The sequence below is a fragment of the Bacillus sp. SORGH_AS_0510 genome (assembly GCF_030818775.1).
In the GTDB taxonomy this organism is placed as follows: Bacteria; Bacillota; Bacilli; order Bacillales; family Cytobacillaceae; genus Neobacillus.
Genome location: NZ_JAUTAU010000001.1, coordinates 1464817 through 1926189, shown reverse-complemented (window position 1 = coordinate 1926189; position 461373 = coordinate 1464817). Strand labels below are relative to the sequence as shown.

At 39.0% G+C, this 461373-nt stretch carries 441 protein-coding genes, 23 tRNA genes, 3 rRNA genes, 2 other RNA genes, 12 pseudogenes, 3 riboswitches and 9 other annotated features (2 of these 493 cut by a window edge); of the genes and pseudogenes, 92 read left to right on the top strand and 389 right to left on the bottom strand.

Translation table 11 applies throughout. The annotated features are described in order from the left end of the window. Positions 1 to 642 carry the 5' portion of an aminomethyl-transferring glycine dehydrogenase subunit GcvPA gene (gene gcvPA, locus QE429_RS09770; RefSeq protein WP_307286818.1) on the bottom strand. The gene continues 705 nt to the left of window position 1, outside the view, so only the first 642 of its 1347 coding nucleotides appear in the window; its start codon is at positions 640 to 642; its stop codon lies off the left edge, out of view. A gap of 18 nt (positions 643 to 660) precedes the next feature. Beyond that, positions 661 to 1764, bottom strand: coding sequence for a glycine cleavage system aminomethyltransferase GcvT (gene gcvT, locus QE429_RS09765; RefSeq protein ID WP_307286817.1), 1104 nt, complete (start codon positions 1762 to 1764; stop codon positions 661 to 663). 152 nt (positions 1765 to 1916) lie between these two features. Next, a riboswitch (glycine riboswitch) is annotated at positions 1917 to 2006 on the bottom strand. A 156-nt stretch (positions 2007 to 2162) separates the two neighbouring features. On the opposite strand from gcvT, the gene QE429_RS09760 reads away from it, so the two are divergent. Next, on the top strand, positions 2163 to 3851 hold the full coding sequence (locus tag QE429_RS09760; RefSeq protein ID WP_307286816.1) for a DEAD/DEAH box helicase: 1689 nt from the start codon (positions 2163 to 2165) through the stop codon (positions 3849 to 3851). Then, the gene (locus QE429_RS09755) at positions 3829 to 4620 is read left to right on the top strand and encodes a YqhG family protein (protein WP_307286815.1); all 792 of its coding nucleotides are present in this window, start codon (positions 3829 to 3831) and stop codon (positions 4618 to 4620) included. Before QE429_RS09760 ends, QE429_RS09755 begins: the two co-directional genes overlap by 23 nt. A gap of 31 nt (positions 4621 to 4651) precedes the next feature. On the opposite strand, the gene QE429_RS09750 is transcribed toward QE429_RS09755, so the two are convergent. From QE429_RS09750 to comGA, 8 genes are all read right to left on the bottom strand, one after another. Further along, positions 4652 to 4840, bottom strand: coding sequence for a YqzE family protein (locus QE429_RS09750; RefSeq protein ID WP_307286814.1), 189 nt, complete (start codon positions 4838 to 4840; stop codon positions 4652 to 4654). Between the two features lie 81 nt (positions 4841 to 4921). After that, the gene (gene comGG / locus QE429_RS09745) at positions 4922 to 5305 is read right to left on the bottom strand and encodes a competence type IV pilus minor pilin ComGG (protein WP_307286813.1); all 384 of its coding nucleotides are present in this window, start codon (positions 5303 to 5305) and stop codon (positions 4922 to 4924) included. Further along, the gene (gene comGF, locus QE429_RS09740; protein ID WP_307286812.1) at positions 5302 to 5778 is read right to left on the bottom strand and encodes a competence type IV pilus minor pilin ComGF; all 477 of its coding nucleotides are present in this window, start codon (positions 5776 to 5778) and stop codon (positions 5302 to 5304) included. Before comGF ends, comGG begins: the two co-directional genes overlap by 4 nt. After that, positions 5726 to 6064 carry a hypothetical protein gene (locus tag QE429_RS09735; RefSeq protein WP_307286811.1) on the bottom strand — a complete coding sequence of 113 codons (339 nt, stop codon included), beginning with the start codon at positions 6062 to 6064 and terminating at the stop codon, positions 5726 to 5728. Before QE429_RS09735 ends, comGF begins: the two co-directional genes overlap by 53 nt. Beyond that, the gene (gene comGD, locus QE429_RS09730) at positions 6048 to 6488 is read right to left on the bottom strand and encodes a competence type IV pilus minor pilin ComGD (protein ID WP_307286810.1); all 441 of its coding nucleotides are present in this window, start codon (positions 6486 to 6488) and stop codon (positions 6048 to 6050) included. The genes QE429_RS09735 and comGD overlap by 17 nt, the downstream gene beginning before the upstream one ends. Further along, positions 6488 to 6799, bottom strand: coding sequence for a competence type IV pilus major pilin ComGC (gene comGC / locus QE429_RS09725; protein ID WP_307286809.1), 312 nt, complete (start codon positions 6797 to 6799; stop codon positions 6488 to 6490). Before comGC ends, comGD begins: the two co-directional genes overlap by 1 nt. 18 nt (positions 6800 to 6817) lie before the next feature. Beyond that, the gene (comGB, locus tag QE429_RS09720) at positions 6818 to 7849 is read right to left on the bottom strand and encodes a competence type IV pilus assembly protein ComGB (protein WP_307286808.1); all 1032 of its coding nucleotides are present in this window, start codon (positions 7847 to 7849) and stop codon (positions 6818 to 6820) included. After that, the gene (comGA, locus tag QE429_RS09715; protein WP_307286807.1) at positions 7836 to 8921 is read right to left on the bottom strand and encodes a competence type IV pilus ATPase ComGA; all 1086 of its coding nucleotides are present in this window, start codon (positions 8919 to 8921) and stop codon (positions 7836 to 7838) included. The genes comGB and comGA overlap by 14 nt, the downstream gene beginning before the upstream one ends. Before the next feature lie 214 nt (positions 8922 to 9135). Here comGA and QE429_RS09710 point away from each other — a divergent pair, with 214 nt between their 5' ends. Both QE429_RS09710 and QE429_RS09705 read left to right on the top strand, forming a co-directional pair. After that, positions 9136 to 9834 carry a helix-turn-helix transcriptional regulator gene (locus tag QE429_RS09710; RefSeq protein ID WP_307286806.1) on the top strand — a complete coding sequence of 233 codons (699 nt, stop codon included), beginning with the start codon at positions 9136 to 9138 and terminating at the stop codon, positions 9832 to 9834. A gap of 83 nt (positions 9835 to 9917) precedes the next feature. Then, positions 9918 to 10160, top strand: coding sequence for a DUF2626 domain-containing protein (locus QE429_RS09705; protein WP_307286805.1), 243 nt, complete (start codon positions 9918 to 9920; stop codon positions 10158 to 10160). Positions 10161 to 10193: 33 nt separating this feature from the next. Here QE429_RS09705 and QE429_RS09700 read toward each other — a convergent pair whose 3' ends face one another. Next, the gene (locus QE429_RS09700) at positions 10194 to 11282 is read right to left on the bottom strand and encodes a class I SAM-dependent methyltransferase (RefSeq protein WP_307286804.1); all 1089 of its coding nucleotides are present in this window, start codon (positions 11280 to 11282) and stop codon (positions 10194 to 10196) included. A gap of 159 nt (positions 11283 to 11441) precedes the next feature. Beyond that, on the bottom strand, positions 11442 to 12077 hold the full coding sequence (locus QE429_RS09695; protein ID WP_307286803.1) for an MBL fold metallo-hydrolase: 636 nt from the start codon (positions 12075 to 12077) through the stop codon (positions 11442 to 11444). A gap of 209 nt (positions 12078 to 12286) precedes the next feature. Here QE429_RS09695 and QE429_RS09690 point away from each other — a divergent pair, with 209 nt between their 5' ends. Then, positions 12287 to 12463, top strand: a complete 177-nt coding sequence (locus tag QE429_RS09690; protein WP_307286802.1) for a DUF2759 domain-containing protein — start codon at positions 12287 to 12289, stop codon at positions 12461 to 12463. A 46-nt stretch (positions 12464 to 12509) separates the two neighbouring features. Here the strand turns inward: QE429_RS09690 and QE429_RS09685 are convergent, their stop codons facing one another. The 6 genes from QE429_RS09685 to QE429_RS09660 all read right to left on the bottom strand — a co-directional run bounded on the left by QE429_RS09685 (position 12510) and on the right by QE429_RS09660 (position 16679). Beyond that, positions 12510 to 12827 carry an MTH1187 family thiamine-binding protein gene (locus QE429_RS09685; protein ID WP_307286801.1) on the bottom strand — a complete coding sequence of 106 codons (318 nt, stop codon included), beginning with the start codon at positions 12825 to 12827 and terminating at the stop codon, positions 12510 to 12512. A gap of 84 nt (positions 12828 to 12911) precedes the next feature. After that, entirely contained in the window at positions 12912 to 13232 is a 321-nt protein-coding gene (locus tag QE429_RS09680) for a YqgU-like beta propeller domain-containing protein (protein ID WP_307286800.1), read from the bottom strand. A gap of 37 nt (positions 13233 to 13269) precedes the next feature. Then, positions 13270 to 14046, bottom strand: coding sequence for a YqgU-like beta propeller domain-containing protein (locus QE429_RS09675; RefSeq protein WP_307286799.1), 777 nt, complete (start codon positions 14044 to 14046; stop codon positions 13270 to 13272). Positions 14047 to 14181: 135 nt separating this feature from the next. Further along, on the bottom strand, positions 14182 to 15369 hold the full coding sequence (locus QE429_RS09670; protein ID WP_307286798.1) for a M14 family metallopeptidase: 1188 nt from the start codon (positions 15367 to 15369) through the stop codon (positions 14182 to 14184). A 115-nt stretch (positions 15370 to 15484) separates the two neighbouring features. Then, the gene (locus tag QE429_RS09665) at positions 15485 to 16459 is read right to left on the bottom strand and encodes an ROK family glucokinase (RefSeq protein ID WP_307286797.1); all 975 of its coding nucleotides are present in this window, start codon (positions 16457 to 16459) and stop codon (positions 15485 to 15487) included. 16 nt (positions 16460 to 16475) lie between these two features. Beyond that, the gene (locus QE429_RS09660) at positions 16476 to 16679 is read right to left on the bottom strand and encodes a YqgQ family protein (RefSeq protein ID WP_307286796.1); all 204 of its coding nucleotides are present in this window, start codon (positions 16677 to 16679) and stop codon (positions 16476 to 16478) included. Positions 16680 to 16900: 221 nt separating this feature from the next. On the opposite strand from QE429_RS09660, the gene QE429_RS09655 reads away from it, so the two are divergent. Further along, on the top strand, positions 16901 to 17755 hold the full coding sequence (locus QE429_RS09655) for a hypothetical protein (RefSeq protein WP_307286795.1): 855 nt from the start codon (positions 16901 to 16903) through the stop codon (positions 17753 to 17755). On the opposite strand, the gene QE429_RS09650 is transcribed toward QE429_RS09655, so the two are convergent. The 21 genes from QE429_RS09650 to QE429_RS09550 form a co-directional block, all read right to left on the bottom strand. Continuing rightward, a complete protein-coding gene (locus QE429_RS09650; protein ID WP_307286794.1) occupies positions 17727 to 19277 on the bottom strand; it encodes a rhomboid family protein in 1551 nt (516 codons plus the stop codon). The two genes, QE429_RS09655 and QE429_RS09650, sit on opposite strands and share 29 nt — an antisense overlap. A 376-nt stretch (positions 19278 to 19653) precedes the next feature. Next, positions 19654 to 19848 (bottom strand): hypothetical protein, encoded by a 195-nt coding sequence (locus tag QE429_RS09645; RefSeq protein ID WP_307286793.1) that lies wholly within the window; start codon positions 19846 to 19848, stop codon positions 19654 to 19656. Between the two features lie 102 nt (positions 19849 to 19950). Then, complete coding sequence (locus QE429_RS09640) at positions 19951 to 20904, bottom strand: L-lactate dehydrogenase (RefSeq protein ID WP_307286792.1); 954 nt, start codon at positions 20902 to 20904, stop codon at positions 19951 to 19953. Positions 20905 to 21071: 167 nt separating this feature from the next. Next, a complete protein-coding gene (locus QE429_RS09635) occupies positions 21072 to 21860 on the bottom strand; it encodes a DUF92 domain-containing protein (RefSeq protein ID WP_307286791.1) in 789 nt (262 codons plus the stop codon). Then, entirely contained in the window at positions 21857 to 22423 is a 567-nt protein-coding gene (locus QE429_RS09630) for a 5-formyltetrahydrofolate cyclo-ligase (protein WP_307286790.1), read from the bottom strand. The genes QE429_RS09635 and QE429_RS09630 overlap by 4 nt, the downstream gene beginning before the upstream one ends. Before the next feature lie 138 nt (positions 22424 to 22561). Beyond that, positions 22562 to 22711, bottom strand: coding sequence for a 50S ribosomal protein L33 (gene rpmG / locus QE429_RS09625; protein ID WP_015594975.1), 150 nt, complete (start codon positions 22709 to 22711; stop codon positions 22562 to 22564). A 104-nt stretch (positions 22712 to 22815) separates the two neighbouring features. Further along, a complete protein-coding gene (locus QE429_RS09620) occupies positions 22816 to 23433 on the bottom strand; it encodes a hypothetical protein (protein ID WP_307286789.1) in 618 nt (205 codons plus the stop codon). A gap of 9 nt (positions 23434 to 23442) precedes the next feature. Then, a complete protein-coding gene (locus QE429_RS09615) occupies positions 23443 to 24705 on the bottom strand; it encodes a glycosyltransferase family 4 protein (RefSeq protein WP_307286788.1) in 1263 nt (420 codons plus the stop codon). Continuing rightward, positions 24698 to 25378 (bottom strand): DUF4912 domain-containing protein, encoded by a 681-nt coding sequence (locus QE429_RS09610; protein ID WP_307286787.1) that lies wholly within the window; start codon positions 25376 to 25378, stop codon positions 24698 to 24700. Before QE429_RS09610 ends, QE429_RS09615 begins: the two co-directional genes overlap by 8 nt. Positions 25379 to 25744: 366 nt before the next feature. Next, positions 25745 to 26062, bottom strand: coding sequence for a hypothetical protein (locus QE429_RS09605; protein ID WP_307286786.1), 318 nt, complete (start codon positions 26060 to 26062; stop codon positions 25745 to 25747). 155 nt (positions 26063 to 26217) lie between these two features. Next, on the bottom strand, positions 26218 to 28155 hold the full coding sequence (locus tag QE429_RS09600) for an insertion element protein (protein ID WP_307286785.1): 1938 nt from the start codon (positions 28153 to 28155) through the stop codon (positions 26218 to 26220). Next, entirely contained in the window at positions 28148 to 28375 is a 228-nt protein-coding gene (locus QE429_RS09595) for a hypothetical protein (protein ID WP_307286784.1), read from the bottom strand. The genes QE429_RS09600 and QE429_RS09595 overlap by 8 nt, the downstream gene beginning before the upstream one ends. A 282-nt stretch (positions 28376 to 28657) precedes the next feature. Beyond that, the gene (phoU, locus tag QE429_RS09590; RefSeq protein WP_307286783.1) at positions 28658 to 29317 is read right to left on the bottom strand and encodes a phosphate signaling complex protein PhoU; all 660 of its coding nucleotides are present in this window, start codon (positions 29315 to 29317) and stop codon (positions 28658 to 28660) included. A 13-nt stretch (positions 29318 to 29330) separates the two neighbouring features. Continuing rightward, entirely contained in the window at positions 29331 to 30110 is a 780-nt protein-coding gene (pstB, locus tag QE429_RS09585; RefSeq protein WP_373463242.1) for a phosphate ABC transporter ATP-binding protein PstB, read from the bottom strand. 6 nt (positions 30111 to 30116) lie between these two features. Beyond that, a complete protein-coding gene (gene pstB, locus QE429_RS09580; protein WP_307290756.1) occupies positions 30117 to 30923 on the bottom strand; it encodes a phosphate ABC transporter ATP-binding protein PstB in 807 nt (268 codons plus the stop codon). Positions 30924 to 30954: 31 nt separating this feature from the next. Then, positions 30955 to 31842 (bottom strand): phosphate ABC transporter permease PstA, encoded by an 888-nt coding sequence (pstA, locus tag QE429_RS09575; protein WP_307286781.1) that lies wholly within the window; start codon positions 31840 to 31842, stop codon positions 30955 to 30957. Next, positions 31842 to 32762, bottom strand: coding sequence for a phosphate ABC transporter permease subunit PstC (pstC, locus tag QE429_RS09570; RefSeq protein WP_307286780.1), 921 nt, complete (start codon positions 32760 to 32762; stop codon positions 31842 to 31844). The genes pstA and pstC overlap by 1 nt, the downstream gene beginning before the upstream one ends. A gap of 82 nt (positions 32763 to 32844) precedes the next feature. Next, entirely contained in the window at positions 32845 to 33753 is a 909-nt protein-coding gene (locus tag QE429_RS09565) for a phosphate ABC transporter substrate-binding protein (RefSeq protein ID WP_307286777.1), read from the bottom strand. Between the two features lie 246 nt (positions 33754 to 33999). After that, a complete protein-coding gene (locus QE429_RS09560; protein WP_373463241.1) occupies positions 34000 to 36108 on the bottom strand; it encodes a peptidoglycan D,D-transpeptidase FtsI family protein in 2109 nt (702 codons plus the stop codon). Positions 36109 to 36311: 203 nt separating this feature from the next. Further along, positions 36312 to 37529 (bottom strand): MFS transporter, encoded by a 1218-nt coding sequence (locus QE429_RS09555; protein ID WP_307286775.1) that lies wholly within the window; start codon positions 37527 to 37529, stop codon positions 36312 to 36314. A 128-nt stretch (positions 37530 to 37657) separates the two neighbouring features. After that, positions 37658 to 38266, bottom strand: a complete 609-nt coding sequence (locus tag QE429_RS09550; RefSeq protein ID WP_307286773.1) for a superoxide dismutase — start codon at positions 38264 to 38266, stop codon at positions 37658 to 37660. Between the two features lie 258 nt (positions 38267 to 38524). On the opposite strand from QE429_RS09550, the gene QE429_RS09545 reads away from it, so the two are divergent. Beyond that, positions 38525 to 39220, top strand: coding sequence for a Crp/Fnr family transcriptional regulator (locus QE429_RS09545; protein ID WP_307286771.1), 696 nt, complete (start codon positions 38525 to 38527; stop codon positions 39218 to 39220). Positions 39221 to 39249: 29 nt separating this feature from the next. Here the strand turns inward: QE429_RS09545 and QE429_RS09540 are convergent, their stop codons facing one another. Then, the gene (locus tag QE429_RS09540) at positions 39250 to 39735 is read right to left on the bottom strand and encodes a DUF456 domain-containing protein (RefSeq protein ID WP_307286769.1); all 486 of its coding nucleotides are present in this window, start codon (positions 39733 to 39735) and stop codon (positions 39250 to 39252) included. Positions 39736 to 39863: 128 nt separating this feature from the next. On the opposite strand from QE429_RS09540, the gene QE429_RS09535 reads away from it, so the two are divergent. From QE429_RS09535 to ispG, 3 genes are all read left to right on the top strand, one after another. Continuing rightward, a complete protein-coding gene (locus QE429_RS09535) occupies positions 39864 to 40646 on the top strand; it encodes a DUF1189 domain-containing protein (RefSeq protein ID WP_307286768.1) in 783 nt (260 codons plus the stop codon). 84 nt (positions 40647 to 40730) lie between these two features. Next, on the top strand, positions 40731 to 41078 hold the full coding sequence (locus QE429_RS09530) for a LysM peptidoglycan-binding domain-containing protein (RefSeq protein ID WP_307286765.1): 348 nt from the start codon (positions 40731 to 40733) through the stop codon (positions 41076 to 41078). A gap of 113 nt (positions 41079 to 41191) precedes the next feature. After that, positions 41192 to 42292 (top strand): flavodoxin-dependent (E)-4-hydroxy-3-methylbut-2-enyl-diphosphate synthase, encoded by a 1101-nt coding sequence (gene ispG, locus QE429_RS09525; RefSeq protein ID WP_307290755.1) that lies wholly within the window; start codon positions 41192 to 41194, stop codon positions 42290 to 42292. Between the two features lie 66 nt (positions 42293 to 42358). Here ispG and QE429_RS09520 read toward each other — a convergent pair whose 3' ends face one another. Further along, the gene (locus QE429_RS09520) at positions 42359 to 42703 is read right to left on the bottom strand and encodes a hypothetical protein (RefSeq protein WP_373463240.1); all 345 of its coding nucleotides are present in this window, start codon (positions 42701 to 42703) and stop codon (positions 42359 to 42361) included. A 331-nt stretch (positions 42704 to 43034) separates the two neighbouring features. On the opposite strand from QE429_RS09520, the gene QE429_RS09515 reads away from it, so the two are divergent. Beyond that, positions 43035 to 43640 (top strand): 5' nucleotidase, NT5C type, encoded by a 606-nt coding sequence (locus tag QE429_RS09515; RefSeq protein ID WP_307286762.1) that lies wholly within the window; start codon positions 43035 to 43037, stop codon positions 43638 to 43640. A 22-nt stretch (positions 43641 to 43662) separates the two neighbouring features. On the opposite strand, the gene zur is transcribed toward QE429_RS09515, so the two are convergent. From zur to QE429_RS09500, 3 genes are read right to left on the bottom strand one after another with little or no spacing between them, the layout of a single operon-like run. Then, the gene (zur, locus tag QE429_RS09510; RefSeq protein WP_307286760.1) at positions 43663 to 44076 is read right to left on the bottom strand and encodes a zinc uptake transcriptional repressor Zur; all 414 of its coding nucleotides are present in this window, start codon (positions 44074 to 44076) and stop codon (positions 43663 to 43665) included. Continuing rightward, the gene (locus tag QE429_RS09505) at positions 44073 to 44924 is read right to left on the bottom strand and encodes a metal ABC transporter permease (protein WP_307286758.1); all 852 of its coding nucleotides are present in this window, start codon (positions 44922 to 44924) and stop codon (positions 44073 to 44075) included. Before QE429_RS09505 ends, zur begins: the two co-directional genes overlap by 4 nt. Then, the gene (locus tag QE429_RS09500) at positions 44921 to 45694 is read right to left on the bottom strand and encodes a metal ABC transporter ATP-binding protein (protein ID WP_307286756.1); all 774 of its coding nucleotides are present in this window, start codon (positions 45692 to 45694) and stop codon (positions 44921 to 44923) included. Before QE429_RS09500 ends, QE429_RS09505 begins: the two co-directional genes overlap by 4 nt. 166 nt (positions 45695 to 45860) lie before the next feature. Between QE429_RS09500 and QE429_RS09495 the strand changes: the two genes are divergently transcribed. Beyond that, on the top strand, positions 45861 to 46118 hold the full coding sequence (locus QE429_RS09495; RefSeq protein ID WP_307286754.1) for a DUF2624 domain-containing protein: 258 nt from the start codon (positions 45861 to 45863) through the stop codon (positions 46116 to 46118). Between the two features lie 42 nt (positions 46119 to 46160). Here the strand turns inward: QE429_RS09495 and QE429_RS09490 are convergent, their stop codons facing one another. Both QE429_RS09490 and QE429_RS09485 read right to left on the bottom strand, forming a co-directional pair. Continuing rightward, entirely contained in the window at positions 46161 to 47054 is an 894-nt protein-coding gene (locus tag QE429_RS09490; protein WP_307286752.1) for a deoxyribonuclease IV, read from the bottom strand. Between the two features lie 21 nt (positions 47055 to 47075). Continuing rightward, positions 47076 to 48392, bottom strand: coding sequence for a DEAD/DEAH box helicase (locus QE429_RS09485; RefSeq protein ID WP_307286750.1), 1317 nt, complete (start codon positions 48390 to 48392; stop codon positions 47076 to 47078). A 260-nt stretch (positions 48393 to 48652) separates the two neighbouring features. Here QE429_RS09485 and vrrA point away from each other — a divergent pair, with 260 nt between their 5' ends. Together vrrA and QE429_RS09475 are read left to right on the top strand one after the other, a co-directional pair. After that, the gene (gene vrrA / locus QE429_RS09480) at positions 48653 to 49345 is read left to right on the top strand and encodes a VrrA/YqfQ family protein (RefSeq protein WP_307286748.1); all 693 of its coding nucleotides are present in this window, start codon (positions 48653 to 48655) and stop codon (positions 49343 to 49345) included. A 138-nt stretch (positions 49346 to 49483) separates the two neighbouring features. Next, a complete protein-coding gene (locus tag QE429_RS09475) occupies positions 49484 to 50434 on the top strand; it encodes a 4-hydroxy-3-methylbut-2-enyl diphosphate reductase (RefSeq protein WP_307286746.1) in 951 nt (316 codons plus the stop codon). 237 nt (positions 50435 to 50671) lie between these two features. On the opposite strand, the gene QE429_RS09470 is transcribed toward QE429_RS09475, so the two are convergent. The 24 genes and pseudogenes from QE429_RS09470 to rpsU form a co-directional block, all read right to left on the bottom strand. After that, positions 50672 to 51787 carry a Nif3-like dinuclear metal center hexameric protein gene (locus QE429_RS09470; protein WP_307286744.1) on the bottom strand — a complete coding sequence of 372 codons (1116 nt, stop codon included), beginning with the start codon at positions 51785 to 51787 and terminating at the stop codon, positions 50672 to 50674. Further along, positions 51774 to 52493: a tRNA (adenine(22)-N(1))-methyltransferase gene (locus QE429_RS09465; protein ID WP_307286742.1), complete on the bottom strand. Its 720-nt coding sequence runs from the start codon at positions 52491 to 52493 to the stop codon at positions 51774 to 51776. The genes QE429_RS09470 and QE429_RS09465 overlap by 14 nt, the downstream gene beginning before the upstream one ends. Before the next feature lie 100 nt (positions 52494 to 52593). Further along, positions 52594 to 52962: a cytochrome c550 gene (gene cccA / locus QE429_RS09460; RefSeq protein WP_307286740.1), complete on the bottom strand. Its 369-nt coding sequence runs from the start codon at positions 52960 to 52962 to the stop codon at positions 52594 to 52596. 442 nt (positions 52963 to 53404) lie between these two features. After that, positions 53405 to 54544, bottom strand: coding sequence for an acyl-CoA dehydrogenase family protein (locus QE429_RS09455; protein ID WP_307286738.1), 1140 nt, complete (start codon positions 54542 to 54544; stop codon positions 53405 to 53407). A gap of 377 nt (positions 54545 to 54921) precedes the next feature. Next, positions 54922 to 56049 carry an RNA polymerase sigma factor RpoD gene (rpoD, locus tag QE429_RS09450; protein ID WP_307286736.1) on the bottom strand — a complete coding sequence of 376 codons (1128 nt, stop codon included), beginning with the start codon at positions 56047 to 56049 and terminating at the stop codon, positions 54922 to 54924. A gap of 41 nt (positions 56050 to 56090) precedes the next feature. Continuing rightward, positions 56091 to 57905, bottom strand: a complete 1815-nt coding sequence (dnaG, locus tag QE429_RS09445) for a DNA primase (protein WP_307286734.1) — start codon at positions 57903 to 57905, stop codon at positions 56091 to 56093. A 588-nt stretch (positions 57906 to 58493) separates the two neighbouring features. After that, positions 58494 to 59303 (bottom strand): pyruvate, water dikinase regulatory protein, encoded by an 810-nt coding sequence (locus QE429_RS09435; protein WP_307286732.1) that lies wholly within the window; start codon positions 59301 to 59303, stop codon positions 58494 to 58496. Between the two features lie 34 nt (positions 59304 to 59337). Then, a pseudogene (ccpN, locus tag QE429_RS09430) lies at positions 59338 to 59968 on the bottom strand (transcriptional regulator CcpN). 147 nt (positions 59969 to 60115) lie between these two features. Then, positions 60116 to 61498 (bottom strand): glycine--tRNA ligase, encoded by a 1383-nt coding sequence (locus QE429_RS09425; protein ID WP_307286730.1) that lies wholly within the window; start codon positions 61496 to 61498, stop codon positions 60116 to 60118. A 99-nt stretch (positions 61499 to 61597) separates the two neighbouring features. Then, positions 61598 to 61784 (bottom strand) — a binding site (T-box leader). 49 nt (positions 61785 to 61833) lie between these two features. Continuing rightward, positions 61834 to 62586, bottom strand: coding sequence for a DNA repair protein RecO (gene recO / locus QE429_RS09420; RefSeq protein WP_307286728.1), 753 nt, complete (start codon positions 62584 to 62586; stop codon positions 61834 to 61836). A 34-nt stretch (positions 62587 to 62620) separates the two neighbouring features. After that, the gene (locus tag QE429_RS09415) at positions 62621 to 62764 is read right to left on the bottom strand and encodes a YqzL family protein (protein WP_024030127.1); all 144 of its coding nucleotides are present in this window, start codon (positions 62762 to 62764) and stop codon (positions 62621 to 62623) included. A 160-nt stretch (positions 62765 to 62924) separates the two neighbouring features. Further along, positions 62925 to 63845 carry a GTPase Era gene (era, locus tag QE429_RS09410; RefSeq protein WP_307286724.1) on the bottom strand — a complete coding sequence of 307 codons (921 nt, stop codon included), beginning with the start codon at positions 63843 to 63845 and terminating at the stop codon, positions 62925 to 62927. Next, a complete protein-coding gene (locus QE429_RS09405) occupies positions 63835 to 64236 on the bottom strand; it encodes a cytidine deaminase (protein WP_307286722.1) in 402 nt (133 codons plus the stop codon). The genes era and QE429_RS09405 overlap by 11 nt, the downstream gene beginning before the upstream one ends. Positions 64237 to 64421: 185 nt before the next feature. Next, a complete protein-coding gene (locus QE429_RS09400) occupies positions 64422 to 64826 on the bottom strand; it encodes a diacylglycerol kinase family protein (protein ID WP_307286720.1) in 405 nt (134 codons plus the stop codon). Further along, a complete protein-coding gene (ybeY, locus tag QE429_RS09395) occupies positions 64810 to 65280 on the bottom strand; it encodes an rRNA maturation RNase YbeY (protein ID WP_307286718.1) in 471 nt (156 codons plus the stop codon). Before ybeY ends, QE429_RS09400 begins: the two co-directional genes overlap by 17 nt. Continuing rightward, positions 65277 to 67451, bottom strand: a complete 2175-nt coding sequence (locus tag QE429_RS09390; RefSeq protein ID WP_307286717.1) for an HD family phosphohydrolase — start codon at positions 67449 to 67451, stop codon at positions 65277 to 65279. The genes ybeY and QE429_RS09390 overlap by 4 nt, the downstream gene beginning before the upstream one ends. A 317-nt stretch (positions 67452 to 67768) precedes the next feature. Continuing rightward, entirely contained in the window at positions 67769 to 68737 is a 969-nt protein-coding gene (locus QE429_RS09385) for a PhoH family protein (RefSeq protein WP_307286715.1), read from the bottom strand. Beyond that, positions 68734 to 69927, bottom strand: a complete 1194-nt coding sequence (yqfD, locus tag QE429_RS09380; RefSeq protein ID WP_307286713.1) for a sporulation protein YqfD — start codon at positions 69925 to 69927, stop codon at positions 68734 to 68736. Before yqfD ends, QE429_RS09385 begins: the two co-directional genes overlap by 4 nt. Then, positions 69924 to 70226, bottom strand: a complete 303-nt coding sequence (yqfC, locus tag QE429_RS09375) for a sporulation protein YqfC (RefSeq protein WP_307286711.1) — start codon at positions 70224 to 70226, stop codon at positions 69924 to 69926. Before yqfC ends, yqfD begins: the two co-directional genes overlap by 4 nt. A gap of 98 nt (positions 70227 to 70324) precedes the next feature. Continuing rightward, the gene (locus tag QE429_RS09370) at positions 70325 to 70780 is read right to left on the bottom strand and encodes a hypothetical protein (protein ID WP_307286709.1); all 456 of its coding nucleotides are present in this window, start codon (positions 70778 to 70780) and stop codon (positions 70325 to 70327) included. A gap of 29 nt (positions 70781 to 70809) precedes the next feature. Further along, a complete protein-coding gene (gene floA / locus QE429_RS09365; RefSeq protein ID WP_307286707.1) occupies positions 70810 to 71799 on the bottom strand; it encodes a flotillin-like protein FloA in 990 nt (329 codons plus the stop codon). Between the two features lie 17 nt (positions 71800 to 71816). Next, positions 71817 to 72452 carry an NfeD family protein gene (locus tag QE429_RS09360; RefSeq protein ID WP_307286705.1) on the bottom strand — a complete coding sequence of 212 codons (636 nt, stop codon included), beginning with the start codon at positions 72450 to 72452 and terminating at the stop codon, positions 71817 to 71819. A 173-nt stretch (positions 72453 to 72625) separates the two neighbouring features. Then, positions 72626 to 73069, bottom strand: coding sequence for a GatB/YqeY domain-containing protein (locus tag QE429_RS09355; RefSeq protein WP_307286703.1), 444 nt, complete (start codon positions 73067 to 73069; stop codon positions 72626 to 72628). A 15-nt stretch (positions 73070 to 73084) separates the two neighbouring features. Then, positions 73085 to 73258, bottom strand: coding sequence for a 30S ribosomal protein S21 (rpsU, locus tag QE429_RS09350; RefSeq protein ID WP_007087607.1), 174 nt, complete (start codon positions 73256 to 73258; stop codon positions 73085 to 73087). A gap of 219 nt (positions 73259 to 73477) precedes the next feature. Here rpsU and QE429_RS09345 point away from each other — a divergent pair, with 219 nt between their 5' ends. Further along, the gene (locus QE429_RS09345) at positions 73478 to 74410 is read left to right on the top strand and encodes a Na/Pi symporter (protein ID WP_307286693.1); all 933 of its coding nucleotides are present in this window, start codon (positions 73478 to 73480) and stop codon (positions 74408 to 74410) included. 33 nt (positions 74411 to 74443) lie between these two features. Here the strand turns inward: QE429_RS09345 and deoC are convergent, their stop codons facing one another. From deoC to gpr, 13 genes and pseudogenes are all read right to left on the bottom strand, one after another. Beyond that, on the bottom strand, positions 74444 to 75118 hold the full coding sequence (gene deoC / locus QE429_RS09340; protein ID WP_307286691.1) for a deoxyribose-phosphate aldolase: 675 nt from the start codon (positions 75116 to 75118) through the stop codon (positions 74444 to 74446). A 120-nt stretch (positions 75119 to 75238) separates the two neighbouring features. Then, positions 75239 to 76612, bottom strand: a complete 1374-nt coding sequence (gene mtaB, locus QE429_RS09335) for a tRNA (N(6)-L-threonylcarbamoyladenosine(37)-C(2))-methylthiotransferase MtaB (RefSeq protein WP_307286689.1) — start codon at positions 76610 to 76612, stop codon at positions 75239 to 75241. Positions 76613 to 76619: 7 nt separating this feature from the next. Then, positions 76620 to 77369 (bottom strand): 16S rRNA (uracil(1498)-N(3))-methyltransferase, encoded by a 750-nt coding sequence (locus QE429_RS09330; protein WP_307286687.1) that lies wholly within the window; start codon positions 77367 to 77369, stop codon positions 76620 to 76622. A gap of 106 nt (positions 77370 to 77475) precedes the next feature. Beyond that, positions 77476 to 78418 (bottom strand): annotated as a pseudogene (prmA, locus tag QE429_RS09325) (50S ribosomal protein L11 methyltransferase). A gap of 18 nt (positions 78419 to 78436) precedes the next feature. After that, complete coding sequence (gene dnaJ / locus QE429_RS09320) at positions 78437 to 79564, bottom strand: molecular chaperone DnaJ (protein WP_307286685.1); 1128 nt, start codon at positions 79562 to 79564, stop codon at positions 78437 to 78439. 328 nt (positions 79565 to 79892) lie between these two features. Further along, on the bottom strand, positions 79893 to 81719 hold the full coding sequence (gene dnaK, locus QE429_RS09315; RefSeq protein ID WP_307286683.1) for a molecular chaperone DnaK: 1827 nt from the start codon (positions 81717 to 81719) through the stop codon (positions 79893 to 79895). Positions 81720 to 81750: 31 nt separating this feature from the next. Further along, the gene (gene grpE, locus QE429_RS09310; protein WP_307286681.1) at positions 81751 to 82350 is read right to left on the bottom strand and encodes a nucleotide exchange factor GrpE; all 600 of its coding nucleotides are present in this window, start codon (positions 82348 to 82350) and stop codon (positions 81751 to 81753) included. 104 nt (positions 82351 to 82454) lie between these two features. Continuing rightward, positions 82455 to 83486 carry a heat-inducible transcriptional repressor HrcA gene (gene hrcA, locus QE429_RS09305; RefSeq protein WP_307290754.1) on the bottom strand — a complete coding sequence of 344 codons (1032 nt, stop codon included), beginning with the start codon at positions 83484 to 83486 and terminating at the stop codon, positions 82455 to 82457. A 114-nt stretch (positions 83487 to 83600) separates the two neighbouring features. Further along, a complete protein-coding gene (gene hemW, locus QE429_RS09300; RefSeq protein ID WP_307286679.1) occupies positions 83601 to 84740 on the bottom strand; it encodes a radical SAM family heme chaperone HemW in 1140 nt (379 codons plus the stop codon). A gap of 78 nt (positions 84741 to 84818) precedes the next feature. Beyond that, positions 84819 to 86654, bottom strand: coding sequence for a translation elongation factor 4 (gene lepA, locus QE429_RS09295; RefSeq protein WP_307286677.1), 1836 nt, complete (start codon positions 86652 to 86654; stop codon positions 84819 to 84821). A 293-nt stretch (positions 86655 to 86947) separates the two neighbouring features. Then, complete coding sequence (locus QE429_RS09290) at positions 86948 to 87274, bottom strand: YqxA family protein (RefSeq protein ID WP_307286675.1); 327 nt, start codon at positions 87272 to 87274, stop codon at positions 86948 to 86950. Between the two features lie 20 nt (positions 87275 to 87294). Further along, positions 87295 to 88500 (bottom strand): stage II sporulation protein P, encoded by a 1206-nt coding sequence (gene spoIIP / locus QE429_RS09285; RefSeq protein WP_307286673.1) that lies wholly within the window; start codon positions 88498 to 88500, stop codon positions 87295 to 87297. 127 nt (positions 88501 to 88627) lie between these two features. Then, a complete protein-coding gene (gene gpr, locus QE429_RS09280; protein ID WP_307286672.1) occupies positions 88628 to 89752 on the bottom strand; it encodes a GPR endopeptidase in 1125 nt (374 codons plus the stop codon). Between the two features lie 215 nt (positions 89753 to 89967). Here gpr and rpsT point away from each other — a divergent pair, with 215 nt between their 5' ends. Further along, entirely contained in the window at positions 89968 to 90228 is a 261-nt protein-coding gene (rpsT, locus tag QE429_RS09275) for a 30S ribosomal protein S20 (RefSeq protein ID WP_307286670.1), read from the top strand. A gap of 53 nt (positions 90229 to 90281) precedes the next feature. Here rpsT and holA read toward each other — a convergent pair whose 3' ends face one another. Continuing rightward, positions 90282 to 91298, bottom strand: coding sequence for a DNA polymerase III subunit delta (holA, locus tag QE429_RS09270; RefSeq protein WP_307286668.1), 1017 nt, complete (start codon positions 91296 to 91298; stop codon positions 90282 to 90284). A 303-nt stretch (positions 91299 to 91601) separates the two neighbouring features. Here holA and QE429_RS09265 point away from each other — a divergent pair, with 303 nt between their 5' ends. Further along, on the top strand, positions 91602 to 91736 hold the full coding sequence (locus QE429_RS09265; protein ID WP_307286666.1) for a YqzM family protein: 135 nt from the start codon (positions 91602 to 91604) through the stop codon (positions 91734 to 91736). A 231-nt stretch (positions 91737 to 91967) separates the two neighbouring features. Here the strand turns inward: QE429_RS09265 and QE429_RS09260 are convergent, their stop codons facing one another. The 3 genes and pseudogenes from QE429_RS09260 to QE429_RS09250 form a co-directional block, all read right to left on the bottom strand. Beyond that, positions 91968 to 94298, bottom strand: a complete 2331-nt coding sequence (locus tag QE429_RS09260) for a DNA internalization-related competence protein ComEC/Rec2 (RefSeq protein ID WP_307286664.1) — start codon at positions 94296 to 94298, stop codon at positions 91968 to 91970. A 60-nt stretch (positions 94299 to 94358) separates the two neighbouring features. Continuing rightward, positions 94359 to 94820: pseudogene (locus QE429_RS09255) on the bottom strand (ComE operon protein 2); the annotation flags it as partial. A gap of 71 nt (positions 94821 to 94891) precedes the next feature. Further along, positions 94892 to 95533, bottom strand: a complete 642-nt coding sequence (locus tag QE429_RS09250) for a helix-hairpin-helix domain-containing protein (RefSeq protein WP_307286662.1) — start codon at positions 95531 to 95533, stop codon at positions 94892 to 94894. An 86-nt stretch (positions 95534 to 95619) separates the two neighbouring features. Here QE429_RS09250 and comER point away from each other — a divergent pair. Then, a pseudogene (comER, locus tag QE429_RS09245) lies at positions 95620 to 96442 on the top strand (late competence protein ComER). Between the two features lie 265 nt (positions 96443 to 96707). On the opposite strand, the gene QE429_RS09240 reads toward comER, so the two are convergent. Genes QE429_RS09240 through QE429_RS09205 form a run of 8 tightly spaced genes read right to left on the bottom strand, consistent with a single transcriptional unit; the run spans position 96708 to position 101752 of the window. Then, positions 96708 to 97454, bottom strand: a complete 747-nt coding sequence (locus tag QE429_RS09240) for a class I SAM-dependent DNA methyltransferase (protein ID WP_307286660.1) — start codon at positions 97452 to 97454, stop codon at positions 96708 to 96710. Next, positions 97451 to 97807: a ribosome silencing factor gene (gene rsfS, locus QE429_RS09235; RefSeq protein ID WP_307286658.1), complete on the bottom strand. Its 357-nt coding sequence runs from the start codon at positions 97805 to 97807 to the stop codon at positions 97451 to 97453. Before rsfS ends, QE429_RS09240 begins: the two co-directional genes overlap by 4 nt. 3 nt (positions 97808 to 97810) lie before the next feature. Next, positions 97811 to 98377, bottom strand: coding sequence for a bis(5'-nucleosyl)-tetraphosphatase (symmetrical) YqeK (gene yqeK, locus QE429_RS09230; RefSeq protein ID WP_307286656.1), 567 nt, complete (start codon positions 98375 to 98377; stop codon positions 97811 to 97813). After that, on the bottom strand, positions 98367 to 98936 hold the full coding sequence (locus QE429_RS09225) for a nicotinate-nucleotide adenylyltransferase (RefSeq protein ID WP_307286654.1): 570 nt from the start codon (positions 98934 to 98936) through the stop codon (positions 98367 to 98369). Before QE429_RS09225 ends, yqeK begins: the two co-directional genes overlap by 11 nt. Positions 98937 to 98962: 26 nt before the next feature. Further along, on the bottom strand, positions 98963 to 99253 hold the full coding sequence (gene yhbY, locus QE429_RS09220; RefSeq protein ID WP_307286652.1) for a ribosome assembly RNA-binding protein YhbY: 291 nt from the start codon (positions 99251 to 99253) through the stop codon (positions 98963 to 98965). Continuing rightward, positions 99247 to 100086: a shikimate dehydrogenase gene (gene aroE / locus QE429_RS09215; RefSeq protein ID WP_307286650.1), complete on the bottom strand. Its 840-nt coding sequence runs from the start codon at positions 100084 to 100086 to the stop codon at positions 99247 to 99249. Before aroE ends, yhbY begins: the two co-directional genes overlap by 7 nt. 44 nt (positions 100087 to 100130) lie before the next feature. Further along, entirely contained in the window at positions 100131 to 101234 is a 1104-nt protein-coding gene (gene yqeH, locus QE429_RS09210; protein ID WP_307286647.1) for a ribosome biogenesis GTPase YqeH, read from the bottom strand. After that, positions 101231 to 101752: a YqeG family HAD IIIA-type phosphatase gene (locus QE429_RS09205; RefSeq protein ID WP_307286645.1), complete on the bottom strand. Its 522-nt coding sequence runs from the start codon at positions 101750 to 101752 to the stop codon at positions 101231 to 101233. Before QE429_RS09205 ends, yqeH begins: the two co-directional genes overlap by 4 nt. A gap of 459 nt (positions 101753 to 102211) precedes the next feature. On the opposite strand from QE429_RS09205, the gene sda reads away from it, so the two are divergent. Continuing rightward, positions 102212 to 102352: a sporulation histidine kinase inhibitor Sda gene (gene sda / locus QE429_RS09200; RefSeq protein WP_307286644.1), complete on the top strand. Its 141-nt coding sequence runs from the start codon at positions 102212 to 102214 to the stop codon at positions 102350 to 102352. A gap of 60 nt (positions 102353 to 102412) precedes the next feature. On the opposite strand, the gene QE429_RS09195 is transcribed toward sda, so the two are convergent. Then, complete coding sequence (locus QE429_RS09195) at positions 102413 to 103210, bottom strand: phosphatidylserine decarboxylase (protein WP_307286640.1); 798 nt, start codon at positions 103208 to 103210, stop codon at positions 102413 to 102415. Between the two features lie 125 nt (positions 103211 to 103335). Between QE429_RS09195 and pssA the strand changes: the two genes are divergently transcribed. Beyond that, positions 103336 to 103875: a CDP-diacylglycerol--serine O-phosphatidyltransferase gene (gene pssA / locus QE429_RS09190; RefSeq protein ID WP_307286638.1), complete on the top strand. Its 540-nt coding sequence runs from the start codon at positions 103336 to 103338 to the stop codon at positions 103873 to 103875. Positions 103876 to 104215: 340 nt separating this feature from the next. Then, the gene (gene sigK / locus QE429_RS09185; protein ID WP_307286635.1) at positions 104216 to 104932 is read left to right on the top strand and encodes an RNA polymerase sporulation sigma factor SigK; all 717 of its coding nucleotides are present in this window, start codon (positions 104216 to 104218) and stop codon (positions 104930 to 104932) included. Positions 104933 to 104964: 32 nt separating this feature from the next. On the opposite strand, the gene QE429_RS09180 is transcribed toward sigK, so the two are convergent. Then, positions 104965 to 105939 (bottom strand): F510_1955 family glycosylhydrolase, encoded by a 975-nt coding sequence (locus tag QE429_RS09180; protein WP_307286633.1) that lies wholly within the window; start codon positions 105937 to 105939, stop codon positions 104965 to 104967. A gap of 43 nt (positions 105940 to 105982) precedes the next feature. Beyond that, complete coding sequence (locus tag QE429_RS09175; RefSeq protein ID WP_307286630.1) at positions 105983 to 106663, bottom strand: response regulator transcription factor; 681 nt, start codon at positions 106661 to 106663, stop codon at positions 105983 to 105985. A 159-nt stretch (positions 106664 to 106822) separates the two neighbouring features. On the opposite strand from QE429_RS09175, the gene QE429_RS09170 reads away from it, so the two are divergent. Both QE429_RS09170 and QE429_RS09165 read left to right on the top strand, forming a co-directional pair. Then, positions 106823 to 106996: a hypothetical protein gene (locus QE429_RS09170; RefSeq protein WP_307286627.1), complete on the top strand. Its 174-nt coding sequence runs from the start codon at positions 106823 to 106825 to the stop codon at positions 106994 to 106996. 138 nt (positions 106997 to 107134) lie between these two features. After that, positions 107135 to 108928, top strand: a complete 1794-nt coding sequence (locus QE429_RS09165) for a M3 family oligoendopeptidase (protein WP_307286624.1) — start codon at positions 107135 to 107137, stop codon at positions 108926 to 108928. Between the two features lie 584 nt (positions 108929 to 109512). On the opposite strand, the gene QE429_RS09160 is transcribed toward QE429_RS09165, so the two are convergent. The 7 genes from QE429_RS09160 to QE429_RS09130 form a co-directional block, all read right to left on the bottom strand. Then, positions 109513 to 109653: a YrzI family small protein gene (locus QE429_RS09160; RefSeq protein ID WP_307286621.1), complete on the bottom strand. Its 141-nt coding sequence runs from the start codon at positions 109651 to 109653 to the stop codon at positions 109513 to 109515. Between the two features lie 35 nt (positions 109654 to 109688). Beyond that, complete coding sequence (locus tag QE429_RS09155; RefSeq protein WP_307286619.1) at positions 109689 to 109829, bottom strand: YrzI family small protein; 141 nt, start codon at positions 109827 to 109829, stop codon at positions 109689 to 109691. 429 nt (positions 109830 to 110258) lie between these two features. Next, positions 110259 to 110519 (bottom strand): YrhC family protein, encoded by a 261-nt coding sequence (locus QE429_RS09150; RefSeq protein ID WP_307286616.1) that lies wholly within the window; start codon positions 110517 to 110519, stop codon positions 110259 to 110261. 132 nt (positions 110520 to 110651) lie between these two features. Then, complete coding sequence (locus QE429_RS09145; protein ID WP_307286614.1) at positions 110652 to 111785, bottom strand: bifunctional cystathionine gamma-lyase/homocysteine desulfhydrase; 1134 nt, start codon at positions 111783 to 111785, stop codon at positions 110652 to 110654. Position 111786: 1 nt separating this feature from the next. After that, complete coding sequence (locus QE429_RS09140; RefSeq protein ID WP_307286611.1) at positions 111787 to 112710, bottom strand: PLP-dependent cysteine synthase family protein; 924 nt, start codon at positions 112708 to 112710, stop codon at positions 111787 to 111789. A 17-nt stretch (positions 112711 to 112727) separates the two neighbouring features. Continuing rightward, on the bottom strand, positions 112728 to 113423 hold the full coding sequence (gene mtnN / locus QE429_RS09135) for a 5'-methylthioadenosine/S-adenosylhomocysteine nucleosidase (RefSeq protein WP_307286609.1): 696 nt from the start codon (positions 113421 to 113423) through the stop codon (positions 112728 to 112730). A 15-nt stretch (positions 113424 to 113438) separates the two neighbouring features. Beyond that, entirely contained in the window at positions 113439 to 114077 is a 639-nt protein-coding gene (locus QE429_RS09130) for a class I SAM-dependent methyltransferase (RefSeq protein ID WP_307286606.1), read from the bottom strand. Positions 114078 to 114222: 145 nt separating this feature from the next. On the opposite strand from QE429_RS09130, the gene QE429_RS09125 reads away from it, so the two are divergent. Beyond that, positions 114223 to 114426: a DUF2536 family protein gene (locus QE429_RS09125; protein ID WP_307286603.1), complete on the top strand. Its 204-nt coding sequence runs from the start codon at positions 114223 to 114225 to the stop codon at positions 114424 to 114426. A 38-nt stretch (positions 114427 to 114464) separates the two neighbouring features. Here the strand turns inward: QE429_RS09125 and QE429_RS09120 are convergent, their stop codons facing one another. The 22 genes from QE429_RS09120 to QE429_RS09015 form a co-directional block, all read right to left on the bottom strand. After that, the gene (locus QE429_RS09120) at positions 114465 to 115133 is read right to left on the bottom strand and encodes a YrrS family protein (protein WP_307286601.1); all 669 of its coding nucleotides are present in this window, start codon (positions 115131 to 115133) and stop codon (positions 114465 to 114467) included. Between the two features lie 77 nt (positions 115134 to 115210). Next, positions 115211 to 116971 (bottom strand): peptidoglycan D,D-transpeptidase FtsI family protein, encoded by a 1761-nt coding sequence (locus QE429_RS09115; RefSeq protein ID WP_307286599.1) that lies wholly within the window; start codon positions 116969 to 116971, stop codon positions 115211 to 115213. 48 nt (positions 116972 to 117019) lie between these two features. Next, positions 117020 to 117496 carry a transcription elongation factor GreA gene (gene greA / locus QE429_RS09110; protein WP_307286595.1) on the bottom strand — a complete coding sequence of 159 codons (477 nt, stop codon included), beginning with the start codon at positions 117494 to 117496 and terminating at the stop codon, positions 117020 to 117022. A 167-nt stretch (positions 117497 to 117663) separates the two neighbouring features. Further along, positions 117664 to 118299, bottom strand: a complete 636-nt coding sequence (gene udk / locus QE429_RS09105; protein WP_307286593.1) for a uridine kinase — start codon at positions 118297 to 118299, stop codon at positions 117664 to 117666. A 1-nt stretch (position 118300) separates the two neighbouring features. Continuing rightward, positions 118301 to 119572, bottom strand: a complete 1272-nt coding sequence (locus QE429_RS09100; protein WP_307286590.1) for a peptidase U32 family protein — start codon at positions 119570 to 119572, stop codon at positions 118301 to 118303. 15 nt (positions 119573 to 119587) lie between these two features. Next, positions 119588 to 120517: a peptidase U32 family protein gene (locus QE429_RS09095; protein WP_307286588.1), complete on the bottom strand. Its 930-nt coding sequence runs from the start codon at positions 120515 to 120517 to the stop codon at positions 119588 to 119590. Further along, positions 120514 to 121164, bottom strand: coding sequence for an O-methyltransferase (locus tag QE429_RS09090; protein WP_307286586.1), 651 nt, complete (start codon positions 121162 to 121164; stop codon positions 120514 to 120516). Before QE429_RS09090 ends, QE429_RS09095 begins: the two co-directional genes overlap by 4 nt. Before the next feature lie 256 nt (positions 121165 to 121420). Continuing rightward, positions 121421 to 122557, bottom strand: a complete 1137-nt coding sequence (mltG, locus tag QE429_RS09085; RefSeq protein WP_307286583.1) for an endolytic transglycosylase MltG — start codon at positions 122555 to 122557, stop codon at positions 121421 to 121423. Between the two features lie 135 nt (positions 122558 to 122692). After that, positions 122693 to 122992: a DUF1292 domain-containing protein gene (locus tag QE429_RS09080; protein ID WP_307286581.1), complete on the bottom strand. Its 300-nt coding sequence runs from the start codon at positions 122990 to 122992 to the stop codon at positions 122693 to 122695. A 13-nt stretch (positions 122993 to 123005) separates the two neighbouring features. Further along, the gene (gene ruvX / locus QE429_RS09075) at positions 123006 to 123422 is read right to left on the bottom strand and encodes a Holliday junction resolvase RuvX (protein WP_307286578.1); all 417 of its coding nucleotides are present in this window, start codon (positions 123420 to 123422) and stop codon (positions 123006 to 123008) included. After that, positions 123422 to 123691 carry an IreB family regulatory phosphoprotein gene (locus tag QE429_RS09070; protein ID WP_307286577.1) on the bottom strand — a complete coding sequence of 90 codons (270 nt, stop codon included), beginning with the start codon at positions 123689 to 123691 and terminating at the stop codon, positions 123422 to 123424. The genes ruvX and QE429_RS09070 overlap by 1 nt, the downstream gene beginning before the upstream one ends. A 72-nt stretch (positions 123692 to 123763) precedes the next feature. After that, the gene (gene alaS / locus QE429_RS09065) at positions 123764 to 126400 is read right to left on the bottom strand and encodes an alanine--tRNA ligase (protein WP_307286574.1); all 2637 of its coding nucleotides are present in this window, start codon (positions 126398 to 126400) and stop codon (positions 123764 to 123766) included. A 385-nt stretch (positions 126401 to 126785) separates the two neighbouring features. Beyond that, positions 126786 to 127862 (bottom strand): AI-2E family transporter, encoded by a 1077-nt coding sequence (locus QE429_RS09060; RefSeq protein WP_307286572.1) that lies wholly within the window; start codon positions 127860 to 127862, stop codon positions 126786 to 126788. A 97-nt stretch (positions 127863 to 127959) separates the two neighbouring features. Next, positions 127960 to 128094: a YrzQ family protein gene (locus QE429_RS09055; RefSeq protein ID WP_307286570.1), complete on the bottom strand. Its 135-nt coding sequence runs from the start codon at positions 128092 to 128094 to the stop codon at positions 127960 to 127962. A 22-nt stretch (positions 128095 to 128116) separates the two neighbouring features. After that, positions 128117 to 128308, bottom strand: coding sequence for a hypothetical protein (locus QE429_RS09050; RefSeq protein ID WP_307286567.1), 192 nt, complete (start codon positions 128306 to 128308; stop codon positions 128117 to 128119). Between the two features lie 11 nt (positions 128309 to 128319). Then, complete coding sequence (locus QE429_RS09045) at positions 128320 to 128796, bottom strand: PRC-barrel domain-containing protein (RefSeq protein WP_307286564.1); 477 nt, start codon at positions 128794 to 128796, stop codon at positions 128320 to 128322. 33 nt (positions 128797 to 128829) lie between these two features. Then, positions 128830 to 131241 (bottom strand): SF1B family DNA helicase RecD2, encoded by a 2412-nt coding sequence (gene recD2 / locus QE429_RS09040; protein WP_307286560.1) that lies wholly within the window; start codon positions 131239 to 131241, stop codon positions 128830 to 128832. Positions 131242 to 131277: 36 nt separating this feature from the next. Next, positions 131278 to 131931 (bottom strand): tetratricopeptide repeat protein, encoded by a 654-nt coding sequence (locus tag QE429_RS09035; RefSeq protein WP_307286558.1) that lies wholly within the window; start codon positions 131929 to 131931, stop codon positions 131278 to 131280. Between the two features lie 90 nt (positions 131932 to 132021). Further along, a complete protein-coding gene (gene mnmA / locus QE429_RS09030; protein WP_307286556.1) occupies positions 132022 to 133140 on the bottom strand; it encodes a tRNA 2-thiouridine(34) synthase MnmA in 1119 nt (372 codons plus the stop codon). 42 nt (positions 133141 to 133182) lie between these two features. Next, on the bottom strand, positions 133183 to 134325 hold the full coding sequence (locus QE429_RS09025) for a cysteine desulfurase family protein (protein WP_307286553.1): 1143 nt from the start codon (positions 134323 to 134325) through the stop codon (positions 133183 to 133185). 44 nt (positions 134326 to 134369) lie between these two features. Further along, positions 134370 to 134789, bottom strand: coding sequence for a cysteine metabolism transcriptional regulator CymR (cymR, locus tag QE429_RS09020; RefSeq protein ID WP_307286550.1), 420 nt, complete (start codon positions 134787 to 134789; stop codon positions 134370 to 134372). 31 nt (positions 134790 to 134820) lie between these two features. Then, positions 134821 to 134967 carry a hypothetical protein gene (locus QE429_RS09015; protein ID WP_307286548.1) on the bottom strand — a complete coding sequence of 49 codons (147 nt, stop codon included), beginning with the start codon at positions 134965 to 134967 and terminating at the stop codon, positions 134821 to 134823. Positions 134968 to 135115: 148 nt separating this feature from the next. On the opposite strand from QE429_RS09015, the gene QE429_RS09010 reads away from it, so the two are divergent. Further along, entirely contained in the window at positions 135116 to 136384 is a 1269-nt protein-coding gene (locus QE429_RS09010; RefSeq protein ID WP_307286546.1) for a replication-associated recombination protein A, read from the top strand. Positions 136385 to 136590: 206 nt separating this feature from the next. Here QE429_RS09010 and QE429_RS09005 read toward each other — a convergent pair whose 3' ends face one another. Both QE429_RS09005 and QE429_RS09000 read right to left on the bottom strand, forming a co-directional pair. Next, the gene (locus QE429_RS09005; protein ID WP_307286543.1) at positions 136591 to 137541 is read right to left on the bottom strand and encodes an ABC transporter permease; all 951 of its coding nucleotides are present in this window, start codon (positions 137539 to 137541) and stop codon (positions 136591 to 136593) included. After that, positions 137534 to 138460, bottom strand: coding sequence for an ABC transporter ATP-binding protein (locus QE429_RS09000; protein ID WP_307286542.1), 927 nt, complete (start codon positions 138458 to 138460; stop codon positions 137534 to 137536). Before QE429_RS09000 ends, QE429_RS09005 begins: the two co-directional genes overlap by 8 nt. A gap of 234 nt (positions 138461 to 138694) precedes the next feature. Here QE429_RS09000 and QE429_RS08995 point away from each other — a divergent pair, with 234 nt between their 5' ends. Next, positions 138695 to 138910 (top strand): nuclease-related domain-containing protein, encoded by a 216-nt coding sequence (locus QE429_RS08995; protein WP_307286540.1) that lies wholly within the window; start codon positions 138695 to 138697, stop codon positions 138908 to 138910. A gap of 773 nt (positions 138911 to 139683) precedes the next feature. Here the strand turns inward: QE429_RS08995 and QE429_RS08990 are convergent. The 5 genes from QE429_RS08990 to QE429_RS08970 all read right to left on the bottom strand — a co-directional run bounded on the left by QE429_RS08990 (position 139684) and on the right by QE429_RS08970 (position 144696). Further along, the gene (locus QE429_RS08990) at positions 139684 to 140451 is read right to left on the bottom strand and encodes a tRNA threonylcarbamoyladenosine dehydratase (protein WP_307286538.1); all 768 of its coding nucleotides are present in this window, start codon (positions 140449 to 140451) and stop codon (positions 139684 to 139686) included. 358 nt (positions 140452 to 140809) lie between these two features. Beyond that, positions 140810 to 141007: non-coding RNA, 6S RNA (ssrS, locus tag QE429_RS08985), on the bottom strand. A gap of 66 nt (positions 141008 to 141073) precedes the next feature. Continuing rightward, a complete protein-coding gene (aspS, locus tag QE429_RS08980) occupies positions 141074 to 142843 on the bottom strand; it encodes an aspartate--tRNA ligase (RefSeq protein WP_307286535.1) in 1770 nt (589 codons plus the stop codon). A 15-nt stretch (positions 142844 to 142858) separates the two neighbouring features. Then, positions 142859 to 144130, bottom strand: a complete 1272-nt coding sequence (gene hisS, locus QE429_RS08975) for a histidine--tRNA ligase (protein WP_307286533.1) — start codon at positions 144128 to 144130, stop codon at positions 142859 to 142861. Positions 144131 to 144214: 84 nt separating this feature from the next. Next, positions 144215 to 144459, bottom strand: a binding site (T-box leader). A gap of 60 nt (positions 144460 to 144519) precedes the next feature. After that, positions 144520 to 144696: a hypothetical protein gene (locus QE429_RS08970; protein ID WP_307286531.1), complete on the bottom strand. Its 177-nt coding sequence runs from the start codon at positions 144694 to 144696 to the stop codon at positions 144520 to 144522. A gap of 172 nt (positions 144697 to 144868) precedes the next feature. Here QE429_RS08970 and QE429_RS08965 point away from each other — a divergent pair, with 172 nt between their 5' ends. Further along, positions 144869 to 146632, top strand: coding sequence for an N-acetylmuramoyl-L-alanine amidase family protein (locus tag QE429_RS08965; RefSeq protein ID WP_307286528.1), 1764 nt, complete (start codon positions 144869 to 144871; stop codon positions 146630 to 146632). Positions 146633 to 146666: 34 nt separating this feature from the next. Here QE429_RS08965 and dtd read toward each other — a convergent pair whose 3' ends face one another. The 7 genes and pseudogenes from dtd to QE429_RS24525 all read right to left on the bottom strand — a co-directional run. Beyond that, on the bottom strand, positions 146667 to 147110 hold the full coding sequence (gene dtd, locus QE429_RS08960) for a D-aminoacyl-tRNA deacylase (protein ID WP_307286526.1): 444 nt from the start codon (positions 147108 to 147110) through the stop codon (positions 146667 to 146669). Between the two features lie 10 nt (positions 147111 to 147120). Continuing rightward, positions 147121 to 149316 carry a RelA/SpoT family protein gene (locus tag QE429_RS08955; protein WP_307286525.1) on the bottom strand — a complete coding sequence of 732 codons (2196 nt, stop codon included), beginning with the start codon at positions 149314 to 149316 and terminating at the stop codon, positions 147121 to 147123. 426 nt (positions 149317 to 149742) lie between these two features. Continuing rightward, entirely contained in the window at positions 149743 to 150255 is a 513-nt protein-coding gene (locus QE429_RS08950) for an adenine phosphoribosyltransferase (RefSeq protein WP_307286521.1), read from the bottom strand. Beyond that, positions 150246 to 152609, bottom strand: a complete 2364-nt coding sequence (gene recJ / locus QE429_RS08945; protein WP_307286518.1) for a single-stranded-DNA-specific exonuclease RecJ — start codon at positions 152607 to 152609, stop codon at positions 150246 to 150248. The genes QE429_RS08950 and recJ overlap by 10 nt, the downstream gene beginning before the upstream one ends. Before the next feature lie 99 nt (positions 152610 to 152708). Further along, the gene (gene secDF / locus QE429_RS08940; RefSeq protein ID WP_307286515.1) at positions 152709 to 154973 is read right to left on the bottom strand and encodes a protein translocase subunit SecDF; all 2265 of its coding nucleotides are present in this window, start codon (positions 154971 to 154973) and stop codon (positions 152709 to 152711) included. A gap of 139 nt (positions 154974 to 155112) precedes the next feature. After that, the gene (locus QE429_RS24530; protein WP_483862226.1) at positions 155113 to 155244 is read right to left on the bottom strand and encodes a post-transcriptional regulator; all 132 of its coding nucleotides are present in this window, start codon (positions 155242 to 155244) and stop codon (positions 155113 to 155115) included. Positions 155245 to 155332: 88 nt separating this feature from the next. After that, positions 155333 to 155410: pseudogene (locus QE429_RS24525) on the bottom strand (post-transcriptional regulator); the annotation flags it as partial. Between the two features lie 139 nt (positions 155411 to 155549). On the opposite strand from QE429_RS24525, the gene spoVB reads away from it, so the two are divergent. After that, the gene (gene spoVB / locus QE429_RS08930) at positions 155550 to 157100 is read left to right on the top strand and encodes a stage V sporulation protein B (RefSeq protein WP_307286512.1); all 1551 of its coding nucleotides are present in this window, start codon (positions 155550 to 155552) and stop codon (positions 157098 to 157100) included. A 198-nt stretch (positions 157101 to 157298) separates the two neighbouring features. Here the strand turns inward: spoVB and QE429_RS08925 are convergent, their stop codons facing one another. Next, entirely contained in the window at positions 157299 to 157961 is a 663-nt protein-coding gene (locus tag QE429_RS08925) for a DUF421 domain-containing protein (RefSeq protein WP_307286510.1), read from the bottom strand. A gap of 254 nt (positions 157962 to 158215) precedes the next feature. Here QE429_RS08925 and QE429_RS08920 point away from each other — a divergent pair, with 254 nt between their 5' ends. Beyond that, the gene (locus QE429_RS08920; RefSeq protein WP_307286508.1) at positions 158216 to 158575 is read left to right on the top strand and encodes a TIGR04086 family membrane protein; all 360 of its coding nucleotides are present in this window, start codon (positions 158216 to 158218) and stop codon (positions 158573 to 158575) included. Between the two features lie 50 nt (positions 158576 to 158625). Here QE429_RS08920 and yajC read toward each other — a convergent pair whose 3' ends face one another. From yajC to nadB, 12 genes are all read right to left on the bottom strand, one after another. Then, entirely contained in the window at positions 158626 to 158910 is a 285-nt protein-coding gene (yajC, locus tag QE429_RS08915; RefSeq protein ID WP_307286506.1) for a preprotein translocase subunit YajC, read from the bottom strand. 29 nt (positions 158911 to 158939) lie between these two features. Beyond that, positions 158940 to 160103: a tRNA guanosine(34) transglycosylase Tgt gene (tgt, locus tag QE429_RS08910; RefSeq protein ID WP_307290753.1), complete on the bottom strand. Its 1164-nt coding sequence runs from the start codon at positions 160101 to 160103 to the stop codon at positions 158940 to 158942. 4 nt (positions 160104 to 160107) lie between these two features. Continuing rightward, entirely contained in the window at positions 160108 to 161136 is a 1029-nt protein-coding gene (gene queA / locus QE429_RS08905; protein WP_307286503.1) for a tRNA preQ1(34) S-adenosylmethionine ribosyltransferase-isomerase QueA, read from the bottom strand. A gap of 36 nt (positions 161137 to 161172) precedes the next feature. Then, positions 161173 to 162177, bottom strand: a complete 1005-nt coding sequence (gene ruvB, locus QE429_RS08900; RefSeq protein WP_307286501.1) for a Holliday junction branch migration DNA helicase RuvB — start codon at positions 162175 to 162177, stop codon at positions 161173 to 161175. A 13-nt stretch (positions 162178 to 162190) separates the two neighbouring features. Beyond that, positions 162191 to 162802, bottom strand: a complete 612-nt coding sequence (gene ruvA, locus QE429_RS08895) for a Holliday junction branch migration protein RuvA (RefSeq protein WP_307286498.1) — start codon at positions 162800 to 162802, stop codon at positions 162191 to 162193. Between the two features lie 143 nt (positions 162803 to 162945). Further along, positions 162946 to 163491 carry an intercompartmental signaling factor BofC gene (locus tag QE429_RS08890; protein WP_307286497.1) on the bottom strand — a complete coding sequence of 182 codons (546 nt, stop codon included), beginning with the start codon at positions 163489 to 163491 and terminating at the stop codon, positions 162946 to 162948. A 380-nt stretch (positions 163492 to 163871) separates the two neighbouring features. Beyond that, the gene (locus tag QE429_RS08885) at positions 163872 to 164561 is read right to left on the bottom strand and encodes a YhcN/YlaJ family sporulation lipoprotein (RefSeq protein ID WP_307286494.1); all 690 of its coding nucleotides are present in this window, start codon (positions 164559 to 164561) and stop codon (positions 163872 to 163874) included. A gap of 96 nt (positions 164562 to 164657) precedes the next feature. Then, a complete protein-coding gene (locus tag QE429_RS08880; RefSeq protein WP_307286491.1) occupies positions 164658 to 165647 on the bottom strand; it encodes a phosphotransferase in 990 nt (329 codons plus the stop codon). Further along, positions 165634 to 167352: a SafA/ExsA family spore coat assembly protein gene (gene safA / locus QE429_RS08875; protein WP_307286489.1), complete on the bottom strand. Its 1719-nt coding sequence runs from the start codon at positions 167350 to 167352 to the stop codon at positions 165634 to 165636. Before safA ends, QE429_RS08880 begins: the two co-directional genes overlap by 14 nt. Positions 167353 to 167728: 376 nt before the next feature. Beyond that, a complete protein-coding gene (gene nadA, locus QE429_RS08870) occupies positions 167729 to 168835 on the bottom strand; it encodes a quinolinate synthase NadA (protein ID WP_373463185.1) in 1107 nt (368 codons plus the stop codon). Then, positions 168828 to 169676, bottom strand: a complete 849-nt coding sequence (gene nadC, locus QE429_RS08865; protein WP_307286483.1) for a carboxylating nicotinate-nucleotide diphosphorylase — start codon at positions 169674 to 169676, stop codon at positions 168828 to 168830. Before nadC ends, nadA begins: the two co-directional genes overlap by 8 nt. Then, positions 169645 to 171222: an L-aspartate oxidase gene (gene nadB / locus QE429_RS08860; RefSeq protein ID WP_307286480.1), complete on the bottom strand. Its 1578-nt coding sequence runs from the start codon at positions 171220 to 171222 to the stop codon at positions 169645 to 169647. Before nadB ends, nadC begins: the two co-directional genes overlap by 32 nt. 161 nt (positions 171223 to 171383) lie before the next feature. Between nadB and QE429_RS08855 the strand changes: the two genes are divergently transcribed. Together QE429_RS08855 and QE429_RS08850 are read left to right on the top strand one after the other, a co-directional pair. Next, positions 171384 to 172535, top strand: a complete 1152-nt coding sequence (locus QE429_RS08855) for an IscS subfamily cysteine desulfurase (protein WP_307286477.1) — start codon at positions 171384 to 171386, stop codon at positions 172533 to 172535. Between the two features lie 50 nt (positions 172536 to 172585). Next, on the top strand, positions 172586 to 173125 hold the full coding sequence (locus tag QE429_RS08850) for a transcription repressor NadR (RefSeq protein ID WP_307286474.1): 540 nt from the start codon (positions 172586 to 172588) through the stop codon (positions 173123 to 173125). 36 nt (positions 173126 to 173161) lie between these two features. Here QE429_RS08850 and pheA read toward each other — a convergent pair whose 3' ends face one another. From pheA to QE429_RS08710, 28 genes are all read right to left on the bottom strand, one after another. Next, the gene (gene pheA, locus QE429_RS08845; protein WP_307286471.1) at positions 173162 to 174019 is read right to left on the bottom strand and encodes a prephenate dehydratase; all 858 of its coding nucleotides are present in this window, start codon (positions 174017 to 174019) and stop codon (positions 173162 to 173164) included. A 66-nt stretch (positions 174020 to 174085) separates the two neighbouring features. Beyond that, positions 174086 to 174541: an ACT domain-containing protein gene (locus tag QE429_RS08840; RefSeq protein ID WP_307286468.1), complete on the bottom strand. Its 456-nt coding sequence runs from the start codon at positions 174539 to 174541 to the stop codon at positions 174086 to 174088. Between the two features lie 27 nt (positions 174542 to 174568). Further along, positions 174569 to 175858, bottom strand: coding sequence for a GTPase ObgE (gene obgE / locus QE429_RS08835; RefSeq protein ID WP_307286466.1), 1290 nt, complete (start codon positions 175856 to 175858; stop codon positions 174569 to 174571). A gap of 64 nt (positions 175859 to 175922) precedes the next feature. Beyond that, positions 175923 to 176459 carry a Spo0B C-terminal domain-containing protein gene (locus QE429_RS08830; RefSeq protein ID WP_307286463.1) on the bottom strand — a complete coding sequence of 179 codons (537 nt, stop codon included), beginning with the start codon at positions 176457 to 176459 and terminating at the stop codon, positions 175923 to 175925. A gap of 212 nt (positions 176460 to 176671) precedes the next feature. Further along, positions 176672 to 176965 (bottom strand): 50S ribosomal protein L27, encoded by a 294-nt coding sequence (gene rpmA / locus QE429_RS08825; protein WP_066385918.1) that lies wholly within the window; start codon positions 176963 to 176965, stop codon positions 176672 to 176674. Continuing rightward, positions 176966 to 177310 carry a ribosomal-processing cysteine protease Prp gene (locus tag QE429_RS08820; protein WP_307286457.1) on the bottom strand — a complete coding sequence of 115 codons (345 nt, stop codon included), beginning with the start codon at positions 177308 to 177310 and terminating at the stop codon, positions 176966 to 176968. A gap of 14 nt (positions 177311 to 177324) precedes the next feature. Beyond that, a complete protein-coding gene (gene rplU, locus QE429_RS08815) occupies positions 177325 to 177633 on the bottom strand; it encodes a 50S ribosomal protein L21 (protein ID WP_283919673.1) in 309 nt (102 codons plus the stop codon). A gap of 13 nt (positions 177634 to 177646) precedes the next feature. After that, positions 177647 to 177729 (bottom strand) — a sequence feature (ribosomal protein L21 leader region). 60 nt (positions 177730 to 177789) lie between these two features. Next, on the bottom strand, positions 177790 to 179262 hold the full coding sequence (locus QE429_RS08810) for an Rne/Rng family ribonuclease (protein ID WP_307286454.1): 1473 nt from the start codon (positions 179260 to 179262) through the stop codon (positions 177790 to 177792). 46 nt (positions 179263 to 179308) lie between these two features. Next, positions 179309 to 180175, bottom strand: coding sequence for a M50 family metallopeptidase (locus QE429_RS08805; protein WP_307286453.1), 867 nt, complete (start codon positions 180173 to 180175; stop codon positions 179309 to 179311). Continuing rightward, on the bottom strand, positions 180168 to 180965 hold the full coding sequence (locus QE429_RS08800) for a M23 family metallopeptidase (protein WP_307286450.1): 798 nt from the start codon (positions 180963 to 180965) through the stop codon (positions 180168 to 180170). Before QE429_RS08800 ends, QE429_RS08805 begins: the two co-directional genes overlap by 8 nt. Before the next feature lie 118 nt (positions 180966 to 181083). After that, entirely contained in the window at positions 181084 to 181887 is an 804-nt protein-coding gene (gene minD / locus QE429_RS08795; RefSeq protein WP_307286448.1) for a septum site-determining protein MinD, read from the bottom strand. A gap of 1 nt (position 181888) precedes the next feature. Further along, positions 181889 to 182569: a septum site-determining protein MinC gene (gene minC / locus QE429_RS08790; RefSeq protein ID WP_307286445.1), complete on the bottom strand. Its 681-nt coding sequence runs from the start codon at positions 182567 to 182569 to the stop codon at positions 181889 to 181891. 205 nt (positions 182570 to 182774) lie between these two features. Then, positions 182775 to 183293 (bottom strand): rod shape-determining protein MreD, encoded by a 519-nt coding sequence (gene mreD / locus QE429_RS08785; protein WP_307286443.1) that lies wholly within the window; start codon positions 183291 to 183293, stop codon positions 182775 to 182777. Next, a complete protein-coding gene (gene mreC / locus QE429_RS08780) occupies positions 183290 to 184171 on the bottom strand; it encodes a rod shape-determining protein MreC (protein ID WP_307286442.1) in 882 nt (293 codons plus the stop codon). Before mreC ends, mreD begins: the two co-directional genes overlap by 4 nt. Before the next feature lie 42 nt (positions 184172 to 184213). Further along, positions 184214 to 185236 (bottom strand): rod shape-determining protein, encoded by a 1023-nt coding sequence (locus QE429_RS08775; RefSeq protein ID WP_307286441.1) that lies wholly within the window; start codon positions 185234 to 185236, stop codon positions 184214 to 184216. A 164-nt stretch (positions 185237 to 185400) separates the two neighbouring features. Beyond that, on the bottom strand, positions 185401 to 186090 hold the full coding sequence (gene radC, locus QE429_RS08770; RefSeq protein ID WP_307286438.1) for a RadC family protein: 690 nt from the start codon (positions 186088 to 186090) through the stop codon (positions 185401 to 185403). Positions 186091 to 186129: 39 nt separating this feature from the next. Continuing rightward, a complete protein-coding gene (locus QE429_RS08765) occupies positions 186130 to 186702 on the bottom strand; it encodes a Maf family protein (RefSeq protein WP_307286436.1) in 573 nt (190 codons plus the stop codon). Between the two features lie 209 nt (positions 186703 to 186911). Continuing rightward, positions 186912 to 187985: a hypothetical protein gene (locus tag QE429_RS08760; protein ID WP_307286434.1), complete on the bottom strand. Its 1074-nt coding sequence runs from the start codon at positions 187983 to 187985 to the stop codon at positions 186912 to 186914. A gap of 132 nt (positions 187986 to 188117) precedes the next feature. Beyond that, on the bottom strand, positions 188118 to 188903 hold the full coding sequence (locus QE429_RS08755; protein WP_307286431.1) for a pilus assembly protein PilO: 786 nt from the start codon (positions 188901 to 188903) through the stop codon (positions 188118 to 188120). Continuing rightward, entirely contained in the window at positions 188900 to 189721 is an 822-nt protein-coding gene (locus QE429_RS08750) for a PilN domain-containing protein (protein ID WP_307286429.1), read from the bottom strand. The genes QE429_RS08755 and QE429_RS08750 overlap by 4 nt, the downstream gene beginning before the upstream one ends. Then, the gene (gene pilM, locus QE429_RS08745) at positions 189721 to 190707 is read right to left on the bottom strand and encodes a type IV pilus biogenesis protein PilM (RefSeq protein WP_307286426.1); all 987 of its coding nucleotides are present in this window, start codon (positions 190705 to 190707) and stop codon (positions 189721 to 189723) included. The genes QE429_RS08750 and pilM overlap by 1 nt, the downstream gene beginning before the upstream one ends. Before the next feature lie 16 nt (positions 190708 to 190723). Next, a complete protein-coding gene (locus QE429_RS08740; protein WP_307286423.1) occupies positions 190724 to 191485 on the bottom strand; it encodes a prepilin peptidase in 762 nt (253 codons plus the stop codon). Positions 191486 to 191491: 6 nt separating this feature from the next. Continuing rightward, on the bottom strand, positions 191492 to 192016 hold the full coding sequence (locus tag QE429_RS08735) for a prepilin-type N-terminal cleavage/methylation domain-containing protein (protein ID WP_307286419.1): 525 nt from the start codon (positions 192014 to 192016) through the stop codon (positions 191492 to 191494). A gap of 133 nt (positions 192017 to 192149) precedes the next feature. Then, positions 192150 to 193367: a type II secretion system F family protein gene (locus tag QE429_RS08730; protein ID WP_307286418.1), complete on the bottom strand. Its 1218-nt coding sequence runs from the start codon at positions 193365 to 193367 to the stop codon at positions 192150 to 192152. Further along, a complete protein-coding gene (locus QE429_RS08725) occupies positions 193360 to 194409 on the bottom strand; it encodes a type IV pilus twitching motility protein PilT (protein WP_307286415.1) in 1050 nt (349 codons plus the stop codon). Before QE429_RS08725 ends, QE429_RS08730 begins: the two co-directional genes overlap by 8 nt. An 11-nt stretch (positions 194410 to 194420) precedes the next feature. After that, positions 194421 to 196082: a GspE/PulE family protein gene (locus tag QE429_RS08720; protein WP_307286413.1), complete on the bottom strand. Its 1662-nt coding sequence runs from the start codon at positions 196080 to 196082 to the stop codon at positions 194421 to 194423. A 15-nt stretch (positions 196083 to 196097) separates the two neighbouring features. Continuing rightward, positions 196098 to 197423 carry a G5 domain-containing protein gene (locus tag QE429_RS08715; RefSeq protein WP_307286411.1) on the bottom strand — a complete coding sequence of 442 codons (1326 nt, stop codon included), beginning with the start codon at positions 197421 to 197423 and terminating at the stop codon, positions 196098 to 196100. Positions 197424 to 197444: 21 nt separating this feature from the next. After that, a complete protein-coding gene (locus QE429_RS08710) occupies positions 197445 to 198146 on the bottom strand; it encodes a hypothetical protein (protein WP_307286408.1) in 702 nt (233 codons plus the stop codon). 244 nt (positions 198147 to 198390) lie between these two features. On the opposite strand from QE429_RS08710, the gene QE429_RS08705 reads away from it, so the two are divergent. The 3 genes from QE429_RS08705 to QE429_RS08695 are packed head-to-tail and all read left to right on the top strand — an operon-like array spanning position 198391 to position 200463. Beyond that, positions 198391 to 198825, top strand: a complete 435-nt coding sequence (locus QE429_RS08705; protein ID WP_307286405.1) for a type IV pilus modification PilV family protein — start codon at positions 198391 to 198393, stop codon at positions 198823 to 198825. Between the two features lie 13 nt (positions 198826 to 198838). Next, positions 198839 to 199309, top strand: coding sequence for a type II secretion system protein (locus QE429_RS08700; protein ID WP_307286402.1), 471 nt, complete (start codon positions 198839 to 198841; stop codon positions 199307 to 199309). Beyond that, positions 199309 to 200463: a hypothetical protein gene (locus tag QE429_RS08695; RefSeq protein ID WP_307286400.1), complete on the top strand. Its 1155-nt coding sequence runs from the start codon at positions 199309 to 199311 to the stop codon at positions 200461 to 200463. Before QE429_RS08700 ends, QE429_RS08695 begins: the two co-directional genes overlap by 1 nt. Positions 200464 to 200506: 43 nt before the next feature. Here the strand turns inward: QE429_RS08695 and QE429_RS08690 are convergent, their stop codons facing one another. From QE429_RS08690 to QE429_RS08680, 3 genes are all read right to left on the bottom strand, one after another. Continuing rightward, the gene (locus QE429_RS08690) at positions 200507 to 202225 is read right to left on the bottom strand and encodes a sensor domain-containing diguanylate cyclase (protein WP_307286397.1); all 1719 of its coding nucleotides are present in this window, start codon (positions 202223 to 202225) and stop codon (positions 200507 to 200509) included. 68 nt (positions 202226 to 202293) lie between these two features. Then, complete coding sequence (locus QE429_RS08685) at positions 202294 to 203616, bottom strand: bifunctional folylpolyglutamate synthase/dihydrofolate synthase (protein WP_307286394.1); 1323 nt, start codon at positions 203614 to 203616, stop codon at positions 202294 to 202296. A 75-nt stretch (positions 203617 to 203691) separates the two neighbouring features. Continuing rightward, positions 203692 to 206334, bottom strand: a complete 2643-nt coding sequence (locus tag QE429_RS08680) for a valine--tRNA ligase (protein WP_307286392.1) — start codon at positions 206332 to 206334, stop codon at positions 203692 to 203694. A gap of 57 nt (positions 206335 to 206391) precedes the next feature. Then, positions 206392 to 206630: a binding site (T-box leader), on the bottom strand. Between the two features lie 159 nt (positions 206631 to 206789). Between QE429_RS08680 and QE429_RS08675 the strand changes: the two genes are divergently transcribed. Next, entirely contained in the window at positions 206790 to 206981 is a 192-nt protein-coding gene (locus tag QE429_RS08675; RefSeq protein ID WP_307286389.1) for a hypothetical protein, read from the top strand. An 18-nt stretch (positions 206982 to 206999) separates the two neighbouring features. Here the strand turns inward: QE429_RS08675 and ysxE are convergent, their stop codons facing one another. The 9 genes from ysxE to hemA all read right to left on the bottom strand — a co-directional run bounded on the left by ysxE (position 207000) and on the right by hemA (position 215967). Continuing rightward, positions 207000 to 208037 carry a spore coat protein YsxE gene (gene ysxE / locus QE429_RS08670; RefSeq protein WP_307286386.1) on the bottom strand — a complete coding sequence of 346 codons (1038 nt, stop codon included), beginning with the start codon at positions 208035 to 208037 and terminating at the stop codon, positions 207000 to 207002. A 92-nt stretch (positions 208038 to 208129) separates the two neighbouring features. Beyond that, positions 208130 to 209236 (bottom strand): stage VI sporulation protein D, encoded by a 1107-nt coding sequence (gene spoVID, locus QE429_RS08665; protein ID WP_307286384.1) that lies wholly within the window; start codon positions 209234 to 209236, stop codon positions 208130 to 208132. 318 nt (positions 209237 to 209554) lie between these two features. Continuing rightward, on the bottom strand, positions 209555 to 209683 hold the full coding sequence (locus QE429_RS08660) for a hypothetical protein (RefSeq protein WP_307286382.1): 129 nt from the start codon (positions 209681 to 209683) through the stop codon (positions 209555 to 209557). 69 nt (positions 209684 to 209752) lie between these two features. Then, a complete protein-coding gene (gene hemL, locus QE429_RS08655; RefSeq protein WP_307286380.1) occupies positions 209753 to 211039 on the bottom strand; it encodes a glutamate-1-semialdehyde 2,1-aminomutase in 1287 nt (428 codons plus the stop codon). Between the two features lie 24 nt (positions 211040 to 211063). Beyond that, complete coding sequence (hemB, locus tag QE429_RS08650; protein ID WP_307286377.1) at positions 211064 to 212044, bottom strand: porphobilinogen synthase; 981 nt, start codon at positions 212042 to 212044, stop codon at positions 211064 to 211066. Beyond that, positions 212045 to 212830 (bottom strand): uroporphyrinogen-III synthase, encoded by a 786-nt coding sequence (locus QE429_RS08645; protein ID WP_307286374.1) that lies wholly within the window; start codon positions 212828 to 212830, stop codon positions 212045 to 212047. It abuts the gene before it with no gap. Continuing rightward, on the bottom strand, positions 212827 to 213762 hold the full coding sequence (hemC, locus tag QE429_RS08640) for a hydroxymethylbilane synthase (RefSeq protein ID WP_307286372.1): 936 nt from the start codon (positions 213760 to 213762) through the stop codon (positions 212827 to 212829). The genes QE429_RS08645 and hemC overlap by 4 nt, the downstream gene beginning before the upstream one ends. Before the next feature lie 15 nt (positions 213763 to 213777). Beyond that, complete coding sequence (locus QE429_RS08635) at positions 213778 to 214611, bottom strand: cytochrome C assembly family protein (protein ID WP_307286369.1); 834 nt, start codon at positions 214609 to 214611, stop codon at positions 213778 to 213780. A 12-nt stretch (positions 214612 to 214623) separates the two neighbouring features. Continuing rightward, positions 214624 to 215967, bottom strand: a complete 1344-nt coding sequence (hemA, locus tag QE429_RS08630) for a glutamyl-tRNA reductase (protein ID WP_307286367.1) — start codon at positions 215965 to 215967, stop codon at positions 214624 to 214626. Between the two features lie 215 nt (positions 215968 to 216182). On the opposite strand from hemA, the gene QE429_RS08625 reads away from it, so the two are divergent. After that, positions 216183 to 216671: a LiaF transmembrane domain-containing protein gene (locus QE429_RS08625; RefSeq protein ID WP_307286365.1), complete on the top strand. Its 489-nt coding sequence runs from the start codon at positions 216183 to 216185 to the stop codon at positions 216669 to 216671. A gap of 282 nt (positions 216672 to 216953) precedes the next feature. On the opposite strand, the gene yihA is transcribed toward QE429_RS08625, so the two are convergent. From yihA to QE429_RS08530, 19 genes are all read right to left on the bottom strand, one after another. Next, the gene (yihA, locus tag QE429_RS08620; protein ID WP_307286362.1) at positions 216954 to 217535 is read right to left on the bottom strand and encodes a ribosome biogenesis GTP-binding protein YihA/YsxC; all 582 of its coding nucleotides are present in this window, start codon (positions 217533 to 217535) and stop codon (positions 216954 to 216956) included. Continuing rightward, a complete protein-coding gene (gene lon / locus QE429_RS08615) occupies positions 217532 to 219859 on the bottom strand; it encodes an endopeptidase La (RefSeq protein WP_307286360.1) in 2328 nt (775 codons plus the stop codon). The genes yihA and lon overlap by 4 nt, the downstream gene beginning before the upstream one ends. Positions 219860 to 220276: 417 nt before the next feature. After that, on the bottom strand, positions 220277 to 221944 hold the full coding sequence (lonB, locus tag QE429_RS08610; protein WP_307286357.1) for an ATP-dependent protease LonB: 1668 nt from the start codon (positions 221942 to 221944) through the stop codon (positions 220277 to 220279). 119 nt (positions 221945 to 222063) lie between these two features. Further along, complete coding sequence (clpX, locus tag QE429_RS08605) at positions 222064 to 223323, bottom strand: ATP-dependent protease ATP-binding subunit ClpX (protein ID WP_307286354.1); 1260 nt, start codon at positions 223321 to 223323, stop codon at positions 222064 to 222066. A 617-nt stretch (positions 223324 to 223940) separates the two neighbouring features. Then, on the bottom strand, positions 223941 to 225218 hold the full coding sequence (gene tig / locus QE429_RS08600) for a trigger factor (RefSeq protein WP_307286352.1): 1278 nt from the start codon (positions 225216 to 225218) through the stop codon (positions 223941 to 223943). 168 nt (positions 225219 to 225386) lie between these two features. Further along, positions 225387 to 226412: a tetratricopeptide repeat protein gene (locus QE429_RS08595; protein ID WP_307286349.1), complete on the bottom strand. Its 1026-nt coding sequence runs from the start codon at positions 226410 to 226412 to the stop codon at positions 225387 to 225389. Between the two features lie 122 nt (positions 226413 to 226534). Then, positions 226535 to 226611: transfer RNA gene (locus tag QE429_RS08590), tRNA-Arg, on the bottom strand. A 197-nt stretch (positions 226612 to 226808) separates the two neighbouring features. After that, a complete protein-coding gene (locus tag QE429_RS08585) occupies positions 226809 to 227327 on the bottom strand; it encodes a metallophosphoesterase (protein WP_307286346.1) in 519 nt (172 codons plus the stop codon). Continuing rightward, complete coding sequence (locus QE429_RS08580) at positions 227324 to 227935, bottom strand: XTP/dITP diphosphatase (RefSeq protein WP_307290752.1); 612 nt, start codon at positions 227933 to 227935, stop codon at positions 227324 to 227326. The genes QE429_RS08585 and QE429_RS08580 overlap by 4 nt, the downstream gene beginning before the upstream one ends. A gap of 13 nt (positions 227936 to 227948) precedes the next feature. After that, positions 227949 to 228704: a ribonuclease PH gene (rph, locus tag QE429_RS08575; RefSeq protein ID WP_307290751.1), complete on the bottom strand. Its 756-nt coding sequence runs from the start codon at positions 228702 to 228704 to the stop codon at positions 227949 to 227951. Positions 228705 to 228824: 120 nt separating this feature from the next. Continuing rightward, positions 228825 to 229871: a GerMN domain-containing protein gene (locus QE429_RS08570; protein WP_307290750.1), complete on the bottom strand. Its 1047-nt coding sequence runs from the start codon at positions 229869 to 229871 to the stop codon at positions 228825 to 228827. Positions 229872 to 230208: 337 nt separating this feature from the next. Beyond that, positions 230209 to 231003 carry a glutamate racemase gene (gene racE / locus QE429_RS08565; RefSeq protein ID WP_307286344.1) on the bottom strand — a complete coding sequence of 265 codons (795 nt, stop codon included), beginning with the start codon at positions 231001 to 231003 and terminating at the stop codon, positions 230209 to 230211. Positions 231004 to 231019: 16 nt separating this feature from the next. Then, positions 231020 to 231469 (bottom strand): MarR family winged helix-turn-helix transcriptional regulator, encoded by a 450-nt coding sequence (locus QE429_RS08560; protein ID WP_307286342.1) that lies wholly within the window; start codon positions 231467 to 231469, stop codon positions 231020 to 231022. A 157-nt stretch (positions 231470 to 231626) separates the two neighbouring features. After that, complete coding sequence (locus QE429_RS08555) at positions 231627 to 233468, bottom strand: PAS domain-containing sensor histidine kinase (protein ID WP_307286339.1); 1842 nt, start codon at positions 233466 to 233468, stop codon at positions 231627 to 231629. Between the two features lie 408 nt (positions 233469 to 233876). Then, positions 233877 to 234101, bottom strand: coding sequence for a spore germination transcription factor GerE (gene gerE / locus QE429_RS08550; protein ID WP_007087335.1), 225 nt, complete (start codon positions 234099 to 234101; stop codon positions 233877 to 233879). A 133-nt stretch (positions 234102 to 234234) separates the two neighbouring features. Beyond that, the gene (locus QE429_RS08545; RefSeq protein ID WP_307286326.1) at positions 234235 to 234816 is read right to left on the bottom strand and encodes a class D sortase; all 582 of its coding nucleotides are present in this window, start codon (positions 234814 to 234816) and stop codon (positions 234235 to 234237) included. Positions 234817 to 234934: 118 nt separating this feature from the next. Beyond that, on the bottom strand, positions 234935 to 235696 hold the full coding sequence (sdhB, locus tag QE429_RS08540) for a succinate dehydrogenase iron-sulfur subunit (protein WP_307286323.1): 762 nt from the start codon (positions 235694 to 235696) through the stop codon (positions 234935 to 234937). A gap of 21 nt (positions 235697 to 235717) precedes the next feature. Next, positions 235718 to 237469 carry a succinate dehydrogenase flavoprotein subunit gene (sdhA, locus tag QE429_RS08535; RefSeq protein ID WP_307286321.1) on the bottom strand — a complete coding sequence of 584 codons (1752 nt, stop codon included), beginning with the start codon at positions 237467 to 237469 and terminating at the stop codon, positions 235718 to 235720. Between the two features lie 55 nt (positions 237470 to 237524). Next, complete coding sequence (locus tag QE429_RS08530) at positions 237525 to 238136, bottom strand: succinate dehydrogenase cytochrome b558 subunit (RefSeq protein ID WP_307286317.1); 612 nt, start codon at positions 238134 to 238136, stop codon at positions 237525 to 237527. A 446-nt stretch (positions 238137 to 238582) separates the two neighbouring features. On the opposite strand from QE429_RS08530, the gene QE429_RS08525 reads away from it, so the two are divergent. Then, positions 238583 to 239044, top strand: a complete 462-nt coding sequence (locus tag QE429_RS08525; RefSeq protein WP_307286314.1) for a YslB family protein — start codon at positions 238583 to 238585, stop codon at positions 239042 to 239044. Between the two features lie 44 nt (positions 239045 to 239088). On the opposite strand, the gene QE429_RS08520 is transcribed toward QE429_RS08525, so the two are convergent. From QE429_RS08520 to zapA, 13 genes are all read right to left on the bottom strand, one after another. Further along, on the bottom strand, positions 239089 to 240306 hold the full coding sequence (locus QE429_RS08520; protein ID WP_307286312.1) for an aspartate kinase: 1218 nt from the start codon (positions 240304 to 240306) through the stop codon (positions 239089 to 239091). Between the two features lie 114 nt (positions 240307 to 240420). Next, positions 240421 to 240597, bottom strand: a riboswitch (Lysine riboswitch). Between the two features lie 70 nt (positions 240598 to 240667). Further along, a complete protein-coding gene (uvrC, locus tag QE429_RS08515) occupies positions 240668 to 242440 on the bottom strand; it encodes an excinuclease ABC subunit UvrC (RefSeq protein WP_307286309.1) in 1773 nt (590 codons plus the stop codon). 229 nt (positions 242441 to 242669) lie between these two features. Beyond that, positions 242670 to 242984, bottom strand: a complete 315-nt coding sequence (gene trxA, locus QE429_RS08510; protein WP_307286306.1) for a thioredoxin — start codon at positions 242982 to 242984, stop codon at positions 242670 to 242672. Between the two features lie 406 nt (positions 242985 to 243390). Next, a complete protein-coding gene (locus tag QE429_RS08505; protein WP_307286304.1) occupies positions 243391 to 244368 on the bottom strand; it encodes an electron transfer flavoprotein subunit alpha/FixB family protein in 978 nt (325 codons plus the stop codon). A gap of 38 nt (positions 244369 to 244406) precedes the next feature. After that, positions 244407 to 245180 (bottom strand): electron transfer flavoprotein subunit beta/FixA family protein, encoded by a 774-nt coding sequence (locus tag QE429_RS08500; RefSeq protein ID WP_307286302.1) that lies wholly within the window; start codon positions 245178 to 245180, stop codon positions 244407 to 244409. A gap of 111 nt (positions 245181 to 245291) precedes the next feature. Then, positions 245292 to 246065, bottom strand: coding sequence for an enoyl-CoA hydratase (locus QE429_RS08495; protein ID WP_307286299.1), 774 nt, complete (start codon positions 246063 to 246065; stop codon positions 245292 to 245294). Between the two features lie 24 nt (positions 246066 to 246089). Continuing rightward, positions 246090 to 246677: a fatty acid metabolism transcriptional regulator FadR gene (locus tag QE429_RS08490; RefSeq protein ID WP_307286295.1), complete on the bottom strand. Its 588-nt coding sequence runs from the start codon at positions 246675 to 246677 to the stop codon at positions 246090 to 246092. Between the two features lie 414 nt (positions 246678 to 247091). Then, complete coding sequence (locus tag QE429_RS08485) at positions 247092 to 248795, bottom strand: AMP-binding protein (RefSeq protein WP_307286293.1); 1704 nt, start codon at positions 248793 to 248795, stop codon at positions 247092 to 247094. A gap of 239 nt (positions 248796 to 249034) precedes the next feature. After that, entirely contained in the window at positions 249035 to 249439 is a 405-nt protein-coding gene (locus tag QE429_RS08480) for a DUF350 domain-containing protein (RefSeq protein WP_307286291.1), read from the bottom strand. Positions 249440 to 249458: 19 nt separating this feature from the next. Beyond that, a complete protein-coding gene (locus QE429_RS08475) occupies positions 249459 to 251816 on the bottom strand; it encodes an endonuclease MutS2 (protein ID WP_307286287.1) in 2358 nt (785 codons plus the stop codon). Positions 251817 to 251830: 14 nt separating this feature from the next. Then, positions 251831 to 253549 carry a DNA polymerase/3'-5' exonuclease PolX gene (polX, locus tag QE429_RS08470; protein ID WP_307286285.1) on the bottom strand — a complete coding sequence of 573 codons (1719 nt, stop codon included), beginning with the start codon at positions 253547 to 253549 and terminating at the stop codon, positions 251831 to 251833. An 84-nt stretch (positions 253550 to 253633) separates the two neighbouring features. Further along, positions 253634 to 254176, bottom strand: coding sequence for a CvpA family protein (locus QE429_RS08465; RefSeq protein ID WP_307286282.1), 543 nt, complete (start codon positions 254174 to 254176; stop codon positions 253634 to 253636). A 6-nt stretch (positions 254177 to 254182) separates the two neighbouring features. Next, the gene (gene zapA, locus QE429_RS08460; protein WP_307286280.1) at positions 254183 to 254443 is read right to left on the bottom strand and encodes a cell division protein ZapA; all 261 of its coding nucleotides are present in this window, start codon (positions 254441 to 254443) and stop codon (positions 254183 to 254185) included. Between the two features lie 139 nt (positions 254444 to 254582). Between zapA and rnhC the strand changes: the two genes are divergently transcribed. Then, positions 254583 to 255527 carry a ribonuclease HIII gene (gene rnhC, locus QE429_RS08455; protein WP_307286277.1) on the top strand — a complete coding sequence of 315 codons (945 nt, stop codon included), beginning with the start codon at positions 254583 to 254585 and terminating at the stop codon, positions 255525 to 255527. Between the two features lie 43 nt (positions 255528 to 255570). After that, on the top strand, positions 255571 to 255864 hold the full coding sequence (locus QE429_RS08450) for a 4a-hydroxytetrahydrobiopterin dehydratase (protein WP_307286274.1): 294 nt from the start codon (positions 255571 to 255573) through the stop codon (positions 255862 to 255864). 204 nt (positions 255865 to 256068) lie between these two features. Here QE429_RS08450 and QE429_RS08445 read toward each other — a convergent pair whose 3' ends face one another. The 4 genes from QE429_RS08445 to QE429_RS08430 form a co-directional block, all read right to left on the bottom strand. Next, the gene (locus tag QE429_RS08445; protein ID WP_307286271.1) at positions 256069 to 257043 is read right to left on the bottom strand and encodes a nuclease-related domain-containing protein; all 975 of its coding nucleotides are present in this window, start codon (positions 257041 to 257043) and stop codon (positions 256069 to 256071) included. 273 nt (positions 257044 to 257316) lie between these two features. Then, positions 257317 to 259731, bottom strand: coding sequence for a phenylalanine--tRNA ligase subunit beta (pheT, locus tag QE429_RS08440; RefSeq protein ID WP_307286269.1), 2415 nt, complete (start codon positions 259729 to 259731; stop codon positions 257317 to 257319). 11 nt (positions 259732 to 259742) lie between these two features. Beyond that, on the bottom strand, positions 259743 to 260780 hold the full coding sequence (gene pheS / locus QE429_RS08435) for a phenylalanine--tRNA ligase subunit alpha (RefSeq protein WP_307286266.1): 1038 nt from the start codon (positions 260778 to 260780) through the stop codon (positions 259743 to 259745). Between the two features lie 70 nt (positions 260781 to 260850). Continuing rightward, positions 260851 to 261103, bottom strand: a binding site (T-box leader). A gap of 58 nt (positions 261104 to 261161) precedes the next feature. Further along, positions 261162 to 261923, bottom strand: coding sequence for a TrmH family RNA methyltransferase (locus QE429_RS08430; protein WP_307286265.1), 762 nt, complete (start codon positions 261921 to 261923; stop codon positions 261162 to 261164). 123 nt (positions 261924 to 262046) lie between these two features. Between QE429_RS08430 and sspI the strand changes: the two genes are divergently transcribed. Then, complete coding sequence (sspI, locus tag QE429_RS08425) at positions 262047 to 262253, top strand: small acid-soluble spore protein SspI (RefSeq protein WP_307286262.1); 207 nt, start codon at positions 262047 to 262049, stop codon at positions 262251 to 262253. Between the two features lie 169 nt (positions 262254 to 262422). Here the strand turns inward: sspI and QE429_RS08420 are convergent, their stop codons facing one another. From QE429_RS08420 to QE429_RS08300, 25 genes are all read right to left on the bottom strand, one after another. Then, positions 262423 to 263508 (bottom strand): M42 family metallopeptidase, encoded by a 1086-nt coding sequence (locus tag QE429_RS08420; protein ID WP_307286260.1) that lies wholly within the window; start codon positions 263506 to 263508, stop codon positions 262423 to 262425. 75 nt (positions 263509 to 263583) lie between these two features. Then, complete coding sequence (locus QE429_RS08415; protein ID WP_307286257.1) at positions 263584 to 264075, bottom strand: dUTP diphosphatase; 492 nt, start codon at positions 264073 to 264075, stop codon at positions 263584 to 263586. 5 nt (positions 264076 to 264080) lie between these two features. Beyond that, a complete protein-coding gene (locus QE429_RS08410) occupies positions 264081 to 264350 on the bottom strand; it encodes a DUF1294 domain-containing protein (RefSeq protein WP_307286256.1) in 270 nt (89 codons plus the stop codon). A 59-nt stretch (positions 264351 to 264409) separates the two neighbouring features. Continuing rightward, positions 264410 to 264766, bottom strand: coding sequence for a 50S ribosomal protein L20 (gene rplT / locus QE429_RS08405; RefSeq protein WP_307286254.1), 357 nt, complete (start codon positions 264764 to 264766; stop codon positions 264410 to 264412). A 37-nt stretch (positions 264767 to 264803) separates the two neighbouring features. Continuing rightward, on the bottom strand, positions 264804 to 265004 hold the full coding sequence (rpmI, locus tag QE429_RS08400; RefSeq protein ID WP_101649425.1) for a 50S ribosomal protein L35: 201 nt from the start codon (positions 265002 to 265004) through the stop codon (positions 264804 to 264806). A 16-nt stretch (positions 265005 to 265020) separates the two neighbouring features. After that, a complete protein-coding gene (infC, locus tag QE429_RS08395) occupies positions 265021 to 265539 on the bottom strand; it encodes a translation initiation factor IF-3 (RefSeq protein ID WP_307290749.1) in 519 nt (172 codons plus the stop codon). A 124-nt stretch (positions 265540 to 265663) separates the two neighbouring features. Further along, positions 265664 to 265796 (bottom strand) — a sequence feature (ribosomal protein L20 leader region). A gap of 172 nt (positions 265797 to 265968) precedes the next feature. Further along, complete coding sequence (gene thrS, locus QE429_RS08390) at positions 265969 to 267903, bottom strand: threonine--tRNA ligase (protein WP_307286248.1); 1935 nt, start codon at positions 267901 to 267903, stop codon at positions 265969 to 265971. A 270-nt stretch (positions 267904 to 268173) separates the two neighbouring features. Next, positions 268174 to 268423 (bottom strand) — a binding site (T-box leader). 88 nt (positions 268424 to 268511) lie between these two features. Continuing rightward, positions 268512 to 269393 (bottom strand): putative sporulation protein YtxC, encoded by an 882-nt coding sequence (gene ytxC / locus QE429_RS08385; RefSeq protein WP_307286247.1) that lies wholly within the window; start codon positions 269391 to 269393, stop codon positions 268512 to 268514. A 294-nt stretch (positions 269394 to 269687) separates the two neighbouring features. Beyond that, on the bottom strand, positions 269688 to 270611 hold the full coding sequence (gene dnaI / locus QE429_RS08380; protein ID WP_307286245.1) for a primosomal protein DnaI: 924 nt from the start codon (positions 270609 to 270611) through the stop codon (positions 269688 to 269690). A gap of 12 nt (positions 270612 to 270623) precedes the next feature. Then, positions 270624 to 272021, bottom strand: coding sequence for a replication initiation and membrane attachment family protein (locus tag QE429_RS08375; protein ID WP_307286242.1), 1398 nt, complete (start codon positions 272019 to 272021; stop codon positions 270624 to 270626). Between the two features lie 60 nt (positions 272022 to 272081). Further along, entirely contained in the window at positions 272082 to 272543 is a 462-nt protein-coding gene (gene nrdR, locus QE429_RS08370; protein ID WP_026563356.1) for a transcriptional regulator NrdR, read from the bottom strand. Between the two features lie 86 nt (positions 272544 to 272629). After that, a complete protein-coding gene (locus QE429_RS08365; RefSeq protein ID WP_307286235.1) occupies positions 272630 to 273016 on the bottom strand; it encodes a hypothetical protein in 387 nt (128 codons plus the stop codon). A gap of 117 nt (positions 273017 to 273133) precedes the next feature. Beyond that, positions 273134 to 273508, bottom strand: coding sequence for an adenosylmethionine decarboxylase (gene speD, locus QE429_RS08360; protein WP_307290748.1), 375 nt, complete (start codon positions 273506 to 273508; stop codon positions 273134 to 273136). Between the two features lie 383 nt (positions 273509 to 273891). Further along, the gene (locus QE429_RS08355; protein WP_307286233.1) at positions 273892 to 274923 is read right to left on the bottom strand and encodes a glyceraldehyde-3-phosphate dehydrogenase; all 1032 of its coding nucleotides are present in this window, start codon (positions 274921 to 274923) and stop codon (positions 273892 to 273894) included. 368 nt (positions 274924 to 275291) lie between these two features. Beyond that, a complete protein-coding gene (coaE, locus tag QE429_RS08350; RefSeq protein WP_307286230.1) occupies positions 275292 to 275900 on the bottom strand; it encodes a dephospho-CoA kinase in 609 nt (202 codons plus the stop codon). Positions 275901 to 275919: 19 nt separating this feature from the next. Beyond that, the gene (gene ytaF, locus QE429_RS08345; RefSeq protein WP_307286226.1) at positions 275920 to 276561 is read right to left on the bottom strand and encodes a sporulation membrane protein YtaF; all 642 of its coding nucleotides are present in this window, start codon (positions 276559 to 276561) and stop codon (positions 275920 to 275922) included. Between the two features lie 98 nt (positions 276562 to 276659). Beyond that, positions 276660 to 277487 (bottom strand): DNA-formamidopyrimidine glycosylase, encoded by an 828-nt coding sequence (gene mutM, locus QE429_RS08340; RefSeq protein ID WP_307286224.1) that lies wholly within the window; start codon positions 277485 to 277487, stop codon positions 276660 to 276662. Positions 277488 to 277501: 14 nt separating this feature from the next. Continuing rightward, complete coding sequence (gene polA, locus QE429_RS08335; RefSeq protein ID WP_307286221.1) at positions 277502 to 280138, bottom strand: DNA polymerase I; 2637 nt, start codon at positions 280136 to 280138, stop codon at positions 277502 to 277504. Between the two features lie 18 nt (positions 280139 to 280156). Further along, on the bottom strand, positions 280157 to 281572 hold the full coding sequence (gene pnpS / locus QE429_RS08330; protein WP_307286218.1) for a two-component system histidine kinase PnpS: 1416 nt from the start codon (positions 281570 to 281572) through the stop codon (positions 280157 to 280159). Then, positions 281569 to 282288 carry a response regulator transcription factor gene (locus QE429_RS08325; protein WP_307286216.1) on the bottom strand — a complete coding sequence of 240 codons (720 nt, stop codon included), beginning with the start codon at positions 282286 to 282288 and terminating at the stop codon, positions 281569 to 281571. The genes pnpS and QE429_RS08325 overlap by 4 nt, the downstream gene beginning before the upstream one ends. Before the next feature lie 397 nt (positions 282289 to 282685). Next, on the bottom strand, positions 282686 to 283162 hold the full coding sequence (locus QE429_RS08320; RefSeq protein WP_307286213.1) for a MaoC/PaaZ C-terminal domain-containing protein: 477 nt from the start codon (positions 283160 to 283162) through the stop codon (positions 282686 to 282688). A 240-nt stretch (positions 283163 to 283402) separates the two neighbouring features. Next, the gene (gene mdh / locus QE429_RS08315) at positions 283403 to 284341 is read right to left on the bottom strand and encodes a malate dehydrogenase (RefSeq protein ID WP_307286212.1); all 939 of its coding nucleotides are present in this window, start codon (positions 284339 to 284341) and stop codon (positions 283403 to 283405) included. A 108-nt stretch (positions 284342 to 284449) separates the two neighbouring features. Continuing rightward, on the bottom strand, positions 284450 to 285718 hold the full coding sequence (icd, locus tag QE429_RS08310; RefSeq protein WP_307286210.1) for an NADP-dependent isocitrate dehydrogenase: 1269 nt from the start codon (positions 285716 to 285718) through the stop codon (positions 284450 to 284452). 143 nt (positions 285719 to 285861) lie between these two features. After that, positions 285862 to 286980 carry a citrate synthase gene (citZ, locus tag QE429_RS08305; RefSeq protein ID WP_307286207.1) on the bottom strand — a complete coding sequence of 373 codons (1119 nt, stop codon included), beginning with the start codon at positions 286978 to 286980 and terminating at the stop codon, positions 285862 to 285864. A gap of 508 nt (positions 286981 to 287488) precedes the next feature. Further along, positions 287489 to 287950, bottom strand: a complete 462-nt coding sequence (locus QE429_RS08300) for a DUF441 domain-containing protein (RefSeq protein ID WP_307286204.1) — start codon at positions 287948 to 287950, stop codon at positions 287489 to 287491. 206 nt (positions 287951 to 288156) lie between these two features. Between QE429_RS08300 and ytvI the strand changes: the two genes are divergently transcribed. Then, positions 288157 to 289266, top strand: coding sequence for a sporulation integral membrane protein YtvI (gene ytvI, locus QE429_RS08295; RefSeq protein WP_307286200.1), 1110 nt, complete (start codon positions 288157 to 288159; stop codon positions 289264 to 289266). A gap of 236 nt (positions 289267 to 289502) precedes the next feature. Here the strand turns inward: ytvI and QE429_RS08290 are convergent, their stop codons facing one another. From QE429_RS08290 to dnaE, 8 genes and pseudogenes are all read right to left on the bottom strand, one after another. Next, on the bottom strand, positions 289503 to 289889 hold the full coding sequence (locus QE429_RS08290) for an FxsA family protein (protein WP_307286197.1): 387 nt from the start codon (positions 289887 to 289889) through the stop codon (positions 289503 to 289505). Positions 289890 to 289990: 101 nt separating this feature from the next. Next, positions 289991 to 291754, bottom strand: coding sequence for a pyruvate kinase (gene pyk / locus QE429_RS08285; RefSeq protein ID WP_307286194.1), 1764 nt, complete (start codon positions 291752 to 291754; stop codon positions 289991 to 289993). A gap of 41 nt (positions 291755 to 291795) precedes the next feature. After that, the gene (gene pfkA / locus QE429_RS08280) at positions 291796 to 292755 is read right to left on the bottom strand and encodes a 6-phosphofructokinase (protein ID WP_307286191.1); all 960 of its coding nucleotides are present in this window, start codon (positions 292753 to 292755) and stop codon (positions 291796 to 291798) included. 304 nt (positions 292756 to 293059) lie between these two features. Then, positions 293060 to 294037 carry an acetyl-CoA carboxylase carboxyl transferase subunit alpha gene (accA, locus tag QE429_RS08275; RefSeq protein ID WP_307286188.1) on the bottom strand — a complete coding sequence of 326 codons (978 nt, stop codon included), beginning with the start codon at positions 294035 to 294037 and terminating at the stop codon, positions 293060 to 293062. Continuing rightward, entirely contained in the window at positions 294031 to 294909 is an 879-nt protein-coding gene (gene accD, locus QE429_RS08270) for an acetyl-CoA carboxylase, carboxyltransferase subunit beta (protein WP_307286185.1), read from the bottom strand. Before accD ends, accA begins: the two co-directional genes overlap by 7 nt. Positions 294910 to 295102: 193 nt before the next feature. After that, the gene (locus QE429_RS08265; protein WP_373463239.1) at positions 295103 to 295681 is read right to left on the bottom strand and encodes a FadR/GntR family transcriptional regulator; all 579 of its coding nucleotides are present in this window, start codon (positions 295679 to 295681) and stop codon (positions 295103 to 295105) included. Between the two features lie 56 nt (positions 295682 to 295737). Continuing rightward, positions 295738 to 296977: pseudogene (ystJ, locus tag QE429_RS08260) on the bottom strand (NADP-dependent malic enzyme). Between the two features lie 123 nt (positions 296978 to 297100). Next, positions 297101 to 300464, bottom strand: a pseudogene (gene dnaE, locus QE429_RS08255) (DNA polymerase III subunit alpha). Between the two features lie 509 nt (positions 300465 to 300973). Between dnaE and ytrH the strand changes: the two are divergent. Both ytrH and ytrI read left to right on the top strand, forming a co-directional pair. Then, the gene (ytrH, locus tag QE429_RS08250) at positions 300974 to 301312 is read left to right on the top strand and encodes a sporulation membrane protein YtrH (protein ID WP_307286179.1); all 339 of its coding nucleotides are present in this window, start codon (positions 300974 to 300976) and stop codon (positions 301310 to 301312) included. Continuing rightward, positions 301309 to 301809: a sporulation membrane protein YtrI gene (gene ytrI, locus QE429_RS08245; RefSeq protein WP_307286176.1), complete on the top strand. Its 501-nt coding sequence runs from the start codon at positions 301309 to 301311 to the stop codon at positions 301807 to 301809. Before ytrH ends, ytrI begins: the two co-directional genes overlap by 4 nt. Positions 301810 to 301843: 34 nt before the next feature. Here ytrI and QE429_RS08240 read toward each other — a convergent pair whose 3' ends face one another. After that, positions 301844 to 302788 carry a DHH family phosphoesterase gene (locus QE429_RS08240; protein ID WP_307286173.1) on the bottom strand — a complete coding sequence of 315 codons (945 nt, stop codon included), beginning with the start codon at positions 302786 to 302788 and terminating at the stop codon, positions 301844 to 301846. Between the two features lie 87 nt (positions 302789 to 302875). Between QE429_RS08240 and QE429_RS08235 the strand changes: the two genes are divergently transcribed. After that, entirely contained in the window at positions 302876 to 303187 is a 312-nt protein-coding gene (locus QE429_RS08235) for a YtpI family protein (protein ID WP_307286170.1), read from the top strand. 38 nt (positions 303188 to 303225) lie between these two features. On the opposite strand, the gene QE429_RS08230 is transcribed toward QE429_RS08235, so the two are convergent. The 3 genes from QE429_RS08230 to QE429_RS08220 form a co-directional block, all read right to left on the bottom strand. Next, positions 303226 to 304545, bottom strand: coding sequence for a CBS domain-containing protein (locus tag QE429_RS08230; RefSeq protein ID WP_307286167.1), 1320 nt, complete (start codon positions 304543 to 304545; stop codon positions 303226 to 303228). 124 nt (positions 304546 to 304669) lie between these two features. Beyond that, on the bottom strand, positions 304670 to 304906 hold the full coding sequence (locus tag QE429_RS08225; protein WP_307286165.1) for a hypothetical protein: 237 nt from the start codon (positions 304904 to 304906) through the stop codon (positions 304670 to 304672). A gap of 85 nt (positions 304907 to 304991) precedes the next feature. Then, positions 304992 to 305675 carry a metal-dependent hydrolase gene (locus QE429_RS08220; protein ID WP_307286161.1) on the bottom strand — a complete coding sequence of 228 codons (684 nt, stop codon included), beginning with the start codon at positions 305673 to 305675 and terminating at the stop codon, positions 304992 to 304994. Positions 305676 to 305846: 171 nt separating this feature from the next. On the opposite strand from QE429_RS08220, the gene QE429_RS08215 reads away from it, so the two are divergent. Both QE429_RS08215 and ssrS (QE429_RS08210) read left to right on the top strand, forming a co-directional pair. After that, complete coding sequence (locus QE429_RS08215) at positions 305847 to 306944, top strand: M24 family metallopeptidase (RefSeq protein ID WP_307286159.1); 1098 nt, start codon at positions 305847 to 305849, stop codon at positions 306942 to 306944. A gap of 56 nt (positions 306945 to 307000) precedes the next feature. Further along, a non-coding RNA gene (gene ssrS / locus QE429_RS08210) (6S RNA) lies at positions 307001 to 307196 on the top strand. Between the two features lie 268 nt (positions 307197 to 307464). Here the strand turns inward: ssrS (QE429_RS08210) and ald are convergent. From ald to QE429_RS08195, 3 genes are all read right to left on the bottom strand, one after another. After that, complete coding sequence (gene ald / locus QE429_RS08205; RefSeq protein WP_307286157.1) at positions 307465 to 308586, bottom strand: alanine dehydrogenase; 1122 nt, start codon at positions 308584 to 308586, stop codon at positions 307465 to 307467. A gap of 183 nt (positions 308587 to 308769) precedes the next feature. Next, complete coding sequence (locus QE429_RS08200; protein ID WP_373463238.1) at positions 308770 to 309093, bottom strand: hypothetical protein; 324 nt, start codon at positions 309091 to 309093, stop codon at positions 308770 to 308772. A gap of 233 nt (positions 309094 to 309326) precedes the next feature. Beyond that, on the bottom strand, positions 309327 to 309530 hold the full coding sequence (locus tag QE429_RS08195; RefSeq protein WP_307286152.1) for a hypothetical protein: 204 nt from the start codon (positions 309528 to 309530) through the stop codon (positions 309327 to 309329). Positions 309531 to 309615: 85 nt separating this feature from the next. On the opposite strand from QE429_RS08195, the gene QE429_RS08190 reads away from it, so the two are divergent. Both QE429_RS08190 and QE429_RS08185 read left to right on the top strand, forming a co-directional pair. Beyond that, positions 309616 to 310062, top strand: coding sequence for a universal stress protein (locus QE429_RS08190; protein WP_307286149.1), 447 nt, complete (start codon positions 309616 to 309618; stop codon positions 310060 to 310062). A 130-nt stretch (positions 310063 to 310192) separates the two neighbouring features. Further along, positions 310193 to 310507 (top strand): ABC transporter C-terminal domain-containing protein, encoded by a 315-nt coding sequence (locus tag QE429_RS08185; RefSeq protein ID WP_307286146.1) that lies wholly within the window; start codon positions 310193 to 310195, stop codon positions 310505 to 310507. Positions 310508 to 310640: 133 nt separating this feature from the next. On the opposite strand, the gene QE429_RS08180 is transcribed toward QE429_RS08185, so the two are convergent. The 9 genes from QE429_RS08180 to sppA all read right to left on the bottom strand — a co-directional run bounded on the left by QE429_RS08180 (position 310641) and on the right by sppA (position 318060). Beyond that, on the bottom strand, positions 310641 to 311153 hold the full coding sequence (locus QE429_RS08180; RefSeq protein ID WP_307286144.1) for a MogA/MoaB family molybdenum cofactor biosynthesis protein: 513 nt from the start codon (positions 311151 to 311153) through the stop codon (positions 310641 to 310643). Further along, entirely contained in the window at positions 311150 to 311992 is an 843-nt protein-coding gene (locus tag QE429_RS08175) for an EcsC family protein (RefSeq protein WP_307286141.1), read from the bottom strand. The genes QE429_RS08180 and QE429_RS08175 overlap by 4 nt, the downstream gene beginning before the upstream one ends. A 123-nt stretch (positions 311993 to 312115) precedes the next feature. After that, complete coding sequence (locus tag QE429_RS08170) at positions 312116 to 313303, bottom strand: acetate kinase (protein ID WP_307286139.1); 1188 nt, start codon at positions 313301 to 313303, stop codon at positions 312116 to 312118. Positions 313304 to 313544: 241 nt separating this feature from the next. Beyond that, positions 313545 to 314528 carry a class I SAM-dependent methyltransferase gene (locus QE429_RS08165; protein WP_307286137.1) on the bottom strand — a complete coding sequence of 328 codons (984 nt, stop codon included), beginning with the start codon at positions 314526 to 314528 and terminating at the stop codon, positions 313545 to 313547. A gap of 105 nt (positions 314529 to 314633) precedes the next feature. After that, complete coding sequence (gene tpx / locus QE429_RS08160; RefSeq protein WP_307286135.1) at positions 314634 to 315134, bottom strand: thiol peroxidase; 501 nt, start codon at positions 315132 to 315134, stop codon at positions 314634 to 314636. A 157-nt stretch (positions 315135 to 315291) separates the two neighbouring features. Then, positions 315292 to 315777, bottom strand: coding sequence for a GerW family sporulation protein (gene ytfJ / locus QE429_RS08155; protein WP_307286132.1), 486 nt, complete (start codon positions 315775 to 315777; stop codon positions 315292 to 315294). Between the two features lie 17 nt (positions 315778 to 315794). Continuing rightward, positions 315795 to 316484, bottom strand: a complete 690-nt coding sequence (locus tag QE429_RS08150) for a DUF2953 domain-containing protein (protein ID WP_307286129.1) — start codon at positions 316482 to 316484, stop codon at positions 315795 to 315797. Between the two features lie 87 nt (positions 316485 to 316571). Next, positions 316572 to 317003: an RDD family protein gene (locus QE429_RS08145; RefSeq protein ID WP_307290747.1), complete on the bottom strand. Its 432-nt coding sequence runs from the start codon at positions 317001 to 317003 to the stop codon at positions 316572 to 316574. 46 nt (positions 317004 to 317049) lie between these two features. Further along, positions 317050 to 318060 (bottom strand): signal peptide peptidase SppA, encoded by a 1011-nt coding sequence (gene sppA, locus QE429_RS08140; protein WP_307286124.1) that lies wholly within the window; start codon positions 318058 to 318060, stop codon positions 317050 to 317052. A gap of 154 nt (positions 318061 to 318214) precedes the next feature. Here sppA and QE429_RS08135 point away from each other — a divergent pair, with 154 nt between their 5' ends. Next, entirely contained in the window at positions 318215 to 319018 is an 804-nt protein-coding gene (locus QE429_RS08135; RefSeq protein WP_307286122.1) for an NAD kinase, read from the top strand. Positions 319019 to 319287: 269 nt separating this feature from the next. Here the strand turns inward: QE429_RS08135 and rarD are convergent, their stop codons facing one another. The 7 genes and pseudogenes from rarD to refZ all read right to left on the bottom strand — a co-directional run bounded on the left by rarD (position 319288) and on the right by refZ (position 327372). Continuing rightward, positions 319288 to 320217 (bottom strand): EamA family transporter RarD, encoded by a 930-nt coding sequence (rarD, locus tag QE429_RS08130; RefSeq protein ID WP_307286119.1) that lies wholly within the window; start codon positions 320215 to 320217, stop codon positions 319288 to 319290. 146 nt (positions 320218 to 320363) lie between these two features. Continuing rightward, positions 320364 to 321950, bottom strand: a complete 1587-nt coding sequence (gene mbcS, locus QE429_RS08125) for an acyl-CoA synthetase MbcS (RefSeq protein ID WP_307286117.1) — start codon at positions 321948 to 321950, stop codon at positions 320364 to 320366. 150 nt (positions 321951 to 322100) lie between these two features. Further along, positions 322101 to 322307 carry an alpha/beta-type small acid-soluble spore protein gene (locus QE429_RS08120; RefSeq protein WP_307286114.1) on the bottom strand — a complete coding sequence of 69 codons (207 nt, stop codon included), beginning with the start codon at positions 322305 to 322307 and terminating at the stop codon, positions 322101 to 322103. Positions 322308 to 322408: 101 nt separating this feature from the next. Continuing rightward, a pseudogene (gene thiI / locus QE429_RS08115) lies at positions 322409 to 323621 on the bottom strand (tRNA uracil 4-sulfurtransferase ThiI). Beyond that, positions 323622 to 324764, bottom strand: a complete 1143-nt coding sequence (locus QE429_RS08110) for a cysteine desulfurase family protein (protein WP_307286111.1) — start codon at positions 324762 to 324764, stop codon at positions 323622 to 323624. It lies immediately after the preceding pseudogene. Between the two features lie 117 nt (positions 324765 to 324881). After that, positions 324882 to 326570 carry a septation ring formation regulator EzrA gene (ezrA, locus tag QE429_RS08105; RefSeq protein WP_307286108.1) on the bottom strand — a complete coding sequence of 563 codons (1689 nt, stop codon included), beginning with the start codon at positions 326568 to 326570 and terminating at the stop codon, positions 324882 to 324884. 169 nt (positions 326571 to 326739) lie between these two features. Further along, positions 326740 to 327372: a forespore capture DNA-binding protein RefZ gene (refZ, locus tag QE429_RS08100; protein WP_307286104.1), complete on the bottom strand. Its 633-nt coding sequence runs from the start codon at positions 327370 to 327372 to the stop codon at positions 326740 to 326742. Between the two features lie 157 nt (positions 327373 to 327529). On the opposite strand from refZ, the gene QE429_RS08095 reads away from it, so the two are divergent. Then, the gene (locus tag QE429_RS08095; RefSeq protein ID WP_307286102.1) at positions 327530 to 328012 is read left to right on the top strand and encodes a GAF domain-containing protein; all 483 of its coding nucleotides are present in this window, start codon (positions 327530 to 327532) and stop codon (positions 328010 to 328012) included. Between the two features lie 35 nt (positions 328013 to 328047). Here the strand turns inward: QE429_RS08095 and megL are convergent, their stop codons facing one another. Together megL and QE429_RS08085 are read right to left on the bottom strand one after the other, a co-directional pair. Beyond that, positions 328048 to 329232 (bottom strand): methionine gamma-lyase, encoded by a 1185-nt coding sequence (gene megL / locus QE429_RS08090; protein ID WP_307286100.1) that lies wholly within the window; start codon positions 329230 to 329232, stop codon positions 328048 to 328050. A gap of 96 nt (positions 329233 to 329328) precedes the next feature. Beyond that, positions 329329 to 330729, bottom strand: a complete 1401-nt coding sequence (locus QE429_RS08085) for a sensor domain-containing diguanylate cyclase (RefSeq protein WP_307290746.1) — start codon at positions 330727 to 330729, stop codon at positions 329329 to 329331. Between the two features lie 426 nt (positions 330730 to 331155). On the opposite strand from QE429_RS08085, the gene rpsD reads away from it, so the two are divergent. Continuing rightward, the gene (gene rpsD / locus QE429_RS08080) at positions 331156 to 331758 is read left to right on the top strand and encodes a 30S ribosomal protein S4 (RefSeq protein WP_307286098.1); all 603 of its coding nucleotides are present in this window, start codon (positions 331156 to 331158) and stop codon (positions 331756 to 331758) included. An 82-nt stretch (positions 331759 to 331840) separates the two neighbouring features. Here rpsD and QE429_RS08075 read toward each other — a convergent pair whose 3' ends face one another. The 6 genes and pseudogenes from QE429_RS08075 to tyrS form a co-directional block, all read right to left on the bottom strand. After that, on the bottom strand, positions 331841 to 333427 hold the full coding sequence (locus tag QE429_RS08075; RefSeq protein WP_307286095.1) for a SagB family peptide dehydrogenase: 1587 nt from the start codon (positions 333425 to 333427) through the stop codon (positions 331841 to 331843). A gap of 22 nt (positions 333428 to 333449) precedes the next feature. Continuing rightward, positions 333450 to 335390, bottom strand: coding sequence for a TOMM precursor leader peptide-binding protein (locus QE429_RS08070; RefSeq protein ID WP_307286092.1), 1941 nt, complete (start codon positions 335388 to 335390; stop codon positions 333450 to 333452). Then, positions 335387 to 337352, bottom strand: a pseudogene (locus QE429_RS08065) (putative thiazole-containing bacteriocin maturation protein). The gene QE429_RS08070 and the pseudogene QE429_RS08065 overlap by 4 nt, the downstream one beginning before the upstream one ends. Positions 337353 to 337363: 11 nt before the next feature. Further along, entirely contained in the window at positions 337364 to 337633 is a 270-nt protein-coding gene (locus QE429_RS08060; protein WP_307290959.1) for a hypothetical protein, read from the bottom strand. Continuing rightward, positions 337524 to 337754 carry a hypothetical protein gene (locus tag QE429_RS08055; protein ID WP_307290745.1) on the bottom strand — a complete coding sequence of 77 codons (231 nt, stop codon included), beginning with the start codon at positions 337752 to 337754 and terminating at the stop codon, positions 337524 to 337526. The genes QE429_RS08060 and QE429_RS08055 overlap by 110 nt, the downstream gene beginning before the upstream one ends. A gap of 261 nt (positions 337755 to 338015) precedes the next feature. After that, positions 338016 to 339272 (bottom strand): tyrosine--tRNA ligase, encoded by a 1257-nt coding sequence (gene tyrS, locus QE429_RS08050; RefSeq protein ID WP_307286090.1) that lies wholly within the window; start codon positions 339270 to 339272, stop codon positions 338016 to 338018. A 42-nt stretch (positions 339273 to 339314) separates the two neighbouring features. Continuing rightward, positions 339315 to 339538, bottom strand: a binding site (T-box leader). A 146-nt stretch (positions 339539 to 339684) separates the two neighbouring features. Between tyrS and QE429_RS08045 the strand changes: the two genes are divergently transcribed. Beyond that, positions 339685 to 342462, top strand: a complete 2778-nt coding sequence (locus QE429_RS08045; protein WP_307286088.1) for a transglycosylase domain-containing protein — start codon at positions 339685 to 339687, stop codon at positions 342460 to 342462. Positions 342463 to 342535: 73 nt separating this feature from the next. Then, positions 342536 to 343893 (top strand): IS3 family transposase gene (locus QE429_RS08040; RefSeq protein ID WP_307283228.1). Its coding sequence is split into 2 segments (ribosomal slippage): positions 342536 to 342989 and positions 342989 to 343893, totalling 1359 coding nucleotides; the frame shifts between segments, so codons are not numbered across the junction. Between the two features lie 56 nt (positions 343894 to 343949). Here QE429_RS08040 and acsA read toward each other — a convergent pair. Then, the gene (acsA, locus tag QE429_RS08035) at positions 343950 to 345668 is read right to left on the bottom strand and encodes an acetate--CoA ligase (protein ID WP_307286086.1); all 1719 of its coding nucleotides are present in this window, start codon (positions 345666 to 345668) and stop codon (positions 343950 to 343952) included. Between the two features lie 166 nt (positions 345669 to 345834). On the opposite strand from acsA, the gene QE429_RS08030 reads away from it, so the two are divergent. Genes QE429_RS08030 through QE429_RS08020 form a run of 3 tightly spaced genes read left to right on the top strand, consistent with a single transcriptional unit; the run spans position 345835 to position 348327 of the window. Continuing rightward, positions 345835 to 346467: a GNAT family N-acetyltransferase gene (locus QE429_RS08030; RefSeq protein ID WP_307286084.1), complete on the top strand. Its 633-nt coding sequence runs from the start codon at positions 345835 to 345837 to the stop codon at positions 346465 to 346467. Between the two features lie 34 nt (positions 346468 to 346501). After that, a complete protein-coding gene (locus tag QE429_RS08025) occupies positions 346502 to 347149 on the top strand; it encodes an acetoin utilization AcuB family protein (RefSeq protein WP_307286082.1) in 648 nt (215 codons plus the stop codon). Continuing rightward, a complete protein-coding gene (locus QE429_RS08020) occupies positions 347146 to 348327 on the top strand; it encodes an acetoin utilization protein AcuC (RefSeq protein ID WP_307286080.1) in 1182 nt (393 codons plus the stop codon). Before QE429_RS08025 ends, QE429_RS08020 begins: the two co-directional genes overlap by 4 nt. Positions 348328 to 348501: 174 nt before the next feature. Here the strand turns inward: QE429_RS08020 and ccpA are convergent, their stop codons facing one another. From ccpA to QE429_RS07995, 5 genes are all read right to left on the bottom strand, one after another. Continuing rightward, positions 348502 to 349500 carry a catabolite control protein A gene (gene ccpA / locus QE429_RS08015; RefSeq protein WP_307286077.1) on the bottom strand — a complete coding sequence of 333 codons (999 nt, stop codon included), beginning with the start codon at positions 349498 to 349500 and terminating at the stop codon, positions 348502 to 348504. A gap of 473 nt (positions 349501 to 349973) precedes the next feature. Beyond that, complete coding sequence (locus QE429_RS08010; RefSeq protein WP_307286075.1) at positions 349974 to 351053, bottom strand: bifunctional 3-deoxy-7-phosphoheptulonate synthase/chorismate mutase; 1080 nt, start codon at positions 351051 to 351053, stop codon at positions 349974 to 349976. A gap of 278 nt (positions 351054 to 351331) precedes the next feature. Next, the gene (gene ytxJ / locus QE429_RS08005; protein ID WP_307286073.1) at positions 351332 to 351664 is read right to left on the bottom strand and encodes a bacillithiol system redox-active protein YtxJ; all 333 of its coding nucleotides are present in this window, start codon (positions 351662 to 351664) and stop codon (positions 351332 to 351334) included. Positions 351665 to 351765: 101 nt separating this feature from the next. Continuing rightward, complete coding sequence (locus QE429_RS08000) at positions 351766 to 352248, bottom strand: YtxH domain-containing protein (protein WP_307286071.1); 483 nt, start codon at positions 352246 to 352248, stop codon at positions 351766 to 351768. Positions 352249 to 352268: 20 nt separating this feature from the next. Next, the gene (locus QE429_RS07995; protein WP_307286068.1) at positions 352269 to 352733 is read right to left on the bottom strand and encodes a DUF948 domain-containing protein; all 465 of its coding nucleotides are present in this window, start codon (positions 352731 to 352733) and stop codon (positions 352269 to 352271) included. 223 nt (positions 352734 to 352956) lie between these two features. Here QE429_RS07995 and QE429_RS07990 point away from each other — a divergent pair, with 223 nt between their 5' ends. Continuing rightward, positions 352957 to 354072, top strand: coding sequence for an aminopeptidase (locus QE429_RS07990; RefSeq protein ID WP_307286065.1), 1116 nt, complete (start codon positions 352957 to 352959; stop codon positions 354070 to 354072). A gap of 42 nt (positions 354073 to 354114) precedes the next feature. On the opposite strand, the gene murC is transcribed toward QE429_RS07990, so the two are convergent. The 6 genes and pseudogenes from murC to QE429_RS07960 all read right to left on the bottom strand — a co-directional run bounded on the left by murC (position 354115) and on the right by QE429_RS07960 (position 361371). After that, positions 354115 to 355416 carry a UDP-N-acetylmuramate--L-alanine ligase gene (gene murC / locus QE429_RS07985; RefSeq protein WP_307286062.1) on the bottom strand — a complete coding sequence of 434 codons (1302 nt, stop codon included), beginning with the start codon at positions 355414 to 355416 and terminating at the stop codon, positions 354115 to 354117. A gap of 234 nt (positions 355417 to 355650) precedes the next feature. Beyond that, positions 355651 to 357306: pseudogene (locus QE429_RS07980) on the bottom strand (DNA translocase FtsK); the annotation flags it as partial. Between the two features lie 872 nt (positions 357307 to 358178). After that, positions 358179 to 358973 carry a DUF1444 domain-containing protein gene (locus QE429_RS07975; RefSeq protein ID WP_373463184.1) on the bottom strand — a complete coding sequence of 265 codons (795 nt, stop codon included), beginning with the start codon at positions 358971 to 358973 and terminating at the stop codon, positions 358179 to 358181. Positions 358974 to 359061: 88 nt separating this feature from the next. Beyond that, a complete protein-coding gene (locus tag QE429_RS07970; RefSeq protein WP_307286056.1) occupies positions 359062 to 359376 on the bottom strand; it encodes a thioredoxin family protein in 315 nt (104 codons plus the stop codon). Positions 359377 to 359475: 99 nt separating this feature from the next. Beyond that, positions 359476 to 359991: a DUF84 family protein gene (locus tag QE429_RS07965; protein ID WP_307286053.1), complete on the bottom strand. Its 516-nt coding sequence runs from the start codon at positions 359989 to 359991 to the stop codon at positions 359476 to 359478. A gap of 306 nt (positions 359992 to 360297) precedes the next feature. Continuing rightward, the gene (locus QE429_RS07960) at positions 360298 to 361371 is read right to left on the bottom strand and encodes a M42 family metallopeptidase (RefSeq protein ID WP_307286052.1); all 1074 of its coding nucleotides are present in this window, start codon (positions 361369 to 361371) and stop codon (positions 360298 to 360300) included. A gap of 185 nt (positions 361372 to 361556) precedes the next feature. Between QE429_RS07960 and QE429_RS07955 the strand changes: the two genes are divergently transcribed. Beyond that, positions 361557 to 361886: a PepSY domain-containing protein gene (locus QE429_RS07955; protein ID WP_307286049.1), complete on the top strand. Its 330-nt coding sequence runs from the start codon at positions 361557 to 361559 to the stop codon at positions 361884 to 361886. A gap of 35 nt (positions 361887 to 361921) precedes the next feature. Here the strand turns inward: QE429_RS07955 and QE429_RS07950 are convergent, their stop codons facing one another. Both QE429_RS07950 and trmB read right to left on the bottom strand, forming a co-directional pair. Continuing rightward, positions 361922 to 362761, bottom strand: coding sequence for a YtnP family quorum-quenching lactonase (locus QE429_RS07950; protein WP_307286047.1), 840 nt, complete (start codon positions 362759 to 362761; stop codon positions 361922 to 361924). Between the two features lie 99 nt (positions 362762 to 362860). Then, complete coding sequence (trmB, locus tag QE429_RS07945; protein ID WP_307286045.1) at positions 362861 to 363508, bottom strand: tRNA (guanosine(46)-N7)-methyltransferase TrmB; 648 nt, start codon at positions 363506 to 363508, stop codon at positions 362861 to 362863. Between the two features lie 165 nt (positions 363509 to 363673). Here trmB and QE429_RS07940 point away from each other — a divergent pair, with 165 nt between their 5' ends. Then, positions 363674 to 363952 (top strand): YtzH-like family protein, encoded by a 279-nt coding sequence (locus QE429_RS07940; RefSeq protein ID WP_307286042.1) that lies wholly within the window; start codon positions 363674 to 363676, stop codon positions 363950 to 363952. Here the strand turns inward: QE429_RS07940 and QE429_RS07935 are convergent, their stop codons facing one another. The 4 genes from QE429_RS07935 to thpR form a co-directional block, all read right to left on the bottom strand. Further along, entirely contained in the window at positions 363953 to 364726 is a 774-nt protein-coding gene (locus QE429_RS07935; RefSeq protein WP_307286038.1) for a phosphotransferase family protein, read from the bottom strand. A gap of 219 nt (positions 364727 to 364945) precedes the next feature. After that, on the bottom strand, positions 364946 to 367081 hold the full coding sequence (gene pulA, locus QE429_RS07930) for a type I pullulanase (protein ID WP_307286036.1): 2136 nt from the start codon (positions 367079 to 367081) through the stop codon (positions 364946 to 364948). Continuing rightward, positions 367068 to 368048, bottom strand: a complete 981-nt coding sequence (locus QE429_RS07925) for a diacylglycerol/lipid kinase family protein (RefSeq protein ID WP_307286034.1) — start codon at positions 368046 to 368048, stop codon at positions 367068 to 367070. Before QE429_RS07925 ends, pulA begins: the two co-directional genes overlap by 14 nt. A gap of 210 nt (positions 368049 to 368258) precedes the next feature. Further along, positions 368259 to 368825 carry an RNA 2',3'-cyclic phosphodiesterase gene (thpR, locus tag QE429_RS07920; RefSeq protein ID WP_307286031.1) on the bottom strand — a complete coding sequence of 189 codons (567 nt, stop codon included), beginning with the start codon at positions 368823 to 368825 and terminating at the stop codon, positions 368259 to 368261. Positions 368826 to 368996: 171 nt separating this feature from the next. Between thpR and cysK the strand changes: the two genes are divergently transcribed. After that, on the top strand, positions 368997 to 369926 hold the full coding sequence (gene cysK, locus QE429_RS07915) for a cysteine synthase A (protein ID WP_307286028.1): 930 nt from the start codon (positions 368997 to 368999) through the stop codon (positions 369924 to 369926). A 269-nt stretch (positions 369927 to 370195) separates the two neighbouring features. Here the strand turns inward: cysK and dat are convergent, their stop codons facing one another. Continuing rightward, a complete protein-coding gene (gene dat / locus QE429_RS07910) occupies positions 370196 to 371068 on the bottom strand; it encodes a D-amino-acid transaminase (protein ID WP_307286025.1) in 873 nt (290 codons plus the stop codon). 23 nt (positions 371069 to 371091) lie between these two features. Further along, a complete protein-coding gene (gene pepV, locus QE429_RS07905) occupies positions 371092 to 372513 on the bottom strand; it encodes a dipeptidase PepV (RefSeq protein WP_307286022.1) in 1422 nt (473 codons plus the stop codon). A 432-nt stretch (positions 372514 to 372945) separates the two neighbouring features. On the opposite strand from pepV, the gene QE429_RS07900 reads away from it, so the two are divergent. Both QE429_RS07900 and QE429_RS07895 read left to right on the top strand, forming a co-directional pair. After that, the gene (locus tag QE429_RS07900) at positions 372946 to 373167 is read left to right on the top strand and encodes a DeoR family transcriptional regulator (RefSeq protein ID WP_307286019.1); all 222 of its coding nucleotides are present in this window, start codon (positions 372946 to 372948) and stop codon (positions 373165 to 373167) included. A 371-nt stretch (positions 373168 to 373538) separates the two neighbouring features. Beyond that, positions 373539 to 374894, top strand: a complete 1356-nt coding sequence (locus QE429_RS07895) for an amino acid permease (RefSeq protein ID WP_307286017.1) — start codon at positions 373539 to 373541, stop codon at positions 374892 to 374894. Positions 374895 to 374932: 38 nt separating this feature from the next. Here the strand turns inward: QE429_RS07895 and QE429_RS07890 are convergent, their stop codons facing one another. The 3 genes from QE429_RS07890 to QE429_RS07880 all read right to left on the bottom strand — a co-directional run bounded on the left by QE429_RS07890 (position 374933) and on the right by QE429_RS07880 (position 376288). Beyond that, entirely contained in the window at positions 374933 to 375262 is a 330-nt protein-coding gene (locus tag QE429_RS07890; RefSeq protein ID WP_307286014.1) for an ArsR/SmtB family transcription factor, read from the bottom strand. Continuing rightward, the gene (locus tag QE429_RS07885) at positions 375263 to 375688 is read right to left on the bottom strand and encodes an SRPBCC family protein (RefSeq protein WP_307286012.1); all 426 of its coding nucleotides are present in this window, start codon (positions 375686 to 375688) and stop codon (positions 375263 to 375265) included. 174 nt (positions 375689 to 375862) lie between these two features. Beyond that, entirely contained in the window at positions 375863 to 376288 is a 426-nt protein-coding gene (locus QE429_RS07880; RefSeq protein ID WP_307286009.1) for a DUF2935 domain-containing protein, read from the bottom strand. 132 nt (positions 376289 to 376420) lie between these two features. On the opposite strand from QE429_RS07880, the gene QE429_RS07875 reads away from it, so the two are divergent. Then, positions 376421 to 377167 carry an AAA family ATPase gene (locus QE429_RS07875; RefSeq protein ID WP_307286006.1) on the top strand — a complete coding sequence of 249 codons (747 nt, stop codon included), beginning with the start codon at positions 376421 to 376423 and terminating at the stop codon, positions 377165 to 377167. A 40-nt stretch (positions 377168 to 377207) separates the two neighbouring features. Here the strand turns inward: QE429_RS07875 and speD (QE429_RS07870) are convergent, their stop codons facing one another. Then, positions 377208 to 378014, bottom strand: a complete 807-nt coding sequence (gene speD / locus QE429_RS07870; protein WP_307286003.1) for an adenosylmethionine decarboxylase — start codon at positions 378012 to 378014, stop codon at positions 377208 to 377210. Positions 378015 to 378168: 154 nt separating this feature from the next. Here speD (QE429_RS07870) and QE429_RS07865 point away from each other — a divergent pair, with 154 nt between their 5' ends. From QE429_RS07865 to QE429_RS07855, 3 genes are all read left to right on the top strand, one after another. Then, positions 378169 to 379428 carry a TolB family protein gene (locus tag QE429_RS07865; RefSeq protein ID WP_307286001.1) on the top strand — a complete coding sequence of 420 codons (1260 nt, stop codon included), beginning with the start codon at positions 378169 to 378171 and terminating at the stop codon, positions 379426 to 379428. 281 nt (positions 379429 to 379709) lie between these two features. After that, positions 379710 to 380741, top strand: coding sequence for a P-loop NTPase family protein (locus QE429_RS07860; RefSeq protein ID WP_307285999.1), 1032 nt, complete (start codon positions 379710 to 379712; stop codon positions 380739 to 380741). Positions 380742 to 380753: 12 nt separating this feature from the next. Beyond that, the gene (locus QE429_RS07855) at positions 380754 to 381590 is read left to right on the top strand and encodes an alpha/beta fold hydrolase (protein ID WP_307285996.1); all 837 of its coding nucleotides are present in this window, start codon (positions 380754 to 380756) and stop codon (positions 381588 to 381590) included. An 18-nt stretch (positions 381591 to 381608) separates the two neighbouring features. On the opposite strand, the gene QE429_RS07850 is transcribed toward QE429_RS07855, so the two are convergent. Continuing rightward, on the bottom strand, positions 381609 to 382328 hold the full coding sequence (locus tag QE429_RS07850; protein WP_307285993.1) for a pseudouridine synthase: 720 nt from the start codon (positions 382326 to 382328) through the stop codon (positions 381609 to 381611). Further along, entirely contained in the window at positions 382318 to 383952 is a 1635-nt protein-coding gene (locus QE429_RS07845; protein ID WP_307285990.1) for a putative polysaccharide biosynthesis protein, read from the bottom strand. Before QE429_RS07845 ends, QE429_RS07850 begins: the two co-directional genes overlap by 11 nt. A 216-nt stretch (positions 383953 to 384168) precedes the next feature. Between QE429_RS07845 and QE429_RS07840 the strand changes: the two genes are divergently transcribed. After that, the gene (locus tag QE429_RS07840; RefSeq protein WP_307285988.1) at positions 384169 to 385452 is read left to right on the top strand and encodes a BaiN/RdsA family NAD(P)/FAD-dependent oxidoreductase; all 1284 of its coding nucleotides are present in this window, start codon (positions 384169 to 384171) and stop codon (positions 385450 to 385452) included. A 284-nt stretch (positions 385453 to 385736) separates the two neighbouring features. Here the strand turns inward: QE429_RS07840 and QE429_RS07835 are convergent, their stop codons facing one another. Then, complete coding sequence (locus tag QE429_RS07835; protein WP_307285986.1) at positions 385737 to 385922, bottom strand: sporulation protein Cse60; 186 nt, start codon at positions 385920 to 385922, stop codon at positions 385737 to 385739. A 149-nt stretch (positions 385923 to 386071) separates the two neighbouring features. Here QE429_RS07835 and QE429_RS07830 point away from each other — a divergent pair, with 149 nt between their 5' ends. The 3 genes from QE429_RS07830 to QE429_RS07820 are packed head-to-tail and all read left to right on the top strand — an operon-like array spanning position 386072 to position 387883. Beyond that, complete coding sequence (locus QE429_RS07830) at positions 386072 to 386476, top strand: hypothetical protein (protein ID WP_307285984.1); 405 nt, start codon at positions 386072 to 386074, stop codon at positions 386474 to 386476. After that, the gene (locus QE429_RS07825; protein ID WP_307285981.1) at positions 386476 to 387369 is read left to right on the top strand and encodes an FAD:protein FMN transferase; all 894 of its coding nucleotides are present in this window, start codon (positions 386476 to 386478) and stop codon (positions 387367 to 387369) included. The genes QE429_RS07830 and QE429_RS07825 overlap by 1 nt, the downstream gene beginning before the upstream one ends. Further along, complete coding sequence (locus QE429_RS07820; RefSeq protein ID WP_307285979.1) at positions 387356 to 387883, top strand: ferric reductase-like transmembrane domain-containing protein; 528 nt, start codon at positions 387356 to 387358, stop codon at positions 387881 to 387883. Before QE429_RS07825 ends, QE429_RS07820 begins: the two co-directional genes overlap by 14 nt. 41 nt (positions 387884 to 387924) lie before the next feature. Here the strand turns inward: QE429_RS07820 and QE429_RS07815 are convergent, their stop codons facing one another. The 7 genes from QE429_RS07815 to QE429_RS07785 form a co-directional block, all read right to left on the bottom strand. After that, complete coding sequence (locus QE429_RS07815; protein WP_307285976.1) at positions 387925 to 388233, bottom strand: rhodanese-like domain-containing protein; 309 nt, start codon at positions 388231 to 388233, stop codon at positions 387925 to 387927. Positions 388234 to 388302: 69 nt separating this feature from the next. Continuing rightward, complete coding sequence (leuS, locus tag QE429_RS07810; protein WP_307285974.1) at positions 388303 to 390720, bottom strand: leucine--tRNA ligase; 2418 nt, start codon at positions 390718 to 390720, stop codon at positions 388303 to 388305. Between the two features lie 128 nt (positions 390721 to 390848). Continuing rightward, positions 390849 to 391069 (bottom strand) — a binding site (T-box leader). A 156-nt stretch (positions 391070 to 391225) separates the two neighbouring features. Further along, entirely contained in the window at positions 391226 to 392416 is a 1191-nt protein-coding gene (locus QE429_RS07805) for an MDR family MFS transporter (protein WP_307285972.1), read from the bottom strand. 423 nt (positions 392417 to 392839) lie between these two features. Next, positions 392840 to 394288, bottom strand: a complete 1449-nt coding sequence (locus QE429_RS07800) for an ammonia-forming cytochrome c nitrite reductase subunit c552 (RefSeq protein WP_307285969.1) — start codon at positions 394286 to 394288, stop codon at positions 392840 to 392842. A 2-nt stretch (positions 394289 to 394290) separates the two neighbouring features. After that, positions 394291 to 394803, bottom strand: coding sequence for a NapC/NirT family cytochrome c (locus QE429_RS07795; RefSeq protein ID WP_307285965.1), 513 nt, complete (start codon positions 394801 to 394803; stop codon positions 394291 to 394293). Positions 394804 to 395072: 269 nt separating this feature from the next. After that, a complete protein-coding gene (locus tag QE429_RS07790) occupies positions 395073 to 395252 on the bottom strand; it encodes a glycogen biosynthesis protein GlgD (protein WP_307285963.1) in 180 nt (59 codons plus the stop codon). A gap of 15 nt (positions 395253 to 395267) precedes the next feature. Further along, the gene (locus QE429_RS07785) at positions 395268 to 395531 is read right to left on the bottom strand and encodes a YtzC family protein (protein WP_307285960.1); all 264 of its coding nucleotides are present in this window, start codon (positions 395529 to 395531) and stop codon (positions 395268 to 395270) included. A gap of 212 nt (positions 395532 to 395743) precedes the next feature. Between QE429_RS07785 and mnmL the strand changes: the two genes are divergently transcribed. Both mnmL and mnmM read left to right on the top strand, forming a co-directional pair. Continuing rightward, a complete protein-coding gene (gene mnmL, locus QE429_RS07780) occupies positions 395744 to 396706 on the top strand; it encodes a tRNA modification radical SAM protein MnmL/YtqA (protein WP_307285957.1) in 963 nt (320 codons plus the stop codon). Next, entirely contained in the window at positions 396707 to 397279 is a 573-nt protein-coding gene (gene mnmM, locus QE429_RS07775) for a tRNA 5-(aminomethyl)-2-thiouridylate-methyltransferase MnmM (RefSeq protein ID WP_307285955.1), read from the top strand. It abuts the gene before it with no gap. A gap of 26 nt (positions 397280 to 397305) precedes the next feature. On the opposite strand, the gene QE429_RS07770 is transcribed toward mnmM, so the two are convergent. Beyond that, positions 397306 to 398397 carry a tetraprenyl-beta-curcumene synthase family protein gene (locus tag QE429_RS07770; RefSeq protein ID WP_307285952.1) on the bottom strand — a complete coding sequence of 364 codons (1092 nt, stop codon included), beginning with the start codon at positions 398395 to 398397 and terminating at the stop codon, positions 397306 to 397308. 8 nt (positions 398398 to 398405) lie between these two features. After that, complete coding sequence (locus tag QE429_RS07765; protein ID WP_307285949.1) at positions 398406 to 399209, bottom strand: alpha/beta hydrolase; 804 nt, start codon at positions 399207 to 399209, stop codon at positions 398406 to 398408. A gap of 127 nt (positions 399210 to 399336) precedes the next feature. Between QE429_RS07765 and QE429_RS07760 the strand changes: the two genes are divergently transcribed. Further along, positions 399337 to 399849 carry a gamma carbonic anhydrase gene (locus tag QE429_RS07760; protein WP_307285946.1) on the top strand — a complete coding sequence of 171 codons (513 nt, stop codon included), beginning with the start codon at positions 399337 to 399339 and terminating at the stop codon, positions 399847 to 399849. A 552-nt stretch (positions 399850 to 400401) separates the two neighbouring features. On the opposite strand, the gene asnB is transcribed toward QE429_RS07760, so the two are convergent. Both asnB and metK read right to left on the bottom strand, forming a co-directional pair. Continuing rightward, the gene (asnB, locus tag QE429_RS07755; protein ID WP_307285943.1) at positions 400402 to 402306 is read right to left on the bottom strand and encodes an asparagine synthase (glutamine-hydrolyzing); all 1905 of its coding nucleotides are present in this window, start codon (positions 402304 to 402306) and stop codon (positions 400402 to 400404) included. 260 nt (positions 402307 to 402566) lie between these two features. Then, complete coding sequence (gene metK, locus QE429_RS07750; RefSeq protein ID WP_307285941.1) at positions 402567 to 403769, bottom strand: methionine adenosyltransferase; 1203 nt, start codon at positions 403767 to 403769, stop codon at positions 402567 to 402569. A gap of 276 nt (positions 403770 to 404045) precedes the next feature. Beyond that, positions 404046 to 404191, bottom strand: a riboswitch (SAM riboswitch). A gap of 185 nt (positions 404192 to 404376) precedes the next feature. On the opposite strand from metK, the gene pckA reads away from it, so the two are divergent. Beyond that, positions 404377 to 405963 carry a phosphoenolpyruvate carboxykinase (ATP) gene (pckA, locus tag QE429_RS07745; protein WP_307285938.1) on the top strand — a complete coding sequence of 529 codons (1587 nt, stop codon included), beginning with the start codon at positions 404377 to 404379 and terminating at the stop codon, positions 405961 to 405963. Between the two features lie 15 nt (positions 405964 to 405978). Here pckA and QE429_RS07740 read toward each other — a convergent pair whose 3' ends face one another. From QE429_RS07740 to QE429_RS07725, 4 genes are all read right to left on the bottom strand, one after another. Further along, positions 405979 to 406941 (bottom strand): hypothetical protein, encoded by a 963-nt coding sequence (locus tag QE429_RS07740; RefSeq protein WP_307285936.1) that lies wholly within the window; start codon positions 406939 to 406941, stop codon positions 405979 to 405981. Further along, entirely contained in the window at positions 406922 to 407446 is a 525-nt protein-coding gene (locus tag QE429_RS07735) for an RNA polymerase sigma factor (protein ID WP_307285934.1), read from the bottom strand. Before QE429_RS07735 ends, QE429_RS07740 begins: the two co-directional genes overlap by 20 nt. A 111-nt stretch (positions 407447 to 407557) precedes the next feature. Beyond that, positions 407558 to 407800, bottom strand: a complete 243-nt coding sequence (locus QE429_RS07730) for a DUF2584 domain-containing protein (RefSeq protein ID WP_307285932.1) — start codon at positions 407798 to 407800, stop codon at positions 407558 to 407560. Between the two features lie 40 nt (positions 407801 to 407840). Next, a complete protein-coding gene (locus QE429_RS07725; protein ID WP_307285929.1) occupies positions 407841 to 408629 on the bottom strand; it encodes an alpha/beta hydrolase family protein in 789 nt (262 codons plus the stop codon). Positions 408630 to 408753: 124 nt separating this feature from the next. Here QE429_RS07725 and QE429_RS07720 point away from each other — a divergent pair, with 124 nt between their 5' ends. Genes QE429_RS07720 through QE429_RS07710 form a run of 3 tightly spaced genes read left to right on the top strand, consistent with a single transcriptional unit; the run spans position 408754 to position 411356 of the window. Beyond that, positions 408754 to 409770 carry an ABC transporter substrate-binding protein gene (locus QE429_RS07720; RefSeq protein WP_307285927.1) on the top strand — a complete coding sequence of 339 codons (1017 nt, stop codon included), beginning with the start codon at positions 408754 to 408756 and terminating at the stop codon, positions 409768 to 409770. A 22-nt stretch (positions 409771 to 409792) separates the two neighbouring features. Then, positions 409793 to 410569 (top strand): ABC transporter ATP-binding protein, encoded by a 777-nt coding sequence (locus QE429_RS07715; RefSeq protein ID WP_307285925.1) that lies wholly within the window; start codon positions 409793 to 409795, stop codon positions 410567 to 410569. Next, positions 410550 to 411356, top strand: coding sequence for an ABC transporter permease (locus QE429_RS07710; protein ID WP_307285922.1), 807 nt, complete (start codon positions 410550 to 410552; stop codon positions 411354 to 411356). Before QE429_RS07715 ends, QE429_RS07710 begins: the two co-directional genes overlap by 20 nt. A 22-nt stretch (positions 411357 to 411378) precedes the next feature. On the opposite strand, the gene ytkD is transcribed toward QE429_RS07710, so the two are convergent. Together ytkD and QE429_RS07700 are read right to left on the bottom strand one after the other, a co-directional pair. Then, positions 411379 to 411849, bottom strand: coding sequence for an RNA deprotection pyrophosphohydrolase (gene ytkD, locus QE429_RS07705; protein ID WP_307285917.1), 471 nt, complete (start codon positions 411847 to 411849; stop codon positions 411379 to 411381). 89 nt (positions 411850 to 411938) lie between these two features. Next, complete coding sequence (locus QE429_RS07700; RefSeq protein WP_307285915.1) at positions 411939 to 412262, bottom strand: hydrolase; 324 nt, start codon at positions 412260 to 412262, stop codon at positions 411939 to 411941. Between the two features lie 212 nt (positions 412263 to 412474). Here QE429_RS07700 and QE429_RS07695 point away from each other — a divergent pair, with 212 nt between their 5' ends. Continuing rightward, positions 412475 to 412732 (top strand): DUF6154 family protein, encoded by a 258-nt coding sequence (locus QE429_RS07695; RefSeq protein ID WP_307285913.1) that lies wholly within the window; start codon positions 412475 to 412477, stop codon positions 412730 to 412732. A 127-nt stretch (positions 412733 to 412859) separates the two neighbouring features. Next, positions 412860 to 413036: a YtzI protein gene (gene ytzI / locus QE429_RS07690; RefSeq protein WP_307285912.1), complete on the top strand. Its 177-nt coding sequence runs from the start codon at positions 412860 to 412862 to the stop codon at positions 413034 to 413036. A 30-nt stretch (positions 413037 to 413066) separates the two neighbouring features. On the opposite strand, the gene QE429_RS07685 is transcribed toward ytzI, so the two are convergent. Then, positions 413067 to 413540, bottom strand: a complete 474-nt coding sequence (locus tag QE429_RS07685; protein ID WP_307285910.1) for an S-ribosylhomocysteine lyase — start codon at positions 413538 to 413540, stop codon at positions 413067 to 413069. Positions 413541 to 413681: 141 nt separating this feature from the next. Between QE429_RS07685 and yidD the strand changes: the two genes are divergently transcribed. Continuing rightward, entirely contained in the window at positions 413682 to 413906 is a 225-nt protein-coding gene (gene yidD, locus QE429_RS07680) for a membrane protein insertion efficiency factor YidD (RefSeq protein ID WP_373463236.1), read from the top strand. Here the strand turns inward: yidD and QE429_RS07675 are convergent. After that, positions 413903 to 414475, bottom strand: coding sequence for a beta-class carbonic anhydrase (locus tag QE429_RS07675; protein WP_307285904.1), 573 nt, complete (start codon positions 414473 to 414475; stop codon positions 413903 to 413905). The genes yidD and QE429_RS07675 overlap by 4 nt on opposite strands. A gap of 210 nt (positions 414476 to 414685) precedes the next feature. Between QE429_RS07675 and QE429_RS07670 the strand changes: the two genes are divergently transcribed. From QE429_RS07670 to QE429_RS07655, 4 genes are all read left to right on the top strand, one after another. Continuing rightward, the gene (locus QE429_RS07670) at positions 414686 to 415624 is read left to right on the top strand and encodes a metal ABC transporter solute-binding protein, Zn/Mn family (protein ID WP_307285901.1); all 939 of its coding nucleotides are present in this window, start codon (positions 414686 to 414688) and stop codon (positions 415622 to 415624) included. A 117-nt stretch (positions 415625 to 415741) separates the two neighbouring features. Beyond that, the gene (locus QE429_RS07665) at positions 415742 to 417103 is read left to right on the top strand and encodes a cytochrome ubiquinol oxidase subunit I (protein WP_307285898.1); all 1362 of its coding nucleotides are present in this window, start codon (positions 415742 to 415744) and stop codon (positions 417101 to 417103) included. A 15-nt stretch (positions 417104 to 417118) separates the two neighbouring features. Next, positions 417119 to 418168, top strand: coding sequence for a cytochrome d ubiquinol oxidase subunit II (locus QE429_RS07660; protein WP_307285896.1), 1050 nt, complete (start codon positions 417119 to 417121; stop codon positions 418166 to 418168). 84 nt (positions 418169 to 418252) lie between these two features. Then, the gene (locus QE429_RS07655; RefSeq protein WP_307285894.1) at positions 418253 to 418414 is read left to right on the top strand and encodes a DUF1540 domain-containing protein; all 162 of its coding nucleotides are present in this window, start codon (positions 418253 to 418255) and stop codon (positions 418412 to 418414) included. A gap of 297 nt (positions 418415 to 418711) precedes the next feature. Here QE429_RS07655 and menC read toward each other — a convergent pair whose 3' ends face one another. From menC to QE429_RS07625, 6 genes are all read right to left on the bottom strand, one after another. Further along, positions 418712 to 419818, bottom strand: coding sequence for an o-succinylbenzoate synthase (menC, locus tag QE429_RS07650; RefSeq protein ID WP_307290743.1), 1107 nt, complete (start codon positions 419816 to 419818; stop codon positions 418712 to 418714). Positions 419819 to 419826: 8 nt separating this feature from the next. Further along, entirely contained in the window at positions 419827 to 421314 is a 1488-nt protein-coding gene (locus QE429_RS07645) for an o-succinylbenzoate--CoA ligase (protein ID WP_307285891.1), read from the bottom strand. Positions 421315 to 421404: 90 nt separating this feature from the next. Further along, positions 421405 to 422223, bottom strand: a complete 819-nt coding sequence (menB, locus tag QE429_RS07640; protein ID WP_307285888.1) for a 1,4-dihydroxy-2-naphthoyl-CoA synthase — start codon at positions 422221 to 422223, stop codon at positions 421405 to 421407. A 17-nt stretch (positions 422224 to 422240) separates the two neighbouring features. Beyond that, positions 422241 to 423047 carry a 2-succinyl-6-hydroxy-2,4-cyclohexadiene-1-carboxylate synthase gene (menH, locus tag QE429_RS07635; protein ID WP_307285883.1) on the bottom strand — a complete coding sequence of 269 codons (807 nt, stop codon included), beginning with the start codon at positions 423045 to 423047 and terminating at the stop codon, positions 422241 to 422243. Then, positions 423047 to 424795, bottom strand: coding sequence for a 2-succinyl-5-enolpyruvyl-6-hydroxy-3-cyclohexene-1-carboxylic-acid synthase (gene menD / locus QE429_RS07630; RefSeq protein WP_307285881.1), 1749 nt, complete (start codon positions 424793 to 424795; stop codon positions 423047 to 423049). Before menD ends, menH begins: the two co-directional genes overlap by 1 nt. A 1-nt stretch (position 424796) precedes the next feature. Continuing rightward, positions 424797 to 426197: an isochorismate synthase gene (locus QE429_RS07625; protein WP_307285878.1), complete on the bottom strand. Its 1401-nt coding sequence runs from the start codon at positions 426195 to 426197 to the stop codon at positions 424797 to 424799. 354 nt (positions 426198 to 426551) lie between these two features. Between QE429_RS07625 and QE429_RS07620 the strand changes: the two genes are divergently transcribed. Then, positions 426552 to 427490 carry a 1,4-dihydroxy-2-naphthoate polyprenyltransferase gene (locus QE429_RS07620; RefSeq protein WP_307285876.1) on the top strand — a complete coding sequence of 313 codons (939 nt, stop codon included), beginning with the start codon at positions 426552 to 426554 and terminating at the stop codon, positions 427488 to 427490. Positions 427491 to 427529: 39 nt separating this feature from the next. On the opposite strand, the gene QE429_RS07615 is transcribed toward QE429_RS07620, so the two are convergent. The 29 genes from QE429_RS07615 to QE429_RS07475 all read right to left on the bottom strand — a co-directional run bounded on the left by QE429_RS07615 (position 427530) and on the right by QE429_RS07475 (position 443563). Continuing rightward, positions 427530 to 429923, bottom strand: coding sequence for a glycogen/starch/alpha-glucan phosphorylase (locus QE429_RS07615; RefSeq protein WP_307285874.1), 2394 nt, complete (start codon positions 429921 to 429923; stop codon positions 427530 to 427532). Continuing rightward, positions 429913 to 431364, bottom strand: coding sequence for a glycogen synthase GlgA (gene glgA, locus QE429_RS07610; protein ID WP_307285872.1), 1452 nt, complete (start codon positions 431362 to 431364; stop codon positions 429913 to 429915). Before glgA ends, QE429_RS07615 begins: the two co-directional genes overlap by 11 nt. Then, a complete protein-coding gene (locus tag QE429_RS07605; RefSeq protein ID WP_307285870.1) occupies positions 431361 to 432392 on the bottom strand; it encodes a GlgC family sugar phosphate nucleotidyltransferase in 1032 nt (343 codons plus the stop codon). Before QE429_RS07605 ends, glgA begins: the two co-directional genes overlap by 4 nt. 69 nt (positions 432393 to 432461) lie before the next feature. Beyond that, the gene (locus tag QE429_RS07600) at positions 432462 to 433607 is read right to left on the bottom strand and encodes a glucose-1-phosphate adenylyltransferase (RefSeq protein ID WP_307285868.1); all 1146 of its coding nucleotides are present in this window, start codon (positions 433605 to 433607) and stop codon (positions 432462 to 432464) included. Beyond that, entirely contained in the window at positions 433555 to 435498 is a 1944-nt protein-coding gene (gene glgB, locus QE429_RS07595; protein ID WP_307285866.1) for a 1,4-alpha-glucan branching protein GlgB, read from the bottom strand. The genes QE429_RS07600 and glgB overlap by 53 nt, the downstream gene beginning before the upstream one ends. Positions 435499 to 436351: 853 nt before the next feature. Beyond that, positions 436352 to 436423, bottom strand: a tRNA-Glu gene (locus QE429_RS07590). An 8-nt stretch (positions 436424 to 436431) separates the two neighbouring features. Continuing rightward, a tRNA-Ser gene (locus QE429_RS07585) sits at positions 436432 to 436522 on the bottom strand. Positions 436523 to 436526: 4 nt separating this feature from the next. Continuing rightward, positions 436527 to 436601 (bottom strand) — tRNA-Asn (locus QE429_RS07580). 8 nt (positions 436602 to 436609) lie between these two features. After that, positions 436610 to 436686: transfer RNA gene (locus QE429_RS07575), tRNA-Ile, on the bottom strand. Positions 436687 to 436692: 6 nt separating this feature from the next. Then, a tRNA-Gly gene (locus tag QE429_RS07570) sits at positions 436693 to 436766 on the bottom strand. An 8-nt stretch (positions 436767 to 436774) separates the two neighbouring features. Next, positions 436775 to 436850 (bottom strand) — tRNA-His (locus QE429_RS07565). Positions 436851 to 436877: 27 nt separating this feature from the next. Continuing rightward, positions 436878 to 436953: transfer RNA gene (locus tag QE429_RS07560), tRNA-Phe, on the bottom strand. Positions 436954 to 436959: 6 nt separating this feature from the next. Next, a tRNA-Asp gene (locus QE429_RS07555) sits at positions 436960 to 437036 on the bottom strand. A 3-nt stretch (positions 437037 to 437039) separates the two neighbouring features. Further along, positions 437040 to 437113, bottom strand: a tRNA-Met gene (locus QE429_RS07550). A gap of 31 nt (positions 437114 to 437144) precedes the next feature. Continuing rightward, positions 437145 to 437237 (bottom strand) — tRNA-Ser (locus QE429_RS07545). 18 nt (positions 437238 to 437255) lie between these two features. Beyond that, a tRNA-Ile gene (locus QE429_RS07540) sits at positions 437256 to 437332 on the bottom strand. Between the two features lie 157 nt (positions 437333 to 437489). Continuing rightward, positions 437490 to 437566: transfer RNA gene (locus QE429_RS07535), tRNA-Met, on the bottom strand. A gap of 18 nt (positions 437567 to 437584) precedes the next feature. Continuing rightward, positions 437585 to 437660 (bottom strand) — tRNA-Ala (locus tag QE429_RS07530). A gap of 15 nt (positions 437661 to 437675) precedes the next feature. Then, positions 437676 to 437752, bottom strand: a tRNA-Pro gene (locus QE429_RS07525). A 6-nt stretch (positions 437753 to 437758) separates the two neighbouring features. Next, positions 437759 to 437835, bottom strand: a tRNA-Arg gene (locus QE429_RS07520). 13 nt (positions 437836 to 437848) lie between these two features. After that, a tRNA-Leu gene (locus tag QE429_RS07515) sits at positions 437849 to 437937 on the bottom strand. Positions 437938 to 437946: 9 nt separating this feature from the next. Beyond that, positions 437947 to 438018, bottom strand: a tRNA-Gly gene (locus QE429_RS07510). Between the two features lie 14 nt (positions 438019 to 438032). Continuing rightward, positions 438033 to 438117 (bottom strand) — tRNA-Leu (locus QE429_RS07505). Between the two features lie 14 nt (positions 438118 to 438131). Continuing rightward, positions 438132 to 438207, bottom strand: a tRNA-Lys gene (locus QE429_RS07500). 102 nt (positions 438208 to 438309) lie between these two features. Beyond that, a tRNA-Thr gene (locus QE429_RS07495) sits at positions 438310 to 438385 on the bottom strand. 22 nt (positions 438386 to 438407) lie between these two features. Continuing rightward, positions 438408 to 438483, bottom strand: a tRNA-Val gene (locus QE429_RS07490). An 8-nt stretch (positions 438484 to 438491) separates the two neighbouring features. Beyond that, positions 438492 to 438608 (bottom strand): 5S ribosomal RNA (rrf, locus tag QE429_RS07485). Between the two features lie 131 nt (positions 438609 to 438739). Beyond that, positions 438740 to 441675 (bottom strand): 23S ribosomal RNA (locus tag QE429_RS07480). A 350-nt stretch (positions 441676 to 442025) separates the two neighbouring features. Further along, positions 442026 to 443563: ribosomal RNA gene (locus QE429_RS07475) — 16S ribosomal RNA — on the bottom strand. Together the 16S, 23S and 5S rRNA genes with 21 tRNA genes alongside form the textbook arrangement of a ribosomal RNA operon. A gap of 502 nt (positions 443564 to 444065) precedes the next feature. On the opposite strand from QE429_RS07475, the gene QE429_RS07470 reads away from it, so the two are divergent. The 4 genes from QE429_RS07470 (at position 444066) to QE429_RS07455 (ending at position 447108) form a co-directional block, all read left to right on the top strand. Then, complete coding sequence (locus QE429_RS07470) at positions 444066 to 444761, top strand: MgtC/SapB family protein (protein WP_307285864.1); 696 nt, start codon at positions 444066 to 444068, stop codon at positions 444759 to 444761. An 89-nt stretch (positions 444762 to 444850) separates the two neighbouring features. Further along, positions 444851 to 444923, top strand: a tRNA-Ala gene (locus tag QE429_RS07465). 320 nt (positions 444924 to 445243) lie between these two features. After that, positions 445244 to 445570 carry a DUF485 domain-containing protein gene (locus tag QE429_RS07460; RefSeq protein WP_307285861.1) on the top strand — a complete coding sequence of 109 codons (327 nt, stop codon included), beginning with the start codon at positions 445244 to 445246 and terminating at the stop codon, positions 445568 to 445570. Continuing rightward, positions 445570 to 447108, top strand: coding sequence for a solute symporter family protein (locus tag QE429_RS07455; RefSeq protein ID WP_307285858.1), 1539 nt, complete (start codon positions 445570 to 445572; stop codon positions 447106 to 447108). The genes QE429_RS07460 and QE429_RS07455 overlap by 1 nt, the downstream gene beginning before the upstream one ends. Positions 447109 to 447128: 20 nt before the next feature. Here the strand turns inward: QE429_RS07455 and QE429_RS07450 are convergent, their stop codons facing one another. Beyond that, a complete protein-coding gene (locus tag QE429_RS07450; RefSeq protein ID WP_307285856.1) occupies positions 447129 to 448493 on the bottom strand; it encodes a DEAD/DEAH box helicase in 1365 nt (454 codons plus the stop codon). A gap of 195 nt (positions 448494 to 448688) precedes the next feature. Here QE429_RS07450 and QE429_RS07445 point away from each other — a divergent pair, with 195 nt between their 5' ends. Next, on the top strand, positions 448689 to 449264 hold the full coding sequence (locus tag QE429_RS07445; protein ID WP_307285855.1) for an RBBP9/YdeN family alpha/beta hydrolase: 576 nt from the start codon (positions 448689 to 448691) through the stop codon (positions 449262 to 449264). A 37-nt stretch (positions 449265 to 449301) separates the two neighbouring features. Here the strand turns inward: QE429_RS07445 and QE429_RS07440 are convergent, their stop codons facing one another. Then, entirely contained in the window at positions 449302 to 449667 is a 366-nt protein-coding gene (locus tag QE429_RS07440) for an SCP2 sterol-binding domain-containing protein (protein WP_307285853.1), read from the bottom strand. A 178-nt stretch (positions 449668 to 449845) separates the two neighbouring features. On the opposite strand from QE429_RS07440, the gene QE429_RS07435 reads away from it, so the two are divergent. After that, entirely contained in the window at positions 449846 to 450733 is an 888-nt protein-coding gene (locus tag QE429_RS07435; RefSeq protein ID WP_307285851.1) for a selenium metabolism-associated LysR family transcriptional regulator, read from the top strand. A gap of 41 nt (positions 450734 to 450774) precedes the next feature. Here QE429_RS07435 and QE429_RS07430 read toward each other — a convergent pair. Then, a pseudogene (locus QE429_RS07430) lies at positions 450775 to 451140 on the bottom strand (glutathione-dependent formaldehyde dehydrogenase); the annotation flags it as partial. Between the two features lie 38 nt (positions 451141 to 451178). Between QE429_RS07430 and QE429_RS07425 the strand changes: the two are divergent. Beyond that, on the top strand, positions 451179 to 451487 hold the full coding sequence (locus QE429_RS07425; RefSeq protein WP_307285849.1) for a spore coat protein: 309 nt from the start codon (positions 451179 to 451181) through the stop codon (positions 451485 to 451487). A 186-nt stretch (positions 451488 to 451673) separates the two neighbouring features. On the opposite strand, the gene QE429_RS07420 is transcribed toward QE429_RS07425, so the two are convergent. The 11 genes and pseudogenes from QE429_RS07420 to QE429_RS07370 form a co-directional block, all read right to left on the bottom strand. Next, a complete protein-coding gene (locus QE429_RS07420) occupies positions 451674 to 453173 on the bottom strand; it encodes an acyl-CoA synthetase (RefSeq protein WP_307285846.1) in 1500 nt (499 codons plus the stop codon). Positions 453174 to 453619: 446 nt separating this feature from the next. After that, the gene (gene fabG / locus QE429_RS07415; RefSeq protein WP_307285845.1) at positions 453620 to 454360 is read right to left on the bottom strand and encodes a 3-oxoacyl-ACP reductase FabG; all 741 of its coding nucleotides are present in this window, start codon (positions 454358 to 454360) and stop codon (positions 453620 to 453622) included. After that, entirely contained in the window at positions 454357 to 455259 is a 903-nt protein-coding gene (gene phaZ / locus QE429_RS07410) for an intracellular short-chain-length polyhydroxyalkanoate depolymerase (RefSeq protein ID WP_307285843.1), read from the bottom strand. The genes fabG and phaZ overlap by 4 nt, the downstream gene beginning before the upstream one ends. 1 nt (position 455260) lies before the next feature. After that, positions 455261 to 456274 (bottom strand): 3-oxoacyl-ACP synthase, encoded by a 1014-nt coding sequence (locus tag QE429_RS07405; protein WP_307285841.1) that lies wholly within the window; start codon positions 456272 to 456274, stop codon positions 455261 to 455263. A 17-nt stretch (positions 456275 to 456291) separates the two neighbouring features. After that, a complete protein-coding gene (locus tag QE429_RS07400; protein ID WP_307285839.1) occupies positions 456292 to 456471 on the bottom strand; it encodes a hypothetical protein in 180 nt (59 codons plus the stop codon). Positions 456472 to 456484: 13 nt separating this feature from the next. Further along, positions 456485 to 457474 carry a branched-chain amino acid ABC transporter permease gene (locus tag QE429_RS07395; protein WP_307290742.1) on the bottom strand — a complete coding sequence of 330 codons (990 nt, stop codon included), beginning with the start codon at positions 457472 to 457474 and terminating at the stop codon, positions 456485 to 456487. Positions 457475 to 457488: 14 nt separating this feature from the next. Then, complete coding sequence (locus QE429_RS07390; RefSeq protein WP_307285835.1) at positions 457489 to 458349, bottom strand: branched-chain amino acid ABC transporter permease; 861 nt, start codon at positions 458347 to 458349, stop codon at positions 457489 to 457491. Between the two features lie 17 nt (positions 458350 to 458366). After that, positions 458367 to 459074 (bottom strand): ABC transporter ATP-binding protein, encoded by a 708-nt coding sequence (locus QE429_RS07385; protein ID WP_307285832.1) that lies wholly within the window; start codon positions 459072 to 459074, stop codon positions 458367 to 458369. Continuing rightward, the gene (locus QE429_RS07380; protein WP_307285830.1) at positions 459052 to 459825 is read right to left on the bottom strand and encodes an ABC transporter ATP-binding protein; all 774 of its coding nucleotides are present in this window, start codon (positions 459823 to 459825) and stop codon (positions 459052 to 459054) included. The genes QE429_RS07385 and QE429_RS07380 overlap by 23 nt, the downstream gene beginning before the upstream one ends. Positions 459826 to 459943: 118 nt before the next feature. Then, positions 459944 to 461135: pseudogene (locus tag QE429_RS07375) on the bottom strand (substrate-binding domain-containing protein). A gap of 153 nt (positions 461136 to 461288) precedes the next feature. Continuing rightward, a protein-coding gene (locus tag QE429_RS07370) for a winged helix-turn-helix domain-containing protein (RefSeq protein WP_307285827.1) crosses the window boundary here: on the bottom strand, positions 461289 to 461373 show its 3' portion. It continues 3164 nt past the right edge of the window; the window shows 85 of its 3249 coding nt (coding positions 3165-3249); its start codon lies beyond the right edge, outside the window — the gene reads right to left on this strand; the stop codon is at positions 461289 to 461291.

Here is a 461373-nt window from a genome sequence, read left to right as displayed (position 1 = left end):
TGGATACTGAACAATCACAGCTGCAACATCAGAATTCACAAGCCCTTTTAAAGCTTCCACATCTGTTACACCATTAGTTACAGGCACTTCAACCACATCAAGATATTGACCCTTAGCATACGTTTTAAGAACTTCACGAGACTCTGGGTGAACGGCACTAGACACTAAGATTGTCTTTCTCTTAGTATGACCCGCACTAAGCATAGCAGCTTCAGCAAGTGCTGTACCGCCGTCATACATGGAAGAGTTTGCAACATCCATCCCTGTTAATTCACAAATCATCGTTTGAAATTCAAAAATCGCTTGCAGTTCTCCTTGAGAGATTTCCGGCTGATATGGTGTATAGGCTGTATAAAATTCAGAACGAGAAATAACATGATCAACAATGACAGGCATGTAATGATCATAAACACCTGCACCTAGAAAAGAGACATTCCTTTTTAAGTCTGCATTACGGCTCGCCATTTGAAATAGCTCTTTCATTAAAGCTGTTTCAGACTTTGCCTGTTTAATGTTGTATTCACCCTTGAATTTCACTTTCTCAGGGATATCGCTAAATAATTCATCAATTGAAGAAACACCAATGGTTTCAAGCATAGCCTTCTTATCTTGTTCAGTCATAGGTAAATAGCGATGTTTCATAAACCTAGCTCCCTTCTGTTATTTCTTTTCTCTTTTATAAAAAGGTGTTGGAACAACTGTAGCTTTTAAGCGTTTACCTCGAATCTCTACTTCTACTTCAGTATCTAATCCAGTAAATTCAGACGAAATAAGGGCAAGACCGATATTTCTTTTCAATGTAGGTGATTGTGTACCCGTTGTTACTTCTCCAATAAGCACATCCCCTTTATAAACAGGATAGCCATGACGCGGGATCCCACGATCAATCATTTCAATCCCCACAATTTTTCTAGAGAGCCCTGCCTCTTTTTGTTGTATTAAAGCTTCTCTCCCAATAAAATCTGCTTCTTTGTTAAGTTTAACAGCAAAGCCAATTCCAGCTTCAAGTGGAGAGATTTCAGGTGAAAGTTCCTGTCCATATAGAGCTAAAACAGACTCAAAACGAAGTGTATCACGCGCTCCTAAACCACAAGGAAGAACTCCTTCTTCTTTTCCTGCCTCTAATATGGCTTTCCAAATTTGTTCGGCATCAGCAGAATTACAGTACACTTCGAAACCGTCTTCACCTGTATATCCAGTTCTTGATACAAGAGCTTTTTTACCGTCTATGCTAACTTCTTGCTGGAATTTAAAAAAGCCAATTTCACGTAAATCTGTTTCCGTAAGCTTTTGCAGCACTTGTTCACCAAGAGGACCCTGAAGTGCAAGTTGAGCTGTTGTTTCAGACAGATTTTCAATGCTTACATCACCTGATAAATGGTCTTCAAGCCAGTTGAAGTCCTTCTCAATATTAGAAGCATTAACAACAAGAAGATAGTGATTGTCCTCTATTTTATAGACAAGCAAATCATCGACAGTCCCGCCATTTTCGTAGCACATGGCTGTATACTGTGCACCACCGTTTTTAATTTTTGAGATATCATTTGTCATCATTTTTTGTAAGTAGCCTAGACTATCAGAGCCTTTTACTTCGATTTCACCCATGTGAGAAACATCAAACAACCCAGCACGACTGCGGACTGCTTCATGTTCTTCCTTAATGCTTGAGAATTGAACAGGCAGCTCCCATCCACCAAAATCGATGGTTTTCCCTCCGAATTCTTTATATACATTAAAAAGCGGAGTACGTTTTAATTCTGTCATCCTTAATCCCCCCTTCAATTTGAAAAACATAAAAAAGGACAGAAACCTCCCTTTAACATAAGAAGGTCTCTGTCCTTGCACCTGAAAGTTTACCGAATAAATGGCTTTCCCCTTTGGTGGCTACAGCATTAGCGCAGCACTCTCCAGAGTTGCGTCAAACAAGAGTTCTTTTGCCTGAGAGATTCACAGATTTCCGCTTGCTCCTTCGGCGCTACAAAGGTAGTCTCTCCCCTTGTTATCATTCGCAATTATAATATTTTCCTATTTGGTCATACTAATTATACTACTAAAGTAAATTACCTTATTAAAATATTTAAAACATTCAAAGCTATTTTCATCCTACCATTAAAACATTACATTGGGCAATAGTCTTTTTTATAAGAAAAGGAGCTGAAAAGATGTCTGTCAAAATTGAATTTGATTCCTCTTGGCAGGATGATTTCTTGCATAGAATTGAAAATGATGGACCCTGGGGTAATTGGGAACTATTTAAACTTGCGATAGGAGTTGAAAAGCATCTCGTCATTCCTGAATTTGAAGGCTTGCAGGCTCCGAAGCATTTGCCTAACTTAACACCGCTTCCTCACCAGCTTGAAACAGCCAAGCAAGTAATTGAGAACATGAATGGAAAAGCAATCCTTGCAGATGAAGTTGGTCTTGGAAAGACCATTGAGGCAGGTTTGATTTTAAAAGAATACATGATTCGTGGACTGGTGAAAAAAGTACTTATTCTTGTCCCAGCTTCATTAGTTACGCAATGGGCCATGGAATTAAACAGCAAGTTCTTCATCCCCGCAGTTGCACAGAGGAAAAGCTATGTATGGGAACAATGTGATGTAGTGGTCTCATCCATTGATACAGCAAAACGAAATCCTCATCGAGATATTATTGCAAAGCTGGATTATGACTTAATTATTATTGACGAAGCACACAAACTTAAAAATAATAAAACAAAAAACTACGAGTTTGTTCAAAATCTAAAAAAGAAATTTTGTTTATTGTTAACTGCAACCCCTATTCAAAATAGGATTGAGGAGATTTTTAACCTTGTTTCGCTTCTTAAGCCAGGACATTTAGGAAGTGAAACAGCTTTTTACGAAAAATACAAACGAGATGCACGTTCATTAAATGATGATGAGCACTTAAAGGAATTAGTCAATAAGGTAATGATCCGGAACCGCCGGGCAGATACTGGTATTGAATGGACAAAGAGACATGTAGAAACAATTCCAATTCAATTTTCCTCTCAGGAAAAAGATTTATATGAATCGATTACGAATCTAAAAAGTGAGGGGGATTGGCTGCAGACAAGTGCCTTCTCTGTTATGACACTGCAGCGCGAGGCATGCAGCAGCCGAGAAGCTGTTTTCTACACATTAAAAAACATGCTGCAAAAAAAGGAGGATAGAGGGCCTGCCTTTGAGGAACAAATTCACTACTTAATTAGTAAAGTGGAAGCTGTTCAGAAAAATTCCAAGGCCGAAAAAGCATTGGAATTAATACAGAAGGTAAATGATAAGGTCATTATCTTTACGGAATATCGTGCGACTCAAATGTATCTGCAGTGGTATTTAAAGCAACATGGCATTTCTTCCGTTCCATTTCGTGGAGGATTTAAACGTGGGAAAAAGGACTGGATGCGTGAGCTGTTCCAAAAACATGCACAAGTACTTATTGCTACAGAAGCTGGCGGTGAAGGGATAAACCTGCAATTTTGTAATCATATTATTAACTTTGATTTGCCATGGAACCCTATGAGGCTTGAACAGCGGATCGGACGGATTCATCGTTTAGGCCAAGAAAAGGACGTTATGATTTATAACTTTGCAATCAAAAATACAGTCGAGGAGCATATTTTAAAACTCCTTTATGAAAAAATAAACTTGTTCGAAAAGGTTATCGGAGAACTTGATGATATATTAACAAAATTAGAATTTGGCAATATCGAAGATCATCTTATCGATATATTTGGACAATCCGTTTCAGAGGGTGAAATGAGAATAAAAATGGAGAACTTATCATCCATGATTGAATTTGCACAAACCTTAAAGGAAGGGGATTCGCATGCAGCAGCAGGAAATTCATAATTTTCTTATCAGTTATTTTCAAGCCAATGACTGCCCCATCATAGAAAATCAAAAGGGCTATCTAACCGTTCAATTAACCATTGAGCTTGATAAAGAATTGATGAACCGCCCATTTTACTGGCATTACCTTGAAAAAACTGGCGGAATCCCTAACCCTATGCAGCTTACCTTTATCACCAATAAAGAATTAGCACCAGACCATATTAAGGGTGAGATTATTCATTTTGGTTCACCAAGGCTTCATCAAATTTTTCAGTCCACCAAAAATCTGGCTAGCTATATCCGGCTTTACGAAAATCATAACCATCATAATCACCAAACACCCTTATTACCATGGCTGTGTATGAATGTTAAGATATCCTATCAATGTGACCGTAAGCGAGATGTTTTTAAATCCATTGGTTTACAGCTTATTAATGGACAAATGATTGAAGATTTCCATGATCATTTACAGCAAATCCCGTTAACACCTAAAATACCAGATTACTCTTTTACATTATCACCGTTAGTAAAACCTAAAAGTGGATTTTTACGTATCGAGAATTATCTAAAATCATTGGTTGCTGAAGACGATCATTTATGGGCGGAGGAAGCGAGAAAGCGATGGGACCAAGATTTACGACTCCTCGAGCATTTTTATGAAGAAATAGAGGAAGAAAATGAAAACTATGAGACAGAAAAAAAAGCATTGCAGGAGCAATATGAGCCTAAAATAAATATTTCATTTATCAACGGTGGTCTATTTTACCTGACCGACAAGGCTATTTAAACAAAAAAAGAGGCTGACTATTGTAATAAAATCAGCCTCTCTTTCGTTTCTTAATCATTTGAAAATATAGGATGTACGGTAAAATTCCAAACCATCGATACCAAAAAGATGCTCGTCCTTCTTTTCTTTCTGAACGCAGTCTTTTCCTTTCATCTCTTGGTTGGTCCGCATATTTCACAATAGTTTGAGTCATGTATTTAACATAATCATTGGTCTTCATGGACAACCCTGCCTTTCTGCAGAAGGATACATCCCTTCTTCTCAGTAACAAGTATGTCCAGGAACACTTTTTTCAAACTACTTATTTTACTTCCATCCATTTTGTCAGTTTTTTCGTTACAAGATCAAAACTTCCACTTCCACTGACGGCTATACCTGAATTTAACACTAAATTAAAGGTCACTTTTTGGGTGTTACCTATAGGAAGCTCTGCTTGGTACACCATGGATCCATTACAATACATCCACGACCCTTTCAGTGGAAGTGCTACTCCGCTTTGATAAAGTGCCTCCACTTTTTTTACAGAGGAGAGAAAATAATATTCTTCCTGCTGAATAGAACTAGTTTCATGTGCAATTTTTCTTTCCATCAACAATTGGTCTACATGCATGGAAAAGAATAATAAAAAAACAATAAGTAAACATAGTGTCAGAGGATAAGTAAATCCTTTCTCGCTATTTTTCATGGACTGGTGTTCCAATCTACCAATGAATAAACGGTTACTGTGTACACTTTACCTAAAAGATCAACAACAGTAATTTTAACCGCATTGTTTTTTACTGTTAAAGTAAACTGTGAAACGTCCTGCAGTATAATTTCATTTCCAGTTGAATTTACACGCCTGCGTAAGTTGGTGCCGTATTTTTCAATTTGTACTATTTCATTTTCCTTTGTTAGGACGAGACGTCCAGAAAGGACCTGTGCACGTGTGGAAAAACGAACTTCTTTCTTTATTTGACTGCTAAAAACTTCCCATTCCATCGATTTTAATTTCTCTGAAATATCCTTTTGGTTTAAGGTAATTTGAAAAATCGGGATCATAAAGAAAATAATGATACTAAAAATTGAAAAAGCAAGTAACACTTCAATAAGCGTAAATGCTTTGTCATTCGAAAATCCCGCATTTTTCAATTTCATGAACGAAGGAATTTCTTTCAACTTTCACACACACCACCTTTCTGCCTGCCTCATAAGTGTCATGCCAAACAATTTGGTATATAACCCCATCTTGGCTAACCGAATAATTTTTAAAACTTTGCTGATCCATCAATCGTGCCTGTAATTCTTCGAACATATACTGCCGCGCATGATTTTCTATTTTTAATTGCTGTGACTGATCTCGAATCTGCACTAGCAGCGGCACTAGAAAAGTAAATAACATTAATAAAGCAGAAAGTGAAAGGAGTAGTTCTAGTAAGAAATATCCTTTACTGGTCTGTAACATAAAACCGTCCCTTTCCAATTAAAAAGGTGATGCGATAGGTTTTATTCCGATAATACACAATCAAACTTCCAAACTTATTAATATTTCCATCGGGAAGAAATTTAAACAAAATTGGCATTGTTCCTTCGGTAATCATAATATTATGCGTATAATTTCTTTCAATAATTGGAGTTTCACCAATACGGTATAAAACATAATATTTGTATTCTTTAGGTACAAATTGAACTAATACTTCATGCTGATGTGATAAGGCATACTGCTGCGCATAATAAAGGTCTCCTTTTAGTTGGGCGAAAAAACTATCTTTCTCTATAAAAGAGTGCTGCGGTTTTAGGGTGAATACTGTAATTGAGGAAATAATTATGAAAATGGATAGGACTAGCAGTGATTCGATCAACGTGAATCCCTTTTGATTCCCGTCCATCACTGTGAATCTACTGCGGTAACATCCCCACTCGAATCAATAGTTACCGTTTTTCCGTTTGGACAGCCTTTTGTATCTTTCTTTATATAATCTTCATCTATAAGATCTTGGAGTGATGGCACCTTGTTATGCTCCATTTCATAGGCTTGAACTTGGGCTTGTACCATTTTTATATATGCCTGACAGCCCTTGTTATTAATATTAGAATTATGTTTTGCCACGTTTGGAATTGTAATAATTAACAGGATAGAAATTACTAGCATAACAATCATCATTTCAATAAGTGTAAAACCTTTTTCATTTTTCAACATAAAAATAAACCTCCATTATTAAATGCCATCTAACAGATGGAACATGGGTAATAGGATTGCTAAATACATTGAAACAACTAGAAAGCCAATAAATAAATATAATATGGGCTGAATCGTCTTTAAGCTTTTTTCAATAATTTCTTCCATATTAGTAAGACAGTGTTTACTAAAGAAGAGTAACTCTTGTTCTAACTTCCCGTTTTCCTGTCCATGCTTGACTATCATAGAAAATTCCGTTTCAAAAAATAAAAAGGACGATAAAATGGTCTCCAATTTCTCTCCTGTTACGAGCTTCTCCTTAATCGTTTCAGCCAATTGACTATAAAAAGGCTGTCTTAGGTTCCTCTCAAATAAAAGCAATGCTTCCGACACAGATAATCCACCCGATAATAGAAAACTTAATTGAATGGAAAAGTAATGGGTGTACAGTAGTTTGAGGAGCTTCCCAACGATGGGAATGCTAATAAGCATCGACCTTTGCTTTAAAATGGAGTATTGGCGGAAAATGAGAAAATAATAAACACATCCTAGGAGCAATGCAAAAAGGAGACTACCGATAAAGATGGGGAAATAATAATCAAACACGTAAATCACTTTTGTAAAAAAATTCTCTTCAAGACCAAGTGAAGTGAAGAGTGTGGTAAATCTGGGGAGTAACGTGTTTTCTACAAAGATAAATAGAAATCCAGTAATGAAAATTAGTAACAATGGATACTGAAGCAATTTCAATAATTTGTGTAAATCCTTTTCCTTCATTAATGCAAGATTACTTCCTTCTAAGAGCGCATCAGCAAAGCTGCCATGCTGCTCAGCATAATAAACATAACCAATCAAATCCTTGTGAAAACCAAGATTGTCTAATGATTCATGAAATGGTAACCCTTTTTTTAATGCTACTAAACAATCATATAATTCCTCCTTTCGCTTTGTAGGTAATTGTAACCCTATAGATTCAATTGCTTCCGCAATTGGGTATCCCCTTGCTAACAATTCACCTGTTCTTCTTAAAAAGCTTGCTTGTTCATTGACTGACCATTTACGTGCTTTCATGTTCATACACCAATCGTTCGTATTCGGATTCTTGAATATACCCTAATGCAATTCCTTTGTTAATGACATCCCTAATAGTTCGGTATCTAGGATGCATCTCTTCACCCCTAGCAGCTTTCATAACGGAATGTAAATTCCTTCCTGACAAGAGTTCAAACACACTAGCCCTTTTCCACCTTCCATAGGAATAACAATTCGGAGAACATTCCCCTTCGCAAAATGGACAGGTAAGTTCCACAAGCCTTTGTGCAGTAACTGCAATCAGTGTTTGTTCAACCTCTAGCCAGTTCACACCAAATTCCCGAAGACGGTATACAGCACCTTTGGCATCTCTTGTGTGCATAGTCGACAGCACTAAGTGTCCTGTTAATGCAGCGCGTACAGCAATTTTTGCTGTTTCTGCATCCCGAATTTCCCCCACCATAATAATATCTGGATCGTGTCTTAAAATTGCTTTTAATCCAGCAGCATATGTTACTCCTGCTTTTTCATTGACTTGAACCTGCAGAACAGAGTCATAGTTTTTTTCAATGGGGTCTTCAAGTGTAATAACATTTCGGTGGAATAAATGGGCTGTTTCGTTTAATAAAGAATAGAGGGTCGTCGTTTTGCCTGATCCGGTTGGACCAGTAAAAATAATTAATCCATGTGCATGTTTAAGAAGGGCTAATAACTTTCTTGTCATAGAAGGGAATAAAGAGAGTTGATGGAAGGGAATCTGTTCTTGCTGTGGTAAAAGCCTAATTACAAGACTCTCTCTGTTATTAGAAGGGAGTGTGGAAAGCCTAAGGCCCATCAATTGTCCGTCTACCTCACAAAAGATAGCTCCGCTTTGGGGTCGTCTTCTTTCACCGATATCCATATTGGCTGTAAATTTAAAATGGGAGATTAATCTGTCACATTCTTCTTTTGGAAGGGATAATCGAGGAATGAGTTTGTTAGTCAAACGGATTTGAACGAGTGTGTCTTTTTTTCGCGGAATAATGTGAATATCAGTTGCCTGATTTCTAGCAGCATCTGTAATGATCCGATTAGCTAATAATTCAATGGAACTTACAATGAGAAACACCACCTTTTTAATTTCTTACTTCAAAACATTCGACAATGTTCTATCCTTTCCTTCTTTTATTTTAAACTTTTTTCAAAAAAAGTCTTCAATATACTAATATTGTTACAATATAAAGTCGGTAATTGTGAACATTTTCTAAACATATAGTGTTAACCATGTTAACCTCTGGCGGCTGTATTATAATGGAATAAATTATGGGGGTCCGAGGTGAACAGAGATGGAACAAACATTAAAGATTACAAACGTTTTGTCAGATCCAACACGATATTACATTTATCAATTCATTAATAAACGCCATCAAGAAGTAACTGTCCAGGAAGTAGCGGAACATTTTAATATCCATCCAAATGTAGCAAGACTGCACTTATCCAAGCTAGAAGATGTAAACATGTTAGTATCCGAAACAAAGAAAACTGGTAAAGGTGGCCGACCTAGCCGATTATATCGTCTTTCCGACGATGTCATCCAACTCCATTTCCCTTATCGCGATTACATGCTTTTATCCAAAGTGGCAATTCAAACGATGATTTCCTTAGGTGAAGCTGGTAAACAAGCCCTCTTTTTAACAGGAAAACGGTTCGGTACAGAAATTATTGAACAGGAATTAGCAAAAAGAGCCGTTGGCGAGGAATTAGAATTTGATCAAAAGCTAAACATATTAAAAAGTGCTGCTACATTGGCTGGATTCTATCCTGAATTCGAAGCAAATGGAGAAAAGACAAAAATTTATTTTCAAATTTTCAACTGCCCTTTCAAGGAAATAGCAGAAGAACATACTGAAACAGTATGCAGCATGCACCATGAATTTCTAAAAGGGATGTTCGGAGCATTGTTCAATTCTGTTGAATTAGTTGAAAAGGAAAATATGATTTCCGGTTGTGAAACTTGTTCATATCAGGCACTAGTTACAAACTAATTCGAAACCATTATTTACATTACACTGCCTTTTACTTTATAATATTGTAATGATGGTATCGTAGGGTAAAAGGAGGGATACATATGGATCGCATGTTCAGAGTTTGTGGTTTCTGGACCGGTATTTTTACCGTAATGTTTTATCTAGGTGATTTAGATAAAACTGCAATGCTATTTTTAGCTCAAACAGGATTCTTCATCCTGCTTAGCTATCTAAAACTTTCCGAGCGTATGTATATGTATGTGTTCGGAGCATATTTGACAATTTTCTTCGTCGGCTTTACATATTGGACAACGTTCATGATGCCGCTAGGCGGAGGACATTAAGAAGAGAAACGCCGGAATCCCCGGCGTTTTTTCTTACTCAAATAAATCATTTTCACTTAATTGTAGGGATTTTTGCTGAACAACAATGTGAAAATACGCACTCATCCCAGAAGGCATAATTAAACTTCGAATCGCACGATTGCGCTTGCTCACCTCTGAAAACGGATTAGGATCATAATGGTTTTCTAAGTCCTTAAGAATTCCTGCTTTTAATAAAAATTCATCCTGTCTTAACTTTGCTAAGAAATTCAGATCCTCTTGTTCTCCTTTTTGAATAAGGGAATCAAAATGAATGTGAGTAGTAATATCCATTTCCCCCGGATGCAATAACACATCATCTAGTAATTGATGTTTATAATATCCACGTAGACTCCCTTTGGCTCTTTGCGGCTCCTGCCATTCTTCCTTCGAATAACCATAATCAGCCGTCACAACTAGTCCCTTTGTTATGGTCATTGAGATTTTCTTTAACATCTCCGCCATTAACAAAGGAATTTCTATCCGTTGGTTTTCATTTAAGTGCAAATCGTTTTCTTCTATAAAATTTTGAATAGCATCATTGGTTAACGGGATTCTTTCTTCATATAACTTTTCATTTTGACAACCAATCATCACTTCATATAACTCTCCATTACTCTCTTCAATTACATGGACTGGAAATGCATCAAAAAGCTCATTCGAAAAGATCATCCCTTCAAAGGCTCTTAGTTCATCCAAACTTTCAACTTGAGTAATGGAAAAGTCTGATCCAAGCAGTTCTCTTTGTAATTTGCGATGGTAGGGACTGCTTTCCACGATGATATATTCAATGGATTTTTGAATCGACTCGCTCCATTCCTGTAAAAAAGCCTTGGCAAAACGACCATTACCAGCTCCGATTTCACAGAATATCGGTTCTAACTGATGCTGATCACAAATTTTAGAAAACCATTTAGCAATTAATCTGCCATAAATATCAGAAATATTACTTGTCGTAATGAAGTCTCCATTTTTCCCGATCTTTTGTTTTTCCCTCATATAGTATCCAAATTCAGGATGGTAGAGGACTTTTGAAATATAATCTGCATAGGTAATTAAATTCATGGGTGCAGTTGATATTAATTGTTGTAGATAACTATTCATAAGAACTCCTTTAGGTTAACACTATTGACATAGTGTTAAGTTTATTATATTGTTAGATTAGTAGCTTAACAATATCCCCTCCCGTAATATGAAAAGAACATCCCCCAGAAAAACCCTTCTCTAGAGAAGGGTTTTTCTTTATGTTCAACCGTCCCTTTTTTAGAAACCATTTAAGAAAGGATTGCTATCCATTTCTTCCATAATCGTTGTCACAGGACCGTGTCCAGATAATACATACGTATCCTCGGGTAGAGCGAGCAACTTGTTGTGTATACTACTTAAAAGCTGTGCTTGATTTCCACCTGGAAGGTCGGTTCTACCGATACTTCCTTGAAATAAGGCATCCCCCGATATGACGAACCCATCCTTTTCAAAAAAATAAGAAACACTTCCAGGTGAATGTCCAGGTGTGTGGAAAACAGCAAATTCAAACGCTCCTAATTTCATTTTTCCCTCGACTTTAATAATGTGGTCAGCAGGAGCTGCTTTAACTGGGGTAACTTGGATAAAAAACTGGGAACCATTTAATGAAGGATCGTCAAGCCATTGCTCCTCCTGTTTGTGTAAATAAACTGGAATATTATAAGCTTGTCTTACTTCATCTACTGCCCCTATATGGTCAAAATGTGCATGTGTTAGAAGAATCGCAATTGGTTTCAATTTTCTTTGGTTCAGCAAATGTATTAGTTTCTTTCCTTCCCCGCCTGGATCAAAGATTAAACATGATTTATCAGTGTTTTCAACAATATAACAGTTTGTTTGTAGATTCCCTAAAGGAAGCTGTTGCCATTTCATTTCCATTTCCTCCTATGCATTGCGATATCATTATTTTACACTATTTTGTAAGTAGAGAGAAAGCGTACGAAACATTGCTGTTTTAGCTCTCGACAAATGAAAGAAAAAAATATAAAATAGGAAACGAATGTATATAATATTGTTACATAATTTTTTTAAAAATGTGTTTGACACATTTCCTCATTATACCAAAAAGGGGGGGACTTTTCATGGGTCTAGTTATTATTTTTTCTATCGTAACCCTGCTTGCTGCTTATGGTGGATATAGCGCACTAAAGAATAAAAATTTCTTAGGTGCATTTTGGGGTATTGCATCTTTTCTAGTTTTTGGTTGGTTTGTTGTTATGACAGTTTTAGAACACGGTTACCCAACAGGAACTCACTAAAAACCATAAAAAAAGACTGTCCACTAGACAGTCTTTTTTTATGGTTTTATTCTTCATTTAAAAGGCTTGAAACCCGATCTACTTTATATTCCATAGTTCGCTTCACATCTCTGCGATCATCAATTCGAATCGTTGTAGCAACCCTCTGTATACCTTCAGAGAATGGAACCTCATGCATCGCTTGAATGACCTCAAAAAGAACGGCAAGCTCTCCTTCAATTATGGTATTCATGGGCGTCAGTTGGAATCGTATTTTCCCTTCCCCCTCATATTTCTTTAACACCTTTTGTACACTTGCTACATATTTACTGACACTTGGAGTCTCCGTACCTAATGGAATAACAGTCACATCTACTATGGCCATTTACAAGCACCTACCTTACTTTTTTTCATAACAACGTGATTTTACCATAATGGTCAATAAAACAAAAAGAATGACCACTACAAGTCATTCCTTTATCAACTCATACATTTTTTTAGTTTGTAAATCAATAAGTTTCTCATAAAGGTTGCCGTAAAGCAGGGCGTTGCCTGAAGGAGAAAAATTAATTGGCTCATTTTCCATATGGTCCATAAGCACGTTGCTTTTTTCCTTTTTAACATCATAAGAAACCAGATCAAATCCCCCTGTATAAGAGTCTACTTCACCTGAACCCACCGGTTGCAGCGTCATAAATTGTCCCTTTTTCTCAGCGTAATCATGAAATGGGACTAGCCAATCTGAAAACTTGGTTAGCTGTGGAATGGAAAAGGTATAAAGCTTTTTCATATCTTTATCAAAAAAAGAATAGTCAGCCTTAGATGAATCATCTTTTATGAACAGAAACTGTTACTAGCAAGTTACGAAAGGCAGCAAATTGAATGACTTCAGATAATACGATTTCTTCCTGCCCGGATTCTACATTTCTTATTTCAAGTGGTGCAAATAATGAAGGATTATTTTCATCCCAGTTTAAATAGGCAATTCTTTTTTCATCTACCCATTTATTAAAAGGCTGTGGTAAAGGGAGTTCGGCTGTTTTTTGGCTATTCGCATCAATTAACGAAAGCTGAAAGCCCCAATCCTCATCAAATTTTGTTACAAGAACCTGTGATTCATTATAAGGGTTCCATTCAAAGGCTAATTCATAAGAAGCAAATGATTGTTTCACTTGTTCAGACCCTTTTTGATCAATAATAGTTACAAGGCCTTCATAGGAAGAAGGGGAAGAATGGATTAAGATATATTTCTTAGACGGACTTATTTTCACCGTAACAATAGGAAATTCACTTTTATATATCAATTTACTTTTCCCTGTTAAAAGATTATAACTGTAAACGCTAGAGGTTTGCTCAAGATTGGTTATATAAAGAACCTCAGTATCAGAAAGCCAGCCACCAGTCATATAAAACTCACCTGTTGTAATTGGAATAGGTAGTTTCCATGCGACTCCCTTATGAGGATTTGTTTCTTTTGCTGTCTCATTTTTTTCATTTATTTTTTGCTTGGGCTGCTTATTATTCGCACAAGCAGCTAAAAGAAGGGTTAAGATTACTAATAGTAATTTGTAAAAAAAAATTTTCTTTTTATTCGGTTGATCCAATTTACCACATTACCCCCTCCCTTGTACTTCACATATGTTAGTACGTTTATTTTACAGAAATGTTTCAAGTTTTCCCAGTAATAAGACAAAATAGGAAAAAAGCCGTATAAACGGCTTTTAACTGAAAATGAAAAACTAAAAGGATAATGCGGCAAAAAATATCTCCTCGGCTGGCTTTAGGATTTTTTGAAATTGTGATAGTGGAAGGGGGTTAATTCCCTTTCCAAGTTCGATAGTAAAACCAGGTCGTTTAAACTCCTGAATAAACCAATCCTTGTAACCCGCGTGACTATTGACATAACGGATCGCTTGATAACCACTAACTCTTTCAAATTCAATTGCGATTTCTTCTGAAATAGGAGGTTCAAGTCCCTCGTATCCCCAATAAAACTCTTCTCCCTGTGTATGAAAAGCGATAACAAGGTCAAATGAATTGTTTTTTGCCAAATCAGCCATTGCAATGGCCTCAGGTTCTGTTAATGGGGAATCGCCGGGAAAATCCCTAGAAGCGGGTGATTTGGGTTCCTTATTTCGTTTACAAATGTCCCAATTAGCAGGGAACTGATTGTTTAAATCAATTCCTTTGATATTGGCTTTCCAATGGACAAACTCTTCGCTTCCTTCATTTATTGTTACTACTTCCTCCTTTACCTTTAAGGGAGGACCATTTAGTACAAGATCAACCCCATCTGGATTGACCATTGGGACGATAGACAACTCTATTTCTTCGTAAAATCGGCTTGCCTTCTCCCCTCTTATTAATTCTTCATTTGTTAATGAGTGAAGATATTTATTCACCAAGCTCATTAATACCATTGTGGTGATCCATTCATTGGCATGAAATGAGGCATTCATATGAACCTTTTTTTTACCTCTCCCGATTCTAATTTCATGAATGGAATTTCCCAAAATACTTTTACCAATTGTATTGACCGTAATAAATGGGTAAAGCTTTTTTAATGACTGAATGGTTTTTACAAGGCTTTTATAATGACAAGGTGTTTTCACCGAAGTATGGGCAGTGCCAATCCTCTCAGGTATATATATCAATTCATCCTTTTTCAAAAGCTGTGATTCTAAGGTGGGATTTAAAATTAGTATGGCATCCACATGCAGCCCCTTTGCTGAAGCTAGATCCCATAAACTATCCCCATCTTCTATGACATATGGTACTGAGATATATCCAGGTATTCTAACTTTACCTCGCACCTTCATATTAGTTGGACTTATATTAGGGTTGGAATCTTCCATGAGGTTGAGCGGCACTTTAAATAAATGACTGTAATAGGATAATGTATCCTCAGCCCGTATAGTTATTTCCATCCTTACCCCTCCTTCCATCATAAATAATTATGTTTGACTTCAGGAAGTAATGAATGAAAGAAATTAGCCAAAAGAAAAAACCTGCAAATTAGCAGGCTTCATATCATATCTTTCCTTATTTATTTATTTTATTCTTTATTAGCCAAGCTGCCCCAAGGACCCCAGCATCGTTTCCAAGCGTAGCTAAGGACAGGACTGTAGAATCTCTTACCGCTGAAAAAGCATACTTAGCAAAGTATTCTTTTACCTTGTCTAACAAGATACTTCCTGCTTTAGACACACCACCGCCAAGGACGATCATATTAGGATTCAGTGTGTTAGCAATATTTGCTGCAGCAAAACCTAAATGGAAGCAGACCACATCTAAAACTTGAAGAGCTAATGTATCGCCATTTTTAGCCGTATCGAATACGTCTTTAGCCGTAATCTTCCCATTGCTTCTAAGAATTTTATTCAGTTCACCAGTTGATTGGCCTTTAGTTAACTCTTCCATCGCTATTCGAACGATTCCTGTTGCTGATGCCACTGTTTCCAGACACCCAGTCTTACCGCAATTACATGGTGCGCCATCGTATGGAACAGCTGTTATATGGCCAATTTCTCCTGCTGCGCCGTTAACCCCCTGAACGATATTCCCATTTGCTATCACACCACCGCCAACGCCTGTCCCTAGCGTGATGCAAACAAGGTCCTTCGCTCCATTTCCTGCCCCTTTCCACATTTCACCCAAAGCCGCACAATTGGCATCATTCTCAATTGCTGCTGGCAGCATGGTTGACGATTCTAGACTTTCTTTTAAAGGATAGTTATCCTTCCAGCCTAAGTTCACCACATTCAATACAATTCCGTCTTCGTAGTCTACAGGGCCTGGTGCACCCATTCCTACTCCTATTAACTGCTCTTTTTTCTGCCCAAGTTCAGATAATTTCTCATTGATTGCTTTTGCTATATTAGAAGTAATATTTTGTCCTTCATTTGAATTATCAGTTGGTACTTCCCATTTTTCAACAATTTCACCATCCATCGTAATAAATGCGATTTTAGTGGTGGTTCCTCCTAAATCAACGCCTACAAACCATTTTTCTGACAATTTATATTCACCTGTCTTATTTAGATTTTTCTTTTTGTAATTGAATTTCGTGTCTTAAAATTAACAATGCTGTTTGATAGTCTCTTGGTTCAATGAACTGTGCTTGATAGAGTTCCTTCAATTCCGACTCCATAAGTTCAAGATCAGCTACTCTATCCCCAACATAAATAAATGTACCGAATTGTTTTAAGAATTGCTGAATTTCATAAATATTCTTCATCTTGATCCCCTTAAATTTATTATGGAGAGAACAATTAGTTTCACAACAAAAAGTATAACCCAAGGAAAATATCTCCTCAAGGCAATAATACACATATTATTTAAAATTCCTTCCCTATTGAAAACAAGTCCATATTAATTGGCATTTCTACCAGAAGATAGCCATATAACAGTAACAGGACAAACATAGTGCAATTATAATGATGGAAGGAAGAAAACAAGGTGAAAAAATTTTATTTCATGGTTGGACTTTTGATTTTAGGGATCACATTTATTATTTACTTCCAAATAAAGGAACCAAAAGCACAAGAAAGCATTACCTTTTTCCCTATTGCTCCAAATGTGACTTTTAAATCTGACGATACTTCACTTACTCCCGTCGACCCGAGAACTTTATTATGGAAGATTGATTCCACCCTTGACCGAAAAGCCTATTTACGACAGGATGCAGGCTTATTATTTTCAAATGGGAGGCTTATTGGAGAGCTCGGTGATTGGAAACAAAATACAGCAAGACTCTTACAGGAGAAACGCATACCATTAAAAGAGCCCTCATTTCTGCAAGCTGTTACCTTTCATCAAGGCGAGATCCACGAGAATGGAAATAAAATTACAAGTGCTCAAGCATTATCTAATGATTATCTATACTCCATAACCAGAGGGAATAACACCATGATCACATTCCGAAGCCTCCGGACAAAAGAACAGACTCAATGGAAACAAAAGCTAGATGAACAAACTGAACGCATGCTGCAGTATAGTTGGAATAAAGGAATTCGGCGCTACTCTATTCATTTAAATGATTATCAATCATTCCCTTTAACTCTCTTTAGTGAAAGGGCTAAGACCGGTATTCCTGGATTCTCAAAAAGAGATTCAGATCAAATAGTTGGTCAATTATGGGAAGGTCTATATAAAAATTACTTTCTAGGCATTAAAAAAACAGATGGTTCCACTGTAAACCCAATTGGAAGTACCCTTCCGCTGATATTATTAGCGAAAAATAAGTCTCATTTATTGGTTTTGACTGAAACCATAAATGGCGAGCCTATTCTCCTACGTCAGATGATTGAATAAGACGATTGATCTCTTGAACTAAGTCTGTATATTCTTTTTTATCCGGACTTAGTTCTGCTGCTATTTCTGCATATTTCTTTCCTTGGTTTAAATCATTTTCCTCTAAATATATGAGTGCAAGGTTATAATTCGCCTCAGGAAGGTCAGGTTCTAGTTGAAGAACCTTAATCAAATGATTTTTAGCCTCCGGTAACATGTTTTGCTTAATTTCCGTAAAAGATAACAAGAAGTAGATTTGAGGGGAAGGATTCTCTATACCCTTGAGAAGTTCATATGCCTTCTTGTAATTCTCCTGCTTAACATATTCTTGAGCTAATATAATATTGGAATGCTCATCTTTTGCTATTTTCGAGTCTTTAAACCCATAGAATAAAGAAAACAGGATGACCACAACGGTAATAAGTAAGAAAAAGCCTTGAAACAATGGAATTTTTTTCTTAGGAAAATGGACTATTCCAGCTGCCAGGAATCCCCCTATTAGCCCACCTATGTGTCCCGCGTTATCAATGCCACTTTTTGAAAAACCAAACAAAATGTTTACTGCAAAGATAGCAATAATAAAAGGCCCAAGAGTTCTTGCAAATAACTTTGGATAAATGATTCCAAAATAAAGTAAGGCGCCAAAGCACCCCGCTATAGCTCCACTTGCTCCTACTGAAACGTTATCTATAAATAAATAGCTAGCTATAAAACCCGTTATTCCCGAAAACAAATAAAGAAATAAAAAACGGGTGTTTCCATACATTCTTTCAACTGCAGTACCTAAAAAATATAATGATAGTGTGTTCATTGCTAAATGGGTAAATCCACTATGAAGAAAAATTGGAGTTAAGAAACGCCACCATTCACCATCGTAGATGTATGGATTAAATTTTGCCCCATACTTAATAAGCGTGGTCAAATTTGTGCTTCCACCATGTGTCTCTAGCCATAAAAAAACAGCAAGCTGAATTACCATAAATACATAGGTGAAAAATGGTTTACCACTTGTAAAAATAGCTCTCTCGGATTTTGCCTGTTTTATTGCAAACTCGAGTGCCGTTTTCTTTAAAATAGATGCATCCTCTTCAGAATATTGATCATCGATAGGAAAGGAAACGTCCTTGCTCACCCAATCAGAAAGAAGCAAAAAGCCTTCCTTATATTGATCGCTTGTTAACAATAGTGAAGTTACTTTAGTTTTCTTTCCATCTGGATATAAAAAGGGCTTTGCCAAGCGGTATTCGAATTCATCTACAGGCGGGAATTGACTTACATAAATGTTCAACAAATCAAGGTCTCCACGCCGCACCTGCCTACGTACTCTCTCGCCATTAGCTGCACAAAACTCAATGTCTTTTTGGATGGAGTTACTCCAATCAAAATCTTGGCGTAGTAATCGAATAATAGGCGCCTTCTTATTTTCTAATTTTTCTAACCAAATCTCTTTCTGATTATCAAATAATTGGACAATTCTATAGCCTTGTTCCGAAATAAAATAGAAAGCCAACCTCCAAAATACATAATCCTCTCTATAATTCAACTTCTCCCCTACTTTCTATATAGAATAAGCAACTGTTATTTTATTTTTATTCATATATCCTCATTTCATTATAAACGAAAGGTTTTAGCCGGCCTAACCAAACAAATGTACAAATATTTACAAAGAAAAGCGGAAGCGCCTTGGTCAGCCCCGGCAGGCAAATGTTCTTCGGCAAGAAAAGTCGCTCTTTGACTTTACTTGCCGAAGGTTATTTGACCCGAGCTATAACAATCATCGCTTTATCAAGCCATGATTGTTACACGTTACTCAAGGAAGAATAATCAGGATGAAAACTGGCTAGGCGCTGGAGCTGGACAATTCTCAAATTCGAATTTAATACATTCTTATCATCAAAAAAAAAGACCATCTGTGGCTTTCACCGTTCAGATGGTCCTCCAAATACCGACTGCATCATTTTATTTTTTACACCTGGAAAGCTCATAATGGAACCAACCGCTAATCGGCGGAGCCAACTAGAACCAAGCAAAACATTGACTAATCGATATCTGTAGCGGTAGGCAAAGTAGCCTATAGAGCCAATCATCAATATGGATGTTAACATACGAGACATTTTCATCCCTCCTAATGATATTTTGTGATGAATAAATGGTTCTTATCCAAGAAACCAATAAAAAAAGAGGCTCAACTCTTAGAGCAGCCTCTCATTTGTTTCTTATAGATTTTTTAAGACCGGTTCCATTGTTGACTTTAGGACGTTAATAGAGTGAGTGAACTTTTCTTTTTCATCACTATTTAGGTCTAGCTCGACGATTTCTCTAATACCATTTCGATTTACAACAGCAGGGACTCCGATATATATATCGTTTTGTCCATACTCCCCATCTAGATATGCAGATACCGTTAGAACAGAGTTCTCGTTTCGCAGAATAGCCTTTGTTAACCGCACTAAGCCCATAGCAATTCCATAGTAAGTTGCACCTTTTCGTTCAATAATATGGTAAGCAGCGTCACGAACATTTAAAAAGATTTGATTCAAATCATTCTGATTATACCCATCTTTGTTTTTTGTCCATTCAGAAATAGATGTTCCAGCAATATCAGCATGACTCCAAACAGGAAGCTCAGTATCGCCATGTTCACCAATTATATAAGCATGAACATTTCGGGTATCGACATCAAAATATTCACCAAGTAAGAATCGGAACCTAGCTGTATCGAGAATTGTACCAGAACCAATAACACGTTCTTTAGGAAGACCAGAGAATTTCCAAACAGCATAGGTTAAAATATCAACTGGATTGGTAGCTACTACAAAAATCCCGTCAAATCCGCTTGCCATAATCTGTTCAACAATACCTTTAAAGATTCTTGTATTCTTTTCAACTAGGTCAAGTCGTGTTTCACCAGGCTTTTGATTGGCACCTGCTGTAATAACAACAAGATCTGCCTGACCACAATCCTTGTAATCACCATACCAAATTTTTGTCCGAGAAGGTGCGAATGGAAGTCCATGATTTAAGTCCATTGCATCTCCTTCGGCTTTTTCTTTATTTAAGTCAATTAGTACAAGCTCTTCAGTGATTCCTTGATTTAATAAGGCAAATGCATAGCTAGAGCCTACAAATCCTGTACCGATTAAGGCTACTCTATTCACGCGATTTAACATGATCATTCCTCCAAATAGTAGTTTTAGGGTGCGTTTCATCATGTTCCAATTTAAATAATCTAACCACACTTTGATTGTACAACATTTCACAAACTTTCATTACAATAATTTTTTAATGTAACCGTTATCTATGTATCAATATTGTGTACGTACATTGCGTTAATAATTTACCTTGTTAATTGAACGACAACCATTGCTATAACGGCTGCTACGACTCCTGAAAGGAAATTCACCATATCATTATCTACTATTGTAGAACCCTTTATTCTAATTGTTTGTTTGTTGCAATGTTCTTTTTTCTCGGTTTCTAATCCACATTCTATGCATTTATTTACCTGCTGATAAAAAGCTCCTACTAGGGTATCAATGACATTCCCTAAATAGCCACATAAAAAAATAAGAAGAACTAAAACGAAACTCAATTGAAATAACCAATAACTAAAGATTGCTATGAGAAGCGAGCCAGCAAGTGCCGCTGTGCTTCCCAACAGGCTAACTGCACCTGAAGTGCCCTTTTCGATTCGCTTAAAAGTTCGTATGTAAATGGGCTGCTTACGACTTAGGCTGCCAATTTCGGATGCCCATGTGTCTGAATTTGCGCTGGCCAAACAAACAACAAACCCGATTAAATAGATAATATCTTCATGGAAATAATATATAACACTAAAAAATGCTGCAGCCCCTCCATTGGCAAATACTTGCCGCCAATCCCTTGTCGCACCTTTGGCTAACTTCTCTTCAATTACTCTTTTAGCAGCACTTTTGTATTTGGACCATAGACTTGAAGATGTAAAAAAGACACCCAGAAGGATTAGTCCTCTTATTCCAAATCCAAGATAAACTGTTAACCCAGTAATAATCGCTGCAATCGCGCCTGTCACAGTCAAGGATTTAAAAATATACCCCGCTAACCCTGTTATTAAAACACCTATAAAAACAACGAACCCTTCGTTCATATGATATGTATAACCTCATGATTTGTAATAATTTTAGAAACGGGTAGATCGTGCCTTTCCATATCAAATTGTTCAACGATTTGATTATTAAAGGCAAGTGATAGCGTCTTCCCATAATAGTTGGTCAAAAACCGATCGTAATATCCCCCGCCAAAGCCCACACGGTATCCTTCTCTTGTATAGGCAAGCCCCGGTACAATTAATAAGTCAATCTCATTTGCTTCAACCTTATCTGTTCGTTCTTCTATTGGTTCAAGTAGACCATAAAACACAGACTCCAGCTGAGAGAATTCCTTCAATGTTCTGAACACAAGCTTTTTTTCTTCGGGGTAACACTTAGGTACAACCACTTGTTTTCCTAGTTCCCAGGCCTTACGGATAATCTGATATGTATCTACTTCAGGCCGCTTCGAGATCGTAATGCCAATGATCTTTGCAACCTTCCAATCATCGTCTTCAAACAACTGGTTGGCAATCTTATAGGAATAGTCTTCATAAAGGGGGATTGTTAGTTCGGAGAGAGAAACTTTAATTCTTTTTCGTAATGATTGTTTATCATGCATCTCTTTGAACCTCCTTACATTATTTCTGGCTTTCTTAAAATTGCCTGTTGCTTTCCTCTCCAGGCTGTATAATTCAACACTGTTCTTTAACATAACCTAATTTTATGCAACAAAAAAAGCAGCAGGAAGCCCTACTGCTTATTTTGTTTCACGGTGTGCTGTTGTACGCTTTTCTCTTGGGCAATATTTCTTAAGCTCAAGACGGTCTGGGTTGTTACGTTTATTTTTTGTTGAAATATAGTTACGGTCTCCACACTCAGTGCAAGCTAACGTAATATTTACACGCATGTTTATTTCCCTCCAAACGATTAAGCTAGTTCGTTCATACGACTTTTCTATAATATCATTTTTCAAAAGGAAATGCTAGTCTGTTTTTTAAAAGAAAAACAACATTAGATGTTACCTATTTTTTTAATAAGAACTTCTTCCATTCCAATTAACTCATTTTTACTGGAACCTGTTATTGTCCAGGTATGCATTCTTGCTGTTTCATGGGGTTGTAGAAGCATTTTCATGGTAAAAATACTTGCAGCAGGACCTTTCGCCATAGGCTGGTACTTTAACGTTCCTTTGAGAAGTGAACTCCAAATTTGATCCGTATACGTATTCCAAAGAGGCATAGCTGTATATTCTTTCAATTCCAGGCCTTTAAAATGGCCATTTACCAGATATACATGTTTATTGGCATGATGAAAGATTCGATTATCCATCGGTGAAACAAATGTTAAATAATCCTTCCCTACATTCGAGAAATGGTGCATAGCCAGCACTTTTACTTCTTTCACATTATTGCTGTGATTACTAACAAAAATATGAGTTACACGAATTTTTGAATGCACTTGAATGTGTTTAACTTTGATAGTGAGTTCTTCATCATAAATGACCTTTTCTGTACAATTTTGCAGCCAATGGTACTTCCCATTAACCCAAAGCCCTGGAATAAATAGAAGTGTCTCAAAGGATTGGGTGCCGCTAGAAGTCTTATTTTGGTCTTCAATTAAATTCATCATTTTTACACCTTATTTACGAATTATTTTCTGTTCTTCCTTCTCATTCTTCCCCACACGAACATTCAACAACAAATCTTCCATTACTCTGTTTGTTTCTGATGCAATTCGTTTCCAACTGTATAAACTCAATACAATTTGTCTTCCCTTTTCACCTATTTCTTGTGCCTTCTTAGGATTCTTTATTAGAAAATCAATTTGTTCTAAAAGACGCCGGGCATCTCCTGGGGCTGTTAGTATACCTGTTTGGAGATGTTTTACTATCCCTTTCATACCCCCAGTATTTGAAACGATCGTTGGTTTCCCGAATCCCATTGTTTCCAAGGCAACAATACCAAAAGGCTCGTACAGGCTTGGAATAACGGCCAAGACACTTTCTTGTATTAAAGAATTCCTTTGCTCATCAGAAATGTAGCCAATAAATTTAATATGTGACTCTAGTTTCTTAGCAGATATTTGCTGGCGATAGGTTTCTAACATAGGTCCTTTTCCGGCAACAACAAACAAATAGTCCAGTCCATCCACTTTACTAATCTCTGCTGCTTTTATAAGGGTTTCAAAACCCTTTTCTTTTACAATTCTTCCTAGAGAAAATATATATTTTTTATTGTGAAATTCAGGAAATGTCACCCTAGCGGGGGGTGCTGGTCTAACAGGTTCTACCCCATTTGGAATAACTGAAATCTGAGCTTCATTTGCTTTAAAAATAGACAGTAAATCATCTTTCATATAGTCACTACAAACAATAATATGATTTGATTTTGCAATTAATTGCTGCTCCTTCTCATGAACAAACTGTTGCATTTGATTATGTATGCCATTATTCCTTCCATGTTCTGTAGCATGAATGGTAGTTACTAATGGTATACTTAATGTTTCATTTAAAGTAATGGCAGCTGCCCCTACGAGCCAATCATGCGCATGAATGAAATCAAAAGGAATTTCTTCTGCCAATCTCTCAGCCTTAAAGGCCATGGCTAGATTTAAACCGGCAATCCAATTAAAAAATTGCTCGTCCCGGTTATTAATGGGCTGCACACGATGGACATGTACTCCGTTCATGTTTTCATATGCTGAGAGTTTATCCATACCCGCGGTTAATACATGAACTTCATGGCCTAACATTGCTAACTCCATAGATAAACCGGCCACATGTCGTGAGAGCCCCCCCACAATATTAGGTGGATACTCCCAGCAAAGCATTAGTATTTTTAAATTCCACCGTTCCACTGGATTACAATTAATGCCACCTTGTTGAGAAAATGTCTTATTCATTTTCTTCCTCCAAGTTAATAGGATTTTCCATATAATAACTATAGGTACTTACATGTTCTGTCCATTTTGGCGGCATCTCTTCATATTCTTGGACTTTCAAGATTGCTTCTGAATTCCCCTCAAAACCATTGGTTACTTGTAAGGTAGGGGTTTGAACACAATTGGACCGAAGTAGAGGGAAAAATTCAGTCTCTGAAAAGTAAATTCCTAACTCCGCCAAATAACTTCGATTAGGTATTAATCCTTTTATCACCCAATGTCCACTTTGATAGGATGCAGGTATTTCATAAAAATGATGTGCATTTTTACCGTTAAAAATAACATTTGTCACGTCAAATATCCTGATAACCGCTGCATAATCCTTAAGATTCTTATTGAAATAATGCCCAATAATTTTGTTTGGTAATTCGGAAACTTCCCAGAAAAGAATAATTTTTCGAGGAGAAACGAGATTTGCCTTTAACTCACCCTTATGAGGAATTTGCTCGGGAGTTGTTTGGCTATTCGGGGAAGATTTTCCCGTGGTCGCTGGATCTATAGCTTTTGATTCATTTAAGTCGTCCATCCATTTATTCCATCTATATTGAACCTTTCCAACAGTGGTATTTAGTTCAGCAGCAATTTTTCGAAACGATAGCCCGTCCCCTCGTAATTTAATAATTTGTTCGATCATTTTTTTCCTCCATTTCTGCAAACAATCATTATATGCACGTAAGTTCAAATTATTCATAATAATAACGATAATTTAATGGTAACATCAGTTTGTAAGGCACACAATGAACGCAATTTGTCGTATCTTGTTTCCTTTTCGACAAACTTTATTCAAATACAAAAAAGATGAAGCTCTCAGCTTAACGGGTTCCGTTTCCTATCGCAAAATTTGAAAATGCAACCGAAAATGTTACCGATTTTGTCTACTGTTTTGTATCTGTTTTTGTAATAAAAAGACGGCTCAGTCACTATACTGAGCCGTTTCTTATGTTCATTTTCAATATCTACTTCAACTAACGCACCGTTTGTTATTGAATAAGACTTTTTGTTATTCTGTATCTTGAAGTTCTCCAAACTCAATAAAATTCGGGAAATCCTTATTATTGTCTTGATTAGGTATATATGAGATTGTTAAATTAAAACCTTTTTGAATCTCCGGAGGTAAAATACAAATCATTTTTATATCATCAATGTGAATAACAAAATCTTCAAGGGTGGAGCCGTTTTCATTATTTTCAAAGACCTTTACTTTGTAGTGTTTTTGTTTTTCGAATTCCTCGCCAATCACTTTAACAATTAAAACTTCACCAGTAATAGTTTTAAATACAGCAATTTGACCAATTAATTCCCTTAAATAATTGCTCATATGTCCTCCTTATAATAAACCCAGCCCTGAATATATTGAAAAATATTCCTTGAGACAACAATTCTACAATTAATATCAGTTATCCTTCTATCCTACACGTTACTTCAATGTACCTTTGTTTTTGAAGAATCGGTTTAGTATGATAAGCAAGCTTCCTACCGTTTGTAAATAATATCTCTCCAACTATAGACCCGATTTGCGATGCCGATTCTTTGTGCAGGTGTCAGTTCATCCCCGTAGGCTTTAAAAGGCTGACAAAAGTTGTAGTAAGTTCTTAGTATCGTGATTGCCATTTGAGCATATTTAGGATTGAAATTGCTGTAGATATATGATTTGCCATCTCCCCTCGAAGTCACCAAAGGACGTTCCAGAATTGATAAGCTGCGTCTGATTTCTTGCAAGAAGGCATTTACCGCATTGTCATTGGCTCTTACAATAAGTCTTGCTAAATGCTCATTTGATAGCTTTGAGGTATCGGTAAGAACATCAATGTAACGACTCCCACGGTCCGCCATCGCAATAGGGTGTTCAATCTTATTCGATTTATGGACAGAATAATTAGTTCCGTCAGGTGCAGTTTTTGTTTCATAAAACTTGTGAACAGCTAGTCTTCTTTTCAAATATTCTACGGCTACCTCATAGTCGGATTGTTCCGATAAGAAATTGTCCTCCGCCCAATTTCTTAGATACTTATTTGAATCGATATATTCCTGGAACGCAGCTTCCCTTGAAAGTGTTTTATCGAAGGTATTTACAAAATGATGCAATTTGCCTTGTTGAATCTCAACCGAGAAAGCCTTTTTTACTGCCGATTTCAAAACCATATCGTCGTCGCTGACCACACGCCACTTTCCCGTTTTTACCATATCTTTAATAAGGAACATTTGAGCTATCGCAGTATAGGTGTGATTGATGTGTAATCCATCTACATATTTACTTCTTAGTTGTAGTTCTTTCATCTCAAGGTAGTATTCGGTTTGGCTTTGGGTATCATTTGGAGTTGGCTCTATTGGGTAATAGGAATACTTTGTGTATTTAGCATTCTTTCTTAGCTCAACAGGTAAATGGTCATCTTTATAGTTTTCCGTATCCTGCTCCAATTGTTTGAAATCAATTTCCCAATCATAAGCTACGTCGGCTCGGAACACATAACGAGATTGTGAATCAGTAGATACCACAATTTGTGTTGGCAGTTGTTTTTCCGAGACGGTGCCTTTTGTCCTTGGTTGTCCCTTTTTCCGCACATTATTAAGGTGATACATCATCATATCTGTGTTTAACCAGATACGAGGGAATGTCATCTTGGTAAATTGTTTTGATTCGTGTGTTTCTAGAAATTCTAAACAACAACGATAGAGCCACTCCAATTTACTGTAATATGTACTTCTTCCAATCCCTAAGATTTTACAGGTGCTTGAAACAGGAACCCGATTTATCAAATGTTCGGCAAAAGTAGGCAAAATATCATTTCGCTTCTGCATATAGGTAGTTGATTGTGATTTGTTTGGTAAAAGATTTGTGTGTTTTCCACACGATTTGCATTGGATAATTTGAGCATTGGAACTGGCTTTCCCTCGCTTGTAAAAAGCCTTTGGGTTATCAAAATAGGTATCGTTGATTAAACAGTCATCTTTATGGAACTCGTAATTAGGTTCAAGAGGGACAATTGAGTTAATCCGAATCAAACGTTCAATCTCAGTTGCCAAAGACCAATTAGAAAAGGTCTTCGTGTAACACCCCAAAGTTGGAACACCGCTTATATCTGTTGCGTCAGGAACGCAATTGATTGTTCGGTCTTCTTCTTTTCCGGTCATTTTATATCTTTTGATTTTTCCAACATTGTAGCTTATCTGTGGCTGATTAAAATTTTTGCAAAATGGGTTGGAACAATAATTCAGTTGAATTTCATACGTTTTATTTTTCCAATGGAAGCGAACAGGGCGAAAGGCGAAATTAATGTAGGTTGTCTTCATTTTCTTGTCGGAAAGAGTGTCATAGTCTGCTGCCCGCTGTTTCATTTCTGTAGGTGGGATGTTTGGGTCAATGAGGCATATATGGTCGTTTGTGGTCGCTAGACGTTTTATTTTAGTCATCATTTATCCCCAATTCACGTTTCAATCTTTTATTACTCCGTTTCCCTTCTACATATTTAATAAAATCATCATCTTTTAGTAAATCCGGCAACATTTCTTCAATTATTTGAGCAGGAGTTAAGCCTGTATAGTCCGAGTAATGTTCTAAAATTTTTCTTGACTGAAACGATAACCTTAGTGTTACTTCCTCGGCATTAGGGTATTTTGGCTTAATTTTCACATTATACATCTCCTACAATTTGGTGAATTTCTGTATGCTAATTTGTATGCAAAAATGTAGTGCAATTTGTAGGGGTACACTGGCTATTGTACCCCTACATTTTCATATACAAATTCTACTACAAATTCACTAATAATTATAGCCAAAATCCCATTATATCAAACAAAAACGACCTACAAATTGGCATACAATTAGTAGGTCGTTTTATACTACATTTTCAATGTTTGCGATAGGCAACGGAACCCGTTACTCTCAGCTTCACCTTTTTTCTTCACAGATAGTTTAGGCATTTAGATCGATTCGTTTTCCGGTTACTAGATAGATTACATTTTCTGCAATATTTGTTGAGTGGTCAGCAATTCTTTCGATAAATCTACATACAAATGCTAATTGAATAATTTGGTTGGTTGAGTTGGGATTCTTAGGAATATAACTTAAAAGTTCTTGGATTAAGCTACCAAAGAGTTGATCCACCTGGTCGTCTCTTTCAGCGCAACTCATCGCAAGGGTAACATCCTCAGAGTAAAAGGCTTTTAAAGAATCGGCTACCATGTCTAGAGACATTTCCATCATCCTTGGAATATCAACAATCTCTTTAATATGCTTTTCATTTCCAATATGAAGGGCAGATTTAGCAATATTCACAGCCATATCAGCCATCCGTTCTACCTCAGAAGATACTTTTAGGGCCACATTAATTTGCCTTAAATCTGTTGCTACAGGCGATTCTCTGGCAATTAGCAATAATGCTTTATCATTGATTTCATGTTCTAAGTCGTCAATTTCATTATCCCCATCAATAACAAGCTTAGCCTTTTCTAAGTCTTGGTTAATTAGGGCAATCATCGCTTCCTTTATGGCAAACTCCGCTTTATCCGCCATTTGTAAAAGCATTTCTTTTAGTTGCTTTAAATTATTATCAAAATTCGACCTTGTACTCATCTAAGTCACCTCATCATCCGAATCTTCCTGTAATATAGCCTTCTGTACGTGAATCCTTTGGATTTGAAAAAATAGAAGATGTTGAATCTAATTCAATTAATTCTCCCATTAGGAAGAAGGCCGTTTTATCTGAAACCCTTGCTGCTTGCTGCATGTTATGGGTTACAATTACAATTGTATATTTTTCTTTCAATTCTAGAATTAATTCCTCTATTTTTAAGGTAGAAATGGGATCAAGTGCAGAAGTTGGTTCATCCATTAACAACACTTCTGGCTTAGTCGCAAGTGCTCTTGCTATACAAAGTCTCTGCTGTTGTCCACCTGAAAGTCCTAAAGCAGGTGCATGTAAACGATCCTTTACTTCATCCCATAATGCTACGTCCATTAATGATTTTGTGACAATCTCGTCTAAATGAACCTTCTTTTTCATGCCATGAATTCTAGGACCATAGGCAATATTATCATAAATGGATTGTGGAAATGGATTTCCTTTCTGAAAGACCATACCCACATGTTTACGCAATTCAACTAGGTCCATCTTTTCATCTAAAATATTTTGTCCGTCATAATTAATTTCACCTGTCATTTTTACATTAGGGATCATATTAATCATCAAATTCAGGGTTTTAATAAACGTTGATTTTCCACAACCGGATGGACCGATAATAGCTGTCACTTCTTTTTTCTTTATAGGAAAGTTAATATTCTTTAACGCATGGTGTTCTCCATACCATAGGTTAAGATCCTTCACATCAAAAACTTCTCTAGTCAATGTTGGAATTGCCACACCGATTCCTCCCTATCCAAACCTTCCAGAAATATATTCTTCGGTCTTTTTAACAGATGGATTTGTAAAGATTGTTTCCGTATTATCATACTCGACCAAATCTCCATTTAAAAAGAAGGCCGTTTTATCAGATATACGAGATGCTTGTTGCATATTGTGAGTGACAATAATAATTGAATAATCCTTCTTTAAATCAACAATTAAATCCTCAACCTTAGCATTAGAAATCGGATCTAATGCTGAGGAAGGTTCATCTAAAAGCATAACAGTCGGTTTCATTGCGATTGTCCTTGCGATACACAGACGTTGCTGCTGACCTCCAGATAGAGAGAATGCTGATTTATGAAGTCGATCTTTTACTTCATCCCATAGTGCTGCTTTTTGCAAACTCTCCTCGACAATTTTATCAAGCTCTTTTTTCTTTGTTATCCCTGCAAATTTAAGGGCATGCGTAATATTTTCGTATATCGACTTAGGAAATGGGTTCGGCTTCTGGAAAACCATTCCTATTTCTTTCCGTAGGGCTACTACATTTACGTTATCAGACAATATATTAATATCTTCATAAAGGATCTCACCTTGTGCCCTAGCGCCAGGGATTAGGTCATTCATCCGATTTATACTTCTCAGAAAGGTTGATTTCCCACAGCCGGATGGACCAATAAGTGCAGTTACCCCATTCTTTTCTATGTTCATTGATATTCCATTTACGGCACGCTTTTCTCCGTAAAATATCTCTAGATTTTTAACCTTCAAAATATTTTCTTTTGGTATTTGACTATTCGACTGAATAGCTTGTTCAGTTGGTTTATTTTCCATGTTAGCAGTAACCATCCTATTTCCCCTGCCTTTATTTAGTGGCTGTGATTTTCTTATGAATCAAACTACCAATCCACCGGGCTAATAAATTAAATATTAGTACAGAAATAACTAAAACTGCAGCCGATCCATTAGAAACTTCTTCAACGTCTGGAATTAACCCTTGAGTGTTTACTGACCAAATGTGAACAGCCAATGTTTCCGCAGGACGGAAAATATTTAATGGTGATTGGTCGGAAAATGGATTCCAATTTGCATAATCTAACCTCGGTGTAGAAAGTCCTGCCGTAAATAACAATGCAGCTGCTTCACCAAATACACGTCCTGATGCAAGAATTGCACCTGTTAAGATGGACGGGAATGCACTTGGCAACAATACAGTCTTAATCGTATGCCAATGAGTAATCCCAAGAGCAAGACTCGCCTCTTTCAGGTCACGAGGTACCGAGCGAATGGCATCCTCACTTACCCTTACAATGACTGGTAAATTAAATACCGTCAGTGCCAAGGCACCACCTAGAATGGTATAGCCCCAACCAGTGACATTGACGAACATTAATAAACCAAACATCCCGATGACGATCGATGGAAGGGATGCTAAAACCTCAATACAAGAACGAATAATATCTGTAACTTTCCCTGGCTTCGCATATTCAGCCATATATATTCCACCGCCCACACCAAGAGGAACGGCAATTAGCATTGTAATAAACAAGATATAGAAAGAATTAAAAAGTTGATCTCGAATCCCACCGCCTGCTCGTACATTGCTAGATGGTGTAGTTAAGAAATCTAAAGAAATATGTTTAAGGCCATTAACTAAAATATAATAAAAGAGTCCAACTAATATAGAAACAATAATAATAGCAATCGCAATAAAGACCCCTGTTGCAATACGATCCGCAGTTTTGCTGTTCATTACATTTTCCTCCTAGAAGAGAGATAGCGAATAAGGAGAATAAACGCAAACGACATTATTAATAAAATTAAGCCCATTGACCAAAGGGTATTATTCTCTACACTTCCATAGGTTGTATGTCCCATGTTCAGAGTAATAATTGTCGTTAAAGTGGCTGATGCGTCTAATAAGCTTGTTGGCAGATCTCTTACGTTACCAATCACCATTTGCACGGCAAGTGCTTCACCAAAAGCTCTAGCCATACCTAACACGATTGCCGTCAGAAGTGTAGGTAACGCTGCTGGTATTAATACCTTACGGATTGTCTGCCAACGAGTGGCACCTAACGCATAGGAACCTTCACGAAGATTTTTTGGTATAGAACTCATTGCATCTGTAGCAATGGTAGTTACTGTGGGCAAAATCATGATAGAAAGTACAATAGTTCCGGAAAGTAAGCTGAAACCTAGTCCCCCTACATTCTCCCTAATAAAAGGAACTAGTACTGTTAGTCCGATGAACCCATAGACTACAGAAGGAATACCGACTAATAGTTCTATGACGGGCTGAAGAATTTTTCTCCCCCACGATGGTGCAATTTCAGTCATAAATATAGCTCCACCAATACCTAAAGGAGCAGCAACCAGTGCAGACAAGAAAGTAACTGCAAAGGAGCCAAAAATAAATGGTAAGGCGCCATATTCAGGATTTGCTTTATTTGTTGGATTCCAGTGTGAACTAGTTATAAACTCAATCGCACTGACACCATTTTTAATAAAGGATTGTAATCCTTTTGTACCTAAGAAAACTGTAATAGCAATAGTAGCTGAAATCATAATAACAGCACATAGAAGAACTATAACCTTACCCCTTAGTTCCCCATTCATTAAACTCTTTTTTGATTTTAATAATCTCTCACTTGCAGGAATTGTTTTTCCCATATAACTCCAAACACCCCTATGAATACGTCATAAGAGGGTAAACGCGTCCTGCATTTACCCTTTCCATTATAGATTTTTCAACTTATAAGTTCTTCTGGTTTCCTTTTGCATCACGTTCAACCTTCATCTTAGTAACAGGAAGGTATCCTTGTTCTTTTAATAAATTATTTTGAATATCATCTGACATTAAATAGTCAAGGAACGCTTTTGCAAGGCCATCAGGCTCACCATTTGTATATGAATGCTCATATGCCCAAATTGGGAATTTACCTGATTGAACGTTCTCATCAGTGGGTTTTACTCCGTCGATTGAAAGTGGTGTAACAGTATCATCAGTGAAGTAAGAGAAAGCAAGATATCCAACTGCGCCATCTGTTTCATTGATAATTTTCTTAACTGTATTTGAAGAATCTTCTGTAATTCCTTCTGCAGGTGTTGCACCATCTAAACCAAATTTATTAAAAACTGCACGAGTACCAGATGAATCAGGACGGTTTACTAATACGATTTTTTGATCTTTACCGCCAACTTCTTTCCAGTTTGTTACTTTTCCAGTAAACACTTTAATTAAATCTTCTTTTGAAATATCTTTAATACCTACTTTAGGGTTAACCGCTGCAGTGATTCCAACAACAGCTACTTTATGATCAACAAGCTTGTCAGCAGGAATTCCTTCTTTTTCTTCCGCAAAAACGTCAGAGTTACCAATTTGTACAGAGCCTTCTGCTACCTGAGATAATCCAGTACCAGATCCACCAGCATTTACTTGAATATCTACTTTTGGATTGTCTGCCATAAACTCTTCAGCTGCAGCTGCAACTAATGGCTGCATCGCAGATGAACCAGAAATGACTAGTGAGCCAGAAAGGTCTTTATTTCCACCAGCTGTTTCATCTTTTTTATTTGTATCAGCTCCGCCTCCACAAGCAGCCATCATAATCATTACTGCTGCTAGGATCGAAAATAAACTTAATTTTTTCAGGCTTTTCATTTCTTTATTCCCCCTAAGAATTATCATTGTCATTAATAGTTGTCTTGCTTACATGATTAAGAATAACTGTTCACTGTAAACTGCGTTTTAATTGAATGTAAAGGTTTTGTAAATCAATATTGAAGTTTTGTAAATTCTCTCCTTCTTTATTAACCAAGATAATTTAAAATTGTCTTGCTCAACTTTCTATAAGTTATAAAAAAAACTGCCTCCTAAATCCGGAGACAGTTTTCATTTCGTTCTCGATTATTGACCAGATGTCTGGTTAGATTGATTTGGGTTTGTAGTATTTCCTGTTTGCTGTTGTTCGTTAGTTGCTTGGGCACCCGCGCTACTTCGGGTCTTTTTTAAATCAAAATAAGCATCTAATACCTTTCGACCAATTAAGTTATTAATACTTGGACCACTATTTCCTTGATAGGCCCAAGGTACCATTACGGCCAGAGCAACCTCAGGATCGTTAGATGGTGCAAAGCTGACTAAGCTTAAGTTCATAACTGGTGTTCCGTATTTAGATTTATCCGACCCATAATAGAAGGCCTGTGCAGTTCCAGTTTTTCCTGCTGGATGGTATGGAGCACTCTTAAAATAGCTGACTGCTGTACCGTCACCTACTTGCATAACCATACGCATTCCTTCTTGAACTCGCTTAACCCACTGTTCTTTCATATCCACACGATTGAGCACCTTAGGCTGAATCTCTTCAATAATTGGCCCTAACTCATTATTCTCCATGATTGGCTCACGAATTTCTTTAACAATATGAGGCTGAACACGGTAACCACCATTTGCAATTGTTGATATATATTGTGCCAATTGGATGGGTGTGTACGTATCATACTGACCAATGGCAAGGTCAAGCAGCAAACCCGGCTTATTCTCAGAGCCTGGGAAACCGCTCATCTCATTTGGAAGATCGATCCCTGTACGAGTACCAAGTCCAAATTGGCTAAAAGATTGTCTCATAGTATTAAACGTTTTTTCGGTATCTAAAATTAATGGACCGTTAGGCACATAACGACCATGTGCCATCTCAATCACCGTTTTCCACATATAAACGTTGGAGGAGACTTGAAGTGCACGTAAGTCATTAATCCTTCCGAAAGTTTTCCAAGATTTCTTCACTTGTGTCCCTTTAATAACTAACGGTTCGTCCAGTAGAGTAGTTCCAGGACTGATTGCTCCTGTTTTATAACCTGTTAAGACTGTTGCGCCTTTTACAGCAGAACCGACGTTATAGGATGAAGTTATGTTACCTCCTGCAAAGTCACTCATAACAGTTTTACCTTTCTCGTCTTTACCCAGTTGTCTTCCAGCCAGGGATAGAATTTCACCTGTTTTAGGATTCATGACAACTACAAATGCTCGATCTAATAAAGCTGTATTCGGCTTTTTCTTTGCATCCCACATCTCATCTTCAATAATTTTTTCTACCTGCTTCTGTAAATCCATATCAATGGTTAAAACAAGGTCTTTTCCTCTTTGTCCTTCTGAAACTACTTCAGTGGAAAGAATTTTCCCTGCCTTATCTGTCACATTTTTCACTTTCGCTTTTTGTCCATGAAGAACATCTTCATACTTCAATTCGAGATAACTTTGTCCGACCCTGTCATTTCTGCTATAGTCCCGTGCAAGATATTTTTTTAAATCTTCTTTAGGAATCCCCGCTTCAGAGGAAGAAACTTTCCCTAAAATAGACTTTAAGGCTTCTCCATAAGGATATGCTCGATCCCAGTCAGTTGTAGTATTAACTCCTGGGAGATTTTCTAAATTTTCACTAACGATTGCAAACTCTTTAGGTGTTACATCTTTATTTTTTACAATTTGCGGTGTAAGTGCATATCCGCTATTGAATTTCCGATAAATCGCAATCGTTTCCATGGTTTCTTTATCTTCTGCTTGTTTCTTAAGATCATCTTTACTGACTCTGTCAACCTGCATTTGATAAATTTGTTTGTCATCGAATTTCTTTTGCTTATATTCTGCCCATTCCTTTTTCGTGATCTTTGCTTTCGCCTCTTCAGGATGCTTCATAATCCAAAAATCTTTTTGCTCTCTGATTGGAATTTTCTTGATATCCATATCAATTAATTTCGCGAGCTTTTCTGCTGTTTTCAGCATTTCTTCTTGAGACGTATTTTGACTTTTGGTATAAGTAATGGCATTCAACGGCGTATTATCCACAATGACCTTCCCATAACGGTCATACATTTTTCCTCTAGGTACAGGGTTATTTACGGTAATATCTTCTGTCCGTTCGATCTCCCGTTTAAAATCATCACCAAAAACAATTTGTAACTCACCTAAACGGAGAATTAAGATTGAAAATAATAAAAACACCACAAAGAACAACATATTAAAACGAAACGGTACATGTGTTTTCTTTTTCTTTTTATTCAAGTTCCTACACACTTCCTTTTTTTCAAGGCTTAACACAACATCCTTTATTTTATAAGAAAATATGCTTTTTTTCTATGAATAACCCTTACCAATTTTGCATTTTCGACAAATTTCTTCGGGCATTTAAAGAAAAAAGCGATGAGGAATAACTCATCGCTTCATGCTACAGGTAACCGCACCCTTTTTATAAAAAAGTAAATGAAAGAATGACCTGCCCCTAAAATCAATAATAGTATTGGAATACTTTTTTCCTCATTGAATAATGTGACTGCGGCAATAAAGGATAAAATAGACACAATTCTTCCCAAGTTTAAAAAGATTTCTCTTACAACAATATACTCAATTCTCATTTCCGCAGCCTTCCACCCGTTTCCAATTACATCATATGTAGTCGACATATATGGAACAAGTAGCAGTGGATAGGCTAAGGCGATCATGCCTGCATATATTAACAATTTGATAAAATTTGTATCCCATACAATAATTAACACTGCTGCATAAAGAATTAGACCACCAATAAGAATTGCTTTTTTACGATTGTTCTTTTTAATCAGCCGTGAAGCAAGGTAATAGGCAACAAAGGAAATACCAGAGTTGATCAGTCCAAAGGTCCCTAAAGCCATTTCACTTCCAGTTGAAATATAGACAAATACGGAAATAACAAACAAAAACGTCCCTTCTCTAAGTCCCTGAAAAAAATGGGCATTTGTTACGAGACGCCAATTTTCATTAAGCTTTCTTTCCTCTAAGATTCGCCTAAAACAATACCTGCCAGCTGCAGGTCTTGGTTTTAAAGAAAAACTAATAAACACTGCGAGTGCAAATAGAGCTAAAGACAGGCCGAAAACAAAAGTATATCCAGTGAATTTCTCAAATCTAGTGATAATGAATCCAGCCGCTAACGGACCAACCATTCCTCCTGCCGAGCTTAGAATCCCCAAAAATCCGTTAAAAAAATCTCTCGTTTCAGGTTCGGTAATTTCGAATGTCAAAACATTATAGGCTAACCAATAAAAACCATACCCAATTCCTAGAAGGCTACCTAACAGCAATAAAAAGGTGGATGCATTAGTCCCCGTTAGTAATACCGTTAAATAAAAAACTGCAAGGAAAATAACACCTATTCTAAGTACAATAACTCTGTCAATTTTTTTTGCCCACCTGCCTGCTAAAATAAACGTTAGCAGTTGTAATACGACAATCGCCAGATTATAAAGAGCAATATCCGAATACTTTCCTGTTTGTTTCCATAGGTAGATATTTACAAACGTGTTAGATAGGGCAACACTTAATGAATAAAGCCCCCCGATTACCAACAAAAGTGTGAGGTCTTTTGTTAACTCTACATCACCTAAAATGTTAAATTTTTTCACCATAAAAACTCCCCTTTATCTTAAGGGTAGTCTTTAACAACCGACTTGTTATTATTCAATGTTCGTAAAACGAAATATAAAAAGACAGCTGTTTTGGATAACAGCTGTCTCTTTATTTTACCTAGAATGAATTACTTTGCTTCGTTGTAACGCTTAGAAACTTCATCCCAGTTTACAACGTTCCAGAATGCAGCAATGTAATCTGGGCGTTTGTTTTGATAGTTTAAGTAGTAAGCATGCTCCCAAACATCAAGGCCAAGAATAGGAGTTTTACCTTCCATTAATGGAGAGTCTTGATTTGGAGTGCTTGATAATTCTAATTCACCGTTTGCAACAGACAGCCAAGCCCAACCAGAACCGAAACGAGTAGTTGCAGCTTTTGCAAATTCTTCTTTAAAGCTTTCGAAACTTCCAAACTTACTGTTAATAGCATCTGCTAATTCACCAGTTGGTGCACCGCCGCCATTTGGAGAAAGGATTTGCCAGAATAAGGAGTGGTTTGCATGGCCACCACCATTGTTACGTACAGCTGTGCGAACTGCTTCTGGAACTGCATCTAGGTTTGAAATTACTTCTTCAACAGACTTAGAAAGTAATTCTTCGTTACCTTGTAGAGCAGCGTTAAGGTTTGTTACATATGTGTTGTGGTGTCTTGTGTGGTGAATATTCATAGTTTCCTTATCAATATGTGGTTCAAGTGCATCTTCTGCATAAGGTAATTGTGGTAATTCAAAAGCCATGAAAAATTCCTCCTATGTATTCATATTATTTTTTGGGCTAAAGTCAATCAAAAAATCCAAGGATTTTTCGAATTTTCTTAAGCTTTGTAGATTTAGATTACCAAAGATAGTCAAGCGATTCAAATAAAATGCTTACGCTAACATAAATACAATCCCCATTTTAAAATTTTTTATTCATTATTTACTCATCTTTCAAAAAAGTGTCATGATTCTCCATCCCATATTCTGTTAAGCTTTAAGGTAAAGGGAGTGATAGGAATGGAAAACAGTATGGTTTCTATATATAGTTTAATGGTCCAATTTTTCCAACGAAATGAACCCATTCAAAAGATTAAATCTGATACTGTCCTTTTTCAAGAAAAAGATCCTGTCGACTATGTATATATATTAGTAAAAGGAAGCATTGCCCTTGGCAGAGTTCATTTGAAGGGTAAAGAATTTATTCTAAAAGTACTAAATGACCAGGAATTAATTGTTGAGTATCAGTTATTTAAAACAAATCCCCATTATCAATTTTATGCTAAGACGTTAACTGATTGCGAAATACTAATCGTTAAAAGGGAGCAATTCGAAGGTTTCATTCTTACAGATCCTGAGGCAATGTATGGCCTTATATCCTGGTTAAGTACCGGTTATATAAAGGCACAAATGAAATGCCAAGACTTGATTATGAATGGAAAAAAGGGTGGTCTATATTCTATTTTAATCCGCCTCTGTAATTCATATGGCGTTCAAACTGATAAAGGTATTCTCATCGATCTTCCTTTAACACACCAGGAACTAGCGAACTTAACCTTTGGCACAAGAGAGGTAATTCAACGAGCTCTAATGGAGCTCCGACAGAATGGGATCATCTCATATGATAATCAAAAAATTACTGTCAAAAAGCTAAGCTGTTTAAAACAGGAAGTGGACTGCCAAAATTGTTCATATGAAATTTGCGGAATAAACTAGAAAAGCCACTGAGGTGGCTTTTTCCGTGATTACTTTAATACAACAAGCAAAAAATATCCAATCATGATTAATTGGATGATAGTCTTAGTTACAACGCTGCTTATAAAACCGATGACAGAACCAAACCCTATTTTTACACTATCTAAAAATTCCCTTTTATTAAAGATAAGCTCGGCAGCAATAGCACCAATAAAGGGTCCAATTATAATACCTAGTACTGGAATAACAAACGGCCCCAATATTAGTCCAATGGTACTCCCCCAGACACCTGCTTTGGAACCTCCATATTTTTTTATTCCAATCATGTTTGCTATATAATCAGCTACAAATAATAAAGCAATAAACAAACCTTGAATTACCCAGAACAACCAATGAAACGGCTCAAAGCTAAAAAATACCCCATACAATAAGAACCCAGCTAACAAGAAGATTACGCTTGGAATAATGGGGTAAACCAAGCCAACAAAAGCAACAATAAATAAAACTGTAATAATAATCCAATAAAGTATTTCCATCTTTTCATTCCTTTTATTTTTATTAGATATAAATACGAACGAGATTTGAAATGGTTTCATTAGTCATTTCTTGTATATAACGTCTACACAAGATACAATAGAATGGAATCTGTATAAAGGTGGTCTTTATGAATATTTTCAAACAATTTTTTAAAAGTATTTACTCTCCAAAAGATATTGCTTTATTTCGTTTCCAAGGAATCGGTAAAACAATATTATATGTTTTCTTTTTGACATTCATATCCGTTTTACCAGTTGTTATTTATTTTAGCACGGCATTAACTACTGGAATAAACACTGCAAAAACTATTCTAACTAACGAATCACCTGACTTTTCTATAAAGAATGGTCATCTCTCGGCTGATACTGATGTTCCTGTTACTATTAATCGTGAAGATTTTTCCATTATCATAGATCCAACTGGTGCTATGTCTGAAGCAGATGTAGAGAGTGAAGGAAATGCTTTCGCCATGTTAAAGGATGAATTCGTTCTAACTGCTGCGGGAAGAACAGATACATATCCATATTCCATGTTGGAAGGTCTAAATATCTCAAAGAAAGATACACTTGATTTTATCGACATGTTGGCTGGGGTAAAAGGTATTATTATCCCGGTGGTTTCGTTATTTATTTACCTATTTTCAAGTGCTGCCAGCTTTATTGAAGTTTCTGTTGTCGCCTTAATCGGTCTCGCAATAAAAAATATGTTAGGAAGGAAATTACAATATCGTCAATTATGGAGAATGGCAGCATATAGCGAAACTTTGCCTACTGTCTTCTTTACCATTATGGCAGCGATAAAAACTACTGTACCTAACAGTGCCCTAATCAATTGGTTTGTTGTCATCATTGTATTATATTTAGCTATTAAAGAAATTCCAAAACCAAAAACGATTAAGAAAGATGCATAATTGGTGCATCTTTTTCTTTTAAGTTCTATATTTAATTGGACAAGCATAGGTATGTACAAACATTCCTGCCTGGAGGCTTGTCCAATGAAAAAACTTTTCGGTTTGTTATTATCTGTTTTAATAATATATGTGATTTACTTTGATTTAACAGTTGGCACCCTGCCATCTTCAACCCCTCAGCATGTTGACGCAAAGGGTGAGAACAGTACACAACAGGACATCGCTAAACCAAAGACAAATATTCCTGCATTTGAAGCAAAAGTAAAGCCTGGCGATACAGTGATATCAATAGTGGAGAATCAGTTGGATCAATCAATTCCCGTATCTATCTCAGAGCTTATTGAAGATTTTAAGAAACTCAATCCTGGAAAAGCTCCTGAGAAAATTCAGATTGGCTCCACATACATTTTTCCTGACTACTCAAAAAAATGAGGATAATCGCTTCTTCTTGTCAAAAATAGTAGTAGACTGATAAAATAAAGTCGGATTGATTTTAGAACCTTATTCGAATTCCAATTTAAAGGAGCGAATTCCACGTGAGTGAAATTATACATCGCACAAAAACCCGGCCTGTTAAAGTTGGTAACTTAACAATTGGCGGGAATAATGAATTAATTATCCAAAGTATGACCACAACTAAGACTCATGATGTTGAAGCTACAGTAGCTGAGATTAAACGTCTTGAGGAAGCGGGATGTCAAATTGTTCGGGTAGCCTGCCCGGACGAACGAGCAGCAAATGCTATATCAGAAATCAAAAAACGAATTAATATTCCACTTGTCGTTGATATTCATTTTGATTATAAATTAGCTCTAAAAGCTATCGAAGGCGGAGCAGATAAAATCAGAATTAATCCTGGTAACATCGGGAAGCGTGAAAAAGTAGAAGCTGTTGTAAAAGCAGCAAAAGAACGTGGTATTCCTATTCGCATTGGGGTAAACGCAGGTTCTCTTGAGAAGAAGATCCTTGAAAAATACGGATACCCTACTGCAGATGGAATGGTCGAGAGTGCTCTTCACCATATCAAAATTCTCGAAGATTTAGATTTCCATGACATTATTGTTTCAATGAAAGCATCTGATGTTAATCTTGCAATTGAGGCATATGAAAAAGCTGCACGTGCTTTTGATTACCCATTACATTTAGGAATTACGGAATCCGGAACACTCTTTTCGGGAACTGTAAAAAGTGCTGCAGGATTAGGTGCTATTATTAGTAAAGGGATTGGAAATACCCTTCGTATTTCATTAAGTGCAGACCCGGTTGAAGAAGTAAAAGTAGCAAGAGAACTTTTGAAAGTTTTCGGACTTTCATCGAATGCTGCAACATTAATTTCATGCCCTACATGTGGTCGAATTGAAATTGACCTAATCAGTATTGCGAATGAAGTAGAAGAATATATACAAAACATCAAAGCACCAATTAAGGTTTCCGTTTTAGGCTGTGCAGTAAATGGGCCTGGGGAAGCTCGTGAAGCTGACATTGGAATCGCTGGCGCACGTGGAGAAGGTTTACTTTTTAGAAAGGGCGAAATCGTCCGTAAAGTTCCAGAGGCTGAAATGGTAGAAGAATTGAAAAAAGAAATCGACCAAATTGCGGAAGAATATTTCCGTAAAAAAGCTGAGGAAGAAAAAGTAAATCAATAAAATTACACAGTATGAAACCCGGTAGGCACTTCTACCGGGTTTCTTTTTGCTCCTAGGCTGTTCATGTTAAAAGAACGGAAGAATAAACATACCAAGAATGATGGAGATGGCGCCAATACCTATTGCCCAGGCACCAAGCCCCTCAGCGCCTCTTCTTCTAGCAACAAACCCTAACACAATGCCGGCAGCCCCAAAAAGAATGGGCATTACGAACAGGGACAATATAGAAAGGGCAATGGCAAGGGTACCCATTCCGGTACCTCCCTCTGCTCTCTCTCTATCACCTGTACGCACATCTCTTCGAACTACTGGCACTGGGGCTGCTATTTCGGCAGCTGTTTCTTCCTTATATCCTGTAGAATGAATAGGAACTGATGCCCCAATTTCAGGAACAGGATCGTCTTTTTTCAAGGAATAGCGAGTCTTTATAGGCTCAGCAACTTCTGAGGCTACTTCTTCTCTAAATTCAGAAGGAGAATTGGGAATCTCTTCGCCTATAATCGAACTTCGAAGGGCTTCCTGTACTCTCGTGTCTCTTTCATCTGCCATCCTAATCCCTCACTTTCAGTTATAGGAGCATTTATTATTGTTAGCTTTCGTGCAAATTTTAATATGTTAAAGTTTGACTGCATTAGTTTTTTATTTCATGTACCGAAAAAATTTACTTATAAATAAATACTTTATTGTTAAGCTGTCTTTGGTAAAATAAAGATAGTCTATTGCAATTTGAAGGTGAACCTATATGAGAAAAAGATTTGGAATTGACATCGACGGAACCGTTACATGCCCTAAATCAATCCTGCCTTTTATTAACAAAGCATTCGGAATGAAAATTATGTATGAAGACGTTGATCAATATGATTTAACACCATTTGTTAATGTATCTGAAGAAGAATTTGCCCAATGGTTTACAAAGAATGAACCAATCATTTATAAAGAATCTCCTCTTGCAAAAGGAGCAAAGCAAGTTCTAAGAAAGTGGCAAAATATACATGAACTATTCTTTATTAGTGCAAGGGGCTCCCATCTACTTGAAGTGACTGAAAATTGGTTTTTTGACAAGGGTTTAACTTTTGACCATATTGAATTGATTGGTTCCCATGATAAAGTGGAAACAGTTAAAAAACATAAGGTAGAGCTTTTTTTCGAGGATAAACATGATAATGCTATAATGATTCATGAGGAGTGTCGGATCCCTGTCATATTATTCGATACACCCTATAACCAAGATCCAATTCCTAAAGGAGTTATTCGGGTAAACAACTGGATGGAGGCAAATAGCTGGGTTGAAAATTGGCTATGGCAAGAAGAGGAAAAACATCGACTGGCTGGCACGCGAAGAGGCTGACTCATTTGAGTCAGCCTCTTCTTTAATTCAAACAATCCGGACAGCGTCCATATATTTCAAATTTATGACCAGAAACATCGTAGCCTTTTAAGTTTTCGCTTAAGTCATTCATAGGGCAGGTTTCAATTTTTTTCGTTTTCCCACAGTCTAAACAGATAAAATGGTGATGGTGGTGGCTGCTTGAACAAGTAAAACGAAAATGTTTCTCACCAGACAACTCAGTCATTTCTAATATCCCCATATTAACAAATAAGGATAAATTTCGATATATTGTATCAAAACTTAGACCTGGATAATCATCCTTTAACTGATCAAGCACATCCTTGGCCGTTAAATATTTATCGCTATCGGCAAACAATTGAAGCATATCTTCTCTTTTTCCTGTTTGCTTAAAACCATTTTCTTTTAAATATTGGATCGCTTCGTTAACGTTCACTTTGCTCCACCCCCAACTGCACTAGACATTTTTTTATAAAAGATAGAACAAATTAAAATAAGGACTGCAAGCATTACTATTGTTCCACCTGGAGCCAAATCCACATAATAGGCGATGAAAAGTCCACCTAATACAGAAATCTCGCCAAAAAGAACGGATAAGAAAATCGTTTGCTTAAAACCTTTAGCAATTCGAATACTAGCAGCGACAGGCAACGTCATTAAAGAGGAAACCAATAAAATTCCAACGATTCTCATTGATGCAGCAATAACAAGCGCAACCATAACAATAAAGATGAAATGGATGCTTTTTGCGGCAATTCCAGAAGCCTTCGCATGCTCTTCATCAAAAGAGAGTAAAAACAACTCTTTATACAATAGAATAATGACTAAAATAACAAGAACACTGATGAATAGAATGACCCAGAGGTCTGTTCTGCTTACAGCAGACACACTACCAAATAAATAGCTGAACAAATCAGTATTAAATCCATTGGCAAGAGAAATAAAAATAACCCCTAGCCCAATTCCACTAGATAATATGATGGGAATTGCAAGTTCCTGATAGTGTTTATAAACCCCTCTTAGCTTTTCAATAAATAAAGAACCACCTACTGAAAAAACCATTCCTAAATAAAGCGGATTTAAGCCGGCCAATACGGGAAAACTTTTTTCAATTAACAGACTGGCAGCAATACCCGCTAATGTTACATGACTCAGGGCATCAGCGATTAAAGATAATCTTCGAACTACGATAAAAACCCCTAATAACGGGGCAAGAATCCCGATTAATATTCCGGTTAAGAAGGCATTTTGTAAAAATTCATAATGAAATATTCCTTGGATCATTTTTGGGCGCCTCCGTGTTCATGGTGATGTGAGAGTAAATGAACATCATGACCATAAAATTCAGACATTCCTTCCCCTTTTAATTGTTCAAATTCCTTTGTTTCACCATGAAAATGCAGATGTTTATTTAAACAGGCAACATGGGTAACTTTATCAGAAATAGTCCCAATATCATGGGTAACCAATAACAATGTAATAGCACGGCTTTTATTCAAATCCCCAAGCATTTGATAAAAGGAATTAACGTTTTCAGCATCTACTCCAACTGTCGGTTCGTCAAGAATAAGCAACTTTGGTTCACTTACTAATGCTCTAGCGATAAAAACTCTTTGCTGTTGCCCTCCAGAAAGTTCTCCAATATTTCGATTACTGAACTCTCTCATGCCAACTGACTCTAATGCCTCATATACTTTTTTCGAATGTTCCTTCTTAAAAAAAGAAAACAAGCCAAGTTTTTTTGTCAGTCCACTAGCTACTACTTCAAATACGGTAGCCGGAAAGCCTGTATTAAAAGAATTCGCCTTTTGCGACACATAACCGACCTGCTGCCACTCTTTAAATTTATTTATTTCCTGACCGAATAGAGTAATCTCACCTTTTTGCGGTTTTAATAACCCTAAAATTAATTTTAAAAGGGTGGATTTCCCGGATCCATTAGGCCCAACAATTGCTAAAAATGACCCATCAGGGACGGACATATTAATATTCTCTAGGACTGTGTCTTTTTCATAACGATAAAATAAATGTTTTATATTAATTACTGATTGCATGATTTGCACTCTCACTTCAATTATAAGAATCATTCCGATTTAACTTAGAGTAGTATACAATACGAGATTCTGATTGTAAAGCAAACAACATGCATATTTCCCTTGCATAATTCCATTGTCACACTCCCGTTAGATTTTCATACATTAGCATGGAGGAGTGATGAAGGTGAAAATATTTGAAAACATCATCAATCATAAGATCAATACGATAACTGCTGAAGAGTTAGTTAAATATGCCAATCAATTTAATATTAATGTCAATCAACAGCAGGCTAGTAAAATTGCTGAATACTTACGCGGGAAAAACATTAACATTTTTGACCATACCCAACGTAGTAAGTTAGTAAAGGAAATTGCTAAAGCAGCAGGACCCGAAACCGCACGTGAAGTGAATAAATTATTAATGCAGTTTACAAAGCAATAAGAAGGTCAATTGAAAAAGCTGTGCAGAATGCACAGCTTTTCCTTATGATTGCATGATAGTATCTAAAAGGTTTTCATTAAACTCCTGCTTACGAAGCATCTCAATTTCATATTTGTAAGGAGCTTTTTTATTGTTTTTATCTTCACCAACAAAAGGTGTCTCAAGAATCTTAGGGATATCCATCAATTGTGGATGATGCACAATATAATTTAATGCCTTAAAACCAATATGACCAAACCCGATATTTTCGTGGCGGTCCTTTTTCATTCCTGCGGCATTTTTACTGTCATTGATGTGAAGTACTTTTAACTTATCCAAACCAACTATTTTATCAAATTCATTTAACACGCCATCAAAGTCATTCACAATATCATAGCCCGCATCATGTGTATGGCATGTATCGAAACAAACGGATAATTTATCACTATAATGAACTCCATCCATAATCATGGCGATTTCTTCAAAGGACTTACCACATTCAGATCCTTTTCCAGCCATCGTTTCTAAAGCAATTTGGAGCTGTTCTTTTCCTGTAAGAACTTCATTAAGACCTTCAATGATTTTCTTTATTCCCGCTTCTGTACCAGCACTCACATGTGCACCTGGATGAAGGACAATTTGCTTAGCACCAATGGCTTCCGTTCTATCAATTTCACTGCGGAGAAACCTTACACCCAATTCAAAGGTATCTGGATTTGTGGTATTCCCTATATTGATGATATACGGAGCATGGACAATGATTTCTGAGATACCCTGCTCCTCCATATGTTTTCTCCCTGCTTCAATGTTTAGGTCTTCAATTTTTTTTCTTCTTGTATTTTGTGGTGCACCGGTATAAATCATAAACGTATTCGCACCATAAGAAACTGCTTCTTTACTCGCTGCAAGTAGCATCTCTTTTCCGCTCATGGACACGTGTGAACCAATCTTCAACATTTTTCCCTCTCCATTCTAGCCTTATTTCTTTTTCTGGTTTAACTTACGCTGACGCTTCTTAATTTTATCCATTTCCCACTGCATTTTCTTTTTATAGCCTGGTTTTACCTTTTGCGGCTTCTTTACTAGTGATTTAGCTGTTTTAGCTGCTTCATCTTCTTTTCTAACTCGTGTCTTTCTTCTATTCCGTTCATCTATTTCCTCAAATCCATCTTTTTTAAGATCGACATTTTCAAACTGAATACCCATTTTTTCCAACTTATTTAAGGCATCTTCATCAGAATTTTCATAGATGGTAAGCGCAATTCCTGTATTACCTGCTCTTGCTGTTCTCCCTACCCTATGGATATAAAAATCTAAATCAGATGGCAATTCATAGTTTATTACGTGACTTACCCCTTCGATATCTATTCCCCTTGATGCAAGGTCTGTAGCCACAATGTACTGGAACTCCAAATCCTGTATTTGCTTCATCATTTTTTTACGTTCACGAGGATTTAAGTCTCCATGAACACGGCCAACCTTTAATCCCTTTTCATTTAAAAAGTACGCTACTTCCTCTGCCATTTTCTTCGTATTCGTAAAAACAATCGCTAAATAAGGATTGTAGGCAAGTAATGCATCATGCACAAGCTGCTTCTTACTACGATGTCTAGATGGCAATAGATAATGCGCTAAATTTTCTGCAGCCTTATTTTTCGCATCCACATGAATCGTTTTTGGGTTTTCCATATATTTCTTTAAGAAAGGCTTTAGCTTTTCAGGAATAGTCGCTGAAAAAACAAGCATTTGCAAATTCTCAGGCATTTTGGCAGCCACCTGATCTACATCCTCAATAAACCCCATATCAAGCATCATATCTGCTTCATCTACCACTAGGATTTCTGATGTATGAGTGAAAAGGGCTTGTTCAACCATCAAATCTTTAATACGGCCAGGAGTACCGACAACGATTTGCGGCTGAACTTTTAATTTCTCGATCGTACGTTGCTTGTCCGTACCACCAATATAACATCTTGTCATGATCTGACGATCAGGACTGCATTGTTCAGTTACTTTTAAGATTTGATGATAAATTTGTGAGGCTAACTCTCTTGTTGGAGCAGTAATTACTGCTTGTACCTCTTGACGATCCGGGTCAATTTTTTCAAGGATGGGAAGTACATAGGCAAATGTTTTCCCTGTTCCTGTTTGAGATTGCCCGATGGCACTTTCTCCTTTTAGTACTAACGGAATCATCCGTTCCTGAATTTCAGTTGGATTATAAAAACCAAATTTATTCAGTGATTCTATGATAAATGGCTGCAACTTAAAACGCTCAAATTTATTAACTTTCATATAAAGGCTCCTTATTCTAAAAAATATCCATAAATGATAACGTAGTTTTCTCCACTAATATATAACCACACTTTTCATTCCATCATGTTATTATATTAAAGTTTCACTTAAATCACCAGCTAACTATCTATATATTTCTCATCTTTTACATTTTATCCGGTTTTTAAAATGAAATTTCGTCGTTACTTGTGTAGAATACCTAAACCATTTTAGGTGAAATGCATATTTTAAATCATGAGGGAACGAAAGGAGGTCGTGGTATGCAACCAAGACCAAGAATACCAATGCAAGGCGGAATGGGCCCAGGAATGTATGGAGGAAGAAATCCGATGATGGGGGCAGGAAACAATCCTTTTGGCGGGATGATGGGACCAGGTGGTAATCCCTTTGGTGGGGGAGGACCCATGATGAGACCTTCTGCAAACCCATTGGGAAGAAATCCAATGATGGGAGCAATGGGTAGGCAAGCGAACGGTGGTGGCGGACTGCTCTCAAGGATTCTCGGAAGAGGAAATCCAGCTGGCGGGGGTGCCGGAGGACTTATGGGCGCCGGGGGAGCTGGCAGAGCCGCTTCAGGCGGAGCTGGCGGTTTACTTCAGTCCTTAAGTAATCCTGGGGGTATAACCAATATGCTTAATAATACCCAACAGGTTTTAAGAACCGCCCAATCAATAGGTCCGATGATTCAACAATACGGACCGATGGTTAAGAATCTTCCAGCAATGTGGAGGCTTTACAAAGGCTTTAAGAATGCTTCGAAGAGCACTGATGAATCCACCAGTGAACAGAACAATCAATCCATATCTGTTACAGAGGAAGAGTCTTCGACAAAGGAACTCACAGGAAATCGTCGAACAGGAAAAACATCCACACAGAAAGAACAGCAAAAACCCGTCAATACTGGCAACAGCCAAAAACCAAGAGGGACATCTACCCCAAAAATGTACATCTAACCTATGAATGCTGGGAACAGCATTCTTTTTATTTTATCAAGAATGAAAAGGAAAAATGTATCTTTGTATTATATCTATTAGTTTTATATAATAATTACATAGTCTATTAAACAATGTCTTTTAGGGGGACTTTCTTATATGCAAATCATTAAAATATCTCCACGCGGATACTGCTATGGTGTGGTCGACGCAATGGTCATTGCCAGAAATGCGGCATTAGATAAATCACTACCTCGCCCTATCTACATTTTAGGGATGATTGTTCATAATAAACATGTGACCGATGCCTTTGAGGAAGAAGGAATCATCACATTAGATGGTAAAAACAGAATAGATATACTTGATAAAGTCGAATCTGGGACGGTAATCTTTACAGCCCATGGGATTTCACCAGAAGTTCGTGAGATGGCTAAAAAGAAAGGTCTAGTCACTATTGATGCAACATGTCCAGACGTTACCAGAACCCATGAACTAATTGAAGAAAAGACGAAACAAGGTTACCAGGTTATTTACATTGGGAAAAAAGGACATCCTGAACCTGAAGGAGCGATTGGTGTTGCCCCTGACATGGTTCATCTTGTCGAGACTCCAGCTGATGTGGAAGCATTAAACATTGATTGCGAAAAATTACTTGTAACCAATCAAACAACTATGAGCCAATGGGATGTCGCTGACACCATGGATAGAGTCCAAAAAAAATATCCTCATGTTGAGGTTCATAATGAAATCTGTCATGCAACCCAAATTCGCCAAGAGGCTGTTGCCAACCAAGCCATAGAAGCAGATGTTACTATTGTAGTAGGTGATCCAAAAAGCAATAACTCGAATCGTCTTGCACAGGTTTCTGAAGAAATTGCCGGAACAACCGCTTACCGAATTGCTGATATCACAGAATTAGAAATTGATTGGATTAAGGATGCTAAAACGGTTGCTGTCACATCCGGCGCCTCCACCCCTACTCCTATTACAAAGGAAGTCATTACCTTTCTTGAACAATTTGATCCAAACAATGAGGCAACATGGGAACGTAGAAAGAAAGTCCAGTTAAACAGAATATTACCCAAGGTTAAAAAGACTGAGGGAGAGTGAAAAAAAGAACCGCGTCTATGAACATTAGACCGGTTCTTTTTTTCTTTTGGTTCTGTTAAAATTGTCTGTTGATTTCCGCTCCAGGCGCTTCGCTTTCCGTGGGTGTTTCGGCGAGCCTCCTCGGCGCTTGCGCCTGCGGGGTCTCTCCTGAACCATACTCCCACAGGAGTCTTCGCGCCTTCCGCTCCAATCAACAGAGTGTATAGATTAACACGGTTCTTTAACACAGCCTATCTTTTATACAAATCGAAAAGGATCTGTGTTGATTTCAGATGGGAATATTTCAACTTCATATCCAGAGTCTTTACACATTTGCTGTAAAATGACTGTGAGCCCTTTTTTCATTATCTTTTCTACGTTATGACCAGGATCAATCATATTAAGCCCTTGCATCATCGCGTCGTGTGCAGTGTGATAATAAATGTCACCTGTCACATAAACATCTGCCCCTTTAAACTTAGCATTCATGAAATACTTATTTCCATCGCCACCTAAAACAGCCACTTTTTTAATTCTAGTATCAAGGTCACCTACCACCCGGACTGTCTTAACATCAAGGGCAGTCTTTACTTTTTCTGCAAATTCTCCAAGAGTCATTTCACTAACTTTTCCAATCCTGCCTAGACCTAGCACTTCACCAATATTTTCTGTAGGATACACATCATATGCGACTTCTTCGTACGGATGCGCTTTAATCATCGCAGTTACCGCTTTTTTTAGAAGCGGCTCTGGAATAATCGTCTCAATTCGTACTTCCTCTACTTCTTCTATTAGACCTACTTGACCAATAAATGGGTTCGTGTCTTCACCAGGTATAAATCTTCCAGTACCATTAGCAGAGAAAGAGCAGTGACTATAATTCCCAATAAAACCGGCTCCTGCACTACCAAGTACTTTTCTAATCTCTTCCGCATGGCTTGCTGGTACAAAAACGACTAATTTTTTCAACTTCGTATCATAGGTCGGTACAAGGACTTCTGAATCCTGTAATTCTAATGCAGCTGCTAGAAGATCGTTTACTCCTCCCTTTGCCACATCCAAATTGGTATGCGCAGCGTATACTGCGATATCGTGCTTCAATAATTTTTCAACGATTCTTCCTTGAGGAGTATCTGTCAGGACATTTTTAAGCGGTCGATAAATGATCGGATGGTGGGCAATAATGAGTTGTACATTTTTTTCTATTGCTTCATCGATCACATTTTCCAGCACATCTAATGCGATCATAATACGCTCAATTTTCTTGTTCAACCGTCCAATTTGCAAGCCGATTTTATCACCTTCCATCGCAAAAGATTTCGGTGAAAACTGTTCAAAAAGCTGAATAATCTCATGCCCGTTAGGATTCTTCATATTTCAGTACCTCCTCAACTAACTTAATCTTGTTCAATAGCTCTTGCTTTTTCTCTAATGTCTCAGCTGTTTCTCCCGCACTCTCTAACTGCTCCACTATTCGTTTCCAGTTTCTAATTTCCATGGTCCATTTCTTTTGAAAGGCTGACTCTTGTTTTTGACATAAAAACGGCCCTAATAAAAGACCGCTTTCTAACTGATCCTGATAGGGTTTAGAAGGATCCCCTTTTTCACCAACAAGAACCTCGTAAATTTTCCCGTCTTCTTCCATAATTTCTTCCGCAATAAGTTCCCAGTTGTTCTCCATAAACCATTTTCTTATAGAAACGGCACTTATATTTGGCTGCAAAATTAACCGCTTAACCGACCCAAGCTTTTCTTTTCCATTTTCTAAAATACTTGTGATTAAGGAGCCACCCATTCCTGCTATAGTAATATAATCCACCTCTCCAGGCTGAATGACTTCTAGACCATTACCCATTCGCACAGAAATAATAGAAGATAAACCTTCTGATTGAACATTTCTTTCAGCTGAATGATATGGACCTGCTGCAACTTCTCCTGCTACTGCAAAAGAGATTCCTGTATTTTTGGCTAAAAAGCAAGGTAAATACGCATGATCGGATCCAATATCAGCAATCCTTGCCCCAGCAGGGACATATTTAGCAACTGTTTCTAGACGCATTGACAATTTATCTGTATTCAAAATACCACCACTTTACAAATTATAATAACTTTTAAATCGCTTTTCCCATTATAAAAAAAAGTCCTTCACTTATGCAAAGGACTTCTGTAAAAATGTTAAATTATTTGATTGTTTTTAACCAATCTGCCATTGCTCCAGCTTTATCTGGTGAAACTAGACCAGCTGGCATGTTACCTCTACCTTTTGTTACGATCTCTTCTAATTGTTCCTTAGAATACTTGCTTCCAACACCTTTTAGCGTAGGACCAACTACTCCTTGGTACTGATCGCCGTGACAAGCAACACATGTTTGCTTATAAATGTCTTCTGGTTTAGATGCAGCTACTTCTGTCTTCTCGCTGCCTTTTCCTTCACCCTTCTCACTAGCGACTTCTTTCATATCTCCAAGGCCTTTGAAAGACATGACAAATACAAGTACGATTCCAAAAACCATGATAAGAATAAAAGGAATTACTGGATTACGGTTCATGATATTTACCTCCCTTATGTACGAACATCTGTTAATAAATAAATAGTCTACAAACAATTACTATTTTACTTGAAAATGAACAGAAGGAAAAGCCCTAAACTTATTTTATCACTATAATCTTTATAAAAAAGAAGGCTCTGATAAACTCGCCAGTTGATTTCCGCTCCAGGCACGAACGGTTCTTGGGTGTTTCGGCGAGCCTCCTCGGAGACAGGCGCCTGCGGGGTCTCCCCTGAACCATACTCTCACAGGACATTGAATGGCATCTTGAATCCGCCCACGCACGAAGGAAATGCGATAGCATTTTCGAGGAGTCTTCGTGCCTTCCTTTCCAATCAACAGGGTGTAAAATCAACACTGTTCTTTTACACAGCCAAAAGAAAAAAGAGGTAAATTAACAATATTTATTAATTTACCTCCATTATCATTCCCATATTTACTTTTAACAACCAATTAATCGTGAAATAACCATTCTTTGTACTTCAGATGTTCCTTCCCCAATTTCAAGCAATTTTGCATCTCGCATCATTCTTTCCACTTGATACTCTTTCATATATCCATATCCACCGTGAATTTGAACGGCCTGACTGGTCACTTCCATACATATTTCCGATGCATATAGTTTACACATAGCTGCTTCCTTAGAAAATGCCCTGCCTTGATCTTTTAACCATGCAGCTTTATAAACCATATTACGTGCTAACTCAATTTTCATAGCCATATCAGCTAATTTAAATTGAATGGCTTGGAAGGAAGAGATAGATTTCCCGAATTGATTTCGTTCCTTTGCATAAGCAAGTGCTTTCTCATAGGCCCCCTGAGCAATCCCTACCGCCATAGCGCCAATTCCAATACGTCCGCCATCCAGTGTGATTAAAAACTGTCTAAACCCCTCTCCACGCTTTCCTAAAAGATTCTCAGAAGGAACTCTGACGTCTTCTAACACAAGTTCTGTTGTATTCGAGGCATTCAACCCCATCTTTTCATAGTTATCAATGATCGTAAAGCCTTCAGAGTTAGTAGGGACAATAATGGCACTAATTTCTTTCTTCCCATTCTGTTCTCCTGTTACCGCGGTTAAAGCTAAATGCTTAGCGAAGCTTGCATTTGTTATGAAACACTTATTTCCATTAATTAAGAACTCACCACCTTCTTCAACGGCAGATGTCCTTGTCCCCCCTGCATCTGAACCTGCATTAGGCTCTGTTAAGCCAAATGCACCTAAGGATTCCCCTGTACAAATGGGAGTTAAATATTTTTGCTTTTGCTCCTCGGTTCCAAATAAATATAGTGGCGCCCCACCTAAAGAAATATGGGCAGAATAGGTTATCCCTGTGGATGCACATGCTCTGCTTAGTTCTTCTGTTACGATGGCGAAACTGACGGTATCTGCTCCTGCACCACCATATTCTTCTGGGAATGGAAGCCCCATAATCCCCATATCTGCCAGCTGCTTAAAAACTTCTACTGGAAATTTTTTAGTCTTATCCCGTTCAATAGCACCGGGCGCTACTTCTTCATCAGCAAATTGTCTAATGGTCCTTTTAATCATATCTTGTTCAGCAGTTAAGTCAAAATTCATTTTAATCCCCCTTGAAACAACTTTGTATGCGCTTTCTTTACTATTATAAGAGAAATGAATAAAATTTCTCAACATTTAAAAATTTTATAAAATAATTTATTATTTGAAAATAATAAAAAAAACATCATTAAAAAGCATTAAACAATATTTAACACTCTCTTCAAGAGAAGATACGATAAAATGCAAAATTCAACTCTTTTTTAATAAAATAAAAACACTAAAAATATCTGAATAATTATTTGGGCCTATTTGCAAAATGAGAGACAATTCAGTAAAATAAATTCACAGAGTAAGTGCTTTCAATGTAAATATTTGAAAAAAGAGCAAAAAAAAAAATAGTTTACTCCATTTAAAGAGTAAACCATTTATTAAAAAATTTATTCTAAGAAATCTTTCAACCGTTTGCTTCGGCTTGGGTGACGTAATTTCCGCAATGCTTTCGCTTCAATTTGACGAATTCGTTCGCGGGTTACACCAAAGACTTTTCCAACTTCTTCAAGTGTACGAGTCCTGCCATCATCCAATCCAAAACGTAGGCGAAGGACATTTTCTTCCCTGTCTGTCAAAGTATCGAGAACATCTTCTAACTGCTCTTTTAATAATTCATATGCAGCATGTTCAGAAGGTGATGTTGCATCTTGGTCCTCAATAAAATCACCAAGATGTGAATCATCCTCTTCACCGATAGGAGTTTCAAGAGAGACTGGTTCTTGAGCAATTTTTAAAATTTCCCTTACTTTATCAGGAGTTAAATCCATATCTTCACCAATTTCTTCCGGCGTTGGTTCACGACCAAGGTCCTGAAGTAATTGACGCTGTACACGAATTAACTTATTAATGGTTTCAACCATATGAACCGGGATACGAATCGTTCTTGCTTGGTCTGCAATAGCCCTTGTTATCGCTTGACGAATCCACCATGTTGCATAGGTACTAAATTTAAATCCTTTACGGTAGTCAAACTTTTCAACTGCTTTAATTAGGCCCATATTTCCTTCTTGAATCAGGTCTAGAAATAGCATTCCGCGACCTACATAGCGCTTTGCTATACTTACGACAAGACGTAGGTTTGCTTCCGCCAAACGGCGCTTCGCTTCCTCGTCACCTTCTTCAATACGGTTGGCGAGTTTAATCTCTTCTTCACCAGAAAGTAAGTCAACGCGTCCAATCTCTTTTAAGTACATACGAACTGGGTCATTAATCTTAACACCTGGAGGAACGCTAAGATCATTTAAATCAAATTCTTCGTCGTCCCCTTTTGATAATTGTTTACTGTTTGGAGCTTCCTCACTATCTCCGACTAATTCGATACCTTGATCTCCTAAGAATTCATAAAATTCGTCCATTTGATCAGATTCTAAATCAAAATTGGCCATCTTTTCAGCAATATCGTCGTAGGCAAGGACACCAACTTTTTTTCCTAGTTCAGTTAACTGATCTTTTACTTGTTCAAAGGTCAATTCGTTCTCGGCCTCTTTTGAACGGGCTGATTTTTCAGCAGCCATATGTCCCCCTCCTTCCAGAATCAAAGACACTAAAATGGAATCTATAACGATTTACGCAATTGAATAATTTCAATACCAATTGCAGCAGCTCTAGCAAATTCGCCTTGTCGCTCTGCTTCTTTTTGTTCCACTTCTTTTTCTTTTATCTTTAGCAATTTTTGATAATTCAACACCTGTTTGATATAATCAGTTAATTCTTGGTCTGTTACTTCATCATTAATAGACATCATTTCAATATTTGCAACCATTCTTCTAAGATTATCATCTTGGATATAGGTTAAAAACGCACTGGAATCAGGTTCCAAATGATCTTCGTAAAATCCCAACAGATATGTTATTATTGCCTGATGTTCATCAATATTAAACGTATTTTGTTGTAATAAATCCTGAACCTTATAAGCAACGTCACGATTTTTTAACATATGAGCGATTAAACGCCTTTCAGCTGTAAAATGCGCGGGCTTTAACTCGTTCACCTGTTTCACTATTTTCAGTGATGGTTTATTATCTGATTCGGTAGTTTTGTTATTGAATTTTCTTTTTTCTTCAAAAAATATCTGTTTTTGTTGTTGCTTTAAAGCATCTAATGAAAGCGAAAATTCTGCTGCCAGTTGTCGTAAGTAATGATCTCTTTCAACTGCTTTAGTTAACTGGCTGATTTCTTTAATTATTTGTTCGATATATGCAAGCCGATCTCCTTCAATTTGAAGATTTTTTCCTCTTCTATAGTAGAGAAATTTAAATCCCATCCAGGTGGAACTTGCACCAATCACTTCATTGCGGAATTTTTCAGAGCCATTTTTTTTAATATATTCATCCGGATCCATCCCATCCGGCATCATAGCGACTTTGATTTGGAACCCCGCATTATGCAAGTGACTCCCTGCCCGAAAGGCAGCCTCAATTCCCGGCTTATCAGAATCATAGCAAATAGTTATGGATTGAACGCTTTGGCGTAAAAGAGCTATATGTTCATCTGTCAAAGATGTTCCCATTGTAGCAATACCATTTTCTACACCTGATCGATCTGCTGCAATACAATCGGCAAACCCCTCAAACAAAACAGCATGTTGCAATTTTTTTATACTCGGTTTGGCTAAATGATAATTATAAAGTATTTTACTTTTATTAAAGATTGCTGTTTCGGGACTATTTAAATATTTGGGCTCATCAGCCCCTAACGACCTCCCTGAAAATGCAATCGTATTACCTTGTCGGTCAAAAATAGGAAACATGATTCGATCCCTAAATCGATCGAAATATGTCCCATCCCTTTCACGCTGGATAATAAGTCCGGCTTTTTCCATCCATTCAGGAGAAAAATCTCTTTTTGAAAGGAACTTATAAACAAAATCCCATGAATTTAATGAATACCCAATTTGAAACTTATCAATCGATTCTCTTGTAAATCCCCTACCTAATAAATATTCCAGGGCATGTTGACCCTCTTTTGTATTTACTAGCAAATGATGGTAAAATTTCCTTAACAACTCATGGGCATCAAGCATGGCTTGAAATTCTTTGGAAACTTTCCTCTCGCCAGTCGCTGATGATAAATTAATATCAAGGTCAATATTAACTTTTCCAGCTAATCTGATGGCTGCTTCCTGGAATGATAGACCTTCAAGTTCCATTAGGAAAGAATAAACATTTCCACCTGCCCCGCAGCCAAAGCAATGAAAGATTTGTTTGTCTGACGAAACTGAAAATGAAGGGGTGCTTTCACCATGGAAAGGACATAATCCGAAGTAATTTCGCCCCTGTTTTTTCAGTTGAACATAATCGCTGATTACTTCGACAATATCAACTGCTTGACGAATCTGGTCAATCTTTTCTTCGGCTATACGATCTGCCATGTGAACAACTCCATTTGTACTAACAGGTATTCGGCAGGCATTCTTTAAACTCCTGCAAAATTCGACAAAATTTTTATTAATTCTGCCGTAAATCTTATAAGGTCCTCATTTTGAAATGGATTTGGACCTTTCCATAAACGCATCTCTTCCTAGCCTTTGCTTGTAAAAACTGTTCAAGTTTGCATATGTAGGATGATTCACATGATGGTCGTAGGAAGCTACAAATAAAACTTTGACGGAAAAATCGGAAGCAATTTCGACAATTTCCTCTTTAACCGGGCATGAATCAGCATCCACATAAATGGTTAGGATGCTTTTTGCATAAGTATTAATTCTACATCACTCCACATATTCCTTCTAAAAGAGCTAACTTTTCTAAAAAGGATTTATGTCGAATTTTTTTTAGGAGGTTGCCTTGACATCTAACAATAAATAGTTTATTCGTTCACATGCAACTCTAAACCTAAAAAGATATATTTTTATCACAATTTTTTATTATAGTACAATCATTATCATTTTACCATAACTATTTTATATTATTTTTTATGTTTTTATCAAAAGAAAAGCACATAATCGATTGATTATGCACTAAGGTCTCCCTTTTTGGATATAATTTAAAATAATATTGGCTGTTTCTTCAACTGCCTTATTCGTTACATCGACTACAGGACAATTAATTTTAGATACCAACTGTTCAAAGAAAGTTAATTCCTCTTTAATCCGTTCAATATTTGCATAACTAGCTTGATCATTTAATCCTAAGGAACGAAGTCTTTCACGTCTAATATTATTTAACTTTTCAGGACTGATTTTTAATCCAAAGCATTTTTCAATGGGAACCTTGAAAAGTTCTTCTGGCGGATCTACCTCAGGTACAAGCGGTACATTAGCTACTTTTAATCGTTTATGTGCCAAATATTGTGATAATGGTGTTTTTGAAGTTCTAGAAACACCAATTAAGACAATATCCGCTTTTAAGATTCCTCTAGGGTCACGACCATCATCATATTTAACAGCGAATTCAATCGCCTCAATTTTCTTAAAATAATCCTCATCGAGCTTCCTGACTAGTCCAGGTTCACATAAAGGAGCTTTCCCACTAAATACTTCAATTTGATCCATAATAGGCCCAATTAAATCGACAGCAATGATTCCTTCTTTTTCAGCACGGTCCTTCATATATGTACGCATGTCTGGTTTTACTAGGGTGAAGGCAATCATTCCCTTATCTAACAAAACAAGTGAGATGACTTCATCAATATGTTCCTTGTCTTCAACATATGGAAACCTTTTTAACATCATGCCAGAACCATTAAATTGGGTTATTGCCGCTTTTGTCACTAATTCCGCTGTTTCACCAACCGAATCAGAAACTACATAAATAACTGGTAAACTCATTCTCCCCCAACAGCTCCTCTTTTAAGTTATCTTCTTACTCATCACCTAAAGCAACAAAAGCTTTTGTTATGTTTGTTTTTGTGATTCTGCCAATTACTTCAAACCCTTTGTCTGATTTCTTCACAACCGGGAGAGAGTCGATTTGTTTTTCAATCAATTTCTTTGCGATATCAATTAATAAGTCTTCCCGCTCACACATTGTAATATTAGGCATTCTTGTCATAATAATATTAACAGGAATACTGGTAAGTTCCTGTTTCCCAATACTTGCTCTCAGCAAATCTTTTCTAGAAAGAACTCCAACTAAAAGCGATTTTTGATCCACTACAAATAATGTTCCCACATCCTCAAGAAACATTGTACATATGGCGTCATAGACAGAAACATTTTCATTTACAACCACAGGAATGGACTGATAATCCTTCACATAGATTTTTTGAAGATTTTCAGTTAATAATTGAGCCCCGGATTGTTCCAGTATAAAAATAGCCTACACGTGGTCTAGCATCCAGAAAACCCGCCATTGTTAGAATGGCAAGATCAGGTCTTAATGTTGCTCTCGTTAGACTTAACTGATCGGCAATTTGCTCCCCTGTAATTGGTCCACTTTCTTTTACTATTTGCAAAATATGCTCCTGGCGCTTTGTCAGTTCTATTGTACTCACCACCCTTAGTATAGTATTAAATTACCCCTATACCTATTATAACGTTATACTTTAATAGAAATATTATATACTAATTATTTAAAAGGCGGAAGCGTCGGATTCATGACAAAAGAAAAGGTGTGGGTATCCACACCTTTTTTGTCTTCTTTAAAAAACCATTTTTTCTTGAAGGAAACTTACTAGGTCTGCAATTGGGAGTCTAGTTTGTTCCATTGTATCCCTGTCTCTTACTGTGACCATCTGATCTTCTTTGGAGTCGAAATCATACGTAATACAGAATGGTGTTCCAATTTCATCATGACGGCGGTAACGTTTACCAATTGAACCTGCCTCATCATAATCAACAGTAAAGTACTTAGAAAGGGTTGCAAACACTTCTTTTGCCTCATCAGATAACTTTTTAGATAGCGGAAGAATCGCTGCTTTAAAAGGAGCTAATGCAGGATGGAAGTGCATAACCGTTCTAGAAGTACCATCTTCAAGCTGTTCCTCGTCATATGCATCAATTAAAAATGCTAGTGTTACCCGGTCAGCACCAAGTGATGGTTCAATACAATACGGAATATACTTTTCATTTGTTTCAGGATCAAGGTAAGAGAAATCTTCACCTGAAAATTCCATATGCTGTTTTAAATCATAATCTGTTCTTGATGCCACACCCCAAAGTTCTCCCCAACCAAATGGAAACTTAAATTCAAAATCTGTAGTCGCATTACTGTAATGAGAAAGCTCATCTTCTGAATGGTCACGCAGTCTTAAATTTTCTTTTGTAAGACCTAAAGAAACTAGCCATTCTTCAGCAAAGTTCTTCCAATAATCAAACCAAGTTAACTCGTCACCAGGCTTACAGAAAAACTCAAGCTCCATTTGTTCAAACTCTCTTGTACGGAAAGTAAAGTTACCTGGTGTAATTTCATTTCGGAAACTTTTACCGATTTGAGCAATACCAAATGGCAGTTTCTTTCTCATAGTACGTTGTACATTCTTAAAGTTGACAAAGATACCTTGAGCTGTTTCCGGACGAAGGAAGATTTCATTTGTACTTGACTCAGTTACTCCTTGGAATGTTTTAAACATCAAGTTAAACTGACGAATGCCTGTGAAATCATGGCTGCCACAATCTGGGCAAGCAATATTATGTTCCTTTACAAGCTCTTCCATCTTTTCAAATGGTAAACCATCAACAATCATTTCAATGCCTTTTTCATCTAAAGCATTTTCAATTAATTTATCAGCTCGGTGACGCGCCTTACAATTTTTACAATCAATCATTGGATCATTAAAGTTCCCAATGTGTCCAGATGCTTCCCATGTACGAGGATTCATTAAGATACTAGCATCTAGTCCCACATTGTACGGAGACTCTTGAACAAACTTCTTCCACCAAGCCTGTTTAATATTGTTTTTGAACTCAACACCTAATGGACCATAATCCCAAGTGTTTGCAAGTCCTCCATAAATTTCTGATCCTGGAAAAATAAATCCTCTGTGTTTAGCATGCGCAACAATTTGCTCCATCGTTACCTTCATTTTTAATGCTCCTTTTCTAAAAATGTTTGGCCTTCGCGTCTTTTGAACAAACCATGACTGTTCGAACAAATAAAAAACTCCCGCCTCTATGCTAATTAGCATAGGGACGAGAGTTACCCGCGGTTCCACCCTATTTGCTGCAATGATGCAGCCTCTTTAAATGTGCTTTTCAACACTTAGTTTGCTCAGGAACGCCTTCATTAGTCCTCTATACCCTAGCTCACACCCTCCTAGGTTCGCTTTTATAGAGAAAAAACTAATTACTCTTTTCCGTCAATGCAAATATTTTATTAACCAAAATATTAACTAAAACTTCATGCGTTGTCAATATGACATCATAATAGATTACGAAAATGGTCCATGGATTGAAGGAATTTCTTGGTTTTTAAATGAAGTCCTGAATACTCATCATAATAAGTATTAATCACACTTTTTAGCTCTGCCTTTGTTTCTGGTTTAACGGAAATATTTCCAAGCCTCGAAAGATCAAAATAATAAAATAGCCTTAATAACTTAACGGCAGCAGGTGATAACTTCATATGATATGGATCTTTTTCTACACATCGGTGGCAGATAAATCCACCTTCACGAATAGAAAAAGAAAAATGTCCGTCTGTGCTTCCGCAAACGGAACATTGATTCAAGACCGGATATAATCCCATTACATTCAACATTTTCATTTCATAGATATGCATAAGAATATCAGGATCATATCCTTCATTCATATAGTTTAATGTTTGTAAGAGCAATTCAAAATGAAAAGGGTTTGGTTTTTTCTCTTCGGTACATTTATCCGTTAACTCAACAATATAACTCGCATATGCCGTTAAAAAAATATCTTCACCTATTGTTCGTAATGAAGTTGCAATCTCACCTTGTTGCAGACTGCCTAATCCTGTGCCTCTTTGTACTAAGAAATAGCCATGTGTAAATAGCTGGGTAATGGAAGAAAGACGGCTATTGGGCTTTTTAGCGCCTCTAGCCATAACACCAATCTTCCCCCATTCCCTCGTAAATAAAGTTACAATTTTATTGGTTTCACCATAATCTGTCGTTCTAATGACGATGCCTTCACACTTTTGAAGCATAAATGTCACCTTCTAAAGTAGTACGAAGACAAACTTATGAAACGGGAAAATCGATTTGTGCTAGCTCTTCATTCAGATTTCCGGGTATTTCTTGGTTTTCCTTCTCTAGTTCTTTAAAGAGAAGATATGTGTCAATATTGCCTGTTTGGAGGAATACTTTCCACGTAAAATCCATCATCGAAAACCCCACCTTTCAAATTTTAGACTAGCTTTAATTAATCCCAAACCTTACATTTATCATAGCCTGCCTGCGCAAAAATCATAAGACGAAATAATTGTTAATGTTGTCCATGCATAATTTGATTGAAATCGTAATATTTTAGTTAGGGTTATCTACATTAATATTCATCTTCATTAAAGCCATAATCACGAAGCTGAGACATTCTGTTGCGCCAATCTTTTTGAACCTTTACCCAAAGTTCAAGAAAGACCTTGGAGCCCAGTAGATTTTCAATATCTACCCGTGCACGCTTCCCAATTTCTTTTAACATACTTCCTTGCTTTCCAATGATAATACCTTTTTGGGAATCTCTCTCCACAATTACTGTAGCCATAACATGAATAATGTTCTTACCCTCTTGACGCTCCATTTTGTCTAGAACAACAGCCAATGAGTGGGGAATCTCTTCTCTAGTTAAGTGCAGTGCCTTCTCCCTGATAAGCTCTGTAATAATAAACCGCTCAGGGTGATCAGTTACTTGATCAGCAGGATAGTATTGTGGACCTTCAGGCAAGAAGGATTTAATTTGGTCTAAGAGACGTTCCACGTTATTTCCTTCAAGTGCTGAAATAGGAACAATTTCTTTAAATGGATATTTTTCTTGATACGATTGTATTAGCGGCAATAAATCATCCGGATGAATTTGATCAATCTTATTAATGACTAAAAAGATAGGGGTGTTGATTGTTTGAAACTTTTCGAGAATAAACTCTTCTCCTCTGCCAAACCCTTCCTCTGCATTAACCATAAATAAAATTAAATCTACTTCTTTTAGTGTATTTTGTGCAACCTTCATCATAAAGTCGCCTAATTTATGTTTTGGTTTATGGATACCAGGTGTATCAATAAAAATCATTTGAGAGTCATTCTGAGTAAGCACACCCTGAATCTTGTTTCTAGTCGTTTGTGGCTTATCACTCATAATAGCAATTTTCTGACCGATTACCCGATTCAGAAAAGTTGATTTCCCTACATTGGGACGGCCAATAATTGAAATAAACCCTGATTTGTATCCGTTTCCATTCCCGTTATTCTGCATGTAAATCCTCCGGAGAAAAAGCACCTGGCAATAATTCTTCAACTGTAAGTTCCTGAATATCCCCTTTTAGGTTGGTTAAGACCACTTTCATGTCTCTTGGGCAAAGTTCAGAAATAACTTGTCGGCATGCCCCACAAGGAGAACATGGACGATCTGTATCAGCCACAACTGCTAGTAATTGAAATTCCCGATCACCTTCGGAATAGGCCTTAAAAAGGGCTGTTCGTTCTGCGCAGTTACACATGCTATATGCGGCATTTTCAATATTACAACCATGATATACTTTTCCGTCTGTTGTTAATAAGGCTGCCCCGACTCCAAATTTGGAATAAGGAACATAAGCTTTATCTCTTGCTTTTTTAGCTTCTTCAATTAATTGTTCGATGTTCACTAGCTCTTCTTCCCTTCCAGCATTTCTGCTGTTTCTTTATTTTACCTTAAACACGAGAGAAAATCATTACTTGTAGCGAAAAAGTAACATAAAATTTATAAAAATTAGAATTTTCTCATAACTCAACTTGTCTAATTAAGAAAGTTGGTAACTCATTTTAACCAATTCGCCGAACCATTTCAAATCTAAAGACTAAATAAATGATGGCTATTTATCATGTTTACTATGTATGGTGTAAAAATAAGAAAACCTATGATAATAGAAAGTACCGCATATACGAAAACCGCCCCTGCAGCTATATCTTTAGCTTGCTTGGCAAGTGGATGAAATTCCTCCGTAACAAGATCAACTACCCGCTCAATGGCGGTATTTACCAGTTCTAAAGCAAACATACCGCCAATAGCTAATAGGATGAAGATCCACTCTAATTTAGTTATCGAAAAGTAAAAGGATAATAGAATTACCACAATCGAACTTAATAAGTGAATCCTCATATTTCGTTCTGAACGGAGGGCTGTTACAATCCCAAACACAGCATATGAAAATGAGCCGAGCAATGGGTTTGGTTTTCTTTTATCGCGTGAGTCCATAATCGTTTAAAATTTCCTTCTGCAATGTAAACATTTCTTTTTCTTCTTCTTCAGTCATATGATCATAGCCTAAAAGATGCAAAAAACCATGCACGGCTAAAAATCCTAACTCTCGTAGAAAGGAGTGGCCATAATCTTCTGCCTGCTCCTTCGTTTTAGCAACAGAAATGATGATATCACCTAAAATCCGAGGCATGTCTACACCCTTTAATTCTATTTCGCCTTCTCCTAGTTCTTCCATTGCAAACGAAATTACATCTGTAGGAGCATCCTTTTCACGGAACTCTCGATTAATTTCATGAATTTTTTCATTGGTTACATATGTGACAGACACTTCGCTATGTTCTTCTACATTTAGTTTTTTAGCTGCAAATGCTAATAACCTTTCAACTTCCAGCATTTGTTGCTCTGTAAGTTCATTCGTCTCATCAACACAATCAATTAGTAATGTCATGCTTGTATCACCTTTTTCTTTGTCATTTCTGGATACTCAATTCTTGAGTGAAAAATCCCTTTTAGTGTTTCACATAACGTATGGGAAACAGTTTCAATTTCTTTTATCGTTAGATCACATTCATTAAGTTGCCCATCCTGAAGCCTATCCGCAATAATCTTCTTAACAAGTGATTCAATTAACTCAGGAGTGGGACTTGATAAAGAACGGACAGCTGCCTCTACACTATCAGCAATACCTACTACAGCTGATTCCTTCGTTTGTGCCTTTGGGCCAGGATAGCGAAATTCCTCTTCTTTAACATTTGCTTCATCTTGAAGAGCCTTATGATAAAAGAACTTCAATAATGTGGTTCCATGGTGTTGTTCAGCGATATCAATAATTTCTTTGGGCATATGATATTTTCTCAGAATTTGGGCCCCATCTGTTACATGTGCAATTATAATATTTGCACTTTTATCTGGCGGTAGTCGGTCGTGTGGATTTTCTAAATTCATTTGATTTTCAATAAAGAAATTCGGTCGTTTAGTCTTTCCTATATCATGATAATAGCTTCCTACTCTCGCTAAAAGACCATTCGCACCAATTGCCTCACATGCAGATTCAGATAAATTGGCCACCATTACACTATGATGATAGGTCCCTGGTGCCTCCATTAGGATTTTTCTGAGCAACGGATGATTGGGATTTGAAAGCTCAATTAATCGCATGGTAGACAGGATACCAAAACTAGCCTCGAAAAATGGCAATAATCCAATAGTTAATACAGCAGATCCTATTCCTGATACAAGTGCTGTTATGAAGTAATTCCCATATTCCACACCAGAAAACTGGCCATTCGGTAAAAACAGGATGGCTAAAATCGTCAACAAATTTACAAGAGCAACAAAGGTGCCTGCTTGTAATATTTTTGAGCGCTGATTTCTTTTACTTAAGAATAAGATTCCCCCAATGGCACTAAACAAAATATATATACCTTCAGAAAAGTTCAGTGTTCCTGCGGTTCCTTCGTTAAATAGGATACTGCCACTAACAGCCATGATAATAGACATGTAAATAGCAAGCTTTTCATCAATTAATATTTTAACTAGCATGCCTGCCATTGCAGCAGGAAATATAAAGCCAATCCCTGCAAAATTAAAAATTTGCAACATGCTAATAATCTTCATAATGAAAATGGAGAGGATGAAAATAATCCCAAATAGTAGAAGATAGGTTTGCCTTTTCTCAGGCGAAAATTTCATCTGGTAAAAATAATAGTATATGGCGGAAAGAATAATAGTTACTAACACAATTAAACCAATAAATGGTTTAAAGGATTTTTCATTGTTTAATAGGCCTGTCAACTTAAGTTGGCGATAAATATCCTGGGTAATTAATTCCCCCTCTTCAACAATAACCTGACCTTGTAAAATCTTAACAGGCTCTACACTTTCCACCGCTTGGTTACGTAGTTCTTCTGTCGCTGTCGGATCGTAAAATTCATTTTGAATAATAGCATACCTTCCAAGCTCAATGGAGGCATTTCTTAAATTTTCACTTAGTGTAGTATACTTTAATTCCTCTTCTACTCTCTTTTTAGCATTTTCTACTTCATCCGCTGAAATTCGCTTCGTCATCACATTATTAATTGCCGTAACAGTCATATCTTTCGTAATAGACAGTTCATCATTATTGGCTTGAACTAAAGCGGTTAGAACTTGAGCAGAAAGGTCCTTTGAAGCACTAGAAGTTAATTTTGCTTTCAATCTAGCTACTTGATCCTCCGTACTTGGCTCTTCTTTAACCGGAGTCTCATCTGTACCCTGTTCTGACAACTTCTTCATTTCGTCTTTTATTTCATTATTTACATCAATAGCTGATTGAAAAATGGAGGTAATTAAGTCTACACGATTCTGTGTATATTCTTTTTTTAAGGTATAGACATCCTGCACTTGGTCAAGAGCATCCTGTCGTTTATTCTCGGTACTTTTCTTGTCCTCAACGGTTCCTGGAGATCGAATCGTTTTTTCAGCAACAGAAAATAACTTCAACTCTAATTTTTCTGGTTTTACATTACTATACATTGCTGAAAAAAGAACGGATCCTAATACAAAGAAAAATAACAAGCGAAAAAAAGTAATATCAAGCAGATTCCTTATTCGTATAAAGTGCTGCTGTAGCTTGTCCAATTAACTCCCCCCAACCACGCCATAAATTCGATGATTATTCAACAAGAAAATACATATTACTACCTCATTATGTGCTTTATGTAAAATGATAACAGTTTTTCTGTCAAGTTTCACGTTTTAAATAAGAAAAGCGGAAGCGCCTTGAACAGCCCCGACAGGCAAATGTTCTTCTGCAAGAAAAGTCGTTCTTTGACTTTTATTGCAGAAGGTTATTTGACCCGAGGGGCTAGGCGCGGAAGCTGGACAATTCTCAAAGTAAATTTTGACACTTTCTAATTTTAAAAAAAAGAGGATAAACCATATTGGTTTACCCATTACTACTTTTGATTAGCTATTTTTTCATACGCTACAATAATCTTTCCGACTAATGGATGTCGCACCACATCACTTTGTTCTAGAAACACGAAAGAAATTCCATTTACATTCTGCAGAATTTCCTCCGCTACAACTAAACCTGATTTAGCACCCTTTGGAAGGTCTATTTGGGTTTGGTCACCAGTAATCACCATTTTGGAACCAAAACCAAGCCTAGTCAAGAACATCTTCATTTGCGCATGGGTTGTATTTTGAGCTTCATCTAAAATTACAAAAGCATCGTCCAGGGTACGCCCCCTCATATATGCCAACGGAGCTATTTCGATCGTTCCCCGTTCAATTAACCTTTGCGTATGTTCTACACCTAAAATATCATTAAGCGCATCATACAAAGGTCTTAAATACGGATCGACCTTCTCCTTTAAATCACCTGGCAAGAAACCAAGACTTTCACCTGCCTCAACTGCAGGCCGGGTTAGGATGATTTTGTTGACGTTTCCATTGCGAAGAGCATTAACTGCCATAACAACGGCTAAATAAGTCTTACCAGTTCCAGCTGGTCCAATTCCGAATACAAGATCATTTTTCTTGATTGCCTGTACATATTGTCTTTGACCGAGTGTTTTAATTCTTATAGATTTGCCTTTAACGTTTTTCCCAATTTCTTCTTCATACAGATTCACAAAGTAATCTAGGGTTCCCTTTTGCGCCATTTGGATGGCATATAAAACATCTCTTTGACTTATATTAATCCCCTTACGAATCACATAGATTAATCTGTCAATAATTTCACCAGCCATTGTGACTTTTTCTTCATCACCTGACATACTAACAGATTCACCTCTGGTAATAATGGATACACCAAGCTCTTGTTCGATAATTTTTAAGTTTTGATCTGAATTTCCGAGCAGCGTAATTGCCTCTGCAGGATTTTCAAGCTGGACATTAATAGTAGTTAGTTTTTCTGTCATTCAGGAGTCTCCTTGGAAATTGGTTGTCCTACTGCAATGTTTTCTATTATCTTAAAATGGATGTCTAGTATAACTTTACCATTTTCATTGTCCCTGTGTAAAATTTTTTCCTCTTTAATAATAGCATCCTCATCTAAATGGCTTTTTATTTCTTTTTTTGCCAATTCCATCGCAATATCCTCAGCCTGTTTATTCGTATAAGTTCGAGTAATCTCCTCGCGCTCTCGCATAGTTGTGTGAATATAGGAAATTGGCAATTCCCATTTTAGAAAGTGTATTTTATGGACATTCTCCTCTGTTTCGTATTTATTGAATTCCGGTTTACCAAATCCCCAAATTGGAATTTTTAAATTCCAGAACAGCAGAGAATGCTTTTGCTTTTCCTTGCCACTATATACATGAAAGTTACTGACAAGCGGGAGTTCAACATGGCTCTTATACCAAGTTTCACCCCAAACTTCCCCTTTAGCCGCTACCAATTCAGGACTATCCTCTTGTCCAAATGCACCTGAAACTAGTAGTTGTCCTGGTTCGACATGATCATTTATATCAACAACCTTTTGACCCTCTTCAATAAACATCTTAACGATTATGGCCTTCTTCTTTGCAATTAAATTTTGAGGAGATAGAACCTCGGGCTTTTTTGGCTCATTCTTTTCTACCACCTGGAGATGGTAGGTTGTCCCTTTTAGTTCCACGCCGACCCATGTTAATGCACCAATATTATTAGTTAATTTCCTTTGAATACCTTCCACATTATCTACAAAGAACTGAACCTTCCCAATCTTTACACCCATCTTGTCCAATTCTTTTCGAATCTGATACTCTGTAGCAGGTTTGGCCCCTTTAATTTCAATTCCCCATATGACGTTAGACAGGAAGAAAATAAGGAGTAAAAACGTAACGGCCCCAATCATAAATCCGCTATTCTTTAACAACCTTCTCATTAGAAATGGAGCACCATTTCTTTGTAAAAAGGAGATGGTACACTCACTTTTTCTTGCAAATTTTCTTATTCGAAGTGCATCTTGAAGTCTCATTTTAAAGGTAATCGTATCTGTCCCATGACGTTTGACATTCCATATATGTAGGCCATTTCTGGTAAGAATATTTATGAACCGCTCGAGCCCCCTTCCTGAAACTCTAACGGTAACCCTGCCATAAAAAAATTCAATCCACTGGTTCTTCATTTTGTACCTCCCGGGTTATCAGATATATAAATTACCTGATCAATTTTTCCTTGAAGTAAAATTTCCTCAGGTAAAATCGTTTTTATCACGAAAGATTTTCCTTTTATTAATAATTGCCCCTGTTTTAACATCAAACGGAGTTCTTTATCAGTAAATGCCAGTAAGCCACGATGGTTTTCAATATAAATATGAATTTGGCCGATCATTGTAATTCTCGGCAAATCCATCATGACATCTTGAGGAAGATCCATTTTATTAGCCATCCAGTTTCGAACACGTTGGCCCAATTTTTTTGCCATAAAAAAAGAACCCCCTTTCATCTCATATTTATGAAATAAAAGGGAGTTCTAGCACATATTTTTCTATTTAGATTGTTGTGGCCTTTAAATTCTTACATTTATCTTCTTTTTAGAAAATATGGCCTTTTCGCGCGTGGCTCACCTAAGATTTCTGACCATATAATCCCATTCACCAACGTGTGTGGATCTGGCTGCTCTAAACCAGGAGGTTCAAACTGATGTTCATCATCCACCTTTGTAGGTACGATTATTTTTTCAGCTTGCTGCCTGGCTGCCGCCATTCTTGTACGACTTGCTTCTGATTCGTTTCTGATTTGTTCATATTCTTTTTCAAGATTACCTAATGGCCTTTCCTTACCCTCCGAACTTGGTTTTGTTTCTACGGAAAAGGTTTCTCTTGGTTTATTTTTAGTAAACTCATCAAAAAGCGTACGTACTTCTTTCATAGGGTCCATAGAGAAAGGCCTACCTTTAGATTTTCCTTGATTGGTTTTTGATTTGCCTACGAATGTTGAAATGATCCCTACTATAATCATGAATAGTATTGTTTCCAAATCCTACCCTCCTTTACTAACAAAGTGGGTTACTGACCATCCTTTTTATCACCGGTTATTTTACCGATGGAGCCTCGCATTTCTGTATCAGCCGATATGTTCTTAATGTTCATATAATCCATGACGCCAATATTTCCAGACTTAAGCGCTTCGGCCATAGCAAGTGGAACTTCTGCTTCTGCTTCCACTACCTTTGCTCTCATTTCTTGTACTTTAGCTTTCATTTCTTGTTCTTGAGCAACCGCCATAGCCCTGCGCTCTTCTGCCTTAGCCTGGGCAATCTTCTTATCAGCTTCCGCCTGTTCAGTTTGCAGTTCAGCACCGATATTTTTACCGATATCAACGTCAGCAATATCAATCGATAGGATTTCAAATGCAGTACCCGCATCTAGTCCCTTAGAAAGAACCGTCTGTGAGATTAGATCAGGATTTTCGAGCACTTTACTGTGGCTATCTGATGAACCGATTGTTGAAACAACCCCTTCACCTACACGAGCAACGACAGTTTCTTCACCAGCCCCCCCGACTAGGCGTTCAATATTTGCGCGAACGGTAATTCGAGCCTTTGCTTTTACTTCGATCCCATTCATCGCTACACCTGCAATAAATGGTGTTTCAATGACCTTAGGGTTAACACTCATTTGCACCGCCTCAAGTACGTCTCTACCGGCAAGATCAATTGCTGCACAGCGCTCGAAAGATAACTCAATGTTGGCACGATGTGCTGCTATTAGAGCATTTACCACTCGATCGACGTTCCCTCCAGCAAGATAATGACTTTCCAGTTGATTAGTGGTCACATTGAGACCTGCTTTATGTGCTTTAATCAGTGGGTTTACGACCCTACTTGGTGTAACCCTTCTAAGCCGCATCCCAACTAATGTAAAAATACTGATTCTTACGCCGGCAGCCAGTGCTGAAATCCATAACATGACTGGCACAAAGGATAATAAAATCCCTAAAAAGATTAATGCAATGATTACTACTGCAATAATGAAAACCGTTCCACTTCCAACCATGATTTAACCTCCTCTTTTTATTTTACTTCTCTTACAACAATACGAGGACCTTCCACTTTGATGACAGTTACTCTCGCATTTCTTTCAATGAAATCGCCTTCACTAACAACATCGATTCTTTCATTATTTATGATGACTGTTCCTGCTGGTCGTAGAATGGTTAATGCTTTACCTTCCATTCCCAACAAATCAGTACGGTTCACATTTGAAACATAACCATCTTCTTTTCTTGCGGTATCAAACAACACCATTTTATTAAAAAGAATAAGCTTTTTGTCAAACACCTTTATCATTAAAAAGAAAACCACTATAGATACTACTATTGCAATAAAAATAGATACTCCTATTTGCAATGTATCTTCTCCAGCTAAGAACAAGCTTAATATTAGCGCAGCGACACCAAGTGTACCGGAAACAGCTCCAGGTAAAAAGAATTCTAAGAAAATGAGAAGAATGCCTACTACAAATAAAGTTAAAGTGCCGTATCCGGCAAGGCCTGCTTGGAAGTGCCCATAAAAGAATAGAAGTAATGCAAACACTCCAATAAAACCAGCGATACCAAATTTGTGTGAAAACAACTCTAATACAATTCCGACTCCGGCAATTGTTAAGAGAACTGTTACAACAATCGGGTCAGTAAGAAATGCAATCATATGAATCCCCCTCTCCTTTCATCCTGACTCTATGTAGTACGTTTATACGAGGAAAAAGTTTCATATATTCGAATTCGTTTCTAAATAAAAGGCTCTGTTAAACTTACCTGTTCTTTAACACAGCCAAATAAAAAGACCGATAGCAGAATGCCATCGATCTTTATGTCAGAATACTATGAAAGGTGTTGTTGTACAAGTTTATTTACAAGTGATCCATCTGCTTTACCTTTTACTTTAGGCATAATGGCAGACATCACTTTTCCCATTTCCGCTTTTGATGTTGCACCGACTTCTGAAATGGTTTCTTTCACAATTTCAGACAGCTCCTCTTCAGAAAGCTGTTTCGGTAAATACAGTTCGACAACCGCCAACTCTGTACGCAATTTTTCAACTAGATCTTCGCGACCAGCCTTATCAAATTCATGGAGGGAGTCTTTGCGTTGTTTTACTTCGCGAGAAAGGACTGTTAACTCTGCATCTTCGGAAAGCTCTGTTCCGAGCTTAATCGCTTCATTTTGCAATGAAGCTTTAACCATCCGAATAACTGAGAGTTTGTCTTTTTCCTTGTTTTTCATCGCTTGTTTCATATCATTATTTAAACGCTCGAGAAGACTCATGTACTACACCCTCTCTTAAAACTTACGTTTTCTAGCTGCTTCAGACTTTTTCTTACGTTTAACACTTGGCTTTTCATAAAATTCGCGCTTTCTTGCCTCTTGCAATGTACCAGTTTTTGATACAGTACGTTTGAAGCGACGAAGAGCATCTTCAAGCGATTCGTTTTTACGAACGACGGTTTTAGACATTCTCTTTCCCTCCCTCCGAAACACAACACACTTACATTCAATCCATGTACCTTGCAATTATAATATAACCTTGATACAAGGTCAACTGAATTTCGCACAGATAGAACATGCTTTTTTAAAATTTATTAAAGATATTTGAAGGTCCGTCCCAATTTGCAATGAAAAGTGGCATGTCCCTCTGAAAATGACCATACAATGAACTTGAGGGGGGCCTAAGACATGCTATACATATTATTATTTGTTCTTTGTATATTAATATTTATATTTGGTATGACAATTATCCGATTTGGTTTATTTAATTTATCAGCAAATAAATTGAAAACATGGTTAATCAAACTAACCAGTACACCTTTAAAAGGAATGTTGACGGGTACGTTCATAACAGCCCTTTTACAAAGCAGTTCTGCTGTTATGGTGATTACCATCGGATTAATATCTGCTAGAATTATGACCTTTCCGCAATCGATCGGCATTATTCTTGGCACCAATATCGGTACTACCTTCAAGACAGAACTTATTACGTTCAATATTGATACCGCTCTTGTACCACTAGCTGTTGGTGGAGCAATCCTAATTTTATTTAAACACAAAAAAGCCCGGAGTATTGGGATGCTATTATTCGGAATAGCCTCTGTCTTCACATCTATGAAGGGATTTGAAATACTTGCTCAACCTCTAACCTCGATGAAGTTTATTAATAATTTTATCCTGTCCATTAATGATCAAATGATCTTAAGCCTACTAACAGGAACCATAATGACGGCAATTATCCAATCTAGCACAGCAATGACAGGAATAGCCATGGGATTTTTATCAGCCGGTCTATTACAATTAGATGCTGGAATTGCAATAGTTCTAGGCGCTAATATTGGAACGTGTATTACTGCAGTAATTGCCTCCATTGGCGGAGGAAAAGAATCAAAATTAGCGGCTTTTGCCCATGTATGGTTAAATGTCTTTGGAGTTTTACTGTTTATTCCACTTATCCCGTTTCTAAACGAACATGCAAACCTGTTAGCAAATCGGATCGAGGTTCAGTTGGCACATATAAGTGTAATTTTTAATATCGCTACTTCCTTGCTCGTCCTTCCTTTTGCTGAGAGATTTGGAAGGATGATATTATATTTACATGACCGACATCCCCAAATATAGACCTAAAAAAAGACGGCATTTAAGCCGTCTTTTTTAATAACTTGAATTCACTGTGAGCCCTTTTATTATAGCTACGCTTGAACTTGCACCGATTCTTGTAGCACCGGCTTCAATCATTTTCTGCGCATCCTCTGTACTTCTTACTCCACCTGAAGCTTTAACGCCAATATCAGGTCCTACTGTCTGTCTCATGAGGGCAATGTCATCAAATGTAGCACCGCCTGTGGAGAATCCTGTAGAGGTTTTTACATAATCCGCTCCTGCTTTAACCGAGAGCTGACAGGCACGGATTTTCTCTTCCTTTGTAAGAAGGCTTGTTTCAATGATTACTTTTGTCAGCGCCTTCCCTTTTGCCGCTTCAACAACAGCTCGGATATCGCTCTCAACTAAATCATCATCTTGATCCTTTAATGCTCCGATATTAATAACCATATCCACTTCATCCGCACCATTTTCAATTGCATTTGTAGTTTCAAATGCCTTCGTTTCTGATGTAGATGCACCTAGCGGAAATCCAATAACGGTACAGACCTTTACACCACTGCCTTTTACTAATTCCTTTGAGGTAAGGACCCATTCTGGATTTACACACACGGAAAAAAATTTATTTTCAATAGCCTCTTGGCAAAGAGTTTCTATTTGTCCTTTTGTTGCTTCTGGTTTTAACAAGGTGTGGTCAATCATTGCAGCAACATTCGTCGTGGCCATATGCTCTACCCCTCCGCTTTCACTTCGAAATATAAGCAATCTAAGTGGTTCAGAAATAAACTTTTGCTGCTAAACCTAGTATGTCCATCTTGGGATAAAAAAAAGAACCCAATTGGGTCCTTATATAGCAGCTTCTTCTTTAATAAAAACTTCTTGCTTTACAGTTGCTGTGTCCTCTAACACACGAACAAATTGTCCTTCATTATACGGGTAGCCTGCTTTGGCAATTTTCACTTTGACAATTTTACCAATCATATCTTCAGTAGCTGGGAATACTACCTTCAGATAATTATCAGTGTAACCGACATACATTCCAGTAACCCCTTCTTCTTTATACTCTTCTTCTGGGATTACCTCTAATACTTCTCCTTCGAAGCGAGACGCATACTCCTTAGCAAGCTGATCAGAAAGGGTAATCAAACGGTGCACCCGTTCATTTTTTACTTCTTCGTCAACTTGGTCTTCCATTCGTGCAGCTGGTGTTCCTGTACGCTTAGAATATGGGAATACGTGTAGCTCAGAGAATTTATGGTCATTTATAAAATTATATGTTTCCATGAATTCTTCTTCTGTTTCTCCAGGAAATCCGACGATGACGTCTGAAGTAACAGCAAGTCCAGGAAGTACTTCTTTTAAGCGGTCCAGTCTTTCTCCAAAGAATTCCATTGTGTATTTACGGCGCATTCTTTTTAAGACAGAGTTAGAGCCTGACTGCAATGGAATATGCAAGTGACGTACAACAATATTGGAATGCTTAATAACTTCAATGACTTCATCAGTAATCTGACTTGCTTCAATGGATGAGATCCGAAGTCGTTCTAACCCTGTAACTTGTGCCTCTATGTCACGAAGCAACATGGCTAAATTATAATCCTTCATATCCTCTCCATATCCGCCAGTGTGAATACCTGTTAAGACAATTTCCTTATACCCAGCATCCACCAACTGCTGTGCTTGGCGAATGACTTCCTTAGGATCTCTTGATCTCATTAATCCCCTTGCCCAAGGAATGATACAGAACGTACAGAAATTGTTACAGCCTTCTTGGATCTTTAATGAAGCACGTGTTCGATCAGTAAAAGAAGGAACATCTAATTCTTCGTAGACACGATTTTTCATGATGTTGCCAACACCATTAATCGGCTGACGTTCAGTTTTATATTGCTCGATATAATCCAGCATTTTCACACGGTCTTGTGTACCTACAACAATATCAACACCTGGTATAGCCATAATTTCTGCAGGTGACGTCTGAGCATAGCAGCCTGTTACACAAATTACCGCATCCGGATTTCTTCTTACAGCACGACGAATCACTTGACGACTTTTCTTATCCCCAGTATTCGTTACTGTACAAGTATTAATGATATATACGTCGGAGATAGACTCAAAATCCACTCTTTCGTACCCTTCTTGTTTAAACAACTGCCAAATTGCTTCAGTTTCATAGTGGTTCACTTTGCATCCAAGTGTATGAAACGCGACTGTTGCCATTGGAACCTCACCTCAATAATTCATAATGATAGGAAATTGCCGCAAGTGTATAAAGCGGAGCTGTTTCCGTTCTTAAAATACGCGGGCCAAGCCCACAGAGACCAAATCCATGATCCTTTAAAAGCTGAACTTCTTCGTTAGCTAAGCCACCTTCAGGTCCGAAAACAAGAAGAAGGGACTCTCCTTTTTTCATCTGCTTTAGGGTAGAAGCAAATAGTGATGCTTCTCCTTTTCTACTTTCTTCTTCAAAGGCAGCCAATTTATATTGATAATCCTTACTTTTTTCCAATAAGGCTTTAAATGTCATCGGGCTGATAACTTCCGGCATTACAGCACGATGCGATTGTTCAGCAGCTTCTTTAGCAATTTTTTGCCATCTCTCTATTTTTTTTGCTGCCTTTTTTTCATCCCACTTCACCACTGACCGTGCAGCAGAGAATGGAAGAAACTCATGTGCACCCAATTCAGTACCCTTTTGAATAATCCATTCAAGCTTATCCCCCTTAGGCAAACCGCTAGCAATGGTAATACGAATTGGAAGTTCTGGAGACTCTTCTTTCCATTGTACAACGTCTGCAACGACTCTTTCATCGGTAATTTCTGCAAGCCTGCAAATTGCCTGTTTCCCTATTGGGTCAACACAAATGATTTGGTCGCCTATTTGCATCCGCATAACCTTTACGATATGATGACGGTCTTCCTCATCAATAAAAAAACGATCATCATTTGCTCGTTGTTTAACAAAGTAACGTTGCACACAATGCACCCTCTCTAAAACATTTTACTCTTTATTTTACTAAAGAAGGTATTAAATTAAAAGGCGGAAATAAAAAAAAGGGGAATAAACACCCCTTTTTTCATCATTATAACCTTTTTGCAATAATAGCAACCCAGTCTTCCATTAGAATGGTTTCCATTATTTCAAATCCCGAATTCACTAACGCTTCTTTCACCTGGTCTTTTTTCTGCTGAATAATACCAGAGGCAATAAATGATCCACCGGGTTTAATTACACGGGCTACATCATCAGTAAATCGTAAAATGACTTCAGCTAATATATTAGCAACAATAACATCTGCTGATTCTTCCTCAACATTATCTAGCAAATTGTTTTGAGAAATAGTCACAGACTGACTAACTTTATTCAGTTTAATATTTAACCCGCGCTTGCGTTACTGCAACTTCATCTAAATCGTACGCTCTGACATCCTCTGCGCCAAGCATGGCAGCTGCGATACTTAGTACTCCGGATCCTGTTCCTACATCGATAACACGGTCTCCGAGCTTTACTGTTCTTTCGAGGGCTTGAATACACATCACAGTTGTTGGGTGTGTACCAGTACCAAAAGCCATTCCGGGATCTAATTCAATAATGAGTTCATCACTGCTGACTGGCGTATATTCCTCCCAAGTAGGAACAATCGTAAACTTTTCGGAAATTTTTACAGGGTTATAATACTTCTTCCAAGCAGTTGCCCACTCTTCTTCATTTACTTCACTAATGGTTACTCTGTTTAAGCCAATATCAATATTAAAAATAATTAAATTATTAATGGATTCTTTAATGGCATCTACTGTTTCACCGAGGAAGCTGTTTACAGGTAAGTATGCTTTGACGATTACTCCCTCTTCAGGATAGTCATCGGGATTAAGTTGGTAGATTTCGCCGAATTGATCTTCCCTTTCTTTCGTCAACTCAAATGGATCTTCAATTACTACACCGCTTGCCCCAGCTTCATGCAAAATATGAGAAATAGGTTCAATCGCCTCATTTGTTGTGTGAATACTGATTTCAGACCATTTCACATCTACCAACTCCAATCCTTACTCGCTTTTAAATGCACGTTTTACTTTTGAGAAGAAGCTTTCTTCGTGTTCACCAATTGGCGAAGAGCCGCTTAGCTCGGCAAATTCTTTAAGAAGCTGCTTTTGTTTATCTGATAATTTCGTTGGTGTAATAATTCGTACAATAATATACTGGTCACCTACACCATACCCGCGAACATTTGGAACACCTTTACCTTTTAGACGGAATTTTTTACCTGTTTGTGTTCCTGCAGGAACTTTCAACTTCACTTTACCATGAAGGGTAGGTACTTCAATTTCATCTCCTAAAGAGGCTTGAACAAAGGTAATAGGCATTTCACAGTAAATGTCATCGCCATCTCTTTCAAAGAACTCATGCGGACGCACATGGAATACAACATAAAGGTCTCCTGCCGGTCCACCATTAATTCCTGCTTCCCCTTGGCCAGATACACGAAGCTGTTGACCATCATCTATACCAGCAGGAATTTTGACATGAATTGTCTTACGTTTCTTCACTTTACCTGCGCCGCCGCATGTTGAACACTTGTGTTTGATTTCTTTTCCTGTACCATTACAATAGTGACATGTACGACGATTCACAATTCTGCCAAATGGGGTATTTTGCTCCACATTTAATTGCCCAGACCCATGGCAGTGCTGACATGTCTCTGGATTTGTACCAGGTTTAGCACCTGATCCACTACATGTTTCACATGTTTCTTCTCGTGGTATTTCAATATCCGTTTCTTTTCCAAATGCAGCTTCTTCAAAAGAAACTGTCATTGTATACTGCAAGTCAGCACCTTGTCTTGGCGCATTCGGGTCACGTCTTCTTGAACCGCCGCCACCGAAGAAAGTATTAAAGATATCCTCAAATCCACCAAAGCCGCCGCCAAAATCAGCGCCGCCCCCGAATCCTTGGTTCGGATCCGTATGACCAAATTGATCATAATGTGCCTTTTTTTGATCATCACTTAATACTTCATATGCTTCTGCAATTTCCTTAAATTTATCTGCCGCATCTGGCTCTTTATTAATATCAGGATGATATTGTTTAGAGAGCTTACGATAGGCTTTTTTTATCTCATCCTTTGAAGCACTCTTACTGACACCAAGCACTTCATAGTAATCCCGTTTACTCATGATTACCACTCCCGAATCTTTCACATAAAGATTATTGTATCACCCATAAGATGAAGAATGCAATAAAATACTTTTCTTTAGTACAGGAATAAAAGGCGGAAGCGCCTCGTTCAGCCCCGACAGGCAAATCTTCTTCGGCGGGAAAAGTCCGCCTTTTTACTTTTACTGCCGAAGGTTATTTGACCCCGAGGGGCTAGGCGCTGGAGCTAGATTCAGATAACTAGTTCAATTATCCACACTTGTAACTTTTTATTATTTCCTATACAGAGAAAAAGCCAAAGCCCATAGACTGACTTTGACTTTTTCTCTTGTACCGCTACATGAATTATTACTTATCGTCTTTTACTTCTTCAAACTCTGCATCGACTACGTCGTCTTTGCCAGCAGCGCCACCTGCATCTTGACCTGCTTGCTGTTGAGCTTGTGCAGCTTGTTCATAGAGCTTTACTGTCAATGCTTGAACGATTTCTTGAAGCGCATCCTTTTTAGAACGGATTTCGTTTAAGTCGTTTTTCTCAATGGCTTGCTTTAATTCATCCTTCGCTGTGTTAGCTTTTGCTACCTCAGCTTCATCAACCTTACCTTCAAGGTCTTTTAATGTTTTTTCTGTTTGGAACACTAATTGATCTGCTTCATTGCGCAGTTCAACTTCTTCCTTGCGTTGCTTATCAGCTTCCGCATTCTCTTCTGCTTCTCTTACCATTTTTTGAATTTCATCATCAGAAAGTCCTGTTGATGATTTAATCGTAATTTGTTGCTCTTTATTTGTGCCTAAGTCTTTTGCACGAACATTTACGATACCATTTTTATCAATATCGAATGTAACCTCAATTTGAGGTACCCCACGTGGTGCGGGAGGAATATCAGATAATTGGAATCGACCAAGGGTTTTGTTGTTCGCCGCCATTGGACGCTCCCCTTGAAGGACATGGATATCAACAGCCGTTTGATTATCCGCAGCAGTAGAGAAAACTTGAGATTTAGATGTTGGGATTGTAGTATTTCGATCAATTAACTTTGTGAATACTCCGCCCATTGTTTCAATACCAAGTGACAGTGGAGTTACGTCTAATAACACAACGTCTTTTACGTCACCTGTAATGACTCCACCTTGAATTGCAGCACCCATTGCTACTACTTCGTCTGGATTTACGCCACGGTGTGGCTCTTGTCCTGTAGCCTTTTTAATCGCTTCTTGGACAGCAGGAATACGAGTAGATCCACCAACAAGGATTACTTTATCAATTTGAGAAGCTGTTAAGCCCGCATCGGTTAATGCTTGACGAACTGGTCCCATTGTACGCTCAACAAGGTGAGCTGATATTTCATCAAATTTAGCTCTTGACATAGATACTTCAAGGTGAAGTGGACCTGCAGCTCCAGCTGTGATGAACGGCAAGGAAATTTGTGTTGTTGTTACCCCAGAAAGATCCTTCTTCGCTTTTTCAGCAGCATCTTTTAAGCGTTGCAATGCCATTTTATCTTGTGAAAGGTCAATGCCATTTTCCTTTTTAAATTGCTCAACTAGGTAATCAATAATAACTTGGTCAAAGTCATCCCCACCAAGACGATTGTCACCTGCTGTTGATTTTACTTCGAATACTCCGTCACCAAGTTCAAGGATAGAAACGTCGAATGTACCGCCACCAAGGTCGTAAACTAAAATAGTTTGATCTTGATCGGTTTTATCTAAACCGTAAGCAAGTGCAGCAGCTGTTGGTTCATTAATAATACGTTCAACCTCAAGACCAGCAATTCTTCCTGCATCTTTAGTTGCTTGACGTTCTGCATCGTTAAAGTAAGCTGGTACTGTAATAACCGCTTTTGTAACTGTTTCGCCAAGATAATCTTCAGCATAAGATTTTAGATATTGAAGGATGATGGCTGAAAGTTCCTGTGGAGTATAGTCTTTACCTTCAATTCCAACTTTATAGTTCGTACCCATATGACGCTTAATAGACATAATTGTGTTAGGGTTAGTGATTGCTTGACGTTTTGCCACTTCCCCAACCTGGCGCTCACCATTTTTGAATGCAATTACAGATGGAGTTGTACGATTTCCTTCTGGGTTAGGAATAACCTTTGGCTCGCCGCCTTCAAGTACAGACACACAAGAGTTTGTTGTTCCAAGGTCAATACCAATAATTTTACTCATTGCCTTTTCCTCCTAAAATAATATGTAGTCTTTATTGATTCACTTTTACCATGGATGGACGGATGATACGATCCTTTAACATATAGCCTTTTTGGAATTCATCAGTCACAATGTTAGACCCAAAGTTTTCATCCTCACCTTGCATAACTGCCTGATGTTGATGTGGGTCAAACTCTTTCCCAACAGCTTCAATTGGTTCCACGCCTTCTTTCTTCAAGGCTTCAACCAATCCGCGGTACACCATATCCATCCCTTGAAGTAAAGATTTGGTTTGTTCATTGTCTGCTTCAATCTGCATGGCTCTTTCAAAATTATCTAATGCAGGCAATAAATCAGTAATAAGTTTTTGCGCTCTATATTTTTCACTCGCTTCTAGATCTAATCTAGTGCGACGGCGGAAATTATCAAAGTCGGCTTGAAGTCGTAAATAGCGATTATCTGCTTCCTCTAACTTATCCTTAAGCATTTGAATCTCTTTCACATATTCTTCAGCAGGTTCTACCACTGTTTCTTCAAGGTTTTGACCTTCCTCTAGACCTGAATCAACTGCTTGTTCTTCGGTAAGTTCAACATGGTCGGCACTCTCGATTTCTACTTCTTCATGTATTGAATTATTTTTTTCATTTGTCAACTTACTCACCTCCCTTAAAGCATTGCTACATTGTATACTAAATTAATTTTCATAGAAAAGGGGGTGAAACATAAGGAATTTCACCCTTACCAATATTACCACTGCTAGTTGGTTTGATACAGTTTTGTTAGAACAGCTGTTAAGTCCTTGCTTAACAACTGGAGTAAACTTATGACACGAGAATATTCCATGCGGGTAGGCCCTAGTATAGCTATAGTACCTAATTTTTCAACCCCTACAGAGTAGGTCGCTGTAATCAAACTGCAATTATCCATAGCACTTATATTGTTTTCTCTGCCAATTTTAATATTGATACCAGCAGGTTCTTTTCTAATCAAGTTGTAAATCCATTCTTCTTGATCAATCATCGTTAACAGACTACGGATTTTACTGATATCATGAAATTCAGGCTGGCTTAACATATTCGTTTTTCCGCCGAAGAAGAGTTTCTCAGTAACCGGCATTTTCAGCGAGTCTGCTACCGTATGAAGCATGGAATCATAGTTATGAATATGCTGTCTAAGCAACATTGCCACTTCTTTGTAAATTTTGTCGTTTAAATCCTCAAGAGGTACACCAGCGAGACGATCATTTAAGATATTTACTGTCTTCTCTAAATCACTCGGATCAATTGATCCAGGGATAGAAACCGTTCTGTTTTCTACATGTCCAGTATTTGTCACAAAAATAGCTACAGCTGTATCCTTGTTCAAGGGTATGATTTGTATTTTCTTTAACTTATTTATACTAGTCGCCGGTCCAAGAACAATAGATGTGTAGTTCGTTAATTCAGAGAGTATTTTCGCAGACCTTTGAATGATCTTTTCAAATTCATAGATTTTTTCAGCAAAAATCGATTGAATAATGGAAATATCATGTGGATTTAGCACCTGAGGTGATAATAAATGATCCACATAATAACGATATCCTTTTTCAGATGGAACGCGCCCTGAAGAAGTATGAGTTTTTTCAATATACCCCAACTCTTCCAAGTCGGCCATTTCATTGCGAATGGTAGCTGAACTAAAGGATATTTCCTCTTTTTTCGACAAGCTTCTTGAGCCGACTGGTTGAGCAGATCGAATAAAGTCATCAACAATTACCTGAAGAATCAACAATTGACGATCTGTAAGCAACATTCATCACCTCTGTTAGCACTCATCATTACCGAGTGCTAATTATATTAATAAATTATCAAAAAAGGGGGGATGGTGTCAATTAAAAAGAAACCTTATTTTTGGAACTTAAGATTAGACCACATCTAAAAAGGCTTGAAATACCTCATTGCCTAAAAAACGTCCTGTTTTAGTTAAAAATATATTATCGTTCTTTACTTCTATCCATTGTTTACCTGCTAAATCATCAATTTCCTTTTTAAAAATCTGCAGGGGATCTTGGTTATATTTTTCTATGAAATGTGAAATCGAGACACCTTTCGTTTTGCGTAATCCGAGGAACATTTCTTCCTCCATTTGTTCAGCTTTCGTTACCTTATGGTCATCTAAAATAGGTAAGTTTCCACTATTAATCTGATCCATATATTTTTTCAGTGGACCTGAATTTGATCGTCTGTGCCCGTCAACGTAGCAATGCGCCCCCGCTCCAAACCCATAATAATATTCGTTATTCCAGTAAGTCAGATTATGCTTGCTCTCGTAACCTGGCTTTGAAAAGTTGCTTATTTCATATTGGCTGTATCCGTGTTTTTCCATTTCATCCATTAGTATCTCATACATTTTTGCTTCTATATCTTCTCCAGGAGTAGGAAGCTTGCCTTTTTTTAATAGGTTGTAAAAAACTGTCTTTGGTTCAATGATTAATGAATAAGCAGAATAATGTTGAATATCTAGGGAAAATGCTTCAGTCAATGATTCTTTAAAGTCTCCAACAGTTTGTGACGGCAGGCTAAAGATAAGGTCAATGCTTATATTATTAAAACCAACCTTTTTAGCATTTTCAATGGTTTGATATACATCCTTCGCCCTATGAACACGACCGATTCTTTTCAACAGTTCTTCGTTAAAGGTTTGAACACCCAGACTAATTCTATTTACTCCTGCGTCCTTTAATATTTGTAATTTCTCAATGGATAAATCACCTGGATTGGCTTCAAAGGAAAATTCCACTGTATCACTTTTTGGAAGGTTGGTATTTATGCTTTCACAAAATGAGTAGAGCTGTTGTTCATTTAATGATGTAGGTGTACCTCCACCTACAAAAATAGTATCTAACACGTTAGTTGGATGTTTCTCCAGTGTCATCTTCATTTCTTGGTCAAGTGCTTTTAAATAGTCCTCCACTGGCTGCCCTTTTAGAAAAACTTTATTAAAATCACAATAATGACATATATGCTCACAAAAAGGGATATGAAGATAGGCAGCATTTATCATTAGTAACACGTCCTTAATCTAGTAACAAAAAGAGGCTAGAATACCTGCAACAGGCATGTCCTAACCTCCACTAAGTTATTATTTTTTTGTATTAGTATCGTCCATTTTTAGTACTGCCATAAACGCTTCCTGCGGTACCTCAACAGAACCTACTTGTTTCATCCGCTTTTTACCTTCTTTTTGCTTTTCAAGCAACTTACGTTTACGAGAGATATCTCCACCATAACATTTGGCTAACACGTTTTTACGCATTGCTTTAATTGTAGAACGAGCAACAATTTTTTGACCGATGGCAGCTTGAATTGGAACCTCAAACTGTTGTCTTGGAATTAATTCCTTCAGCTTTTCTACAATTACCTTACCACGGTCATATGCAAAGTCTTTATGAACAATAAAACTTAATGCGTCTACTTGTTCTGCATTTAATAATATATCCATTTTAACCAAACTAGAAGGCTTATAACCAATTAATTCATAGTCAAAAGAAGCATAGCCCCTTGTACTGGATTTTAACTGATCGAAGAAATCATAAACAATTTCAGCTAACGGAATTTCATAAACGATACCCACTCGGTTCTCGCCCTGATATTGCATATCAATAAAATTACCACGCTTTAACTGACAAAGTTCCATAATCGCACCAACATAATCATTCGGAGCCATCATTGTCGCTTTCACGTAAGGCTCTTCTACTCGGTCGATTTTCTGTGGTTCCGGCATGTTTGAAGGATTGTCAACATTTACTAGAGTACCATCAGTCATATAAACATGGTAGATAACACTTGGTGCAGTAGTTATTAGGTCAATTTTGAATTCACGTTCAATACGCTCTTGGATGATTTCCATATGAAGAAGTCCTAGGAATCCGCAACGGAAACCAAAGCCAAGTGCCTGTGACGTTTCTGGTTCAAATTGAAGAGCAGAATCATTCAATTGAAGCTTTTCAAGGGCTTCACGTAAATCGTTAAACTTAGCTGTATCAATTGGATACAGTCCGCAGTATACCATTGGGTTTAATTTGCGGTACCCAGGCAGCGGTTCTGTCGCTCCATTTTTCGCATTCGTAATTGTATCACCCACACGAGTATCACCGACATTTTTAATGGATGCGGTTAGGAAACCAACATCCCCAACAGTTAACTCATCAAGCAAAGTAGCTTTTGGAGTAAACACTCCCACTTCATTTACTTCAAACTCTTTTCCTGTTGCCATCATCTTGATTTTATCGCCGACTTTTACAGATCCTTCGACCACACGAATATAGGCAACAACACCACGATAAGCGTCATATAAAGAATCAAAAATCAGCGCTTTTAATGGCGCTTCCGGGTCACCTGATGGGGCCGGAACAGTTTTTACTACTTGTTCTAGTATTTCTTCGATCCCAATACCTGCTTTCGCTGAGGCTAAGACCGCTTCTGATGCATCCAAACCGATAACTTCTTCGATTTCATTACGAACTCGCTCAGGCTCTGCACTTGGCAGGTCAATTTTATTAATAACAGGCATGATTTCAAGGTCATTATCTAAGGCTAGATAAACGTTTGCTAGTGTCTGTGCTTCAATTCCTTGTGCTGCGTCAACGACTAATATAGCCCCTTCACAAGCAGCAAGACTTCTTGATACCTCATACGTAAAATCGACATGCCCTGGTGTATCAATTAAGTGGAAAATATATTCTTCTCCATCTTGTGCTCTATATTTTAACTGTACAGCATTCAACTTGATTGTAATTCCGCGCTCTCTTTCAAGATCCATGGAATCTAAAAGCTGGTCTTTCATTTCACGCGAAGATAATGCGTTTGTTTTTTCTAGAATACGATCAGCCAATGTGGATTTTCCATGATCGATATGAGCGATGATGGAAAAGTTTCTAATTTTTTCTTGTCGTTTGAGTTTTTCTTCTCTGTTCATGGTCTTTCACTCCTACTATACTCGCACATGTACACTATTTTTGATTATATCAGTAGAACAATCGAGATTCAATCAAATTTAGGCTCTATTAAAATTGTCTGTTGATTTCCGCACCAGGCGCGAGCGGTTCGTGGGTGTTTCGGCGAGCCTCCTCGGAGAAAAGCGCCTGGGGGTCTCCCCTGAACCATACTCCCACAAGAGTCTTAGTTCCTTCCGCTCCAATCAACAAGTGTAAAGAAGATCAACTCTTAGTAAATATTAATAAGCGGCACCATACTGGTACCGCTTTTCTGTTATTTCATTATTTTTCGGATGACGTTTTCCGATGCATTTGATATTCCTTCTGACATTTTCTTACCCATGGATGAAAAGAAATTATAGGCACTGATCTCCTCGAGCTTCTTTTTTTTCGCTTCAATATCATGGCTGGAAATATTATTGCCTAGTATAGAAGCATTAATATGATTATCTGTTTCCTTTAAGCTGACGGCCTGGTGGAAATTGGGATCATCATACCCTTTCATCTTATGGATTCCGTTATTTGCTAATTGCATTCCTGTCAAAACTGAGATTAGCATGAGAGCGGCGATACCAAAGCTTTTGAGCATAAAAAGTTTCATAAAAACTGCTCCCTTACCTTTTATTGTTTATCGGTCGATTGTTCAACATCCTGATTTACTTTTTCTGCCTGCCAGTAATATTCGCTAAATACATCAGCTAAGGCATCGGCTGAGCGGTTCAACTCCTCAAACGTATTATCCACCCCGCCAAATTCAATCAAGATGGCATTGGGTGATAGGTTTTGATTATAGATACTATTAGAACCTGCTGCATTTTTAACTATAACCCCTCTGCTTAACCCTTTATATTTTTTATCAAGTAGATTGTGTAATTCAGTTGCTAGCTTCGCGTTCTTCTCATAATTAGGGTTTTTCCCGCCGATGATGAAGGCAATCTTAGCATAGGATTTTCCATTAATCGCTACAGTCGTTTTGTCTTTACGCTGTGAATCTCGGTGAATATCAATAAAATAGTGTAAATCCCTATTGGAGGCCATCGCTGTTTCAACAACAGAACGTGATTCGAGATAGGACTTAGCAAAATTCCAACCCTTTTTATTGAGGCTTGCTTGTATATCTGTCTTGTCAATAAAACTCCCAATTCCTCTTTCTTTAAGGCTTGTCTTAAGCTGGTCCCCTATCTTAGTGACATTAATCTGTGAATGATAAGCCATATCCGGGTCAGTTACACCCTTTAGGTATGGTAAATAGGATTCCCGATTATGTGAGAAGTAAACATATACCACTTTTCGATCACCTGTTGTTTGACCTGGTTTCGTGGATGGATTCTCATCTGCTGGCTTGTCTAATCCTTCAAGGTTTTGCAGGGCAGCTTCACGCTCTGCCTTCATGATTTCTATTGGTGGTGCAGATTCAATTGGCATGTTCGTATAATTGGTTCCTTCTCCAGCCACCAGAATTTTTCCATCAAATTGATAGAATCCTGGGAGTTCTCTTCCTAGAAGGCTCCGCGGGTCATTCAAGTTAATATTACTAGATAATTTAAAGACTAAATTGGTAAGAGTGGGTGTGGCGGCCCAGTTATTTTCAACTTTTAGAAAATGATGATTTTCCCACCCCATCAGCTGGTACAGGAGCTCTCCATTCACATTGGTGGCTGCTTGATTGACAGAAGATGACATCAATCTGTACTGTGGCTTCAATGAAGTTAAGAGGCCGCTTATTGAAAAGATCAATATCATAAAGAGTAAAAGAGCAGCAATTATTTTAAGTAAGCTTGTCCCTTGGACAATCAAAAACGCACCTGATGTCCTAGCATTTTTCATAGTTCCACCCCGCTTTAACGATTCTAGTAAATCTTATGACATTACTAGAATTGGTAGAACTACAAATAACTGCTTAAGGCGTTCGAAAAAGGGGCTAACGGTTAGAAACCAAGCCCCTAAGAAGATATTATTTTGTATAGTATCCTGCATTTTCCTGATCAACCGCAGAATGAAGTGAAGAGTTTAGACCATTTGCTATGAGGTTAGCCATATCCTCTATAAAGACATCCACTTCCTTTGGAGTAACCATTAAATTATGGCCAATTGGTGCAAGTACCTCATAAATCAACTTTCTTTTTTCATCATCTGGCAGCGTCCCGACAATTCCAAGGAACGTTTTGCGATGCTTTTCTTCAGGTAGATCTTCTTCAGTTAACTTTCTCTTTTCACCAAAACTCATGCCAGCTGGTGCCAACGCTCTGGAAGGGCGATTCCCTTCCTTCAATTCTTTTCCAAAGTGTTTCAGGATAAAGTCAATCGTATCACTAGTAATGGAAACTGCATCCACCACTGTAGGAACACCAATTGCAATGACAGGTATCCCCAATGTCTCTTTACTGAGTTCTTTTCTTTTATTACCAACACCAGAACCAGGGTGAATACCTGTATCAGAAATTTGAATGGTAGAATTCACCCTTTCAATTGACCTTGATGCTAGAGCATCAATAGCAATAACAAAGTCTGGTTTTGATTTTTCAACGACTCCGAAAATAATATCACTTGTTTCAATCCCAGTTAGTCCCATAACACCAGGGGACAGGGCACTGACAGATCTATATCCTTCATCCACATTTTCAGGTTGAAGCTGAAATAGGTGTCTTGTAATTAGAAGGTTTTCACATACCATTGGGCCCAATGCATCTGGAGTAACATTCCAATTCCCGAGCCCCACCACAAGACAAGAGTCGGTTTTCTTAATACCGGATCCTTCTAGAAAGTGAGCAAACTCCCTTGCGAAAATGCCCTCCACCTTTTTCTGAGTCTCCGTATTTTGCTGTCTAATCCCTTGAACTTCCACAGTCAAATATCGACCTGCTTTTTTCCCTAACTGCTGCTCACCTTGTTTTGTTACTTCAACCAACGAAATTTTTATATCATCTACATCTTTTTCCTTAATTATGACTCCTTCAATTTGAGATAGATCCTCTTCTTGTTCGACACTTCCTTTTCTCCCAGCAAGTACCATCTCTCTTGCCTCAATGGCTAAGTCGGTTCGAACAGAGTATTGACTTAAGTCTATCGATTCACTCATCTATGTTTCACTCCTATTCTGATCTCCTTCAAATAGAAACTATTTCCTATTTTTGCCCGCTTAGCTGCAAATCATGCAACTTAAATATTTATCCTTTATATTTGTGTATTGCAATATAGGCGTTCGTTTGATAAAATACTTCTTGTTCTGAATTATAAATGATGAATGTAAAGTCGAGTTCATATAGTCTCGATTCTTTGTAGGAGGTGAATGTAATGCCTAACATTAAATCTGCTATTAAGCGTGTAAAAACGACTGAAGCTCGTAATGCTCAAAATACAACTGCTAAATCTGCAATGCGTACGGCTGTTAAGAAAGCAGAAGCTGCTGTTGCAACAAACGACGCTGCTACTGCTAAAGAAGCATTAGTAACTGCTGCTAGTAAATTAGACAAGGCTGCTGCAAAAGGTCTTATCCATAAAAATGCTGCTGCTCGTAAAAAATCACGTCTAATGAAAAAATCAAACGCTCTATAATATAGCGCTAAAAAAACGATTCCCACTTAGGAATCGTTTTTTTATATTTATTTTTACTTTTTTAAGCGAAACAATAACATCTCAATAAGCAACGATTTATTCATTCCACCTGTTTTCATTTGGTAATCAGCATCAGCAAGCAATTCCATTAATTGTGCTAATTCTTCATCAGTGAATTTATTTGCTTGTCCACTTGCCAATTTGACACGAAATGGATGCGTTTTTAAGTAACTAGCAATTTGTTGTTGACCGTATCCTCTCCTAGAGAGTTCTTTTACTTGGTATATTAATCGAAATTGCCCCGCAAGTAAGGCTAGAATTTTTATTGGTTCTTCATTTTGCTTTAGCAAATCATAATAAATTCTTAGGGCTTCATCAAGTCTTCGCTGAACAACCTTCTCAATTAAGGTAAAAATGTTCTGCTCCAGTGATCGGGCAACTAATTTTTCAACTAGGTCTACATCAATTCTTTTATGTTCCGCTGCATACAACGCAAGCTTATCTACTTCTGTGGTAATCATGAACATATTGGTTCCAACTAAAGCGAGCAATTGATCAATTGCAGCTGCCTCAATTTCAATCCCATTTCCCGATGCACGGTCCTTTATCCAGTTTTTTAACTCATGCTCATTTAACTTTTTTGCTTCTACTAATTCCGCGTTCCTTTTTAGTTCTTTGGTGATTTTTTTACGCTCGTCTAGTTTTTCATATGGCGCTGAAATCACCATTACCGTATATGGCGCTGGTTCTTTCAGGTAGGCTTCCAATTTTGATAAATCATGTACAACCTTTTCCCTAGTTTTTTCAGCAGTTAAAAACACAGGATTATGTAAGAAAACAACCTTTTTTTCTCCTAAAAAAGGGAAAGTTTCTGCATCTTCCAAGGCTACATCAATAGGTGTTTCCTCTAAGTCATAAGCAGAAAAATTAAAATCCTTTTCCTCTTCGTCTAAAATATGGTTAAGGAGTAGTTGTTTCGTTTCATTGATTAAAAATGCCTCTGTTCCATATAATAAATAGATAGGAGCAATTTCCCTTTTTTTGATTTTCTTCCAAATATCTAAAACCATTGTCCAGCGCTCCCCTTCATTTCCTCACATCTTATCGTAATGAAGCTTGGACGATTTGACAAGTACTAAAAGGGAATTAGCAATTAACTAGTAAGTGCCAATTCCCGATCTATAATGAACGCCTGCAATATCAGCCCTAGGATCTGCAATTGCTTGGCGGAGTTCCTTTTGTAATACTATTGTAGCCTCAAGTGAATCATAGTATTTTGACAACTCTTGTCAGTACAGGAAACCAATAAAGGGAGGCTGGATTTTTTCAGCCAAATAGCTTATACTATATTTTGAAAATAGGAGGGGTAGATTGTGAATCAATTCGAAAAAAACGTGCAAAGCAAACGTAATGACGCTATCGATTCTGGAGTAGGATTTGGGGTTTCTTTTGGATTTTTTGCTTTATTGTTCATTATCGCAACTGTTATTAAATTAATCGGTTCATAATGAAGGCTTACATATCATAAGAAAAGCGGAAGCGCCTTGGTCAGCCCCGACAGGCAAATGTTCTTCTGCAATAAAAGTCGCTCTTTGACTTTTCTTGCAGAAGGTTATTTGACCCGAGGGGCTAGGCGCTGTAACTGGACAATTCTCGAAGTCGAATTTAATACATTCCGATCATTTAATTAAGGACTGCTAATGTGCAGTCTTTTTTTATTTTCTTTTGAATGCTTTATCTTATGGTAAAAAGGTTGAAATGGTTCCATTCTGTTTTTGAAATCGATAGGTAATCGCCCCTTGTAAATCTGTGCGAAATATTTTGGTATTTGCTTCCGTCAACCGTTCTAGGACTTCTGGATGCGGATGGCCGAAACGGTTTTTTTCACCTGCCGAAATTAACGCTATCTTAGGCTTAACTTGATGTAAAAACATTTCGGAGCTGGATGTTTTACTCCCATGATGACCTACTTTGAGAGCATCCACTGTCAATCGAGGGTTTTCTTTTATGATTTGCTCCTCTCCTTCCTGATCAAGATCTCCTCCAAAAAACCAATTCAAACCGCCTAAGCGGGTTACAAATGCAATTGAACCACGATTTCTTTCACCAATAAAATTTCTTGCTTGCGGTGATAGAACAAAAAATTCATAGCCCTTTTCATTCCAATGATCCCCTGCCGCTACCCTTACAACAGGTATCCGTTTTTTTTCGGCTAATTTAATAAGCTCAAGTTCTGTGTCTGACGTTTCCGCCACCGATGGCATGAGAATTTGTTGTACATTCATTTCATTGATCACAGAATAAGCCCCGCCGATATGGTCAATATCTCCATGGGTTAATATGAGTTTATTTATTTTTGTCACCCCTTTTCCTTTCAGAAAAGGTACCACAACATCCCTTCCAACTTCAAACGGTTTCGCCTGCCGTTTCCATGGTTCTTCTTGGTATTGCATCGTTCCGCCTGTATCAATTAGGATGGCCCCTTTTTGGAAGGGCAGTTGAATAAATATGCTATCCCCTTGTCCGACATCAATCATGGTCACTTCTCCATTTGGATTCAAATGGCTGCACATATTTTGAAGAAAGAGTAAAGTGAGTCCCAAAACAATTAAATGTTGAATCCTTTTGGGATAAAACAAGCACTCCCAAAGATAAAATATCGCAAAAATTATAAGCACATCTATTAAAAGAAATATGAGATTTGGCCTGCCAGTAATAACCCTGCCAAAAGATATTTGTGCTATAAAATCGATGAATTCATTGAAAAAAGAAATTAGTTTTGTAAATATTCGTACAATCATGGAGGGAGTCTTGCTTAGTAAGAGTTGAAAGCAGAAGAGGAAGTACAGTCCTGGAAGATAAACAAAAGAAAACAAAGGGATGTATAACAGATTTACTGCTACTCCTAATAATGAAAGCTCAAAAAAATGGTAGAGTAAAAATGGAAAAGCAGCTAATTGAGAAACCAAGGAAGTGACTAACATCCTTGTTATATTGAGCCTATAATAGGACATAATTGTGCTAGCAGACAGGATAATGGCAAAGCTTACTGAAAATGAGAGCTGAAAGCCGACATCAAAAATAACCATTGGATTGCAAATTAAAAAGACAAGAAAAGATAAGCTTATGGCGTCCATTGAATGTAGCCTTAATCGCATTTTCCATTTTGTTGTTACTAATACAAGGAATATCATTATGCCAGCCCTTATGACGGAAGGAGATGCTCCTGTGAGTACCACATAGATGGGTATTGTGATTAATAAGGAATTTATCATGAACTGCCGTGTCATTCCAAGCCTTAGTCCCAAATAAAATACACCCGCAATTAGAAGGGATACATGGAGGCCTGAAATAGCCAATAAATGAACAATTCCCGTTTTTTGATAATGTTCAAGCAAATCCGGTTCAAGTAAGCTCTTGTCTCCAAAAATTAAAGCAGCTGACAACGATGAAATTTCAATAGGAAAATTTTCAGCTAGATAATGGGTACCGGAAAATCGAAGTTTTTTGATCAGAGTAAGCAACGAAGGTGAGCTTGGGGAGCATTGATGTAAAGGGCTTTCATCAATTTCTACTATCCAATATATTTTCTTTGTGGATAAATAGCTGCGATAATCAAATCCGTTGGGATTTTTCGCAATCGAGGGTTTTTTTAATGTTCCTGATACTCTACATATAGCACTAAAAAAGCTGGTATTCTGCAAAGCATTTTTTTCATTTTCAGATTTTATTTTATACCTCACCACAAGATTTTCATGATAATACGTTTCTTTGGCCTGGACCTGTAATAAATCGCAATCTATTTTAGGATTGTCTGTATACTCCAAAGCGAATGTAGCCAATGACTCGGGCATGATAGTGTGATTGTTTTTTTCAGCCCTCGTCGCAACCAAAAAAAATACTATGAAAATACAGATTACCAACGCCAAATGTTCTTTGATAAACCTTTTATATTTATAAAGTAAATAGCTATAACACAGAATTAACATAAAGAAGGGTAAAAACGAAACAAGCGCACTTAAGACGCCTAACAATGCGGAAATGGCACAATATAAATATTTTCCATGCATTTTTTATTCTCCATTTAGTTGATTGACGCCGGATCTTACCGGCGTCATGTAAGAGGTTTACTGTTCTATCTTTCTAAAGTCAATCACCTGTTCTGTTAGTTCTACTTTTTCAGTTTTTACACCCGCTTGTTCAAATAATTCAATAGCATATGGATGATTTTTATAATCCTCCGCGTAATAAACTGTTTTGATTCCAGCTTGAATAATAGCTTTACAGCATTGGAGACAAGGAAAATGGGTAACATAAATTTCCGCGTCTGCAGTAGGCACACCAAACTTAGCGCATTGCAGCAAGGCATTCATTTCAGCATGGATGGTTCTCACACAGTGATGATCAATTACATAGCAGCCTTTATCTATACAATGATCACCACCTGCTATCGATCCGTTATATCCCCCCGCTATAATACGTTTATCCCTAACAATAGTCGCACCCACTGTAAGCCTAGTGCACGTGCTTCTTAATGCAAGCAAATGGCTTTGAGCCATAAAATATTGATCCCAAGATAGGCGATGATTCACGAATCCCACTCTCCCTATAAATATTTATATTTAGTTTAAGGGCACTTGTACATTTTGGTCAAACCAGGATTTTACCGGACAACAATTAAATCCTTTAATTTTTCGAACGTCTTTTCCCCTATTCCACTAATATTTTTTAAATCTTCTACTGTTTTAAATGGGCCATTTGTATTCCTATATTCCAAAATTGCATCCGCCTTTGACGGACCTATTCCCGGTAAATTTTGCAACTCAGTGGTGTCCGCTTTATTGATATTTATTTTCCCCTGTTCCTGACTTCGACTTCCAGTTGCATTCTGGTTATCCATGTTGCCAGCTATAGCATCAGCCGCTTCTCCCTTAGCCGGAACATAAACCACCATTTCATCTGCAACATGCTCAGCAAAGTTAATTTGAGTTTGATCGGCTTGATCTGTTAAACCACCCGCCCTGCTTATGACATCAATGACCCGCTCCCCCGTATTTGCTTGATAGACTCCTGGCTGCTTGATTTGTCCTTTTACATCAACCATTATTTGTTCAGTTTTTTCCTGACTTTCCTTTTGTTTATTATTTGTCTTTTCCTCCCTCTTTTCACCAAGCTTTTTTTCAATGGAAATTGACTCAGAAGCGACGGGTACATCTTTATTGTTGTAAAGATAATAAATACTACTCAACCCGATAACAAAAGCAATAACCACATAAAACTTATGCTCTAACAGCCAGTCTTTCATTTGAAACCATCCTTTCTAAGGTATATTTCACACTCACTTCTCATATGGTTATAAAAGAATATTGCAAGTGAAGGAGGGTCGGAAAAATGAATCTAGGTATCATCGGTACCGGTAATATGGGGAGAATTTTGGTGGAAGCCTTGATTGATAGTCAGGCTGTTTCCCCTTCTTCAATGATTATTACAAATAGAACGAAATCAAAAGCCATGCTGCTTAAAGATAAATATAGAGACATAAGGGTTTGGGGCAACTCCTGAAGAGGTGGCTGCTCAATCCGATTTGTTATTTATTTGTGTAAAACCTCTAGACATTTACAAAATACTGGAGGACATCACTCCTCATTTAAACCAGGAAAAATGTCTTATTTCCATAACAAGTCCGGTGAGTACAAGCCAAATCGAAAAAAAGGTAGCATGTTCAGTGGTCAGGGTGATTCCAAGTATCACGAATCGTGCATTATCCGGCGTGTCCTTGGTTACCTATGGAGAAAATTGTAGTGATAATTGGAGAGAAAAAATTGAAACTTTAATTACGAAGATATCTGTACCAGTTTGTATCGAAGAAAAAAATACAAGAGTAGCCTCCGATATTGTGAGTTGTGGACCAGCATTCTTTAGCTATCTGCTTCAGCGTTTTATTCAAGCAGCTGTTAAAGAAACGGAAATTGACGAAGATTCTGCGACTATTTTTGCAAGTGAAATGATTGTTGGCCTAGGTGAATTGTTGAAACAAGGACATTATACATTACCATCCTTGCAAGAAAAGGTTTGTGTAAAGGGTGGCATAACGGGTGAAGGAATCAAGGTATTGGAAAGTGAACTGGGGGACGTCTTTGAACATGTGTTTCAGGCAACCCATGCAAAATTTAAAGAAGACCTTGATAAGGTAGAAATACAGTACTCTAACTAATATTCAACAAAAATAGACAAATTCCTTCTTTAAAAAATGGCAGTGTAAAATAATAGTGTTGATTTTTACACCCTGTTGATTGGAGCGGAAGGCACGAAGACTCCTGTGGGAGTATGGTTCAGGAGAGACCCCGCAGGCGCTTTTCTCCGAGGAGGCTCGCCGAAACACCCACGAACCGCTCGTGCCTGGAGCGGAAATCCACTGGAATGTTTAACAGAGCTCAAAAAATAAAATGCCATCTTTCAAAAACAAAGATGGCATTTTTTTATTTTTTTCTTGCTATAAAAAAGATCCGTTCCGATTCTGGACTTGGTAATTCAGATTCAAAATCTGCACATACTTCCAGTAATTCAAAACCAGCCTCATTTAACCAAGATGAGTATTGCTCAACAGGATAGGTTCGTTGGTAATGAAATTCATCATACCGTTCATATTTCCCCGACAATTCATCAAGAACAAAAAAACTTAAATCATGTTCGACACTATATTCATCTTCCCCAGCGAAACTATTCCAAATATATGAAAGATGCTCATCATTAAGGGCAAACGTTTGATCGATAAAACCATGAGCAACTTTATAGGTAGAATGGACATCAAAAATAAATAATCCACTATGAGCCAAATGCTGAAGAGCAGTAGTAAATGTGGCTTTAACCTCATTTTCGGTTTGCAGATAATTGAGCGAATCACAAAAAATACCGATGACATCAAATTCTCCTTGGCCATCTAAATCAATCATATTCTGCTCAAAAAACGGAATCCGAACCCCTCTATTTTCTGCCTTTGCCTGAGCAACAGCTAGCATATCTGAGGACAAGTCTACACCCGTTACTTGAAATCCTTCATCCGCAAAACGAATGGAAAGCTCCCCCGTTCCGCAGGCTAAATCAAGCAATCGCTCCCCAGTAACATCATATTGCTCAAGCTTCTCTTTTACGAACTTTACCCATTCCTCATAAGGAGCATCCTTCATTAGCTCATCATATAAATAGGCAAACTGTTCATAACTCATGAATTTAACTCACTATGGATATCTTCAAGCGGTGCATCGCCCCATAGACGTTCAAGGTTGTAGTAGCTTCTTTCCTCACGATGGAACACGTGTGCTACGACGTCACCTAAATCAATTAAGACCCATCTTGCTTCATCGAAGCCTTCCATTCTTTTAACATCATAGCCGTTTTCTTGCGCTTTTTCTTTAATCTCTCGTGCTATTGCTTGGACCTGTTTATCCGAATTACCATGACAAATAATAAAATAGTCAGCAATTAGAGAGATTCCCTTCATATTTAATGCCAATATATCTTCCGCACGTTTGTCATCGGCTGCTTTTACAGCTAATTTTAATAGGTCTTGATTACTCATCCATCAATCCTCCAGTTTATTGACAAGGTCATTGTAAGTATAAAATGTATCAGGGTACACCTTTTGATTCTTTTTTAATAAAAATAAAATTGTATTTTGCACTGATTTAACCAGTGCACGATTTAAATTTAATTTAGCCAGTTCTCTTACTTCGTCTACCCCCGGAAAGTGACGGCCTGGTTCAATATAATCTGCCAAATAGATCACTTTTTCTAATAAGGTCATTCCTACTCTTCCTGATGTATGGTAGCGGATGGCATCTAGAATTTCTTGGTCGGTAATTCCTACTTCATTCTCAACTAAATATGCACCCGCAGGCGCATGCCATAATTCCGCATTATATTCCAGTAAGTCCAGAGGGTATCCTTTTGAGGAAATGATTTCCTTCATTTCCTCTTTTGGACGAAATTTTGCATAATCATGAAAAATAGCAGCTAACTCAGCCTTTTTTTCATCAGCTCCATATTGCTTGGCTAATGTTATGGCTGTTTCCATGACTCCGATTGTATGTTGATATCGATGCTCCGTTAACTGTTCTTTCACTAGCTGTAATGCTCTTTCACGTTCCATATAAATGATTCTCCTCAATATAATCAATGACAACATCAGGCAACAAATAACGGATGGTCTTCCCATTCTTGAACCGTTCTCTAATCATACTTGAGGACACATCCATGCCTGGTACTTCTACATAAAGTACAGGATAATTTGTTTCATGGCTATATGATGGTCTATGTACACCAACAAATTGAACGAGCTTAATAAGCTCATCAATCTGTTGCCATTTCGGTAAATATTCTATCATGTCAGCCCCAATGATAAAGAAAAATTGATGATTAGGATACTTCGCATTAATCATCTTCATTGTGTCAATCGTATAAGAGGGACCTTTTCGTTCTAATTCTATGGTCTCTATTTTAAAAGCATTATTTCCTTGAGTAGCAAGCTCAAGCATCCGAAGACGGTCTTCGTTTTTGACGGTACTTGTCTTTTTCTTATGAGGCGGCTCTTGATTTGGCATGAACCAAATTTCATCAAGCTGAAGCACGGAAAGAACCTCATTAGCAATCATCAAATGACCATAGTGCGGCGGGTCAAATGTTCCACCCAATATTCCAACCTTCTTCATGCAGTCGCCATCCTTTACTCCTTGGATTATGGAAGGGTGATCGTTTTCTTTTCAACAGACTCTTTATAAAGGACAATCGTGTTACCAATGATTTGTACGATCTCAGCGCCTGTTCCTTCTGCTAGCTGTTCTGCAACTTCTGTTTTATCTTCTTCACAATTTTGCAGGACACTGATTTTAAATAGTTCTCTAGCCTCGAGTGCATCAGCTACTTGTTTTATCATATTTTCATTTACTCCGCCTTTTCCTACTTGAAAAATTGGATCTAAATGATGTGCTTTTGAACGCAAAAAACGTTTTTGTTTACCTGTTAACATGTCTTTCCTCCTAATTGTGTCAACACATTCTCTCTCATTCGTTGGGTATCCGGCAGAATGCCTGTCCACTTTTCAAACGCAAGGGCCCCTTGATAGACAAACATATCAATGCCATTTTGCGTCATTGCCCCTTTTTCTTTTGCAGCATACAAAAATTGAGTAGTAAGCGGATTGTAAATTATATCACAAACCATTGTACCTTTCCTCATGTTTGTTAAATCCAGAGGCTGCAAAGAGGTCCGCGGAGACATTCCCACCATCGTTGTTTGAATAATTAAATCATATTCTTCTAATTGTTTGCTAGCTTCAGATAGGTTACATGCGGTAGATGAAATTGCATAGGGACATGCTTCAATCAAACTTTCTGCCTTTTCTAAGGTACGATTAGTGATATCTATGCTTGAAGGCTGTTCATTCGCCAAAGTAAAGTAAATCGCCCGTGCTGCTCCGCCCGCTCCAATAATTAAGACCCTTTTATCTTTCAAGGAAGAAAGGCTTGTTTGAAGTCCCCTTAAAAATCCTGGACCATCGGTATTATAGCCAATTAATTTCCCATCCTTATTAACGACAGTATTCACAGCACCGATATTGGCTGCTAAATCATCTACCTCATCTAAGAAAGGAATAATCGTACTTTTATGAGGTACAGTAACGTTGAATCCGCCGACCCCAAGCGCCTTTAATCCCTTTACTGCTTCCCGTAATTCTTCACTCTTCACTTGAAAAGGAAGGTAATAGGCGTCGATGTTATAAAAGGAAAACAAATCATTGTGCATGACAGGCGACATCGAGTGTCCTATCGGATCTCCTAAAACTGCATACAGCTTTTTCACTTGACTTCCCCTCACCCAAGTTCTGAATTTATAATCTCTATAACTTAAATTAATGATTTACGGATCATTGTTTGGACACCTTTTGGAACATATGCAGCTACTTTTGCTCCAGGCTCATTCACTGTAATCCAACCTAGCCCTGAAAAAACAATATCTGTCTTGGCTTCCTTTATCACAAACTCTTGTCTGACTAACTCTGGAAAAGACTCCACTTGTTCTGGCTGCGGAGGTGTCAGCATTTCACCGACATGTTTATTATATAGTTCAGTGGCATTCTCTGATTTTGTACGATGAATATTTAATTCATTAGATAGGTAACACACAAATGATCTTCTGCCGCCACTAATATAATCAAATCTTGCTAAGCCACCAAAAAATAAGGTTTGACCTTCATTTAATTGAAAAACCTTTGGCTTAATCTCCTTTTTAGGAGTAATAATTTTCAAATCTTTTTTATCAACAAAATGAGCCATTTGATGGTGGTTAATAATCCCTGGTGAATCAATCAAAAATTTCCCATCATCTAGAGGAATCTTGATAATATCAAGCGTCGTCCCAGGGAAATGTGATGTAGTAATAAGGTCTTCTTCCCCAGTTACATCTTTGATAATTCTATTTATAAAAGTTGATTTTCCTACATTTGTACAACCAACTACATAGACATCTTTCCCGTTCCGCATTTCATCAATAGCTGCAGCGGTTTCTTTAATAAACAAACCCTTAGCCGCACTCACAAGAAATACTTCTTCTGCCCTTAACCCTAGCTCCTTGGCTTCATTTTTCATCCAGTTTGTTAGCTTGTTGAGTTTGACTGACTTTGGTAATAAATCGACCTTGTTACCTACAAGAAGCACTTTGTTTTTCCCGACGAATCGATGTAACCCAGGTAGCCAGCTTCCATTAAAATCAAAGATATCTACGATCATGACAATTAGGGCATCTGTTTGACCCATTTCATTTAAGATCTTTAAAAAGTCATCATCAGTAAGATTAACATCTTGAACTTCATTGTAATGCTTAAGTCTGAAACATCTTTGACAAACAATGATTTCCTTTTCTAATGCTGAAGCTGGTGCATAGCCTAGTAATTCCGGGTTTTCTGTTTGGACTTTTACACCACAGCCGATACAAATATGTTGTTCACTCACGAATGATCCTCCCATTGAAGCATGCCTTTTTTTCTAAACCAATTCAAAATTCTTCTCTCAGCAAACCGATTAAACTTTGTAAAGAAGCCGTCTGTTTGTGCAACGGGTACAACCAATATGGTATGAAAACCACTGCGGTTTCCACCCAATACATCTGTTAATAATTGGTCCCCAATGACAACCGCTTCTTCTTTTTTAATCCCCATTTGCTTTACTGCTTTATTAAATGCAGGTCCAAGTGGCTTTCGCGCTCGAAAAATAAACGGTAAGTTTAAAGGATCTGAAAAGGCCTTTACTCGTTCTTCATTATTATTAGAGACGATTGTTACAAGGATATTATGATTTCTGATTTCATCAAACCAATTTATCAATTGGGGGGTCGCATTAGGGCGGTCCCATTCAACTAAGGTATTATCTAAATCTGTAATAATCCCTTTTATCCCTTTTTCTTTCAATTCTGAAGGAGATATATCCAGAATGCTTTTTACATGCTCATCTGGTAAAAATTGTTTTAACACTAAGCTTACACCTCATTAACATTCTAAATAATAGAAGCTCATTTAAAAAACTGTACCTGTACAATCATAACCAATATTAAACGTTGTTTCAAAAGAAAAATAACCATTTAATTATTCAACAAAATTCGACCACACTTCATTTCTTCTTAAAATTAATAGTCAGTATTTTCAACGGTTGTGAATGTTTTAAATAAAAAATAAAAATATTTTTCGACAAATATCTACTTTTTCAAACTCTGTGGATAACCTTATTAACATTATACCCATTGTATCCTTTGAGTTTTCTCTGTTTATGAACAAATTAATCACAACTTATCCACCAGAAGTTGTGGATAAATAGAACGATTGTTCTATAGGGATAAATTTGGTAGATTTAGGGTACACCAATTGAACGTACTATTTTATGTTTAGTTTTCATCAAATAGAACAATTTATTAATAAACGGAGGTGGATTCTGACGTGAGGAAACTGTCAGATGAATTATTAATTGAATCATATTTTAAAGCCAAAGAATTAAACCTAAGCCCGGATTTTATTGGTCTCATTGAGTCCGAAATCTACCGTCGTTCGTTGAATAATAAAATAAAGCTTTCCTCTTAATATTTTCAATACTGCCCTATTAGGGCTTTTCTTTTTTTATAGACCTTTTCTACAGTCAAATCATTTTCCCAATTCTGTTTTAACTAACACACCTATTTTTTCACCAACCTTAATATCCTTTGGTGTTTGAATATTTGACTCTAACCGGAAGGTGTCTTTTTCAAATAAAAGAACAACAGTTGACCCAAAGCTAAAATAGGCCATCTCCCCTCCTTTTTCAAGGGTTGAGCCCTTGTGAGTCGTTTCAATTGAATTAACAAACATGGCTCCAACTTTAACAATTGCCACATGTCCATAGTTGGTTTTAACCTCTGTAATTACCCGATAATTTTTTGCAAGGGTTCGGACACCATATTTTAAGCCTAATTTATTGACTGGATACGATTTTGATCCAAGTGTCCACTGTTTTGTTACAGTACCATTTACAGGGCTATGTATCCTATGGTAATGGCTTGGACTTAAATAAAGAATCATGTATGTACCATTTAAATATTTGGTTAAGGCCGCAGGATCACCAAGCATTTCATCAATTGAATAGGTCTTTCCCTTTACAACAATTTCGCTTGTCTCTTTAATCGATCCAATATCCTCAATGACAGCATCTACTGGACTGACTACAGAGTCTTCATTTTTATCAATGACCCGTGCCCCTTGCTTTAGTGTGCGTACAAATAAATCATGAAGTGTTGGATAGTCCGACACTCTCTTTTCCATTTCTGCTTCATTCAATTGATAAATTTTAGCGAAGGACGGTACAACAAAACGGCTTGTACGTGAACTGGCAAACCTTCTTAATATGCTGGATGTCCACTTGCCATTCGTTAATTCAATCATGAGACGATATAAACCTTGTAACATCAATCTACCCCCAAATAGTGTAAAAATACTCTTTACGAACAGTCATAAAAAGCTTAGAATTAAATAATATAGAATAAACTAAAAAATTGATTTCCTTTTGCTAAGAAAAGGAGTGATGAGGAGAAATGTTTTTGCTGGACGTATTGGATCAAACTTTAAAAAAATTGAAATCTCAAACTGCAAATGTAGTCACACTAATAAATTTATCATTAGGCGGTTTTGCCATTGTATTTGGACTTCATGGTAATCTAAGACTAAGCTTACTGCTTATTTTTATTGCAGCCTTAGCAGATCGTTTTGACGGTATGATTGCACGAAAGTTTAATATTGAATCCGAGCTTGGAAAACAATTAGATTCCATGAGTGATATTATATCATTTGGAGTGGCTCCTGCACTATTACTATACCAAGGAATTTTACATGAATTCGGCGGACCAGGATCTTTTTTCACTGTTTTTTATATTGGTTGTGGTGCTTTTAGACTCGCACGTTTTAATATTACTGAAAGTAATGGATATTTTACCGGCCTGCCAATCACAGCGGCTGGTGTATTAGCAACGCTAAGCTATCTAATCATTCCATACGTTCCATCTCAAACGTTCTTATTTATAATCATCATTCTATCATTCCTAATGGTAAGTTCATTTAAACTGAAAAAAGTCTAATAATCAACAAAAAGCATTAACCTTCAAGGTTGATGCTTTTTTAATTAAAGGCTGTGTTAAAGAACAATGTTGATTATTGCACCCTGCTGATTGGAGCGGAAGACGCGAAGACTCCTGTGGGAATATGGTTCAGGGGAGACCCCGCAGGCACTTGCGCCGAGGAGGCTCGCCGAAACACCCACGAACCGCTTGCGTCTGGAGCGGAAATCAACAGGCAAGTTTAACAGAGCCTAATTAAAAAAAATATTAATTAAATTGGACAGACACAATTTCCTGATTTTTTCATAGGAATTAGTAATAGGCCATAGCCCAAAAATTAAAAGCATTGGGGTGGAAGTGGATGTCTGGAATCTTAACAGCACTAGGATATTTAATGAAGGAGTTTTTATTTCTTGTTTCTTACGTTAAGAACAACGCCTTTCCTCAGCCCCTATCTGCTGCTGAAGAAAGAAAATATTTACGGTTAATGGCAGAAGGGGATTCACATGCGCGAAATATGTTAATTGAGCACAACTTGCGTCTGGTTGCGCATATCGTTAAAAAATTTGAAAATACCGGGGAGGATTCCGAAGATTTAATCTCCATTGGAACCATAGGCTTAATTAAAGCGATTGAGAGTTATTCCGAAGGGAAAGGAACAAAGCTAGCCACTTATGCAGCCCGTTGTATTGAAAACGAAATTCTCATGCATTTACGCGCACTCAAGAAAACAAAGAAAGATGTATCTTTGCATGATCCCATTGGTCAGGATAAGGAAGGAAATGAAATCTCCCTAATAGATGTCCTAAAATCAGAATCAGAAGACGTAATTGACACCATTCAGCTGAATATGGAACTTGAGAAGATAAAAAAGTATATCGAGGTGCTCGATGATCGTGAAAAAGAAGTGATTGTCGGGCGGTTTGGCCTAGACCTCCAAAAAGAAAAAACCCAACGGGAAATTGCTAAGGAATTGGGTATCTCAAGAAGTTATGTTTCAAGAATAGAAAAGCGGGCATTAATGAAAATGTTTCATGAATTTTATAGAGCTGAAAAGGAACGAAAGAAAAAAAACTAAACACCTTCTATACTATACGAAAAAAAGAGCAGTTACTCCTGCTCTTTTTTTCCGTCTTTAAGAAGAATAGTCCATTTCTTACCACCGTCATGGGATTCATACATATCATTTTTATAGGTGGTAAAGGCCATTTGATTATGGTCCTTTTGATTTACCGCTAAATATGTAATAGGGTTATCATAATCCAAGAAAGGAATCTCTATCACACCTTGCGCATTCGTTACAGGATTGATCATTTTTAATAAGATCTTATCATTCTCCACACTGGAGTATAGAATGCTATCTCCACTAAACGTTAGGGATGTCACCATAATGGAGCCCGTAATTGGATTCATTGTATTCCCATTATCTGTTGAATAATAAATACCAGTCCTTGTTGACATCGCCATGATGTCACCATTTTTGGGGTGAACAGCAATCATTCCCAATGAATCTGCAGTAAACCCTTTAAATGCGCTTTGAGTCCAAGTGTCACCATTATTTTTAGAGTAGCTTACACCTAAATTTAAATCTTCAGAGGGTGCTTCATTAATAATATAAAGCCCTTGCCCTGAAAAACTAGAAGCTAGAAAATGAAAGTTCTTCTTACCATAGAAGGCTATTGGCTCTACAGTCTTCCCTTTATCAACACTTCTAACCACACCAAGAGGATCTTTCAATCCTGTTCCCTTCTTTGGATGCCCACTTCCTATAAACCCATCTTCTACCGCTTGAAATCCAATAAAATCATGTTGGTATGTGGTGGGTTCATACCACTTTGAATCTTTGAAAAATTTTAAACCAGCATTTGTAGCAACATAAAGCGCATTGTCATTACCTGGGTAGCCAATCCCACGAATGTTTTTAAATTTTAGTGACTCTGCTTCAACAATTTCAAATTTTGCTTTTGTTTCAACTTTCTTATCCTGCTGGGTCTTTTTTGGATTTTCACTATTATTTGTGCATCCTGTAGCAACTAGTAATATTCCTAAAGCAATAGCTAATATCACTTTCATTTGTACTTTCACCTTTTTGCCTCCTGAACATTATCTAAAACTATGAGGTTCTCGCTTATAAATCCTTATCCATCCACTTATACCCTAGTCCCCATACAGTTGTCAAATAATCGTCAACAGGAAAACCTGATTTCCGTAATTTTTCCCGTAAATTTCTTACATGCGAATCAATGGTCCGATCTTCTGTTGTTACTGCATATCCCCAAATGGATGTAAGCAAATGCTCTCGGGTAAACACTTTATTTCTATTTTTCAATAAAAGGGAAAGTAAGGAAAATTCCTTTGGTGTTACAGAAACAAAATGACCCTGGTAGGATACCTCAAAGGATTCTTCATTAAGCAAAAGCCCATAAAAAACAATTATGCTTGATGGCCCATTTTTTCTTCTTAATACTGCTTCTATTCTTGCAATCAGCTCTTCCTCATCAAACGGTTTTGAGATATAATCATCAGCACCCATATTTAACCCTTTAACAATATCTATCTTTTCACTGCGAGCGGTAAGCATAATGATTGGTATATCCCCAATTTCCCTCATTTCCTGACATGTATCCCAGCCATCCATTTCTGGCATCATGACATCTAACAAAACAAGGTCTACACTCTCTGCTCCGAGATATTGAACCGCCTTATACGCTGATGTCATTTTAATGCACTCATAGCCTCTAGGAGTTAAATAAAGGGAAAGTAGATCTAACATCAGTGTTTCATCATCAATAAGCAGAATTTTCTTCAATGGTATCCCTCTCCCGTAAATATTTCTAGGCAAAATTATACTACAAAATATTAAGAACATCTGTGAAATCTTGTTGAATTGATTGGGACATACACGTTTGCCTATACATGCTTATACAAGGGCTCATACCCTATTATAAAATGGATAAAGGGGGGAATCATGATGCCTTACGGATATCCAAGCCCTTATGGTTTTTGCGGTTATCCCGCCCCATATCCAGCTTATCCTGTTCCATATGCAGCCGGCAGTGGATTCTGGATTGCGGTTATCATAGTCTTATTTATACTATTATTACTCTTCGGGGGCTGGTGGTGGTATAACAGGGCTTGTTAAGGTTCTTACGGAGACTGACTCAACTTTTAGGTCAGTCTCCATTTTTCTGCTAATATAGAATTTTTAGAAAAAGTAACTTATAATGGAAAGCGGAAAGTCTTTTTAGATAACTGTTATATCCATTAAGGAGGGGCATAGATGACATCCACTACATATTCAGATGTTTGGAACTTAGACGTATTCTTTGAGGGCGGTAGTCATTCACCAGAATTCACTGACCATCTAAATCATACGGCAACATTAATTGAGGTCTTTCAAACTAAGGCAAGCAACTGGATTCCGCTCAATTCACCAGAGGATCGCAAATTTTTAAAAGAAATACTTGAGGATTTTGAGCAAGCGGCAAAAAAACTTCGTCAAGCAGGGGCATTTGTTAGTTGTCTGCAGGCACAAAATACGGAAGATAAACAAGCATATACACTGGACTCAAAAGTAACTAGTTTAAGTGCAGCCTTTCAATCAGCCCTTAGTACCTTTGACAGTCTATTAACCTCAATTAGCGATGACGTTTGGACACAGCTATTAGAAGATGAGCAGTTAAAGGTTCTATCCTTTGTGTTAACAGAGCGGCGTACTCGCGCTAAGGATAAACTATCGAAGGATGAAGAAGCGCTAATTAGTGCCCTAGGGGTCGATGGATATCATAGCTGGGGGCAATTATACGATTTAATCGTCGGGACAATTAAAGTTTCTTCTCGCGAAGATGGAGAGGAAAAACTGCTATCCGTCGGTCAAGCGTTCAACAAGTTCTCAAGCCCTGATAGAAGCGTAAGAGAAGCTATATTTAAAAATTGGGAGAAGGCCTGGGGAGAACAGGCAGACTTTCTTGCAAAAACTCTCAACCACCTCTCAGGCTTCCGTCTAAGTGTTTATGAGAAAAGAGGCTGGGAGGATGTATTAAAAGAACCACTTAGTATTAATCGTATGGAGAAAGAAACGTTGGAAACAATGTGGTCAGTCATTTCCGAAAATAAACAGAAGCTGGTTACCTATTTAGAGCGAAAAGCTGAACTTTTAGGCATCGATAAACTAAGCTGGTATGACCTTGATGCTCCTATTGGAAAATCAGAGTCAAAGGTCTCCTATCAAGTGGGTGCAAAATTTATTGAGCAGAATTTTGCTTTGTTCGGTGAAAAGATGGCTTCCTTTGCCCGAACAGCATTTGAAGAGCAGTGGATTGAAGGTGAGGATCGCCCTGGTAAAGCGCCAGGCGGATTCTGTACGTTCTTCCCTGAAAGCGACCAATCCCGGATCTTTATGACCTATTCCGGAACACCTTCAAACGTGTCTACTCTAGCACATGAACTAGGTCATGGATTCCATACATTCGCCATGAAGGGTGTCCATCATCTTAACCGAAATTATGCCATGAACGTGGCTGAAACCGCCTCTACTTTTGCCGAGATGATTGTTGCAGATGCCGCAGTTAAAAACGCAAAAAACGAGGAAGAAAAACTTGTTCTCCTAGATGATAAGATACAAAGGACGGTTGCTCTTTTAATGAATATTCATGCGCGCTTCCTTTTTGAAACAAGTTTTTATGAGGAGAGAAAGCAAGGGCCAGTAACTGCAGACCGACTAAATGAATTGATGCTTAACGCACAAAAAGAAGCGTATTGTGAGGCTTTACAAGAGTATCATCCTTTATTTTGGGCTTCTAAGCTTCACTTCTTTATAACAGGAGTGCCTTTCTATAACTTCCCATATACCTTTGGCTATCTATTCTCGTTAGGTATTTATGCACAGGCACTTGAAGAAGGCAAAGGATATGAAGAAAAGTATATTGCTTTGTTAAGGGATACCGCTTCTATGTCAGTAGAAGATTTAGCTCAAAAGCATTTGCAGGTAGATTTAACGAAGAAAGACTTTTGGGAAAAAGCCGTTCAAATTTGTCTTGATGACATAGATGAGTTCCTGGAGTTGAGTAACTAGCATTAAGAAAAGCGTAAGCGCCTTGGTCAGCCCCGACAGGCAAATGTTCTTCGGCAAGAAAAGTCGCTCTTTGACTTTACTCGCCCAAGGTTATTTGACCCGAGGGGCTAGGCGCTGGAGCTGGACAATTCTCGAACTCGAATTTTATACAATCTTATTATGTAAAAAAGCATCGGCCGAGTATTTGGCCGATGCTTTCTGTTGTTATCTTTCTACACTTAGTTCTGCTGAGATTACACAACCAATCGCCCCAGTAATGACGAAAGCCATCACAACCATGAACATATTCTCCACTCCTTAGGATAGAAACTGCTATTTTCTAATTTGAATTTAGCACATTTTCACAGTCACTAACTTAAGGAAAAATGAACATTCTGTTAACAAACACTTTTAGGAATCTTTTTTCTTAGGTTTAAAGAACAATGATAATAACAAAATATGAAGCGGCATTTTAGTTACCTCCTACTTTTATTCTCTCACACAGCTAGGTGGTATCTTTCATACCCCAGAAACTGTTTCCACGTCCTTGCATTAAGAAAAATAACATATTAAAACCACCTTTCTGATTTTGAGATTTTTAGAAATTACATGAAACGATGCATAGATACCTGGCGATCTCGGTTCTTCTCATATAGCTTATCTACCATTTCTTGATGTGCAGCTTCTTCAAGGCTTACTTGTCGCTTTTTAATGGTAATAGTTAAAAATAGGATATTTAGAGTCATTTTTTTTCACTTCCTTTTTGGTACATGAGGTTACATTACATAAAATGATGCATGGATATTTGACGATCTTTATTTTGATCGTATAGCTTATCAACCATCTCTTGTTGAGCAATTTTCTCTAGATCAACTTCACGCTTCTTGATTGTGATGGAGAAAAATAAAATATTTAAGGTCATATATAACACCTCCTTTAAAGTAATTTTTTAAACTTGTTCTAACAACATTTCCAATTTATGCATTACACATCCTTCTGGCGATTAAAAAGGGCACAAAAAGGCCGCAAGAAGATATCCCTTGCGGCACGATTTTTAGACACAAAAATACCGCAAGGCGTCATTCTCCCTGCGGCATGGATATGTAATGTCACTTAATAACTTAAGCAATCCATTCCAGTCTGGTCGAATGCATGATATTCAAATATGATGTTTTCGTGCAGGCTACAATTAAATTCATTTTCTTCGACCTCCTTTGGAATTTTTTACTTGCTACGGTAATTATATCCACTCACCTAGTATTTGTAAACCTTTTGGAAGTAATTTTTTTAAAATTAATTAAAAAGCCCTTTATAAAATCAAAAAAAATAAGCGTTCCTGAAGAGGAATCGCTTATTTTTTCATCAGATAATCCTGTCCTTCGTCCATTTCAGACAACTTGATTTGGCATTGTTTGGATTGTATAAAAAACAAAATAGATAATGCTAGGAATGACAAAGAAGAAAGAACCATTATATTTACATCCATCTCACTTTTAGTGTCCGACGGAATAATTAAGCCTAAATAAAAAAATACACCAACAGCCAATAAGATCGTGGCAAAACGTTTAAAATCAACCATTTTTTCATACAAACTCTTCGCTTGTTGTTTCACTACTTACCACCTGCTTTTCTTATAATCTACTAACCTACTTTAACATAAAATCTAGCATGAAAGAGGATGTAAATATTAGTAAAAGAAAAGCACAGACACCAGGCGGGTTGACCTGGTGTCTGGTTAATTTATTTATTCTAATGCTTGTGTTAAATCTTCAATTAGATCCTCTACATCTTCTAGTCCCACGGATATACGGACTAATCCATCTGTAATTCCTAATTCCGCACGACGCTCAGCCGGAATGGAAGCATGTGTCATTCGCGCAGGAACAGAAATTAAGCTTTCGACCGCACCTAGGCTTTCTGCCAATGTAAAATAATGAATCTTACTTAATAATCTATCTGCATTTTCAGCACTTCCAACATCAAAGGAGACCATCCCGCCGAAACCTCTCGCTTGCTTTTTGGCAATCTCATGATTGGGGTGCGATTCAATACCCGGATAAAAAACCTTTTTAACCTTAGGATGGGACTGTAAAAACTCTACAATTGCAGCAGTATTTTCTTCGGTTTCTTCCATACGAATACCTAGAGTCTTAATACCACGGATTAAAAGCCAAGAATCCTGCGGGCCTAATACACCGCCTGTAGAATTTTGCACGAAGTGAAGATCTTCAGCTAATTTTTCACTATTTACAACCACTAAACCAGCTACTACATCACTATGTCCACCAATGTATTTTGTTGCACTGTGTAAGACAATATCGGCTCCTAACTCAATTGGATTTTGCCAATATGGGGTTGAAAACGTATTATCTACAATAGTCAATAGCTGGTGTTCCTTGGCAAGCTTTGCCGCTGCTTCAATATCTGTCACTTTAAGTAATGGGTTGGTCGGTGTTTCTAAATAAATCGCCTTTGTATTCGGTTTGATTTCACTCTTAATATTGTCTAAATTACTAGTGTCAACAAATGTAGAATCAATTCCGAATCGGTTTAATACCTTTGTCATTACACGGAATGTTCCACCATAGACATCATCCGTAAGAATAACGTGATCTCCGCTATTAAATAGCATGATGACTGCCGTAATTGCCGCCATTCCTGAACCAAAAGCAAAGCCAGCCGTTCCACCCTCAATATCTTTAATTAATTCCTCAAGCGCGTTCCTTGTAGGGTTTCCAGTTCTTGAATACTCAAATCCCTTATGACCCCCTACTCCTTCCTGCTTGTAGGTACTCACTTGGTATATTGGAAAAGATACCGCTCCGGTTGCTGGGTCCTGGCTAATTCCCCCATGAATCAATTTTGTTTTTCTTTTCAACCTAAATACCCCCTTCAAATATCTTCTTACTTAAGTATCTTTCGCTTCCGTCTGGAAAAACAACGACAATATTGGTACCTGGCGGTGATATTTCAGCTTCTTCTAATGCCGCATGAAAGGCAGCACCAGAAGAACTGCCGACAAGAAGGCCTTCCTTCGCTGCTAATTCTTTAACAAGACTAAACGCATGTTCATCCAACACAGTATAAATAGCATCAAAGTAGTGGGTATCCATATAATCAGGCAAAAATTCCATTCCAATACCCTCTGTTTTGTGCGGCCCTGATTCCCCACCGTTTAAAATAGAACCCTCAGGTTCTACAATGACGGTTTTTACTTTAGCGCTCTGCTCTTTTAAATAACGAGCCGTACCCATGAACGTTCCACCAGTACCCGCACCCGCGACAAATACATGTAATTGTCCATCAAGCTGCTCCCAAATTTCAGGACCAAGCGTTTTATAGTATGTTTCAGGATTAGCTGGGTTTCCAAATTGCTGTGGACAGTATGCACCTGGAATTTCCTGAACCAATTCCTTAGCCTTAGCAATCGCACCTTTCATTCCCTTTTCCGTCGGAGTATGAACAATTTTGGCCCCAAGAGCCTTCATTAATTCCTGCTTTTCAATGCTGAACTTTTCAGGAACACATAGAACCACTTCAATACCTTTGTTTATAGCTGCAAGAGCTAATCCGATACCCGTATTTCCAGCCGTTGGTTCAATGACTGTTCCACCTGTGCGTAGCTTCCCACTAGAAAATGCCTCTTCAAGCAACTCCATTCCAAGTCGGTCTTTGACACTTCCTCCTGGGTTCATAAATTCTAGTTTTGCAAAGATACGAACACCTTCAGGCAACTGGAATTGTGTGATTTCTACCATTGGTGTGTGTCCAATTAGTTCATGAACATTTTTATAAACCTTCATTTCCCCACTCCTGTCAACTATTTTAATGCGGCCACCATATTCATTACTAACGTGGCAGAATTAGTTGCGGCCTTATCAATAAATTGATCGAAAGATATCTCGGATTCTTTTCCAGCAATATCAGACAGAGAGCGAATGATGACGAATGGAACTCCAAATCGATGGGCAACTTGTGCAATCGCTGCTGCCTCCATTTCCACTGCTTGTAACTCATTAAATTTCGAACGTACAAATTCCACTCTTTCAGGATCTTCCATAAAAGAATCCCCAGTTACGATCAAACCTTTAACGATTTGAAACTTATCCAGTTGCTTTGATACTGTTTCAGCAACCTCAATTAACTTTTCATCAGCTAAAAATGCAGCTGGAAGCTGTGGAACCTGACCGTATTCATATCCAAATGCTGTTACATCTACGTCATGATGACGAACTTCAGTTGAAATGACCGCATCGCCCACATTCAAAGAAGGGTTAAAACCGCCAGCAGAACCAGTGTTGATAATATAATCAGGCTTATATTTTTCAAGTAAGATAGTTGTTGACATGGCCGCGTTAACCTTGCCAATTCCTGAGCGGAGCAAGATCACATCTACACCATGCATGGTACCGAATGTAAATTCACAGCCAGCTACCGTTTCTTGTGTTTTCCCTTCAATATGATCTCTTAGTAACGTTACTTCCTCTTCCATTGCTCCGATGATTGCGATTTTCATACTTTGACCTCTTTCTTATTGTTTTACGCCTTCCATTAACCAGACAAAATCGTTGAAGCGCGTAAATGTAACGCTAAAACAGTTTTTTTCTAATATATTTTTTAAAAATGGAATCGTTGTATAATATTCGGTTTCCAAATCTTTTGCCAGGTTATGAAAGCCATCATTTTTTGCTTTAACGATTTGTTGCTTATAATCTTCCTCTGATTCAAACATCGTATCCGCAAAGACTATTCTACCACCTTTTGAAAGGAGCTTGCCATAGAAACCAATAGACTTTGCTTTTTCATCATCGGTAAGATGATGAAAAGCATAAGTACTAACCAGTGTATCAATTGCTTTTGTTTCCGGAAAATGCAGAAAATCTCCATCATGCAGTTCCACTTTTCCGTCAAGTTTATCATGCGCAATTTTCCGCATGGAAGGGGAAGGTTCAACTCCTGTTACCTTAAGACCTTTTACTATTAGTTTCTGTGTCAGATTTCCTGTACCAACGCCGAATTCAACCACATGTCCTTTGGACTTTTCGGCAACTGCCCCCAATATTTCCTCATATCTTAAAAATACTCCTTTATACTCTCGATCATATCCAAAGACTGTATCATCATAAGAATCGGCCCACTGCTCAAAGATTTCTAGAAATTCTCTTCCCATACTTCACACCTCATCTTAACTTATAATTCCTATAAGTATACTATGAATTAATAAACAACATGTTATCATATTCTCTTTATTTATTCAAACGTTATTGCTAGCTGAAAAAGAAATTACTAAAATAGGGTAAGAAAGGAATGATTCTATGAATTTTCAATTTGAATTAATCGAAGATAAAGTGGAGTTTTTTGAGGCAACAAACCTTAAAACCTTACAAAAGAAAATTGAGTCACAAATTGATGAGAACAGAGCAATTATGCTAGGAGTTCACTCCGTATCACATCAGATGCATGTAAATGACAATGGCCAAACCTATTTTACAGCAGTAGTCCATTTTAAAAAGAAATAAAGGAGTCTGACTTATAGAGTCAGACTCCTTTGATATGGTTATTTCACAATTTCAGCTAGTTCTTCGACTCTTGTTGGCATCCAACCTTCGCCGTCCACCCATTGAAGATATACATTATATTTTTGTTGCTTATCTTTTGAAGCAACAGTAGCAAACGAGCCATTTTGTGTCGATTTGTCTCTCCCTAGCCAGTACACTGTCATGTTACTGCCATCTAACCCCGTTGCATATGAGACTGCTTGAAGCATTTCCTGCCAATCGACAGAATTTGTATCATAAACAGATGTATGTTCTCCCGTTTGTGTAGTTCCTACAGGCTTCCAGCTTGGATTTTCAATTGTCTTTAACACATTAGAGGAACTTCCACCTTCAGTAACCACTGCCTGTGATTCATCTGGCTGTTCAGTAGCTGCAGCCTCCTCACTTTGTTGTTCATCCTCCTGCACGGCTTCAGAAGAACTTTCATCCTCTTTCTTATTACTCTCTTTCTTCTCAGCTTGTGTATCATCATGCTTTGTTTCTTTGTGCTCCGTTTTTGGACTTTCTTTCTTCGGAGTAGCATTGTCATTCCCTGAGGCAAAGATATTGTAAGCAACAAATATAATAAGTAAGAGTACTATGATGATTAAACTATTTAAGACAAGATTGGTTTTTTTCCTTTTCGCCCGGTTACCTGAACGCGAGTTAGAATTAAAATCATTCGTCATTATATTTCCTCCTAAAAAATAAAGGCTCTCAATATTCTAACATGATTTTAACAGAACATGAAGGGATAATAGTTAGACTACTCTTTTCTAGTATCTTTTTCATAGATCTCTTTTACCATATCTGCAAATAGTAAATTAACGCCGCCTTCTGAGTCGGTTACGTCCAAATTGACTGCTACCAACGCATATTTGGGATTTTGAAATGGGAAGTAACCAGCAAACCATTTATTATGTAATTGCTTCCCATCATTATATTTTCCCGTTTCAGCAGTACCGGATTTCCCTGCTACTTCATAAGGAAGGTCTTTAAACCATCTCCCTGTCCCATTTGGATTAATAACCACTTCACGTAGTAATTTTTGTAGTTTCATTGCTGTATAAGGGGAGATCGAGTCTTCCTTTAAGTTCTGCTCTTTGAAATCAATCATGGTTGTCCCATTTTTGTATTCTACTTTTGAGACTGCCCTTACCATTTCCTTTTTGCCGCCTCTGGCAATCGTGGCCATCATATTCGCTACAGCTAATGGAGTAGCTCGAACCTCGTGCTGTCCGATACCTGACATCGCAATATAGTTTGGGTCTTTTCTTGCTGCATCAGATACAAATACCCTTCCTTTGTCTTCATCAGGAAGCTGCTTGAAGTCACTAGTATGGTACACTTCCCCCTGCCAACCAACTAACCCAGTCAGAGACAACTTCTCAGCATAGTTCTCAAGTATATGACTATCCTTTTTTTGCAATTCCTTTGCCAGTTCCCCGAACGTGCGGTTACAACTTCTTGCAAAGCTTGTTGTGAAATTCAACATGCCATAATTATATTTTAATTCTGGTTTACCATTAATTTTTTTACTACAGTCAAACAATCGGGATGGATCATCTAAATTTTGGTCCATAGCCGCTGCTGCAACCACCGTTTTAAAAACAGACCCCATAATTTGCTGTTTAAGCATTAAGTTCGTTATTCCGGCACCATTATAAGGGTCATTTTTATTGATAGTGGGCCGTGACACCATGGCCAATATACTATTATCCTCAATATTCAAAAGGACTAGCCCACCCTTTTTTATTTGGTATCGATCAGCTAATTCCTCCGCTTTTTGTTGGATGTTTTTATCAATCGTGGTCCGAATATTAACTGGATAAAAAGGATTAGCTGGATCAACATATTTAACGTTTATTCCAAAAAGCGGGGCTCCTCCTCCATCCACATGGTAGACAAGCTTGGATTTCCCTTCAGGCAGGAGAAATTCATCAAAGCTCTCTTCAAGGCCTGATACGCCGAGCAGTGTCTTTTCCGATAGTTCCTTATCGGGATAACGTTTCTTCAATTCCCTTGCATTCTCACCAGTTAGTCCTATTAATTGCTCAGCTGGAATAGCAGAACGCTCAAACTTCTTCTCTATTGCAAAAACTCCCGGTATCTTTAACTCATTAATACTCTTCATTTGCGAGGATGTCAGTTCAATGGGATCAGGGTCTCCGTAAGCAAAGGGTTTTTTCGCACCTTCCACAGCAAACTTTAATCCATTAACAGGTATACCTGATATTTCAGCAACCTTATCTACTTGCCAATCGGTCTTTTTAAGAAATGGGAATAAAACGAGTACTGACACTTTTTTATGTGTAAGCATCGTGCCGTTTCGGTCAAGAAAATTTCCTCTGCCATTATCAATCACTAGCTCCTGCGTTCTTTGATTAACACTCTCTTCAAGCAAATTTACATTATGCTTAGAAAAGGTCTCTGTCTCAATTAATTGGATTTGCATTAAACGTACTAAAAGAAGCACAAGGCCTGTTATACAAATTATGAGCCAGCCAATTGCTCGTTTTCTCCACATAAAAAACACCTCGTCAAAAGTTTTGACGAGGTTTAGACATTTCAAACATTATTTAATTGATACAATGCGAACATTCATTTCGCCGCCAGGAGTTTGAACAGACACTTGGTCGCCAACCTTCTTACCAATCAAGCTTTTTGCAATCGGAGAATCGTTAGAAATCTTTCCTTCAAACGGGTCTGCCTCAGCGCTTCCGACGATTGTATAAGTTTCTTCTTCACCATCAGGTAGTTCGACAAAAGTAACAGAGCTTCCTAATGTCACTGAATCGCTTGCCATTTCACCTTCTGCGATAATTTTAGCGTTGCGAATCATATTTTCTAAAGTTGTAATTCTACCTTCAACAAATGCCTGCTCTTCTTTCGCAGAATCATACTCAGAGTTTTCAGATAGATCACCAAAGCTTCTTGCGATTTTAATTCTTTCTACAACTTCTTTACGTTTAACTGATTTTAAATACTCAACTTCTTGTACAAGCTTATCTTTACCTGCTTGTGTCATTGGAAATACTTTTTCTGTAGCCAAAACCCTCACTCCTTCTAGTCTTCACAATCCCCCATTAGAATTGTGTATGTAATGTATGTAGATATTATGCCACTCGCATAATACATAGTAGCGCGTCCTTATTGAAAAGGGCGCGCATTAAAGATATTTATCCAAACGGATTTTTAGATAGTTCTTTTGCTATTGTTTCATAAAATCGTCTTTTGTTCAAGAATTGTTTGAATTTTTGTTACCATTATATCGATGGCAACATAGTTTTGGCCGCCTTCTGGTATGATTACATCCGCATAACGTTTAGTTGGCTCAATAAACTGGTTATGCATAGGTCGAACCACATTTAGGTACTGATTTACAACAGAATCAAAAGTACGTCCACGCTCACTTATATCACGTGTCATACGACGGATAATCCGTAAATCAGCATCTGTGTCCACGTATAATTTAATATCCATTAAATCGCGTAGACGCTCGTCCTCAAGGACAAGGATTCCTTCGAGAATAATTACATCTTTAGGCTCAACAGGAATGACTTTCTCTGAACGGGTATGGATTGCATAATCATAAACAGGCTTTTCAATCGGTTCATATCTTAAAAGTTTTTCAATATGTTCAATGAGTAAATCATTGTCAAAAGCAAGAGGGTGATCATAATTTGTCTTTAATCGCTCTTCAAATGGCAGGTCACTCTGATCCTTATAATAATAATCCTGTTCAAGTACTAAAATGGAATGATCTTTTAAACTTTCATAAATGGCTTTTGTTACACTGGTCTTTCCGGAGCCGGAGCCGCCGGTTACACCAATAACAACTGGCTTGCGCATCATGCTAGTTCTCCTTTCGCATCATGTTGTTAGGGTATACCGGTTTGTCCAATTTAAATTGTACAATTTGAAGCGGATGTCTAGCAGCATCCAATTCATTCCCTTTTTCATCCCAAATTTTTTCAATAACATGAGTAAAATTTTGAATTTCGGGTCCGAAGAACTCTACTTCATCCCCTGGTTTAAAGTGATTTCTTTGTTGCAATGTAACGATTTGTGTATCTGCATTATAATCTAACACTAGACCCACAAAATCAAACTTTGTCTTCTTGCTATGATTACCAAACATTTGCTCTTTATACCCTGGAACACCTTCAAAAAACGCAGGTGCTGTTTCACGGTTCGCACATTTGTCCAGTTCCTCAAGCCATTCTCTCTTAATAACAAAGTTCTCAGGGTCCGCACAGTAAGCATCAATCACTTTTCGATAAACACTAACTACTGTTGCAATGTAGTGAATAGATTTCATACGGCCTTCAATTTTCAAGCTATCAATACCTAGCTCGATCATTTGTGGAATCGCTTGAATTAAGTTTAAATCCTTCGGGCTCATGGCAAATGGAGCATCGCCTTCCTCAAAAAGAGGTGCTTCCTGATTACTTCCCTCTAACTGATAAAGGTCATAATCCCAGCGACATGATTGACAGCAACCACCACGATTTGAATCTCTAGCAGTCATATGATTACTTAAGGTACAACGACCGGAATAAGCAATACACATAGCACCATGGATAAAGGTTTCAATTTCAACATCGACCTTTTCCTTCATTTCTCTAATTTCCTCAGCGCCTACCTCACGCGCTAAAACCACACGTTCTGCTCCAGCCTCTTTCCAAAACTGTGCAGCTTTCCAGTTTGAAAGTGACTGCTGTGTGCTTATATGAATCTCAATTTCAGGAGCAAGACGCTGACACGTTTCAATAATAAGCGGGTCTGCAACAATTATCCCTGCAATTCCTGTCTCTTTTAAGCTTAGAATATATTCCTCTAAACCATCAATATTTTCGTTATGTGCAAAAATGTTAGTTGTAACATAAATTTTAGCACCAAAACGCTTAGCGAACTCAACGCCTTCCTTCATTTCTTCAAAGGTAAAGTTATCAGCGTTAGAACGAAGACCATACTCTTGACCTCCGATAAATACCGCATCGGCACCATATTGTACGGCAATCTTTAATTTTTCAAGATTTCCGGCAGGAGCTAGGAGTTCTGGCTTCTTCACAATGACACGTTTTCCATCGATAATTTCAGAAATCTTATCTTTAACTGTATTCACAGCGGAACTCCTCCCTTAATAAACTGTCTCTTTAAAATAGAATCCTGTGTCCAATGGACGGTTAGCTGGTTGGATTTCTTCGATCGCAGCTAATAACTCGTCTTTTTTATCCTCATATGCATCAGCATCTTCTACGAGTAAATCAATTGCCTCACGATATGCTTTTGTAACTGCATGAATATATTCCGGGCTTTTTAAGATGCCGTCGATTTTAAAAGAATCTACACCGGCTTCAATCATCTCTTGAAGCTCATCAATGATACAAATATCATTTGGGCTCATAATATGAGTCCCATTCTCATCTTCGAAGATTGGATATTTGTTTCCACGTTCTTTATCATGCAAGAACATATTTTTTTCCATCTTGCGGTTTTCAATTTCCATGACTTTTCCTTGGTATTCATAGTAATTACCGAGAAGGGAACGCTTGGACTGGAACATACAGCTCATTCCATGAACCTGCACTTCAATTTCGACCTCTGCATTTTCTTTTGTTTCAACAATGGCATCCATGTTAATCTCACGTGCTAGGATCGCCCGTTTTGCCCCTTTTCTTCCCCAATAATTGCAGGTATACCAGTTCGTACCAGTAGTTTCCGTTCCCCAATGAAGCTTCATATCCGGAGCTACTTCTTTTACTGTCATTAAGACAGCAGGGTCACCAAAAATAATCGCATCCGCATTGGCGTCTGCAACAAATTTTATATACTCACTCAATTCATCAATTTTTTCATTGTGAAGAATCGAGTTCATGGCTACATATACTTTTTTACCTTTGCTGTGAGCAAGTTCAATTGCCTTTTTAACATCTTCCCGATTAAATTCTCCAGCAAGTCTTAATCCATATCGTTGTTCACCTACTACAAACGCATCTGCACCCGCTTCTGCTAAGGGCAATATATCGTTAACAGTCAATGGTGTTACAAGCAATTCTGGTTTTTTCATTTGCTATCACCTCTTCTTTTGCTAATGGCAACCCCGTCTCCCACAGGAAGAATAACGGAAACATAATCTGGATGGTTCATTAACCAGTTGTTAAAATCGTCAATCTTTTTCACAAGATTTCTGATCCTTTTTGACTCAATTGCTGTCTCAGCTACCAATCCCTTAAACAAGACATTATCTGTAATAATCATTCCATCAGGATTAAGATAGTTTGAATACATTTCAAAAAACCTTTTGTATTGCCCTTTTGCTGCATCGATAAAAATCGCATCAAATGAAGCATGTCCACTAATCTGTTCTTCAACCTCCAAAGCATCGCCTTTTATTAAGGTAATCCGACTTCCGAAGGATGAACGCTTTATAAATTCGACTGCTAATTGAGCTCTTTCATCATCTCGCTCAATCGTCACAATATGAGCTTCAGGAAGTGCTTCTGCCATTCTCATGGCTGAATATCCAATTGCTGTCCCTACCTCAAGAATTTTTTTTGTGCCTTGAATTCGAAGTAATTGTAGCATGGTTTCAATTCCCTCAAGCTCCATGATGGGAACATTATGTTCACGAGCAAAGGATTCCATTTCAGCTAACAACGGGTTACGCTCTGGTATAAGACCTTCAATATATGAATGCAGCTTCTCATCTAACAAGCTGCGTCACCTCTCTTAAAAAGCAGTCTGTAAAAAATACTTTTAGTTTATCTATATTTAATGCTCTTTAGACATGAAAAAATAGCGTTCACAGGACATACGTCTAAAACTGGTACATTCGACCTAGGACGTCTTTAAGGCAATGATGCCACAATTACCTTACTGTGAGTTACGCTATAGATTACGTATTAAAACACTTGAACTATTTTATCACAAATGCAGGGGGAATGCTAATGCTTCCCCCAAAAATAGTTCATTATTTTTTATTGGAAATATACTTCGCCTTTAATTGATTATGTTCTTCTAATGATTTTGAATAATATATGGTTCCATCCTCGGCAGCTAAGAAATAATAAAAGTCTGTTTTTTCCGGCTCCAGTGCCGCTTCAATGGACATTTTTCCTGCACTTGCTATCGGACCAGGCGGGAGTCCTGTATGCTTGTACGTATTATAAGGAGAATTCACCTCTAAATCCTGATAAACGACTCTCTCTTTGTGTTTCCCTTGTGCATATAAAACTGTTGGATCCGTTTGTAATTTCATACCCTTATCAATTCGGTTATAAAATACGCTAGATATTTTTTTTCTATCTGCCTTTTCAGTAGCTTCCTCTTCGATTAAAGAGGCCATGGTTAGCAGTTTGTGAACCGATAACTTCTTTTCCTCACTCTGGTCTGAATAGGAAGAGAGAATCGTTCTAGTTTTATCCAACATTGCTGTAACCATTTCTTCTACAGAAGGGTTTGGTTTATAGAAAGGATACGTAGCAGGAAATAAATATCCTTCAAGCGGATACTTTATTTTCGTATCCAGAATCTCATTTGTTAATAAATCAGGGTATTTCTCCATTAACATTTTGATAAATTCTTTATCATTTAGTTTTGTAAGAATATCGTCTTCCTTTTGATTGGTTGCCTTCGCCATAATGGCTGCAATTTCGGTTAGCTGCTTCCCTTCTGGAACAGTGATTTTAAAGCTTGCTTCAGCGAGAACCTTACCGGTCTTTAAACGGCTGACAATTTCAGCTACATCCATGGAGGGACTAAGCTGGTACTCTCCTGCCATAAAGCCGCCTTCATTTTTAAGTTTTACATAATACTTAAAAACCTTTGCATTTTTAATGATTCCTTTTGATTCTAGCTTTTCTCCAATTCCAGTGACGGACGAACCAATTGGAATTTCAACTGTCTTTTGTTTCTTACTATCTGGGTCAACGGGTTTTAATGCTGACTGTATGTATAGATATCCTCCACCGCCAATTATAACAATTAATAATAGCACTAAAATTGAAATAATCGAGACAATCTTTCTCACAACTTTGGCTTCCTGATGGTGTTCGAGCATTTTATCCCGTATTAAATTTTTCTTCGGGTCTTTTTCATCGGTTGTCATTCTTTTCCCCCTTTCGTAATAATTTCAGCATATAGTAAGAAAAATGTCAATTTATCAATAAATTTGTCAGAATTATCTGGAGAAAAATTAAAAAAAGAACCGGCCAATAATTGTTGGCTGGTTCTTTGGTCTATCTTATTCTTCTTCTTCCTCGTTGAATGTGTTAAACACTTCTTCAACCATATCCCATTCTTCTTCTGATTCGATTTCCATTAATTCTCCAAAACCGCCATCTTCAGTTGGGATATACGCATATGTTAGGATGTCGACTTCTTCTTCGTCATCCTCATTTTCTCCTACTGGATAGAAGAAAACATATGATCTTTCAAACTCATCAGAATCAAAAGTGAAAAGGATTTCGAATAATTGTTCGTCACCATTTTCATCTATTAACGTAATAAAACGATCTTCTTCGTGCTCATGATTGTGTGTCATTTCTTTCACCTCATTAGTTTTTGCTATCGAGATAACCTTGGAGAATCATCACCGCAGCCATCTTATCGATAACTTTCTTTCGTTTTTTTCGACTTACATCTGCTTCAAGCAATACACGTTCTGCCGCCATTGTTGTTAAACGCTCGTCCCATAGTACCGTTTGCACATCAAATCTGCTCTCTATTTCATTAGCAAATTGCTTACTTGCTTCACCGCGTGGTCCGATTGTCCCATTCATATTCTTGGGTAGCCCAATGACAACTGTATCAACTTGGTACTCTCTTATTAATTGACCAATTTCCTCAAAACCAAACTGTTCTCTTTCCTCATTGATTTTGAGGGTTGTTAGACCCTGTGCAGTCCACCCCAGTTCATCACTAATGGCAATACCGACTGTCTTAGAGCCCACGTCTAAACCCATTGCGCGCATTACTTAACCTCTCGTTGTTGTTTAAGATAGGATTTGACTAGTTCCTCAATTATTTCGTCACGTTCAAGCTTGCGGATAATATTACGAGCATCTCGATGTCGTGGAATATAAGCTGGATCTCCTGATAATAGGTAGCCGACTATTTGATTGATCGGATTATATCCTTTTTCCTGCAAAGCCTCATACACTTGAAAAAGAACGTCATTTACATCATGTTCGAAGGGCTCTTCAGGAAAATTAAATCTCATCGTTTTGTCAAATGAACTCATTTCACGCACCTCGCATTTCTTATAGACGAGAATTGTATTATTACCTACATTTTACACTAATTTGTCCTATTATCAAACCGATTTTACCCATTCATCTACGAATTGAAGTGCAGAATCTAGCTTTTCTGGATCTTTTCCTCCTGCTTGAGCCATATCTGGACGGCCACCGCCACCGCCACCGCAGCGTGAAGCAACTTCTTTAATCAACTTTCCAGCATGGTAGCCTTTTTCAATTAAATCCTTTGTAACTGCTGCGATTAGGTTCACTTTTCCTTCGTGTGCACTTCCTAAGACTAATACAACTGACCCAAGTTTCTGTCTTAAATCATCCGCCATATTTCTTAGGTTATTCATTTCAGCAGCCTGCACCTTCGCAACTAAAACAGTTACTCCATCAATTTCTTTTGCTAGTGAAACCAGGTTACCCGCTTCAATATTTCCAAGTTTAGCTGCAAGTGACTCATTTTCACGTTGAAGCTGTTTCATTTCGCTCATCAGACTATCGATACGTGTGACGATATCCTTCGGATTAGCTTTTAACTTTTCTGATGCTTCTTTCAATAAGCCCACTTGTTCATTCAGTGATTTATAAGCAGCTTCACCTGTTACAGCTTCAATTCTTCGTGTTCCAGCACCGATTCCGCCTTCTGAAACAATCTTGAATAATCCAATAACAGAAGTATTTGGAACGTGGCAGCCACCGCATAGTTCCAAGCTGTAATCTCCTACCTGTACAACACGAACGATCTCACCATACTTTTCACCGAAGAGTGCCATAGCACCCATTGCTTTTGCTTCGGCAATTGGTTTTAAGCTAATATTCACTTCGATGTTTCTCCAAATTTTTTCATTGACGATTTTTTCAATTTGCTCTAATTCATCAGGCTTAATTTGACCAAAGTGCGAGAAGTCAAAGCGAAGACGATCAGGTTCAACGAGAGAGCCTGCTTGGTTAACATGCTCGCCTAGTACATCTTTTAATGCTTGATGCAGCAAGTGAGTTGCTGTATGGTTTTTGATAATTTTAACCCGATTGTCTGCATCTACCTTTGCAGTCACTTGCAGATTGGTTTTGAGTGTGCCACTCTTTACCACTACTTGATGAAGGTTTTGACCATTCGGTGCCTTTTGAACATCTTTTACAAATAAGGATACCCCTTCGCCTTCCATCACACCGTGGTCAGCAATCTGTCCACCACTCTCAGCATAAAAAGGAGTTACATTAAGAATGACCTGTACTTCCTCACCAGCTGAAGCTTCTTGAATTAATTCACCATTTTTCACAATAGCAGCCACAACAGAACTTGTTTCAAGCTGATCGTAACCTACAAACTGACTTTCTACTTTCACATCTCTTAGAACTCCGCTTTGTACTTGCATGGAATCAACATCATGACGAGCTGCACGCGCACGCTCTCGCTGCTGTTCCATTTCTACTTCAAAACCTTCATGATCGACCTTCATACCTTCTTCTTCCGCATATTCCTCTGTGAGTTCAACTGGGAAACCGTACGTATCATATAGACGGAAAACATCTGCACCCGAGATAGTGTTACTACCCTTTTCTTTTTCTTTCTTGATTACGCTAGCAAGGATAGCTAAACCATCATGAAGTGTTTCGTGGAATCGTTCTTCTTCGTTCTTAATCACTTTTTGGATGAACTCAGTTTTTTCCTTGACCTCTGGATAGAAGTCATTCATGATTTCACCAACAACTGGAACAAGTTCATACATGAATGGGCGATTGATATTAATTTGCTTTGCATAGCGGACTGCACGTCGAAGGAGACGGCGAAGTACATAACCACGTCCTTCATTGGATGGCAGTGCGCCATCACCGACAGCGAAAGCAACGGTACGAATATGGTCAGCGATAACCTTGAAGGCTACATCTGTTTCTTTATTTACACCATATTTTTCACCAGAGATTTCTTCGGTTGCACGAATAATCGGGATAAAAAGATCTGTGTCAAAGTTAGTTGGAACATTTTGAACAACAGATGCCATCCGTTCTAGTCCCATCCCTGTATCAATATTTTTCTTTGGCAGTGGTGTATATGTACCATCAGGATTATGATTAAACTGTGAAAAGACTAAGTTCCAAACTTCTAGATAACGCTCGTTTTCTCCACCTGGATATAGCTCTGGATCATTCGGGTTATTTCCATACTCTGGACCACGGTCATAGAAAATCTCAGTATTCGGTCCACTAGGTCCCTCACCAATATCCCAGAAATTCCCTTCCAATCGAATGATACGTTCTTCTGGAACGCCAATTGTTTTATTCCAAATTTCATATGCTTCATTATCTTCTGGATGCACAGTAACTGATAATAGTTCAGGGTCAAATCCCATCCATTTTTTATCGGTTAAGAATTCCCATGCCCACTCAATTGCTTCCTCTTTAAAGTACTCTCCAATAGAAAAGTTACCAAGCATTTCAAAGAATGTATGGTGACGGGCTGTTTTCCCTACATTCTCAATGTCATTTGTACGGATAGACTTTTGTGCATTTGTGATTCTTGGGTTCTCAGGGACCACACGACCATCAAAATATTTTTTCAGTGTTGCTACCCCACTGTTTATCCATAATAATGATGGATCATCATGTGGAACAAGCGATGCGCTTGGCTCAACTGTGTGACCTTTTTCTTCTTTGAAAAATTGTAAAAACATTGAACGAATTTGTGCACCAGTTAAATTTTTCATCAAAATAGACCTCCTTTTTTTAAAAAAGCGTAAGCGGATTTAGGCTGATAGGGATTATTACCTTAAAAAAGCATACAAAAAAGCCCTCATCCCTAACAGGGACGAGAGCTTATATCTCGCGGTACCACCCTGATTATGAATACAAAATAGCTGTACTCATCTCTCAAAAATCCCTTAACGCAGGTATACGGCAGTGGTTAGCTGCACTCCGGATTAGCGTTCTGTTATCCTTCACCTAGAGCTTCTTTCAGCCATGAAAGCTCCTCTCTTCCGCGCACTGTGCGTTACAGATGGACTACAACATACTCGATCCTTCTACATTTTCATTATTCTATATGTCGAATTATATCCACCAAGAAAACGTTTGTCAATTGAACCATGTGATTTAGGAGGAAGATTTTGCTTTCCCCGAAATAAAGTGATTTTTTGTATGAATAATACCCACTTTCAATATCACTAGGACAGGGACTGCCAAAATTAATCCTAATATTCCTCCTATCTCTCCACCTGCTGTCAGTGCAATCATGATTAATAAGGGATGCATGTGCAAGCTCTTTCCAACTATATATGGTGATAAAATATTCCCCTCTAGAAATTGAAGACCAAAAACAATGACCACCGTAATAATGACAAGCTTAACGGAAATAGTGGCCGCAATAATAACCGCAGGAACGGCTCCAATAATTGGCCCAAAATAGGGGATGACATTGGTAGCACCACATATGAGCCCTAATAACAAAGGATATCTTAAATCAAATACCCAAAACAGGAGAGCAGATACACTTCCAATAATCACACATACGAGAAGCTGTCCTCTAATATAGCTCCCCAATGATTGGTCGACATCCCTTAAAAATAAAGTCGCTTTTCTACGCCACTTTTTTGGTGTTAAGTACCATGCTGTACGTTTCATTAAAGGAAAATCTTTTAACATGTAAAAGGCAATAAACGGAATAATCATCATTAGAAGGGCAGAATTTAAGAAGTTCATTAAAACATTCACAATGATGGTTAAGAGGGTATCCATCTTTTTTTCGAAGCTATCAATTCCATCATCTATTTTTGTTTGAAGACCATCAGGCCATGCCCTTGTATGGGATTGAAGTTGTTCAATCCAGCTTCTGTATTGCTCAGCAAAAAAAGGAGCACTCTCAGAAAGGTCTTTTAGTTGGTCAATCATCGCAGGTATACCCTTATAAAGTGCAAATCCTATTCCACCAAAAAAGATAAAATATATTAAAAAAATTGCCAAACCCCGGTGAAGTCCTTTTTCATGTAATTTTTCAACAATTGGATGTAAGAGATATGTTATAAACCCTGCAACAATAAAGGGCAGTACAATTAAGAAAGCAAGCCTTACAACAGGTAGCCAAACAAACCGAATTTTAAGAAAAACATAAAAGACAATTAATAAAAGGAGTATAAAACCCATCCGATAAAACCATTTCATCCGAATATCCACAAGCAAGCCTCCCTCACGTTAGTGTTAGAGACATGGAATAGAAATATTCATCCATTCAAAAATCCCCCATGGAATACCAAGGGGGATTTACATAGCATTAGAACATTGCTCGTTTAACTTTTTTTTGTATTTTTTTCATATTGCGGGTGGACATCATATTGTTTCGTTGTGCCATATTATATACGGCCATCCCCGCACCAAAAGCAATCATCGACGTCATCATCTTATTCATGCGTTTCACCTCTTATCACATTTTACAGGGTGTAACGACGCTCTTCTTCTTCAAACAAATCGTCCAAGGAACTAAGTGAACCATCTTCCTCCACTTGGTGGGTATTAATAAGACCTTTGTTAACGGATAGCTCAATGAAGCAATTCCAGCAATAATATTGGTTGATACCAATTTTGCCTATATCCTTACTTTGACAATTCGGACACTTAAACATGAAAAGACACCTCACGTATTATCTACATCTACGATAATGGCATCCTTTCCGATCGCTACGGGCTTCCCGGATTGAATGACTTGTTTGCCTTCCGTTATATCCGAAAAGAAGCCATCCGTGATTTCATACCCTACGATTGTGCCCATTTCTTCCTGAAAATATACATCTTTTAACAAACCAAGAGAATCTCCGCTCTTAGAAAGCATCATCATCCCATTTAGAGAATGCTGATGTGTCAGTGTATATTCAGGATTATCTTTTAACTTTTCGAGATACTCGCTATCGTCAATCATAACCCCATCCCAGCCGAAGGTAGTTACTTTTTGAATATCCAGGAAGTATGACTGTTTGAAGAAAACGCCCTTTTTAACCAATAGGCCTCTGACGATACCATTGCTTGAGATACACAGGTCACTGATTTCACCAATTTTTGTCCCACTATTGGTTTCAAAGACTGGTTGTCCTTTCAATAAAGAAAATGTCCGCAAAGAGTGTCCCACCTCCTGTGAACATTTATAGTTTCAGTCATTTATCATGAAATCATAAGGTGAAACGTTTTCCATTCCGATCATTGGATTAACTTGCATTAATTCTTCTTCATAGGATAAGTCATTCGTTACATCTTTTTCTTTACGCTCAATCGATTGAACGAAGATCGTTTCCTGGAGCTTATGACGGAGTGTAGTCTGTCTTGAAAGTTCATCCGCTCTTTCCACACCCATTCTTAATGCATCTTCTTCACCGCAAAGAATTAGCGATTGTTTACTTCTAGTAATTGCTGTATAAATTAAATTTCTCCGCAGCATCCGGTAGTAGCTTCTCGTTACCGGAAGGATGACAATCGGAAATTCACTGCCCTGGGACTTATGGACAGAACAACAATAGGCATGTGTAATCTGATTCAAATCCTGCCTTGAATATTCCACTTCATTTCCCTCAAAGGAAATATAAATCATGTCTTGTTTTTCCGTGTTTTCCTTGGCATAAATGATCGAAATGATTTCGCCGATATCGCCATTAAAAACGTTGTTTTCAGGTTGATTGACCAATTGAAGGACCTTATCCCCAATACGATACTTAACTTCCCCAAAAGTTATCTCTTTACGTTTGCCATCTGGGTTAGGATTGAAAATCTCTTGAAGGAGGACATTTAATCGGTCAATCCCAGCAGGACCTCTGTACATAGGTGCCAAGACCTGAATATCCTTAGCAGTATATCCTTTGTTTTTAGCATTTTGTGCGACCTTTTCCACGACTTGTGCCACCTGTGTAGTCGAGCATCGGATAAACGAACGGTCAGGCTGCTTCTGTGTGACATCTGGCGGAAGGTAACCTTTTTTAATATCATGTGCCAGTTCTATGATGGAAGACCCTTCTGCTTGTCGATAAATATCAGTTAAGCGAACGGTGGGAATTCTTTCAGAATCTAACAAGTCCTTTAATACCTGCCCGGGTCCAACGGACGGCAGTTGATCCTCATCTCCCACCAGAATGACTTGAATATGATCTGGCAATGCTTTAAATAATTGATTCGCAAGCCAAATATCAAGCATGGATGTTTCATCAACGATTAATATTTTCCCTTCAAGCGAATGGGTATCCTCATGGTCAATTCCTTCTAAACCATTTAGACCTAGCAACCGATGAATGGTTACAGCAGGAAGTCCGGTGGATTCAGTCATTCGTTTTGCTGCTCTACCTGTCGGTGCTGCTAGCAAAAAAGGAAAGGGTTCTCCTTTTTTATGGTAATCCTTCGGCTCTAAGGAACAGCCATGAAGTTCTGCATATAGTTCGACAATTCCTTTGATAACCGTAGTTTTCCCTGTTCCAGGTCCTCCCGTTAAAATAAGCATAGGAGACATTAATGCCGTTTGAATTGCCTCTCTTTGGGTTGGAGCATATTGAACCCCAAGACGGTCCTCTAAGCCCCCCAATGCCAGCAAAAATTCCGATTCAGGAAACTGATCCTTATATTCGGTTTGCTTTAGTATCCGGTGGATGTTAGTGACAAGACCTTTTTCAGCAAAATAAAGTGAAGGTAAATAAATGCGTTTTTCTTCACCAATTAATTTTCCCTCTTCTTCAAGCTTGATGACTTCATTGGATATTTCTATAAACTCCACTTGGTCTCGTTTATTTTCTTCTAACAAGCGTTTAACTTGTTCAAGTAACTGCTCTGCATGTATGTATACATGACCTGTCTGCATGCTTTCATTTTCAAGCGTATACAAACAAGCTGCTTTAATCCGATCGGGATGACTGCCTGTAATTCCAAGCTGATAGCCGAGTTCATCGGCACGGCCAAAACCGATCCCCTCAATATCTTCCACCAGTTGATAAGGGTTCTTTTGGATGATGCCAAGTGTCTCCTCTTTATAGGTCTGGTAGATACGCATTGCAATCTGTGGACCAAAACCATATTGGTTTAAGGCTACCATGACTTGTTCGAGTCCCTGATGCTCCATGAGTGTATCATAAAGGGTTTTTGCCTTATCAGGAGGGAGCTTTGGAATGGAATCTAATAAGGACGGTTGATTCAGGATTTTAGAAATAGCATTTTCTCCAAGGGTCTCCACAATGTTTTCAGCAGTTTTCTTTCCAATTCCTTTGAACATTTCCCCTGATAAATAGGCAATAACCCCTTGTTTTGTCTGAGGCATATCCTTCCTGAAATGCTTCGTAAGAAATTGTAAGCCAAACTTCGGATGTTCCTTAAATTCCCCGTAAAAGATATATGTCTCTTGTTCATGCACCTTTGGAAAATATCCTGTAACAACTGCTTCTTTATCATCATATGGGTGATTCGTTTCATCCACTCGAATCCGTAAAACTGTATATAAATTCTGTTCATTATGGAAAATCGTTACGATAGGTCTTCCTTTTACAAATTTTCCTTGCTCCTCAAATAAATCAAGCGCGTCTTGTTTTTCCATTCGAGTCTCCCTCCCTTCCAGATGTTAAGAACAAATTTATTGCATATTTTCGATTAATTTTTTTGCATGTCCAGCAAGCATATGGTCTGGTTGTATCTCCAATGCTGTGTTAAACATTTCAAGAGCTTTTGATGCATTATCCTTAAAGGCATAAGAAACGCCTAAATTATAATACGCATCGGAATGATTAGGATCGAGTTCAATACATTTTTCAAATTGGGCCATTGACTCGTCAATGAATTCTAATTGAGCGAGACAAAGTCCATATTGAAACCTCGCTTCTGCATCCTCTTCATTTAGTTCTACACTTCTTTGCAAATAAGGAAGGGCAAATCGGCTCTTATCTAATTGAACAAGCGTTAAGCCCAACATAAAGTAATTATCGGAAGACTCCAGCCCCTTTTTCATAGCTGTTTCAAACATGTTTTTCGCTTCTTCGAAACGATCATGTGTGAATAGAATGTTACCGATACTATAGTATGCGGCTGCCGCATTTTCATCTATTTCAAGTGCCTTTTGATAAAATTTAATTGCTTTTTCATCGTCACCAACAGCTGAAAGAACGTTGCCAAAGTTAATATACGCAACAGGGTCCGCTGGATTTTCTTCAATTGCTGCGTTGAAGGCTTTAGCTGCCTCTTCGTAATTGCCTTCCTGCATGTATTGTACACCTAGTTGGTTTTTATCCATTTTATTCAGCTCCAATCTTAGGGAAAGTATATCATATTTCGTAAAAAAAACATTAAAAAACCCTGACTCCTTTTGGAATCAGGGTTCTGATTATCCTACATATGTTAAACGTTCACCATTTTTATACACTTCGTCAATGGTACCGCCGCCCAGGCACTCGTCACCATCGTAAAAAACAGCAGCTTGTCCAGGAGTAATCGCACGAATCGGCTCCTTGAAAATAACCTCTGCGCGATCGCCGTCTAGTAAACGAACTGTTACCTTATGGTCTTCCTGACGATAGCGGAACTTAGCTGTGCACTCGAATTCAGCCGGCTTTTCATTGTTCGATACCCAGCTAACGTTCGTAGCAATAATGGAATTAGAATATAGTTTTTCATTGTGGAAGCCTTGTCCAACATATAGAACATTTCTCTTTAGGTCTTTTCCAATGGCAAACCAAGGCTCACCAGCACCGCCAATACCTAACCCATGACGTTGACCAATGGTATGGTACATAAGACCTTCATGTTTCCCTTTAACCTCACCATCAAATGTTTCCATGTTTCCCGGTTGTGCAGGCAGATATTGACCTAAGAATTCTTTAAAATTCCGTTCCCCGATAAAGCAAATCCCTGTGCTGTCCTTCTTAGTTGCTGTAGCAAGTTCTGCTTCCTTCGCAATTTCACGCACTCTAGATTTCTCCAGATTTCCAATAGGGAACATGACTTTACTTAGTTGTTCCTGTGACAATTGGTTCAAGAAATACGTTTGGTCTTTATTTTCATCAAGACCGCGAAGCATCTTATACTCTCCATCACGGAATTCTACTCTTGCATAGTGCCCAGTAGCTAAATAATCCGCACCTAATTTCATGGCATGTTCAAGGAACGCTTTGAATTTTATTTCTTTATTACACATGACATCTGGATTTGGCGTTCTACCAGCTTTATATTCTTCAAGGAAATAGGTGAATACCTTATCCCAATATTGTTTTTCAAAGTTCACAGCATAATAGGGGATGCCGATTTGATTACATACACGGATCACATCCTCGTAATCTTCCGTGGCCGTACACACACCATTTTCGTCCGTGTCATCCCAGTTTTTCATAAAAATCCCGATCACATCATAGCCTTGCTGCTTTAAGAGCAGAGCAGCTACAGAGGAGTCTACTCCACCTGACATTCCTACTACGACACGTATATCTTTAGGATCTCTTTTTTCCATTTCATATTCACCTCTCTTTAACCGTTTCTTCCTACTGTACATTTATTTTTTCAGACGTAAAACAACCCTTGCCGTTTCTTCAGCGGCTTTTATCACTTGCTCTGTTGTGATGTTCATGCCAAAGCTAAAACGGATGGAATTGATTAGACGGTCTGATTGTTTACCAAACATGGCAACCAGGACATGAGATGGTTCAATAGAACCAGCTGTACATGCAGAACCGCTCGAAACAGCAATACCTGCTAAATCGAGATTGACTAGCATCGCTTCCACACTTGTTCCCGGAAAGCTTAAGTTTAATACATGTGGCAATGAATTATCAAGCAATCCGTTCACGTGAAACTCAACATCTAGTTCACGCAATTTTCCTAACATTGCTTCCTTAAAGCCGGCATACTTTTCTATGTTTGCCGCTCTTTCATCACTAGCAATTTTCACTGCTTCATGAAAACCAACAATGGAAGCAACATTCTCTGTGCCGGCTCGTCGTTTTCTTTCTTGCTCTCCGCCAAAAGAGCGAGGAGAAAGTTTAATATCTGAGCGGGCAAAAAGAAAACCTGTTCCTTTAGGACCATTAATCTTATGAGCAGAAACGGATAGCAGATCAATATGTTTTTCATTAACGTCGATATTTTCAATCCCATAAGCTTGTACTGCATCTGTATGGAAGATTGCTTGGTGGTCCTTTACTATCTCCCCAATTTCTGAAATAGGTTGAATCGAACCTATTTCATTATTACCGTACATGATGGATACTAAAATCGTATCATCCCTCAATGCCACTCGGAATTCGTCGATTGAGATTCTACCTGTTTCATCCACAGGTAAATAGGTTACCTCATAGCCCATCTTCTCCAGCTTTTTACAAGCATGAAGAACTGCATGATGTTCCACTACTGTAGTAACTATGTGTTTCCCTTTATTCTGATAGCTTTCCGCTACTCCAAACAATGCCATGTTATCGGCTTCTGTTCCACCGCTTGTAAAAATAATTTCATTTTCCTTCGCACCAATACTGCGCGCCAGACCTGCTCTGGCAAGATCGATTTGGTGCCGTGCTTCCCTTCCAAATGAATGAATGCTGGAGGGATTGCCAAAAGTATGATTCATCACATCGACCATTTTTTCAATCACTCTTGGATGCATGGGAGTTGTTGCTGCGTGGTCGAGATAAATTCGTTCCATCCTTACACCTTCAATCAAAATAATTCTTGTATTTACTTTTCACCTTAAATATAGAACATATAACCTTCTGTTTCATTATCTTCGCTGTGATTTGCCAAATCTTCTAATGTAGTATTGTCTAGTACGCCTTTAATGGCATCTCTAATTCTAATCCATAGCTCTCGCTTTGCCGGCTCTTCATCTTCAATTCCCTCAACGGGTGTAATCGGCCCCTCAAGAACACGTATTACATCTCCCGCAGTAATTTTAGATGGAACATTTGTAAGGATATAGCCACCATATGCTCCTCTTATACTCTTAACTAAACCAGCATTACGTAACGGAGCAATCAATTGCTCCAAATAATGCTCTGATAAATCATTTGCTTGCGCTATGGCTTTTAATGACGTCGGCCCTTCACCATATTTTTTAGCAAGCTCAATCATAATTGTAAGACCATATCTTCCCTTTGTAGAAATCTTCACTACTAAGCACCTCTATTCGAAATCTATATAATTAAATCCGTAATTCCACAGTAAATTGATAGGCATTAGAAATTATAACACATTCTTCTTTAATATGCTTTTTTCCCAAGAAAGTGGTATCGTATAAGAAAAGCGGAAGCGCCTTGGTCAGCCCCGACAGGCAAATGTTCTTAGGCAAGAAAAGTCCGCCTTTTGACTTTTCTTGCCGAAGGTTATTTGACCCGAGGGGCTAGGCGTTGGAGCTGGACAGTTCTCAAAGTCGAATTTTACTGTTCTAATCCTAAATAAAAGCACGTTTAAAAAGAAACCCTTTTGGAGAGATGATTATGCAGCAAAAGCCATTGGCCTTTCGCATGAGGCCAAGAACGATAGATGAAATCGTAGGCCAGCAGCATTTGGTTGGTGACGGAAAAATCATTGCTAGAATGGTTAAAGCAAAACAGCTTACATCCATGATTCTATACGGACCACCAGGAATTGGCAAAACTTCGATAGCTAGTGCCATCGCTGGCAGTACAAAATATGCCTTTCGAACATTAAATGCAGTAACAAATAATAAAAAAGATATGGAAATAGTCGCAGCCGAGGCGAAAATGTCAGGAAAGGTAATCCTTCTTTTAGATGAAGTTCACAGGCTGGATAAAGGAAAACAAGACTTTTTACTTCCTTATTTAGAGAACGGAATGATTACACTTATTGGGGCCACTACAAGTAACCCGTACCATGCAATCAATCCCGCGATTCGCAGTCGCTGTCAAATTTTCGAGCTAAAACCTTTAACCCCTGATGAGGTAAAACAGGCCTTGCTCCGTGCAATCGAAGACGCGGATCGCGGACTGGGTAATTTAAAGGTGAGTGTTACGGACGAAGCATTAATGCACTTCGCCAATGCATCGAACGGGGATGTCAGAAGCTCTTTAAACGCACTCGAATTAGCCGTCCTGTCTTCGGATGAGGATGAAAACGGCATTATTACGGTTGATATGGAAACAGCTGAGGAATGTCTGCAAAAGAAAAGTATCGCTGCGGATAAGGATGGAGACGGGCACTATGATGTCTTGTCCGCCTTTCAAAAATCCATTCGTGGTAGTGACGCCAATGCTGCGTTGCACTATCTGGGCAGGCTAATTGAAGCAGGTGACCTGGTCAGTATCAGCCGAAGACTGATTGTCATTGCGTATGAGGACATCGGACTCGCTAATCCTCAAGCAGGACCACGGACATTAGCAGCGATTGAAACAGCAGAACGACTCGGTTTTCCCGAGGCACGCATTCCGCTTGCCAATGCCGTTATTGAACTATGCTTATCACCTAAATCCAACTCTGCTATTTTGGCCATTGATAACGCCCTTGAAGATATTCGAAAAGGGAATGTAGGTGAAATCCCTGATCATCTAAAGGATGCACACTATAAGGGAGCCAAAGAGCTTGGCAGGGGAATTGAATACTTATTTCCCCACAACTATGAAAATGGCTGGGTGCCGCAGCAATACTTACCCAACCGGATAAAAAACAAACAATACTATCAGCCAAAGAAAACCGGAAAATTTGAACAGGCCCTCGCAACGGTCTATGAAAAACTGTCACGTAAATAGTAAGAAAAGCGCAAGCGACTTGGTCAGCCCCGACTGGCAGATGTTCTTCGGCAAGAAAAGGCCGCCTTTTGACTTTTATTGCCGAAGGTTATTTGACCCGAGGGGCTAGGCACTGGAGCTGGACAATTCTCAAAGCCGAAATATAAACATTCTATAATATTAATAAAGGTGTCAGGCACCATTGATTAGGGTGCCTGACACCTTTTTTAGGCTGCAACATCTCGTTTTTTGAAGACAAAAAAGGCGAGAAATTGAAATAGAGCAAAGTAAATCAGGAGCATGAGTATAGAAAATGACATGGTCATCCCTTCTACCATCGGCGTTCCTTCTACATACTGCATGAGATCAGTATTCGCAAACAGTATGTATTTTGCCCACGTAAATTTCATGGATAACAGGACGGTAAGCTGCGCTCCTGTAAATAATAAAAATAGCGATAGCCCGATGGCCAAAGAGCTATTGCGGAAAACAGTTGAAATCATAAATGCCATAGTAACTAGCATAATCGTATCAATGGAACTTAAACCATAGTAAATTAATAAATGGACAACGATATTTTGCTCAGTAACTTGACCATTACTATAATTTAAATAAGGAACTGCTTTATCTGGCATACCGAACAAAATGCCGCCAAGTACGGTAGAAAAAACAAAGAGGATACCCAGCATAAATAGAGCATACAGTAATACGGTTAAATATTTAGATAATAAAATTTTCGTTCGGTTAATGGGCCGGATTAATAACAGCTTTATGGTTCCCCAATTAAACTCGCTGGCCACGATTCCAGCCGCTACAATAATAATGAATAACCCAGCCAGGACGATCAACTGTGAGGAATCTTTGACGAATGACCATACAGAGTATTTTTCTTTTGGTGATAGATGATGCTTGATCCGATAATCATTAATAGCTATCTCTTTTTTGAAAAATTGTTTTTCAATCTTTGACTGACTTTGTTCCATTTGTTGCTTTAAAGCATTGTTTTCTTCTTGTAATACTTGTTCCCAGTTTTTATCTTCCGTTAAATCCATTCCATTTTGTTGATACTTAGTTACCATTCCCACCACTGCTATGGAGATAACCAGGATGGCAATCATCACATACGTTCCAGGCCGTCTAAAAATTTTCATCCATTCATTCTTGATTAAATTACCCACGAGACACCGCCTCCTTTTCAGACGTTACTTCCAGGAAGCGATCTTCCAATGTTTTAGCCACTTCTTTAATGCCATAAACCTGTATGTCTTCAGCGACAAAAGCTTTGACCAGCTTTGGTATTTCTTCCTTAGAAAGTTCTACGGATATTCCATTTCTGGAGCGGGTCGCCCGGATACTTGGATAATGCTCTTGTACTATAAGCAGGGCATGATCACTCGGCACTACTTCCAACTCATAGGTGGTTTCTGTGCTCTGGACAAACTCTTGAACAAGTTGAACATCAATAAGCTGACCGTTTTGGATGATCCCAATTCGGTCACACATCATTTCCATTTCAGATAGCAAGTGGCTTGAAACAATGACTGCCATATTTTTTTCACGTGCCAACTGACGAACATAGTCCCGAATCTCTCTTATTCCTGCAGGATCTAAGCCATTCGTAGGCTCATCCAGGATTAATACCTCTGGATCATGTAAAAGACATTGAGCCAATCCTAATCTTTGTCTCATACCAAGTGAATAGGTTTTGACCTTATCATGAATGCGTTCCGATAAACCAACTAGTTCTACCGTTTCAGCAATTTTTTCCTTGGTAATCCCTTTTGCCATCCGTGCATAGTGGACAAGATTTTGATAACCAGTTAAAAATTTATACATTTCCGGATTTTCGACGATGGCACCTACATGTCCCACGGCATTTTCAAAATCAGTTTTGATGCTTGAACCGCCGATGATGATATCTCCTGAAGTGATCCCCATTAAGCCGACAATCATCCGAATAGTCGTCGTTTTCCCAGCACCATTCGGGCCAAGGAAGCCGAAAACTTCGCCTTTAATCACTTTAAAGCTGATATTATCAATAATCGTTCTTCCTTTAATTACTTTGGTTACATCTTTTAATTCAACGATTGTTTCCAATTTCCCTCTCCTCTCAAAAGCCGTCCATTATAGTGTACATTATCTTAGAAGAATTTTCCTAAACTTTTCACTCGTGGTATTAGTGAATCGTTAACAAAACCTTCACACAATTTTAGGGATTTCTAGAATTTTTTTATAAAATAAGGTTGTACGTGTAAAAAAGAAAGGAAGTGTATCATGCTCTTAAAACCGAGGTATAAGTCGAATGAACTTATCATTTTGAAGTCACTTTACATGAGAACAGCTTTGTCTCCAAAAGACCAAAAATACTATTTAAGACTTGAAAAAGGATATCAAGGAGAGTTGATGTTTGACCAACATACTAGTAAGCTACAAAATGATTTGTATTTTATAAACGATTTATGTATTGATTTTAATAATACGAATTTCCAAATTGATACGTTAACCATTTCTCAGAGTATAATTTTTCCTTTTGAAGTGAAAAATTGAGGGGAACTATTTATACGAAAATGATAGTTTTTATACTTTATCCAGGGACATAGTGCAGAATCCATTAGATCAACTAAAGCGAAGTAAAACTCTATTACAACAGTTACTTAAAAATATTGGTTTTAATATACCAATCGAAGTTAATGTTTCCTTCATTAACCCCGAGTTCACCTTATATCAGGCTCCTCTAAACAAACCAATTATTTATTTTTCTCAGCTCAATTCCTATATGAAGAAATTAAACAAGCTTCCTTCAAAGTTAACTTCTAGTCACAGGGAACTTGCAGAAACTTTAATCTCGATAAATCCCCCTATTCCCGTTTTCCACCATATCGATATGACCAAATGCAAAAAGGAATTCTTTGTCCTGAATCTAATTCTTTTTTAATTTGTAAAGATGATAAGAAACTAGTATGTATAGATTGTGGATATGAGGAAGAGGTAGTAAGTGGTGTTTTAAGGAGTTTAGAGGAGCTTAAACTTCTATTTCCTGAATTAAAGATAACAACTACTCTTATTCATGAGTGGTGTCACGTGATTCATTCTAAAAAGTTATTAAGACGTATACTAATGGAGAATTTATCAGCAACTGGATATGGACGATGGTTATTTTTTGAGTAGATTTTGTTTTACGTTACCCATCCCGCCTTTTCCTCGTGCGTTCGGGCACGTAGACCCTTTCTACGTTACCCAAAACAACTTATGAGCACGGATCGGGCACGAACATTCAACCTAAAAAGCCCTAACCAAATTAATTAGGGCCTACATTTCAATTATTTTTCATCAGATACACGTGTAATTTTGATATCTTTCAATAACTCACGTACTACATAGCTTGCCATGATGAGACCGGCTGCGGATGGGACGAAGGCATTGGAAGCAGGCGGCATTTTCGCCTTTCGAATCGGCGCATTTTCCTTACCAACCACTTTAACAACATCCTCACGAACCACAATTGGGCTTTCATCCGAAAATACCACTGGAATCCCTTTATGAATGCGTTCCTTACGAAGCTTCGTACGAATTACCTTTGCGATTGGATCCGTATGAGTTTTGGAAATATCTGCAATTTGGAATCGCGTTGGGTCCATCTTATTGGCCGCACCCATACTTGAGATGATCGGAATATTTCGTTTTAAGCATTCCTTCATTAAGTGAATTTTATACATAATCGTATCAGAAGCATCTACAACAAAATCCAAGTTGTAGCTAAAAATATCTTCATACGTTTCCTCTGTGTAGAACATTTTAAGGGCAATGACTTCACAATCGGGATTAATATCCTTAATACGCTCCTGCATGATTTCTACTTTAGGTCTGCCGACAGTTGACAGCAAAGCGATTAGCTGGCGATTAACGTTGGTAATATCCACATCATCCTTATCGATTAAAACTAAACGGCCAACGCCAGAGCGAGCAAGTGCTTCAGCAGCAAATGAACCAACACCCCCGATTCCCAAAACAGCAACCGTGCTATTTTTCATGATATCGAGGCCTTCTTTACCAATGGCAAGCTCATTACGGGAAAATTGATGCAGCATGATGTTCCTCCAAAAATAAGTTTCATTTTATATCTTTTATTATCTTTTACCCTAAAAAATATAACATACAATCTTATAAAAACAAGTATTTAGATAGGAATTATGAAGATAATGAGCAAAATAAAACCTCCATGGCAATTATGCTGGAGGTTGATGTTTAAAAACTCTTAGTAAACTTGACTGTTGATTTCCGCTCCAGTCACTTCGCTTTCCGTGGGTGTTTCGGCGAGCCTCCTCGGCGCTTGCGCCTCCGGGGTCTCTCCTGAACCATACTCCCACAGGAGTCTTCGTGACTTCCGCTCCAATCAATAGGGTATAAAAATCACATTGTTTTTTCACATATCAAGAAAATAAATAGAAGAGTCCCAATTATGCCGTCGCTTATGTCCTTCGTTTTGAAACCCGCACTCAGCAGGTGGGTGTCCTGTTTCCGGTATTGTAAGTCCTCTATCCCGTCAATGGGTGAGGCATTTACGCAATCAGAAAAACTCCGGACTCCCGAAATAAAAATGTTCGGTCAAAACTTCAGGTAACACAACGTACATTTCAGGACTCTTCTGGATTGATTTAATCATAACATATTTAGAAGTATGCTTCAAGAATTCATGAAAGCGAATTCTTGTTATTTATTAACATTTAATGACAAATTTAGTTCCTTTAATTGATCTTCTGAAACTTCACCTGGTGCATTTGTTAACAAGCAGCTTGCACTTGCTGTCTTAGGAAATGCAATCGTATCACGAAGGTTTGTGCTGCCCGCAAGTAGCATTACCAGACGGTCAAGGCCAAGGGCAATTCCACCATGTGGCGGTGTACCGTATTCAAATGCATTTAATAGGAAGCCGAATTGTTCCTTCGCTTCTTCAGGTGAGAATCCAAGAATACTGAACATCTTTTCTTGAATGTCACGTTCAAAAATCCGGAGTGATCCGCCTCCAAGCTCATAACCGTTTAAAACAAGGTCATAGGCTTGTGCACGTACTTTTCCAGGTTCTGAATCTAACAATTCAAGATCTTCCCTAAATGGCATTGTAAATGGATGGTGTGCAGCGTAATAGCGACCTTCTTCTTCATCGTACTCTAATAATGGCCAGTCAGTAACCCATAAGAAATTGAAAACACTTTGATCAATTAATTGTAAGTCTTTGCCCAGTTTTAATCGAAGAGCACCTAATGCATCTGCGACTACACTCTTTTTATCAGCAACAAATAAGAGCAAATCACCTTCAGATGCTTCAAGACTTGCAGTCAATGCTTGTGCATCTGCTTCAGAGAAGAATTTTGCGATCGGTCCTTTTAATCCTTCCGCATCTACTTTAAGCCAAGCCAGCCCTTTTGCACCATACACAGCTACAAACTCTGTTAATGCATCGATGTCTTTACGAGAATACTTGTCTGCTGCTCCTTTAACGTTAAGAGCTTTTACTTGTCCGCCATTCTCAACTGCTGCCGCAAACACTTTAAAACCAGAGTCCTTCACAATCTCAGATAGGTCAACAAGCTCTAATCCAAAGCGTGTGTCCGGCTTATCAGAACCATAACGACTCATCGCCTCATCATAAGTCATACGTGGGAATGCAGAAGGAATATCAAGCCCCTTTACTTCTTTCATAAGCTTTGACATCATTCTTTCCATCATACCCATGATATCCTCTTGGCTTAGGAAGCTTGTTTCAATATCGATTTGAGTAAATTCAGGCTGACGATCTGCACGTAAGTCTTCGTCACGGAAACAGCGTGCAATTTGATAGTACCGCTCAATTCCACCTACCATCAACAATTGTTTAAATAGTTGTGGTGATTGTGGCAGCGCATAGAATTCACCAGGATGAACACGGCTTGGTACTAAATAGTCACGTGCCCCCTCTGGAGTACTTTTCGTTAGAATTGGTGTTTCAATATCTAAGAAACCTTCCGAGTCCAAGAAATCTCTGATTTGTTTGGTCACTTGATGACGCATTTTTAAGGTTTCAAAAATTACCGGACGTCGAAAATCTAAATAACGGTACTTTAAACGAACATCCTCAGATGCATCTGTTTTATCAGAAATCATAAAAGGAGGAGTCTTCGCTTCATTAATAATTGTTACTTTTTCTGCCTGTACTTCAATTTTTCCTGTTTTCAGGTTTTCATTAATGGTTCCTGCTTCACGGCTGACAATTGTCCCCACAACATCAAGGACATATTCATTACGAATTTTCTCAGCTGTTTGGAGTGCCTCAGAAGAAGTATCCGGGTTAAACACTACCTGAACAATACCTGTGCGGTCACGAAGATCGATAAAGATTAACCCACCGAGGTCACGTCTCTTCTGAACCCACCCTTTTAATGTTACTTTTTCACCTACAGCTGTTTCTGGAACTTCACCACAAAAATACGATCTACCCTGCATTGAAATTATCCCCCTTTAAGCTTGCAATTCTTTAAATTGTGTAATGAAAGAATGTAAATCAAGTTCTACCTGTTCACCTGTAGCCATGTTTTTCACATTAATTTTATTGTTTTTTAATTCCTCATCTCCGAGAATAGCAACAAACTTTGCTTGCAAGCGATCAGCCGCTTTGAATTGAGCTTTGATCTTGCGGTTTAGATAATCTCGTTCTGCTGAAAAACCAGCCATTCGAAGCTGCTGTAAGAGTCCTACGGTATAATCCTTCGCTTCTTCTCCTAGTGCCGCTACGTAACAATCGATTCCTTGATTCACTTCAAGTTCAATGCCTTCTGCTTGTAATGCAGCTAGAAAGCGTTCAATACTTAAGGCAAAGCCAATGCCCGGCGTTTCAGGGCCACCGATTTGTTCTGCGAGTCCATTATATCGGCCGCCTCCACATAAAGTAGTGATTGCACCAAATCCTTCGGCATTGCTCATAATTTCAAATGCGGTGTGATTATAATAATCAAGACCCCTTACAAGATTGGCATCGACTTCAAAAGGAATATCCAGTTGTGTTAGATACTGTTGTAATTTTTCAAAATAAGCCTTTGAATAATCATTGAGATAATCCAGAATGGAAGGTGCCGTTTTCATCAATTCGTGATCACGGTCTTGCTTACAATCCAAGATTCTCAATGGATTTTTCTCTAAGCGGTTTTGACAGTCGTGGCAAAACTCGCCAATTCTTGGTTTAAAGTGATTTACTAACGCTTCACGATGAGCAGTGCGGCTTTCTTTATCACCAAGGCTGTTAATGATCAATTTTAGCTTTTTTAGTCCCATTTCTTTATACAAGTTCATTGCTAAAGAAATCACTTCTGCATCAATTGCAGGATCGTTGCTGCCTAACGCTTCCACTCCAAATTGGACAAACTGACGGAAACGACCAGCCTGCGGACGTTCATAGCGGAACATAGGCCCCATATAATAAAGCTTTACTGGCTGATTCGCGTAACCAAACATCTTCTTCTCAACGAAGGATCGAACCACTGCAGCTGTTCCTTCTGGTCGAAGTGTTATACTGCGTTTTCCACGATCTTCAAACGTATACATCTCTTTTTGAACAATATCAGTTGAGTCCCCTACACCTCTTGAAAAAAGATCAGTATGTTCAAAAATTGGAGTACGAATCTCTTGATATTGATATTTTTCACAAAGTTCTCTTGCCTTTGCTTCAATTAGCTGCCACTTCTCTACTTCTCCAGGTAAAATGTCCTGTGTTCCTCTAGGAATGCTTATAGACATAGTGGATAAACCTCCTTTTCACAAATCACTTAATATGTAAGTTTTTTATAACACAAAAAAACTCTCGTCCCTTGTATACGAAATACAAGGGACGAGAGTTTATATTCCCGCGGTGCCACCCTAGTTGAAGGCACTTGAATGAAATTTCAATGCTCTTCCTCTTTTACAGTTAACGCCTGCAACGTTCTCTCCTACTAGAAGGACTTTTTTCAGAGAGAAGCCTACGGAGTGTTCATTCATTAAGGCTCATGTAGAAATGCTTTCAGCCTAAGGCATTTCCTCTCTTTTCATGGGGGTACTTAACTACTATGCTCCATCATTGGTTATTTCCATGTATGTTTTATATTTATATAATAATACGGAGCATTGATAGTATTGTCAAGAGAGATTTAGTTTCTCTCTAAATGTTTCTTTAACTTTCTGACATCTCCGATTGATAGCCCAAATTCAGATGCAAGTTCGAACGATGTTGCATGCTGTTCTTTTTCAATAAAATCATGGAAATCTACGCCGAAAATCCTGCCCTCCATGGATTGGATGTTCATTCCCTTTTCACTAAACCTCATATCCATCACCTCTGCCTTTTCTTCGATATCCTTATTATCTCCATCAAAAAAGAAAAACTTGCATAGATGAATTCAATTTCCGTAATAACTGGTCAATTTTAGTAATTAAGGAATGATTTTCAGCTCTATTTACGCTAAAATTAAATTTGACACTAAAAAAAGGAGGGTGTGGATGGTTAAAAAATTTAGTTTCCTGCTATTATCTATCATTCTTATTTTGGGAGTCTTCCTGCCACAAGGAAAAAGCATTGCGGCAACTGGAACCGTTACCGTTACATCTGATACGGTGAATTTGCGAAGCGGACCTGGGCTAAGCTATCCTCTTGTAAAAGTTTCCAAGCGAGGCGAGAAATTTCCGATTGTGAAAGAAAAAGAGGATTGGATTGAAATTGAGTTACCCTTTGGTCAAACAGGCTGGGTGGTCAATTGGCTAGTCACAAAAGATAATCAACAGAAAACAACCAGTTCGAAAACTTCCACTAGCACCAAAGGAAAAGCTGCCATAGCCAATGACGATCAAATAAGAATTCGTTCAGGCCCTGGGACAAGCTTCCGGATTGTCGGTTTCTTAAATAAGGAACAAGAAGTAAACATCCTTGATCAGAACGAAAACTGGTATAAGGTTTCATCCCCTTTTGGCGAGGGATGGGTTGCTAGAGAGTTTTTAGTGGTAAAAACTGCCCAGGTAAAACAGCAAGAACCCGTTAGTAAACAATCTGGTTTTGGGATTGTGAATGCTGATACTCTTAATGTCAGGATGGAACCATCGCAGTCAGGAGCGGTCGTTGGAAAATTAACAAAAGGCACAAGCGTAAGCATTTATTCTAAGCAAAAGAATTGGGTTGAAGTTGGTTTCTCTAATATAAAGGGCTGGGTTAGTGCAGAGTTTGTAGATTCAGAGTCAAAGGCCGTAAAAGATACCACTAAGAATAAGCCAACTGGCATGAAGGGGACTGTCACTGCTAATAGCCTTAGCGTCCGTTCTGGTTCATCCTTAAATTCGGCTATTATTGGAACGGTCTCAAGCGGTCAAACCTATGCAATCCTTGAAGAGAATAACAATTGGGCTAAAATTGAATATAAGTCTGGCCAATTCGGCTGGGTTGCCGGCTGGTATCTTGATCAATCTACTGCCGCTCCTTCTCAATCTGGACAAGCTGTTAAGGATCAGACCATTACCATCCTACATAATGGAACGAATATCCGATCATCTGCTAGTGTACAAGCTAACGTGATTGAACTAGCAAATGAAGGCACTTCATACCCTGTTAAAAATGTAGTAAATGATTGGTATGAAATTAAGTTGAAGAACGGCAAAACTGGATTTGTGGCTGGTTGGATTGTTTCTAGTAACAACGGTAAAAAGCAAATAGAGAAATCTGGCGCAGAAGGTTATCTTAAGAATAAAACGATTGTATTAGATCCGGGACATGGCGGAGGAGATAACGGTACAACAGGAGCAAGCGGGACGCTTGAGAAGGAATTGACACTTCGGACAGCTCGTTTGTTATACGATAAGTTAAAGGCAGCTGGAGCAAATGTTTACTTAACAAGGACTAGCGATTCCTTTATTCCTCTTCCCTCTCGTGTAAGCACTGCACACGCCTATAATGCCGATGCTTTCATCAGCATTCATTACGATAGTAATTTAGACCGAAGCGTTCGTGGAATGACAGGTTATTATTATCATAATTATCAACAATCACTTGCTGATACTTTATACTCGTCGACAGTGGGACAAACCAAAATGCAGGGTCGGGGAGTCCGATTTGGCGATTTCCATGTCATTCGAGAAAATAACCAAAAAGCTGTTCTAATGGAACTTGGGTATTTAAGTAATCCAGAAGAAGAAATGACACTTAAATCAGGTGTATTCCAAGAAAATGCGGCGTCTGGTTTATTTAATGGACTGGCAAGATTCTTCAAAGGAAATTAAAAAAGAGGCGAACTAAAATGAGTTCGCCTCTTCTTTATGCTTTACTTTCGACGATTAATGTCACTGGACCATCATTAACTAATTCTACATCCATCATGGCACCAAAAACACCAGTCTCCACTCGAATCCCTTTTTCACGCAATAAGTCGTTAAACGCATCGTAGAGTTCAACTGCCTGCTCGGGTTTCGCGGCATCCATAAAGTTTGGTCTTCTTCCTTTTCGGCAATCACCGTATAGTGTAAATTGCGAAACCGAGAGAATCTCTCCACCTACATCCAATAGGGAATAATTCATCTTCTCATCCGCATCTTCAAAAATCCTTAGATTTGCAATTTTATCAGCTAAGTAGGCAGCATCCTCTTGCTTGTCTTCGTGCGTTACCCCTACGAGAAGAACAAGTCCTTTGGTAATTTGCCCCGTTACTTTCCCGTCCACGGTTACCTTTGCCGCTTTGCTTCGTTGGACAACTACTTTCATGATAAACTCCTTAATTCATAATTCGGCGAACCGAATAAATATCTGGAATTTGCTTGATTCGGTCAACTACCTTTTGAAGGTGGCTGACATTGTGAATCGCAATAGACATAATGATGGTAGCCATTTTATTACGGTCAGATTTCCCTGTTACTGCTGAGATATTTGTCTTTGTCTCATTAACAGCTTGAAGGACCTCATTTAACAGCCCTCTGCGATCATATCCGCTAATCTCAATGTCCACATTATATTCCTTCCGGTCATTCAGAGATGATTCCCACTCCACCGGAATTAATCTAGACTGGGCATCATTGGAATCTATATTCGTACAATCAGAGCGATGGACTGAGACACCGCGCCCTTTTGTAATAAAGCCGACAATCTCATCGCCAGGCACTGGATTACAACATCTAGATAAGCGAATTAACAGGTTATCAATTCCCTGAACGCGAACACCTGATTCGCGTTTTTTCGTCGAAGGAAATGCTTTTAAATCTGTAATCGCATTGGCAATGCTTGCTGACTGTTCCTTATCGCGCTTTTTACGCCACTTTTCCGTTAGACGGTTTGCTACCTGTAACGCCGTAACGCCGTTATAACCTACCGCTGCATACATATCCTCTTCATTAGCAAAATTAAACTTCTCTGCGACTTTTTTCAGATTATCCAGGGTTAAAATTTCCTTGATATCGAATTCCATTTGACGGATTTCTTTTTCAACTAATTCTTTCCCTTTGTCTATATTTTCATCGCGGCGCTGCTTTTTAAAGAACGCGCGAATTTTATTTTTGGCCTGAGAGGTTTGTGCCAGCTTTAACCAATCTTGACTTGGTCCGTAGGAATGTTTGGAGGTAAGAATCTCAATAATGTCCCCCGTTTTTAACTGGTAATCCAAGGTCACCATTTTACCATTAACTTTTGCCCCAATGGTTTTATTACCGATTTCAGAGTGAATCCGGTAAGCAAAATCAATCGGTACTGAACCTGAAGGCAATTCAATAACGTCACCTTTTGGTGTAAATACAAACACCATATCGGAGAACAAGTCAATCTTCAATGACTCCATAAATTCCTCAGCATTAGCCGTGTCATTCTGGAACTCAAGGATTTCCCTAAACCACGTTAATTTTTGTTCAAAGGTAGAGCTGTCACTAATGGCTTTTCCTTCTTTATATGCCCAGTGTGCCGCAACCCCGAACTCTGCAATGCGGTGCATTTCATACGTTCTGATTTGAACCTCCAGCGGATCACCCTTTGGCCCAATAACCGTTGTATGCAAGGATTGATACATATTTGGCTTTGGCATCGCAATATAGTCTTTAAAGCGTCCAGGCATTGGCTTCCAGCACGTATGAATAATCCCTAGAACAGCATAGCAATCCTTAATGCTATTGACTACGATACGTACAGCAAGTAAATCGTAAATCTCACTGAATTGTTTATTTTGCAATGCCATTTTTCGATAAATACTGTAAATGTGCTTTGGACGTCCTGACAGCTCTGCCTTAATAGAGACTTCACCCATCCGGTTCTTTACTTCATCAATCACATCAACTAAATATTGCTCCCGCTCGGCACGTTTCTTTTTCATTAAGTTAACAATCCGGTAATACTGCTGCGGATTTAAATACCTTAATGCGGTATCCTCCAACTCCCACTTAATCTTAGAAATACCAAGACGATGTGCTAAAGGTGCAAAAATTTCAAGTGTTTCATTTGAAATCCGACGCTGTTTTTCTAAAGGTAAATGTTTCAGAGTCCGCATATTATGCAAACGGTCAGCAAGTTTAATAAGGATCACACGGATGTCTTGAGCCATCGCAACAAACATTTTCCGGTGGTTTTCTGCCTGCTGTTCCTCGTGAGACTTATATTTAATTTTCCCTAATTTTGTTACACCGTCGACAAGCATCGCCACTTCACCGTTGAATGCTACTTCAATATCCTTTAAAGATACACTTGTATCTTCCACAACGTCATGAAGAAATCCCGCTGCTACCGTTGCAGGATCCATCTCAAGGTCAGCTAGAATACCTGCTACCTGTATGGGATGGATAATGTACGGCTCCCCTGATTTTCTATATTGTTCCCGGTGAGCATGTTTAGCAAATTCGTATGCCTTTTTAACTAAGGCAACATGCTCCTCGTTTAAGTAGTTTCGGGTCTTGTCGATGACTTGGTCGGCTGTTAACACTTGATCATTCGCCATGAAATCACCTTTATTTTCATCTCATTTTGTTTATTCTTATTCAATGGTTCTTCTTATAAAATTGTTACTAAATTAGAATGATTGTTTCTATTATCAGAAAAAATAACGAAGATGTAAAGAGATTATGACCTTTTTCCACAAATTTAAAGAAATATGTCGAAAAAATCCATCAGTTCATTGCCTCATTATTATATAGTCTTTGTTAAAATTACCTGTTAATTTCCGCTCCAGACACTTCGCTTTCCGTGGGTGTTTCGGCGAGCCTCCTCGGAGAAACGCGCCTCAGGGGTCTCCCCTGAACCATACTTCCACAGGAGTCTTCGCGTCTTCCGCTCCAATCAACAGGAGATAATAATCAACACTGTTCCTTAATCGTGCAATTATATAAAGAGAGCACTCGTTTTCGGAGTGCCCTCTGGCTTTTGTTTAATAGTGCATTAATGTTAAGATATCATATCCGTCAAGTTTTTTACGACCATCCAGGTAACTTAACTCAACTAAGAAAGCGATACCAGCTACAACCCCACCAAGCTGTTCCACCAATTGGATCGTTGCATCTATAGTACCACCGGTAGCTAATAGGTCATCTGTAATTAATACACGCTGACCAGGTTTAATCGCATCTTTATGAATCGTTAAAACGTCTGAACCGTATTCAAGACCGTAGTTTACTTTAATCGTTTCTCTAGGCAGTTTACCCTCTTTACGAACTGGAGCAAAACCCACTCCTAGTGAATAAGCCACAGGACAGCCGATAATGAATCCACGTGCTTCTGGTCCTACAATAATGTCGATTTGTTTTTCTTTTGCATATTCAACGATTTGGTTTGTTGCATATCTATATGCATCACCATTATTCATTAAAGGAGTGATATCCTTAAATTTAATTCCTGGTTTCGGCCAATCAGGCACAATTGTAATAAATTCTCTTAAATCCATTCTTTAATTGCCTCCTCAGTCTCAACTGACTCTTGAATCACTTGGTCGAACCAGTTTTTTAATTCCTGGAAGGATGAAAACAATAAATCCTTTTCAAGAGCATACTGCTTCTGTTTGACTTGATAAGTTCTTGAGTCAGTTAAATCACGCTTTTGCGCTTCAGTATTCAAAGTGATAAATCCATTGTTTATTGTAACAAAATCCAAGTCAGAAAACACCTTTGACATAAAGATAATTGTTTCCTCTGACCAGCCGCGGTGCTTGGCAATCACATCTCCATGACGGTTTAAATCTAATGGGCCCTTCTTTAATAAGTATCCATAAAACCATTTAAAGTGATCACGCGTCGGAACAGTGCTGAAAAAATCACTCGATTCTTTATAAAAATAGGCATAGATTCTTGCCGGCATTTTCCCTTTTACCAAATTTGATAGAATATCCTTTGATGGCGGGAAGTCTACTAGGACAATGTTTGCCTGATGGCAATCAAAGTCTTTTGCTTCTTCTATCGTTTCAATGAGGGTGATTTCCGTCAAGCTGCTACTATTTATTTTCTCTAGATGCTCCTTATTAAACACAACAAGCTTCCTGTTTTCGGCAGGCACCGTTTGGGCGATATGGTTCATCCGTTTTTGCCCGCGATAGTCAAATAACTGCCATGATTCAACTGCAAGATCATGGATAAAGATTTGTGGTCTACGTATATTGTTCCATTCATTAACAGATAATTCTCCTATTAATGAAATTTTTGAGGCAGGAGAGATTTGATCCATAAGTGCTCCTAAACCAAAGCCAATCCCATCTAAATTTGAACCATTCTCATTAACCAAAACCTTTAAATGATTTTGTTCACTGCCAATTTTTCTCATATTGGCAATATCCACATTATTTATTAGAACTTTTGGTTTAGGATTATCCATACCAAAAGGAGAAAGTAAATTCATTTCATCTAATGAAGTAAGATGAACATCCTCTAGACGAACTTCTTCGTCTAAATAGGTTACGGGAATTAAGTACTCTTCGGTTAGCTGCTCTTCTGCAAGGCTATTGAGCCTGCCTCGAAGTTGATCCACATTTTCTAGATCCAGCGTCATCCCAGCAGCCATCGGGTGTCCACCAAAGTGCGGAAGAATTTCTCTGCATGTCGATAAATTCTTAAATAAGTCAAAACCCTCAATGCTTCGGGCAGAACCCTTTGCAATACCCTTTTCCGAGTCAAAACTCAAGATAATAGTAGGACGGTAATACCTATCAACCAGCCTGGATGCGACGATTCCAACGACACCTGCATTCCAGCCTTCTTTACCGATGACTAATACTTTATTGCTATCAATAGGATACTTTGTTTCAACCTCTTCAATTGCTTCAGCAGTGATTTCATTTACAATAGACTGCCTGGTCTTATTCAAACCATCCATTTCTTCTGCAAGATGTTCTGCTTCCTCTGGGTCGTCCGTTAAAATCAGCTGAACAGCCATATCGGCATCTTCTAGTCTTCCAACTGCATTTATCCTTGGAGCTAGTGTAAAACCGATCGTCTCTTCGTTAATGGAAGAAAGGTCGACTCCGGCTAGTTTAAAGATCGCTCTTAGTCCGACATTTTGAGTCACCTTTAGCTTCTCCAAGCCTTTTTTTGCAATCAGCCGGTTTTCACCTGTTAAAGACACTAAATCGGCAATCGTCCCAATTACGGCAATTTCAAATAAATGCTCTGGAACTTCTCCGTATAGCGCATGGGCAAGCTTAAAAGCAACGCCAACACCTGCCAGTTCTCGGAACGGATAGATGCTGTCAGGAAGCTTTGGATGAATGATGGCAAGTGCTTCTGGTAACACCGGACCAGGTTCATGGTGGTCCGTAATAATAAGGTCAACACCAAGCTCTTTCGCTATAGCTGCTTCATGAACAGCTGATATTCCGGTATCTACTGTAATAATTAAGCTAATTCCAGATTCCGCAGCATGACGGAATGCTCGTTCATTAGGTCCATATCCCTCGGTAAAACGATTTGGGATGTAAAATTGTACATTAGCACCCAGGTCACGCAATGTCATCATCAACACGGAGGTACTGCTTACTCCATCCGCGTCATAATCGCCGAAAATTAGAATAGGTTCTTGGTTTTCAATTGCATCACGAATTCGGCTAACCGCAAGATCCATTCCTTTTAAGAGGAAAGGGTCATGAAATTCTTCCTTTCCAAATAAAAAATACCGTGCAGATTCTACGGTATCTAAGCCACGATTGACAAGCAGTGACGCAACTAGAGGTGTTATTTTCAGTTCATTTTCCAGTTGTTTAACTAGATGGTTTTCAGATTTTCGAACAATCCATCTTGTCTTCGACTTTAACATTCGTGTGTTCACCCCTCAGACTTTACTATTATACAGGAGTAATAAAATGGTTTCAATCAAAAGAAAAAACCGCAGATAGTCTGCGGTTTTTTTTAACAATTAAACTTGTGGTTGATCAGAGTATTTTCTCTTTTCTTTCACGGTTTTAATGACGCCTTTTTTATTCAATTCCCTTGCTTTAAACACAACCCATAGAGAGGCTGCAACAAAGATAGAGGAATAAACACCAACAATTAATCCTACAAACAGGGCAATATTGAAGTTACGGATGGACTCTCCACCAAAAATCATCATGGCCACTACTGTAATTAAAACAGTCATTACTGTGTTGACAGAGCGGGTTAACGTTTGACGGATACTTACATTGACTACGTCTGCAATATCTTCAAACGTCTTAAGACGCTTTTTCTTATGCATGTTTTCACGCATCCGGTCAAAGGTAACGATTGTATCATTGATGGAGTAACCCACAATCGTTAGAACAGCGGCGATAAACGTTAAATCCACTTCTAGTCTCGTAATACTGAAGAAGGCAACCATAAAGAACGCATCATGCAGTAACGAGGCAATCGCAGCAATCGCCATCGCCAATTCAAAACGAATACTTACATAAAGGATAATCCCTAAAGATGCAATCAGTAATGCGATAAATGCATTCTTCGCTAGTTCCTTACCTACAGTCGGAGAAACTGTACTAACATTCGGCTCAGAACCAAATTCCTTTTTAAAATCTGATTTCAGCTTTGCAATTTCGTCTTTTGATAAGACACCAATCATCCTAGCTGCACCAATTTCCTTTTTGTCGCCAGAAATGACGATATCATCAGGATTCAAATTATGCTTTTCAAAAGCACCTTGTACTTTTTCTACAGTTAACGGCTTGTCCGAAAGTACTTCTACGCGTGTTCCACTTGAAAAGTCAATGGACAGATTCAAACGGAAAGCAAATAATATAATGATACCTGCGGCAATAAGAACGCCTGATAAGATGAAAAACTTCTTACGGTTTTTAACAAAATCGATTTTATCAAATCGAGTAGGAAGGTCTAACGTATCAAAGTTTTCAGCAATGTTTTTAATATTTGATGGTTTAACACCAAACCAGCTTGGTTTCTTATTAAAAATTCCGCTGTGGACCCAAAGGCCAAGCAATAAACGTGACCCATATACTGCGGTTAAGAAACTCATTAGGATACTGACAATTAACATTGTAGCAAATCCTTTTACAGAGCTCGTACCATAAAAGAAAAGCACACCAGCAGTAAGAATCGTTGTCAAGTTGGAGTCTAGAATGGATGTAAACGCATTTTTTTCACCAGCTTGGAAAGCTGATTTAATGGATTTACCAACCTTTAGCTCTTCCTTGATCCGTTCGTAGGTAATGATGTTAGCATCGACGGCCATACCGACCCCGAGAATGATCGCGGCGATCCCTGGCAGTGTTAATACCCCATTCATCCAATCAAAGATTAATAAAACTAAATAAATATAAATCGATAATGTAACAGTTGCGATGAATCCAGGGAAACGATAGTAGAAAATCATAAATAGGTAAATGACTGCAATACCAATGATTCCTGCTAAAATTGTATCATTTAATGCCTGCTCCCCAAATTTAGCACCAACTGAAGTAGAATACACTTCTTTCAGCTTCACTGGTAATGAACCTGCATTTAATAGTGAAGCCAATGTTTTAGCTTCATCAGCTGTGAAACTTCCGACAATGGAAACTGAATCTTGGTTAAATATTTGCCTTACAGTTGGGGCTGACAAATATTTTGGATTTGGTTTTGCTACTTCTTTTTTAAAGGAATCTTTTCCTTCTTGAAAATCAAGCCAAATAACTAGGACATTATTTGGAGCCATATTCATAATTTCTTCTGATACTTTACGGAACTTATCTGCGCTCTTTAATGATAAGGAAACGCTTGGTGCTCCGTTTTCGTCAAACGTTTGTTTCGCTCCACCCTGTTTCAGGTCCGAGCCATCCATCATTAGACGGTCATTCGCATCACGGAAGGTTAAGTTCGCTTGCGTAGAAAGGATTTCACGGGCTTTGTTTTGGTCTTTAACTCCAGCTAACTGGACACGAATCCGGTCCTTTCCTTCAATTTGGATACTCGGTTCACTTACACCCAGAACATTGATCCGCTTATCCAGTGCTTCAGCTGTACTTGCTAAAACTTCCTTATCAATTTTTTGACCTTTTTTGGCTGGCTTAACTTCGTATAAAACTTCAAAGCCCCCTTGAAGGTCTAGTCCAAGCTTAATGTTGTTTAGGATGTTCTTCGCTGTTGCCCCCATTGTGCTCCCAATAATGAGGACCACAAGAAAGAAAGCAATAATTCTACTACGTTTTACCATTATGTATTGTTCCTCCTTAGTGCATGTGCGTTCGCACTGTTACATAAAACCCTTCCAAGCTCTATAGAAAAATAATAAAAAAGTCACTGCTACCATTATGGAATAAGTAAGAAAAGCTGTCAATTTGAAAAACGTGAGATTATTTTAATAACTCTTTCAATTCATCTTCATTATCAAAGGAAAACTCAGCTGTTTTATATGCCTCAATGGTTGCATAACTCATATAATCGCTTACTCTTACAGTGAAAATTTCTTGGATAACCTCGTACAACTTCATTTCTTCTTTTATTTTTTTCCACTTTGTTCTTACATAAGAATTCCCAAAGTTCGTTCTCTGAGACAGAATCGTAACCAAGCAAGTGAAATTCCGATAGTTTACTTGCTAATGCTGGCTTTACTTGGGTACGAAATTGGTTGTATACGTGGCTATTATCCATTCAAACTGCCCCCTTGGCAAAATCCCTTAATTAATTGACTTCAAACAAAAAGCTCATACAACTTGTCATGCTTTGTCCACCTCTAGGCATATAGTTAATTGTATATGAATTCTTCTTTTTTGAGAAGGTGGGAATCACGATGTCAAAGTTTTTAAAAGGGACGTTTATCCTATTAATTGCAGGATTAATTACAAGGGTACTTGGTTTTGTTTATCGAATTGTTCTAGCCCGGAGTATCGGTGAGGAAGGCGTCGGCTTATATATGATGGCATACCCCACATTTATTCTTGTGGTTACGATTACACAGCTTGGCCTTCCAGTCGCTATTTCTAAAAATATAGCAGAGGCAGAGGCTAGGAAAGATTATGGAGAAATCAAAAAGATTCTAGTAGTCTCACTGGCGATAACAATTGGATTATCCATCATTATCACCCCAGCTTTACTTTTACTTGCGCCATTACTATCAACCACACTTTTTACTGATCCAAGAACATATTATCCTTTGATGGCAATTGCTCCCGCACTACCAATTATCGCTATTTCTTCCGTGTTGAGAGGATATTTTCAAGGGCGGCAAAACATGCGTCCGTCAGCCATCTCTCAAATACTAGAACAATTTGTAAGAATTACCATTATTGCTACTGCAACAAAAACATTCATGCCCTATGGAGTCGAATATGCGGCAGCAGCAGCGATGGGAGCTTCTGTATTAGGTGAGTTACTGTCACTCCTCTACCTTTTAACCATGTTCAAATTAAAGAAACGGTTTAAGCTAAGGAAGAACTTTTTTCAATTTGTTCACAAGGGAAAAAGAACATTTAAGGAGTTAATGGAGATTGCAATTCCAACAATGGGTAGCCGTATGATTGGTTCGATTGCCTGGTTTTTTGAGCCCATCGTGGTTGCGCATAGTTTAGCTCTGGCCGGTGTCATTGCTGTGAATGCAACGAAACAATATGGAGCATTGACAGGATACGCTATGCCACTATTAATGCTGCCTTCTTTCGTTACTTTTTCCCTGGCAACATCACTCGTTCCGGCAATCAGCGAGGCTAACTCTCAAAATAACTTCAAATTAATTGAGTATCGGCTCCAACAGGCATTAAGATTTGTCTTCTTAACAGGAGGGCTTGCCGTGATTGTCCTTTATGTCCTTGCTGATCCGCTTATGCAGCTTATGTATGGTTCTACCAAGGGAGCCTATTTCATCCGACTCATGGCGCCGTTCTTCTTGTTTTTTTACTATCAAGGACCACTACAAGCTGTACTGCAAGCACTAAACCTCGCTCGGGCAGCTATGATCAACAGTCTCATTGGTGCAGTTGTTAAAACAGCAGTGATTTTTCTACTCGCCTCCCAACCTGCATTTGGAATTACTGGAGCGGCCCTAGGAATTATTGTTGGCTTCGTACTTGTTACCGGCCTTCATTTTGCAACCGTTTTAAAGCGGGTCTCCTTTTCATTTTACATCCTGGATTATGTAAAAGGCTTCTTGGCAATGGGTGCCTCTGCATGTTGTGGGTACTGGCTTTTCGAAAATCTATTTACAAATGAACATTTAGTGTTACGTGTTGGTACGTCTGCCCTATCCATGACTATAGCTTATTCTTTCCTGCTTTTAATCCTTGGCTTAATTAAAAAGGATGAGCTGAAGCGAATCCCTTGGATTGGCAAATTTATCACTGTATAAGAAAAGCGCAAGCGCCTTGGTCAGCCCCGACAGGCAAATGTTCTTCGGCAAGAAAAGTCGCTCTTTGACTTTACTTGCCGAAGGTTATTTGACCCGAGGGGCTAGGCGCTGGAGCTCGACAATTCTCAATGTAGAATTTTAGACTTTCTTATCATTAAACAAAAGAAGACACGCTCCTCTGAGCATGTCTTCTTTTGTTTACTCATCCTGCAAGTCAATATAAAATTCGCCATTCTCATAGCTGCAAAAGGAAATTTTTTTCACATCACGATATCCCTTTTTTTTCAACTCCTGGCGCAGCCAAAGATTGGTTTTGTTAATTCTTTTCAAGTTCTCCTCTTCTATCGCCCCATCTAAAATTAACGGAATGGTTATATCTCCCTGCTTTTTTTGATTTTTTTTGTTACTTTTTATTTTCTCAATTACCGATAAACTGCCCGATGATTCTAGTATGGCAAATTCTACATCTGCGATACTGCGAATGTCCTTCTCCCTTAACTGGGTCATTAAGTCGTCAAAATTGTATCTTTGCCTTCGCATGGCTTTTTCATCAATTTTTCCGCGGTTGATAATTATGCTCGGATCACCATCGACAAGATCCCGAAACTTTTTACTTTTCAGTGAGATAAAGGCAAGGGTGATTTGAATAATCATTAGTAATACCATTGGTATAATCGAATGTATCAGTGGATCCTTTGTATTCTCAATAGCGATAACGGCCATTTCACCGATCATAATAAAAACTACTAGATCCAGGATACTCAACTCACCAATCTCTCTTTTTCCCATTAATCTAAAGATAACAATAATCATTAAATACAAGAATAAGGTCCGTAAGATGATATTGAAATAAACTTCCACTTTATGTTCTCCCCTTTTTCAGTCGTATTCATTGTTTGCAGTTTTAGGAAAAAAATAAGGAGAATTATTTTCCAATACATTTAAAAATAGGAAAACAAAAAAATTTTTATTCTACTTTTCTCCGTTCCCGAATACGCTTGTACTAGGAAAAAAACTGTATCTAAGGCCTAAGACTTTCAAGAAATGAGGGTAAAGGCCTGGGTAACTGAAGGAGGAGAGCTAAAATCGAATCAAAAAGCTTTGGTACATCCATTTTGTACGGATTAATTTTTATCTTTGCCTTTGCCGTCATTTCCAGTCTAATTTTTGCCTTTATTCTAAGGTTTACATCAGCTAGGGAAGACTCACTTCAATATGTAATAACAGCCTTATCATTTATTGGGCTTTTTGGAGGAGGATTTCTTTCAGGTGGAAAGAGAAAAGAAAAGGGCTGGCTAATTGGGGGAATAACAGGTCTAATTTACTCTATTGTCGTTTTCTTATTTCAATACTTAGGTTACGATCGCCTCTTTTCTGCTGAGCAGGTAATCTATCACACTTGCTACACACTGATTGCTATGATGGGCGGTATCCTAGGAGTAAATATTTCAACAAGCAATACAAGATCGGCATAATTATAATGAAAAAGGAAGCCATTTTGAAGACGGCTTCCTTTTTTGTGCAATTATTTCGTTAAACTTACGCCTTCACCAGCTTCAGTGACTTCACGAATAGCAGAACGATCGTATGTAAGACGGCTGCCATCTCCACACTTAATGACTACCTTATTATCATCAATTGAGTCAATAAAACCGTGTAATCCACCGATTGTAACGATTTTATCCCCTTTTTTCAATTCGTTTTGCATGTTCGCAACCGCTTTTTGGCGCTTTTGCTGTGGGCGGATTAATAGGAAATAAAATAACACAAACATTAAAATTAATGGAATGATTGTACTAATTCCTTGCATTTTTGTTTCCCTCCTTTCAAAAATTTCTATTAGAAATTTTTCGCGTTTGGTTTATTAAAACCATAACGTTCAAAAAACTCTTCGCGGAAATCACCAAGCCGGTCTTCCATGATGGCTTGTCTGACCTTCTCCATTAATCTTAACAGAAAATATAGATTATGGTAAGACGTTAAACGAATTCCGAATGTTTCATCACATTTAATTAAGTGACGAATATAGGCTCTGCTATAATTTCGGCAAGTGTAGCAATCGCAATTTTCATCCAGCGGACCAAAATCTCTCGCAAATTGTGCATTTTTGACTACTAGTCTACCCGTACTTGTCATTAAAGTCCCGTTTCTAGCGATTCGGGTTGGCAATACGCAGTCAAACATATCAATTCCGCGGATCGCTCCATCAATTAATGAATCCGGTGAACCTACACCCATTAAATATCTTGGTTTATTGTTCGGTAAAAGTGGTGTTGTGAACTCGAGAACGCGATTCATCACATCTTTTGGTTCTCCAACCGATAGTCCACCAACAGCATAACCTGGGAAATCCAGAGAGACAAGGTCCTTTGCGCTTTGTTTCCGAAGTTCCTCGTATTCTCCTCCTTGAACAATCCCAAAAAGTCCTTGGTCTTGCGGACGTTGGTGAGCAGTTAAACAACGCTCAGCCCATCGTGACGTGCGTTCCACTGATTTTTTCATATACTCAAAGCTTGCAGGATATGGTGGGCATTCATCAAATGCCATCATAATATCTGAGCCTAGGGCATTTTGAATCTCCATGGCTTTTTCAGGGGAAAGGAATAACTTTTCCCCGCTCATATGGTTCCTAAAATGAACCCCTTCTTCTTCGATCTTACGGAACTCACTTAAACTGAAAACCTGAAAACCACCAGAATCGGTTAAGATGGCACGGTCCCAGTTCATAAATTTATGAAGGCCGCCAGCCTCCTTAATGATTTCGTGGCCAGGTCTTAGCCAAAGGTGATAGGTATTACTTAAAATAATACCGGCACCCATTTCCTTCAAGTCTTCAGGTGACATAGTTTTTACCGTTGCAAGTGTTCCTACCGGCATAAATGCAGGTGTGTCAAACGATCCATGCGGGGTGTGCACCCTACCAAGGCGCGCTCCCGTTTGTTTACATGTTTTAATTAATTCGTAGCGAATGGCAGTCAAATTTCTATCTCCTTCCGTGTGCATAAGCTTAGATGAGTAACATCGCATCTCCAAAACTGAAGAAACGATAACGTTCTTGAACAGCCGTCTCATAGGCATGCAAGATGTTCTCTCTTCCAGCTAATGCACTGACAAGCATAATCAAGGTTGATTTAGGCAGATGGAAATTTGTAATCATTCCATCGATTGCCTTAAAGGTATAGCCAGGGTATATAAAAATATTCGTCCAGCCGCTGCCTTCAACAAATTTTCCATCATTTGCAGATGCAATAGTCTCCAATGTCCTTGTTGAGGTCGTTCCGACCGAGACAATTCGTCCCCCGTTGTTTCTAACTTCATTTAGTAATCGGGCTGTTCCATCTGTCATCATGTAAAACTCAGAATGCATATCATGCTCCAACACATCGTCCACATTGACAGGACGGAAGGTGCCAAGACCCACATGAAGTGTGATAAACGCGATGTGAACGCCTTTTGCTTTAATTTCTTCCAATAAGCTTTCTGTGAAATGAAGACCCGCAGTTGGAGCTGCAGCCGATCCAGGCTCACGTGCAAAGACCGTTTGGTATCTTTCCCGATCATCCAACTGTTCTTTTATGTATGGCGGCAGTGGCATTTCACCTAATTGATCAAGAACCTCGTAAAAAATCCCATCATACTTGAATTCCAATACTCTTCCGCCGTGTTCAGAGGTGCCCGTACAAACTGCAGTTAAAAGACCATCGCCAAAGTCAAGGACAGTCCCTTCCTTCACTCGCTTTGCCGGTTTAATAAGTGTTTCCCACTGGTCACCTTCCAACTGTTTTAAAAGCAGGACTTCAATTTTGGCGCCAGTATCTGTTTTAACACCAAAAAGGCGTGCAGGCAATACCCTTGTGTCATTTAAGACAAGGCAATCCCCTTCACGCAAATACTCGGTAATATTTTTAAATACTTCGTGTTTAATCTCACCTGTTTGCTTATTTAAGACCATTAATCGGCTATCGGTCCGATTTTTCAGTGGAACTTGAGCGATTAATTCCTCAGGTAAGTGAAAATCAAATAAATCTACTTTCATATTATGACATCCCTAATCTGTATTAAAATGTGTTACTTATTGTTGTGCAGGCTGTTCCATCCCGAAATGCTGATAGACAGCTGCTGTTACTACCCTGCCTCTAGGTGTTCTTTGTAAAAAACCGATTTGCAGGAGATAAGGTTCATACACATCTTCAATCGTCTCTGCTTCTTCACCAATCGAAGCAGCAATTGTATCAAGACCGACTGGACCACCACGAAACCTTTCGATAATACCTTTTAATAACTTGTGATCAATATGATCTAGACCAAGACGGTCTACCTGCAGTAATTCTAACGCTTCTCTTGCAAGCAGCAGGTTTATTGTACCATTCCCCTTAACTTGTGCAAAATCCCGCACCCTTCTAAGTAGGCGGTTTGCAATTCTCGGGGTGCCCCTTGACCTTCTAGCAATTTCTGTTGCTGAAGGCCCGTCAATCTCTGTTTCAAACAACTCCGCTGTTCGTAAAACAATATCTTTTAGCTGTTCTTCTTTATAATACTCGAGCCTGCTTAAAACTCCAAATCGATCGCGTAAAGGAGCAGATAATGAACCAGCTCTCGTTGTCGCTCCCACTAAGGTAAACGGAGGAAGGTCAAGCCGAACGGAGCGCGCACTAGGACCTTTACCAATCACAATATCCAGACAGAAATCTTCCATTGCCGGATACAAAACCTCTTCAATTGTCCGAGGCAGCCTATGGATTTCATCAATAAATAATACATCGCCTGGCTCAAGCGCAGTAAGAATCGCAGCTAAGTCCCCGGGCCTCTCAATAGCTGGACCAGCAGTGGTTCGGATGTTCACACCCATTTCATTGGCAATAATGACCGCTAGGGTCGTCTTTCCTAAACCAGGAGGACCATAAAGTAGTACATGGTCTAACGTTTCATTCCGAAGCTTTGCAGCCTTTATAAAAATTTCTAAGTTTTCCTTTACTTGAGTCTGTCCGATATATTGCTTCAAAGTTTGCGGTCTCAGACTTTGTTCAAGACTTATTTCACTCTCGTTTACTTCACTCGAAATAATCCGCTCATCCATCCATCCTCACCACCTATTTTAAAAGCCGCTTAAGTGCATTTTTAATGTATTGGTCTGTTGACAGCTGTTCTTTTCTTAATTCAGGTGAAATCTTTTTGATTTCCTTTTCTGAATATCCGAGAGCCTTTAAAGCAAGAACTGCTTCTTCAAAAGCAGAATTGGTTTCTTGAGTATGTAAAGAAAGTTGATCTGCATTAAATAAGTTAGGGAAGAAATCAGGGACAATGTCTTGTAATTTTCCTTTTAAATCAAGAATCATTTGTCGAGCTGTCTTTTTCCCTACCCCTGGAAATTTAACAAGGAAACCTTCGTCTTCATTTTCAATTGCTGTAACCACCTGCTGTACTTCACCAGACGCAAGAATGGCAAGTGCTCCCTTTGGTCCAATCCCAGATACATTTAACAGCTTTGTAAACAGCCTTTTTTCTTCTCTCGATTCAAACCCGTAAAGGGCCATGATATCTTCACGCACATAATGATACGTATAGACTGTTACCATTGTTTCCATTTTACCAGAATAAATAAACGGATTCGGTGTGGATATTTGATAGCCAATTCCGTTGTTCTCAACCACAATATATTCTGGACTAACGAATTCAACGGTCCCTTTTATAAATTCAAACAATACGATTCTCTCCTCTAGTTCCTGTAGCTTCTAAATACGCACTGTCTTTCATTTTAACATAAGAATGAAAAGGAATTGAAGAAAATAGCTGTGAGAAAGAAAAAATCAGGCTGATGCAACTCAGTCTGATTGAAAGTAGATTATTATTTTTTTAGCGAATAAGGCTTAAACGTTTCTAGCACTTCGACGTAATGGTCCTTTGATTTGATTGGTATCCCTTGCAGTAATTCTTCTTGTGTTTTACTTTCTAGTTTTTTGATATCTATTTGAAAAAAAGATTGAATGATTTTGAAATGGTCTGGTCTGCCATTAAATATGGTCAGCACCCCGTCTTCCGTAATTCCAAAGAAGCCATTTGCTTTTAGCAGTGGGGAGATATCGTCTACCTGCCTTCTAAACACAAACGTGGTGTCATCCATATCCACCATCTGCCACTGGTCGTATTTTGCCCAAAAGTTCTCCATGGACCAACAAGTCTCGTGAATGACCTCCTGGCTGATTTCGCCATCTACATAGACATTTTCTAGAATGACGGTAAAGTGCAGCGGTTCTTTCTTCTGCTGTCTTTCTACTGGTTCCTGTAGTGCAGCGGAGCCTGTGATTCCTGGAGCCCAGCCACTATACATGAAGAAAGTAACAGCAAAAACGGCTATTCCGAACCGGTACATTGCTATCCAAGTGAACCTCATGCTCCTCACCTCTATTTGTTAAAAATTGAACAATATTTACATTCCTAGTTTAGCCTTAAATTGGCTTTTTATCCCTAGAGTATTTTTCGTAAGAAAAGAGCAGAGCCCTGGGCGTTCCTGATCAAGAAGACTGGTCAAATTTGCGAAGCGTAGACAGAGTTCTATTCGCACTTAAGTGTACAAAAGTCCTTAAGGGAACCTTGCCACGAGCATTAGAAACCCTCCCTATTTACCGGTCGCGCTTTCTTTCACTTTCCATGGGCATTAGGGCTTCTTTCCTTTAGATTGGAACATAAAATACTACATTATCAAGGACTTTATCTGTGACAATTTTTTAACATCAAGAAAAGAGCAAAGCCCAAAAAGCTTTGCTCCTTTCTTTATTGTCCCCATTTATGTGGTTGACTGTCATTATGCTTGTTACGGTCGCGTCCCATGGTACCTTCGTCCGTTATCACCGTAACGTCTCTTCCCTTTGTATAGGGTTGAACGGCATTCTTAATCGCTCTTTTTGTTTCAGCTTTCTTTTTGTCATTCACTAATTTGACTGAAACAATAACTGTATTCCCATAGGCAACCGAACGTACATCCTGTACATTATCGACAGATGCTACTTTCCTTCTGATTTTTGCCGTAACACTATCTTGAAAGTCCGGGTTGGTAGCTACCCCAGTGTTACCGGTGTTTTTACTTAAATGTCCGTGATAGTTCATATCACTGGTGCTAAAACGGTTATCACGTTGGAAAAAATTCCGATCCTTTTTAGCTAAAGGCTTGGTCGGATTTATTGGATTACCATTTTCATCCCGATTCTGAAGGATTTTTCTATTATGGTCTGTGGTAAGCTGGTCCTCGTTTCCGATGGTATGATCCATGATTTCTGTTACCCCACCGTCATTATCACCGAATAGATTATCTTGTGAAGGGTGATTCTCATTGGAGTAGTAGCCCATCGGCTGTGCGGAGCTATTATTCCTACTAACTCCCGCTCGATTACTATCATTAGTACATCCTGCCAGCCCAATCGACAACATGGCTGAAAGAGGAATAATCCACTGTTTCTTGTTCAAGCGAAAAACCCCCTTAAATAACATCCTGAGGAAGACTGCTAAGAGTCCTACTCTTTTATAGGTTGTTATTTTAAAGGGGTTTTCATTCTGGCAAATTCATTTTACAATTTCCTGTAACTGGTCAACAAATCTTTTTCTTGCATAAAACTGTTTGGTCGATAAATCCACTACTTGCTTGATTTTTGCAGAATCAGTGTATGATTTTTCTCTGATTAATCGATTCCATTCCCGAAAAATGTCAGCCGGATAGGCTAATGCATATAAAAATGCCTCTTCATGTAAATATTTTTTCATTTGGTTCATTTTTTCCAACTTTTCAAGAGACCAATCCATAAATGGAAGGATTCGATTGGCATATTGTAAATAGTCAAATGCTGGCGGTCCAATTGAAATTAAATCAAAATCAATTAAGTGTAGTTGTCCTTGAAAATTACGAAGAAAATTATGGTGGGCAACATCGCCATGGAGAATGACAATGGGCTCCTTATAGAATTGATGGTACCTTTGCTCCATTCCAGCTAGTGCCCATTTTGCCCATGACACCATATCCAAAAGAACCTGCTCTTTTATAAAATGCTTCATGTAAGGAAGATTAGAGGAAAATTGATTTAACCGTTCTACCCATTTTTCTAATAGATGTCCCTTTGATAATAATGTACGATAGCGCCCCTCAAACAAACGAGTGGTTAGATGAAATTGTTCAAGGAGGTCTAAGCCTTCTTGGCGATTCCTCTCCGTATGAAAAGTAAAGGCCGTTTTATGAGGTGGAATATATTGGATACACCCAAAATATGTCCCTTCAAAAAACAATTGTTCTTTTACTAGAGGAGTGAGATAGGCATAGGTTTTCGTGAATCCTTCTTTTTTCAGTGTATCAGTAAATACCTCTTGTAATCTTAGTCGGCTATTAGTCGAATAGCCCTTAATAATATAAGTATTTTCCCCCGTCTTGAGAAAAAAAACGGATTTTCGAAGGGGAACAAATTGGATGATTTTTTCGAAAAACTGTAACTGAAAATAAGAGAAGAGACGATTTAGATAATCATCGTCTCCTTTTTTGTTTGCTGACATATTAATTACTTTCATCACGGTACCCTGGCATACCGTAAGGATTACTTCCTGCAGGTCCCATTCCATATGGGTTCATATATGGAGGCTGAGCCATATTCATTGGACCTGTGTATGGTGCACTATAGATCGGTGGGGTTGGTGGAATAAAGCTTGTTGGCATAGCTGCTGGCGCTGCTTCTGCAGCTGGCATGCCACCCATATAAGGAGTTGGCTGTGGTCCTCCACAACCACAATCACCACCTGCACCTACTGGTAAACTTTGTACTGGATATGGGTTGTGCATGTATGGCATTTGAACACCAGAAGGACTATCATCCGGCGAGTCAAATTCTGTTACAAAATATGGATTCATACCGCCCATTTGCGGATATCCATATGACATTTGACCACCCATCACGTTAGGATTCACCCTGCCTGGATTGCCATATGCAGTTCCTGGCATAACTGGAGCTGCTTGTGTTTGAGTTGGCATACCCGGCTGTGCTCCCATCGGCATTTGACCCATTCCTGCCGGCATTTCTCCATATCCGGCTGGCATCTGGCCGTAACCCATTGGCGTTTGACCCATTCCTGCCGGCATTTCTCCATATCCGACTGGCATTTGGCCGTAGCCCATTGGCATTTGACCCATTCCCGCTGGCATTTCTCCATATCCGGCTGGCATTTGGCCGTAGCCCATTGGCATTTGACCCATTCCCGCTGGCATTTCTCCATATCCGGCTGGCATTTGGCCGTAGCCCATTGGCATTTGACCCATTCCCGCTGGCATTTCTCCATATCCGGCTGGCATCTGGCCGTAGCCCATTGGCATTTGACCCATTCCCGCTTGATCCATGTAAGGATTTTGCATTGGCTGCTGGAATCCAGGGTTTGGCGCCCCCATCATTCCACCTGGGTTCATTACAGGTACTTGCGGCATAAAGGAAGATGATTCATCACCATGGAAATAGTGTCCTGTCATAGGTGCAGTCGCCATCGGAGCTACTCCTGGATTGCCTGCTGGCATTGCCATCCCCTGCATTTGTGGATATGGCATTGGCATTGGCATCATCGGATAGCCACCAAATGGTGGGCAAAAGCCAGGACCTGGCATTATTGGAGTCATTGGCACACATTGTTCTTGAACCGGCATTTCAGCTACTGGAGCTTCAACTGGCGGCGGTGTTGGAACCACAGGTGTCTTTGGAACTACTGGTGTCTCTTTTACTGGAATTTCTTTTTTCGGAACTTCTTTTACCTCTGGAAGGATATTAGCTGGTTTTGGCGGCAACTGAGGCTGCTGTACCGTCATATTTTGCATGTTCATCATATAATAATTATTTATATCGATTTCTGGGACAATTTGTAGAGGCATTTTAGGAGTATAAGGTACTTTTGGTGCTTCTTTCACGATTGGTTTTTCTTTGACAATCGGCATTTCTTTTTTGGGTGCTTCTTTTACAATCGGTGCCTCAACTATTGGCTTTGGCACTGGCTTCTCTTTGGTGAACGGCATTTCTTTCTTTACACCTAAATTGATTGTTGTTTCCGGTTTTGTTCCCATTGGAGATTCTTTCTTTATACTTCCTCCTGTTGTAGGGACTTTGATTTTCATACCGGGCATAATCATATCAGGGTTGCTGAGCTGCGAATTTAATTTTTTCAGCTCTTCAAAATTCACGCCGTACTTCTTGGCGATTTTCCAAAGAGTATCCCCTTTCTGTACGATATGGATCTTCACTCTGATTTCCCTCCTATGCATAAGTCCATATAGTGTATGTGAAAATGGGCAAAGTGCTAACATTCTTCAGAAAAACTTATGCTGTTTTTCCAAAAAATATGAATAAGGCAGAAAGAAAGGACAGACACCTTGTTTTTTAGTACAAGTATAAGGCACATAAGCTGTCTGTTGATTCCGCTCCAGGCACGAGCGGTTCGTGGGTGTTTCGGCGAGCCTCCTCAGAGAAACTCGCCTGCGGGGTCTCCCCTGAACCATACTCCCACAGAGACTTCGCGCCTTCCGCTCCAATCAACAGGTGTGTTCCAATTCAAAATAAGGGCATTAACAAATGAAAAAAAAAGATGCCTATCGTTAAATGGCACCTTTTCTTCATTACTTATGAATTTTGCAGCATTCTTTCTAGTGCTAGTTTTGCGTTTTGGGCGATTTCTGGGCTTACTTTTATAACATTTTTTGTTTCTTCTAATGTGTCTAGGCTCCACACAAGATGTGGCAAGTCAATTCTGTTCATGGTTAGGCATGGACACATATGTGGATTTAACGAGATAATTTTTTTATCCGGATGATTTTTTATTAACCGATTCACTAAATTCATTTCTGTGCCTATCGCCCAAGAGGATCCAGGCGCAGCTTTTTCAATCGCATTGATAATATAGCTGGTAGACCCGGCCATATCCGCAAGCTCCACTACCTCGCGGCGGCACTCTGGATGAACAATGATCGTCATTTTTGGATATTGATAGCGGGTATCAATCACATTTTGTACCGTAAAGTTTTCGTGGACCGAGCAATGCCCTTTCCATAAAATAACCTTTATTCCTGATAGATCTCCATCGAATTCTAACTCATTGGTGATAGGGTTCCAAATGGCCATTTCATCTAATCCTATCCCCAAATCAGCTGCTGTGTTTCTGCCTAAATGCTGATCAGGTAAGAAAAGAATTCGTTCCTTTCTCTCGAATGCCCATTTCACCATCGTTTCAGCATTGGAAGAGGTAACAGTTGCCCCGCCATTCGCTCCCACAAACCCTTTAATGGCAGCCGTTGAATTCACATAGGTTAAAGGAAGGATGGTTTCTCCAAAAAGCTCTTGCAATCGCTCCCATGCTCGTTCTGTTTGCTGAATATCTGCCATATCAGCCATAGAACATCCCGCGCGCATATCGGGTAAAATGACCTTTTGCTGTTCAGTTGTTAAAATATCCGCCGTTTCTGCCATAAAATGTACACCACAGAAAACTATATATTCTGCATCAACATTTTGGGCGGATAATTGCGCAAGCTGTAAGGAATCTCCCGTCGCATCCGCAAACTGGACCACTTCATCCTTTTGATAATGATGCCCTGGGATAAATAAACGTGGCCCAAGCTGTTTTTTTACTTCCATCACTCGGTTCTCTAGCTCTTCTCGAGACATTTGCTTATACTTTTCTGGAATCATCGTATTCTTTTGTAAAACATCTAATAGGTTCACCTTACTCATCTCCCTTGTTCCAACGCACTTTAACACTAATGTCGAGTGCTTTATATGAATGAGTTAAATAGCCCAGTGAAATATAATCCACACCAGTTTGTCGGTAGTCGGCAATATTCGCTAATTGGATTCCACCAGAGGCTTCCGTGATAATGGAAGGAGGAACGAGTTTAATCAATTCCTTTATTTCTTCCGGTGTACGGTTATCAAACATAATGACATCTGCCCCGGCATTGACCGCTTCCATCACCTGATCTGCTGTTTCCACTTCTACTTCCACTTTTACCATATGACCGGCTTTTTCTCGGACTGCGTCGACTGCCTTTGTGATGGAGCCAGCAAAGGATATATGATTATCTTTAATCATTACTCCATCGTATAATCCGAAGCGGTGGTTGAAGCCGCCGCCACAACGGACTGCATATTTTTCGAACATTCGAAGCCCTGGAGTCGTTTTCCTTGTGTCACACACTTTCGTATGGCTACTATCCAGTGTATCCACCGTCTTACGTGTTAAGGTTGCAATACCGCTCATTCGTTGAACAAGGTTGAGAATGACTCGTTCTCCTTTAAGAAGGTCGCTAATCTTTCCTGATACATGGGCAAGCTCTTGTCCTATTTCGAAAGATTGACCATCTTTTACAAATACTTGAGTTTTAATCCCCGCATGTAACAGTTGAAATCCAGTTTTAATAATCTCCTCACCACAAAAAACACCAGCCTCTTTTGCAAGAAACACTATTTCTCCCTTTGTATCATTTGCAAAAATTAAATCCGTTGTAATGTCTTGTTCCCCTATGTCTTCTATAAAAAACTTCTCAAGTAGCGATCGCAGTTTTATTGTGTTCATCGTTTTTCCCCACTCCATTTGTATAATGATGAATAATCGATTTTCTTAGCCAATTCCCGTCGTCTTCCATTGGAAAATCACTTCTAAAGTGACCGCCCCGACTCTCCGTTCGCTTTAGTGCAGCTTCGGTAATCAACTTAGCATTGATCAGCATAAAAACTTGGGTTATTTCTTCAGTAGAACAGCCATCTAAATGGACTTCATCAGCATTGAATTGGTTGATCCAAGCTAATTGACTTTTAAGATTCACTTCATTTCTAACAATCCCAACCCGCTCCATCATTAAATCCTTCAGTTGTTGGACATCTGGTAATCGGACACATTCTTTTTTAGAAAAAGAAAACGTATGATTCCATTCAACATGTTGGACCTCTTCTGTGCCTTGATTTATCCATTTAGATAATTGCTCCCCTTGGAATAAACCTTCTAAGAGGGAGTTGCTTGCTAAACGATTCGCCCCGTGCAACCCCGTGCAGGATGCCTCACCAATCGCATAGAGTCCAGCAATGGATGACCGCCCAATTAAATCCGTCTTAATTCCACCCATTAAAAAATGACTTCCAGGTGCTACAGGGATTTTTCCATCGCTAATACGGATACCATTCTTCTCACAAATTGCAGTAATAGAAGGGAATCTTTTTTCAAAATCAGCTATTTGACTAATATCTAAATAAACTTGTCTCCCTTGTTTCCGAACCTCGTATATTCTTTGTGAGACTACGTGTCTTGGTCCGAGATCTCTTAGTGTATGAACTCCCTCCATAATGGGGGTTCCGTCATCTGAAATAAGGATAGCCCCTTCTCCTCTGACAGCTTCAGAAATTAAACCCTTGGTTTCATCGTTAAGGTAAAGAAGGGTTGGATGAAATTGAATAAACTCCATATCCACCATTTCCGCACCAGCCAAATAAGCCATCGCCAGACCATCACCACTTACCGTGCTGGCGTTGGATGTATAGCTGTATAATTGTCCACAACCTCCTGTAGCAATGATAATATGGCTGGCAAAATACCGCTGAATAGATCCTTCTGGGGTTTTGGCTTTCACACCTATACATTGATTCCCTTCGGCATTAAGAATTAATTCATAGGCAAAGACATTTTCTTCGATGATGACATTGTTGTTAAGCCTACTGATTAAATGCTCCATTACATTTTTTCCAGTAGCATCGCCGCCGCCATGAACAATTCTCTTTTCACTATGTGCACCTTCCATTCCAAGAAAAAGGTCGCCGCTTGAATCCTTATCAAATAGCTCGCCTTGTAGCGCCATGTTTTTTATCAGGGTTGGTGCAGCATGAATGACTTGCTGTACTGCCTCTTTATTATTGTGAAACCTTCCTGCTTCAAGTGTGTCGATCACATGCTTAGCTGGATGGTCGCCCGTACCTAATGCAGCAGCAATCCCACCTTGTGCAAGATAAGAGTTGGCAGTTCTAATCTTTTCCTTTGTGATTATCCTCACATTTAGCTCCATCTTTAATTGAGTAGCAAGCTGTAGGGCTGCCACTCCGCTACCAATGATTATTACATCATCTTTTGTCATGTTTTGACCCTCCTGACACAACAGGTGTCTTGACATATATATTTACACACAATTAAACTAAAAACAAGTACTTTAATAGAAAAATAGAATGCCAGTTAACAAGGGCTTCATTTGTTAACGGTCCGCGCTTTTATCCAAATAAATAGGACGGGAGAAAGCTCATGAAATATTTCGATTTTGCAGCTACGACACCATTAGATCCTGAAGCAGCAGAGGTGTATGTGAAAGTTGCCACAGAATTCTATGGCAATTCAAGTAGTCTTCATGACATAGGAGGTCTTTCGAAGTCATTACTTGAAAGCTGTCGGGAAGAACTAGCAAATCTGATTGGAATTGACAAAAACGGTCTTTTCTTTACGAGTGGTGGTTCGGAAGGGAATTTTTTAGCGATTGAGGCTTTATTGTCCTCTCCTAAAAAGAAAGGGAAACATATCATAGCAGGTCTAGCAGAGCATTCCTCTATCCACGGTACACTTAACCGTTTAAAGAAATCGGGATATGAAGTCACTCTTTTACCGTTTAATAAAAAGGGCTTAATTGACCTAGAGCAATTGTTACGTTCAATCCAACCAGATACCGTGTTAATGATCCTTCAGCATGTGAATTCAGAGATTGGGACAATCCAGCCAATTGAAGAAATAGCTAAGATTTGTCAGGAGAATCAGATTCATCTTCACAGCGATTTTGTACAGTCCTTTGGAAAAGTAAAGATTCAATCCGTCGTACCGTATGTTAGCAGCTTCTCTTTTTCTGGTCATAAAATCTATGGACCAAAAGGGATTGGCGCAGTATACGTCGATCCGCGGATAAAATGGGAGCCATTTTTCCCTGGAACCTCACATGAAAAGGGATTCCGCCCTGGGACGTTAAACATTCCAGCCATTGCCGCCATGACTGTTGCTGCCCAAAAGCTTTATTCACGCTTAACGGAAGAGTTAATGAACTACCAAGTATTGAGGAAAAGCTTTATTCAATCCTTAGAGCCCATAAAGGACAGCATTAAGATACACCAGGCTGACGAAGACTCACAGCTTCCGCAAATCATTGGTTTAGGAATTAGTGGAATCCAAGGTCAATGGATAATGCTTGAGTTCAATCGACTAGGGTTCGCGATTTCAACAGGGAGTGCCTGTCATAGCGGCATGCAGCAGCCCGCAAAAATAACCCAAGCACTGGGTCTTGAAATGGATGAAGCAAAGGAGTTTATCCGAATCTCTTTTGGCCAAAGTACCGGTCTTGAGGATGTTAAGCAGCTTGGGGAAGCCATGGTTCAAATTGTAAAGGCATTTAAAGGTGAACCCTTATTAAAATAAAGGAAACTATGCTAGAATAAAAAAACAGAATTAGATTTAGGAGGAATTTTATGGTAGAGCAAAAGAAAATATTGGGAGAGGAAAGGAGGTCATTCATTCTTCAACAGCTAAAGGACAGCCCTGTACCGTTAACAGGGAGCGAGCTAGCGAGTAAAACCAATGTGAGCAGACAAGTGATTGTTGGGGATATCACACTTCTTAAAGCCAAAAATGAACCAATTATCGCAACTAGTCAAGGGTATATTTATTTAAAACAAAATGCTCTTTCAAATACGTTTGAACGGACCATTGCCTGCAAACATTCACCAGAAGACACCGAAAAAGAGCTAAACTTACTTGTCGACCATGGCGTATTAGTGAAGGATGTTAAAATTGAGCATACCGTTTACGGCGATTTAACCGCATCCATTATGGTGTCTAATCGCCAAGAAGTAAAACAATTCATGCAAAACCTCCAAAATACTGGTGCTTCACTATTATCTCAGTTAACAGATGGAATCCATCTTCATACCATTTCGGCAACAAGTGTCCAACTTTTAGACCAAGCCGAAGCAGCATTGAAGGAAGAAGGATACTTAATTGAATCATAAAAAAGGACTCGCTAAAATAAGCGGGTCCTTAATTTCTTAATCTAATTTTATCATTACAGATGGGTAACTACCCAGTAGGGTAACGCCACAGCCTAATGCTTCAAGCTCCGCCATTGCTCCAGGAATCAATACTTCATCGAGCTTCATTTCAATATCAATGATGAAGAAGTAATTGCCGATCCCTGTCTTCATCGGTCTCGACTCAATTTTTGATAGATTTAATTTTCTCCATGCAAACGCAGATAACACCTGATGGAGAGCACCTGCTTGGTCATCTTCAGGTAATGTGACCATAAGTGTTGTTTTGTATCGGGTAGAACCGCTTATGGCTTCAAAATCAAGTGATTCCTGGCTTAAGACGACAAAACGAGTGTGGTTATAGTCAAAATCATGAATGTTCTTTTTTACGATGGATAACCCATATTCCTTTGCTGCAAGTTCATTGGCAATGGCAGCAGATTTTAGCTCAGGCCGCTCCATGACAAATTGAGCAGCCGCTGCTGTGGAAGAAACAGCTTCATATGGAATGCCTTTAAATTGATGATGTAAGAATTTATGGCATTGTGCAATCGCATGTGAATGGCTGTAGATTTTAGAGATCTCCATCCATTGGTCTTCATTCGTTGGATGAACCATTAAATGCTGTTTGATTGGTAAGGTGATTTCCCCTACAATCGGTACCTGTACCACATGCGTTAAATAATCAAGTGTGATATTCACAGAGCCTTCAAGTGCATTTTCAATTGGAACTACAGCCAGATTGACTTCCTTCTCCACTAATGCATCCATACTTTCAGGAATGGTTCGATACGGCATAAGTTCAAATCCAGGAAAGACCTTCTTGACTGCAAGCTCTGTAAACGTAGCCTTAGGTCCTAAAAAACCAACCTTCATTCCCCTCTACCCCCTCATAGGTAAAAAGAAGGCTGAGACCAGCCGAACCTAATGAACCATTGTTCATTAAGCACCTGTTCCCAGCACTTCTACTTTCTCGACAAATTCAAGCTTTCTTAATTCTGAAAGCACGTCATCGAATTCCATAGTCAAGTTTGATGTATTTAGCGACAACGTCACATTCGCTCTGCCTTGAAGTGGGATCGTCTGGTGTATGGTTAAGACATTACAGCCAGACGAAGCAACCACTCCTAACAGTTTCGATAATGTACCGGAGCGATCTTCCAGATGAAAAAAGAGGGTGATGAGCTTTTCCTTTGTAATTGTTGAAAAAGGAAAAACTGTATCTCTGTATTTATAATAAGCGCTTCTGCTTAAGTCCACTTTTTGAACAGCATCCGCCACTGATTCAGCCTTTCCTCTTTCAAGCATATCCTTCACGTCTATGGTTTTCTTCATAGCTTCGGGCAATACATCTTCACGGACCAGGTAATATTTTTTATCAAAATTATCCATTCTCATCTCTCTACCTCTGATCTCTTACGGAACCTAATCGACAAACTCAAATTCAAATTCCATCAGCTTAACAATATCCCCGTCTTTTGCTCCCCTTTGTCTTAACGCATCATCGACACCGAGCGTACGTAGTTGACGTGAGAAACGGCGAACAGATTCTTCTGTTTGGAAATTCGTCATTTTAAACATTTTTTCAATCTTTTCACCAGATATCACAAATGAACCATCCGGCTCTCTTGTAATATAAAATGCCTCTGGGTCTGCTTCATGCTTATAAAGAACACGATGAACTCCTGTTTCCTCTTCTTCATGGTCTAGTGGGAATTCTGGAGTTTCCTCAATCTTATCTGCGATAGAGAATAAGAGCTCACGCAGACCTTTTCTTGTAATCGCCGAGATTGGGAAAATGGGATAATCTTCTTCAAGACGTTCTTTGAATTTTTGTAAATTCTCTTCCGCTTCCGGAATGTCCATTTTATTCGCAACAATAATTTGCGGACGCTCTGTTAGGCGAAGATTATATTCTTCTAATTCTTTATTAATTGTCAGGTAATCTTCAAACGGATCTCGGCCTTCTGTTGCAGCCATATCGATGACATGAACAATTACTCTTGTCCGTTCAATATGTCGTAAAAATTGATGCCCTAATCCGACACCTTCATGTGCGCCTTCAATTAAGCCTGGAAGGTCTGCCATGACAAAGCTTCGGTTATCCTCTGTTTCAACCATGCCCAGGTTAGGAACAATCGTTGTAAAATGGTATTCCGCAATTTTTGGTCTTGCAGAAGATACCACTGATAACAAAGTTGATTTTCCTACACTTGGATAGCCTACAAGTCCAACATCAGCAAGCAACTTTAACTCCAAGATAACTTCGCGTTCCTGGCCAGGTTCACCATTTTCAGCAATCTCTGGAGCCGGATTGGAAGGTGTGGCAAAACGGGAATTTCCTCTTCCCCCACGTCCACCTTTGGCGATTACAGCACGCTGACCATGTTCAACAAGATCGGCAAGCACCTCTTTCGTATCCGCGTCAATGACAACTGTACCAGGTGGAACTTTCACGAGCATATCCTTCGCGTTTTTACCATGTTGATTTTTAGACATTCCATGCTCACCACGTGGTGCCTTAAAATGACGTTGATAACGGAAATCCATTAGTGTTCTTAGTCCTTCATTTACTTCAAAGACTACATCTGCCCCTTTACCGCCATCACCACCGGCTGGACCGCCTTTTGGTACATATTTTTCACGACGGTAAGCGACGATACCATTTCCACCGTCTCCGCCTTTTACATAAATCTTCGTTTGATCGACAAACATCTTATTCCTCCCGACTTGCACTATTAAACAAACTGATGTTCTAAACGAAAACGCCTTCACCCTATCATATAGCAGGCATAAATACTTCTATAGAAAGTTCGTTTTCAGTGAATTCCTTTACCTCTAACGTTAATGGTTCCTTATGGCTAGAAAGGAATTCTTCCATCAGTTCTCTTTGTAGTATTATCCCGCTAAAATCAAAAAAGAAACGAATTCCGTTAGATTGCGGTTCAATTGTTATTGATAAATGATTTTCTTGAAAAGCTTCAATTGACCTATTTAAACATGAAAAAAATAAGTTTGTCCAACTTGTTATCCTCACGTCATCAATTGTGGATGATTCAGAATCTTGAAAGACCTCATATTCCAGTTTAAATGAAGGGTTGATCCAATTAGATTTTAAAAGTAATGAAGCAAATAACGGCATATGTAAATTAGAAAGCTTTGTCTCATGCTGTGCCTCAATCACTATTTCATCAATCACTTCTTTTGCCCGATCAATCCGATTTAAATCCAAATTCCCTTTTATTAACTGAAGCTTGTTTAACCAATCATGTCGCGAGTGCCGCAGCACCTCAACGATATCCCATTCTCTCTCCATACGCACACTCCTACATAAATGCAGAACATTGTTTGCTGTTAGTATATCAAAAAAATTTCCAAGAGTAAGCATTTTTATCTGAATGATTGAAATTGTGGTAAAAAATGAGCTTAACGAAGTAATTTCCTTGAAGAGTTTGAATGGAAGGTGTACTTTCGCAGCAAAAAGAAAACTCTAACCAAACAGGTTAGAGTTTCCATGTGGTGTAATCCTTAAGCTTCTTGAGCTACTGGATAAACGCTCACTTTTTTGCGGTCACGACCAAAACGTTCGAATTTAACAACGCCGTCGATCTTTGCAAATAGAGTGTCGTCTCCTCCGCGGCCAACGTTCTCACCTGGGTAAATCTTTGTACCGCGTTGACGGTAAAGGATTGAACCACCAGTTACGAATTGTCCGTCTGCACGCTTAGCACCAAGGCGCTTTGCGATAGAGTCACGTCCGTTCTTTGTAGAACCTACACCCTTTTTAGATGCAAACAACTGAAGATCTAATTTTAATAACATTTATTCCACCTCCTGCTTTTTGAAGGTAATTTTTATGTGCTCTCCGTACGTTTCTTCAATCGATCGTAATGAGACAACCATTCCTTCGAGAAGAATTTGGATTTTCTCATATACGTCTTCCGGAAGTTCTTCCGGAACAACGCAGCGGAGAAACCCATCTGCCCGATGTTCAAGATCTGGAGTTACGCCAGTCAATTCGTGCACCGCATTGATAGCACCAATAGATACAGCAGATACGCCTGCACAGACGATATCTTTTCCACGATCAGCGAACAAGGCATGGCCGCTTAATTCGAATGATTGAATTGTACCGGATTCAGTACGATAAATCGTAATGCCAATCATCTTATTCCAACACCTTACGCGTTGATTTTTTCGATGATTACTTTAGTGTAAGGTTGACGATGACCTTGCTTCTTACGGTTGTTTTTCTTTGCTTTGTACTTGAAAACAATAATTTTCTTCGCACGGCCTTGTTTTTCAACTTTAGCTGTAACAGTAGCGCCTGCAACAACAGGACTTCCAACTTTTACAGTTTCACCGCCAACGAAAAGAACCTTGTCAAAAGTAACAGTCTCACCAGCTTCAACATCTAATTTTTCGATGTAGATAGCTTGGCCTTCTTCGACTTTCAATTGCTTACCGCCAGTTTCGATAATTGCGTACATGAACTGCACCTCCTTATAAACTCAGACTCGCCATATACAGGCGCTTTACGAATCTCGCAAAATCTTACTACCTGTTCTGTGCGGTTGTAGCACGGGTGCGCTACAAACATAACATTAAAATCATACATAATTTAATCGAATGTGTCAACCTATTATTTAGAATCCGTCTGAAGGCTCCATTTCTTTTGAGGCAATCTCCTGTACATCGCCGAACTGCTTCAGCAGATAATAATGCCGCTCAGAAGGCTGAATCGAGAAAAACAATTGAATGCCCAACAGCTCCTCTAAAACGGACCGCTGCTCCTCTTTTAGGCCCAATAGAGCCTCCTTCACCGCATTCGTTGTCTCAATTAGAATGGCTTCAAAATCAGCATGACGGTGCTCCAGCAATTCTCTCTCTAAACGGAACGCAATGGTTTCTGGGCTTAAGATGCGCCCTGTCCCTTCACACACTGGACATTTCACTTGCAAGGCTTCTGATAAGGTAACTTTCGTCTTTTTTCGAGTAAGCTGAAGAATGCCGAGAGGAGTGAAGCCAATTACCTTTGTTCTTTTTGCATCCCTTGCCAGTTCAGATTCAACCAAGTTAAGGATCGTTTGCTTGTCTTTTTCGCGTTTCATATCAATAAAATCAATAAGAACAATTCCACCGATATCACGGAGTCGCAGCTGTCGAACGATTTCTTTGGCAGCAAGTTGATTGGTTTGTAAGACCGTATCCTGGTAATCCGATTTTCCTGAGAATTTTCCAGTGTTAACATCAATAATGGTAAGTGCTTCTGTTTCGTCAAAAATTAAATAGGAGCCATGATCCAGCCAGACAATCCGTTTCAGTGCTTTGTCAATTTCATGCTCTACCTTGTGCTGTGAAAAAACATTCTCTCGACCATTATAAAAAGTGATCTTCACTTGAGGTTTTTTTTGTTCGAGCAGTCTTTTTACAGCCAAGTCATCTACAATAACCTCACCTGTCTTCATCGCTTCCACTTGCTCTACCACTCGATCCATAAAGGTATCTTTTTGGTCAATGAGATCAGGTTTCTTTAGGAGTGACGCTTGCCGAAGCAGCTCCTGATGGGTCTCGCGGAGTCCCATCAATTCTTCTTCAATTTCAACTTTTGTACAGTTTATACTAGACGTACGAAAGATCAGTCCCTCTGTATCTGTTTTAAGATGGCTGCCTATTTGGCGGAGGCTACTCTTCTGTTCTTCATTTGCAATTTTTTTACTAACAGCCACATAGCACCCAGATGGCATATAAATGAGATGATTTCCTTGAATCTCAAGAATGCCTGTTACCTTCGGCCCTTTTGTACCTGTTGCATCCTTTTCTACTTGAACGAGCAACTTCTCGCCTTGGTGAACGAAGGAGGTGACGTTTTGTTGTTTATCAGATGCTTGTACATAAGACGGCAATTGGTCCCGGTGCAAATAAGCATTTTTCTCCTCGCCAATATCAATGAACACTGCATTCATGCCCGGCAGGACTTTTGTAACTGTCCCAAAATAAATATTACCGACCAGCGTTCGATGTTCTGGTCGGTCAAATACGATATTTTCGACACGGTTGTTTCGGAGATACGCAAATCTTTTTTCCCGTGACGTATAGTTAATTATTAATGTTTCCAATCCAGCTTCCTCACTTTTTTCATATATGCTTTCATTATAACCATATTCAGTATAAAAAAAGAAGGTCGCTGATTTTATCTGTTAGTCGTTTTTCTGTGAAATAGGCATGTAATAGTTCGTTTTCATCTAGAGTTCCTTTTTCTTTGCCTTCTGCTTCTACGATAATCGGATGTTTGCAGCCTCGTTGGAATTTTTCGAGGACATGAATCAGTAACTCTTGTTCATCAGCCTGTATCGGCACTAATGCACTAGGATTCGATTTTTTTCCATAATACCGTTCTAATAAAAACCTCATAAAGATGAATCTTCGCTGCTTCCATTCATGGTAAAGAGAAAAAGCAAGGAAAGCAATGACCACCCAGACATTAATATGTGAGGGGGCAATCATTAATATAAGGAATGAAAAAAGACCAAGGCTAGCAACCGAAAGCAAAAGTGTCACCCGGTGCGCATGCGGAAAAGAATGTTTCAATGAGAGCAGTAAAAATACCAGCTTCCCACCATCAAGTGGCCAAACTGGAAATAGATTAAAGATGAAGATCATAACATTATAGCTGATAAATAGCTGAAACAACTCTTCAGGTATACCGCCAAAATTTTTTAAGAGGTACGCTCCCCCCACCATCCAAAGATGCTGAAGCGGCCCGGCAATCACCACAATGAATTCTTCCTTCAAAGGACGATTACCATGCTCATCCATCTCAGCCACTCCTCCAAAAGGCAGAAGCGAGATTTTTTTAATTCTCCAAGAAAAAAAAGAAGCCGCCGCTGCATGCCCCATTTCATGTATAAAGATTATGCCTAGCAGCAAGCAAACTTCTAAAAAATGCGCTGTCATGATGGACAAAGCAATGATGATCCACAGCAACGGGTGGATGTGAACATGTCTGAGTAACTGTATCGCTCTATTCAAAACGAATCACCTGGATTGGATCGACAAATTCATCGCCCTTTTTAATAGCGAAATAGTATTTGCCTTTTGAATCATCCCCTGCGGAAGCAGAGACTGTCCCTACCACAGTTCGTTTATCGACGTATTCGTACAAATTCACTTTAATATCCTCTAAGTTTCCATACCAGGTTTCTGACTCATCCGAATGCTGGATGATGACGGTCTTTCCAATCCCTTCTTTCACTCCTGCAAAAGTAACTACGCCACCATTAATTGATTGAACGGGAGCACCTTTCCCTGTTTCAATCATGATGCCCTGTCCATTTTTTTCAAAGTTTTCAAGGATTTTTCCCATGGCCGGGACGGAAAACTCCGACTGGACTACTTCTTTTTTGTCTGTTTTATTATCCTCAGAGAATGGTAAAAGTGCTAACGGCTTGCCAAATTTATCCTCGTACCATTGCGAAACGACAGCAAATTTAAAGTCTTGATCCATTGTACTAGTAATAAAACTCCTGACCGGATCAAACGTTGCGGTTTGGTTGCGGAACAGGATGGCAACCACTAAAAACAGGAGAACGGATGCCAAAATCTTAAAAAAGAAAACCTCCTTTTTAAATAACGGATGCCCGTCATCCCCTCCACTGTTTTTAGAACTGTCCATATAGTTAAAGCTAAATTTGTCCTCATCATCGTTACCTGGCCAGGTGATCTGGCGTTCTGGACCTTTTACCGTAGTTGTCGTTGAGCCCATTTCTTTTTTTCTTTTAGCGATTCGTCTCCGTATTTCCTCCGGTGTAGACCGCGCCATTCCCATCAACCCTTTTCCCACTTTTTTGTACAAGTCTATGTGAAAAGATTTAGGAGTATGACTGAATTTCAATATATTAAAAAGCCTGTTCACTTCGATTCGTGAACAGGCTCTCATTTTATCTTACGCCGAAAAATTTTTTAAGTTTTGTAAAGACGCCTTTGTTTGCTTCTTCTAATGGCTGCAATGGAATCGATTCGCCCAGGATTCTTCTTGCGATATTTCGATAGGCAATCGAAGCCTTGCTGTTCGGATTCAGCGCGATTGGTTCGCCGTGGTTAGAGGCTTTAATCACTTCTTCATCATCCGCTACAATACCAATGAGCTCGATGGATAAATGCTGAGTAATTTCATCAATCTCAAGCATATCACCGCTCTTCATCATATGATTTCGAATACGGTTCACCACTAATTTTGGAGCTTCCATGTTTTTTTGTTTTTCCAAGAGACCGATGATACGGTCTGCGTCACGAACAGCAGATACTTCTGGAGTCGTCACAACAATTGCTTTGTCTGCTCCTGCCACTGCATTTTGGAAGCCTTGTTCGATTCCAGCAGGGCAATCAATAATAATATAATCATAGTCTTGCTTTAATTCGCTAATCAGCTCTTTCATTTGCTCTGGTGTAACCGCTGACTTATCGACGGTTTGTGCAGCCGGAAGCAGATATAATAATCCGTCAAATCGTTTGTCTTTCACTAACGCTTGATGAATTTTACATCTTTTTTCTACTACATCGACTAGATCATAAATGATTCTGTTTTCAAGCCCCATAACGACATCTAAGTTTCGAAGACCGATGTCCGTATCCACTAAGCATACTTTTTTTCCTTGAAGGGCCAATGACGTCCCAATATTTGCGGATGTCGTTGTTTTACCAACGCCGCCCTTGCCAGAAGTAATTACTATTGCTTCTCCCACTTTAATGTCCCCCTTCTAATCTAGTTAAATCTGGCCTTAAATGAATTAAAGCTTGTAATCTATCAACGATAATTTGTCGATTATCATCTATGTATGCACATTCCATTTCACGGTTTTCGCTCATTTTAGCGGAGTCTGGTGAACGATTAATGCAATCACTTATTCTAAGCTGTGATGGCTTCATGCTTGAAGCCGCAATGACGGCTTGCTCATTTCCAAAGCATCCAGCATGGGCAACACCCTTAAGAGTTCCCATGATGAAGATGTTTCCGCCTGCTATGACGGCCCCACCAGGATTTACGTCTCCGATTAGCAGTAGATCTCCAGAAGTTTCTAGAACTTGTCCAGAACGAATGATTCTTGATACAGTCATAATCCCTGTCTCAGCCTTTAATCGTTCTGCTTCCGCTTTTGTGATAACATTGGAGACAATGTCATCCACAACTAGATTCTTTTTTTGTCGGATAAGTTGTTTTAGTTCTTCGCGTTGTTCTTCAGTTAAATAACGATTGCCAATTTCCACTTTAACAGAAATTAAGTGACGATCGTCCTGGGTACTTAAATTCGCAGAAAGCTTCTGATCCAGTTCTCTTTTAAGCTCCTCATACGAACACTTATCATCAAGTTGAAGAACGAGACCTTCCTTCGTTCCCTTTATTGTAACATTTTGACGTTTTTTCATGGAGAATTTTCACCTCATAATTAAGAAAGCCATCTAGAAACGTGCAAAACCTCTTAAAAATAAGGGGATTGGCACGTTTCTATGCTATTTCTGATCGAAAGTACAGACTATCTGATAATAATTCGACATGATGCGTCCATTCTCCTCTTTTTTCAAATGAAAACTTGTCCTTTGCTGAACCTCTAAAGCAGGAGTCAGAAGGTCATTATTCATCTCGTAATGACGCTATATGCTTTTCAAATAATCGCTTTAAAGGATAGCCTGCAAGGATAATAAAAGTTGCATTTAATATAAGGGTTGGATAAAAACGCAAATTCAGAAAACTCATAAAATCTATATTTGTGACATGGATTAAGACATCCATCTCGTAGACACCCACCTCTAATAATGCCACCCCTACTAGCGTAACCAGAAAGGCAATAATAAGGTTTGACTGCAAGATGTGCATAATTTTAGAAGTAAGATAGGCGATGAATGGAAAAAGAAATAAGTATATGCCGATGATTTCTACATAAACGACATCAAATAACAGCCCAAAAATAGCGGCATAAATAATACCTTTTTTTCGGCCAACAAAAATCGTTAAAAACATGAGCGCAGTAAAAAGAAAATGCGGGACTAATATTCGGTCTTTCCCCCAAATTCTGTCTGGTAAATATTGAACAAAGATACTTTCACAAATCAACAACAAAAGAAACAAAAGAGGAAGAAGGAATTTTTTCACGATCCTTCCTCCTTCCCACCGGTTACATCTTTTTGACTTGGCTCTTGCATGAGTCTCTTAGTCACCATCACAGACTTAATATCATAGAAATCCGCACCAGGTTTGACGAGTGCTGTCAGATTTAAGCCATACTGATCCGGTTTCACTTCTACGACTTTTCCGATTAATAACCCTTTAGGAAAAATCCCGCCCAAACCAGAAGTGATAACTGTCTGACCCTTTTCGATTTTCGAGCCAGATGGAATCGCCTTTACCATGAGCAGTTTCTTCTCTTTGTCAAAGCCTTCAACAAGCCCATATACATCGGTTGGCCCTTGAACAATTGCTGAGATCCGATTCTTCGGGTCCATAGCACTAAGCAGCTGTACCGTAGAGCTGAATTGAGTAACACTCTTTACTTTGCCGATCAAACCGCTCGCTGTAACAACAGCCATATTTTTCTTTACTCCGTTTAAATTACCTTTGTCGATAATAATCATTTCATGCCAACGATCAGGATTTCTACCAATAACTGTAGCTGGAAGTGGTTTCAAGTCTCTCAAGGTCTCTTTTTCACCGAGAATGTCACGCAATTCTTTGTTGTCTTTTTTCAGTTCTTGAACTTCGGCTTCAAGGCTGACAAGATTTTCAATCCGCGATTTTAATTCCTTATTCTCTTCATATGTATCGGTTAAGTCCTGGAGATTTTCAAAAAAGCCGGCAACATAGTTGGTAGGCTTTGAAACCAGGGATTGAACCCAGCCGGCAGTGTCTTTAATAAACAGCTCCGGCCAAGTTAGTTTGCTTCTCTCCCTTAAAGAAAACCCAATCAATGCCACGAGAACAATAATGCTGACAAGCAAAATAATCAGACGTTTATTCAAAAAGAACTGTGGCATGATTATACACCTCTATTTTTCTAGATATCAAGACTCTGCCGATTATCTTGAGTCTTTCGCTTTATTTTTAAATAAGTGAATGTGGTCTAACGCTTTACCTGTTCCAATTGCCACGCAATCCAGTGGATTTTCAGCAATCAGGACCGGCATTTTTGTTTCTTCACTAATCACACTGTCTAAATTACGCAGCAATGCGCCACCACCCGTTAACACAATCCCGCGGTCCATTATATCTGCCGCAAGTTCTGGCGGTGTTTTTTCTAAAGTATTTTTTACTGCTTCTACAATTGCAAAAACCGTATCGCTTAGTGCTGCAGCAATTTCTTTTGCTGTAATTTCAATTGTTTTCGGCAGACCCGTGAGTAAATCACGTCCGCGAATTTCCATGTTGTCGATTCCTTCAGGCGTACCTGCAGAACCAACCTCCATTTTAATGGACTCCGCTGTACGCTCCCCAATCATTAAGTTATACGTCTTACGGATATAGGAAATGATGGCATCATCCATTTCATCCCCAGCCACACGAATGGATTGGCTTGTTACGATTCCTCCTAATGAGATAATCGCCACTTCAGTAGTACCGCCACCAATATCTACAACCATGCTTCCTGTTGGCTCCCAAACTGGAAGGTTGGCGCCAATCGCTGCAGCAAACGGTTCTTCAATGGTGTAAGCATCCTTCGCACCAGCTTGTCTTGTAGCGTCAATTACTGCACGCTCTTCAACTGCTGTAATACCCGAAGGTACACAAACCATAACATATGGTTTGCCAGAGAAAGGATTATTTGTTTTTTGAGCTTGACGAATATGGTGTTTCATCATCGATGCTGTTGTTTCGAAGTCAGCAATGACTCCGTCCTTCATCGGTCTTAGGGCCACCACATTTCCAGGTGTCCGTCCAATCATATTCTTCGCATCATTACCAACAGCGACAATACTTTTCGTATCTGTCTGCATGGCAACGACGGATGGCTCTCTTAATACAATGCCCTTTCCTTTTACATATACGAGGGTATTGGCAGTACCCAAGTCAATTCCAAGGTCTCTTGATCTAATTCCAAACATAGTGTTGTATCTCCCTTTCTACACATACAAAATACAAAAAAGCAATAGGCAGGTAATCGCCTTACTTATCATGTCTTTTTTCTAATTATTTATTGGGCCTGTTACAGGCAGTCCTAAAAAATCATAACTAATATTATATCGTAACGTCAAATAAAACAATAGTGTTATAAATACCCTTTTTCCTTTAAACTAACAAACTTATTTTCACCAATGATTAAATGATCGAGGAGATCAATTCCAATAATCTTTCCGCACTCAACCAATCTCTTGGTCACTTCAATATCCTCGCGGCTTGGTGTAGGGTCTCCGCTAGGATGATTATGCAGGGCAATGATGCTTGCAGCCGAGCGCTTTAAAGCCTCGCGAAAAACTTCTCGCGGATGAACAATGGAGGCATTTAAGCTGCCGATGAAAACAGTTTGTTTATGAATGACTTGGTTCTTCGTATTTAAATATAAGCAAACAAAATGCTCTTGAGATAAAAAGCGCATGTCATTCATAACATACTTGGCTCCATCCTCTGGTGACCGAATCACATAGCGATCATTAAAGGATAGATTAGAAATCCTTCGGCCAATTTCTACCGCTGCAAGAATTTGAATTGCCTTTGCTGAGCCAATCCCTTTAATTTCTTTGATTTCCTCTAACGTCGCTCCTTTTAATAGCCGTAAGCCTTCAAAATGGTTGAGCAGACGATTGGATAATTGCAGGACAGATTCATCCTTGGTCCCTGTTCGAAGCAGAATCGCAATGAGCTCATGATTAGATAAGCTTTGCGGGCCATGTTGGATAAAACGCTCCCTTGGTCGTTCATCCTGTGGAAAATCACGGATCATCAATGTATCAGTAGACATTTTTTTCCTCCCTTTATTCGGGAGTTAAGGCACAAAAAGTTAATACGGTAACTGGTAGCCTGCTTTACGTAATTCCCTAACGGTTCTTGCAACCGGCAGACCGACAACCGCAAAATAATCTCCATTTATTTTTTTGACAAGCATACTTCCGAGCTGCTGAATTCCATAGGCACCTGCTTTATCGAGCGGTTCACCACTTTTCACATATGAACGGATTTCGTCCTCCGTTAACTCCCAAAACCAAACTTCTGTTTTCTCATAGAAACGGGTTTTACCTGTTGGAAACATAATTGAAACACCAGTAAACACTTCATGCTGACTACCTGATAGAGTTTTTAGCGCACGAATGGCTTCTGCTTCATCAGCTGGCTTTCCTAAAATTTGATTATTCGCAACGACAATCGTGTCCGAACCAATGACAAAGGCATCCGGATTGTCATTAAATACAACCTGTGCCTTTCGCTCAGCTAACTCCATTACTACTTCCTCTGGGGAGAGTGTGGGGTCAAAGCTTTCGTCAACTTCACTGCTAGAGACTGCGAATGTTAAGCGGAGATTTTCTAGAAGTTCTTTTCGCCGTGGAGAAGAAGAGGCTAAAATGAGGTTCTGCATTTGATCACCATACCTTTTTTTGCTTCATTAGGGAGATACAATTTAATCCTATCAGAAATTATAGAAGCAAACAATTTTTATATCATTAAATTTTGAGGAAATCTGTCAAATTATGCATTAGAAATATCGTCATGATAAAAAGCCTGTCCTATTTTCGGACAGACTTTTGTTGGCAAACTCATTTCCCGGAAAATATGCTTTTTTGTCGATTACATGGAGTAATAGATAGACAGGAAGTTTAATAAGTGCTGCTGGGCGGCACTTAAGCTTTTCTCACTCTTTGATTTTTGGAAGTCCTTCACTTTTTCATCGGCAGCAGTTAATTCCGCATAAAGCTTCTTCACGTTCTCATTCTTTAAGCCACTGACCTTTAATTGCTCTCCTAATGCAGTCAATGTCTTGGTGGATTCTTCAGGTATAGACTTCGTAACTAGTGCACTTGAAGTCACAATAGATAGTGCCTGGTACATAGTCGGTGCTGCTTCTAAAAAGGCCTTCTCCTTCTCCGAAACATCAGCCACCTTCTTTTCATCTACTAATATAGGCTTGGCAAACACCTCTTGGACCCCATTTTCTTTGTACTTGTTCCCTAATGTTTTCGCCGTAGCTATGGTATCTGCTACACCCATAAATAAATATTGCTTTCCGTCCATTTCCACTAATTGAGAGGGAATGCCCTTGGATGTGATTTGATCGGCTGTCGCCTTTGCTCCGTCCTTTGAGGAAAAGACGCCTCCTTGTATCACGTTGGTGGTTAATTGTTCGAGAACAGCGGTCGTGGTTTTCCCTGTGGATGTGCTCTTTTCAGTTCCACCGCTTACTTCTTCCGTAACAGGGGGCGCAAGTGTAACCTTCTTACTTGGTTCTGTCACCAACTTAAGCATAAAGAACCCAAAGGTTAAGCCAATGAGGATCGCAAAGGTTGTTGAAATTATGATGGAACCTAGTGGCCTGCCATTTTTCTTTAGGCTGTTAGCAGAAAAGGATGTGATTTTTATCGGATCTTTTTTCTTCGGCTTTGTGTTACTAGCAATCTTGTATTCGACAATATCATTCTCAGTGGATTCAGGAATAATCCAATCGAAGCTCTCATCGACAGGCTCTTGAGCCGCAGCCGTCTCTAAAAATCCGTCCGATTCAGATGGGGTTGGCTTTATTTTGATCACTCTTGTGGTTTCTTCTGGTTTTGCTTCCTTATCCATTTTTGGAGATTCTTCAAGGAAGTCCTTACTTTCTCCATTTAACTTGATCTTAATTGTATTGCCTTTGTTAGGCTTGTCCACTTTTCGTACTCCTCTCTTACGATAGCTAATTGGTTTCATCCTAACATATGCGCAAAAAAAAATAACAAGACTTTTGTCGTCTTGTTATCGTAGACTTTCGTCAAATTATTTGTAAATTCGCCGAGTTATTCATTAAGGTTGCGTTGTAGCGGTTGATGGAAACTGACTTAACGGGTTATCCTTACCCGCTGGGGCAGGTGCATCAATGGTAGGCTGTTCTGCCGCTAAATCAGCTAGAGTCGGCATATAGAAAGCAGAAACTGTTAGGCTGTAGCTAATCGGTGCATCTTCTTGACTCAGACTGGTAATTTCTTGCCCACCTGAGTAAGTAATCGCCTCAACTACTACTAACCGCTGTAAGGATTCCAACGTTTCGATAAACTTCTCTAAGTCCTCATATTTCGGTGATTCCACACTCAATTGGACAGTCATTTTCTTCAATCCTGTTGGAACAGGTGTTGTTGCCGGTTGCCCAGGTTGAGTTGCTGCATTTGGATCGGCCGCAGTTGTTTGTGTTGTGTTTGTTGTGGTCGTTTGGCCGGCATTGGTATTTTGCGATGCCGGGTCGGTTGTAACCGCAACATCCGCATCCTTACTAAAACCCATAGAAGTAATCTGACTATTAGAAACTGCCTCTGCTTTTTCAAGATCAAGAATAAACTGTTCTTGGAGTGGCCCCACAGGAAGTTTCTTTTGGAGCTCTTTTGTATCAACAGTTGTCGATTTAGCCGATGCCGCCTTTTTTTGACTGACAATATCCAACAACTTTTGCTCAGACTTTAATTCCTGCTGTTTTGTTCCTAAATCAGACTTCAGAGGATTTAACGAAAAGAATTGAGCATAAACAATGAGTAACACTAGCAAAAGGACTCCGACTGCTACAATCAATTTGTGTTTTTTAGAGAGATAAAGCCTCATGAGCCTTTCACTCCTTCCCCATCCTTCTTGCCCTTCTTGGTGCTTTTCTTAATCTCTTCCTTGTTAAACTTGATTTCAAACTGTCCTGTATAACGTGGAAGATAGTTGGTTGAAGATTTTGTAGTTGCAGTTGTTGTAGTTGTTACTGTTGTCTGATTGGTTGTAGTTGTTGTGTTGTTTTGAGACGTTTGGTTGGTTGTACCAACTGCTGTCGTATTGTTTGGACTATCAAGCGTTGTTGTACCTGGTGTTGTCTGGTTAGCACTCGTTGTCGTATTCGTAGATGTTGCTGTGCTATTTGAAGCTGCAGTAGTACTTGCAGCAGTAGTTTCTGATTCCGATTGTGTCGTTGATAGTGAGTTCAGGCTGGCGTCTTCAATCCATTTTGACTCATGTAAACTATCCAAAAAGTAAGCAGCCTCTCTCGCACTATCAAATTGAACGGTAAGTGTAACAGTTCCCGCTTCTGTATAAGCAAAGGATTGGATAAATCCACGTTCTGGCAGCAATGATGTTAAATGCTGCATAACTGGTACCGTTTGAAGCGGATAATCACTTGCCCACTCAATGGCACTTTTTAATTGACTAACCGAATTAGATGATGCCGCTGTTTCACTGTTTTGCTGTTCTTTTTCAGCAATCTTCTTGGTCATTGCGATTTGATTATCTAAAGAGGTCATTTCATCGTTGATAGTTTGAGACTGCCAAAAATAATATCCACCAACGAGGATGAATAATACCAGTAATCCTGCAAGCACTATGATAAAACTATATTTTTTGGGTTCCTTCTGGGGTAGCAGGTTAATTTCTACTAGCATTATTTCACCTCTTTTAATGCGAGACCTAAAGGTAGTAATAGATTAGCAGGTACGCTTCCTTTTGATTGTGGATTAAGCGTCAACCGTTCAACAGTCGTTTCAAATCTCTCTTTCAATTCATCCGTTACTGCCTGGATCATCGGATGGTCGCCAACTAATAGAAATTTAGAAATATCATGTTTCTGATTGTTTAAAGCATAGCGATAAAAATCTAACAGCTGGCTTAATTCTTTTAAAATTTCTTCAAGCTGGATTACTAGTTCATCTGCTTCCCCAGTATATTTGAGGTCCATAACTCCCATATGATCACGACGGACTTCCCAATGGTCTAGATTAAACGGTAAGGCAAATGGACGCATGACGACAGGAACAGTTCCTTCAAACACACACAAATTCACACTAGTTAAATCAAATTGAATGGTAAAAAGAATCTCATCTTCATTTCCATAGCCAAGCTGGTGGTACAAGCGATATAAAGCTAACGGAGATATATCCGCTGCGACAGGCAGTAGCTTGATACTGGAAAATAGATCTGCATATTCCATCACATATTGTTCTGGGGCAGCAAATAAAAGAAGATCTTTTGTTTTTTCATTTTGTGAAAGTGGGTAATAATCAAATATTGGTTCTTCAAATGGTAAGTGAATACTAGAACCAAGCTCTAAATATAAATACCCCTTCATTTCATCATCTTGTATCTCTGCAGGTACGGAAACCTTACGGATAATGACCAGTTGATCTGGTACAACAAAGCGGATTTGTCGCCGTTGAATTTTCCATTCATCGATACATTCATCCAAAATGTTCGCTAACGAATCGATATCAACAATTTTCCCGTCGTAAATAATTCCCGGCGGTAGGAAACGCTCGCCCCATTTTTGAGCAGATGGGGGATTCGATTGTTTTAATTCCACATAGCGAATAGAGTGATCATTTAGGACTAGATTAATTATTCGGTTTTTGGATGAAAAGAGGGAAAACGCCATGTAAAAAACCCCTTAATTAAAATCCTTGGTTAAGAAAACGTAAATAAAGTTCGATTATTTCCGATCCCCAATAATAAGCGGACAAGGTTCCCGCTGCAATAAATGGTCCAAAAGGAATCGGCTGACGCCTTTTGACAATTCTAAACAACAATGCTAATCCTCCGATAACAGCACCGTATAATGTCGAAAGAAAAAAGGACATTAAGACTAGTTTAAAGCCTAAGATAAATCCTAGTAAAGCATATAGTTTCACATCTCCAAAGCCCATGCCGCCTTTGCTGACAAGTGCGATAACGAGTAGGAGTACAAAGCCGGTCACGGCACCAATTAAACTATCCCACCACGGCGCTAACGGCCAAATAATCCGTTCAAATAAAAAAATCCCTGCAAACCAAATGAGAATTTTATCAGGGATGATCATATAGTGAATATCTGAAACTATGATAATCATAAACATAGAAATGAGAGTTAAAGCCAGGACTAATTCACTAGACCACCCAACTACTAATGGAGCAGTAGCAAACAGGATCCCTGTAAGCAGTTCCATAGTCGGATATATAGGAGAAATCCGCGACTGACAGCCGCGGCATTTCCCTTTTTGAAGCATGTAAGATAAAACAGGTATTAGTTCGTAGGGTCTTAGTTGATGGCCGCATGCTGGGCAAGCCGAACGTGGAGCTACAATTGACTTCTTTAAAGGTACTCGTAGACCTACAACATTAAAAAAGGAGCCTAAAGTAATACCAAAAATTAAGATAATGAAAAATAAATTAATCATATATTATTAATTTTTAGGTACTACACTGCTTCTATCAATATCTTTAATACTAAATGGTACCGCAGCTGTATAACCCGGTTGACCAGACGTACCACTTTCCGCAGTTCCATGTTCGTCGATCTTAATCTCATTATTTACTAGATATACCCCAGTTACTTTTCCATTAGTAATTGAAACATAAGAAAAAGTAGTTGCAGCAGCAGGGTCAAGTGTTTCCACACCTTGTAAGTAACCAGTTCCACTTGGATCATCAACTTTTTCCAAATATCCCTCTTTTACTAAGTAACCCATAGTTAAAACATGGGAACCTGTTTTTTGTAAATCACCATTTGATGCAACAGCCATTCTAGCAGAATTCACCATTTGCTTTGCAGTCGCGACATGTGCATCTTTCTTTGTATTATCAATTAGTCCCATAATTGAAGGAATAGCAATTGCAGCAATAATCCCTAAAATAACAATAACTGCAAGCAATTCAATAAGAGTAAATCCTTTTTGTTCTTTAAGCTTATTTTTTAGCTTATTAACCATACTTCCATCTCCCTTATGGTTCTATGAACCTAGTAATATTGTCTCTGTTAGTATACATTAATTTACAATCTATTGAAAAGAGAATCTTTTGGTATTTTGTCATTTTTCATCTACTATTTTCTTTTCTTGTCACTTACTGATTCATTTGTTGAAATTGGTCGAACATGCTGAACATCGGAACCATAATTGAAGTTACAATTGTACCCACCAGTCCAGCTAGGAGGACAATCATTATTGGTTCTATTAAAGATTTTAATTGATCTGTCCCTGTTTCTACTTCCTTCTCATAGAATTCAGCTATTTTAGATAACATAGCATCTAATGCACCCGTTTCTTCTCCTATTGCTATCATTTGAGTTACAAGTGGTGGAAATGCCCAGTGTTTTTGCATGGGTTCAGTCATTGAACGCCCCTTTTCGAGAGAATCTCGAGATTCTCGTATTACCTTTGAAAGCACCTCATTCTCAACGACTTTTTCTACAATAGCCATCGCTTGGAGAATTGGAACAGAGCTTGAAAACAAAGAGCTTAATGTTCTCATCATTCGTGAGAGAGCAGCTTTTTGAAGTAGTTTTCCAAAGATAGGCATTCTTAATAACATATAATCTAAATAATACTTTGTTTTCATATTGCTCTTCAAATAAGCGAATAAGACTATAAACCCCAAAATAATTACTGCCACTAACCACCAAAATGATTGCATAAAGCCACTAGCGGCAAGAACAAACTTAGTAATGCCAGGTAGCTCTCCACCCATATCATCAAACATTGAAACAAAAGTTGGTACTACAGCAATAAGAAGAAAGATAACAACAGCTATGGCGATAATCCCAACAGCAATTGGATATGATAGGGCTGACTTAATCTTTTGTATTGTATAATGCTGTTTTTCAAAATGATCAGCTAATCGATCCAAAGTTTCATCTAAGTTACCACTGATTTCCCCTGCTTTTACCATGTTAATAAACATCGGAGTAAAAATTTTCTTATGCTTAGCAACAGCATCAGAAAGTGGATTCCCTTCACGAAGTTCCTGCTCGACACTAATCAAAGCCTTTTTTAGTCCCTTACTTTCAGTCTGATAGGCTAGAATGGCAGTGGCTTCCACAACCGTTACCCCTGCTTTAATTAATGTCGAAAATTGCCTTAAATAAATGACAAAGTGCTGAAGTTTAACAGGATTACCAATAGATATGTCCCTCGTGAATAAGGTCTCAGGAACTTCGTTCATTTCTATAACTCTTATTGCTTCTTCCTTCAGCTTCATCATGGCTTCCCGCTTAGATGTAGCCGTAACAGTACCCTGGCGCTTCCCCCTTCGATCTCGACCCGAATATTTAAACCTAGCCATTCATCATCATCTTTTCTTGTAGGTATTGTGAAGCTGCTTCCTTTTGTATCACATTCCGATCAATTAGGTCTCTGATACTCATTTCAAGTGTGTGCATGCCTTGGGCACGTGAGGTTTGTATTGTACTTTGAATTTGATGGATTTTCTCATTTCTGATTAAGTTTGCAATCGCTGCGTTATTAACCAGAATTTCCGTAGCAGCTTTTCTTCCCTTTTTATCTGCAGTTGGGAATAAACGCTGAGAAATAACACCTACCAATACCGAAGCTAATTGAATACGTATTTGTGGCTGCTGAGCAGATGGAAAAACGTCAATAATCCTGTTAATTGTGGTAGGTGCACTTGAAGTATGAAGCGTACCTAGTACAAGATGGCCAGTTTCTGCAGCAGTAATCGCAATAGACATTGTCTCCAAATCACGCATCTCTCCAACAAGAATAACATCAGGATCTTGACGGAGAGCGGCTTTTAAACCACTGGCATAATTGCTTGTATCAAAACCAACTTCACGTTGGTCAATAATTGAGTTTCCATGACGATGCAAGTATTCAATCGGATCTTCAAGAGTAATAATATGCTTCCGCATGGTACGGTTCATATAATCAATCATTGAAGCAAGGGTTGTGGATTTACCACTACCAGTTGGTCCGGTAACAAGGATAAGCCCTTGAGGTTTTTCTACTAATTTAGGGATTATTTCAGGTAAATCTAATTCCTCAATTGAAGGGACTTTTGAGGCCACGACCCTTAAGGCTAATGAAACGCTTTTTCTCTGGTGATAGGCATTAACACGGAATCGTGAGCTTCCTGGAACACCATAGGAGAAATCCAGTTCACCTTTTTCCTTAAAATGATCCCAAAGGTTTTCTGGGATAATGGCTTGTGCCATTCCCTCGGTATCAACTGGAAGCAATGGTTCTGAACCGTATCTTCTTAAATCACCATTGATACGCATGACCGGCGGTACTCCTACTGTTAGATGTACATCGGAGGCCTTGTATTCGATCGCAGCTCTTAAAATTGAATCTATTTTTTCTTGCATGCCCTTATCTCCTACTCCAGAATTGCTACTTTTAATACTTCTTCTGTGGTTGTTAACCCCTGCTTTATTTTCAATAATCCATCATCAAGTAAGAAAATGGTTTTATTTTTAGTGGCAAGTTCTTTTAGCTTTTGAAATGATTCTCCGTTCATCATGGCACGACTCATCTCGTCATTAATGACTAAGACTTCATGGAGTGCTATACGTCCTTTATAACCGGTCATATTACACGAGGAACAGCCTTTTCCCTTCGTAACTTTTTCTATCTTCATTCCACGCCTAGCAAAAATTTCATGCTCTCGTTTGGAGGGTTCTAGAGTTTCCTGACAGTCACGACACACTTTACGAACAAGCCGCTGTGCTACAATTCCACTCAAGGAAGAAGCTAGTAAGAAAGGTTCTACACCCATATCAATTAACCTTGTTACTGTTCCTATTGAATCATTGGTATGAAGGGTACTTAATACTAAGTGACCTGTTAATGAGGCACGAATGGCAACCTCGGCTGTTTCCTTATCACGTATTTCCCCCACCATGATAATGTTTGGATCTTGACGTAGGATTGATCTTAATCCAGCAGCAAAAGTCATTCCTACATTCGTGTTTACTTGTATTTGATTGATTCCTTCTAATTGATATTCAACAGGATCTTCAATTGTAATGATATTGACCGTTTCCTCATTTAACTTATTTAAAGCTGCATAAAGTGTAGAGGATTTACCAGATCCAGTTGGACCTGTAATAAGGACAATCCCAGTGGGCTTTTCAATCATTTCATTAAACCTATTTAGGTTAAGTTTATTGAACCCAAGCTTACTTAAATCATTAAGTGTCGAGCCCATATCAAGGAGACGCATAACAATTTTCTCCCCATAAACTGTTGGAAGCGTAGATACTCGAAGGTCCACAGGATGGAAATCAAGATTCAACTTAATTCGACCATCCTGTGGAATCCTATGTTCAGTTATATCTAGATTGGACATTATTTTTATTCTAGCCGTTAATACCCCTTGCATATGGCGTGGCAAAGAACGTTCTACTCTTAAAACGCCATCCACACGATACCGTATGACCACCTTCGTTTCCTGAGGATCAATATGAATATCACTCGCTTTTTGAATGACAGCATTTGAAAGGATCTGGTTCACAAGACGCACAATTGGTGAATCAAGATCCGTTACATCCTCAGGACGTCCTTTTTCAGTTTGCTTTAATTCTCCCAACAGTTCATCGAAGGCATCATCTACGTTGTAATATTTATTAATGGCACGAAGAATATCATCTTTTGTGGCGATGGCTGGCTGGATTTGAAATCCGGTAGAAAGTCGTAAATCATCAATCACTATAAAATCCATTGGGTTAGCCATAGCTACATAAAGCTTATTCCCATCTCTTTTTAGTGGAATAATTAAATTTCTTCTAGCCGACTCTTTAGAAATTAGGGAAAAAAGATTTGTATCAAAAGGATAGTTAAATAAGCTAATATGCGGGATACCCAATTGAAATTCGAGTACTTCTATTAATTGTTGTTCAGTAATAAAACCTCTTTGAAGCAAGGCCTCCCCGATTTTTTGGTTTTTTGCCTTTTCCTCCAATGTAATTTGGAGTTGTTCAGGAGTAATAAGCCCTACTTCTATTAACAAATCACCTAGTCGTTTTCGAACTTGTCTCATAATTGATCCCTACTTTTATTTAGGTTCTTCATTCGGCTTTCCCCATAAATCACTATCATTTGATTCTTGTTGATTCGATTCTGTAGTTGGTTGATTTTGTGTTTGTGCCTGGGTTTTTGTCTGGTTGACTGTAGAACTATTTGGAACTGTCGTCTGAGTGCTTGTTGTCGTAGTAGGAGGTGTTGATACCTGCTCACTTCCAGCAAGACCATGAATCTCAACTTGATAAGATGGAGGATAATAATCCTCTGAGATTAACTCACTTTTAAGAAACGCTCCACCTTGGTATACGTCTCGGTACACCTTAATTACTTGACCCTCAACTCCCGATGTTTGCACCTTGGTTTTACCTGGAAGGAGTAGAGGACTATATTGGACAATGGTTTTAAATTTAAGCTTCTGTTCGTCTTTTGTGCTGATTTTATAATTATAGGCAAACTTTTGACCTGTTAGGGTAACTACTAACTTTTCCCCCTGTAATTGTAGTGCTAGTGTGTACGTTGTCTTATTGGGATTAGCTAGTATTAAATTCACATTTCTCTCAGCATTCACTTTTGCCTCAAACCCCAAGGTTGCAAACTCTGGTAGTGAACTACTGATATTTCTTTCAATGATTGAAAAGTTTGTTGGCAAGATTGCTTGATAAATACCTGTAGCTAAAACATCTACTGTATATGGATCTTGCACATTATGTGCCTTTACCCACTCTAGTAATGAAAATGAAGCATCTTGTTTCAGTTCAATTTTCGGATCTTCTTCAATCACTGTAAGCAACTCTTTAGGAATTTCATTTAAATCTAGGATGGCAGTATTTAATTTCGTACTTTGACTAGATAACAGGTAATTATCGTAAAGATTAAACGAATGCGCAACTGTTTCGAATTGTGATGCAGTTTGGTTTAAATCTTGAGTGAGTTTGTCTATATCAAGCTCATTAGTTGCTACTTGTGGAAAAAGTACGTTCACTTGTTTGATTACCTGTTGCTTTTCCGTTGCAATAATAGCTGTATTTTTCTGTCCATCTCTAATAGAGTCGATTGTTTGCTTTGCATCTAAATGGAACACAGTTAAGTCAATAGAGGCAGCCATTTCACCGTATTGTAACTCCATTGATGCTTCCTTTGTCCAATTCATATACTTTTGTTCTAGTAGATTCATAGCCTCTTCTTCTGATTTTCCTGAAACATCAAGATCCCCTATTGCTGTTCCATCAGAATATCTCCCATCGGCATTTGTCATATTTTCAAATGCTTTGGCACCATAATGGGAAAAGCTAAAAATAAATGCTGTACCAAAAAATAAAACCACAAACACCTTTAACATTTGCTTATTTGCTTTCAAATTATCTGCCACCCCCCAACATTATTTTAGTAATGAGATCTTTTTCTCTTCCTCAATATCTGCTTTTTCTGCAGCAACTTCATCAAGTGGCAAAAGATCATCCAGCTCTTCTAACCAATCTCTGTTTATCTTCTCTTCCTTTTCAACAATTTCCTCATCTATTAAACTCTCTATTTCAGATAAATAGCCAACTTCTGGCTCTTCTTCACGTAACTCAACAACTTCAGATTCGGACTCTTTCTCTAGAAAGATTGAGATGTCCTCTTCAAGTAAGTAACTCTCAATTTTCTCTACTTCCTGCTCATTATCTAGTGGTTGAATCGATAAGACTGGGGGAGTTAGGTTATCTTCAAAGGACGATTCTGATTGACTCAGATCAGTTAAGTCAAGTGAAGTGTCACCTTGCTCAAAAACAAATTTTGAATTAGAAAAAGGATTAATTATTTCTTTTGACCATTCTTTCTGGAAACTAGGAGTTTGTTTCAATAGTAAAGTTCCTAAGCGGGTTACCAAGAAATATGCTGCAAGTATGATTAATACCCCTAACATTAATACCGTTTGCCATAAAGGAAATGAGACTACTGAGGCAAGCCCTCCTAGAGCAAACAAAAAACAAACAAACGAAAGCAGAAATTTCCCTTTTATCGTCAATCCCAGCGGTAAAAAAGCAATAATGAGAAAAAACACAAACATAGAACTTAAGGCCCATATAATTGATATCATCCAATACCACCCTCTAATTAACAATCCTTTATACTATTTAACTACATTTTTTTGCAAAGTCTTATATTTTTTATCGATTTCTTCAAAAATTAGACAAAAAACGCCTACTAAATATTGTATAATACTATTAACTATTTTAAAAGGACTGGAAATTAATAATAGGTCAAAACTACTAAAATTTATGCTAAACTAAAAAAACTTTTACTTCTATATGACAAAACGCCCTGAAGGGAAAGAATTATTTATGAACGAAATCAAAAATGAAGATGGATTAACACTCATTGAGGTATTAATATCAATTACATTATTATCAATTATCTTTTTATCTTTTATGAGCTTTTTTCCTCAAATGGGATTTATGAATAATCAGAATGAAAGTAAAACCCAAGCAATTAATACCGCAAAAGAAGTACTTATTGAATGGCAAGGCATGGATGATCTGAAAGCATTTCTTGTCGATCCTACAAATGACACCTTAGATGATTTGCCTAGTAATAAAAAAACAGAAGGTGTCTATTATTATTTTTATACAACAAAAAACAACTATGATGTGACTATTAGGATAAACATTTTACCTAGTAAAGAATCCAAAGTAACTAAAGCACATCTAATCAGAGTTCAATTATTTAATAAGAAAGGTAAGCTTGTTAGTGAAACATATGGTTATGTTCTTAGATAGGAGAGGTTATTTATTGAGTCGAAATGAACGAGGCATAACACTTATCGAGGTTTTAATTGCAGTAGCAATTCTTTCAATTATTGGTGTTGTTATTTCGAATGTTTTTTTTCAGGGCTATTCTTATTCTAAAAAAGCAATATCCAGAAACTCTATGCAGCAGGAAACAAACATTCTTATTACCAACCTTAAAAAGATACATCAAACAAATATTAATTATTCAATCAAATCTTCCAATTGTGATATAACTGTTAACTATCAAAAAGACACCTCTACTGCAACTCAAACACAAGTATTTAGCCATTCACAAATTTGTTACAAGATTGATATAATAGTTGACTCTATTAATCAAGGTTCTGGACCGATTAATATTGAACCCAACAAATCTGACATCAAACTTAATATAAATACTAGTGATAAAAACAATCCAGGAAATAATCTGACTATAAGTACATTTCTTTTTCGAATGAAAGGGGTTGGTTATTAATGTTAATCACTAAGAGTGAACAAGGTTATGCACTTGTTACAGTTTTGCTAATAGTAGTAATTTTTATGGTCGTGTTTCTGTCTTTCATGGGTCAAGCCTTTTCAAGTGTGAAGCAAAACCAAGTGGTAGAAAAGAAATCACTTTCGATCGATACTGCCGAAATGGGCGTAACATATTATCAAGTAGCGGTTCAAAATCTATTTGAGTCTAAACAAAGTGTTGTAAACGATAGAGTAAAGGCAATAATGACAGCAACACCTACGGCAAATTTCAAAAAACAGACAGCAATTGTTCTTGCAGATGAAATACAAAAAAGCTTTCCCATAGGTAGTACACAAGCGGCAATTCCAATAAGTGATACTAATGCTTCATTTACGATTAGTAATTTAATAGCTACACCAGGTACTGATTTGAATGCTAGCAAAGTTTTTATTACATTTGATATTCTTGGTCAGGAAAATACAACAAGTAGCGGATCCAAACTTACGGCTAAAATGTCAATAAATTTAGATACTATTTCTAATTTGGCAAACAGTGGTACTTCTGGTACCTATTCTCTACCAAGCTATAATGAAATTCTAAAGCCTAAAGCTGGATGTACTACTCTGGATTGCACCGAAGTTTATATAATTGGAAACGGGAATTTCAATGGAAATAATCTATTTAAAAAGTCAACTCAAACTATTTATACTACAGGTTCATTTACTCAAGTTGGGACAGGTAATGAAAATAATAAAAGTAATATTTCCATTCATGCTGAGGGACCAATTTCCATCGGAAATAATATGAATAAGGCATTGAATTTTAAAGTGGAAACTAAGGATAATGCATATTTCGGTGGCCATTTAGATATTTATGGTACATCTAGAATACAGATTGGAGGAAATGCCACAGTGGCTAAATCGTTATCAATAGGATCTTCCTCTAAAATGTGTGTACGAGGCGATTTGACTGCTGGGAGCATTTCCGTTTCTACAAGTAATCCAGCAGGGAAGTTATTAGTATATGGGAAAGTAAATGGTAGTACGACGTCTCCTTATAGGGTAACCGACGCAGTCTTTAAATCAGAATGTGGAACTTACATCCCTTCAACTTTCCAAATTAACTGGGGAGATGATATAAATACAGTAATCAATAATGTTGATTATAAATAAACAAAAAGGAGTGAGACTGTTTTATAAACAGTCTCACTCCTTTTTAACATGAAGAATACTCCGCCACCCGATTGCGTCCAGCCCTCTTAGCCCCAACATAAAGAGCTCTGTCTGCATGACGTATCAATGCTAATGGATCTTCAGCATCTTCCGGCGCAGTTGCCACTCCGATAGAAGCGGTGATTTTCACCTGTTGATGCTTCTGATCTAATGACTGACTTATACAAAACGGCCAGTTTGCGATGGATTGACGGATGAGTTCAGCCATTTGATATGCTTCTTCTTTTGTTACATCTGGTAGCAGGACAACAAACTCTTCGCCACCATAACGGGCTACAGTTCCAAGTCCTCCAGCAAGATTACTTAGACGTTTTGCCAGTTCACAAAGGATTTCGTTTCCGCTTTGATGACCGTAGGTATCATTTACCTGTTTAAAGTGGTCAATATCGAGAATGATTAATGACAACACTTTACGCTCAAACCGAGTGAGTTTCTCATATTCCTCAGTTAGCATGTTCTCAAAGTAGCGGTAATTGTATAAGTTCGTTAAAGAACACCTTTCACTCTGTCTCTTTGTTAATTCATAATGACGGGCATTTTCTATTGCGATGGCAAAATGAGAACATAGAATATCAATTATCATTAGCTGAGATTTTTCATATGCACGTTTTTTTCTAGATGCTAACAATAAGACCCCAATTAACTTTTTACTTCTAATAATAGGAACACCCAGAATGCTTTCAGCATCTTTTGGAATGTAGTCATTTGAATATTGGATCCAATCCTTCTTTGCTTTAAATAAAAAAGCCTTTCGGTTAGCCCAAACCATCCCACTAATTCCTTCATGGATACTCATTGAATGTTTGACATTTGAAATCGTATTCCCAGATTCAAGGTGGCGAATCAATTTCAGTTCATCACCATTAGCCTCAAGGATATAGGCATAATCAACTGGCAGCATTTCAGTTAACTTTTGGATGAATAGGTCAACTACATCGTTTGTAAGTAGCTTTTCGGCCATCTTGTGGCCAATTTCCGCTGCTTTTTGCAGGTACTCATTGATTTTTTCACTAGAATAATACAGATTAAAAACCATAGATAGGCTTACAAACGGAACTCCAACAAATAGTAGAGAAAGTAAGCCTACCTGGTTATTATTATAGAGAATGTACAAAACAAATCCAATTGGGAAGGTAATAATTGTTGTAATTGTCTCAACAAATAATTCTTTTCCAAAAAAAGATCCCTTAATTTTATAGATGACATATACGTTAAAAGCTAGAATGATTTGATTTAAGGTGTAGCTTAAAACTGCATACAAGCCAGCAAGTAACAAAAAATTAGCATTAGTTTGTAGCCCGAGACCTGTTCGGCCTCCTACTAAATAGTAAAATGCACCACTTAAAAATGAAACAAAAAAGAACATAATCAGGTTAAGCGGCAGGCGGAAATACTCTCCTTTACGAAGTATCCTTAGCTTTAGCAATAATACAACAACCGCAATTTGTGCAAAGATAATTTCAATAAACAAGCCAAACCGCAAAAAGGTAGCTAGGGCCACCCATTGAATTAAAAAAATAAACGTTTCATTAATAACAATTGGCATGGAGGCAACCACAGAGGTTAACAGTAAAAATGCCAATAGATCTATCCAATACCCGGAAATATCAGGAGGATACGCTTGATAAGTAAACCACAGACCTGCTGGAACTATTAAGAACCATGCAAGAAATATCGCTTTTTTTGTTTGTGGTTTAACCATCTAAACCCACCTCCTCTAATTATCATTAATTCAAGATAAAAATATTTTACCACTTTTATATTGGCTTGTCACAAAGAAATCGTCATATTTTTCAAATATTTACATAAATGTGGTTTAATCTCAGAAATAAAATAGAGTGAACCAGTGATTACGAGCATACCAGTAGAATCTAGAGTCTCGATTTCCTCTAATAAATAGGTTTTCCAGTCCGAAACAGCCACTTTATTAGAGGACTGGCTGATTTTCAGTAATTCTTCTCCAGCCGCTGCTCGCGGAAAATCAAAGCTGACAAAGGAAATCTGATTAGCCACTTGGTCGAGCTTAGCAATCATTTCATCCAGCTTTTTATCCTTTAATGCTGCAAATACAATATGAATGTTTCTTTCGTGGTATCTGGTGGATAACTCATGTACTAAGGCAGTAATTCCTTCCTCATTGTGAGCCCCATCGATAATAACTAACGGTTTATCTGATAAGATTTCAAATCTTCCTGGCCAGTAGGCATTTTTTAAACCATCGCGAATGGCTTGTTCGGAAATTGCAAACGAGCCCTCTTGATTTAAGTATTCCGCAGCACAGACAGCAAGGGCTGCATTTTCAGTTTGATGCTTACCGATCATACTGATTTCAATCCCATACAAGGTTTGTGTTGGTGTCGTTAAATTGAAGATCTCGCCCTTTGCCTTTGATTCGTGTTCACTGATAAAGAATTCCTTGTTCAATCGGTAAATAGGGGCCTTCATGTTTTCAGCTTGTTTTTCAATTACCTTTAAGGCGCCTGGATGTTTAACAGCAGTAAAAATTGGAGTATGTTCCTTAATGATTCCTGCCTTTTCAAAAGCAATTTCCTCATAAGTGTTTCCAAGGATATTCGTGTGATCCAAACCGATATTGGTAATAATTGAGGTTAGTGGATGAATGATATTCGTAGAATCAAATCGTCCCCCTAACCCTACTTCGTAAACAACCACGTCCACTTTTCCCATCTCAGCAAAATAATAAAAAGACATAGCGGTGATGACTTCGAATTCAGTCGGTCCACCAAGCTCTGTTTCTTCTAATTCGTCTGCCAATGGGCGAATCACATTTGCGAGTTTGACTAATTCCTCATCTGAGATTGGTTTTCCGTTGACACTAATTCTTTCATTAAATTGCTCGATATATGGTGAGGTAAAGGTACCAACTGTATAGCCTGCTGCTTCTAAAATATTGCGGAGATAGGTGACCGTTGACCCTTTTCCGTTTGTCCCACCTACATGAATCGTTTTGATCTTGTTTTCAGGGGACCCCAGCTTGTCCATCATCCATTCCATCCGTTTTAAACCCGGCTTAATTCCAAGCCGTAATCTTGCATGGATCCAGTCAAGGGCTTCTTTATATGTTGTAAACATTCCTGACACCCCATTTAGTTTCTTTTTATAAAGGGAAGACGAATTCCAATCTGGAATTCGCCTCACCAACTGTTATTACCCTCTTAATTCTTTAATGCGTGCTTCAACAATGCCTCTCTTTTCTAGATAGTCCTGTTCTTTGGCACGCTCTTCAGCAACGACACTTTCAGGTGCTTTTTTCATGAAGCCTTCATTGCTTAATTTCTTTTGGACACGTTCTACTTCTTTATTTAACTTCTCGTATTCTTTTTCAAGACGAGCGATTTCTTCGTCGATATTAATTAAACCTTCAAGCGGAAGAATGATTTCTAAGCCTGTAATAACAGCCGTCATCGCTTTTTCAGGTGATTCCATATCGATGCCCATTTGTAATTCCTCTGGATTACAGAAGCGCTCGATATAGCTGCGATTCGTTTCAATCGCTTTTAGAACTTGTTCGTCCTTCGCTTTAACCAGCATTTTAATTTTCTTGCTCATTGGTGTGTTTACTTCCGCACGAATATTTCGTACCGCACGAATCATTTCCATGAGAAGCTTCATATCTTGTGCAGCCTGTTCATCGGAAAGCTCTGGCTTTACTTCTGGCCATGCAGCTGTCGTAATGGACTCTCCAGCATGTGGAAGGTTCTGCCAAATTTCCTCGGTAATGAATGGCATGAACGGATGTAATAGACGCATCGTCTGGTCTAATACATAAGCTAAAATGGAACGAGTGGTTTTCTTAGCCGCTTCATCTTCACCGTATAATGGAAGTTTCGCCATTTCGATGTACCAGTCACAGAAGTCATCCCAAATGAAGTTGTATAGCGCGCGGCCTACTTCACCGAATTCATAGCGGTCAGAAAGCTTTGTTACGTGGTCGATCGTTTCATTTAATCTTGTTAAAATCCACTTATCTGCTACTGATTTTTCACCACTGAAATCAATTTCTTCGTAGGTTAGGCCATCCATGTTCATTAAGGCAAAACGGGAAGCATTCCAAATTTTATTCGCAAAGTTCCAAGTTGCCTCTACCTTTTCGGTGCTGTAGCGTAAGTCCTGACCTGGTGACGATCCTGTTGATAGGAAGTATCGTAAGGAGTCTGCCCCGTATTGATCAATCACATCCATTGGATCGACACCGTTTCCAAGCGATTTACTCATTTTGCGACCTTGTTCATCCCGAACCAAACCGTGGATCAGAACATCTTTGAATGGACGCTCGCCAGTGAATTCAATACTTTGGAAAATCATTCTGGATACCCAGAAGAAAATGATATCGTAACCCGTTACAAGAACGTCTGTTGGGAAGTAGCGTTTGAAATCGGCGGCTTCCTTGTTAGGCCAACCCATGGTTGAGAACGGCCATAATGCTGAACTGAACCAAGTATCAAGTACGTCTTTATCCTGCTCCCAGTTCTCTGCGTCTGCTGGTGCTTCATGACCTACAAAAACTTCTCCTGTTTCCTTGTGGTACCAAGCTGGAATACGGTGTCCCCACCAGAGCTGACGTGAAATACACCAGTCGCGGATATTTTCCATCCAACGTAGATACGTTTTTTCAAAACGGTCAGGAACGAAGTTTACTTTATTTTCTTTCTCTTGTAGGGCTATCGCTTCATTAGCGAGCGGCTGCATTTTTACAAACCATTGTGTAGAAAGATATGGTTCAACTACTGCACCACTACGCTCAGAGTGACCAACGGAATGAAGATGCTCTTCAATTTTGAAAAGAACGCCTTGTTCTTGAAGGTCTTTCACGATTTGCTTACGGCATTCGAAGCGATCCATGCCTTTATATTTTCCTGCTTTGTCATTCATAGAACCGTCTTCGTTCATCACAAGTATACGCTCAAGATTGTGACGGTTCCCTAGTTCGAAATCGTTCGGGTCATGTGCAGGTGTAATTTTTACTGCCCCAGAACCGAAGTCCATATCTACATAATCGTCTGCAACAATTGGAATTTCACGGCCAACGATTGGCAGAATGACTGTTTTTCCAATCAAATGCTTGTAGCGATCGTCTTCCGGATGTACCGCAACCGCTGTATCACCAAGCATGGTTTCTGGACGTGTAGTTGCAACCTCGATCGAGCCAGAACCATCTGCTAATGGATATTTCATATGGTAAAAGGCACCCTGAACATCTTTGTAGATAACTTCAATGTCAGATAGGGCTGTTTTTGTTGAAGGGTCCCAGTTAATGATATATTCGCCGCGATAGATTAGGCCTTTATTATAAAGGGTAACGAATACTTCGCGAACCGCATCTGATAAGCCTTCATCTAATGTGAAACGCTCACGGCTGTAATCAAGACCTAAGCCAAGCTTTGACCATTGCTGACGGATGTGTGAAGCATATTCTTCCTTCCACTTCCATGTCTCTTCAACAAACTTTTCACGGCCTAAATCGTAACGGCTCTTGCCTTCACTGCGCAGTTTCTGTTCTACCTTTGCCTGTGTGGCAATTCCGGCATGGTCCATACCAGGAAGCCAAAGGACATCATAGCCTTGCATCCGTTTCATTCGTGTAACGATATCTTGAAGGGTTGTATCCCATGCGTGACCTAGGTGAAGCTTTCCTGTTACGTTTGGTGGTGGAATAACAACGGTATACGGTTGTTTTCCCTCATCATCTTTCGCTTCAAAATACTTTCCTTGCAGCCACCAGTCATAACGACCTTTTTCTATTGTCTGTGGATCGTACTTCGTTGGCATTGTTAATCCTTTTGTTTCCATGTTACTTCCTCCTTCTTGTAATCCTTTCCACTGAAAAACAAAAAACCCCAATCGTCATAAAAGGACGAATGGAGTTTGCTTCGCGGTACCACCTTTTTTCCAATCCATAAAAAACTGGATTGGCACTTAACGGGATAACGGATTTCATCCGTCTTCAACTAATAGGATCATTGAATCCGTTCGCTAAAGAAGCTCTAGGGCGACCTTCTGATGTTCCTCTTAGGAAATCTTTCAGCTAATGATTTCCCTCTCTAAAAGCAGGATGGCATCGTACTCTTCCCTGTCTATGCTTTGTTTTTTAAATTATATAGTTATACTACCGAAAAAAAGGGTTTGACGTCAATCATGATAACCAATTTTTTTATTTTTTATACTGTATGTATTTAATGGAGAACTTCTATGGGCATTTGGAATATATATAAATAAATGTCAAATCCCAATGGGGAGGTTCTGGGATGAAGAGGAATTTTCATAAGTACAAATACAAACCTTGGTTCATTACGTGCCGAAGGATTGCTGCCCAGTTGATTGTTCCGTTTACTATTTTTCAATTTATCCGGACATTGCTTTTACCAACTATTTTCGATGTATTGCTATTAACCTGTTTTCTTGTCATTGCTGTTTCTATCTATTTTGACATAGTTTAAGGAGCCCATCTTGCAGAGTTATGACTGCTGCTGGGCTCCTTCTTTTGCTTTCTGTGCATTTTCAATTTCCGTCATTTTCATCACAATATACTCCGAATTCTTTAAATGCCAATACTTTTGTTGTAACTGGGTCACATACTTCAATTCATTCTTGGGCTTCTGCTTGCGGTAATAGCTTTCCGCCACCTGAATGATCGGTATCGGAAGGGCTAAATAGCTGAAGAATAATAGCTTCTCATCCGGCTTGTATGGAAAATATTTTAGATAATGATACACCCAGTCAATCGCTGTATCATTCCGCTTCGGTCTCGTATTGATGGCACGAGAAAGATACGGAAGAAGATCATGGATGGGCGAACCATATCGGGCATTCTCAAAGTTAATGAAATAGCCGTACCCGCGATCATCAAATAAGAAATGCTCGGCAGCTAATTTCCCGTGCGTAATCACCATGCGAGCTTTTTCAGTATCCTTTGTGTTTTCGTACCATTCTTCAAACTTTGACTTGGAAAACCTTAGCGCCTGGCTTATTTCGTTGTAATACATGCAATACAACAGTTCAAACGGTGACATGTAGGTCTTTTTTTCACATTGATCGATAAAGCCCTCAAGGAATTCTTGATGTTTTTCCATTTGCTGAATCGTTTTTTCATAATGCTCCGTTCGTTCTTCTTTATTGACCGTTACTTCTTTTGCCGAAAGAGTATGGAGCCTTGCTAATTCGCGAAATAATTGCTGATTGGTAGTTTCACGGTTACTTGTTACATCATTAGACATCCAGGGCATCAGATAATACAATTCATTCTCGTGAAGCACGGCATACCTGCCGTCCATCGTCGGATAAATTGGCACGATTCGATTAAACCCTTTTTGATAAAGTAGATGCACATGACGAATGAAATCCGTCCCAATAGCAGGATTGATTTTCTTTAAGGCAAATGTCCCTTTATGGGAGTAAATTTTTTGAACCGTCCCATAATCCTCAACAAAATGAGGTTCAATATAATAGTTTTGTAAAATCGGTGCCAGTTGTTGTACTAGATTGGTCTCATTCATTTGAATTCGCCCTTCTTTCAATGAAAAAGCCGAATTAGCTTTTAAAAGAAGCTGAGCAGGTCAAAGAAAACCCGCTCACCTTTTGTGAATCATTATCTACTTACAAATGCACTTGGGATGTATAAGACCTGCCCCTCGTACACATCTTGATTGAGTTCTAGATTGTTAACGCGCAATAGATTTTGTACCGTTACATCATAACGATCTGCAAGGGTATTTACGGTATCGCCTTTTTGTACAATACAAACTCTTAATTTCGCTTGGTCAGAGGCTTCGTCTTTCCTTGCAAAAAATTCCGTGAGCGTCATACTCTTCTTCTTGGCTGGCTTTTTCTTTTTCGCCTTCGGTGGTTCATCAGATGAGGATGAAGAAGAGCTTTCTTCTACGTGTACGACTTCCTCTTCGAAGACTACCTCTATTTGTGGTGCTGCCTCTTCATGAACAACCACTACTTCTTCTTCAACTTCAACCGGCTGACTAGGCTCGCTTCTTGCCCAGGCAGGTTCATATTCTTCCTGTTCCTCTGCTGACGGCTGATAGTTGAAAGTTGGAAATCTCGGCACAGCTTCCACACTTTCTTCTTCCTGTTGCTTTCTTGCCTCTGCTTCGAATAAATAGTTGTTCTGGTATGTGCTTTGGACAGCCGCTTGTTCAATGGCTGCTTCTTCTTCCTCTTCTTCTTCTGTTTCGTAACGGTTAAGTATCTCATACTCTGGTTGTTCTTCTTGTTGCTGCTGCTCCGAGCCATATAACCCACTGATGGTCAGCTCAGCAGATAGCTTGAGACAACTGCGCTCTGGCGTTGAATAGTCAAAGGATTCCACGAGAACATCGATGTCATAGATGCTTTGAATCCGATTATTCGGGATGGTGATATCGACTGGGAAACGATGTGAAAACTCACAAGTACCTTCTTCCTCGCGTTCAGCCACCCTCTCGACAAACTTTTGGGACGTTACTTCGTCGTCCCCGCCCTCATTGCTAGATTCGTAACTTTTATATTCGCCGGTAAGCTCCAACGAACCACGTATGGTTACGTACTGATCGTTTTCCTGGATGGTAATATCCGGGTCTAGAGAAATCGATAGAAGTTCCTCGACTTCCTGTCCTTTTCTAAACCACAAAGATTCCTCCAAAGAAAATCGTAGGCACGATTGATTCTCTTGGGACAAAGCGACTCCTCCTTTCGTATCCTTCACGCAAAATCACTATGTCACTTTCACTCTATGAACGAAGGGATTTATTTATGATAAAAACATTATGGTGGAAGGAAAAGAATTAGGGTTATTCTGGTTTGATTCGTTCGTATTCGGTTGCAAACTTGGGTCGATTTTCAGATTCGCTGATAAAAGGTCTGAATTCGCCGATAACATGGGAAAATTCGCTGATAGAGGATTGGAATTCGCTGATAACATGGGAGAATTCGCCGATAAATCAGTTCACCGGTATGACGGAGTGTAATTTCACACCAAAATGTACGCCTTTTTACACAAATTTTGGTATTTATAAAATGAATTTTAATTGATTGGCTCAAAATTAAACGTGATTGGCTGATTTTTATTAGTGATTGGCTGATTTTCGATGGAGATTGGCTGATTTTCGATGGAGATTGGCTCATTTTTCGAGGATATTGGATATTTTTCCATATTTTACCAACCAATACACCCACCCCACAAAAAAAGCACCCACCAAAATTCAGGTGAGTGCTCCAAATTTTATTTAAGCTTCGAAAAAGCAACTTCCGCTGCTTGAATTGTCTTCTCGATATCTTCATCCGTGTGGGCAGTCGATAAGAATAATCCCTCGAATTGAGAAGGTGGTAAAAAGATACCCTGCTCCGCCATTTCACGGTAGTATTCAGCAAAGAAATCTAAATTAGATGTTTTTGCTTTTTCAAAATTAACAACCTCTTCATTGGTAAAGAAGAAACCAATCATGGAACCAGCGCGGTTGAATGTGATTGGAATATCATATTTTTCCGCAGCTGCCTTAAAGCCTTTTTCTAGAAGATCACCCTTGCGGATAAACTCTTCATAATGTTCTGGAGTTAATTGGCTCAAGGTTTCATATCCGGCTGTCATGGCAAGCGGGTTACCTGAAAGAGTTCCTGCTTGATAAATTGGCCCGCTTGGAGCGATTTGGCGCATGATTTCGGCTTTACCACCGTATGCTCCTACTGGAAGTCCGCCACCGATTACTTTTCCAAGACACGTAATATCAGGTGTTACATTAAAGAATCCTTGTGCACAGTTGTAGCCCACGCGGAAACCGGTCATAACCTCGTCAAAGATAAGCAATGCCCCGTTAGTTGAAGTAATCTCGCGCAGCCCTTCCAAGAAGCCTGGAAGTGGAGGAACAAGACCCATATTTCCAGCCACAGGTTCAACAATGATACACGCGATATCATCACCGAATTGTTCAAACGCATATCTTACGCCTTCAAGGTCGTTATAGGCCACGGTAATCGTATTTGATGCCACACCTTGTGGAACTCCAGGGCTGTCCGGAAGACCTAGCGTAGCCACACCTGAACCCGCTTTAATTAAAAGAGAATCCCCGTGACCGTGGTAACAGCCTTCAAATTTTAAAATCTTATTACGGCCTGTATAGCCTCTTGCTAAACGAAGAGCACTCATCGTTGCTTCTGTACCGGAAGATACCATGCGAACGACTTCGATCGATGGAACACGTTCAATTACAAGCTTTGCCAGCTCATTTTCCATCAAGGTAGGAGCACCATAGCTTGTGCCAAGCTCCACTACCTTTTTCATCGCTTCTACAACACGGTCATTGGTATGACCAAGAATCAGTGGTCCCCATGAAAGAACATAGTCGATGTATTCATTGCCATCGATATCATAAATCTTAGACCCTTTTCCTCTTTCCATAAAAATCGGGTCCATATTTACTGATTTAAATGCACGAACCGGGCTGTTTACGCCGCCGGGCATCAGGTTTTGGGCTTCTTTAAATGCTTCAATCGAATTAGTATACGAGCGCATCCTTTTCCCTCTTTTCAAAAATGATTATTGGTCTTCTTTTAACCAGCGAATCGCATCTTTTGCTGCATAGGTGATGATCAAGTCTGCACCCGCGCGCTTCATCCCCATCAACATTTCAAGCACTGTGTTCTTCTCGTCAATCCAGCCGTTAGCAGAAGCGGCCTTAATCATGGAGTATTCACCGCTTACGTTATAAATAACGATAGGCAGGTTAAAGGTATTTTTCATATCACGAACAATATCAAGGTATGGCATACCTGGCTTAACAATTAAGAAATCCGCACCCTCTGCCACATCTGATTCCGCTTCTCTGAATGCTTCCATGCGGTTTGCAGGATCCATTTGATAGGTTTTACGGTCACCGAATTGTGGTGCACCTTCTGCTGCTTCACGGAATGGTCCGTAGAATGCAGAAGCATATTTCACGGCATAAGACATAATTGGAATCTCTGTAAAACCAGCTTCATCAAGACCCGCACGGATCGCAGCCACAAAGCCATCCATCATGTTAGATGGCGCAATAATGTCAGCCCCTGCTTGAGCTTGTGCAATAGCTGTTTTTACAAGAAGATCTAATGACTCATCGTTTAGAATCTTCTCGCCTTCCACAACACCACAGTGTCCATGGCTTGTGTATTCGCATAAACAAGTATCTGCTACAACGATGATTTCTGGGAAATGCTCTTTAATATAACGTGTTGCTACCTGAACGATCCCGTGGTCATGGTAGGCTTGTTCACCACAAGCATCCTTAGTCGCTGGAATACCGAATAATAGAACAGACTTAATACCGTGTGCCACGATATCTTCCATTTCTGCATGAAGATGATCGATTGATACCTGGAATACACCCGGCATTGACGACACTTCGTTGCGAATGTTTTCCCCTTCATAAATAAACAGCGGATAAATAAAGTCCTCCGCCTTCAGATGATTTTCTCTAACAAGCGCGCGCATGCTGGCACTAGAACGCAGGCGGCGGTGACGTTTGAATTGAAGTTCCATTTATGTTTCCTCCCTATCTAAGTAAGCAATTGTGCTTTTTATCATGTCTTTAACGGTATATTCTTGTGGCGAAGCATGAACAGGCAGTCCGTATTCCGCCAGCTTTTTTTCTGTTACCGGTCCAATACAACCAATAACACACTTTTTCAGCTGTTGCTCGAGTCCGTACGTGTTAACTACCTCCATCAAATGGTCCACTGTAGAAGGACTAGTAAACAGCAAAATATCCAACTGTTCAACTGCTAACATTCTAGCCAATTTTTCTCGGCTTTCATCGGGCAGATATGTTTCGTAAATAACAATTTCATCCACTACAGCACCGACTTCTGTCAAAGCCTGCGAAATGTATTCCCGCGCAAGATTTCCTTTTGGTAGCAAAACCCGCATACCATGTTGGATATAGGGCTGAAACTCCTCCACAAACACCTCTGCTACATATGCAGATGGGATAAATGCAGGAGTCAATCCTTTTTCCATTAAAACCTCTGCCGTCTTTTTACCAATCACAGCGATTTTCGGAAAAGCTTCGCCTATCATTTCTTTTTTGTAAAAAGAAAAAAAGGTTTCAACCGTTACATTGCTCGTAAAAATAATCCAGTCATATGTATCAAGGGCCTTCAAGGAGTCTTGAAAGCGATCGATTTGTTCAACGGGTCGAAAGGCAATAAGAGGGATTTCAATAGGAATCCCTCCTTCTCTTTCCACAAGCTGTGAAAAGGATCTTGCATGGCTCTCCCCTCTTGGAACAAGAACCTTTTTATCAAGCAGGGGCAACGATTGGATCATCGACCTTCAAGCTCCCGTTTTACCTTTTCAATCAGGTCCTTGGCTCCTTTTTCAATTAATAAGTCAGCAGCCTGCACACCAAGCTCTTCCGGATTTTGGCCTCTTAGTTCCTCTTTGTAGATCTCTTGACCCTCTGGAGAAGCAACGAGTACATTCAACACGACTTCGTCATTTTCATCCACACGGGCAAAGCCGGCAATTGGCACCTGGCAGCCACCCTCCATTTTTTGCAGGAAGGCACGTTCTGCACGGACCGCTCTTTCTGTTTTCTTACAAGTGAATTTTTCAAATAGTTCTAGTAATTCCTTATCATCCTCACGGCATTCAATAGATAATGCTCCTTGGCCGACAGCCGGAATACAAATATCTGCATCAATAAATTCAGTTACAACGTCTGTTGCCCATCCAAGACGGGAAAGCCCAGCGGCTGCTAATATGATGGCATCATATTCTTCTTCCTTTAATTTTGCTAGTCTAGTATCGACATTTCCGCGAATCCATTTAATCTCTAAGTCAGGACGTTGAGCTAATATTTGAGCACTGCGGCGAAGGCTGCTCGTACCCACAATGGCACCCGGCTTTAAATCTTTCAATTTCACATGATCTCTCGAAATCAGAGCATCACGGTGGTCTTCACGGAAAGGAATACAGCCGATTGTAAGACCCTCAGGTAATACAGCTGGCATGTCTTTCATACTATGAACGGCCATATCAATCTCTTTATCAAGCATAGCTTGCTCTATTTCCTTAACGAATAACCCTTTGCCACCCACTTTTGAAAGTTGAACATCAAGGATTTTATCGCCTTTGGTTACGATTTCTTTTACTTCAAACTCAAAGCGGGGATCCAGCTTCTTCAGCTGTTCAATCACCCAATTGGTTTGAGTTAATGCCAATTTGCTCCGTCTAGAACCTACAATAATTTTTCTCATGACTGCCTCCTAGGATTATGAATACCATAAATGGAAAGATGATAATCGACCAAATAAGAAAAAGTTAATTAATACTATTAAAAAAGAAGCGGTATTCCAAATGGCTAATTTCCTGCCAGATAGATTTTTTCCGATCCGGAGATATAAATAAATGCTGTAAGCTGTAAGCAATAAAAACGACCCAATAATTTTCATATCATACCACGGCATTCCAGGTACCTTTAGAAAGGCCCACTGTAAGCCTAAAATTAGACTAAGGAGTAGCATCGGGACACCAATGACAGCTGTTATGTAAGATGACCTTTCGAGTTTATCTAAATCTGCCAGCCTTACTAGCCGAGTTCCCCACTTTTTTTGTTTCAATAAATCGTATTGAAGCAGGTAAAGGGCTGAAAAGACAAACGAAAGTGAAAAGGCCCCATACGAAAGAATCGCCATTGTTATATGGATTAATAGTAGTTCCGACACCAACTGTTTTGCCATGATCTGTGAATGATATTGCATCGGTGCAAAAGTATGGATGGCCATAACGGTAAAGCCAAGGATATTGGTAAAAAAGACGATAAAATCGACTCGTAGTAAGTGATTAATCACAATTGACAATGTTACTAATACCCAGGCATAAAAATAGAGTCCCTCAAAAATAGTTAATACAGGGAACCTTCCTGTTTTCGTCATATAGAAAAATAGGAAGACCGTTTGTAAAACCCATACAAATGCAAGTAACCAGAAGGCAATTCGGTTCGCCTTCCGGTTATGGTGAATGAAATCAAAGAAATATAACAACACACTGAAGGCATATAGAACAACCGTTAATTCATGAAGCCTTGTCATAAAGACGTCAAACATAGAATGTACCCCTTATGACTGAAAGGAAGCCTGCGGTCTAAGAACCGGTGATGGGGTAACTTCGGCTGCTCTCGAATGTTGTTCTTCAACAAGCTCTTCAATATTAAATATTTTCATAAACAAGTCCATTGCCTGTTCGGCATCTGGTCTTGCAGCCAATTCCTTCGCTTGTAGAATCGGATCCTTTAAAAGCTGATTGATAATGCTCTTTGTATGTTTATTAAGTACTTTAAGGTCACGATCGGATAGATTCGGCAATTTTCTTTCTAGACTTTCCATTGTCTCAGCTTGGATGGCTAACGCTTTTTCACGCAGTGCCGAGATGACAGGTACTACACCAAGCATTCCTAACCACTGTTTGAAATCCACAATTTCTTTTTCAATCATCAGTCTAATTTTTGCCGCTGCCTTTTGACGCTCCTGAAGGTTTGCCTCTACAATGCCTTCTAAATCATCGATATCATATAAAAAGACATTCTCAAGTTCTGAAATTCTTGGGTCTAAATCGCGCGGTACAGCAATATCTACCATGAACAATGGCTTGCCCTTGCGCTTTTTCTCTACCTTAGCCATCATTTCTTTCGTGATGACAAAGTCTTTTGCACCTGTTGAGCTGATTAAGATATCCGCTTCAATCAGTGCCTGCTGTAAGTCTGCTAAGGTCTTAGCTTCCCCATTAAAGCGGCTGGCAAGGGATTTCGCTTTATCGAACGTACGATTAATAACCGTTACTTTTTTAACCCCGTTCCCGTGCAGGTTCTGGGCTGCTAATTCACCCATTTTCCCTGCTCCAAAAATCAATACATGCTTGTTGGCAAGGGAACCGAAGATTTTCTTTGCCAATTCCACGGCAGCATAACTGACAGAAACGGCATTTGCACCGATATCTGTTTCTGAATGACCTCTTTTTGCCAACGTAACTGCTTGTTTGAACAAGTGATTGAATACAGAACCGGTCGTTTCCTCTTGTTGTGCCAGCATGAAGCTCGTACGAACCTGACCAAGAATTTGTGTTTCCCCTAGTACCATGGAGTTCAATCCACAAGTCACGTTAAACAAATGCTCGACGGCTCCATCGTCTTCATAAATAAATAAGAATGGAGAGAATTCTGCTTGTTCCAAGCCGAACCATTCAGACAGAAATTCTTTTATATAATAACGGCCTGTATGAAGCTGATCAACGACCGCATAAATCTCCGTACGATTACACGTTGACAAGATAATGTTTTCTAGGATGCTTTTCTTGGTGTTTAACTTTTTAATGGCATCCACAAGTTCGGTTTCATTAAATGTTAACCGCTCACGGATTTCTACAGGGGCAGTTTTATAGTTAAGGCCGATTACTAAAATATGCATTTGGTTAGTACACCCCCACTTAATAGTACATTAACAGTAATAACTAGTTTGATTATATCACGAGCAAATTCGACTTTTGCTCCGAAAATGTGAACAGAAAATGAAACTATATGTTATGATAAAAAAATAATAGGACTAATTTTTTACTTCCTTAAGTACAGTATCAAAAAAATAGAATAGATTCAAGTGAACCTTATTGGAAGTGGTGTTTTTTAATGAAAAATCAGCGTATTTTTCCTGGGATTATTCTAATTGGTTTTGGAGCTTACTTTTTATTGCAGCAAACAGGCATAACTATTTTTCAACAATTTTATACATGGCCTACCTTGCTGTTAATTGTAGGAATTGCTTTTTTAGGTCAAGGCTATTCAGCGAAGGAGTATGAATCGATTCTTCCTGGTGTGATTATGAGTGGTTTTGGGCTCCATTTTCATCTCGTCGGTCATGTGTCCTTTTGGCCAAGCCATACGATTGGTATGCTCATTCTCATAATTTCAATTGGTTTTTTCCTCCGATTTCAAAAAACAAATACAGGCTTGTTTCAAGCTTTCCTTTTTCTCATTTTAGCTGTATTGCTGCTATTTTATGATAAAATTGCCGGCTACTTTGGCTTATTACAAAATGGCATGAGCTTCATCTGGAAATTTTGGCCCGCTCTGTTAATTGTTGTTGGTATTTATTTTCTACTAAAAAAGAAAAAATAAACAAAGAAAAGCGCAAGCGCCTTAGTCAGCCCTGACAGGCAAATGTTCTTCGGCAAGAAAAGTCGCTCTTTGACTTTACTTGCCGAAGGTTATTTGACCCGAGCTGTAACAATCATCGCTTTATCAAGCCATGATTGTTACAAGATACTCAAGGTAGATTATTCAGGGTGAAAACTGGCTAGGCGCTAGAGCTGGACAATTCTCAAAGATTTCTATACTTTCTTAAAATCCATAAAAAACCGCCTGGTAATATACCTGCCAGGCGGTTTTCTTTGTTTCAATTTACATGTAGCTCTCAAGTATGGACCAAGTCTTGTCTTTTCCTTCTCCGGTTTCAGAAGAGAACACAACAAGATGATCGTTTTTATCAAGCTCTAATGTTTCGCGTGTTACTTTTAAATGTTTTTGCCATTTACCTCTTGGAATTTTATCTGCCTTCGTTGCGATGACAACACACGGGATTTCATAATGTTTTAAGAAATCATACATCATCACATCGTCCGAAGTCGGCGGATGGCGTAAGTCAACGATTAATACGACTGCCCGTAATTGCTCACGAGTGGTAAAATACGTTTCAATCATCTTCCCCCATGCAGCCCTCTCCGTCTTCGACACCTTGGCATATCCGTAACCAGGGACATCAACAAAATGGAGAATTTCATTGATTAGGAAAAAGTTTAACGTTTGTGTTTTACCCGGCTTCGACGAAATCCTCGCTAATCCTTTTCGGTTTAGCATCTTATTTATAAAAGAAGACTTTCCAACGTTTGAACGCCCAGCAAGAGCAAATTCAGGCAAATGGGTTTCTGGATACTGTTCTGGCCTTACTGCACTGATGACAATGTCTGAACTTACTACCTTCATTGTGTATCTCCTTCTAATAGGGCATGCTTTAAAACTTCATCTAGATGGGAGACAGGGACAAATTCTAATTCATTCCTTACACTTTCAGGAATATCCTCGATATCCTTTTCATTATCCTTTGGAAGAATGACTTTTGTCAGACCCGCACGATGAGCACTCAAGGATTTTTCCTTTAAGCCGCCGATTGGAAGCACTCTTCCTCTTAAGGTAATTTCACCTGTCATTCCTACCTCACGTCTAATCGGTTTGCCCGTTAATGCCGAAATAAGCGCGGTAGCCATCGTAATTCCTGCGGAAGGTCCATCCTTCGGAACTGCTCCTTCTGGTACGTGAATATGAATATCATATTTTTCATGGAAATTTTCTTCTATACCAAGTTCGGAGGCCCTCGAACGTACATAACTAAATGCAGCTTGAGCTGATTCCTTCATGACATCACCCAACTTACCTGTTAGCACTAGCTTTCCTTTTCCAGGTGATAACGAAACCTCAATTTGCAGGGTATCGCCTCCAACTGTCGTATAAGCTAAGCCAGTAGCAACTCCTACCTGGTCTTCCGATTCAGCCATTCCATAATGAAATCTTGGTTTTCCTAAAAATTCTTCAAGGTTCTTTTCCGTAACCACTACTCGCTTCTTTTCACCAGAAACAATGATTTTTGCTGTTTTTCTACAAATTGTTGCCATTTGACGTTCCAAGCTTCGAACGCCGGCTTCTCGAGTATAATAACGAACCACTTTAGTAATTGCATCATCACGGACTTGAAGAATTCCTTTTGACAGCCCATTTTCTTTAATTTGCTTTGGCAACAAATGATCTCTACAGATATGAACTTTTTCAATCTCTGTATAACCTGCAATATTAATAATTTCCATTCTGTCTAATAATGGACCTGGAATGGTGGATAAATTATTAGCCGTTGCGATAAACATAACTTTTGATAAATCATAGGTTTCTTCAATGTAATGATCGCTAAAATTATGGTTTTGTTCAGGATCTAAAACTTCAAGCATAGCGGAGGATGGATCTCCACGGAAGTCGCTAGACATTTTATCAATTTCGTCTAGTAAAAAGACAGGGTTAATCGTACCTGCTTTTTTCATCCCTTGGATGATTCGTCCTGGCATCGCACCTACATAGGTTCTTCGATGACCGCGAATTTCAGATTCATCACGCACACCGCCAAGCGATACGCGGACAAAGTTACGATTGAGTGACGTAGCGATAGAACGGGCAAGGCTTGTTTTACCTACTCCTGGAGGTCCTGCCAAACAAAGAATAGGTCCCTTCAAGGAATTAGTCAGTTTCTGCACCGCTAAATACTCCAACACACGCTCCTTGACCTTTTCCAATCCGTAATGGTCTTGATTTAATACTTTTTCTGCACGGCGGATATCAATATCATCCTCTGTCTTTTTCGACCAAGGAATCGTAATCAACCAATCGATATAATTGCGAATCACTGCACTTTCTGCGGAGCTGGATGGAACCTTTTCATAGCGATCAAGTTCCTTTAAAGCAGCCTTTTTCGCATGTTCAGGCATTTCCGCTTCTTCAATCTTTTTCGTCAGCTCGGCAATCTCGCCAGTTTTTCCTTCTTTATCGCCTAATTCTTTTTGAATGGCTTTCATTTGCTCACGCAGGTAGTACTCTTTCTGTGTACGTTCCATTGAGCGCTTGACACGCTGCCCAATCTTCTTTTCCAGATTAAGCACTTCTTTTTCATTATGAATGATATCAATGACACGGTTCACACGCTTCTTGACATCAGTGGTCTCAAGGATTTCTTGCTTTTCCTTCAACTTGATTGGTAAATGAGACGCAATGATGTCCGCCATTCTACCAGGTTCCTCAATATCAGCTACTGAGGCATATGTTTCTGCTGAGATTTTTTTAGAGAGTTTTATGTATTGCTCAAAATAATCAAGCATCGTTCTCATCAAGGCTTGATCTTCGACATCCTTCGTGTCAGGATCTTCATACGTCATCACGCTTACCGCATAATAATCATCTTCGTCATAAATAGACACAATTTCCGCACGGTTTAAGCCTTCTACTAACACTCTAATGGTTCCGTTTGGCAGCTTAAGCATTTGCTTCACTTTTGTTAACGTACCGATTTTGTATATATCCTCTTCTGATGGATCATCGATTGATACATCCTTTTGAGTGGTTAAGAAAATTAAATGGTCATCAACCATTGCTTTTTCGAGCGCCTGTACCGATTTTTCACGACCTACATCTAAATGCAGGACCATTGTCGGATAAACGAGCAATCCTCGAAGTGGCAGGAGGGGGACGATCAATTCGTTCTTTTCCGCCATATAATGCACCTCCACATGCAATCCTAGTTTTCCTACTATTGAAAGCAGATTAGTCTTTGTACAATTCTAACGTATTTATAAAATGGTGTCTATTTTAGAGATTAAGCATCTCTTTTTCGTTATAGTATTTATTTTCCCCAAACGTAAGGAAATCTTCCTAGTTTCATTGTGGATTTGTTTTTTAAAATAAGCAATAAAAAACTTCGGTTTGATTGATGAAATACAAACCGAAGTTCATTATTAAAATCTAAACTTGTCTGTTGATTTCCGCTCCAGGCACTTCGCTTTCCGTGGGTGTTTCGGTGAGCCTCCTCGGCGAAACGCGCCTGCGGGGTCTCACCTGAACCATACTCCCACAGGAGTCTTCGTGCCTTCCGCTCCAATCAACAGGATGCCATATTCACAAAAGATATTTCCTTAAATCGATTCCTTCTTCGTTAATTCGATTGCCGCCGGGATTGCTTCATGTTTGCTAAATGATTGGACGAGGGCGATTTCGAATACCTCATGTAGATGGGTCACTGGCACGATGTTGATGCCATCGATTTCGTTCAGGATAGTTTGCATATTTTCTTCTGGGATGATAACCGTTTTCGCGCCTGCCTTTTTGGCTGCCTTTACCTTTGGATACACGCCGCCAATCGGCTTTACATTCCCATGAATACTAATCTCACCCGTCATTGCTACAGTATTATCAATCGGGATTTTATAGATAGCAGAATAAATTCCGGTTGCCATAGCAATACCAGCAGATGGTCCATCAATTGGAACTCCACCAGGAAAATTAACATGAATATCGTAGTCATTTGCCGGAACTCCCATTGAGCGCAAAACTGTAATGACATTTTCAATGGAACCACGGGCCATACTCTTACGGCGAATGGATTTTCCTTGACCACCGATGCTCTCTTCTTCCACTATACCGGTTATATTAATTGATCCTTTTTCTTTTGCCGGGATGACCGTTACCTCAATTTCAAGCAAAGCACCAGAGTTAGGTCCATATACTGCTAGTCCATTCACGAGACCCACATGAGAGAAATCATTAATTTTTCTTTCCATCCTTGGTGTCATCTGGCTGGAATGAATCACCCACTCAATATCTTCATCCTTGATATAATTACGGTCCTCTGTGATGGCAAGTCCCGCGGCAATCTGAATCATATTGACCGTTTCACGGCCATTTCTTGCATATGTAGATAAGGTATTAACTCCAGTTTCACTGATTTGTAGCTTTACTTTTTCAGCTGCTTTCCTTGCCACCTCGATGATTTCCTCCTGATTTAAATCCCGGAAGAAAACCTCCATACATCGGGAACGAATCGCTGGTGGAATCTCACTCGGTGTTCTAGTGGTGGCGCCAATTAAGCGAAAATCGGCAGGAAGACCATTCTTAAAGATATCATGAATATGTGTTGGTATTTGGGTATTTTCTTCATGATAATAGGCACTTTCCAAGAAAACCTTACGATCCTCTAAAACTTTTAGAAGCTTATTCATTTGAATTGGGTGTAATTCACCGATTTCATCAATAAAGAGTACCCCGCCATGGGCATTTGTCACCGCCCCTTGTTTTGGCTGCGGAATACCTGCCTGCCCCATGGCCCCGGCCCCTTGATAAATAGGGTCATGAACAGAACCTATTAAAGGATCCGCTATTCCTCTTTCATCAAACCGTGCTGTTGTGGCGTCTAACTCTATAAACACCGAAGAAGCTTTAAATGGTGATTTCTGATTCTTTTTTGCTTCTTCTAAAACGAGACGAGCTGCAGCAGTCTTCCCCACTCCTGGAGGTCCATAAATAATAACATGCTGCGGATTCGGTCCGCAAAGAGCTGCTTTTAATGATTTAATCCCATCTTCTTGACCTACAATATCTTTAAAGCTTGTGGGACGAACTTTTTCTGCTAATGGTTCAGTCAGTGAAATGGACCGCATTTTGCGAAGCTGTTCCATTTCCTTACGAGATTCCCGATCAATAGACACTTTTTGTGTACGCTGATTCCTCAGCAAATTCCAAAAATACAGCCCAATAATAATTCCGAAAAATAGCTGTATAAATAAGGCGATCCCCGTCCAACTCATACAATTCCCTCCTACTTCCTAAATACCTACAATATATTAATAAGTATTTCCTGCTGAAGGGAGGAATAAACCAATAAATACAAAAAGACCCGGCTACTTGAGCCAGGTCTCCCAAATATTTATGCAGATTTTTCTTCTGCAACAACCGTTCCATCTTCTAATACTAATTTTGGAACACTGTTCTCTAAAACAGTTTCCTTTGTAATGATACATTTAGTGATGTCTTCGCGTGAAGGAAGGTCAAACATAACATCTAACATGATTCCTTCGATGATTGAACGAAGACCACGGGCACCGGTTTTCCGCTCAATCGCTTTCTTTGCGATTTCCACTAATGCGCCTTCTTCAAATTCTAGCTCAACATCGTCGATTTCAAGCATTTTTTGATATTGTTTAACAAGAGCATTTTTAGGCTTTGTTAAAATTTCAATTAATGCTGCTTCATCTAACTGTTCAAGACTAGCAATTACCGGAAGACGACCAATGAATTCTGGAATTAGTCCAAAACGAAGTAAGTCTTCTGGCAATACTTTTGAAAGAAGTTCCTTTTGAGCAACATCTACCTGCTTCACATCTGAACCAAATCCAATAACTTTTTGGCCTAAACGGCGTTTAATAATTGGCTCGATTCCGTCAAATGCTCCACCGCAAATAAATAGAATATTTGTTGTGTCAATTTGGATAAATTCTTGATGTGGATGCTTTCTGCCCCCCTGTGGCGGAACACTTGCAACCGTACCTTCAAGAATTTTTAATAGTGCCTGCTGAACGCCTTCGCCAGATACGTCTCTTGTGATGGAAGGGTTCTCTGACTTACGGGCAATCTTATCAATTTCATCAATATAAATGATTCCTTTTTCTGCTTTTTCAACATCATAATCAGCAGCTTGGATCAATTTTAATAAGATATTCTCTACGTCTTCCCCAACATATCCAGCTTCAGTTAAAGAAGTGGCATCCGCAATGGCAAATGGCACATTCAAGATACGCGCCAATGTTTGTGCCAATAATGTCTTACCACTACCGGTAGGTCCAATCATACAAATATTACTCTTGGAAAGCTCAACATCATCAATTTTGCTATTAGAATTGATTCGCTTATAGTGATTGTATACTGCAACGGAAAGATTCTTTTTCGCCTGGTCCTGACCGATGACATACTCATTAAGTATTTCACAGATTTCCTTTGGCTTTGGAACATCTTTAAATTCTACTTCTTCCTCCGTTCCAAGCTCTTCCTCTACGATTTCTGTGCAAAGCTCAATACATTCATCGCATATATAAACTCCCGGTCCGGCAACCAATTTACGTACTTGATCCTGTGTTTTACCACAGAAAGAACACTTTAACTGCCCTTTTTCATCATTAAATTTAAACAATTCTTTCACCCCTTAAAACGTGTTATACCCTTATTTGAAACGGTGAATTACACAAACAAAAATCTTCATTTTTCTTACTATTCAATGGTATGTATTTTGCATTGTATCACATGAAGCCAATAGACTGGAAATAAAACGCATTACGCTAATATGTTTTCTTTATGCTTTTGTTTGTGTAAATCATGAAAACTATGTACCCATTTCATCTTAACCATAATTACTAAAGTTAAGTCTTAAAACTGTTTGGAAATTAATTATTCGCCTTCGTTTGCTTTATTTCCTGCCCATGGAAAAATAAAAATATCTCCCGCTGTGAAACACAACTAGATAATAAACAGGTTTCCCTGACCTTATTATAATATGTAATGAGAAAAATGTATAAAACAAGGCACGATAAAAATCGCACCTTGTTTTTTTATGTTTTAGGGTTTGTTAAAATTGCCTGTTGATTTCCGCTCCAGGCACGAGCGGTTCGTGGGTGTTTCGGCGAGCCTCCTCGGCGCAAGCGCCTGCGGGGTCTCCCCTGAATCATACTCCCACAGGAGTCTTCGTGCCTCCCGCTCCAACCAACAGGTGAACTATGTTCTTTAACACAACCTTATGGTTAAAATTTCTTATTATTTCTTGTTTTCAACAAGAAAGTCAACTGCTTTTTTAAGTTTAAGGTCTGCTTTGATTCCTTCTGCGCCGCCAAGAGCTTGTTTGATTGAATCAACTGTCATGTTGTACATACCAGCCATTTTTTCTAGCTCAGCATTTACATCTTCGTCAGTTACTTCAAGGTTTTCAGCTTTAGCAATTGCTTCTAAAGTTAAGTTAACTTTCACGCGAGTTTGTGCTTCTTCTTTCATTTGCTCACGTAATGCATTTTCGTCTTGACCAGAGAATTGGAAGTAAAGCTCAAGGTTCATACCTTGCATTTGTAAGCGTTGTTCGAATTCTTGAAGCATACGGTTTACTTCGTTAGTAACCATAACTTCTGGAATTTCAACTTCTGCATTTGCAGCAGCTTTTTCAACTACAGTATCACGTAGGTTGTGCTCTGCTTCATGCTTTTTGCTTTCTTCTAAACGAGTTTTGATTTTTTCTTTAAGGGCATCTAATGTTTCAACTTCATCATCAACATCTTTAGCAAACTCGTCATCTAATGCAGGAAGTTCTTTACCTTTAATTTCGTGAACAGTCACTTTGAATACAGCAGGCTTACCAGCAAGCTCAGCAGCATGGTATTCTTCAGGGAATGTTACTTCAACATCTTTAGACTCACCAGCTTTTACTCCAACCAATTGCTCTTCGAAGCCAGGAATGAAAGATCCAGATCCTAATTCTAATGAGTGGTTTTCAGCTTTACCACCTTCGAAAGCTTCGCCATCAACGAATCCTTCAAAATCAAGAACAACTGTATCACCGTTTTCAGCTGTTCCTTCTTCTTTCACAACTAACTCAGCTTGACGCTCTTGAAGAGTTTTTAATTCGTTAGCAACGTCTTCGTCAGTTACGTTAGTATCTAATTCTTCAACTTCTAGGCCTTTGTAGTCGCCTAATGTTACTTCTGGCTTAACCGTTACAGTTGCCTTGAAGATAAGCTCTTTGCCTTTTTCCATTTGCTCGATGTCGATTTCAGGACGGTCAACTGGCTCGATTCCTGTTTCATCGATTGCACTTCCGTATGCTTCTGGAAGAATGAAATCTAATGCATCTTGGTATAATGATTCTACGCCAAAACGCTTCTCAAACATTCCACGAGGCATTTTACCTTTACGGAATCCTGGAACACTTACTTGTTTTACAACTTTTTGGAATGCTGCGTCTAAGCCTTTGTTTACTTCTTCAGCACTTACTTCAACAGTAAGGACGCCACGGTTTCCTTCTAACTTTTCCCATTTTACTGTCATACCTTTTTTCCCTCCAACAAATCTATTCTCATATCATTCTTAACGAATTGAGTCGGAAAATGTCTTGTCCATCAAGCCAATCTTCCATTTTTAAATGTAAAATATATTTTTTTACACAATGCAACCCCTACATTATAACACAGGATTGTTTTCTTTCAACAGCGAAGCCTATATATTAGGATAAGAAATTTTATCAATTTCTTCTATGTTTGCTCTCGCTAGTATAATTTCATCAGAGGAAACCTGATAATCATCTGCGACCTCTTCTATTTCCCCGTCCATACCAAGATAATTTTTCGCCAACAAATGGAAGGCAGCTGCCCATGCTGCAGGGCTCTTTGGTTCAAGATCAAAAGGATAGCTGATAAAAAATATTCGTTCCACCATCCCGATGGTTTGTTCAAAAAGCACAGGATTATTGCTCAATAACTGCCCCTCTAGTAGTTCCTTCACCTGATTCATTTTAGGCTGTACTCTCACCTCTGGCAGTCTGCCTGTATGAAAAGTCTCTTCCTTAGAAAATTTGTTAACGACAAATTCTTTGTCTACTTCTTGCTCTTTTAAAAGAGTTAACAGCATTGTTTTAAGAAACGGGTGCCCAGTTTCATCTTTTAGATAGTCAGCCATTTCTGTGATATACGGCCGAATGTTTTTTTCTGCTAGACTCGAAATTAGCAGCAGCTGTTCATTTAGATCCTTTATTTTTAGTAGCTGCAACTCTTTTGTATTTGTATCCTCTGTGAGGACGTCCTCTTCCGCTGACTGACGGTTTTCGGCCATCCTTCGGCTAAACTGGAGAATGGTCAAGAAGTGGTCGTGCTTTTCCGGTGGTATCTCCCTTTCTTCAAGGAGAGCTTCAACCGTTGAGACAATCTCATGGTATTCGTGTAGTTGAATCAATACCGTTAAATACAGATCCACCAGCTGAAAATAGTCACCAATCCCTTTATGAAGCATTTCTTTTGCCAAAACCTTGGCATTGTTGAAGGATCCTGCTTCAAAGTAAGCGAGAACCAGTCCAATCAATGTATTGTCGTTATTAGGATCCAGTTCACGAGCTTCTTCTAAGAGAGCAATAGCTTCCTTGAATTTCTTCTTTTCAAGGCTTTCCAACCCTTTATCCGTTAACCTTTTTTCAAGTCCGGGAAAGTAAATAACATTATCTTTTCTTTTTGCTTGTTCCCGTTTTTTCATAGTCTACCGTCCTTCAGTATGTTTGTTGGACATTAGTGTAGCATAATTAGGGCACAAAAAAAACTCACCAATGTTGGTGAGTTACATGTGTATGGTATGTAGTTACTATCTTAACAAGAAAATGGCGTCCCAGGAGAGATTCGAACTCCCGACCGTACGCTTAGAAGGCGTATGCTCTATCCGGCTGAGCTACTGGGACATTGTTTAATTTGTTTCCCTTAAGACAAGATTTATTATATTATCCTAGTATCAAAAAGTCAACCTACTTCTTTTCATTTTTTTATTTTAAAAATTGGCTCTGTTAAACTTGCCTGTTGATTCCGCTCCAATCAACAGGGTGTAAAAATCAACATTGTTCTTTAACCACAGCCTAAAAATCAGGGGGAAGAATCCCCCTTATCTTTGTAGCGTAAATTCGCAAGCTACGTCTTTCAGTTCTTTGCCATCCACGTCATACACTGACATTTTCACCAACTCATCATTCAAATCTAAAATGACATAGGTCTTCTCTAAGCGTTCACGGGGAAGGCGAATGCTCCCTGGATTTAAAAATAGTGTACCGCCGATTACTTCTGCCCCTAAGACGTGTGAGTGACCAAAGCAAACGATATTCGCACCCATTTCTTCCGCTTTATATTTTAAATTCATTAATGACGTTTTTACCGCATATCTGTGACCATGTGTAATGAAAAATTTATATCCCGAAATCTCGACCACTGTTTCTAACGGGAACCCGCCGCCAAAGTCACAATTGCCCATTACCGTTACGTAACCAGTCATTGCCCTGTCATCAGGCATTAACTGTGAATCTCCGCAATGAATCATCACATCTACGTTGTTTATATGCCTTTGTCTAATTACTTCGAGCTCTTTCGTCAACCCATGGCTATCACTAATAACTAAAACCTTACTCATGACTGCTCAGCGCTTTCCAAAATAGAATCAAGAATAGAATCTAGTTTTTTTAACGCATTCGCACGGTGGCTGATTTTATTTTTCTCATCAGAAGATAACTCCGCCATCGCTAAACCCTTATCTGGTACATAAAATATTGGATCATAACCAAATCCATTGGTTCCTCTTTGCTCTTTTAGGATCCGTCCCTCACAGGTGCCTGACACCGTACTTGTTTTGTGACCCGGCACGGCAACAGCTAAGGCACAGTAAAATCTTGCTGTTCTTTTTTCTTCTGGAACATTTTCTAGTTCTGCTAAAACTTTGTTTGTATTGTTTTGATCATTCTTCTGTTCACCAGCATACCGTGCCGAATAAATTCCTGGTCTTCCTTCCAAAGCATCGACCATTAAACCGGAATCATCCCCAATGACCATTCTATTTAATGCACTGGAGACCGCTTCGGCTTTCAAAATCGCGTTTTCTTCAAAAGTCGTTCCTGTTTCTTCTACCTCTGGAATCTCCGGAAAATCTAGTAATGTTTTGACCTCTATGCCTCTTGATGCAAAAATATGTTCAAATTCTCTTGCTTTACCAGGATTTTTAGTAGCAATAATAACTTCTTTCATCATGGCTCTCCTCTTATTTTTTTCTTCGAGATTCAATTTTCTTTGTAATGTCTTCACCCAATGCCTCTTTTTGCTGTTCAAACAGCTCCATTAGCCCTTCTTGTGCCGCTTTAAGGAGTCCTTGAAGCTGTTCATAGGAGAACGTCGATTCTTCTCCTGTCCCTTGTAATTCGACAAATTCACCATTTCCTGTCATGACCACATTCATATCTACCTCGGCTTTAGAATCCTCCGCATAGTTTAAGTCTAGTACGATTTGCTTGTTTTGCAGAATTCCAACACTTGTTGCTGCTAGATAATCAGTAATAGGAAACTTCGATAAATTCTTTTTCACTGCTAGTTTATTAAGTGCAAGCGCCATTGCAACAAATGCACCCGTGATAGAAGCTGTACGAGTACCGCCGTCCGCTTGAATAACATCACAATCAATCCATACAGTTCTTTCGCCGAGTGCGCTAAGATCCACAATGGCTCTAAGGGCACGGCCGATTAACCGCTGAATCTCCATTGTGCGGCCAGAAACCTTTCCTTTTGATGATTCCCGGATATTTCGCGTTTCTGTCGCTCTTGGCAGCATAGAGTACTCTGCTGTAATCCAGCCTTTTCCTTCTCCTCTCATAAAAGGAGGGACCCTCTCCTCAATGCTTGCTGTACAAATCACCTTTGTATTACCAACAGATATAAGGACAGAACCTTCCGGATGCATTAAATAATTCGTTTCAATATGTATTGGTCTTAGTTGTAATGGTTCTCTTCCATCCACACGCACTTGTACTTCCTCCTTCATTTGCAAACCTTTTACCCTAGTTTTTCATATCAAATAAAGAAGAGGCGGCCTTCGGAGCCAACCTCTTTCATTGTCACTATATAGTATAACAAAAATTTTTTTTTAAAAACTACCTGTGTTGACTTTTTCTGGACGAGTAACTGGTTCTGATAGTTTTTTCCCTTTATCATTTTTAAGCTCAGCTTTTCCTTTTACTTGGATAGCCACCTTCTCAATGCCTGTTTGTTCCGTTAAGGAAAGAACTAGTGAATCTAATAAATGTTGAGAGATAACTTTTTCCTCAAAGCTGCCATATACATTTTCATTGAAGTTTAAAGTTACCTTTCCGTCTTCATTTTTAGGAGCATCTAGTAGTTTTACATCAGGCATAAACTCTGAGACAAGGTTTGATTTCTCACTAGGACCTTTCACTAGCTCGTTTACAACGGCAACGATATTATCAGTTTCTTTTACACTTACCCTGCGTGTAACTGGTACATAGTAATAAGAACCTTCTTCTCCACCGATATAATAGACGGTCACAGGCTTCGTGTTCGTGATATCCACTACATCTGTTGTATCGAAGTTAATACCGGTTGCTCTAGACAGATTTTCGCTGATTGGCGTTCCATTCACAGGCATTTCCGTTAATGCGTGGCCATTCATTTTAAGCTTGACTGATTTTACATTATCAAATTGAGTAAGTGTCCATGTGACTGACTGTAGAATCTTCATCTCGTCTGCCGGCTGGTAATTCTTAAATTCCTTCGAGAAATTTACTGTTGCGACACCTTCTTTACTAATATCAACAGATAGCTCGGTATCTTCTGGGAGAACCGCTCTAAAATCATTAGGAAGCTTCTCCGTTACTGGTCCGTTTGCAACTAAATACTCTAATGCTTGTTTGGCAATTGATGCTGTTTTTGGCAAATCAAGTGTTTGTGGTACGACATACCCATTTTTATCTATTAAATATAATTCTGTTTTAACGGTATTTTCTGCTTTCTCTTTACTTGTTGCTGTTGTTTCCTTACTAGTCTTGTTTTGAACGACTGTTTTTGGCGGATCAATTTTCTTTTGTGTTTCGGTCCCGAACAAACCACAGCCAGAAAGCAGTACAGTTGAAGTAAGAACAGTCAAACCAATGATTTTTGCTTTATTATTAGACATCATTAATTCCCCCCTAAGACAGTTTGTACTAACATGTATACGAGCCTTGTAAGAATTTAGACCGCCTTATGAAAGAAAAATAGAACTTTTCTATTAAAAATTTTTTAAATGAAGGCTCTGTTAAACTTGCCTGTTGATTTCCGCTCCAGGCACGAGTGGTTAGTGGGTGTTTCGGTGAGCCTCCTCGGAGAAACGCGCCTGCGGGGTCTCACCTGAACCATACTCCCACAGGAGTCTTCGTGCCTTCCGATCCAATCAACAGGGTGTATAAATCAACACTGTTCTTTAACACAGCCAAAAAGAAAAAGAAGCTCTCCAATAGATAGAGAGCTTCTGCTTATAGTTTAATTTTATTCACCGAATTTATAGGATATCCGAGCCATTGTGAAGCAATTTTAGAAAAGATTCTTCTAGACCCTGTAGTGTAAAACTCATGTTCAGGTTCTTCCTCACAGGTCTCAAGCAAATCATTGTATTCAAGGATCGCACTGATTTCACGGGCAGTTTCATCCCCAGAACTAATCACATTCACTTCAGCACCCATTGTTTGTTTAATAAGAGATTCAAGCAATGGATAATGTGTGCAGCCTAAAATGAGCGTATCTAAATTTTGCTGGAGCATGGGCTTTAGTGACTCATTGACAATTTTTTCAGCAATCGGTCCGCCATACTCTCCACTTTCAACAAGCGGCACAAATTTAGGACATGCGTGTCCTTTTACAAAAATACGGCTATTTAGTGATTTCAATGCTTTTTCATAGGCACCGCTCTTTACTGTTACTTCTGTTCCGATCATGCCTACACGGTAGTTCTTTGTTTTTTTAATGGCAGCACGTGCACCAGGGTTAATGACACCGATAACAGGAATTGAAAGTTCCTTACGAATATCATCAAGCGCTGCAGCAGTAGCTGTATTACAGGCAATGACAAGCATCTTAATGTTTTTTTCTAATAGAAATCGTGTCATCTCCCATGTAAAACGCCTTACTTCCTTCGTTGATCTTGGCCCATAGGGACAGCGTGCAGTATCACCTAAATAGATGATTTTTTCATTGGGAAGCTGTCTCATTACCTCCTTAGCAACGGTTAATCCACCGACACCAGAATCAATCACACCTATTGGTTGTTTCAAACTTCTCGCCTCATTCTTAACGCATTTCTTGATGTAGTTTCTTTAATCCATTTTGAAGAAGAAGTATTTCTTCTGTTGTAAAATCAATTAAAATTTCCTCTAGATATACTTGACGCTTTTTGATCACTTCATCGATTATCCGCTTGCCTTCCTCTAACAAATGAATCCGGACCACGCGACGGTCACTCGGGTCTTTTACCCGTTCAACAAGCAGGTTCTTTTCCATACGGTCGACAAGGTCGGTTGTCGTACTGCATGCTAAATACATTTTATTAGAAAGCTCACCGATGGTCATGTCACCGTCTTCAAAGAGCCACTGCAATGCTACAAATTGAGGAGGAGTAATTTTATAATTTCCCAGCATTTCTCTTCCTTTTTGCTTAATGATTCCGGAAATATACCGAAGATCCTTTTCAATATTTGCAACTACATCCCCATTCACTTTTTGTGAATTTTCGAGTTTCATCTATTCATACACTCCTATTTACAGGCTTCTCCTCAAGACTTTTAGAAATTAAAGCCTTTTTGCCAGCTGACGTCTCAAGCTTGTACTTATTTTCTACTTTTTTCGAAAAAAATTCAAGACATAAGTAAGAAAAGTGTTGACTACACTTTTTGACATTCTAATTTTCCATAGGCAAAATGAGTTCAATCATTGTTCCCTTTTGGTCGCTCCAAAAATGTATATCGCCATTATGGTTCTCAATGATTTGCTTTGAAATCATGATTCCTAATCCGGTGCCGCCTTCCTTAGTTGAAAAAAACGGTTCACCGATTCTTTTTAAGACATTCTGTGGCATTCCACTTCCTGTATCTTTAAATATGAGTTTTACCTTGTCTTCACTATGCCTTTTCATCTCTATTGTAATAACCCCGCCTTTAGGCATAGCCTCTATTGAGTTCTTCATAAAATTAATAAACACTTGTTTCAACTGATTTTTATCACAGCGTATCATAAAACGCTCATGGCCATATAAAGTTTTTATTTGCACTCCGTTCATAATAGCTTGTGTATCTATTAAGGTCTTTACATTTTCCATAAGGGTAATGATATTCTCCAACTCAAACTTCATCTCTTGCGGTTTAGCCAACACCAATAATTCACTTAAAATGAGCTCGATCCGGTCTATTTCGGATTGGATAATTCCAAAATACGAATGATTCTCTATTTTATTTTCCATTAACTGGAGGAACCCTTTTATCGCGGTCAAAGGATTTCTGACCTCATGAGCAATCCCTGCGGCTAATTGCCCTGCCACACTCAGTTTTTCAGAGTTTAAGATTAATTCCTGCGTTTTTTTTCGCTCTGATATATCACGGATAATCGTATGTTGAGCCATTTGATTATGAAAAATGGTTGGAATGGATTTAATCTCTGCATGAAGGACCGTACCATCTAAGCGGTTCATTTTATATTCAATAAAGTCCGTTGTTTCTCCATCCATAATAGACCTCATTCTTTTTCTTGCCTTAGGATAATCAGTAGGATGGATGAAATCAAGAACGTGTTTGCTCGTTATCTCCTCACTAGAGGTGGCGCCTAAAAGTCGAATCCCTGTTTCATTGATAAATAAAATTTTTTCCTCATTCACGATTACCACGGCATCCGGTGAATGCTCAATTAAATCCTGGAACGCTTTTTTACGGCTCTTTAAATCTTCTTCTGCTTTCATACGTTCCGTAATATCTCTAATAACACTTACTATTTCTAATACATGTTGGGTATCTGGATCGATAATAGGTTTACAAAGGATCTCTACCCATCTAATCTCACCATTTTTTTTAGCTACTCGATAGGAGCTTCTTCCATTCACATGTTCATTCAGAACCTTTTTTCGGTCCTGAAAAGCACGTTCAAAATCGTCCGTATGTAATAGTGAAAAAAGATTTTGTCTGATTAGTTCATCAGATACATATCCAAGGATATGCTCACAGGAGGGAGAAACATACTGAATCTCTCCTGATAAACTAGTACTAATAATGATATCCAGCACATTATCAGTCAATAGGTGATGCATGATCTCCATTTTTCTTGCTTCTTCTTTTTTTCTTTTTAACTGGGAAATATCTTTTGCAACTGCGCAAACACCCACAATTTGGTCATCTACACTGATTGGCACAATGGTTACATTCAAATCGATTAGTTGACCCGATTTGCTTTGCATTATGCAATCAAAGTTTTGGAATTCTCCGAAACATGCTTTATGAAAATGATGGAATACTTTATTTATATTTTCAATGGGAAATAGAAATTGGAGTTTTAATCGCAAGGATTCTTCCTCTCCGAATTCTGTTAATCTTTTAAACGTAGGATTCACTTGAACTAGATGGCCTTCTAAGTCCATTATAAAAATACTATCTGGATTACAAGCAAACAAGGTTTCATATCTGCTTAGATTATTATGTAGAAAATGTGTCAATAACCGTTTTTTTTCACACTTAATTGCTTCAACAGAACCATTCATCTCTCTCTTTCAGTTCCTTTCCCCAGATTTAAGTCAAAATATATAAAGCCAAGATAGGGTTGATTCCCATCTTGGCTTGTATTTAGAACAATAGATATGGTCTAACTCAAGTCCACCCTTATGCTTGTGAAGCTGTTAAGAACGATCAATCTTTATTTAGTTAAAAATGCAATATGCCCCTAATTAAAATAAAAGGTTTGATTCTTTTATCCTAATTTTATTGTAAATTTAACTGATTATTTTTTCAATATATTTTGAACTATTTACCATTTACTTATATTAAAATATGGCTATATTAAATTTGCCTGTTGATTTCCGCTCCGATCAACAGGGGGATAAAAATCTACAATGGTCTTTAACACAGCCTGTAATTTATGAACCGGCCTCCAAGACGGATGCCGGTCATTGTTATAGTTCTAGCTCTCCCATTCGAAGGAGCTCTACAACTGCTTGTGAACGCCCCTTAACACCAAGCTTTTGCATGGCATTTGATATGTGATTTCGAACCGTCTTTTCGCTTATAAATAATTCACCAGCGATTTCTTTCGTTGTTTTATCTTGTACTAGTAATTCGAATACTTCTCTTTCACGTTTGGTGAGTAACGGCTTGTGATTATAATCATTCTCCTTCAAGTAATGTAACCCTCCTTGCCTTCGCCAGTTATGAACACGGGGTGGGTATATATTTAGTCACCATATCTTATGTGAACAGTACATATGTAGTGACTTATTTTCTTATTAGAAAATAAAAAAAAGGCCCTAAGATTTAGGAACCTTTAAGCTTTGCATAAATAATATATCGTTTTGGAGCATTTCCTACATATCGAAATGGATAGCACGTTGTCAAAATTAATTCCTCTTGTTGTTTTTGTAAGGTAATAATGCTTGTATCATCCGATTTTACTATTTTCGTATGGGTAATTTCATATGTAAAATTCCCAAAAGGCATTTGCATCTTTAGTGAGTCTCCGATCTTGAGCTCCCCTAATCGGCGAAATACGGTATCGCGATGCCCCGACAAAACAATTTGCCCCCGATCCCCAGGATAATAGGAACCTTTATAATGTCCGACCCCTTTCTCAAGGTCATCCGGATCTGTTCCTTCTATTATAGCCAGCTCTGCTTTAATTTTTGGAATAGCTAATAATCCGACCGTATCACCTGTTTGTGGAGGAGGACTAACGGGTTTCCTTTTTACTTGGGGATCTGCAGGCTGATGTGAAACTAATTCTTTGGCCTTCTGCAGTGATTGATTTGTTTGGAGCTTACCATCAATTAACTGCCAGATACCGATTCCTAAAACAATAACACCTATTAGAATAATGAGCAGCGGAAGCTTTGGTTTCAATATATCCCCTCCCTATTTTAAGGTAATGATAAGTATAGTATATCAAAGTATCTGTCCGCATTAGAAACGAAAAAAACCTTCTTTTCTTACTAGAAAAGAAGGTTTCAAGATTTTTTTATTAGCTATGGTCACTTCCGAAGAAGTTTCTAAACGATTGGAACGTCGTATCACGGTTCAACGCTGCAATAGAAGTAGTCAACGGGATACCTTTAGGGCAAGATTGAACACAGTTTTGCGAGTTACCACAGTTCGCTAGACCACCTTCACCCATAATTGCTTCTAAACGCTCAGCCTTGTTCATTTCCCCAGTTGGATGAGCGTTAAATAGGCGAACCTGTGAAAGCGGCTGCGGACCGATAAAGTCAGACTTACTATTAACATTTGGACACGCCTCAAGGCATACACCACATGTCATACATTTAGAAAGTTCATAGGCCCACTGACGCTTTTTCTCAGGCATACGAGGTCCTGGTCCTAAATCGTAAGTTCCATCAATAGGAATCCATGCTTTAACTTTCTTCAACGCATCAAACATTCTGCTGCGGTCAACCGCAAGGTCCCTTACTACAGGGAACGTTCTCATAGGTTCTAGACGAATCGGCTGCTCTAATTGATCAATTAGAGCCGAACAGGATTGACGAGGCTTTCCGTTAATAACCATGGAACAAGCGCCACAGACTTCTTCGAGACAGTTCATTTCCCAAGTGATTGGGGTAGAGGCTTGTCCCTTGGCGTTCACAGGATTTTTACGAATTTCCATTAAAGCGGAAATGACGTTCATATTCGGTCGATATGCAACCTCAAATTCCTCCTCGTAAGGAGCTGAATCCGGTGAATCCTGACGCATGACAATAAATTTAACCGTTTTATTTTCAGACATTATTACCCACTCCCCTTTCTATTAATGCTTTGTAGTGTAATCTCGTTTCCGTGGCTGAATTAATGAAACGTCGATGTCTTCATAATGGAAGGCTGGTGCTGATGCAGCATCAACAAACTTCGCCATTGTAGTTTTCATAAACTCTTCATCGTTTCGCTCAGGGAATTCTGGCTTATAATGGGCACCACGGCTCTCATTACGATTTAATGCTCCGATTGTAATAACACGTGCTAATTGAAGCATATTTTGTAATTGTCTTGTGAAGGCAGCCCCTTGGTTGCTCCATTTTGATGTATCGTTGATGTTGATGTTCTGGTAGCGTTCTAATAGCTCCTGAATCTTTTCATCCGTTTGTTGCAGCTTGTCGTTGTAACGAACAACTGTAACGTTATCTGTCATCCATTCACCAAGTTCTTTGTGAAGGACGTAAGCATTTTCTGTACCATCAAGAGACATAACAGAATTCCATTTTTCTTCCTGTTCCTTTACGTGACGATCAAAAACAGTAGAAGAAACAGCTTCAGAACTCTTCTCAAGTCCATTGATATATTTCACTGCATTTGGTCCTGCAACCATTCCACCGTAAACAGCTGAAAGCAATGAGTTTGCACCCAATCGGTTAGCACCGTGTTGTGAATAATCACACTCACCAGCAGCAAAAAGACCTGGGATATTTGTCATTTGGTCATAATCAACCCATAGTCCGCCCATTGAATAATGAACTGCAGGGAAGATTTTCATTGGAACTTTACGTGGGTTATCACCCATGAATTTTTCATAAATTTCAATGATTCCACCAAGTTTTACGTCCAACTCATGCGGATCCTTATGTGATAAATCCAGGAATACCATGTTTTCGCCATTAACGCCAAGCTTTTGACGAACACAGACATCAAAGATTTCACGTGTCGCGATATCACGTGGAACCAGGTTTCCGTAAGCAGGATATTTTTCCTCAAGGAAGTACCAAGGTTTTCCGTCTTTATAAGTCCAGATACGACCACCTTCACCACGAGCTGATTCACTCATTAAGCGAAGCTTATCATCGCCCGGAATAGCTGTTGGGTGAATTTGAATCATTTCACCGTTTGCATAATATGCACCTTGCTGATAAACAATAGAAGCAGCGGAGCCTGTATTGATGACAGAATTCGTTGACTTACCAAAAATAATACCAGGGCCACCAGTTGCCATAATGACTGCATCAGCGGCAAACGATCTGATTTCCATCGTTTTTAAGTCCTGAGCAACAATTCCGCGGCAGATGCCTTCATCGTCAACAACTGCACCAAGGAACTCCCAACCCTCATACTTCGTAACTAATCCGTCCACTTCATGGCGGCGAACCTGCTCATCTAACGCATATAGCAATTGCTGTCCAGTTGTTGCTCCAGCAAATGCCGTACGGTGATGTTGTGTTCCTCCGAAACGACGGAAATCTAATAAACCTTCTGGTGTACGGTTAAACATAACACCCATCCGGTCAAATAAATTGATAATACCAGGTGCTGCATCACACATCGCTTTAACCGGAGGCTGATTTGCTAAAAAGTCTCCGCCATAAATCGTATCGTCAAAGTGAATCCACGGGGAATCACCTTCACCTTTTGTGTTTACTGCTCCATTAATACCGCCTTGGGCACAAACAGAGTGAGAACGTTTAACCGGAACAAGAGAAAAAAGCTCTACCGGAGTTCCTGATTCTGCAGCCTTGATAGTAGCCATTAAGCCAGCTAATCCGCCGCCGACTACGATCACTTTACCTTTACCCATTCGTGACTCACTCCCTTAATCAAAAAAATACTATATTTTACCGACCAATCAATGGTTATTTAACAAATTCAATAAGTGTTTGAATTCCAATGAATGAAAGAACCACAAATACACCAACAGTCACGTATGTAGAAATGACTTGTGAGCGAGGTGATACTGTAATCCCCCAGCTTACTAAGAAAGACCAAAGTCCATTTGCAAAGTGGAAAATTGCTGAAAGGATTCCCACTAAGTAGAAAACAAACATAAATGGTGATGTCAAAATATTATGCATCATATCATAGGACACTTCGGCACCAAATGCCGCTGCTACACGCGTTTGCCAAACGTGCCATGTTATAAAGATAAGCGTGATTACACCTGTTACACGTTGAAGCATGAACATCCAGTTCCTAAAGAAACCAAATCTTTTAACATTACTTTTAGCGGTAAAAGCAATATAAAGACCATAGATTGCATGAAATAGCAATGGTAAATAAATAATTACAGTTTCTAAGACAATACGGAATGGTAGACTTCCCATAAAGCCAGCTGCTTTATTGAAAGATTCTGGACCTCCAGTGATAAAATGGTTGACTACAAGATGCTGTGTAAGAAACACTCCAATCGGAATGACCCCAAGCAGCGAATGTAATCTGCGATTAGCAAACTCTCGATTCCCCGCCATACATTTACCCCCCTTAATTTTTAGAAAATGATGTTAAGTTTCCTTATTTTTTTTGTTCCACTTAAAGAATCTTAACCCAATACCACTGTGACAATTATGTGACATGTCCATTTTACTCCCATCGACATAGAGCGTCAAGAAAACGTATACACAATCTTTATTAAAAAATAAAATTTTTAAAATATATTGATATTATAATAGGATAACTTCTGTTTGAATAAAGGACATATTGAAGCACTCATACTACCCATATTATTACATTTAATTACCAACATCTTACGGTTGGTATTTCTCCTCATTCGGATAAGATAATTATGATGATAAATAACATAAGATATTTCGAAATAACATATCATTCTTATAAGGATTTGTTCCTAATTCAGCAATTCAGTACTGAAAAATAAATCAAATTGTATATAATAGAATGATAGAAAGAGGGGAAGCTTGTGAAAGAAAGTACAGCCGTTGAACAACATTTGAATACTTCAGAACTCGAACCAAGAACCATTTCCATGTTTGGGTATGAAATCATTAGGGAACATCTTCTACCAGATATCTTAGGGAAGGACACACCCGAAATCTTATACTGGGCAGGAAAACGCCTTGCACGAAAGTTCCCTTTACCTGACCTAGAAAAACTGATTGAGTTTTTTACCAACGCATCATGGGGACAGCTAGTCGTTATAAAAGAAACAAAGAACGAAATGGAACTTGAACTATTTAGTCCACTGATTGTGTCCCGCGTAAAAACAAAAGCAGAGCACTTCTTTCAGCTGGAAGCAGGCTTCCTAGCCCAACAAATTGAAATGCAAAAAGAAGTAATCGCTGAAACCTTCGAACATCCCGTAAAAAAAGCAAACAAAGTCCAATTCACTGTAAAGTGGGATCGGAAAGATTCAACATTTTAGTACGGCAAAAAGGCTGACTCGCAATCGAACGAGTCAGCCTCTTTTTATTCATTTCCTAGTTCAAATGCACTGTGGAGGAGTTCGACTGCTTTCAACATATTCTTTTCTTCTAAAACAGCTGACACCTTAATTTCAGATGTGCTGACCATTTTAATCTGAATATCATTTGAAGCAAGAACTTCAAACATTTTCGCTGCCACACCTGGGTTCGATATCATACCTGAACCAACAATAGATACCTTTGCTAATTTATTTTCTGCATCCAGTTGCTCATATCCAAGTACTGCCTTATTATCTTCTAGGACTTTTAACGTCTCTAACAAATCATTTGTATGGATGGAAAAAGAAAGATTCGCTGATCCACCCTCTGTTGTACTTTGAATGATAATATCCACGTTGATTTGGTTTTGAGCTAGTGTAGTAAAAATTGTAGATAAGCTGGTTAAAGAATTAGTTAGCCCTAATACGGTAACCTTTGTAATTTCATCTTCAAATGCGACACCACGTACAACTAAATTCTGTTCCATTGTTGCTTCCCCCTCTATGACTGTTCCCTCAATTTTCTCCATACTTGACCGCACTTCAAGTCTCACCTGATAATTTTTCGCGAACTCTACCGCTCTAGGATGCAAAACACCTGCACCGAGATTGGCAAGTTCTAGCATCTCGTCATAAGAAACAGATAATAACTTGCGTGCTTCTTTGACATATCTAGGATCTGTAGTAAATACACCTGTTACATCCGTGTAAATATCACATTTGTCTGCATGTAAGGCCGCTGCTAAAGCTACCGCTGTTGTATCGGATCCACCTCGGCCAAGCGTGGTGATTTCACCATCTTCTGTAATCCCTTGGAATCCGGCAACAATCACAACTTTTCCCTCTCCAAGCTGTCTTTTTATCGTTTCTGTATTGATGTTTGAAATGCGGGCATTTCCATGAACAGGTTCTGTCACAATTCCTGCCTGCCATCCTGTAAATGAAACTGCCGGAATCCCCTGCTGATTTAAAGCCATGGATAATAAAGCAATGGTTACCTGCTCTCCTGTTGAAAGCAGCATATCCATCTCCCGCTTATTTGGTACATTGGAAATTTCCTTCGCTAGACCTACAAGCTGATCCGTAGATTTTCCCATTGCAGAAACAACGACCACTACGTTATTCTCTTGTTCAATCTCCTCTTTTACACGTGATGCAACATTTAAAATTCTCTCTACACTGCCAACGGAGGTTCCCCCGAATTTCTGAACAACTAAGCCCATGTTTTTTCCCCTACTTTCAGTTATGCTCTACCTATTTTGTACAAAAATAAAAAAAGCAATGAGAGGGCATCTCATTGCTTTTTGAACACGAAAAAATAGATTCCTGTACAAACAATGTAAGATAGCTCTCCAAGACAGGCGTCTTGACAATCCGGCATTTATTCAATACAGGACCAGCAAAGAAGAAATGAGGTCTTCTTTACTTCGGCGAACATCCCCTTTCATGATTCTTCTTCGAAGCTCATCCTCCTCAGAACCACTACTCTTGAAGCTCGCACCTCTACCTTCACTTTAGTACTATAAAGTGATAGTAATTTAAATTTTCACTAATTATAGCATGGCTAATTTATTCTGACAATAACTATTCCTGAAGTTTTTTCAGTAGTTCTTCTACTACATTTGTTGGAATGCCCAGACCAGTGAATTCCTCGAGGCTAGCTTCCTTCATTTTTTTCACAGAGCCAAACGTTTTAAGTAATAGTTTTTTGCGTTTTTCTCCAATGCCCGGGATATCGTCCAATAAGGATTGAAAGGCACTCTTCCCGCGTAGTTGGCGATGGAAGGTGATTGCAAAACGGTGGACCTCATCTTGAATTCGTTGCAGCAAATAAAACTCCTGGCTGTTCCGCCCAAGAGGAACAATCTCTAAAGGGTTCCCGTATAACAGTTGCGAAGTCCGGTGTTTCTCATCCTTCACAAGACCCGAAAGTGGAATATCTAACCCTAATTCATTTTCCAGTACATCCCTCACAGCTTCTACATGTCCTTTACCTCCATCAATAATGATCAGGTCTGGCAGCGGTAAATTTTCTTTGAGGGCTCGAGAGTATCTTCGTCTAGTTACCTCTCTCATGGATTCATAATCATCTGGTCCCTTGACCGATTTAATTTTATATTTGCGGTATTCTCGTTTATTTGCTTTTCCATCAATAAATACAACCATAGCTGATACGGGATCTGTCCCCTGAATATTGGAATTATCGAAAGACTCAATTCGATGCGGTGTATAAATCCCAAGGAGTTTCCCAAGATTCTCTATTGCCTTTATGGTTCTTTCTTCGTCTTTTTCAATTAGTGAAAATTTTTCATCCAAGGCTATTTTTGCATTTTTGATTGCAAGGTTAACAAGATCTTTTTTCTGTCCTTTTTTCGGTTGCAGCACTTTTACTTCCAGAAGTTGCCCGGCCATATTCAAATCAACTTCATCTTGAATAAGGATTTCCTTAGGCTTAAAGTGATTGGCTTTTTGGTAAAACTGCCCCAAAAACGTGAGAATCTCTTCCTCTGGTTCATTATATATAGGGAACATTGAAACATCCCGTTCGATCAACTTTCCTTGGCGGACAAAGAAGACCTGTACACACATCCAGCCTTTATCCACCGCATAGCCAAAAACATCACGGTCTGTGAAATCTGTCATGGTAATCTTTTGCTTTTCCATGATGGTTTCAATATGGACGATTTTATCGCGGAATTCTTTTGCTCTTTCAAAATCCAATTCTTCTGCCGCTGCCGTCATTTTTTCGGTTAATTCTTTCTTAATATCCTTATATCCGCCATTTAAAAAACGAGTAATTTCATCTGTCATTTGCTTGTACTGATCTTCAGACACTTCATTGACACATGGAGCGAGACATTGCCCTAAATGGTAATATAAGCAGACCCGATCAGGAAGTGTGGCACATTTTCGTAATGGATAAATTCGGTCTAATAGCTTTTTTGTTTCGTTAGCTGCCATGGCATTCGGGTAGGGTCCAAAATACTTTCCTCTATCCTTTTTCACTTTCCTCGTTATAATCAGCTTAGGGTGTCTCTCTGCTGTCAGCTTAATAAAGGGATAACTTTTATCATCCTTCAGCATAATATTGTATTTTGGATCGTATTTCTTGATGAGGTTTAATTCTAATAACAATGCTTCTATATTGGAAGAGGTAACGATATACTCGAAATCCTCTATTTCATTAACAAGTCTTAACGTCTTTCCATCATGCGACCCGGTAAAATAAGAACGCACTCGATTTTTTAATATTTTTGCCTTCCCCACATAAATAATTGTCCCCTGACGGTCTTTCATTAAGTAGCAGCCAGGCTGGTCCGGCAATAGGGTCAATTTTTGTTTGATAATCTCATTCACTCCGGCCACTCCTCCGTCTTTTATTCTATCCTTAAAATTTTAACACATCTGTCTATAAAGGAAAGTGGGAGCTTCTGTAATAATAAGAAAAGTGCAAGCGCCTTGGTCAGCCCCGAGGGGCTAGGCGCTGGAACTGGACAATTCTCGAAGTCGAATTTTATACTTTCCTATTATGTAAAAAACCTTAGCCAGACTTTTGTCCGGCTAAGGTTTTGATTTATTGATAGGCTTATACGTGCTTTTCTAAAACGCTTGCTAGAGCATCTTTTGGTTGGAAGCCGACAACTTTATCAACCACTTCGCCATTTTTGAAAACTAATAATGTTGGAATGCTCATTACGCCGAAATTAGCTGCAGTTTGTGGGTTATCATCTACATCTAATTTAGTGATTTTTACTTTATCGCCCATTTCTGCATCAAGTTCTTCAAGAACTGGAGCTATCATTTTACAAGGTCCGCACCATGGAGCCCAGAAGTCTACAAGGACAGTACCTGAATTTGTTTCTGTTGAAAAGTTTTGATCTGTTAAGTGTGAAATAGCCATTTTATATAGCCCTCCTATTGATTACTGAGATACTAGGGAAAGTATACCATCGTTTGGAAAAACACGCTAATAATATGTTTCGCCACTAATATACCCTATAAAACCATAAGTATTCTGTTGTACTAAGTCTGTTGATTTCCGCTCCAGGAGCGAGCGGTTCGTGGGTGTTTCGGCGAGCCTCCTCGACGCAAGCGCCTGCGGGGTCTCCCCTGAACCATACTCCCACAGGACATTGAATAAGCTTCATTGAATCTACACCGCACGAAGGAAATGCGATAGCATTTTCGAGGATCTTCGCTCCTTCCGCTCCAATCAACAGAGTGTAAAAATGAACAATGTTCTTTAACACAGCATAAAGGTAAAAGCGAGCGGATTTTTTTGCCGCTCGCTCTCAACGTTATTATTATTATGAGTGTACTTTTAGCTTTTTAAACTCTTCTGTTAATAATGGTACAACTTCGAAAAGGTCACCAACAATTCCGTAATCCGCTACTTTGAAGATGTTCGCTTCTGGATCTTTATTAATGGCAACAATTACTTTTGAATTGGACATACCAGCTAAGTGCTGAATGGCACCGGAAATTCCGCAGGCAATGTAAAGGTCTGGCGTTACAACCTTACCTGTTTGGCCAATTTGTAATGAGTAATCACAGTAGTCAGCATCACAAGCACCACGTGAAGCACCAACAGCCCCACCTAATACTTCAGCTAATTCTTTCAGCGGTTGGAAGCCTTCTGCACTCTTCACACCACGTCCGCCGGAAATTACTACTTTTGCCTCACTCAAGTCAACACCTTCACTTGCTTTTCTTACTACTTCTTTAATGATTGCACGAAGATCTTTAATCTCTACAGATAGAGAAGTAACTTCACCTGTTCTGCTCTCATCCTTTGCGAGAGGAGCAATATTGTTCGGACGTACTGTTGCAAAAATCATTCCGTCTGTCACAATCTTCTTCTCAAAAGCTTTACCTGAATAAATCGGTCTGGTAAATACGATGTTTCCTCCAACTGCTTCTACTGCTGTTGCATCAGAGATTAGACCGGAAGAAAGCTTACCTGCGATACGCGGGGAAAGGTCTTTCCCTAATGCGGTATGACCAAACACTAATCCTTCTGGCTTTTCTTGATCAATAACAGCTAATAAAGCTTGTGCATATCCATCTGAAGAATATTGCTTTAAGTTTTCATGTTCAACCACTACGACGCGGTCTGCACCGTACTGAACCAACTCCGCGCCTAAAGCGCTTACAGATTCGCCAACTAATACACCTACAACTTCTCCGCCTTCAGCTACCGTCTTTGCAGCTGCAACAGCTTCGAAAGATACGTTACGTAATGATCCGTCACGAGCTTCCCCTAATACTAATACTTTTCTAGTCATATCATTTACCTCCTGAAAACAATTTTATGAAGTTCCGATTAAATTACTTTTGCTTCAGTATGAAGAAGTTGAACAAGTTCTTTAACCTGATCATTTAAATCGCCAGCTAAGACCTTTCCAGCCTCTTTTTTAGGCGGCAAATAAATTTCGATTGTTTTGGTTTTTGCCTCTACATCTTCTTCTTCAAGATCAAGGTCATCTAATTCTAATTCTTCAAGCGGCTTTTTCTTCGCTTTCATGATTCCTGGTAAAGATGGGTAGCGAGGTTCGTTCAGACCTTGTTGTGCTGTAACTAATAATGGAAGGCTAGTTTCGATTACTTCTGAATCTCCCTCAACGTCACGAGTTACCGTTACCTTTGCTCCATCGATTTCAAGTTTCGTAATCGTGGTAACATACGGGATATTTAAAAGTTCTGCCACACGTGGTCCTACTTGTCCAGATCCACCGTCAATAGCCACGTTACCGCCAATGATTAAATCTGCTTCTTTATCCTTTAGATATTCAGCAAGAATTTTTGCAGTAGTAAATTGGTCGCCATTTTCTACATCATCCTCTATATTAATGAGAACTGCTTTATCAGCACCCATTGCAAGGGCAGTACGCAATTGTTTTTCTGTTTCTTCATTTCCTACAGAAATAACAGTTACTTCGCCGCCATTTGCATCTCGAACTTGAATCGCTTCTTCAACTGCATATTCATCATAAGGATTAATAATAAATTCGGCTCCATCCTCATTGATTTTACCGCCTGAAATCGTAATCTTTTCTTCCGTATCAAAGGTTCTTTTCATTAATACATAAATGTTCATGGTTTCGCCTCCTAAGAAAATTCAAACATTTTTTCAGTTCTAAAGATTGAGAAAATTTTTTAGAAAAAAATATTTTTATAAAAACTTCTTAAGCACGAGGCTTAAGAAGCTTTATTCACCTTTGAAATGCGGCTCTCTTTTTTCGAGAAAGGCTTGGATTCCTTCTTTAGCATCATTTGATACAAAGACTTCTCCAAACAACTCTGCTTCTCTTTGTGAGCCTTCAAAAAACTCTTCCGTTTTAGCATAATTTAATAATTCAATCGTTGCACTAACGGAACCAGGACTTTTTTTAGCAATCTTACCTGCTAGTATGTAAGCCTGCTCTAATACTTCACTTTCTGGGTACGCATGATTAGCTAATCCATATTGGACTGCCTCCACGCCTGTAATTGGCTCAGAAGTAAACAACATCTCTGCTGCACGTGCTACGCCTACATATTTAGGAAGACGCTGCGTCCCTGCAAATCCCGGAATGAGACCAAGTTGAAGTTCTGGCAGACCAAGTTTCGCTTTCTCACTGACAAGACGAATGTGACAGGCCATGGCCAATTCTAACCCACCACCAAGCGCTGCGCCATGAATAGCTGCAATGATTGGTTTTGGGAACTTCTCCATTCTATCAAATAAATCTTGGCCATACTTCCCTAGGTTTGCAAAGCCTTCAGAGGAAGTGACTGTCGTAAATTCTTTAATATCGGCACCTGCAGAAAAGAATCGTCCTTCACCGTGAATGACAATTACTCGAATATCACGGTTCGGTTCAATTTCATCCAGTACCGCCGACAGTTCCCTTAATAAACCTGAAGAAAGGGCGTTTGCCGGTGGACGTTGAATCGTAATTGTCGCAATACGATCTTGATTAGACCACTTTAAGTATTCCAATAGTTTCTCCTCCTATCTAATCCTTTATCGGCCACCGCCAAGGCCATTGATTAATAGTCGATGGACTGGGGTTGCCAATGCAAGTAAATCATACTTTTCTTCATTCATCACCCATGATGTCGCTGTTTCATCAATCGTTCCAAAAATCATCTGCCGGGCAAGACGAACATCAAGATCACTCGAAAATTCTCCTGATTCTTTCCCTTCAATTAGAACCTTATCAATTACCTTTAGGTACCCTTTTAGGACATTATTGATTCGCAGTCGTAATTCCTTATTGGATTGACGAAGCTCAAGTTGAGTTACAATTGCCAAGTGATGATCTTCATAAAGCATACTAAAGTGTGCTTCTATCATCATTAATAATTTCTCTGCCGCGGTTCCTTTTCCTGCAATCATGTTATCTATTTTTTCAATGAAATTTCCCATTTTTTCTTCAAAGAGAGAGATTAGGATATCTTCTTTGTTTTTAAAGTACAGATAAATGGTGCCATCTGCTACCCCAGCCTGCTTCGCAATCTTTGAAACCTGTGCCTGATGGTAGCCATTCTCCGCAATGGCAATCACCGCTGCATCAATGATTTGCATATATTTAGGCTTACTCTTTTTCATATCTATCCCCCCTTTGAAGCTATGTATTAAGTTAGAAAAGCGTAAGCGCCTTGGTCAGCCCCGACAGGCAAATGTTCTTCGGCAAAAAAAGGCGCTTTTTGACTTTACTTGCCGAAGGTTATTTGACCCGAGCTGTAACAATCATCGCTTTATCAAGCCATGATTGTTACAAGATACTCAAGGTAGATGATTCAAGATGAAAACTGGCTAGGCGCTGGAGCTGGACAATTCTCGAAGTCAAATTTTATACTTTCTAAATTTCAAAAACAAAATATGAATGAATCATCATTCATATTTTAATAATAGTAAGTATATGTAGTTCTGTCAAGAAATACTGTTGAACTACTTCATGATAATCTTAAATCTTTTGATAGACAAGCCTGTGTGTCCAAAAAAAAAGCTAGGTTATTGCTATTAAGCATGTTTAGAACTTTCTTCGTCTATTTTTCTAATTTCTTCTTCAACAAGCATTCTTCTTAATATTTTTCCAACCGCTGTTTTCGGCAATTCTTTTCTAAATTCATATAGCCTTGGGGCTTTGTAGGCAGCTAGATATTTTCTTGCAAATTGATTCATTTCTTCTTCTGTTACGGTTGATCCTTCTTTTAAGACGATGTAGGCTTTAACAGTTTCCCCGCGATAGGTATCAGGAACACCGGCTGCAACTGCTTCGAGTACATCTGGATGTTCATATAATACTTCTTCAATTTCTCTTGGATAAATATTATAACCTCCAGCTATAATCATATCTTTTTTACGATCAACAACGTAAAAATAGCCTTTTTCATCCATATAGCCAAGGTCACCCGTATACAGCCACCCATCCTTTAAGACCTCATCCGTCTCGGCAGGGCGATTCCAATAGCCTTTCATAATTTGCGGACCTTTTATTACGATTTCACCGATTTCCTTAATAGGAAGCGGCTCTCCTGTTTCAACTGAAAGGATTCTCACATCAGTATCAGGATAGGGAACACCTATACTGCCTTTTACCCGTTCGACATCCCAAAGGAAGTTGGAATGAGTAACCGGCGATGCTTCGGATAAGCCATATCCTTCTACCAGCTTACCACCTGTGACCTCTTCGAATTTTTCTTGTACCTCAAGCGGAAGGGGTGCAGAACCACTTATACACGCTTCAATCGAAGATAGGTCATACTTTTTTAAATCTGGGTGGTTTAATAAGCCAATATAAATCGTTGGTGCCCCCGGGAATAAGGTCGGACGCTGTTTATGAATGGTTTTTAATGTGGTTAACGCATCAAATTTCGGTAATAAGATCATTTTACATGCCATCTTAATCGATAAAATCATGCAAACCGTCATTCCATAGACATGGAAAAACGGAACGATTCCAAGCATAGAACCTTCACCGACTTTTGCTTTGTAAAGCCAGGCTTCACTCATGGTAGTATTAGAGATTAAATTCTTATGTGTAAGCATGACGCCTTTCGGGGAACCCGTTGTACCCCCTGTATACTGGAGTAAAGCAATATCTTCGTCAGAATTGAAGTCGTAAGCAGTAATGGTATTATGCTTCATTTTTATTATTTCAGAGAACAAATGAGTGCTTCCCTCATGCTTTACTTTAACAACAATTCCATATTGTTTTTTCTGGATGAATGGATAGGCAAGATTTTTTGGAAATGGCAGGTAATCTTTGATAGCGGTTACAATTATGTGTTGTAAATTCGTTTGCGGCATGACTTTTGATACACGGGGATAGAGGATATCTAGTGTGATAATGGCCTTCGCCTCTGAATCCTGCATTTGATACTCTAACTCACGTTCCGTATATAAGGGATTCGTTTGAACAACAATACCGCCTGCTATCAAAATACCGAAATAGCTTATAACAGCCTGAGGAGTATTTGGTAACATGATAGCAACCCGATCATCTTTGGAGATGCCTATTTCCTGTAAATACCCTGCAAAACTCAAAGCATCTTCATAAAGCTGCTTGTAAGTCAGATCCTTCCCCATAAAATGAATGGCAATCTTATCTGGAAATCTCTCAGCTGTTTTTTGTAAATAACTCTGAACAGGGTCCTCGGAGTATTCCAAAGTAGCAGGAACCTCTTTCGGGTAAATGTCCAACCACGGTTTAGACACTGACATAATAACCCTCCCTTTTTGTCTACATAATTATAAAAATTCTAACTTCAATATCTATTATAGTACAGTGATTCACAATTAACAACGAAAGCCCTAAATTATAGTACAGAAAAAGAGGCTGATTTGAATCAGCCTCTTATCTTTTATGCAAAAAATACCATATAAATTATTCCAATTAATAAAAATACGCCGCATAATCCAAGAAGGATTTTAGCTAATGTTTCCACTGTTTTCTCCCCTAACTAAATTCCTGCCCCAATGACATAGGATAATCCCACTGAAATGACCAAAGAAATGAGGCCCACTGCCCGATTGTCCTTTTGTATTTCTTCGTCAATTTTGAATTTTGGGGTTAAAAATTCAAAAATAAAGTAGCCGATTAACAAAAGGGTAAATCCATAAATTCCCCAGCCAATCATGGTAAGCAAGGAATTATGCGCCTCAATGGAATGGCGGAAAATATTAGCAACACCAAATATTTTTCCGCCTGTAGCCAACGCCACAGCTACATTCCCGTTTTTAATCTCCACCCAATTTTTATATTTTGTAACGACTTCAAATACGGCTAAAAAAACAATCATACATAAAATAACTACGCTATAATAAGCAGCTATTTGAATGTATTCATTCTCCCAAAACTGGTCCATAGATTTATCTCCCCGGTCATTATTTAAATTCTACTATGGTTACGCCAGATCCGCCTTCCCCAGCCTCTCCAAAACGAATTTTCTTAACAGAACGATGATTTCTTAAATATTCTTGAACTCCTTGCCTTAATGCCCCAGTCCCTTTCCCGTGAATGATGGACACGCGAGGATAGCTAGATAGTAGGGCATCATCAATATACTTTTCTACTCGAAGTAACGCATCTTCATATCTTTCGCCACGAAGGTCTAATTCTAGTTTAACATATGAATCCCTTCCTTTTACAATAGCAACTGGTTTCGTCTCTACTTGTTTTGGGGTACTCATATACTCCATGTCCTTTTCCTTGACCTTCATTTTCAAGATTCCGATTTGGACCTGCCATTCATTATCTGATACTCGTTCAACAAGTGTACCCATTTGGCCAAAAGTAAGAACCTTTACTTCATCTCCAGGCATAAAAGTATGCGTCTTATTTTTCTTATTGGTAAGCTTCGCTGTTTTCTTAATCTCTGGTGCCGCTTCCTGCAAGCGCCTTTTCGCATCAATTAACTCATGCTCCTTAATGTCTGCATGCTTTTCGGTTCGCATTTTACGGAGATCACGAATTACTTTTTCTGCCTCTGTCTTCGCGTCCTCTACGATCTCCTCAGCTTTTTCCGCTGCTTTTTCCAGCATCGAATCTTTCTTCTCATGGAAATCCATCATTTGCTGTTGCAGATCTTTATGAAGCTCTTCTGCCTGCTTTAAGAAATCACGCGCTTCCTCTTGCTCTTTCTCTGCTTGACGTTTGCTTTCTTCTAAGGAAGCAATCATTTTATCAATTTGATTAGTATCTTCGCTTACATGTGAGCGTGCAGCCTGAATAACTCGCTCATTTAAGCCTAACCGTTTCGAAATCTCAAACGCATTACTTCTACCCGGTACACCCAATAACAGTTTATAGGTAGGGCTTAGTGTCTCTACATCAAACTCCACACTCGCATTTAGTACACCTTCCCGGTTATAGCCATACGCCTTTAGTTCGGGATAATGAGTCGTTGCAATGACTCTCGCCCCTCTTCTATGCACCTCATCTAAAATCGAGATTGCTAGGGCTGCTCCCTCCTGCGGGTCCGTTCCTGCACCAAGCTCATCGAACAATACAAGGCTATTAAAGTCCACTTTATTTAAGATGTCGACAATATTCACCATATGGGATGAAAATGTACTTAAGCTTTGTTCAATCGACTGTTCATCGCCAATATCCGCATAAATAGCATCAAAGACAGCTAGTTCTGACCCGTCATACGCAGGCACCTGTAATCCTGCCTGTGCCATTAGGGAGCATAGCCCAAGCGTTTTTAAGGTAACCGTTTTTCCGCCTGTATTCGGACCGGTAATGACTATCGTGGTATAGTCTTTACCAAGCATAATGTCATTTGCTACCACTTCATCGATAGGAATTAACGGATGTCTTGCTTTATATAAAGCAATTCTTCCTTCATTATTCATAATCGGCATAGAGGCTTTTATTTGCTTTCCATATCTTGCTTTTGCAAAAATAAAATCTAAATTTGCTAAAACGGCAACGATCACTTGCAGCTCACTTTCATGCTCGGCTGTTTGAGAAGAAAGCTCAGAAAGAATTCGTTCAATCTCAAGCTGCTCTTTGACCCGAATATCCTGTAATTGATTATTCAACTGCACAATGACCTGCGGCTCAATAAACAAGGTTTGACCTGATGAGCTTTGGTCATGGATAATCCCGCCATAATGTCCTCGATATTCTTGTTTGACAGGAATAACGAAGCGGTCATTACGGATCGTAACAATTGCATCGGAAAGCATTTTACTCGCATTGGATGAGCGAATCATACTTTCTAATTTTTCACGAATCCGCGATTCATTCGAACGCAACTGATGCCGTAGGGTGCGTAAAAGTTCACTCGCCCCATCTAATACCTCCCCGCTTTCATCGATGGCATATTTAATCGCCTGCTCCAAGTTTGTCAGCGGGATAATTCTTGCTACTTGTTCAGATAAAATAGGGAGTTCTGTTCTCTCCTCTGCAAGTTCCTCAATAAAACGTTTCATCTGTCGGCTAGCATGAATGGTGCTGGAAATATGAACCAGCTCATGTGGGCTAAGAACCCCGCCAATAACGGAACGTTTGATGTGTGCTCGAAGATCATAGATCCCTGATAGAGGAACATTTCCTTTTATTCGTAAGACTGTAACTGCCTCATCTGTTTCCGCTTGAAGTCTAACCACCTCATCGAAATCAATGGATGGCACTAAGCTCTTTATTTTTTCCATACCAAGAGAGGAAGAAGCATGATTTAAAAGCTGTTCCTTGACCTTGGTGAATTCTAATACTTTTAATGCTCTTTCTTGCATGGAGTGAATCCTCCTTAATTTCGATTGTGCAGGAATTCAAGCAGTTCATTTTTGTCCAGTGCATTGACCACCGAAGATTTCTTGATCCAGCCCTTTTTCGCTGTAGACACACCTATTTCCATATGCTTTAATGTATCCATTTTGTGTGCATCTGTATTGATTAAAATCTTTACGCCTGTTTCCTGCGCTTTTCTTAAATATTCTGAGGCCAAATCAAGGCGATTTGGGTTCGCATTTAATTCCAATGCTGTATTCGTCTCTTTCGCTAATTCAATCAGCATATCAATATCGACGTCATACCCTTCGCGACGGCCAATTTTCCTTCCTGTCGGATGGGCAATTAAATCAACATGGTTATTCGTTAATGCCGTTTTTAGGCGTTCCATTATTTTTTCCCTTGGTTGTGAAAAGGCTGAATGAATGGATGCAATGACAAAATCCATTTCTGATAGGATGTCATCCTCATAATCCAACGTACCGTCAGGAAGGATATCCATCTCAACTCCAGAAAGGATAAGGAAATCATCATACTTCTCATTTAACTTCTTAATTTCCTCCCGTTGCTTCAACAGTCGCTCCGGTGTCAGCCCATTTGCAACCTTCAAATACTGTGAATGGTCTGTTATTGCCATATACTGATATCCTCTTGCACGGCATGCTTCTGCCATTTCCTCAATGGAATGGGCACCATCACTCCATGTGGAATGCATGTGAAGATCCCCTTTGATATCTTCAAGCTCAATTAATTCCTCTTGGGCAGTAAACGTATCTACCTCTTTGCCATCCTCCCTGATTTCAGGTGGAATAAACGGAAGATCAAAATGTTTGAAAAATTCCTCTTCAGATGTGAATGTAAGAATTTCACCTGTCTCTACATTCTCTACACCGTACTCACTGATCTTTTCACCGCGTTCCTTAGCAAGCTGTCTCATTCGGACATTGTGGTCCTTTGAGCCAGTAAAATGGTGCAGCGTAGTAATAAATTCCTCAGGCTTCACCAAGCGAAAATCGACGGACACATCATAATCCAAGGCAAAGACGATGGAAACCTTCGTATCCCCAGCACCTACCACTTCTTTAATATTCGGCCAGTCTAAAAGTGACTGACGGACACTTTCTGGTTGTGTAGTTGCTATAATGAAGTCTAAATCTTTGATCGTTTCTCTCATTCTTCTTAAGCTGCCGGCCCTTGAAAAACGATCTATTTCAGGAGTTTCAGCAAGATTTTCCTCGATCTGTTCCGCAATTGGAAGCATATAGGCAAGCGGCAGACGTTCTGGTCTTGTACCTACGTTCTCGATGGCACTTAAGATTTTTTCTTCGGTCTTTTTCCCGAATCCAGCCAGTGCCTGCACTTTACCAGTTTCACATGCTTCTTTTAGACTGGAAACATCTACGACCCCTAATTCCTTATATAACTTAGCAATTTTCTTGCCGCCAAGACCTGGGAGCTGCAATAACGGAATCAATCCGGTTGGAACCTCCGCCTTAAGCTCAGTTAGCACAGAAGAAGAGCCTTCTTTTATGTACTCCTCGATGACAGACGCAGTTCCTTTTCCAATTCCCGAAATGGCTGTAAAGTCCTCAATTTCAGTTAGGGTACGTTCATCGGTTTCAAGTGCATTAGCAGCCTTCCGGAAAGCCGATATCTTAAACGGATTCTCCCCTTTGAGTTCCATATAAATAGCAATCATTTCTAATAAACGAATTAAATCTTTTTTGTTTACTTCCATTTTCGTTCACCCGCCTCTTATTTAGCATTTTCATTTTATCCTACTTTATGGCAGAATAGAAAAACTTCTCTGCTACAGAGAAGTTCAAGCAGCTGTATATTCAATCCACAAGCTCTTTATTTGCTGTGAAAGGATAGGGGTGTGGTTCACAATTGCTTTTGCCATAAATGAGTTATCCAATGGATTTTGTAAAAATTCTATTGGAATCAACGCAGCAATATATAATAAAATAAAGATAATTAGATAGACTTCCAAGAAACCAAAGATTCCTCCTGCCCACACATTTAACTGGCGAAGAATAGGCAGATGTGCAATGAAATCTAGCATGGAACCGATAATCTGCAAAAGAATTTTTACCGCAAAAAAGATAATAACAAAGGAGATGGCACGGTAAAATGCGGTCTCCATATTGGTGCTATCTGTTAAGAGTTTTAAGGTTGTTCCCTCACCTAGATTTGGATAAGGAATCCAGAGAGTGAGCTTCGGTGCCAACTCTTCGTAGTATATTGTTGCTACGACATATGCAATAATAAAACTGGTTAAATGAACAAGCTGCAGTATGAAGCCTCTTTTAAGGCCGACAAAAAATCCAATAATTAAGAGAATAATAATGGCTAAATCCAACATATTAAATTAGTCCTTTTCCTTTAGTAGTTCTGTTTGCAACCGATCCAACTGGTCTTTAATTTTGATATAATCATTGACTGCATTTACGGCTGTTAAAACGGCAAGCTTACTAACGTCCAGAGATGGATTCTTGGAACTGATTTCCCGCATTTTATCGTCAACTAACGATGCTACTAGCCTAATATGACTTGGGCTTTCCGTACCCATAATAACGTATTGCTGACCGTAAATATCTACGGTTGTTCTGTGTTTTTGTGTGTTTGACAACGCAAAAGCCTCCATTCAAAGAATCCTACTCTATATCATAACATGAACTATTAGAACTGGAAAAGTCAAACTAATTAAAAAGTAGGCAAAGGCTCATGATTTACTAGATAATAATAAGTAGAAATGTGGTGTTTTACTATTGGGAAATGTGGTAATTAAGGTAGGAATAAATGAGATTACAGAAATGAAGAAGTATTATTCAAAGCAGCTTTTAGAAAAAAATCCACCTGGAAGCGTGTTTTCGGCCAAGACCCCTGGTTGTGTCATCACAGCTTACAATTCCGGCAAGGTGTTATTTCAGGGAAATGATAGTGAAAAGGAAGCTGGGAGATGGGGTAGTGTTGATTCATTAGGGGGTGCGCCCACTAAAAAGGTTGCTTCTTCTGCTAAGGGAGATGTACCGCCCGGCATCAGCGGCATGTCCGTTATTGGTTCGGATGAAGTGGGAACGGGTGACTTTTTTGGTCCGATCACAGTCGTTGCTGCTTATGTAAAAAAAGAACATATCCCTCTTTTAAAAGAATTAGGTGTACGAGATTCAAAGGACTTGAATGATGAGAAGATTATAGCGATTGCTAAGGTTATTAAGGATGTAGTACCGTTTAGTTTAATGACATTGAAAAACGACAAATATAATAAGCTGCAGCAGTCAGGCATGTCTCAAGGGAAGATGAAGGCACTTCTACATAATCAGGCCATTTTGAATGTATTGGAAAAGATTGCACCCGAACAACCAGAAGCGGTGCTCATTGACCAATTTGTACAGCCAAGTACTTATTTTCAACATATCAAGAGCCAAAAAGCCGTTGCGAGAGAAAATGTATATTTTAGCACGAAAGCAGAAGGGATTCACTTAGCTGTTGCAGCCGCAAGTATTCTCGCGCGTTACGCCTTCGTCCAATATATAGACAAACTGAGTGAAGCAGCAGGCTTTAAGATTCCTAAGGGGGCTGGCGCACAGGTAGATGTGGCCGCCGCCAAGTTAATTGCTAGTAAAGGGCGGGACATTCTCCCAGCCTTTGTAAAGCTGCACTTCGCTAACACGGATAAAGCCTTGGCTCTAGTAAATAAAAGGAAGAATTAATAGGGTTGGCGAATACATTTATTCAAGGAGGGGATTTCGTATCATGGCAAATCGACTTAGTTTAACAGAGATTGATCAAAAGGTTGGCGAATTATCCGGTTGGAAACTCGACGGAAAGTTCATCGTGAAAAAATATCGTTTTCAGGAATTCTTGAAAGGTGTCGCGTTCGTGAATGAAATTGCGGCGCTATCCGAAGAAGTCAACCATCACCCATTCATCGCGATCGACTATAAATTAGTCACTTTGCGGCTCACATCGTGGAATGCCGGCGGATTGACGGATCTGGATGTGGAATTGGCGGGGAAATATGATGAAATCTATGAGAAATTTAAATAATTGAGAGGATGCTCCAAGTTTTGGGGCATCCTCACTTCAATTTGGGGCTTTTTTATTTAAAATATATTAAATTTAAACAACTACGCTCTCTACACAATAGTTTATCAGCGAATTTTTGTGTGTTATCAGCGAATCTGAACCGTTTATCAGCGAATCCGGCAATTTATCAGCGGATTTGAACCGTTTATCAGCGAATTAAAAAACTCACCAAGGGATAGTCTTCGGGGAGTAGTATCGTGCCTTTTTCACACCAAAATACTTTAGATTCGCAGATTGAAGTAATCTTTTCGCGGTATCATGAGATTTAATTTGTGCAAACTCTCGGAATTGCTTGTTCGTAATCTTCGAATCGATTAATAGAAAGTAGTCCTTAAGTGCATTTATATGAGCATCTTTGAAGTATGCGTCGCAGGTATGGCAATACCATTTATGTTTTTTTCGAACAAGGGGACGATGATTACATTGTGGGCCAAAAATACCAGTTAAAATATTGTTCTTTTTGATACCGTACTTTTCCAAGATATAATTTGTTGGGATTGTATTCATTTTGATGAGAAGGCGACTTAGTTTTCGGAGTTCTTTTGTATTAAGAAGAGGTTCAGAGTATAGATTCTCAAAAAAGTGCATTTTATTATTAAAGACATCAGCCTTACATACGCGTGGTTTGACTTTATAAGCATTTTTCCCCGTGACCACATATGAAGCATTACCATTACTAATCACGACTAAATGATCAATTGGTATAGAGGGAAATTTGTGCTCAGCCATCAACTTCCTTAAATACTCTTGATGTCTTTCTGCTTGGGCAATTGGATAAATGTACCCCTTTTCCTTTTCATTATTTATTTGTGTAAACTGTTCATTGTCAGTATCAATTATTAATTTACCAGCTAGATTTTTCACTTCAATAATAAGGGCAAATTCTGAGGTTAAAAGAAGAGTATCTATTTGACAGTTGTAATCACCATCTGGAAGGTTCAGATCGTGGAGAATCCAATACTTATCATTTGGAAGCAAGCGTAAATAATAATCAAGACTTACCTCACCTCTGTAGCCGGCCTGTCTTCTTCCCAATTCCTCTAAAATTTGCTGGTACTTTGGGTAATCCAGCGGCAACCTGCGGCATAATGCCTCTAAAATAAGCATAACTAACGGAATTTTCCTTTCTTTTATAACCAAATTTATCACTCCTTTCATTTTTATTATAAATTTCTAATGGCACAGCTAAAATCCCTGCCGAAATTTATCGAAATTTGTTACAAATTTTCTAACACTTTTTTTATCAGCGATTTTCACCAGGTTATCAGCGAATATAGCAATTTATCAGCGAATTTTACGATTTATCAGCGAATATCAAAATATATCAGCGAATCGTAATTTTCCCGTAATTTTTCCCAGTAAAAAAACCAGCCCGAAGTAATTCCCTCGAGCTGGCCCCTCTTTAATGACCAATTATCCGCGTAAAACCGCGCCTGCTTTTTCTTCTAATGCTTCTAGAACGCTGCTGTGAACCTTTGTTACTTCTTCATCGGTTAAAGTACGTTCTGGATCTGCATATTTTAATGAGAACGCGATGGACTTCTTGCCTTCTTCCATTTTGTCGCCCTCGTATAAATCAAACACGTGAACCTCTTTCAACAACGGCGCACCTGCTGTTAAAATAATTTCCTTCAAGGTGCCTGACACCGTTTCACTGTTTACCACTAGGGCAATGTCTCTTGTGATAGATGGGAAGCGTGGAATGGCATCGTATTGTAATACCGGTGCTTCTGCTTCAAGGATTGCTTGTAAAGATAGCTCAAATACGTACGTATCTTTTAAGTCAAGCTCTTTTTGAACGCTTGGGTGTACTTGGCCGACGAAACCGATTTTCTCTCCATTTATGAGAACTTCTGCTGTACGTCCAGGGTGCATTCCTTCTGCCTGCGCTTGAACATATTGAACTTTTTCAGATAGACCAAGCTTCGCAAACATGCCTTCTAAAATACCTTTTACAACGAAGAAGTCTACTGCCTTCTTCTCACCCTGCCAAGAATGGCTGTGCCAAAGACCAGTTACAGCACCTGCTACATGCTCTTTCTCAGTCGGAAGCGTATCTTCGCCATTTGCTAAGAATACAGCACCCGTTTCATACACGGCTAAGCTATCGTTCTGACGAGCGCTATTGTATTTTACCACTTCTAACAACTGTGGCATGATGCTTAAACGAAGGATACTGCGTTCCTCACTCATTGGCATTGCTAAACGGATTGTATCACGCTTTTCAAGAGCAAATTGTGCAGCTTTTTCCTCACTAGTTAAGGAATAAGTTACAGCTTGATATAGTCCTGCTCCTTCAAGATATTGACGAACCACACGGCGTTTCTTTTGGTAGTCAGATAATTTTCCAGGAGTCGTAGAACCGATTGGTAATGTCTTTGGAATGTTATCATAGCCATATAGACGAGCAACTTCTTCCAATAAATCTTCTTCAATTTTGATATCACCACGGCGTGTTGGCGCCGTAACGGTAATCGTATCCTGCTCCACACTTACTGAAAACTGAAGACGGTCAAAGATATCCCTTACATCGCTCATTTGGAGTTCTGTGCCAAGGACACGATTGATTTTTTCAAGAGTAACAGATACCACTGCTGGTTCTACTGTCAGTGTATCCACCTCCGATGCTCCTTCTAACACTTCTCCGCCAGCATACTTTGCCATTAAATAAGCAGCACGTTCGCCTGCAGCGCGGACACGGTTTGGATCTACACCCTTCTCAAAGCGAGCGCTCGCTTCGCTTCGTAAGCCATGATCCTTTGATGCTTTTCTAACGGTTCCCCCGTTAAAATAAGCAGCCTCTAATAAAACTGTTGTTGTATCTGAAGTTACCTCAGAATTGGCACCACCCATGACACCGGCAAGTGCAACAGGCTCGGTACCATTCGTAATCACCAGGTGATCGGATGTTAATGTACGTTCTACATCATCAAGCGTGATAAACTTTTCGCCATCGTTTGCACGGCGAACAAGAATTTCCTTTGAACCTAACCGATCATAATCGAATGCATGTAATGGCTGACCATATTCTAATAAAATGTAGTTGGTAATATCCACAACATTGTTATGCGGACGAATTCCCGCAGACATTAAACGTGTTTGCATCCAAAGTGGGGATGGACCGATTTTCACATTTTTAATGAGTTTTGCCACATAAAGCGGGTTATCCTCTTTCGCTTCAACCACTACGTTCACATAATCCGATGCTTTTTCACTTGTTGGCTCTAAGGTTGTTTCTGGAAGCTTTACTTCTCTGCCAAGAATCGCTGCCACTTCATACGCAACCCCAAGCATGCTTAAGCAATCTGCACGGTTTGGCGTTAAGCTAAGCTCTAGTACTTCATCATCACGGTTAAGCAATTCAAGAGCATCTACGCCAACCTCTGCGTCCGCTGGAAAAACAAAGATTCCTTCAGAGTATTCTTTTGGAACAACTTTTCCTTCCATGCCAAGCTCAGTAAGAGAGCAAATCATGCCGTTTGATTCTTCGCCGCGAAGCTTCGCGCGTTTAATTTTAAAATTACCTGGTAGAACGGCTCCGACTGTTGCCACTGCTACTTTTTGTCCCTGTGCTACGTTCGGTGCACCACAGATAATTTGTACCGGTTGTTCTTGTCCCACATCAACAAGGCATTTGCTTAATTTATCGGCATTTGGATGCTGTTCACGTTCTAGAACATGACCAACCACCACTCCTTTAATGCCTTCGTTAAGAGTTTCTACTCCTTCAACTTCAATACCGCTCTTTGTAATTTTTTCAGCTAGCTCTTCTGCTGTTACACCAGTTAAATCAATATAATCCTGAAGCCATTTATATGAAACGAACATGTCGTAACCTCCTATTCATGTTTTGAAAATTGTTTTAAGAAACGTACATCATTGGTATAGAAATGTCTAATATCATCCACACCGTATTTCAGCATTGCGATTCGTTCTGGTCCCATACCGAAAGCAAATCCAGTATATTTCTTAGAATCGTAGCCAGCCATCTCAAGGACATTTGGATGAACCATTCCTGCTCCAAGAATTTCAATCCAGCCTGTTTGTTTACATACGCTACAGCCGTGGCCACCGCAAATTTTACAAGAGATGTCCATTTCAACAGACGGTTCTGTGAATGGGAAGAAGCTAGGGCGCAGACGAATTTCACGGTCTTCACCGAACATTTTCTTCGCGAATACCTCTAATGTTCCTTTAAGGTCACTCATGCGGATGTTTTCTCCGACAACAAGGCCTTCGATTTGCATGAATTGATGGGAGTGTGTCGCGTCATCATTATCGCGGCGGTATACTTTACCAGGGCAGATAATTTTAATTGGGCCTTTCCCTTGATGTTTTTCCATTGTACGGGCCTGCACTGGTGATGTATGGGTACGAAGAAGAATCTCTTCCGTGATGTAGAAGGAATCCTGCATATCACGAGCAGGGTGCCCTTTCGGTAAATTAAGTGCTTCAAAGTTATAGTAATCTTGCTCTACTTCTGGACCTTCTGCTACTTGGTAGCCCATTCCAATGAATAAATCTTCAATTTCTTCAATGATTCTTGTTAATGGATGGTGGTTTCCAACCTTTACAGGGCGGCCTGGAAGGGTAACATCAATGCTTTCAGACGCTAATTTTTCTAGAACGGCTGCCTCTTCTAGCCCCTTTTGTTTTGCTTCGATTTTTACCGCAATGGCTTCGCGTACTTCATTAGCAAGAGCCCCCATAACTGGTCGCTCTTCTGCTGAGAGTTTTCCCATTCCGCGTAGCACTTCTGTAATTGGACCTTTTTTGCCTAAATATGCAACACGAATGTCATTTAATTCTTTTAAGCTTGTGGACTGTTCCACTTTTTGAATAGCCTCTTCCTGCAATTCCTTTAAACGTTCTTGCATGTCTATTCCTCCTTAAAAATAGTTATTATGTTTGTGGTCAGCCAAAACAAACAAAAAAACCCCATCCCTGGAAAGGGACGAGGTTTGTTATTCGCGGTACCACCCTTGTAAACACGGTATGTAAAAAACACATGTGTTCGCTTCATTCGGATAACGGCTTAGGCCGGTGCATCTTTACACAAAAAACGAAAACGCTCTTTGTGGTCCCGATGCCAACTCAGGAGGTGAACTTCTCTTACCTTTTCCATAAAAGTGTTTTCAGTCACGACACTTTCTCCCTAAATGGTCCCTGATAAGGTACTTTTCTCCGTCATCGTCTTTACTATTCAATATTGCATTATTATATAATAATTTTCCGTTGAAGGTCAAACTAGATTTCGCCTATTTTTTCAAATAATAAAGAAGAACGCCTGTGGCTACGGCTACGTTTAACGATTCGCTTTTTCCGAAGATCGGGATAAAGAGATTCTTTGTTGTGGCAGATAGCAAATCTTTACCCACACCACTCCCTTCGTTACCCACGATTAGGCCGAAGGATTCTCCACCTGAAATCTCTGTGTAGACCGCTGCTCCTTCAAGAGCTGTTCCGTAAACAGGTATATTCTTTTCTTGTAGCTTATCCACCCATTCGTGGAGTTCTGCTCGTAAAATCGGAAGGTGAAAATGACTTCCCTGGGCAGCTCTTAACACCTTGGAGTTATAAATATCCACGCTACCACGTCCAACAATGACCGCGTCGATGCCTGCTGCATCGGCTGTGCGAATCATTGTGCCGAGATTACCTGGATCCTGGACTGCGTCAATCATCAAGAACGTTTGACCTTCTTCGGTCTGAGCCTCCATTCTCTTACTTGGCATCCGGCATACAGCGTAAATTCCTTGCGGTGCTTCTGTTTCTGTTAACAGATCAGAGATTTCCTCTGTTACAAGTGTGACTGGAGTAGAATTAACATCCCACCGCGGCGGTAAGCCTACTTTCTCAGAAACAATGATTTCTAATACCTGTTCTCCTTGTTTTAATGCTTCTTCTACTAAATGGAATCCTTCCACGATAAATGATTCGGTTTTATCCCGCTCTTTTTTCGTTAAAAGTTTTTTCCATTGTTTTACCTTAGGATTATTTACAGATTCAATATGTTTCAAAACGGGTTCTCCTTTTTAAAAGCTCGTATGATTTTCTCATTATATCCTAATAACCATACATAATAAAACCAAATAGTAGAAATGATATAAAAGAATGAATGTAATAAAAAGGAGTGTGTGATTATGAACTTAAATTTGCGTAATGCGATTATTCACAATGTTTCTGGTAATACGCAGGATCAATTAGAAGATACAATTGTAGATGCGATTCAAAACGGAGAGGAAAAAATGCTCCCAGGTCTTGGCGTTTTATTCGAAATCATTTGGAAGAATTCTTCTGAAGAAGAAAAGAAAGAAATGCTTACCACCCTTGAAAGCGGGTTAAAGTAATAATTTTTTATGTTAGAGCTGTCAATCTGATGGATTGACAGCTTTTTATTGTGAGTTTGCTCTTCTATCGGCGAATTCCGGGTTCCTATCGGCGAATCCACAGAACTCTCCCCGCCACTAAGAAAAAATCCCCGGAGAATCTAAAACCTCGCCGGGGATTTCTACCTTCTTATTCAAATGTAATCTTATCAACTGTTTCACGGTCTAAGCGCTTGATCACTTCAACAATTAACTTAACCGCATTTTCATAATCATCACGATGAAGCATCGCTGCATGGGAATGGATGTAACGAGTGGCAATCGTAATCGCCAAAGCTGGAACACCATTATGAGTTAAATGAATGGAACCAGCATCTGTTCCTCCACCAGGAATCGACTCATATTGGAACGGAATATTTAGCTCCTCAGCTGTATCTGTCACAAAATCACGCAATCCTTTATGCGCCACTAATGAAGCATCATAAATGACAACTTGCGGGCCTTTGCCCATTTTGCTCATCGCTTCTTTTTCAGTAATTCCAGGCGTATCCCCTGCAATACCTACATCAACAGCAAAACCGATATCCGGTTGGATTTTAGCAGCAGCTGTCTTCGCCCCGCGCAAGCCGACCTCTTCTTGCACCGCACCTACACCATAAACCACGTTAGGGTGGTCAGTTCCTTGCAGCTGACGCAACACATCAATGGCAATGGCACAACCAATACGGTTATCCCAAGCCTTTGCTAAAAGCATCTTTTCATTGTTCATCACTGTAAACTCAAAGTAAGGAACAATCATATCTCCAGGACGTATACCCCACTCCTGTGCTTCATCACTGCTTGAAGCACCGATATCAATGAACATATCTTTAATTTCAACTGGTTTTTTACGCGCTTCCGGTGATAATACATGTGGTGGCTTTGAACCGATAATACCTGTCACATCACCTTTTCTCGTAACAATTGTTACACGCTGTGCAAGCATAACCTGTCCCCACCAGCCGCCAACTGGTTGAAAGCGCAAGAACCCTTTGTCATCAATTTTTGTCACCATGAAGCCGACTTCATCTAAGTGGCCGGCAACCATTATTTTTGGACCGCCTTCTTTTCCCACCTTCTTAGCAATTAAGCTGCCAAGACCATCTGTGGTTACTTCATCAGCAAGTGGAGTTATGTATTTCTTCATTACTTCGCGCACTTCACGCTCATTGCCGGGAATCCCTTTGGCATCTGTTAGGTCTTTTAACATCGTTAATGTTTCATCGAGTTTAACCATTTATTTAGCCCCCCTAATTATGTATATCCGACCTTTATTATACCTGTAAAAGCGCAAAACTTACAAATTTTCTGGCTAATAGTTATTTTGTTGTCTTTGATAATTTACTTCGTTTTTACGAAAATATGCCTCTTCGATTTCTTCCTTAGTAAAACCAAGCAAAGCCGCCAGCTGCATATACGATTCAAACACGTTAATGTACCCATCTAATTCCTTGTTCTTTTGGAACAAGCTGATTGTTTCATACACAGCAAGGAATTGTTCCGTCACAGTGGAAGTAGAGTTAATTCCCTCCAACTCAATAGGCACCTTATTAAAACCGCATTCAATCCCCAGTGATAAAATAAAATGGATTCCGTCTACAAACTCTTCAAGAATAACATCTTTTTCTGAGGATGGCTTAACACTCCAAAACTTAAAACAACGTGTTTCGTTTGCCAATTCCCCAATTTCCACTAGCAATGCAAGGGCCTTTCTTTCAAATAAATTTTCCTTTTGCAATTCATGCTTTTCTTCTATATGAGAGTCTAAAGCCTTTTGCATGTGAAATAATTTTTCTAGATTCATCCAAATCACCACCAAACCTTTATAAAGAGAATCAGTTCAATTACTGCTAAGAAAGGAAAGCCGATTTTAAATGCTGCATGTTTTGTTTTATGACGGTATAGCTGCATACCAATAGTTGACCCAACAGCTCCACCGAAGAGAGCTACCAGCCAAAGTGTTCTCTCTGAAATTCGGTACTCATGCTTCCTCGCACGCTTTTTATCTTCTCCCATTATAAAAAGTCCTATTAAGTTCATGATTACATAGACTACAAGTAAAACCATTCTGCCATTCATTCTGACTCCCCCTTACAGAAAAAGCCATCCTCAAAAGAGAATGGCTTTATATCTTTTAATTATTTTTGTTGTTGCTTAGCTAGGTTTGCTAATTCAGCAAATGCGTTAGCATCGCTAACTGCTAATTCAGCAAGCATCTTGCGGTTTACTTCGATACCAGCAAGCTTTAAGCCGTGCATTAAACGGCTGTAAGAAAGACCGTTCATACGAGCTGCTGCGTTGATACGAGTAATCCAAAGTTTGCGGAAGTCGCGCTTCTTTTGACGACGATCGCGGAAAGCATACATTAATGATTTCATAACCTGTTGGTTAGCAACTTTATATAATGTATGTTTTGAACCGAAATAACCTTTTGCTAATTTAAGAACTCTTTTACGACGTTTGCGAGTAACTGTACCGCCTTTTACACGTGGCATGTAATTTCCCTCCTAGAATAAATCGATCTGTCCGAGATTATTTTACGTAAGTTAATAATTGACGAATGCGTTTGAAATCGCCTTTAGAAACAAGAGTTCCTTTGCGAAGTTTACGCTTAGCTTTTGTAGATTTGTTCGCGAATAAGTGGCTTGTATAAGCATGGTCACGCTTAAGTTGACCAGAACCAGTCTTTTTGAAACGCTTTGCAGCGCCGCGGTGAGTTTTCATTTTTGGCATTGGAATATCCTCCTTATTACTTATCAGCTTTAGGTGCTAAAACCAGGAACATGCTTCGGCCATCCATTTTTGGATGTGACTCAATAGTCGCTACTTCCTTGCATGCTTCAGAGAAACGGTCTAATACACGTTGACCAATTTCTTTATGTGTAATTGCTCTACCCTTGAAACGGATGGAAGCTTTTACTTTGTCGCCTTTTTCCAAAAACTTAATAGCATTACGAAGCTTTGTATTAAAGTCATGCTCATCTATCGTTGGGCTTAGACGAACTTCTTTAGTAGTAATAATCTTTTGATTCTTACGAGCTTCTTTTTCTTTCTTTTGATTCTCGAATTTGAATTTGCCATAGTCCATAATCCGGGCTACCGGAGGCTTTGCATTTGGTGCTACAAGTACCAAATCAAGATTTACTCGTCCGGCAATTTCCAACGCTTCGTTTTTGGATTTGATCCCTAACTGTTCGCCATTTTGATCAATTAAGCGAACTTCGCGAGCTCGGATGCCCTCATTTAACAACATGTCTTTGCTAATAATTAGCCACCTCCAAGGTTTATTACGAATACAACGTCTGGGTATAAGAATGATTCACCTTACAAATGACACCCTCGTTGGAATCGACAGGTATTAAAACTTTTTATACGTGCTATTTCTTAAGTACACAAACAAAAAAGTGCGGATGCATACACCCACACTTTACGAAACATAAGTAAATAAACAAAAAGTTCACGTAAAACCTGCCAACTGCCCATATGCGTCAATCAGGTGAGAAGCGGGTGCTTCTTCTTTTCCCAAAACAATATTCAATTTAACCTTGATTACTATAACATAAACAAAGACGTATTGTCAAACAAACTATTTACTCATGACAACGAAATTTATTGTAGCAAGAAATCAAAAATTATTCAATAGATTTTTTCTAAATAAACAAAGAAAGAGAGGAGTCACCCACTCTTTCTTTGTTTATTAACCTTTTTGCACTTCTGCTTTAATTGCAGCTAAGAAGTCTGCAAAAGGCTTTGTTTCGGAATTTTGTTCACCATATTTACGAACGTTAACAGCATTATTTTCCACTTCTTTGTCGCCGACAACAAGCATATATGGAATTTTTTGCATTTGCGCTTCACGGATTTTATAGCCAATTTTTTCATCACGGCCATCTAATTCTACACGGAAGCCTTCATTTTGAAGCTGTTCCTGAACTTGTTTTGCATAATCAAAGTGTGCTCCCGGAGAAACAGGAATAACTTGAACTTGGACTGGTGCTAACCAAGTTGGGAATGCTCCTTTATACTCTTCAATTAAGAAGGCAACAAAACGTTCCATTGTTGAAACAACTCCGCGGTGGATAACAACCGGACGATGTTGCTTACCATCTTCACCTACGTATGTTAAATCAAATCGCTCTGGAAGTAAGAAGTCCAGTTGAACAGTGGAAAGTGTTTCATCTTTACCTAGGGCTGTTTTCACCTGAACATCAAGCTTTGGACCATAGAATGCAGCTTCTCCTTCTGCCTCAAAATAATCCAAACCAAGATCATCCATTGCTTCCTTGAGCATGCTTTGTGCTTTTTCCCACATGGCGTCATCGTTAAAATACTTTTCAGTATCTTGTGGATCGCGGTAAGAAAGGCGGAACGAATAGTCGGTAATATTGAAATCCTTATATACATTAAGGACTAAGTTCACCACACGCTTAAATTCATCTTTGATTTGATCCGGACGAACGAAAATGTGTGCATCATTTAATGTCATTCCACGAACACGCTGCAGTCCAGCTAAGGCACCAGACATTTCATATCTGTGCATTAATCCAAGCTCTGCGATACGAATTGGCAGTTCACGATAGCTATGGATTGTATTCTTATACACCATCATATGGTGCGGACAGTTCATTGGACGTAAAACTAACTGTTCGTTCTCCATCTCCATAACCGGGAACATATCTTCATGATAGTGATCCCAGTGACCAGAAGTTTTGTATAGGTCAACACTACCCATAACCGGTGTATACACATGGTCATAGCCAAGTCGTTGTTCTTTATCGACAATATAACGTTCAATTACACGGCGGATAGTAGCACCTTTTGGAAGCCATAATGGTAAACCTTGACCAACCAATTGATTAGTTGTAAATAAGCTTAACTCTTTACCAATTTTACGATGATCACGCTCTTTCGCTTCTTCAAGTAGGCGAAGGTGTTCAGCCAAGTCCTCTTTCTTAAAGAACGCTGTTCCATACACACGCTGCAACATCTTATTATTGCTGTCACCACGCCAGTAGGCACCCGCAATGCTTAAGAGCTTGAATTCTTTAATTTTTCCAGTCGAAGGAACATGAACTCCACGGCAAAGGTCAAAGAAATCACCTTGTTCGTAAATTGTCACTGTTTCTTCATCAGGGATTGCTTCAATTAGTTCAAGCTTGTAAGGGTCTCCTGCTTCTTTAAATAATTGAACAGCGTCAGCACGGCTTACTTCCTTGCGAACAATCTCAATATTTTCATTAACGATTTTCGCCATTTCTTTTTCGATTTTTGGAAGGTCCTCTGGAGTTAATGACACATCAAGATCCATATCATAATAAAAACCACCCTCGATTACTGGACCTACTCCAAGGTTTACATTTGGATACAATCTTCTTACAGCTTGAGCCATTAAGTGCGCAGTACTATGACGCAACACCTCTAAAGCGTCACTTGAATCAGGTACAACGATTTCTATAGAACCGTCTTCCATGATTGGACGGCGAAGATCATACATTTGTCCGTTCCATTTACCGGCAATTGCTTTTTTCTTAAGGCCTGGGCTAATGGAAGCAGCAATATCTTCCGTTGTTGTTCCGCGTGGGAACTCCTTTACTGCCCCATCTGGAAACGAAATCTTAACAACGTCTGACATGGTAATTCCTCCTTTGATTTGAGCGATAGCGGACAATTATCCATCTATCGCTTTATAAAAAATAGGCTTTGTTAAACTTGCCTGTTGATTTCCGCTCCAGGCACGAGCGGTCCGTGGGTGTTTCGGCGAGCCTCCTCGGCGCTTGCGCCTGCGGGGTCTCTCCTGAACCATACTCCCACAGGAGTCTTCGTGCCTTCCGCTCCAATCAACGGGTGAAAAAATTATCACTGTTCTTTAACAGAGCTAAAAAATAAAAAAACCCGTCCCTGGAATAGGGACGAGTTTTGATTAACACGTGGTTCCACCCAATTTTTCATGTTCAACATAATTCGTCGATCATGACTTTGGTCAGGTAACGGCTGTTGCCGTCAACAATTACTAATTCCACAAAATTAGGAAATGTTCACTGTTGAAGTTTAAAGGTGGTAAGTATTTATCCCGTGTTAGAAGACTTTCAGCCGGTGGTCTTCCTCTCTAAAAACCGTAAATGAAATACTGTTGTCCTTATCATTACTTTTACTACATATTTTGCTATGTACGTTATTATAATGATTTCCTTTCAAAAAAGCAAGGTACATAAAACTAAATATTGACATTATTTTATTCTTTTATGCATGATTTTCCGATGAGTCTGTTTCAGCAGTACATTTTCTTACTTTTCGCAGCGCAGAAAATTCCTTAACCGTCACTCTCTCCTCAAAAATGTTCTTAATCGTTCTCACCAAAGGCTCGTCAGGATCCTTGGTATAAATAAAAATAAAGGTTGGTGCAAGTGACAACAGCGGCGCAATGGAAACGGAATCTATATAGACAGGGTGATTCACTAACAGCTTCCGATCGATCAACCTTGTTAACTCTCCTCTTTTAATCTCAACAAAGTGCTCATTATAAAAAGTAATTTCCTCATCAAACAATAAATGAAGGGTATTCATTTTGGGTTCCCGGTTCACTAAAAAGTCCCTAAGCATGTGAACAAACATTTGATATTCCTGCTCCATCTTGTATTCATCAATAGCAATCTCGATATAGCTTTCCAGTGCCTGCAGATAGGAACGCAAGCGGAATTTAACAAAGGAATCAAATGAGAACGTGACATGATCTTGCAGGATTTCATCAATTGCCGTCCTAATTAAATCAGACTCGTCATTTATTTCTTTTAAGAATACAGACAAATCCTCTCTTTGCCCATCCAAAATCGAATAAATGATATCGATAATCTGCTGTTGCTCTTCCATATCTGTAAAGTAATATTGATCGCATAAAATCTCTCTAAACCAGTTATCTCGTTTTGTATTCGTTATAAACTGATAAAAAGCCAGCTTCACCGAGTCAAATAAATCGGTTGAAAAACATAAATCTACTATTTTTACTATATGTCGATCTTCTAAAAGAAGAATAGTTTCATGTTCTGGATTATATGGTACATACTTCAGCAAGTGGTTATAAAATTTTTGTGCTTCCACCTTGCTTTGGAAGATGATTTCCGCCAACCAAATCCCCCCTTTGAGGCAATCTCTGTTTTAATATATATGGGGGACTTGGCCAAATTAGAAGTTAGATACTTGTAGTTTTAATATAATAATTAAGAAAAGCGGAAGCGCCTTGCTCAGCCCCGACAGGCAAATGTTCTTCTGCAAGAAAAGTCGCTCTTTGACTTTACTTGCAGAAGGTTATTTGACCCGAGGGGCTAGGCGCTGGAGAAGGACAATTCTCGAAGTCAATTTTTATTCTCATTTTAACGCAAAAAGGGATTACCATCGATTGGTAATCCCTTAGAAACGAGACTAACGTCTATTGGGTCCGCTAACAAGCACAGGCTCACTTAAGGTGCGAATTCTCTCCATGATTCGCATCGCTTTCATTTTTTCCTCTTCACCACGTTGGCTGTAGGTTAAATGATGCTCCAACCCTTGAAAATCAAAATTGGAAGTGAAGAAGGTCGGAAGATTTTCTAGCATACGGAACTGTAAGATTGGGCCTAATACCTCATCCCTCGTCCAACTGGACATAGCCTCCGCTCCTATATCATCTAACATTAACACCGGTTCTTTTTTGAGTGCTTCAATTTTTTCATTAAGTGTCGAATCAGCAATAGAGCTTTTCATCTCTCTTAGTAATTCTGGAACATAAACAATCATCGTTGAAATCTGCTTTTTAGCAAGTTCATTTGCTATAGCCCCTAACAAGAACGACTTCCCCACACCAAATTTTCCGTAGAGATATAAACCTTTTTGTTTTTTTCCTTTTTCATAATTCATCAGGAAAGTCGCAGCCTTATCCACCGCATCCAGTCTGCCAGTATCTCCTTCAAAATCCTCAAACGTAGCTTCCAATATATCTCTCGGTACATAAAGACTTTTTATCAGCTTTTCGTTTTTCTTTTTCTCATCTGCCATTATTTTTCTAGGGCATCGCTTATACACCACATCAATCGAGTTTAAGGATTGCACTAGCTCAGGTTGGTAGCCCTGCATGAAATTAATACACTTTCCAAGACTTTCACAGTGCTCACAATCCTGACTTTGCTTCGTAAATTCAAATAATTTACTCATACTTTTTTCAACTATCTGTGGTGTAATCTCTTGATGTCGAGCTAAAAACGCCTTAATATCACGATTCTGAAGAACTTCCTGTCGCTGTTTTTCGTATCGTTGTTTAAAACTTTCATTTGAAGCTAGTCGTTGTAATGTTTTGTTTATTCTTTCCATCTCATTCACCTCCTACTTTCTAAAAGCCTTTAATTTCTCTTCGATTGCACGTTTTTTTGCTTCATCATCTTCCGATTTGTTTGTTTGCGCCTCTGCTTTTCCTTCTTCAGAACCATCCGCAAACCATTCAGGAATCAATTCTTTACGAATAGTTTTCTGCTTCGACGCTTTCCCTGTTTTTTGGTTTTCGGTCCAGCCGATATACGTCCGGTGTTCGTTTTTGGCAAGCTCCATAGCTTGCTTTACTGTTTTCACCTGTTTCCTTGCCCAATGACTTGCTATCTTTTCTACATACCCTTTGGTAAGTTTCATATCTGTTTTGAGCATGACAAATTGTATCAGTACATTAATGACACCAGGTAGCAGCTTTTGTTTGAACATCACTTCCTCAATGATCTGTAAATCAGACTTGGATGGTTCTCCACCGCCGGATAAATCCTTCATGACCCTTAATGGGGAAGTGGTCTCAAAATAACGGATTAGCTGCTCTTCTTGTGACTTCGGTTCACTCTTTTGAACCTGAAGGGCAACAGGCTGCGTCCGCTCAATTAAACTTGGTAGCTGATCTTGATTAACATATTGATACCAATCACGTGCACCTTTGCGCAATTCCTCAATATCAATTTCGCTTGATTCATTGACTGCACTTAATACGATATTTTTCATTTGTATGGGATCAATATTATACAGAAAAGCTAGATTACTGATAACCTCTTTTACCTTCTGTGTTAAAGACTTCTTAGGGACAAGCGATTCATTTAAACCAGCCAGAAGTAAGTCGAAATCAAAAGTAGTTAATTCAATCTGTATAGGCTTAGATTCTTTACGTCCGATAAAATGCTGGTTTTCTTCAGGTTCAGTATCTTCAGAAATTCCTTGCAGGTATTGAAGACTGCCTGGAGTCGCTGACGCAAACACCTCTTGAAAAGCTCTGGTGACATTCTGATATTCCTTCTCTAGAGGCTTTTGCTGCTCAGAGAAAAACCGTTTCAGCCGGGCAAAATGGTTCTTACCAATTTTTCGATAAAGAAAAATGTTTAACATCCCATCTAAAAAGAACTGTTCAGGTGTTAAAGGAGGAATGATCTCATAAATAAAGGAACGGTCTCCTTCATCTGTTTTCACATAGGTTTTTAGTAAGCCAATACCCTCTAATTTTAATCGAGCTTCGTAAATTTCCTTTAAATTTAATCCGAGCAAATTCATCAAAAGATGGTGCGTGGAGGATTCAGACCAAAGCCTATTTTCCTCCAGTTCCGCCCAGAGTGTCATATACAAACTTAAACAAGTTGACCCAATCAAGGGCTGGTAAAGAAACGTCAGCACTTTCCGGTCATACTCATGAAGCAGCCCATCCGCTGCAACAATATAACGGTCGATAGGAAGAATCTCCTGCCAATGCTGAGCCATATCATTCCAACCTTTCTCCTTCTATAGTGAAAAAAGAGCCAAAGACGACCCTTTAGCTCATTAGGATTTTTCTTTTTTTATCAATTCTTTTAATTCATCAATAAACACATTAATATCTTTAAATTGACGATATACAGAAGCAAATCTTACATATGCGACTTCGTCCACATGTGCGAGTCGATCCATTACCATTTCGCCAATCGCTTCACTCTTAATTTCAGAAATACCCTGACTTCTTAGGTCCTTTTCGACGCCATGAGTAATATCTTCTAATTCCTTTAAGGCAACAGGCCGCTTTTCACACGCCTTAATCAAGCCTCTCAGTATTTTATCACGGCTGAATTCTTCTCTTGTACCTTCCTTCTTTACCACAATTAAAGGAATCTCTTCAATTTTTTCAAAAGTAGTAAAGCGATAACCGCATTCCTCACATTCCCGTCTTCTGCGCGTTGCACGTCCTTCATCTACAGGCCGAGAATCAAGCACACGTGTACCATAATTTTGACATGAAGGGCATTTCATTGTTAATCAACTCCAAATCTCACGAAATCCGAACAATCTCCTTCTTTTATCTTATAAAAAAGCAGACCTTTGCACAAGTACAAGTATTAGGAGTTTTGCTTTTCTTTCATAACCGTATGTATTTGATTCAACCGCTCGTAGTAAGCGCTCACTCTCTTTTTTAGTTGTGGATAATTACCCAAGATTGCAAAGCGTTCGGTCGAAATATTAAAGTCAACAGCCGTTTCTAGTGGTTTTACAGAAACAATAGTGACAATCAAAAAACAAGGAAAGGGCTTTTTAATTTCTACTGCTATCTCCCCATGTTCTTTCGATACCGTGGTAATCTGGCAGTCAGCATCCTCACGAAACAATTTTTCAACCGACTCAAATATTTTGTTGAAATTCCCTTTATAATAATGAGTCTTTAGAGAAACATCCTGGTTTTCATCGGATGTTTCAAGTTGACTTTTAAAGCGTCCGAATAAATTCATAAAATTAGTCCCCCCACAAAAATGCTACGCTTTTCTTAGTTTACAACATATTGATAAAAATATAAAAAGAGGTGTACTTGGTCGTACACCTCTCGATCATTTTTAATTTTTTTCGGATTATAGAACCTTTGCTTGCTTTACATTCACAGGACCCATACCACGAGGAATTTCGATGTTTTCACGTGTTTGAGCATTTAAAGCTTCAGCAATATAGTCAGCAGCTACATTAGGGTTTAAATCACCGCAAGTATATACATCAATGCTTGCATATCCATGTTCAGGGAAGCTGTGGATCGTAAGATGTGATTCAGAAATAATTACCACTCCGCTTACGCCTTGTGGAGCAAATTTATGAAAAGCTACTTCGCGGATTTCCGCACCAGATTTAAGAGCTGCTTCAACAAAAGTCGTTTCAATAAAATCCATATCATTCAATTTTTCAAAGTCGCATCCCCAAAGTTCAGAGATTACGTGTCTGCCCATTGTTTCCATATTCATATTTCCCCCTCTAACCTTTTATGATGGTTTCCTGAAATCCGGTTATTGACGGTATCTTATAACTACCACGGGGGAAAGTTAGTCCAGAGAGGTCCTAACCCTTTAAGTAATTAATAGGTACCTAATTTCAAGAAGTTCACGATGACTAGTATACTTTGTTTATATTTTTTTTGCAACCTATCAATATAAAATTTTTCTTAAGATATTAAAAAAAGGCTCTCTAGGGCATGCTCCACTATCTATCTTGATAAAAAAAGACTAGTTCAGAAGCTATTTTATGCTAAAGATTTCATTCCTGGCACAAGCTAAGACAAAAAAAATGCTGTCAATCGACAGCACTTTTTGTCTCTTATAACACAGATCACCATTCGTATAAATTAACCAACCTTCACCTGTGAGGAGTTCGCAATTTGTTCTGATACGTATAGAGTCAAGTCAACAACACGAGATGAATAGCCCCACTCATTATCATACCAAGCAAGAACTTTCACCTTTCTTGTACCCATTACCATTGTTGAGAGTCCATCAATTATCGCTGAATGCTCGTTCGTATTAAAATCAACAGATACAAGCGGTTCCATTGTAAAATCAAGAATTCCTCTTAATTTTCCATGTGCAGCCTCAACAAACGCATTATTGATATCATCGGTTGTCACATCTTGTTTTAGGTCAACAACTAAGTCGACAAGGGAAACATTTGGTGTAGGTACACGCAGAGCCATACCATGTAATTTCCCTTTAAGTTGCGGCAATACCAATGATAGAGCTTTAGCTGCACCTGTTGTTGTAGGAATAATAGATTGTCCACACGCACGTGCTCTACGTAAATCCTTATGCGGATTATCAATATTCTTTTGATCATTTGTATAGGCATGAATCGTGGTCATTAAACCGCTTTCAATTCCAAACTTCTCATCCAGAACCTTTGCTACAGGTGCTAGGCAGTTAGTGGTGCAGGATGCGTTTGAAATAATATCATGCTCATTAATATCAAGCATTTCATCATTTACACCCATAACGATTGTTACGTCCTCATTTTTACCTGGTGCGGTTAAAATAACCTTTTTCGCGCCTGCATCTAGGTGTAGCGCAGCCTTTTCCCTAGAATTAAATTTTCCAGTTGCTTCAATTACGATATCAATCCCTAATTCTTTCCATGGAAGCTGTTCAGGGTTACGATCACTGAGCAATTTAATTCTTTTTCCATTGACAATCAGTTCATTATCTAAAGGGATAACCTCTCCCTGAAAAGCTCCATGATTTGTATCATATTTAAGTAAATGTGCTAAGGTTTCTGCAGGATAACTCGCATTTATTGCTACAATATCTAGTTGTGTTTCTAGGATTGCTTTGCGAAAAACCATCCTTCCAATTCTTCCAAACCCATTAATCGCAATACGTGACTTCATTTTACGGCCCCTTCCGCATTAATGTTATACTTTATGTTGTATTCTTGTAATTAGTATAACATATATAGGTTTTATTGTGATGAATAAATTGCGGATTTTTAAATGTTTTATAATTCTGATAACTTAACAGATTTTTATCCACATTGCTTCTTTAAACTTGTCTGTTGATTTCCGCTCCAGGCGCTTCGCTTTCCGTGGGTGTTTCGGCGAGCCTCCTCGGCGAAACGGCGCCTGCGGGGTCTCCCCTGAACCATACTCCCACAGGAGTCTTTGCGCCTTCCGCTCCAATCAATAGGTGTGAAAAATCAACACTGTTCTTTCATACAGCTATATAAAAAAAGAGAAGGGTTCTCCCTTCTCCTTTAAGGTTATTGGTTTATTTTTAATCCAAATTTAGTTAATACATTAATGAGTTGTGTTTTTGTTTGTTCGATTGTGCCGTTATTATCGATTACTGCGTCAGCTAATTTTATTTTTTCATTGAGGGGCATTTGTGAGTGGATCCTTGCCTTCGCATCTTCCACCCTGAGGTTATTTCTTTCTATGAGTCTTTGTAATTGTATGTCATAATCAACGAAAACAAGTATTGTCTTTTCGACCATATAGGTTAGCTTGCTTTCAAATAATAAGGGGATATCCAGCACAATGAGTTCTTCCCCGCTCTCCTTAGCCTTTTCAACTTGCCCCATCATTCTTTTTCTGACTTCTGGATGGACGATTTCATTTAAGAGCATTCGCTTCTCTGCTTGGTGGAAAATAATAGCCCCCAATTTCTGCCGATCAATTTCCCCATCTTCCAATAAAATATCCCTACCAAATGTAGCAATGATTTTAGAATAAGCAGGTTCACCTTTCATAACGGCAAGACGTGCCTCCACATCAGCATCGACCACTGGAATTTTCATTTCCTTGAACATATTAGATACAGTACTTTTTCCACTGGCAATCCCGCCAGTCAAACCAATTACTAATGCCATGCGTTTTTCCTTTCTAGTATCATAATTTCCAAATCCCGATAATGATTAGCAAAATCCCTGGTAAAAATGTGAACTTTTGAATCCAATCAAATTTATGGAAAAACGCTCCACTTTTTATTCCCAACATGACAAATAATGAGCTCATGACTGCAACAGTCAGTGCTAAATATATAGGAGGGAACCCCAGCATGGCGGCTCCAATCCCAGCACCGAAGGCATCAATGGACAAAGCAAATCCCAGCATTAATGCTTCGATTCCTGTAATTGTGCCTGATTGGTCAAAATCAGCAGACATTGGTTTTTTCAAAATACTAATCGCTAATCCCAGGGACCGTATTTCAAAATTAACAATTGTTTTTTCATGTTCGAGCAATTCTTTTTCTTTATCTTTATCGGGTCGAAAAAATTGGTACAATACCCATGCACCAAGAGCAATTAGAATGAATCCCCCTAGTTTTGCCGTGATATTCGGAGAGATTACCTTTTCTAAGCCATGCCCGATTGACACAGCAATCATTAAAGAAGCTGCCGAACAGGTGGCGATAATAAGTATGGATTTAATCGGCATGACCATTTTCCTTAATCCATAGGTAAACCCTACACTAAAGCTGTCAAGACTAAGGGCAAAAGCTAATATAAGAAGTGAGAACAACTGAACCATAACGTCTAGGACTCCTTCCTGAAAATCACTACGATAGTATATGGCAGGAGCCCATCCAGTGTTATTGAATTGTTGTTCTTAAATTCATATAGGGTCGTTTATTGTTTTTGACAAGTTGGGCAAAAGTGGGTACCTCTTCCTCCAACAGTTATTTTCTCAAGAGGAGTTCCACATTTTTTACATGGTTCCCCTTTTCTGCCATAGGCATATAACTCAAGCTGAAACATACCGATCTCACCTTGTGAATTAACATAGGATCGAATGGTACTGCCGCCTTTTTTTACCGCTTCGTCAAGGGTGGCAACAATTTCACTGTGTAATAAGCTTGTTTCTTCCTCATTTAAAGTATTGGCAAGGCGTTCAGGATAGATCCCCGCACGGAATAGAGCTTCATCCACGTATATGTTTCCTAGACCTACAAGTAATTTTTGATCAAGTAAGGCTGACTTTACCTTTCTATTGGTCTTTTTCAGCTTTTCAGACAAATATTCTTGTGTAAATTCAGCGGAGAAGGGTTCAGGGCCAAGCTCAATTAGTGGAGGCTTAGTTAACTCTTCACCTTTTTTATATAAATGCATGGTCCCAAACTTCCGTACATCCCTATACCTTAATTCCGTATAATCCGTAAAATGAAAAATCACGTGCGTATGTTTATCAAAAGGAAGTTCTTTTGGATGAACGCCGTATTTTCCTTCCATCCTTAAATGGGAAACTAATGCGTAATGATCGGTATAGATAATGAGAAACTTTCCTCTTCGTCCTACATCAGTTATTGTTTCACCTTTTAATGCATCAATAAATTGTTCAATCTCTACAGGGTTCTTTATAATTTTTGGCCAATAGACCGTTATATCCTCAATCGTCTTATGAAGCACTAAATTATATAATGTCTTTCTTACGGTTTCTACCTCTGGAAGCTCTGGCAAGATAGATCCTCCTTTTATTTCGCGTCAAACCATGTGGGACCATAAGAATAGTCCACTTTTAATGGCACCTCTAATTCTAATGCATTTTCCATGACACTTGGTACTAACTCTTGAAGAATTGCAACCTCTTCTTCTGGAGCTTCAAAAATTAATTCATCGTGTACCTGGAGCAACAGTCGTGACTTTAATCCCTTATCTTTTAGTGCTTCATCCATATCAATCATTGCTTTTTTGATAATATCTGCGGCACTGCCTTGAATTGGTGTATTCATAGCTGTACGTTCCGCAAAGCTTCTCAGATTAAAATTACGTGCCGTGATTTCAGGCAGATAGCGTCTTCTTTGCATTAATGTCGAAACATACCCCTTTTGTTTTGCGGAATGAATAATATCATCCATGTATTCCTTTACACCAGGATACGTATCCAAGTACCGCTCAATGAAAAGACCTGCCTCCTTACGGGTAATTCCTAACGACTGTGACAGTCCATAGTCGCTGATCCCATACACAATCCCAAAGTTTACAGCCTTCGCCTGACGTCTCATATTAGAAGTCACTTCGTCTTCCTCAACATGGAAGACTTCCATCGCTGTTTTGGTATGAATATCCAGATCCTCTTTAAAGGCTTGAATTAGCTTTTCATCTCCTGCAATATGAGCTAGTACTCGCAGTTCAATTTGAGAATAATCAGCGGCAAATATGACCCAGCCTTCCTCGGAAGGCACAAATGCCTGACGAATTTTTCTTCCTTCCTCAAGACGAATCGGAATATTTTGCAGGTTCGGATCAATAGAACTTAATCGTCCTGTTGCCGTTAATGTTTGTTGATACCTTGTATGTACCTTTTCTGTCTTTGGATCAATCACTTTTAATAACCCTTCAATATAGGTGGATTGGAGCTTTCCTAACTGTCGGTAAAGTAGGATGTGCTCAATAATTTCATGATCCTCTGCTAGTTTTTCTAGAACATCAGCAGACGTTGAATAACCTGTTTTTGTTTTCTTTAATGGAGGTAGCCCTAATTTTTCAAATAAAATGACACCTAATTGCTTAGGTGAATTAATATTAAATTTTTCTCCGGCAAGCTCACAAATTTTATTTTCTATTTGTATCAGCCGCTCATTTAGTTCCTTGCCCATGGTTTGAAGACGCTCCCGCTCTACCTTAATCCCACAAGATTCCATATCAGCTAAGATTAGTGAAAGCGGCATTTCAAGCTCAGTAAATAATTCATATTGTTCGTTTGTTCGCAATTCATCTTCTAATTTATCCTTTAATGCAGCCATGGCAAGGCCTTTACGTACAAGATGTTCCGCAAGCTTAGGCTCTTCTGGTACTTTCCTTTTGGCACCTTTCCCATAAAAAGACTCATCTGATTGGATATTGTGGAAATGATATCTTTGTGCGATCGCAGCAAGGTCTTCTTGTGTTTCGGAAGGGTTAATAAGGTACGATGCCATTAAAATATCGAAGTCAGCACCTTTTAGATGGATGTCCTGTCTTCTTAAAGAAACCTCTGAGCGTTTAGCATCATAAACGGTTTTCTTTTTCGTTTCGTCTTCAGCCCAGGTCTTAAACGCTTCAGATTTTAATGCTTGTTCTGTCGGCAGGTAATATCGGCCCTTTTCGTTTACGATGGAAAACCCAATAATGTCCGCATAATGATAATTATCATCCAAGAGCTCTACATAAAAATAATTGTTGTCAGCGAAAAGATCATCGGTTATTTCTGCTGGAATCTCGTATTCAATTTCCTCAAGCTCTTGCTCAGTATGAACCGTTGCATCTTCCCCAAGCTTGTCTAATAATGTATTAAAGCCCAGCTCTTTAAATAAAGGAACTAACTTCTCTTTTGTATAACCCTCATAAGGGATTGATTCTAGGTCCACTTCAACTGGAGCATGTCTCTCAATCGTTGCAAGCTCTTTACTCATTATGGCCTGTTCTTTGAATTCCTCCAGTTTCTCTTTCAACTTATTCCCGCTTACTTGATCAATGGATTGAAGCAGCTTTTCTAGAGTAGAAAACTCTTTCAATAACTTAATCGCTGTCTTTTCTCCCACTCCTGGAACTCCAGGAATATTATCGGAAGCATCACCCATAAGACCTTTCATATCAATAATTTGATCAGGTGTAAGACCATATTTTTCAGCTACATGCCGAGGAGTATATTCTTCAATATCAGTTATCCCTTTTCTGGTAATCCCTACAGTGGTATGTGGGGAAGAAAGCTGTGTTAAATCTTTATCCCCTGATATGACCTTTACTTCATATCCATCCTTCTCTGCAGATAGTGATAGGGTACCAATAATATCATCGGCTTCATAATTCTCTAGCTCATATCTGGAAATTCCATATGCATCTAAAAGCTCACGAATAAACGGGAACTGCTCAGATAACTCCGGTGGCGTTTTTTGCCTGCCGCCTTTGTATTCTCCAAAGGTTTTGTGTCTGAAAGTTGTTTTTCCCGCATCAAAGGCAACTAACATATGGGTTGGTTTTTCATCCTCTAGAATTTTCATTAACATCATCGTAAAACCATAGGCTGCATTCGTATGAATCCCTTTATCGTTGTTAAGAAGAGGTAATGCGAAGAAAGCACGATATGCAATACTATTACCGTCTATCAGCACAAGCTTTTTCTTTTCCATTCTTTTCACCATCCAACATCATTTCAAATATTTATGAAGCTCAAGGATAAACTCACTGCCTTCTCCTAAGTTGCTTCGTACACTGATCTGCCCGTGATGAGCTTCTACTAAGTGTTTAACAATAGCTAAGCCGAGGCCTGTCCCACCTGAATTACGGCTTCTAGCACGGTCTACACGATAAAAACGCTCAAATATTCTTGGTATCTCTTCTTTCTTTATCCCAACACCAGAGTCCTTCACATGAATTCGAACCCTGTCATTGTGTTCCAGAAGGATGATTTTCACTTCGCCCCCAGCTGGTGTATATGTAATGGCATTCACAATTAAATTGATGAACACTTGTTTTAACCGGTCCACATCACCAATGATTTGTACCTTTTCCTGTTTACAATAAAATTCAAGGCTTATGTTCTTAGCTTCTGCCTTCCCACTTAAAAGCGTGATTACCTCTTCAAGCAGAATCTTTACATCTACTTCCCTTAGGACTAATTGGAATCCCTGCTGCTCGATTTTTGAAAGATCTAATAGCTCTTGAATAAGTGTTTGAAGACGATCACTTTCTTTTAAGATAATAGATAAAAATGATTCTAGCGTCTCTTTATTATTCATTGCTCCATCCAAAAGTGTTTCGGTAAAACCCTTAATAGACGTAACAGGGGTCTTCAATTCATGCGAAACATTCGCAACGAAATCCTTACGCATTTGTTCGAGTTTTTTTAGCTCCGTAATATCATGAAAAACAAGTAATACCCCTTTCCATACATTGTTTTTCCCAATAATAGGTACACCATAAACCATAAAAAATTTTCTTTCTATCAATAAAGGAATCGATAATTGCTTATTTACCTTCTGTTCGGTTCGGAACACTTCAGCAACCAGGTGACATATTTCTTCGGAATCAACTACTTCATAATAGAGTTTGTTTAAGTATTTAGAAGGATCCAAGTGAAAGATTTCAACAAATCCCTTGTTTATGAGATTGATAAATCCACGGCTATCAATTAAAACTAATCCTGCACCCATATTTTCAATTAACGCACTTAAACGATCCTGCTGCATTTCTTGCGATTTGGTCAGTTCTTGTAGGTTCTCCGCCAGCATATTGATGGAAGACCCTAACACACCCGCTCCATCGAGCTTACTTGCAGAGGTTCTTGCCCGGTAATTTCCATTTGCTAACTGTATCGCCACATCCGTTGCTGCCTCAATCTGCTTTGTAAACCTAGAGGTCGTCCTGATACATAGAAAACTGACAGCGATTAAGGCAATGACAAGGATGAGAAATAGAATAAGCAACATCTCAATCTTAAAATGATCCTTTAATAAATCAAAAACTTCGTTTCTAAATAAGTGAATCAGCCAGACACCTATCAAGACTAACACTGTATTTATGAAAACTAGTGCAATTAAGAGTCTTTTCCGTGATTTTGTCATTCCTCTTTTGGTCCCTCCAACTTATAACCCAGACCACGAAGTGTCTTAATATAGACGGGCTTCTTCGTTTCCTCTTCAATTTTTTCTCTAAGGTGTGAGATATGTACATCAACGATTCTAGTATCGCCAGCAAACTCATAATTCCAAACCGCACTTAATAACTGATCTCTCGATAAGACCCTGCCTTTATTCTGTGCTAAGTAAAGCAGTAATTCAAACTCTTTTAATGTTAATTCAAGAAGTTCCTCCTTAACGTAGGCTTCATATTTCTCCGGAAAGATCTTTAGCTTACCAATTTCAATCTGTTCATCAAGATTTTTTTCCACTTGTTCCGTAGCCTCGGTTTGAACTTGTGTTCTTCTTAGGATGGCTTTCACACGGGCAATTACTTCTCTTGGACTAAAAGGTTTAACCATATAGTCATCTGCACCGAGCTCTAAACCAATAATTTTATCCAATTCATCATCTTTTGCCGTTAACATTAAAATAGGCGTCATAATATTTTTTTGACGGAGCTGTTTGCAAACTTCCATTCCATCTAAAATGGGAAGCATTAAGTCTAATACAATAATATCAGGAGATTTAGTTTCTGCTATTTCTTTCCCTTCTTGTCCATCCATAGCTGTTAAAACCTCAAAGCCTGCCTGCTCTAAATTATATTGAAGTAACGTCACAATTGATTGTTCATCATCTACAACAAGTACTTTGTTTTTCATAAGTATCCCCCGTTATTACAAGATATCTTCATTATAATAATAATGATAAGGTATTTCCTAGAGATTCATCTCCCTCATCTATTATCTTTACAAAAAATTAACAAAGTATTTGTATATGAATAAATAAGAAAAGCGCAAACGCCTTGGTCAACCCCAACAGGCAAATGTTCTTCGGTAAGAAAAGTCGCTCTTTGACTTTACTTGCCGAAGGTTATTTGACCCGAGCTGTAACAATCATCGCTTTATCAAGCCATGATTGTTACAAGATACTCAATGTAGAGTATTGAGGGTGAAAACTGGCTAGGCGCTGGAGCTGGACAATTCTCAAAGTCGAATTTTATACTTTCATATAATATAAAAAAGGAATGTTCAAATCACATTCCTTTTCATTCTGATATTAAAAATTCTCTAATGCTTTTCCGTGGAAATCTTGCAAGCGATGTGGCGGGCAAACTTTTATTTTTCCTTGAATGACTGTCTCGTTTTTCTCATTGGTTCCTACAACACTGATGAGAATCGTATGTTCTTTGTTTTGAACATCAATGACTTCAAACAGAAATTCAATTGTTCCGTAATGGTAAACTGGCTTCGGAAAGTCGATTTCCTGGCTTACTACATGGCTTCCCGGGCCCGGTAAGTATTTAGAGATAGCCGAAGTGATGATCCCGGTTAGCATGATACTTGGTACAAGCGGTTTTTCAAATGGTGTTTGTGATGCATAATCATGTTGTATGTATAAAGGGTTGGCATCATCTGTTAATCCTAGATAAAGAAGGATATCCTTGTCTTCTATTTTTTCTGTTAGTGATAATTTTTCACCAATCGTTATTTCTTCTATCTTTCTGCCTAACTTTCTTTTTTTTCCTAAAAGCATCTATTGCACCTCCTAATTGAAAGCGATTACATAATTAGAAAAGCAGAAGCGCCTTGGTTAGCCCCGACAGGCAAATGTTCTTCGGCAAGAAAAGTTGCTCTTTGACATTTATTGCCGAAGGTTATTTGACCCTAAGGGCTAGGCGCTGGAGCTGGACAATTCTCAAAGTCGAATTTTATACTTTCCTAGTATGAATACAGAGAAATTCGGGGTTGTATAACCCCGAATGGCTCCATTCTATTATACTAATACGTTCATTACATTGCGAACGGATTCAACTGACTTATCTAGCGCTGCTTTTTCTTCAGCAGTAAGTTCTAATTCAATTACCTTTTCAATACCATTTGCTCCAAGGATGGTTGGAACCCCAAGGTAAATACCCTCGTAGCCAAATTCTCCTTCTAGATAGGCAATGGAAGGTAATACGCGACGTTGGTCTTTTAGAATCGCTTCACACATTTCTACTAATGAAGCAGCAGGTGCATAGTAGGCACTACCGTTACCAAGAAGGTTTACGATTTCGCCGCCACCTTTTCTAGTACGTTCAACAATTGCTTCTAAACGATCTTTTGGAATAAGTGTTTCTAATGGAATACCACCTGCATAAGAATAACGAACTAATGGTACCATGTCATCTCCGTGACCACCAAGAACAAAGCCTGTAATATCTTTTACAGAAAGATTTAATTCTTGCGCAACAAATGTACGGAAACGGGCAGTATCAAGAACACCTGATTGACCGATTACCCGGTTCTTAGGGAATCCAGACTCTTTAAATACTGTGTATGTCATAGCATCAACAGGGTTCGTCAAAACAAGAATAGTACAGTTTGGAGAAAATTTCACAATCTCCTGGGTTACACTTTTCATGACCTTTTGGTTTGTCTGCACTAAATCATCACGGCTCATGCCTGGTTTACGTGCAATACCTGCAGTAATAACTACAATATCAGAATCGCGTGTGTCTTCGTAATTAGATGTACCAGTAATGTTTGAGTCGAAGCCTTGAACAGGGCTTGCTTCAAGCATATCTAATGCTTTACCTTTAGTTGGGTTTTCCATTTGAGGAATATCAACTAAAACTACATCACCTAGCTCTTTTTGTGCAAGCAAAAATGCTGTTGTCGCACCTGTGAATCCGCTGCCAATTACCGAAACCTTTTTACGTTTTAATGACATTGTGACTCTCCCCTTTTATGTAATGAGATAATATTTAATTAACAGGGCTGTTTATAACAGCCCTGTTAATTTTCAACTATTCTTGTTTAAGCAGGTATTCCGCTTAGATTATTCCATGTTCTTAATTAATTCATCTGCAAATTCAGATGTTTTTACTTCAGTTGCGCCTTCCATCAAACGAGCGAAATCGTAAGTAACAACTTTAGATGAAATTGTCTTCTCAACTGATTTTATGACCATATCTGCTGCTTCATTCCAACCTAAGTGCTCAAGCATTAAAACACCTGATAAGATCACAGAAGAAGGGTTTACTTTATCAAGACCTGCGTATTTAGGAGCAGTACCGTGTGTAGCTTCGAAAATAGCATGTCCTGTTTCATAGTTGATGTTTGCTCCTGGAGCAATACCAATTCCACCAACTTGTGCTGCAAGAGCATCAGAAATATAGTCTCCGTTTAAGTTCATTGTAGCAACTACATCAAACTCACGTGGGCGAGTAAGAATTTGTTGTAAGAAGATATCAGCAATCGCATCTTTTACGATGATTTTACCAGCAGCTTCTGCTTCTGATTGTGCCTTGTTTGCAGCATCTACGCCTTGCTCAGCTTTAATGCGGTCGTATTGAGCCCAAGTGAATACTTTATCTCCAAATTCTTTTTCTGCAAGCTCGTAACCCCAGTTTTTAAAAGCACCCTCGGTGTACTTCATGATGTTACCTTTATGCACTAGTGTAAGAGACTTACGGCCTTCTTTGATTGCATAGTTAATAGCAGAACGTACAAGACGGGAAGTACCTTCCTCTGAAACAGGCTTGATACCGATACCTGAAGTCTCAGGGAATCTGATTTTATTTACTCCCATTTCATTTTGTAGGAAGTTGATTAATTTTTGAACTGCTTCTGATCCTTTTTCATATTCGATACCAGCATAAATATCTTCAGTGTTTTCACGGAAGATTACCATATCTGTATCTTGAGGACGCTTAACTGGTGAAGGTACACCTTCAAACCATCTTACTGGACGTAAGCATACAAACAAGTCTAACTCTTGACGTAGAGCAACGTTTAATGAACGAATTCCACCGCCGACAGGAGTAGTTAGTGGACCTTTGATCGCAATCAAGTATTCGTTGATTACATCAAGTGTTTCTGATGGAAGCCATTCACCTGTTTGGTTGAATGCTTTTTCTCCAGCTAGAACTTCTTTCCAAACAATTTTGCGCTCGCCTTTATATGCCTTTTCAACCGCTGCATCTAATACTCTTTCAGAAGCGGCCCAAATATCTGGTCCAATACCGTCACCTTCGATGAATGGGATGATTGGGTTGTTTGGTACGTTTAGTACACCATTTTTAACTGAAATTTTTTCGCCTTGCATAGTTGTTCTCCCTCCTAGTATGTAAAAAACTATGAATTTTGTTCGTTCACTAACAAACATCTTAATCAAAGGTTAGAGAGTCTCCCTCTAACCTTTAATTCATTCTATCATATTGAACCAATTTTTCGAAAAAAAGTAAAATATTAAACTCTTTCTTCGATTGGAACATATTTTTGCATTCCAGGACCAGTGTATTCTGCTCTTGGACGGATTAAACGATTGTTATCATATTGTTCTAAAATATGTGCCAACCAGCCAGAAACACGGCTGACAGCAAAGATTGGCGTCATTAAATCATGGTCAATTCCTAAGCTGTGGTAAACAGATGCAGAATAGAAATCAACGTTAGGCGGAAGCTTCTTCTCGCCAGTAACAATGCCTTCAATTTTAACAGACATATCATACCAATGAGGTTCACCAGTTAGCTCTGTTAATTTCTTAGACATTTCTTTTAAGTGCTTTGCACGTGGATCACCTTGACGGTACACTCTGTGACCAAAGCCCATAATTTTTTCTTTCTTTTCAAGTTTCCCGCGAACATATGGATCAACATTTTCAATTGTTCCAATTTCCGTAAGCATCTTCATTACAGCTTCATTTGCTCCTCCATGAAGAGGTCCCTTTAAGGCACCGATTGCAGCAGTTACTCCAGAGTATACATCAGACAATGTAGCCACACACACACGTGCAGTAAAAGTGGAAGCATTTAATTCATGGTCAGCATGTAAGACAAGCGCTTTATCAATTGCTTCAACAGCAATGTCCTTTGGCACTTCTCCTGTTAACATGTAAAGGAAGTTAGCAGCAAAGCTTAAATCCTTTCTTGGAGCAATTGGATCAAGACCTTTTCTTACACGAGCAAATGTAGTAACGATGGCAGGCATTTTTGCTTGAAGTCTAACTGCTTTTCGATAGTTAGCATCAGGCTCCATTAAATCTGCTTCGTCATCGTATAAACCTAGAAGTGAAACAGCTGAACGAAGTGCCGCCATTGGGTGTACTTTATTGATTGGGTACATTTTAAAATGCTCAATCACTTCTTGTGGAAGTGCAGCATTTTCAGCAAGCTGCTGCTTTAATTCAGCTAATTGTTCTGCATTTGGCAGTTGGCGGTGCCATAATAAATAAATAACTTCCTCAAAGCTTGCATTCTTAGCTAAATCATCGATGTCATAGCCAACATATGTTAGCGTGTCATCAATAATAGAGCTGATGGAAGAAGTTGTTGCCACTACCCCTTCAAGACCGCGTGTTACTGTCATAATCAATCTCTCCTCACATTCTTAATTTCCCCTTAGGAAAAAACACCGTAAAAATAAAATCCCCTTAACTGTTCAACATGGATGATTCAGACGACAAAAGGTACTATCTGAGTATAGTACTCTACCTTATGTCTTAATCAGTTAAACTAACTGAGCGATTGCTCGGGATAGACACAAGTAGATGTATGCCCTTTCAATCACAATGAAAAAATTATTTTACAAGTAATTCAGCATATATATATGGTTTATGTAGAAAAGGATACGCTTACAAGCCTATTATAAACAATTATCAGATTTTTGTGAATGAAAAGGCGTCGAAAAATCGAAAAAAATATTATTTCAAAAAAAATCTAATAGGAAAAGCGGAAGCGCCTTGGTCAGTTCCGACAGGCAAATGTTCTTCGGCAAGAAAAGTCTACCCTTTGACTTTTCTTGCCGAAGGTTATTTGACCCGAGGGACTAGGCGCTGGAGCTGGACAATTCTCAAAGCCGAATTTCTACAATCCTATTATGAAAAAAAACTAAATACTTTCATCGCTGCATAGGCAATGCCGGCACCAATTAAAGGGCCTACTGCAACTCCTTTAAAAAGAGAAACCGAAAGAATGGTTCCTAATACTAATGCAGTTGTTATTTGAGGATCATCCGCAAGTAACTTCACACCTCCTTTTGCAAGTAAAGCAACAGCCATTCCCGCTATTAATGCAATCCAGGCATACGAAGACTTAAATGCACTTGTAAGATCTTTAAATCCTATCTCCCCGCTAGCAATTGGTGCCAGGACAGCAATCGTTATAATTGTCACTCCCCAATTGATTCCTTTTGATTGCAAAAAGGAAAAGGACTTCGAATCCAACCCGCCAGCTTTCAATATAAGTAGCACTCCAACAGCCAACATTAACGAACTATTCTTAGCTATAAAACCAATAACCAACAGCAATAAAAGAAAAAGTAAGGATTCACTAACCATTCGATCACCCTCCTGTTGAAATTATCGTACCATAATAACCTAATTGAGGTGAAATGTAGCATTAGATTTGTATCATACTGAAACATTTTCAGATATTTTTCGTAGAAAGATTAAAGACGAGAGAATAACTGGAAAATTATGCAGTTTTCTTCAGAAAAATGTTAAACTATTACAATAGGTTCAATTTTATAAGAGGAGGTTTGCTTTTGAACGTTAAGTACATAAACCGAACTATTCGATTTGTTCTAGTAATCGGCGCCATTGTCTTAGCACTATACTCTTTTTATTATTTGTCAAAAGTTACATATCCATTTTTAATTGGTCTCGTTATCGCCTTTTTAATTAATCCTCTCGTCAATTTTTTTGAACACAAGGTAAAAATGCCGCGTGCTCTAGCCGTTCTCATTGGTCTCATCATTATCTTTGCCTTTTTCGCAGGATTAGTTACCCTTCTAGTAGCTGAAATTGTCTCAGGGGCTGCCTACTTGGCAAAAGTTGTTCCAGAGCATCTTGATACACTAATAGAATATATCGAGAACTATTTTACGGGCCAGATTATCCCCCTCTATAATCAATTAACGAGTGTATTTAATAAGCTCGATGCAGGTCAGCAGAATACCATCATCGGAAATATTCAAAATGTGGGAAAAAGGATTGGAACAACTGTAGGTTCATTTATCCAAGGATTGTTCGGAAATATTCCTAATATTTTATCCTGGTTCCCAAATGCTGCTACCGTCATAATCTTCTCTTTATTGGCTACCTTCTTTATTAGTAAAGATTGGTATCGTTTATCCACCATAGGAGGCAAACTTTTACCTGAAAGGGCAAAAACTAGCGGACAAACGGTTTTTATTGACCTAAAAAAAGCATTATTTGGTTTTATAAAAGCCCAACTAACACTAATCTCAATCACAACGGTTATCATTCTTATTGGATTGCTAATCCTAAGGGTGGATTATGCGATTACCATTGCGCTTCTAACAGGCATTGTCGATATTATTCCGTACCTTGGAACAGGCGTTGTGTTCGTACCTTGGATTATTTATTCTGCTATTTCAGGAAATATGGCTCTAGCCATTGGATTAGGTGTTCTTTATATTATTGTGCTCGTTCAAAGACAAATAATGGAGCCAAAGATTCTCTCCTCAAATATTGGGCTTGATCCACTTGCTACCCTAATCGCCTTATTTGTCGGATTTAAAACCATTGGTTTTTTGGGATTAATCGTTGGTCCCGTAACCCTAGTTATCATAAGCACTCTGTACCGCGCCAATGTGTTTCATGATATGTGGGCATTTATAAAAGGAAAATAGATATAATAAAAAAACGTCAGTCTGCCCTCATGCAGCTGACGTTGTTTTATTTTAGGCTCTGGTAAACGTGCCTGTTGATTTCCGCTCCAGGAGCGAGCGGTTCGTGGGTGTTTCGGTGAGCCTACTCGGAGAAACGCGCCTGCGGGGTCTCCCCTGAACCATACTCCCACAGGAGTCTTCGCTCCTTCCGCTCCAATCAACAGGGTATAAAAATTCAACAATGTTTTTTCTCAGCCTTATTTTATGATTTTTATGTTCCCTTTATCTATTCTTCTTCGCCATAGGGTCTTCAGGAGGTATTTAAATGGTTGTCTTGTTAGTGGGAATAGTAATAAAAATCCTGTAATATCAGTAACGAATCCAGGTGTAATTAAGAGTGTTCCGCCGATGATAATACATATTCCATCTAAAACGGCCTCACCAGGGATCTCTCCATATTGTAGCTGTTCTCTTGCCCTCTTAATCGTCTGCATTCCTTCTCGCTTTGCCATATAGGCACCAAGGACGCCCGTTGATAAGATGATTGCAAAAGTTGGCCAAAAGCCTATCGTTTTTCCAGACAGAAGTAGAAGCCCAATATCAATCGTTGGAACGATAATGATCAACAAAAATAAATACCGCATATTAACTCCCCTTCCAATGGCATATTTCTATTGTATTACGATTGGTGATGATTTAGTTTTCAATAAAGAAAAAGAGGCTGAATCAGCCTCTTTTTTCTTTATTAAAGAACACTAGCGTGCCCGTTGTAAATAACGCCTCTCGCTGAATCAACTGTGATTTCTTGACCTTCTTTAAATAGTTCCAATGCATTGTCTACCCCAACAATAACTGGGATTCCAAGGTTTAGACCGACAACTGCTGCATGGCTGGTTAATCCGCCCTCTTGTGTAATTAGAGCCGCACATTTTTCTAATGCAGGAACCATATCACGATCTGTTCCAAGTGTGACCAGAATAGAACCCGCTTTTACTTTTTCTAAAGCTTCCTTTGCATCATGTGCAATGACAACTTTTCCAAATGCAGATTTGCGTCCAATTCCTTGTGCTTTAGTAATAATATCGCCAACTACATGAATCTTCATTAAGTTAGTTGTGCCAGCTTCACCCACAGGAACTCCTGCAGTGATAACCACTAAATCACCATGCTTAACAATTCCACTGTTAACACTCTCTTCTACTGCGATATCAAGCATTTCATCAGTAGTTGTAGCCATTCTTCCGATTTGAGGATACACTCCCCATACTAAAGATAAGCGACGACATACATGGTCATTAGCTGTTACAGCAACAATAGGGGATTTTGAGCGATACTTAGAAATCATTCTTGCAGTGTGTCCACTTTCAGTTGGTGTGATAATAGCATTTACTTCTAGGTTTAATGCTGTATGCGCAACTGATTGTCCAATTGCATCCGTCAAATTATGGCCAGTGTCTTTACTTCGGTTAGACAAAATTTCTTTATGGTCTAATGCTTGTTCAGCTCTTGAAGCAATATTGTGCATTGTTTGAACAGCTTCAACCGGGTATAATCCAGCAGCCGTTTCACCTGATAACATAATTGCATCCGTACCATCAAAAATAGCATTGGCAACGTCACTAGCTTCCGCACGTGTAGGTCTTGGATTACGTTGCATCGAATCAAGCATTTGTGTAGCAGTAATTACCGGTTTACCAAGGGCATTACATTTTTTAATTAACATCTTTTGAACAAGAGGAACCTCTTCAGCTGGAATTTCTACACCAAGATCCCCACGCGCAACCATCAAACCATCAGAAATTTCGAGGATTTCATCGATGTTGTCCACACCTTCTTGGTTTTCAATTTTAGGGATGATATGAATATGTGTAGCGTTGTTTTCCTCTAAAAGCTGGCGGATTTCTAACACATCTTTTGCACGACGAACGAAAGATGCCGCGATGAAATCAATACCTTGCTCAATTCCGAATAGAATATCTTTTGTATCCTTTTCAGTGATTCCCGGTAGGTTAACCGATACTCCCGGAACGTTAACACCTTTTTTATTTTTTAATGTTCCACTATTCAAGATCTTTGTGTGGATTTCATTTGCAGATTTATTTACCTCAGTTACTTCAAGACCAATCAAGCCGTCATCTAAGAGAATTTTAGAGCCAACATGTACATCATCAATTAAACCTGGATATGTAACAGAGAATTTTTCAGTAGTTCCTTCCACTTCATTCATGGAAACAATGATATTTTCTCCAGCCTTAAGCTCAATTGCACCATTCATCATATTGTTCGTACGAATCTCTGGACCTTTTGTATCTAGCAGGATTGCTACTGTTTTTCCAGTTTGTTTTGAGGCTTCTCGAATATTTCTAATTCGAGCACCATGTTCTTCAAAATCCCCGTGAGAAAAATTCAAACGAGCAACATTCATCCCAGAATTAATTAATTGAGTTAATTTTTCAACACTTTCACTAGCAGGACCAATCGTACACACGATTTTTGTTTTTCGTAGCATGCTTTATTTCCTCCCATTTTAGAAAAGACAAACGCTATTCTTTAAATTGATAATTCCTTGGACAATTTGAAAAGATCTAAGTCCAATGTATGTTTTCTACCTAAAGCTTCAATAATGTCATAATCAACTAACTGATTCTTTTCAATACCTACTGCACGACCGCCTTTACCTTCGATTAAAAGCTCGACTGCCCTAGCACCCAATCTACTTGCAAGTACACGGTCAGCTGCAGTTGGAGACCCCCCACGCTGAATATGACCTAAAACAGATACCCTTGTATCAAAATTCGTTGCTTCTGAAAGTTGCTTAGCAAATTCGACTCCACTGCAAACTCCTTCAGCCACAATGATAATACTATGTTTCTTTCCGCGCTCTTGACCCTTGCGAAGTCTTTCAGCAATTTCGTTCATATCATAATTTTCTTCAGGAATTAAGATTGTTTCTGCACCACCTGCAAGACCTGCCCATAAAGCAATATCACCAGCATCGCGTCCCATTACTTCGATAACAAACGTTCTTTCATGTGATGTAGCGGTGTCACGAATCTTATCGACCGCGTCAATTACTGTATTTAAAGCGGTATCAAATCCTATTGTCAGCTCCGTACCAGGAATATCGTTATCAATCGTGCCCGGTACACCTACACACGGAAACCCATGCTCTGTTAAAGCTTTTGCTCCCATATAGGAACCATCTCCACCAATGACAACAAGACCTTCAATTCCATGTGCTTTCAATTGTTCGATTCCTTTTTGCTGACCTTCTTTTGTTTTAAACTCTAAACAGCGTGCTGAATGGAGCATAGTACCACCACGATGTATGATGTCACCCACAGATCCTAACTCAAGCTTTTTAATATTACCAGAAATTAAACCTGCATAGCCGCCATAAATACCATAAACCTCTACATTATGAAAAATTGCCTTCCGTACAACGGCACGAATTGCTGGATTCATCCCTGGAGAGTCTCCACCGCTCGTAAGTACTCCTATTCTTTTCATACCCTTCACCTCAATCATTGATAAAGAAACCAGTGTATACGAATGTTAATAAAATTAGTTTGATTTTCTTCAGATGTACTTCCTTTATTATTAACATAAAACCAACGAATATTTATAAAATAACACGAAGAAATCACCTTAACAACCGATTCATATTAGTAATTATAAAAGACGGAATAATTAGTGAACTGGAAGCGTTTTATTTAATAATGAAAGCGGAATCATTGACTATTCAAGGAAAATTCATTGAACATTATGTGAATAAGACAAGAAAAAATCGTGCCCGGATGGAGCACGATTTTTTTTACTTCGCACCAATAAAATCATTTACCATTGTATATTCACCAATGGTTCTAAATCTATTATATCGATCTGAGATTAATTCATCTTCTGAAAGCTTAAGAAGTTCTGTAAGGGAAGTTTTCAGGCATTTTTCAATTTCTTCTGATTGCTGTTTAACATCCTTATGAGCTCCGCCTTTTATTTCAGGGATAATTGCATCTATTACACCTAATTCCTTTAAGTCTGGAGCAGTTATTTTCATTGTTTCTGCAGCGTTTTTTGCAAGAGAGGCATCCTTCCATAGGATCGCTGCTGCTCCCTCTGGAGAAATAACCGAGTAAGTGGAGTTTTCCAGCATAAAAATACGGTTACCCACACCGAGAGCAAGAGCACCACCACTACCGCCTTCTCCAATAACAATACAGATTACAGGAACGTGGAGACCAGCCATTTCGAAAAGATTACGTGCAATCGCCTCACTCTGACCACGCTCTTCTGCAGCCTTACCTGGATAAGCTCCCTTAGTATCAATAAAGCAAATGATTGGGCGATTAAACTTATCCGCCTGCTTCATGAGACGAAGAGCTTTCCGATATCCTTCAGGATGCGGCATTCCAAAGTTTCTACGAATATTTTCTTTTGTATCTTTTCCTCGCTGGTGACCAATAACTGTTACAGGTAACCCTTTAAACTTGGCAACTCCACCAACAATCGCTTCATCATCTGCGAAGGTCCGATCACCATGTAACTCAAAGAAATCCTCAAAAAGATAAGAAATATAATCAAGGGTTGTTGGTCTATTTGGATGACGGGCAATTTGTACCCGATCCCATGGTTTAATATTCTCATATATATCGTGCTCCAACTTTTCAAGCCGAGCCTCTAATTTAGTAATCTCAGAACTTAAATCGACATCTGCTGTTTTAGTGAACTCTTTTAGTTCGGTAATTTTTCTTCTTAACTCCACAACTGGGCGTTCAAATTCTAATTCGCCTACCATTCGAGCTCACCTCCAGGTTGATGAATGTCTAATATGTTGGTAATTTTGTCCACTAAATTCTCACGTGAAATAATGGCATCCAGTTGTCCATGTTTTAATAAAAACTCAGCTGTTTGGAAATCCTCAGGTAATTCTTCTCTTATAGATTGTTCAATAACTCTTCGTCCGGCAAAGGCAATAAGAGCTCCTGGTTCAGCAAAATTAAAATCCCCTAATGATGCAAAACTTGCAGATACACCACCAGTTGTTGGGTGCGTCATGATAGAAATAATCAGACCGCCATTTTCACTAAACCGTTTTAATGCGACACTAGTTTTTGCCATTTGCATTAAACTTAATGCACCCTCCTGCATCCTAGCACCACCTGAAGCGGTAAAAATAATAAATGGCAGGGAAAGTTCATCTGCTTTTTCGATCGCACGAGTAATTTTTTCACCTACAACAGAACCCATACTTCCCATTCGGAATGAGGCATCCATAATAGCCAATACAATCTTGTGGCCATTTACTGTTCCACTCCCAGTGACAACTGCCTCGTTCAACTTGCTTTTTTGACGGTCTTTTTCGAGTTTTTCTAGATAATCTGGAAAACCGAGCGGATTTTCAGAAATCATATCTTTATTAATTTCTTCAAAGCTTCCTTCATCTAAAAAGCTGTTAATTCGCTCATGTGAATTCATTTGGAAATGGAATCCACAATGTAAACAAACTTTATTGTTTTTCACCAGTTCCTTTGTGTACATAATTTTTTTACATGAAGTACACTTAGTCATAATCCCTTCAGGTACGTCATTTTTAGCTGTTTCTGTTGGAATTGTTGCATATTTCTTCTTTTTTGTATGATTTTTTGTAAAAAGATCTTTAAGCGCCAAAATAAAACCTCCCTTGTGAACGCTCCTGCTTTTTAGCAAGAATCTCCATCTATTACTATCTAGAAGTCTTTCTATCCTACATCCACTTCATACCTATCCTTCGCAAGTGGTCAGACCACCAGCCGGTAAAAAACACCCTTGATCAGAGGGCTTGTATAAATTCCATCATAAAATAAAAAGAATTCAAAATCTGTTAGTATTTGTCGATAGAACATGACAAATTTCGAAGTTTATAATAGGCAGAAATTGTTTTTATTTCATCCTTTGTAGCTATTGCTTCAAGTATTAACAGATAGTTTTCTTTCTTATAATCTTCTCTAGGAAAGTCTAAAGAGTAATAATACTCCTTTAATATACCCCAGAGTCTTAAAAAAAGATGGTTATCTGCAATGTCTATAATTCGATAAAAAAATTCATCATCAGGAACATGTTCAGATTTTTTTATCCATTCTTTTATCTGATCAATTGATGTAGTATTCATTCTCTGAATGGCTAATCTGAGACAGTCCATTTCAATAAAATTCTTAGTCTCGAAAACATCTCGCTTCGCTCTTTCATCCTGTAAAATGAACGTGCTGAGTAGTTTTACTAGCTGATGTCCGCGGAAATCTCTAATAAATGTTCCTTCGCCTCTACGTGTTTCAATTAAGCCGAGTAACTCTAATGCCCGGAGTGCTTCTCGAACGGAAGAGCGCCCGAAATTCAGGCGCTCTGACAACTCCCGTTCAGAAGGTATTTTATCTCCAGTCTTTAGACCGTCCATTGCAATCATTTCGCGCAGGTGCTTTACAATCTCTAAATATACTTTTGTATTAGTCACTTACTTAATCACTCACTTTTACCGATAATAGCGAGCCTCTGTGTTTTTTTCTTTTACATCTTCGGGGTCTACTTTTAGTCTGGCAACTCCCGTTTCCATAGCAGCTTTAGCTACAGCAGCTGCTACATCAGGAGCAACCCTAGGATCGAAAGGTGCTGGAATGACATAGTCTGCGTTTAGCTCTTCCTCACTGATTAAGTTCGCAATTGCTTCCACAGCAGCCACTTTCATTTTTTCATTAATATGTGTAGCACGAACATCTAGTGCTCCTCGGAAAATACCAGGGAAGGCAAGTACGTTGTTTACCTGATTTGGAAAATCGGAACGGCCTGTCCCAACAACCTTTGCTCCTGCCTCTTTTGCTTCTTCAGGCATGATTTCTGGTACCGGATTAGCCATGGCAAAAATGATGGAATCAGGATTCATTGATGCAACCATTTCTTTTGTCAATGCACCAGCCACAGATACACCAATGAAAACATCCGCACCTTTAATGACATCCGCTAGGCTACCGGATAAGCTATCACGGTTTGTATACTTAGCAACTTCTGCTTTAACTGCGTTCATTCCCTCTGGGCGTCCTTCATAAATAGCACCCTTTGTATCACACATAATGATGTCTCTTACTCCATAGCTATAAAGCAATTTAATAATCGCAATCCCTGCAGCACCCGCTCCATTTGCTACGACTTTAATCTCAGTCATCTTTTTGCCCACTAATTTTAGAGCATTAACGAGCCCAGCCACTGTAACAATCGCTGTTCCATGCTGGTCGTCGTGGAAAATTGGGATATTTGTTTCCTTTTTTAGTCTTTCTTCGATAACAAAACAGTTTGGAGCAGCTATATCTTCAAGATTTACGCCACCGAAAGTTGGTTCAAGAAGCTTTACAGTTTCAACAATCTTATCTACATCAGTTGTGTTTAAACAGATTGGAAATGCATCTACACCAGCAAAGCTTTTAAATAATACAGCTTTTCCTTCCATAACCGGCAGGGCTGCTTCAGGTCCAATATTGCCTAGACCTAATACTGCTGTACCATCGGAAACAACAGCCACCATGTTTCCTTTCATTGTATACTCGTAAACCATCTCTGGCTTTTCATATATATCTTTACATGGCTCTGCCACACCTGGAGAATATGCCAAACTTAAATCCTGAGCATTCCGCACAGGAACTTTTGATTTTGACTCTAATTTTCCTTTATTAATGCGATGCATGTGTAATGCTTCTTCACGTAAAGTCAAAATATGTCACCCCTTAAAATGATTACAATAGATAAATAAGTTCATTAATATTAAGTTCATCAATAGTGGTCAGACCACACTTGTCTCATTATCACTATAACATATCTGCCATAGTTGTAAAGATTAATCTCTCAGCACCACATTTTTTTCACCGAGTAGGTTTCTTAATTGCTGTTGCAATTCAAGGGTTGGATGAACTTGTTTTTCACTGCCTAATTTTACCGTTTTCCTAGTCGCTTCATCATGCAAAATAACAGAGGCATCCCCTTTGTGTTCTGCTAGAATATTATTTATACTGTTTAAAATATTCTCGTTAGGCTGGTCTGCAGAAATTTTCAAGTATAATACTGGCTGTCTTATCGGCTTTGTTTTTATCCATTCTTCCAAGTCAAATACCTGCTGAATAATAAATTGACCTTTCCCTTCCCGCTCCTCTACCTTCCCTTCGATCAGAACGAAATTACCTTGTCCAAGAAGAGTATGATACTTTTTAAATACATTAGGAAAAGCGACCGCTTCCATTTCCCCGCTTCCATCACTAACAGTGATAAAGGCCATTAAATCCCCTTTTTTTGTTCGTATCGACTTCAATGCTGAAATATATACTCCTGATGTAGCCCTTTTGTTGTCATGACTTAAATGATAAAGGATCGTTCCCCCTCTTTTCTTAAGCTCCCTTTCATAGACGGAAATTGGATGATCGGATAGGTAAAAACCGAGCGCTTCTTTTTCAAATGCCAGTTTGTGCTCCAAGCTGATTGGATCAACTGGAACATACTTTGGCTTTAGCATAAATTCATCGTCAAACAAATCAAATTGATTGGAATCGTCTGGTTTAAAAATTTGTGCATGTTCAATTGCTACATCCAAACTAGCCAGAAGAACAGCACGATCTTCACCGAACTCATCAAAGCTGCCAGAGTGTACAAGATATTCTAATGTTTTTCGGTTAATCGCTTTCGAGGATACTCTTATACAAAAGTCAAATAGATCATCAAATTTTTTCTGCTTCCTTGCTTGAAAAATTTCCTTTAATGCGGCAGCCCCTATGCCTTTAATAGCTGCGAGACTATACCGGATTCCTCCTTTTTCAACATGGAAGGAGAAGGCGCTATAATTAATAGAAGGTGGAAGGACAGTAATTTCCTTTTGCTTTGTTTCCAAAATATATTGTGCAATTTTTGTTTCATTGCCGATTGCAGAGGTAAGGAGTCCAGCCATAAAAAAGACAGGAAAGTTTGCTTTTAAATAAGCTAACTGATAAGCAATCATACTATACGCAACGGCATGGCTTCTGTTAAAACCATAATTAGCAAATCGAACAATCAAATCATATATCTCGTTTGCCAAGGATTGATCATAGCCTTTTTTCATTGCTCCTTGGACAAAATGAGTCCGCTCTTTATCTAAAACTTCTTTTTGTTTTTTCCCAACTGCTCTTCTTAAAAGGTCTGCTTCCCCTAAAGAGAAACCCGCCATTGTAGAAGCAATCTGCATGATTTGTTCCTGATACACTATGACACCGTAGGTATTTTCAAGAATTGGCATTAAATCAGGATGTGGGTATTCTACGGTCTTAGTACCGTGTTTTCGGTCAATAAATAATGGAATGTTTTCCATAGGACCAGGACGGTACAATGCATTAACAGCAACAATATCTTCAAATCGTGAGGGCTTTAAACGAGTTAATACCTTCCTCATACCTTCCGACTCCAACTGAAAGATTCCAGTTGTTTCCCCCCTAGCTAGTAAATGAAAGGTCTCTGTGTCATTTAGCGGAATGGAGGCTATATTGACCTTCTGTTTGGTACTGCGGTTAATAGAGGATAAAATGGATTCGATTAAGGTAAGATTTCGCAAACCGAGAAAATCCATTTTAAGCAGGCCAATTTCCTCAAGATATTCCATTGAGTATTGCGTTAAATAAACGGAAGATGATCCCTGTTGAATGGGGATTAAATCTATTAACGGTTTTTCGCTAATGACTACACCTGCTGCATGTGTAGAAGTATGGCGTGGAAGCCCCTCAAGCTTCAAGGCTACTTGAAAAAGTCTTTGGTTCATGGGGCTTTCATTAATAAACTTTCTAAACGACTCCGATTCTTGATAGGCGGACTTCAAATCCACTCCCAATCGGGACGGAACAAATCTTGATAGCTGTTCTAGTTCTTTTGAATTCAATCCAAAAACTCTGCCAACATCGCGTAAAGCTGCTTTCGCTGCGAGCGTACCAAAGGTAACGATTTGAGCAACATGGAGCTTTCCATATTTTTCTGCCACATATTCTATTACTTCATCACGACGATGGTCAGGAAAATCTATATCAATATCGGGCATTGAAATTCTTTCAGGATTTAAAAACCTTTCAAATAATAAATGATGTTCAATGGGATCAACATCGGTAATAAATAAAACGTAAGCAACAAGTGACCCGGCAGCGGAACCCCTGCCAGGTCCTGTTAAAATTCCATGGTCCCGAGCATATTTCATAAAGTCCCAGACAATTAAAAAGTAATTACTAAACTTCATTCGCTTTATAACGCTAAGCTCATAGCTTAAACGCTCATAATATTCTTTTGAGGGATTTGAGAACCGTTCATTTAAGCCATGATTACACAACATTTCAAGATACTCATCGGCTGGAATGTTGTTTTCTGTTGGGAAAGAGGGTAAGTAGGTTTTATTTAATTCAATGTTTACATTGCACCTATTTGCAATGAGAAGAGTATTTTCCATGGCCTCAGGGATTTCTGAAAAAGCATGTACCATTTCCTCAGGAGTCTTTAAATAAAATTGGTCACCTTCTAATTTATCCCGGTGGTCATCCTGCAGTTTATCTCCATTTTTTATAGCTAGCAGACATTCATGTGCAAACATGTCCTCTTTTTCTAAATAATGGACGTTATTGGTTGCGACAATAGGAACATGTAGCTCGTGGCTTATTTTAATCAATTGCCTATTAACTAAAGCCTCATGACCTACTTGGTGGCTTTGAACTGAGAGAAATACGTTCCCATTCCCAAATACACTAACCAATTGTCTAGTGAGATTCATTGCCAAATCATTGTTTCCATTTATGACTGCTTGTTCTATTTCCCCTTCAGTTCCAGGTGTAATCGCAATAATCCCCTCAGCATAGTGCCGCAGCCATTTTTGCGGGATTCCGTTATCCGATTTTGTTTGCACAGCACTGGATATTTTCAATAGATTCCTAAACCCATTTTCATTCTCTGCAAGTAAAACCAGCGGATAGGATTGATTCGGGGTAATGTCACTTTCCACATCAACGGTCAATCCCAAAAATCGGTTTTATATTGTTCTTTTTACAAAGCTTATAAAATTCAATCGCACCGTACATTACATTTCGATCCGTTAAAGCAAGTATAGAAAACCCTTTTTTCTTAGCATTGCTAATTAACTCCGGGACAGATGCCGTACTCGTCAACAAACTATAAGCACTATATACATGAAGGTGAATAAAAGACATAACTCTACACCGTTCCTTAATTTATTCTATTAATTATTATAAAACTTAAATGCAAAAAAAGAAAATATGTTCTCTTTTTTAAATAGGCTTTGTTAAACTTGACTATTGATTTCCGCTCCAGGCACGAGCGGTTCGTGGGTGTTTCGGGGAGCCTCCTCTGAGAAACGCGCATGCGGGGTCTCCCCAGAACCATACTCCCACAGGAGTCTTCGTGCCTTCCGCTCCAATCAACAGGGTGTATAAATCAACAATGTTCTTTAACACAGCTTTTAAATAAAAAGCGGAAGCGCCTTGTTCAGCCCCGACAGGCAAATGTTCTTCGGCAAGAAAAGTCCGTTCTTTAACTTTTCTTGCCGAAGGTTATTTGACCCGAGGGGCTAGGTGCTGGAGCTGGATTCAAAGGACTAGTCTATTTATACATCCTAATTACTTTCCAAAAACATAAATTAGTGTACTTGTCCATATAAATGTTATATATGTCTTAATCATGTACAGAGGCGGTTGAATGAATGAAAGAGATTGGTTTTTTTCCTACATTTATTGAAAGTTACTTTATTGCTTTAGGGGTTGTACTAGGGGGGTCACTTATTGGCGGAATTGCCTCATTTTTAACGGGACAGCCACCATTGACAACCGTCTACCGCTTATCCTCAGCACTTAGAATTTGGGCCATCGTAGCAGCGATTGGGGGTACATTCGATACAGTTTATACCTTCGAAAGAGGTTTATTTAACGCCGATACGAAGGATATTTTTAAACAATTCTTATTAATTCTCTCTGCATTAGGAGGCGCCCAAACAGGTGCCCTCATCATCAATTGGTTAACACAGGAGCATATTTCATCATGAGAATCCCACCTTACTATCGAAAACCGTCCTGGCAACGTTTTTTTGCAGGTGCCGCAGTAGGTGGTGCAATTAGTTGGTGTATTTTTCTCTATATTTACGGAGTATGGCAGGAGGAGAATACAGAATTATTACGAATACAGCAGCAAAAGATTATCGATTTAAACGAAGAAAAAAAGATTTGGCAGGAAGAGTATAAAGAAATGAACAAGCGGAATATAGAACAGCTGACTGTCCAAAAAATTAATGTAAAGATTATGAACTGGGAAAAATATAAGCTCGATTTGCTAAGTGTTTCAGAGACGGAAGACTCCGTAAAAGATGATATCAGTATGATGCTGGCAAAAGATTTAGACACTGTATATAAAAGCAAGGATCTCTTGAAAAAAATTATTGAAAATAAACCGATTAAAATCAATGACAAACGCTATAAACTCAAGGTAAAAGAAATGGTTATTTATACAAACCTTACTATTCAACTGGACATAGAATTTGAATAAGAAAAGCGGCCCCAGCAATCTGGGGCATTTTCTTTTAATTTGAATAGTTACGGCATACCTCATTTAATTCTTTTAAGACGTGGTCAACTTCATCCCAAGAATAGATGGAAGCACCTGAAGCAAGTGGATGGCCGCCGCCTTTAAATTTTCTAGCAACACCATTTATGACCGGACCCTTTGAGCGAAGACGAACTCGAATTTGATCTTCTTCCTCAATAAAGAATACCCATGCTTTAATCCCTTTTACATTCCCTAAAATACCCACTAGTAATGAAGCTTCTGCTGGCCTTGCCCCATATTCTTTTAATAGCTCCTTCGTAAGCATAACGGATGCTACTCCGTTTTCCTGAAGCTCAAAGTTCTGAAGGATGTAGCCATTCAATTTGATAATATGAGCATCTAATTCATACATCTTATCAAACACGTCGGTGCGTGAGAAGTTATAATGAATTAATTCTCCTGCATATGCAAAGGTTTTCTCTGTAGTGCTCGGGAAAAGGAATCTGCCAGTATCCCCGACTATACCTGCAAACAGCAATCTCGCTGCTTCATCATTCATCTTTAGTCCTTTTTCTTTCCCAGCCAGGTAAAACTCATAAATCATTTCACTGCAAGAACTTGCTGATGTATCTACCCATAATAAATCACCATACGGATCTTCATTTGGGTGATGGTCAATTTTTATGAGTTTATCACCTAAAGTGTATCGGTCATCACAGATTCTTGCTGCATTGGCTGTATCACAAACAATGACGAGAGCACCTTTATAGACTTCATCGTCAATCACATCAAGCCTGCGCATAAAATGAAGAGTTGGTTCTTCTTTGCCCACTGCGTATATTTTCTTATCTGGATAGGACTCTTGTAAAATGGCGGCTAATCCACCCTGGGAACCATAAGCATCCGGGTCTGGTCGGACATGTCGGTGGACAATGATGGTTTCATATTGTTCAATTGCTGCTAAAATTTGTTCTATCATACACACTGCTCCTTAGAACCAATAATGGCTTTTTTATAAAAAAAAAGGTAAAATAATAGTGATTTTCAAAGCTTGGAGGAACCAATAATGTTTGCATTTGCTGTCTTAATTGTCATATTATTTGCTTTCTATTTATTTTATAAGACAAAATACTTTAGAAGCAACCGTGAAGTAGAAAAGAAATGGCTTTCTGCGAAATCAAATATAGCTCTTGGACTTTTTGTCTTTCTTTTCGGTGTAAACCACCTGATATTTATCTCTGAAACCACATTAACTTATTTAGTGGCCATCGTGTTTATCGCTTATGGAGCCGTATTCAGTTGGATTGGTTTCAAAAAGTATAAACATTACCTTCCGTTTGCGATCGAGGAAGCTAAGCTGTACGAAGCACAAAAATAAAAAAACGAAGAGGTTGACACAGGTGTCAACCTCTTTTCTTATTGCCTATCAATCAGCTGGCACATCATCATCGCTTTTCCGACCAATATCCCATCGTTGAATACTTCGACATCTACTTTTCCAAATTTCCGACCCACTTCAAGTATTTTAGGATACACTTCTAATGTGGTTTCCATTTGTACAGGTTTTATAAAGTAAATCGTCATATTTTCAACAACAAGGTCTCCTTTTTTATAGCTCCGTAACACACGATTAGCTGCTTCAGAGACAATGGTTGTAAATACACCGTAGGAAATAGTTCCAAGGTGGTTGGTCATTTGCGGAGTGACTTCACAAGAATATACTTCTTCACCCTTTGCTTTTCCCTGAAGGAGAACCATTTGATTCGTTACAATATCATCAATTGTTTCTCCGACCTGCGGCTGCCTTTGATTCATCTGTAATGCCTTCAAGACGTCCTGCCTGCTGATAATCCCTTCTAAACGGTTGGCGTCATCAGCAACAGGGAGGACTTCAATACCTTCCCAAACCATCATATGGGCTGTAGAAGCTACGCTGGTTTTCCCATTCACAGTCATAGGCTGTTTTGTCATAATCTTATCAATCGATGCTTCTAATTCTTGTCCTAATATGTCCTTGCTAGTAACCATGCCCTGAATTTTCATATTTTGATCGACTACAGGATATCGACTGTGTTTCGTTTCTTGATTGTACTCATGCCATTTGGCTACCTTATCTGTTGTCTTTAAATAATAGGTCTCAGATATAGGAGTTAAAATATCTTCAACTAAGATAATTTCCTTCTTGATTAGTTGGTCATAAATCGCACGGTTAATCATTGTAGCCACAGTAAAAGTATCATAGCTGGTTGAAATCACAGGCAATTCAAGACTATCTGCGAGTTTTTTTACATGATCCTCGGAATCAAATCCACCTGTGATTAATACGGCCGCGCCTGCTTTTAATGCCAACTCATGTGCCTGCGTACGGTTTCCGACAATTAATAGGTTGCCTGCTTCTGTATATCGCATCATAGCTTCAAGTTTCATGGCTCCAATTACAAATTTATTTAGTGTTTTATGCAAACCTGTTCTTCCACCCAGCACTTGGCCATCAACGATATTTACTACTTCAGCAAATGTAAGCTTTTCAATATTTTCTTTCTTTTTTCGTTCAATTCGAATGGTTCCTACTCTTTCAATGGTGCTGACGTACCCTTTATTTTCAGCTTCCTTAATCGCCCGATAGGCTGTACCTTCACTTACTGTCATCGCCTTGGCGATTTGGCGCACTGATATTTTTTCCCCAACAGGAAGTCCATCAATATATTGCAAGATTTGTTCGTGCTTAGTAGCCAAGACCTTCACCCTTTATAGTTTAATTCCAATCATCTGGTTATCACTTCACCAGATAAGTCTAAATTTTATTATAAAGTGTTAAAAGCCTTGATTCAATGCGGTTTCACACATTGTTTCCTAATTCTTAGTGAAAAGAACGGGACTTTTTCTTTACTCTGCCCACCTGAGGTTTTTGCATTTGCTTTCTTGGGCTGTAAAGCAACCCTGTAAGATTTCCTGCCATAACCATTAATGCAAAGGCTAACCAGGCCCAGGCAAATGTCCCTTGAAGACCTTCTGCATGTATAGATAACCTTGGAACAGCAAAATAAAGCATAAAGCCACAAAGTAGCAGGCAAAGTAAGTAGCGATTCTTTTTCATTATTTATTTCCCCCTATAAAAAGACTGCTTGTTCCATCTTTATGCAAGAGAGGGCAAAAAAAGTCTGTGATTCCATAAGAAGATGTTAAATTTCGATGAACTCTCCCGGTTGAAGGATTTTACCGTTTCGATTTTCGAGCATTTCTAGGAACTTGTTTGGATCCTGCTTTATTGGCGGGAATGTATTGTAATGAATTGGTACTACTGTCTTAGCTGCTAACAGTTTTGCAGCATAAGCTGCATCTTCGGGACCCATAGTAAAATTATCTCCAATTGGCAAGAAGGCTAAGTCAATCGGATGACGTTCACCTATTAATTTCATGTCTGAGAAAAGCCCTGTATCACCCGCATGATAAATGGTTTTTCCTTCGTTCATAAAAAGAATCCCAGCTGGCATACCGCAATAAATAATCTCCTGACTGCCATCAATGACATAGCCTGACCCGTGGAATGCTTGTGTCAGTTTTACCTTTCCAAACTCAAATTGGAAAGCTCCTCCGATATGCATAGCATGCGTCTTCACACCTTGAAAGCTTAAAAATGCGCATAAATCAGCATTCGCAATGACTAGTGCATCATTTCTCTTCGCCAGCTCCACCGTATCCCCCACGTGGTCCCCATGACCATGCGTGAGAATAATAACATCCGGTTTGACATCGTCTACAGTTAAATCTGTTAACCCATTACCAGTAATAAACGGGTCTATGATAATTGTTTTCCCATTCGTTTGAATTTGTACAACTGAGTGACCATGATATGACACTTTCATATATGTAACCCTCCCAAAAGTCTTTTATTATTACTTCCATAAAAATATAGGAATTCCTTCCACAAATATACCCATAATCCATACGTTTTAGCACAATATAATCTCAGATAGTTTACAATTCAAACTTATATTGTTACTCTCAAATTGGATTTGAAATTAGGGGGAGAAATGATGAATCAAAGATTAAACAAATTACAAGCATGGATGAAAGAGAATGACATTGAGGTAAGTTTTGTTACTTCTTCCGAAAATGTATTTTACTTAAGCGGCTACTATACCGACCCTCATGAACGCTTACTCGCCCTCGCTGTCTTTCAAGAGGAGGAACCGTTCCTAGTCTGCCCTGGAATGGAGGTACACGACGCAAAACGTTCCGGTTGGGAGCATCAGATTATAGGTTATAGCGATATTGATAATCCTTGGGAAATGATTCTGAACTCTATTAATAAAAGAATTAACGGCGTCTCTAAAGCTGCTATTGAAAAAGAGCATATGAATGTAGAACGGTATGAACAGCTCTTACGTTTATTCCCAAATGCCTCCTTTGTTTCCGTTGAGGAAAAACTAAGACTTCTTCGTATGGTTAAGGATGCGAAAGAGTTAAAAATTATTGAGGAAGCCTGTGCCCTAGCAGACTTTGCTGTTGAATTTGGCGTTAGTGAAATTAAGGAAGGTAAAACGGAACTTGAGATCCTAAATGCCTTAGAGTATGCATTAAAACAAAAAGGCGTAACTGAAATGTCTTTTTCAACAATGGTCCTAACGGGTAAGAATGCCGCTTCCCCTCACGGGAACCCAGGCAATACCAAAATCCAAAAAGGCGATTTAGTGTTATTTGATTTAGGCGTCGTTGTAGATCGATACTGTTCAGATATCACGAGAACAGTTGCTTACGGAGACATTAACGACAAGCAAAAAGAGATTTATGATACAGTATTAAAAGGACAATTGGCAGCGATTGAAGCAAGTAAGCCTGGTGTTAGTGCAGCTGAAGTTGACCTTACTGCGCGACGTATCATCGCTGATGCAGGTTACGGTGAGTATTTCCCACACCGTCTAGGTCACGGCCTTGGAATCAGTGTTCATGAATACCCATCGTTAACTGAGACAAATCAATTGATTCTTGAAGAAGGTATGGTTTATACGATTGAACCAGGAATCTATGTTCCTGATGTTGCCGGTGTTCGTATTGAGGATGATGTGTTTATTACTGCTGATGGAGCGAAGATTCTGACTAAGTTCCCAAAAGAATTGCAAATCATTAAGTAGGTAGATTTGGGTTCTTTTGACATTGTATTTTTGTTTTATTTGATGTAATATACAAATACAAGCTGCGTTGTACGTAATCATAATAAAGTTTTAACCTTTAAGCTGTAACAGGGAGTTTAACCATTGAAGCTGGAATGACAAGCCTCCGTCTATAAGACATGGAGGACACGCAGAAAAGCTTCTGAAAACACCCACTTTGAGGAGTGGTGGTTTAAAACTTTCTTATACTCTTACGGCAATGGCGGCTCCATACTTAACATTCAAAACCAGTTTCTGACTAGAAGCTGGTTTTTTTGTATATTTGTATATTTTAATTGAAATTATCTGTTTTTACGTGACAGGTCTTCCTTTCTATCAGTATTTTTTAAAAATAGAACGGTCCTACTTGGCTAGACCCCATACCATTCATCCTTTTGAATCACCTAGAACTGCTCTACGTGACCGTACCGGAAAGCTTCTACCTGATTTATTCAAAAAAGAGGCAGGCACCTTGCCCCACCTCTTAATCTGTCTTATCAATTTACTGCTTATCTAACAATGTTTTTGTATCTGCAAATTCGAGACCTTGTGCTTCTGCGACTGCTTCATAGGTCACATAGCCGTTTAATGTATTAATCCCTTTTAATAACGCCACATTTTCTAAGCATGCTTTACGATAGCCCTTATTCGCAATTTGAACAGCATAAGGTACAGTAACATTTGTTAAAGCCATAGTCGATGTTCGCGGTACTGCACCAGGCATATTAGCAACCGCATAGTGGACCACACCGTGCTTCACATAGGTTGGATTATCATGCGTAGTTATACGATCAGTTGTTTCAAAAATCCCCCCCTGATCTATCGCGATATCGACAACCACACTTCCCGGTTTCATCGACTTAACCATTTCTTCGGAAACAAGCTTTGGTGCCTTCGCTCCAGGAATAAGTACCGCTCCAATCACTAAATCAGATTCTTTCACCGCTTCGGCAATATTATAAGGATTTGACATTAATGTCGTAACATCAGACCCAAAAATATCATCCAACTGACGAAGACGATCAGGATTTAAATCAATAATCGTCACTTTTGCTCCTAAGCCAATCGCCATTTTAGCAGCATTGGTACCGGCAACTCCACCGCCAATAATCGTAACTGTTCCTCTTTGTACACCAGGAACACCAGAAAGAAGGATTCCCATACCTCCGTAGACCTTTTCAAGGAATTGAGCACCAATTTGTGCTGCCATCCTCCCTGCTACTTCACTCATTGGGGTTAATAATGGTAAGCTTCCATTTGGCAGCTGAACGGTTTCATAAGCAATTCCTATAACCTTTTTATCTATTAATGCCTTAGTCAGTTCGGGCTCTGGTGCTAAATGTAAATATGTAAATAAGATTAATCCCTCACGAAAATATTGATATTCATTTGGAAGAGGTTCCTTTACCTTCATGACCATTTCCATGGACCATGCTTCTGCAGGTGTTTCTACTAATTTTGCTCCTGCATTTTTATAGTCTTCATCTGAAAAACCAGAGCCAATACCCGCTCCATTTTCAATAAAGACTTCATGGCCATAATTCACAAGATTGACCACTCCAGCAGGTGTCATTGCTACACGGTTTTCATTATTCTTTATCTCTTTAGGTATTCCGATTCGCATGTCCATACCTCCAATTAATAAAAACAATAGAAAAATAGTTAAAAGAAAACGGAAAAGTGAAAGCAATTTAATTTTACCAAAAAAATAGAAGTTACCCAAACTTATTCTAGAATAAGTTCTTGAAAGACCATTACTATAATAAAGCTTCGACGTTAAATAAACGCCAAAGCTTTTTTCTTTAAATTAATAATAAGGGTAATATGGGTATCCGTAATAAGGATATGGATAAGGATACGGGTATGGGTACGGATACCCATAACCATAATATGGTGGAGTCAATAGTGCTCCCGCTGCTAAACCAGTTAAAAATGGTACACCAAAGCCAAAGCCTCCAAAACCGAACCCAGGACGACCAAATCCGAAGCCAAAGCCTGGTCTGCCAAAACCAAAACCTGGACGACCAAAACCACCAAAGCCGAAGCCTGGGCGACCGAAACCGCCAAAACCAAAGCCCGGACGGCCGAATCCACCACCAAAATGTCCAAAGCCACCAAAACCAGGGCGAATTCTCTCATCCGCTTGGTTTATTGTGGGCACGCCATAAATTTCAGTAGTCAATGTTTATTCCTCCTCATTTTATTTACTTCACACATTAAACAATATGCATATAAGAAGCTATATTCTTGGGTATATGCCCTAATAAAGAAATTTAACGAGATAAAAGTCTACTAAATTCCTCTTTCCACAATGAAAAAGACCATCCTATTATGGACAGTCCTTTCGTTTCAACATATAATTGTCTAGCTTTCTGTGGACCCTTCACCGTCGACTGATGGTGTAGTGTTAAAATCAGCCTGGTTTGCAAGCGCCGTTCCTTCTCCTATAAAGCCACTATTATAGGAATTCATAATCTGTTGACTTACTTCATTCGATCCTTGTTCATCAAAATCAAATGAATACTGATTTTTTGGATCCCCGTTTCCCATCATTCTAGCTCCTTTCATTGTATCCTACTCCATTATTGTTCGAAAAATTGCAACAGTTATTCGTTGTTAAATAATGTATAATTTAGGTAAGGAGATGATAATCATGGGACTCAAATATAAACATATTTTAGTCGCTATTGATGGTTCGAAGGAAGCAGATTGGGCTTTTCGAAAAGGTATTGAAATTGCAAAAAGAAATAATGCCAACCTCCTTCTGGTTCATGTGATTGACACCCGGTCATATGCATTAATCGAAGCCTATGATACGGTGATCGGGGACCGCGCAGAAAAGCTAGCAAAAGATATGATGGAAAATTATCACAAACAAGCAACAGATGCCGGACTATCAGATGTCCAATATGAGATTGATTTTGGTTCTCCAAAGGTACGTATTCCACGAGACATAGCCAAAAAGCATTATGTTGACTTAATCATTTGTGGTGCCACAGGAATGAATGTAGTAGAGAGATTTTTTATAGGAAGTGTTTCTGAACACATTACACGGTATGCACCATGTGATGTACTTGTTGTCCGAACTGAAAAAAACTAATTTATATATGAAGGGTGTGCACCAAGCTGCACACCCTTTTTTCAGCTTTCCTTACAAAAGAAGTTTTAATGTGAAGGATGCCGAAATTTATAGTAAAATAGAAATTATTACACAGCTTGGAGGCAGCCTTATGAAGGACTATTTTTCTTTTAATCAGCGCCTAGGTATCTCTCTTCCCGATATAACAGTAGAATGGGAGCAATATAGCAAAGAAGTCCAACAGGACATTCTTTTTCATTGGGAAAACATACGGGGCTCCATTCCAGACAGAATTGCAGAGCTTGAGGATGAAATTAATTATAAACAAGCTCAGCTTTCCGATGAAAATGACTTCACACGTTCATGCGAACTGAACCAAGAGATTGCAGAACTTGCCTCCATTATCAATGATTTATGGCTATGGTATAGAGCAAATCAAACACTTTCCACAAAAGCACATCACTGAGAAAAGCGCAAGCGCCTTGACCAGACCGAGGGGCTAGGCGCTTGCGCTGGACAATTCTCGAATTCGTTTATAACTACCTATAATTTAAAAAGAGGAAGACTCCATTAAGGGTCCTCCTCTTAGTTATTTTGCACTATAAATCTTTTTGAATTTCTCTTACCACATGCCCTAACTCAGGCAAGATTAACTTATTCATTGCCAGCTTTACAGCACCTGTTGAACCTGGGGTCGAAAAGACCGCTTTATCGTTTACTACGCCGGCAATCGCTCTCGAAAGAATGGCTGCAGACCCTATATCCTCTTGATAACTCAACATCCTAAATAATTCTCCAAAGCCAACAATTTCTTTATCAAGCAGGTTCTTTACCGTTTCAATAGTGACATCCCGTTTGGCAATCCCCGTTCCACCATTAATGAGGATTGCATCTATATCTTCACGTCCGCACCCTTCTAAGATTTCATCTTGAATAGACAGTTTTTCATCCTTTACAATCACGTAATCAGTAATGATATGGCCAGACTGTTCCAGCAGCTCAATCATAAACTTACCACTTTTATCTGTATCCTTGTTTCTCGTATCACTAACTGTAATCACCTTACAATTAATTCTCTTTGGTGCTTCCCGTTTATGTTCCTGCGTACTCATAGTTGAAACTCCTCTTTTTCTTTTAAATAACGATACTGATAATATTTATGAGCTAAGTCCGTTACTTTTCTTGTTAACTGATAGTTTATACCTGCACCAATGGCCATACTGACAAGAGGCATGCCCTGAATCATTTTTCTTCGAAATACAGCAATGACAATAGCTTTAAATAATTGCTGTAATGGCTGCTCAAGCCAAGTGATATCAGTAATCTCTTCATTTCCTTCATAGAAATACGGATTTTCAAACTCTTCTAATTCATTTTTTAAGATACCCCAACCTTCTTTTTGAACTCTTGGAGGCAAGGTTCCGGTATGAAACACTTTGAGTGAAGTCATCATTTCGAATGGTGTATTGACTTCGTATCCGTAGGTCATCGCAATTAATTGAACGACTCTTAAATTAATCACTGCCATTGCTGGGATATCCATCCCCAAGAGCAAGGAGCTCCCCGTTCCCGCTAAGCCGCCTTGAGCAAAGGAATAGAGGCGATGCCTCGCAATATGTTGTTCTGCTATGTATTGTAATTGATGAATATCCAAATTTTTTAAGTCTGAAATATTTTCTAAATCCGGGATAAAAACTCTTCCAGAGGAAAGAATTCTTTCTTTTGCATCCATTTGAAGCTGCGAACCTTGAATCATACCATGTAAATGGAACAGCCATGTATCAACGAGGGAAAAAAATTGGTTTTGAACCGTTTCAGGCAATAAGGAGAAAGAACGCTCCAAATATTTTTCATATGTTAATTGGAAGTCATTTGGTTCGTAATTGTATAAATTCTGTTCCCATTCAGTTATTTCATTCCATACTTTTCTTTCTCGTTCTTTAAATGGCATCGTATGAACCTCCTCCAACAAACTTCTCCTAACAGTATAACATAAAGCCAGAGAACGATAAAAAGGCAAAAGCCAATAATTGTTAGCTTTTGCCTCTCTGTAAATTTAGTTGAGATTGAAGAATTATTTCGCTAAGCGAACTACATCGCGGGCGATCATTACTTCTTCGTTTGTTGGAATAATTAAAACCTTTACTGGTGAATGAGGATAGTTGATAAATGCTTCTTCTCCTCTTACTTTATTAAGAGCTGGGTCCCAATAAACACCCATGAATTCAAGACCTTTTAATACATTTTCACGAATCGTATCACTGTTTTCGCCGATACCTGCAGTGAAAATAATGGCATCTACTCCATACATACGCGATGCGTACGAACCGATATACTTATGAATTCTGTTAGCAAATACATCCAAAGCAAGCTGTGCACGTTCATTTCCTTTTTTCGCTTCAACCTCAATATCCCTTAAGTCACTTGAGAAACCAGATACAGCTAGCATACCGCTTTTCTTATTTAAAACATCTAATACTTCATCAGCTGTTTGATTTGTTTTTTCCATGATATATGGAATTAAAGCAGGGTCAATATTTCCTGAACGCGTACCCATTGTTACACCTGCAAGTGGAGTAAAGCCCATTGATGTATCAATTGATTTTCCACCTTCAATGGCTGCAATACTTGCCCCATTCCCTAAGTGACAAGAAATTAAACGAAGCTGTTCAACTGGACGGCCAAGTAATTCTGCAGCACGTTGTGAAACATACTTATGTGATGTTCCGTGGAAGCCATACTTACGAATACCATATTCTTTATAGTAATCATATGGAAGGCTGTAAAGGAAAGAACTTTCCGGCATGGTTTGATGGAAAGCCGTATCAAACACAGCAATGGCCGGAACATTAGGTAGAACACTTTGAAACGCTCTGATCCCTGTTAGGTTTGCTGGATTATGCAATGGTGCAAGCTCTGAAAGTTCTTCAATTTTACTGATTACTTCATCTGTAATTAAAACCGAATCATTAAACGCTTCTCCACCATGTACAACACGGTGACCAATACCTTCAATTTCATCCAAGGATTGAATGATTCCTAATGTCGTTAATTTATCTAACAGCATTTTTACTGCTACTTCATGATCAGGTATATCCGTAATTTCTTGGATTTTCTCACCATTTACCGTAATATTAAAAATTGAATCATTTAGGCCAATTCTTTCAATAAGACCTTTTGTAATGACATCTTCATTTGGCATTTCAAATAATTGAAACTTTAAAGAAGAACTTCCCGCATTGATTGCAATAATTTTTGCCATTTAGCTAACCGCTCCTTTTATATAACAACGTCATTGATCTGCAATTTTGGTTTAGTACACCTTTATTTTGCGCAAACCGACTTTGTTTATTTCTCTCAATTCCTCATTTAATCACTGAATATAGGACATTTCAAGGAATAAATCACATGGCAACGGTTACAGCGTAAATGTAATTATATTCAAATTTTTCTTTCTTTTCAGCAGATAAAAAAAAGGAAAAAACCGGAGTTTTTCACCGATTTTATCCTTTGTTTTCTTGGAACCATTTTTCTATTTGTGAGAGGATCCGGTCCATTTCCTGCTGCTTTGACAGACTCGGAAGGTTAACAAGTAACGCCTGTTTTGGAGGTAGAACTCCATCACCCTTTTTTTGCAAAATGAAAATACTTTTTGCCGCATGTTTATTCTTAAACATCGTTTCTGGCAATTGGAGTAGCCCCTGAATCACTACATGTTCCTTAATAAATTCACGAAGCTGTCCCGCTTGTTCACTTTCAAAAAGGCCGCTTGGTACAAGCAAGAACAAATACCCACCAGGTGCTGTATGCCGTACACTTTGTTCAATAAATAAATGATGGGCAAACGAATGACCAGTATCAGCCTTTAACTGGAAATCAGCAGCGCGGACATCATTCGGATAAAATCCGACAGGTAGATCTGCTATAACAGCATCCACAGGATCAATAAATAAAGGTTCTAAAGCGTCCTGATTAAATAATTGTATCGGATGTTCTTGTAAATTTGCATTTACATAGGCAAGTCTTATAAGAATGTCATCCACGTCAACGCCAACAGAGGTAATCTCTTTGGGTATATGATTTAAAACAGTGGTTAAAAGATTGCCCGTTCCAACTGCAGGATCAAGAAGTTTAAAATTTGATTTTTTGACAAATCGATCAATTAAATATCCAACCAGTAATCCAATAGAATCAGGTGTCATCTGATGATTAGGCTGTACATTCTCCTTCATCCCTTTTAAAATGACAAGCTGATAAGCCTTACGAAGATCTTCCTTTGAATACTTATCAATATTGATTTCTTCGTATTGTTTTTTTAATCTTTTTACTGTTAATTCACTTAACTCTTCCTGGAGAATTGTACCTTGGAATATGTTTTCTCCCGTTTCTGCCAGTGCTTCCAGATAACTGCAAGACAATTCTTCTTGTAATGCAAGCGCCGTTTCATTAAAAACTGTAAAAAGTTGTTCTACTGGAGAAATTTTCATTTATTCCCCTCCATCCCTAAAATTCTTTATTCATTTTATACGAGTATGTATTTTTTAAACAAGTATAAAGGCCTCGCAACGTGCCGAGGCCTTCTTATGACTATTTTACTTTGCATTTCTAGCAGCTTCAAGTGCTGCTTCATAATTTGGATGATTTGTTGCTTCGCTCACGTATTCTACGTATGTTACTGTGTCTGTAGAATCAACAACGAAAACTGCACGAGTTAAAAGTCTTAATTCTTGAATCGCAACACCATATGCTTCACCAAATGATAGATCACGGTGATCAGATAGAGTTTGAACGTTTTCAATTCCTGCTGCAGCACACCAGCGCTTTTGCGCAAATGGAAGGTCCACGCTTACAGTTAGAATCTTAACATTTCCTAAGCCATTAGCTTCTTCATTGAAACGTCGTGTTTCCGCATCACATACACCAGTATCTAGAGAAGGTACTGCACTGATTAAGCGAACTTGCCCCTTAGTATCCTTTAAAGTTACTGCTGATAGATCATTTGCTAACACGGTGAAATTTGGAGCCTTATCTCCTACTTTCACTTCGTTCCCTAGTAATGTTACTGGATTTCCCTTAAAAGTTACATTTGCCATCCTGACATCCTCCTTTGTCGTTTTAAAGCAACTACTCAAAATAAGAGAATCTGCTTTAATATGTACAGTGTAAATATATCTTTTCAACACATGTTTTGCAATGATTGAGTATCAAGAAAAAAGTTAATCCTCTCATTTGAGAAGATTAACTTGGAGATTAAAACTCAAGCTCTTGTTTTGGTTGATGGGACTGTTGGTTCTGTTGTTGATTTTGTTGTTGTTTATTTTCATCTTTTTTTGAGAACATTTGTTGAATTTTGTCCACTGCTTGTGGTGCCAGCTCTAAAATTTTTTCATATAAATGCGTACTTTCATCAAGGTGCAACATCTTAACTCCATGTGAGTTCACAATTAAAAAAGCTATAGGGGTAATAGATACACCGCCCCCACTACCTCCACCAAATGGAAGCTTCGGCTGACCCTGGCCTTGGCCTTGACTCTGCCCCTGACCTTGTGATTGGCTGCTGTCCATTTTAAACTCACTACCCCCTGCAGCGAAACCAAACCCTACCTTAGAAACTGTTAAAATAACACTTCCATCGGGGGTTTCAACCGGATCCCCAATAATGGTATTTACATCAATCATTTCTTTTAAGCTTTCCATTGCGGTTGTCATCAAACCTTGAATTGGATGGTCGGACATGGATCTTTCCTCCTATTTCAAACAGAATTAGTTTTTTCACTTGAGAATTTTGCTTTCTTTTTAAAGTGCGGTTTTCCGCCCTTCCAGAATTTAATCAGCTTTAATCCTGCGAGAATAGCATGCCCTATTCGAAACTGAAAAATACCTGAAAATCTTATTTGGATAACAGCTGCTTGGAAATGAGGCGTAACAGAGAGTTCAGGCATCACTTTCAATGACAGATAATGACTAAGGAGTCCAATGATACTTCCTTTTATTGCCCATATTCCCCCAGTTATCATTCCAGTAAATGCTGCGTCTCCTATTCCAACCATCGAATGCCACTCAAACTTTTTTATAGATACCTTTTTACAAAACGTCCTAATAATCTTATGCAAGCCAAATACATGCTCTAGCAGTTCTTTTGTATTTTCAAAACTTGTCATCACATCGTCTTTTTCAATCTGATTAACTGAAACATTGTTATTCTCCTCATTCTTTTTCCCCTTTCTTTTTCTCTTTACTACGATACTAGGGGAATCATCATCAATCTTTATTAATGGAACATCAATCTTGTATTTAATTAACCCGAACCATAATCTAAATTCTACCTTCAAATCATCATTGTCATTAAAATGATAGTAATTTAAAAAAATTGTTAATTTAGAAAAAATAAGAAGAAGAAATAATAGCAATAGCAACGACACGATTAGTAGGACCCATATCACTCACATTCACCACCTTTCAGCCTTTTATTATTCGCTTAACCCAAAAAAATAAACCTGCCAACTTGATGTTGACAGGTAATTTACTGATTATCGTTCGATATGAATGACCGTCGTATCCGAGAAGATATCATGAAGGCCCTGTTTTTTAGGTAAGAAAGCAACAATCACATAACCAACAATAATGGTTGCAGATATAAAACGACCGATCCATTCACGAAACAAAATGGTTCCCCATGTTAACTCTTGTTTTTTCAAATCTACTACCTTTATTCCAAAAACCATTTTTCCAAGGGTTTGGCCAAAGAACTTGGTCATTAGAACAAAATAAAGATAAAAGACGACGGCGGTTGCAATGGAAATCGGTGCAAATATGTTAAACTCCGATAGTGAAATATCTAGCAGTCTGAATAAGGGTTTAATCACTATTCTTTCAATACTTCCAACGACAATTAAATCAAGTAGATAAGCCCAGAAGCGCATCCAGAAACCCGCATAGCGAACGGGCCAATGAGTAGTCATTACATTTAGATTTTCTTGTTGTTCATGCTCCTCCAATCCCCCACCCCTATTCTGCATACAAGTACATAAGACGTGGTGAATTAGGCTTTGAAAGGACCTTCATTATCCCTGCTAATTCCCCATTGTCTCCCATAATTTTTTTAGCCTGCATAGTAAAAAGTGATCCAAATCCAAGATCATCTGCATAACGGACTACCTTTGCACCTTTAAGCTTTTCATCTTTTTTCATCCGGACAATCACATCATCTAAATAACCGAATTCATCAACAAGATGCAATTCCTTCGCTTGGCGGCCATCATACACCCGGCCATCTGCTATTTTCTTGACTTGTTCGACCGTCATGTTGCGGCCTTTCGAAATAACCTTAACAAAACCATCGTATGAATTATTGATCATGGACTGTAAAATCTGACGTTCTTCTTCAGTCATTTTACGGGTCGGGCTCATAATATCTTTATATTGCCCACTTTTAATTGTTACAAAGTCGACACCGTATTTATCTGCTAGTCCCTCATAGTTAATCCCTTCCATGATGACTCCTAAGCTGCCTGTCAATGTCTCAGGACTTGCAAAAATCTTCTTTGCAGCTGTTGAAATATAATAGCCCCCAGATGCAGCCATTGAGCCCATTGAAATATATACTGGTTTCTTCGTATCTTTTTGGATTTCCTTAAGCTTATCGTGAATTTCAGCACTTTCAACGACTCCACCGCCTGGAGAATTCACCTTGATAATGATCCCTTTAACTGTGTCATCATCTTTTATGTAGTTTAACTTTTTCATAAAGTCCTGATGATTGTACCCTCCGCCAGATAGGAGTGCCCCTGTTTCTCCTGTGTCTTGAATTACCCCGTTCACATCGAGAATGACAATTTTCTTTAATTCACTTCCATCTTCAACAACTTCCTCAGTAAAGGACTGTTCGGTGGTAGCCATAAAATCACCTAAATCGGTTTTTAGTCCCTTGAAAGCAAACGCTGATAAAAAATTAATTACGATTGAAACAAAAAATAGTGCAGCTGCAATTCCAAGTGCTGCCCATCGCTTTCCATTCAATATGCTTCCCCCTTTTTTTATGTATGAAATGATGTAACTGCTTTCATATTGTCTCTAAAAAATGCTAAACTAATTTCAAGCTACCATTATTTTAGCAAACTTTTACTGTGTATTTAAAAACAATTTCACCAGCATCTGACAGGAGGCACAATATATGGAATCGAGACGCAACATCTATTTTTACCATAAGCGCGATGAGGACATGCTTGCTAAAGCTGCTCCATTATTTGAAATAGCAGATCGTTATGGTTTTACTATGGTTAATGATTATAGAAAAGCGAATATCATTGCCAGCGTTGGAGATGACGGGACCTTTTTGCAAGCAGTGAGAAAAACAGGGTTCCGGGATGATTGCCTTTATGTGGGGATTTCAACTAAAAATAGTTTAAGTATGTATTGTGATTTTCGAATTAGTGATACATCCAAGATGATCGAGGCTATTACAACGAATGAGCATATTGAGGTTCGTCGCTATCCAACTATTGAAGTCACCGTAGACGGACAAGGTACGTTCCACTGTTTGAACGAATTTAGTATCCGCTCTTCCATTATTAAGACATTAGTTTTGGACGTCTTTGTAGACCAGCTTCATTTCGAGACCTTCCGCGGGGATGGTTTAATTGTTGCAACACCAACAGGAAGTACAGCTTATAATAAATCTGTCAATGGTTCAGTTGTTGACCCGCTTCTATCCTGTATGCAGGTAAGCGAAGTGGCCTCTGTGAATACCAATCGTTATCGAACACTTGGTGCTTCCTTTATTCTAGGCAGCGAACGCACCCTTACACTTAAAGTCATTTCTGAGGGCAATGACCACCCAACAATGGGCATGGATAACGAAGCTCTAAGCATCCGCCATGTCGACAAAATTCAAGTAAAAATCAGCGATAAAAAGCTGAAAACACTAAAACTAAAAGACAACTCCTTCTGGGAAAAAGTAAAAAGAACGTATTTATAAAGAAAAGCGTAAGCGCCTTGGTCAGCCCCGACAGGCAAAAGTTCTTCGGCAAGAAAAGTCCGCCTTTTGACTTTTATTGCCGAAGGTTATTTGACCCGAGCTGTAACAATCATCGCTTTATCAAGCCATGATTGTTACAAGATACTCAAGGTAGAATATTCAGGACGAAAACTGGCTAGGCGCTGGAGCTGGACAATTCTCGAAGTCGAATCTTATACTTCTTATTATGCAATATAAGAGGCAGACTCCATGCAGAGTCTGCCTTTTGATTAGATGCTTGTTCTTTTACTTCGCCATCTTAATTCCATTGCTGAGAAAAGCTTTGTTTTAGATAAAGAATAAATCGTTAATGCTGACCAGATAAACATAAAGGATAAAAGCTGAACCTTAGAAAAATGTTCATTATATACAAAAACTCCTAAAAGCAATGTGAGTGTAGGTGCAATATATTGTAAAAACCCTAATAGAGATAGTGGGATTTTTTGAGCCCCTTTTGCAAAATATAGCAATGGCACTGCTGTAGCTGCCCCCGCACCTATTAAAAGCAAATCCGTTCCCATGCTTGAAGTTAAAAACGAATTCGTCCCTTTACTAAACAATAAAATCATATATATAGCCGCAATGGGTGCGACCACCATGGTTTCTAATGTCAGCCCTACTGCTGACTCCACATGAATCAGCTTTTTCGCTAATCCATATAAACCAAAGGATAGTGCTAATGTAATCGCGATCCAAGGAAATTTACCATGTGCAACGGTTAATACTAAAACCCCCACAGTTGCCAGGACAAAGGAGATATATTGATAGATCGTTAACTTCTCCTTTAAGACTAGCATGCCTAATAAAATACTGACAAGGGGATTAATATAATATCCTAAGCTCGCTTCAATCATATGTCCACTATTAACTGCCCAAATATAAATAAACCAATTTATACTGATTAAGAGAGAAGCAATAGTCAATGCATACAGTTGCTTTTTGTTTTGGGCGAACCCTCTAAACGTTTGTACAAACAATCCCCATTTCTTTGTAAAAACCAAAACAACAATCATAAAAATAAACGACCAAAATACTCGGTTCGCCAGAATTTCCTGTGCATTAACCTCGCCTAGGAATTTCCAATAAATCGGCAATAATCCCCATAGTAAATAAGAAAAACCGGCATGGATGGCTCCCTGCTGAAGTTCTGTTCTTTTCATATATTCTCGAGCCCCTATTCTTTCTAGTATCGAAATAATCCTAATTATAACCTGAAATACTGAAAATAGGGGATATTTTTGCTTCTAATTTATTCCTCTGTAAAAAGGAAAAAAGCAGACAGGAATACCCCGTCTGCTTGTGTGTATTATACTTGCTTAGCTGATGCAAATTCTTTTTGACGAAGCTCAATTCTCCGGATTTTCCCTGATGTCGTTTTTGGAAGTTCGGATAAATACTCAATTTTTCTTGGATATTTGTATGGCGCTGTAAGAGTTTTTACATGCTCCTGAAGCGTCTTGGTTAATTCTGGGTCGGCCGGATCTACCTCTTCTTGTAAAACAACAAACGCTTTAACAATAAAGCCTCGAATTTCATCTGGACTTGCCACTACCGCACATTCTTTTACAAATGGATGTTTAACAAGTGCGTCTTCTACCTCAAAAGGTCCGATCGTATAACCAGAGCTGATAATAATGTCATCTCCGCGTCCTTCAAACCAGAAATAGCCGTCTTCATCCATTTTCGCTTTATCTCCAGTTACATAATAATCCCCACGGAATTGCATAGCAGTTCTTTCTGGATCTTTATAATAATTTTTAAATAAGGCAGGTGTTTCCACATGAACGGCGATATCTCCAACCTCTCCGACAGCACATACCTGTCCTTCTTCGTTAATAATTTCTACTCTGTTTCCTGGAGTAGGTTTTCCCATTGAACCAGGTTTTAATGCCATCCCTTTTGTTACACCGACAAGTAAGGTATTTTCCGTTTGACCGTAACCATCTCTGACCTCAACGTTAAAATACTTTCTAAATGTATCAATAACTTCACGATTTAGAGGTTCCCCTGCTGATACTGCACTATGGAGAGCTGGCAACTGGTATTCACTTAAATTATCAACCTTTGCCATTAAGCGATATTCGGTTGGTGTACAGCATAATACATTAACCGTATATTTCTGTAAGAGACTTAAATATTTTTTAGGCTCAAATTTGCCGTTATACACTAACCCCGTTGCCCCTGAACCAAGGACCGATAAAAATGGACTCCAAATCCATTTTTGCCAGCCAGGACCTGCAGTAGCCCAAGCCGTGTCTCCCTCTTCAATCCCCAGCCATTTTGAAGCAGCGGTTTTCAGATGAGCAAATGCCCAGCCATGTGTATGAACAACACCTTTTGGATTGCCGGTTGTTCCAGAAGTATAGGACAAAAATGCCATATCGTCTCTTGAGGTATCAGCTAATGGTAAATCATCCTTTGCCTGTCCCATTTCAGCATCTAAATGAATCCAGCCCTCTTCCTCTCCCCCAATTGTAAACTTTACTAGTGGTTGTGTTTCAGTAATGTTATTAAATTGGTCCACATATGGAAAATAGCTAACAACTGCTTTCACATCACCGTGTGAAATCCGGTACTGTAAGTCTTTTTCCCTTAACATTTCTGAACTAGGGATTACAACCATTCCAGCTTTCAAGGCAGCTAAATAGACTACGTAAGCTTCAATAAGACGCGGAACTATAACAAGAACCACATCTCCCTGTTTTAAACCCTTATCGATAAAAACATTTCCTGCCTTATTAACTTGCTTTAATAAATTTTCGTATGTAACTTCCTTGGTCTCCCCAGATTCATTTTCCCATTTTAATGCCATTCTGTTTGGATCTTTTGCAAAACGTTCTACTTCAGAAACAAGATTATACCTTTCTGGTGCAATTAAATCTTCTCTTTTCATCGTTCTCCCCCTTTACAAATATCCCACAAACCTTATTATACAAAATTATTTAAAAATTTTAAATTATTATTCATCTAAAAGTATTTTTTATCCATAAAAAAGAGAGCGGGATAAAACCCACTCTCTGTAGCCATCGTATTTTATTTTGGATTAACGAGCAAATCCGCCGCCTAATTGTTGTTCAGCCATAGCGACTAAACGCTTAGTGATTTCACCACCAACAGAACCGTTAGCGCGTGAAGTAGTGTCAGCACCAAGTTGAACACCGAATTCAGTAGCAATTTCATACTTCATTTGGTCAAGAGCTTGTTGTACACCAGGTACTAGCAATTGATTTGAGTTATTGTTGTTTGCCATGTGATATTCACCTCCTTGTGAGTATAGAATGTGTAGAAGATCGCTTCTTCATTCCATCACACAATTGGTAAATGTTCACAAAAATTTCTTAATTCGCTTTATTAGAATAACGCATTAAACTCTGATTGCGAATCATGAGAATCATCGGCAGAAATTTTAAGCGTTTCAATATTTTGTACAGCTTTCGAAATTAATTCTTCAAAATCAACAAAGCTTTCATAACGTTGGACCTTTTCTCTCCTCGGCTTCGTTTTTGGGGAAGCAGGTACAAAGATAGTACAGCAATCTTCGAACGGCCGATTTGAAATCTCAAGCGTATCTATGTCTTGCGCGATTTTTATAATATCTGTTTTGTCCATCGAAATCAATGGACGTAATATTGGTGTATTCGTCACATCGTTAATGGCAAACATACTTTCTAACGTCTGACTTGCTACCTGTCCTAGACTTTCTCCTGTAATAATTGCCCAACCCTTCTCGTTGCTTTCTAATTTCATCTGTTATGCGGAGCATCATTCTTCTAGTCGTTGTCATTGTATAGTTCTCAGGAACTTGCTCCCGGATAATCTGCTGAATTTCTGTAAACGGGACGATATGAAGTGTTACTGAGCCATAGATTTCCGCTAGTTTTTTTGTTAGGTCAATGACCTTTTCCTTGGATCTCTCACTTGTATACGGGGGACTAAAAAAGTGGACAGCTTCCACTTCCAATCCACGTTTCATGGATAAATAACCTGCGACAGGACTATCAATCCCACCTGATAACATCAGCATGGCTTTTCCTGCTGATTTCACTGGAAGTCCACCGGCACCTTGTATCGTTTCGCAAGATAAGTATACAGCTTCTTGTCTAACTTCTACTCTCAAATCAATATCAGGATTTTTCACATTTACTTTTAGTCCCGGGATATTTTTCAGCAAGTGTGTCCCAATTACACGATTGATTCCGTCTGTATCCAATTCAAATGTTTTATCCGATCGTTTAGGAGTTATCTTGAAAGTCTGCCCTTCACTATAAATGGAATTTACTAATTCTAGAGAGGCTGCTTTGATGCTTTCCACTTCTCTTTCTATCTTAACGGCAGGACTAAAGGATTGAATACCAAATATCCCATTTAACTTTCTGATTATTTCCTTTCCATCTTCACCATTTAAAATGATATACATGCGGTCACGGCTAGCTTCAACTTTTGCATTCGGAAATGAAGAAAGGACATTTACCACACTCTTTCTTAGTTTTTCAATAAATTTATGGCGATTTCTCCCTTTTGTTGAAATCTCACCATAACGAATAAGAATACGATCATAATTCATTTATTTCATAACCTTTCGTATATGTTTAGCGGCTTTTTCAATAGCATTAATCGCTATTTCTGCCTCTTTAGGGGTATTTTCAAAAGATAAGCTGATCCTAATTGCACTGTCTGCAAGATCATCTGGAACCCCCATAGCAAGAAGCGTTCGACTTGGAGTTTTCTTCTTAGACGAGCAGGCACTCGTTGTTGAAACAAATATTTCCTCCTGGTCAAGTGCATGAATTAATACTTCCGATTTCATCCCACGCAGTGATAGATTTACTATATGGGGGGCCGCGTTTTCTACAGGAGTATGAATGGTTACATGCTCTACATTTGCTAGTCCTGTTCTTAGCATCCGTTGGATACTTTCCATTTTTTTAATCCCAGCTTCGCTTTTCATAAAAGTCATACGAAGCGCTTTTGCCATCGCCACAGCACCTGCGACATTTTCTGTACCGCTCCTCATGTTTCTTTCTTGATTTCCACCTAAAAATAAGGGTGCAAGGTTCACCCCTTCTCGAATAAAGAGAGCACCAGTTCCTTTTACTCCATGAAATTTATGAGCAGAAAAGGAACAAAGATCAACTCTGCTTTGGTATATATCAAGGGGTACTTTTCCCACGCCTTGAACGGCATCGACATGAAATAGAACCGATGGATATTTTTTCAATAGGTCCCCAATCTCTTTAACCGGCTGTATGGTGCCTACTTCATTGTTTACATGCATAATTGAGAGGAGGATCGTTTCGTTGCGTATTGCTTTTTCTACTTCATTGACACTTACCCTACCCTCTTTGTCAACAGGAAGGTACGTAATTTCAAACCCCTCTTGTTCAAGCTGTTCCATTACAGCACGGACGGATGCATGTTCTACTTTTGAAGTAATGAGGTGACGCCCTCTTTTTTTATTAAACAAAGCAGCACCCTTTATTGCTATATTGTTGCTCTCTGTTCCACCTGATGTAAAGTATATTTCATTTGGTTTTACTTTTAATAGCTTAGCAACTTGCCCCCTCGCTTGCATCAAAAGCTTCTCTGCCTGGGTTCCCAAATTATGCAATGAGGAAGGATTACCAAAATATTCGCTCGAAACAGTTACATATGATTCCAGTACTTCTTTATATGGTTTGGTTGTTGCACTATTATCTAAATAAATCAATTCATTTCCCCTCCATACGAAGACGAACTTACAAAATTAAATCTTAACATAAACCTCCTTTTTGAAAAAGAATAAAAAAACCGATTCTGCTGTCCACAGCTAAATCGGTTTTTGGGATTATTCTGTTTCAATCGTTGCTTTTATCTTCTTCAATGCATCTGGGTCAATTCCGTCTAAAGACGCTGCCACTTGTTCTAATGCCTCTTGATAATCGTACTGTCTGAATGCTGTTTCAGCTTCTGCTATCCCTCTAGCAACTGATGGGAACTGTCTGCGATAACGATTTCCATATTGAATGGCCTTTTCAGCTAGAGTGACATTCTCGATCAGTTCAATCGTTGAATTTACCAATTTTTCTACAGTTAAAACGGCAATTTCTAAGTATTGATTCAGAGCAGCTATGTTCAAAGGCTTTTCTTCAAGCTGATAACGTACATTATTGATGCTTTCGTTTGTATCCTCAATGAGATATTTGTAATCTTCTGGTAAGCCTGGTACATTGCTTTTTGTAACAAGGCGGACCGTTTCTCCTACTTTCTTTGTAAGCTCTTTAATTTTCTCCCTTGCTTCTAGCTCGTCTTTTCTAAGAGCTTGTAATTTCAAGGCAAATGCTTGCTGTTCTTCGCAAATAAGATCCAATTGATCTTTAATTTCGCTTAGTTCCTCACTAATTGCTGTTTGAGCTGTTTCGTTCAACTTTAATTTTTCAACTAAAATTTCATGATGCTTGTAAACTGCAGTAAGCTCTTTTTCTAAATGGGTTTGAATTTCCAAATCACTATCAGATATCTGATAGCTTGCTTGAACATGAACCAGTTCATTTGTAAGATTCTTATTTTCCTCTAAAGCAGAAGCAATCTGATCTGCTGTCACCTTTTTATGTTTCAAGACAAAGTGCTTAGCGTGAACTTCCTTTTCAAGAAGGTCAAAGAGGATATCAATTCGATCTTTAACCTCCTTAATCCCTTCCTCTGCTTTGTCAATTTCAGTTATTTCTATCAGCCCAATATTTTCTGCAATTTTTTCTTCTAACCTTTTTACTTCAGTAGTCACATTCAAATGCTCTAAGTAATACTCCTGCTCAGTCATTTCCCTATAGCCTTCTAAACAATCTGAGAGCTGATTTGGAAGTAGTGACTGACTTTCTATTAACAGCTGTGGAATAAGATTCATCTGATTCTTGATTGTCCCTAGCTGACTATGAATGAGCAACACTACTTCGCGTGCTTCAAGATAATTACCAAGCTCCGTCTTTTCGTCAAATTCCTGGAACTTCTGCGCCACTTCATTCAGCTTTCCTTCCAGGTGTTTCTCAGCCTTACCGAAGCTGTGACGGTGAGCTAGTAACATTTTTTTACTTTCTCTATATAGCTCCTTAAGCTCCTCAATTTCTACTCTATTCTTTTCTTCACTGCCTACGAGTTCATGCAGTTCTTCAAGAATCTTTTTAATTTGTTCTTCGGTTTCCAAAAGCTTCGTATTAATCGCTTCTTGAACCTCTTTCGCCTTTTTGAATCTGTAGCGATCTATGTATTCCTCTGCATCGAAAAGCATTTCTTCTAAGTCGGGCAGCTGAACAGTTACCACATCATCCCACTGACTGCGCCAACGTTCAAAAAGTTCCTCGGTTTGCCCAGTCATATTTAACTGTTTCACTTTAGACATTTCATCGAGGATGGGACGATTCATGATATCAATTTTCCATGCTTCCAATCGGTCCATTTCTTTAAAATACTTTTTCTTTATGAAATATCCCACTACAAATAAGGCTAATAATAGGATGAAAAATCCAATGATATACTTCACATGAAAGCCCCCTATTTCAAACAACATAATTCCACTATGTATTCAAATCATCTATTTTAATAAAACTCTTAAAGTTCGATTCAATGCTTTTATGATACCATGTAAACGACAATTTTTGACTATTATTTTCAATTTTTTTGTAAATATAAAAAAAAAATAGCGTTGTCCGCTATTTTAGTGCTGCTTCCTTTTTTATTGGGATATCTGTACATAATGTTTTATCTATCCATAAGTGAAGATCTTTTAAGTATTTTTGTTCGAAAAATGGTTCATTGGGAAAAACATAGAGTACTTCCCTCATATAATTGTTATTCATGAAGGGCATCATTAATAGTCCCTTTAACTGAATGATTAAATATGGTATAGAATGCGGGCGGAATTCATGCCATTCAAATCCCCGTTCAAATATTTTTTGAAAATAGTATTTTTCTTTTAACGAATAGGTGGACATGATTTCTCTCACCACTTGGGAATCCATCGACATTTCCCGGTAGACAAAACTGGCCAACTGATAATTTTCACATTGGTAATGCAGCAAATCAGTCACCATACGTTTTAAGCATTCTTTTGCCCCGCGTTCAATCGATGTATAGGAGGATTCCATCTTGCCGATGTACTGTTCAAAAAAATGCATAAAGCAATATTCTAAGAGACCAGTTTTATTATTAAAGTGATAGGCAATCGTTGCGGTATTTACATTAGCTAAATAAGCAATATCCCTAATTGACGTTCCTGAATACCCTTTTGAATTAAACAAAGAGATAGCGGCCTTTACAATTGCTTCTTTTGCATTTTTCTTCATTGATTCTCCCCCTCCAGGTTTCCCTAGTAATCCCCATAACATAATGATTCTTGGTGTCACAATTGATTCCTTTAATAAAATATCGACAAAGTGTGCTCATTTTCTCTCATTTTTGATAAAATAGTATATAAATTTTAAGAGAAAAAGGTGAAATCCCGTGTTTAACGTCGAAATGTATACCGGAAACCGAGAAGAAAATTATAATCTTGTCATTAAACAATTAGAGGCTCTCCTTCATGGTGAAACAAATCAGGTTGCAAACTTAAGCAATGCCTCTGCTTTATTGAACCAATTCCTTGACCGCATTAATTGGGTTGGGTTTTATTTAATGGATACCAACAATGAACTAGTGCTAGGACCCTTCCAAGGGCTTCCAGCATGCATTCGCATTCCGCTTGGCAAGGGCGTATGTGGGACAGCTGCACAAAAAAAGGAAACGGTTCGTGTTGAAGATGTGAATCAATTCCCTGGTCATATTGCATGTGACGCGGCTTCTCAATCAGAAATTGTGATACCTCTTATTAAGGGAGAGCAGTTAATTGGGGTCTTAGATATTGATTCCCCAGAAGTTAACCGGTTTGATGAGCTTGATCAGAAAAAGCTAGAAGAATTTGCAAGTGCTCTCGTTAAATTCCTTTAAACATATAAAAAAAGAGGCTGACTCAGCCTCTTTTTTTATATTCTTTCAAATGCTTGCTCAAGGTCTTCTTTGATGTCCTCCCAAGCCTCAAGGCCAATGGAAAGCCGGAGTAAAGTATCATCGATTCCCATCTTTATTCGATCTTCTTTAGGAACAACGGCATGTGTCATGGTAGCTGGGTGTTGAATCAATGTCTCTGCATCTCCAAGACTCACAGCTATTTTAATCAACTTAAGCTGATTCATAAACAATTGAGATGTTTCTTTATTTCCCTTAATGGAAAATGAAATGAGCCCGCCCGACTTTTTCATTTGTTTTTTCATGATCTTAAAATCCGGATGCTCTGTATCTCCTGGATAATAAATTCTGTCTACCTTCGGATGCTGCTTTAGAAATTCATGAATAAGCGAAGTATTTTCACAATGACGGTCCATCCTTATTGGAAGTGTCTTTAATCCTCGTAACAATAACCACGCATCAAAGGGAGAAATAATTCCCCCTATATCTTTTTGTGTTGTCATTGAAATCTGGCCGATAATCTCTTTTCCACCTACTACTATTCCTGCGATGACATCGCCATGGCCACAAATATATTTTGTTGCACTGTGGATGACAATATCGCAGCCATGACTAATCGGTGTTTGTAAATAAGGAGAACAGAATGTGTTATCTACAACAACTGGAATTCCCCTACTCTTTGCTACATCGGCTACCATTTGAAGGTCGACAAGTTTCATAGTCGGATTAATAGGCGTTTCGATGTAGATACAGGCTGTATTTGGCTTTATTTGATTTTCAATGATTTCCCTTGATGTCATTTGAGAAAAATCATGATCAATCTGGTATTTATCTTTCATTAATTCTAGCAATCCAAATGTACAACCATATACACCTTGGGAGCAGAGAATGTGATCACCGGATTTCGTTAGAGCTATTAATACGGCGCTCACAGCAGCCATTCCTGACGCAAAAGCAAGAGCTGCTTCACCATTTTCAAGAGCAGCCATTCTTTCTTCCAACATTTTCACAGTGGGATTGCCTAGTCTTGAATAAATATATCCTTCTTCTTTCCCAGCAAACCTTCTCTCCCCTTGCTCTGCACTGTCAAATGTAAAAGTGGAAGTTTGATACAAAGGTGGTACTAAGCTACCTTGATGTTCTTCCGCATGATAGCCATAATGAATGACATCTGTCTCAAACCGCGGTTTTTTATAATTCAATGTGGACTCCTCCTAAATGTAAGCGCTATCACATTTGCTTATAGAATATGTTAAATACGTTAAAATCGTTAAAAGGCTGACGTAATTAATAGGCACCTAATTGCCCGCCAGACAACCATCATCTTGTATAACCACCTTGTTTTTGCCTGTTTCTTTTGCCAGGTATAATGCTTCATCGGCTCTTTTAAACAGTTGTTGATATGTATCTTGGTATTCGCCTTTCCAATAAGAGACACCACACGACACGGTAATATGGGGGGATGAGCATTCGGATACAGATTTCACTAATCTATCTGCAATTGCCACTCCAACATCCAAAGAAACCTTTGGTAAATAAATGGCGAGTTCCTCTCCTCCCCAGCGGGCCCCGATATCCATGTCTCGTATCTTTCCTCTGATGATATTTGCAACTTGAATGAGCACTTCGTCTCCAACTTGGTGCCCGTGCGTATCGTTAATCTCTTTGAAATTATCGATATCAACCAGAATAAAGGTACCTTCACTATCTTTTTGCATCGAGTGTTGGATTTTTTCATCTAAATACTTTCGAGAGTAAAGCTTTGTCAGGTGATCAATAGTAACTAATCTTTGAAGTTCTTCTCTCAAGATCGAGTTAGTTAGGGAAAGGGATAAATGATGTACTAATGTCTGTAGAAGTTGAAATGCCTCGAAAGAAAAGAAATAGGGTTTTTCATGCATGATAATGGAAAAACCTTTTTGTTTATTGCTCAATTCGACTGGTACCACCATCATCGAGTGATAGGATTTAGTCTGATTAGGATTGGGAACACTAAAATCCCCAAATAATAAAGAGTTATTTTCTTTTTTTAATTTCTTGTTTATGTAATCCACATAGGGTTGTGCATTAGGTGTGAAAAAGAATGGTGTGGAACCTGGGAGTACTTTCGGCTTGACGCTTCCGGTAGAATCCAGAAAAAATCCAACCTCTTGAGCATAGAAGGATAACTTAATTTGCTCGGACATAAATGTCAAGGTTTCGGTGAGCGGCAGGTTTGAATTCAAACGATAAGAGGTTTCGTTAATTAATTGAAGTTCTAAAACAGTTTTTCTTGACTGCTGATAGAGCTGAGCATTTTCAAGGGCCGATCCCGCACTTCCTGCCAATAAGCTTATAAACTCAACTTCTTTCATGGGTATATCTTGAGTGTCTGAGGCTATAATCTGTAATACCCCGTAAACACCCTGCTTCCCTTTTAAAGGTGCATAGAGGATCGTACTCTGATCCTTATGAGAGAACTCATATTGAACTTTCCCTGTTAAATACGCATTTGTAGCCGCTATATTTTCACTATCATAATCATGGTCAATAATCGGAAGGTCGCTATGCTTATATGTAGCCTGTGATAATAACAGTAAATACGAGAAGTTTGGGTATTCATCTCTAAGAAGAACAAATAACTCGCTCAAGAGACTTTCCACATCTAAGAATGAATGCAGTTTTTCTCCTATTTTAAATAATTTACTAAAATCAACCATTTCCAAGATATGCAATCTCCTTTAATCCAACCATGCTATTTCCATCCAACAAAATCCCAAAAATATACATCGCTCCTTCATTATAGTTAATTTGGACAAGGATTTGATATATTTTTTTCGAATAATTTATTAATTTTTTCAAGAAAGATGTTATAATGTGATACTTGGAAATCAAGGATTTAAAAAATATACTTGACTTTCGATGAATAAAAATAATATAATACTCTTTGTGTAAAATATTGCAGCCTATGTGAACACTTTAATAGTCTCATTTTGTTCCTCATGAAAGATTAGTGCTTTCATTTGATGGTGTATCTTGTAACCCTTAGCTGCTAGGGCGAAGGTGCATGAAAACAAAATGGCTGTCAAAGAGTCTCATACCGGTTTTTATTTTACCAAAATAAAAACACTAAGGAGGAGTCATTCATGGCTCGATATACTGGCCCAAGCTGGAAATTATCTCGTCGTCTTGGAATCTCTCTAAGCGGCACAGGTAAAGAATTAGAAAAGCGTCCTTACGCTCCTGGACAACACGGTCCAAACCAACGCAAAAAGCTTTCTGAATACGGATTACAATTACAAGAGAAGCAAAAGCTTCGTCACATGTATGGTGTTAACGAGCGCCAATTCCGTACTCTTTTCGATAAAGCTGGCAAATTAGCTGGTATCCACGGTGAAAACTTCATGGCGTTACTTGAGTCTCGTCTTGATAACGTTGTTTACCGTTTAGGTCTTGCTCGCACTCGTCGTGCAGCTCGTCAGTTAGTTAACCACGGCCACATCTTAGTTAACGGTTCACGTGTAGATATCCCATCTTTCCGTGTATTACCTGGCCAAACAATCGGCGTTCGTGAAAAATCACGTAACCTTGATGTTATTAAAGAAGCGATCGAAGTTAACAACTTCGTACCTGATTTCTTAACATTTGATGCTGACAAATTAGAAGGTACTTTCACTCGCTTACCTGAGCGTTCTGAGTTACCTGCTGAAATTAACGAAGCTCTTATCGTTGAGTTCTACTCTCGTTAATTAAACAGCAATTATAAAAACCCTAGAAACGTTATATTAACGTTTCTAGGGTTTTTTATTTTTTTACTGTTTAGAATCTATCCTAGGTATTCAAGCTACCTTTCAACCAGGCTCGGGGACGGTAAGGACCTACAGGGATTTGGATGAGGCTTGTTATTTGGTTCAAATCGGCTCTGTAAAGTTCATCAACTTTGTTCACATCAAAACCTAAAAGTGGGTGTCCCCCCATACCTAAGGAACACGATATTAAGAGAAGCCGTTGAACGAGTATACCCGCTTCCATCTGCTGAATTCGGTATCCTCTATATCCCAGTTCCTCCTTCAGGTGGTCCCTGTCTCCAACGACATGAAGGCAGAGTGGAACTTGAAACAAATTTACAGTAGGCATGATTAAAGCATCCTGCAGAACCTCACGAAAATCACCGTTTGTTATTAACCGAAGCGAATGAGCGCTTTTGTCATAGGTGTAAGCTCCGTTCGGAACTCCCTCCACGTTATAAAAAAAGCCGTTCAACGATAAACGAGTCTCAGATAACTCATGTGTATCTTCAAGGTCATTGTAATACGAAAAGGAAAATGTCTCTGATAGCAAAGTGGATATTTTTTTTTGACTGACTTTCCCCATCATAAAGTCTATATCAGGAGAATGTCTCTCTCTGCAAACAGTTGCAAGATCGTACGAAAAGTCCTCGGTAAATGGAAGGAAGATTACTTCCATACCAAAGGGAGTTTTCACACGATTGTCCCTTTTTATTTTTACAAATGAATTTGTTGATTCCAACAACGAGGCTTCATTCATTTTTTTCAGAATCGGATAATCGATCACTTTCTTTGATCGATTATAGGACTCATGAATCAGCAGGGGAATTTCCTTAGATAATTGTGTATCAGAAACCATTTCATCACTACTATTATCCTTGTTACCACTATAGATAGTTTGATTAATTGATAATGGGAGTATCGCATAAACGCTTTCATCCTGTTCCAATAATCCAAGTAAATGATTGATAGACCGATCAAGAAATTGATAGCATACACGTGATGAGAACCCAATTTGATCGGCTACTTCTAATGCTTGCCCAATGACCACTCCGGCATCTAAACCTTGGAGTCTATAGGAAAAATTATTATATTTGTAATAATTTTTCCAAAATACTGTCGAAATAAAAACAGTACAGAAACAATCGGAAAGATCACAGCTATTTCCAAGGCTTCTGGACAAATAGGAATCATAATTTCCTTTTCTAAGCAAGATCAGGCGATGATGGGAAACATCGTAATGATATATTCCCTCAGGTACTTCCTCCAGCTTGATATACACATATAATTCATTTGGATACAATGCCCCGCCAGAGGGAACAAATCTTCGTAATAACTGGGTATAGCGAACGGAAGCCTTTTCTTCTGTGCCATCGTTGAAAGCGGATTGAGCGTATTGTGTAAGACCGTATACATACCATAAGAATTGACCAAGCTCCGCTAAGCTAGGTTCTGCTTGAGCTTCTCGCTTATTGAGGGTTAATGGCACATCTCCAGTCAATGGAATCTCCGGCAGGCCCCGGTATAGTTTATAGGGAAGTGGTGCGTCCTCCCAATCCACTTGCCAATCTGGTGGAGAGAGTTTTTCAGTGTCAATGTGAAGGTGGTGCAGAAATGTTTCCAGTTTCAAACTTACACCTCCTATTATTCATTTATGGGAATGGATGGGGATATGGATTAAGCTGTTCATATGATAATCGATGTTTTGTAAATCCAAGTTTCTTTGGTACTTGGAGGACCCTTTCCAGCCCTTTGACACGAGTCAGGTGATGTCCGAACGTCATCGGCAGCATTCCAGGAATTAATACCTTAACACAAAATAATCCGTTCCGTTTGGTTATCGGCGTCGTTTGGTCCACCACAATGACCTCAAGATCTAACTGGCGGAACTTCTGTAGAATATCCTGAAGATCATCCTTCAAATCAGTATGTGCAGGAGGTTGTTTAAATTCCTCTGCAAACGTTCGTAAAGGGCGATGATCATCCAATAAAAAGCTTAAACGTTCTTCTGCTTCCTGCAGGCCGTAAAGCAAGCCATGGTCCTCCATATTACGGACTGCAAATGGATTTTTAAGCATTTCTTCATATTTTCTCCGGTTTTCTTCCAGTAATTTATCATGCCTTACCATCATTCCAGCGAGCTCGTAAATCGAGCTTTTTACAGCTCTTACAGGATCAGGATTAGCCCCTGCAGCGCAAATTAGGTTCACACCCTTTGACGTTCTGTTTTTTGCCACTGCCCAAACGCTGGGAATCCCATGTTCCATCGTCGAATTGTAAAAGTAAACGTCATATCCTGCTACCTCACGTAACCGGTCGACCATCAGATCTAATTCCTTATCATTTGCAGAACGAAGGTCAAGACGCGGAAGGGGCAGCTGAGCATACCATGTTAACAAGAAGGAATCTCGCTCAATCACCTCCATAACGCCATGGAAAATGGCTTCCTCCAGGCTTCCCCCTAATGCACACCCGTTAGAAGTTTCATAAACAATGCCCTCCCCATAGCCCAAGCTGTAGTAGGCTAGTAACTCTGGAACCAGAATAGGACGTTCTTGTAAGAACGAATAGCCCCAGACCCAATTCATAGGGGTATCAGGATCAAACGGTTTAAACGGAAAGTCAGCCTTTGCATATTGTTGTTGATCATGTAAACCTACTCTAGCGGGATTTAATGCGATCTTCTGTAAATTACGATAACTATCACGAACATTCTTTCTTTTGCCTTGGGGCTCAATTCCGCAATATCGCTCCAACCCCTCTAAAATAGCAGTTAGCTGACTCATTTCATAAGAAATAGAACGTCCGGCTACTCCCTCATCAGCTCCAAACAATGGCATGTTCACCAAAACATCTGCAAATGGCAGCCTGAAATCTTCCATTTTTCCATTCATGACCCCAGTACGATCATCCAGATAGTCTTCGACCAGCGCTGTTCTCAACTCTTCCATCGAACGGCAGCGATAACCGGCACCATTTATTTTAGGGCTAGACTTTAACCTAATTTGAGCTAATTCTGGAGTGTCTTTAGGTATTGGGCTACAAATCGGGCACAATGGTTCAGGTAAAAAAAAGTGACTAGAGTTCGTCAGTGTCCTAAGATTGGTGATGAACATCTTTTCTTCTAAGCAGCTTGGTTCTCCTTGGAGAACTTTCTGCACTTCTTTACTGATTAAAATTGCCATATGCAATAGTCCCGTACGTGAAGCCCATGCATCACGTACGACACCTGCTCCTGTTGTCATTTTCGCCTGAAGCTGCCACATTTCCTGGCGGTCGGGTCCTGCTAAAAGAAGCCTTTTATCGGCACAAAGGGAACATCCCGGTCTGCCCGGCCGTCCTAGTGGCCCAATAATTCCCTCACCAAAAGAAACGAACCCTCGAAGGTAAGGGATACCGGCGTTCCTTAATCTTTCTTCAGCTCTATGATGAATGGATAAATTCCAACCATCGAAGAGTGCCAAAGCTAATTCTGTTTCCTCAGGAATTTCTTCAAAAATGCTTTGACGCTTTACGATAAAGTGTTGGGACAATTGAGTATAGACATAATCAGCTAATAAACCGTCTCCATCAACGAGGATATGTGCAGTCATTCGAAATCCCCCTCTGCTACCTGCACCCCATACACCCCTGCCAGCCCTTGTGTTAAAAAAGTCTCTATCGACAAGTCATAGACGAATATCCTTTTGCCGTTTCTCTTCAGGGTTTGAATAGAAGATTGTAATAGCTCCGATTGTATGATTTCATCATAAGAGGGGATTTCGAGTTTCGTATCCTTTTTTTCAAGATAAATCATCGACTCCTGAGCTTGCCTCTCTTCGGATTTAATCTCGTTTTGAGCATACTCAAGTGCTTGCTGCAAGGTATTTCTCAATGCCAAAGTTGTATTTAAACCAACTCCTGTGTACCAACGTCCATTCGACCTTACCCATACAACAGGGAAGCCTAGCACATCCTCTTTTACACCAATTCCTGTTTGAACCGTTTAAGGTAGTCAACGCATTTAAATAAAATCGGCATCTTTTATCTTCGACCGTTCCCATATTCACACGAAAAACCGTATTTAGGTGATCTCCCTTTTTATTTTTCAATTCTTCCTCTAGATAGGCTTGCAACCCCCTACAAACAGACTCTGCAATTGTTTCCCCTGTACCAATACCCACTAATCCCTTCGGAAGCTTCGCACCCATGCTATCTGTCAGAACTCTGGATCTATGAATAGGTGAATCTATCATTTTGGAAACATACATTTCAATGCCCTTTAGACCTGCATTTCTTCTTGCTTCTTCATGTGTCATACCTGAACATATAACTTCTTCCAGTAATTCTGCCGGTCCCTCTGACAGTGGGTCAACGGCCTGAACATAGCACTGTGAAAGAGGAAGCTGTGACAACTCTCTTTCCTCCCAGGTGTGGAAAATTCCTATTTCTTTTGAAGTCAAGCGGCTGAAATATTCCAAAAGGAAACTTTGTTCATTATTTCTTTCCGATTCTTGTTGCAGTCTTACATCAAGATTTTCAACCAGTTCGGGTTTTACATTTTTAGATGTTACAAAAGGATGGGGAATGAAGGAAAGCCAGTCTCCTTCCAACGTATTCAGATTAAGCAGATAAATTTGATTACCTTGATTGGACCCTTCAATTCCTACAGCCTGTTTGAAGAATTCGAATACAGTTACATTTGCCAAAAGCGCTCCTGATGTGGAAGAGAAACCTTGTGTATTCCCATCAGCTTTTAGTAAAGAAGGATGAATTCTGCGCCAGGCGGACTCAAAGCACCCCTCTGATTCAGGATGAGTGAACGGACCGGAGAGCCCCACTTTTTCTAAATAGATGGCGGGGATAAATGCCTTATTTCCTTCTTTACACACACGATTCAGATTCCTTAATTCATTTATATTTCCATCCTGAGAAACGTACAAAACCCAATCATAAGCCTGAACAGCTTCTTTCCAAAAATTCCCCCCTGCCCCTGAATAATAGGGTACTTCTACCATTTCCAAATCGAAATCTACTTTCCTCGCATTCTGTACCAGTTCATATAGCCGCTGCGTGTTCGTTGGAACCGAATCTGTTACCATTACATTCAATTTCGGCAGTCCTGATTCTATTAAGGCAGAAACCAACGATATAAGGAAAGGGCCAGAACCGACAGTCAGAACCTTGGCCTGACGATATTGTTGAAAATGGTATGCTCCCGAATCTACAAAATTCTCGATGAACTCGATTTGCGAAGCATACCTTTCAAGAACGTGACGATTTAATTGATGAGGAATATCCTTGCTGACATCGCGAACAAACCCATTCTTGTACAACGTTTCTCCAATCTCAAACACCCTGTTGCGGTAAGGAGGTGTTAATCCTTCCGTCAAAGTTCCCATTGTTTGCTCTCCATTGAACATCGGCAACAATTTTTCAATCCACTGATAAATGGTATTACCTTCCATTTGGAATGAGCTAACGTTATTTCTAAAATAGACACCCCCCTTTGGATCCGGGAGAAAAAATGTATCCCTATTGACCTTAAGACGTGAGGACAAATTAAGTTCCGCCATTCAATTCCTCCTTATTCCTCAATGCACTTCTTGCACACTACCAGTTTATGTACGATTTTTTGTCCAATATGATAAACACAGTAAAGAAGTGCCCTCTGCGGCACAGCTGCTTGCAGGGGCACTTTCTTTCGTACAATATATTTTTTAGGCGTTTCCCGGAATCCAAACCAATTAAATAAAACCGAAACCGATGCCAAAACAACCAAATCCACCGATACCGAAGCCACAACCAAAACAGCCACCGCAACCAAAACAGCCACCGCAACCGCCGCAACCTCCACAACGGAACCCTCCACAACGGAATCCACCACAATGGAAACCACCGCAGCGCCCCCATATGCGAGAATCCTGGATCTGTGGAGCACCGATTGAAACTAATTGACCAGCTTGATAAGGGTCCATTGCCAACCCTTGAAGCTCATTTTGAAAATTTTGCATTTTTTCCTCCCCTTTCTATCTAATCAGCTTAAACCTGAATAGAGAGTTGAAAAATTAATTATCTGTTTTTAGAAAATTAAATCATCAGATAGCTGTGTACTCTCCTCAACAAATTATGATTATTTTTAGGTCGCTGTTACTAAATAAAGAGCCTATTTTACAAATGGGGATCTTTTAGTTATTTTGCAAGAAAAAGGGCTCTGATTTCTCAGAGCCCTTTACCTATTAATATTTAATTAAAGTGTATTTCTTCTTCCCTCTTCTTATGATCGTAAACTGACCTTCGATTCGATCATTTTCCTGAAGGACGTATGACGTGTCGGTAATCTTTTCACCGTTTATTGTAACTGCTCCATTGGTGATATCCTCACGTGCTTGACGCTTAGAAGGAGAAATTTTTGCAGCGACTAGTAAGTCAACCAGGTTGCCATCTTCTTCGCCCGCATCAAATGATGGAACATCTTTAAAGCCCTGTTTAATCTCAGCAGCTGAAAGATTTTTCACATCCCCACTGAATAAGGCTTGAGAAATTTTAATTGCTTGTTGTAAAGATTCTTCTCCATGGATCAGACGAGTAATTTCTTCTGCTAACGCCTTTTGCGCTTTACGAAGATGCGGCTCTTCTTGAACACTTTGCTCCAACTGTTCAATTTCTTCATGTGAAAGGAATGTAAAAATCTTCAAGTATCTAACAACATCTGCATCTGCTGTGTTGATCCAGAATTGGTAGAATTCATATGGTGTTGTTTTTTCTGGGTCTAACCATACTGCTCCGCTTTCTGTTTTACCGAATTTTGTTCCATCTGATTTTGTAACAAGAGGAATGGTTAATCCGAATGCTTTTGTATCTTCCGTGTGTGTTTTGCGAATTAACTCCAGGCCTGAAGTAATGTTGCCCCATTGGTCACTACCACCAATTTGCAATTTACAATTATGATGATCATACAAATGATTGAAGTCCATTGCCTGCAATATTGTATAAGTAAATTCGGTAAACGATATCCCTGTTTCGAGTCGTGTTGCAATCGTGTCTTTAGCAAGCATGTAATTTACACCAATATGCTTACCAATGTCACGCAAGAAAGTAACTACATCCATTTTCCCTGCCCAATCATAGTTATTAACCATGATCGCCCCATTTTCGCCTTCAAATTCGAAAATAGTTTCAAGCTGTTGTTTGATTCCTGCCACGTTGTCTTGAACCGTTTCTAGAGTTAAAAGCTTGCGCTCTTCACTTTTTCCACTAGGGTCACCAATTAAACCTGTAGCCCCACCAACTAGTACAAGTGGTCGATGACCGTGCTGTTGGAATCGTCTTAAAGTTAAAAACGGAAGTAAATGACCGATATGCATACTGTCAGCGGTTGGGTCAACTCCACAATATAAAGAAATGCTTTCCTTACTTAATACATCCTTTAATCCTTCCTCATCCGTTTGCTGATAGATGATGCCTCTCCAGGTTAAATCCTGCAATAAATCCATTTAAATCCCCTCCAAAATAAAATAAAAACGCCCCTGCAATAATGCAGGGACGTAAAATTTACGCGGTACCACCCAGCTTGAGGAAATAAAATTCCTCCAACTTGAAAACAATAACGGTTTTAACCGTTCTCCACTACTAAACAACGTGTTCACAGAGAAAGCTCGAGGAGGTAATTCATTCTTCTATTTGTGTCAGCTTGCACCACCGCTGACTCTCTAGAAACAGGGATAGAAGAACTACAGTTGGTTCCTGTCTAAGCTCTAATATAAAAATAACTATAGCTTTTTTTACCACATTTCACGGACCAAGTCAAACATCAACTGGAAATTTCAGAAAAATGTAGAAGGTTGTCAGTTTTTATACTTTCAATATGCTATAATGTATGTGATTTTAGATGAGGTGATGCGATCGATGAATGAAAAAATGCAAGTATGGATGGAAAAAGTAAAGTCCATGCTTACCTTGTTTACCCATAAAAAAACGGTAAAAAGTGCGCGAATTACTTATCAGGTATTTTGGAATCTGTTTCTCATTGTTTTGACGGTTATTATCCTTGGGGGGTCTTTTGCAACTGGTGTGGGCGCTGGGTATTTTGCTTCACTTGTAAAAGATGAACCTGTTCGATCATACGAAAGTATGAAGAAGGATATTTATAATTACACTGAAACCTCTGACATTTATTATGCGGATAACGTCTACCTAGGCAGATTACGCAGTGACCTAATAAGGGAAGAAGTAAAGTTGGATCAGGTTTCTGAAAATTTAGTAAACGCCGTTATAGCAACTGAAGATGAGTACTTCTACCAACATAAAGGGGTTGTTCCAAAAGCCGTTTTCCGAGCTCTTTTCCAAGAAGTAACCAACTCGTCTGTTCAATCAGGCGGAAGTACCTTAACACAGCAATTAATAAAAAATCAACTTTTAACCAACGAAGTTTCCTTTCAACGAAAAGCAAATGAAATTCTCTTGGCCCTTCGCTTAGAGAAATTCTTTGATAAAAAGGAAATTCTTGAAGCTTATCTGAATGTTTCTACCTTTGGAAGAAACGCTTCTGCACAAAACATTGCTGGTGTTCAAGCAGCTGCAAAAGGAATTTTTGGTGTTAAAGCAAGTGATTTAACATTGCCACAAGCAGCGTTCATTGCGGGCCTGCCTCAAAGTCCGTTTGGGTACACTCCTTTTACAAGAGATGAGAAGGGACTACCTGCATTAAAAAATAATCTTGAACCAGGTTTAACACGGATGAAAACGGTGTTAAAAAGAATGTATGATGGTGGTTACATAAATGAGAAACAATATGCTGAAGCATCTACCTACGATATTACAAAAGATTTTCTCAAACCTACTGTCAATGCACAAACACATAATTTCCTTACAGATGAAATTGAAAAACGTGCCGTCGAAGTCCTTACAACTGTACTAGCCAAAAAAGATGGCTACGCAGAAAAAGATTTGAAAGAGGATGATAAGCTTTTTTACAAATACAAAACCTTAGCATCCCGGGATTTACACCAAAATGGATATGAAATACACACGACGATTAATAAAGACATTTATGACGCCATGCAAAAAGTAAAGGATAGTTATAAATATTATGGCCCTGCTAAAGCACAGGTAAAAAAGGATCCAGAAACTGGGGAAATGAAAACCGTAATGGAACCTGTTGAGGTGGGTGCAGAACTGATTGAAAACAAGACAGGTAAAATAATCAGTTTTGTAGGCGGAAGAAACTATGATAATCAACAAATGAATCATGCAACTACCGCCCTAAGGCCGAATGCTTCAACAATGAAACCACTTCTTGTCTATGGACCAGCTATTGAATTAGGAAAGGCAGCACCTGGAACACCAATTCCCAATGTTGCCCTGAATTTTATTCCAGGAAGAAGTAAGCCTTGGCCGCAAAACTACGACTACCGCTATAGCGGAATTGTATCTGCGAGATATGCACTTGCAAAATCGTATAACGTTCCGGCCGTGAAAGTATATTCCGAAATTGTTAATCAAAATCCGGCAAAATACTTAGAAAAAATGGGCTTTACTTCGCTGACAAAGGATGATCATACAAACCTTTCAGCTGCCATCGGTTCCATCAATGGTGTAACCGTGGAGGAAAATACAAATGCCTTCAGCACATTTGCCAATGGCGGGAAATTTATTGATGCCTATATGATTGATAAAATCGTCGAAAAAAACGGCAAAGTGGTTTACCAGCACGAGGTAAAGCCTGTGGATGTATTCAAGCCTCAGACAGCATATTTAACACTTGATATGATGCGCGATGTCATTAAAATGGGAACGGCAGCAGGAATTAATAGCAAATTAAATTTCCGAGCAGATTGGGCTGGAAAAACGGGAACGGGTAATGAATATAAGGATGCCTGGTTTGTAGCCACCAACCCTAATATTACATTTGGTATTTGGACTGGGTATGATACGCCAAAATCACTAAAGATTTCAGGCATGTCATATAGTCAACGAACAAATAACCTCTGGGCTGAATTAATGAATGCAGCCTATAAAATTAAACCGGATTTAATCGATTCTAAAGAATCATTCCAAATGCCAAGTGGTATTGTTAAACGTTCCTATTGTGCTGTGTCCGGTATGTTGCCATCAGGTGCATGTTCGAAGGCAGGATTAATCGAAAGTGATTACTTTAATGTGAATGATGTTCCAACAAAAGTGGACGATAGCTTGGTGGAAGGAAACTTCGTTACCATTAAAGGCAAAAAATATTTGGCATTGGATTCTACTCCAAAAGAATTTGCTCAATATGGTTTAATCTTAAATCCAGACTTTATTACTCGAATGGTTGGTAAAACCTTCAAAGATTACAACCAACTTATTCCTCAGAAAGATCGCTGGGGTAAAATATTGGTACCTACCGCAAAAATGGTGGATAACGGTAAAAGACCAAATGCAGTCAACTTATCTGTTTCAGGTAATACACTTTCTTGGTCGTCCTCAGGGGATAATGATGTAGTTGGTTACAGAGTGTATCAAGGTGGTTTGCTTTCTACTAAAGTCGCGAGTATTATTAACGGCTCTAGTCTATCCTATACCGTAGGCAATGGTTCATTCTATGTAACTGCCGTTGATATAGCCGGTAACGAATCTGCACCATCTAATCTTGTAGAGGTAGGAGCAACTGTCCCACCTCCAACTGAAACACCAACACCACAATAATAGAAAAACCGCACCGAATTTGAACTGCCCCGTAAAAGTTAGACACTAATCTCTCTTTTACGGGGTATTTTTTATGACTAAATTTACAAAAGATGAAAAAATACGTATCTCCTTACGTTATATAAAAGGGCAGGAAAGTGTTAAAGAAATCGCTCGAGATGAAAATGTGAGCGTAGCCGAATTAACTTCTTGGATTCGTTTATATGAGCAACATGGTGTAGAAGCCTTTCTAAAATCATATACAAGCTATTCTGCAGAGTTTAAAATGGATGTACTTAACTATATGAACGAAACGGGTACGTCCTCAATTGATGCAGCTGCGATTTTCAATATCTCCTCTTCAAGATTAATTAGAAAATGGCGAAATCAAGCTGAAACAGGTGGATTTGATGCCCTCATATCAAAGAAAAAGGGGCGTCCATCCATGAATAAAAAAGCGAAAAAAACAACAGAATCAATACCAGCTGATGGATCTGTAGATGCACTTGAAGCACGCATTAAACAACTCGAAATGGAGAATGCATACTTAAAAAAGTTGAATGCTTTAGTTCAAATGCAAGAAAAATTACAAATAAAATCAAAGCGCAAGTAATTTTTGAACTAAAGGACATCTACGATGTCGTGGAATTGGCTAAAGTCGCACGCATTCCACGAAGCACTTATTATTACTGGGAAAAACGATTAAATTGCAAAGATAAATATGCAGAGGTAAAGGAGGCAATTCAAAAGATTTATCACGAACATAAAGGGCGTTATGGTTATCGTCGCATCACAAAAGAACTGAAGAAATATGGTTTCCATCACGATCCAAAGACAGTTAACCGATTAATGAATGATATGGGCATAAAATGTATGGTACGTATGAAAAAATACCGTTCTTATAAGGGACAAAAAGGTCGTATTGCGCCTAATTTATTGATGCGTGATTTCAAGGCAGAGAAGATGAATGAGAAATGGGTAACGGATGTGACCGAGTTCCATTTGTTTGGAGAAAAACGCTTTTTATCTCCTGTGATGGATTTATGTAATGGTGAAATAATCGCCTATACCCTCATGAATCGACCTGTATATAAACTTGTTTCAGATATGTTGGATCAAGCATTAACACATCTTCAGCCGGGAAATGAAGTAATTTTACATTCTGATCAGGGCTGGCATTATCAGATGAAACAATATCAGAAAACACTCCAAACACATGGCATCAAGCAAAGTATGTCCCGCAAGGGAAATTGTCTTGATAATGCTTCAATGGAGAGTTTCTTTGGCGTGTTAAAATCGGAATTACTCTATTTACAAGAATTTGATAGTATGGAACACTTCGAAGAAGAATTAAAGCAATATATCGAGTATTATAATCACAAACGTATGAAGGTAAATTTAAAAGACCTAAGCCCGGTAGAATACCGAACTCAGGTCTTGGAAGCCGCTTAACTATATTTGTCTAACTTTCTTGGGTCAGTTCAATTTCGGTGCGGTTTTTGTTAATTCTAATCTTCCATTGTAGATAAGTCACCAGTCGGTAAGTTTAACTCCCACGCCTTTAGCACTCGGCGCATGATTTTACCACTTCTTGTTTTTGGAAGTTTATCACGGAAATCAATTTCTCTTGGTGCCGCATGGGCTGCAAGGCCTTTTTTAACAAATTGTCTAATTTCCTCTTTCAATTCCTCAGAAGCCTCAAAGCCGTCACGTAGGGCAACGAACGCTTTAATGATTTCCCCTCTAACCGGGTCTGGTTTTCCAATTACACCCGCTTCAGCTACTGCTGGGTGCTCAACAAGCTTACTCTCAACTTCAAACGGTCCTACACGCTCTCCTGACGTCATGATAACATCATCCACTCTACCCTGGAACCAGAAATAGCCATCCTCATCCATATAGGCAGAATCGCCTGAAACGTACCAGTCACCTGGCATAAAGTAGGATTCATACTTTTCTGGATTATTCCAAATCGTATGCATCATGGATGGCCAGCCTTTTTTAATGGCTAGATTGCCCATACGATATGGAGGCAGCTCTTTTCCTTGGTTATCAACAATCGCAGCCTGTACGCCTGGGATCGGTTTGCCCATAGATCCAGGCTTAATCTTCATACATGGATAGTTACTGATGAGTTGTGCTCCAGTTTCCGTCATCCACCAGTTATCATGAATACGATGGTTAAATACCTTTACACCCCATTTTACTACTTCTGGGTTTAATGGTTCCCCAACACTTAGGATATGACGAAGACTGCTTAAATCGAATTTCTTTACAAGCTCGTCTCCTGCACCCATCAGCATACGGAAGGCAGTAGGAGCACTATACCAAACTGTTACTCCGAAGTCCTCGATCATCTGGTACCATGTTTCCGGACTAAATCGTCCACCTACTATGACATTAGATGTTCCAGTTAGCCAAGGGCCGAAGATTCCGTAAGATGTTCCTGTCACCCACCCTGGGTCTGCTGTACACCAATATACATCATCCTCTTTTAAATCAAGAACCCATTTAGCAGTTTGATAATGTTGTATCATTGCATTATGTACATGCAATACCCCTTTAGGTTTTCCTGTTGAACCTGATGTATAGTGCAAAATTAACCCATCGGTTCTTTCAACCCATTCGATTTTAAGATCTTTACTGGTTTTTTCAAGTTTTCCTAGGAAATCAATGTAAGGGCCTTGTTCCTCCACATCTTTTCCAACAAGGAAAATATGCTTTAAGGCAGGTAACTCCTGAACCGGTACTCGCTCTAATAATTCTGGTGTCGTAACTAGAACTTTTGCTTCACTATCTTGCAGGCGGTCACGGACTGCCCCTTCCATGAACGCTTCAAATAATGGACCAACGATAGCTCCAAGTTTAATCGCACCAAGGACAGTAAAATAAAGCTCCGGAGAACGAGGCATAAAAATAAATACGCGATCCCCTTTTTCTACATCCCCATAGCTCTTTAACACATTCCCAGCTTTATTAGACAGCTCCATCATTTCCTTGAATGTGTACTTTTCATTGCGAAAACCGTCTCGATAGTAAAGAGCAATTTTATTTTTCCGGAACGTTTTTGCGTGGCGGTCAATGGCCTCATATGCCATGTTAACTAGCCCTGTTTCACTCCACGAGAATGCTTTTTCAGTTTCCTTCCAATCAAATTGCTTGTACGTTTCATCATAATTGGTTAAATTATGGTCTCCTTGTACAACTGGTAGCGCTTCCACTTTCATTACTATCTCCCCCTCCTATTTTATAAAGATTATTATAGTACAAATATAAACTATTCACAATTTTAAAAATTTTATTGCTCATAAATATTAATGAAATCGCTTTCTCTTACTAGATTTTATGTATAATAGAATTAATAAACTAATGATTTTTAAGGTAGGTGACCTTATGGAACACAAGAAAACTTACAATGCAAAAGAACTAAAAACTCCTCATGGGAATTTAATCATTGAAGGCCCTATTTCATCAGATAAATTAGCAGGCTATGAATTTCACGAAGACCTTGTTGCCTTTCGTCCTCCTGCACAACAACATAAAGCTTTAATTGGTATCGCAGGACTTCCTGAAGGAAGAATTATAATTGCCAGGCATCGCCACACCATAGTCGGGTACGTTACCTTCCTATATCCAGATCCCCTCGAGAGGTGGTCTGAAGGAAAAATGGATAACTTAATAGAATTAGGAGCTATTGAGGTTATTCCTCAATTTCGCGGCTGTTCTGTAGGTAAAAACTTATTAATCGTCTCGATGATGGATAATGCAATGGAAGATTATATCACGATTACAACCGAGTATTATTGGCATTGGGATTTAAAAGGCACCAAATTAAATGTGTGGGATTACCGAAAAGTCATGGAAAAAATGATGAATGCCGGTGGATTAGAGTGGTATGCGACAGATGATCCAGAAATCTGTTCCCATCCCGCTAACTGTCTCATGGCTCGAATGGGCAAGAGAGTCGACCTAGAGTCCATCCAAAAATTTGACCGACTACGATTTATGAACCGTTTTATGTACTAATGCTGTAATTCACTTGAGATATGAGGTGATTGATTTGATAGTGGAAGAAATAATGAAAACAGACATTGCTACACTTTCTCCAACAGACACCATTGCTGATGCTATGAAATTAATGGAAACAAAGAAAATTCGCCATATACCAATTATTAATAGCCAAAGACAATTGGTTGGATTAGTCACTGTCGCCAATATAAGAGAGGCAACCCCTTCTATTTTTCGTGCAAATGAACATCCAGAGGACCTAAAAAAACCGCTTGAGACTATTATGGAATGCGATATAATTACTGGGCATCCGCTTGATTTTGTCGAAGAAGTGGCCGGCCTATTTTATGAACATAAAATTAGCTGTATTCCTATCATAAATGAATGTAAACTTGTTGGAATTGTAACAGAAACAGACCTATTAAGAACCTTGGTCGAGTTAACAGGAGCCCACCAGCCCGGATCTCAAATTGAAATAAAGGTTCCAAACCTCACTGGAATTCTCAGCGATATTACAAACGTTATTAAAAATAGAAAGGCTAACATTCTGAGTGTTCTCGTTTATCCTGACAAGACTGATGAACATTTTAAAATCCTTGTGCTTAGAGTTCAAACCATGAACCCAACTGCCCTTATTCAGGATTTAAAGCAAGCTGGACATCATGTACTATGGCCAAACCTACCGGGGATATCCATATGAGTGATCGATGTTCCTTCGTATTTTCAGAAGAACTGTTAAATTATAAGTTCAGCAGTAACCATCCTTTTAACCAATTCCGGCTTACACTTACCGTTGACTTATTAGAAAAAATGAATGCACTGTCCGCTAATGATGTCATTGCACCTAAAATGGCAACAGATGATGAGTTAGCCCTTATACATGATCGTAGTTACATAGATGCAGTTAAGAAAGCTGGACATGGAGAACTATCTAAAGAAGTGGCAGAAAATTATGGGCTAGGTACAGAAGATACCCCGATATTCCCAAACATGCATGAGGCAAGTGCTCTTTTAGTAGGTGGAACACTAAGGGCAGTCGATCAAGTAATGACAGGCAAGTCTCTCCATGCCCTGCATCTTGGAGGTGGTTTGCATCACGGGTTCCGAGGAAAAGCCTCTGGATTTTGCGTATATAACGATAGTTCTGTGGCCATAAAGTACTTGCAAGAAAAATATAATGCCCGTGTTTTATATGTGGATACTGACGCACACCATGGAGATGGTGTCCAATGGTCTTTTTACGATGACCCTAATGTATGTACACTTTCTATTCACGAAACAGGCCGATATTTGTTTCCTGGAACCGGGAATATAAATGAAAGAGGTCAGGGAGCAGGCTATGGCTATTCTTTTAACATCCCTGTTGATGCCTTTACAGAGGACGATTCCTGGCTGCACGCTTATACAACCGCTATTAAAGAAGTCGCAGAATTTTTTAAGCCCGATGTTATACTTACACAAAATGGAGCAGATTCGCATTATTTTGATCCACTCACTCATTTATCAGCCACAATGAAAATTTATCGTGAGATTCCTAGGATTGCACATGAAATTGCCCATCAATATTGTAATGGAAAATGGATTGCAGTAGGTGGCGGTGGATATGATATTTGGCGAGTGGTTCCAAGAGCATGGGCTCTCATTTGGATGGAGATGACTGAAAACTCGAATTGTTCCGCCAATCTGCCAGCAGCTTGGATCGATAAGTGGCAAAAGGAATCTCCCGTTACCTTGCCAAATGAATGGGACGACCCTGAAGATTTATATACACCTATTCCAAGAAAAGCTGAAATTACAGAAAAGAACCAAATAACATTAGAAAAGGCACTGTATCCTATACGTAGTCATCGAAAAAGCGGAAAGGGCCTGCCATCATAAATGGCAAGCCCTTCATTATATAACTAAAAATATAAAATTCAAACTTCGAGAATTGTCCAGCTCCAGCGCCTAGCCCCTCGGGTCAAATAACCTTCGGCAATAAAAGTCAAAGAACGACTTTTCTTGCCGAAGAACATTTGCCTGTCGGGGCTGAACAAGGCGCTTTCGCTTTTCTTATTTAGTCGATTGTCTGTACTCTATTCGGTGTGGCAGGACAACAATTTGATCTGACACCGTTTCTTTATTCATTAATTTTGTTAATAGTCTCATGGCTACTGCACCAATATCATATAACGGCTGTACAATCGTTGTTAGCTGTGGACGTACCATTAGTGCTAACCTTGTATTGTCTGATGTGATTACTTCGAAGTCCTCAGGGATTTTATAGCCTTTATCCTCCGCACCATGAACCACTCCTAGTGCCATTTCATCTGCTCCTACTAAGATAGCTGTTGGTCTTTCACTTGCTTCAAGTAATTTTTCAAAGGCTTCGATTCCTGAATCGTACGTATAATCTCCTTCGACAATTAACTCCTCGTTATATGGAAGTCCTGCTTCCTCAAGCGCTCTTTGATACCCTTTTAGTTTTTTCTGAGCGTTCTTTGGTTCGTGAAGCGGACCAACCACAATAGCAATATTCTTGTGGCCTTTTTCAATGAATTCTTTTACCGAATCGTACACTGCTTCCTCGTAATCAATGTTAACAGAAGGAATTTTGTTTGACTCTTCAATGGACCCCGCAAGGACGATTGGCACTGGAGATTTTTCAAATTCCTCCACATGATCTGGTGTAATGTTTCCACCCATAAATACAATTCCATCCACCTGTTTACCAAGCATAGTATTAAGTAAATGCAGTTCTTTATCTTTATTTTGGTCAGAATTACTTAAAATGATATTGTATTTGTACATAGTAGCAATATCTTCAATCCCTCGAGCCAATTCTGCAAAGAAGATATTAGAAATGTCAGGAATAATCACACCGACAGTTGTTGTTTTTTTACTAGCCAATCCCCTTGCCACAGCATTTGGACGGTACCCTAATCTTTCAATTACCTCTAACACCTTTTTTCGGGTAACGGGTTTAACATTTGGATTTCCATTCACTACACGGGAAACAGTTGCCATAGATACATTGGCTTCCCTTGCTACGTCATAAATCGTTATATTCACTTAGAAACACTCTCCTGTAACGAACATTGTTTTCTTTATTTTACATCTGTTATTGAAAACCTAGTCATAATTATTGATTGTGAGATAATAAACAATCTTAGTATGTACTTAATGATACGACAAGAATAATAAAGCCGCAATTGCATTTGTCAACATTTTTCGTTTATTTTTCTATAAAACCACAAAAAAAGGGCTGACACAAGAGTCAGACCCTTTACTATCATTCGATTTGTTAAAGTTATCTGTTGATTTCCGCTCCAGGAGCGAGCGGTCCGTGGGTGTTTCGGCGAGCCTCCTCGGAGAAACGCGCCTGCGGGGTCTCCCCTGAACCATACTCCCACAGGACATTGAATTGCATCTTGAATCCGCCCACGCACGAAGGAAATGCGATAGCATTTTCGAGGAGTCTTCGCTCCTTCCACTCCAGTCAACAGGGTAAAAAATCACCTATGTTCTTTAACAAAGCCTTATCATTAAATCCGTACAAAGTTTGATGCAAGTAATTCATTATAGAAGTGATTGAATTGGTCAAGATCCATTTGCTGCTTTTGGTCGGAGAGAGCAACAGCTGGGTCTGGGTGAACCTCAGCCATGACTCCATCTGCACCAATTGCAATTGCAGCCTTGGCAGCAGGTAAAAGTAAATCTCTTCTACCCGTTGAGTGTGTAACATCGACCATTACTGGTAAGTGTGTTTCTTGCTTCAGAATTGGCACCGCTGAGATATCAAGTGTGTTTCTAGTTGCTCGTTCGTACGTTCGAATACCACGTTCACATAGAATGATTTGGCCATTTCCTTGTGCCATGATGTATTCAGCCGCATTGATAAACTCTTCTATCGTTGCTGCAATTCCTCTCTTTAACAATACAGGTTTTTTCAATGAACCTGCTGCTTTTAACAATTCAAAGTTCTGCATGTTTCGGGCGCCAATTTGGATGACGTCGATATAGTCTGAAGCCATTTCAAGATCAGCCGGGTTTACAATCTCACTAATCACAGCCATATCATATTCATCAGCGACACGCTTTAAGATTTTCAAGCCTTCAACTCCTAGACCTTGGAAATCGTAAGGAGAGGTTCTCGGCTTATAAGCACCACCGCGAAGTAGCTTTAAGCCTTTTTCCTTCATAGCTTTAGCCACAGTAGCTACCTGCTCGTATGATTCAACTGCACATGGTCCAAATACAAAATGAGGCTTTCCGTCCCCAACGTTTTCACCTTTAAGGGTAACAATCGTATTTTCAGGCTTCTTCTTTCTGGAGACAAGCAGGGCTTTTTCATGGTCATCTTTTTGTAGATCTAATCCCGCCTTAAAAATTTCCTTAAAAATATGATCGATGGTTGAGTTATCAAACGGGCCATCGTTATGCTCTTTAATAATATCAAGCATTTTTCTCTCACGGACTGGATCGTAACGGTAAACACCTTGATTTTCTTTCACCCGTCCAATTTCTTGGACGAGTTGAGCTCTTTCATTAATTAGCCTCAACAATTCCAAGTTTAATTCATCTACACGTGCTCTCAATTGGTCCAATTCAATTTTTTTGCCCATTATCGTCCCCGTCCTTTCGTTTGCAAATCGTTACTTGTAAAATAATGATTTACAGCTAAAGTTATTAATTTTAAAATATTTTAATAATTAGGCTTTATTATAGCGGAAATATATTTCTTTGTCATCTATTTTTTCTTTATTAATTAAACGCTTTTAAGCATTAAAGCAAATAGATGTATAATAAAGTATTGTATGTTTCCTTCGTGAAGGATGTGTCGTTTTAAAAAAATTTTTTTCTATAAATGAAGAGGATGATTGATCATCCCCTTTTTTATTAATTATTGAGTTACACTGCTTGCATTGAGCAATGCCTTATTGGTTATTTTCCAATGGGAAGCATTCCATACTGGTTGTCCATTTGAAAATAGGATTGCTTGCGGTGATTCATGCTTTATTTCAAATCTTTCTGCGATTTCATTGGATAATGGACGAGAATCTTGAACCGCTAAGAAATATGTGGGTACATTTTGATTTTCATTAGCATACTTTTCGTATTCTTTGTATGCAGCATGGCTAATAGGACAGGTTAGGCTGTGCTTTAACAAGTAGAATCTACTTTCTTTGTTCACTAATTCATTAAATTGTTCAATTGAATCAATTTTTTCTAGCATTTTTACATTCCTCCAGTTAGAAAAGCTATAACTCCTATAAATAAAATAAACGGTGAAGTCATTTTATCACTTCACCGTTTGTATCACAAATAATATAACTATTAAAGTTTTACTTTGTTTTCCTCTTCATCAAAAGCCTTTTGTGCTTCCTCTAATTTTTTTCGAATATCGTCACTATTTAGATGCCCTGCTTCAGCAGGCTTTTCGGAACCTGCTTTCTTATTTCCCTGTTGAAGTGAGATATAAGTTGGATCAGATTCCTCTTTTGGAACGGACTTACCCTTCACTTTATTCACCAGCTCGGAAGATTGTAGGACAATGCCTTGAGAAAGCGAGGCTGTTTTGGATGCTAACTCACTACTTTTATTGGCTACATTTTCCCGTAGTTGACCTGTCTTATCCAAAATAGGCCCAGCTTGTTCCGTTAATGTCTTACGGAGTTCTTTGCCTGACTTAGGAGCAAATAGTAATGCTGCAGCAGCTCCCACCATCCCACCAATTAACGCTCCTAAAATAAAGCCGCTGGAAGATTCGTCATTTCTGTTTTGATTTGATTCTCTTGATTCATATTCTCTGTTAGACATCTGCCTTTCCTCCTTTATTATTAATGTGCTCTTACCTTTCGTACTATTTCTTCTGAAACTTTTTCATTCTTAGTTTGTTTTCTAGCCTGCCATTTATCTTTCAATTCAAGGATTACATTGCTCCATTGAACGATTTGTGATATTTTCTCTTTACTATCTTCCACTTGCTGGTCAACAGTATTAGTTAAGTTAAGCAATGTTCCGTTAAATTTACTAACGGTCACCCCAACATCCTTAACTGCATCTACCACACTATTTAAACCTTCAGATTTTTGCTGAATATCTTCAGCCAATGCATTTGTTTTTTGTAAAAGTAATGTGGTTTCGCTTGTTACTCCATCCAGTTGTTTTTCTAATCCTGTCAGTGTTTTTGAAACGCTTGTAAGTGTAACCTGAAGTGATTTGAGCGTTGCCGATAAATAAATAACTAACACCAAAAACGCAATAGCAATTAGGGCTACGCTTAAGTATAAAATAATTTGCATCGTGCACCTCCGCCTAAACTATATCAATATGTATTACCCATCCAACGTGGATATAAACCTCGCTAATATCTTATACTACTTCCATTCATTTGTCTTGTTTTCCTGCTAGTACTTTAAAATTTTTCACATTTCATCCGTTGAAAGATTTTTTATTTTTCAACTTTCTGTCATTAATCGGTTACAATAGGTAAGGTACATAATTTTTAGTTGGAGGCGTTATTTCATGAAGGATCCTCGTATTGAAAAACTAGCAAAGAATTTAATCAACTACTCCGTACAGCTTCAAAAAGGAGAGAAGGTTTTAATCGAGAATTTTGGACTGCAACGAGAGCTTGTAACTGCACTCGTGAAAGAGGCATATACTGCAGGAGGATATCCATTTGTTCTATTAAAAGATCATCAAGTGGACCGCGCTTTATTATTCGGAGCTCAAGAAGAGCAATTTAACATGATGGCTGATTTTGAAGCAAATGTTATGGGTAAAATGGATGCGTACATAGGACTGCGTTCTGGTGACAACATCAGTGAGCTCTCTGATGTTCCAGATGATAAGATGAAAATTCAAGGTAACACAATTGGCAAAAAGGTGCACCGTGACATTCGCGTGCCAAAAACAAAATGGGTTGTACTTAGATATCCAACATCATCAATGGCTCAATTAGCTAAAATGAGCACCGAAGCATTTGAAGACTTCTATTTCAATGTATGTAATCTTGATTACGGTAAAATGGACCAGGCGATGGACAGCTTAGTGGAACTAATGAACCGAACAGACAAGGTCCGGTTAACTGGCCCTGGAACAGATTTAACCTTCTCTATTAAAGATATCCCTGCGATTAAATGTGCAGGTCGATTAAATATTCCTGATGGTGAAGTGTACACAGCTCCTGTGCGTGATTCTGTGAATGGCGTCATCACTTATAATACACCATCACCATACCAAGGCTTCACCTTCGAAAATGTAAAGCTTACGTTTAAGGATGGAAAAATTGTAGAAGCAGAGTCCAACGATACCAGCCGTATTAATAAGATTTTTGATACGGATGAAGGAGCACGTTATATTGGAGAGTTTGCGATTGGCGTCAATCCGTTTATTCTGAACCCAATGCAGGATATTCTGTTCGATGAAAAAATTGCCGGCAGCTTCCACTTCACGCCTGGACAAAGCTATGATGATGCTTATAACGGCAACCATTCCAATATCCATTGGGACATGGTTAATATCCAACGTCCTGAATATGGCGGAGGAGAAATCTATTTTGATGATGTCCTCATTCGAAAAGACGGCCTATTCGTGCTTCCCGAGTTAGAAGTATTAAATCCTGACAATTTAAAATAAACATAATAAGGCTGACACCACAAGGTGCCAGCCTTTTTTATGTTATTGAATGATTTGTTTTTCATAAGATTCCTGGAATTTTTGAATATCTCCGGCTCCCATAAATACAATAACACTATTATTGTATCTATTTAATTCCGAAGTATTTTCCTCAGTTAAAATCTCAGAGCCATCAATTTTTTCCTGTAAATCCTTAATAGTCAACTTCCCATGATTTTCACGAGCTGATCCAAAGATTTCACACAAATAAGCTTTATCCGCTAGTCGAAGACTTTCAGCAAAATCTTCTAAAAAGGCCTGTGTCCGTGTGAAAGTATGTGGTTGGAATACAGCCACGATCTGCTTATCAGGGTATTTCTGCTTTGCCGCATCAATGGTTGCTTTAATCTCAGTCGGATGATGGGCATAGTCATCAATGAGAATTTGTGATCCAATTCTCTTTTCAGAGAATCTTCTTTTCACACCTTGGAACGTAAGCAACTGTTCTTTTACGATGTTCACATCAATCTCTTCATAATGACATACACCAATGACAGATAGAGCATTTAACACACTGTGATCACCAAAGGTCGGAATAGAGAACGTGTCATAGAACGTATTACGAATAAATACATCGAAACTCGTTCCATCAGTTGATTTGACCAGATTTTTTGCCTGATAATCATTTTCCTCGCCAAACCCATAAAACAATACTGGAACCTTCGCCTGGATTCTCTGAAGCTGCTCATCATCACCATAAGCAAAAATACCTTTTTTTACCTGAAGGGCCATCTCTTGAAAGGCTGAAAATACATCTTCAATGTTGGCAAAATAATCAGGGTGATCGAAATCAATGTTTGTCATAATGGCATAGTCTGGGAAATACGATAGGAAATGCCTTCTGTATTCGCAAGCTTCAAATACAAAGTATTCGGCCCCTTCTTGTCCCTTTCCTGTTCCATCACCAATTAAAAAGCTAGTAGGTTTAGCGCCTCTAATAACATGAGCAAGTAAACCAGTCGTTGATGTTTTCCCATGTGCTCCCGTAATGGCAACACTTGTGAAATTCTGCATAAAATCGCCCAAGAAACGATGGTATCTTACTACTGGAAGTCCAAGCTTCATTGCCTCTTGAATTTCCTCATGTGTATCAGGGTAAGCATTTCCTGCAATAATCGTCATCCCCGGCTTGATGTTTTCCTTTTGAAAAGGAAGAATTTTAATTCCAGATTGTTCAAGGGCAAGTTGAGTAAAAAAGCGCTTTTCGACATCGGAGCCTTGAACCTCAAATTTCATATCGTGTAGAACTTGTGCAAGTGCACTCATCCCAGACCCCTTAATACCTACAAAATGGTAAATAGTCATAGAAGAACCTCCAACCAACGTCTATCTGTAAAACAGTATATGACATCTGTCTGTATTTGACATTGTTTATAGATTTACTGTAAATATGGTTACTGATTTGAAATCATTTAACTATTATAACATTCTTCTTTCATAAAAACTATTAGTGTCAATTTTCTTTATAATCCACTTAATAAATGCACTAATTATTATTTGTTCGTATTTAGAAAGAATACCGTCAATTCTATATTTTTGCTATTCTTGTATCGCCATTAAATCTGCCTCTGTTATTAAAACTTCTCGAGGCTTACTTCCGTTTGCACCTGTAATAAAGCCATTTTGCTCAAGCATATCCATTAATCTTGCCGCTCTGTTATAGCCTATTTTAAAGCGACGCTGCAAACTAGAGGTGGACGCTCCACCTTGTTCAATAATAAACTCACACGCTTCATAAAAAAGTTCATCTTCTTCCTCTATTACCTGTGCCTTCTTTAGAAGTTCTTCTTGTTCAAATAAATAGTCAGGCTCCCTCTGCTCCCTTGCATGCTCAACGATCAGATCGATTTCTTCATCGGATACGTAAGTTCCCTGCAACCTTACTGGTTTAGATGACCCATTTTCTAAAAATAACATGTCCCCACGGCCTAATAATTTCTCAGCCCCGCTAATATCAATGATAGTCCGTGAATCAACTTGGGAAGAAACAGAAAAGGCAATTCTTGTAGGGATATTGGCTTTAATTAACCCAGTAATAACATCAACCGAAGGTCTCTGCGTGGCAACGATAAGATGAATACCACATGCTCTTGCTTTTTGAGCAATTCTGCAAATTGCCTCTTCTACATCGGCTGGTGACATCATCATTAAATCGGCTAATTCATCTATGATGATTACAATAAATGGAAGCTTTTCAGAATATCGCTTATGCTTTAGCGCTAACTCATTAAAGCGATTGATATCACGCACGCCAGCATGTGCAAATAGCTCATATCTTCTTTCCATTTCATCCACTGCCCATTTTAATGCAGCTGTTGCGGCCTTTACATCGGTAATGACCGGGCTAACAAGATGTGGAATGCGATTATAGGGTGCGAGTTCTACCACTTTTGGGTCGATCAGCAAGAGCTTTAGATCCTCTGGACTAGCCTTACACAACAAACTAACTAAAATTGTATTGATACATACACTCTTACCTGAACCAGTAGCCCCGGCAATAAGTCCGTGCGGCATTTTCTTCAAGTCAGTTACAATCGGCTTCCCTGCAATGTCCAGTCCCATGACTGCAGTTAGTGGAGACGTTGACTCTTGGAAAACCTTACTTTGGATAATTTCATTAATAAAGACAGGTCTTGACTTTTGATTTGGCACTTCGATCCCAATAGTATGCTTTCCAGGAATAGGTGCTTCAATCCGAATATCTCTGGCCGCCAGACTTAATTTAATATCGTCACTTAGGTTCGTAATCTTATTCACTTTTACTCCCGGTTCGGGCTGCACTTCAAAACGGGTAACAGATGGCCCTTGTGTCACATTGACCACACTTGCACCGACATTAAAGTTTTTGAGGGTAAGATTTAAAAGCTCTTCCTGTTCTAATAACCACCCGATATCCCTATCTTCTTTTACTGGAGGGTGTAATAAACTCGATGGAGGAAGTATATACGTGCCATGATTCGTATTCTGCTCTACATTTTCAAAAACGCGTGGAGCTGGTTCCTCCTTTTGAACAACTGGCTCTTCTATTGCCCTCTCTAATAGTCGATCTAAAGATGTATCCATTGATATTTCTTCCGACTTTTCTTCACTTATGAGAAGATTCTTCTCTTGTTCCTTTCTTCGACTTCTTTCTTCCCACTTGAGCTTATCCTGCTTTAACATCATCACATTAAAAGGCATGCGAGTACGTTTGGGTTCAGGCTGGATAGGCAAAGCTTCAAGCTGATCGATTCGGGTTTCTTCACATTCAACTGGTTCTGCTTGAGGTTCAGAAACAGCTGATTCAACCGCAATATTTGGTTCAACAGTTATTGGTTCAAGTTCATATTCAGGTTCTAAGTCTTTTACATTTAATAGACTTTCATCTGGAGTTTCATCTGAATTGTTTACAGATTTCTCAGCCATTAACTCTTCAATTGGTGTTATAAAGTTTAGTTGCTCTCTATCTTCATCATTTAAAAAGTGACTTAATTCATGCTCTACAATCGTCTCCGACTTCTTTGGCCTATTAAACCCGAAAATAGGAGAAGGAATCTCTGTCGGATGAAATGGTCCTTTCATTCTCGGTGGTGAATGCGGTTCTTTAACCGGTTTTGCCACTTCAGTTTTTACAGGCTCAACATCCTTCTGTTCCCTTCTCCGTCTAATTTCAAGAGGGGGTTCTGAATTCTTCTGTATTCTTACAGATTCAGCAGCTTTAGGTTTCACCTCAGATAAGGGAGTTGTAGATGTTCGTAAACCGCCTTTAGGATATTGATAGGAAATTTTAGTATCTAAATCTTTTACACTTTCTAATGGGTTTAAATTTGGAAACTCTTCGGTTTTAGGGGTATGTATAAGAAATTCGTTAAATTCCTCTTCCTCATCTTTTTTAAACTTTTGAAAAAAGTTTTGGATCCAGCTCAAAACTATCACTCTTTCTACTTTCATCTATCATTCTATTTTAGCAGTATTTAATATTTTTTCGAGATAATTTCTCAGAATAAGTCGAAATATATTCGAATTGGATATATCCCCCAAAGAAGTAATGAAAAAAGACCACTTTCTGTGATCCTTCTTCATTCATTTTATTTATTTTTTCCTAAAATGAAAATGGGCTCTAATTCCCCATTTTCATATATAAAGGACAAAGCAGTGATTGGTACCCGGCCATTTGCAAAGAAACTCATTGCCATTTGGGCTAGAACATCATATCCCCTATCATTACGGATATCTCCAATAATTAATACATCCTGGTGAGGAACTGCTAAAACCATCGATCCAACTATTCGTTTCTGCATTTCATTTAGGAAGCCTTTATTTAGGATTCGGCTTGCATCATATCCATCATTGGTATTAAGAAAATAAAAGATGTTCCCGGCAACTTGGTCTTCCTTTACGGAAGTGGAAAGAGATCTGGCGTTAAATAAAGCTATTTCTTTAATTCTGTTCGCTTCCCAGCCTTCTCTTTCCATCGTACGACGGTCAATTAACCGATATGTTTTCCCCATGTCATATGCGTAATAAATTTTCGTTTCCGCCGTATGTTCATCACTTAAGAAGGGGTTTCCCTCCTCTGATTCCTTAGGGAAAGACGTTGAACGAATGACAGGAAAGATATTCTTTTCGTGATCAGTTAATTGAACCGTATCCTCCATTGCTTGCAGGCCTTCACTCACATAATAAACGACTTCATCAATCGCTTTTTCTTTTTCAGCATGCCATTTGGCGATAATCCCCGGTAATGAGACGGTTATTCCTTTCCCTGTTGCTTTACTTTCAATTCTAAGTGTATCTTTGTCGCGATCATAGGAAATTGCCCGTTCTTGCTTTGCTAAACGAGTCTCTAATTCCCTTCTCATCTTTTTGCTATCCATTTTCATGTCTATTCCTCCCTTTAAGGGCTGCTATTCTAATAGTACAATAAAAATGAGGCTGACTCAAAAGCCATGAGCCAGCCTCACTCCCCTGCTATCTTAATCCATCGATGAATTGTTCGATTTCTTCTTGTGTTTTGCGATCTTTGCTTACAAAACGTCCAAGTTCTTTTCCATTTTCAAAGGCAATAAAGCTAGGGATACCGAAAACATCTAACTGTTGGCATAAATCAATATAATCATCTCGGTCTATATGAACAAAGGTATATTCATTATATTTTGCTTCAATTTCTGGAAGAATCGGCTCAATTATTCGACAATCAGGGCACCAGCCTGCTGAAAACATAAAGATCGTTTTCCCTTGGTCACGAAGCTGTTCAAATTGCTCCATTGATTCTAAGTTTTTCACTTGTAACGCCTCCGTTTTTTCTGTCAACTTTTTAAAGTCTTATAAAGATATCATACCTTCCAAAATATTTCAAAAGACAGGATTTTGTAGACAAAGTATTTATATAATATTTTTTTGATAGTAATATTGTCCCACCAGCAGGTTCGTAAGATGGGTAAACATATCAACACGGTTTATTTCTCCGTTGGTAAATATCCCTACGGCCCCTTCGTGTTTTCTTACATTTTTCATTTTTGCATAATCATCCATGACCGGACCAAGCTCTTCTCCTGCTCTAAGCCTTACAGCAATTTCTTCAGGGAGAAGAAACCTTGCTCCTCCGGCGATAATTGGCTCCCTATCATGGGAGGCTAGCGCTCCCCAGTTGCAGAGCATTAGGCCATGGCTTGTTTCTTGCACGCCGCCTTCAAGCCCAATTCCAATATCCCCTTCTCCTTGCAGCAAAGCACCCATGGCCCGGTTCTTAGCACCTTGGATTGTTTCGTCATCTGTAAAGGGCTGGTCATTAACATTTGATGGAATATCTAATGGGACAAACTCTGCTTCCTCTTTAGAAAAAGCATTTTTTACGGCTAAAACTTTTGCGGGGTTTTTTGAGCCAATAATGATTTTCATTTTTGTATCTCCTTTTTTCACTAATAAAAACTCTATTAACTTGGCTGTTAATTTCCATTCCAGGCGCGAGCGGTTCGTGGGTGTTTCGGCGAGTCTCCTCGGAGAAACGCGCTTGCGGGATTCACCCCTGAACCATACTCCCACAGGACATTGAGTTGCATCTTGAATCCGCCCACGCACGAAGGAAATGCGATAGCATTTTCGAGGAGTCTTCGCGCCTTCCGCTCCAATCAACAGGTGTATAAATTAGCATAAGGCTTTTACAAAGACCATACAAAAAGGAGGCATGAACCATGCCCCCATGTATTAGCTGTTAGATCGAATTGTATCAACTGTTGTTTGGTCACAGGCTTTTACAAGTTTCACGATTAATTCTTTGGCAGCTGCATAGTCATCAATATGAATGATGGATGCATGGGTATGGATATAGCGTGAACAAATCCCTACTACTGCACTCGGAACGCCCTCATTGGACTGATGAACACGTCCGGCATCCGTACCGCCTTGTGAAACGAAATATTGATATGGAATTTGATGCGTTTCTGCAATATCAAGGACAAACTCTCTCATTCCACGATGCGTAACCATGGATCGATCTAGGATTCGGAGCAAAGCACCTTTGCCTAATTGGCCAAATTCTAGTTTATCTCCACTCATATCATTTGCAGGACTCGCATCAAGTGCAAAGAAGATATCAGGTTTAATCATATTTGCAGCTGTTTGGGCACCGCGTAAACCTACTTCCTCTTGAACCGTAGCACCTGAATAAAGAATGTTTGGTAATGTTTCATCTTTTAACTCTTGAAGAAGTTCAATGGCTAATCCACAACCATAACGATTATCCCATGCTTTTGCTAAAATTTTCTTTTTATTAGCCATTGGAGTGAATGGACAAATAGGCAAAATAGTCTGCCCTGGTTTAATGCCGATTTCTTCCGCATCCTCCCGGTTGTCTGCGCCAATGTCGATTAGCATGTTCTTAATCTCCATTGGTTTGTTACGCTTGGATTCATCTAAAAGATGTGGTGGAATGGAACCAACGACACCAATGACTGGACCATTCTTCGTCATAATCTGTACACGTTGGGCAAGGAGCACTTGACTCCACCAACCACCTAGCGGCTGAAAACGGATCATACCATTTTCAGTAATTGCCGTTACCATGAAACCCACTTCATCCATGTGGCCAGCTACCATAACAGTTGGACCTTGAGTATTTCCTTTTTTTAAACCAAAAATGCTTCCTAAGTTATCTTGAATAATTTCATCTGAGTATTGAGCTAATTGCTCTCTCATAAATTTTCTTACTAAATGCTCATTTCCAGGTGCCCCTGGAAGCTCAGTTAAGGTTTGAAAAAGCTTTAGTGTTTGTTCGTTCATTTCGCAACTCCTTCAGAAATAGATTCTGTGTTCATATGTATAAGTTTATTTTACAGAAATTTCGTGACTCTTACCAATAATTCATTCAATATATGTAATATTACCTTCTAACAACCAAATACGATATACTGAGAGAAGAATCCTAAACGTAATCTTTTCCAATTTATTTTTTGGAGGTCCTTACTATGAACTGGAAATCATTCTTCATGGGTGCTGCGGTCGGTTTAATTGGTGGATATGTAGTAAAAGAAGTAATCGATCAAAAAACGAACGTCTCACCTGAAAAAGTACTGGAACAAGTTAAAAAACAATTTAAGCAAAATGGGCCTATCAGTGGTTCTTGGATACATATGGAAGCAGAGCCATATGAAAAGCAGCAAATCCATTATCGTGTATACAAAGGTGGAATTTCAAAAAATAATAATGGCTCCACGGAACAATTTGAATTTATCGCTGATGCACAAACCGGTACGCTACTAGTGGTTCGGCCTTTAACTGGGGACCTTGTATCTTAGAAGAAAAGGCAGATTTAATTATCTGCCTTCCCTTATTATTTAAGTCTTTTTATAACCTCAGATAATGTCCCCTCACTGTCCCATTTAACCGCTCTATAGAAGGCATCATGATAAAATGTAAACCAGGCATTTTTCTTTAAACCATACGGAAACCATTTCTCTTTCGCAAATATAGAGTCCATTGGGTAATCATCATAAGCCATTACCCATAAAACATTTTGATGAGCATGTGTCGCCATTAAATCCGCCATGTGAATGGCTAATTCTCCACCGTCTTCAATTATTAAAATGGAATGGCCATTGCTGTGCCCCCCTGTATGAATCATCCTTAGAGCACCTAAGCTCCATTCTCCCTCGAATGGCTCAACCTGTGACTCAACAGCTTCCCAGTTTTCTTTCCAGTATGTATTTTTGGAACGAATATTAGGATGTCGCATTTCATCCCATTCTACTTGTGAGGTAATGATTTTTGCATTTGGAAATGCTGACGTATAGCGTCCGTCTACCAGTTTTGTTAATCCGCCTGCATGATCAAAGTGTAAATGAGTCATAACAACATAATCAATTTCATCTGCACGTAATCCTAACTCTTGTAAGGATGCATCTAGTTCGGATTCTTGAGTAACCCCATAATTCCTCAGTTGTTTCTCTGTTAATTTGCCTTTCCCTAATCCTGATTCAACTAGGATATTTTTTCCGTCCATTTGAATTAGAATTGGATCTGTAGGGAGTTCAATTTGATTTTTATCATTACATGGGTACTTTTTCGACCATAATCCTTTGGGAACAACACCAAACATAGCTCCCCCATCTAAATTTGTTACACCGCCTGAAAGCCAAGTTAATGAAACACGTCCAATTTTCAATGATTCCATAACCATTCCTCCTCACAACCCTTTTTCCTATATTTTAACATTGCTGACTGGACTGGAGAAACAAAAAGACAGCTCACATAGTGAACTGCCCTAAAAGAACTACTTTTGATTTTGATATTTCACTTCAGAACGATAGATACGTTGTCCTCTTTCAGAAAACTTCTGTTCATATTCAGTCATGACGTTTCCTTCATACCCACTCTTGTGGAAATCAAGGCTAACGTATTTTAATAATAATCCATAAGCTGAGAAACTCATTAATGAATATTCAAATAATCCTTTATTATCGGTTTTAAAGTGGATTTCCCCACCATCGACTAAAATATCTTCATAAAGCTTCAAGAAATTTTTATAAGTCAGCCTTCTTTTTTCATGGCGTGACTTTGGCCATGGATCAGAGAAGTTTAAATATACTCTCTCTACATCATTCTTCGCAAAATATTTATCTAATTCAGCTGCATTCACATTTAAGAGTTTTAAATTCGGTAATTCAGCTTCAATCAAACGATCCAAAGCAGCGACAATCACACTGTCATATAACTCAATGCCAATATAATTAATGTCTGGGTTCGCCTTTGCCATACCGATAAGGAATTGTCCTTTACCGGTACCTACTTCAATATGAAGAGGCTGATTTTTTTCAAATACATTGTGCCAATTCCCTTTTTGCATTTCAGGGTTTGCTACTACATATTGTGGATTCTGATCTATTTTATCCTTTGCCCAAGGTTTATGTCTAAGTCTCATCGTGACACTCCTATAAAAAATAATTTCGTTCAAACCATATCATGCAAAACCCTCACATGCAAGCGATTCTTGTTGGAAAATAAGAAAACGAATAAACAAAAAAAAGAATCACAACCTAAATGTGTGAATTCTTTTTTTAAATACCACTTGAGAGGGTGTTCTTTTATGCCGTTAAGTCATGGTGACCAAGTCACATTGTTAAAAGATATATTAAACAACCATCAATCCGATTGTTGTGGTTCCGTAGCGGAATGTGAACAACTAGAACGTTTAGTGAAATCCCTGATGGTTAATACACAGGTTGATCAAAATGTGAAACACATTTTACAGGAAGTATACCAGTATAGCCAAAATGGTGCGCAAACGGCTGATTTAGATCAACATATATTATCGAATCAAAATAACCTATCACAATGGGTTAACGATATTGATCAATTTTCCTGATTAAACAACTTCATTTAAGAAATGAATCCACTTGTTCATCTCTTCCAAACGGTTTTTATTTTTATGCCATTGAATGGAAGATAAAGTTTGCACGGTGACATACCACTTCATTCGTAATCTTAAATGGTCTGTCAGTTCTTGCCCGTACATGCTTAGCCAATCCTGCCAGTTTTCAGGCGGGATATACCAATAAAGAAGTAATCCAAGATCAATTGCTGGATCTGCAATCCTAGCTCCGTCCCAATCAATCAAATACAACTGGTTGTCTTCTGCAAGCAGCCAGTTGTTATGGTTGACATCTCCATGACAAACCACTTTTTCATCACAATAAACATTTAATGCTTCGCTCTTTAGGAAATTTAATGCTTTTTGTGTTTGCGGTAAGGATCGAACCTGTTCGTCTAACTCATTGACCACTGATTGAAAAATGGTTTCCGGGTGTAATGGCGAGTTCTCTATCCTGCTTAACATTCCAAGCATTGGCTTTGAGCAGTGAATTTTCTTGAGAAGTTTGGCAACAAGCTCTTGATTCATTTCTGCCGGTGTTAATTCTCTGCCAGGAAGCCATTGTTGTGCTGTTATTACATCTCCATTTTCCAACCGTTTGGTCCAAACAAGCTTTGGGACAATGCCTTCTGCTGAAAGAACCGCAAGGAATGGAGAGGAATTTCGCTTTAAAAAAAGCCTTTGGTCCTCATATTCTGCATAAAAGGCTTCACCAGTGGCGCCTCCGGCAGGGGTAATTTCCCACTCTTGTCCTAGTATATGTTCCAAAATCGTTCACCTTCAATTTATGCCGTTCTATTGGGCTTATTCCTCCAATTTACTCGGAGGTAAAACCTGTGCTGCTGGAAGGTTTAAAATAACCAGAGTTCATTCAACAGCTTTTATTTTTATAAAACAAAAAAAAAGCTATTGAAACCATTGCACACAATAGCCATCTTAATAAATTTTATCTCCTATTGCCTTTTTTCGTCAAGTAATCTCGAAAAACTATTTTTTTAGTAAAACAATTAATGAAATCGGCGGTATTTTTATTTCTCCTCCATGAAGGACCCCTTTAGAATAAATTCCCGCATCATGTTGGTCAGCCAAAATAGACCAATCTCCTTTTGGAAGTGTAAAAAGTTGGTCATCTACAGATGGATTAATAATTACTATTACCCTGTCATGAACCATTTGATAGCTGCACGCTAAAATGGGAGATGATGATGGAAGCGGCCGGATATTACTACGAATTTCCTCTGCTGTTCTCATTCGAAAGCAAGGCATAGCTCTACGTATAGCAATTAGGCCCTTCAGGTAATTCACATTATCTTTATATTGAATCTTTCGTTCCCAGTCCAGCTGATTAATCCTGTCAGGAGAACAATAGCTATTCCCTTCCCCTTGCTTCGTGCGAAAAAACTCCTGTCCACTATGAAGAAACGGGATTCCTTGAGACAACAGCACCAGCCCCGTAGCCAACCGGTGATATTTTGCACGAATTCTGTCATCTGCATGCGGAAGACAAGCTTGGAGTTTATCCCAAAGGGTATGATTATCATGGCATTCCACATAGTTAACTGATTGGTAGGGTTCATTAAAAAGACGTACATTCCGCTTTTTTAAACCAATGCTCCCTGCAAGTACTTCTAAAGCTGCATCTATGTAGTGCTCGTTACCCAGAGCATACCCCTTATCAAACAAATTAAAGGTACTACCTTTGATGGTATCACGAAATTTATCGTTAAATTGTGCAATTTGAGGTAGTTTGGCTTGATTGGAAATGGTTGCCTTTTCATCTGAAGGAAGTGGTGTATTTAAATTCCATCCCTCCCCAATAATGAGCGTCCCTTCCGCAATACTGTCACAGGTCTGTCGCACTTGAGTCATCGTTTCCACATCTAAAATCCCCATTAGATCAAAGCGGAATCCATCAATATGATACTCTTCCATCCAATAACGTATTGAGTCAATGATAAATTTCCTTACCATTTTTCGTTCGGATGCAATGTCATTACCTACACCTGTTCCATTCGATGGCATCCCCAATTCATTGTGTCGAAAATAATAACCAGGTACGATTTTTTCAAAAGGCGAATTCTCACGAATAAACACATGATTATATACAACATCCATAATGACCCTAAGGCCACTTTGGTGAATTTGGTCAATTAATGATTTTAACTCCTTCATTCTAGAATAGGGGTCAGATGGGTTTGTGGAATAACTGCCTTCTGGAGCATTGAAATGGAGGGGATTGTACCCCCAGTTATAGTCCATAAATGGTGTAAGTTCATCCACACCTGCATAGTCATGGAAGGGGAGAAACTCAAGATGTGTTATCCCTAACTCCTTCACATAGGATAAACCCGTAGATTCACCGTCCTGCCCCTTTGTATGGAGTTCTCCTGCTCCTAGATATAATCCTTTATGCTTTATCCCGCTATGTGGATGTATACTAAAATCCCTGATATGTGTTTCATATATTATCGCATCGACAGGACTTTCAAGTGGCGGTAAATCGTGTCTAGGTCTATGCGGATTATCACGCTTGATGATTACTCCATATTCTCCATTAACCGTTACTGCTTTCACATATGGGTCGACGGCTTCCCGCCATTCTTGATTGATTAATACGAGGAAGCTATAGTGAAAGAGTTCTAAATTCCGCGGAATGTTAACAGACCAAACCCCGTTCTCCCCGCGTTTCAGTTTTATAATCTCAGAAAAACTACTTTGAGGAGGTGTTATTTTTAACTTCACTTGGATAGCTGTGGGTGCCCACAACTTAAATTGAGTTTCATCTCCTAAAAGGGTCGCACCGAGGTCGTTCCCTGTGTAATAGAATTTTTCGTCAAAACGCTCGGTCCGAATAACTGCTCCAATTTGGAGGTCAGTTCTACCTCCATGCTCGTCAACTACCCAATATTGTTTTTCGAATAAAAACTCCTCTGAAAACCTAGAAACATATTTAATATGATCGACTATTCCATTCTTCGTAATCATATCCAACGGGTATTTTTCAGTATCATGAACAAGATAGAAAGTGGACGACACCCCTCCATGATAGGATAGCGGCAGAAGAATCGTAATGATATTGAGCTCATCTAAATAGGCAAGAAATTTTCTGTCAGTACAATTCATTCGAGTCCCTCTCTTTCACATCAACTTGCTTAAAGGACAATCTCGTTAACACCTCCGTTGCCTTTTCTTGGAGATGAATAGTCAGTGGTGTAACCCCAATATGCTCTCCATCCGCATGAACAAACAGAGAGTCTTGAGAATCTATTGAGACAACTTTTCCTTTGTACGTTTTCACTTCGTTAAAATAAATGTGTTTACCCCAAAAAACGCTAATAAAAACAAGCAGCAATTTTATCCTGGATAACTGTTGTACAACGGTAACATCAAACAGCCCATCGTTTGGCTCTGCAGAGGGTGCTATTTTCATTCCACCACCATAATAGGGTTGGTTAGAAACTGTCACAAACCATGTTTGTTCAAATATATGCTTTTCACCGTCAATTGATAAATCAATTGTTGAGGTTTTATAAGTAAATAACTTTCTTAGTAGAAAATAAACATACACCAATCTTCCTAATGAAAGTTTATTTAATAGCGCCTTCATCCGTGATTGGTTTACTTCGTAAGATATGACAGCATCAAAGCCGGCACCCATATTATTAATAAAATAATATGATAACTCGTCATCTCTGGTTATTTTTCCAATATCTATCGGTAATGCCGGCTGCTTCAACAAACGAAGAATCACTTGTAAGGCTTCCACCGGATTTGTTGGTATTTGAAATCCTCTTGAAAAATCATTTCCTGACCCGCCTGGGATAAATCCAAGTGTACAATGGTTATAATCTACTACCCCATTCATCACTTCATGAATGGTTCCATCCCCGCCAACCGCAATGATGATCTTCTCTTTGCCATTTTTTGCAGCTATTTGGCTGGCCATTTTTTTGGCATGCCCCTGATATTCTGTAAAAAAAGCAAGATAGCTTACTTGCTTTTTTTCTAGTTCTTTTTCAATTTTCTTCCAGATTTTAAGGCAATAACCGTTTCTTGCCTTTGGATTGACAATAAAATAAATTTCTTTCATACGACCAACCTTTTTTGAGTGTTTTCATTTTTCTCTTCTAAAATGGTCTGTTGATTTCCACTCCAGGCGCGAGCGGTTCGTGGGTGTTTCGGCGAGCCTCCTCGGCGCTAGCGCGCCTGCGGGGTCTCTCCTGAACCATACTCCCACAGGAGTCCTCGCGCCTTCCGTTTCAATCAACACGTGTGCCAAATCAGGCATTAATTTAGTCTATTACTCTAATGGGAATACTTTTATTGCTTCATACTTTGGTGTTTTTTGGAGGTGTGTTTGGTATAATACGACCTCATTTGCTTGAAAAAGGAGCGGGTCTGGTTGAAGCTCGTTCCACATTTCGAGCTGTGTTTGTTGAAAGGCTTCTTCCCCTTTCCACTTTCTTGCTAGGGTAATATGTGGTCGAAACGGTCGAGTTTCCAGAGCAAATCCAGCTTCCTCACAAGCTGAGAACACTTTATTTCTTAATAGAATTAATTCCTTACTTTCCTCCGTATCTGCCCAGAAGACCCTTGGGGAGTGTTCGTTTCCGAAAAAACCAAGCCTATTAATTCTTAACTGAAATGGCTTTGTTGTCTTTGAAGCTTCTTGTACAAGACTTTGAGCTTGTGATAATTTTTCTTCCGGTGCTGCTCCTAGAAAAGCAAGCGTAATATGTAGGTCTTGATGATGTACCCATCGGCTAAACGGTATCAGGTGTTTTAACTTTTCGATATGTTTTTTCATTTTTAGTTTGGTCTCTTCGGGCATCCTAACGGCAAAGAAGAAATGTGTTCTCTGTTCCATTTATTGATTCAGTCCCTTACTCAATTTTAGTTTATTTTGTCTTTATTGTATCTAGTTTGTGATAGATGAATAATCGATATTTTTTACAAGCCGCCATTTTTTATTTATGATTATGGAGTAGATAAAACAAATTGCTGAAAAATAGATAAAAGTAAGAAAGGATGGGTCCCAATGAAAGTAGTAAATAACATTGCCGAATTAATTGGAGAGACACCACTGGTCAAACTTAATCGCTTAGCTCCCAAAGACGGGGCCTCTGTTTATTTAAAACTGGAGTTTTATAACCCAAGTAAAAGCGTGAAGGACCGCGCTGCTTATAATATGATTATTGAAGCAGAGAAAGCAGGACTTTTAAGAGAAGGCTCGACTATCATTGAACCTACAAGTGGAAACACTGGTATCGGACTGGCTATGAATGCAGCAGCTAGAGGGTATAAATCCATTATTATTATGCCTGATACGATGACGCAAGAGCGGATTAATATCCTAAAAGCATACGGTGCAGAAGTTGTTCTAACTCCTGGGGATGAAAAAATGCCTGGGGCGATTAGAAAGGCACAGGAATTAGCTAAAGAGATACCAAATAGTTTCGTTCCTATGCAGTTTGAAAACGAAGCAAATCCAAATGCTCACCGCTTTACAACGGCTGTTGAAATCATTGAGGCCATGAAAGAAATTGGAAAACCACTTTCTGCCTTTGTTGCCACTGCGGGGACAGGGGGTACCATCACAGGAACCGGAGAAACATTAAAAGAACATTTTAAAGATTTAACTGTACATGTTGTTGAGCCTAAGGGATCTCCTGTACTTTCAGGAGGGAAACCCGGTAAACATAAACTCGTTGGAACCAGCCCAGGGTTTATACCTGAAATTTTGAACCAAGATGTATATGACGAAATTCATGCAATAGAAGATGAAGATGCCTATGATATTACTCGGAGATTAGCTAAAGAAGAAGGCATTCTAGTTGGACCATCCTCTGGTGGAGCCTGCTATGCTGCCTTGCAGGTTGCAAAGCGCCTATCACCAGACGATGTAGTGGTTTGCATTGCCTGTGATACAGGAGAAAGATATCTATCAAGCGATTTATTTCAATTCTAATATGAAAAGCGCAAGCGCCTTGGTCAGCCCCGACAGGCAAATGTTCTTTGGCAAGAAAAGTCGCTCTTTGACTTTACTTGCCTAAGGTTATTTGACCCAAGCTGTAACAATCATCGCTTTATCAAGCCATGATTGTTACAAGATAATCATGGAAGAATATTCAGGATGAAAACTGGCTAGGCGGTGGAGCTGGACAATTCTCAAAGTCAATTTTATGCCAATATGTGAGAAAGAGTCCGATCCTTTTCATGGGTCGGACTCTCCTTTGATTAGAATGAAATCTTTTCTTTTAATTTTCCACATTGCTTCTCTATTTCTACTGTAAATAAGCTCTGCAGCTTTCTCGTGATAGGTCCTGGCATACCATCCTTCACCTTAACACCTTCTAATTCAATAATCGGCATAACTTCTGAGGTTGTACTAGATAAGAACACTTCATCAGCCGCAGCCAGTTCAGCTACCGTAAAAGTCCGTTCTTCCACTGGAATGTTATTTTGAGAGCATATTTGTAAGATGACATCTTTTGTAATCCCCTTCAAAATAAGCTCATTCGATTCATGCGTAATGACTGTCCCATTTTTCACTATGAAAACATTGGAGCTGCTTCCTTCCGTGACTTGATCACCACGATGTTGAATCGCTTCAAAACATCCCTGTTCCGCAGCCCTTTGTTTGGCTAATAGATTGCCTAATAGATTTAAACTCTTGATATCACAACGAAGCCAGCGAATATCTTCCATGCAAATAGTTTTCACACCATTCGCTAAGCTTTCAACTGGCCGAGCCACTTCTTTCGTGTAGGCAACCAGCGTAGGAACAACTTCTTTTGCCGGAAAAACATGATTCCGCGGAGCCGTTCCTCTTGTAATTTGCATATAGATGATTCCCTCAACCAAATGATTCTTTGTCACTAGGTCCACTAACATAGCCGAACATTCGTCAATCGTATATGGCAATGTAATTCCAATACTGTCAGCGCTCTTTACAAACCGATTCAAGTGGTCTTGAAGCGTGAACATTTTGCCATTATAGACACGGATTACTTCGTATACTCCATCTCCAAATTGATAGCCGCGATCTTCTATATCTACTTTTGCTTCTGAACGATTGACCAATTTTCCATTCATAATTGCAAAGTTCATTCCCCTTAACCCCTCTGCTTAATCTATTCGCCTTTTGCCAACTCATAAATGGCTTGTGCATAAATGGCTGTAGCCTTTAATAAATCTTCAATATACATATATTCATCCTTTTGGTGAGCAATATCAGGACGTCCTGGAAATAAAGGACCAAAGGCAACCCCGGCCTTTAATGAACGGGCATAGGTACCTCCACCAATAGCAATTAATTCCGCGTTCTCACCCGTTTGTTCTTCATAGACCTTCTTTAAGGTTTGAATTAAGAATTCCTTTTCATCTACAAAATGTGGTTTGGAGTCTGAGAAATTATCTAGTACGAAACCTTCTTTTTGTAAAAGCTCTTCTAACCTCGCTTTGGTTTCTCCCATTTTATTTGTAACAGGATATCTGCATGTCATTCCAATTCTACCATTTGTATCTTTAGAATAAGAAAGCTTACCAGGATTGATCGTTAATTCTCCAGAAACGTCATCTGAATAAGCCACTCCCAGGTTTACTCCTCGTGAATCTTCAAAGAAATAGCGAGATACAAATTTGAAATAATGAGAAGTCCTTGCATCTACATTTAATTTAGACAGAAACTCTACTAAAAACAAACCGGCATTTTTCCCATTTCTTGGCTCCATTCCATGGGCTGAAATACCTTTTACCTCCAAGAGGAGCTTTCCATTCTCCAGTTGATAACGGTGTTCCAATTCATACTTTGTCATGAACTCAGTAAATTGGCGGACAGTTTCTTCTTCATATTCATTAACAAAGATGGTCGCTTGTGCTAAATCTGGAACCATGTTATATCTCTTTCCGGAAACAAAACTCTCCACTTCTATCATGGCTTCCTTTGTATCTTCTGATTGTTGTTGTTGAACCATATCGAAATCCGCTATGCCCTTCTCCGCATTGATAATAGGAAAATCAGCATCCGGAGCAAATCCAAGTGTCGGCATTTCTTCATGTTTAAAATAATGATCCACACAGCGCCAATTACTTTCTTCATCTGTTCCAATAATCATACGAACACGTTTGTTCAATGGCAGACCCAACTCTTTCACAATTTTCATCGCATAATAAGCTGCCATTGTTGGTCCTTTATCATCTAATGCACCACGGGCAAAAATTTTACCTTCTCTAATTTCCGCTCCAAATGGATCACTTGTCCACCCATCCCCTTCAGGGACAACGTCAACATGGCAAAGAATACCTAACAGCTCTTCACCTGCGCCAAACTCAAGATGGCCGGCTAGATTACCGACATTTTTTGGTGTGAAGCCATCCTTTTCGCCAAGGTTAAGCATATAATCTAATGCTTCCTTAACGCCTTTTCCAAGTGGTGCTTCAGGTGAAGGATTTTCTTCATCCAAGAGGCTTTTAATATGTAATAATCCCTGTGTATCTTTAATGAGATCCTCTTTTCTTTTTTCTACTTCATGCATCCAATTAATCTGTGTCACTGATGGTTCCCCCCTCTTTATTACTTCTCTTACAATATCATTTTTGCAAATATCTTAGCAATTTTGACGTCAAACGTGTTATCCAAGAATAAATTTATATATATTTTTACTAAAAATTCAAAAAATTTAGCATAAACCCAGCTATATTCACCATACCTTAGAATATAAAAATGAATGAGGAGGTAGAAAAAAAGACGATATTTGTAAATTTTTGAAGATAATTTTGTAAACTTTACTATAGTGGTAGAAATTTTCAGAAATTATGGGTACAATAACCTTAGATGTATGACATCTAAGTTTCACTACTACATCTAAAAAAGGAGATGTCTGCGCGGAAAAGAAACTACATATGATTGAAGAGCAAATCTTCAAAAAGGCTGTCGGTAGCAGGGTTAAAGCCAAAGGTTTGAAAAAAGGATAGGGAGTGGTTCTTTGAAACCTTCAACTAACCGGATGTTAAACCGCATCAAATGTATCTACATGTTTATTCGCAATAAAGGAACTGTTTCAACACAGGAACTTGTAGAGGAATTTGGTATCACTCCTCGCACCATTCAACGAGATTTAAATGTCTTAGCCTATAATGACTTGGTAATTAGCCCAAGCCGCGGAAAATGGACAACAACAGAGAAGAAAGTGAAGATGTCATCTTAATGTAAAGTGAACCGTAGAAAATGAATCTAGAAAGCACACGAGATCATCGTGTGCTTTTATTTTTGGGCTGTGTTAAAGAACATTGTTGATTGTTATCCCCTGTTGATTGGAGCGGAAGACACGAAGACTCCTGTGGGAGTATGGTTCAGGGGAGACCCCGCAGGCGCGTTTCTCCGAGGAGGCTTTCCGAAACACCCACGAACCGCTCGTGTCTGGAGCGCAAATCAACAGACCAGTTTAACAAAACTATTTGTTTAGAATACAATTTTTCTCTAGATATAATTGACAGTTTTAATAAATATGATATATTAGTATAAAATTCTTTAGCGCTTAAAAGCGTTTATGCAAAAAAGAAGATTGGTAGGTTCATCATGGAGAACAATCAGCAGAACTTAAAAAAAGGCCTCTTGCCAAGGCATGTTCAATTTATTGCATTGGCAGGGATGATAGGAACAGGGATTTTTAAAGGCAGCTCTGACACCTTAAATATTGCTGGACCTAGTGTTGTGTTTACGTATTTAGTAGGCGGCTTACTACTATTTATTGTAATGGCAGCGTTAGGGGAAATGGCACTTGCTTTTCCTAATTTAAATGTACAACATTTAGTCAATAAAGCGTTTGGGTTTCGGGTGTCCTTTATCGTGGGCTGGCTCTATTGGATTAATTGGATCCTTGTTACAGTAGTTGAATTATTGGCTGCAGGCAGTTTCCTTCAATTTTGGCTACCGGATACCCCTTTATGGCTACTAAGTTTAATCTGTGCATCAGTCATTATCGGGATTAATTTATTTCAGGTAAAATATTATGGAGAAATGGAATTCTGGTTTGCTGGAATTAAGATTCTTGCATTAGTAGCCTTTATTGTATTGGGATTCTTACTTTTACTCGGTTTCATTCCAAGTGAAGTCGATAACCCTATTTCAAACTATATTGGACACGGAGGATTCTTTCCTCATGGAATCAGTGGGATGATGAGTGCCTTTTTAGTTGTCATGTTTTCGTACGGTGGAGCAGAATTAATAGGGGTAGCTGTTACAGAGACCAAAGATGCAGACAAAGTTTTGCCCAAAATTATTAAAGGGGCGGTATGGCGGGTTATCATTTTTTACATTTTACCTATCCTGATTATTTGTGGAATTATGCCTTGGAATAAAGTATCTAGCGTGGATAGTCCATTTGTACAAATCTTTAGTACGACTGGATTACCAGGGGCTGCACACATCATGAACTTCGTGCTTATGACCGCTGTACTTTCGGCAGCCAATTCAGGCATTTACGCGACATCAAGAACATTATTCTCAATGGCTCAAAGTGGTGTTGCCCCAAAAGGCTTGGCAAAGACATCAAAAAAAGGGATTCCATTAATTGGTATCTTGATTACAACTGTTTGTATTTTAGCTGGTGTTTATTTAGCTTATATCACACCAGGTAAGATTATTAATTACTTGATGACAATCCCTGGTTTTACCATTATGTTAATTTGGATTTGTATTTGTGCGGCCCAATTAAAGTTACGTCCTACGTATAAAGCGCAACCACATTTTCAGGTAAAAGGGTTTCCGTATACAACGATTTTCGCCATCATTAGCTTAAGTGTTATTTTTATTGGTTTCTTAACTAGTCCAAGCAACCTAATCGGTTCATCTGTAGCACTGGCAACAGTTGGTGTATTAGTAGTACTTTCCTTACTGATTGGTAACATGGATCAAAATATTACAAAAATGTGATACCCTAAATTTGGGTATCACATTTTTGTATTACAGATTTATTTTGTTTCATCTGACTCTACAAATAGTCTAAGAGCGGTCAGCTTATTTTCCCAGAATAATTCAAAATACTGAAGCCAATCCTTTAATTGCATTAAGGGTTCCGGCGCTAGCTTGTACCTGGTTTCTCTGCCTACTTTCCGTTCTTTTACCAGCCCGGCGTCTGCCAATACTCGTAAATGCTTAGAGACAGCCGTACGGCTAATCGGAAATTGATCACTAATAGCAGTTACAGGCATCTCTTGGGTGCTTAAGAGCTTTAATAAACTCCGGCGGGTTGGGTCAGCAATTGCTTGGAAAACATCATGCTTTGCAGAAGAAGCAGCCATTTACGCCTCAACATATGCTTGTAATTTTTTAACGAGCCCTGCCCAGCCTTGATTCATGTTGGTTCTAATCGGTGTATGTGGAACGCCAAATTCCGTAACTTTATTTGCATCCCAACCGCCATGAATAAGTGTTAACTCTGTTTTATTTTCTAAGGCCTTTAATTCAAATGTTAAGGTCCAGTCTTTCCCCCAATTAAATGAAAGTCGGTTTGGCGGATCGACATGTGTCACCTTACATGGTGACATACCAAATTGACCTGCATTAATGTGAAATTCGTGACCTTCCTCTGCCTTAAGATCATTAGGCATAAACCATGCAGAGAGCCCTTCTGCAGTTGCTACTGCATTCCACACTTTATCAATTGGAGCATTGTAAATTTCCGTGTATTTGATATCTTCTAATTTTGGTTGTGCTTCATTTGTCATTTGATTTCCTCCTAAGAATTGATCTATGTTTACTATTTCATGTATTACTTGTTTTTAATACGAAACCATTTGGTTTCATAATTGAATAATATAACACCTTTTGGTTGCACGTCAAGTCCAACAAAATAAAAAATGGTGGCTCTACTCAATTTGTAAAGTCACCAAAGCATATGGTTATTGATTATATAGGAGTGCCTGTGCAATTCCGACAAAATATTCGGATTCCCGAATAATATGGTTTAATACTACCTTAGCTGTTGGATTGCTACTAACTGCGGCACTTTGTGTTTTAATTTGCTCGCAAAGTTTAATAAACGATAAACTTTGGTCTAGACAATAAGCTACCAGTTGGAGAACATGTTGGTACAATTGGTCTGAAATCTGATAGCCCGAACGAATAACGGATTCAATGTAACGAACTACTATCTGGTGGGTTTCTCCCAGTGCTGCTTCCCATTTTTTTAATGCATCCACGAATTCATGTTCCAGTCCAGAGACTAGTTCTCGAATAACAACCGTATGCTCTTCTTCCTGATGCTTCCAAAATTCTGCTTCATCCAAGATCCTTAAAGGCATTTGCTGCCCATAATAAAATTGCATAAACATCCCCCCATACTTAATTCACTTCAATGTATGGGATAAGCTGTTAAAATATGCTAAAGGTTTTACTGCCTATGTTATAAATCAAATGAATGATAAAATATTCTTAAAAAAGTATTTAGAGGTAGTACGATGATAAATACTCAATACGTAAGAAGAGTCCATTTGAAAAGAGAGGAAATTCCCGCCTTCAACAAATATCCTTTTAATCTGCCAGCAATAGAGAAACTCGATGAACTCGTTTTCCATCCTAATGTCACTTTTCTTATAGGAGAAAATGGCATGGGAAAATCTACACTGTTAGAGGCCATTGCGGTTGCATTAGGCTTTAATCCTGAAGGTGGGTCTTTCAATTTCAATTTCTCCACATATGATTCTCATTCTTCGCTTGCAGACTATTTGAAGGTAATTAAAGGTGTAGAAAAACCTCAAGATGGTTTTTTCCTAAGAGCGGAAAGTTTTTATAATGTAGCTTCAAACATTGAAGAGCTGGATCAGGGTGATGGTGGTCGTAAGGTGATTGATTCTTTCGGCGGTGTTTCCCTTCATGAGCAATCCCATGGTGAGGCCTTCTTTGCAACGTTTCTTCATCGTTTTTGGGGAAATGGCATTTATATTTTGGATGAACCTGAAGCTGCCCTCTCCCCTTTACGGCAGATGTCGATGCTCACGAGGATTCATGACTTAGTCAATGAACATTCACAGTTTATCATCGCGACCCATTCACCGATCATCATGGCCTATCCACATGCAAAAATCTTTGAATTTACGGATGAGGGCATAAAGGAAAGTAAGTTAGAAGAAACCAACCATTATCGGATTATGAAGCAGTTCTTTGATGATAAAAATCGCATGATGCATCATTTGTTAGATGAATAACATCAAACGGCAAAAAGCTCGGTAATCCCGAGCTTTTTTGTTACACCATATTCTTTCCGTAAAAAATTTCATCCATCTCCAGCTTGAGTCTTTCTGTAATTTCAATATGTTCATCAGGGGTCAATTTATCTTTTGTATAGCCAAATAAATAGTGATTTAAATCAAATTCCCGCAGCTTACATTTTGTATGGAAAATGTTTTCCTGATAGACGTTTACATCAATCATATCGAATAACTCTCCAACATCTTCAGGAATGTAATTTTGAATTGAGTTTATTTCATGGTCAATAAACAGCTTATGCCCTGTCTTATCACGCGTAAATCCGCGAACACGGTAATCAATGGTCATTACGTCCGTTTCAAATGAGCGTATTAAATAGTGAAGCGCCTTAAGCGGTGAAATCTCCCCACATGTGGAGACATCAATATCCGCTCTAAACGTGCTGATTCCTTCATCAGGGTGGAACTCGGGATATGTATGCACAGTGATATGACTCTTATCAAGCTGCATAACCACGGATTCTGGAAGCGGACCAGGCGATTCCTCGAATGATTCAGATGGAGCATTTGTTACAGGTCCCTCTGAAACCAATAACGTTACACTCGCTCCTGCAGGCTCAAAGTTCTGAGCGGCTACATTTAAGACATGTGCCCCTATAAGATCTGAAACGTTTTTTAATATCGCTTCAAGTCTCTCTGCGCTGTATTGTTCATCAATATATTTTAAATAGGATTCTCGTTCTTCCTTCGTCCTCGTGAAACAAATATCATACATATTAAAGCTTAGTGACTTCGTCAGGTTATTAAAACCATGTAATTCAATTGCCTGTTCATGCGTAAGTTTCATGGCAATTCCCCCTTTTAAGAAATATCATTCGCCGTAAATAGTATTAAGTTACCCATTGTTATACCCAGTTACTTATTCTTTAAAAACTTTTTACCTCTGATAATTCTTCCCATCTTGTGAACAATAATCGAAGGACTGTATAAGAGGTGAAAGGATGAGAAAGAAATTTTGCTTGATTCTAATTTTCATAATGCTACTTCCTAACTTTGCATTTGCTAAACCTGAACCCGTAAATATAAAAGTAGCGTTTATAAGAGATCACTTTCTTTGGATCAAAACGAATGGTAAAGAGGAAAAAATAACGACAAAGCCTGCAACATATACAATTTCTCCCCAATGGTCACATGATGGCAAGTGGATCGTTTATGGTGTGGAACCAAAAGTAAAAATAAGTCCAAACCTGGAATCCCAAACAGAAATTTGGGTGTACAATGTGGAAACAAAAAAGCACAAAAGGATTACTTATGACGGTTATAATCCGAAATGGTCACCGGTTGAAGATATTCTTGCTTTTAAAAGTGGTGGTGTCTTAAATGTTTCCAAACTCGACCAATTTTATAATATTGCATTAGGGGTGGGTGATTACAACTGGTTCCCCGATGGTAGTGCATTTATAACCTCCTCAGGTGCATCACTAAGACCCGATGGATGGACCAACCCTGTTCTTTACAAAATTGGACTTGAAGAGGATTTTACCAAAATAACGAGTCTAACGAAAAACGTGAAAAAACTCTATACCCTTCCTAATGAGTTAAAAAAAGGGAAAATTAGTATTTTGGCCATCGATGCAACTGATTTTCAATTTTCCCCTGATGGGAAGTGGATCTCCTTTATGGTTAGCCCCACTGCCTCGTGGTCAATGGACAGCAATATGATGTGTGTCATTTCTTCTGATGGACAGACTTTCGAAGTATTCGATGAACTTGTTTGGGAAGTTGATTCTCCTAAGTGGGCATTTCATCAGAATCGGTTGGGTTATATTGCGGGTGGAGGGAGAATTGTTTTTGGCTTCAAAAATAAAAAATTGAAGGTTACGGAGCTTCCTGCCTTTCATTCGGTCAGTTTAACCCCTGCTCACTTTGCTGAATTAGGTTTTACATGGAGAGATGATCAGTCCTTAATTGTCTCAAGGGTAACAGAGCGTGAATGGTCTAACAATCCTAAGGGTCGACCAGATCCATCTTTATTTTTAATAAAAATGGGTGAGTCAACACAATTGCAATTGACCCGTCCGCCTAAGGGATTTGGTGATTACCATCCTATTTTTCTACCGTCCACCCGTAAATTATTCTGGGTAAGGAAAAAGGATATCGCAGAAATGCAAAAGGATCTGTGGATTGCTGATTCCGGTGGGGAAAATGCTCGGATATGGATTAAAAATGTGGATGGATATGATTTTTATCCAAGGAAATAGTTGATATCAAGGCCACCTTTTCATATAAAAAGGTGGCCAATTTTTGTGCTGAAAGATTTATCGGTCACTTTTTGGGATTTATCGGCCTCTTTTGGATTTTATCTGCCACTTTTACATTTTATCGGCCACTTCTTGAGGTTTATCTGCCACTTCCACATCTCCCCCTTCCATTTTTTACAATTAACCCATTGACAAAAACAATATTCAGAATATATATTACTTTTAAGAGTAAATACTTTTCTTTACGGAGTAATTTACAATACAGGAGGATAACGATAACTATGGAGCAGTTAAGATTGAATGTTGAGTTATTACGTAAGCGTGTTCCGAATCTTACAGTTGCAGCTGCTGCTGTCGGATTGCGCCCGGCTACGGTTTCCAATCTTTGTACCGGAAAAATCCCTTTGGCCCGGGCGGAGGTCAAGACCCTTGTCGCACTCGCCGACCTGGCAGAATGCACGGTAGATGAACTAATTATCAGAGGAACCTATGCGCAAATGCTGGAAACTGGAATAAAAGTCATTGACCTTTTTGCTCCGTTAACTCTCGGAGGCACCATCGGATTTGTAGCTCGACCTGGTATGGGGCAACTGGTCGTTTTAGCAGAAATTTTTCATCGGATGAATCTTAATGGCTTCGAAACCCTCTTTTTGAAACCTAAAGAAGATGCAGTAGGTTTAAGTGATGTCATTAATGAAACGAAGCATATCTGTCACTCTGTTGAGGAAGCTTTTGAAAAAATGGTGCAAATGGCTAAACAAACCATTTTTTTCGCCGCTGACCGGCAAATGGTTTTAACAGGGGAAATTTATGCCCTCATTGAAAGGTTAAACGCTTCTGGAGTATCTCCTACTACTTTATTAATTGACTTAAGCGGTGAAGCTGTTGATGAACAGGAGCCATTCGGTCCTTTAGACACCCTGTGGCAATTCGACGCGGAGCTTGTTTCCCGAAAAATTTACCCTGCGATTAATCCGCTTTACTCTACTTCCGTATTAATTGAAGGTGCCACTCTTTCCAAGGCACATTTGCATACACAGCAGCAGGCAAAAAAGGTCCTACGCCGCTATCGTGAATTACGTTTTCTAGGGATGGAGCATATCCCTGCTTCAGAGCAAGAGACTTATCACAAAGGACTTCGTCTTGAAGCTTATTTAACACAACCATTTTTAATAACAGAAGCCTTAACAAAGAAAAAAGGTATTTCAGTGTCAACTCAAGCGACGATCACAGATATCCAACAAATTTTAAAAGGGGAAATGGATGATGTGGAAGTGAAGACTATTTTCTATGTGGGTGAGCTCAAAAAATAGGGGGAATGAACCATGTCAACTTATCGATCTGGATTTGCAGAGATAAATGGAGCTACACTTTTTTATGAGGTAAAAGGGGATGGGCAACCTGTTATGTTACTACATGGATATCCTCTTGATTCAAGAATGTGGGACGATCAATTTGAGGAATTTTCTAAGTACTATCAAGTCATTCGCTTTGATTATGCCGGCTGTGGAAAATCTAGTCATCACGATGAAGATTATTCTCTTGTAGAGGATGTTAAAGGCTTATTAGCTTTTCTTGGTGTATCCAAAGTTGATCTGGTGGGCCTTTCAGTTGGAGGGAATCTTGCCATGGACTTTACCCTGGCCTATCCGGAAATGGTCAATACTCTGACTGTGGCATCATCAGGTTTATTAGGATGGAGTGATTATTCTTTAGAAAGACAAAATTATAATAAAGAATTAACTGAGTTATTTCAGAAACAGTCTCATGAAGAAGCGGTTAAGCTAATGTGCAAAGCATGGGTAGCAGGTCCTTTTCGGTCCATCGATGAAATCAATCCTGCTATTGTTGAAATATATGCTGACATGCTATCAGGAAATTTAACTAGAGAGAACGGTAAGGGTAAAATGATATTCCCTGAAACGAAAACAATGGAAATGGTAGGAAACATTTCTGTTCCAACGCTAATCATCTCCCCTGATATCGATTTTCCTGATTTCTGTGCCATTTCCGAGTTTATTCATGAAAAGATTGCCGAATCACAATTAGTTGTGATTCCTGAAACAGCCCACATGATCAATATGGAAAAACCTTTGGAATTCAACCAGCATGTGTTGAAATTCTTAAACATTTGCAAAGTAAATAAAGAGAGAAGCAGCTAATCAATTAGCTGCTTCTCTCTATTTCACCTGATAATTCATTAAAAGCTCGATTTCTTCATCGGTTAATTCGCGGTATTCGCCCAATTCTAGAGTTTCATCTAACTCTAGCGGCCCCATTGAAATACGTTGGAGATATACCACTCTTTTTCCAACCGCTTCGAACATTCTTTTTACTTGATGGAACTTTCCTTCGGTTATCGTTAATTCTATATCGGAACGGATTCCTGATTTCAGTATCTTTAATTCACCAGGCTTGGTCTCATAACCGTCATCTAAAGTTACTCCATTAGCGAACGCTGTAATATCCGCCTCAGTTACTTCCCCATCAATCACTGCAAAATAAGTCTTAGGTACATGTTTTTTCGGCGCCAGTAAGCGATGAGCCAATTGACCATCATTGGTGATTAATAATAAACCTTCTGTATCCTTGTCCAATCTTCCCACAGGAAAAGGCTCATACACTTGATCTTCAAGCTCCAGAAGATCAATGACTGTCTCGGTATGATTATCCTCTGTTGCTGATAGCACACCTTGTGGCTTGTTCATCATTAAATAGATAAATTCTCTGTATTCGATGACATCACCGTTCAGCGTGACGGTTTGTTTTTCCGGATTAACATGCTGTTTTGCATCTTTTACCACAACATCATCTATTTTGACAGACCCGCTTTTCAGGAGCTGCTTTACTTCTTTTCGGCTTCCGTACCCAAGATTAGCAAGCATTTTATCAATTCTCAACTGAACCCCTCCTTTTTTGTAATTTTAACTTTGTCATCAAGCGGTCCAGCCTTGAACCGAACAAGCGGTTGGCGAGGCCTGATTTTAACCCTAAATAAAAATAAATGGCTGCACCGACTCCTGCACTAACTAGAATAATCAAAATAGATTGCCCTTTCGATGCTGAAGAAAGGAATAGTGATAGAAACTTATACACTACCTCCGTCCCAACCCACATTAACCCGGCAAAGATGATAATTAATAAGCTCCTGCGCCATACAAGACGGAACGGATAACGGGAATAAGTCTTAATAACAACCAGATTGATAATAATAGCTGCAATATACCCAAGAGTTGTAGCTAATACAGCCCCTTTTGTTTCCATCATCTTTATTAATGGGATGTTTAAGGATAATTTTATTAATAAACCTACAAGTAAGCTTAAAATCGTAAAGCGCTGCTCATTTATGCCTTGCAATATAGCAGCAGTAACAGAATATAGAGAAAAAAGAATCGCAACTGGTGCGTACGCTCTTAATACCGCTGCACCAAGCAAATCATGCTGATAAAAGACTGTGTAAATAGGCTCAGCCAACAAGGAAAGACCAATGGAAGCTGGCAGCGTTAAGAATAATAAGACTTGGAATGTTTGATTTAGTTGTCGATTCATACTTTTCCTGTCATTCTCAATAAAAGCCTTCGTAATACTAGGAACTAAGGTTAGCGAGAAAGCAGTTGCTAGCGAAACTGGAATGATAACAATCTTGTGCGACTCGAAGTTTAACATCGAGAAGAAAGATTCAGCAACTTTCGGTGTTTTTCCAATTTCGGCCATTGCCTTTGTAAAGGTAAATTGGTCAATTGCCTGAAATAATGGATTCGCAATTCCCACTAAAACAAATGGAAAGGCTGAGATAAAAATTTCTTTATAAATTTCCTTAAGCGAAATATCCATCGTACCCTTATCATGTTCAAGTAGCTCATCCAAATACGGCTTTCTCTTATACCAATACCAAAATAAAACCGCAAGACCTCCAATAGCTCCGATAAATGCAGCAAACGTAGCCACACTGACAGCTGTTACCATTTTTCCATGGAAGATGTTCAAAACAGCGTACGCTCCCAGTAAAGTAAACATAATGCGAACAATTTGTTCTACAACTTGAGAGAGAGCCGAAGGTCCCATGGATTGGTGTCCCTGGAAATAGCCTCTGATCAGACTCATAAACGGAACGACGATTAAAGCAAAACTAACCGCTCTCATGACGGTTGTAACCTCGTCTAAATTGGCTTTTTCACCGCGTGTACTCATTTCAGCTAATGTTGGTGAAGCAAGATACATTGCTAAAAAGGCAACAAATCCAGTGGCCAGCATAATCATTAAACCGGATTTAAATAACTTTCTTCCAACAGCATATTCTTCAAGTGCATTATATTTAGAAATGAACTTTGAGACCGCTAACGGTACACCTGCTGTGGCAACACTGATAAAAATGGTGTAAGGAACGTAAGAGAATTGATATAGAACCGTTCCTTCTCGTCCCACAATTTGAAAGAATGGAATAACGTAAATTAAGCCTAGAACTTTGGAAAGTATCGTCCCAAAAGTTAATATAAATGTTCCTCTTAAAAGCTTAGACTGCATAAAATCCCTTCCTACCCGAAGAAATACGTGCGTTTCTTCACAAAGTAACTATCTACTTTTTTGCACACTATTAGTAGTTTACAACTCTTTTCCCTTCGATGCTACTAACAAATCAAGTTAATTTTATGAAAATCCTCTTGATTTGTTTTATTTCAGCTAGAAATGTTTATAATGAAGTGACATGAAATCTAAGAAGAATATAAAGTTGGTGGAAATATGGTATATGATGTCATCGTCATTGGCGGAGGGCCATCTGGTTTAATGGCTGCCATTGCTGCCGGTGAAAAAGGCGCAAAAGTACTTTTAATAGATAAAGGTGAAAAGCTTGGTAGAAAACTTGCTATTTCTGGTGGCGGACGCTGCAATGTAACAAACCGCCTCCCTGTTGAAGAAATTATTAAACACTTACCTGGAAATGGAAAGTTTTTATACAGTGCTTTCTCTATCTTTAGCAATGAAGATATTATTGCTTTCTTTGAAAAACTAGGAATCGAATTGAAGGAAGAAGACCATGGACGTATGTTCCCTGTTTCTGATAAAGCACAATCCGTTGTTGATGCACTTTTACAGCAGTTAGACAAGCTTAACGTTAAAGTATTCAAGAACAGCCCTGTCAAAGATCTTATCTACCAAGACGGGCAAGTATCGTCAGTCTTATTAAAGGATGGACAAAACATATCAGCCAAGTCTATTGTGATTGCTGTTGGTGGAAAATCGGTGCCACATACAGGCTCCACTGGGGACGGGTACGCCTGGGCTGAAAAAGCAGGTCACACGATTACTGAGCTGTTCCCTACAGAAGTCCCTGTCACGTCAAGCGAACCTTTTATCAAAAATAAAACACTACAAGGTTTATCGTTAAGGGACATTGACTTGAGCGTCTTAAATCCAAAAGGCAAACCGATTATCTCCCATCGGATGGACATGCTGTTCACGCACTTTGGCATTAGCGGTCCAGCAGTACTGCGTTGCAGTCAGTTTGTCGTCAAAGCGATGAAGAAATGGAATTTAAAAGAGGTTACCATGAGTCTGGATGCCTTACCTGATAAAAAAGAAGAAGAAATTTTTCAAGAAATCGTGAAGCTAGTAAAAAGTGAACCGAAGAAAAGCATAAAAAATACATTAAAAGGAATGCTTCCTGAACGATATTTATTATTTTTATTAGAACAAAATAGCATTGATCCTTCTGAGCAGGGTGGTACTATTTCTAATGATAGAATCAGAAGTTTTTCTAATAACTGTAAGCAATTTCACATTAAGGTGAATGGTACACTGCCGCTTGAAAAAGCATTTGTCACGGGTGGCGGTGTTTCTGTGAAAGAAATCGAGCCACAGACCATGGGCTCAAAACTAATGAGCGGTATGTATTTTTGCGGAGAAATCCTTGATATTCATGGATATACAGGGGGATATAATATCACTTCAGCCCTTGTAACGGGAAGGCTTGCAGGAACCAACGCCGCTCTCTTCGCAAAATCTAATTTTCAGCCTATCTGGTAAAAGAAAAAGAATCCTATTAGTGAAACGAAAATTCACTAAAGGGTTCTTTTTTAAATTATATAAAAAGGATAAAATCGACTTCGAGAATTGTTCAGCTTCAGCGCCTAGCCAGTTTTCCCCCTGAATAATCTACCTTGATTATCTTGTAACAATCATGGCTTGATAAAGCGATGATTGTTACAGCTCGGGTCAAATAGCCTTCGGCAAGTAAAGTCAAAGAGCGACTTTTCTTGCCGAAGAACATTTGCCTGTCGGGGCTGAACAAGGCGCTTCCGCTTTTCTTATTAAGATCGATAGATAATCATTGCAGAAAAACAATAAATTTGGTCGTCCTCTTCGTCCTCTGTCATTGCAGCGACATTATACTTTATATCTAAGAGACTCTTTTCATCGATTCCTCTTAAAAAACGATTCATCTCCTTTTCTAAATCCTTCTCATGCTCCCGGTCAAATAACTTTACTTGAATCACGGTTACTCTCCCTTTCGTTTTTTACTACCATTATTCACCTTTTTTCAGAATTTTAAAAATTGAATACCTAAAAAAATTAAGTTTTATTTAAGGTTTAACTTGTAAACTTCAATTTGTAAGGTAAACGAAAGATGAAAGGAGCACTAAAGTTGGATAAAAAACAAAAAATCTCTTGGGGAGTCAGCTTTGGGAGCTTAGCTTTAGTCGCTGGGATGGTTTCCTATCTAGGACTTTCAAATGGAAACAAAGATGACAGCCAAATCGCTGTAAATCAAGGACCTTCTATCGATAATTCTAATCAGCAATCAGAGGATCCATCTAATACTCAAACACAAAGGCCCGAGCAAGGATTTCGTCATTCTTTTGGAAGAGATCGTTCATCGCAATTTAATCAAAATGACCAGGATACTAATAGTTTTGATGATAGCAATCAATATCCAACGGATGATGACCAATTCTTTGATAATAGTAATCAGCAGGATCAGTTCTCAAATAATGATAGTCCTGTGATGGGTCGCCATGGCGGCTTTGATACAACCACAGGTGGAACCTGATGTATACCTATCGTTTCAACTCTATGAGTACAATCGTTCAGATTTCTATTAGTCATGAAATGTTTGCGAATGACATGATGCCCATTTATAAACTATTTGAATCCATTGAGAATACCTGCAGCCGGTTTCGTGAAGATAGTGAATTATCTAGGATAAATCAACAGGTAGGAAAGGATATACCTGTCTCTAACGAAATATTTGCAATTCTCAAGGAAGCAGATCGTTTCTATAAGGAAACAGAAGGTATTTTCAACCCTAGTGTATTGTCAGCTCTTGAAACCAGCGGTTACTCTAGATCGATTGAATATATAAAAGGGCAGGAAGTAATAGTACATGACCTTTCAACAAACGTTCCCTCCCTCTCCCTTCCATTTACGTTAAATATAAGGAAGCAGTCAGTCGTTCTCCTTTCTACCATTGATTTAGGTGGAATTGCTAAGGGCTGGGTGATCGACCGTGCTTCTGAACTCTTGGAAAGGACGGGTTATGGATTTATAAATGTCGGTGGAGATATCCGTATTTTCGGAGAACTGCCTCGTGCATTGAATATCGGAATTGAAAGTCCCTTCGATGAAAAACAGATACTATCCTCTATTCAGGTGACAAACGGGGCTGTGGCAACATCCACTTCCATGAAAAGAAAGTGGCTCGTTAACGGGGAGTGGAAGCACCATCTCATAGATACACATACGGGAAAACCATCTGAGAGTCATATTGTTTCTGCCACTATAACCGCTCCTTCTGCGTTAGAAGCGGATGTATGGGCAAAAACTGTTCTTCTTTTAGGGGAAGAAAAAGGCCGGGAGTGGATTAAGACAAAAGACTCGAAAGCCGTATTAATTAATAAAATGAGAGAAATTTGGAAAGGGGGAGAACAACATGGAGTTGTTTGAATGGTATATGATTCGTGCGACAGGGACCGTGTCCTATCTATTACTATACCTATCTGTTGTGATTGGTCTGTATTCACAAGTACAAAAAAAGCGGAAACACAAAGTAACCATTTCCTTGTTTTTGCATGAGGCGCTATCGAATTGGGCATTGATTCTTGTCTTGGGTCATGTAGGGTTCTTACTCATAGACTCCTATCTTTCCTTCCAGTGGATTGAAATACTAACTCCATTTACCACTGACTATAAGCCTCTTCCAATGGCCCTGGGCACTGTTTCGTTGTATTTTTTACTCATGACGGTTATAACGTCAAAGGCACGGAAAAAGATTGGTTATCAAAAGTGGCGCAAACTCCACGCTTTGAACCCGATCCTCTATATATTGGTCACCCTGCATGGACTTTTCATTGGTACAGATTTCCAAGGTGTGATGGTTTTAGCCATTAATTTGCTACCATTTCTTGTATTAGGAGGCATGCTATGGAGGAATAAGTCTAGTCTCGAAACCTATCAATGATATAAAAAAACCGATTCATAAGGAGAATCGGTTTTTTCCGGTTATTTATTTGTTTCACCTGTCCAGTTCAGCATTCCGCCAACCATGTTACGGACCTTATAGCCTTGTTCCTGTAAATAGTGACAGACATTTCCGCTGCGGGCACTGGAGCGGCAGATAAAAATATACTCTTTATCCTTATCAAAGTAGTCAAGGGTAGCAGGAATATCGCCCATTCGAATATGCTTTGCCCCTGGAATCATTCCTCCGGCTACTTCTTCATCTTCCCTTACATCTACAAGCTCAAGCTTTTCCCCTGCTTCCAACTTCTTCTGTAATTCTTCAGGTGTAATGACTTTAATTTCTTCCATGAAATCCATCCCCTTTTTAAGAGTAAAGAGGCTTCCCCTTTCAATATGGAGGCAGCCCCTTTATTAAATTTAGTTTGCTACAATGTTTACAAGTTTACCCGGAACAGTAATCACCTTGCGAATGGTTTTTCCTTCGATCTGCTCTTTTACTCGATCATCTTCCATCGCAATTCCTTCTAAAGCTTCCTTACTTGCATCGGTTGGTACCATAAGCTTTGTCTTTACCTTACCATTTACCTGGATAACAATTTCTACTTCATCATCCACTAACTTCGCTTCATCATATGCTGGCCACGCTTCATAGGAAATGGTTCCACTATGACCAAGCTTTTCCCAAAGCTCTTCAGCAATGTGTGGGGCTACAGGTGCTAGCATTTTGACGAAGCCTTCCATGTATTCCTTTGGAAGCACAGTTGCTTTATACGCTTCATTAATGAATACCATCATTTGGGATATCGCTGTATTGAAACGTAAGCCTTCGTAATCCTCTGTAACCTTTTTCACTGTTTGATGATACACTTTTTCCAAATTAGAAGCTTCTTCATTTGGCTGGATTTTTGGATTTACCTCACCATTTTCTTCAATCATCAAACGCCAAATACGATCAAGGAAACGACGGGAGCCGTCTAAACCATTAGTTGACCATGCAATGGACGCATCAAGAGGTCCCATAAACATTTCGTATAAACGAAGTGTATCTGCACCATGGCTAGTTACAATATCATCAGGATTTACAACATTACCTTTTGATTTACTCATCTTTTCATTGTTCTCGCCTAAAATCATTCCTTGGTTAAATAGCTTTTGGAATGGTTCTTTAGTTGGCACTACACCGATATCATACAAGAACTTATGCCAGAAGCGGGCATAAAGTAAGTGAAGCACGGCATGCTCTGCACCACCAATGTAGATATCAACAGGAAGCCAGTGATTTAATTTCTCTTGGGAAGCTAGTGCCTGGTCATTTTTCGGATCAATATAACGTAAGTAATACCAGCAGCTGCCTGCCCATTGTGGCATGGTATTTGTTTCACGGCGACCCTTTTTACCTGTTTCAGGATCAACCACATTTACCCAATCCTCAATGTTAGCTAATGGTGATTCTCCTGTACCGGAAGGTTTGATATCTGTTGTTTTTGGTAATGTCAATGGAAGCTGATCTTCCGGAACAGCCGACATTGTGCCATCTTCCCAGTGGATAATTGGAATCGGCTCACCCCAGTACCGCTGACGGCTGAACAACCAGTCACGTAAACGGAAAGTTACTTTCTTGGTTCCAATTCCTTTTTCTTCTAACCAAGCAATCATTTTTGAAATGGCTTCTTCTTTGTTTAAACCATTTAAGAACTCAGAATTGATATGTTCACCGTCACCAGTGTACGCTTCTTTCTCGACATCGCCGCCAGCTACTACTGGTTTGATTGGTAAATTAAATTCTTTCGCAAATTCAAAATCACGCTCGTCATGTGCAGGGACTGCCATGATTGCACCAGTTCCGTAGCTTACTAGTACATAATCCGCGATCCAGATTGGCATTTTCTCACCATTTGCTGGGTTGATCGCATAGGCACCAGTGAAGACACCCGTTTTTTCCTTGGCAAGATCTGTACGCTCAAGGTCACTCTTTGTTTTTACCTTATCAAGGTACGCTTCTACAGCCGCACGCTGTTCATCTGTAGTGATTTTATCAACAAAGGAATGCTCTGGGGCTAGAACCGCATAGGTTGCACCGAATAATGTATCTGGACGAGTTGTGAAGACCGTAAACGTTTCGCTGTGTCCATCAATTTGGAAGTTTACTTCTGCCCCTTCTGAGCGCCCAATCCAGTTGCGCTGCATTTCTTTTAAGCTTTCAGGCCAATCAAGTTCTTCAAGGTCTTCTAATAAACGGTCGCCATAAGCTGTGATTTTTAACATCCACTGTTTCATTGGGCGGCGTTCAACTGGATGTCCTCCACGTTCACTCTTTCCATCAATTACTTCTTCGTTTGCCAAAACGGTACCAAGTGCCGGGCACCAGTTTACAGCTACTTCATCAATATAGGCTAACCCCTTTTCGTAAAGCTTTAAGAAGATCCACTGTGTCCACTTATAGTATTCAGGATCTGTTGTGTTTACTTCACGGTCCCAATCGTAGGAGAAACCTAATGCTTTGATTTGACGACGGAACGTATCAATATTTTTCGCTGTAAATTCAGCCGGATCGTTACCTGTATCCAATGCGTATTGTTCTGCTGGTAAACCAAACGCATCCCAGCCCATTGGGTGAAGGACATTATAGCCTTGCATCCGCTTTAAGCGTGAAAGAATATCGGTTGCAGTGTACCCTTCTGGGTGTCCCACGTGTAGACCGGCACCTGATGGATATGGAAACATATCTAACGCGTAGAATTTGCGTTTATCATACTCTTCACTTGTTTTAAATGTTTTTTCTACTTCCCATTTCTGTTGCCACTTCTTTTCGATTTGTTGATGATCGAAACTCATGTCTGTTTCCTCCTAGTAAAAAATAGGCTCTGTTAACTATCCTGTTGATTTCCGCTCCAATCAACAGGTTGTAAAAATAAACAAAGTTCATTAACAAAGCCAAAGCATAAAAAAATCCCCTCATCCCCAAAAGGGACGAGAGGATTGTATGTATCTTCCCGCGGTACCACCCACATTAGTGCTCATGCACTCACTTCATTCATCCTTAACGCGGAATACGGCAAGCATTACTATTCCTTCATGCTTGCAACTCAAAGGCGAGTTCATGATGTACCCGGTTGACTTTCACCAGCCGCCAACTCTCTAAATACGGGTATGGACCACTACTACTCCTAGTCACTGTCTTTTCAATATGAAGTATTACGGTTATTGTATTAAATTTATCATAAGTATGCAAGTAAACAAATAGCCTAATTTCATAATAGACCAATAGCTTGAGTTTTAAACAAAAAAGACAAAGGAAAATAACCCTTTGCCTCACTGTCCATGTGGAATGGACAAATTCCTACATTTGTCCACGGATGGTGCCTGACACCACTGTTTTTATGCTACGGTCATAGAGTAAAGTGGTGATGATGGCCATGATAAATAATCCAATTAGGACGAGGAATAAAGCTGAAATATCGTAATAGTCTACGATTATTCCTCCTAATAGAGGGCCAACCATTCTTCCACCTGTAGCAGTGCTGTTAACGATTCCTTGATAGAAGCCTTCTCGTCCTTTTGGAGCTAGGTTAAAGGCAACAGTTGGTACAGCAGGCCAGATAAACATTTCCCCTATTGTTAAGATAATCATCGCAACTAAGAAACCAGAAAAAGCATTTGCCTTTCCTGCCACAATGAACGAAACAATAAAAATGCCAATACCGATGAGGATTTGAAGCTTCAATGAGGCAGAAAGACGCTTCATAACTCCATTTAACAGCGGCTGCCCTAAGACGATAATGGCACCATTTATTGTCCATAACAAGCTATACTGGCTTAGGGAAATGTTGATTTCCTGTGTATAAGATGAAATCGTTGTTGACCATTGAACATATGCAACCCAGCAAAGTAAATACCCTAAGCACAGGATTAATAAAGCTCGCAAATTGTTTCTGTTTTTTATTACTGGTCCTTCTGTGTCACTTGGTATTGGCTTAGCTGAAGCTGTAGCAATTCCTTTATAGCCGAATACAGCTATGAAAAGAAAAATGATATACATAATTGTATTGGCAAGGAAGATGAGTTGGAAAGAATAATCTGCCACAATCCCTCCAAGAGCCGCACCTACGGCTACCCCCAAATTTTGTGCTACATAAATGGCATTAAAGGCTTTGCGTCCGCCCTCGACCCAAACGGTTCCCGCCATCGCATACATGGCCGGAAAAACTACCCCAGACCCAAAACCGATGATGGTTAAAAACACTATATATGCTGGCCAGCCATGCCAGAATGTCAAGCCAACTAGAGCAACGAGCGTAATACCTATTCCCAATATAATAGATTTATAGCCACCTATTTTATCAAATAGACTGCCGCCATACAGATTTCCAATGACACTTGCTGCCGAGTTCAGCATCAAGACAACTCCAGCAACGGATAATGATTTACCTAAATGATCGTGAATATAAATTGTATTTAAAGGCCATAAAAAAGAAGAGCCTGTTACATTCACTGCCATCCCAATGATTAAAAGCCATAAGGCTCGTGGCATGAAAAACGCTCCTTTACAATAAGCTGATTCAATTCCCAAAGAATTATATTATTCCTTTTTCGGAGGAAGTGCAATATTTTTCATTGCCAGCTCCAGGTAAATGTTTGCTTCATTTCAAGTCAATTTATGGAGTTTTAGTTAATTCCGCCAAACTTGCGATTTATTCCGCCAGCTTTGTATGGAATTCCGCCGATTTTGCAGTTTATTCCGCCAACTTTGTATGGAATTCCGCCAACTTTGTAATTTATTCCGCCAACCAATAAATTAGAATTCTAAAATTGACACTTACCACTTAATTTGACAAAATAAACGCAAGAAAACACTGTTTCCAATGAAGAAACAGTGCTTTCTACAACGTTACCTAAGGCTCTTTCCATTCTTATTCCTTCTTGGCGGGACGAATAAGTTTAATTTGGAAGGAGTCTATTTTTTTACAGGTGGTACCACAGGTGCTTGGGCAGGGAAGTAACTATTTACTGCCTTATCCTTTTTCTTCTCATTTACTTTTTCCTCTAATACGGCTTTCTTTACTTTTTCAATTTCCTTATCCAGTTCATCCATGTTCACGCCTTTTTTCACAAGCTCTTCAGTCGCAAGGCGAATTGCTTTATTGGACTGTTCAATTGAGATCCGCAATGAATCCATCGACCCCTGTGGGTTATGGAAGCCTGATGAATTTTCTGCTGCGATAATATCCCAGTACCATTGTCCTTGACGCACATATTCCTGTGCTTGTTTAATCTTCTCATTGCTTACACCAGATGTAATCATTTTGTTTACATAATAGTGAGAAGTGGTTGAAACATCCTGTGCCTCGTGTAACGCACTGACATTTGCCTCTTGAATTTCAAGAACACGATCTTTTAACTTATCTAAATCACGGTCACCGTGACATTGACCGCAAGAGGTTTGCATTGTTTTAAGTGGAGATGTCCACCAGTGTGAGGTAATTTTTCTTTTTCCATCGACACGTTCATAGGGCATATGGCAATCTGCACAGGAAACGTTTGCTTTGCCATGCGTGCCTGATGAGTGTGTTTCATATTCAGGGTGCTGTGCTTTTAACATTGGTGTACCTGAAATATTACTGACCCAATCCTTTTCAAACCCATTTCGTTTCGCAATCGTATTATAGTATTCATAAATTTCTTCCGGCTTAAAGCCTTTAGTCCAAGGGAAGGTTACTTCACTATTTTTAGATGCGAAGTAGTACTCCACATGGCATTGTCCACAAACATAACTTCGCATGTCATTTTTAGTTGGATTTGAAACGTCTACTCCCTTTGCCTCTAACGCTTTAAAAAAGCTTGGACGTGTTACGCGTAAATCCATTGTTTTTGGATCATGGCAATCAGAGCAGCCGATTGGTGAATGACCCAGCGCTTCGCCCTTTGGCCAAATATCCTTATTAAAGTTAGCCCCCCAATAGCTGTCGCCCATTTCCTTAATCATCTTTGGAACGGCCGTTGATTTACATGTATAACAAGAACCAACAGATTTATCCGTAATCCGTTTAATATTGCGGATATCTTCTAAGGCATAGGTATGTCCCCGCTCTTCATTGTACTCGGTTGCGAATCCGTATCCATTAAACAGAATCGGCAGCAATGGCTCTTTATCTTCTTCATACTTACTGCGTTTAACAGAACCGCCGTAAGTTGTATCTTCCATCTTCTCATTTTTCTTATAACTGTTATATTGAAGCGGAAATAAGTCTTTAAATGCTTCGTTACTAATTTCAGCGGCTGAGAGGCCTGTCGTCTTTTTCCCGGCTGCTGAAGCTGTTTTTTCACTGGAATCATTGCTGCAGCCAGTGATTATCAATAAAAATGCCAGCAGGAAAAGATATGCCCCATAACGGAATCTTCCCATTCTTAAAATCCTCCCTTATTTTCTAATAATTCTCCTGATTTAGGTGGCTTATTATAGTGATCATCTTTAAAGCCTTTCCCATGTGGTACGGTTTTGTGACAGGAGACACAGCTATCTTTTGCGTCATGTGATACATTGGTAATCGTACTCTTGTGACACGTTATACAGTTTTCATTGATAACTTTCATCGTTCGGTCTGTAGCCTCAATGACATTTGGAATATCATCAGTTCCTACTGTGTTGTAATATACATGAGTCATCCCAGCACGACCCTTAAAAAATAGCTTTCCTACCTCACTCTTGTGTGGTAAATGACAGTCGTTACACTGTAGTTCGGCATGCGTGGAATCCATGAACGATGTGTAGACATTTTTCATCGTATGACAATTTTGACAGAAGCCGGGTGAATCCAGGTATGCCATGGTTTTTACTGTTGTGAGTGATAACAGCACACCTATTAGAAGTACGATTACGAATAAAAACTTTTTGTTGATCTTTGAAAGCCTTTTAAACATTTCTTCACCTCCCATAGTCAAGCTTTTCTCCTTTTCTACGGCATTAAAATACTGATGTACTTTAACCCCACCTTATTTAAACCATGTTATTTCACACCCAATCTGTGACGTACATCACATAACAAATTGGAGTTGTTTCTAATGTGTGAACGGGATTTTTCTTCTATTTTCAAGTTGTTTTCGTTGAAAAATTTATACCATAAAGGATCTAGAGGGTCTTTTTTATAAAAAGAAGAGGCAGACTTTTTTGTCTGCCTCTTCTAATATTTTTAGGAGGATTGTTCTTTTTCTTGGTGGAATTTAGACTTTACAGGCTGACCGCCAGTTTTTTCATACTTCTTTTTTGATTGTTTAACTACATCAAAGTCCTGACCAAATTCAACGTCTTGGTTATTTACTCCATTACGAGTTTTTTGTTCAGGGTTTTGTTGTTTTGAACGTTTTTTCAAAAGTGTCTCCCCCTCTTAATGTCTTTCTAAAATCATTGAGTTTTGTAGCTGTTGAAGCTGCAATCTCATTCGATGGAGTTGTTCACGCTGCTGCGAATTTGCACTATGGGCCATTTTAGCAATATCTTGATAGGTTTCTTCCAGCGATTGTAATGCTTTTGTGTAATCATCGTCATTATAATGCTCTTGGAGGCTGCTATCCTTATACTGACCTTCAGCATATCGGATTGCATCCTCACATTGCTGCATTAGATTATCCATTGATTCACGAGTAGCCATCTAAAAACCCAACCCCCTTCTTCTTTGAAGCAAACTGCTTCATTTCTTATTTTGTTCCCGTTTCTTTTTCCTATAACACAAGTGGTATGATAAATGTTGCCAATTAGTATGCAAGAATTTCAATTGGATATGCTCTATTGTTCATGATAAAATTTCTCTATCTTATTCATTTTATTGGGTGGAAATTTTAATTAACAAGGAGGTTTACTGATTTGAATCAGACCAAACCTTTTCCATATGCTATTGATGACAAGCGGTACCATACATGGAATTACCATCTCAGGAACCATTTCGGACATAAGGTGTTCAAAGTTGCCTTAGATGGAGGCTTTGACTGCCCGAACCGAGATGGTACTGTTGCTCATGGCGGTTGTACTTTTTGCAGTGCGGCAGGATCAGGGGATTTTGCTGGAAATCGTGCAGATGACCTGGAGAAGCAATTCATTGAAATCAAAGAGAAAATGCATACGAAGTGGAAAGATGGAAAGTATATGGCTTATTTCCAAGCCTATACCAATACGCACGCACCCGTCTCTGTTCTCCGAGACAAGTTCGAACGAGTCTTACAGCAAGAAGGTGTCGTAGGACTATCTATCGCAACCCGTCCAGACTGTCTTCCTGATGATGTCGTGGAATATTTAGCCGAATTAAATCAGAGAACTTATTTATGGGTTGAGCTTGGTTTACAGACAGTCCATGAACGAACAGCCCTGCTCATTAACCGGGCTCATGATTTTCAATGTTATATCGACGGAGTCAATAAGCTAAGGAAGCACGGAATCCGTGTTTGCTCTCATATTATTAATGGTTTGCCACTTGAGTCATATGACATGATGATGGAAACGGCTCGTGAAGTAGCAAAGCTTGATGTACAAGGGATTAAGATTCACTTGCTTCATCTTTTAAAGGGCACACCGATGGTAAAACAGTACGAAAAGGGTATGCTCGAATTCCTTTCCAAAGAAGACTATGTAAAATTAGTATGTGACCAATTAGAAATTTTATCGCCGGAAATGATTGTTCACCGGATCACAGGTGATGGACCAATTGATTTAATGGTTGGACCTATGTGGAGTGTGAATAAGTGGGAAGTCTTAAATAGCATAAATGCGGAAATGAAAAACAGAGACAGCTGGCAAGGGAAATTTTTTAAAGGGCAACCGGAGGTATTATAAATGAAAATGGAGCGTATTCTTCCGTTTGCAAGAAATTTACTTGAGAAAGCTGTAAAACCTGGAGATATTGTAGTAGATGCTACCTTAGGCAATGGCCATGACACTGTATTTTTAGCCGGCCTTGTGGGAGAAAGCGGAAGAGTCTACGGATTTGATGTTCAAGAGGAGGCTATTGCTGCAAGTAAGGAGCGAGTAGATCAGCATGGACTTTCTGATCGAGTAAAGATGTTTCATGAAGGTCATGAAACACTTTCCAAACTCATACCACCGAACCATCATGGCAAGGTTACTGGGGCTATTTTTAATTTAGGTTATTTACCAGGAAGCGATAAATCCGTTGTAACTCGTCCTGAAACAACCATTTCAGCGATTGAACAGTTGCTGGATATCATGCCACCAGAAGGAATCATTGTTCTCGTCATTTACCATGGACATATGGAAGGTGCAGTTGAACGTGACTCCTTGCTCCATTATTGTCATGATCTAGATCAAAAAAAAGCGCATGTCCTTCAATATCAATTTATCAATCAACAAAATAACCCGCCGTTTATTGTAGCTATTGAAAAGCGTTAAAAGAGGATGACACGTCATCCTCTTTTTTACTTCGTCATTAATCTCACAACAAAGGATGGTACAGATTTTTGAATGGAACGGTAGGCAAGTCCATTAAAATAAAAGAAATAGCTAATCCATCCTCCTGATTTGATAATTCCTCTTGCCAGTCTTCGGACATTTTTTTGTTTTCGGACTTTCGAATCGGACAAATAAATTCCAAGCAGGCCACGATTGATCAGCTGGTGAAATCTTTTATGTGGCAGGAATTCTGTATGTCTGTCCGCTTCTTTTACAAAATGGGTTAGACGATTAAATAGGGTTTCCTGATTTTCGTAGTAAGCACAAAAATTCAAGTCCCCTCCTGCTCTATCTTCTTCTTGATCGATAAAATAATCCAATAAGATATGTAAGCCCTGAATATATGGGAAATACCCTTTTCGAATACTCTCTGCATCACTAGCGTTGAAATCGTCGCGCATGGCATACGAAACTAAACAAAAAATCCCCAATGTGGAACCCGAACATGCCGAAAATTCATACCATTCCATTTCTGGCAGCTGCTGTTGATAATGATGGAACCATTTTTCGAGGCGTGGGACACGTTCGTCATGAACAACATGTTTATTGATTTGCAAATCACAATAATACTGGCACAATTCGAGAAGATAGTCTTTAATCTTGTCATAGTGCTCTAAATCCCTTAAGACTGACCGGCACGTTTCAGAAAGATCGTGTAAATATTGATCGTCGTCTTGATCTTCACGAAAGCGGTAATAATTTTTCTCATCAACGTGTAAAACCAAGGCATCGGACATGGATTCATGCAGTGCAGCAAAGTCAGCAGGATCAAGAGAAGTACTTCTATCACAAAGGTTATCTAGATAATCACTGATTGTTTGATAAGCAACGATGAATTTTATTGCCTTTTTAGACTCCTCTTTGGCGGTAAGAGCTAGGATGGCCCCACCTTCACAATGAAAAGTTTTATGTTCAATACTCGCAAGAGCCTGTGCCCTTAATTCAGGGTTGGGGATTTTCTCTGCCCGGCTTTTCCAATAAGCCAATTCTTGATGGACAGCTGGAAGAACTTTGCGATAAACCCTGGACATGAGGGTGATTGGCATCATGGAAATCATCTACCTTTCTATACAATATAACCAATCGCTTTTAATTGACTGTTAACAAAATCCTTTGCATATTCAAAGACTTCTTCACGTTCTGGTTCATTAAAGATTTCATGATAGCATTTCGGCCATTCCTTAAATCTCTTTTCGGATAATGGTGCATGATTGAACCAATCCTTAACAGTAGCTTTATTCACAATCAAGTCATCCCCGCCTTGCATAACTAGCATGGGAATATCTTGTGTTTGATCAATGTTTAAGAATGCTTGTTTGATCGCAGCTGCCAACTCTCTATACCATCTAACAGAAACTTTCGTCACGTATAGAGTGTCATTGGAGTCTGCTTCACGGACATCTTCGTTTCTAGTCGCCATTTGGACCGTTAAACCTGAATTAATCCGTAATGTGGGAAAGACCACGTTTAATCCGTGTGATAATACCTCTAGTAATTTAGATGGGGTGTGAACCAATCCCAAGCAAGGTGATGACAGAATGACACCGGCAAGGTTCAGTCTTTCCTCTTGTAATAAGCGGAGCGAAATTAATCCTCCCATGCTATGGCCTAATAAAAATACAGGCAAATCATAACGGTATGCCGCTTGGATCCAATCCTTTACTTCATAAATATATTCATCGAAGGAATCGATATGGCCACGGTTCGCCCTCGTTGTCATACCCTGACCTGGAAGATCAGCCATAATGACATGAAAGCCCGATGAACGCCACATTTCAATCAGCCAGCCATAGCGGCGGTGATGTTCCATCGCACCATGAACCATCACAATGACAGCTTTTGCCTCCCCTTCAGCTTCCCACTTCCACATATTTTTTCCCCCTAAAAAAATTAGATAGCCATTATTGAAAAGTCTATTTTACTACACACCATGAAAAAGATGAATTTTTTGAAATTCTGTTACAATAGAAATATATTGTAAAAAAGGAGCGAACAGAATGATTTACCCTTATAAAAATAAGTATCCATTAATCGCTGAGTCAGCGTTTATTGCCGATTATGTAACGATAACTGGCGATGTTGAAATTGGTGAGGAGTCAAGTGTTTGGTTTAACTCAGTGATCAGGGGCGACGTTGCCCCGACTAGAATCGGTAATAAGGTAAACATCCAAGATAACTCTATCTTACACCAAAGTCCTAATAACCCGCTAATTTTAGAAGATGAAGTAACCATTGGCCACCAGGTCATCCTTCACAGCTGCATCATTAGAAAAAGAGCTTTAATTGGGATGGGCTCCATTATCCTCGACCAAGCAGAAATTGGTGAAGGCGCCTTTATTGGTGCTGGAAGTCTCGTCCCGCAAGGCAAGAAAATTCCTCCTAATACTTTAGCATTTGGCAGACCCGCTAAAGTTATTAGGGAATTAACTGAAGAAGATAAAAAAGATATGACTAGAATCTATACAGAATATGCAGAAAAGGCCCAATATTATAAGTCCTTACAGTCATGATTTTTACACTCAATAATTGTTTAGCGATATTTTGGGCATAGTAGCTATTATGCGCTTAGCACTGGACCTGTTTTGGTCACGTTGATTTTTTCTACGTGACCTTTTCTTCGTTCTCTAACCCATTTGGGTCACGTAGACCGCTTCTATGTAACCAGTTTCCCCTTCTTGAGCCTACTGGGGCACGTAGACCGCTTCTATGTGACCGGTTTCCCCTTCTCATAACCCTTTGGGGCACGTAGACCGCTTCTACGCGACCGGTCCCTCTGTCTCTTGACTATTTCGGGCTCGTAGACCGCTTCTACGTGTCCGGTTTCTCTTTCTCATACCCCTTTGGATCACATAGACCGCTTCTACGTGTCCGGTTTCTCTTTCTCATACCCCTTTGGGTCACGTAGAGCGATTTCACATGGAGAGGTTGGCGCGATAATACGAACATAGCTCTAATAACCGCCTGCGGAAAGCAAAACTTATTGAGATGAATCAATAGACTAGTTTAACAGAACATAAAAAGAAGCTGACTCAAATTTATCATTTGAGTCAGCTTCTGCTATTTTAGTTTTTTAGTGATTCTAACACTTTCCCTTGTGCAAAGTCACGTTGAAAGGAATACACGTCTTCAACATACACTTGATGCCATACCATAAACATGAGAACCGTCCAAATTTTTCGGCTGTTGTCCGCTTTTCCTTGGCAATGGTCTTCAAGTAATCTTAAGACATATGCTTTGTTGATTAAATGATCCGTGTTACTTTCACGAATTATTTTTTTCGCCCATTCGTTCATCTCATTTTTTAACCAATGACGAATTGGAACAGGGAACCCGAGCTTCTTACGGTTAAGAACATGCTCTGGAACAACACCTTCAGCTGCCTTACGCAGGATATACTTTGTTGTCCCATTTGCTGTTTTAAGGCTTGTTGGAATTTTCGATGCAACCTCAAATACAGCCTTATCTAAGAAAGGAACCCGAAGCTCTAATGAATGAGCCATTGTCATTTTATCTGCTTTTAGAAGAATATCGCCGCGCATCCAAGTATGGATATCAATATACTGCATGCGATCAACCGGATCGTAGCCTCTAGACTCAGCATATAAAGGTTTTGTTACATCTGTATATTTTAATCCTTCATGGTAGACGTTCAGTAAATCACGCTTTTCTTCTTCTGTGAACATTTTGGCATTCCCAATATAACGCTCCTCCATTGGTGTCACACCACGTTCAATGAAGCTCTTGCCTTTCGTTCCTTCAGGCATAATATTAGCAATACCTTTAAGAAGAACTTTTCCTACTCGAGGAATTTTATTGAAGATTTCTAAATCCTGCGGTTCCCGGTAAATGTTATAACCGCCAAATAACTCATCCGCCCCTTCACCCGAAAGAACAACGGTTACATGCTTTCTAGCTTCACGTGCGACGAAATAAAGAGGTACACATGCAGGATCGGCAAGCGGATCATCCATATGCCACATAATCTTCGGTATTTCATTCATATATTCCTCTGGGGTAATCACATAGCTGATATTTTCTACACCCAATTTTTCCGCAGTTTCTTTAGCCACATCAATTTCACTGAAGCCATTGTGTTCAAAACCAACGGAAAAGGTTTTAATCGCCGGATGAAACTCTTTTGCAATCGAAGCAATAATAGAAGAATCGATCCCACCCGACAAGAAGGAACCAACCGGTACATCGCTTCGCATATGTTTCTCAACAGAATCGAATAAAATATCACGAATTTCTTTCGTAAAATCCGCTTCAGATTTTTGAATAGGGCTAAAATGAGCCTTCCAGTAGCGCTTAATATCCATTGGTGCACCTATCTTCTTAGTGAAATAGTGACCAGGTTCAAGCTTCTTAATACCCTGTGACATAGTATTCGGTTCAGGTACAAATTGGTACGTTAAATAATGCTGTACAGAATCATAATCCAATACATCATTTTCAAGCGCCAGTAAAATACTTTTCTTTTCTGAAGCAAAGAAGGTTTGCTCACCATCTTCTAAATAGAAGAAGGGTTTGATGCCGAACGGGTCACGTGCCCCAAATAATCTTTGTTCTTGTTTATCCCAAATGACAAAAGCAAACATTCCGCGCAGCTTTTCAACCGCTTTTTCTTTTAAATGACTGTACAGAGCTATAATAACCTCTGTATCTGAGCTAGTTGCAAATGATAGACCTTCTTTTAATAGTTCTTCACGAAGTTCAACATAGTTGTACACTTCACCATTAAAGATAATCCAGTAGCGTTCGTTTTCATACGTTAACGGCTGATGTCCGCTCTCAATATCAATAATACTTAAGCGGCGAAAGCCAAATTGAATATGTTCATCATAATAGAAACCATCATCATCTGGACCACGATGGGTAATGATATCATTCATATTTTTAAATTGTTGTTTTTGTTCGTCGCTATAGTTTTGTGTTTTGTCGTGTACACAACCAATAAAACCACACATTATGTACCTCACCTACTCCAATCTTAATTAAACATCTTTGTAAAAAAACATCTCTCTAATACTACCACTTTTTTATTTAAATAACACTGTGAACTTATAGGTAATTTTCGTACCATCATTTTTCACTTCTTTTGACCTACTTAAACATTTTATTCCAGGAATGCAATAAGGAACAACCTATTAGACGAAAAAATAAAAAAGGGAGTTACAATTAATGCAACTCCCCTATTTAGGGTCATTTCGCCCGGTGGCGAATACTATTAACGATTTGCTGCTTGCTCTTTTAAAGCGTCTGCTTTATCAGTACGTTCCCAAGGAAGATCCACATCTGTACGGCCAAAATGTCCGTAAGCAGCTGTTTGCTTGTAAATTGGGCGGCGAAGGTTCAACATGTTAATGATACCAGCTGGACGTAGATCAAAGTTTTGTTCTACTAATTCAACTAATACATCTTCACTTACTTTACCTGTACCAAATGTATCTACAGAGATAGAAACAGGTCTTGCTACACCGATAGCATAAGCAAGCTGTACTTCACATTTCTCAGCAAGTCCAGCAGCAACGATATTCTTTGCTACGTAACGTGCTGCATACGCTGCAGAACGGTCAACCTTTGTAGGATCCTTACCAGAGAATGCGCCACCGCCGTGACGTGCATAGCCACCGTAAGTATCAACAATGATTTTACGGCCTGTTAAACCAGCATCCCCTTGTGGTCCGCCAATTACGAAACGGCCAGTTGGGTTAATGAAGTATTTTGTATTTTCATCGATAAGTTCTTGTGGAACAACCGGATTGATAACATACTCTTTAAGATTACGTTGGATTTGCTCCAATGTAACCTCTGGGTGGTGTTGAGTGGAGATAACGATTGTATCAATACGAACTGGTTTGTCGTTCTCATCGTACTCAACTGTTACTTGTGTTTTTCCGTCTGGACGAAGGTAAGGAAGAATCTCTTCTTTACGAACTTCTGTTAAACGGCGTGCAAGCTTGTGCGCAAGTGAAATTGGAAGCGGCATAAGCTCCTTTGTTTCATTACATGCGAAACCAAACATTAAACCTTGGTCCCCTGCACCAATTGCTTCAATTTGCTCATCTGACATTTGGCCTTCACGAGCTTCAAGTGCTTGGTCAACACCCATCGCGATGTCTGGAGACTGTTCATCGATAGAAGTTAAAACTGCACATGTTTCGGAGTCAAATCCGTATTTTGCACGATTGTAACCAATGCTTTTAATTGTTTCACGAACAATTTTTGGAATGTCCACGTAAGTTGAAGTTGTGATTTCGCCAGCAACTAAAACTAAACCAGTTGTAACTGAAGTTTCAGCAGCAACACGTGCATTAGCATCTTTTGCTAAAATAGCATCTAAAATGGAATCAGAAATTTGGTCACAGATCTTATCGGGATGACCTTCAGTTACTGATTCAGAAGTGAACAAACGACGTTTTGTTGACATCTGAATTCCTCCTATATAGTGAAATAAGTGAGGTTATCTGTGTGGGTATGTAATGACCTTGCCGTTTAACCTCGGGTTGATACGGAACTCATTCCCTTAGTAGTATGAAATAAATACAGGGTTTTTATTAGTAGAACAATATTTTGCTCAAAACCCTATAGTAAATTCTAACGATGGAATAAAAAGAAGCGATAATGTTGCACGATTTCCTTTTACAAATAAAAAACCTTTCCATCTCTGAGGAAAGGTTGATAGCAAAAGTTTGCGTGCCTTTCACTCTTATCGTTCAAGGCGAAGCCTTGCTTCAGGTTTAGCACCTTTGCCCAAAAATTGCTGATTGTAGTGTACTACGCTCTCACACTTTTCGTTTGCAGGTTGCTGGGTTTCATTGGGCCTGTCCCTCCACCAGCTCGGGATAAGAGAGTATCCGTTCAAGGGTAAATCATAACCTACTCTGTCGAACAATGTCAATGCATTTTTCAAGGAAAATTAATTTAAATCTTCACTATCTATTTTTCATTAATTAGTATAGATTATTCAATTGAATGTGTTATACTTTTTAATATGTTACAACCATTAAAAAATGGATAAAGGAAGGTTGCAGTAAATGAATTCTGTTCATAGTCCTAATGAATTAAAACAACTGTTATCAGAAAGTAATGTCCACGTGCAATTATCAGTTCCCCAGTTAGTAGAAAAGATCTTATGCCGTAATGAAGGTTCTTTAACCTCGACTGGTGCTGTAAGCGTTTCAACTGGTAAATATACAGGCCGCTCACCTCAAGATAAATTCATTGTGATGGAAGAATCCACAAAGGATAAGATTGCTTGGGGTTCGTTGAATCAACCTATATCTGAAGAAGTATTTACGAAACTTTATCAAAAAGTCTTAAATTATTTAAAACAACAAGAAGAAATTTTTGTTTTTAAAGGATTTGCAGGAGCGGATAAAAAATCCCGCTTACCAATCCAGGTAGTGAATGAATTCGCTTGGCACAATCTCTTTGTTCATCAGCTGTTCATTCGACCAACAGAAGATGAATTGCTTTCACATGACCCAGGATTTACGGTGATTTCTGCACCGAATTTCAAGGCAGACCCTAAGGTCGACGGAACTAATTCCGAGACTTTTATCATTATTTCCTTCGAGCGCAGAATTGTTCTTATTGGTGGAACAGAGTACGCAGGAGAAATGAAAAAGTCTATTTTCTCAGTCATGAATTATTTATTACCCGAAAACAATATTTTCTCCATGCACTGCTCAGCGAATGTGGGTATTGAGGGAGATGTTGCTTTATTCTTTGGTCTATCCGGAACTGGTAAAACGACTTTATCCGCTGATCCAAACCGCCGTTTGATTGGTGACGATGAGCACGGTTGGTCCTCTAACGGTGTCTTTAATATCGAGGGAGGCTGCTATGCAAAGTGCATCAACCTTTCTAGGGAAAAAGAACCACAAATTTTTGATGCGATTCGTTTTGGGACGGTGCTTGAAAATGTCACTCTTAACAAAGAATCGAGGGTTCCAGATTACGATGATGGCACGTTAACAGAGAATACCAGGGCAGCATATCCAATCGATGCCATTGATAATATTGCCGTGCCAAGTATTGCGGGTCACCCGAATACGATTGTTTTCTTAACTGCAGACGCGTTTGGGGTCTTGCCTCCGATATCAAAATTAACGAAGGAACAAGCGATGTATCACTTCTTAAGCGGGTATACCTCTAAGCTTGCTGGTACAGAACGTGGTGTTACCTCACCTGAGGCAACATTCTCAACTTGCTTCGGTGCACCATTCTTACCGCTTCCTGCTACTCGTTATGCTGATATGCTGGGTGAAAAAATCCTTGAGCACAATGCAAACGTATTTCTTGTGAATACCGGTTGGACCGGCGGTGAGTATGGCGTAGGCAGCAGAATGAAGCTCTCCTATACAAGAGCAATGGTTCAAGCTGCACTTGAAGGTGAATTGAACCATGTCGAGACAACCAAGGATGAAATCTTTGGATTGAATATTCCACTTCATATTGCCGGGGTTCCTGATGAGGTATTGCAGCCAAGTAAAACTTGGTCCGACCAACAGGCATATGAAAAGAAAGCAAAAGAACTAGCTGCGAAATTCCGAGAAAACTTCAAAAAGTTCACGGATGTTTCTCCTGAAACCGAAGAAAAAGGTGGACCTATTGCTTAATATGAAAAGCCCATATCAATTTGATATGGGCTTTCTTACCTCAATGGCTTCTGATTGTTTGAGGACGGAAATCCGATATTTGCCGCTTTTTTTCAGCTGGAAATCACCTGTATAAAGGGATATCCTCTTCCCATCCGTTCTTGTATACTCTGTTTTATCTTTAAAAGTAAACGTTGTTACTTCCGCTGTTTCTAATTGGAATAACTCTAGCTCCATTTCAGGTGGAAGATTGTCACCCTCTACTTCCATCACAGCATCCTCATAAAGGCCCGCATATAGATCTTCTTGTGAGACCAATAAGGTTGCATTCCCTATTTTGACGTAAGGCTCTTTTACATAGATAGAAAATTCTCCTACCTTCTCATCCCCTGCAAAGAATTCTAGGTTATAAACACCAGGAAGTGTAAATGGTTCAAAGCTCGTCAAGGCATGCGCATCGGAACCATACATCCCACCTGAAATAACAGTTGTCGCAAGGTGCTCTTTTACACCAGTTTTCACATGAACGGCTTCCACTTTTAATGGCTTATTGGCGAAGTCCTTCTCGTAATTGCCCCATAAATAAATCATCATTTTACCAACAGAACGTGTATCCTTGGCAATCCATTCCGTTGGTGCCAACAAACTTACCTTGTTAGGTATGCCAAAATTACTGTCTGCAAAAATAGGATTTCCATTATCATCCTTTAATGCAAACACCGTACCACGCTCAGCTGGCTTAATTGCATCCAATTTTTCTCCTGGTCTAGTTGCACTATTTTCCTGACTACTTGAAAAATATAGTATCGGTGCTATGAGTACTAGAATAAACACAGCCGCCATGGCTGCAACTCTCTGAAAATTAAAGGGTTCACGCGGCTTACTCTTACTCGCTTCACTAAGAGTTTGTAACATCTCTGCTCTTTTCCTCGTGGGTAACTCATGCTTACGAAAGTTAGACATCACTTCAAGTAATTCTTTATCCGATAATTGACTCAAACTGCTCCCCCTCCTTAAGTCGCTCATTTAATTTTTTCACAGCCCGAAAGAAAGTCACATTCACTTTGCTTTCGGTCCATCCGAGAACCTGACCGGCCTCCTTAGAAGTCAACTCGGAAATCCCTCTGAGTAAAATGACATCCCGGTAGTTTGGCTTTAAAGCATTAATCGCTTCATACAAATGGATATACTCCATTTTCTTGACTACTTTCTCCTCTGCCCCCTGTTCTTGAAGCCTGGGTGATTCGACATCAAGGACGAGTTTCAATCTGTTCCAGACAGATTTCTTTCGATAAAAATCTATTGCTGTATTTCGCGCAATGGATATCAACCAAGTTTTGGGGCTGGATTCATTTTTAAAACGGCTTAGAGCTCTTATTGCCCGTAAAAAAGTCTCTTGAACTAAGTCTTCTACATCAGTCGTACCGGTATAATAAACAAGATAATTAGTGACATCTTTTTCATATTCAATAAACCATTTTTCTATCTGATGAGACTGTTTCAACCATATTCCCCCTTTCTCTCTATTCAATTGATGTTTAACTACTTATAAGACGTATTTACCAAGTTTTTCTTACACTTTTTTCAAAAAAAAAAGCAGGTAAGAATTACCCGCTTAATTCGTTGAGTTTAATGATACTAATTGATATGTAAGGGTTGTATTACCTTGCTGCCACTCTACTTTTTTTATAACCGCTGTTCCGCTCGAATCACTGTCCATCGTTTTTCTCACATCAATGGGAATGTCAATTGGATAGAGTCTATACCCTTCTTTTTCTAGTACAAAGAGATTCTCCTCGACTCTTTTCTCTCTTCCTTTTGTTACAATCATCGTATTTAACTCAAGGGGCATACCCATATTAATCCGCTCCTCTGCTTGTATTACCTATATTTTATCATCATTCGCTTTGTTTTTTCATCCAATTTGTAGCATCTTCGACGACTTTTCTATTCACTTCCGGTGGAAAATAATGCGTAAACCGATCGAAATACCAGCACTCTACCGGTTTATGTAATGCCTTCAGGCGTCTCTCTAAACGATAAGCATGCTCAACTGAGACATTATGATCCTTTACACCATGTATGATAAGAACAGGCGAAGTCAGCTGCTCTAACTGATATAGAGGGGTCCTCACATCATATCGATCCGGATATTTATCGGGGGTTCCACCAATAACCCTTTTCATCATTTTACGTAAATCTAACCGTTCCATATAGGTAAGTGACATATCACTTACACCACCCCAGGTAACAACAGATGCTGCATCAGGAAATTGAATTCCTGTCATTAGAGCCATGACCCCGCCGCGTGAAAATCCAAAGATATGGACTTGGCGAATCTTCTGAAGCGACTTTAAAAGCTGATAAGCCGAAAAAGCATCTTCCCTATCTTCGCCTGCGAAGTCCTCATTTCCTTCTCCCCCTTGGTTTCCCCGATAAAAAGGTGCAAAGACAATAAAACCCTCTGCAGCAAACTGGGCGATCCGGGCCGGCCTCACCTTCCCTACATTTTTTATTCCTCCACGCAAATAAAGAAGCCCATCATATACTCCTTCTTCCATCGGCTCAGCCAGCATCCCCTTGACTCTTAAGCCATCAGAAAGGTAGGTGATAAGTTTTAATTTCACCTTAGGATTGGGAGATGGAAAGCGGGTAGTCTCGAGTATGATTCCATTGTTTTTGTTCATTATCATTCTTCCCTTATACATTTAAAAATAATTTGTTCCTAGGCATTCACATATTTTCTTCAATTTCATACGATATGTTAGGCAATTAGCCCATATTTTTTATGGAAACAAGGAGGTTCTTTATATGAAAAAATGGTTAAAATTCAGTTTCTCCTTTCTTCTCATCGGTATACTTATGTTTTCATTAGCTGCTTGTAATAACGATTCCACGAATGAACCGAAGAAATTAGAAAAAGTGCGTATTGCAGAAGTAACCCGGTCCATTTTCTATGCGCCTCAATATGTAGCCCTATCAAAAGGATTTTTCAAAGAGGAAGGATTAGACGTTTCGCTTGCAACCACTGCTGGTGGTGACAAGACTATGACTGCCTTACTTTCCGGTGGAGCAGATGTGGCACTGGTTGGCTCTGAAACTTCCATTTATGTGTACGCTCAAGGTGCCAATGATCCGGTCATAAACTTTGCGCAACTTACTCAGACAGATGGTACCTTCCTCGTTTCAAGAGATAAGATTGATAATTTCTCATGGGATCTATTAAAAGGGAAAACATTCTTAGGCCAACGTAAAGGCGGTATGCCTCAAATGGTTGGTGAATTCGTTCTTAAAAATCATGGAATTGATCCGCATAAGGATTTAAATCTTATCCAAAACATCGATTTTGCCAATATTGCAAATGCATTTGCCTCTGGCACAGGCGAATTTGTTCAATTATTTGAGCCAACGGCAAGCATCTTTGAAAAAGAAGGAAAAGGGCATATTGTCGCATCCTTCGGTAAAGAATCTGGCCATGTACCATATACAACGTTTATGACCAAAGAGAGCTATCTGAAAGAACACAAGAGTACTATTGAAAAATTCACGAGAGCCATTTACAAAGCACAGCAATGGGTCGAATCCCATAGTGCAGAAGAAATCGCCAAAGCTGTAGAACCATATTTCCCTGATACTGATTTTGAGATTATGAAAACCGTTGTTGAACGATATAAGAGTCAAGGTTCCTTTGCCACTGATCCTATCCTTGACGAAGACGAGTGGAACAATCTCCAAGACATTATGAAAGAAGCTGGCGAGCTTCCAAAAGAGGTGAACCATAAAACACTGGTCAACACTGAGATCGCATCAAAAGTAAGCAAAAAATAATTTGGAAAGGGAGGCCGTCTAAATGAGTTTCTTAACAGTTCAAGACGTGCAGCACATATATTTCACCAAAGCCTCTGCCACCACGGCCCTCTCCGATATATCATTAACTGTTGAGGAGGGAGAGTTTATCTCTCTCCTCGGCCCTAGTGGCTGTGGTAAAACCACCTTGCTTTCTATCATATCCAGCTTACTCAAACCTACCCATGGTACCATATTGTTAGAGGGTAAACCTGTTTCAACCGCTAAAAATGAAATTGGCTATATGCTTCAGCAGGATTATTTGTTTCCATGGAAAACGATTGAAGAAAATATCTTGATTGGGTTGAAATTATCCAATCAGTTGAATGATCAAACAAAAGCAAGTGCCCTGGACTTACTCAAACAAATTGGCTTAAGTGGAGTGGAGAAACAACTTCCTAAGCAATTATCAGGCGGCATGCGGCAGAGAGTAGCCCTTGTCAGAACACTTGCGACACAGCCAAAACTGCTTATGCTAGATGAACCTTTTTCCGCACTAGATTATCAAACAAAGCTTAAGCTTGAGGACCTGGTGTCACGAACATTAGAAACCTTTGGTAAAACAGCCATTCTAGTAACGCATGATATTGGTGAAGCCATTGCAATGAGTGATCGTGTCTACTTGCTCTCACCTAGTCCAGGAAGGATTTACAAGACATTCGAAATGCCTGAAGAGTTAAGACGACTCTCTCCTTTTGAAGCAAGAAACCATGAACTTTACTCGGATATCTTTCAAATGATATGGAAGGAGTTGGAATCTCTTGAACCAGACCAAGAATAAGGTTGAACTCCTTCACAAAAAGTACATTCATTCGTTAAAAATTGAACAGAGATGGATCCGATTTTATCAGGCAGTCATTTTTATCGCTTTTTTCTCCACTTGGGAACTAGCCAGTCAAAAGCAGTGGATTGACCCTTTAATTTTTAGTTCCCCCTCAAAAATTTGGCACCTGCTCTTAGATAAAATTAAAGATGGTTCTTTAGTCACCAATTTAGGCGTCACCTTAACAGAAACCATTTGTGGTTTCATTCTTGGAACCTTATTAGGTATCATTCTTGCGGCTATTCTTTGGTGGTCACCGAGGATATCTAAGATTCTCGATCCTTATCTGGTCATTTTAAATGCCATGCCTAAAGTAGCATTGGGACCGATTTTAATTGTGGCCCTGACTCCTGGATATCCTTCCATTATTGCTATGGGAGCGATTATCTCTATCATCATCACCACTATAGTTGTCTATACTTCCTTTAAAGAAGTAGACCCTAATTACTTAAAAGTATTGCAAACCTTTGGTGCATCACGGGCTCAATGCTTTAAGGAAGCAATACTACCCGCCAGTTTTCCGACGATGATCTCTACTTTAAAAGTAAATGTCGGATTGTCATGGGTAGGTGTCATTGTTGGTGAGTTCCTCGTTTCTTCACGCGGACTTGGATACATGATTATTTATGGTTTTCAAGTATTTAACTTTACACTCGTTTTCTTATCCCTTTTAGTGATTGCAGTCGTTGCAACTATTATGTATCAATTGGTTGAATTGTTGGAAAAGAAACTGATTAAAGAGTAGTGGAGAGCCCTATAGCCCTCCATTACTTTTTTTGCTGTTTTATACGCTGAATGCACTCTTCTATGACCTGGTCCTTCATAATAAAACTAAACTGATCACCTAACCTTAATTCCAATAGATTACCCTCGATCAGCACAGGTCCATTTGTTTCATAATAGTTGTTGGTAGGATCAATTTCTTTCACCTCAGCACAAAAAACAGCCTTTACAAATGAACTCTTTTGATCGGTTACTTTATATTCAGCAACAAATTGTACGGTGCCCAGAACTGCACCTGTCTCTTCAAATGTCTCTCTCCTTGCTGCTTCTTCTAAGGTTTCGGAAGGTTCTACTTTACCTCCAGGAAATTCGAGGCCCCTTTGTTTATGATTCGTTAAAAGCCATTTGTCGTCATATTGACAAATGACCAGTACATGTTTAGCTTGAAACTCAAAGGCTCTTTCCTTAAATTCAAGTTCAACTTTGTTTCTATTCTGATCTAAAAACTGTATCATAGAAAACCGCCCTATTATTGTCATATATCACTATTATAAGCGAAAAAAGAGACTGACTCAAAGTAAAGGAGTCAGCCTCTTTTTATCCATTATTCTTGTTTTGGCAAGATATTCATATTTTCAATATGAGCTTTTGCCTCATCATCACCTAATTGATGGAGCATCCCATACACTTGCTGAATAGTATTATCATATGCATCGTTTTCACGGTCATAGTGATATTGGACGTACGGTACATGCGCTCGAAAAAAGTTTTGCCACTCATTGGAATAATTTGAATCAAATAATTCGCGTAACTGAGTAATTTCTTCATCGTTGGCTTGAATTTTATAACTCCAGGTTGAGCTAGTAGCACTTTGTGAAATTTCACCCGTACCAACATCTATATAATACGTTTTCTTTTGTTCACTCATGATGTCATCCCCTTTTATCTATAGTAGTCCACAAATAAGAAAAATTTATTCTTTTTCATATTTCGACTCATTTTTTAGAAATGAATACGATATAATAATCATACAATCGAAGAAACAGATTTTTCAGTCAATTTTATCTGTATGTTTATTTTATCATTTTATGGGAATTCAATAAGTAGAAATGAAATTTCTATTCTAAGGAGGTGCTGCAATTGAAATTGGTCGATGAGTTATATGAAATGTATCGTAACAAGTTAACTGGTGACGAAGAGGATATTGATATGCTTACATTCGCCTTTTTAGAAGAAATGACACATGAAGATCTTTTGGGGTTAATTCAAGAAATGGATAAACAAGAGTTATATGATCTAATGGGGCTATACTTGATTGAAAGTCTTAAAGGAAAATTTGCACAGGAAGAATATGGTCAACTTCGCACAAATACTTATTATCCTAGAAATATACACTGATTATACATACCAATGAATTACTTATCGGAGGCTGATTTTCAGCCTCCTTTTTATTTGCATTTCTAATCAACGATGACTTATTCGTGATACAATAAGGCATGAACACAGAGTCAAGGAGGTCACAGCTTTGTATACCGTATTTGTCGTTTGTATTGTCATTGTCATTGTTGTTTTACTTTTAGCAGTCATAACTACTTCCAAAGCCTATTCCTATAAACATACAATCGATTCTTTAGAAGAAAATCCACAAATAAATCAGATGGACCATCAAGGACCTGATCAAGAAAATAAAAATACACAATAAAATAGGTTGACCGGGGTCAACCTATTTTTGTTATGCAAATACCTGTTTTAAATCTTCTTTGCTTTGTTCAAGCCAGAAACGCATTAGACGTTTGGCACCTTCTAAATCATGAAGTTTGGCTTGACCACATTGTCTTTCATTCGCAGCGGGAATATCAACGATTTCAACTGCATCTTTCATAGTATCCTCAAGAAGGTCTATAATTTCTTCAACAGTTGGTTCCCCACTCACTACAAGATAATAGCCTGTTTGGCAGCCCATTGGTGAGATGTCGATGATATCAAAATGATCATACTTCTCTGCATGTTTACGAATATTAAATGCAAGCAAATGCTCCAAAGTATGAATCGCATCTGGTTTCATTGCCTGTTTGTTAGGCTGGCAAAAACGAATATCATATTTATTAACGATCCCATCGCTACCTACCTTATGAACACCACAGTGTCTTACATAAGGGGCTTTGACAGCATTATGATCTAAATCAAAGCTTTCAACTGAAGGCATTAGAATCACTCCTTTTATAATCTAACTACTACTATACCGCAAAAACCAAGTTTTTTCATCTACTTAGTACAGTTTAGCTTTTAGACGTACATTGTAAAATATGGTATGTTTACATTAATCGTTAATAGGAGTGGACCCATGTTGAAAAAAATCTTTATATCGTTTATTCGTTTTTACCAACTTGTTATCTCACCGATCAAACCGCCAACCTGCCGATTCTATCCAACATGTTCACATTATGGATTAGAAGCCATCCAACGATTTGGAGCCTTCAAAGGCGGCTGGCTAACCATCAAACGCATTTTTAAGTGTCATCCCTTTCATCCAGGTGGATTAGATCCTGTTCCTGAAAAAGAGAAGCATTAATTTTTGTACCCATCGACAACTAAATCTAATTTTCCTGTTTTAGGATCAATGACTAAGCCATGAACAGGAACATCCTTTGGCATTAATGGATGGTTTTTAATCATGCTTACACTACTTTCCACGCTCTCTGTTACACTATCAAAACCATGCAACCATTGTTCAATGTCAATACCGGAATATGTAAGTGTATTGAACGTTTCCTCAGAAATCCCCCGGTCCTTCATATTCTCAATCACAGGTTCTGCCTTCATACCACTCATTCCACAATCATGGTGAGCTATGACTAAAACCTCCTGCGCTTGTAATTGATATAAAGCGATGAGGATACTCCTCATAATACTTCCATAAGGATGTGAGACAATTGCTCCTGCATTTTTAACAATCTTCGCATCCCCATTACCTAAGTTTAAAGCCTTAGGTAATAATTCCAATAAACGTGTATCCATACAAGTAAGGATCACCATTTTTTTATTAGGGAATTTGGTTGTTTCATACTTTTCATATTCATGTTTTTCAACAAACTGGTGATTAAACTCTAAAATTTCATTTAATAAATTTAATTTTTCCATTTACTAATCCCACCCTTCTATATAAGCATACATAATATGCCTAGTTGGAAACAAATATTATACTTGCAATTAGACACTTTTTTTTGTAAGATACTAAAGGAAATCGGAATCGTTCCGTATTATACACTTTTATTTCTTGTTACTATTTTAAAATTTTTTTGACAATTAAATCGTAATAAATCCGATTTAAATATAGGTAGAGGAGCCTTTATGAAAAAGATTATACTATTACTTTCTTTGTTGCTGCCATTAACTCTTGTGTTATCTGCTTGTTCAGAGGGTACCAAAAAATCTTACTCTAAAAAAGAACAACTAACTATTTACACAACGGTTTTCCCCCTTCAATATTTTACAGAAAGAATTGGTGGTAAATTCGTAGATGTAAAAACAATTTATCCACCAGGTGCCGATGAGCACACCTTTGAGCCATCCCAAAAGGATATGATGAATTTGGCTGATTCAGACTTTTTATTCTATATTGGCCTTGGACTTGAGGGATTTGTGGAAAAGGCAAAAGGAACATTAAAAAATGAAAATGTAAAATTGGTGTCTGTTGCTGATCAGCTTCAATTGCCAAAAGATGATAGTACACATCAGGATGAAGAGGACCATGAACATCACGGTGATGTAAATCCACATGTATGGCTTGACCCGATTTATTCAAAAGAAATGGCTGCGGTAATTAGAGATCAGCTATCAAAAAAAATGCCTAAAAACAAAGGGCTATTCGAAAAAAATTATCAACAACTTGCGACTGAATTAGATGATATCAATAATCAGTATGAACAAGCGATCTCGACTGCAAAGCACAAAAAAATTATCGTGACTCATGCTGCGTTTGGATACTGGGAAAAACGATATGGTATCGAACAAATAAGTATTTCTGGACTTTCTACAACCAATGAGCCTACTCAAAAAGAACTGGAGAAAATTATTTCAATAGCTGACCATGATGGATTACACTATATTCTTTTCGAACAAAACGTACATTCCAAATTAGGAAAAGTTGTTCAAAAGGAAATTGGAGCAAGAGCATTACCGATTCACAACCTTGCGATCCTAACCAAAGACAATATCAAGGACAAGGAAACTTACTTTACATTAATGTCTAAAAATCTCGACTCACTAAAAACAGCACTTAATAATTAATAATGACACCAGCCTCCCGAGCCATTTGGGAGGCTTTTTATATAGAAAAAATTACATATTTCTCCTTATCGTGTAAACACTAACTTTATACGTGTTTAACTAGAAAGGGAGATTTACATGAGTGATTTGTTAATTGCCAGGAGTCTTTTCGGAACAACAATGGGATTTCATATCATCTTTGCAACAATTGGGGTTGGTTTGCCCTTTATGATCTTGACTGCAGAGCTCATCTATCAAAAAACGAAAGATATTGAGTATGTGGTTATGGCTAAACGCTGGACAAAAGCCTTTGCCGTTCTTCTCGGAGTCGGTATTCCAACCGGTACCATCGCCGGGGTTCAGTTGTCCTTGCTTTGGCCTGGATTCATGGAAGTTATTGGGAAGGTAATGGCATTACCTTTTCAGATAGAAATTTATGCGTTTTTTATAGAAGCCTTATTTATGTCCATATATGTATACGCGGCGGAACGGATTGCCCCGTGGATGAGGATAACCAGCTTACTTCTCGTTGCCATTGGAGCGATGGGATCAGCTGTGTTAATTACTAATGTCCATGCCTTTGAAGGGACACCAGCCGGTTTTAATATCGTAAATGGAAAGATTGTAGATGTAGATCCTTGGGCTGCGTTTTTTAATCCAAGCTTTTTCGTTACAGCTGGTCATGTAGCACTTTCTGCTTATACAACAGGAGCGTTCATTGTAGCTACAGTTTCCGCCTACAAAATGCTTAAAGCGGATCGTCCTTCAAGAATATATCAATTCCATCAAAAAGCGTTAATGCTAAGTTTAATTGTCGGCGGGCTATTTTCCCTATTAACCGCTGTTAATGGGCATGAATCAGCCCAGCTCTTACACGAATATCAACCTGAAAAGTTGGCTGCTGCTGAAGGACTTTTTGAAACACAGTCGCATGCCCCACTCGCCATTGGTGGATTCACAGATCGGAAAACAGAGTCGATAAAAGGGGCAATTGAAATACCATGGGCATTAAGCTTTCTTGCTGGGAACAGCTTTGATACGGTTGTGAAAGGATTACACGATTTCCCTGAAGAGCATTGGCCGCCGTTGTTTGTCCATACTCTGTTTAATGGTATGGTAGGGATTGGTTCCCTACTCATTCTTCTTTCCTTCCTTGGGCTTGCTTGGAAGAGAGTACTCAAGAAAGACCATTTTCCAAAATGGTTAATGTGGCTATATGTGCTATCAGGACCTCTTGCGATTTTAGGTATTGAATTTGGCTGGATTTTCGCATGTACCGGTAGACAGCCATGGACGATTTATCATGTCCTTTCAACAAAAGATTCAGTAACAACTGCAACCAACCTGGGGATATTATTTATATTGTTTGCAATCGTCTATGCAATCTTAGCCTTCTCAGTCCTTTTTGTCCTACGATATTATTTCAAGAAGAATACCGTTCTTGATGACCTAAACCGTGCTGATCAAAAGAGTGTCCCACTGTTTAGTTCAAATTCATAAAAAGGTGGAGCAATTATGTTGGATGTCTATCTGGCAATAACAGTATTATGGGGGTTTGTTTTTATCTATGCTGTTATGGCAACCATGGATTTTGGCGCAGGCTTTTGGTCCATGTTTTACATTAACCGGAGAAAAGCAACTGCAACAAATATTGCTAACCGTTATCTATCACCCACATGGGAGGTAACAAATACATTTATTGTGGCGTTGGTTGTTGCTGTCTATAGTCTTTTTCCTCGAGGTGCCTATACACTCGGTACGATTTTATTAGTACCGGGAAGTCTAATTTTATTGCTGCTGTCCCTTCGCAGTGCGTTTTTGGTCTTTTCTAATATAGCTGATGATTACAAAAAACCTCTAACATATATTTCTGGAATCTGTGGAATTCTTATTCCAGGTTTATTAATTAGTGTGCTTCCTATAACTCATGGGAATTATGTGGATTTTTCAGGTAATCGCCAAACATTGGATTTAGCCGGATTATTTTCCAGCCCAAATGAATATGCATTTTTCGGGTTCGCTCTAACAAGCACATTGTTTCTCTCTTCCCTTCTGTTGGCGGACTATTCTAAAGCCTCAGAAGAATTCGATGCGTATCGTGTCTATCGCAGAGATGCATTATTTATCGGTCCAGTATCTTTATTAATGGCTTTTCTAATCATGTTAACATTAAAAAATGAAGCGGATTGGATTTATGGGAAAATGATGAAAGATCTTCCTCTACTATACTTATCACTTGCTTGTTTTCTAGTGGGTGGTCTTGGCTTACTATTGCCATCTCATAAAACAAAAACACCTGGCTGGCCCCGTTTAGCTGTTATTGCAATAACGGCACAATATTTAGTCGCCAGCTATGTCTACGGTAAGGCACATTTGCCTTACATTGTTTATCCTAAGGTAACAATTCATTCCGCTTTTACTGACCCTAACTCATTTAGAGCCATATTCATTACCTATATTGTTGGCTTTGCCATATTGTTTCCCGGTTTTATTTACTTCTGGAGCTTATTTATGAACGATAAACGTTATTTAAGACAAAGCAAAGCAGGCGCATCTAAAAAGTAATCCCCTTTTCTGGAAGGCATGTTTTCTTCTAAATCATCAAATGCTATTCCTGTATCTTAAATTCCAAAAAGGAGTGATACTAGGATGGCAAAAGATGTATTATGTGAGGTAAATAATTGTTCATACTGGGCTCAAGGAAATAAATGCAGTGCTGAACAAATCTATGTTGTTAGCCATACTGGAGATACGGCTGATAACAGTAAAGAAACGGATTGCCAAACGTTTGAACCAAGCGGCCTATCATAAATAGAAAAAACCAGTCTTCATGAGTAAGACTGGTTTCTTTTTGTTTTGGCTCTGTTAAACATGCCTGTTGATTTCCGCTCCAGGCACTTCGCTTTCCGTGGGTGTTTCGGCGAGCCTCCTCGGCGAAAAGCGCCTGCGGGGTCTCCCCTGAACCATACTCCCACAGGACATTGAGTTGCATCTTGAATCCGCCCACGCACGAAGGAAATGCGATAGCATTTTCGAGGAGTCTTCGTGCCTTCCGCTCCAATCAACAGGATGTAAAAATCAACACTGTACTTTTACACAGCCTTTGTTTTAAAATGAAAAGCTCTTTTTGGTTAGTAGGACTTGTTGCAGTTTTTTTTCATTTAATTGGAATCCAATACCTGGGTATCTTGGGACTGGGATATATCCGTTTTTCACTTCGACTTCCGGTGCAATGATATCTTCATCCCAAAAACGATTGGAAGCACTGATATCACCTGGTATTGTAAATCCCGGTAAAGAAGCAAGGGCGATATTATGAGCGCGTGATATCCCGAATTCGATCATACCCCCACACCAAACTGGAATGTCTTTCTCATAACAATAATCATGGATTCGTTTGGCCTCAAACAGACCTCCGACACGCCCCACTTTTATATTAATCACCTTACAACTTCCGAACTCAATAGCCTTTCTTGCATCATCAAAGCTAACAATGCTCTCATCTAAGCAAATCGGGGTCTTTAGTTCCTTTTGAAGTATAGAATGTTCAAGGATATCATCGTAAGCCAGCGGCTGTTCAATCATAAGTAAGTTAAAATCATCTAAAGCTTTTAAACGGTCAATTTCGTTTAAGGTATAGGCAGAATTGGCATCTGCCATGATTGGCACCTCTGGAAAAATACGGCGAATGTCTGACAGGAAAGAGTAGTCCTGATTTGGACTGATCTTCACTTTTATACGTTGATAGCCTTCATCTAGATATTGCTCTATTTGCTGCAAGGCCTTAGATACTGAGTCTGTAGCAACAACTACACCCGAAGCAATCTCCGAACGAGTTCCCCCCAGTAAATCCGTTAGTGGTTGTGAATGGGTTTTCGCATATAAATCCCAAACAGCCGTTTCTAAAGAAGCCTTTGCCATATGATTTCTTCTAATCGAGCTAAAAAGGGTGTGAAGATCCTCCGGATGGGTAATCGGAGTTTTTTGTAGCAAGGGAATTAAGAAGTCTGTTAACATATGTAAACTTGTTGATACCGTTTCTTCTGTGTACCAAGGGGAAGAAAAGGCCACCCCTTCCCCATAGCCTGTTACACCATCTTTATTTGTAACCTTAACTATAATACTTTCCCGACTGTCAACCGCACTTAAATGTGTTAAAAACGGAGTCTTTAATGGCATCTGAATAACCAAAAGTTCAATTGACGTAATCTTCATCATTGATCTCAATCCTCTTTTAGCATTTCTCTAAGATTTCTTCTCAATAACTTCTTTGCAGCATTTCGAGGCAGCCTTTCAGTGAAATAAAAAGCTTTTGGTACCTTGTATTTTGCAAGGCGCTGTAAGCAAAACTGTCGAAGTTCATCTTCCTCTACTGTTTTAGCATTTCTTAAAACTATAAATGCTACGGGTACTTGTCCCCATTTCGTATCTTCTATCCCGGTAACACCTGCTTCAGCCACATTTGGATGGGCGAGTAAGACCGATTCAATTTCAGCAGGGTAAATATTTTCTCCCCCTGAAATAATTAAATCTGATCGCCGGTCAATCACATACAAGAATCCATCTTCATCGAGATAACCAATGTCACCCGTGTAAAACCAGCCATTCCGTACTTTATCTTTTGTTGCATCCGGTCTATTCAAATAGCCTGGTGTCACATTGGGTCCCTTAACGACAATTTCACCAGCCTCACCGGGTTCTGCCGAACGTTCATCCTCCGTCCTAATCTGCAGCTGTGCAGGGAATAATGGCTTACCCGCGGATCCAAGTTTGGCTAAACTATATTCCGGTGAAAGTGTTACGATCTGTGAGGACGATTCGGTCATCCCATAGGTTTGATAGACAGGAATATCTTTTTCTAAACAGGATTGCAGCAATGGTAACGGTGCAGGTCCTCCACCAAGCAGCATACAGCGGAAATGGGGAGGCAGCCGTCTTTCTTCTAGCGTATCAATAATCTTTGTTAGCATGGTCCCAACCACTGACATGATGGTTACATTTTTCTTAGTAATATCCTCAAGCGTACGTTCCACATCAAAGTTTTCATGCAGAACAATTGGCATTCCATAGATGACACTCCGCATTAAGATGGAATATCCGCTAATGTGAAAGAGAGGCACAGCACACAGCCAGCAATCTCTTTCCATAAATCCTAAATTTAATGCAGATCCAATGGAACTCCACCAATGGTTTCCGTAGGTTTGTATAACTCCCTTTGGATGACCTGTTGTTCCTGAAGTATACATAATCGTACAGGTATCTGATAAGTTAATTTCTTCTTGTATTACGGGAGTTTTTGCCTCCACGTTAAACAAGCCACTTTTTGTCACGGTAGCTAGAGAGGGTATTTCGACTCTTATAGCTTCTTCTATATCCGACAATGAGTCTTCAACAAGGAGAAGGGCTGCTTTAGAATCATTCAATTGCCAAACTAATTCTGCAGGTGTTAAACGGTTATTCAAAATAACTGCTTTTACTCCTAACAACTGAAGGGCAAATAAGATCACAATGGTGTCTAGATGGTTTTTTAATAAAACAGCCATGTAATCATTTTTCCGAACTCCAAGTGCCTGCAGCTGCCCTGCAGTCTTGAAGGAACGTTCATAAAGTTCTTTAAAGGTTAAGGTTTGCTCGTTAAAATAAACTGCCGTCCGTTCCGGTGTTAAAAAGACACGTTTCTTAAGAAAATTAGGCATTATATCGTTATGCATTATGTACACCTTCTTTTATCTGACTATCACTCTTTGCATTTTCCTATTAAAAACAGCCTGATGGAAACCATCAAGCTGTAAATCAATTGATCAAGGAAAACGTGGGAATTGACCAAAATCAGGCTTACGTTTTTCCTTAAAGGAATCACGACCTTCTTTTGCTTCATCCGTTGTATAGTAAAGTAATGTTGCATCTCCAGCAAATTGTTGAAGTCCTGCTAAACCATCCGTATCTGCATTCATTGCTGCTTTTAAGAAACGAAGGGCAGTTGGGCTCTTTTCAAGGATTTCATTACACCATTGAATGGTTTCTTCTTCCACTCTTTCAAGCGGAACTACCGTATTAACGAGTCCCATATCAAGTGCTTCTTGTGCATTATATTGACGGCATAAATACCAAATTTCACGAGCCTTTTTATGGCCAATAATTCTTGCAAGATAGCCTGATCCATAACCAGCATCAAAGCTTCCTACTTTAGGACCAGTTTGTCCAAATCTAGCATTATCAGCGGCAATTGTTAAATCACAAACCACATGAAGAACATGCCCGCCACCAATTGCATATCCCTTAACCATCGCAATTACCGGCTTAGGAATTACACGAATTAAGCGTTGAAGATCAAGAACATTTAAGCGTGGAATTTGGTCCTCTCCTACATATCCACCATGTCCACGAACTGATTGGTCTCCACCTGAACAGAATGCCTTATCTCCAGCACCCGTTAATACAATAACCCCAATACTTGAATCATCACGTGCAAATGCAAACGCATCGATTAATTCAGATACTGTCTTCGGTGTGAAGGCATTATGTACGTGAGGACGGTTGATGGTGATTTTTGCAATACCATTATAAGTTTCATATAAAATCTCATCATATTTGCGTCCTGCAATCCATTCTACTGTCAAAATAATATCCTCCTTTATTATGTATTAAGAAAGTCACTTACTATTGTACCAAACTTTTCTTTTTCTTCCACATGAATTGCATGCCCACTGTTTTCAAAAACCATCCAAGTTCCGTTTTTCAACTCCTTAATCATTTTTTCCGCTAATAAACAGAACTTATTGTCTTTTTGACCAGTAAGTAATAAGACATCCATTTCTAAGTCGTTTAACCTTTCCCACCACGAAGGTTGTGAACCAGTTCCCATGCCAATTAAACTGTTTGCCAGCCCGACTGGTGAATTGTTTAAACGCTGCTTTCTAATGGTTTCTTGCAGAGACTTTGGCAAGCCTTTCATTGTCGAAAGCAAAGGGATCTCCTCCCAGTAATCGACAAATGACTGAATACCCTGCTCTTTAATAAAATTTGCAAGTTTTGCATCATTCATGCGGCGAAGTTCTCTTTCCTTTTCTGTAAGTAGGCCGGGTGAGGCACTTTCTAAAATTAACTTACGAACCCTATGTGGGAAGAGAAGAGCAAAGGTAAGCGCAAGCCTGCCTCCCATTGAATAACCAAGTATATCCACTTGTTCTTCCCCTATTTGATCAAGGAGTCTAGATAAATCATGGGCTGCTGCTTCAATCTGGTAGCGCTGTTCCGAATCAGGAGAATCCGTTTGCCCATGACCAATAATATCAGGAATAATTACCTTAGAATGCTTACTCCATTCCTCTACAAATGGAATCCATGTCGTTGTATCACCTGTAAATCCGTGTAAACAAACCAAAGGAAATCCATCACCGAACACTTCGACATGGAAGGAAACTCCTTCCACCACTACATCCATTATTGAACTCCATTGACAAAATTTGATATTTCCTGGGAAACAGATTGCCAAATTTCGCGGTGCTCGTCACGATTCTTTTCTCTGTTTGTCACAATCTCATAGACATTGATTCCGGATTGCTCAACAGATTGGTTCATTTCCACGGCAAAATGATCCCAATTTTGGATTTTTGTAAAATTCCCATTAAACATTCGAACAGCATGTTCAAATTCAATATTTAATGGTGTTCCAAACAGCAACTCAAAATTCTTAGGTTGTTCTGACTGGGGTAAGAAGGAAAAGATTCCGCCCCCATTATTGTTTACAAGAATAATATGGATATCAATATTGTAAAGTTTAGCTGCAATCAAACCATTTAGGTCATGGAAAAAGGTTAAATCACCTAACACAAGATACATCGACTGTGAATACAAGGCAGCTCCCAGCGCAGTGGATACCGTTCCATCAATTCCATTGGCACCTCTATTGGCCATTACCCTAATGTTTTTACCATTATTATGGAAAAAACTATCTAGGTCACGTATAGGCATGCTATTGCCTACAAAAAGAGTTGCTCCTTCTGGTAATATATCGGCCAGTTGATAAAAGAGACGCCCCTCACTAAGCACTGCGATATCTCTAACTTGTTTCATAGTTGTCTTGGTCAATTTATTTAGATTTCGCCAGCTCTCTAAAAATGCTAAGGAAGCTTTATTCATACTTAAGCTCGTTAACTTCTCGCAAAATAATACCTCATTGCAAAAAATCATATCCGTTGATAATGATGAAGGGTCACGCCAGCCTCCACCGCCATCAACCACATATTGATCGGCAGTATGGTTTTCTTTTAAAAAGATCGTTAATGCTTTCGATATCGGCATGGCTCCAAACCGGATAACGACATCTGGCTTAAGAAATCCTTTGGCATCTTCATTTCGTAGAAACGTATCATACGTTTCTATGATATTTTCATGACTATGTAACCCGCTTCTTAGTTGCGATAACGGGTCTGCTAATATCGGATAATTTAAAGTGGTTGAAAGTTGCGTCACGGCATCTGCAAACTTATCGTCTGTCAGATTTCCGCAAACAATCAAGCCTCTTTCTTTCCCCTTTAGTTTTTCTGCTATTTCTACAAAAACTCCATCTTCAATCGCTAAATCACCATTATGAACCTTTACATACCCCTTAGGACGTTCTGATAATTGAAACAGATTTTCATCCATCCGTGGGATGAGTGGCTCTCTAAATGGGAAATTCAAGTGAACTGGTCCTGATGGTGCACCCGTAGCAATTGCAGTAGCCCGGGCACATACTGTTCGAGCATAACGAATCATTTCATCCGTATCTTCTGGCAATGCCATTTCTGCAAACCATTTCACATGTTTTCCATATAAATGAAGCTGGTCAATTGCCTGTGGGGCACCAACTTCTCGCAACTCATGCGGACGGTCTGCTGTCAATACGATTAATGGGACTCTTGCATAGCGCGCTTCAACAATAGCAGGAAAATAATTTGCTGCAGCAGTTCCGGAAGTACATAGAATGGCAACAGGTCTATTTGTTGCTTTCGCAATTCCTAAGGCAAAGAAAGCAGCTGAACGCTCGTCTACATGTATATGAACCTTCAACTCAGGGTGTTCTGCCATCACCATGGCCATTGGGGTCGATCTTGAACCAGGGCTGACGACAACATCGGTAACTCCTGTTGAATATAACTCGGCTACAAATGCAGCAATATAAGCAGTTAATGCGTCCTGATGATTCATATTATTGTCCTCCAAGAGCTCGAAGCATAGGTCTAAACTTCAAACTCGTCTCCAAATATTCACTTTCAGCATTCGAGTCTGCCACCACACCGCATCCGGCAAACAACGAAGCTTCATTCCCCTGTATCAATCCAGAACGGATTGACACAGCAAATTCTCCATTTTGTCTGTAGTCTACCCAGCCTAATGGAGCAGCATAAAATCCACGGTCTAAATCCTCAACCTGTCTAATTTTTTCAACCGCCGCCTCTTTAGGCAACCCTCCAAGTGCAGGTGTGGGATGAAGACGTTCAACTAATAACAATAATGAGGCTGCTTGATTACATTTCCCAATTACAGGAGTATATAAATGTTGAATATCCCTAATCTTCATTAATTGAGGTTTGTTAGGCAGAATGATTTTTTCACAGGATTCCTCAAGCGCTTCCTTAATCATTTCCACTACATAACCGTGCTCGATTAAGTTCTTCTGATCGTTTAATAATGTCTCACCCAAAATACGGTCTTCTTCTTCCGTCTTCCCTCTTGATATGGAACCTGCAAGACAAGTAGAGTACACTTCCGTTCCCTGTTTTTTAACCAATCTCTCTGGTGAAGCGCCAATAAAGCAATCCCCATTGGACTCAAAAGCAAATATAAAGCTTTCGTGCTGCTGGGTGTATAAATTATTTAACACGTTTTCTGCTTCTACTAAATCGTTGAACACTAGTCTAAGCTCACGAGCAAGTACGACCTTTTTTAATGGTCCATTTGTTAATTCATTCACAACCCCATCAACCGTACTCTTCCATTTTTCAGGAAAAATTTCCTTTGTTTCAACTAATGTACATAGTTGTGGTTTATATTTACGTTCCAGGGATTGAAAGAGTTGATTTCTTTCCTCCAGAATCTTGCTAAATAAAGATAAATCATCATGTGGGGTGCAAACAGTGTTAATTGTTAAAAATGTTCTTTCATTAACAATACTTAATAAGTATTTAGGTATATGAAATAAGGAATCCGCATATTTAGACCAAAGCTCTGTTTTTTCTTTATATGGATCAAAAGAAAATCCACCGAACATGACCGGGCCTGTACCAACCTCATTAAAGTCGTTGTAGATAAGACTATTTTCTAAGAATGTCTTCCATTCTTTCTCAACAAGAAAAAAGCGGTCAGTAGCCTGATCCGACTGAATTTGATGAGAGATCCCCAGCCCTATTAGAATAATCTCATCTGTAGGATCCTTCCAGAAAAAACGTTCCCCTTGATAGCGTTCTTTTCCTGCATTAAAAAATAAAAGTGGGTTAATCATGTCTATTTGATGAACTTCACTTATTAAAATTGGCTGACCGAGTTCTTTCGCACGATTAACAGCCGAAAGACCCCTTTCCATTATTTCCGTTTCTTGAATGGTAACCAAACAAATCCCTCCAAAACAGCCGAAATGACTGTTATCCATTCATTTTAAGCTTTATATAAGATACTATTCCCATTGTAAAGAAGTCAATAATACTTGTCACTACCAAAACAGCCTTCATTCCTTATTATATATCAAATTGTCACCTTTTGGGTGAAAACGGTTTTTTCATTACTTTCATTCTCCCACCAACCAATTAATAATAATCGAACAGGTATTATCTTCTAGTTTTGAAAACAAAAATTAATTGACACTATTAGTGGAATTCCATACACTTAGGTTTGGGCATAAACCTATACAATACTAACGATTTAAGCTTGATATAGAGAAAAAATAATTAAAAGGGGGAGAACATATATGCAGCCAAATATGCAGCAGGGTTCGAAACCTGTGGTTGAAGCAAATCGTGGCTTTCAGGTTTGGTGGCAAATGACCCGTCCTCATACACTAACAGCAGCATTCGTACCTGTCTTACTTGGTACAGCGTTAGCATTAAAGTCAGGGAACATCCATTTCGGGTTATTTATCGCCATGCTGATTGCTAGCTTGTTGATCCAAGCAGCTACAAATATGTTTAATGAATACTTTGATTTTAAACGAGGACTCGACACGGAACATTCAGTTGGGATTGGCGGCTCCATTGTCCGCGATGGAATTAAGCCTAAAACAGTTATGCAAATTGCTCTTAGTCTTTATGGAATCGCCCTTTTATTAGGAGTTTATATTTGTATGAACAGCAGCTGGTGGTTAGCAGTAGTCGGACTTATTTGTATGGCCGTCGGTTATCTATATAGTGGTGGACCACTGCCAATTGCTTACACTCCATTTGGAGAATTATTTTCAGGCTTTTTCATGGGAATGTTAATCATATTGATTACTTTCTTTATCCAAACTGGCACAGTGACCAAGACAAGCATCCTTATTTCCATCCCTATTTTAGTTTTGGTTGGCGCGATTAATTTTTCAAATAATATTCGTGACCTTGAGGGTGATAAAGAAAATGGCCGTAAAACATTAGCCATTTTAATAGGGAAAAAGAAAGCCGTCCGTTTATTAGCTGTGATGTTTATCTTTTCATATGTTTGGATTCTTGGACTCATTATCAGTAATGAGGCGCCGATTTGGACAGCTGTCGTCATTTTAAGTGTTCCGAAAGCCATTAAAGCGATTAAAGGTTTTATTGAAGGGACGTTGCCCATTCAAATGGCACCTGCCATGAAAGCAACTGCCCAAACGAATACGATTTTTGGATTTTTATTAGCCATCGGTATTTTTATTGGACACATTTTAGCGTAAATTTTAAAAGGCTGACTCAAACCTGAGTCAGCCTTTTCCTTATAAGGATTGAATTTGCCAAATACCATCCGCGTATTCTTGAATGGTTCGATCACTTGAAAAATAACCCGCATGTGCAATGTTGGTTAAACTCATTTTCTGCCATCTTAATCGATCCGTAAAGACTTCACCTACAGTTCGTTGCGTGTCCGCATAGGAAGCAAAGTCCTTTAAGACAAAATACTGATCGTTTTCCTCCAGCAACGAATCAAAGATAGGTTCAAACTCGTTATATACCCCTGGGAAAAATCCGTTTATTAGCTGGTCAACTGCTTGGCGAATACGAATGTCATGGTGGTAATAATCGACAGATTGATAGCCCCCATGTTGATAATAATGGAGAACCTCCTCTGCACTAAGTCCGAAAGTAAAGATGTTAGAGTCTCCTACTAATTCCTTAATTTCAATGTTAGCCCCATCTAATGTACCGACGGTTAGAGCACCATTGATCATAAATTTCATATTACCTGTACCAGATGCTTCTTTACTAGCGGTAGAAATTTGCTCACTTATATCCGCAGCTGGAAAGATTTTTTCTGCTAGTGATACCCGGTAATTCTCAAGGAAAATCACTTTTAAACGATCTTCTACTTTTGGGTCATTATTGATTTTTTCTGCAACGGTATTTATCAATTTGATAATCTTCTTTGCATAATAATACCCTGGTGACGCTTTCGCTCCGAATATAAAGACTCTCGGCACTAGTGAATAGCTGGAATCCTCTTTGATTCGGTTATATAGGTGCATGATGTGCAACACATTTAACAACTGACGCTTATAGGCATGGAGCCGTTTAACTTGCACATCAAAAATGGCTTGTGTATCCACAGCAACTCCCGTCTTATCAAGAATGATTTCGGCTAAAATCTGCTTATTTTCATTCTTAATTTTCCCTAATTGCTCTAAAAATGCGGTATCATCTTTATATTTGAGTAAATGAGAAAGCTCCGAACCTGAATAGGTCCAAGAAGGTCCAATCGATTCCGTAATCAAGGATGATAACTTAGGATTTGCCTTTAACAGCCATCGGCGGTGGGCAATTCCATTCGTCTTGTTATTAAACTTCTCTGGATAAAGTTGATAAAACTGATTCATCTCTCTTTGCTTTAATATCTCTGTATGTAATTTTGCCACACCATTGACACTAAAGCTTCCGACAATTGCTAAATGCGCCATTTTTACAAAACCGTCGGCGAGAATAGCAAGTCCCCTAATTCGCTCCCAATCACCAGGAGTTTGATCCCATAACTCCTGGCAAAACCGTTCATTGATTTCTTCAATAATCATATAAATTCTTGGGAGTAAGGGCTGAAAGATGTGAATGGGCCACTTTTCCAGCGCTTCAGATAACGTTGTATGATTGGTATAAGAGATGGTTCTTCTTGTCACTTCCCATGCTTGCTCCCAATCGAATCCTTCTTCATCAATGAGAATTCTCATTAATTCCGGTATGGCAAGTACGGGGTGGGTATCATTGATATGAATGCAAATATGCTCGTGAAGCTGCTGTAAGCTTGCATGTTGTTTCCTGTAACTTCTTACGATTGATTGGATGCTTGCTGAAACAAGAAAGTATTGCTGTTTTAACCGTAAAATTTTTCCCTCATCGTGTGTATCATCTGGATATAAAAATTCAGAGATTGATTCGGTTTCTCGCTTATATTTTAAGATATCCTTATGAAAAGGAAATTGAGACGGCTCCGCATTCCAAAGTCTTAGAGTATTAATCGTATTGGACTTATATCCTATCACAGGCATATCATGTGGCACGGCTGTGACCGTTTCAGCATTTAAATGATGAAAGACAAGGCGGCCATCTTCCATTCTTGATTCTACCTTGCCCCAAAATGGAATCTTTACTGCATAGTCTACCTTGCGAATCTCCCAAACATTTCCGCTTCTTAACCATTGTTCAGGTAATTCCACTTGATAGCCATCCACGATTTTTTGTTCAAATAACCCGTGTTTATAGCGTATTCCGTGACCATGCCCTGGTAGGTTAAGAGAAGCTAGTGAGTCTAGAAAGCAGGCGGCTAACCTTCCTAAGCCGCCGTTTCCTAGCCCTGCATCTGCCTCTAATTCTTCTAGCTCTCCAATGTCAATCCCAAGCTCTTGTAGGCCTTCTTGTACTGTGTCCTCAATACCTAAGTTGATTAAGTTTTGTCTTAATAGTTTTCCTAATAAATATTCAATAGAGAGATAGTATACCTGCTTGCCCTTTGCAGTATGGTAGCGCTCATTTGTCGCAATCCAGTCATTACTAACAAATTCACGTATCATGCTCCCAAGAGTTTGATAATGATCTCGATTAGAACTTTCTGTGAAACTCTTTCCACATAGCATCTCAAGCCTTTTTAAAAAGGTCTCCTTAAATTCCGTTGTACTAGAAAACATGTGTTTCACTCCTTGAGATGAGCTCTGCATAGAGTTGGTTGTAACGGAATGCGGACTGTGCCCAACTATAATCCATTCCCATTGCCTGCTTAACAATGGAGTCCCAACCTTCATGATCATGGTAAAAGCTGATAGCTCGCTGGATAGTATACAGCATGTCATGAGCATTGAAGTTTTTAAATGAGAATCCGTTTCCTTTATTAGTAAATTCATTCCAAGCTTTCACTGTATCATTTAAACCGCCCGTTTCACGGACAATAGGGATTGCTCCATATTTCATGGCAATTATTTGACCAAGTCCGCAGGGTTCGAACAGGGATGGCATTAAAAACAAATCAGCCGCTGCATAAAGCTTATGGGCTAATTCCTCATTAAAACCAGTATGAACCTTTAACTTTTCAGGATACATTCGTCCTGCGTGTCTTAAGTGTTCTTCGTACTCATAATCGCCTGTACCAAGAATGATAATCTGAATATCCTCCTGTAATAAGTCACGCAGCACACATTTCAGTAGGTCAAGTCCCTTTTGCTTCGTTAGCCTTGAGATCATTACAAGTAAAGGTGTTTTTGGGCTTTGCGGCAAATCAAACCTTTTTTGAATTTCTCTTTTATTAATTGATTTCTTATGATGGTCATTCGCTGAATAGGTTTGATAAATCAATTCATCTTTTGCTGGATTGTAAAAGTCTTCATCAATTCCATTAATTATTCCAAGCAAATCTTCGTTTCTCTCTCTTAGTAAACCATCTAATTTTTCACCAAACACAGGAGTTTGAATTTCCTCTTTATAGGTCGGGCTCACAGTGGTGATTTTATCTGCCGACACCAGTGCCCCCTTCATAAAATTAACATTTCCAAAAAACTCTAAGGTATTAGGGCGGAAGACTTGGTAGTCAAGCCCAAACAAATCTCCAAGAACTTCTTTAGGAAAAATCCCCTGAAACTGCAGATTATGAATTGTAAACATGGTCTTTATTTGACCATATCCCTTTCTCTTGTAATATTCTGTTCGTAAGAGAAAAGGAATCATTGCTGTATGCCAATCGTGACAATGCATCACATCTGGATAAAAGTTTAACTGAGCAATTGTCTCAAGTACCGCTCGATTAAAATAGGCAAACCTCTCTCCGTCATCATAATAACCGTATAGATTTTCCCGCTTAAAGTAGTATTCATTGTCGATAAAATAAAAGGTTACACCTTGATGTGTAAGCTCCTCGATGCCACAAAATTGATTTCTCCAACCAACTGGAACAGTAAATTCCTTTATTTTTTTCATTTCCTTTTTATATTCATCAGAAATGGTTCCATACTTAGGCAAGATTACCCTTACGTCTGTTCCTAAATTTTTCAGTTCTTTTGGAAGTGAACCGGCAACATCTGCAAGTCCTCCTGATTTCGCAAATGGTCCACATTCTGAAACGGCAAATAATACTTTCACGAGTTCATCAACGCTCCTTGTTTCGTCCCTTTTCTAATTACATATGGGGCACGTGCTGTACCAATTAACCGGGTCCCTGCTTCCACTTTTACGTCCTTATCCAGAATCACAGAATCTAGATAGCAATTATCTTCAATTTGGCATTTTTGCATAATGATGCAGTTTTTGATCACTGCCCCTTTTCCGATCTTTACTCCCCGAGAAACTATGCTATTTTCAACACTTCCGCTGATAAAACAGCCATTTGCAATCATTGCATTTTTCACTTCAGAGCCTTTTACATATTTAGTAGGAGGTTCATCCTTTACTTTGGTTATAATGGGCTGCTCTTTAATAAAGAGGTTTTTCCAAACTTCAGGCTTCAACAAGTTCATACTCGTTGCAAAGTAGTTTTCAATAGAATCAATCATTACGGCATAGCCTTCATAATTATAGCGGCAAATGGTGTAATCGTTGTGCAGATCATTTACCACATCCTTCATGCATGTATAACCTGTTTCGTTTCTTGTTTCAATGAGTTTGATTAGTAAAGAGGTCTTAATTAAATACATCTCCATTGGCCGGCCGTCTTTATGATGAATTTCTGTGATGTCACATCCATTTTCTCTATGCCAATTAAGGACAGAATGAAAAGTCATGTTAAAGACGGTATGACAGTTGGAGATGATCGCATATTCCTGTGTAGATCGATAAAAAAAGTCTAAATTAGCAGCAAAGTGCTCAAAGGAACCGATCTTATTTCCATCGTTATCAACGATTGGTGACGGGAAAAAGAAAAGTCCATCCCTCTTACGATTTAAATCCCAGTTCTTCCCTGACCCAAGGTGATCCATGAGTGAACGGTACTGCATCTTTGGAAAAATAGCCACACTTCGAATCCCTGAATTCACCATATTCGATAAAACAAAATCAATAATGCGGTATCTACCCGCGAAAGGCAACGCAGCCAGTGAACGGTGAGTTAATAAATCTTCTAAATCCTCATGGTAAGTAGTGGCATCAATGACGCCTAAAAGCTTTCTTTTCACTCCGAACCCCTCCAGTATATAAAATGAAAAACTCTTGTATTTGGGGCCTTTCTAGCCCTCAAATGTGATTTAAAAAGCAGGATATAGTCCGCTTAACATTTCTTGAGTTACTAAAACAATCTCATCATCATAAGAGCGGATGACTGTTCCATCTGGTACTTGAACATCACACGGTACAATTGCCTTTTCAATTAGGCAATTTTCACCAATGGTAGCATCCGGCATAATGACGGACTCTTTAATAATCGATCCATTCCCTACGGTCACACCTTGAAATAATACTGATTTATCAATTTCTCCATCAATGGTACATCCCTCGTTTATCAATGATTCTTTTACAATTGCATTCGGAGAGATATATTGCGGAGGTTGGTTCGGATTTACGGAATAAATTCTCCAGTCATGATCAAACAAATCTAACTCACAGTCTTCACCTAACAGGTCCATGTTTGCTTCCCAAAGGCTTTGTACAGTACCGACATCCTTCCAATAGCCTTTAAATGGATAGGCAAACAATTTTTTATTTTCCTCTAAGAGCATTGGAATTACATCTTTACCAAAGTCATGACTTGAACCTGCTTTTCGGTCATCCATTTCTAAAAATTCCTTTAGTACATTCCAACTGAAAATATAAATGCCCATGGAGGCTAAATTATTTTTTGGATTCGCAGGCTTTTCCTCAAACTCTACGATTCTCATATCCTCATTTGTATTCATTATGCCGAATCGGCTTGCTTCCACCCATGGTACCTCAATTAAGGAAATGGTTACGTCTGCTCTTTTTTGAATATGATAATCAAGCATACCTTCGTAATTCATTTTGTAAATGTGGTCTCCAGAGAGGATTAATACATACTCAGGCTGATATTGCTTCAAATAATTTAAATTCTGATAAATAGCACTTGCTGTACCTGTATACCACTTGACTTCTGAAGACTCGCTATATGGCGGTAAAACCGTTACACCACCATCCTTACGATCAAGGTCCCAAGCACTGCCAATTCCAATATAAGAATTAAGCAATAATGGCTGATATTGTGTAAGTACTCCGACTGTATCTATCCCAGAATTGGCACAATTGCTAAGTGTAAAATCGATAATTCGATATTTACCCCCAAACGGTACAGCTGGCTTTGCTAAATCCTTTGTAAGGGAATTAAGTCTACTTCCTTTCCCTCCTGCTAATAGCATGGCTACGCACTTTTTCTTTGCCATTTCCTTTCCTCTCCTTTCGTTTTTTAACCGGTCTAATTATTTGAAAACCATAAGCGGGAATTTTGATGTCAATAGAATACGCTTGACCATGGAATGGCTCATCTAATGCAACAATCGTCTTTTTATTAACTACTCCATTTCCACCGTATTCTGTTTGGTCACTAGTAAAAATTTCTCGATACTCCCCGAGTTGAGGAACTCCGATTTTATAAATTGGGTAACTAACTCCTGTAAAGTTACAAATAATGATTAAATGTTCCTCTTCCTTCTTCCCTCTTCTGATAAAAGAGAAAATCGATTGGTGGCTGTTATTTACATCAATCCATTGAAAACCATCCTGTAAATGGTCTATCTCATATAAGGCTTTAGAACGCTTATATAGCTTTGTTAAATACTTGACATAGTCATTTAAGTAACGATGCATCTCATAGTCCATTAAGTGCCAATCAAGCTGCTCTTTATCCTTCCACTCCGCGAACTGTCCCAATTCAAATCCCATGAAAAGAAGCTTTTTCCCAGGATGTGCAAACATATAGCCAAGTAATAGCCTTAATTGAGCAAATTTTTCCCAATATTCGCCTGGCATCTTATCTAAAAGGGACTTCTTTCCATGGACAACCTCATCATGCGAAAAGGGGAGCATAAAGTTTTCTGAAAATGCATATAAAAGTGAAAAAGTAACTTTTGAATGGACCTGCTGCCGTGCAAACGGAGGGGTTTCCATATATTCAAGCATGTCGTTCATCCAGCCCATATTCCATTTATAGTCAAAGCCAAGACCTCCATAATGAACAGGAGTCGTAACTTGTGGGAAATCAGTTGAATCTTCTCCAATCATCAAAAAATGTGGATCATATTCGTGGATTTCCTGATTTAATTTTTTCAAGAAATTTATTCCATATGGATTTTCGCACTTCTCGTTGGATATATTTGGCCAGTAAATGATATTTGCCACCGCATCCATTCGGAATCCGTCGATATGGAATGCATCCATCCAAAAACGAGCATTTGAGATAAGGAAGCTTTGTACTTCACCTTTTCCAAGGTCAAAGTTTGCTGTCCCCCATACAGGGTTTTCTCTGTCCCTTTCATGCGTATAGGAATAAATATGTGTACCATCAAAGCGGTAGAGTCCGTGTGCATCCTTGCAAAAGTGCCCTGGAACCCAATCCAGAATGACACCTATACCGTTTTGGTGACATTGATCTACAAAATAACGAAAATCATCTGTGTTTCCATACCTTGAAGTAACAGAAAAATAACCTGTACCCTGGTAACCCCACGATGCGTCGAGCGGATGCTCAACAAGTGGCAACAGCTCTATATGTGTAAATCCATGTTCAATTACATACGGTATAAGTTCTGTAGCCAATTCTTTATAGGTTAAGAAGTCTTCTTTGGCTTTCTTCTTCCACGAACCCAAATGAACTTCATAAATGATGGCAGGTTCGGATAGGAAGTTCTTTTTACCTCTTTGGTTCATCCAATGACTATCTTGCCACTTATAGTTATCTAGTGAATAAACAACAGAAGCAGTCATTGGTCTTATTTCAGAATAAAACGCGAATGGATCTGACTTAAGGAGTGTCTCACCAGTTTGTGAGAAAATTTCATACTTATAAATACTTCCTGTTAAGTCTTGATTCAAAATTAGAATCCAAACGCCTTCGTTGTTCACTCTTTCTAATTCATACCCTTCACCATTCCAGTTGTTAAAATCACCTACAAGTCTTATTTGATGGGCATTAGGTGCCCATACACAAAATCGTGTAAAAACGTGGTTGGAATTCCTGAAGATATGAGCGCCAAAAAGCTGATGACTTTGAAAGAAGTTTCCTTCATGAAATAAGTGCAGCTGGTAATCAGTAGGAAATAACGTGTTCACTGTCATGGCTAACCTCATCCCCATTGAAAATATGTATTTCAAAGACCAATTATAATTCCAAATAGATGATATGCCTCCAAAAACTTTTTTATCTTTTCTGACAATTACTGATTTAATGTTCTAGAAAGTTTCAATTATCATCAATATTCAACACAAAACGACAAATAATCCATCGTTATTCGACAGGAATCTTTAAAGTTTTTTTGAATTTTTTATTTAAAATACAATAAAAAAATTATTTGATTTATATCACATTAAAGGAGTGAAATTTCAAGAAATGCAGAGTTTTGTAAGCGTTATCAATATTTATTCGGGATGGAGATTTGCGGATTTGTTATTTTAAGATAATAATTTTATGTATTGTTTTGTGAATTGTTCTTAAAATTGAGTACAGGGTCTTTTTGGCTAGTGTATGAGGAAATAGTCACGGTAAATGGAGTGGTGAACTTTTTGCTAGACTCGTCACATGTAGGGCATCTACGTTACCCTATTAAGTCGAGAATGCAGCATTGGGTAACGGACATGTCGTCTATGTTACCCAAACAGGACCTGGATAACAATTTGGGTCATATAGAAGTGGTCTACGTGACTTGAATAGGGTTTTCACGCTGCAATGGGTAACGTAGAAGCAGGCTACGTTAACCAACTAGATTTTTTTTGTTCTGCTCGGTCACGTAGAGCACCTCCACGTTACCCAACTAGATTTTTTTTGTTCTGCTCGGTAACGTAGAGCACCTCTACGTTACCTAAATTACTCAGGAATAAATATAACTGAGTGTACTTAAACAATAATCATTTCCAATCTTCCTTTAAAAAGGAACAAAAAAAACTGATGATACTTTATCATCAGTTTTTTTTATGACCCCTACGGGATTCGAACCCGTGTTACCGCCGTGAAAGGGCGGTGTCTTAACCGCTTGACCAAGGGGCCAAAATCTATGGCAGAGAAGAAGGGATTCGAACCCTCGCGCCGGTTACCCGACCTACTCCCTTAGCAGGGGAGCCCCTTGAGCCACTTGGGTACTTCTCTATAATGGCTCCGCAGGTAGGACTCGAACCTACGACCGATCGGTTAACAGCCGATAGCTCTACCACTGAGCTACTGCGGAATAATATATGGTGGGCCTAAATGGACTCGAACCATCGACCTCACGCTTATCAGGCGTGCGCTCTAACCAGCTGAGCTATAGGCCCACATTTTGGAGCGGGTGATGGGAATCGAACCCACTACATCAGCTTGGAAGGCTGAGGTTTTACCAGTAAACTACACCCGCAAAATAAATGGGGCGACTGATGGGAATCGAACCCACGAATGCCTGAACCACAATCAGGTGCGTTAACCACTTCGCCACAATCGCCACAATAAAAACTATATTTAATTAAAATGGTGGCTCAGGACGGAATCGAACCGCCGACACAAGGATTTTCAGTCCTTTGCTCTACCGACTGAGCTACTGAGCCAACATATGGCGGTCCGGACGGGACTCGAACCCGCGACCTCCTGCGTGACAGGCAGGCATTCTAACCAACTGAACTACCGGACCATATTGCGGGGACAGGATTTGAACCTGCGACCTTCGGGTTATGAGCCCGACGAGCTACCAGACTGCTCCACCCCGCGACGGTAAAAACTATTTAATTCTGAAATAATATGGCGGAGGAAGAGGGATTCGAACCCCCGCGCGGTTTAACCCGCCTGTCGGTTTTCAAGACCGATCCCTTCAGCCGGACTTGGGTATTCCTCCATATTATATAAAAGATAATGGTGGACCTTGTAGGACTCGAACCTACGACCGGACGGTTATGAGCCGTCTGCTCTAACCAGCTGAGCTAAAGGTCCAAGTTGAAGTTCTATTACCATAATATTAAAACCGTCTGTCCCATCTCAGAAAGCATACTCAAGTAGCAGCTCGATGGTGACAACTCGTTGCATTTTCATTGGAGCCTTGCTCGTTGCTCTAACCAGCTGAGCTAAAGGTCCAAGTTCATTAAATATTTGGTAGCGGCGGAGGGGATCGAACCCCCGACCTTACGGGTATGAACCGTACGCTCTAGCCAGCTGAGCTACACCGCCAAATAGTTATTAAAATTATGGTGGAGCCTAGCGGGATCGAACCGCTGACCTCCTGCGTGCAAAGCAGGCGCTCTCCCAGCTGAGCTAAGGCCCCATAATTTATTAAAAATGGTCGGGAAGACAGGATTCGAACCTGCGACCCCTTGGTCCCAAACCAAGTGCTCTACCAAGCTGAGCTACTTCCCGTAATAATGGCGCGCCCGAAAGGAGTCGAACCCATAACCTTCTGATCCGTAGTCAGACGCTCTATCCAATTGAGCTACGGGCGCAATATTTTAAAAATGGTGCCGAGGACCGGAATCGAACCGGTACGGTAGTCACCTACCGCAGGATTTTAAGTCCTGTGCGTCTGCCAGTTCCGCCACCCCGGCAATTAAGAGAGCGGAAGACGGGATTCGAACCCGCGACCCCCACCTTGGCAAGGTGGTGTTCTACCACTGAACTACTTCCGCATATTAAGTTTAAATGGTGCGGGTGAAGGGAGTCGAACCCCCACGCCTTGCGGCGCCAGATCCTAAGTCTGGTGCGTCTGCCAATTCCGCCACACCCGCATATTCATTTAAAATGGTGAGCCATGAAGGACTCGAACCTTCGACCCTCTGATTAAAAGTCAGATGCTCTACCAACTGAGCTAATGGCTCATATAACTAAAGTGTACTAAAAAAGCAAATTGTTTTTTTGCTGAAAATCCCTTCAGGATTTCTCGCATGCTTCCGCTGATGTTAACCAAGAAGTAAGAAGCATGGTGCCGGCGAGAGGACTTGAACCCCCAACCTACTGATTACAAGTCAGTTGCTCTACCAATTGAGCTACACCGGCAATTAGTTTGAGAAAAAATATATGGTGGAGGATGACGGGATCGAACCGCCGACCCTCTGCTTGTAAGGCAGATGCTCTCCCAGCTGAGCTAATCCTCCGTATAACAGCCTGGCAATGTCCTACTCTCACAGGGACTTTCGTCCCAACTACCATCGGCGCTGAGAAGCTTAACTTCCGTGTTCGGTATGGGAACGGGTGTGACCTTCTCGCCATAATTACCAGACTATTAATGCGACACTATTTTATTATAATGTCTTTTTGATATTTTGCAAGAGGAATTTCAAAAAAATTTCATTCCCTCAAAACTAGATAATGTAGAAGAAAGTTCAATAAACATGTGAGTTCGCTAAAAACTTGGTTAAGTCCTCGAACGATTAGTATCAGTCAGCTCCACATGTTACCACGCTTCCACCTCTGACCTATCAACCTGATCATCTTTCAGGGTTCTTACTAGCTTGACGCTATGGGAAATCTCATCTTGAGGGGGGCTTCATGCTTAGATGCTTTCAGCACTTATCCCGTCTGCACATAGCTACCCAGCGATGCCTTTGGCAAGACAACTGGTACACCAGCGGTGCGTCCATCCCGGTCCTCTCGTACTAAGGACAGCTCCTCTCAAATTTCCTGCGCCCACGACGGATAGGGACCGAACTGTCTCACGACGTTCTGAACCCAGCTCGCGTACCGCTTTAATGGGCGAACAGCCCAACCCTTGGGACCGACTACAGCCCCAGGATGCGATGAGCCGACATCGAGGTGCCAAACCTCCCCGTCGATGTGGACTCTTGGGGGAGATAAGCCTGTTATCCCCGGGGTAGCTTTTATCCGTTGAGCGATGGCCCTTCCATGCGGAACCACCGGATCACTAAGCCCGACTTTCGTCCCTGCTCGACTTGTAGGTCTCGCAGTCAAGCTCCCTTGTGCCTTTACACTCTACGAATGATTTCCAACCATTCTGAGGGAACCTTTGGGCGCCTCCGTTACTCTTTAGGAGGCGACCGCCCCAGTCAAACTGCCCACCTGACACTGTCTCCCACCCCGATAAGGGGTGCGGGTTAGAATTTCAATACAGCCAGGGTAGTATCCCACCGACGCCTCCACCGAAGCTAGCGCTCCGGCTTCTACGGCTCCTACCTATCCTGTACAAGCTGTACCAAAATTCAATATCAGGCTACAGTAAAGCTCCACGGGGTCTTTCCGTCCTGTCGCGGGTAACCTGCATCTTCACAGGTACTATAATTTCACCGAGTCTCTCGTTGAGACAGTGCCCAGATCGTTACGCCTTTCGTGCGGGTCGGAACTTACCCGACAAGGAATTTCGCTACCTTAGGACCGTTATAGTTACGGCCGCCGTTTACTGGGGCTTCGATTCAGAGCTTCGCTTGCGCTAACCCCTCCTCTTAACCTTCCAGCACCGGGCAGGCGTCAGCCCCTATACTTCGCCTTGCGGCTTCGCAGAGACCTGTGTTTTTGCTAAACAGTCGCCTGGGCCTATTCACTGCGGCTCTTCGAGGCTATTCACCTCAAAAAGCACCCCTTCTCCCGAAGTTACGGGGTCATTTTGCCGAGTTCCTTAACGAGAGTTCTCTCGCTCACCTTAGGATTCTCTCCTCGCCTACCTGTGTCGGTTTGCGGTACGGGCACCTTTTATCTCGCTAGAGGCTTTTCTTGGCAGTGTGGAATCAGGAACTTCGGTACTAAATTTCCCTCGCTATCACAGCTCAGCCTTTACGGAAAGCGGATTTTCCTACTTTCCAGCCTAACTGCTTAGACGCGCATATCCAACAGCGCGCTTACCCTATCCTCCTGCGTCCCCCCATCACTCAAACGATAAAGAGGTGGTACAGGAATATCAACCTGTTGTCCATCGCCTACGCCTTTCGGCCTCGGCTTAGGTCCCGACTAACCCTGAGCGGACGAGCCTTCCTCAGGAAACCTTAGGCATACGGTGGATGAGATTCTCACTCATCTTTCGCTACTCATACCGGCATTCTCACTTCTAAGCGCTCCACCAGTCCTTACGGTCTAGCTTCAACGCCCTTAGAACGCTCTCCTACCACTGACATCTACGATGTCAATCCACAGCTTCGGTGTTACGTTTAGCCCCGGTACATTTTCGGCGCAGAGTCACTCGACCAGTGAGCTATTACGCACTCTTTAAATGGTGGCTGCTTCTAAGCCAACATCCTGGTTGTCTAAGCAACTCCACATCCTTTTCCACTTAACGTAAACTTTGGGACCTTAGCTGGTGGTCTGGGCTGTTTCCCTTTTGACTACGGATCTTATCACTCGCAGTCTGACTCCCACGGATAAGTCTTTGGCATTCGGAGTTTGTCTGAATTCGGTAACCCGATGAGGGCCCCTAGTCCAAACAGTGCTCTACCTCCAAGACTCTAACAACGTGAGGCTAGCCCTAAAGCTATTTCGGAGAGAACCAGCTATCTCCAAGTTCGATTGGAATTTCTCCGCTACCCACACCTCATCCCCGCACTTTTCAACGTGCGTGGGTTCGGGCCTCCATCCAGTGTTACCTGGACTTCACCCTGGACATGGGTAGATCACCTGGTTTCGGGTCTACGACCACATACTCATTCGCCCTATTCAGACTCGCTTTCGCTGCGGCTCCGTCTCTTCAACTTAACCTTGCATGGGATCGTAACTCGCCGGTTCATTCTACAAAAGGCACGCTATCACCCATTAACGGGCTCTAACTACTTGTAGGCACACGGTTTCAGGAACTATTTCACTCCCCTTCCGGGGTGCTTTTCACCTTTCCCTCACGGTACTGGTTCACTATCGGTCACTAGGGAGTATTTAGCCTTGGGAGATGGTCCTCCCTGCTTCCGACCGGATTTCACGTGTCCGGCCGTACTCAGGATCCACTCAGGAGGGAACGAAGTTTCGACTACAGGGTTTTTACCTTCTCTGACGGGCCTTTCCAGGCCGCTTCATCTACCCCGTTCCTTTGTAACTCCATGTAGAGTGTCCTACAACCCCAAGAGGCAAGCCTCTTGGTTTGGGCTATGTCCCGTTTCGCTCGCCGCTACTCAGGGAATCGCGTTTGCTTTCTCTTCCTCCGGGTACTTAGATGTTTCAGTTCCCCGGGTATGCCTTCAATACCCTATGTATTCAGGTAAAGATACTGTTCCATTACGAACAGTGGGTTCCCCCATTCGGAAATCTCTGGATCAAAGCTTACTTACAGCTCCCCAAAGCATATCGGTGTTAGTCCCGTCCTTCATCGGCTCCTAGTGCCAAGGCATTCACCGTGCGCCCTTTCTAACTTAACCTAAAAGGTTTATTACTCTATATATAATAGAGAGAAAACTAAAATGGCGATTACTCGATGTTTCTTGACTTTCTTCTTTACGATTATCTAGTTTTCAAAGAACGAGGCTACTGATTTCAATCACAACGTGATTAAACTTCAGAGCTTTACATCATGCTGCCTTGCGACGAGCTGAAGAGTTACCTCTTCGAATATGCTATGGCGCAGGAGCAAAGCAATTATTAAGACGTTTAAATCTAGTTGTAAAAGACCAACTAGTCAGAGAGAAATTGCACTCTCAAAACTAAACAAACAGAAAACAATCAAACAAACATGTTTTGTCTGGCTCATAGGTCCAGCTTATATCCTTAGAAAGGAGGTGATCCAGCCGCACCTTCCGATACGGCTACCTTGTTACGACTTCACCCCAATCATCTGTCCCACCTTAGGCGGCTGGCTCCTTACGGTTACCTCACCGACTTCGGGTGTTACAAACTCTCGTGGTGTGACGGGCGGTGTGTACAAGGCCCGGGAACGTATTCACCGCGGCATGCTGATCCGCGATTACTAGCGATTCCGGCTTCATGTAGGCGAGTTGCAGCCTACAATCCGAACTGAGAATGGTTTTATGGGATTGGCTAAACCTCGCGGTCTTGCAGCCCTTTGTACCATCCATTGTAGCACGTGTGTAGCCCAGGTCATAAGGGGCATGATGATTTGACGTCATCCCCACCTTCCTCCGGTTTGTCACCGGCAGTCACCTTAGAGTGCCCAACTGAATGCTGGCAACTAAGATCAAGGGTTGCGCTCGTTGCGGGACTTAACCCAACATCTCACGACACGAGCTGACGACAACCATGCACCACCTGTCACTCTGTCCCCCGAAGGGGAAAGTCCTATCTCTAGGAGTGTCAGAGGATGTCAAGACCTGGTAAGGTTCTTCGCGTTGCTTCGAATTAAACCACATGCTCCACCGCTTGTGCGGGCCCCCGTCAATTCCTTTGAGTTTCAGCCTTGCGGCCGTACTCCCCAGGCGGAGTGCTTAATGCGTTAGCTGCAGCACTAAGGGGCGGAAACCCCCTAACACTTAGCACTCATCGTTTACGGCGTGGACTACCAGGGTATCTAATCCTGTTTGCTCCCCACGCTTTCGCGCCTCAGCGTCAGTTACAGACCAGAAAGCCGCCTTCGCCACTGGTGTTCCTCCACATCTCTACGCATTTCACCGCTACACGTGGAATTCCGCTTTCCTCTTCTGCACTCAAGTCCCCCAGTTTCCAATGACCCTCCACGGTTGAGCCGTGGGCTTTCACATCAGACTTAAAGGACCGCCTGCGCGCGCTTTACGCCCAATAATTCCGGACAACGCTTGCCACCTACGTATTACCGCGGCTGCTGGCACGTAGTTAGCCGTGGCTTTCTGGTTAGGTACCGTCAAGGTACCGGCAGTTACTCCGGTACTTGTTCTTCCCTAACAACAGAGCTTTACGACCCGAAGGCCTTCATCGCTCACGCGGCGTTGCTCCATCAGACTTTCGTCCATTGTGGAAGATTCCCTACTGCTGCCTCCCGTAGGAGTCTGGGCCGTGTCTCAGTCCCAGTGTGGCCGATCACCCTCTCAGGTCGGCTACGCATCGTCGCCTTGGTGAGCCGTTACCTCACCAACTAGCTAATGCGCCGCGGGCCCATCTGTAAGTGTCAGCCGAAACCGACTTTCAGCTTTTCCTCATGTGAGGAAAAGGATTATCCGGTATTAGCTCCGGTTTCCCGAAGTTATCCCAGTCTTACAGGCAGGTTGCCCACGTGTTACTCACCCGTCCGCCGCTAACCACCGAAGTGGTTCGCTCGACTTGCATGTATTAGGCACGCCGCCAGCGTTCGTCCTGAGCCAGGATCAAACTCTCCAAGAAAGTTGATTAGCTCATTTTGTTACGTTGGCTAACTTCAATTAAGAAGTTAAATATTATTGTTTGTTGACGTTTTGTTTGTTTAGTTTTCAAAGAACAATTATTGTTACAAGACTGTTCAACAGCTTGTACTTTATTGCTTCGCCGCTCAAAAGCGACCTCTTTAATTTAACATATCTCTCAACTTAATGTCAATAACTTTTTTTCGAAACATCTTTTTGTTATTTACACTCTCGCTGAGGACGAGATTTAATATATCATGATATAAAAATGTTTGCAATATAATTTCATAAGTTTTTTTAGATTTATTAATGTCATATATAAAAACATGAGCGGATAAACTAATAAGAAAGCCCTCGGTAGTTTACGTTCTACTCATCAATTAATCCCCAATATATTTTTTTAATCTTTCATTGCATCCTTCATTATGTGTAAAATCAAAGTAGGTTCCACTTAGTTGCTTATCCCTTTAAAGAACTGACTATTAAATTGGACGTGAATGATAATGAATAATATGGAGATGGATATTCTAATAAAATTAGGAATTTCCGCTGTTTTCGGCCTAATTATTGGTTTAGAGCGTGAATTAAAAAGAAAACCGGTGGGTTTAAAAACGAGTCTAGTTATCTCAGTAGTAAGCTGTTTGTTAACTATCGTATCAATTCAATCCGCATATATGTTCCCTAACTCTGATGAAGTGAAAATTACAATGGACCCTCTCCGTTTAGCTGCTCAAATAGTTTCAGGTATTGGATTTTTAGGTGCTGGAGTAATTTTGCGTAGAGGAAATGACAGTATCTCAGGGTTGACCACAGCTGCAATGATCTGGGGCGCAGCCGGAATTGGCATAGCTGTTGGTGCGGGATTTTATTTAGAAGCCTTTGTCGGGGTTGCTCTTCTTATTATTAGTGTGGAATTAATCCCTTTTTTAATGAAACTATTTGGTCCGAAGCAATTACGTGAAAAAGAAATCATGCTTCAACTCTTTATAAGAGATCAGGCACAGATTGATAAAGCAATAAGCTACCTTATAGAGAAAAAATATATCGTCCGTCGTCTTAAAATAAAGGACTTAGATAATGGAGATCACTTAGTTCAAATTCTAGTTGCTGTCGATTATCGTGAAAGGACCACCGAAGTGTATGCATCCGTTTCTAATTTAGAAGGTGTAAAGAAAGTAGAAATTGAAAGTATGAGTTAATAGCCCTTTAAATTATGACAGTATTGGAATTTTCCTCTTGCAAGTTATTTGGAATGCATATATAATTTTTCATGTACCGATTAATATTTGGGGGCTTAGCTCAGCTGGGAGAGCGCTTGCATGGCATGCAAGAGGTCGTCGGTTCGATCCCGATAGTCTCCATATTTAGAAAACCTTTGCGTAGCAAGGGTTTTCTTTTTTTGTTCAGTCAATAACCAACTCTACCTTCTCTCTCCTTAATGGTTAAATTTTCCTATTTTTAAGGAATTACCTTGCCTACTTATTTGTGTTTTCCCTATAATTAGAAATGTAATGTTTTAAAAATTTCGAAAAATCTGCAATCTATGCGAGGTGAACATTTATATAGTAAGCATTTTCCTCAGTTTCTCTTTCATTTTGCTATCTTCACCACTTGACCAATCAACTTTTCTTTTCTTTGTACCTCGGATTTGACTAAGGGTTTTTGAGAGGGGGAGCTTCCATTGGAGGCAAAACAAATAAAGGCTAATATTAAAAACGATTACAGTGCAATCGCTCAATCATCTTCATTCCAGACATTACTCTCCGAAAAGAAAAAATTTATCATTCCAATCACCATATTCTTTTTCTGTTTTTATTTTGCCTTACCCATTTTAACTTCCTACACAACTATCCTAAACAACAAGTTCATCGGCAACATTACTTGGGCATGGGTTTTTGCCTTTTTACAATTTGTTATGACATGGGTTTTGTGCATGATTTATTCTAAAAAAGCAGCACGATTTGATGAGTTAGCTAAGAAAGTGGTAGAAGAAGGAGGAAATAGCTAATGAATACAGCTGCTTTTACAATGTTTCTTTGTATTGTTTTTGTAACGTTAATTATTACCTACTACGCTTCAAAACGAACGAAAAATGCTAATGAATTTTATACAGCGGGCGGGGGATTGACAGGCTGGCAAAATGGACTCGCCATTGCTGGAGATTACATGTCTGCAGCTTCCTTTCTAGGCATTGCTGGCGCTGTAGCCTTGACTGGGTTCGATGGATTTTTCTATAGTATCGGATTCCTCGTTGCTTACTTAGTGGTTCTTTATATTGTAGCCGAACCAATGCGTAACCTTGGAAAGTATACCTTTGCTGATATGATTGCCTCTCGTTTCGATGCGAAGAAAGTTCGTGGATTTGCCGCCATTAATACAGTTACGATTTCGATTTTTTATATGATCGCTCAACTTGTAGGAGCGGGTGCACTCATTAAATTATTATTAGGCTTGGAATACACAACATCTGTTTTGATTGTTGGCGTACTAATGACGGTGTATGTTATTTTTGGAGGAATGCACGCAACTAGCTGGGTGCAAATCATCAAAGCAGTTCTCTTAATGGGTGGTACCTTCTTAATATCAATTATCGTTTTTTCTAAGTTTAACTTCAGCATTACGGATATGTTCGCACAAATGAAAACTGCTACACCTTTAAAGGAAACTTTCCTAAATCCTGGGGTCAAATATAAAAGTGGCCTTGATACGATTTCTTTAAACATGGGTCTTGTACTCGGTACTGCCGGGCTTCCACATATATTAGTCCGCTTCTTTACCGTAAAAGATGCTAAAACGGCTCGTAGTTCAGTAGTTTATGCAACATGGATCATTGGGATATTTTATGTCATGACTATTTTCCTTGGCTTTGGCGCAGCTGCCTTTGTTGGTACGACTAAAATTGTCGCCGCCAATCCAGCTGGAAATATGGCAGCGCCATTATTAGCACAAGCCCTAGGCGGCAACATGCTATTTGCGTTCATTTCTGCTGTTGCATTCGCTACCATCTTAGCTGTAGTAGCCGGGCTAGTTCTGACAGCCGCCTCTGCCTTTGCTCATGATTTTTACAATGAAATACTTAAAAAAGGGAAGGCAACTGAGAAACAGCAAGTTAGCATGGCACGTTGGGCAGCAATTGGAGTTTCCATCATTTCTATTGTTCTTGCATTAGGTGCACAAACTCTAAATGTCGCATTCCTAGTCTCCCTTGCATTTGCTGTTGCAGCTAGTGCAAACTTACCAGTTATTATTTACACTATTTACTGGAAGCGATTTAATACCTCTGGTGCAATTTGGGCCATGGTTATCGGACTTATTTCCGCCATTGGGTTAGTTATCATTAGCCCGAATGTGTTCAGTCCTGAAGTAGGAAAAGCTATTTTCGTAGGGAACCCTATCTTCCCATATACAACACCTGGTATTGTATCAATACCGCTTGGATTCCTAGCTGGTTATCTCGGAACCATTTTCTCCAGCCAAAAGGCTGATGTAAAGAAATACGAGGAAGTCTTAGTCAAATCAAATACCGGTATTAAAGCTGGAGTATAAACCGAAGGGGCTGAAAATGTTCAGCCCCTTTTCTTCTTGCTTGTTGCTCCAGCTTTTGTTCCTTTATTTCTTGGTGGACCACTTTTTGTTTCTTGTCTCCCTGATTTTGCCCCTTTGGGATGTGTGCTAAATTTCTTTCCTTTTACTTGTGTTCCCTGTCTCCCTCGTTCCGCAGGTTTTTCCTCTCTTACACCACGGCCACCACGCCGTTCTTTTCGTTCACCTGTCCTGTCCTTTTTTGTATCCTTCTTCGTATCTTCATCCATTTTGGCATTGCCCAAATTCTGTTTTGGAATGGTAATGTTTAGCTCTTGTTCAATTAATTCAAGAGTTGGACGGTCATCTGTGGTGTAGAAAGTAAGAGCTAATCCAGTCATTCCAGCCCTGCCTGTTCGGCCGATACGATGGATGTAGCTTTCGGAATCCTGAGGAATGTCATAATTGAATACATGAGTCACTCCTTCTACATCCAACCCTCTAGCTGCCACATCCGTTGCGATTAATAACTGTATTTCAGCATCCCTGAATCGTTTCATCACTTGCTCTCTCTTTGCCTGCGATAAGTCCCCGTGAAGTTCATCACATGAAAACTTATGTGATTTTAAGACATCATAAAGCTTGCTGACCCTTCTTTTCGTTCGGCAAAAAATAACCGCTAAAAAGGGGCGATAGGTTTCAACTAATTGGATAAGCGTACCTTGTTTTGCCCGATCCGTTGTATGAATAGCTATTTGTTTTACATTTTCGGCTGGTCCCTGTGTTTTTTCTATTTGAATATACTCAGGGTCAAGCATATGCTTTTTAGCTAATTTGCGAATTTCCGGTGGCATTGTAGCAGAGAACAACATCGTCTGACGTGACTTAGGTGTCTCCCTGATAATGTCCTCCACCTCTCCCAAGAATCCAATATGCAGCATTTGGTCTGCTTCATCTAAAACTAGATAGGATATCTCTGACAAGCGGATAGTCTCTCTTCTAATATGATCCAATAGACGTCCGGGAGTCCCAACGACGATTTGAGGGTTTCTTCGTAATTTTTTCAACTGTTTTGCTACATCCTGGCCACCATAGACAGCTAATACATCTGTACCTTTACGATCAGCAATCAGTTTTTCCACTTCTTCCGTGATTTGCAGGGCTAACTCCCTTGTTGGTGTCACGATAAGCGCTTGTATATGATCCACATCATTCCTCAGCTTCTCAAGAATAGGCAGGATGAAAGCAAATGTTTTCCCTGTTCCTGTTTGTGCTTGAGCAATAATATCACTGCCATTCATTACAAATGGGATGGCTTGTTCTTGGATGGGTGTGGGCTTTGCGATACCCAAACTGCGAAGCTGGTCTACTAAGGATTGGGAAATACCCAATGATAAAAAGTCTAACAATAATACCCCTACTTTCTTCATAACTATTTATTAATATTGATTGTTTATCGTTTCAAATGCAAATATTCTTTAATGATTGAAAGTAACAAATAAGAATTGTTGAAACTTTCGTTGCCTTTTTTCCATTTAGACATTATAATTTTGTTAAAACCAACTTATTACATCGGAATAGTAAACAAAGAAAAGAGGGATGACTTGAACCAATTCAGTTTTCTCATTATTCATGGATTAGGAGGAAGTGGTCCTGATCACTGGCAAACCTGGTTGTCACAGGAATTAAAACAAAGAGACTATCATGTTTGTTACCCGACGTTTACAAACTATGATACACCTGACAAAAAAGTATGGCTGAAGGAATTATCAGCAGCCATTGATTCTATTCCTGAGAATCGACAGTTGATTGTCGTTACACATAGCCTTGGGTGTATACTTTGGATGCATTTTGCAGCTATGAATAATAAACAAATGGCCCATCGAGTCATAATGGTTGCCCCACCTTCTCCAGAAATGACTCTAACGGAAGCATCGTCCTTTTATCCTGTACCAGTGGTAAAAATAAATCTAGAGAATTTGGCTGAAGAAACTCTTTTTGTCCATTCTTCTAATGATCCATATTGTAATGAACAGCATAGAGAAAAGTATGAAAATCTAGAGTTGCCCTCAATTACATTTCAAAATATGGGGCACATTAATGCCAAATCAGGTCATGGCCCATGGACATGGATTTTAGAACAATGTCTTTCAATCCCAAAAGAGGCTAAACTTGTCTAATAGAAAAAGACTGCTGGGAATAACAGCAGTCTTTTTCTTATAACGGCTCTTTAATATTATATTTACGGAGAATACTTTCAATCTTAAAACCCGTGCTTAAATCTCCTTTTGCTTTCACCTTACCTGTTAGTAATGCCATGGTACCACTTTGTTTACCTAGGAGGAACTTTTTGAAGTTATCATAGGACAAAGCCATGGTTACATCCGGAGAGGCTTCTATTCCTTGCTTAATAGTCAATTTTCCATCCTGGAAAAAATGCTGGTAGGTTGCTGGCTCCTGGTCGTAAACATCATATTGAACCACAGCGTTAAATCCCTTTATGGGTCCTGGATTTTCATTGAATATCTCTTCAATTCTTACCATCAAGTCTGCCAAAGAATATTCCTGAATCGCTCTTGCCATATATTGTCCCTCCTAGAAATAAACTATCAAACATTTCTTATAATTCTATGATACTAATATGAAATTGGATTGACCAATGTACGTTTTTTGAACTTTTTTAAATTTTCGTGGTAAGATATACTTTTCAACCCATCTGTTAAATCTATTAATATCAATCGAAAAGTACGGAGTGAGTTTCTTGGATTTACACCAATTATATGTCTTTTCAAAAGTAGTCGAACATAGAAGTTTTTCAAAAGCGGCCGAAGATATTTTCTTAAGTCAATCCACTGTCAGTTCCCACATTCAAGCGTTAGAAAAGACACTTGGAATTAAGCTTTTTGATCGTGTTGGCAGAGAAAGCATCCTGACACCTAATGGAGAACGCTTGTATCAATGGGCCCGTAAATTGCTTTTACTTAAAGATCAAGCCCTACTTGACCTAAAGCAGGGGATGACTGAGCTTCGAGGAATGATTCGAATTGCAGCCAGTTCAGTACCGGGACAATTTATGCTACCCAAAATGGTCAAACGATTTAGAGAGAACTATCCTGAGGTGAGTTTTCATATCAATCAATCTTCTTCAAAAAATGTGGCTGAAAAAGTTCTGAGTGGATTGGTGGATTTCGGCATTTTAGGCGAGAAATATGAGGACGATAAGCTTCGCTATATTCCATTATTGAAGGAAAAGTTAGTCCTAGTTACCTCGAATGAATTGAATCTAACAGGACCTGTAAATATCCAGGATATCTTACATCACCCTTTTGTGCTGCGTAATTCTTATTCTGGCACAAATGCCATTTTTGAAAAATTCTTAAAAAAAAATAAGCTAGCAAAAGATCAGATCAATGTTATTGCCTACATAGAGGACGGACAAAGCCTTCTACAATTTGTCATTCAAAATGTAGGAATTTCGGTAATGTCAGAGATAGTCGCAAAAGAATATTCCAGCAAAAACATGCTGAAGTTGCATGAACTGTCTGGTTTTTCAGATGAACGGTATTTCTATCTAGTATACAATATTAATAAAACACAATCGCTTCTCTCTAAACTATTTATTGAGGAGGCAATTGATTTAGTAAAATAAACGAGGCACGGATCATCCCTGCCTTGTTTTTTTCGGTTTAAAGGTTTTACTATTACTTTAATACAATCTTCCGTTCTTGTATCAAAGACCTCATATCCATGCTTCGCTTGTTCTAATGGAAGCACATGGGTAATAATATCGCCTGGGTCAACCTTCCCTTGATTGATCATATCGTAAAGGAACGGCATGTAAGGAATAACAGGGGCTTGTCCTGTTTTGATGTCAACGTTCCGATTAAAGATATCACCAAGAGGAAATGCATTATATCTGCCGCCATAAACACCTGTTACTTGTATCGTTCCACCTTTTCTAACCGCTTGACTCGCAATAACCAATGCCCCCATCGCTCCACCATGAAGCTTCAAACCAGAAGCAAGAAATTCAAGCGGGGTCATTTTCCTATTCAGCAATTACAGCAGTTTTTAACCAATCGGAGGGATGATCGTTGAATCAATTACTACAAAACTTAATGGGTATGGGTGGTTTGACGGACCAAATCATTGCAACAGATTTCCTCATCTCAGCTAAGGTAGGAATTAGAAATTATGCTGTCGCAATTACAGAAACAGCTACTCCAGAATTAAAAGCTGCTTTAAGAGTACAATTGAATGATGCTATTGCCACGCATGAAAAAATCACGAATTTTATGATAGAAAGAGAATTTTATCATCCATACGATTTAAGCAAACAGCTCCATGTTGATTTAACCGTAGCAGACACTGCCTTAAACCTCGCCAACAAGATAATGGATTAAGAAGAAAAGCGTAAGCGCCTTAATCAGCCCCGACAGGCAAATGTTCTTCTGCAAAAAAAGTCGCTCTTTGACTTTTATTGCAGAAGGTTATTTGTCCCGAGGGGCTAGGCGCTGGAGCTGGACAATTCTCGAAGTCGATTTGATATTTTCTCGTGCAATAAAGGGAGAACGCTCACGTTCTCCCTTTTACTTCTGCATACTCATTTCTTTTAAAACCTTTTTATCTATTTTTCCTACATGGGTTTTAGGCAATTCTTCTAAGATGGTAAACTGCTTAGGAATTTTATATTTTCCTAATTTAGCCTTACAGTAAGCTCTAAGCTCTTCCTCAGCCAATTGCGATGAGTCTTTTAGAACAAGAAAAGCTGCAACCCTCTCTCCCCATTTTTCATCCGGCAACCCTACTACAGCCACTTCATCAATAGCTGGATGGTCAGCGAGCCAGTGCTCAATTTCAAGAGGATACACATTCTCACCACCGGTAATGATCATATCTTTTTTCCTTCCGACGATATAAAAGAAACCATCTTCATCCCTTTTTGCTAAATCACCTGTTTGTACCCATCCATCTCTTAAGGTTTCAGTCGTTGCTTGTTCATGATTCCAATAATAAGAGAAAGCATGCTTCCCCTTTATGCAAAGTTCACCGACCTCATTTGCACCGGCTTCTTGACCGTCTAATTTCATTAGTTTGATTTTATTAAACAGCATTGGTTTTCCAACTGAACCACGTTTAACTTGAGCATCTTCTGGACTAATATAAAAATTATTCGGGCCTGCTTCGGTTAACCCATATCCCTCTTTAAAAGCCAGTTTCTTTTTTTGAAAAGCTTCGTATATTTGTAAGGGACATGGTGCAGCACCTGATAAAAAGATCTTCATCGTCGGAAAATCATTCTTCTGAAATTCATCGGTATGGATCAGCATATGATACATGGTTGGCACCAACAGTATTATGGTGCAGTGAAAATGATTAATGGACTCCATCGTTTTTTGTGCATTAAACTGGTCCCCTAGTACCACAGTTCCTCCAATCAAAAGAATCGGAATGCTTAGTGCATTTAAGCCCCCTGTATGAAACATGGGCAAATAGTTTATGGTGACATCATCCCCTGTCAGGTTCCAACTAATAATGGTATTCGTGGCGTTGCACAGAATGGATTGATGACTTAAGACTACGCCCTTTGGTCTCCCGGTAGTTCCTCCTGTATAAATCATCGCTAACGGGTCCGTTTCAATGATGTCCTCAGGGCAATTATCTGCTATTGATAAAGAGGTGATATTTTCATAGCTTTCCTCTCCTACATTAAAACAGCTTGAACCTAGGTAAGCGAATTGATTCCTTAAATCTTCAAATTGAAGATGAATCCCGATGAAGAGCGGGATGCAGTCCTGTATGATTTCTTTTAACTCATGTATGGATAACCGCCAATTAAGCGGGACAAAAATAGCGCCGATTTTACTGCAGGCAAATAATAAGTCCAAACAACTGATGTGATTGGGAGATAGTAACGCAATCCGATCTCCTTTTTTAGCGCCGCGTCTCTGAAGCCAGTTTGCTAAAGAAATAGCACGGTTATTTAATTCTTTATATGTCCACGTTTTATTTGTATTTTCATCGATAACCGCTATCTTATTTGGTGATAATCTAGCTCTATTATCCAGCCAATCCAGTTCCCACCTCACCGAACAATCGCTCCTTCACTACTAGATGGAACCATTTTACTTTTACCTAGTTACATAGAAGTTACATATTGTCATTTAGCTTGGTTTTAGGTGGGGTGAGAATGGTTATCGACACGTTTTCGAAGGATATCTACACGTTTTCTAAACATATCTACATGATTTCACAAGATATCTACACATTTTAATAAGATATCTACATACTTTCAGTAGATATCTACACGTTTTTGAACTTTATCTACAAATTTCCTTTCTACAAAAAAACGACCCCTCAAGGTCGCTTTTTCAAATAATAGGGGAATAAAAATTTCGACTTCGAGAATTGTCCAGCTCCAGCGCCTAGCCCCTCGGGTCAAATAACCTTCTGCAATAAAAGTCAAAAGGCGGACTTTTCTTGCAGAAGAACATTTGCCTGTCGGGGCTGATCAAGGCGCTTACGCTTTTCTTTCTCACATCATGATTCCACCATCTACATGAAGCACGGTTCCATTTACATAATTGGATTCATCTGAAGCTAGGAAAAGATAGGCATTGGCAATATCCTCGGGCTTTCCGAGTCTAGCCAATGGTACCATTTGCTTCATTTGATTTAATACTTTTTCTGGAACCTTTGCCGTCATTCCAGTCTCGATGAAGCCCGGAGCAACAGCATTCACATTAATACCTTTTCGCCCTAACTCCTTTGCCCACGATTTCGTCATGCCGACCACGCCTGCCTTCGTCGCCGCATAATTGGTCTGTCCAACATTCCCGTAAATACCAGAAACAGAAGAAGTGTTGATAATTCGCCCTTTCCCCTTCTCAATCATTGATGGTAACACAGCTTGTGTACAATGGAATACACCTGTCAGGTTGACATCGATAACCTTTTGAAAATCCTCTACCGTCAACTTTGATAGCATAGCATCTCTTGTGATTCCTGCATTGTTAATCAGAATATCGATGTTTCCATATACCTCACGTACTTTTTCAACCATCGAATCTACACTGGCACGGTCCGCAACATTAACTTGAAAAAATGCCACATCATAGCCCTTTTCTCGTAACACCCTTGCCTGCTCTTCACCTTGTTCCACATTAAAATCTGCCATAGCCACTTTTGCACCTTCTCGTGCAAAAAATTCTGCTGCCGTCAATCCAATACCAGCAGCAGCCCCTGTGATAATAGCTACTTTATCTTTTAATCTCATACTTTTACCTCGCTATCTAAAAATTGTTCCATTTCAGTCAACAATTGCGGAAGATCATCTACTAACGCTGAATGACCGCAACCTTTTAATTTAACGGCTTGAGCTTTATCTCCCAAGTCATGAAGAAGTTCATCCGTCATCTCCTGTACAACCACCATGTCCCGCTCCCCGTACAACACCAATACAGGTACATGAATGTCATCTACTTTTCCATTACCGTCTACTAACCCATTAGAATGATGGCTAATATTAAACGTATTTAAAGCATAATACACCTCAGCAAGGTTACGCTGTGTACGCATATCCTGTACATATTCATCATAGCGTTCGGTCTCAGGCTGATTATGTGTATAGATAACCGAATTCCAAATCAATTTCAGCAACTCCGTATTATTCGTGTCATAGGCTGTTTGAATAGGAATGGTTCGAACAAGATCTCGCTTCAATTCTTCGTGCATACTTAATCTCTTTGGCTCGTCTTCATCTCTAATTTTTCCAATATACGGATAACCTCTAGTAGATGCTGAAGCAAGCAGGATGAGTTTATTACAATAGCCTGGATAATCGGCAACAAATTGCATCCCAATCGCACCACCTGTTGACCAACCAGCAATCGCAAAATCCCTTAAGTTAAGCGCATCGACAAACAACTTCACATCATCTGAAAAATCTTTAATGGACATGACTAAATTTTTATAAGTCGAGCTTCCAAATCCGCGTAGATCAACCGCATAGACCTTATACTTTGAATCGATATTTTCATAGACAAGATCCCAATGCTTGGAGGAAGTCATATTCCCATGGATTAACAATAGCTTTGTCTCTCCACCCTCTCTTTCACGGTAGGCAAGTGTTTCCCCGTTTGACAGCAGCACTTCTTTCATTGTTACATTCACCATACTATTCACCCTTTCCCCACTTAATGGTTGTAGCTCCCCAGGCATAGCCAATTCCTGCACTGACCATGACAACTACATCGCCTTCCTTTACTTTACCCGCCTCTAAGGCCAGTTCAAGTGATAGAATTTGATCGATTTGGCCGATATGCCCATAGTCTTCGAGATAAATAGATTGCTCTTCAGACAAACCTAATTCCTTTAACACATAATTATGAGCGGATTTCTTCATGTGGAGCATAGCTAAATAGGCAATATCTTTCTCACTAAAACCGCTTTTTCGAACCGATTCGCGGATTACCTTTAAAAAGTAATCCATCGACTTTTGTTCTAAGCGTAATTTCATTCCTTCAGGGTCAAGGACATCCAGCTTATTCAGACGGTTTTCTATTGCCTCTTTACTTATGGGGTTCTTTGTCCCACCTGCTACTACCACAACATCTTCCGAAAAAGAACCGTCTGTGATCATTTTCGTTTCTAATACCAGGTTTTCGTTATGACCTTTCCTAAGAAGAATGGCTCCTCCACCCGCTCCGAGATTATACATAAACCGTGTCCTCGGATTCTCGTAATCAATGAAATCCACGTTCCGGTACCCGCCTGCCAAAAGGACCGTTTTAATATCAGGATCTGCAATCATCATATTTTTAGCTACTTTTAATGCCATCACCGTTGTTCCACATCGTAAGGCTACATCAAAAGCCCAAGCATTATAGGCCCCCACTTCCTCCTGCAGTTTAATCCCGGCAGTCCAGAGAGGATACTCCTTATGTTCCTCGCCGATATAGATGACTAGATCAATTTCTAATGGATCGATCCCGACCTTGGCTATTGCCTGTTTTGCTGCAATAATCCCCATTTCACATGTATGATCGGATGGACCTGGAATACACTTCTTCTTTATTCCCATCTTTTCTTCGACAATGCCAGCCGGGATACCTGCTAATTCTGCGATCTCTTTCCCTGTCATATATTGCTTTGGTAAATAAATCCCTGTACTCAATATTCCAACCTGCAAACTTATCACCTACTCATCTAGGTTTCTTCTGCCATTTCTTGCATGAATTCCATGGCATCTTCAATGGACTCAAATAAGGTTTCCCGCTCTTCTTGTACATGTGTTACCTTGATTCTCCAATGTTTTCTTCCTGACTCTTTCTCAACAGCTGCCAGTTGAAAACGAACGACGAAGGAAGCAATTTGATTGATTTCCACTGGTTCCCTCCTTCTACCCAGCCATTTTTTCTTCTTTTTTAACGGAAGGTTGTTTTTTACGCTTCCAAGAAAGGGTGCTTAACGTACCAACAATTCCTTTTGGAAAAAACATAACCACCAAAATATAAATGATTCCAAAGAAGATGATCCACCGCTCAAAAATCCAATGCTCTTTTGCCAGTTCGGTCAGCCAATCATGTGCAAACTCGATTAATCCTGCTCCGATGATTGCTCCAACTAAGGTTCCAACTCCGCCAATAATGGTCATTAATAAGGCATCTAACGTAATATCCATGGAAAATACGCTTGTATTCACATATCGGAGTGAGATGGCATATAAGATGCCGGCTATTCCAGCTAAAACCCCTGAAACGACACTCGCAGCAATTTTATAATGCAAGATATGGAAGCCTAGTGATTCTGTCCGTTGCTCATTTTCTCGTATTGCCTGAAGCACACGGCCAAGCGGCGAATTGGTGAAGCGTTTTAATATCAAAAACACGGCAACCATTACAATCAGACAAAGGAGGTAGAAATTAGTGCGATCAATAAACTGTTCCGGTACACGAAAGGTAAATCCATCATTCCCATACGTCATAGTGCGCCATTTTTCCGCTAGAACAAGAAATAGACCAGATAACGAAAGGGTGAGCATTGCATAAAAGTGACTTTTTAATCGAAGGGTTAATAACCCTACAATAAAGCTCACAACTGCTGTTAATAAAATGGTGGTCAGGACTGCCAATAAGAAATAGGGCATAGTCGGTTCAAAGCGTTTCATAAATATCCCTATCGAATAAGCACCAATTCCAAAAAACATGGCATGCCCAAATGAGACAATCCCTGTAAAACCTAGTAATAGATCATAACTCATGGCAAAAATAGAAAATACAAACACTTGTGTTAATAAAATAAATAAGTTTCTAGATTCATATACAAAAGGCAAAAGGAGCAAAAAAGCTGCTGCGACTAACACCATGGCCGTCATTCTATTTCCCTGCATAAACCTCAAAGTATTCACCCCTTTGCCCCGAATAAGCCCTGAGGCCGAATAATTAATACGATTGCCATGAGGAGCATATTAACAGCAAGAGAAAGGTCGGGCACATAATATGCCATGAAAGAGCCGGAAAGTCCCACTAAAATAGCGGCTAAAACAGAGCCCTTAAAATTGCCCATACCTCCGATAACCACAACGATGAAGGCAAGTATGGCAAATTCCATTCCCATGCCTGCATGAATGACACCAGAGTAAGGTCCAAGCAGGACACCGCCAAGTGCCGCCATGCCAGCCCCAATCATAAAAACAAACATAAACACCCGCTGAATGTTAATCCCAAGTGCCTGAACCATTTCTTTATTCATAACACCCGCTCTTACAACCAAGCCGATTTTGGTTTTCTTCAGCAAATATTGAACCCCAGCAAAAATGAGCAACCCGACGAAAATAATGAATACACGGTATTTGATAATCACGACGCCGCCAAGCTCCCAGCTTCCCTTTAAATAATCAGGTGGAGAAGCTTGCAGCTGATTCGGCCCCCAAATCACCTTCAACATCTCAGATAATACAAGCATAAGCCCCAGCGTTATTAATATTTGCTGTACATGATTTCCATAGACCGGTTTGATGATCCACTTTTCTGTGATGATTCCCAGTATAAATCCCGTGATAATGGCTCCAAATATTCCAACAAGAAAGCTATCCGTTTGAGAATAAATCCAAAGACCACTATAGGCTCCCCAGGCAAATAAACCGCCGTGGGCAAAATTCAGAACATCCATTAAGCCGAAAATTAACGTTAATCCTGCGGCCAATAAAAATATGAGCATCCCTGTTGCTAAACCATTTAAGGCTAAATTCATGAATAAATCCACGAAGAATTTCCTCCTTCCTAAGCAATTCCTAGGTACTTCCGTTTCATCTCTTCATTTTCTTTTAGTTGCTTCATCGTTCCATGACTAACCGACCTGCCGTCATCAATGATGTAAAAACAATCACCAATCGTGCTTGCCATCATAAAATTCTGTTCGACTAAGACAATGGTTGTTTGTTCTTTCATTTGTAAAATGGACTCCATTACTTTTTCCACCACGATCGGTGCTAACCCCTTACTCGGTTCATCAATTAATAAAAGTTCGTTTTCATTTACGTAGGCTCTAGCAATGGAAAGCATTTGTTTTTGTCCACCGCTTAGTAATCCGCCCGGCTTTTTCCAAAATTTCTTTAAGTCGGGAAACAAGTTTAGGATATAATCCATTCGTTTAGCTGTTTCGTCGTTGTCTTTCTGAATAGCCACTTTCATGTTCTCTTCGACGGTTAAACCGGCGAAGATTCCCTGATCTTCTGGAACGTAACCAATTCCTTTTTGAGCAATGGTATAGGTTGGCAGTGTCTGGATCGACTCACCTTTAAACACAATGCTTCCCTTAGACGCAGGATTTAAGCCCATAATCGTTCGTAACGTGGTTGTTTTCCCTGCTCCATTTCTTCCAAGAAGGACGGTCACTTCTCCTTTTTTCACTTCTAAAGAAACGCCTTGGAGTATATGGTATTGGCCAATAAATGTTTCTACGCCATTAAGCTTCAACAGGTCGTTCATCGAAATGACCTCCTAGGTATGCAGACTGAACAGTTTCGTTTTTCATAATCTCTTCAGGGGTTCCGTCAGCAAGGAGCCTGCCATTAAATAGGACCATAACCGAATCGGATAAATCGAGAATCATATCCATTTTGTGTTCAATCAGGATGATGGTTCGTACTCCTTGATCCTTAATTCGTTTAATCACTTCTAATATAGCGGGAACTTCTTCAAGTGACATCCCTGCTGTTGGTTCATCCAACAAGAGGACTTCAGTTTCAAGAGCGAGGAGCATGGCAATTTCCAATTTCCGTTTTTCTCCGTGTGCCAGATTACTAGCTAATGAATCTTTTTTATCATCTAAAAGCACAAGCTTTAGCCATTCTAATGCCCGCTCTTCGAATGACCGGTACTTTTTATAATGCAACAGCATTTGATAGCGGACGCCTGCTTGAGATTGGACTGCTAATCTGACATTTTCTAGAACAGTTAAGTTCGGAAATACGTTTGTAATTTGGAAGGAACGTCCTATTCCTGCTCTTGTACGATGTGTTGGGGAGTAACGTGTGATGTCTTTCCCACGGAAGATGATTCTCCCCTTTGTGGGTGCTAATTGGCCGCTAAGTAGATTAAAAAATGTCGTTTTCCCTGCGCCATTGGGCCCGATAATGGATTTAAAGTGCTTTTCTGGGATGCTAATACTAACGGAATCGACAGCCGTATGACCGCCAAAGCTAATGGATAAATCCTTTGTTTCAATCAGAGTTGCCATCTGTTTCACCACCTCTATTTGCTAAAAATAAGGAAGAGGGCGACCAGTGATGATTTCGGTCAAACCCTCGTCATGTTTATTAATGGAGCACACTCGTTTCTTCTTAATTGTTATAGATTTACTTGTTGCGAATTGGCGGTGCTGTTTCCTCAGGAGATAATTCTCTGATTAATACTGGCACAGGATATGGAACGCCATCTTTCTTTTCTAATTTAATCGCATATAAGGTTTGCAGTGCCTGGTGATCCTCTTTACGGTAAGTCATTTTGCCTTTAGGCGTATCAAAACTCATACCTTCCATCGTTTGAATCAACTTAGCAGAATCTGCATCTCCATTTGTTTTCTTTAATGCTTCCACAATGGAAATCGCAGCACTCATACCACCTGGTGTAAATAAATCTGGAACATCGCCGTTAAAACGTTTCTTATGCTCAGAAACGAGCCAATCATTGATTTTATTTTTTGGCAGGTCATGATAGTAAACAGTGAATCCTTCCATGCCAATGAGCGGTTCCATTGTTGAAAGTGCTGCAATATCCGGTGCGCCAGTGGAAATCTTGATTCCTTTTTCTTGAACCTTCATATCAGAAAGCTGCTTCCACGGAGAGTTAGCACCAGCCCATACGACAAATAGATAATCTGGTTTCGCATCTACAATCTTTTGAATGTTAGAAGTGAAATCTGTAGCAGCAGGATCTGCATATTCTTCTTTAACGATTTCTGCACCTAGCTTTTTCGCTGCTTCTTTAAAGGCAGCTACTCCATCACGGCCAAAGGCGTAATCTGGAGCAAGTGTAGCAATTTTAACTCCCTTCTTTGCGATAGCTGCTGCACCGGCAACTGCATCCTGAGAAGAGTTACGTGCGGAATGGAAAATATACTTATTAAACTCTGAACCTGTAATACTATCAGCTGCTGCTGGTTCAACGACCATCACTTTTTGATATTTCTTCAGCCAGCGGAAGTACAGCTAATGTATCTGCTGAACTGGAGGATCCTACAAGGAAATCGACTTTGTCTTCCTCTAATAGTTTCGTTGCTTTTTGTACGGCCACCTCAGGCTTCGTTTCCGTATCTTCTACAATGAATTCAATTTTGCGTCCGGCAACTTCCATTTTCCCTTCCGTTGCATAATCAAGCCCTAGTTCAAAGCCACGTAATGTTTGCTTTCCATAAGCTTCTAGAGCCCCCGTCTTAGAGGCGAGAACACCAATCTTAATTGGTTCTTTACTCTCGGTCTTTTCTCCACCTTTGTCCTTCGGCTCTGATGATGACTTATCGGAGCTGCACGCACTGGCAAAAACCATCATAAAAATAAGTAATCCTAATAATGCCCATCTTCCTTTGTACCCCTTCACTCTTTTTCCCCCTTAAAATTGTAATTCACAAACTGGCAAAGCTTTGATTTTAGGATAGATGAAGAGAGTTACATAGTAGTTACAAAAAAAGAACAGCCCTTTATGTTAAGGCTGCTCAATCGGATTAATTATGTTCTGTGATTCAATAATCATGTTATACATATGCTTTGTCGGTTCTAATGGGGACACA

Bases quoted from the DNA above. Each gene is read 5' to 3' on its own strand.
- QE429_RS08635 (WP_307286369.1), bottom strand. From the start codon at position 214,611: ATGTTTGACGTCTTTATGACAAGGCTTCATGAATTAACGGTTGTTCTA.
- QE429_RS07385 (WP_307285832.1), bottom strand. From the start codon at position 459,074: ATGAACGACCTGTTGAAGCTTAATGGCGTAGAAACATTTATTGGCCAA.
- QE429_RS07925 (WP_307286034.1), bottom strand. From the start codon at position 368,048: ATGAAAGAAATTTATTTTATTGTCAATCCAAAGGCAAGAAACGGTTAT.
- QE429_RS09670 (WP_307286798.1), bottom strand. From the start codon at position 15,369: ATGGAAATAACTATACGGGCTGAGGATACATTATCCTATTACAGTCAT.
- QE429_RS08690 (WP_307286397.1), bottom strand. From the start codon at position 202,225: ATGGTTAAACCACAAACAAAAAAAGCGATATTTCTTGCATGGTTCTTA.
- QE429_RS08465 (WP_307286282.1), bottom strand. From the start codon at position 254,176: ATGTTGGATTTAGCCATTATTATTCTCTTAATTATTGGATTTTTTGTC.
- ysxE (WP_307286386.1), bottom strand. From the start codon at position 208,037: ATGAATGAGACCAATCTAGTACAACAACTGGCACCGATTTTACAAAAC.
- rarD (WP_307286119.1), bottom strand. From the start codon at position 320,217: ATGAAAAGAACAGAACTTCAGCAGGGAGCCATCCATGCCGGTTTTTCT.
- rpmI (WP_101649425.1), bottom strand. From the start codon at position 265,004: ATGCCAAAAATGAAAACTCACCGCGGCGCTGCAAAGCGTTTCAAAAAG.
- sigK (WP_307286635.1), top strand. From the start codon at position 104,216: ATGTCTGGAATCTTAACAGCACTAGGATATTTAATGAAGGAGTTTTTA.
- QE429_RS09750 (WP_307286814.1), bottom strand. From the start codon at position 4,840: ATGAAGACCAATGATTATGTTAAATACATGACTCAAACTATTGTGAAA.
- QE429_RS07600 (WP_307285868.1), bottom strand. From the start codon at position 433,607: ATGGCAAAGAAAAAGTGCGTAGCCATGCTATTAGCAGGAGGGAAAGGA.
- QE429_RS09070 (WP_307286577.1), bottom strand. From the start codon at position 123,691: ATGAGTTCATTTGACAAAACGATGAGATTTAATTTTCCTGAAGAGCCC.
- QE429_RS08010 (WP_307286075.1), bottom strand. From the start codon at position 351,053: ATGGGCAAAAAAATTGAATTGGACCAATTGAGAGCACGTGTAGATGAA.
- accA (WP_307286188.1), bottom strand. From the start codon at position 294,037: ATGGTAGGCGAATTAGAATTTGAACGCCCAGTTGTGGAGTTAAGAAGA.
- QE429_RS09515 (WP_307286762.1), top strand. From the start codon at position 43,035: ATGAGAAAAAGATTTGGAATTGACATCGACGGAACCGTTACATGCCCT.
- ytkD (WP_307285917.1), bottom strand. From the start codon at position 411,849: ATGATACAGTTTTTAGATCAGAATAGAAACAAAGTTGAACTTGAATTT.
- QE429_RS08480 (WP_307286291.1), bottom strand. From the start codon at position 249,439: ATGGACCAGTTTTGGGAGAATGAATACATTCAAATAGCTGCTTATTAT.
- QE429_RS07440 (WP_307285853.1), bottom strand. From the start codon at position 449,667: ATGGCAAGAGCGATTCAGGAATATTCTTTGGCAGACTTGATGGTAAGA.
- ybeY (WP_307286718.1), bottom strand. From the start codon at position 65,280: ATGACATTACTAATTGATTGTGTTGATGAGACGAATGAACTTACAGAG.
- QE429_RS07660 (WP_307285896.1), top strand. From the start codon at position 417,119: ATGTTGGATGTCTATCTGGCAATAACAGTATTATGGGGGTTTGTTTTT.
- pnpS (WP_307286218.1), bottom strand. From the start codon at position 281,572: ATGACAAAATCACGGAAAAGACTCTTAATTGCACTAGTTTTCATAAAT.
- QE429_RS08165 (WP_307286137.1), bottom strand. From the start codon at position 314,528: ATGAAAATTTCTCCAGTAGAACAACTTTTTACAGTTTTTAATGAAACG.
- QE429_RS09155 (WP_307286619.1), bottom strand. From the start codon at position 109,829: ATGACCTTAAATATTTTATTTTTCTCCATCACAATCAAGAAGCGTGAA.
- QE429_RS08240 (WP_307286173.1), bottom strand. From the start codon at position 302,788: ATGATAGAACAAATTTTAGCAGCAATTGAACAATATGAAACCATCATT.
- QE429_RS08750 (WP_307286429.1), bottom strand. From the start codon at position 189,721: ATGCTAGTAGAAATTAACCTGCTACCCCAGAAGGAACCCAAAAAATAT.
- QE429_RS09610 (WP_307286787.1), bottom strand. From the start codon at position 25,378: ATGATCGAACAAATTATTAAATTACGAGGGGACGGGCTATCGTTTCGA.
- phoU (WP_307286783.1), bottom strand. From the start codon at position 29,317: ATGAGTACAAGGTCGAATTTTGATAATAATTTAAAGCAACTAAAAGAA.
- comGC (WP_307286809.1), bottom strand. From the start codon at position 6,799: ATGTTGAAAAATGAAAAAGGTTTTACACTTATTGAAATGATGATTGTT.
- QE429_RS08840 (WP_307286468.1), bottom strand. From the start codon at position 174,541: ATGAGAATGGATAATTTTGATAAAAAATATTACCTGGTCCGTGAAGAT.
- QE429_RS07875 (WP_307286006.1), top strand. From the start codon at position 376,421: ATGATAAATACTCAATACGTAAGAAGAGTCCATTTGAAAAGAGAGGAA.
- deoC (WP_307286691.1), bottom strand. From the start codon at position 75,118: ATGGCCACGACGAATGTTGCTGCAATGATTGACCACACCTTGTTAAAA.
- QE429_RS07890 (WP_307286014.1), bottom strand. From the start codon at position 375,262: ATGGCTGCTTCTTCTGCAAAGCATGATGTTTTCCAAGCAATTGCTGAC.
- QE429_RS09055 (WP_307286570.1), bottom strand. From the start codon at position 128,094: ATGAATAAGATGATGACGTCGATGATTGCTTTTGGTGCGGGGATGGCC.
- QE429_RS09690 (WP_307286802.1), top strand. From the start codon at position 12,287: ATGGGTCTAGTTATTATTTTTTCTATCGTAACCCTGCTTGCTGCTTAT.
- pheA (WP_307286471.1), bottom strand. From the start codon at position 174,019: ATGAAGGTTGGTTTTTTAGGACCTAAGGCTACGTTTACAGAGCTTGCA.
- ald (WP_307286157.1), bottom strand. From the start codon at position 308,586: ATGCGAATCGGAATACCTAAAGAGATAAAGAATAATGAAAACCGTGTA.
- QE429_RS08830 (WP_307286463.1), bottom strand. From the start codon at position 176,459: ATGGAGAGAGAATGGGATATCGTTGAGGTGCTGCGGCACTCGCGACAT.
- QE429_RS08415 (WP_307286257.1), bottom strand. From the start codon at position 264,075: ATGAATCTAGAAAAATTATTTCACATGCAAAAGGCTTTAGACTCTCAT.
- coaE (WP_307286230.1), bottom strand. From the start codon at position 275,900: ATGGCATTAGTAATTGGTTTGACTGGCGGGATTGCCAGTGGAAAAAGT.
- QE429_RS08215 (WP_307286159.1), top strand. From the start codon at position 305,847: ATGAATCAAAGATTAAACAAATTACAAGCATGGATGAAAGAGAATGAC.
- QE429_RS08365 (WP_307286235.1), bottom strand. From the start codon at position 273,016: ATGAATTTATTCGGACGCTTTAAAAGTCAACTTGAAACATCCGATGAA.
- QE429_RS09485 (WP_307286750.1), bottom strand. From the start codon at position 48,392: ATGAAAGTTAATAAATTTGAGCGTTTTAAGTTGCAGCCATTTATCATA.
- trxA (WP_307286306.1), bottom strand. From the start codon at position 242,984: ATGGCTATTTCACACTTAACAGATCAAAACTTTTCAACAGAAACAAAT.
- QE429_RS08520 (WP_307286312.1), bottom strand. From the start codon at position 240,306: ATGGGCTTAGTTGTTCAGAAATTCGGGGGAACCTCCGTTGGCAGTGTA.
- rplT (WP_307286254.1), bottom strand. From the start codon at position 264,766: ATGCCACGTGTAAAAGGCGGTACAGTTACTCGCAAACGTCGTAAAAGA.
- thrS (WP_307286248.1), bottom strand. From the start codon at position 267,903: ATGTCAGACGTTGTTAAGATTTCGTTTCCAGATGGGGCAGTAAAGGAG.
- QE429_RS07665 (WP_307285898.1), top strand. From the start codon at position 415,742: ATGAGTGATTTGTTAATTGCCAGGAGTCTTTTCGGAACAACAATGGGA.
- tgt (WP_307290753.1), bottom strand. From the start codon at position 160,103: ATGCACACGGAAGGAGATAGAAATTTGACTGCCATTCGCTACGAATTA.
- leuS (WP_307285974.1), bottom strand. From the start codon at position 390,720: ATGAGTTTCGATCATCAACAAATCGAAAAGAAGTGGCAACAGAAATGG.
- QE429_RS07825 (WP_307285981.1), top strand. From the start codon at position 386,476: ATGTATACCTATCGTTTCAACTCTATGAGTACAATCGTTCAGATTTCT.
- QE429_RS08730 (WP_307286418.1), bottom strand. From the start codon at position 193,367: ATGGCTAGGTTTAAATATTCGGGTCGAGATCGAAGGGGGAAGCGCCAG.
- QE429_RS08195 (WP_307286152.1), bottom strand. From the start codon at position 309,530: ATGAAAGGAGCTAGAATGATGGGAAACGGGGATCCAAAAAATCAGTAT.
- gcvT (WP_307286817.1), bottom strand. From the start codon at position 1,764: ATGACAGAATTAAAACGTACTCCGCTTTTTAATGTATATAAAGAATTC.
- QE429_RS09130 (WP_307286606.1), bottom strand. From the start codon at position 114,077: ATGGGAAGAGAATTTCTAGAAATCTTTGAGCAGTGGGCCGATTCTTAT.
- rpoD (WP_307286736.1), bottom strand. From the start codon at position 56,049: ATGGCTGCTGAAAAATCAGCCCGTTCAAAAGAGGCCGAGAACGAATTG.
- QE429_RS09505 (WP_307286758.1), bottom strand. From the start codon at position 44,924: ATGATCCAAGGAATATTTCATTATGAATTTTTACAAAATGCCTTCTTA.
- QE429_RS07895 (WP_307286017.1), top strand. From the start codon at position 373,539: ATGGAGAACAATCAGCAGAACTTAAAAAAAGGCCTCTTGCCAAGGCAT.
- pssA (WP_307286638.1), top strand. From the start codon at position 103,336: ATGTTTTTGCTGGACGTATTGGATCAAACTTTAAAAAAATTGAAATCT.
- nadC (WP_307286483.1), bottom strand. From the start codon at position 169,676: ATGAACACAATAAAACTGCGATCGCTACTTGAGAAGTTTTTTATAGAA.
- tig (WP_307286352.1), bottom strand. From the start codon at position 225,218: ATGACAGTAAAATGGGAAAAGTTAGAAGGAAACCGTGGCGTCCTTACT.
- QE429_RS09425 (WP_307286730.1), bottom strand. From the start codon at position 61,498: ATGAAGGTAACGATGGAGCAAATTGTTGCGCATGCTAAACACAGAGGA.
- mtnN (WP_307286609.1), bottom strand. From the start codon at position 113,423: ATGAAAATCGCAATCATCGGAGCAATGGAAGAGGAAGTAACGTTACTA.
- asnB (WP_307285943.1), bottom strand. From the start codon at position 402,306: ATGTGTGGTTTTATTGGTTGTGTACACGACAAAACACAAAACTATAGC.
- QE429_RS08180 (WP_307286144.1), bottom strand. From the start codon at position 311,153: ATGAGTACGCAGGAACATAAACGGGAAGCACCAAAGAGAATTAATTGT.
- lepA (WP_307286677.1), bottom strand. From the start codon at position 86,654: ATGAACAGAGAAGAAAAACTCAAACGACAAGAAAAAATTAGAAACTTT.
- QE429_RS08820 (WP_307286457.1), bottom strand. From the start codon at position 177,310: ATGATTGGCATTACGATTTATCGTACTGAATCCGGTACAATTCAATCA.
- metK (WP_307285941.1), bottom strand. From the start codon at position 403,769: ATGTCAACAAAACGTCGTTTGTTCACTTCTGAATCAGTAACTGAAGGT.
- QE429_RS08410 (WP_307286256.1), bottom strand. From the start codon at position 264,350: ATGAATGGCAGAATGGTTTTACTTGTAGTCTATGTAATCATGAACTTA.
- QE429_RS07805 (WP_307285972.1), bottom strand. From the start codon at position 392,416: ATGCCACGAGCCTTATGGCTTTTAATCATTGGGATGGCAGTGAATGTA.
- yajC (WP_307286506.1), bottom strand. From the start codon at position 158,910: ATGCAAGGAATTAGTACAATCATTCCATTAATTTTAATGTTTGTGTTA.
- QE429_RS08420 (WP_307286260.1), bottom strand. From the start codon at position 263,508: ATGGTTAAACTCGATGAAACATTAACGATGTTAAAAGACCTAACAGAT.
- QE429_RS08685 (WP_307286394.1), bottom strand. From the start codon at position 203,616: ATGTTTACAACATATAAAGAAGCCCTTGACTGGATCCATGCAAGATTA.
- QE429_RS07380 (WP_307285830.1), bottom strand. From the start codon at position 459,825: ATGGCAACTCTGATTGAAACAAAGGATTTATCCATTAGCTTTGGCGGT.
- QE429_RS09035 (WP_307286558.1), bottom strand. From the start codon at position 131,931: ATGGATAAAAACCAACTAGGTGTACAATACATGCAGGAAGGCAATTAC.
- QE429_RS08490 (WP_307286295.1), bottom strand. From the start codon at position 246,677: ATGAAAAAGAGTAAGCCTAAATATATGCAAATCATTGATGCAGCGGTG.
- pstC (WP_307286780.1), bottom strand. From the start codon at position 32,762: ATGGGAAAAACAATTCCTGCAAGTGAGAGATTATTAAAATCAAAAAAG.
- QE429_RS07770 (WP_307285952.1), bottom strand. From the start codon at position 398,397: ATGATTTCCATGATGCCAATCACCCTCATGTCCAGGGTTTATCGCAAA.
- QE429_RS08740 (WP_307286423.1), bottom strand. From the start codon at position 191,485: ATGATTAATTTATTTTTCATTATCTTAATTTTTGGTATTACTTTAGGC.
- QE429_RS08725 (WP_307286415.1), bottom strand. From the start codon at position 194,409: ATGCAAGAAAAAATAGATTCAATTTTAAGAGCTGCGATCGAATACAAG.
- QE429_RS07715 (WP_307285925.1), top strand. From the start codon at position 409,793: ATGAGTTTCTTAACAGTTCAAGACGTGCAGCACATATATTTCACCAAA.
- QE429_RS09120 (WP_307286601.1), bottom strand. From the start codon at position 115,133: ATGACGAATGATTTTAATTCTAACTCGCGTTCAGGTAACCGGGCGAAA.
- yhbY (WP_307286652.1), bottom strand. From the start codon at position 99,253: ATGTTAACAGGTAAACAAAAACGTTTTTTGCGTTCAAAAGCACATCAT.
- QE429_RS07950 (WP_307286047.1), bottom strand. From the start codon at position 362,761: ATGGAATCATTGAAAATTGGACGTGTTTCATTAACTTGGCTTTCAGGC.
- QE429_RS08030 (WP_307286084.1), top strand. From the start codon at position 345,835: ATGGAACACAAGAAAACTTACAATGCAAAAGAACTAAAAACTCCTCAT.
- citZ (WP_307286207.1), bottom strand. From the start codon at position 286,980: ATGACAGTAACACGCGGTCTTGAAGGGGTAGTGGCAACAACTTCTTCC.
- QE429_RS09170 (WP_307286627.1), top strand. From the start codon at position 106,823: ATGATGCCTTACGGATATCCAAGCCCTTATGGTTTTTGCGGTTATCCC.
- QE429_RS08505 (WP_307286304.1), bottom strand. From the start codon at position 244,368: ATGACTAGAAAAGTATTAGTATTAGGGGAAGCTCGTGACGGATCATTA.
- QE429_RS07720 (WP_307285927.1), top strand. From the start codon at position 408,754: ATGAAAAAATGGTTAAAATTCAGTTTCTCCTTTCTTCTCATCGGTATA.
- dnaG (WP_307286734.1), bottom strand. From the start codon at position 57,905: ATGGCAGATCGTATAGCCGAAGAAAAGATTGACCAGATTCGTCAAGCA.
- QE429_RS08595 (WP_307286349.1), bottom strand. From the start codon at position 226,412: ATGAAAAAACGGGAACAAGCAAAAAGAAAAGATAATGTTATTTACTTT.
- QE429_RS09345 (WP_307286693.1), top strand. From the start codon at position 73,478: ATGCTATACATATTATTATTTGTTCTTTGTATATTAATATTTATATTT.
- QE429_RS09600 (WP_307286785.1), bottom strand. From the start codon at position 28,155: ATGACTAAAATAAAACGTCTAGCGACCACAAACGACCATATATGCCTC.
- QE429_RS09010 (WP_307286546.1), top strand. From the start codon at position 135,116: ATGCAGCAAAAGCCATTGGCCTTTCGCATGAGGCCAAGAACGATAGAT.
- menD (WP_307285881.1), bottom strand. From the start codon at position 424,795: ATGAATCATCAGGACGCATTAACTGCTTATATTGCTGCATTTGTAGCC.
- QE429_RS09565 (WP_307286777.1), bottom strand. From the start codon at position 33,753: ATGAAAAGCCTGAAAAAATTAAGTTTATTTTCGATCCTAGCAGCAGTA.
- QE429_RS09605 (WP_307286786.1), bottom strand. From the start codon at position 26,062: ATGAGCAATTATTTAAGGGAATTAATTGGTCAAATTGCTGTATTTAAA.
- QE429_RS08560 (WP_307286342.1), bottom strand. From the start codon at position 231,469: ATGAAACTCGAAAATTCACAAAAAGTGAATGGGGATGTAGTTGCAAAT.
- QE429_RS07865 (WP_307286001.1), top strand. From the start codon at position 378,169: ATGAGAAAGAAATTTTGCTTGATTCTAATTTTCATAATGCTACTTCCT.
- aspS (WP_307286535.1), bottom strand. From the start codon at position 142,843: ATGCAGGGTAGATCGTATTTTTGTGGTGAAGTTCCAGAAACAGCTGTA.
- dat (WP_307286025.1), bottom strand. From the start codon at position 371,068: ATGAACTTTGCAATTATGAATGGAAAATTGGTCAATCGTTCAGAAGCA.
- QE429_RS08055 (WP_307290745.1), bottom strand. From the start codon at position 337,754: ATGGACCCTTATCAAGCTGGTCAATTAGTTTCAATCGGTGCTCCACAG.
- nrdR (WP_026563356.1), bottom strand. From the start codon at position 272,543: ATGAAATGCCCTTCATGTCAAAATTATGGTACACGTGTGCTTGATTCT.
- icd (WP_307286210.1), bottom strand. From the start codon at position 285,718: ATGCAAGGCGAAAAAATTTCAGTTAAAAATGGTGTACTAAACGTACCA.
- speD (WP_307286003.1), bottom strand. From the start codon at position 378,014: ATGAAACTTACGCATGAACAGGCAATTGAATTACATGGTTTTAATAAC.
- QE429_RS07675 (WP_307285904.1), bottom strand. From the start codon at position 414,475: ATGGAAAAATTAAATTTATTAAATGAAATTTTAGAGTTTAATCACCAG.
- QE429_RS08020 (WP_307286080.1), top strand. From the start codon at position 347,146: ATGAGTGATCGATGTTCCTTCGTATTTTCAGAAGAACTGTTAAATTAT.
- nadA (WP_373463185.1), bottom strand. From the start codon at position 168,835: ATGAGTAAGGTGAACCTATTAGATGTTTTACAAAAGAATACGATGATT.
- pckA (WP_307285938.1), top strand. From the start codon at position 404,377: ATGAATTCTGTTCATAGTCCTAATGAATTAAAACAACTGTTATCAGAA.
- QE429_RS07455 (WP_307285858.1), top strand. From the start codon at position 445,570: ATGAATACAGCTGCTTTTACAATGTTTCTTTGTATTGTTTTTGTAACG.
- QE429_RS09455 (WP_307286738.1), bottom strand. From the start codon at position 54,544: ATGAATTTTGACTTAACTGCTGAACAAGATATGATTAAAAGGACCATT.
- queA (WP_307286503.1), bottom strand. From the start codon at position 161,136: ATGAAAGTAGATTTATTTGATTTTCACTTACCTGAGGAATTAATCGCT.
- QE429_RS07785 (WP_307285960.1), bottom strand. From the start codon at position 395,531: ATGGCTACTCGTGAATCAATGGATAATCTAATGCAGCAATGTGAGGAT.
- QE429_RS09240 (WP_307286660.1), bottom strand. From the start codon at position 97,454: ATGAGTTATGAACAGTTTGCCTATTTATATGATGAGCTAATGAAGGAT.
- QE429_RS09735 (WP_307286811.1), bottom strand. From the start codon at position 6,064: ATGTTACAGACCAGTAAAGGATATTTCTTACTAGAACTACTCCTTTCA.
- QE429_RS09710 (WP_307286806.1), top strand. From the start codon at position 9,136: ATGGAACAAACATTAAAGATTACAAACGTTTTGTCAGATCCAACACGA.
- QE429_RS09615 (WP_307286788.1), bottom strand. From the start codon at position 24,705: ATGAATAAGACATTTTCTCAACAAGGTGGCATTAATTGTAATCCAGTG.
- pstA (WP_307286781.1), bottom strand. From the start codon at position 31,842: ATGAACAGCAAAACTGCGGATCGTATTGCAACAGGGGTCTTTATTGCG.
- yqfD (WP_307286713.1), bottom strand. From the start codon at position 69,927: ATGAAGAACCAGTGGATTGAATTTTTTTATGGCAGGGTTACCGTTAGA.
- QE429_RS08220 (WP_307286161.1), bottom strand. From the start codon at position 305,675: ATGAAAGTGTCATATCATGGTCACTCAGTTGTACAAATTCAAACGAAT.
- QE429_RS09705 (WP_307286805.1), top strand. From the start codon at position 9,918: ATGGATCGCATGTTCAGAGTTTGTGGTTTCTGGACCGGTATTTTTACC.
- QE429_RS09360 (WP_307286705.1), bottom strand. From the start codon at position 72,452: ATGATTGCATTTCTTACTGACCCGATTGTTGTAACAGTTCTCTTAACA.
- mnmM (WP_307285955.1), top strand. From the start codon at position 396,707: ATGAAAATGGAGCGTATTCTTCCGTTTGCAAGAAATTTACTTGAGAAA.
- dnaK (WP_307286683.1), bottom strand. From the start codon at position 81,719: ATGAGTAAAATTATTGGTATTGACCTTGGAACAACAAACTCTTGTGTG.
- menH (WP_307285883.1), bottom strand. From the start codon at position 423,047: ATGGATGTAGTGGTGGAAGGAGTTTCCTTCCATGTCGAAGTGTTCGGT.
- QE429_RS07845 (WP_307285990.1), bottom strand. From the start codon at position 383,952: ATGCAGTCTAAGCTTTTAAGAGGAACATTTATATTAACTTTTGGGACG.
- rsfS (WP_307286658.1), bottom strand. From the start codon at position 97,807: ATGAGTAATCAAGACCTATTAAAATTAGCTGTAAAAGCAGCCGATGAC.
- holA (WP_307286668.1), bottom strand. From the start codon at position 91,298: ATGGTTTTAGATATTTGGAAGAAAATCAAAAAAAGGGAAATTGCTCCT.
- comGD (WP_307286810.1), bottom strand. From the start codon at position 6,488: ATGGACGGGAATCAAAAGGGATTCACGTTGATCGAATCACTGCTAGTC.
- pyk (WP_307286194.1), bottom strand. From the start codon at position 291,754: ATGCTACGAAAAACAAAAATCGTGTGTACGATTGGTCCTGCTAGTGAA.
- QE429_RS07730 (WP_307285932.1), bottom strand. From the start codon at position 407,800: ATGGGTATGCCCCTTGAGTTAAATACGATGATTGTAACAAAAGGAAGA.
- tpx (WP_307286135.1), bottom strand. From the start codon at position 315,134: ATGGCAAATGTAACTTTTAAGGGAAATCCAGTAACATTACTAGGGAAC.
- QE429_RS08695 (WP_307286400.1), top strand. From the start codon at position 199,309: ATGTTAATCACTAAGAGTGAACAAGGTTATGCACTTGTTACAGTTTTG.
- trmB (WP_307286045.1), bottom strand. From the start codon at position 363,508: ATGAGACTTAGACATAAACCTTGGGCAAAGGATAAAATAGATCAGAAT.
- mdh (WP_307286212.1), bottom strand. From the start codon at position 284,341: ATGTCATTAAAACGTAAAAAGGTTTCGGTAATTGGCAGCGGATTCACA.
- QE429_RS09700 (WP_307286804.1), bottom strand. From the start codon at position 11,282: ATGAATAGTTATCTACAACAATTAATATCAACTGCACCCATGAATTTA.
- QE429_RS09620 (WP_307286789.1), bottom strand. From the start codon at position 23,433: ATGATGAATTTAATTGAAGACCAAAATAAGACTTCTAGCGGCACCCAA.
- QE429_RS07470 (WP_307285864.1), top strand. From the start codon at position 444,066: ATGAATAATATGGAGATGGATATTCTAATAAAATTAGGAATTTCCGCT.
- yqfC (WP_307286711.1), bottom strand. From the start codon at position 70,226: ATGGCAAAAAAATTGGGCCAACGTGTTCGAAACTGGATGGCTAATAAA.
- ytfJ (WP_307286132.1), bottom strand. From the start codon at position 315,777: ATGTCCGACCATCCAATTCAAGGTTTGATGACAACCGCAATGGAAAGC.
- QE429_RS09685 (WP_307286801.1), bottom strand. From the start codon at position 12,827: ATGGCCATAGTAGATGTGACTGTTATTCCATTAGGTACGGAGACTCCA.
- QE429_RS09490 (WP_307286752.1), bottom strand. From the start codon at position 47,054: ATGTTGAAGATTGGTTCACACGTGTCCATGAGCGGAAAAGAGATGCTA.
- QE429_RS07725 (WP_307285929.1), bottom strand. From the start codon at position 408,629: ATGAACAAAAACAATGGAATCATACTCGAGACTACCCGCTTTCCATCT.
- QE429_RS08720 (WP_307286413.1), bottom strand. From the start codon at position 196,082: ATGAGACAAGTTCGAAAACGACTAGGTGATTTGTTAATAGAAGTAGGG.
- QE429_RS09290 (WP_307286675.1), bottom strand. From the start codon at position 87,274: ATGAAACTTTTTATGCTCAAAAGCTTTGGTATCGCCGCTCTCATGCTA.
- QE429_RS09680 (WP_307286800.1), bottom strand. From the start codon at position 13,232: ATGAAAAAGCTTTATACCTTTTCCATTCCACAGCTAACCAAGTTTTCA.
- QE429_RS08970 (WP_307286531.1), bottom strand. From the start codon at position 144,696: ATGAGGTTTAGTGAAAAGGGAATGAACATCCAATCCATGGAGGGCAGG.
- QE429_RS09560 (WP_373463241.1), bottom strand. From the start codon at position 36,108: ATGTTGTTCTTTGTGGTGTTTTTATTATTTTCAATCTTAATTCTCCGT.
- QE429_RS08850 (WP_307286474.1), top strand. From the start codon at position 172,586: ATGGTAGAGCAAAAGAAAATATTGGGAGAGGAAAGGAGGTCATTCATT.
- pfkA (WP_307286191.1), bottom strand. From the start codon at position 292,755: ATGAAAAGAATAGGAGTACTTACGAGCGGTGGAGACTCTCCAGGGATG.
- hemL (WP_307286380.1), bottom strand. From the start codon at position 211,039: ATGCGCTCGTATACTAATTCGATTGAAGCATTTAAAGAAGCCCAAAAC.
- QE429_RS08570 (WP_307290750.1), bottom strand. From the start codon at position 229,871: ATGTCTAATAATAAAGCAAAAATCATTGGTTTGACTGTTCTTACTTCA.
- radC (WP_307286438.1), bottom strand. From the start codon at position 186,090: ATGTCTACTGATACATTGATGATCCGTGATTTTCCACAGGATGAACGA.
- alaS (WP_307286574.1), bottom strand. From the start codon at position 126,400: ATGAAAAATTTAACTGGTGCACAAATTCGTTCAATGTTTTTACAATTT.
- QE429_RS07685 (WP_307285910.1), bottom strand. From the start codon at position 413,540: ATGCCTTCAGTTGAAAGCTTTGATTTAGATCATAATGCTGTCAAAGCC.
- QE429_RS08325 (WP_307286216.1), bottom strand. From the start codon at position 282,288: ATGAAAAACAAAGTACTTGTTGTAGATGATGAACAATCAATTGTGACG.
- QE429_RS08300 (WP_307286204.1), bottom strand. From the start codon at position 287,950: ATGGTTAGTGAATCCTTACTTTTTCTTTTATTGCTGTTGGTTATTGGT.
- QE429_RS07655 (WP_307285894.1), top strand. From the start codon at position 418,253: ATGGCAAAAGATGTATTATGTGAGGTAAATAATTGTTCATACTGGGCT.
- recJ (WP_307286518.1), bottom strand. From the start codon at position 152,609: ATGTTAAAGTCGAAGACAAGATGGATTGTTCGAAAATCTGAAAACCAT.
- QE429_RS09630 (WP_307286790.1), bottom strand. From the start codon at position 22,423: ATGCATGATAAACAATCATTACGAAAAAGAATTAAAGTTTCTCTCTCC.
- QE429_RS08070 (WP_307286092.1), bottom strand. From the start codon at position 335,390: ATGACTGCACATATCCTCGTTGATGGAGACGGTTTATTAGCTGATTAT.
- yqeK (WP_307286656.1), bottom strand. From the start codon at position 98,377: ATGGAACGTGAAAGAGCATTACAGCTAGTGAAAGAACAGTTAACGGAG.
- QE429_RS08190 (WP_307286149.1), top strand. From the start codon at position 309,616: ATGGGACTCAAATATAAACATATTTTAGTCGCTATTGATGGTTCGAAG.
- QE429_RS09260 (WP_307286664.1), bottom strand. From the start codon at position 94,298: ATGCATGGAAAATATTTATATTGTGCCATTTCCGCATTGTTAGGCGTC.
- sdhA (WP_307286321.1), bottom strand. From the start codon at position 237,469: ATGGGTAAAGGTAAAGTGATCGTAGTCGGCGGCGGATTAGCTGGCTTA.
- murC (WP_307286062.1), bottom strand. From the start codon at position 355,416: ATGACTATTTACCATTTTGTAGGTATTAAGGGGTCTGGGATGAGTGCA.
- QE429_RS07670 (WP_307285901.1), top strand. From the start codon at position 414,686: ATGAAAAAGATTATACTATTACTTTCTTTGTTGCTGCCATTAACTCTT.
- acsA (WP_307286086.1), bottom strand. From the start codon at position 345,668: ATGAAAGTGGAAGCGCTACCAGTTGTACAAGGAGACCATAATTTAACC.
- QE429_RS07840 (WP_307285988.1), top strand. From the start codon at position 384,169: ATGGTATATGATGTCATCGTCATTGGCGGAGGGCCATCTGGTTTAATG.
- QE429_RS08645 (WP_307286374.1), bottom strand. From the start codon at position 212,830: ATGATCCAATCGTTGCCCCTGCTTGATAAAAAGGTTCTTGTTCCAAGA.
- QE429_RS07800 (WP_307285969.1), bottom strand. From the start codon at position 394,288: ATGGGAAGATTCCGTTATGGGGCATATCTTTTCCTGCTGGCATTTTTA.
- ruvB (WP_307286501.1), bottom strand. From the start codon at position 162,177: ATGGATGAGCGGATTATTTCGAGTGAAGTAAACGAGAGTGAAATAAGT.
- QE429_RS07880 (WP_307286009.1), bottom strand. From the start codon at position 376,288: ATGCAATTTTATTATGGGCAGCAAATGCCTTTAAGGATCTTGGATGAA.
- yihA (WP_307286362.1), bottom strand. From the start codon at position 217,535: ATGAAGGTAGTAAGTTCAGACATTGTCATCAGTGCAGTAAGGCCAGAA.
- QE429_RS08950 (WP_307286521.1), bottom strand. From the start codon at position 150,255: ATGGATTTAAGAGAATTTATTACAATTGTGCCTGATTGGCCGAAACCA.
- comGG (WP_307286813.1), bottom strand. From the start codon at position 5,305: ATGAAAAATAGCGAGAAAGGATTTACTTATCCTCTGACACTATGTTTA.
- floA (WP_307286707.1), bottom strand. From the start codon at position 71,799: ATGGTTGGAAGTGGAACGGTTTTCATTATTGCAGTAGTAATCATTGCA.
- QE429_RS09400 (WP_307286720.1), bottom strand. From the start codon at position 64,826: ATGGACTCACGCGATAAAAGAAAACCAAACCCATTGCTCGGCTCATTT.
- QE429_RS08185 (WP_307286146.1), top strand. From the start codon at position 310,193: ATGAAGGACTATTTTTCTTTTAATCAGCGCCTAGGTATCTCTCTTCCC.
- QE429_RS09540 (WP_307286769.1), bottom strand. From the start codon at position 39,735: ATGGAAATACTTTATTGGATTATTATTACAGTTTTATTTATTGTTGCT.
- ytxJ (WP_307286073.1), bottom strand. From the start codon at position 351,664: ATGCTAGAAAAAATTGATTCAATTGAACAATTTAATGAATTAGTGAAC.
- QE429_RS07990 (WP_307286065.1), top strand. From the start codon at position 352,957: ATGAAGGATCCTCGTATTGAAAAACTAGCAAAGAATTTAATCAACTAC.
- mnmA (WP_307286556.1), bottom strand. From the start codon at position 133,140: ATGGAAAAAAGAGATCCTAAAGATATACGTGTCGTAGTAGGAATGTCA.
- rpsD (WP_307286098.1), top strand. From the start codon at position 331,156: ATGGCTCGATATACTGGCCCAAGCTGGAAATTATCTCGTCGTCTTGGA.
- QE429_RS08710 (WP_307286408.1), bottom strand. From the start codon at position 198,146: ATGATATCAATTATATGGGCCTTAAGTTCTATGTTTGTGTTTTTTCTC.
- QE429_RS08990 (WP_307286538.1), bottom strand. From the start codon at position 140,451: ATGCTGCATCAATTTTCCCGTAATGAGCTTGCCATTGGTAAAGAAGGC.
- recD2 (WP_307286560.1), bottom strand. From the start codon at position 131,241: ATGGAAAAACAAGACGCGCTTGATTTATTTGAGGAGCAAGGAAAATTT.
- QE429_RS09025 (WP_307286553.1), bottom strand. From the start codon at position 134,325: ATGGAACGAATTTATCTCGACCACGCAGCAACAACTCCCATGCATCCA.
- QE429_RS08475 (WP_307286287.1), bottom strand. From the start codon at position 251,816: ATGCAAGAAAGAGCATTAAAAGTATTAGAATTCACCAAGGTCAAGGAA.
- QE429_RS09535 (WP_307286768.1), top strand. From the start codon at position 39,864: ATGAATATTTTCAAACAATTTTTTAAAAGTATTTACTCTCCAAAAGAT.
- QE429_RS09500 (WP_307286756.1), bottom strand. From the start codon at position 45,694: ATGCAATCAGTAATTAATATAAAACATTTATTTTATCGTTATGAAAAA.
- QE429_RS09635 (WP_307286791.1), bottom strand. From the start codon at position 21,860: ATGAACGAAGGGTTCGTTGTTTTTATAGGTGTTTTAATAACAGGGTTA.
- QE429_RS08485 (WP_307286293.1), bottom strand. From the start codon at position 248,795: ATGTCAGTGTCTAAACCGTGGTTGGACATTTACCCGAAAGAGGTTCCT.
- thpR (WP_307286031.1), bottom strand. From the start codon at position 368,825: ATGGAACAGAGAACACATTTCTTCTTTGCCGTTAGGATGCCCGAAGAG.
- QE429_RS08085 (WP_307290746.1), bottom strand. From the start codon at position 330,729: ATGGTTGATTTTAGTAAATTATTTAAAATAGGAGAAAAACTGCATTCA.
- QE429_RS09080 (WP_307286581.1), bottom strand. From the start codon at position 122,992: ATGACACACAATCATGAGCACGAAGAAGATCGTTTTATTACGTTAATA.
- QE429_RS08375 (WP_307286242.1), bottom strand. From the start codon at position 272,021: ATGGCTCAGCATTGGCAGGAGATTCTTCCTATCGACCGTTATATTGTT.
- QE429_RS07960 (WP_307286052.1), bottom strand. From the start codon at position 361,371: ATGAACGAACAAACACTAAAGCTTTTTCAAACCTTAACTGAGCTTCCA.
- QE429_RS08290 (WP_307286197.1), bottom strand. From the start codon at position 289,889: ATGCGGTATTTATTTTTGTTGATCATTATCGTTCCAACGATTGATATT.
- QE429_RS08765 (WP_307286436.1), bottom strand. From the start codon at position 186,702: ATGCAGAACCTCATTTTAGCCTCTTCTTCTCCACGGCGAAAAGAACTT.
- pheS (WP_307286266.1), bottom strand. From the start codon at position 260,780: ATGCAAGAACGTTTAAAGGAATTGCAGGAAGAGGCTATTCAAAAAGTG.
- nadB (WP_307286480.1), bottom strand. From the start codon at position 171,222: ATGACAAAAGATGATGTAATAATCATTGGTAGCGGAGTGGCAGCCCTA.
- QE429_RS08955 (WP_307286525.1), bottom strand. From the start codon at position 149,316: ATGGCGAATGATCAAGTGTTAACAGCCGACCAAGTCATCGACAAGACC.
- QE429_RS08145 (WP_307290747.1), bottom strand. From the start codon at position 317,003: ATGACTACTCATTGGCCCGTTCGCTATGCGGGTTTCTGGATGCGCTTC.
- QE429_RS07765 (WP_307285949.1), bottom strand. From the start codon at position 399,209: ATGTGGAAGTGGGAAGCTGAAGGGGAGGCAAAAGCTGTCATTGTGATG.
- QE429_RS08675 (WP_307286389.1), top strand. From the start codon at position 206,790: ATGAAGAGGAATTTTCATAAGTACAAATACAAACCTTGGTTCATTACG.
- pulA (WP_307286036.1), bottom strand. From the start codon at position 367,081: ATGAATTGTACTGACAGAAAATTTCTTGCCTATTTAGATGAGCTCAAT.
- recO (WP_307286728.1), bottom strand. From the start codon at position 62,586: ATGCTTCAAAAGTGTGAAGGCATCGTCATTAGAACGACAGATTATGGT.
- obgE (WP_307286466.1), bottom strand. From the start codon at position 175,858: ATGTTTGTCGATCAAACGAAGATTTATGTAAAAGGCGGAGACGGTGGA.
- QE429_RS08450 (WP_307286274.1), top strand. From the start codon at position 255,571: ATGGCAAATCGACTTAGTTTAACAGAGATTGATCAAAAGGTTGGCGAA.
- hemC (WP_307286372.1), bottom strand. From the start codon at position 213,762: ATGAGAAAAATTATTGTAGGTTCTAGACGGAGCAAATTGGCATTAACT.
- QE429_RS09115 (WP_307286599.1), bottom strand. From the start codon at position 116,971: ATGTGGAGAAAACGAGCAATTGGCTGGCTCATAATTTGTATAACAGGC.
- QE429_RS08225 (WP_307286165.1), bottom strand. From the start codon at position 304,906: ATGAAAAAGAATCGCTACTTACTTTGCCTGCTACTTTGTGGCTTTATG.
- QE429_RS09640 (WP_307286792.1), bottom strand. From the start codon at position 20,904: ATGTTAAATCGCGTGAATAGAGTAGCCTTAATCGGTACAGGATTTGTA.
- hemB (WP_307286377.1), bottom strand. From the start codon at position 212,044: ATGGAACTTCAATTCAAACGTCACCGCCGCCTGCGTTCTAGTGCCAGC.
- QE429_RS08000 (WP_307286071.1), bottom strand. From the start codon at position 352,248: ATGTCTAACAGAGAATATGAATCAAGAGAATCAAATCAAAACAGAAAT.
- mbcS (WP_307286117.1), bottom strand. From the start codon at position 321,950: ATGAAAAGAGAAGATTTAATTGCACCAGAAAGGTATAATCTTGTTTCT.
- sdhB (WP_307286323.1), bottom strand. From the start codon at position 235,696: ATGTCTGAAAATAAAACGGTTAAATTTATTGTCATGCGTCAGGATTCA.
- rpmG (WP_015594975.1), bottom strand. From the start codon at position 22,711: ATGCGTGTAAATATTACGTTAGCTTGCACTGAGTGTGGAGACCGTAAC.
- dnaJ (WP_307286685.1), bottom strand. From the start codon at position 79,564: ATGAGTAAACGGGATTACTATGAAGTGCTTGGTGTCAGTAAGAGTGCT.
- QE429_RS08355 (WP_307286233.1), bottom strand. From the start codon at position 274,923: ATGAAGTCACGTATTGCGATTAATGGGTTTGGAAGAATTGGAAGGATG.
- rplU (WP_283919673.1), bottom strand. From the start codon at position 177,633: ATGTACGCAATTATCGAAACTGGCGGTAAGCAATTGAAAGTCGAAGAA.
- vrrA (WP_307286748.1), top strand. From the start codon at position 48,653: ATGCAACCAAGACCAAGAATACCAATGCAAGGCGGAATGGGCCCAGGA.
- QE429_RS09435 (WP_307286732.1), bottom strand. From the start codon at position 59,303: ATGAGTTTACCAGTTATTTATGTAGTTTCTGATTCGGTTGGTGAAACA.
- QE429_RS09415 (WP_024030127.1), bottom strand. From the start codon at position 62,764: ATGATGGATTTTACGTGGAAAGTATTCCTCCAAACAGGCAATATTGAC.
- rpsT (WP_307286670.1), top strand. From the start codon at position 89,968: ATGCCTAACATTAAATCTGCTATTAAGCGTGTAAAAACGACTGAAGCT.
- QE429_RS07795 (WP_307285965.1), bottom strand. From the start codon at position 394,803: ATGTTTAAAAGGCTTTCAAAGATCAACAAAAAGTTTTTATTCGTAATC.
- mltG (WP_307286583.1), bottom strand. From the start codon at position 122,557: ATGACAACCGATGAAAAAGACCCGAAGAAAAATTTAATACGGGATAAA.
- QE429_RS07885 (WP_307286012.1), bottom strand. From the start codon at position 375,688: ATGACAAATGAAGCACAACCAAAATTAGAAGATATCAAATACACGGAA.
- QE429_RS09755 (WP_307286815.1), top strand. From the start codon at position 3,829: ATGCAGCAGCAGGAAATTCATAATTTTCTTATCAGTTATTTTCAAGCC.
- mreC (WP_307286442.1), bottom strand. From the start codon at position 184,171: ATGCCACAGTTCTTTTTGAATAAACGTCTGATTATTTTGCTTGTCAGC.
- QE429_RS08555 (WP_307286339.1), bottom strand. From the start codon at position 233,468: ATGAATGGTTCTGTTGAAGCAATTAAGTGTGAAAAAAAACGGTTATTG.
- QE429_RS07620 (WP_307285876.1), top strand. From the start codon at position 426,552: ATGCAGCCAAATATGCAGCAGGGTTCGAAACCTGTGGTTGAAGCAAAT.
- QE429_RS08735 (WP_307286419.1), bottom strand. From the start codon at position 192,016: ATGGTTAATAAGCTAAAAAATAAGCTTAAAGAACAAAAAGGATTTACT.
- QE429_RS09695 (WP_307286803.1), bottom strand. From the start codon at position 12,077: ATGAAATGGCAACAGCTTCCTTTAGGGAATCTACAAACAAACTGTTAT.
- sspI (WP_307286262.1), top strand. From the start codon at position 262,047: ATGAACTTAAATTTGCGTAATGCGATTATTCACAATGTTTCTGGTAAT.
- polA (WP_307286221.1), bottom strand. From the start codon at position 280,138: ATGGAAAAGAAAAAGCTTGTGCTGATAGACGGTAATAGTATTGCATAT.
- secDF (WP_307286515.1), bottom strand. From the start codon at position 154,973: ATGGTAAAACGTAGTAGAATTATTGCTTTCTTTCTTGTGGTCCTCATT.
- lonB (WP_307286357.1), bottom strand. From the start codon at position 221,944: ATGAGTTGGACGGGGATCGCCTTATTTATACAGCTATTTTTCGGAATT.
- QE429_RS08530 (WP_307286317.1), bottom strand. From the start codon at position 238,136: ATGGCGGGGAATCGAGAGTTTGCTAATCGCAGATTACATTCGCTGCTT.
- QE429_RS08800 (WP_307286450.1), bottom strand. From the start codon at position 180,965: ATGGCGCGGTCTACACCGGAGGAAATACGGAGACGAATCGCTAAAAGA.
- pstB (WP_307290756.1), bottom strand. From the start codon at position 30,923: ATGGAAAATAAACCAACTGAACAAGCTATTCAGTCGAATAGTCAAATA.
- QE429_RS07615 (WP_307285874.1), bottom strand. From the start codon at position 429,923: ATGTTTTCTAGTACAACGGAATTTAAGGAGACCTTTTTAAAAAGGCTT.
- hisS (WP_307286533.1), bottom strand. From the start codon at position 144,130: ATGTCTATAAGCATTCCTAGAGGAACACAGGACATTTTACCTGGAGAA.
- QE429_RS09250 (WP_307286662.1), bottom strand. From the start codon at position 95,533: ATGAAAGACTGGCTGTTAGAGCATAAGTTTTATGTGGTTATTGCTTTT.
- QE429_RS07855 (WP_307285996.1), top strand. From the start codon at position 380,754: ATGTCAACTTATCGATCTGGATTTGCAGAGATAAATGGAGCTACACTT.
- QE429_RS09355 (WP_307286703.1), bottom strand. From the start codon at position 73,069: ATGAGTCTTCTCGAGCGTTTAAATAATGATATGAAACAAGCGATGAAA.
- QE429_RS09660 (WP_307286796.1), bottom strand. From the start codon at position 16,679: ATGAAGAATATTTATGAAATTCAGCAATTCTTAAAACAATTCGGTACA.
- QE429_RS07940 (WP_307286042.1), top strand. From the start codon at position 363,674: ATGCCGTTAAGTCATGGTGACCAAGTCACATTGTTAAAAGATATATTA.
- QE429_RS09545 (WP_307286771.1), top strand. From the start codon at position 38,525: ATGGAAAACAGTATGGTTTCTATATATAGTTTAATGGTCCAATTTTTC.
- tyrS (WP_307286090.1), bottom strand. From the start codon at position 339,272: ATGGATTTATTGCAGGATTTAACCTGGAGAGGCATCATCTATCAGCAA.
- QE429_RS07395 (WP_307290742.1), bottom strand. From the start codon at position 457,474: ATGCAGGGAAATAGAATGACGGCCATGGTGTTAGTCGCAGCAGCTTTT.
- QE429_RS08965 (WP_307286528.1), top strand. From the start codon at position 144,869: ATGGTTAAAAAATTTAGTTTCCTGCTATTATCTATCATTCTTATTTTG.
- fabG (WP_307285845.1), bottom strand. From the start codon at position 454,360: ATGAGATTAAAAGATAAAGTAGCTATTATCACAGGGGCTGCTGCTGGT.
- QE429_RS09550 (WP_307286773.1), bottom strand. From the start codon at position 38,266: ATGGCTTTTGAATTACCACAATTACCTTATGCAGAAGATGCACTTGAA.
- QE429_RS09555 (WP_307286775.1), bottom strand. From the start codon at position 37,529: ATGGTGAAAAAATTTAACATTTTAGGTGATGTAGAGTTAACAAAAGAC.
- hemA (WP_307286367.1), bottom strand. From the start codon at position 215,967: ATGCATATTTTAGTAATCGGCCTTAACTATAAAACTGCCCCTGTAGAA.
- QE429_RS09475 (WP_307286746.1), top strand. From the start codon at position 49,484: ATGCAAATCATTAAAATATCTCCACGCGGATACTGCTATGGTGTGGTC.
- QE429_RS08235 (WP_307286170.1), top strand. From the start codon at position 302,876: ATGTTTGCATTTGCTGTCTTAATTGTCATATTATTTGCTTTCTATTTA.
- speD (WP_307290748.1), bottom strand. From the start codon at position 273,508: ATGGAAACAATGGGCAGACACGTAATCTCTGAACTTTGGGGATGCGAC.
- QE429_RS07700 (WP_307285915.1), bottom strand. From the start codon at position 412,262: ATGAGTGAACAAAAGAAAACGTATTATATAGATGTTGGTACGGGTGAA.
- QE429_RS09530 (WP_307286765.1), top strand. From the start codon at position 40,731: ATGAAAAAACTTTTCGGTTTGTTATTATCTGTTTTAATAATATATGTG.
- hemW (WP_307286679.1), bottom strand. From the start codon at position 84,740: ATGATAAATGCTGCCTATCTTCATATCCCTTTTTGTGAGCATATATGT.
- QE429_RS09050 (WP_307286567.1), bottom strand. From the start codon at position 128,308: ATGTTTAAGTGTCCGAATTGTCAAAGTAAGGATATAGGCAAAATTGGT.
- QE429_RS08880 (WP_307286491.1), bottom strand. From the start codon at position 165,647: ATGAAAGTAATTAATATGTCAGCAAACAAAAAAGGAGACGATGATTAT.
- QE429_RS09760 (WP_307286816.1), top strand. From the start codon at position 2,163: ATGTCTGTCAAAATTGAATTTGATTCCTCTTGGCAGGATGATTTCTTG.
- phaZ (WP_307285843.1), bottom strand. From the start codon at position 455,259: ATGGTGAATGTAACAATGAAAGAAGTGCTGCTGTCAAACGGGGAAACA.
- QE429_RS09385 (WP_307286715.1), bottom strand. From the start codon at position 68,737: ATGACAGAAAAACTAACTACTATTAATGTCCAGCTTGAAAATCCTGCA.
- comGB (WP_307286808.1), bottom strand. From the start codon at position 7,849: ATGAAAGCACGTAAATGGTCAGTCAATGAACAAGCAAGCTTTTTAAGA.
- pheT (WP_307286269.1), bottom strand. From the start codon at position 259,731: ATGTTCGTTTCATATAAATGGCTTCAGGATTATATTGATTTAACTGGT.
- QE429_RS09140 (WP_307286611.1), bottom strand. From the start codon at position 112,710: ATGAAGGTTTATAAAAATGTTCATGAACTAATTGGACACACACCAATG.
- QE429_RS09195 (WP_307286640.1), bottom strand. From the start codon at position 103,210: ATGTTACAAGGTTTATATCGTCTCATGATTGAATTAACGAATGGCAAG.
- dnaI (WP_307286245.1), bottom strand. From the start codon at position 270,611: ATGGAAAGAATAAACAAAACATTACAACGACTAGCTTCAAATGAAAGT.
- QE429_RS09645 (WP_307286793.1), bottom strand. From the start codon at position 19,848: ATGTCTCGTATGTTAACATCCATATTGATGATTGGCTCTATAGGCTAC.
- QE429_RS08680 (WP_307286392.1), bottom strand. From the start codon at position 206,334: ATGGAAACAAAAGGATTAACAATGCCAACGAAGTACGATCCACAGACA.
- rpsU (WP_007087607.1), bottom strand. From the start codon at position 73,258: ATGTCTAAAACCGTCGTTCGTAAAAACGAATCGCTTGAAGATGCTCTT.
- minC (WP_307286445.1), bottom strand. From the start codon at position 182,569: ATGAAAAAACGTCAAAATGTTACAATAAAGGGAACGAAGGAAGGTCTC.
- menC (WP_307290743.1), bottom strand. From the start codon at position 419,818: ATGAAGATTACGTCAATTGAACTTTTGGTTATTCAGATGCCATTAAAG.
- ytrH (WP_307286179.1), top strand. From the start codon at position 300,974: ATGAAAGAGATTGGTTTTTTTCCTACATTTATTGAAAGTTACTTTATT.
- QE429_RS09470 (WP_307286744.1), bottom strand. From the start codon at position 51,787: ATGAAGAATCCTAACGGGCATGAGATTATTCAGCTTTTTGAACAGTTT.
- refZ (WP_307286104.1), bottom strand. From the start codon at position 327,372: ATGAAGAAAAATGCAAAAGAAGCAATTGTAAAGGCCGCTATCTCTTTG.
- QE429_RS07645 (WP_307285891.1), bottom strand. From the start codon at position 421,314: ATGCATAACGATATAATGCCTAATTTTCTTAAGAAACGTGTCTTTTTA.
- QE429_RS08170 (WP_307286139.1), bottom strand. From the start codon at position 313,303: ATGGCAAAAATTATTGCAATCAATGCGGGAAGTTCTTCTTTAAAGTTT.
- QE429_RS07955 (WP_307286049.1), top strand. From the start codon at position 361,557: ATGAACTGGAAATCATTCTTCATGGGTGCTGCGGTCGGTTTAATTGGT.
- ruvX (WP_307286578.1), bottom strand. From the start codon at position 123,422: ATGCGCGCAATGGGTTTAGACGTGGGCTCTAAGACAGTCGGTATTGCC.
- QE429_RS09165 (WP_307286624.1), top strand. From the start codon at position 107,135: ATGACATCCACTACATATTCAGATGTTTGGAACTTAGACGTATTCTTT.
- mtaB (WP_307286689.1), bottom strand. From the start codon at position 76,612: ATGGCAACAGTCGCGTTTCATACACTTGGATGCAAAGTGAACCACTAT.
- cccA (WP_307286740.1), bottom strand. From the start codon at position 52,962: ATGAACCGTAATCCAGTAATTCCTTTTATTCTTATCATGGTTTTTGGA.
- QE429_RS08995 (WP_307286540.1), top strand. From the start codon at position 138,695: ATGAGAACAGCTTTGTCTCCAAAAGACCAAAAATACTATTTAAGACTT.
- era (WP_307286724.1), bottom strand. From the start codon at position 63,845: ATGCAGAATAACGGGAATGGAAACGGATACAAATCAGGGTTTATTTCA.
- QE429_RS07975 (WP_373463184.1), bottom strand. From the start codon at position 358,973: ATGAAAATGGATAGCAAAAAGATGAGAAGGGAATTAGAGACTCGTTTA.
- udk (WP_307286593.1), bottom strand. From the start codon at position 118,299: ATGATGCGCAAGCCAGTTGTTATTGGTGTAACCGGCGGCTCCGGCTCC.
- QE429_RS09095 (WP_307286588.1), bottom strand. From the start codon at position 120,517: ATGAAAAAACCAGAATTGCTTGTAACACCATTGACTGTTAACGATATA.
- pilM (WP_307286426.1), bottom strand. From the start codon at position 190,707: ATGGCGTTTTCCCTCTTTTCATCCAAAAACCGAATAATTAATCTAGTC.
- cysK (WP_307286028.1), top strand. From the start codon at position 368,997: ATGAAAGTAGTAAATAACATTGCCGAATTAATTGGAGAGACACCACTG.
- QE429_RS08890 (WP_307286497.1), bottom strand. From the start codon at position 163,491: ATGAGGTTCACTTGGATAGCAATGTACCGGTTCGGAATAGCCGTTTTT.
- QE429_RS08660 (WP_307286382.1), bottom strand. From the start codon at position 209,683: ATGGAAAAATATCCAATATCCTCGAAAAATGAGCCAATCTCCATCGAA.
- lon (WP_307286360.1), bottom strand. From the start codon at position 219,859: ATGGCGGAAAAGAACGAATTGATCGTCCCCCTCCTGCCACTTCGAGGA.
- QE429_RS08045 (WP_307286088.1), top strand. From the start codon at position 339,685: ATGAATGAAAAAATGCAAGTATGGATGGAAAAAGTAAAGTCCATGCTT.
- QE429_RS07815 (WP_307285976.1), bottom strand. From the start codon at position 388,233: ATGGAAGAAATTAAAGTCATTACACCTGAAGAATTACAGAAGAAGTTG.
- spoIIP (WP_307286673.1), bottom strand. From the start codon at position 88,500: ATGAAAAATGCTAGGACATCAGGTGCGTTTTTGATTGTCCAAGGGACA.
- QE429_RS07760 (WP_307285946.1), top strand. From the start codon at position 399,337: ATGATTTACCCTTATAAAAATAAGTATCCATTAATCGCTGAGTCAGCG.
- QE429_RS07995 (WP_307286068.1), bottom strand. From the start codon at position 352,733: ATGCAAATTATTTTATACTTAAGCGTAGCCCTAATTGCTATTGCGTTT.
- QE429_RS08705 (WP_307286405.1), top strand. From the start codon at position 198,391: ATGAACGAAATCAAAAATGAAGATGGATTAACACTCATTGAGGTATTA.
- QE429_RS07965 (WP_307286053.1), bottom strand. From the start codon at position 359,991: ATGAAAATCATTATTGGCTCAAAAAACCCCGCAAAAGTTTTAGCCGTA.
- glgB (WP_307285866.1), bottom strand. From the start codon at position 435,498: ATGACAGTGAACACGTTATTTCCTACTGATTACCAGCTGCACTTATTT.
- QE429_RS08500 (WP_307286302.1), bottom strand. From the start codon at position 245,180: ATGAACATTTATGTATTAATGAAAAGAACCTTTGATACGGAAGAAAAG.
- QE429_RS08585 (WP_307286346.1), bottom strand. From the start codon at position 227,327: ATGAGTAAGGTTTTAGTTATTAGTGATAGCCATGGGTTGACGAAAGAG.
- QE429_RS08265 (WP_373463239.1), bottom strand. From the start codon at position 295,681: ATGATTGCAATGGACGGTCTAAAGACTGGAGATAAAATACCTTCTGAA.
- dtd (WP_307286526.1), bottom strand. From the start codon at position 147,110: ATGAAAGTAGTTGTCCAACGAAGCAAAGCGGCAAAGGTAACCGTGGAC.
- gpr (WP_307286672.1), bottom strand. From the start codon at position 89,752: ATGAGTGAATCGATAGACTTAAGTCAATACTCTGTTCGAACCGACTTA.
- QE429_RS09125 (WP_307286603.1), top strand. From the start codon at position 114,223: ATGAATTTTCAATTTGAATTAATCGAAGATAAAGTGGAGTTTTTTGAG.
- QE429_RS09225 (WP_307286654.1), bottom strand. From the start codon at position 98,936: ATGAAGAAGGTTGGAATATTGGGTGGAACATTTGACCCGCCGCACTAT.
- QE429_RS08775 (WP_307286441.1), bottom strand. From the start codon at position 185,236: ATGTTTGGAATTAGATCAAGAGACCTTGGAATTGACTTGGGTACTGCC.
- QE429_RS08625 (WP_307286365.1), top strand. From the start codon at position 216,183: ATGAAAAATCAGCGTATTTTTCCTGGGATTATTCTAATTGGTTTTGGA.
- QE429_RS07820 (WP_307285979.1), top strand. From the start codon at position 387,356: ATGGAGTTGTTTGAATGGTATATGATTCGTGCGACAGGGACCGTGTCC.
- QE429_RS08755 (WP_307286431.1), bottom strand. From the start codon at position 188,903: ATGAGGCTTTATCTCTCTAAAAAACACAAATTGATTGTAGCAGTCGGA.
- QE429_RS08135 (WP_307286122.1), top strand. From the start codon at position 318,215: ATGGAATCGAGACGCAACATCTATTTTTACCATAAGCGCGATGAGGAC.
- polX (WP_307286285.1), bottom strand. From the start codon at position 253,549: ATGGAAGTAAACAAAAAAGATTTAATTCGTTTATTAGAAATGATTGCT.
- spoVB (WP_307286512.1), top strand. From the start codon at position 155,550: ATGTCAAAGTTTTTAAAAGGGACGTTTATCCTATTAATTGCAGGATTA.
- ytaF (WP_307286226.1), bottom strand. From the start codon at position 276,561: ATGGTTCAGTTGTTCTCACTTCTTATATTAGCTTTTGCCCTTAGTCTT.
- QE429_RS08120 (WP_307286114.1), bottom strand. From the start codon at position 322,307: ATGGCAAACAACAATAACTCAAATCAATTGCTAGTACCTGGTGTACAA.
- QE429_RS07860 (WP_307285999.1), top strand. From the start codon at position 379,710: ATGGAGCAGTTAAGATTGAATGTTGAGTTATTACGTAAGCGTGTTCCG.
- QE429_RS08175 (WP_307286141.1), bottom strand. From the start codon at position 311,992: ATGCCATTTAAAGAACGAGAAAGAAAAGTATGGAATGAAATAACTGAA.
- QE429_RS08320 (WP_307286213.1), bottom strand. From the start codon at position 283,162: ATGCTTTTAGGAAAAAAAAGAAAGTTAGGCAGAAAGATAGAAGAAATA.
- QE429_RS08580 (WP_307290752.1), bottom strand. From the start codon at position 227,935: ATGAAAGAAGTTATTATTGCTACTAAAAATCCTGGTAAAGCAAGAGAA.
- ytrI (WP_307286176.1), top strand. From the start codon at position 301,309: ATGAGAATCCCACCTTACTATCGAAAACCGTCCTGGCAACGTTTTTTT.
- QE429_RS08855 (WP_307286477.1), top strand. From the start codon at position 171,384: ATGAAATATTTCGATTTTGCAGCTACGACACCATTAGATCCTGAAGCA.
- rpmA (WP_066385918.1), bottom strand. From the start codon at position 176,965: ATGTTATTAAAATTAGATCTTCAGTTGTTTGCATCTAAAAAGGGTGTA.
- QE429_RS09160 (WP_307286621.1), bottom strand. From the start codon at position 109,653: ATGACTCTAAATATCCTATTTTTAACTATTACCATTAAAAAGCGACAA.